The 461,373-nt window shown below is 32.2% G+C and carries 433 protein-coding genes, 4 pseudogenes, 7 riboswitches and 6 other annotated features (2 of these 450 running past the window's edge); of the genes and pseudogenes, 92 read left to right on the forward strand and 345 right to left on the reverse strand.

The window, feature by feature from the left end; translation table 11 throughout:
- The 7 genes from B7R65_RS00425 to B7R65_RS00455 all read right to left on the reverse strand — a co-directional run.
- Nucleotides 1-662, reverse strand: partial view of a lactonase family protein gene (locus B7R65_RS00425; protein WP_088040690.1) — the 5' portion only. Its footprint begins 403 nt before the window's first position; only the first 662 of its 1,065 coding nucleotides appear in the window; its start codon is at nt 660-662; its stop codon lies beyond the left edge, outside the window.
- A gap of 447 nt (nt 663-1,109) precedes the next feature.
- Complete coding sequence (gene fsa / locus B7R65_RS00430) at nt 1,110-1,775, reverse strand: fructose-6-phosphate aldolase (RefSeq protein ID WP_088040691.1); 666 nt, start codon at nt 1,773-1,775, stop codon at nt 1,110-1,112.
- Nucleotides 1,776-1,823: 48 nt separating this feature from the next.
- Nucleotides 1,824-2,717: a phosphogluconate dehydrogenase (NAD(+)-dependent, decarboxylating) gene (gnd, locus tag B7R65_RS00435; RefSeq protein ID WP_088040692.1), complete on the reverse strand. Its 894-nt coding sequence runs from the start codon at nt 2,715-2,717 to the stop codon at nt 1,824-1,826.
- 103 nt (nt 2,718-2,820) lie between these two features.
- On the reverse strand, nt 2,821-4,815 hold the full coding sequence (gene tkt / locus B7R65_RS00440; protein ID WP_088040693.1) for a transketolase: 1,995 nt from the start codon (nt 4,813-4,815) through the stop codon (nt 2,821-2,823).
- A gap of 23 nt (nt 4,816-4,838) precedes the next feature.
- Nucleotides 4,839-6,338 carry a glucose-6-phosphate dehydrogenase gene (gene zwf, locus B7R65_RS00445; protein WP_088040695.1) on the reverse strand — a complete coding sequence of 500 codons (1,500 nt, stop codon included), beginning with the start codon at nt 6,336-6,338 and terminating at the stop codon, nt 4,839-4,841.
- A 274-nt stretch (nt 6,339-6,612) separates the two neighbouring features.
- Nucleotides 6,613-7,803, reverse strand: coding sequence for a DUF445 domain-containing protein (locus B7R65_RS00450; protein ID WP_088040697.1), 1,191 nt, complete (start codon nt 7,801-7,803; stop codon nt 6,613-6,615).
- A 145-nt stretch (nt 7,804-7,948) separates the two neighbouring features.
- The gene (locus B7R65_RS00455; RefSeq protein ID WP_256941101.1) at nt 7,949-8,374 is read right to left on the reverse strand and encodes a GNAT family N-acetyltransferase; all 426 of its coding nucleotides are present in this window, start codon (nt 8,372-8,374) and stop codon (nt 7,949-7,951) included.
- Nucleotides 8,375-8,515: 141 nt separating this feature from the next.
- On the opposite strand from B7R65_RS00455, the gene B7R65_RS00460 reads away from it, so the two are divergent.
- Nucleotides 8,516-8,881: a hypothetical protein gene (locus B7R65_RS00460; RefSeq protein WP_088040699.1), complete on the forward strand. Its 366-nt coding sequence runs from the start codon at nt 8,516-8,518 to the stop codon at nt 8,879-8,881.
- A gap of 232 nt (nt 8,882-9,113) precedes the next feature.
- On the opposite strand, the gene B7R65_RS00465 is transcribed toward B7R65_RS00460, so the two are convergent.
- The 3 genes from B7R65_RS00465 to B7R65_RS00475 form a co-directional block, all read right to left on the reverse strand.
- The gene (locus B7R65_RS00465; RefSeq protein WP_088040701.1) at nt 9,114-9,932 is read right to left on the reverse strand and encodes an SPL family radical SAM protein; all 819 of its coding nucleotides are present in this window, start codon (nt 9,930-9,932) and stop codon (nt 9,114-9,116) included.
- Between the two features lie 57 nt (nt 9,933-9,989).
- Nucleotides 9,990-10,508 (reverse strand): methylated-DNA--[protein]-cysteine S-methyltransferase, encoded by a 519-nt coding sequence (locus tag B7R65_RS00470; RefSeq protein WP_088040703.1) that lies wholly within the window; start codon nt 10,506-10,508, stop codon nt 9,990-9,992.
- Nucleotides 10,509-10,659: 151 nt separating this feature from the next.
- Nucleotides 10,660-11,229 (reverse strand): DUF1836 domain-containing protein, encoded by a 570-nt coding sequence (locus B7R65_RS00475; protein WP_088040705.1) that lies wholly within the window; start codon nt 11,227-11,229, stop codon nt 10,660-10,662.
- A gap of 141 nt (nt 11,230-11,370) precedes the next feature.
- Here B7R65_RS00475 and trhA point away from each other — a divergent pair, with 141 nt between their 5' ends.
- A complete protein-coding gene (gene trhA, locus B7R65_RS00480; protein ID WP_088040707.1) occupies nt 11,371-12,018 on the forward strand; it encodes a PAQR family membrane homeostasis protein TrhA in 648 nt (215 codons plus the stop codon).
- 105 nt (nt 12,019-12,123) lie between these two features.
- On the opposite strand, the gene B7R65_RS00485 is transcribed toward trhA, so the two are convergent.
- From B7R65_RS00485 to B7R65_RS00510, 6 genes are all read right to left on the reverse strand, one after another.
- Nucleotides 12,124-13,251: a Ger(x)C family spore germination protein gene (locus B7R65_RS00485; protein WP_088040710.1), complete on the reverse strand. Its 1,128-nt coding sequence runs from the start codon at nt 13,249-13,251 to the stop codon at nt 12,124-12,126.
- Nucleotides 13,241-14,344 (reverse strand): GerAB/ArcD/ProY family transporter, encoded by a 1,104-nt coding sequence (locus tag B7R65_RS00490; RefSeq protein WP_088040712.1) that lies wholly within the window; start codon nt 14,342-14,344, stop codon nt 13,241-13,243. The genes B7R65_RS00485 and B7R65_RS00490 overlap by 11 nt, the downstream gene beginning before the upstream one ends.
- Nucleotides 14,337-15,830 (reverse strand): spore germination protein, encoded by a 1,494-nt coding sequence (locus B7R65_RS00495; protein ID WP_088040714.1) that lies wholly within the window; start codon nt 15,828-15,830, stop codon nt 14,337-14,339. Before B7R65_RS00495 ends, B7R65_RS00490 begins: the two co-directional genes overlap by 8 nt.
- Before the next feature lie 239 nt (nt 15,831-16,069).
- Complete coding sequence (locus B7R65_RS00500; protein ID WP_088040716.1) at nt 16,070-17,923, reverse strand: PTS fructose transporter subunit IIABC; 1,854 nt, start codon at nt 17,921-17,923, stop codon at nt 16,070-16,072.
- Between the two features lie 10 nt (nt 17,924-17,933).
- Nucleotides 17,934-18,845 carry a 1-phosphofructokinase gene (gene pfkB / locus B7R65_RS00505; protein ID WP_088040718.1) on the reverse strand — a complete coding sequence of 304 codons (912 nt, stop codon included), beginning with the start codon at nt 18,843-18,845 and terminating at the stop codon, nt 17,934-17,936.
- Nucleotides 18,845-19,597 carry a DeoR/GlpR family DNA-binding transcription regulator gene (locus B7R65_RS00510; protein ID WP_088040720.1) on the reverse strand — a complete coding sequence of 251 codons (753 nt, stop codon included), beginning with the start codon at nt 19,595-19,597 and terminating at the stop codon, nt 18,845-18,847. The genes pfkB and B7R65_RS00510 overlap by 1 nt, the downstream gene beginning before the upstream one ends.
- A gap of 351 nt (nt 19,598-19,948) precedes the next feature.
- Here B7R65_RS00510 and B7R65_RS00515 point away from each other — a divergent pair, with 351 nt between their 5' ends.
- Nucleotides 19,949-20,434 carry a DinB family protein gene (locus B7R65_RS00515; RefSeq protein ID WP_088040722.1) on the forward strand — a complete coding sequence of 162 codons (486 nt, stop codon included), beginning with the start codon at nt 19,949-19,951 and terminating at the stop codon, nt 20,432-20,434.
- Between the two features lie 311 nt (nt 20,435-20,745).
- On the opposite strand, the gene B7R65_RS00520 is transcribed toward B7R65_RS00515, so the two are convergent.
- A complete protein-coding gene (locus B7R65_RS00520) occupies nt 20,746-21,525 on the reverse strand; it encodes a DUF4931 domain-containing protein (RefSeq protein WP_088041272.1) in 780 nt (259 codons plus the stop codon).
- 333 nt (nt 21,526-21,858) lie between these two features.
- Between B7R65_RS00520 and B7R65_RS00525 the strand changes: the two genes are divergently transcribed.
- Entirely contained in the window at nt 21,859-22,011 is a 153-nt protein-coding gene (locus B7R65_RS00525; protein WP_088040724.1) for a YpzG family protein, read from the forward strand.
- Between the two features lie 134 nt (nt 22,012-22,145).
- Here B7R65_RS00525 and B7R65_RS00530 read toward each other — a convergent pair whose 3' ends face one another.
- The 4 genes from B7R65_RS00530 to B7R65_RS00550 form a co-directional block, all read right to left on the reverse strand.
- The gene (locus B7R65_RS00530) at nt 22,146-22,277 is read right to left on the reverse strand and encodes a DUF4023 domain-containing protein (RefSeq protein ID WP_088040726.1); all 132 of its coding nucleotides are present in this window, start codon (nt 22,275-22,277) and stop codon (nt 22,146-22,148) included.
- A gap of 69 nt (nt 22,278-22,346) precedes the next feature.
- Nucleotides 22,347-22,670: a DUF2085 domain-containing protein gene (locus B7R65_RS00535; protein WP_088040728.1), complete on the reverse strand. Its 324-nt coding sequence runs from the start codon at nt 22,668-22,670 to the stop codon at nt 22,347-22,349.
- Between the two features lie 689 nt (nt 22,671-23,359).
- Nucleotides 23,360-23,656 carry a hypothetical protein gene (locus B7R65_RS00545; protein ID WP_088040732.1) on the reverse strand — a complete coding sequence of 99 codons (297 nt, stop codon included), beginning with the start codon at nt 23,654-23,656 and terminating at the stop codon, nt 23,360-23,362.
- A gap of 196 nt (nt 23,657-23,852) precedes the next feature.
- Nucleotides 23,853-24,608: a sporulation protein gene (locus B7R65_RS00550; protein WP_179194719.1), complete on the reverse strand. Its 756-nt coding sequence runs from the start codon at nt 24,606-24,608 to the stop codon at nt 23,853-23,855.
- A 214-nt stretch (nt 24,609-24,822) separates the two neighbouring features.
- On the opposite strand from B7R65_RS00550, the gene B7R65_RS00555 reads away from it, so the two are divergent.
- Nucleotides 24,823-25,275 carry a cupredoxin domain-containing protein gene (locus B7R65_RS00555; RefSeq protein ID WP_088040735.1) on the forward strand — a complete coding sequence of 151 codons (453 nt, stop codon included), beginning with the start codon at nt 24,823-24,825 and terminating at the stop codon, nt 25,273-25,275.
- Between the two features lie 198 nt (nt 25,276-25,473).
- Here B7R65_RS00555 and B7R65_RS00560 read toward each other — a convergent pair whose 3' ends face one another.
- The gene (locus B7R65_RS00560) at nt 25,474-25,869 is read right to left on the reverse strand and encodes a FixH family protein (RefSeq protein WP_088040737.1); all 396 of its coding nucleotides are present in this window, start codon (nt 25,867-25,869) and stop codon (nt 25,474-25,476) included.
- A 219-nt stretch (nt 25,870-26,088) separates the two neighbouring features.
- Here B7R65_RS00560 and B7R65_RS00565 point away from each other — a divergent pair, with 219 nt between their 5' ends.
- Nucleotides 26,089-26,559, forward strand: coding sequence for a hypothetical protein (locus B7R65_RS00565; protein WP_088040738.1), 471 nt, complete (start codon nt 26,089-26,091; stop codon nt 26,557-26,559).
- Nucleotides 26,560-26,619: 60 nt separating this feature from the next.
- Here the strand turns inward: B7R65_RS00565 and B7R65_RS00570 are convergent, their stop codons facing one another.
- From B7R65_RS00570 to B7R65_RS00590, 5 genes are all read right to left on the reverse strand, one after another.
- Nucleotides 26,620-27,246: a histidine phosphatase family protein gene (locus tag B7R65_RS00570; RefSeq protein WP_256941103.1), complete on the reverse strand. Its 627-nt coding sequence runs from the start codon at nt 27,244-27,246 to the stop codon at nt 26,620-26,622.
- A 30-nt stretch (nt 27,247-27,276) separates the two neighbouring features.
- Nucleotides 27,277-27,825 (reverse strand): NUDIX hydrolase, encoded by a 549-nt coding sequence (locus B7R65_RS00575; RefSeq protein ID WP_088040740.1) that lies wholly within the window; start codon nt 27,823-27,825, stop codon nt 27,277-27,279.
- Between the two features lie 33 nt (nt 27,826-27,858).
- Nucleotides 27,859-28,857, reverse strand: a complete 999-nt coding sequence (gene galE / locus B7R65_RS00580) for a UDP-glucose 4-epimerase GalE (RefSeq protein WP_088040742.1) — start codon at nt 28,855-28,857, stop codon at nt 27,859-27,861.
- A 278-nt stretch (nt 28,858-29,135) separates the two neighbouring features.
- Entirely contained in the window at nt 29,136-29,606 is a 471-nt protein-coding gene (locus B7R65_RS00585; protein WP_088040743.1) for a GNAT family N-acetyltransferase, read from the reverse strand.
- Nucleotides 29,607-29,701: 95 nt separating this feature from the next.
- Nucleotides 29,702-30,967 carry an MFS transporter gene (locus B7R65_RS00590; RefSeq protein ID WP_088040745.1) on the reverse strand — a complete coding sequence of 422 codons (1,266 nt, stop codon included), beginning with the start codon at nt 30,965-30,967 and terminating at the stop codon, nt 29,702-29,704.
- Between the two features lie 85 nt (nt 30,968-31,052).
- Nucleotides 31,053-31,303, reverse strand: a binding site (T-box leader).
- 177 nt (nt 31,304-31,480) lie between these two features.
- Here B7R65_RS00590 and B7R65_RS00595 point away from each other — a divergent pair.
- Together B7R65_RS00595 and B7R65_RS00600 are read left to right on the forward strand one after the other, a co-directional pair.
- A complete protein-coding gene (locus B7R65_RS00595) occupies nt 31,481-32,311 on the forward strand; it encodes a 5'-nucleotidase, lipoprotein e(P4) family (RefSeq protein WP_088040747.1) in 831 nt (276 codons plus the stop codon).
- Nucleotides 32,312-32,468: 157 nt separating this feature from the next.
- A complete protein-coding gene (locus tag B7R65_RS00600; protein WP_088040749.1) occupies nt 32,469-33,272 on the forward strand; it encodes an alpha/beta fold hydrolase in 804 nt (267 codons plus the stop codon).
- Nucleotides 33,273-33,357: 85 nt separating this feature from the next.
- On the opposite strand, the gene B7R65_RS00605 is transcribed toward B7R65_RS00600, so the two are convergent.
- The 8 genes from B7R65_RS00605 to B7R65_RS00640 form a co-directional block, all read right to left on the reverse strand.
- Nucleotides 33,358-33,957 carry a response regulator transcription factor gene (locus B7R65_RS00605; protein ID WP_088040751.1) on the reverse strand — a complete coding sequence of 200 codons (600 nt, stop codon included), beginning with the start codon at nt 33,955-33,957 and terminating at the stop codon, nt 33,358-33,360.
- Nucleotides 33,954-35,093, reverse strand: a complete 1,140-nt coding sequence (locus B7R65_RS00610) for a sensor histidine kinase (protein ID WP_179194720.1) — start codon at nt 35,091-35,093, stop codon at nt 33,954-33,956. The genes B7R65_RS00605 and B7R65_RS00610 overlap by 4 nt, the downstream gene beginning before the upstream one ends.
- 238 nt (nt 35,094-35,331) lie before the next feature.
- Nucleotides 35,332-36,357, reverse strand: coding sequence for a Delta(5) desaturase DesA (desA, locus tag B7R65_RS00615; RefSeq protein WP_088040753.1), 1,026 nt, complete (start codon nt 36,355-36,357; stop codon nt 35,332-35,334).
- 805 nt (nt 36,358-37,162) lie between these two features.
- Nucleotides 37,163-37,693, reverse strand: coding sequence for a hypothetical protein (locus B7R65_RS00620; protein ID WP_088040755.1), 531 nt, complete (start codon nt 37,691-37,693; stop codon nt 37,163-37,165).
- A 206-nt stretch (nt 37,694-37,899) separates the two neighbouring features.
- On the reverse strand, nt 37,900-38,586 hold the full coding sequence (locus B7R65_RS00625) for a response regulator transcription factor (RefSeq protein WP_088040757.1): 687 nt from the start codon (nt 38,584-38,586) through the stop codon (nt 37,900-37,902).
- Nucleotides 38,583-39,695, reverse strand: coding sequence for a sensor histidine kinase (locus tag B7R65_RS00630; protein ID WP_256941105.1), 1,113 nt, complete (start codon nt 39,693-39,695; stop codon nt 38,583-38,585). The genes B7R65_RS00625 and B7R65_RS00630 overlap by 4 nt, the downstream gene beginning before the upstream one ends.
- Nucleotides 39,696-40,154: 459 nt before the next feature.
- On the reverse strand, nt 40,155-41,201 hold the full coding sequence (locus B7R65_RS00635) for an ATP synthase beta subunit C-terminal domain-containing protein (RefSeq protein ID WP_088040761.1): 1,047 nt from the start codon (nt 41,199-41,201) through the stop codon (nt 40,155-40,157).
- A 143-nt stretch (nt 41,202-41,344) separates the two neighbouring features.
- Complete coding sequence (locus B7R65_RS00640; protein WP_088040763.1) at nt 41,345-42,013, reverse strand: HAD family hydrolase; 669 nt, start codon at nt 42,011-42,013, stop codon at nt 41,345-41,347.
- Between the two features lie 167 nt (nt 42,014-42,180).
- Between B7R65_RS00640 and B7R65_RS00645 the strand changes: the two genes are divergently transcribed.
- Nucleotides 42,181-42,624 carry a transporter gene (locus B7R65_RS00645; protein ID WP_088040765.1) on the forward strand — a complete coding sequence of 148 codons (444 nt, stop codon included), beginning with the start codon at nt 42,181-42,183 and terminating at the stop codon, nt 42,622-42,624.
- Between the two features lie 70 nt (nt 42,625-42,694).
- Here B7R65_RS00645 and B7R65_RS00650 read toward each other — a convergent pair whose 3' ends face one another.
- From B7R65_RS00650 to B7R65_RS00660, 3 genes are all read right to left on the reverse strand, one after another.
- Nucleotides 42,695-44,146, reverse strand: a complete 1,452-nt coding sequence (locus B7R65_RS00650) for a diguanylate cyclase (protein ID WP_256941134.1) — start codon at nt 44,144-44,146, stop codon at nt 42,695-42,697.
- 103 nt (nt 44,147-44,249) lie between these two features.
- Nucleotides 44,250-44,783: a GNAT family N-acetyltransferase gene (locus B7R65_RS00655; RefSeq protein WP_088040768.1), complete on the reverse strand. Its 534-nt coding sequence runs from the start codon at nt 44,781-44,783 to the stop codon at nt 44,250-44,252.
- 104 nt (nt 44,784-44,887) lie between these two features.
- Nucleotides 44,888-45,778 (reverse strand): DMT family transporter, encoded by an 891-nt coding sequence (locus B7R65_RS00660; protein WP_088040771.1) that lies wholly within the window; start codon nt 45,776-45,778, stop codon nt 44,888-44,890.
- Nucleotides 45,779-45,992: 214 nt separating this feature from the next.
- Here B7R65_RS00660 and B7R65_RS00665 point away from each other — a divergent pair, with 214 nt between their 5' ends.
- Nucleotides 45,993-46,961: a ring-cleaving dioxygenase gene (locus B7R65_RS00665; protein ID WP_088040773.1), complete on the forward strand. Its 969-nt coding sequence runs from the start codon at nt 45,993-45,995 to the stop codon at nt 46,959-46,961.
- A gap of 79 nt (nt 46,962-47,040) precedes the next feature.
- On the opposite strand, the gene B7R65_RS00670 is transcribed toward B7R65_RS00665, so the two are convergent.
- The 11 genes from B7R65_RS00670 to B7R65_RS00720 form a co-directional block, all read right to left on the reverse strand.
- Nucleotides 47,041-47,502, reverse strand: a complete 462-nt coding sequence (locus tag B7R65_RS00670; RefSeq protein WP_088040774.1) for an SAM-dependent methyltransferase — start codon at nt 47,500-47,502, stop codon at nt 47,041-47,043.
- 86 nt (nt 47,503-47,588) lie between these two features.
- Nucleotides 47,589-48,290, reverse strand: a complete 702-nt coding sequence (locus B7R65_RS00675) for a hypothetical protein (protein WP_088040775.1) — start codon at nt 48,288-48,290, stop codon at nt 47,589-47,591.
- Entirely contained in the window at nt 48,287-49,165 is an 879-nt protein-coding gene (locus B7R65_RS00680) for an ATP-binding cassette domain-containing protein (RefSeq protein WP_088040778.1), read from the reverse strand. Before B7R65_RS00680 ends, B7R65_RS00675 begins: the two co-directional genes overlap by 4 nt.
- Entirely contained in the window at nt 49,166-49,549 is a 384-nt protein-coding gene (locus tag B7R65_RS00685; protein ID WP_088040779.1) for a GntR family transcriptional regulator, read from the reverse strand.
- A 174-nt stretch (nt 49,550-49,723) separates the two neighbouring features.
- Entirely contained in the window at nt 49,724-50,158 is a 435-nt protein-coding gene (locus tag B7R65_RS00690) for an S-Ena type endospore appendage (protein ID WP_088040782.1), read from the reverse strand.
- Nucleotides 50,159-50,326: 168 nt separating this feature from the next.
- Nucleotides 50,327-51,130 carry a BclA C-terminal domain-containing protein gene (locus B7R65_RS00695; RefSeq protein WP_088040784.1) on the reverse strand — a complete coding sequence of 268 codons (804 nt, stop codon included), beginning with the start codon at nt 51,128-51,130 and terminating at the stop codon, nt 50,327-50,329.
- A gap of 58 nt (nt 51,131-51,188) precedes the next feature.
- Nucleotides 51,189-51,527 carry a DUF3992 domain-containing protein gene (locus B7R65_RS00700; protein ID WP_088040786.1) on the reverse strand — a complete coding sequence of 113 codons (339 nt, stop codon included), beginning with the start codon at nt 51,525-51,527 and terminating at the stop codon, nt 51,189-51,191.
- A gap of 26 nt (nt 51,528-51,553) precedes the next feature.
- Nucleotides 51,554-52,012 carry a DUF3992 domain-containing protein gene (locus B7R65_RS00705; RefSeq protein ID WP_256941106.1) on the reverse strand — a complete coding sequence of 153 codons (459 nt, stop codon included), beginning with the start codon at nt 52,010-52,012 and terminating at the stop codon, nt 51,554-51,556.
- A gap of 68 nt (nt 52,013-52,080) precedes the next feature.
- Nucleotides 52,081-53,526: a DEAD/DEAH box helicase gene (locus B7R65_RS00710; RefSeq protein WP_088040790.1), complete on the reverse strand. Its 1,446-nt coding sequence runs from the start codon at nt 53,524-53,526 to the stop codon at nt 52,081-52,083.
- 265 nt (nt 53,527-53,791) lie between these two features.
- A complete protein-coding gene (locus B7R65_RS00715; protein WP_088041275.1) occupies nt 53,792-54,643 on the reverse strand; it encodes a P-loop NTPase family protein in 852 nt (283 codons plus the stop codon).
- A 424-nt stretch (nt 54,644-55,067) separates the two neighbouring features.
- Entirely contained in the window at nt 55,068-56,759 is a 1,692-nt protein-coding gene (locus B7R65_RS00720; RefSeq protein ID WP_088040792.1) for a M3 family oligoendopeptidase, read from the reverse strand.
- Nucleotides 56,760-57,103: 344 nt separating this feature from the next.
- On the opposite strand from B7R65_RS00720, the gene B7R65_RS00725 reads away from it, so the two are divergent.
- On the forward strand, nt 57,104-58,699 hold the full coding sequence (locus tag B7R65_RS00725; RefSeq protein ID WP_088040795.1) for a peptide chain release factor 3: 1,596 nt from the start codon (nt 57,104-57,106) through the stop codon (nt 58,697-58,699).
- 41 nt (nt 58,700-58,740) lie between these two features.
- Here the strand turns inward: B7R65_RS00725 and B7R65_RS00730 are convergent, their stop codons facing one another.
- The 7 genes from B7R65_RS00730 to B7R65_RS00760 form a co-directional block, all read right to left on the reverse strand.
- A complete protein-coding gene (locus B7R65_RS00730) occupies nt 58,741-59,652 on the reverse strand; it encodes a DMT family transporter (protein ID WP_256941107.1) in 912 nt (303 codons plus the stop codon).
- A 4-nt stretch (nt 59,653-59,656) separates the two neighbouring features.
- Nucleotides 59,657-60,217, reverse strand: coding sequence for a GNAT family N-acetyltransferase (locus B7R65_RS00735; RefSeq protein ID WP_088040799.1), 561 nt, complete (start codon nt 60,215-60,217; stop codon nt 59,657-59,659).
- Nucleotides 60,218-60,346: 129 nt separating this feature from the next.
- Nucleotides 60,347-61,255, reverse strand: a complete 909-nt coding sequence (locus B7R65_RS00740; protein WP_088040801.1) for an SH3 domain-containing protein — start codon at nt 61,253-61,255, stop codon at nt 60,347-60,349.
- Nucleotides 61,256-61,540: 285 nt separating this feature from the next.
- Nucleotides 61,541-63,022, reverse strand: a complete 1,482-nt coding sequence (locus tag B7R65_RS00745; RefSeq protein WP_088040803.1) for a DHA2 family efflux MFS transporter permease subunit — start codon at nt 63,020-63,022, stop codon at nt 61,541-61,543.
- A gap of 297 nt (nt 63,023-63,319) precedes the next feature.
- A complete protein-coding gene (locus tag B7R65_RS00750; protein WP_088040805.1) occupies nt 63,320-63,568 on the reverse strand; it encodes a DUF3243 domain-containing protein in 249 nt (82 codons plus the stop codon).
- A gap of 167 nt (nt 63,569-63,735) precedes the next feature.
- Nucleotides 63,736-64,593 carry a DegV family protein gene (locus B7R65_RS00755; RefSeq protein WP_088040807.1) on the reverse strand — a complete coding sequence of 286 codons (858 nt, stop codon included), beginning with the start codon at nt 64,591-64,593 and terminating at the stop codon, nt 63,736-63,738.
- Nucleotides 64,594-64,772: 179 nt separating this feature from the next.
- On the reverse strand, nt 64,773-65,405 hold the full coding sequence (locus B7R65_RS00760; RefSeq protein WP_088040809.1) for a DUF6944 family repetitive protein: 633 nt from the start codon (nt 65,403-65,405) through the stop codon (nt 64,773-64,775).
- Between the two features lie 106 nt (nt 65,406-65,511).
- Nucleotides 65,512-65,776, forward strand: a binding site (T-box leader).
- A gap of 94 nt (nt 65,777-65,870) precedes the next feature.
- Between B7R65_RS00760 and lysS the strand changes: the two genes are divergently transcribed.
- Nucleotides 65,871-67,433, forward strand: coding sequence for a lysine--tRNA ligase (gene lysS / locus B7R65_RS00765; RefSeq protein WP_088040811.1), 1,563 nt, complete (start codon nt 65,871-65,873; stop codon nt 67,431-67,433).
- 58 nt (nt 67,434-67,491) lie between these two features.
- Here the strand turns inward: lysS and B7R65_RS21170 are convergent, their stop codons facing one another.
- Entirely contained in the window at nt 67,492-67,644 is a 153-nt protein-coding gene (locus B7R65_RS21170; RefSeq protein ID WP_179194721.1) for a hypothetical protein, read from the reverse strand.
- 182 nt (nt 67,645-67,826) lie between these two features.
- Here B7R65_RS21170 and B7R65_RS00770 point away from each other — a divergent pair, with 182 nt between their 5' ends.
- Nucleotides 67,827-68,336, forward strand: a complete 510-nt coding sequence (locus tag B7R65_RS00770; RefSeq protein WP_088040813.1) for a hypothetical protein — start codon at nt 67,827-67,829, stop codon at nt 68,334-68,336.
- 54 nt (nt 68,337-68,390) lie between these two features.
- Here B7R65_RS00770 and B7R65_RS00775 read toward each other — a convergent pair whose 3' ends face one another.
- The 6 genes from B7R65_RS00775 to B7R65_RS00800 all read right to left on the reverse strand — a co-directional run bounded on the left by B7R65_RS00775 (nt 68,391) and on the right by B7R65_RS00800 (nt 74,235).
- Nucleotides 68,391-69,008, reverse strand: coding sequence for a rhomboid family intramembrane serine protease (locus B7R65_RS00775; protein WP_088040815.1), 618 nt, complete (start codon nt 69,006-69,008; stop codon nt 68,391-68,393).
- A 375-nt stretch (nt 69,009-69,383) separates the two neighbouring features.
- Nucleotides 69,384-70,322, reverse strand: a complete 939-nt coding sequence (locus tag B7R65_RS00780) for a serine hydrolase domain-containing protein (protein WP_088040816.1) — start codon at nt 70,320-70,322, stop codon at nt 69,384-69,386.
- A gap of 14 nt (nt 70,323-70,336) precedes the next feature.
- Nucleotides 70,337-70,957 (reverse strand): NUDIX hydrolase, encoded by a 621-nt coding sequence (locus B7R65_RS00785; protein ID WP_088040818.1) that lies wholly within the window; start codon nt 70,955-70,957, stop codon nt 70,337-70,339.
- Between the two features lie 212 nt (nt 70,958-71,169).
- The gene (locus B7R65_RS00790; protein WP_218780379.1) at nt 71,170-72,375 is read right to left on the reverse strand and encodes a TolB family protein; all 1,206 of its coding nucleotides are present in this window, start codon (nt 72,373-72,375) and stop codon (nt 71,170-71,172) included.
- A 475-nt stretch (nt 72,376-72,850) separates the two neighbouring features.
- Nucleotides 72,851-73,618: an exodeoxyribonuclease III gene (locus B7R65_RS00795; protein ID WP_088040822.1), complete on the reverse strand. Its 768-nt coding sequence runs from the start codon at nt 73,616-73,618 to the stop codon at nt 72,851-72,853.
- Nucleotides 73,615-74,235, reverse strand: coding sequence for a 3'-5' exonuclease (locus B7R65_RS00800; protein ID WP_088040824.1), 621 nt, complete (start codon nt 74,233-74,235; stop codon nt 73,615-73,617). Before B7R65_RS00800 ends, B7R65_RS00795 begins: the two co-directional genes overlap by 4 nt.
- 160 nt (nt 74,236-74,395) lie before the next feature.
- On the opposite strand from B7R65_RS00800, the gene B7R65_RS00805 reads away from it, so the two are divergent.
- Both B7R65_RS00805 and B7R65_RS00810 read left to right on the forward strand, forming a co-directional pair.
- Nucleotides 74,396-74,803: a CidA/LrgA family protein gene (locus B7R65_RS00805; protein WP_179194722.1), complete on the forward strand. Its 408-nt coding sequence runs from the start codon at nt 74,396-74,398 to the stop codon at nt 74,801-74,803.
- Nucleotides 74,790-75,479 carry an LrgB family protein gene (locus B7R65_RS00810; protein ID WP_088040827.1) on the forward strand — a complete coding sequence of 230 codons (690 nt, stop codon included), beginning with the start codon at nt 74,790-74,792 and terminating at the stop codon, nt 75,477-75,479. The genes B7R65_RS00805 and B7R65_RS00810 overlap by 14 nt, the downstream gene beginning before the upstream one ends.
- 41 nt (nt 75,480-75,520) lie before the next feature.
- Here B7R65_RS00810 and B7R65_RS21175 read toward each other — a convergent pair whose 3' ends face one another.
- From B7R65_RS21175 to B7R65_RS00845, 7 genes are all read right to left on the reverse strand, one after another.
- The gene (locus B7R65_RS21175; RefSeq protein ID WP_088040829.1) at nt 75,521-75,745 is read right to left on the reverse strand and encodes a hypothetical protein; all 225 of its coding nucleotides are present in this window, start codon (nt 75,743-75,745) and stop codon (nt 75,521-75,523) included.
- Between the two features lie 395 nt (nt 75,746-76,140).
- A complete protein-coding gene (locus tag B7R65_RS00820; protein ID WP_088040831.1) occupies nt 76,141-77,040 on the reverse strand; it encodes a GNAT family N-acetyltransferase in 900 nt (299 codons plus the stop codon).
- A 24-nt stretch (nt 77,041-77,064) separates the two neighbouring features.
- A complete protein-coding gene (locus B7R65_RS00825) occupies nt 77,065-78,291 on the reverse strand; it encodes an MFS transporter (protein ID WP_088040833.1) in 1,227 nt (408 codons plus the stop codon).
- Nucleotides 78,292-78,531: 240 nt separating this feature from the next.
- On the reverse strand, nt 78,532-79,152 hold the full coding sequence (locus B7R65_RS00830) for a TetR/AcrR family transcriptional regulator (RefSeq protein ID WP_088040835.1): 621 nt from the start codon (nt 79,150-79,152) through the stop codon (nt 78,532-78,534).
- Nucleotides 79,153-79,317: 165 nt separating this feature from the next.
- Nucleotides 79,318-79,629: an MTH1187 family thiamine-binding protein gene (locus B7R65_RS00835; protein WP_088040837.1), complete on the reverse strand. Its 312-nt coding sequence runs from the start codon at nt 79,627-79,629 to the stop codon at nt 79,318-79,320.
- Nucleotides 79,630-79,713: 84 nt separating this feature from the next.
- Nucleotides 79,714-80,643: a D-2-hydroxyacid dehydrogenase gene (locus B7R65_RS00840; protein WP_088040844.1), complete on the reverse strand. Its 930-nt coding sequence runs from the start codon at nt 80,641-80,643 to the stop codon at nt 79,714-79,716.
- 414 nt (nt 80,644-81,057) lie between these two features.
- Nucleotides 81,058-81,465, reverse strand: a complete 408-nt coding sequence (locus tag B7R65_RS00845; protein ID WP_088040846.1) for a cytosolic protein — start codon at nt 81,463-81,465, stop codon at nt 81,058-81,060.
- A 133-nt stretch (nt 81,466-81,598) separates the two neighbouring features.
- On the opposite strand from B7R65_RS00845, the gene B7R65_RS00850 reads away from it, so the two are divergent.
- Nucleotides 81,599-81,859 carry an alpha/beta-type small acid-soluble spore protein gene (locus tag B7R65_RS00850; protein ID WP_088040848.1) on the forward strand — a complete coding sequence of 87 codons (261 nt, stop codon included), beginning with the start codon at nt 81,599-81,601 and terminating at the stop codon, nt 81,857-81,859.
- Between the two features lie 26 nt (nt 81,860-81,885).
- Here B7R65_RS00850 and B7R65_RS00855 read toward each other — a convergent pair whose 3' ends face one another.
- Nucleotides 81,886-82,116: an excisionase family DNA-binding protein gene (locus B7R65_RS00855; protein ID WP_088040850.1), complete on the reverse strand. Its 231-nt coding sequence runs from the start codon at nt 82,114-82,116 to the stop codon at nt 81,886-81,888.
- Nucleotides 82,117-82,226: 110 nt separating this feature from the next.
- The gene (locus tag B7R65_RS00860; protein ID WP_088040852.1) at nt 82,227-83,495 is read right to left on the reverse strand and encodes an ATP-grasp domain-containing protein; all 1,269 of its coding nucleotides are present in this window, start codon (nt 83,493-83,495) and stop codon (nt 82,227-82,229) included.
- Nucleotides 83,496-83,702: 207 nt separating this feature from the next.
- On the opposite strand from B7R65_RS00860, the gene B7R65_RS00865 reads away from it, so the two are divergent.
- Both B7R65_RS00865 and B7R65_RS21620 read left to right on the forward strand, forming a co-directional pair.
- The gene (locus B7R65_RS00865; RefSeq protein ID WP_088040854.1) at nt 83,703-84,947 is read left to right on the forward strand and encodes a helix-turn-helix domain-containing protein; all 1,245 of its coding nucleotides are present in this window, start codon (nt 83,703-83,705) and stop codon (nt 84,945-84,947) included.
- A 3-nt stretch (nt 84,948-84,950) separates the two neighbouring features.
- On the forward strand, nt 84,951-85,079 hold the full coding sequence (locus tag B7R65_RS21620) for a hypothetical protein (protein ID WP_256941109.1): 129 nt from the start codon (nt 84,951-84,953) through the stop codon (nt 85,077-85,079).
- Between the two features lie 35 nt (nt 85,080-85,114).
- Here the strand turns inward: B7R65_RS21620 and proS are convergent, their stop codons facing one another.
- Entirely contained in the window at nt 85,115-86,548 is a 1,434-nt protein-coding gene (gene proS / locus B7R65_RS00870; RefSeq protein ID WP_088040856.1) for a proline--tRNA ligase, read from the reverse strand.
- A 144-nt stretch (nt 86,549-86,692) separates the two neighbouring features.
- Nucleotides 86,693-86,904: a binding site (T-box leader), on the reverse strand.
- A 72-nt stretch (nt 86,905-86,976) separates the two neighbouring features.
- Nucleotides 86,977-87,900: a DMT family transporter gene (locus B7R65_RS00875; protein ID WP_179194723.1), complete on the reverse strand. Its 924-nt coding sequence runs from the start codon at nt 87,898-87,900 to the stop codon at nt 86,977-86,979.
- 264 nt (nt 87,901-88,164) lie between these two features.
- Here B7R65_RS00875 and B7R65_RS00880 point away from each other — a divergent pair, with 264 nt between their 5' ends.
- A complete protein-coding gene (locus tag B7R65_RS00880; protein ID WP_088040860.1) occupies nt 88,165-89,223 on the forward strand; it encodes a DUF3900 domain-containing protein in 1,059 nt (352 codons plus the stop codon).
- Between the two features lie 558 nt (nt 89,224-89,781).
- On the opposite strand, the gene ltaE is transcribed toward B7R65_RS00880, so the two are convergent.
- Together ltaE and B7R65_RS00890 are read right to left on the reverse strand one after the other, a co-directional pair.
- Nucleotides 89,782-90,810: a low-specificity L-threonine aldolase gene (gene ltaE, locus B7R65_RS00885; protein WP_088040862.1), complete on the reverse strand. Its 1,029-nt coding sequence runs from the start codon at nt 90,808-90,810 to the stop codon at nt 89,782-89,784.
- A gap of 113 nt (nt 90,811-90,923) precedes the next feature.
- Complete coding sequence (locus B7R65_RS00890) at nt 90,924-91,931, reverse strand: helix-turn-helix domain-containing protein (RefSeq protein WP_088040863.1); 1,008 nt, start codon at nt 91,929-91,931, stop codon at nt 90,924-90,926.
- A gap of 297 nt (nt 91,932-92,228) precedes the next feature.
- On the opposite strand from B7R65_RS00890, the gene B7R65_RS00895 reads away from it, so the two are divergent.
- Both B7R65_RS00895 and B7R65_RS00900 read left to right on the forward strand, forming a co-directional pair.
- Nucleotides 92,229-93,383 (forward strand): tyrosine-type recombinase/integrase, encoded by a 1,155-nt coding sequence (locus tag B7R65_RS00895; protein WP_088040864.1) that lies wholly within the window; start codon nt 92,229-92,231, stop codon nt 93,381-93,383.
- Between the two features lie 405 nt (nt 93,384-93,788).
- A complete protein-coding gene (locus tag B7R65_RS00900; protein WP_256941110.1) occupies nt 93,789-94,319 on the forward strand; it encodes a GNAT family N-acetyltransferase in 531 nt (176 codons plus the stop codon).
- 46 nt (nt 94,320-94,365) lie between these two features.
- Here B7R65_RS00900 and B7R65_RS00905 read toward each other — a convergent pair whose 3' ends face one another.
- The 3 genes from B7R65_RS00905 to B7R65_RS00915 form a co-directional block, all read right to left on the reverse strand.
- Nucleotides 94,366-95,718 carry a hypothetical protein gene (locus B7R65_RS00905; protein ID WP_088040865.1) on the reverse strand — a complete coding sequence of 451 codons (1,353 nt, stop codon included), beginning with the start codon at nt 95,716-95,718 and terminating at the stop codon, nt 94,366-94,368.
- Complete coding sequence (locus B7R65_RS00910; RefSeq protein ID WP_088040866.1) at nt 95,711-96,262, reverse strand: sigma-70 family RNA polymerase sigma factor; 552 nt, start codon at nt 96,260-96,262, stop codon at nt 95,711-95,713. Before B7R65_RS00910 ends, B7R65_RS00905 begins: the two co-directional genes overlap by 8 nt.
- 398 nt (nt 96,263-96,660) lie before the next feature.
- Nucleotides 96,661-96,855, reverse strand: coding sequence for a hypothetical protein (locus B7R65_RS00915; RefSeq protein WP_088040867.1), 195 nt, complete (start codon nt 96,853-96,855; stop codon nt 96,661-96,663).
- Between the two features lie 115 nt (nt 96,856-96,970).
- Here B7R65_RS00915 and B7R65_RS00920 point away from each other — a divergent pair, with 115 nt between their 5' ends.
- Nucleotides 96,971-97,591 (forward strand): LysE/ArgO family amino acid transporter, encoded by a 621-nt coding sequence (locus B7R65_RS00920; protein ID WP_088040868.1) that lies wholly within the window; start codon nt 96,971-96,973, stop codon nt 97,589-97,591.
- 33 nt (nt 97,592-97,624) lie between these two features.
- Here B7R65_RS00920 and B7R65_RS21470 read toward each other — a convergent pair whose 3' ends face one another.
- The 5 genes from B7R65_RS21470 to B7R65_RS00940 all read right to left on the reverse strand — a co-directional run bounded on the left by B7R65_RS21470 (nt 97,625) and on the right by B7R65_RS00940 (nt 100,703).
- On the reverse strand, nt 97,625-97,948 hold the full coding sequence (locus B7R65_RS21470; protein WP_088040869.1) for a low molecular weight protein tyrosine phosphatase family protein: 324 nt from the start codon (nt 97,946-97,948) through the stop codon (nt 97,625-97,627).
- Between the two features lie 50 nt (nt 97,949-97,998).
- Nucleotides 97,999-98,514: a YfiT family bacillithiol transferase gene (locus B7R65_RS00930; RefSeq protein WP_088040870.1), complete on the reverse strand. Its 516-nt coding sequence runs from the start codon at nt 98,512-98,514 to the stop codon at nt 97,999-98,001.
- 125 nt (nt 98,515-98,639) lie between these two features.
- Nucleotides 98,640-99,572, reverse strand: a complete 933-nt coding sequence (locus B7R65_RS00935) for a manganese-dependent inorganic pyrophosphatase (RefSeq protein ID WP_088040871.1) — start codon at nt 99,570-99,572, stop codon at nt 98,640-98,642.
- A 189-nt stretch (nt 99,573-99,761) separates the two neighbouring features.
- Nucleotides 99,762-99,932: a hypothetical protein gene (locus B7R65_RS21180; protein WP_179194724.1), complete on the reverse strand. Its 171-nt coding sequence runs from the start codon at nt 99,930-99,932 to the stop codon at nt 99,762-99,764.
- A 78-nt stretch (nt 99,933-100,010) separates the two neighbouring features.
- Nucleotides 100,011-100,703 (reverse strand): SDR family oxidoreductase, encoded by a 693-nt coding sequence (locus B7R65_RS00940; protein WP_088040872.1) that lies wholly within the window; start codon nt 100,701-100,703, stop codon nt 100,011-100,013.
- A 109-nt stretch (nt 100,704-100,812) separates the two neighbouring features.
- Here B7R65_RS00940 and B7R65_RS00945 point away from each other — a divergent pair, with 109 nt between their 5' ends.
- A complete protein-coding gene (locus B7R65_RS00945) occupies nt 100,813-102,162 on the forward strand; it encodes an MATE family efflux transporter (protein ID WP_088040873.1) in 1,350 nt (449 codons plus the stop codon).
- A gap of 47 nt (nt 102,163-102,209) precedes the next feature.
- Here the strand turns inward: B7R65_RS00945 and B7R65_RS00950 are convergent, their stop codons facing one another.
- A complete protein-coding gene (locus tag B7R65_RS00950) occupies nt 102,210-103,166 on the reverse strand; it encodes an LCP family protein (protein ID WP_088040874.1) in 957 nt (318 codons plus the stop codon).
- A gap of 24 nt (nt 103,167-103,190) precedes the next feature.
- A complete protein-coding gene (locus tag B7R65_RS00955) occupies nt 103,191-104,396 on the reverse strand; it encodes a serine hydrolase domain-containing protein (RefSeq protein ID WP_088040875.1) in 1,206 nt (401 codons plus the stop codon).
- A gap of 175 nt (nt 104,397-104,571) precedes the next feature.
- Between B7R65_RS00955 and B7R65_RS00960 the strand changes: the two genes are divergently transcribed.
- Complete coding sequence (locus B7R65_RS00960; RefSeq protein WP_088040876.1) at nt 104,572-105,198, forward strand: trimeric intracellular cation channel family protein; 627 nt, start codon at nt 104,572-104,574, stop codon at nt 105,196-105,198.
- Nucleotides 105,199-105,263: 65 nt separating this feature from the next.
- Here the strand turns inward: B7R65_RS00960 and B7R65_RS00965 are convergent, their stop codons facing one another.
- Nucleotides 105,264-105,818: an NADPH-dependent FMN reductase gene (locus B7R65_RS00965; RefSeq protein ID WP_088040877.1), complete on the reverse strand. Its 555-nt coding sequence runs from the start codon at nt 105,816-105,818 to the stop codon at nt 105,264-105,266.
- Between the two features lie 424 nt (nt 105,819-106,242).
- Between B7R65_RS00965 and B7R65_RS00970 the strand changes: the two genes are divergently transcribed.
- Both B7R65_RS00970 and B7R65_RS00975 read left to right on the forward strand, forming a co-directional pair.
- The gene (locus tag B7R65_RS00970) at nt 106,243-107,148 is read left to right on the forward strand and encodes a DMT family transporter (RefSeq protein WP_088041277.1); all 906 of its coding nucleotides are present in this window, start codon (nt 106,243-106,245) and stop codon (nt 107,146-107,148) included.
- 805 nt (nt 107,149-107,953) lie between these two features.
- Nucleotides 107,954-109,555 carry a glycoside hydrolase family 10-like protein gene (locus B7R65_RS00975; RefSeq protein ID WP_088040878.1) on the forward strand — a complete coding sequence of 534 codons (1,602 nt, stop codon included), beginning with the start codon at nt 107,954-107,956 and terminating at the stop codon, nt 109,553-109,555.
- 92 nt (nt 109,556-109,647) lie between these two features.
- On the opposite strand, the gene recQ is transcribed toward B7R65_RS00975, so the two are convergent.
- From recQ to B7R65_RS01040, 13 genes are all read right to left on the reverse strand, one after another.
- A complete protein-coding gene (gene recQ / locus B7R65_RS00980; protein WP_088040879.1) occupies nt 109,648-111,759 on the reverse strand; it encodes a DNA helicase RecQ in 2,112 nt (703 codons plus the stop codon).
- A gap of 43 nt (nt 111,760-111,802) precedes the next feature.
- The gene (locus B7R65_RS00985) at nt 111,803-112,246 is read right to left on the reverse strand and encodes a YaiI/YqxD family protein (RefSeq protein WP_088041278.1); all 444 of its coding nucleotides are present in this window, start codon (nt 112,244-112,246) and stop codon (nt 111,803-111,805) included.
- Nucleotides 112,227-112,943 carry a pseudouridine synthase gene (locus B7R65_RS00990; RefSeq protein ID WP_088040880.1) on the reverse strand — a complete coding sequence of 239 codons (717 nt, stop codon included), beginning with the start codon at nt 112,941-112,943 and terminating at the stop codon, nt 112,227-112,229. The genes B7R65_RS00985 and B7R65_RS00990 overlap by 20 nt, the downstream gene beginning before the upstream one ends.
- Nucleotides 112,944-113,027: 84 nt before the next feature.
- Nucleotides 113,028-113,537, reverse strand: coding sequence for an ankyrin repeat domain-containing protein (locus tag B7R65_RS00995; protein ID WP_179194725.1), 510 nt, complete (start codon nt 113,535-113,537; stop codon nt 113,028-113,030).
- Nucleotides 113,537-114,493, reverse strand: coding sequence for a 5-oxoprolinase subunit C family protein (locus tag B7R65_RS01000; RefSeq protein WP_088040882.1), 957 nt, complete (start codon nt 114,491-114,493; stop codon nt 113,537-113,539). Before B7R65_RS01000 ends, B7R65_RS00995 begins: the two co-directional genes overlap by 1 nt.
- Before the next feature lie 3 nt (nt 114,494-114,496).
- The gene (locus B7R65_RS01005; RefSeq protein ID WP_179194745.1) at nt 114,497-115,255 is read right to left on the reverse strand and encodes a 5-oxoprolinase subunit PxpA; all 759 of its coding nucleotides are present in this window, start codon (nt 115,253-115,255) and stop codon (nt 114,497-114,499) included.
- A complete protein-coding gene (pxpB, locus tag B7R65_RS01010; RefSeq protein ID WP_088040884.1) occupies nt 115,251-115,979 on the reverse strand; it encodes a 5-oxoprolinase subunit PxpB in 729 nt (242 codons plus the stop codon). The genes B7R65_RS01005 and pxpB overlap by 5 nt, the downstream gene beginning before the upstream one ends.
- Complete coding sequence (locus B7R65_RS01015) at nt 115,972-116,583, reverse strand: pyroglutamyl-peptidase I (protein ID WP_088040885.1); 612 nt, start codon at nt 116,581-116,583, stop codon at nt 115,972-115,974. Before B7R65_RS01015 ends, pxpB begins: the two co-directional genes overlap by 8 nt.
- A 142-nt stretch (nt 116,584-116,725) precedes the next feature.
- The gene (locus B7R65_RS01020; protein ID WP_088040886.1) at nt 116,726-117,202 is read right to left on the reverse strand and encodes a DinB family protein; all 477 of its coding nucleotides are present in this window, start codon (nt 117,200-117,202) and stop codon (nt 116,726-116,728) included.
- 284 nt (nt 117,203-117,486) lie between these two features.
- Nucleotides 117,487-117,861 carry a DnaJ family domain-containing protein gene (locus B7R65_RS01025; RefSeq protein WP_088040887.1) on the reverse strand — a complete coding sequence of 125 codons (375 nt, stop codon included), beginning with the start codon at nt 117,859-117,861 and terminating at the stop codon, nt 117,487-117,489.
- 96 nt (nt 117,862-117,957) lie between these two features.
- Nucleotides 117,958-118,992, reverse strand: a complete 1,035-nt coding sequence (locus B7R65_RS01030) for a peptide ABC transporter permease (protein ID WP_088040888.1) — start codon at nt 118,990-118,992, stop codon at nt 117,958-117,960.
- Nucleotides 118,989-119,753, reverse strand: coding sequence for an ABC transporter permease subunit (locus B7R65_RS01035; protein WP_179194726.1), 765 nt, complete (start codon nt 119,751-119,753; stop codon nt 118,989-118,991). Before B7R65_RS01035 ends, B7R65_RS01030 begins: the two co-directional genes overlap by 4 nt.
- 144 nt (nt 119,754-119,897) lie before the next feature.
- A complete protein-coding gene (locus tag B7R65_RS01040; RefSeq protein WP_088040890.1) occupies nt 119,898-120,419 on the reverse strand; it encodes a hypothetical protein in 522 nt (173 codons plus the stop codon).
- A 213-nt stretch (nt 120,420-120,632) separates the two neighbouring features.
- Here B7R65_RS01040 and pepF point away from each other — a divergent pair, with 213 nt between their 5' ends.
- Nucleotides 120,633-122,441 carry an oligoendopeptidase F gene (pepF, locus tag B7R65_RS01045; RefSeq protein WP_088040891.1) on the forward strand — a complete coding sequence of 603 codons (1,809 nt, stop codon included), beginning with the start codon at nt 120,633-120,635 and terminating at the stop codon, nt 122,439-122,441.
- 55 nt (nt 122,442-122,496) lie between these two features.
- Here the strand turns inward: pepF and B7R65_RS01050 are convergent, their stop codons facing one another.
- A complete protein-coding gene (locus B7R65_RS01050) occupies nt 122,497-123,885 on the reverse strand; it encodes an amino acid permease (protein ID WP_088040892.1) in 1,389 nt (462 codons plus the stop codon).
- A 653-nt stretch (nt 123,886-124,538) separates the two neighbouring features.
- Between B7R65_RS01050 and B7R65_RS01055 the strand changes: the two genes are divergently transcribed.
- Together B7R65_RS01055 and B7R65_RS01060 are read left to right on the forward strand one after the other, a co-directional pair.
- On the forward strand, nt 124,539-125,750 hold the full coding sequence (locus B7R65_RS01055; protein ID WP_088040893.1) for a VTT domain-containing protein: 1,212 nt from the start codon (nt 124,539-124,541) through the stop codon (nt 125,748-125,750).
- Nucleotides 125,751-125,868: 118 nt separating this feature from the next.
- On the forward strand, nt 125,869-126,528 hold the full coding sequence (locus B7R65_RS01060) for a phosphatase PAP2 family protein (RefSeq protein WP_088040894.1): 660 nt from the start codon (nt 125,869-125,871) through the stop codon (nt 126,526-126,528).
- A gap of 130 nt (nt 126,529-126,658) precedes the next feature.
- Here B7R65_RS01060 and B7R65_RS01065 read toward each other — a convergent pair whose 3' ends face one another.
- From B7R65_RS01065 to B7R65_RS01080, 4 genes are all read right to left on the reverse strand, one after another.
- The gene (locus B7R65_RS01065; RefSeq protein WP_088040895.1) at nt 126,659-127,306 is read right to left on the reverse strand and encodes a nitroreductase family protein; all 648 of its coding nucleotides are present in this window, start codon (nt 127,304-127,306) and stop codon (nt 126,659-126,661) included.
- 11 nt (nt 127,307-127,317) lie between these two features.
- Nucleotides 127,318-129,153 (reverse strand): ABC transporter ATP-binding protein, encoded by a 1,836-nt coding sequence (locus B7R65_RS01070; protein WP_088040896.1) that lies wholly within the window; start codon nt 129,151-129,153, stop codon nt 127,318-127,320.
- Nucleotides 129,134-130,873, reverse strand: coding sequence for an ABC transporter ATP-binding protein (locus B7R65_RS01075; RefSeq protein ID WP_088040897.1), 1,740 nt, complete (start codon nt 130,871-130,873; stop codon nt 129,134-129,136). Before B7R65_RS01075 ends, B7R65_RS01070 begins: the two co-directional genes overlap by 20 nt.
- Before the next feature lie 150 nt (nt 130,874-131,023).
- Entirely contained in the window at nt 131,024-132,805 is a 1,782-nt protein-coding gene (locus tag B7R65_RS01080; RefSeq protein WP_088040898.1) for a M3 family oligoendopeptidase, read from the reverse strand.
- A 263-nt stretch (nt 132,806-133,068) separates the two neighbouring features.
- Between B7R65_RS01080 and B7R65_RS01085 the strand changes: the two genes are divergently transcribed.
- Nucleotides 133,069-133,620, forward strand: a complete 552-nt coding sequence (locus B7R65_RS01085) for a 3D domain-containing protein (RefSeq protein ID WP_088040899.1) — start codon at nt 133,069-133,071, stop codon at nt 133,618-133,620.
- 9 nt (nt 133,621-133,629) lie between these two features.
- On the opposite strand, the gene B7R65_RS01090 is transcribed toward B7R65_RS01085, so the two are convergent.
- On the reverse strand, nt 133,630-134,004 hold the full coding sequence (locus B7R65_RS01090; protein ID WP_088040900.1) for a hypothetical protein: 375 nt from the start codon (nt 134,002-134,004) through the stop codon (nt 133,630-133,632).
- A 340-nt stretch (nt 134,005-134,344) separates the two neighbouring features.
- On the opposite strand from B7R65_RS01090, the gene B7R65_RS21625 reads away from it, so the two are divergent.
- A complete protein-coding gene (locus B7R65_RS21625) occupies nt 134,345-134,479 on the forward strand; it encodes a hypothetical protein (protein WP_256941142.1) in 135 nt (44 codons plus the stop codon).
- A gap of 32 nt (nt 134,480-134,511) precedes the next feature.
- Here the strand turns inward: B7R65_RS21625 and thrB are convergent, their stop codons facing one another.
- The 14 genes from thrB to B7R65_RS01165 all read right to left on the reverse strand — a co-directional run bounded on the left by thrB (nt 134,512) and on the right by B7R65_RS01165 (nt 154,763).
- Entirely contained in the window at nt 134,512-135,420 is a 909-nt protein-coding gene (thrB, locus tag B7R65_RS01100; protein WP_088040902.1) for a homoserine kinase, read from the reverse strand.
- The gene (gene thrC, locus B7R65_RS01105) at nt 135,417-136,475 is read right to left on the reverse strand and encodes a threonine synthase (RefSeq protein ID WP_088040903.1); all 1,059 of its coding nucleotides are present in this window, start codon (nt 136,473-136,475) and stop codon (nt 135,417-135,419) included. Before thrC ends, thrB begins: the two co-directional genes overlap by 4 nt.
- Complete coding sequence (locus B7R65_RS01110; RefSeq protein WP_088040904.1) at nt 136,468-137,772, reverse strand: homoserine dehydrogenase; 1,305 nt, start codon at nt 137,770-137,772, stop codon at nt 136,468-136,470. Before B7R65_RS01110 ends, thrC begins: the two co-directional genes overlap by 8 nt.
- Nucleotides 137,773-137,904: 132 nt before the next feature.
- Nucleotides 137,905-138,810 carry a homoserine O-acetyltransferase MetA gene (gene metA, locus B7R65_RS01115; RefSeq protein ID WP_088040905.1) on the reverse strand — a complete coding sequence of 302 codons (906 nt, stop codon included), beginning with the start codon at nt 138,808-138,810 and terminating at the stop codon, nt 137,905-137,907.
- A 140-nt stretch (nt 138,811-138,950) separates the two neighbouring features.
- Nucleotides 138,951-142,328 (reverse strand): methionine synthase, encoded by a 3,378-nt coding sequence (gene metH, locus B7R65_RS01120; RefSeq protein WP_088040906.1) that lies wholly within the window; start codon nt 142,326-142,328, stop codon nt 138,951-138,953.
- Complete coding sequence (locus tag B7R65_RS01125; protein WP_088040907.1) at nt 142,325-144,151, reverse strand: bifunctional homocysteine S-methyltransferase/methylenetetrahydrofolate reductase; 1,827 nt, start codon at nt 144,149-144,151, stop codon at nt 142,325-142,327. The genes metH and B7R65_RS01125 overlap by 4 nt, the downstream gene beginning before the upstream one ends.
- Before the next feature lie 79 nt (nt 144,152-144,230).
- Nucleotides 144,231-144,334: riboswitch (SAM riboswitch) on the reverse strand.
- A 101-nt stretch (nt 144,335-144,435) separates the two neighbouring features.
- Nucleotides 144,436-146,301: a squalene--hopene cyclase gene (gene shc / locus B7R65_RS01130; RefSeq protein ID WP_088040908.1), complete on the reverse strand. Its 1,866-nt coding sequence runs from the start codon at nt 146,299-146,301 to the stop codon at nt 144,436-144,438.
- Nucleotides 146,302-146,315: 14 nt separating this feature from the next.
- Entirely contained in the window at nt 146,316-146,615 is a 300-nt protein-coding gene (locus tag B7R65_RS01135; protein WP_088040909.1) for a hypothetical protein, read from the reverse strand.
- 600 nt (nt 146,616-147,215) lie between these two features.
- Entirely contained in the window at nt 147,216-148,175 is a 960-nt protein-coding gene (gene hutG, locus B7R65_RS01140; protein ID WP_088040910.1) for a formimidoylglutamase, read from the reverse strand.
- Nucleotides 148,156-149,379, reverse strand: a complete 1,224-nt coding sequence (hutI, locus tag B7R65_RS01145; protein ID WP_218780386.1) for an imidazolonepropionase — start codon at nt 149,377-149,379, stop codon at nt 148,156-148,158. Before hutI ends, hutG begins: the two co-directional genes overlap by 20 nt.
- 54 nt (nt 149,380-149,433) lie before the next feature.
- Nucleotides 149,434-151,092 (reverse strand): urocanate hydratase, encoded by a 1,659-nt coding sequence (gene hutU, locus B7R65_RS01150; protein WP_088040912.1) that lies wholly within the window; start codon nt 151,090-151,092, stop codon nt 149,434-149,436.
- A gap of 17 nt (nt 151,093-151,109) precedes the next feature.
- A complete protein-coding gene (gene hutH / locus B7R65_RS01155) occupies nt 151,110-152,618 on the reverse strand; it encodes a histidine ammonia-lyase (RefSeq protein WP_088040913.1) in 1,509 nt (502 codons plus the stop codon).
- A 99-nt stretch (nt 152,619-152,717) separates the two neighbouring features.
- Nucleotides 152,718-153,149, reverse strand: coding sequence for a histidine utilization transcription antiterminator HutP (gene hutP / locus B7R65_RS01160; protein ID WP_088040914.1), 432 nt, complete (start codon nt 153,147-153,149; stop codon nt 152,718-152,720).
- Between the two features lie 144 nt (nt 153,150-153,293).
- On the reverse strand, nt 153,294-154,763 hold the full coding sequence (locus B7R65_RS01165) for a long-chain-fatty-acid--CoA ligase (RefSeq protein ID WP_088040915.1): 1,470 nt from the start codon (nt 154,761-154,763) through the stop codon (nt 153,294-153,296).
- Between the two features lie 283 nt (nt 154,764-155,046).
- On the opposite strand from B7R65_RS01165, the gene B7R65_RS01170 reads away from it, so the two are divergent.
- Complete coding sequence (locus B7R65_RS01170; RefSeq protein ID WP_088040916.1) at nt 155,047-155,403, forward strand: DoxX family protein; 357 nt, start codon at nt 155,047-155,049, stop codon at nt 155,401-155,403.
- A 75-nt stretch (nt 155,404-155,478) separates the two neighbouring features.
- Here the strand turns inward: B7R65_RS01170 and B7R65_RS01175 are convergent, their stop codons facing one another.
- A complete protein-coding gene (locus tag B7R65_RS01175; protein WP_088040917.1) occupies nt 155,479-156,297 on the reverse strand; it encodes a DUF817 domain-containing protein in 819 nt (272 codons plus the stop codon).
- Between the two features lie 98 nt (nt 156,298-156,395).
- Here B7R65_RS01175 and B7R65_RS01180 point away from each other — a divergent pair, with 98 nt between their 5' ends.
- Complete coding sequence (locus B7R65_RS01180) at nt 156,396-157,472, forward strand: site-2 protease family protein (protein WP_088040918.1); 1,077 nt, start codon at nt 156,396-156,398, stop codon at nt 157,470-157,472.
- 63 nt (nt 157,473-157,535) lie between these two features.
- Here the strand turns inward: B7R65_RS01180 and B7R65_RS01185 are convergent, their stop codons facing one another.
- The 25 genes and pseudogenes from B7R65_RS01185 to ilvE all read right to left on the reverse strand — a co-directional run bounded on the left by B7R65_RS01185 (nt 157,536) and on the right by ilvE (nt 184,890).
- A complete protein-coding gene (locus B7R65_RS01185) occupies nt 157,536-158,441 on the reverse strand; it encodes an aminoglycoside phosphotransferase family protein (protein ID WP_179194727.1) in 906 nt (301 codons plus the stop codon).
- A gap of 74 nt (nt 158,442-158,515) precedes the next feature.
- Nucleotides 158,516-159,316, reverse strand: coding sequence for an ABC transporter permease (locus tag B7R65_RS01190; RefSeq protein WP_088040920.1), 801 nt, complete (start codon nt 159,314-159,316; stop codon nt 158,516-158,518).
- Nucleotides 159,317-159,318: 2 nt separating this feature from the next.
- Entirely contained in the window at nt 159,319-160,110 is a 792-nt protein-coding gene (locus tag B7R65_RS01195) for an ABC transporter permease (RefSeq protein ID WP_088040921.1), read from the reverse strand.
- Entirely contained in the window at nt 160,089-161,105 is a 1,017-nt protein-coding gene (locus B7R65_RS01200) for an ABC transporter ATP-binding protein (RefSeq protein WP_088040922.1), read from the reverse strand. Before B7R65_RS01200 ends, B7R65_RS01195 begins: the two co-directional genes overlap by 22 nt.
- A gap of 47 nt (nt 161,106-161,152) precedes the next feature.
- A complete protein-coding gene (locus B7R65_RS01205; protein ID WP_088040923.1) occupies nt 161,153-161,626 on the reverse strand; it encodes an NUDIX domain-containing protein in 474 nt (157 codons plus the stop codon).
- Nucleotides 161,627-162,262: 636 nt separating this feature from the next.
- On the reverse strand, nt 162,263-163,438 hold the full coding sequence (locus B7R65_RS01210; protein WP_256941112.1) for an acetylornithine transaminase: 1,176 nt from the start codon (nt 163,436-163,438) through the stop codon (nt 162,263-162,265).
- Complete coding sequence (gene argB, locus B7R65_RS01215; protein ID WP_179194728.1) at nt 163,422-164,192, reverse strand: acetylglutamate kinase; 771 nt, start codon at nt 164,190-164,192, stop codon at nt 163,422-163,424. Before argB ends, B7R65_RS01210 begins: the two co-directional genes overlap by 17 nt.
- Nucleotides 164,193-164,202: 10 nt before the next feature.
- Complete coding sequence (argJ, locus tag B7R65_RS01220; RefSeq protein ID WP_088040926.1) at nt 164,203-165,426, reverse strand: bifunctional ornithine acetyltransferase/N-acetylglutamate synthase; 1,224 nt, start codon at nt 165,424-165,426, stop codon at nt 164,203-164,205.
- Nucleotides 165,427-165,439: 13 nt separating this feature from the next.
- Nucleotides 165,440-166,471: an N-acetyl-gamma-glutamyl-phosphate reductase gene (gene argC / locus B7R65_RS01225; protein ID WP_088040927.1), complete on the reverse strand. Its 1,032-nt coding sequence runs from the start codon at nt 166,469-166,471 to the stop codon at nt 165,440-165,442.
- Between the two features lie 187 nt (nt 166,472-166,658).
- The gene (locus tag B7R65_RS01230) at nt 166,659-167,879 is read right to left on the reverse strand and encodes a phospholipase D-like domain-containing protein (RefSeq protein ID WP_088040928.1); all 1,221 of its coding nucleotides are present in this window, start codon (nt 167,877-167,879) and stop codon (nt 166,659-166,661) included.
- A gap of 77 nt (nt 167,880-167,956) precedes the next feature.
- Entirely contained in the window at nt 167,957-168,727 is a 771-nt protein-coding gene (locus B7R65_RS01235; RefSeq protein ID WP_088040929.1) for a 3-hydroxyacyl-CoA dehydrogenase, read from the reverse strand.
- Between the two features lie 18 nt (nt 168,728-168,745).
- Nucleotides 168,746-169,900, reverse strand: coding sequence for a thiolase family protein (locus B7R65_RS01240; RefSeq protein ID WP_088040930.1), 1,155 nt, complete (start codon nt 169,898-169,900; stop codon nt 168,746-168,748).
- A 31-nt stretch (nt 169,901-169,931) separates the two neighbouring features.
- On the reverse strand, nt 169,932-171,080 hold the full coding sequence (locus B7R65_RS01245; RefSeq protein WP_088040931.1) for an acyl-CoA dehydrogenase family protein: 1,149 nt from the start codon (nt 171,078-171,080) through the stop codon (nt 169,932-169,934).
- A 151-nt stretch (nt 171,081-171,231) separates the two neighbouring features.
- Nucleotides 171,232-172,245: a zinc-dependent alcohol dehydrogenase family protein gene (locus tag B7R65_RS01250; RefSeq protein ID WP_256941113.1), complete on the reverse strand. Its 1,014-nt coding sequence runs from the start codon at nt 172,243-172,245 to the stop codon at nt 171,232-171,234.
- A 121-nt stretch (nt 172,246-172,366) separates the two neighbouring features.
- Nucleotides 172,367-173,236 (reverse strand): DegV family protein, encoded by an 870-nt coding sequence (locus B7R65_RS01255; RefSeq protein ID WP_088040933.1) that lies wholly within the window; start codon nt 173,234-173,236, stop codon nt 172,367-172,369.
- Nucleotides 173,237-173,407: 171 nt separating this feature from the next.
- On the reverse strand, nt 173,408-174,253 hold the full coding sequence (locus B7R65_RS01260; protein WP_088040934.1) for a DegV family protein: 846 nt from the start codon (nt 174,251-174,253) through the stop codon (nt 173,408-173,410).
- A 302-nt stretch (nt 174,254-174,555) separates the two neighbouring features.
- Entirely contained in the window at nt 174,556-175,131 is a 576-nt protein-coding gene (gene leuD / locus B7R65_RS01265; RefSeq protein WP_088040935.1) for a 3-isopropylmalate dehydratase small subunit, read from the reverse strand.
- Nucleotides 175,109-176,503: a 3-isopropylmalate dehydratase large subunit gene (gene leuC / locus B7R65_RS01270; RefSeq protein ID WP_088040936.1), complete on the reverse strand. Its 1,395-nt coding sequence runs from the start codon at nt 176,501-176,503 to the stop codon at nt 175,109-175,111. Before leuC ends, leuD begins: the two co-directional genes overlap by 23 nt.
- Nucleotides 176,500-177,567, reverse strand: coding sequence for a 3-isopropylmalate dehydrogenase (gene leuB, locus B7R65_RS01275; protein ID WP_088040937.1), 1,068 nt, complete (start codon nt 177,565-177,567; stop codon nt 176,500-176,502). Before leuB ends, leuC begins: the two co-directional genes overlap by 4 nt.
- A gap of 29 nt (nt 177,568-177,596) precedes the next feature.
- A pseudogene (locus B7R65_RS01280) lies at nt 177,597-178,730 on the reverse strand (2-isopropylmalate synthase); the annotation flags it as partial.
- A 5-nt stretch (nt 178,731-178,735) separates the two neighbouring features.
- A complete protein-coding gene (gene ilvC / locus B7R65_RS01285; protein ID WP_088040939.1) occupies nt 178,736-179,746 on the reverse strand; it encodes a ketol-acid reductoisomerase in 1,011 nt (336 codons plus the stop codon).
- A gap of 36 nt (nt 179,747-179,782) precedes the next feature.
- Nucleotides 179,783-180,298, reverse strand: coding sequence for an acetolactate synthase small subunit (ilvN, locus tag B7R65_RS01290; protein WP_088040940.1), 516 nt, complete (start codon nt 180,296-180,298; stop codon nt 179,783-179,785).
- Entirely contained in the window at nt 180,298-182,001 is a 1,704-nt protein-coding gene (gene ilvB, locus B7R65_RS01295; protein ID WP_088040941.1) for an acetolactate synthase large subunit, read from the reverse strand. The genes ilvN and ilvB overlap by 1 nt, the downstream gene beginning before the upstream one ends.
- An 89-nt stretch (nt 182,002-182,090) precedes the next feature.
- Nucleotides 182,091-182,327: a binding site (T-box leader), on the reverse strand.
- Nucleotides 182,326-183,993 (reverse strand): dihydroxy-acid dehydratase, encoded by a 1,668-nt coding sequence (ilvD, locus tag B7R65_RS01300; RefSeq protein WP_088040942.1) that lies wholly within the window; start codon nt 183,991-183,993, stop codon nt 182,326-182,328. It overlaps the preceding feature by 2 nt.
- Before the next feature lie 6 nt (nt 183,994-183,999).
- Nucleotides 184,000-184,890 carry a branched-chain-amino-acid transaminase gene (ilvE, locus tag B7R65_RS01305; protein ID WP_088040943.1) on the reverse strand — a complete coding sequence of 297 codons (891 nt, stop codon included), beginning with the start codon at nt 184,888-184,890 and terminating at the stop codon, nt 184,000-184,002.
- Nucleotides 184,891-185,151: 261 nt separating this feature from the next.
- Here ilvE and B7R65_RS01310 point away from each other — a divergent pair, with 261 nt between their 5' ends.
- Nucleotides 185,152-185,340, forward strand: coding sequence for a hypothetical protein (locus tag B7R65_RS01310; RefSeq protein WP_088040944.1), 189 nt, complete (start codon nt 185,152-185,154; stop codon nt 185,338-185,340).
- Between the two features lie 160 nt (nt 185,341-185,500).
- On the opposite strand, the gene B7R65_RS01315 is transcribed toward B7R65_RS01310, so the two are convergent.
- Both B7R65_RS01315 and B7R65_RS01320 read right to left on the reverse strand, forming a co-directional pair.
- The gene (locus tag B7R65_RS01315) at nt 185,501-187,030 is read right to left on the reverse strand and encodes an ABC transporter permease/substrate-binding protein (protein WP_088040945.1); all 1,530 of its coding nucleotides are present in this window, start codon (nt 187,028-187,030) and stop codon (nt 185,501-185,503) included.
- Nucleotides 187,030-187,785: an ABC transporter ATP-binding protein gene (locus B7R65_RS01320; protein ID WP_088040946.1), complete on the reverse strand. Its 756-nt coding sequence runs from the start codon at nt 187,783-187,785 to the stop codon at nt 187,030-187,032. Before B7R65_RS01320 ends, B7R65_RS01315 begins: the two co-directional genes overlap by 1 nt.
- A gap of 216 nt (nt 187,786-188,001) precedes the next feature.
- Between B7R65_RS01320 and brnQ the strand changes: the two genes are divergently transcribed.
- Entirely contained in the window at nt 188,002-189,411 is a 1,410-nt protein-coding gene (gene brnQ, locus B7R65_RS01325; RefSeq protein ID WP_088040947.1) for a branched-chain amino acid transport system II carrier protein, read from the forward strand.
- An 80-nt stretch (nt 189,412-189,491) separates the two neighbouring features.
- On the opposite strand, the gene B7R65_RS01330 is transcribed toward brnQ, so the two are convergent.
- The gene (locus B7R65_RS01330) at nt 189,492-190,664 is read right to left on the reverse strand and encodes a lactate 2-monooxygenase (protein WP_088040948.1); all 1,173 of its coding nucleotides are present in this window, start codon (nt 190,662-190,664) and stop codon (nt 189,492-189,494) included.
- A gap of 179 nt (nt 190,665-190,843) precedes the next feature.
- Here B7R65_RS01330 and B7R65_RS01335 point away from each other — a divergent pair, with 179 nt between their 5' ends.
- Nucleotides 190,844-191,320, forward strand: a complete 477-nt coding sequence (locus tag B7R65_RS01335) for a nucleoside deaminase (RefSeq protein ID WP_088040949.1) — start codon at nt 190,844-190,846, stop codon at nt 191,318-191,320.
- A 60-nt stretch (nt 191,321-191,380) separates the two neighbouring features.
- On the opposite strand, the gene B7R65_RS01340 is transcribed toward B7R65_RS01335, so the two are convergent.
- The 5 genes from B7R65_RS01340 to B7R65_RS01360 form a co-directional block, all read right to left on the reverse strand.
- Nucleotides 191,381-192,046 carry a flagellar brake protein gene (locus B7R65_RS01340; RefSeq protein ID WP_179194729.1) on the reverse strand — a complete coding sequence of 222 codons (666 nt, stop codon included), beginning with the start codon at nt 192,044-192,046 and terminating at the stop codon, nt 191,381-191,383.
- Between the two features lie 81 nt (nt 192,047-192,127).
- Nucleotides 192,128-192,556, reverse strand: coding sequence for a YkvA family protein (locus B7R65_RS01345; RefSeq protein WP_088040951.1), 429 nt, complete (start codon nt 192,554-192,556; stop codon nt 192,128-192,130).
- A 96-nt stretch (nt 192,557-192,652) separates the two neighbouring features.
- The gene (locus B7R65_RS01350) at nt 192,653-194,275 is read right to left on the reverse strand and encodes an ABC-F family ATP-binding cassette domain-containing protein (protein WP_088040952.1); all 1,623 of its coding nucleotides are present in this window, start codon (nt 194,273-194,275) and stop codon (nt 192,653-192,655) included.
- 117 nt (nt 194,276-194,392) lie between these two features.
- Nucleotides 194,393-195,037: an SdpI family protein gene (locus tag B7R65_RS01355; protein ID WP_088040953.1), complete on the reverse strand. Its 645-nt coding sequence runs from the start codon at nt 195,035-195,037 to the stop codon at nt 194,393-194,395.
- 16 nt (nt 195,038-195,053) lie between these two features.
- On the reverse strand, nt 195,054-195,311 hold the full coding sequence (locus tag B7R65_RS01360; RefSeq protein ID WP_088040954.1) for an autorepressor SdpR family transcription factor: 258 nt from the start codon (nt 195,309-195,311) through the stop codon (nt 195,054-195,056).
- Nucleotides 195,312-195,658: 347 nt separating this feature from the next.
- Between B7R65_RS01360 and B7R65_RS01365 the strand changes: the two genes are divergently transcribed.
- Together B7R65_RS01365 and B7R65_RS01370 are read left to right on the forward strand one after the other, a co-directional pair.
- Complete coding sequence (locus tag B7R65_RS01365; RefSeq protein WP_088040955.1) at nt 195,659-196,843, forward strand: alanyl-tRNA editing protein; 1,185 nt, start codon at nt 195,659-195,661, stop codon at nt 196,841-196,843.
- 110 nt (nt 196,844-196,953) lie between these two features.
- The gene (locus tag B7R65_RS01370) at nt 196,954-198,180 is read left to right on the forward strand and encodes an MFS transporter (protein WP_088040956.1); all 1,227 of its coding nucleotides are present in this window, start codon (nt 196,954-196,956) and stop codon (nt 198,178-198,180) included.
- A 204-nt stretch (nt 198,181-198,384) separates the two neighbouring features.
- Here the strand turns inward: B7R65_RS01370 and B7R65_RS01375 are convergent, their stop codons facing one another.
- The 12 genes from B7R65_RS01375 to B7R65_RS01430 form a co-directional block, all read right to left on the reverse strand.
- Complete coding sequence (locus B7R65_RS01375; protein ID WP_088040957.1) at nt 198,385-198,684, reverse strand: hypothetical protein; 300 nt, start codon at nt 198,682-198,684, stop codon at nt 198,385-198,387.
- A 234-nt stretch (nt 198,685-198,918) separates the two neighbouring features.
- Nucleotides 198,919-199,176: a DUF1294 domain-containing protein gene (locus tag B7R65_RS01380; RefSeq protein WP_088040958.1), complete on the reverse strand. Its 258-nt coding sequence runs from the start codon at nt 199,174-199,176 to the stop codon at nt 198,919-198,921.
- 22 nt (nt 199,177-199,198) lie between these two features.
- Complete coding sequence (gene ybaK, locus B7R65_RS01385) at nt 199,199-199,675, reverse strand: Cys-tRNA(Pro) deacylase (RefSeq protein WP_088040959.1); 477 nt, start codon at nt 199,673-199,675, stop codon at nt 199,199-199,201.
- Between the two features lie 33 nt (nt 199,676-199,708).
- Nucleotides 199,709-200,644 (reverse strand): EamA family transporter RarD, encoded by a 936-nt coding sequence (gene rarD / locus B7R65_RS01390; protein WP_088040960.1) that lies wholly within the window; start codon nt 200,642-200,644, stop codon nt 199,709-199,711.
- Nucleotides 200,645-200,668: 24 nt separating this feature from the next.
- On the reverse strand, nt 200,669-202,126 hold the full coding sequence (locus B7R65_RS01395) for an MDR family MFS transporter (RefSeq protein ID WP_088040961.1): 1,458 nt from the start codon (nt 202,124-202,126) through the stop codon (nt 200,669-200,671).
- 147 nt (nt 202,127-202,273) lie between these two features.
- Complete coding sequence (gene msrA, locus B7R65_RS01400) at nt 202,274-202,789, reverse strand: peptide-methionine (S)-S-oxide reductase MsrA (RefSeq protein WP_088041279.1); 516 nt, start codon at nt 202,787-202,789, stop codon at nt 202,274-202,276.
- Nucleotides 202,790-203,111: 322 nt separating this feature from the next.
- Nucleotides 203,112-204,824: an FTR1 family protein gene (locus B7R65_RS01405; protein WP_088040962.1), complete on the reverse strand. Its 1,713-nt coding sequence runs from the start codon at nt 204,822-204,824 to the stop codon at nt 203,112-203,114.
- 9 nt (nt 204,825-204,833) lie between these two features.
- The gene (gene efeB, locus B7R65_RS01410) at nt 204,834-206,084 is read right to left on the reverse strand and encodes an iron uptake transporter deferrochelatase/peroxidase subunit (protein WP_088040963.1); all 1,251 of its coding nucleotides are present in this window, start codon (nt 206,082-206,084) and stop codon (nt 204,834-204,836) included.
- Between the two features lies 1 nt (nt 206,085).
- The gene (gene efeO / locus B7R65_RS01415; RefSeq protein WP_088040964.1) at nt 206,086-206,934 is read right to left on the reverse strand and encodes an iron uptake system protein EfeO; all 849 of its coding nucleotides are present in this window, start codon (nt 206,932-206,934) and stop codon (nt 206,086-206,088) included.
- Between the two features lie 144 nt (nt 206,935-207,078).
- The gene (locus B7R65_RS01420) at nt 207,079-208,386 is read right to left on the reverse strand and encodes a D-arabinono-1,4-lactone oxidase (RefSeq protein ID WP_373419534.1); all 1,308 of its coding nucleotides are present in this window, start codon (nt 208,384-208,386) and stop codon (nt 207,079-207,081) included.
- On the reverse strand, nt 208,374-209,549 hold the full coding sequence (locus tag B7R65_RS01425) for an alanine racemase (RefSeq protein ID WP_088040966.1): 1,176 nt from the start codon (nt 209,547-209,549) through the stop codon (nt 208,374-208,376). The genes B7R65_RS01420 and B7R65_RS01425 overlap by 13 nt, the downstream gene beginning before the upstream one ends.
- 93 nt (nt 209,550-209,642) lie before the next feature.
- Nucleotides 209,643-211,913 (reverse strand): DEAD/DEAH box helicase, encoded by a 2,271-nt coding sequence (locus tag B7R65_RS01430; protein ID WP_088040967.1) that lies wholly within the window; start codon nt 211,911-211,913, stop codon nt 209,643-209,645.
- A gap of 213 nt (nt 211,914-212,126) precedes the next feature.
- Here B7R65_RS01430 and B7R65_RS01435 point away from each other — a divergent pair, with 213 nt between their 5' ends.
- Together B7R65_RS01435 and B7R65_RS01440 are read left to right on the forward strand one after the other, a co-directional pair.
- On the forward strand, nt 212,127-213,104 hold the full coding sequence (locus tag B7R65_RS01435) for an NAD(P)H-quinone oxidoreductase (RefSeq protein WP_088040968.1): 978 nt from the start codon (nt 212,127-212,129) through the stop codon (nt 213,102-213,104).
- A gap of 25 nt (nt 213,105-213,129) precedes the next feature.
- Nucleotides 213,130-213,831: a DUF554 domain-containing protein gene (locus B7R65_RS01440; RefSeq protein WP_088040969.1), complete on the forward strand. Its 702-nt coding sequence runs from the start codon at nt 213,130-213,132 to the stop codon at nt 213,829-213,831.
- 34 nt (nt 213,832-213,865) lie between these two features.
- On the opposite strand, the gene B7R65_RS01445 is transcribed toward B7R65_RS01440, so the two are convergent.
- The 13 genes and pseudogenes from B7R65_RS01445 to rsgA form a co-directional block, all read right to left on the reverse strand.
- Nucleotides 213,866-214,369, reverse strand: a complete 504-nt coding sequence (locus tag B7R65_RS01445; RefSeq protein WP_179194730.1) for a GNAT family N-acetyltransferase — start codon at nt 214,367-214,369, stop codon at nt 213,866-213,868.
- Between the two features lie 15 nt (nt 214,370-214,384).
- A complete protein-coding gene (locus B7R65_RS01450; RefSeq protein ID WP_088040971.1) occupies nt 214,385-214,699 on the reverse strand; it encodes a hypothetical protein in 315 nt (104 codons plus the stop codon).
- Nucleotides 214,700-214,979: 280 nt separating this feature from the next.
- Nucleotides 214,980-215,345, reverse strand: a complete 366-nt coding sequence (locus B7R65_RS01455) for a DUF6054 family protein (RefSeq protein ID WP_088040972.1) — start codon at nt 215,343-215,345, stop codon at nt 214,980-214,982.
- Nucleotides 215,346-215,398: 53 nt separating this feature from the next.
- Nucleotides 215,399-216,298 (reverse strand): annotated as a pseudogene (locus B7R65_RS01460) (SDR family oxidoreductase).
- A 206-nt stretch (nt 216,299-216,504) separates the two neighbouring features.
- Nucleotides 216,505-216,990 (reverse strand): cysteine hydrolase family protein, encoded by a 486-nt coding sequence (locus B7R65_RS01465; RefSeq protein WP_088040973.1) that lies wholly within the window; start codon nt 216,988-216,990, stop codon nt 216,505-216,507.
- A gap of 158 nt (nt 216,991-217,148) precedes the next feature.
- Entirely contained in the window at nt 217,149-218,216 is a 1,068-nt protein-coding gene (locus tag B7R65_RS01470; RefSeq protein WP_088040974.1) for a DmpA family aminopeptidase, read from the reverse strand.
- 247 nt (nt 218,217-218,463) lie between these two features.
- Complete coding sequence (locus tag B7R65_RS01475; protein WP_088040975.1) at nt 218,464-219,888, reverse strand: aldehyde dehydrogenase family protein; 1,425 nt, start codon at nt 219,886-219,888, stop codon at nt 218,464-218,466.
- A complete protein-coding gene (gene gabT / locus B7R65_RS01480; RefSeq protein WP_088040976.1) occupies nt 219,889-221,253 on the reverse strand; it encodes a 4-aminobutyrate--2-oxoglutarate transaminase in 1,365 nt (454 codons plus the stop codon).
- Nucleotides 221,254-221,679: 426 nt separating this feature from the next.
- Nucleotides 221,680-224,907 (reverse strand): DEAD/DEAH box helicase, encoded by a 3,228-nt coding sequence (locus tag B7R65_RS01485; protein WP_088040977.1) that lies wholly within the window; start codon nt 224,905-224,907, stop codon nt 221,680-221,682.
- A gap of 127 nt (nt 224,908-225,034) precedes the next feature.
- The gene (locus tag B7R65_RS01490; protein WP_088040978.1) at nt 225,035-225,673 is read right to left on the reverse strand and encodes a response regulator transcription factor; all 639 of its coding nucleotides are present in this window, start codon (nt 225,671-225,673) and stop codon (nt 225,035-225,037) included.
- An 11-nt stretch (nt 225,674-225,684) separates the two neighbouring features.
- Nucleotides 225,685-226,701, reverse strand: a complete 1,017-nt coding sequence (locus tag B7R65_RS01495; RefSeq protein WP_088040979.1) for a sensor histidine kinase — start codon at nt 226,699-226,701, stop codon at nt 225,685-225,687.
- Nucleotides 226,698-227,435, reverse strand: coding sequence for a cell wall-active antibiotics response protein LiaF (gene liaF, locus B7R65_RS01500; protein WP_088040980.1), 738 nt, complete (start codon nt 227,433-227,435; stop codon nt 226,698-226,700). Before liaF ends, B7R65_RS01495 begins: the two co-directional genes overlap by 4 nt.
- Before the next feature lie 543 nt (nt 227,436-227,978).
- Entirely contained in the window at nt 227,979-229,025 is a 1,047-nt protein-coding gene (rsgA, locus tag B7R65_RS01505) for a ribosome small subunit-dependent GTPase A (RefSeq protein ID WP_088040981.1), read from the reverse strand.
- Nucleotides 229,026-229,709: 684 nt separating this feature from the next.
- Here rsgA and B7R65_RS01510 point away from each other — a divergent pair.
- Nucleotides 229,710-231,101 (forward strand): peptide MFS transporter, encoded by a 1,392-nt coding sequence (locus B7R65_RS01510; protein ID WP_088040982.1) that lies wholly within the window; start codon nt 229,710-229,712, stop codon nt 231,099-231,101.
- A gap of 42 nt (nt 231,102-231,143) precedes the next feature.
- On the opposite strand, the gene B7R65_RS01515 is transcribed toward B7R65_RS01510, so the two are convergent.
- From B7R65_RS01515 to B7R65_RS01610, 21 genes are all read right to left on the reverse strand, one after another.
- A complete protein-coding gene (locus tag B7R65_RS01515) occupies nt 231,144-231,602 on the reverse strand; it encodes a dCTP deaminase domain-containing protein (RefSeq protein WP_218780380.1) in 459 nt (152 codons plus the stop codon).
- A 101-nt stretch (nt 231,603-231,703) separates the two neighbouring features.
- Nucleotides 231,704-232,405, reverse strand: a complete 702-nt coding sequence (locus B7R65_RS01520; RefSeq protein ID WP_088040984.1) for a nucleotidyltransferase domain-containing protein — start codon at nt 232,403-232,405, stop codon at nt 231,704-231,706.
- A 41-nt stretch (nt 232,406-232,446) separates the two neighbouring features.
- Complete coding sequence (locus B7R65_RS21475) at nt 232,447-232,614, reverse strand: hypothetical protein (RefSeq protein WP_218780381.1); 168 nt, start codon at nt 232,612-232,614, stop codon at nt 232,447-232,449.
- Between the two features lie 361 nt (nt 232,615-232,975).
- Entirely contained in the window at nt 232,976-233,794 is an 819-nt protein-coding gene (locus B7R65_RS01525; RefSeq protein WP_088040985.1) for a GNAT family N-acetyltransferase, read from the reverse strand.
- Between the two features lie 102 nt (nt 233,795-233,896).
- Nucleotides 233,897-234,964 (reverse strand): undecaprenyldiphospho-muramoylpentapeptide beta-N-acetylglucosaminyltransferase, encoded by a 1,068-nt coding sequence (locus tag B7R65_RS01530; RefSeq protein ID WP_088040986.1) that lies wholly within the window; start codon nt 234,962-234,964, stop codon nt 233,897-233,899.
- A gap of 46 nt (nt 234,965-235,010) precedes the next feature.
- Entirely contained in the window at nt 235,011-235,439 is a 429-nt protein-coding gene (locus B7R65_RS01535; protein WP_088040987.1) for a GNAT family N-acetyltransferase, read from the reverse strand.
- A 352-nt stretch (nt 235,440-235,791) separates the two neighbouring features.
- On the reverse strand, nt 235,792-236,529 hold the full coding sequence (locus B7R65_RS01540; protein WP_088040988.1) for a hypothetical protein: 738 nt from the start codon (nt 236,527-236,529) through the stop codon (nt 235,792-235,794).
- A gap of 262 nt (nt 236,530-236,791) precedes the next feature.
- Nucleotides 236,792-237,193 carry a MaoC/PaaZ C-terminal domain-containing protein gene (locus B7R65_RS01545; protein WP_088040989.1) on the reverse strand — a complete coding sequence of 134 codons (402 nt, stop codon included), beginning with the start codon at nt 237,191-237,193 and terminating at the stop codon, nt 236,792-236,794.
- Entirely contained in the window at nt 237,190-237,639 is a 450-nt protein-coding gene (locus B7R65_RS01550; protein ID WP_088040990.1) for a MaoC family dehydratase N-terminal domain-containing protein, read from the reverse strand. Before B7R65_RS01550 ends, B7R65_RS01545 begins: the two co-directional genes overlap by 4 nt.
- 22 nt (nt 237,640-237,661) lie before the next feature.
- Entirely contained in the window at nt 237,662-238,420 is a 759-nt protein-coding gene (gene fabG, locus B7R65_RS01555; protein ID WP_088040991.1) for a 3-oxoacyl-ACP reductase FabG, read from the reverse strand.
- 30 nt (nt 238,421-238,450) lie between these two features.
- Nucleotides 238,451-239,629: an acyl-CoA dehydrogenase family protein gene (locus tag B7R65_RS01560; protein WP_088040992.1), complete on the reverse strand. Its 1,179-nt coding sequence runs from the start codon at nt 239,627-239,629 to the stop codon at nt 238,451-238,453.
- A 55-nt stretch (nt 239,630-239,684) separates the two neighbouring features.
- Nucleotides 239,685-240,665, reverse strand: coding sequence for a quinone oxidoreductase family protein (locus tag B7R65_RS01565; protein ID WP_088040993.1), 981 nt, complete (start codon nt 240,663-240,665; stop codon nt 239,685-239,687).
- Between the two features lie 18 nt (nt 240,666-240,683).
- Nucleotides 240,684-241,463 carry an enoyl-CoA hydratase/isomerase family protein gene (locus tag B7R65_RS01570; RefSeq protein WP_088040994.1) on the reverse strand — a complete coding sequence of 260 codons (780 nt, stop codon included), beginning with the start codon at nt 241,461-241,463 and terminating at the stop codon, nt 240,684-240,686.
- A 24-nt stretch (nt 241,464-241,487) separates the two neighbouring features.
- Nucleotides 241,488-242,555, reverse strand: coding sequence for a phosphotransferase family protein (locus tag B7R65_RS01575; protein ID WP_088040995.1), 1,068 nt, complete (start codon nt 242,553-242,555; stop codon nt 241,488-241,490).
- Nucleotides 242,556-242,588: 33 nt separating this feature from the next.
- Nucleotides 242,589-242,987 (reverse strand): acyl-CoA thioesterase, encoded by a 399-nt coding sequence (locus B7R65_RS01580; RefSeq protein WP_088040996.1) that lies wholly within the window; start codon nt 242,985-242,987, stop codon nt 242,589-242,591.
- A gap of 108 nt (nt 242,988-243,095) precedes the next feature.
- On the reverse strand, nt 243,096-243,659 hold the full coding sequence (locus tag B7R65_RS01585; RefSeq protein ID WP_088040997.1) for a TetR/AcrR family transcriptional regulator: 564 nt from the start codon (nt 243,657-243,659) through the stop codon (nt 243,096-243,098).
- A gap of 187 nt (nt 243,660-243,846) precedes the next feature.
- Nucleotides 243,847-245,466, reverse strand: a complete 1,620-nt coding sequence (locus tag B7R65_RS01590; RefSeq protein ID WP_088040998.1) for a long-chain-fatty-acid--CoA ligase — start codon at nt 245,464-245,466, stop codon at nt 243,847-243,849.
- 72 nt (nt 245,467-245,538) lie between these two features.
- Nucleotides 245,539-246,291 (reverse strand): SDR family NAD(P)-dependent oxidoreductase, encoded by a 753-nt coding sequence (locus B7R65_RS01595; protein ID WP_088040999.1) that lies wholly within the window; start codon nt 246,289-246,291, stop codon nt 245,539-245,541.
- A 34-nt stretch (nt 246,292-246,325) separates the two neighbouring features.
- Entirely contained in the window at nt 246,326-247,564 is a 1,239-nt protein-coding gene (locus B7R65_RS01600) for an acyl-CoA dehydrogenase (RefSeq protein ID WP_088041000.1), read from the reverse strand.
- 55 nt (nt 247,565-247,619) lie between these two features.
- Entirely contained in the window at nt 247,620-248,381 is a 762-nt protein-coding gene (locus tag B7R65_RS01605) for a 2-phosphosulfolactate phosphatase (protein WP_088041001.1), read from the reverse strand.
- 41 nt (nt 248,382-248,422) lie between these two features.
- The gene (locus B7R65_RS01610; RefSeq protein WP_088041002.1) at nt 248,423-249,196 is read right to left on the reverse strand and encodes an SDR family oxidoreductase; all 774 of its coding nucleotides are present in this window, start codon (nt 249,194-249,196) and stop codon (nt 248,423-248,425) included.
- Between the two features lie 432 nt (nt 249,197-249,628).
- Here B7R65_RS01610 and B7R65_RS01615 point away from each other — a divergent pair, with 432 nt between their 5' ends.
- Entirely contained in the window at nt 249,629-251,143 is a 1,515-nt protein-coding gene (locus B7R65_RS01615) for an MDR family MFS transporter (RefSeq protein WP_256941115.1), read from the forward strand.
- Between the two features lie 265 nt (nt 251,144-251,408).
- Here B7R65_RS01615 and B7R65_RS01620 read toward each other — a convergent pair whose 3' ends face one another.
- The 9 genes from B7R65_RS01620 to B7R65_RS01660 form a co-directional block, all read right to left on the reverse strand.
- Complete coding sequence (locus B7R65_RS01620) at nt 251,409-252,068, reverse strand: HAD family hydrolase (RefSeq protein WP_142288187.1); 660 nt, start codon at nt 252,066-252,068, stop codon at nt 251,409-251,411.
- A 27-nt stretch (nt 252,069-252,095) separates the two neighbouring features.
- Complete coding sequence (locus B7R65_RS01625) at nt 252,096-252,920, reverse strand: DUF2785 domain-containing protein (RefSeq protein WP_179194731.1); 825 nt, start codon at nt 252,918-252,920, stop codon at nt 252,096-252,098.
- A gap of 276 nt (nt 252,921-253,196) precedes the next feature.
- The gene (locus B7R65_RS01630) at nt 253,197-253,739 is read right to left on the reverse strand and encodes a GNAT family N-acetyltransferase (protein ID WP_088041005.1); all 543 of its coding nucleotides are present in this window, start codon (nt 253,737-253,739) and stop codon (nt 253,197-253,199) included.
- Between the two features lie 106 nt (nt 253,740-253,845).
- A complete protein-coding gene (locus tag B7R65_RS01635) occupies nt 253,846-254,169 on the reverse strand; it encodes a hypothetical protein (protein WP_088041006.1) in 324 nt (107 codons plus the stop codon).
- Nucleotides 254,170-254,408: 239 nt separating this feature from the next.
- Entirely contained in the window at nt 254,409-257,501 is a 3,093-nt protein-coding gene (gene ileS, locus B7R65_RS01640) for an isoleucine--tRNA ligase (protein WP_088041007.1), read from the reverse strand.
- A gap of 55 nt (nt 257,502-257,556) precedes the next feature.
- Nucleotides 257,557-257,799 (reverse strand) — a binding site (T-box leader).
- 71 nt (nt 257,800-257,870) lie between these two features.
- A complete protein-coding gene (locus tag B7R65_RS01645; RefSeq protein ID WP_088041008.1) occupies nt 257,871-258,113 on the reverse strand; it encodes a DNA alkylation repair protein in 243 nt (80 codons plus the stop codon).
- Nucleotides 258,114-258,166: 53 nt separating this feature from the next.
- Nucleotides 258,167-258,370 carry an NETI motif-containing protein gene (locus B7R65_RS01650; RefSeq protein WP_088041009.1) on the reverse strand — a complete coding sequence of 68 codons (204 nt, stop codon included), beginning with the start codon at nt 258,368-258,370 and terminating at the stop codon, nt 258,167-258,169.
- A 147-nt stretch (nt 258,371-258,517) separates the two neighbouring features.
- Entirely contained in the window at nt 258,518-259,240 is a 723-nt protein-coding gene (locus B7R65_RS01655; RefSeq protein ID WP_088041010.1) for a Bax inhibitor-1/YccA family protein, read from the reverse strand.
- Nucleotides 259,241-259,377: 137 nt separating this feature from the next.
- The gene (locus B7R65_RS01660) at nt 259,378-260,763 is read right to left on the reverse strand and encodes a glycine--tRNA ligase (RefSeq protein WP_088041011.1); all 1,386 of its coding nucleotides are present in this window, start codon (nt 260,761-260,763) and stop codon (nt 259,378-259,380) included.
- Between the two features lie 84 nt (nt 260,764-260,847).
- Nucleotides 260,848-261,029: a binding site (T-box leader), on the reverse strand.
- Between the two features lie 216 nt (nt 261,030-261,245).
- On the opposite strand from B7R65_RS01660, the gene B7R65_RS01665 reads away from it, so the two are divergent.
- Nucleotides 261,246-261,674 carry a hypothetical protein gene (locus B7R65_RS01665; protein ID WP_088041012.1) on the forward strand — a complete coding sequence of 143 codons (429 nt, stop codon included), beginning with the start codon at nt 261,246-261,248 and terminating at the stop codon, nt 261,672-261,674.
- A gap of 407 nt (nt 261,675-262,081) precedes the next feature.
- On the opposite strand, the gene B7R65_RS01670 is transcribed toward B7R65_RS01665, so the two are convergent.
- The 11 genes from B7R65_RS01670 to B7R65_RS01720 all read right to left on the reverse strand — a co-directional run bounded on the left by B7R65_RS01670 (nt 262,082) and on the right by B7R65_RS01720 (nt 276,707).
- Nucleotides 262,082-262,789: an ABC transporter ATP-binding protein gene (locus B7R65_RS01670; RefSeq protein ID WP_088041013.1), complete on the reverse strand. Its 708-nt coding sequence runs from the start codon at nt 262,787-262,789 to the stop codon at nt 262,082-262,084.
- A 16-nt stretch (nt 262,790-262,805) separates the two neighbouring features.
- Nucleotides 262,806-263,576, reverse strand: coding sequence for an ABC transporter ATP-binding protein (locus tag B7R65_RS01675; RefSeq protein ID WP_088041014.1), 771 nt, complete (start codon nt 263,574-263,576; stop codon nt 262,806-262,808).
- 16 nt (nt 263,577-263,592) lie between these two features.
- Nucleotides 263,593-264,861 carry an ABC transporter permease subunit gene (locus B7R65_RS01680; RefSeq protein WP_088041015.1) on the reverse strand — a complete coding sequence of 423 codons (1,269 nt, stop codon included), beginning with the start codon at nt 264,859-264,861 and terminating at the stop codon, nt 263,593-263,595.
- A gap of 9 nt (nt 264,862-264,870) precedes the next feature.
- Nucleotides 264,871-265,857: a branched-chain amino acid ABC transporter permease gene (locus tag B7R65_RS01685; protein WP_088041016.1), complete on the reverse strand. Its 987-nt coding sequence runs from the start codon at nt 265,855-265,857 to the stop codon at nt 264,871-264,873.
- A gap of 226 nt (nt 265,858-266,083) precedes the next feature.
- A complete protein-coding gene (locus tag B7R65_RS01690; RefSeq protein ID WP_088041017.1) occupies nt 266,084-267,259 on the reverse strand; it encodes a branched-chain amino acid ABC transporter substrate-binding protein in 1,176 nt (391 codons plus the stop codon).
- A gap of 312 nt (nt 267,260-267,571) precedes the next feature.
- Nucleotides 267,572-270,004 carry a DNA topoisomerase IV subunit A gene (parC, locus tag B7R65_RS01695; protein WP_088041018.1) on the reverse strand — a complete coding sequence of 811 codons (2,433 nt, stop codon included), beginning with the start codon at nt 270,002-270,004 and terminating at the stop codon, nt 267,572-267,574.
- Entirely contained in the window at nt 270,004-271,977 is a 1,974-nt protein-coding gene (gene parE, locus B7R65_RS01700; protein WP_088041019.1) for a DNA topoisomerase IV subunit B, read from the reverse strand. The genes parC and parE overlap by 1 nt, the downstream gene beginning before the upstream one ends.
- Before the next feature lie 470 nt (nt 271,978-272,447).
- Complete coding sequence (locus tag B7R65_RS01705) at nt 272,448-272,858, reverse strand: CoA-binding protein (RefSeq protein ID WP_088041020.1); 411 nt, start codon at nt 272,856-272,858, stop codon at nt 272,448-272,450.
- 100 nt (nt 272,859-272,958) lie between these two features.
- Nucleotides 272,959-274,161 (reverse strand): S1C family serine protease, encoded by a 1,203-nt coding sequence (locus tag B7R65_RS01710; protein ID WP_088041021.1) that lies wholly within the window; start codon nt 274,159-274,161, stop codon nt 272,959-272,961.
- 77 nt (nt 274,162-274,238) lie between these two features.
- Complete coding sequence (locus tag B7R65_RS01715; protein ID WP_088041022.1) at nt 274,239-276,029, reverse strand: sensor histidine kinase; 1,791 nt, start codon at nt 276,027-276,029, stop codon at nt 274,239-274,241.
- Nucleotides 276,030-276,032: 3 nt separating this feature from the next.
- Nucleotides 276,033-276,707, reverse strand: a complete 675-nt coding sequence (locus B7R65_RS01720) for a response regulator transcription factor (RefSeq protein WP_088041023.1) — start codon at nt 276,705-276,707, stop codon at nt 276,033-276,035.
- Nucleotides 276,708-276,894: 187 nt separating this feature from the next.
- Here B7R65_RS01720 and plsY point away from each other — a divergent pair, with 187 nt between their 5' ends.
- Nucleotides 276,895-277,488: a glycerol-3-phosphate 1-O-acyltransferase PlsY gene (gene plsY / locus B7R65_RS01725; RefSeq protein ID WP_088041024.1), complete on the forward strand. Its 594-nt coding sequence runs from the start codon at nt 276,895-276,897 to the stop codon at nt 277,486-277,488.
- Between the two features lie 181 nt (nt 277,489-277,669).
- Nucleotides 277,670-278,029, forward strand: a complete 360-nt coding sequence (locus B7R65_RS01730; RefSeq protein ID WP_088041025.1) for a hypothetical protein — start codon at nt 277,670-277,672, stop codon at nt 278,027-278,029.
- Nucleotides 278,030-278,091: 62 nt separating this feature from the next.
- Here B7R65_RS01730 and B7R65_RS01735 read toward each other — a convergent pair whose 3' ends face one another.
- On the reverse strand, nt 278,092-278,514 hold the full coding sequence (locus B7R65_RS01735) for an acyl-CoA thioesterase (protein ID WP_088041026.1): 423 nt from the start codon (nt 278,512-278,514) through the stop codon (nt 278,092-278,094).
- A gap of 304 nt (nt 278,515-278,818) precedes the next feature.
- On the opposite strand from B7R65_RS01735, the gene B7R65_RS21185 reads away from it, so the two are divergent.
- The 3 genes from B7R65_RS21185 to B7R65_RS01745 all read left to right on the forward strand — a co-directional run bounded on the left by B7R65_RS21185 (nt 278,819) and on the right by B7R65_RS01745 (nt 281,286).
- Entirely contained in the window at nt 278,819-278,980 is a 162-nt protein-coding gene (locus B7R65_RS21185) for a hypothetical protein (protein WP_179194733.1), read from the forward strand.
- A complete protein-coding gene (locus B7R65_RS01740; RefSeq protein WP_088041027.1) occupies nt 278,961-279,854 on the forward strand; it encodes a prohibitin family protein in 894 nt (297 codons plus the stop codon). Before B7R65_RS21185 ends, B7R65_RS01740 begins: the two co-directional genes overlap by 20 nt.
- Before the next feature lie 148 nt (nt 279,855-280,002).
- Nucleotides 280,003-281,286, forward strand: a complete 1,284-nt coding sequence (locus B7R65_RS01745) for a glycosyl hydrolase family 18 protein (protein WP_088041028.1) — start codon at nt 280,003-280,005, stop codon at nt 281,284-281,286.
- 55 nt (nt 281,287-281,341) lie between these two features.
- On the opposite strand, the gene tlp is transcribed toward B7R65_RS01745, so the two are convergent.
- From tlp to acnA, 5 genes are all read right to left on the reverse strand, one after another.
- Nucleotides 281,342-281,569 carry a small acid-soluble spore protein Tlp gene (gene tlp / locus B7R65_RS01750; RefSeq protein WP_179194734.1) on the reverse strand — a complete coding sequence of 76 codons (228 nt, stop codon included), beginning with the start codon at nt 281,567-281,569 and terminating at the stop codon, nt 281,342-281,344.
- A 35-nt stretch (nt 281,570-281,604) separates the two neighbouring features.
- Complete coding sequence (locus tag B7R65_RS01755) at nt 281,605-281,745, reverse strand: acid-soluble spore protein N (protein ID WP_088041030.1); 141 nt, start codon at nt 281,743-281,745, stop codon at nt 281,605-281,607.
- A 140-nt stretch (nt 281,746-281,885) separates the two neighbouring features.
- A complete protein-coding gene (locus tag B7R65_RS01760; RefSeq protein WP_088041031.1) occupies nt 281,886-282,023 on the reverse strand; it encodes an FbpB family small basic protein in 138 nt (45 codons plus the stop codon).
- Nucleotides 282,024-282,099: 76 nt separating this feature from the next.
- A complete protein-coding gene (locus tag B7R65_RS01765) occupies nt 282,100-282,654 on the reverse strand; it encodes a TlpA family protein disulfide reductase (protein WP_088041032.1) in 555 nt (184 codons plus the stop codon).
- A 649-nt stretch (nt 282,655-283,303) separates the two neighbouring features.
- Nucleotides 283,304-286,030 carry an aconitate hydratase AcnA gene (gene acnA / locus B7R65_RS01770; protein ID WP_088041033.1) on the reverse strand — a complete coding sequence of 909 codons (2,727 nt, stop codon included), beginning with the start codon at nt 286,028-286,030 and terminating at the stop codon, nt 283,304-283,306.
- 222 nt (nt 286,031-286,252) lie between these two features.
- On the opposite strand from acnA, the gene sspO reads away from it, so the two are divergent.
- The 3 genes from sspO to B7R65_RS01790 all read left to right on the forward strand — a co-directional run bounded on the left by sspO (nt 286,253) and on the right by B7R65_RS01790 (nt 287,520).
- Nucleotides 286,253-286,399: a small acid-soluble spore protein O gene (gene sspO, locus B7R65_RS01775; protein WP_088041034.1), complete on the forward strand. Its 147-nt coding sequence runs from the start codon at nt 286,253-286,255 to the stop codon at nt 286,397-286,399.
- Between the two features lie 802 nt (nt 286,400-287,201).
- A complete protein-coding gene (locus B7R65_RS01785) occupies nt 287,202-287,336 on the forward strand; it encodes a small acid-soluble spore protein P (protein WP_256941116.1) in 135 nt (44 codons plus the stop codon).
- Between the two features lie 28 nt (nt 287,337-287,364).
- The gene (locus tag B7R65_RS01790; protein WP_088041037.1) at nt 287,365-287,520 is read left to right on the forward strand and encodes a YfhD family protein; all 156 of its coding nucleotides are present in this window, start codon (nt 287,365-287,367) and stop codon (nt 287,518-287,520) included.
- 35 nt (nt 287,521-287,555) lie between these two features.
- Here B7R65_RS01790 and B7R65_RS01795 read toward each other — a convergent pair whose 3' ends face one another.
- Nucleotides 287,556-288,254, reverse strand: coding sequence for a DsbA family protein (locus tag B7R65_RS01795; protein WP_179194735.1), 699 nt, complete (start codon nt 288,252-288,254; stop codon nt 287,556-287,558).
- A 185-nt stretch (nt 288,255-288,439) separates the two neighbouring features.
- Here B7R65_RS01795 and B7R65_RS01800 point away from each other — a divergent pair, with 185 nt between their 5' ends.
- The gene (locus B7R65_RS01800; protein WP_088041039.1) at nt 288,440-289,342 is read left to right on the forward strand and encodes a CobW family GTP-binding protein; all 903 of its coding nucleotides are present in this window, start codon (nt 288,440-288,442) and stop codon (nt 289,340-289,342) included.
- 49 nt (nt 289,343-289,391) lie between these two features.
- Here B7R65_RS01800 and B7R65_RS01805 read toward each other — a convergent pair whose 3' ends face one another.
- Complete coding sequence (locus B7R65_RS01805) at nt 289,392-289,862, reverse strand: hypothetical protein (RefSeq protein ID WP_088041040.1); 471 nt, start codon at nt 289,860-289,862, stop codon at nt 289,392-289,394.
- A gap of 186 nt (nt 289,863-290,048) precedes the next feature.
- Here B7R65_RS01805 and B7R65_RS01810 point away from each other — a divergent pair, with 186 nt between their 5' ends.
- The gene (locus B7R65_RS01810) at nt 290,049-290,480 is read left to right on the forward strand and encodes a DUF2621 family protein (protein WP_088041041.1); all 432 of its coding nucleotides are present in this window, start codon (nt 290,049-290,051) and stop codon (nt 290,478-290,480) included.
- A gap of 28 nt (nt 290,481-290,508) precedes the next feature.
- Here B7R65_RS01810 and B7R65_RS01815 read toward each other — a convergent pair whose 3' ends face one another.
- From B7R65_RS01815 to B7R65_RS01825, 3 genes are all read right to left on the reverse strand, one after another.
- On the reverse strand, nt 290,509-290,988 hold the full coding sequence (locus B7R65_RS01815; protein WP_088041281.1) for a CcdC family protein: 480 nt from the start codon (nt 290,986-290,988) through the stop codon (nt 290,509-290,511).
- Nucleotides 290,989-291,019: 31 nt separating this feature from the next.
- The gene (locus tag B7R65_RS01820; protein WP_088041042.1) at nt 291,020-291,388 is read right to left on the reverse strand and encodes a response regulator; all 369 of its coding nucleotides are present in this window, start codon (nt 291,386-291,388) and stop codon (nt 291,020-291,022) included.
- Between the two features lie 84 nt (nt 291,389-291,472).
- On the reverse strand, nt 291,473-292,180 hold the full coding sequence (locus tag B7R65_RS01825) for a cytochrome c biogenesis CcdA family protein (RefSeq protein ID WP_088041043.1): 708 nt from the start codon (nt 292,178-292,180) through the stop codon (nt 291,473-291,475).
- Between the two features lie 343 nt (nt 292,181-292,523).
- Between B7R65_RS01825 and B7R65_RS01830 the strand changes: the two genes are divergently transcribed.
- Nucleotides 292,524-293,270: an AzlC family ABC transporter permease gene (locus tag B7R65_RS01830; protein ID WP_088041044.1), complete on the forward strand. Its 747-nt coding sequence runs from the start codon at nt 292,524-292,526 to the stop codon at nt 293,268-293,270.
- Complete coding sequence (locus B7R65_RS01835; protein WP_256941117.1) at nt 293,267-293,572, forward strand: AzlD domain-containing protein; 306 nt, start codon at nt 293,267-293,269, stop codon at nt 293,570-293,572. Before B7R65_RS01830 ends, B7R65_RS01835 begins: the two co-directional genes overlap by 4 nt.
- Before the next feature lie 37 nt (nt 293,573-293,609).
- Here B7R65_RS01835 and B7R65_RS01840 read toward each other — a convergent pair whose 3' ends face one another.
- From B7R65_RS01840 to B7R65_RS01875, 8 genes are all read right to left on the reverse strand, one after another.
- Nucleotides 293,610-295,388, reverse strand: a complete 1,779-nt coding sequence (locus tag B7R65_RS01840) for an ABC transporter ATP-binding protein (protein ID WP_088041045.1) — start codon at nt 295,386-295,388, stop codon at nt 293,610-293,612.
- A complete protein-coding gene (locus B7R65_RS01845; protein ID WP_088041046.1) occupies nt 295,389-297,140 on the reverse strand; it encodes an ABC transporter transmembrane domain-containing protein in 1,752 nt (583 codons plus the stop codon). It lies immediately after the preceding gene.
- A gap of 306 nt (nt 297,141-297,446) precedes the next feature.
- Entirely contained in the window at nt 297,447-298,337 is an 891-nt protein-coding gene (locus B7R65_RS01850) for a hypothetical protein (RefSeq protein ID WP_088041047.1), read from the reverse strand.
- Between the two features lie 358 nt (nt 298,338-298,695).
- The gene (locus B7R65_RS01855) at nt 298,696-298,914 is read right to left on the reverse strand and encodes a YneF family protein (protein ID WP_088041283.1); all 219 of its coding nucleotides are present in this window, start codon (nt 298,912-298,914) and stop codon (nt 298,696-298,698) included.
- Nucleotides 298,915-298,992: 78 nt separating this feature from the next.
- Nucleotides 298,993-299,430: a sporulation inhibitor of replication protein SirA gene (gene sirA, locus B7R65_RS01860; protein ID WP_088041048.1), complete on the reverse strand. Its 438-nt coding sequence runs from the start codon at nt 299,428-299,430 to the stop codon at nt 298,993-298,995.
- Nucleotides 299,431-299,564: 134 nt separating this feature from the next.
- On the reverse strand, nt 299,565-301,568 hold the full coding sequence (gene tkt / locus B7R65_RS01865; RefSeq protein ID WP_088041049.1) for a transketolase: 2,004 nt from the start codon (nt 301,566-301,568) through the stop codon (nt 299,565-299,567).
- 136 nt (nt 301,569-301,704) lie between these two features.
- Nucleotides 301,705-301,944, reverse strand: coding sequence for a DUF896 domain-containing protein (locus B7R65_RS01870; protein WP_088041050.1), 240 nt, complete (start codon nt 301,942-301,944; stop codon nt 301,705-301,707).
- Between the two features lie 62 nt (nt 301,945-302,006).
- Nucleotides 302,007-302,663: a YneB family resolvase-like protein gene (locus B7R65_RS01875; RefSeq protein WP_088041051.1), complete on the reverse strand. Its 657-nt coding sequence runs from the start codon at nt 302,661-302,663 to the stop codon at nt 302,007-302,009.
- A gap of 140 nt (nt 302,664-302,803) precedes the next feature.
- Here B7R65_RS01875 and lexA point away from each other — a divergent pair, with 140 nt between their 5' ends.
- Nucleotides 302,804-303,451 carry a transcriptional repressor LexA gene (lexA, locus tag B7R65_RS01880; RefSeq protein ID WP_088041052.1) on the forward strand — a complete coding sequence of 216 codons (648 nt, stop codon included), beginning with the start codon at nt 302,804-302,806 and terminating at the stop codon, nt 303,449-303,451.
- 42 nt (nt 303,452-303,493) lie between these two features.
- On the opposite strand, the pseudogene B7R65_RS21630 reads toward lexA, so the two are convergent.
- The 3 genes and pseudogenes from B7R65_RS21630 to B7R65_RS01890 form a co-directional block, all read right to left on the reverse strand.
- Nucleotides 303,494-304,225: pseudogene (locus B7R65_RS21630) on the reverse strand (peptidase G2 autoproteolytic cleavage domain-containing protein); the annotation flags it as partial.
- A gap of 6 nt (nt 304,226-304,231) precedes the next feature.
- Nucleotides 304,232-304,921 carry a hypothetical protein gene (locus B7R65_RS21635; protein ID WP_256941119.1) on the reverse strand — a complete coding sequence of 230 codons (690 nt, stop codon included), beginning with the start codon at nt 304,919-304,921 and terminating at the stop codon, nt 304,232-304,234.
- An 8-nt stretch (nt 304,922-304,929) separates the two neighbouring features.
- On the reverse strand, nt 304,930-305,370 hold the full coding sequence (locus B7R65_RS01890) for a hypothetical protein (RefSeq protein WP_088041053.1): 441 nt from the start codon (nt 305,368-305,370) through the stop codon (nt 304,930-304,932).
- Nucleotides 305,371-305,588: 218 nt separating this feature from the next.
- Between B7R65_RS01890 and B7R65_RS01895 the strand changes: the two genes are divergently transcribed.
- Both B7R65_RS01895 and B7R65_RS01900 read left to right on the forward strand, forming a co-directional pair.
- Entirely contained in the window at nt 305,589-306,044 is a 456-nt protein-coding gene (locus B7R65_RS01895; RefSeq protein ID WP_088041054.1) for a hypothetical protein, read from the forward strand.
- A gap of 43 nt (nt 306,045-306,087) precedes the next feature.
- Nucleotides 306,088-306,591, forward strand: coding sequence for a GNAT family N-acetyltransferase (locus B7R65_RS01900; protein WP_256941120.1), 504 nt, complete (start codon nt 306,088-306,090; stop codon nt 306,589-306,591).
- A 144-nt stretch (nt 306,592-306,735) separates the two neighbouring features.
- On the opposite strand, the gene B7R65_RS01905 is transcribed toward B7R65_RS01900, so the two are convergent.
- Entirely contained in the window at nt 306,736-307,359 is a 624-nt protein-coding gene (locus B7R65_RS01905) for a glucosaminidase domain-containing protein (RefSeq protein WP_088041056.1), read from the reverse strand.
- Between the two features lie 330 nt (nt 307,360-307,689).
- On the opposite strand from B7R65_RS01905, the gene B7R65_RS01910 reads away from it, so the two are divergent.
- Both B7R65_RS01910 and B7R65_RS21190 read left to right on the forward strand, forming a co-directional pair.
- The gene (locus tag B7R65_RS01910) at nt 307,690-308,490 is read left to right on the forward strand and encodes a type II toxin-antitoxin system SpoIISA family toxin (protein WP_142288180.1); all 801 of its coding nucleotides are present in this window, start codon (nt 307,690-307,692) and stop codon (nt 308,488-308,490) included.
- Entirely contained in the window at nt 308,487-308,636 is a 150-nt protein-coding gene (locus B7R65_RS21190; protein WP_179194736.1) for a hypothetical protein, read from the forward strand. The genes B7R65_RS01910 and B7R65_RS21190 overlap by 4 nt, the downstream gene beginning before the upstream one ends.
- Nucleotides 308,637-309,136: 500 nt before the next feature.
- Here the strand turns inward: B7R65_RS21190 and B7R65_RS01915 are convergent, their stop codons facing one another.
- The 7 genes from B7R65_RS01915 to B7R65_RS01945 all read right to left on the reverse strand — a co-directional run bounded on the left by B7R65_RS01915 (nt 309,137) and on the right by B7R65_RS01945 (nt 316,447).
- Entirely contained in the window at nt 309,137-309,295 is a 159-nt protein-coding gene (locus tag B7R65_RS01915) for a DUF3934 domain-containing protein (RefSeq protein WP_088041058.1), read from the reverse strand.
- A 341-nt stretch (nt 309,296-309,636) separates the two neighbouring features.
- Entirely contained in the window at nt 309,637-310,971 is a 1,335-nt protein-coding gene (glnA, locus tag B7R65_RS01920; RefSeq protein ID WP_088041059.1) for a type I glutamate--ammonia ligase, read from the reverse strand.
- Between the two features lie 108 nt (nt 310,972-311,079).
- Complete coding sequence (locus B7R65_RS01925; RefSeq protein WP_179194737.1) at nt 311,080-312,381, reverse strand: glutamine synthetase family protein; 1,302 nt, start codon at nt 312,379-312,381, stop codon at nt 311,080-311,082.
- 57 nt (nt 312,382-312,438) lie between these two features.
- On the reverse strand, nt 312,439-312,840 hold the full coding sequence (locus B7R65_RS01930) for a MerR family transcriptional regulator (RefSeq protein ID WP_088041060.1): 402 nt from the start codon (nt 312,838-312,840) through the stop codon (nt 312,439-312,441).
- Between the two features lie 290 nt (nt 312,841-313,130).
- Nucleotides 313,131-314,183 carry an S-methyl-5-thioribose-1-phosphate isomerase gene (gene mtnA / locus B7R65_RS01935; protein WP_088041061.1) on the reverse strand — a complete coding sequence of 351 codons (1,053 nt, stop codon included), beginning with the start codon at nt 314,181-314,183 and terminating at the stop codon, nt 313,131-313,133.
- 6 nt (nt 314,184-314,189) lie between these two features.
- Nucleotides 314,190-315,356 carry an S-methyl-5-thioribose kinase gene (gene mtnK, locus B7R65_RS01940; RefSeq protein ID WP_088041062.1) on the reverse strand — a complete coding sequence of 389 codons (1,167 nt, stop codon included), beginning with the start codon at nt 315,354-315,356 and terminating at the stop codon, nt 314,190-314,192.
- An 83-nt stretch (nt 315,357-315,439) separates the two neighbouring features.
- Nucleotides 315,440-315,598, reverse strand: a riboswitch (SAM riboswitch).
- 51 nt (nt 315,599-315,649) lie between these two features.
- Entirely contained in the window at nt 315,650-316,447 is a 798-nt protein-coding gene (locus tag B7R65_RS01945) for a carbon-nitrogen family hydrolase (RefSeq protein WP_256941121.1), read from the reverse strand.
- Nucleotides 316,448-316,602: 155 nt separating this feature from the next.
- Between B7R65_RS01945 and B7R65_RS01950 the strand changes: the two genes are divergently transcribed.
- From B7R65_RS01950 to B7R65_RS01970, 5 genes are all read left to right on the forward strand, one after another.
- On the forward strand, nt 316,603-317,775 hold the full coding sequence (locus B7R65_RS01950) for a pyridoxal phosphate-dependent aminotransferase (RefSeq protein ID WP_373419535.1): 1,173 nt from the start codon (nt 316,603-316,605) through the stop codon (nt 317,773-317,775).
- Between the two features lie 64 nt (nt 317,776-317,839).
- A riboswitch (SAM riboswitch) is annotated at nt 317,840-317,945 on the forward strand.
- A 65-nt stretch (nt 317,946-318,010) separates the two neighbouring features.
- Entirely contained in the window at nt 318,011-319,231 is a 1,221-nt protein-coding gene (locus B7R65_RS01955; RefSeq protein WP_088041064.1) for a 2,3-diketo-5-methylthiopentyl-1-phosphate enolase, read from the forward strand.
- Nucleotides 319,232-319,237: 6 nt separating this feature from the next.
- Nucleotides 319,238-319,891 (forward strand): 2-hydroxy-3-keto-5-methylthiopentenyl-1-phosphate phosphatase, encoded by a 654-nt coding sequence (locus B7R65_RS01960; RefSeq protein WP_088041065.1) that lies wholly within the window; start codon nt 319,238-319,240, stop codon nt 319,889-319,891.
- Nucleotides 319,888-320,514 carry a methylthioribulose 1-phosphate dehydratase gene (locus B7R65_RS01965; protein ID WP_088041066.1) on the forward strand — a complete coding sequence of 209 codons (627 nt, stop codon included), beginning with the start codon at nt 319,888-319,890 and terminating at the stop codon, nt 320,512-320,514. Before B7R65_RS01960 ends, B7R65_RS01965 begins: the two co-directional genes overlap by 4 nt.
- An 18-nt stretch (nt 320,515-320,532) precedes the next feature.
- Nucleotides 320,533-321,045, forward strand: a complete 513-nt coding sequence (locus B7R65_RS01970; RefSeq protein ID WP_088041067.1) for a cupin domain-containing protein — start codon at nt 320,533-320,535, stop codon at nt 321,043-321,045.
- A gap of 42 nt (nt 321,046-321,087) precedes the next feature.
- Here B7R65_RS01970 and B7R65_RS01975 read toward each other — a convergent pair whose 3' ends face one another.
- Entirely contained in the window at nt 321,088-321,789 is a 702-nt protein-coding gene (locus B7R65_RS01975; protein ID WP_088041068.1) for a DUF421 domain-containing protein, read from the reverse strand.
- 353 nt (nt 321,790-322,142) lie between these two features.
- Here B7R65_RS01975 and yjeM point away from each other — a divergent pair, with 353 nt between their 5' ends.
- The gene (gene yjeM / locus B7R65_RS01980; protein ID WP_256941122.1) at nt 322,143-323,645 is read left to right on the forward strand and encodes a glutamate/gamma-aminobutyrate family transporter YjeM; all 1,503 of its coding nucleotides are present in this window, start codon (nt 322,143-322,145) and stop codon (nt 323,643-323,645) included.
- Nucleotides 323,646-323,687: 42 nt separating this feature from the next.
- On the opposite strand, the gene B7R65_RS01985 is transcribed toward yjeM, so the two are convergent.
- Nucleotides 323,688-324,029, reverse strand: coding sequence for a zinc ribbon domain-containing protein YjdM (locus B7R65_RS01985; protein ID WP_088041069.1), 342 nt, complete (start codon nt 324,027-324,029; stop codon nt 323,688-323,690).
- 274 nt (nt 324,030-324,303) lie between these two features.
- Here B7R65_RS01985 and B7R65_RS01990 point away from each other — a divergent pair, with 274 nt between their 5' ends.
- Complete coding sequence (locus B7R65_RS01990) at nt 324,304-325,632, forward strand: glycoside hydrolase family 18 protein (protein ID WP_088041070.1); 1,329 nt, start codon at nt 324,304-324,306, stop codon at nt 325,630-325,632.
- 143 nt (nt 325,633-325,775) lie between these two features.
- Here B7R65_RS01990 and B7R65_RS01995 read toward each other — a convergent pair whose 3' ends face one another.
- The 4 genes from B7R65_RS01995 to B7R65_RS02010 all read right to left on the reverse strand — a co-directional run bounded on the left by B7R65_RS01995 (nt 325,776) and on the right by B7R65_RS02010 (nt 329,202).
- Complete coding sequence (locus B7R65_RS01995; protein ID WP_088041071.1) at nt 325,776-326,705, reverse strand: sporulation protein; 930 nt, start codon at nt 326,703-326,705, stop codon at nt 325,776-325,778.
- A gap of 106 nt (nt 326,706-326,811) precedes the next feature.
- Nucleotides 326,812-327,501, reverse strand: coding sequence for a zinc metallopeptidase (locus B7R65_RS02000; protein WP_088041072.1), 690 nt, complete (start codon nt 327,499-327,501; stop codon nt 326,812-326,814).
- Nucleotides 327,502-327,515: 14 nt separating this feature from the next.
- Entirely contained in the window at nt 327,516-327,932 is a 417-nt protein-coding gene (locus B7R65_RS02005; RefSeq protein ID WP_142288181.1) for a MerR family transcriptional regulator, read from the reverse strand.
- A gap of 229 nt (nt 327,933-328,161) precedes the next feature.
- A complete protein-coding gene (locus tag B7R65_RS02010; protein ID WP_088041286.1) occupies nt 328,162-329,202 on the reverse strand; it encodes an AI-2E family transporter in 1,041 nt (346 codons plus the stop codon).
- Nucleotides 329,203-329,713: 511 nt separating this feature from the next.
- Here B7R65_RS02010 and B7R65_RS02015 point away from each other — a divergent pair.
- Entirely contained in the window at nt 329,714-330,601 is an 888-nt protein-coding gene (locus B7R65_RS02015; RefSeq protein ID WP_483861136.1) for an LCP family protein, read from the forward strand.
- 48 nt (nt 330,602-330,649) lie between these two features.
- Here the strand turns inward: B7R65_RS02015 and tatC are convergent, their stop codons facing one another.
- From tatC to hflX, 3 genes are all read right to left on the reverse strand, one after another.
- Nucleotides 330,650-331,360: a twin-arginine translocase subunit TatC gene (gene tatC / locus B7R65_RS02020; protein WP_088041075.1), complete on the reverse strand. Its 711-nt coding sequence runs from the start codon at nt 331,358-331,360 to the stop codon at nt 330,650-330,652.
- Between the two features lie 392 nt (nt 331,361-331,752).
- Complete coding sequence (locus B7R65_RS02025) at nt 331,753-333,024, reverse strand: methionine gamma-lyase family protein (protein WP_088041076.1); 1,272 nt, start codon at nt 333,022-333,024, stop codon at nt 331,753-331,755.
- A 4-nt stretch (nt 333,025-333,028) separates the two neighbouring features.
- Complete coding sequence (gene hflX / locus B7R65_RS02030; RefSeq protein ID WP_088041077.1) at nt 333,029-334,297, reverse strand: GTPase HflX; 1,269 nt, start codon at nt 334,295-334,297, stop codon at nt 333,029-333,031.
- Nucleotides 334,298-334,420: 123 nt separating this feature from the next.
- On the opposite strand from hflX, the gene B7R65_RS02035 reads away from it, so the two are divergent.
- Both B7R65_RS02035 and B7R65_RS02040 read left to right on the forward strand, forming a co-directional pair.
- Nucleotides 334,421-335,071: a trimeric intracellular cation channel family protein gene (locus B7R65_RS02035; protein ID WP_256941123.1), complete on the forward strand. Its 651-nt coding sequence runs from the start codon at nt 334,421-334,423 to the stop codon at nt 335,069-335,071.
- Between the two features lie 124 nt (nt 335,072-335,195).
- A complete protein-coding gene (locus tag B7R65_RS02040) occupies nt 335,196-336,152 on the forward strand; it encodes a magnesium transporter CorA family protein (RefSeq protein WP_088041079.1) in 957 nt (318 codons plus the stop codon).
- Between the two features lie 27 nt (nt 336,153-336,179).
- On the opposite strand, the gene spoVK is transcribed toward B7R65_RS02040, so the two are convergent.
- Nucleotides 336,180-337,127 (reverse strand): stage V sporulation protein K, encoded by a 948-nt coding sequence (gene spoVK / locus B7R65_RS02045; RefSeq protein WP_088041080.1) that lies wholly within the window; start codon nt 337,125-337,127, stop codon nt 336,180-336,182.
- A gap of 227 nt (nt 337,128-337,354) precedes the next feature.
- Here spoVK and B7R65_RS02050 point away from each other — a divergent pair, with 227 nt between their 5' ends.
- A complete protein-coding gene (locus B7R65_RS02050) occupies nt 337,355-338,356 on the forward strand; it encodes a tyrosine-type recombinase/integrase (RefSeq protein ID WP_088041081.1) in 1,002 nt (333 codons plus the stop codon).
- A 71-nt stretch (nt 338,357-338,427) separates the two neighbouring features.
- Here the strand turns inward: B7R65_RS02050 and B7R65_RS02055 are convergent, their stop codons facing one another.
- From B7R65_RS02055 to miaA, 3 genes are all read right to left on the reverse strand, one after another.
- Nucleotides 338,428-339,042, reverse strand: coding sequence for an FMN-binding negative transcriptional regulator (locus B7R65_RS02055; protein ID WP_088041082.1), 615 nt, complete (start codon nt 339,040-339,042; stop codon nt 338,428-338,430).
- A gap of 230 nt (nt 339,043-339,272) precedes the next feature.
- Nucleotides 339,273-339,494 carry an RNA chaperone Hfq gene (hfq, locus tag B7R65_RS02060; RefSeq protein ID WP_056470298.1) on the reverse strand — a complete coding sequence of 74 codons (222 nt, stop codon included), beginning with the start codon at nt 339,492-339,494 and terminating at the stop codon, nt 339,273-339,275.
- Nucleotides 339,495-339,517: 23 nt separating this feature from the next.
- Nucleotides 339,518-340,480 (reverse strand): tRNA (adenosine(37)-N6)-dimethylallyltransferase MiaA, encoded by a 963-nt coding sequence (gene miaA, locus B7R65_RS02065; RefSeq protein ID WP_373419545.1) that lies wholly within the window; start codon nt 340,478-340,480, stop codon nt 339,518-339,520.
- 199 nt (nt 340,481-340,679) lie between these two features.
- Between miaA and B7R65_RS02070 the strand changes: the two genes are divergently transcribed.
- Both B7R65_RS02070 and B7R65_RS02075 read left to right on the forward strand, forming a co-directional pair.
- Nucleotides 340,680-342,536, forward strand: coding sequence for a dihydroorotate dehydrogenase (locus B7R65_RS02070; RefSeq protein WP_088041084.1), 1,857 nt, complete (start codon nt 340,680-340,682; stop codon nt 342,534-342,536).
- Entirely contained in the window at nt 342,514-343,311 is a 798-nt protein-coding gene (locus B7R65_RS02075) for an alpha/beta hydrolase (RefSeq protein ID WP_088041085.1), read from the forward strand. The genes B7R65_RS02070 and B7R65_RS02075 overlap by 23 nt, the downstream gene beginning before the upstream one ends.
- Nucleotides 343,312-343,402: 91 nt before the next feature.
- Here the strand turns inward: B7R65_RS02075 and tdcB are convergent, their stop codons facing one another.
- The 4 genes from tdcB to ilvA all read right to left on the reverse strand — a co-directional run bounded on the left by tdcB (nt 343,403) and on the right by ilvA (nt 348,506).
- Nucleotides 343,403-344,407 (reverse strand): bifunctional threonine ammonia-lyase/L-serine ammonia-lyase TdcB, encoded by a 1,005-nt coding sequence (gene tdcB, locus B7R65_RS02080; protein WP_256941124.1) that lies wholly within the window; start codon nt 344,405-344,407, stop codon nt 343,403-343,405.
- A 154-nt stretch (nt 344,408-344,561) separates the two neighbouring features.
- Complete coding sequence (locus B7R65_RS02085; RefSeq protein WP_088041086.1) at nt 344,562-345,539, reverse strand: L-threonine 3-dehydrogenase; 978 nt, start codon at nt 345,537-345,539, stop codon at nt 344,562-344,564.
- Nucleotides 345,540-345,593: 54 nt separating this feature from the next.
- On the reverse strand, nt 345,594-346,784 hold the full coding sequence (locus tag B7R65_RS02090; protein ID WP_088041087.1) for a glycine C-acetyltransferase: 1,191 nt from the start codon (nt 346,782-346,784) through the stop codon (nt 345,594-345,596).
- A 462-nt stretch (nt 346,785-347,246) separates the two neighbouring features.
- Nucleotides 347,247-348,506 (reverse strand): threonine ammonia-lyase IlvA, encoded by a 1,260-nt coding sequence (ilvA, locus tag B7R65_RS02095; protein ID WP_088041088.1) that lies wholly within the window; start codon nt 348,504-348,506, stop codon nt 347,247-347,249.
- A 215-nt stretch (nt 348,507-348,721) separates the two neighbouring features.
- Between ilvA and B7R65_RS02100 the strand changes: the two genes are divergently transcribed.
- Complete coding sequence (locus B7R65_RS02100; protein ID WP_088041089.1) at nt 348,722-349,603, forward strand: 5'-3' exonuclease; 882 nt, start codon at nt 348,722-348,724, stop codon at nt 349,601-349,603.
- A 198-nt stretch (nt 349,604-349,801) separates the two neighbouring features.
- Here B7R65_RS02100 and B7R65_RS02105 read toward each other — a convergent pair whose 3' ends face one another.
- Nucleotides 349,802-350,527, reverse strand: a complete 726-nt coding sequence (locus B7R65_RS02105; RefSeq protein WP_088041090.1) for a MurR/RpiR family transcriptional regulator — start codon at nt 350,525-350,527, stop codon at nt 349,802-349,804.
- A 265-nt stretch (nt 350,528-350,792) separates the two neighbouring features.
- Between B7R65_RS02105 and B7R65_RS02110 the strand changes: the two genes are divergently transcribed.
- Together B7R65_RS02110 and B7R65_RS02115 are read left to right on the forward strand one after the other, a co-directional pair.
- Nucleotides 350,793-352,229: a glycoside hydrolase family 1 protein gene (locus B7R65_RS02110; RefSeq protein ID WP_088041091.1), complete on the forward strand. Its 1,437-nt coding sequence runs from the start codon at nt 350,793-350,795 to the stop codon at nt 352,227-352,229.
- A 296-nt stretch (nt 352,230-352,525) separates the two neighbouring features.
- Nucleotides 352,526-353,254, forward strand: a complete 729-nt coding sequence (locus B7R65_RS02115; protein WP_088041092.1) for a hypothetical protein — start codon at nt 352,526-352,528, stop codon at nt 353,252-353,254.
- 571 nt (nt 353,255-353,825) lie between these two features.
- Here the strand turns inward: B7R65_RS02115 and B7R65_RS02125 are convergent.
- The 5 genes from B7R65_RS02125 to B7R65_RS02140 all read right to left on the reverse strand — a co-directional run bounded on the left by B7R65_RS02125 (nt 353,826) and on the right by B7R65_RS02140 (nt 357,856).
- A complete protein-coding gene (locus B7R65_RS02125; RefSeq protein ID WP_179194738.1) occupies nt 353,826-354,608 on the reverse strand; it encodes an SGNH/GDSL hydrolase family protein in 783 nt (260 codons plus the stop codon).
- Nucleotides 354,609-354,847: 239 nt separating this feature from the next.
- Entirely contained in the window at nt 354,848-355,234 is a 387-nt protein-coding gene (locus tag B7R65_RS02130) for a DUF1259 domain-containing protein (RefSeq protein WP_088041095.1), read from the reverse strand.
- 294 nt (nt 355,235-355,528) lie between these two features.
- Nucleotides 355,529-355,882 (reverse strand): barstar family protein, encoded by a 354-nt coding sequence (locus B7R65_RS02135; RefSeq protein ID WP_373419536.1) that lies wholly within the window; start codon nt 355,880-355,882, stop codon nt 355,529-355,531.
- Between the two features lie 58 nt (nt 355,883-355,940).
- Nucleotides 355,941-356,096 carry a hypothetical protein gene (locus B7R65_RS21195; protein WP_179194739.1) on the reverse strand — a complete coding sequence of 52 codons (156 nt, stop codon included), beginning with the start codon at nt 356,094-356,096 and terminating at the stop codon, nt 355,941-355,943.
- Between the two features lie 305 nt (nt 356,097-356,401).
- On the reverse strand, nt 356,402-357,856 hold the full coding sequence (locus B7R65_RS02140; protein ID WP_088041096.1) for an NAD(P)/FAD-dependent oxidoreductase: 1,455 nt from the start codon (nt 357,854-357,856) through the stop codon (nt 356,402-356,404).
- A gap of 374 nt (nt 357,857-358,230) precedes the next feature.
- On the opposite strand from B7R65_RS02140, the gene B7R65_RS02145 reads away from it, so the two are divergent.
- A complete protein-coding gene (locus tag B7R65_RS02145) occupies nt 358,231-358,653 on the forward strand; it encodes a hypothetical protein (protein ID WP_088041097.1) in 423 nt (140 codons plus the stop codon).
- Nucleotides 358,654-358,740: 87 nt separating this feature from the next.
- Here B7R65_RS02145 and B7R65_RS02150 read toward each other — a convergent pair whose 3' ends face one another.
- From B7R65_RS02150 to B7R65_RS02195, 10 genes are all read right to left on the reverse strand, one after another.
- Entirely contained in the window at nt 358,741-359,877 is a 1,137-nt protein-coding gene (locus B7R65_RS02150; RefSeq protein WP_088041098.1) for an aminotransferase class I/II-fold pyridoxal phosphate-dependent enzyme, read from the reverse strand.
- Nucleotides 359,878-359,879: 2 nt separating this feature from the next.
- Nucleotides 359,880-361,052, reverse strand: coding sequence for a trans-sulfuration enzyme family protein (locus B7R65_RS02155; RefSeq protein ID WP_088041099.1), 1,173 nt, complete (start codon nt 361,050-361,052; stop codon nt 359,880-359,882).
- A gap of 204 nt (nt 361,053-361,256) precedes the next feature.
- Nucleotides 361,257-361,360, reverse strand: a riboswitch (SAM riboswitch).
- A 58-nt stretch (nt 361,361-361,418) separates the two neighbouring features.
- Entirely contained in the window at nt 361,419-363,716 is a 2,298-nt protein-coding gene (locus tag B7R65_RS02160; protein ID WP_088041100.1) for an ATP-dependent DNA helicase, read from the reverse strand.
- Between the two features lie 246 nt (nt 363,717-363,962).
- The gene (locus tag B7R65_RS02165; protein ID WP_088041101.1) at nt 363,963-365,750 is read right to left on the reverse strand and encodes an ABC transporter ATP-binding protein; all 1,788 of its coding nucleotides are present in this window, start codon (nt 365,748-365,750) and stop codon (nt 363,963-363,965) included.
- Nucleotides 365,750-367,486 (reverse strand): ABC transporter ATP-binding protein, encoded by a 1,737-nt coding sequence (locus B7R65_RS02170; protein ID WP_088041102.1) that lies wholly within the window; start codon nt 367,484-367,486, stop codon nt 365,750-365,752. Before B7R65_RS02170 ends, B7R65_RS02165 begins: the two co-directional genes overlap by 1 nt.
- Before the next feature lie 375 nt (nt 367,487-367,861).
- Nucleotides 367,862-369,493: a glycoside hydrolase family 13 protein gene (locus B7R65_RS02175; RefSeq protein ID WP_088041103.1), complete on the reverse strand. Its 1,632-nt coding sequence runs from the start codon at nt 369,491-369,493 to the stop codon at nt 367,862-367,864.
- Between the two features lie 19 nt (nt 369,494-369,512).
- Nucleotides 369,513-371,816: a glycoside hydrolase family 31 protein gene (locus B7R65_RS02180; RefSeq protein WP_088041104.1), complete on the reverse strand. Its 2,304-nt coding sequence runs from the start codon at nt 371,814-371,816 to the stop codon at nt 369,513-369,515.
- A gap of 183 nt (nt 371,817-371,999) precedes the next feature.
- The gene (locus B7R65_RS02185; protein ID WP_088041105.1) at nt 372,000-372,998 is read right to left on the reverse strand and encodes a LacI family DNA-binding transcriptional regulator; all 999 of its coding nucleotides are present in this window, start codon (nt 372,996-372,998) and stop codon (nt 372,000-372,002) included.
- Between the two features lie 660 nt (nt 372,999-373,658).
- Nucleotides 373,659-374,744, reverse strand: coding sequence for a M14 family metallopeptidase (locus B7R65_RS02190; protein ID WP_088041106.1), 1,086 nt, complete (start codon nt 374,742-374,744; stop codon nt 373,659-373,661).
- 12 nt (nt 374,745-374,756) lie between these two features.
- A complete protein-coding gene (locus B7R65_RS02195; protein WP_088041107.1) occupies nt 374,757-376,175 on the reverse strand; it encodes a YfcC family protein in 1,419 nt (472 codons plus the stop codon).
- 219 nt (nt 376,176-376,394) lie between these two features.
- Between B7R65_RS02195 and B7R65_RS02200 the strand changes: the two genes are divergently transcribed.
- Entirely contained in the window at nt 376,395-377,285 is an 891-nt protein-coding gene (locus tag B7R65_RS02200; protein WP_373419538.1) for a L,D-transpeptidase family protein, read from the forward strand.
- A gap of 50 nt (nt 377,286-377,335) precedes the next feature.
- Here B7R65_RS02200 and B7R65_RS02205 read toward each other — a convergent pair whose 3' ends face one another.
- Complete coding sequence (locus B7R65_RS02205) at nt 377,336-378,373, reverse strand: M42 family metallopeptidase (protein WP_088041108.1); 1,038 nt, start codon at nt 378,371-378,373, stop codon at nt 377,336-377,338.
- Between the two features lie 581 nt (nt 378,374-378,954).
- Nucleotides 378,955-380,472: an acetaldehyde dehydrogenase ExaC gene (exaC, locus tag B7R65_RS02210; protein WP_088041109.1), complete on the reverse strand. Its 1,518-nt coding sequence runs from the start codon at nt 380,470-380,472 to the stop codon at nt 378,955-378,957.
- Between the two features lie 160 nt (nt 380,473-380,632).
- On the opposite strand from exaC, the gene B7R65_RS02215 reads away from it, so the two are divergent.
- Entirely contained in the window at nt 380,633-381,469 is an 837-nt protein-coding gene (locus B7R65_RS02215) for a YitT family protein (RefSeq protein WP_088041110.1), read from the forward strand.
- Nucleotides 381,470-381,519: 50 nt separating this feature from the next.
- Here B7R65_RS02215 and abc-f read toward each other — a convergent pair whose 3' ends face one another.
- The 3 genes from abc-f to metE all read right to left on the reverse strand — a co-directional run bounded on the left by abc-f (nt 381,520) and on the right by metE (nt 386,504).
- Nucleotides 381,520-383,334 (reverse strand): ribosomal protection-like ABC-F family protein, encoded by a 1,815-nt coding sequence (gene abc-f, locus B7R65_RS02220; protein WP_088041111.1) that lies wholly within the window; start codon nt 383,332-383,334, stop codon nt 381,520-381,522.
- A gap of 361 nt (nt 383,335-383,695) precedes the next feature.
- Entirely contained in the window at nt 383,696-384,190 is a 495-nt protein-coding gene (locus B7R65_RS02225) for an acyl-CoA thioesterase (RefSeq protein ID WP_088041112.1), read from the reverse strand.
- A 16-nt stretch (nt 384,191-384,206) separates the two neighbouring features.
- Entirely contained in the window at nt 384,207-386,504 is a 2,298-nt protein-coding gene (gene metE / locus B7R65_RS02230; RefSeq protein WP_088041113.1) for a 5-methyltetrahydropteroyltriglutamate--homocysteine S-methyltransferase, read from the reverse strand.
- Between the two features lie 136 nt (nt 386,505-386,640).
- Nucleotides 386,641-386,847: riboswitch (cobalamin riboswitch) on the reverse strand.
- 217 nt (nt 386,848-387,064) lie between these two features.
- On the opposite strand from metE, the gene B7R65_RS02235 reads away from it, so the two are divergent.
- On the forward strand, nt 387,065-387,985 hold the full coding sequence (locus tag B7R65_RS02235) for a DUF4349 domain-containing protein (RefSeq protein WP_088041114.1): 921 nt from the start codon (nt 387,065-387,067) through the stop codon (nt 387,983-387,985).
- Between the two features lie 144 nt (nt 387,986-388,129).
- Nucleotides 388,130-388,390, forward strand: coding sequence for a hypothetical protein (locus B7R65_RS02240; RefSeq protein ID WP_088041115.1), 261 nt, complete (start codon nt 388,130-388,132; stop codon nt 388,388-388,390).
- A gap of 254 nt (nt 388,391-388,644) precedes the next feature.
- Here the strand turns inward: B7R65_RS02240 and B7R65_RS02245 are convergent, their stop codons facing one another.
- Complete coding sequence (locus B7R65_RS02245) at nt 388,645-391,380, reverse strand: dynamin family protein (RefSeq protein ID WP_088041116.1); 2,736 nt, start codon at nt 391,378-391,380, stop codon at nt 388,645-388,647.
- A 203-nt stretch (nt 391,381-391,583) separates the two neighbouring features.
- Between B7R65_RS02245 and B7R65_RS02250 the strand changes: the two genes are divergently transcribed.
- Nucleotides 391,584-392,054, forward strand: a complete 471-nt coding sequence (locus tag B7R65_RS02250) for a hypothetical protein (protein WP_088041117.1) — start codon at nt 391,584-391,586, stop codon at nt 392,052-392,054.
- 110 nt (nt 392,055-392,164) lie between these two features.
- On the opposite strand, the gene B7R65_RS02255 is transcribed toward B7R65_RS02250, so the two are convergent.
- A complete protein-coding gene (locus B7R65_RS02255; RefSeq protein WP_088041118.1) occupies nt 392,165-392,308 on the reverse strand; it encodes an imidazoleglycerol-phosphate dehydratase in 144 nt (47 codons plus the stop codon).
- Between the two features lie 112 nt (nt 392,309-392,420).
- Between B7R65_RS02255 and B7R65_RS21640 the strand changes: the two genes are divergently transcribed.
- The 6 genes from B7R65_RS21640 to B7R65_RS02280 all read left to right on the forward strand — a co-directional run bounded on the left by B7R65_RS21640 (nt 392,421) and on the right by B7R65_RS02280 (nt 395,936).
- Complete coding sequence (locus B7R65_RS21640; protein WP_256941125.1) at nt 392,421-392,555, forward strand: hypothetical protein; 135 nt, start codon at nt 392,421-392,423, stop codon at nt 392,553-392,555.
- 81 nt (nt 392,556-392,636) lie between these two features.
- Entirely contained in the window at nt 392,637-392,816 is a 180-nt protein-coding gene (locus B7R65_RS02260; protein ID WP_088041119.1) for a hypothetical protein, read from the forward strand.
- Nucleotide 392,817: 1 nt separating this feature from the next.
- On the forward strand, nt 392,818-393,015 hold the full coding sequence (locus tag B7R65_RS02265) for a YwbE family protein (RefSeq protein ID WP_088041120.1): 198 nt from the start codon (nt 392,818-392,820) through the stop codon (nt 393,013-393,015).
- A gap of 187 nt (nt 393,016-393,202) precedes the next feature.
- A complete protein-coding gene (locus B7R65_RS02270) occupies nt 393,203-394,129 on the forward strand; it encodes an AAA family ATPase (protein ID WP_088041121.1) in 927 nt (308 codons plus the stop codon).
- Nucleotides 394,126-395,223, forward strand: coding sequence for a DUF58 domain-containing protein (locus B7R65_RS02275; RefSeq protein ID WP_088041122.1), 1,098 nt, complete (start codon nt 394,126-394,128; stop codon nt 395,221-395,223). The genes B7R65_RS02270 and B7R65_RS02275 overlap by 4 nt, the downstream gene beginning before the upstream one ends.
- Before the next feature lie 14 nt (nt 395,224-395,237).
- Nucleotides 395,238-395,936 carry a hypothetical protein gene (locus B7R65_RS02280; protein ID WP_088041123.1) on the forward strand — a complete coding sequence of 233 codons (699 nt, stop codon included), beginning with the start codon at nt 395,238-395,240 and terminating at the stop codon, nt 395,934-395,936.
- Nucleotides 395,937-396,019: 83 nt separating this feature from the next.
- Here the strand turns inward: B7R65_RS02280 and hisJ are convergent, their stop codons facing one another.
- From hisJ to B7R65_RS02355, 15 genes are all read right to left on the reverse strand, one after another.
- Entirely contained in the window at nt 396,020-396,838 is an 819-nt protein-coding gene (gene hisJ / locus B7R65_RS02285) for a histidinol-phosphatase HisJ (protein WP_179194740.1), read from the reverse strand.
- Complete coding sequence (gene hisIE / locus B7R65_RS02290) at nt 396,835-397,479, reverse strand: bifunctional phosphoribosyl-AMP cyclohydrolase/phosphoribosyl-ATP diphosphatase HisIE (protein ID WP_088041125.1); 645 nt, start codon at nt 397,477-397,479, stop codon at nt 396,835-396,837. Before hisIE ends, hisJ begins: the two co-directional genes overlap by 4 nt.
- 11 nt (nt 397,480-397,490) lie before the next feature.
- Nucleotides 397,491-398,249: an imidazole glycerol phosphate synthase subunit HisF gene (hisF, locus tag B7R65_RS02295; RefSeq protein ID WP_088041126.1), complete on the reverse strand. Its 759-nt coding sequence runs from the start codon at nt 398,247-398,249 to the stop codon at nt 397,491-397,493.
- Nucleotides 398,219-398,950, reverse strand: coding sequence for a 1-(5-phosphoribosyl)-5-[(5-phosphoribosylamino)methylideneamino]imidazole-4-carboxamide isomerase (gene hisA / locus B7R65_RS02300; protein ID WP_088041127.1), 732 nt, complete (start codon nt 398,948-398,950; stop codon nt 398,219-398,221). Before hisA ends, hisF begins: the two co-directional genes overlap by 31 nt.
- Nucleotides 398,928-399,554, reverse strand: a complete 627-nt coding sequence (hisH, locus tag B7R65_RS02305) for an imidazole glycerol phosphate synthase subunit HisH (protein ID WP_088041128.1) — start codon at nt 399,552-399,554, stop codon at nt 398,928-398,930. Before hisH ends, hisA begins: the two co-directional genes overlap by 23 nt.
- Nucleotides 399,551-400,132: an imidazoleglycerol-phosphate dehydratase HisB gene (gene hisB, locus B7R65_RS02310; RefSeq protein WP_179194741.1), complete on the reverse strand. Its 582-nt coding sequence runs from the start codon at nt 400,130-400,132 to the stop codon at nt 399,551-399,553. The genes hisH and hisB overlap by 4 nt, the downstream gene beginning before the upstream one ends.
- Nucleotides 400,133-400,134: 2 nt before the next feature.
- Nucleotides 400,135-401,418, reverse strand: a complete 1,284-nt coding sequence (gene hisD, locus B7R65_RS02315) for a histidinol dehydrogenase (protein ID WP_088041130.1) — start codon at nt 401,416-401,418, stop codon at nt 400,135-400,137.
- On the reverse strand, nt 401,402-402,040 hold the full coding sequence (hisG, locus tag B7R65_RS02320) for an ATP phosphoribosyltransferase (protein WP_088041131.1): 639 nt from the start codon (nt 402,038-402,040) through the stop codon (nt 401,402-401,404). Before hisG ends, hisD begins: the two co-directional genes overlap by 17 nt.
- Complete coding sequence (locus B7R65_RS02325) at nt 402,037-402,954, reverse strand: ATP phosphoribosyltransferase regulatory subunit (protein WP_088041132.1); 918 nt, start codon at nt 402,952-402,954, stop codon at nt 402,037-402,039. Before B7R65_RS02325 ends, hisG begins: the two co-directional genes overlap by 4 nt.
- A gap of 439 nt (nt 402,955-403,393) precedes the next feature.
- Nucleotides 403,394-404,482, reverse strand: coding sequence for a histidinol-phosphate transaminase (hisC, locus tag B7R65_RS02330; RefSeq protein WP_088041133.1), 1,089 nt, complete (start codon nt 404,480-404,482; stop codon nt 403,394-403,396).
- 362 nt (nt 404,483-404,844) lie between these two features.
- Complete coding sequence (locus tag B7R65_RS02335; RefSeq protein ID WP_088041134.1) at nt 404,845-405,996, reverse strand: homogentisate 1,2-dioxygenase; 1,152 nt, start codon at nt 405,994-405,996, stop codon at nt 404,845-404,847.
- Nucleotides 405,997-406,006: 10 nt separating this feature from the next.
- On the reverse strand, nt 406,007-406,903 hold the full coding sequence (locus tag B7R65_RS02340; RefSeq protein ID WP_088041135.1) for a fumarylacetoacetate hydrolase family protein: 897 nt from the start codon (nt 406,901-406,903) through the stop codon (nt 406,007-406,009).
- 4 nt (nt 406,904-406,907) lie between these two features.
- On the reverse strand, nt 406,908-407,519 hold the full coding sequence (locus B7R65_RS02345; RefSeq protein ID WP_088041136.1) for a flavin reductase family protein: 612 nt from the start codon (nt 407,517-407,519) through the stop codon (nt 406,908-406,910).
- A gap of 12 nt (nt 407,520-407,531) precedes the next feature.
- Nucleotides 407,532-408,650, reverse strand: coding sequence for a 4-hydroxyphenylpyruvate dioxygenase (gene hppD / locus B7R65_RS02350; protein WP_088041137.1), 1,119 nt, complete (start codon nt 408,648-408,650; stop codon nt 407,532-407,534).
- Between the two features lie 336 nt (nt 408,651-408,986).
- Nucleotides 408,987-409,316, reverse strand: coding sequence for a winged helix-turn-helix transcriptional regulator (locus tag B7R65_RS02355; RefSeq protein ID WP_088041138.1), 330 nt, complete (start codon nt 409,314-409,316; stop codon nt 408,987-408,989).
- Nucleotides 409,317-409,455: 139 nt separating this feature from the next.
- Between B7R65_RS02355 and B7R65_RS02360 the strand changes: the two genes are divergently transcribed.
- Together B7R65_RS02360 and B7R65_RS02365 are read left to right on the forward strand one after the other, a co-directional pair.
- Nucleotides 409,456-409,992, forward strand: a complete 537-nt coding sequence (locus B7R65_RS02360; protein WP_088041139.1) for a flavodoxin family protein — start codon at nt 409,456-409,458, stop codon at nt 409,990-409,992.
- 28 nt (nt 409,993-410,020) lie between these two features.
- Nucleotides 410,021-411,178, forward strand: coding sequence for an iron-containing alcohol dehydrogenase (locus B7R65_RS02365; RefSeq protein WP_088041140.1), 1,158 nt, complete (start codon nt 410,021-410,023; stop codon nt 411,176-411,178).
- Between the two features lie 84 nt (nt 411,179-411,262).
- Here B7R65_RS02365 and B7R65_RS02370 read toward each other — a convergent pair whose 3' ends face one another.
- Nucleotides 411,263-412,216 (reverse strand): carbohydrate kinase family protein, encoded by a 954-nt coding sequence (locus B7R65_RS02370; protein WP_088041141.1) that lies wholly within the window; start codon nt 412,214-412,216, stop codon nt 411,263-411,265.
- A 178-nt stretch (nt 412,217-412,394) separates the two neighbouring features.
- Nucleotides 412,395-412,439, forward strand: a riboswitch (PreQ1 riboswitch).
- Nucleotides 412,440-412,445: 6 nt separating this feature from the next.
- On the opposite strand from B7R65_RS02370, the gene B7R65_RS02375 reads away from it, so the two are divergent.
- The gene (locus tag B7R65_RS02375) at nt 412,446-412,931 is read left to right on the forward strand and encodes a QueT transporter family protein (protein WP_088041142.1); all 486 of its coding nucleotides are present in this window, start codon (nt 412,446-412,448) and stop codon (nt 412,929-412,931) included.
- A 59-nt stretch (nt 412,932-412,990) separates the two neighbouring features.
- Here B7R65_RS02375 and B7R65_RS02380 read toward each other — a convergent pair whose 3' ends face one another.
- The 38 genes and pseudogenes from B7R65_RS02380 to B7R65_RS02565 all read right to left on the reverse strand — a co-directional run bounded on the left by B7R65_RS02380 (nt 412,991) and on the right by B7R65_RS02565 (nt 459,471).
- On the reverse strand, nt 412,991-413,368 hold the full coding sequence (locus B7R65_RS02380; protein WP_088041143.1) for a VOC family protein: 378 nt from the start codon (nt 413,366-413,368) through the stop codon (nt 412,991-412,993).
- 417 nt (nt 413,369-413,785) lie between these two features.
- The gene (gene mutL / locus B7R65_RS02385; protein WP_088041144.1) at nt 413,786-415,717 is read right to left on the reverse strand and encodes a DNA mismatch repair endonuclease MutL; all 1,932 of its coding nucleotides are present in this window, start codon (nt 415,715-415,717) and stop codon (nt 413,786-413,788) included.
- 47 nt (nt 415,718-415,764) lie between these two features.
- Nucleotides 415,765-418,425 carry a DNA mismatch repair protein MutS gene (mutS, locus tag B7R65_RS02390; RefSeq protein ID WP_088041145.1) on the reverse strand — a complete coding sequence of 887 codons (2,661 nt, stop codon included), beginning with the start codon at nt 418,423-418,425 and terminating at the stop codon, nt 415,765-415,767.
- Nucleotides 418,426-418,570: 145 nt separating this feature from the next.
- Complete coding sequence (gene cotE / locus B7R65_RS02395) at nt 418,571-419,110, reverse strand: outer spore coat protein CotE (RefSeq protein ID WP_088041146.1); 540 nt, start codon at nt 419,108-419,110, stop codon at nt 418,571-418,573.
- Between the two features lie 636 nt (nt 419,111-419,746).
- Nucleotides 419,747-420,190, reverse strand: coding sequence for a YlbF/YmcA family competence regulator (locus B7R65_RS02400; protein WP_088041147.1), 444 nt, complete (start codon nt 420,188-420,190; stop codon nt 419,747-419,749).
- Nucleotides 420,190-421,719 carry a tRNA (N6-isopentenyl adenosine(37)-C2)-methylthiotransferase MiaB gene (miaB, locus tag B7R65_RS02405; RefSeq protein WP_088041148.1) on the reverse strand — a complete coding sequence of 510 codons (1,530 nt, stop codon included), beginning with the start codon at nt 421,717-421,719 and terminating at the stop codon, nt 420,190-420,192. The genes B7R65_RS02400 and miaB overlap by 1 nt, the downstream gene beginning before the upstream one ends.
- 214 nt (nt 421,720-421,933) lie before the next feature.
- Nucleotides 421,934-422,368, reverse strand: coding sequence for a hypothetical protein (locus tag B7R65_RS02410; RefSeq protein ID WP_088041149.1), 435 nt, complete (start codon nt 422,366-422,368; stop codon nt 421,934-421,936).
- Between the two features lie 118 nt (nt 422,369-422,486).
- Complete coding sequence (locus B7R65_RS02415) at nt 422,487-423,353, reverse strand: 2-oxoacid:ferredoxin oxidoreductase subunit beta (protein ID WP_088041150.1); 867 nt, start codon at nt 423,351-423,353, stop codon at nt 422,487-422,489.
- Entirely contained in the window at nt 423,340-425,097 is a 1,758-nt protein-coding gene (locus B7R65_RS02420) for a 2-oxoacid:acceptor oxidoreductase subunit alpha (protein ID WP_088041151.1), read from the reverse strand. The genes B7R65_RS02415 and B7R65_RS02420 overlap by 14 nt, the downstream gene beginning before the upstream one ends.
- 219 nt (nt 425,098-425,316) lie before the next feature.
- Nucleotides 425,317-426,243, reverse strand: coding sequence for a dipeptidase (locus tag B7R65_RS02425; RefSeq protein ID WP_088041152.1), 927 nt, complete (start codon nt 426,241-426,243; stop codon nt 425,317-425,319).
- Nucleotides 426,244-426,372: 129 nt separating this feature from the next.
- Nucleotides 426,373-426,633, reverse strand: coding sequence for a stage V sporulation protein SpoVS (gene spoVS, locus B7R65_RS02430; RefSeq protein WP_088041153.1), 261 nt, complete (start codon nt 426,631-426,633; stop codon nt 426,373-426,375).
- 122 nt (nt 426,634-426,755) lie between these two features.
- On the reverse strand, nt 426,756-427,553 hold the full coding sequence (locus B7R65_RS02435) for a TIGR00282 family metallophosphoesterase (RefSeq protein WP_088041154.1): 798 nt from the start codon (nt 427,551-427,553) through the stop codon (nt 426,756-426,758).
- Nucleotides 427,554-427,772: 219 nt separating this feature from the next.
- On the reverse strand, nt 427,773-429,344 hold the full coding sequence (gene rny, locus B7R65_RS02440) for a ribonuclease Y (RefSeq protein ID WP_088041155.1): 1,572 nt from the start codon (nt 429,342-429,344) through the stop codon (nt 427,773-427,775).
- A gap of 703 nt (nt 429,345-430,047) precedes the next feature.
- Nucleotides 430,048-431,088, reverse strand: a complete 1,041-nt coding sequence (gene recA, locus B7R65_RS02445) for a recombinase RecA (RefSeq protein ID WP_088041156.1) — start codon at nt 431,086-431,088, stop codon at nt 430,048-430,050.
- A 249-nt stretch (nt 431,089-431,337) separates the two neighbouring features.
- A complete protein-coding gene (locus B7R65_RS02450) occupies nt 431,338-432,588 on the reverse strand; it encodes a competence/damage-inducible protein A (protein ID WP_088041157.1) in 1,251 nt (416 codons plus the stop codon).
- Nucleotides 432,589-432,619: 31 nt separating this feature from the next.
- The gene (gene pgsA / locus B7R65_RS02455; RefSeq protein WP_088041158.1) at nt 432,620-433,198 is read right to left on the reverse strand and encodes a CDP-diacylglycerol--glycerol-3-phosphate 3-phosphatidyltransferase; all 579 of its coding nucleotides are present in this window, start codon (nt 433,196-433,198) and stop codon (nt 432,620-432,622) included.
- 73 nt (nt 433,199-433,271) lie between these two features.
- The gene (locus B7R65_RS02460; RefSeq protein WP_088041159.1) at nt 433,272-434,165 is read right to left on the reverse strand and encodes a helix-turn-helix domain-containing protein; all 894 of its coding nucleotides are present in this window, start codon (nt 434,163-434,165) and stop codon (nt 433,272-433,274) included.
- Nucleotides 434,166-434,185: 20 nt separating this feature from the next.
- The gene (locus B7R65_RS02465) at nt 434,186-434,977 is read right to left on the reverse strand and encodes a DUF3388 domain-containing protein (RefSeq protein ID WP_088041160.1); all 792 of its coding nucleotides are present in this window, start codon (nt 434,975-434,977) and stop codon (nt 434,186-434,188) included.
- A gap of 113 nt (nt 434,978-435,090) precedes the next feature.
- Nucleotides 435,091-435,819 carry an elongation factor P 5-aminopentanone reductase gene (gene ymfI / locus B7R65_RS02470; protein WP_088041161.1) on the reverse strand — a complete coding sequence of 243 codons (729 nt, stop codon included), beginning with the start codon at nt 435,817-435,819 and terminating at the stop codon, nt 435,091-435,093.
- Nucleotides 435,820-435,903: 84 nt separating this feature from the next.
- Nucleotides 435,904-437,187 carry an EF-P 5-aminopentanol modification-associated protein YfmH gene (gene yfmH / locus B7R65_RS02475; protein ID WP_088041162.1) on the reverse strand — a complete coding sequence of 428 codons (1,284 nt, stop codon included), beginning with the start codon at nt 437,185-437,187 and terminating at the stop codon, nt 435,904-435,906.
- Nucleotides 437,187-438,464, reverse strand: coding sequence for an EF-P 5-aminopentanol modification-associated protein YfmF (gene yfmF, locus B7R65_RS02480; RefSeq protein WP_088041163.1), 1,278 nt, complete (start codon nt 438,462-438,464; stop codon nt 437,187-437,189). Before yfmF ends, yfmH begins: the two co-directional genes overlap by 1 nt.
- 170 nt (nt 438,465-438,634) lie before the next feature.
- On the reverse strand, nt 438,635-439,582 hold the full coding sequence (locus tag B7R65_RS02485) for an ABC transporter permease (protein WP_088041164.1): 948 nt from the start codon (nt 439,580-439,582) through the stop codon (nt 438,635-438,637).
- 4 nt (nt 439,583-439,586) lie between these two features.
- Nucleotides 439,587-440,666 (reverse strand): ABC transporter permease, encoded by a 1,080-nt coding sequence (locus tag B7R65_RS02490; RefSeq protein WP_088041165.1) that lies wholly within the window; start codon nt 440,664-440,666, stop codon nt 439,587-439,589.
- On the reverse strand, nt 440,663-442,186 hold the full coding sequence (locus tag B7R65_RS02495) for an ABC transporter ATP-binding protein (protein ID WP_088041166.1): 1,524 nt from the start codon (nt 442,184-442,186) through the stop codon (nt 440,663-440,665). Before B7R65_RS02495 ends, B7R65_RS02490 begins: the two co-directional genes overlap by 4 nt.
- Before the next feature lie 268 nt (nt 442,187-442,454).
- Entirely contained in the window at nt 442,455-443,549 is a 1,095-nt protein-coding gene (locus B7R65_RS02500; RefSeq protein WP_218780388.1) for a BMP family lipoprotein, read from the reverse strand.
- Nucleotides 443,550-443,718: 169 nt separating this feature from the next.
- Nucleotides 443,719-444,444, reverse strand: coding sequence for a GntR family transcriptional regulator (locus tag B7R65_RS02505; RefSeq protein ID WP_088041168.1), 726 nt, complete (start codon nt 444,442-444,444; stop codon nt 443,719-443,721).
- 256 nt (nt 444,445-444,700) lie between these two features.
- Nucleotides 444,701-444,802, reverse strand: a riboswitch (purine riboswitch).
- Between the two features lie 59 nt (nt 444,803-444,861).
- Nucleotides 444,862-447,252: an FtsK/SpoIIIE family DNA translocase gene (locus B7R65_RS02510; protein WP_088041169.1), complete on the reverse strand. Its 2,391-nt coding sequence runs from the start codon at nt 447,250-447,252 to the stop codon at nt 444,862-444,864.
- A gap of 121 nt (nt 447,253-447,373) precedes the next feature.
- On the reverse strand, nt 447,374-447,586 hold the full coding sequence (locus B7R65_RS02515) for a YlzJ-like family protein (RefSeq protein WP_088041170.1): 213 nt from the start codon (nt 447,584-447,586) through the stop codon (nt 447,374-447,376).
- A complete protein-coding gene (locus B7R65_RS02520) occupies nt 447,583-448,266 on the reverse strand; it encodes a ClpP family protease (protein WP_088041290.1) in 684 nt (227 codons plus the stop codon). The genes B7R65_RS02515 and B7R65_RS02520 overlap by 4 nt, the downstream gene beginning before the upstream one ends.
- 182 nt (nt 448,267-448,448) lie before the next feature.
- Nucleotides 448,449-450,119, reverse strand: coding sequence for a ribonuclease J (locus tag B7R65_RS02525; protein ID WP_088041171.1), 1,671 nt, complete (start codon nt 450,117-450,119; stop codon nt 448,449-448,451).
- 248 nt (nt 450,120-450,367) lie between these two features.
- Nucleotides 450,368-451,258, reverse strand: coding sequence for a 4-hydroxy-tetrahydrodipicolinate synthase (gene dapA / locus B7R65_RS02530; RefSeq protein ID WP_088041172.1), 891 nt, complete (start codon nt 451,256-451,258; stop codon nt 450,368-450,370).
- Nucleotides 451,259-451,278: 20 nt separating this feature from the next.
- Nucleotides 451,279-452,508: an aspartate kinase gene (dapG, locus tag B7R65_RS02535; RefSeq protein ID WP_088041173.1), complete on the reverse strand. Its 1,230-nt coding sequence runs from the start codon at nt 452,506-452,508 to the stop codon at nt 451,279-451,281.
- Nucleotides 452,509-452,533: 25 nt separating this feature from the next.
- Complete coding sequence (gene asd / locus B7R65_RS02540) at nt 452,534-453,577, reverse strand: aspartate-semialdehyde dehydrogenase (protein WP_142288184.1); 1,044 nt, start codon at nt 453,575-453,577, stop codon at nt 452,534-452,536.
- 182 nt (nt 453,578-453,759) lie between these two features.
- A pseudogene (spoVFB, locus tag B7R65_RS02545) lies at nt 453,760-453,939 on the reverse strand (dipicolinate synthase subunit B); the annotation flags it as partial.
- A 568-nt stretch (nt 453,940-454,507) separates the two neighbouring features.
- Nucleotides 454,508-455,047 carry a hypothetical protein gene (locus B7R65_RS02550; RefSeq protein WP_218780382.1) on the reverse strand — a complete coding sequence of 180 codons (540 nt, stop codon included), beginning with the start codon at nt 455,045-455,047 and terminating at the stop codon, nt 454,508-454,510.
- Nucleotides 455,048-455,198: 151 nt separating this feature from the next.
- Nucleotides 455,199-457,544: a pectate lyase-like adhesive domain-containing protein gene (locus B7R65_RS02555; RefSeq protein WP_218780383.1), complete on the reverse strand. Its 2,346-nt coding sequence runs from the start codon at nt 457,542-457,544 to the stop codon at nt 455,199-455,201.
- A 65-nt stretch (nt 457,545-457,609) separates the two neighbouring features.
- Nucleotides 457,610-458,626, reverse strand: coding sequence for a WxLIP family cell surface protein (locus B7R65_RS02560; protein ID WP_088041176.1), 1,017 nt, complete (start codon nt 458,624-458,626; stop codon nt 457,610-457,612).
- A gap of 125 nt (nt 458,627-458,751) precedes the next feature.
- Entirely contained in the window at nt 458,752-459,471 is a 720-nt protein-coding gene (locus B7R65_RS02565; protein ID WP_088041177.1) for a WxL domain-containing protein, read from the reverse strand.
- 269 nt (nt 459,472-459,740) lie between these two features.
- Between B7R65_RS02565 and B7R65_RS02570 the strand changes: the two genes are divergently transcribed.
- Entirely contained in the window at nt 459,741-461,189 is a 1,449-nt protein-coding gene (locus B7R65_RS02570) for a BglG family transcription antiterminator (RefSeq protein WP_088041178.1), read from the forward strand.
- Between the two features lie 108 nt (nt 461,190-461,297).
- On the opposite strand, the gene B7R65_RS02575 is transcribed toward B7R65_RS02570, so the two are convergent.
- Nucleotides 461,298-461,373, reverse strand: the 3' end of a protein-coding gene (locus tag B7R65_RS02575) for a hypothetical protein (protein ID WP_088041179.1). 107 nt of this gene lie beyond the right edge of the window; only the last 76 of its 183 coding nucleotides appear in the window; its start codon lies off the right edge, out of view — the gene reads right to left on this strand; the stop codon is at nt 461,298-461,300.

The raw sequence follows: 461,373 nt of genomic DNA on the forward strand, positions 1-461,373 counted from the left end.
TCTGAGCTTAACTCAGTCATAATATAAGCAAATTGTCCATTTGGATGGAATGTAATATGTCTCGGGCCATTTCCTGCTTTTAATGTTAAGCTAGACACTTCAATTAATGCATTATTTTCAATTTTATACGTAATAAGTTGATCGATGCCTAAGTCAACTGCAACCACATACTTTTCATCAGGTGTATAGCCAGCAAAATGAGTATGTGGTTTTTCTTGTCTATCTTTATTTGGGCCAGCACCTACATGTTGAATTGTAGAGACTGCTGCGCTTACACTTTCATCAGTTGAATTAATTGTATATAAATCGATTGTACCTTTATGATAATTTGCGCTCACTACATGTTGTTTTACATGATCTACACTTATATGACATGGAGATGCACCTTCTGATACTTGGGTATTTACAAATTCTAAATCTCCATTATTTTCGTTAACAGTGTAAACAGATACTCCACCAAGATCGCCATCTTTTACGACTGAATAAAGATTCTTATTATCTTTACTAATTGCTAAATATGTTGGGTTACCTATTGTCGCAACTGCTGTAACATCGGTAATTCTTTCATTTTCAATATCCAGAATAAAACGATAAATACCTTTACTTTCGGCTTTTGTATAAGTGCCAACATAACCAATCAATTTTGTTGATTTTGTACTCATCTTACTTCCTCCTCTTTTTATGCTTTTTCTATGTAAATAATTCTTATAGCTATTAAAAAAGTAATTCGTCTATTTTCGCTTTAGGATGCCTGCTTTTTAGTGGGGCGTGCTATTTAGTTTCCTTGGTCCTACATGTGGGTCATGAATGCGTTACGTCAGGACGGCGTTGTTTAAGCACGCCTACTTTTTTTGACTACTGAGGGGTCTCACCTGTCCCTCTACTCACACATGAGTCTCCTATATCCGTTCATCATCTTCTTTATTTACAGTTTTTATTAAAACAACAATATTTTAGAAATGAGCCTAATTTAAAAACCCCCAATTCCTAGCTACAGTATAAACAGTATCACAGAATTGGGGGTTTTAGTTCAAAATCAAATTTCTATTTTGTTAGTTTGTTGTATGTCAAAGTTAATTAGAAACTATGATCTTGTATGCGTTTATAAATTAAAGAGATGTTTTTGCCCAATCCGCAGCGAATTTTTCGATACCTTGATCTGTTAATGGGTGCTTAGATAGTTGTTCAATAACGCTATAAGGAATAGTTGCGATATGTGCTCCAGCTAATGCAACACGTGTAACATGGTCAGGATGACGTACTGAAGCTGCAATAATTTGAGCATCTAAATTATGAACTCGGAATAATTCAGCAATTTTAGCAACTAATAGAACACCATCTTCAGAAATATCGTCTAAGCGACCTAAGAATGGAGAAACATATGTTGCACCTGCTCTAGCAGCTAAAAGTGCTTGGTTAACTGTGAAGATTAAAGTTACATTCGTTTTTACACCTTTTTTAGTTAGGTAACGACATGCTTCTAAGCCAGCAAGTGTCATAGGTAACTTAATTGTGATGTTTTTATCTCCACCATTGATTTTAATTAACTCATCAGCTTCAGAAATCATTTCTTCAGCTGAAATTGCATTTGGAGTTACTTCAGCAGAAACTGATTCTACTTCAGGAACTAATTTTAAAATTTCTTCGATTCGATCTTCGAATTTCACGCCTTCTTTAGCAACTAAAGATGGATTTGTCGTAACTCCAGATAATACACCCAATTTATAGGCTTTTTGAATATCCTCTACATTTGCTGTATCAATAAAAAATTTCATGATTGTTTTCCTCCAATTATTAAATATATTTTCTATTTTATACTTTAATTATTTCTTTTCAACTGCATGTCCACCAAATTCGTTACGAAGTGCTGCAACAACTTTACCAGTAAATGTATCGTTGTCTAAAGAACGGTAACGCATAAGTAGTGACATAGCGATTACTGGTGTTGCTGCTTGAAGGTCTAATGCTGTTTCGATTGTCCATTTACCTTCGCCTGATGAATGCATAATTCCTTTAATTTCATCAAGTTTTGCATCTTTAGAGAATGCATTTTCTGTTAATTCCATTAACCATGAACGAATTACTGAACCATTATTCCATACTTTTGCTACTTTTTCGTAATCGTAGTCGAAACCACTTTTTTCTAGTACTTCGAATCCTTCACCAATTGCAGCCATCATACCATATTCAATTCCGTTATGAACCATTTTTAAGAAGTGACCACTACCAATTTTCCCTGCATATAAGAATCCATTTTCAACTGAAGTATCTTTAAAAATTGGTTCAACGATATCCCAAGCTTCTTGATCTCCACCAACCATGTAACAAGCCCCATGACGTGCGCCTTCCATTCCACCAGAAGTACCTGCATCCATAAATTGAATTCCATTTTCTTTAAGCTCATTATAACGTCTGATTGATTCTTTGTAGTGTGAGTTTCCTGCTTCAATGATAATATCACCTTCAGTTAAGAAAGGTTTTACTTCACTGATTACTGAATCAACGACAGCATGTGGTACCATTATCCAAAGAATTCTAGGTGTATCTAAATTTTTCACAAGTTCTTCTAAGCTTGAAGTACCTGTAGCACCAAGATTTCTCATTTCTTCAACAGCACTATGATTTACGTCAAATGCTACTACCTCATGATTATTGTCCATTAAATTTTGACCTAAATTTAATCCCATTTTACCTAAACCAACTAATCCTACTCTCATACATTTATCCTCCCAAATCATCCATTGTTATATTAATGTTTTTCTCTAAGTAAAGTTTTTTATGATAAAAGTATTAAATTACTTTTTAAATCTCAGCTTTAAATTAAGAATTCAATAAATTTTTACTTACTTTAACTACATTTTCAGTAGAGAAGCCAAATAATTCCATTACTTCATTTCCTGTTCCAGAAGCTCCGAATGTTTCAATTGAGATTTTTTTGCCTTTGAAACCTACATAGCGCTCCCATCCAAGTGAGATTCCCATTTCAAGTGAAATACGATTTGAAATAGTTGAAGGTAGAATAGATTCTTTATATTCTTCAGATTGTTTATCAAATAATTCCCAACTTGGTATTGAAACTATTCTTACAGAAATGTTTTCTTTTTCTAATTCTAATTTACTGTTAACAGCTAATGAAACTTCAGATCCAGTCGCGATTAAAATTAAATCAGGCTGATCGTTAGTTTCCGTTAAAATATATCCGCCTTTAGAAAGGTTCTCAATATTTTTAGCAGTCTCTTCGAATACTGGTAAATTTTGACGGCTTAACACAAGTGCAATAGGTCCTTCTGTATTTTGTAATGCATAAGCCCATGCATTTGCTGTTTCATTTGCATCTGCTGGACGAATAACTGTAAGACCTGGTATTGCTCTTAGTGCAACTAATTGCTCAACTGGCTCGTGTGTTGGTCCATCTTCACCTACTGCAATTGAATCATGAGTAAATACATAAGTTACAGGCAATTTTTGTAATGCTGCTAAGCGAATTGCAGGACGTAAATAATCATTAAATACAAAGAATGTACTAACAAAAGGTTTTACACCGCCATGAAGCGCCATTCCATTAGCTGCAGCTCCCATCGCATGTTCACGAACGCCAAAATAAATGTTACGTCCAGCATACGATTCAACTGCAAACTTACTTTCATCTTTAATATCTGTCATTGTTGAATGAGAAAGATCTGCACTTCCTCCAAAAATTTCAGGGACTAATTTTATATAGTGATTAATTGCTTCACCACTTGCAACTCGAGTAGAAATTGTTTTTTGAGAATCAAAAGTTAAAAGATCGTTTGAATCGATTAGAACTTCACCCTTAATTGCTTTTTCTAGTTCTGTAGCTAAAGCAGGATAGTCATCACGGTATTTAGTAAACATATCATTCCATTTAACCTCTAAATCGCTACCTTTTTGAAGCAGTGCATTAAAGTGAGCTTTTACTTCTTCTGGTACGAAGAAATCTTCTTCATAATTCCAAGCATAAGCTTTCTTTGTTTCTTTTGCTTCATCAAGTCCAAGTGGATTACCATGTGCCTTGTTTGTACCAGCAACTTTAGGACTACCATAACCAATAATTGTTCTAATTTCGATAATAGTTGGTTGACTTGTATTTTGTTTTGCAAGTTCAATTGCTTTTGAAATCTCAACATGGTCGTTTCCATCTTCAACACGTAGATATTGCCAATTTAAAGACTCAGCTCTCTTTTGCATATCTTCTGAGTAGGAAAGATTTAATGTTCCATCTAGAGAAATATCATTTGAATCATATAAAACAACTAACTTGCCAAGTTTCATATGACCAGCAAGTGACATTGCTTCATAAGCAACACCTTCCATTAAATCGCCATCACCTGCAATTGCATATGTGTAATGGTCAATAATTGAAAGGTCATTTTTGTTAAATTTAGCAGCTAAATGCGCTTCTGCCATTGCCATACCTACTGCAGTAGCGACCCCTTGTCCTAGTGGCCCTGTTGTAGCTTCAACTCCATCAGTATGACCAAATTCAGGATGTCCTGGTGTTTTACTATTTAACTTACGGAACCCTTTTAGGTCTTCGATCGTTACATCATAACCTGCTAAGTGTAATAAACTATATAACATACTTGACCCATGACCAGCAGAAAGCACAAAGCGGTCACGATCAAACCATTTTGAATTTTTAGGGTTATGTTTTAGGTGATTAGCCCATAAAGCGTAAGCCATTGGTGCAGCACCCATCGGTAGGCCAGGATGACCAGAATTTGCTTGGTTAATAGCGTCAATTGATAATGTACGAATTGTATTAATCGATAATGTTGAAATATCAGTATTCATCGTTAAATTACTCCTTTTTAATTTTATAAAATCATTTTGTTATTAGTGTCTTCTGATAACGGCAAAATATCATTATCTAGCCACCAATGAAATCCATTTTCTTTAAGTAATTCATCGGAAGCAACTGGTCCATTAGAACCTGCTTTATAAGATTGAAGTGGTACAAGATTCTCTTCAAATGCCTCTAATATTGGTTGAACCCATTTCCAAGCTAGCTCAACTTCATTCCAGTGTGCAAAAAACTTAGCATCTCCAAGTAAAGCATCATTTATTAGCAATTCATATGCTTCTGGTTGATCGTCTTTATCCACGAAATACTCTGCTTTTACAGGTTCAATTTTTCCATCTATATTTTTACTATTTAAATAGAAAGAAACACGTTCAGTTGGGTTAATTTCTATTACTAATAGATTTGGACTACTTTTGGCATTATTTTTCGAAATGGATTGGATTGGGTTTTTAAACTCAAAAACAATTCGAGTAGATTTTTCTTTCAACCGTTTACCAGTACGGATATAGAATGGAATACCATTCCAGAAATCATTTTCAATCCAAAGTCTTGCGGCAATATACGTATCATTTTTAGAAGAGAACTCTATACCTGGTTCGTTTCTATAAGCTACGACTTTTTTGCCATTTAATTCACCTGAGCCATACTGAGCCCGTACGACATGTGAAGTGACTTCATCCTTTGATAATGGTCGAAGTGATTCAAGTACTTTCTTCTTTTCTTCACGAATATCATTTGCAGTATTTCGATTTGATAAATGCATTGCTGTCATCATTAACAGTTGCAGCATGTGATTTTGAAACATGTCACGAATTGCTCCAGCATTATCATAATATCCGGCTCTTTCTTCAACACCGACTGTCTCACTTGCAGTTATTTGCACGTTTGCAATATATTGCTTATTCCATAATGCTTGTAAAACAGGATTTGCAAATTCCAATGCTTCTAAGTTTTGTACCATTGGCTTCCCAAGATAATGGTCGATTCGATAAATTTCGTCTTCTTTAAAAGATTTGCTTAGTTTTTCATTTAATTCTCTAGCTGTCTTTAAATCACGACCAAATGGTTTTTCAATGATCAATCTTTTCCAGCCTGAATTCGAGCCTAAGCCACTTTCTTTAATATTTGACGCGATTAAATCGAAATATTCTGGAGCAACTGATAAATAAAACAGTCTGTTTTCTGGAATACTTAATTCACTTTCACGTCTTTTGACAAGATTCAATAACTCTAAATAACCTTCTTTATTTGTAATATCTAACTGTTGGTAGCTGATTGATTTTAGAAATGCATCAACCTTGTCATTTTCAATCGCACGTCTAGAAAATGTAGTTAGAGATTTTTGTACTTGTGATTGAAACTCACTGTCTGAAAATTCTTTCCTACCTAAGCCTATTACAGAAAACGCTTCAGGCATTTTTTGATCAAGAAACAGATTATATAAAGCAGGATAAATTTTTCGTTTTGCTAAATCACCTGTAGCTCCGAACAATACAAATGACATAGAATCCATTAACTAAACCTCCTCATGTCGAACTCATTTAAATACTGTAAATAAAATATATTTTCAAACGTTCAATATCTTTAAAACGAGATAATCTAAGTTCAAATAATTCTGCTCAATTATTTTCGGAAAATATTTTTTACACTTTATTATAATACAAGAAAAAAATTTTTGTTTCCATAAAAATGCATTTTATTTCTACTTAATTACTCGCTTTATAAAAAAACACCTTATTAACTAAAAAGTTAAATAAAGTGTTTTTTTTAAATAATTTGATGTTTGATTATGAAAATACGATTTGAAGTGATGTTAAGATTAATCCAATTAGGAATCCACAAACAGCACCGTTTACTCGAATCCACGTTATATCTTTCCCAATTTTGTTTTCTAATAAATCGGTTATTTCTTCAGTAGACAATTTTTCAATATTAATTCGAACTAAATCTCCAATTTTATGATGATATTTTTCGATTGCATCAATTAGCATCTGCTTAAAACTTATTTCTAACTTTTCAATCCAGCCTGATTCCTTAATAAATACGATAATCTTGGTTAAACTTTCAAAAATAAAATTTGCATCTGATAGCTTGTTTTTAAACCAATTGATCCCTTGTTCAACAATATAATCATAGCCTTTAAGCTTCCACTCATCTAATTGACGTATAATATTGTCATTCGACTTATTCTTTTCTGCTTCTATTCGAATAAACGATAGGATTAAGTTTCTTCTTTCACTATTTGGATCTTTTAATTCGGTTAATAAGTCTAGTAATCCTCCGTGGATAAACTCGGTTATTTTATCTTCACCAATCATTGGAAGAAAAGCTTTTACCATAAAAAATTTTCTTTCAATAAATTGGATGATCTCTCTTCCAATCATTTCTTTAATATGAGGTAAACGGACATAATCCTCTAATTTCGTAAGTAAAAATTCATATGTTTTAGAGTCCCAGTGATTCTCAAAGACGGTATCGACTGCGTTGGTCACTAATTTTTCAGAGGAAATTGATTCAATACTTGGTCGAATTGAATTCTTTAAGAAATTTTCAATTGTCTCATTTTTTATCGTTCCCCCAAATTGTTGAATCGATTGGATGATTTTTGCTCTAGTATCTGGATTTTCTAACAATTTTTCAAATTTATTTAAACCTTGTTCAAGCCATTGTCGTTCTTCTACTCTTTCAATCAAGCTTTGTTTACTTAACCATTGATTGTTTAATGTACTTAATATTCCTTCAGTAATCTTTGTTCTATTTTTTGGTAAAAGTGCAGTATGTGGGATCGGTAAACCAAGTGGATGACGAAACATCGCAGTTACTGCAAACCAGTCTGCTAAACCACCTACTAAAGCAGCCTCAAACCCTCCAGATAAAATCTGAATAATTTTAGAATCGAACGGCATTGTTGCCACAAACCCACAAGTTGCAACAAAAAGTGAGATATTTGCTAGCCGTTTTGAATTTTTTTCCTTCATTACTAAATTGCCTCCTAAAACTGTTTGAAAATAGTATATCACTCCTTTAAGTTCATACTAAATTCAAAAACACTTTTTTCTCATCTACATTAAAAAAGACTGTTTTCACAGCCAAAAAACAATTAAAAATGAATCTCAAAAAATTTTATACTTCCATTTGAAAATGATGACAAGTAATATTTAATCCATTTTTAAGATAAAAACGGTGTGCATCAAATCGATGTACTCCAGAGTCTAAATGAAATTGAACACACTCATTTTTTTTTGCTTCATGCATTAACCAATCCCATAAAAGTTGAGCATAGCCTTTTTTTCGGCTTAATTCATTCGTAATTAAATCGTCAACGTAAAAATATTTCCCCCATGCTAATGATTCAGTTATATGATATCCAGCGACAGCAGCTACCTCTTCATTTTCAATTACTGCAACTAAATTGTATCCATTTGTTTGAATTAAACGATTAATTAATTCGATATAATCGTTTTGATTTAAATGTGGACGTAATTGATTTACAGTTTTAAACGTTCTCAAAATATCCGTATCACTTCTCATTATTTTTATTTCAGCCAAAATTAATCTCCCCATCTCATTTGCGAATTGATTTTTATTTCATAGTCTATCTATTTAAAATATCAAATTATTATGTTTTAATAAAAGGTTTTTATGTAAAAAAATAGAATCTATCATTAATCGTTTTGAAAGGAATAAATTATGAAAAAAAAATTAATTTTTACTCTTTCGATTTTGATAGTAATCCTTGTAATTGGCTTTTATAAAATATTTATCAGAGGAACTGTGGAAAATATTAGTTTTTTATCTATCCATCACGTTGAAGCATCTGACTATTTAATAAATATAGTAGCCGATAATCCAAATAGTGCTTCAATGATCAGTGGAGTAGATTACAAATATAAAAATCGTACTGTCTATCTAAAGTTTAGAAGTGCACCTGTAAATCAATTTGGAAACTCTATAAATGAGAAAAACATTTTGATAACAGATTATTTCCCTAATGTAAAAAAGATAGTTTTACTTGGTAAGACAAATCAGAAGAAAACGGTTTGGGCCATCGAATAAGTGATTGTTTACGTTTTTGGTATAGGAAGTGAAGCACAAAACAATGAAAAGTACTATGTAGTTCTTTTTGATGTAGAAAAATAGAATTAAAATAAATGCAATTAAAATAACGCAGAGACTAAAAATTCCTGCGTTTTTAGATTTTATCGTTTAAATACTTGCTCTATTAATTGATTATTACGTTATTCGACTTACCAACCAAAATACTTAGAAAAGATCAATACTATATTCGTTAAGGTTCGAATCCTTTTTGACTAATATAAATCTGATTATCTGAAAAATATTGTTTAAATCGCTCGTAAACTATTTTATAAGCGGTAGTACTATACCCTTCTTCTAAACCTAATTCATCATATTTTGTTGCGATGCCAAGTCGTGTTGTCCTTTTCCCACCACTCCCATCACCCATAAAATAATCATCAATACAAATTCTATTTACAACAGTAGATAATTTTATTGGGAAATCTTTACTACTAGGTAAAAGTGGAGCAATAGTCGCCTGGGTAGGTATTCCTGCCTCCGCTAAAACTTCTAATGTTTTTAATCTTGCTTGAATGGGAGGAGCCTCTGGCGTGAAATATTTTCTAATATTTTCTTCATCTGTTTCAATCGTCATACTTACCCGAACTTTATCATTAAATTGAGATAGTAAGTCGATATCTCTTTTAACAAGTGGGCTACGTGTTTGTACAAATAAAAAGTCGGGTGGAACTTCCAACATTGATTCTAATAAACTTCTAGTTACTCTTTCTTTTGATTCAATTGGTTGATATGGATCAGTACTTGAGGACATGAAGATCGTTACTTTCCCCTTCTTTTTTGCTTTTTGAAGTTCATTTCGCAAAAGTTCCGCTGCGTTCTTTTTAATATCAACCCATTCACCCCAATCACCACTTCTAAAAAGTGAAACTGGCATTTGACGAACATAACAATATGAGCATGCAAATGAGCATCCTGTGTATGGATTTAAAGAATGCGTGTAGCCAGATAGAAAACCCGTTGCTTTATTAAGTATTGTTTTTGGATTCTTATAATATATTTCACTCTTCATTAAATGTCCTCCAAAAATTGTTATACTTATCAAAAAGTAGAAGTAGATTAGAATTTTTTATATTATTGACTCCATTTTCAAGAGATTAACTTTCATTTCTAAGCCACCACGATAACCAGTTAAAGAACCATTTTTACCGATAACTCGGTGACATGGAATTGCAATTAAAATTGGATTTGCACCTATAGCTGTTCCAACCGCTCGAACAGATTTTGGTCTATTTATAAAATGTGCAATATCTGAATATGACTTTGTTTCACCATATGGAATGTTGCATAATGCATTCCATACATCTAGTTGAAAAGATGTGCCTTTAAAGACTAGTGGTTGTGTAAAATTTTTTCTCTGGCCATTTAAGAACTCGATTAACTCTTTTTTGTATGTTTGTAATTTATTAGGGTCTTCAATAAGTTCATTACCTGGAAAATGTTTGTTTACCCATTTTACTAATTCAGCAAATGACTCATTTTGCGATCCTACAAAACATAGTCCTTTGTTTGTAGCAGCTATATAAATATTCCATTCATTATGATTTATAAGTGTCCAATTTACTACTTCATTATTGTTAAGAACCATATTGTTCACCTCTTGTAAAATTTTAACTATATAAATTATTATAACCTTGATCGCAACAAATGACTTGTTGATAAAATGAAAGAGCAAGATTTTGATATTTAAATATAGAAAAAATAAAACCCACTAGATTTTAATCTAATGGGTTTTACGATTAACCTTTTGCAATTAATTCAGCTACTAAATTTTCAGCAGCATTTTTATATAAATTACTAATATTAACAAATGATGAAATTAGTAATAATTGCTCCAAATATTCCAAATCATCATGTTCAATTTGTTCTAATTGTGAGTTTACATCTTCTACTCTAGATCGAACATCCTTCTTAAATTCTTCTTTAGTTGAATTGTTCAATGCTAAGAAACTGTTATAAATTTCATCTAATTCAAAATCTTCATCATCATGTATTTTAAGATTTAATTTATTTAAAGTGTCTTTAATGTCATTTATCGAAAGTGCACCTTTTAAATGGTAAATGAGACTAATTAAAATAATATGTTTCTTTGAATACTTTTTATTTTTAATAGGGAAAAGCAGCTTAGCCTTTGCATAATTATTTATCATTGTTTTTGTTAGGATTTTCTCATTCGAATTCCGTTTAGCAAATTTATTATCAAATAATTGAATAACTTGATCCATATACAGATCGATTTCAGGTATATCCTCTAATGTTATTTTATTCTCTAAGTCTAGCTTCTCAAGTAAGTCTTTTATATTTATCATTTCTAACCTCAATTAACTTAATATTGTGTTTTATTATAACATTTTTAAAATGCTTATTCAAACGCTTGACTATATAATGTTGTTAATGATAACTTTATATGTAGTTATCAAAACTACATAACATAGTCGGAGGAGATTTTAATGGAAAATTATATGCGTGAACCAATTAATACGTTAACACATCTTGTCGGTGCAGTTTTATCCCTTATTGGCTTAATTGCAATGGTCATTAAAACGGTCTATTTAGATTCTTCTATTCTGGATATAACGTCGGTAATTGTATTTGGAATTAGTATGATACTTCTCTATTTGGCTTCTACGACTTATCATATGGTGTTAGCAAAAGATAAAGTAATTTCATTTTTGAGACGATTAGATCATTCAATGATATTTGTCTTAATTGCAGGTACATATACTCCTTTTTGTTTAATTAGCCTAAATGGAAAAACAGGTTGGATTATTTTTTCAATTGTCACATTTATTGCGCTATGTGGCATCATGTTTAAAATGATTTGGTTTAATTGTCCGCGATGGCTTTCAACATCTCTTTATATCGCTTTAGGGTGGGTTATTGTCATTGCATCTGCACCTCTTTCAAAGGAAATTGGTTTAACAGGTTTATCTACTTTAATTGTTGGTGGGTTATTTTACACAATTGGTGGCGTAATCTATGGTTTAAAGCCTAAATTTCTTTCATTTAAAAATTGGGGCTTTCATGAGATCTTCCATGTATTTATTATGTTGGGAACCCTTTCGCATTTCCTATGCGTTTATCTTTTTGTCCTTTAGAAATATTTAAATAAAAGACTATGTTAAAAATATAAAGCCAAATAAAAATATGCCTCATCGTGTTTGAGTTATTTTGTACTCAAACATGACGAGGCTTTTTTGTTTTTATTCAATTATCCCCGTTCCAACTACTTCTACTTTTACAACTGGATTGATTTTTATCTTTGGATAAGTTTTCATCCAATCTAATTGTTTCCATACCTTTGGATGAAATGCTATTAAGTCTCTTCCAATTCCTAAATAATCACAATTTGCTTCTTGTAAAGTTTGAATAATTTTTCGTGCTTTTGCTGTTAATTGTTTTGAGATTTCTTCATTCAATCTATTTATTACTTTCTTTTTAGAAAGTTCATCTTTTGGATACTCTAATGTTTCTACTTTTAAATATAATTTAATATCGAGTGATATATCATTATTTTTGGAAATTTTAAGTTCTTTTTTAATCTTATTTTTTTTAACATCAATTGAAACAAATTTATTTCTCATATCTTTTTCTTTTGGATTAACATTTAATGTGAATTTTGCGAATTTTTCCATCTGATCCTTTAATAACAAAAGTAATGTAGGATCTTCTTCTGTAATGTTATAACCTGTATATTTACGACCATTAAATAATGCTACACCTGTTACATCTATCATATTATCTTTTGTTTTTTCAACTAAAGGAAGAGCAATATCTTCACCTGGGTCGAATATGGTTGGACATATAGATTGAACATTTTCATTCGGCACGATTGTATACGTTTCTGCTGTTGTAATAATTTTTAAAACTTCCTCGCTGATCAGTGTTTCTTCAATCATTTTAAGTTTTAAAATTTCATCGGATCTCCCTTTACTTACAACAACCTTTGCTCCTAATGAACTACGTGGATCTCGGTAAATAATATCTAAAACTGGATAGATATCTTCTTTCGCCATCTCATTACTAAAAAGTAAAAGCCTTGTCTTACTCACCGCATAGTCACCAGAGATTTTTCGTGAAATTTTCGATCTGGAGTCTGACAACGTAGGTGCAACTGCCTGAACAATGACATTTGTTGATTCAGGTTGTCTCGTTCCTTTACTCGATTGTGAATTTGTTCGAATGACTGCGGTTAATAACATATTTCCATCTTTCTCTAAATCTCCACCAAAACCATAGACAACCTTTGCTTCTTTTAATAATCTTTGGTCCCAGCAACTCGATAGAAATAATAAACAGCTAAATGTTAGAAAACAAATTTTATATTTCATGTAATTTACCAGGATCTTTCTTTTTTCGGATTACTGAGACGATCAATAATATGAAAGGGATCAAAGCGATATAAATATAGCTCGAATACGAAACAAACTTGTTAAATTTTTGAAGAACATTTTCCTCTTGCGGTATGAAAATTGAAATGATCACAATCAATACACCTAATACAAATGTCGCTTTTTTATGATTTTTTAATTTTAATAATTTACTAACTCCGACACTTGAGACATGTAAATAGGTGACAAATGAAGTGATAATCGGTACGACCCAAATAGATAAAAAAATTAAATCAAGCCTTTCAACTACTTCATAAGATAAAGCTTTTAGCATATAAAGAATGGGTTCAGTAACGATTTCGATTTCTTTCGGACTAAAAACAACATAACTAGTAATTAAGAAAAATGTATATAAAATTGAAACAAAACCAATTGCAATTGATGAACTTTTCAAAATTTCTTTGTTAGTTGCTTTAACGAAAGGAAAAATGATTAATATCGCTTCAAAACCTAACATAGACATGAGTGAATCATGAGATCCTAACAAAATATTCTTTACTCCAGATTGTCCAATTGGAAATAAATATTTAACATTCGTATCAGTATAAGAAAATAACTCTAAAATAACTAAAAATACGATTAAAATAGACACAAAAGTAAAAAACCTTGATATTACTTTTAAATTTTCTCTTCCAAGATAAACACCTGTACCAACAATACAAAGAATAATGACGTAAGGTGGTGTAAGAGTTAAAATCCATTTTTTTAAAATTGCTACAGTAACCGAAACAACAAATATTGATATAAGAAAAAAATTGAGAATATAGAAAAACGATATGATATTTCCTATAAATTTGCCTACGATTTTGTTTACGTATTCATAAATCGTATCATTTGGGAATCGTTTACCAAGTGCCCACATAATGAACAATAAAATAAAAACCCCTACTCCGGCTATTAAACCTGAAATCCATCCATCACTTTTAGCATGAAGATGGACCATGTAAGGTAAAGAAAGTAATCCTACTCCAATTTGAGCTTGCAAAATAAAGAACATTAATTGTGATTTTGATATTAATTTTTCATTATTCATTATTTTTCCAGCCTCTTGAATTTTTTGTTTTTCTAAATTTCTTTGGTAGTGGAGATTTAGGTCTTTCGTTCATTTTCCACATTGGCAATCTATAAATCGTATCTTTCATATCCTTAGATCGAAATGGTGCAAACGGAGCAAAATATGGTGAACCAAATGATTCTAACTTACAGAGATGAATTAAAATAATCACAAGTCCAAAAACAATACCTATTAGTCCTATAAATGATGCAGCGAACATTAATGGAAATCCTAATATTCTTACTGATGTACCCATTTCACTATCAGGCACAACAAATGATGAAATTGCAGTTAAAGCTACGACAACTAGCATCGTATTAGAGACTAAATTAGCTTCTACCACTGCAGTACCAATTACAAGTCCACCTACTACACCAAGTGTTTGGGAAATAGGGCTTGGTAATCGGATTGCTGATTCTCTAAGTAATTCAAGAATAATTTGCATACTTAATGCTTCGATTAAAGGAGGAAATGGCACATATTCTAATGAACTTTTTACATTAAAAACTAAATCAATTGGAATAATTTCAAAATGAAATGAGACTAAGGCAATATATAATGCAGGAAGTGATATTGAAATGATGAAACTTAAAAGCCTCATTAAGCGAAAAAATGAAGCGATAATCCATCTGCTATTATAATCATCTGGCGTTTGATAAAATGAAAAAAAAGTAATCGGCATAACTAAAACAGATGGAGTACCATCAGTTACCACAGCTACCCTTCCATCCATTAAATTAGCAGCAACACGATCCGGTCTTTCAGTTGAAAGCATTTGGGGAAATGGTGAAAAGGAATTATCTTCTATAAATTCCTCTATATTAACGACATAATCAACGTCTATATAAGAGAGTCTCCGTTTAACTTCTTTTACTAGTTCTTCATTTGCAATCGAAACAACATATACTAAAGCAATTGTAGTATCTGATTCTCGCCCAAGAGTTAGGTAGTTAACAACAAGATTCGGATTATTTATTCTCCTTCTAACTAGATTAATATTTATTTCCAAGCTCTCTACAAAGCCATCATGAGAACCCCTTACTACTTGTTCGTTATGTGGTTCATCAACCGCCCTATTTTCAAAGGAAGAAGTATTTAAAAAAACTGCAGTTGTTTCATTTTCAGTAAAGATAATTGTTTTTCCCTTCACTAATGCTAAAATACTTTCATCTAGTGAGGTTGATAACTTAATATCTTTATTAGAAAGGATATTGATAATTCCTTCATTCGGACTATTAATGATTTGTTGGAGTTGTGTTTCAATAACATCACTTTTTACAATCGTATCAATATATAAAACAGCTACTTTTTGATTATTTTTTTCTATATTCCTTATGGTTAAGTCACTTGTATTAAATAATGCGTTCTTTACAAAATCAATATTAGTTGATAAATTATCCGATACGACTTTTACTATTTCTTTATTACTTGAACGGTAATTAGAATTGTTTTTTTTCGAACGCATAGATGAAATGTCACCTCAAAAATCCTCAAATAAAGTAATTTTATTTTGTGTATAATCAATTGGATTATACATTTATAAAACGTATAATCGAATAACCTTTTATACTTCGTTTTAAGAATTTAATTTGACTAGTTGAAATTGAACTTTAATATTGACTTTTAAAATATTTAATCTAAATTGGCTTTACAAAAAAACACGATAATTCCATTAGGATTTATCGTGTTTTATACTAGATAAATTTATAGTTCTTTCACTCTTCTTTTCCATAGTCCTAGTATGATAGCTGTAACAATTGAACCGATAATTATCGATAATATATACATAAATGGTTTATTAACTAATGGAATAACAAATATTCCACCGTGAGGAGCAGGTAAAGTAATACCAAATCCCATGGATAAACCACCTGCAATTGCTGAACCAATAACCGAACTTACTATAACTCTTACTGGATCTGCAGCTGCAAAAGGTATTGCACCTTCAGTTATAAAAGAAATTCCCATAATATAATTTGTAATTCCTGACTTACGCTCTAATTCTGTAAATTTAGATTTAAAAAATGTCGTAGCTAATGCGATCCCAATAGGTGGTACCATACCACCTGCCATAACAGCCGCGTGAGGTCCGAAATTATTAGCAGCAATTGCAGCAAGTCCAAAAGTAAAGGCTGCTTTATTGATTGGACCACCCATATCTACTGCCATCATACCACCTAAAATTAAACCTAGTAAAATGGCATTTCCACCACTTAAGCTGCTAAGCCAATTAGTTAGTCCTGTATTCAAAAACGTTACAGGAGGATTAACAACAAGTTCCATTAAAACACCAGTAATCAATAAACCAAAAACAGGATATAACAGAACAGGTTTCATTCCTTCGAGTGCATTTGGTAAGTTTGAAAATAGTTTTTTCAAACCCAATACTACATACCCAGCTAAGAAACCTGCTACGAGACCTCCTAAAAAACCTGCTCCAGCATCAGCTGCTAAAAATCCACCGACAACACCTGGAGCAAAGCCAGGTCGGTCAGCAATTGAACTCGCTATAAATCCAGCTAAAATCGGTACTAAAAAACTAAAAGCACCAGTGCCTCCAACCTTCATTAATAATTCTGCTAATGGACCTTTAGTATGAATCCCACCAAATGCAAATGCTAGAGCAATTAAAATCCCTCCACTTACAACAAATGGTAACATGTTACTTACACCATTCATTAAGTGTTTGTAAATACTTGGTCCATTAGATGTTGATTTAGATGTATCTGAACTAGTATGTTTAGAATGGAAAATTGGGGCATTTTGATTAACTGCTTTCTCAATGAGTTCCTTTGGTTTGCGTATCCCATCAGCAACTGGAACTTGGATAACGTGTTTACCATCAAAACGATTTACATCAACTTTTTTATCAGCGGCAACAATAATTGCTGTTGCTTTTTTTATTTCATCTATTGATAACTCATTTTTTATGCCTGTTGAACCATTTGTTTCAACTTTTATATCGACATTTAATTCCTTGGCCTTGGCTTTTAATGCATCAGCGGCCATGTAAGTATGTGCAATACCTGTAGGACAAGCAGTAACAGCAAGAATCAATGGACGAGTTGAGTTATTAGAAATTAATACCTCTTCTTCATGAATCGATTCTTCCTTGTTATTAATTAATTGAATAATCTCAGAAGCTGTATTAGCACTTAAAAGTAATCTACGAAACTCTTCATCCATTAATAATGTAGATAATCGTGATAATGTTTCTAAATGTGCATTATTTGCGCCTTCACTTGCAGCGATCATAAAAAATAACTTTGCGGGTTGAGCGTCCAATGACTCATAATCAATTCCTGATTTTGATCGACCAAATACAATTGATGGTGTTTTAACTGCAGCTGTCTTCGCGTGAGGAATGGCAATCCCTTCACCTATCCCAGTTGTGCTTTGTTTTTCACGAGCTATAATTGCATCTTTAAACATTTCTTTATCATTTAATCTACCCGTATTAAATAATACATCTGTCAGTTCATTAATAACCGATAATTTTGTGGTTGATTTTAATTCTATGAGTACCGTATCAATTTTTAGTAAGTCTGTTATCCTCAATTTCCTCACCCTATCTCTTTTCAAGTTTTACTTCTAAAAGTAATTCTTCAATTTTTTCTCTATTAGTTAAGTCAGCTGAAAAGGCTGTTGCACTTCCAGTTGCTACACCAGTTTTAAATGAATCTTCATAAGAATTTGTTTTTATAAACGTTCCTAAAAATCCAGCAACAAGTGAGTCACCTGCTCCAACTGAATTAATTACTTTGCCTTTAGGTACATTTGCTACATAAACATCATTTTCAGTTAATAGGATTGCACCATCGCCTGCTAAAGAAATTCCAACGTTTTTTGCACCCATTTCAATTAATTTTTTTCCATATGGAATAGCTTGCTCGATTGATGTAATTGATATATCAAACAATTCTCCTAATTCATGATGATTAGGTTTAATGAAAAATGGTTTATGTCTAACAACATCTAATAATGCCTTTCCACTTGCATCCACTACAATATTTATACCTTTTTCATTAGCCCATTTTGTAAGTCTTTCGTATAGATTCTGAGGTAGAGAACTTGGAATATTTCCTGCCAAAACCAAATAATCATCTTTTTTAATTTGTTTGAGCTTATTTAAGAATTGATCTAATTTTTCATCTGAAATAGTTGGTCCTTGCCCATTTATTTCTGTCTCACTTTGAGATTTCAATTTAATATTTATACGAGTATCTTCATCAACTTTTACAAAATCAGTAAGGACTTTTTCTTTCACCAATTCATTGACAATGTATTCTCCAGTAAACCCACCGACAAAACCTAAAGCAATACTTTCGACACCTAATCGCTTTAAAACTCTTGAGACATTGATGCCTTTACCACCTGGGAATTTATTGTCATTCTTCATTCTATTTATCTCACCAATTTGAAAGTGATTTACTTCCACGATGTAATCGATTGAAGGGTTTAGAGTTACAGTATAAATCATTATTTCACTACCTTTAACAAAGTTGTTTTTTCTTCGAATTGTTTCGCAATATCGTCATCAAGTTCATCAGTTATGATCATGGCATCTTCAATATTACCAAATTTTGCAAATGAGGTTTCTGTAAACTTAGTATGATCCGCAAGAATATAAACTTTTTCAGAATTTGCTAATGCTGTTTTCTTAATAAAAGCTTCCTCAGGATCAGGCGTAGTGTAGCCAAATTTTGAATGAATCCCATTAGCACCTAAAAAACATTTATCAAATCGAAAGTTTTGAAGGTTTTCTGATGCCATATTTCCTATTAAGGCTTTTGTATGCCCTTTCATTTTTCCACCTATAAGATAAGCCGACACTTCATTTTCAAATAAAGCTTCAACATGCATTAAACCATTTGTCACGACTGTAATATTTATCCCTTTTAATAAAGGAATCATCTCATAAGTAGTACTTCCTGCATCCAGATAAATACAATCTCCATCATTAATTTGAGAAATTGCTAATGATGCAATGAATTTCTTGTTTTGAACGTTCTTGGATGTTTTTTCAATCATACTTAGTTCTGTTGCTTTACCATTAACTAAGGCAGCTCCACCATGAACTCTTTTTAATAGATTAAGTGATTCGAGTTCAATTAGATCCCTGCGAATTGTTGATTCAGAAGTATCTGTAACTTCAACAATTTCTCTAAGTTTAACGACGCCTTGTCGCTTTACCATTTCAATAATTATTTGCTGTCTTTCAGGTGTTAACATATAAATCATCCTTTCGGTACACTTAGTATAATTTAGCGAATAACAAAAATCAATCATTTTCATTCAAAAACATTCATAACCGTTCATTTTTTTAAAAATTGAATTATCACTATTTTTCAAATAAAATGGATACTGAAGCGGTTTGCACTTTTATGTTATTTAATCTTCACTAATTTTTGCCTTATCAGCATATTTATGTATGGATTTTCGAAAATTATTGTCTACCGGCTATTAGTATCGTTAAGCTATTTTGAAAAGAGTCTAAATTTTTAGTAATTCATAGCTCTGTAATCTATTACCTCAATTAAATTAACAGTTTACTATTCTATCAAATGAAATGAGGGTATTTTCTTGAAAGAAAACATTGAAATTCGTAAGAAGTTATTAGAGAGCGTTGAAATGTTAAGTGATGAACAATTAAATCAAAAAGTTAGTGATGACAGTTGGTCAATCATGCAAGTTTTGGATCATTTATACCTGATGGAATCTAAATTGGTTAAGCTTATGACTCGTACGGTAAAAGAAGCACCCACTGAATTAACGTCAGAAAAACCGATTCATTTAATTATCGATCGTTCACGTAAATTCGATGCACCTGCACATTTTATTCCTTCAAATGAGTTTACATCACTTGATGAAATGAAACAAAAACTTATTCATTCTAGAAATACTTTAATCGAATTTGTTGAACAAACAAAGGATCTTAATTTAGATGATAAAGGCATGCCCCATCCCGTCTTTGGTCAAATCAATATAAAACAATGGGTTCCATTTATTGGTCTTCATGAAAAGCGTCATCTCGAACAAATTAATGAAATAAAAAAAACATTAAAATAAAAGGTAATTAAAAGGGCTCATACAGTCCGTTCTAATCTCACTCATTTATTCAACTGAACATAATAGTTATTATAGTGTGATACGTTTTTATATCAAAAAAGGCAACTAATTAACAGTTTAATTAGTTGCCTTTTTTATATTTTTTTAATTGTCTCTAGTTGAAAAGAACTCTTTAAAGTCAATGAAAACATCTTTTTGTTCTTATAATTAAATTCTTGTTTACATGCATGAGAACACGATCCTTTTCTGAAGAACTGCCAAGACTCTCTCTTTTTTTCTTAGTGTGTATGACTCTTACTAAATCATTTAAATTATTGTATTGAGTTTATTTCATCTTTATATAGACTTAATATTTGATCCTTATGATAGTCTAACTGATTGGTTACTTGAGAAATTGAATAACCTATAAATAATGGTGATACAACAAAACGAGGGATCACTTTGCAAATTATTTTTCCCGACCATTTATAGAAAAACAAATTATAACTATTTAAACCTTTGTAAAAGTTATTCAATAGATAATGAGTCACAATTTGTAAATATGTAGCCATGACAGAAATATAATCTTCGTGATCAATTAGAATATTGAATTCCCTAAAACCCATTAATGGATGTGTAGAAATGTTTAATTCTGCTCCCTTAAAAGAAGTTATTCGTATTCCCTCAAAGTAAACATTACTTATTTTCTTTTTATAATCAACGTTTTTTAATCCTACTATTTGCATATGGGGATGGTTAAGTGTACCTCCAGATAATGGTCCATGATTTTTATAAAGAATAACAGATTCAAACTCATTCGATTCTTCCATTTCCTTCCATTTATCGAGTGTAAATTGAAGAAGTTTATTCATATGAGTTTGAGAATAAGTTGAAATTTCACCATCACAATCGTCACTTTCAATTATAACGGTTTGTAAAGTGTCTTCCAAAGTAGGATATTTATTCTTTAAATAGATAATTGCACCTTTTTGATCAAGTATATCAGTTAAGCTTTCACGATCGCAGAAAGGACATTTTACTTCTTTATTATTAATATTTTGTGGTTTTTGAATACCAACGTCCATTTTAAATTGGAGTAATTCATTTTCAATACCCATGTCAATTTCCCCTTATTTTGAACTTATATTGTTGTATTCTCAATTGTGATGTTATTTCACAAATTGAAAAAAACTTGTTTGACTACGATGATAAATCAAAAACTTTTACAATTTAATAATATAAAACAGAATCGATTTTTAGCAACTATTAATGCTTTCTTTCTAACGTTCTATATTATGAAAAATCACAATGATGATTGTAATGTAGTATCGAAAAAATAAGTTAATTTAATTTCCGCATTATTTCATAAGAAAAATCAAATACTAACATCAGATATTCTTTTGAATATCTGAAATATCCTATACTATCTAAGAGGTGAATCAAATATGAACTCTAAAAATCATTTAGATCCACATTCTCAGAAATTTGTTACTAATTGGACAAGGGCTAAGCGTTCAAGTTCTCAAGTGAATGGTAATACAATGATGTCTCAACCAAATCTCATATTGAAGACTAACACAAAAGCCCATAGTCTGTAATGTTAGGATATTTTTAAAAAATGAAGAGAGAAGACTTAGAGTCTTCTTTCTTCTTTTATTTAACGACTATATTTTATTACAGTTAATATAAAAATAAAAAACCATGAATAAAACATTCATGGTTTACAGGAAGATTATTTATTTGTTCCATGTTGCTTAGTAGGCAACTTTTCATTCGGTGTACCATTACCTTGATGCTCTCTATTCTTTTGATCTTTTCTCTGTTTTTCATGTAAATTTTCAACAAATTCATGTGTGTTTTCCAATTTTAGTCCTCCTTCAAATACAATCTAAGGATTACTTTTTCCAAACTATTTGTAAAAAATTCATCTAAATCATGTAATAAGTTTTATTAAATTAAGTACTGATAAGATAATGATTATGCTTTGGGCAATCCCAAAAAGGAACCCTGTTATAATTCGTAAGAAATTATTGCTTTTTCGCCATTTCCATTTTTGTGTAAATCCATCAATTAATAGCGGTAATGCTAACAATGGAATTTGCCACCACGAAAGAATAAACGAATACTTAAATAATAATGGCAGAAAGAGATATCCTATTAGTATCGCCATACATCTTGCACAAAGTGGAAATACAAATGAACCTACTTTAATTGATCGATCTAATTTCCTATGACATGGAATCCATTGAAATAACATTTAATTCACCTCTTTTAACTTGGACAATCGGGAGAGCAATCACAATCCGGAGTGCAATCAAATGGATGATGGTGACAATCTGGCAAGTCACAATCTGGTATATATGAGCCGTTACAATCATTACAATCAAATATCTTTTTTCTATTTCTTTTTTTTTCATAATAGTAAATAGTCATACCTAATAAGAAAATGCTTAAAAGTATAAATATGATTCCGATTAAAATATGGCCTTTAGTAGTCAAAATTATCCCAGATGTTAAAAGTATTAAAATTAAGGTTAATAAGAAAAAAAACAAATTTCCCCCTACTCTCTATCATTACTACAAGTTCGCATATAGTAAATTAAGGCTATTTTCGTAAATTTTGATCAAATAAGCATGGGGAATTGTAGATTTCCACTCCAAGATGCTCGCTTTTTATTGAGGAGTGTAATGAGATTCCTTGGTCCAAAAGATGTGAGTCATTCATACCTTAAGACAGGAAGTCATGGTATTAGCATGTCTACCTTTTTGACTACTACGGAGTCTCATCTATTCCGATATCCGTACAGGAGTCTCGCTTATCCGTTCATCATTTACAGTTTGTACTAAGAACCCTTTTAAAAACAACAATCTTTTAGAAAAGCCTTAATTAAAAAGACTAACTATTCAAGTTAGCCTTCATAACTTTCAATGTTTATAGAGAAAGAATCATCTTGAACGCTGAATAGCTGCCCCAATTAAAATAAAGATAGCAGAAAGAATGTGTAAAAACATCCCTACTATTGGAATCCATGCTAAACATGAAGTGATAATTCCAAAAATATTCCCATTAGCAGAAACACCTGCTTTTTTAGCCATAACTAATGTAATAATGTGAAGGATTAATGCAATAAATAATGGGACATACCCAAATCCTATTACAATTGATCCACCTAAAATTGGAATACCTAAAAATGCTTCATACCCTCCAGAAATCCATTTTAATGTTCTTACGTTTGATTTCATAATATCTCCTTTTTTATCTTTAATATTGATTCACATTTGAATTGTATCTTTAATAGTTAGTGTTAAAATTATTTTCTTCTTTTAAGTAATACAAATGAACTTTGAAAAAACAACATGATACATAATCCTCCGTATTACACTTTCTATGTATCTGCAATAAAAAGAGACAGAAAAACCTGCCTCATTGTAAGAATAATTAATTATATTGCTGTAAAAACTGTCTTAATGTTTTAGCAATTGAGTGAGTATCTTTAAGTTGTTCATTACTAAAAGAAAGTGCAGTTTTCTTTTCATCTAATCCAAGGGATTCTTGTAAAAATCCTGTTAAGCCACGATGTAAACCTGCTTTATCAACCGCTACTCTCATAAATAGGCCATCTTTATTCGGCTCAATCATACATTCTATTTCATCAAATCGCCATTCTCTTTTCGAATTTGGGACAAACTCCCATTCTTGATAGAAACGTCCATTTTGCGCTTCAACTTCAACCTGACGTAAACGGAATCCAAGTAGGTTAAACGCTTCTACAAAATTTGATAATTCTTCATGTGCATGTATTTTCAAATAGTCGACATCAGTCGGGTCAACACTTAAATCCATATCTAAATCTGTTTCAATCCAAACCTTTCCATGTCCAATTGTAATCGGTGCATAATATGGCAAAATAAAAGAAAACGGAATTGATTGATGTTCATTCGCTTGGACAGTCATTTTTCCAGTAACACGTTCCTCATGTAATTGAATTTTGACAGAGACTTCCCCATCTCCACTTTTCTTTTTTGCATAAGCCTTTAACTTTAGAGCGATATAATTAATATCTTGCGCAACTGACCCGCCTTCAATTTCAATGACACCTTCTATTTTATTACCTGGATATAAATCTCTTGTATGTATAATTGTATTTACTGTTGCTGCACCAATACCTAATCTTGCTAATACCTTTTTAAACATGGTATCCCTCCATTTGTGAATAGATTCAGTAATAGTATATAGTAGATTAGTAGTTTTTAACATTCTTTAATTTTAAAATTTCGAATTTTCTACCCCACCTTCCTCCTTTTGAAAAGCTAATTATATTAAATATCAAAAATAAATATTTGTTAGACAAGTTCTCTAATTTAACAGCATATTTTAATATAAATAAGTAATTTAGGGGGCGTATTCCATGCATTTTGTTTTCATTAAAAAAAAATGGATATTATTTAGTTTCGTTTTAGTCATTATTGGTTTTGGAGCTTGGTATTATTTATTTCCTAAGGCTATTCTAACAGCGGGTAATCCAAAGATTAAGCCAACTGAAACGCTGGAAATACATATGGTTACGGGAGAATTTTCATCTAAATTAGCAGATGGAACTGAGATTGAAGCTTATCGATGGGATCCAGGAACTATAAATATCGAACAGGATCAAAAGGTTATCTTAAAGTTACATGGTATTAATGGAATGGAGCATCATTTTCATATTAAAGGTACGAATATTTCTGGTATTGTAAAAAAAGGTGAAACGACCGAAGTACCATTACAATTTAAAAAAGAAGGTATCTATCAGTTAATCTGTGATACTCACTCCACGAATGATGATGAAGCACCGATGATTGCGTATATTGTTGTAGATTAACATTTGTCCGGATTATAATGTGTAGACAAAATCCAAAAAAAATAAGATTCAGACTGATTGAAAACGCTTGATTTTCGAGGAGCAAAGCCTGATGAGGAGCAAAGTTTTCTAAGTCGGTAATAAGCACTGTAAGAAAGCGAGCGTTTGACCACAGTCTGAAAGATAGTAAAATTATTTACTATCTTTTTTTGTGGTGTATTAATTGTTCGAATTTCCTCTTAAATTTACTTTTCTTTCATTTTTATCATTCTTTAATACAACTTGTTTACTCCATGTACCGTCCATGGGAAGTTCCAATTGGACTTCATAAAGCCCACTTTCTTTTCTCTTCATTACGCCTTCAGAATGGTGATTCATACTTTTCATTTGTAAGTTTAATTTTACTGAATCAACATCAACTTTTTCTCCATTCCTGTTAACTAACTTCACTTGGTATGTATGTTTATCTTTATTTTTAGTTGATTTAAGATCCGTTAATGAAACATTTATTTTGTCCAAAAAAGGGCTCGATTTAACTTCCTCTTTCTTACTACATCCCGTAATAATTAATACAAAACAAGTAATCATCAAACTAAAAACTTGAAGGTTTTTCATATACTATTCCCCTTTCTAGTTCGAGCAATATTAAATTTGATATTCAAATTAATACTTCTCTACAATGATAAAATATAATTGTGATAAAAATGTGAAGCATAAAAATTAAAAAAATGAAATTAACAAGTATGTATATTATTAAGATTGATCCTCATATAATGAACGGCGAATATAAATCCTTTACATCTGAGAAATACTTCTAAGAAAGGAGTCAAATAAATGTTAGAATGGTCTACCATTGCTTTAACATTTCTATTATCATCATATGTTATTATTATTTCTAATAGAAAAAAAGAATATCTATCATGTACAGTTGGTAAGATGGCAAGTATGACAAATTCCATGATGGCAAGTGTAACAATGGGAACTATATTTGGTATTCTGTTTCGAGATGTTGACTTAGCAATTCCAACGATTATATCTATCTTGATTGGAATATTAATCGGATATTTAACAGGCAAACCAATATCACTTATGGCAGCTTTAGAAGGAATAACTGCGGGTGTAATGGGTGGTATGATGGGTGCTATGTTAGGCATTATGCTTCAAGAAACATATATGGATATGATGATTTATTTCTTAGATGTCGTTTATGTTTTTGTCATTATTATGTTACTTCGGGTAATTGAAAAAGAATCAACTAAAATTAAAAATGAAAATACACTTATAAAACAGTCAAATTACTTATAAACAAATAAGACTACCCATTTAGTAGGTAGTCTTATTTGTTTATATGCAATTTTTGAAGTCTCAAACAAGCTCTAAGTGACTCGTGTCACAGAGTAATTTAAACTCTAATTTATTTTGATCTTTATCCATTTCTATATGAGTCAAACTTGTGCCGTGTACAAATGGTATATCCCACAATTTCTCAATCGATGATTTTTTTAAGTAAGATACAATCGTAGCCAACACAACCGCATGTGTCACGACTAAAATATTTCCATTATTATTTGTATTAATAATATCGTTTAAAGCATCCTGCACACGATTCTTTAAATCTTCTAAACCCTCACCACTATGTGGTATATGATTATATAAATGAGGCGAGTCCCATAGCGAAGAAAATTCTTTTTCAAATCGCTCATTTATTTCTAATTTTGTCCTCCCTTCCCACTCTCCAAAATTTATTTCTTTTAACCTGTTTTCTTCAATTATGTGTATGTTCTTTTCTCCACGTAAAATCATTGCTGTTTTAATTGCCCTATGGCTAGAACTTGTATAAATAATTTTAAAATCTATAGTTGATAATTTTTTACTAAGTAATTCAGCGTCCCTAATACCTTTGGATGTAAGATTAGAATCTTTCCATCCCTGTAATCGATTCTCGATGTTCCATTCAGTTTCCCCATGTCTTGTTAAATAAATATGTAACAAATACGATTCCTCCATCAAATAAAAGCTAGTCTAAAAATTACTTTTTAAATATTCCTTTGCTAAAATAATTGCATGAACTGTAAATAATTGAGTAATTGTACAATTATGTATCATTTTCTGTACATCTTCAAAGTTAAAAAGCCTCACTTGAATATCTTCTGTACTGTCTAATTCTTGATTGTCTGATTGAACGGCATCAATTATTAAATAAGTACTTATCTTATTATCTTGAATAGATGGATTTACAAAAAATTCACCCAACAATATAGGATTCTTATTCGAAATATAACCTGTTTCTTCACGTACTTCTCTCATAATCCCAACTTCTTTTGTCTCATACTCTTCAATTTTCCCTGCAGGAATCTCTAAAAAGAAATCACCTGCGGCATGACGATATTGTTCCACAAGTACTATTTGGTTTTTATCAGTAATGACAACTGCATTTACCCAATCAGAAAACTCATTTACGTAATAATCGTCAATAACTAAATTAGAAGGAAGCTGGACAGTATCTTTCCTTAAATTTCCAAACTTAGTTTTATAAAGATAGGTTGAGGACAACGTTTTCCATTTTTTCATTCATGACTCCTTAAATGATCAGAAAGAATTAATCTATTTTATTTTATTTAGAAGTTCATTCCATTTCATAGCGTCTCTAATGCCATCTTCAATTGATAAAGATGCACTCCATTTAATTAATTTATTAATTTTATCAACGTTGGCATATGATCCAGCAACATCACCTAATCTTGGTTGTACTTCTATTTTAGTTAATATTTTTCCATATACTTTTTCGAACATTGAAACAAACTCTCTAACAGTAACTCCTTCACCTTTTCCTACATTTAATACGAGATATGGATTTTGAGGTGATTCAGAAAGTTCAAATGCATTTTCAAAATTTTCAACTGCTTTTACATGTGCTAAAGCTAGATCCCAAACGTGAATGTAGTCTCTAATGCCAGTACCATCTTTTGTTGACCAATTTGTACCTGTAATGTGAAAACATTGACTCTCTTCAGATACAGCTTTAAGCAAGCATCCTAATAAATGAGATGGAAATTCAATACTTGAACCTGTTCTCATTTTAGGATCCGCCCCAATTGGATTAAAATAACGTAAAGCAATGCCTCTCATTTCATAAGCATGACAAAAATCTTGAAGAATCATCTCGGTCATAAATTTCGTACGAGCATAAGGACTTCTTGGGTTCAATACTGACTCTTCTGTAACAATTAACTCTATTGGATCATCATATATTGAAGCTGAAGAACTATATACAATCTTCTTTAACCCTAGTTTGTTTAAATGTGAAAAAAGACTAATCGATTTTGATAGATTTTCAGAATAATATGCACCTGGATTTTTAACCGAATCTGGAACAACAGTTAATGCAGCAAGATGAATCGTAAAATCGATGTCCGGATGCTCAGTACAAATTCTCTCTAATAGTGCGAAATCAGCTATATCACCTTTGTAAAAATATTTATCATATGTAAAATCAATTCTGTCATTTTGATCTAATATAATTGGTATATGTCCATTATCGATTAATGCACAACATACCGTACTTCCTATGTAACCAGTACCACCTGTAACTAAAATTTTCATTCTACTTTTCTCCTAAATCTTATTCTTTCTCCACTACGATTCTAGATTTCATCTCATATGTATTGACAGAGTAGGCATCTAAAGGAATATAATTCGGTTTTTATAGTATGTATTACACGAATTTTAAAGTGTTTTCATGTAATTAGTTCAACTATATTTTTTAAGTCTACAAATTTCTCTTCACTAGTTTCCTGCTTTATATTCTGCTTTAATAAACTCTGATGCAACCCAAAATATAACTCTAGTGGAATCTATCTAATCATAGTTGAAGTTATAAATTAAACCATTCTTTTTACCGGATACATATAAACTTCTTCATCTCCATAAACATCACCGGTCGGTTGGAAACCAAGTTTCTGATAAATATTAGAAGCATATTTGTTTTCTTTGTTTACAGTTAAACGGATTTCTTCGCATTGTGAAAATTGACTAGTAATCCAATTTATCATTTCTTTTAAAGCAGATTTCCCATAACCATTGCCTTGGTATTTTTGATCTATGATGAATCCGTTTATCCAATAACTATACGTTGTATTCTCTTCATACGCATGCATCATAAAGCCTACCATTTTTTGATCATCATAGATTGCAAACGGTAGATACTCCACATTTTCTCCATCTGGTTTTATATATACCTTCGCAAGTGAAACAGACACGGAAGGTACAAAGTTTTTTTGTGATTCATTAACTTGAAGATCCATAGCCTCTTCCCAATTTTCTCGTGTAACAGGTTTTAATATTATAGTCACTTCAATACCTCATATCATTATATATTTTTATTTTAATCATTAAATTTATAATATTCTTATTGTTCGATACAATGCAATAGTAAAGAAAAGTCTTACTACTTTTGTAAGACTTTTTCATTTTTAAATCTACGCAAAATGTTTTGGAAAGTTCTCTTTGAGTTAGAGGAATATAGTATAAAGGCAAATAAAATCAGTGATACAAATAACATTAAAAATGAACTTAAGATGACAATAATTTGTAATGAAAAGTTTTTAGCCAAATAACCAATTGTAATGGTAAACAAAATGACAAATATAGCTTGTACAAAGCCGTATAAACTACCTATCCTCCCCATTAAATTTACAGGCACTTTGTTTTGATAAAACGTATCATAACCAATATTTGAAATTGCCAATGCAAATGATAAGATGAAAAATCCAATTGCAGCCATGAAAAAATTGTTTGAGAAAGCATAAATAATATAGCCAAGTGAAAGGAATATAGAACCAATCCATATCAATTTTTTTGACTTTATTTTGTTTAAGAAAATTGAATTAACTAATGATCCTACTATAAAACCAACACCAGCTAAACTAACCAATACCCCGTATTTGCTATTTGTTAGTAAAAGGACTTCCTTTGAAAAGGATGCTTCAAGTGAATCAATGGATGCCGTTAGAATTAAAATAAAAGTATATAAAAATATGATTTTGACAAGCATTCTGTTGTTACTGCTAAAATGTAAAACTACCTTTAGATCCTTCTTCAGCATCTTTAAAGTGATAGGTGTTTTTGAACTAGATTCATCTATATTATTTTCAATATTTGGTAATAAAACGGTAATTATACCAGAAACTAATAATGATATTGCATTAATTGAAATTGCTAATTTTGGTGTACCAATCATAAATAGAACGCCAGCTATAGTTGGACCAAGCACAAATGCTCCAGAGCTTACTAAACTTCGCATAGCATTAAATTTTTGTCTTCTTTCATTCGGTAAAAGCTTGGTTATATACACCATTGAAGTTGGGTAAAAAATGGAACTACACATATTAATCACTAATACGAAAGCATAGATTATCCAAAGTGTAGAGATAAATGGTAATACGAAAATGACTATTGCTCTTAAAAAATCAAGTTGAATCATTAAATTACGTTTATTTGTACGATCAATTAGACTCCCTGACCAAAAATTAGTAAGAAGCGTTGCAGCTGGCTTTAAAATATACAAGAATGAAACAGCAAGTGGAGATGAAGTCATGTCTAAAATAATTAAATTTAGTGCAATCAGATAAATCCAACTTCCAATATTCGAGATTCCAATACTAGTTAAAAGTAAAAAAGAATTTTTCCAACCATTAATATGGTTATTATTCATAGTGATTCCTCCCAGCAATTCAGTTAAAATAGGAAACCGTATCCTATTAAAAATAAAAAAATCCCACCCCCAAGACTTTTAAAGTCTTGGGGACGAGATTTATATGCCGTGGTACCACCCCAGTTTATTAATATGTCACCATATTAACCTTTTCAAGTACAAAAATTCTATACTCTAGCTCTATAACAGGAGCACCTGTCACACCATCCCAATTCCTTTTGTTCCGATGTGATGCTCAGAGGCTTGCTTCGATAAATAAATTCTTGCCCCTTTTTCAGCGTACGGAGCTCTCTGCTAAGAATCTTAAAAATCTACTCTTCTCATCATTGCATTTAATTTTCATAATATTAACATTTATTCCCATTTAAGTAAAATATTTTTTTAAAAATATCTAAATATTATATTTTTATTTTCATAATTTACTATTCCTCTCAATCGAATGACTAAAAATCAGTATATTTTAAAGATTTTTGGAAAAAACAACCATATTAAGCTTATTCTAAGGAGAACATCATGAAAAAATCATTAGTGGCAGCGTCAATTGTAAGTGCATTTACTATTGGTTCAGTAACGGGAATTCACATTACTCGGGCAGATATGGAGAGAAGTTCACAAGAACAAAATGTGATGGCGACGAACTGGTTCCAGACTTCGGCAGAAAATAAAGCATTGCAAATCCAAATCTATAATCAAGCTACAAAAGAATTGCATGGAACGATTAATAAGAAAAATGCGAAAGACAAGAAATTAAATGCAAAGGCAAAACCTGCAGCAGTCGTACTTGATATTGATGAGACCGTATTAGACAATTCACCTGATACTGCTTGGGCAATAAAAAACAACGCTAAACACCCCCAAGGTTGGGATGAATGGATTAAAATGGCAAAAGCTGACTTAATTCCAGGGGCTAAGGAATTCTTAGTTGCAGCTAGTAAAATGAATGTTGAGCTTTATTACCTCACTAATCGAGATGAAAAATACAGATTAGAAACGTTAAAAAATTTAAAGCTTCATGGTCTACCAGATGCAGATAATAAACATTTAATCTTGAAAACGAATACTGCTCAAAAAGGACCAAGACAAGCTCAAATTGCAAAAACAAATGAAATTGTAATGTTGATTGGTGATAATTCAAACGACCTATCAGACATTTTTTATAAATCAGATGTAAAAACTCGATATAATAATGTAGATAAAATTGCTAAAGAACTAGGCGTAAAGTATATCCAACTTCCAAATCCAATGTATGGTGACTGGGAAAGCGCAATTTATGACTATGATATGAAAAAAACAGATCAAGAAAAAGCAATCGACCGATATAATGCACTAAAAACGATGAAGTAAATTAAAACGTTAGTTGAGAAAATAAACTCAGCTAACGTTTTTTTATCCAAACATTTTTTTGACAGAGTAACTAGGTCTTATCTCATTTAATTGAAAATAAAATATAAGTGATTACTACAATATCTATCTAAGATGATGAAGACTGGGGGCGATGGAAGTGTCATTTGTTGAGCTTAATTCTGAAACAGAACTCTTTTATGAAGATAGTGGCAAGGGTCAAACGATCATTTTTGTACACGGAGTAATGATGAGTAGTAAATTTTTTTATAAACAAGTCCCTTATTTTCAAGAAAATTATCGAGTAATTACCCTTGATCTCCGAGCTCATGGGAAGTCAACGAAAGTACAAAATGGTCATACTGTTGCTCAATATGCTAGGGATTTAAAATTATTTATCGAAAAGCTTAATTTAAATGATGTCATATTAGTTGGTTGGTCAATGGGAGCTTTTGTGTTATGGGATTATGTTAATCAATTTGGCACAGAAAATATAAAGGCTTTAACTATTGTTGATCAATCTGCTTCTGATTATATTTGGCCAGAATGGGAATTTGGAGCTTTTGACTTCAACATTTTGAAAAATGTCATGCAATCAATTCAAGAAGATCAAAATGGTTTTAACAGTGAATTTATATATGGTATGTACAAAGAAAATCCTCCACCAGAAGATCATCAATGGATATTAGAAGAAATGAATAAATTACCTGCAGCAATCGCAAGTACAATTGTCTTTAATCAAACAGCTGTTGATTATCGAGAAACAATGTCAAACGTAAATATCCCTACATTAATTTGCTTTGGAAGTTCAGGATTCTTCCCATTAGCAGCTGGTGAATATATTCAAAATAAAATAAAAGGTTCAAAATTTGTCCCATTTTATGAAAGTAGTCATCTATTATTCTTAGAGGAAACTGAGAAATTTAATAAGGAACTAGATTTATTCTTTAAGAGTATAAAGTAAGCATATTTAAAAGCGAAAAAACTGTTCAAGCTTGAACAGTTTTTTTGTTAATCTATTTTAAATTTAAGCTATTAGTGAATTTATATTATTTAAACCAGCCTTTTTCTTTCGACTGCTTTATCGCTTCAATTCTGTTTTTTACTTCGAGTTTATCTAGAATCATTGAAATATAATTTCTAACGGTACCTGTTTTAAGACTTAATTGATCAGCTATTTCTTGTGTATTCATTCCGTCTGCAACTAATTCCAAAACTTCCTTTTCACGTTCTGTTAAAGGATTTCCTTCACTATAGACATCATCCATTAGCTCAGGTGCATAAATACGTTTCCCTCCGATAATGCTTCGGATTGAACTCGCAAGTTCGTCGCTAGGACTATCTTTTAATAAATACCCCTTCACACCTGCTTTAAGTGCCCTTTGAAAATAACCAGAACGAGCAAACGTAGTCAAAATTATAACTTTGCAATCATAAGATTTAAGTTCTTCTGCAGCATCTAACCCGGTCTTTCCAGGCATTTCAATATCCATTATACAAATGTCTGGTTGTAAACTCTTTACAAGTGATATAGCTTCTTCCCCATCAGTCGCTTTTCCAACAACTTCCATATCATCTTCTAGATTTAGTAAGGAACCTAAGGCTCCTAACAGCATTCGCTGGTCTTCAGCTATAACTATTCGAATCATTTAAGCTCCTCCTTCTCAATTTGTTTAACATCAATCGGTACCATCATTATTAATGTGGTCCCTTCTCCACTGACAACATCAAGTGTTCCGTTAACAAATTCTAGTCTCTCCTTCATACCAATCAAGCCATAACCTTTCGAAAAATTCCCTATTGAAGTGCATCCTATTCCATTATCTTTTACGCTAATTACAATTTCGTTCCTTGTTTGATTTATTAAAATTTGACATTTTGTAGCTCTGCTATGTTTTACAACATTTGTAACAGCCTCTTTTAAACACATACTAACAATATTTTCAGTTAGTAAAGAAACATTTGAAAGTGTAAGTTCGTCTGGAGTTTCGAATTCGATTTCCGCAGCAAGTAAAAGTTGTTTTATACGTATGATTTCATCCTTTATTCTGATTCCACGCATTTGAGATACAATCTTTCTCACCTCATTTAACGCGGTTCGAGCAGTTTGTTGAACATCCCTTAACTCATTTTGGGCTTGTTCAGGATCCTTTGAAATTAACTTTCGAGCCAAGTCACTTTTTAAACCAATTAACGAAAGCTTTTGACCGAGCGTATCATGTAAATCACGTGCAATCCTCTGTCTTTCTTCAAGTTTAACTAAATCGGAAATTCGTTTGTTTGCATCTACTAGTTTTTCCTCTAGCTGACCTCTCTCATTTCGACTATGTATACTAAAAGGTAACAAAATTACACTAATCCATGTAATAACGACAAAAGGCAGTTGCTTAATCATAAAATCTTCTTGAAGTATAATCGTTATGTTTATTGAAACTGTTGTGATGACTAAATGTAAAATATAAAGAGTCAAAAATGTAACTCTGTTCTTTTTGTTCCCTATTAGATAGGCGTTAAAAAAAGCAAAGTAAACATAACTAAACAATACTGTCATCACGATTGAAATACTTATCAAAATCGGAGACCAAATATAAATTGACCACCCTTTGGAAGTGTATGCAAATCGGTATAAAATAAAGAAAGTGATTGATAGAAATACACCGACTATATCGTAAATTGTTGATTGAGAAGATAAATAAATAAAATAAAACGGTAAAATGGATAATACTGTCCAGATATACGGTGAAATTCCCGTACTTTTCAGGAATGACAAATACGTTTTTATCATAATTAAACCTCATTTTTTATTTGGAAAATTTAACTATCTTACATACAATTTTAGCATATTTGTTATTTGTTAATTTCATAATTTACTCGAATTGGCTATTTTTCTAAAACTAACGTTGAAATTAGTTGATTTTTCTTTCTAGCATAGCAATTAACTGTTCCAATCAAATCCACAGATAATAATATGGTTTTAAAAACAACAATTTTTTTAAAAACGGCCCAAATTATAAAGTAAAAGCTCAGACAGTGTCTGAACTTTCACGGTTTACTTTATAAAATGATTTTAAATCTTTAAATCCGATAAACTTTTTGTTTTCTTCATCCCACAATTTGAATCTCAATGAAGTTAAACTTGTTTTAAGTGTAATTGTAGGAACGTTTTGAAGTGGAAGAGTATTATTATGAACATCCTCTAAGTGATAATTCGGTACTCTTGGACTTAAATGATGAACATGGTGATATCCAATATTTCCAGTAACCCACTGTAGAATTTTTGGAAGTTTATAGAATGAACTTCCTTCTACAGCTGCTTTTACATAATCCCAATTTTCATCTTCCTCAAAATACGTATCTTCAAATTGGTGTTGTACATAAAATAACCAAATACCTAATGCTGCTGAAACGAAAAAGATCGGTCCTTCAACAAGTAAAAAGTTTTCCCATCCTAATTGCCAACAAAATAATGCAGATAATCCAATAATCGCAATATTCGTAATGTAAGTGTTTAGACGTTCTTTCGTCTTAGCATTTTTTGTATTAAATCGATTCGTAATTAATACAATATAAATCGGTCCTAGTCCAAACATAATTAATGGATTTCGATATAGTCTATATGAAAACTTAGTCCAAGTAGATGCTGCAATATACTCATCTACAGTTAAAACCCACATATCACCAATACCTCTTTTATCTAAGTTACTACTTGTTGCATGATGAATTGAGTGACTGTGTTTCCATTGACTAAATGGAAATAACGTTATGATACCTGTAATTGTTCCTAAAATTTTATTAGCTGTTTTATTTTTGAAAAATGATTGATGACAACAATCATGGAAAATAATGAAGATTCGAATCAAAAATAATGCTGCGCCTAAGTCAAATAGTAAAGTTAATAGTATAGATGTTGAAATGCTTTTATAAGCAAGAATCCATAAAACGATAAATGGAATGAAAGTATTGATCATTTGCCAAATACTTGCTTTTAGATTTGATTTTTCATAAGGGATGATTTGTTTACGTAAGTTCTTTTGGTTTAGTTGTGACATTTAATTATTCCTTCCTTATGTTTTATTACTAAGTAATAATATGTAATCTTAATTATAACTGTTAATTTTTACTGCGGTAGTATCATGCGTCATACGATAAATATGACAAATGTCATATTACTTCTAATGATATTTTTTGTTAAATAAATACTCGACATTATAAAAGTTTTTATTTTTTTTTATGAAAATATGCACATTTTATTTAAATAATTTCTTCGATATTAAAGATTGCTGATAGCCACTTTCAGGATATTCACTTTCCTTTTGGAGTGCGCTGAGCCTTGTGTAGGTTGCTCATTCCCCCATCTCGCACAAGAGTCTAACTCCTTTTGCTCCAATCTACTTTTTATTATAATCGATTGTCTTCTTAGATCTACCTGACAATTATAACAATCCTTTAAAGGAGGCCTTCATATAAATATCAAATAAATACATTAATAAAGATTAAAAACTAAATAAAAGGCTCTTTTCTAAAAGTTTGTTGCTTTTAGGTTTAATAACTTTCTAGAAAGAAGTTGATTGGTACGGATATGCGAGACTCCTGTGGGAGTAGCAGGAAGGCTGAGACCCCACAGTGATCAAAAAGGTAGGCATGCTAATACCAAGACGTCCTGTCGTAACGCATGCATGACCTACATCGTGTGGGCCAAAGAGGCTCAGCTCACGCCCCACGGAAACGTAGCATCCTGGAGTTGAAATCAACTAACACATTCTCAAATTGCAACAATATCTACGAAAACAGCCAAATAAAAAAAGCAATACGAAAAGTATTGCTTCAAATAATGCTAAATTTTTGATAGTTCTATTAATAACCGTTAGGATTTGTAGCCTTTTTCTTTTTAATTTTTCCGAAAGGCTTAAAATAAGTAATAACAGTCATAAAACACATACATACTAAATTAAAGAGCCCGGTAATAATAATTGATAACCACTTAGTATTAAACTGTTGATTATCTAATGCTTTTATTCCTAAATTATGAGCTGTTTCTACAAGAAATAAAAACCAATCATTAATGAAAAAGATTCCAAGTAAAATGATCAAGATCGTTAATACAAGTTTAATGACCACCCAATAATATTTTACTAAACCCCACTGCGTCCAAATTGATAATAGAATGCCAGTAATCAGAGTCGCAAGTGCAGGATATTTAAGTAAATTCTCATCGATTACATGCATGCTTGATAATGTATAAATTAACTGATCTCCATTATGAGCATTTTTTAAATAGAAACCTAAAAGCAATAGACTTAACGTGCCACCAAACCAAGCACATATTGCAATTACATGAATACTTACTAAAATATTTTTCTTCGTTAAATTGATTTTTTTAGCCACTATATCTTTCCTCCATAATAATTCTCAATTTTTATCTATTTCTAATCATAGAGGCTATATATAAAACAACTATTATTAAATCCTTAAATTTTTCTTAAATAATCTCTGAGCTCTGAACTTATCCTTTAATAAAACTTTTTATAATACAGCAATCATTTCGATATGAGCAAATAAAAAAAATCGTTAAACATCGTTTAACGATTTTTTTATAATTTAAATCGATATCCTGCTCCCCAAACTGTTTCAATATATTTTGGATTTGATGGATCCTTCTCGATTTTTTCTCGTATTTTACGAATATGAACTGTTACAGTTGAGTTATCACCAATCGTATCAAATCCCCATATTCGATCGAATAAATGCTCTTTACTAAAAACTTTATTCGGGTTGGAGGCCAAAAAAGATAGTAAATTAAATTCTTTTGTAGTGAAAATTTTTTCTATCCCTTCTACAAAAACCTGTCTTGATTCTTTGTTAACAGTTAATCCTCTAACTTGTAATACATCATTACTTTGTTCGTTACTTGTAAATCGTTTGTATCTTGAAAGATGTGCTTTTACTCTAGCGACTAATTCACTCGGACTAAAAGGTTTTACAATAAAATCATCTGCTCCTAAACCAAATCCTCTTATTTTATCAATGTCTTCCGTTTTTGCTGAAACGATTAATACAGGAATATTTTTAGACTCTCTAATTCTTTTACAAATTTCAAACCCGTTTACTTCTGGAAGCATTAAATCCAATAAAATTAAATCATAATTTTCGTTTAATGATTTATGTAACCCAATTTTACCGTTAGAAATGATTTCAACTGAAAATCCACTAATTTCAAGATAGTCTCTTTGTAGTTCTGCTATGCTAATATCATCTTCTATAATTAAAATATTGCTCATTTAATCTCCTTATTAGCTGGTCCTTTTTTAAGTGTAAATTGAATAATAGTTTGTTCACCTAATTTGCTTTCAGCCCAAATTTCTCCGCCATGCTCCTCTACGATTAGTTTGGTAATTGCAAGTCCCAACCCTGTACCTCCAGTAGAAGCATTTCTTGAAGGATCTGCTCGATAAAACCGATCAAAAATATAAGGAACTGCTTCGTTTATAATTCCTATTCCATTATCTTTAATTTTTACTAAAATAAAATCTTTCTGTTCATTTAAACTTACTTCTAATTGTTTATGTTCTTTATCCATATATTTTAAACTATTTTGAACTATATTGGTAAAAGCTCTTTTTAATTGCTCTCGGTCTAACAATACTGTCGTATGTTTTGTCTCCATTTTATTTTCATATAAGACTGAAATATTCTCTTTTTCTAAGTCAAATTGAAGTTCTTCGATTATATCTACCAAATAATTATGTAAATCCACTTCTTCTAAATCAAAAGGTATCCGATTCAAATCAAGCTTAGAGAATAAAAATAATTCATTTATTAAATGGTCCATGTCAATTGTTTTTGTATAGATTGTTTGGAGATAACGGTCTAATTTTTCGGGTGAGTTCGCAACACCGTCCCTTATGCCCTCAACATAACCTTTTATCGATGTTATTGGTGTTTTTAAATCATGAGAAATATTTGCAATCAATTCTTTCCGATTATTTTCATATTTTTTCTGAACATCAGATGCGTGCTTTAAATTTTTTCTCATCTCTTCAAAACGGATAGCTAATTTACCTAATTCATCATTATTCAAAGGTGTAATCTGAAAGTCAAGATTCCCTTCACTAATGTTCAATGCAGCTTCATTTAATTTTTTTACTGGTTTCAGAATACTTCTGGATACGAAATAGGATAATAATCCATTTGTAATTGCAAAGATTGGAATGATCAGTCCAAAACGTAAAAAATAAAAAACATGTTGCGGTGGACCAATTGGTCTTTTTTCTATACCATTAAAATAGAAAACACCTAATAGTATTTCTATAATGATAAATGAAACTATTGGAATCAAAATCATTGCGATATTCGATATGATTAATCGTTTTCGGATGGACAAGTTCATTTCCAACTTTCTTAAAGTGTAATTAAGTGTTTTGACAATATAATTATCGTCAATTTTCTATTACTCTTTGAATTAAAGCTATTATTAGTTTAATCATTTTTCCTTAATTGCATCTTATCCATTTCTTAATTATTTCTTAATTATTTTGCTAAATAACTATATCTAAAACTCATTAATATTCTTTAAATGGAAAATTTTTTATGGGAAAAAGTGTGACACTCTTAGGTATCACACTTTTTTTACTTTTATGATTTGTTAGAAGAATTGTTAATTATCACTTCAAAAGCCTCACTATGAGCCAAAATATTCCCGCAAAATGCTACAGGAGTCCCACACCTTACGTTCCAATCAACTTCCTAATTTATCGGTCGTCTTCTTTATGCAACCTATCGATAAAAACAATCTATTAAAGGAAGCCTTTATTTAAATACCAACAATATACATTAACAATGTTTATTTTTAAGAAAGTTTACCTACAAAATTCATCTTTTCTAATTCAAATGAATCAAAGGCACCATCTAATATTTTCCTGACATCTAGAAGTGTATCTTGTAAGCTAACTGAGGCACCCTTTATGCCTGTAAAAGTTTCTGCTACATAAAAAGGTTGCGTTAAATATGCTTCGAGTAATTCACCACGTTTAAATGTAGTTTTTTCATTTTCTGGTAAAGAGTCTAATCCATGAATTGATACGAATGAACGTAATTCTCGATATCTACGAAGTAATTTTTGAGAAGATTTTTGTATTATATTGTGATTTTGATCTTGATGAATATCTTCTGATACAGTGGATGTTGAGTAGATTGGATTGATTGCTGGGTACTTATGTCTTGCAGCTAAATCTGCATCGAACTGCCATAGTGTTTCTAGTGGACCATATGGAATATCCTCATCAACTGCTCCACCTTTTACATCAACTAGGAAAGTAGTTACATTTTCAATTCCTATATCAGATAATTTTTGATGAAGTTGATTAATATCACCACTTATTACATTCGAACGATCTGCTGCAAATGCCACATCTATATTATTACCAGCTCTAGCTATTATTTCATATACTTCGTCAATAGATGTACATACATGTTTAACATCATCTATAATATCATCAATCTCGGGGTATCTACCTTCGGGTCTTAATAAAATTGTCAAATATGAATCGTTTTTTAGTTTATAAAACAGTTCAGCCAGGACAACTAATTGTCCCATACCAGGTCTAGCAATTAGTCCTACAGTACCACCCTTTACTAACGGAGCAAATAAGTCTAACGTTTTAATACCAGTTTCGATCATTTCGATTTTCTCCCCTCTAATAATAAGTTCGTCTAAAGTACATTCAGCAAGTGTTGCAAGTGCAACTAATGTTCTCACTTCAGATCTGCCAATCGATATTTTACCAGTACATAGATTTGAAACAGTCGCTGCACGAAGTCCGATAGATTTTGCTGCACTCGTTAAATTCGGTACTCTCCGACGTAATAATCCAACGTTTAAGCGTAAATTTTCCATATTTCCCCTCCTCTTTTTTAATTTATTCTAATTCTCAGAAAAAATCAACATTTTTTACTCTTAAAAGTAAAATTAATTACGTTTTAGTGTAAAAATACATAAAAAATGCGATATTCCAATTGAAATACCGCAATTTTTTTTATTTATTCACTTGCTATTTTATCTAGTATTGAAATTATGTCAGAAAGATCATCAATCGAATATGCAGGTTCAAAATCCCCCCATTGAAGATCTTTCTTCCAAATTACAGACATCCCAACATTTTTAGCTCCAAAATAATCGTTTTTTGGATGATCTCCGATAAATACACATTCTTCTGGTAATACATCGAAATAATCGATTGCTTTTTTGAAAATCTCTGGATTCGGTTTACTTACACCTTCCGTTTCTGAGATTAATATACAATCAAAAAATTGATCAATTCCCAGTGCTTTTATATTATCCAGTTGGAATTTTCCTCTTCCATTTGAAATAATTCCTAAATGGTAAGATTTGTTTTTTAAATCTTTTAACATAGTGATTAAATGATCAAAAGGTACACAATGATGTTTAAATTGAGATATATAATCATCAAGTAATTCATTCATAGTTACATCCGTTAAATTATACTCATTAATCAATTGAGTGAAGACTTTATCTTTCCAAACATAACCGCGACTATCTAACTCTATAAATCTTGAAATATATTTTTCCTTTTTAATATGATTTAGATTCGAATTAAACCGTACATATTGTTGTTCAATAAAGTTTAAAAGTGATGCATCCCGATTTAATAAAGTGCCATCTAAATCAAATAGTACTACTTTAATCATTATTGCCCCCTCCATAAATTTTATTATTATATAGTTTTTTTAAAATTACAAATTATGTAAATAAACCATTCTTTTACTATGCAATATTTGGTTATTTGACCATTCGCCCAAACAATGAATAAACAATTGTCATACTTTATAAAGATTAAATTAAAGGAGTTGAAATAATGGATATTTATCCTCCATATAGAGTTTTCCCTGGTCAACCCGGTGGATTTCCTGGTCAACCTGGTGGATTTCCCGGTCAACCTGGTGGATTTCCTGGTCAACCTGGTGGATTTCCTGGTCAACCAGGCGGTTTTCCCGGTCAACCTGGTGGGTTTCCCGGTCAACCTGGTGGATTTCCTGGACAGTCAGGTGGTCAACCTACATCTCCACCACCTTCGTTCACACCTTCTCAACCATCAGCAACTTTATTTGCAGTAGATCCTGGGGCAATTGCAGGATGCAGATTTAGAAATACGTTTGTTTGGTTAAATAACGGGGAATCATTCTGGTTTTTCCCTACTTTTATAGGTCGCCATTCAGTTGCAGGTTATAGATGGTTTGGATTCTTCTGGTCATATTTTGGTATAGATACAAATCGAATACGCTCATTTACATGCTTCTAAAAACTATAAAAAGCCTTGTGATTTAATCATAAGGCTTTAAACATGACTATATTTAATAAATTGAAATCCATCATTGTTGCTTTTGTAAATATTCATTATCCACTTTATTGAAAACAAAGACTTTATTTCTTCCTGTAATTTTAGCTGTGTATAATGCCTTATCTGCAGCATCGATTGCTTCTTTTCTTTCCATTGAATCATTTGGAATAAAAGTTGCTACACCAATACTTACTGTAACATATAGTTCAGTTAATGAATTAATATTTGGAATTTTAAGTTCAAAAATACTCTCACGAATTCTTTCAGCGATTTCGATTACTTTTTTTTCTGAAGTATCTGATAAGATACCAATAAATTCTTCTCCACCATATCTAGCTGAAAAGTCTGATTCGCGATGTAAATTCATTGAAATTGCATTCGCAACCACTTGTAAACAATTATCACCTTCAATATGCCCATAAGTATCATTAAATTTCTTAAATGAATCGATATCAATTAGCATGATCGAAAGTGGTTTTTGAGATAAAATTGCCTCATCCCATCTTATCGTATAGATTTCCTCAAAGTAGCGTCTGTTTGCGATTCCAGTTAAACCGTCGCTCATCGACAATTTATGTAGCAATTGATTCGCCTGTTGTAATTTCTGTTCAGCTTTCTTTTGTTCAGAAATATCTCTAAAAACTACCATTGTTGCAGGTTTACCTTCAAAATTTACTTTGGATCCTGAAAAAGCTAAATCAATCGACCTTCCATCTAAGCGTATATACTTACTTTCTTTCTGGTCACTTTTCTTACTTCCATGTATAAACTGTTCGAACCTATTTAATGAATCTTCTCGGTAACTTGTATCTATTAGATCAAATACATAAATTCCTATCAAATCTGAAGGATGTTTAGCACCCAGTAAATTCGCAGCTTTATTATTTGCTAACTGAATAAATCCACCAATTTGAACAAATATTCCATCAGGTGATGTTTCAATAAGTGTACGATATCTTTCTTCACTTTCCTTTAATGCATTTTTGAGTTCATTACTCTTCTTTAGAAATAAAATAAAAGCGGCAATCACACTTCCGCCTCCAATAATAAAGCTGTCATAAAGTGGCAAGATAGGAAATATTGTATGTGAATAGATTATGTTTTGGTAGATCATTAAACTACAACTTAAAATGATTAGAAATAGAATCATAGAAAACCATTTTAACCAATATTTGTGAATGAATTTCGATATCAAACCACTTGCAATTACATTAATTGTGATCGAAATACATGCAGTTATTGAACCTTCGTTTATTCCGTTAATAGATAATCGGAAACATATCAACAGAATTCCAGTCACTAAAGTCGCCCTGATTCCACCAAAATATGCAGCCGATAAAATAGCAAGCTGTCTTAAATCTAAGATATTATTTTTATAAACCTCAAATCCAAAATAGATTAATATGATTCCTAATATTCCGTGAATTACTCCAACAATAATTGAATAATTTTTAAAATGCTTTTGAAGTAAAAAAGTTTGAATTCTATTAAATCCAAAGAGAAAAAAAAATTAATAGTGAAAAATTAAGAAATAAATCTTTAATCATAAACTCACCTTTAATATCAAGTAATTTTTACTTTCCATTTCATAGCGATAGTCCCATTATCACGGTATTATTATATTTTCCATTTATAAATACGTCTTCTTTTATAACACCTTCTACTTCAAAACCTAAATTTTTATACAATAGGATTGCTTTTTCGTTATCTTCATTACAGGTTAATTGTATTTTTTTTGAAATTTTATTTTGTGTAGCCCATTTAATTAAATATTCCATCAACATTTTACCTAAACTCAGACCCCAATAATCTTTTTTCACCACGATTCCTAGTGTTCCAACATGTTTTGTTCGTTCTTTTTGACTAGAATTTATTGATGCGATACTAATAATTTGGTTATTTTTTAATGCTAATAAAATAATTGAATTCTCTTCATTTGAAGTACTTTCCAAAAAATTTTGATATTCAATTAAGTCTCTTATAAATTCATTTTTTCCAAAAGAAAGAAAGTTAGTTTCACCACCAACAATATTATAAAAATCAATAATCGACTTTGCGTCATCTTTTTTTGCTTCTCGAATTGTAACACTATCACCATTTTTTAAGAACATTTCAAACATCTTCTATCTCCTTTACGCACTAAAAAGAGCTGCGGTACAGCCCATTATAATTAAATGTATATTTTAGTTTAAATAATTCCATTGTACATTTTAACATATTATCCTTAAAAATCCATTTCATTCCTTGAAATCTTTTTCTTCTCACTAGAAATCACAACAATAAATGCCCCAACTAATACAACTGTTCCTCCAAATAATTGCAGTAAGTTCATTCTTTCATTGAATAGAATCGTAGAAAAAAGTATCGTGATAACCGGTTCGATCATACTTAAAATAGAACCCTTTGTAGGACCAATTAATTTTATTCCAGCAAAAAAAGACAACATAGAAATGACACTTGATATGATGGAAATACTTAAAATTGCTAGCCATCCGACTAAACTAAAATGCACATGAAGTGAATTAGTTGATACTCCCACGATCAAAAATGAAATTGCTGCAAATAAGGTAATATATGCACAAGTTACAATTGGCGGTAACTGTAATGTTACTCGTCCACCTACTATAATATAAATTGAATAAACTACTGCGGCTGCCAACGCAAGTGAAATTCCTATTATATTAGGATTTTCTGTTGGTGAACCTAGTACAAACATAATGCCTACTAATGAAATAAAGATAGATAGTATAATGGTCTTTGTTAGTTTCTCTTTATTTACAAAAAAAGAAAGAATCGAAACGAATACTGGATATAAGTATAACAACAACGCAGCTAATGAAGCAGGTATGTATTTAACTGAACTGAAATAAAAACTTGATTGTAAAGTGTACAGGACTCCGCCTAACAATAAAAATAGAGCTAATTGCTTAAAAGTTATTGAAACCAATTTCTTTCTAACTAGTAAATAGCCAAAAAAGATAATTGTCGCAAACGTAAACCGTAAAAATAATAATGTATTAACACTGATATTTTGGTCATAAGCATAGATTGCAAATATAGGCATTAATCCAAATGCAGTAGCCGATAATAGTATTAAAAGATATCCAATATACATTCGAATCCCCCACTTTAATAACACTAATATTTTTTAGAATTTTTAATTTATTTAAGTTTAACACATCCGTCGCAATTACTAATACAGCACATTTTCAAAATTTATAAAATATTCTTATATTTAAGTGCTATACCAATAAATTGTAAAAAGGTTAAAAATTAAATATTATTATGACATCAAAGCAAGTAAAAAATAATAAAAAGGAATGATAAGGATGGAATTATTAGGGCTTCATCATATTTCTTTACTTACCGGAAAAGCAGAAAGGAATTATGAATTTTTTACAAAGGTTTTAGGGATGAGACTTGTAAAAAAGACTGTCAATCAGGATAATACTTCAAGTTATCATTTGTTTTATGGAGATTCAAAAGGGAGTCCTGGCACTGAAATAACCTTTTTTGATATTCCTGGTATTGGTCACACATATCCTGGTCATTCAAGTATTTCTTCTACCTCTTTACGAGTTAGCTCAACTGAATCTTTGCATTATTGGAAAGAACGCTTTACTAACCTTGGTGTAACCCATGATGAAATTGTTAAAAGAGCTAATCGAGATACCCTATCATTTAATGATTTCGAAGGCACCCGTTTACATTTAGTGGCAGATAACGGTGAAATTGGTGTAGCACCTGGAATTCCATGGAATCAATCAGACATACCTGTAGAACATGGTATTTTGGGATTAGGTCCAGTAACACTTACAGTTAAAGAGTCTGCTCCTACAATTAATATATTAACGGAAGTATTAGGTTTCAGACATGTCGGGTCTTATCCATCTCTCGAAGGAGATTACCCAGATATTGAGGTATATGCTACAGGGCTCGGTGGTTCCGGTGCTGAAGTACATATAGAAACACGGGCGGACTTACCGAGGGAAAGACCAGGACGAGGCAGTGTTCATCATGTTGCATTCCGAGTACCTAATGAGGATGAATACGACCGTTGGGCAGACAAAATTTCATCTCATGGAATAATGAATTCAGGCAAAATAGAACGTTACTACTTTAAAGCATTTTACTTTAGAGAACCAAATCATATTTTATTCGAGTTATCTACTGATACTCCTGGTTTTGATGTTGATGAATCAATCGAAACATTAGGAGAAAAATTGGCTCTCCCACCATTTCTAGAACCAAAGCGTGCAGAAATTGAAGCTAATATCCGTCCTTTGGAAATAAATTAAAATAGTGAAAAAAGACATCAGAAAGTGCTAGATGTCTTTTTTATATGTTGATTATTCATAGTAATTTAAGATGTTATCTTTATTCCCAGTAATTTTTCATAAGGGATTTTGACCATTCAGGTTGTTTTATTTCCCCTTTTGGTAAAAATTCTTTCATAACTGGTTTAATATCGATAATTGGCGTTCCATTTATTGCATCTAATCCTTTTACAGTTATCGTTCTATCAGTGTGATTTAATAATTCCACAGTAGTTAATCCCAGTTTATTTGGTCTGTTTTTTCCTCTTTGTGCAAATATCCCAACTTTTGGATAGTGTGTATTATTTCGTGGATGGCGTGCATTAAATTGAATTTTATCATCGGTGACTTGATCAAAGTAAAAAATAATTTCTAAATGAGAAAAATCCGTAATTCCTTCTAAAGATTGTTCAGACAATTGATCTACTAATTCAATTTCCGAAACAACCCCGCCCCAGTTATCATCTTCTATTTCTTGTCTAGAATTTTTAACAAATGCTATTGGATTAATTGTATAACTCAACTACCCCACCCCTATCAAAATCTGATCTAATGCTTCCATATTAAAATTAAGCATCTTATTTGTAATTTCCTATTTAAAAAGGAATTTTATTTTCTTCCTTTCATTTTTAATGGTGCATTTCTCATCATAGGAAAAGTTAATAATTGTAGAAAAATCCCAATGAATCCGATCATCGTATAAGTAACGTTAATGTTATTTTCGACAATCCATGTAAATATCGTCGAATTATATCCACCAATTGATGTTAGTGTTAACAAAATACTTACTAAAACAAATACTAAAAGAAAATTTAGTACACCTAATCTTCGAATTAACACTGCGATAAAAGAAGAGATTCCTAGAATTAAAAACCCAATCATCAAATCTATCCAATAGTAAGTAAAGAAATGATAATCTGCTGAACTAAACGAACCTGGATGAAAAAAATGAAATCGATTTATTCCTTTTTCTGCTAGAAAATTCATTAAAAGGTAAAGTAAATTAAGAAACGTAATACTTCCGATCACCATTAAAATAGCCATTAGATTGTACGATTTTAAAAACTGAGATCTTGTACTGCCTAATCCTATTGCAACTTGGAAAGGTATGACTAATCCTGCTACTGCAAATGTACAAATCCCTCCATATGTTGGTCCAAATAGTGCAGCATCTGTGTTCATTGGGATACGAAAAATTAAGCTAATTAAAAGATAGATAACTGCTAAACCGATTGTAATCGTTGAAAATATAGTAAAGTACCATTTTAAGTCATCAAATATTAATTGATAAGTCCCATTTTTTGAATTCATTCTCCCACCTCAAGTTTATTTTGACTTGTTACATTAATTAAATAGTCTTGTAATGTTGCTTTTTCAATTAATAGATTGTTATCTTTTGCAATTTTTTTCCATTCATTAGAAATAGTTTCATCAAGCATAACCTTTTGTGTGGATCTAATATTAGTAGATTCAATTACTTTTGAGTTTGAAATTATTTCTTTTATAGAACTTGTGTCTCCTGAAAGAATAATACCTTTTTCACGGATTACTTCCATATCTTCATTTAAAAGAACTCTACCATTGTGTACAACTAAAAGTGATTCACATAAAGGCTGAATTTCTTCTATATGATGCGTAGAAAGTAAAATTAAACGTGGATTAGTCTCATAGCTTTCTAATAAAACATCATAAAATTGTTTTCGTTTTACTGCGTCTAATCCATTAGTTGGTTCATCAAGAATTGTAACACTCGCATTACTCGCTAAACCTAGAACAATCTGAGTCGCAGTTTTCATACCTTTTGAAAATTTGGTTACTTTTTTAGATAAAGGTAATTCAAATAATTCAATTAGGTACTCTGCAAATTTTTGATCCCAATTTGGGTGAAAGTAGCGTCCAAACTTTAACACATCTTCCATTTTCCAGTTTTGCCCAAATGGATGGTTCTCTTGTATATAACAAATGTTTTCTAAAGCAGCTAAATTATCATAAGGTTCTTTTCCCAATATTTCAATTTGTCCTTGTGTAGGTTTAAAATGCCCTGCTAGTAAACTCATTAAAGTTGTCTTACCAGCACCATTTCTTCCCCATAATCCAATGATTTTCGGCTCGATTTCAATAAAATTAAAATCAATTAAAACTGGCGATTTATTATATCCATAAGATAAATTCTTCACTTGAATCATTTACTTCTCCCCCTCTTTTGTATCTATTTTCCGCTTTATTAATTCAATTACCATGTCTTCATCAAGCTGAATTCGTTTAGCTTCATTCAATAAAGGGGATACAAACTCTTCATAAAATTGTTGTTTTCGTTCTGATAACAATTTTTCCATCGCTCCTTTAGCTACAAACATACCTACACCTCTTTGTTTATAAATGATCTCTTTATCAACTAAAGATTGAAGACCTTTTCTTGCAGTTGCAGGATTTATGTTATAGAAGCGAGATAATTCATTTGTTGAAGGAACTTGTTCCTCTTCCTTTATTCTTCCATCAATAATTTCATCCATAATCAAGGATGCAATCTGTTGAAATATTGGCTGTGATTCGTCTAATGTAGGTTTCATTATCAGCTTCCTTTTCTGATTAGTTAATTGGTTAGTTACTTGTGTAACCAACTATACCACTCTTTAAATCATATGTAAAGGCTCTAAATTTAGTACGCCTAATTTATTTCCTAATTCAGATTAAAAAACCTTTCGCTTTTTATGGCGAAAGGTTTTTTGTCATAATTTATTATTTTAAATAATGTTTTTTTCTTCTAGAATCGTTCCAACAACTGTATATTTTCCTTCTATAAAAGTTAATGGATTAGCAATTGTTAAGGTTTTAACTGATTGAATATAATTAGTTGTGTAAGAGCTAGTATTTCCAGGAACGACAGTTAAAATAAACTTATTTTTACTTGTAATTTCTACTTTTAATGGCTCCGAGCTATTAGTACTATTATAAATAGTAACTGTAGTCAAAGCGATTAAGTTTGCAGCTATACTCCATAATTCAATAGGTGTTGTTTGATTTTCTTGAATAAAAATATTTCCACAACAATCAATAGGAATTGGAGGATCAACTTTTTTAGGAGAAGGCTGTGGGGATGGAGCTGGTATTGAAATTGGTTCATGAACAGGAAAAGCATAGCAAAAATTATTAGACAGAAATGGTTTTTTATGTTTCACAACCTTCCCCCCATTTATATTAAAAACTTGATTTGATACATTTTTATATAATAAACAAAAAAATTTATATAGTATTATATAAATTTACAAAAAAAAAGTGACTTACTCCTTAACTAAGAAATTAGAAAGTTATCGTTAGAAAGTCACTATCTGTCACTATTTAATTTTTTAACCAACTCTTACAATTGTTAACGTAGCAGCTGTCGTACCAGCTGCCAATGTTACGGTCGCTGCCAATGTCGCTGATGCAGTTACTCTAATTTGATCACCTGATGTTATATTAATGATAATTTGATTACTAATTAAACTTAATCCGATAACGGCCTGCACTTGAGTACCTGCCACCCCTACTCCGTTACGAAATAATTGAAAAGTTGTAAGTAAAGTTAACGTAGGATAAACTTGATAAGTTATTAAATATCTCCCAGTTGTATTAATCGTAAAAATTGTAGCTGTTGGATTGTTCACAGTAATATCTACTGATAAATTTTGAGCATTGGGAAAGGGAATATTCATAGTTGGGTTCAATAATGTTATCGCAATTACTGCACCAGAAGTATTTGCTGCTGATCCTGATGTTGTAAATCCTGGACCGGTTGCTCCCGTTGCTCCTGTTGCTCCCGTTGCTCCAGTCGGTCCTGTTGCTCCTGTTACTCCTGTTGCTCCTGTTGCTCCCGTTGCTCCTGTTGCTCCTGTTGCTCCTGTTGCTCCCGTTGCTCCTGTTGCTCCAGTCGGTCCTGTTGCTCCAGTCGGTCCAGTCGGTCCAGTCGGTCCAGTCGGCCCAGTCGGCCCAGTCGGTCCAGTCGGTCCAGTCGGCCCAGTCGGCCCAAGTTTATTTAATCCATTGCAATAATGACTATTACAACAAGTACACTTTATTTGCAGATAATTCAAACCTTTTACATATGGAATTTGATTTCCACTATCGTCAAAAATATTAAAATAGGAAGACATATTAGCTCCTCTTTTCATTAGATAGTCCTACCTATTTAGTAAAGAAACCGATTTTACTATGATCGTTGAAATGAACTTACATAGAATATCGGACTGTAATGCAAAACTCTCCTTCAACAACACCTGCTAGTCCTATTGTATCAATTTGAATTTCATCAAATTGTTTTTCTGAAAAAGCAACACTACTTTGAGGAGGTACCGAAAAAGAATCAACAACTGTGCCGACTCTTAAAAAATTCACAATAATATTCCCTGTTACAGCATCGTTTTTCACGTAACCAGAAGCAGATATAATAGGAGCAATATTATTTGTATAAATTGTAATTATACCTGGTGCAGTCACTTGCCAAGTTGTGCACACTTTATCTTGAAAAATATTTTTAGTAGAACAACAGCCTACTCCATTGTTGCACATGATTTATCCCCTCTATTTCTTTTTGTTTAAACAGAATATCGTGCAGTAATACAAAATTCCCCCTGAAATAATTCACCTGTAGCACCGACTGGGATGACTGCGACAATCGTATCAAACCTTTTTATTGTAAATGCTAAACTTGAGCCTAAAGGAATCGTCTCAGTATTAATGATTCCTCCAGTCGAATTTAGAAAATTAATTACGATTGGTGCAGTAGTAGAACCGATTTCATATTTGATAAAACCTGTCCCTACGATATTTTGATTAAAATTATTTTGATATAAAAGAATATTAACAGGTGCTGCACCGCCTATTCCAGACCAAGGAATACAAATTTGGTCTTGTACAAATACTTTTTCTGGGCAACAACTTAATGTAGTTGTGGAACAATTACTTGATGCCATTAAAAATACCTCACTTTCAATTAGAAAGAATGTTCTTGATATATAATGTAGACAAACTGTTATTGATTGTACGTTTGTCACGAAAAAAACCACTTTAATAAAAAAGTGGTTTTAAGTGGAAATAATATATAGAAAGATCTTATTTTAAATTACTTTATAGCTTCATGTACCTTTAATAATTTCCCTTTAATTGTTGTATTCTTCATGGCTCTTAATACAAGTGGACCTTTGCCATTTAAAATATCAACATACGATACATTTTCTTGAATCGTAATGATGCCAATATCTTCAGCAGAAACTCCATTTAGTTTCGCTATCGTTCCTACAAAATCAACCGCTCTTATCTTCTTCTTCTTTCCGCCATTAAAATACAATTTCATTATGTTTTGATTTAACTGTTCATTTTTGTCCTTTTTAAGTTTAGGACGTTCATTTAATTTTGCTTCAAAATCAGCTCTATTAGCATAAACTTCTTCTTTTGTTGGGCAATCCTTTTTAGGTAACTTGAATCCAATATATTGTTCTATTTCATTTAAGAATTTCTCCTCGAAAGGTGTAATGAAGGTTATAGCTTTCCCAGTATTTCCTGCTCTACCTGTTCTACCAGTACGATGAACATAGCTTTCTTTTTCCATTGGAAGATCAAAATTAATAACATGTGTAATATTATCGATATCAATACCTCTTGCAGCTACGTCTGTCGCAACTAAATAGCGGAATTTCCCCTTTTTAAAATCATTCATCACATCAAAACGATCTTCTTGAATCATGCCTCCATGAATTTTATCACATGGATAATCCCAATCATCTAATTGATTAAGTACATTATCAACTCTCTCTTTCGTTCTGCAAAAAATAATACAACTATCTGGATTTTCAGTGATTGTAATATCTTTTAGAAGATCGAGTTTGTCTTCTTCCTTTGCTTCAAATAATGAATGGTCTATATTCTTTGTAGTTAAACTAGAGGAATGAATCTCGATATTTATAGGATTTTTCATATACTTATGACTTAAACTCTCAATAGTCTCGGGTAAAGTAGCCGAAAATAACATCGTTACTCTGTCACTAGGAAGTTCATTTATAATCGATTCAACTTGATCAATAAATCCCATATTTAACATTTCATCTGCTTCGTCAATAACTAAAAATTTAATCTGTTCCAAAGCTAGCGTACCTTTTTCGATATGATCTAATACTCGTCCAGGTGTCCCTACTACGACGTGGTTTTTTTGTTTTAGTTCTATTTTTTGTCTATCAAATGGATGTTTTCCATAAACTGCGGTTGCTTTAATTCGTTTTAACCTGCCAATATTTGTAAAATCTTCTTTTACTTGAACTGCAAGTTCTCGAGTAGGAGTTAATATCAATGCTTGAGGTTTATTCTCTTCCCATTCTACTAATTCACAAATTGGTATTGCAAAAGATGCCGTTTTACCACTTCCGGTTTGTGACTTTACTACAAGATCTTTTCTTTTCAAAGCAACTGGTATAACTTCACTTTGAACTTCTGTTGGATTCTCATAATTTAAACTTGACAGTGCTTTAACAATTTCATTACTTAATAAATAGTCATCGAAACCTAGTTTACTCATTTACTAACCTCTTTTATATTTTTTATCTAATTATTTTGATATTAATTTGATTCAATGTATTAGAATTAATACTTTATATTATTATCCTTATAAGTCAATGCTATTTAATTAGTGGATAGTGATTTTCGTCTTATAAAGAATCGACTCTTTCTTGTAATCTCAAAGTTATTAGCTTCTGTTTTGCTTCATTTAGTATGTCTTAAGCCGGGTAAACAATAGAAAACAATAAAATCCTACCTCAAATTAGAAGTAGGAAGTACATTTTTTAAACATTTTGAACGAAATATTTCTTCAATATATTTTTTAAATTACTTTTATAATTGATTAAATCATACGTAGTATTATTAACAATTTCTTTCTTAATACTTAACTCTTTGATAATTTCATCTTCAAAAGCTTTTCTTTCTTGAAGAATTTTAAATGTCCCATTTAAGCCGGATAAATTATTTGCTTGTCCAAACTCTTGTGTAGAATAATAATCTATGAAACCATCAAGCCATTCTTTTGACCTCTCTTTAATTGCTTTATTAAAAGAAAGCTCTAAATCATCTTGATTTATATAAATTAATAACGGATCTAATTTTTTAACTGCATTTTCTAATGATTTAATATACTTTAAAACCTGATCCTTCGAAATATTGTATTTTATCATCCCAACTGTGATTGGATTTTGAATAAAACAGCATTCGAATATAATTACTTTATCGTTGTGTTGAGAATTTGAAGCAAACTTTTTCCATTTATTTTCAATATGGAATTGATTTTGATTGAATGGTAAATCGTAAATATCCTTTTTGCTAATGATATTTAATAATTTGTCTGGAAATTTAGCTCCGAGTTCATTCTTTATTAATTGATAAGGAATGAAATAACCTGCACGATCTTCAGTTACATATTTAAAGAAATCAAAATCTAAAATATGCTCAGATAATAATTGATTTAATTCAACTTTTGAGATATACGCTACGCAATCAAAATCAGCAGGATGATTTAAATCACCTTCAAGAAATAATTCATTCTCTAAATTCATCTCACAAAGTATTTCATTTAATAATGTTGCTGTTGTTGATTTTCCAAAGCCTGGTAGACCTTCTACTAAAATTAATTTGGGTTTCATCATTACAGTGTCCTCACTTTAAAATAATTAAATACATTGATTCTATTTATCTAAATTCTCCACTGTAATCACCTCAAATTTATTTTAAAAATGGCTCTGTTAAAAAAGATTGTTGATTACTACTTCAGGATGCTCGCTTTATAGAGGGGCGTGCTGCTTTAGACTTTTTTAGCGCTATGCGCCTTGCATGAGTCACAACTGACCTGCAAATTCACAGGAATCGAGCACCTTACACTTTAATTAACTTCTTATATATATCGATTGTCTTCTTTTCGTCAACCTTATTATAAAAATGCCTTTATTTACATATCAACAGGATACAATAACAGAGCCTTACAGATAAAAAATATTCCTTCATAAACTGAATGTGTATCCTACAATTTAAATTAAATACAATAAATTAAAAATTGTAAACCATAAAAATCTAAATATAGTCTTCTATTTTTTTCATTTCCATTTTTAATTCCGAAACAATTAAATCAATACAACCATCATCGAATGGCGAAGTAAGTTTTGCTTCTTTTAATATTGATAAAAAAGATTTACTACCACCAGTCTTACAAATTTGGAGAAATTTTGAGATAGCCAATTCCATATTAGTGTTTGATTCAGTAAATATTTGGAATGCACAAATTTGAGCTAGTGCATAATCAATAAAATAAAAAGGTGTTTTATAAATTAACGTTTGCTGTTGCCAGTATCCACCTCTCTCTAAAAAGTCATTTCCTTCATAAATTCTAAAAGGTAGATATAGCTTTTCAATTCTTCTCCATTCCTTTTTTCGAGCACTTGGACTAATATCAGGATTTTCATAGATAAAATGCTGAAATTCATCGATTGCTACACAATAAATCATCCAATCAATCGCACCAATCAAATGCGAATATTTATATTTATGAACATCCTCTTTAAAGACCAAATCTAATGATTGCCAAATTAATAATTCCATGCTCATTGAATGAATTTCGCAAGCTTCATATGTTGGATAATGGTAGTCAACTAATTCAATCTGTCTACTTGAGTACAATTGAAAAGCATGACCGGCCTCATGTGAAAATACACGAACGTCATCAGAGGACCCGTTAAAATTCGCGAAAATAAAAGGTGATTTATATAGGGGTAAAAATGAACAATATCCCGCTCTTGCCTTGTTCTCACGTGTATCAAGATCTACTAAATTGTTCGAAATCATAAAATTATAAAATTCATCAGTTTCATTAGAAAGATTTCTAAATATCTGTTGAAATTGTTGTACAATCCATTTTGAATCTCCTTTTGGACTCGGGCTACCATCTTGAAATAAATAGTCCAAATCATAATAAGTTAACGTAGTAAGGTTTGTACGAATTCTTTGATTTTCGCGTATTTCATTTAAAAATGGTACGAGTTTTTCTTTTATTTCTTTTCGAAAATTCAACAAATGAGATGGATTAAAATCTACTCTAAGCATGCGGTCATAACCTAATGCGATATAATTTTTATATCCTAATTTTTTTGCTATTTCAGTACGCTTTTTAACTAAACCATTAAAAATAGTATCTAGTTCTTCCTCATTATCCATATAAAAATCGTATTTTGCAGTTAATGCTTTTTTCCTTGTCTCTCTATTGCTGTTATATGCGTAAGCTTGAAGTTGTGCAAGATTTTTATTCTCATTATCAAATTTAATTTTTGCCGAAGCTATGAGTTTTGTATACTTACTTACTAATTTATTTTCAATAACTAAGTCTTCTAAAACATCTTTTGAAATTACTTTAGATTGAAGCTCAGCCAACGAAAAAAACTGTTTCCCCCATCTAGCTTCGAGTTGTTTACGATAAATCGAAGTGTTTAAAATCTCAAAATAATCCCTAAGAATATTTAAGTAAATTGGATACATTTCATCAAAATATTTCTGTTCTTCAAGAAAGAAAGCATTTTTTGTATCTCGAGTAAATTGGATCGCAGCTAAATGCATCATACTTTCAAAGAATGACCTAATTGAATTGATTTTTTGTATGTAATGATTCAGTTCTTCTATTTTTTTCGAATGTTTAAATTGATTTAATACATGTTCGATTTCTTGTGTTATTTTTTCTATATCTGGTCTTACATATTGAAATGATTCAAATTTCATATCAACCCACCTCCAAAATCAATCTTTTACCATTCAGTTCGATAGAAAAAATCGATTTCCTTCATTTTAAAATTGATACAAACTTAAATATACTAGTAATAGTAATAAATCATTGTGACCTAGTAAGACGGTAATCGCTCTACTTTTTGCTAAAAATAAACACACTAATATTAAATGACTCTTTTAAATAATTATTTCTGATAAATAAGGTTGATAATAAAATTAACAATCAAGGTTATAGAACTTTCATACTAGATGTTTCATCACGGCACTAATTCTAGTATAATAGATAAGATGTAAATTTATTGACTCAATATTTTTGTTTTGGAAAGGACTTTATATAGATGGCAAATAAAGAATTAACTAACCAAGTTGCAAAACGCCGTATATTTGGGATTATCTCTCACCCGGATGCTGGTAAAACAACTTTAACTGAAAAATTACTACTTCATGGTGGTGCAATTCGTGAAGCAGGTACCGTAAAAGCTCAAAAAAACTCAAAGTTTGCTAAATCAGATTGGATGGAAATTGAAAAGCAACGAGGAATTTCTGTTACGTCTTCAGTAATGCAATTTGAGTATGATGAAAAAATGGTTTCGATTATGGATACACCTGGTCATAATGACTTTGGTGAAGATACATACCGTGTATTAACTTCTGTAGATAGTGCGGTTATGGTTATCGATGCTGCAAAAGGTATTGAGGCTCAAACAAAGAAATTATTTCAAGTCTGTCGTATGCGCGGTATTCCAATTTTCACTTTTATGAATAAATTAGACCGCCAAGCGAAAGATCCATTAGAACTAATGGAAGAACTTGAAGAAGTATTAGGAATGCCTTCTGTTTCTGTTACATGGCCTATCGGTAGTGGTATGCAGTTTGAAGGTGTATATGATCGTTTAGAGAATGAAGTTCACCTTTTCCGAAAAGATGAAGTAATTAAACTTGGTAGTGAAGGTGTGCATGGCCCAGAATTAGAAGGACATATTGAAGCATCTAACTTAGCGAATTTAAGAGATGAGGTTGATCTTTTAGAAGGTGCTGGAAATGAATTTAATCTTGATTTAGTTCAATCAGGTGAACTTACACCTGTATTTTTTGGGACGGCTTTAGTTGATTTTGGTGTAACTCCATTTTTAAATCATTTCTTAGATATGTCACCTTCACCTGGTCCTAGAAAAACGATCAATGGTGAAGTAAATCCGACAGATGAAACGTTTAGTGGATTTATCTTCAAAATTCAAGCAAATATGAATCCTGCACATAGAGATCGAATTGCTTTCGTTCGAATTTGTTCAGGAGTATTTGAACGAGGCATGAATGTGATGCTTTCTCGTACAGGTAAACAAATTAAGTTAAGCCAGTCGACCCAATTAATGGCCAATGATAGAGAAACTATTGATAAAGCCTATGCTGGTGATGTAATTGGAATTTACGATTCTGGAACATATCAAATCGGGGATACAATTTCTTCTGGAAAACAAAAAATCTTTTTCGAGCCATTACCTACCTTCCCACCCGAGTTATTCTTGCGCGTTAGCCCTGTTAACTCATTGAAATCAAAGCATTTCCATAAAGGGGTAGAACAATTAGCTCAAGAAGGTGCAATTCAAGTTTATAAAAATGAATATAATGAAGTTATACTTGGTGCTGTAGGTCAACTTCAATTTGAAGTATTCGAATATCGTTTGAAAAATGAGTACGGATCGGACATTCGTAAAGATCATGTTGACTATAATATTGCTAGATGGGTAAAAACTGATGATGTAAAAGGTCTTAAAAAATATCAAGACATGCGTAATATGCTTGTATTTGACCGTTTCGAACGTCCACTATTCCTATTTGCAAACGAATTTACATTTAATCGTTTCCAAGAACGTCATGAAGAACTCGAACTTGTTGAGGCCCTTGATGTGAATAATGAAATCGCTCCAGAATAAAAAAGAGTGACTGATTCGTTCAGTCACTTTTTTATTTTTTTCTACGCATTTTTCGAATTAAATTGTACGTTCGAAACCTTTTTAGGTTCCCTTATTGATAAATAAACGGCTATGGCAATTATTACACTTCCAACATAAAACGTAGAATTTATTTTTTCGTTCAATAAAAAATAGCCGAAGATTGTTCCAATTAAAGGTTGTAAAAAGAAAAATAGAGAACCAGTTGAGGTATCTATATATTCGAAGCCTTTATTCCATAAGTAAAATGCACCCGCTGTTGAAACCGTCCCTAAAAACAATACTCCCATCCAAATCCACAAATTAGCTGGTAATTCTGTAGGCGCATTAATTTGTTCGAAAATTGTAAAGGGTATTGTGAAAATTACACCGAATACAGTCGCCCATGTCGTTACAGTTAATGATGTATATTTATTCGTTTGAACTTTGCTAAGAATGGTATAGAGTGCCCAAGTGATTGCTGCCCCAACAAGAATGATGTTTCCATAGTAGGCACCATAATCAGTTTTTCCATTTGGGATACCAATTACAACAATTACACCAATAGTCGCTAAAAATAATGAAATAATTTTACGATTATTTATTTTTTCCCTTAATATTAAAAATGCGAAAAATGATATTAAGGCAGGTGATGCTGAAGTTATTAACGAACCCATTGCAGCACCTGAAAGTTTTGTTCCTACAAATTGTAGTCCAATTGATCCTGTATAACCTACTAAACCGATAATTGCGATTGGAAGAATATCTTTTTTATTTATTTTCCATCCACTTTGATAATAACAAATGATACTTAAAGTGATCAAAGCCAAGATAAATCTTAACTCCAATAACAACCACGGCGAAATCGAATCGAGCACTACTTTACTTACAACGTAAGTCATTCCCCAAATACTTGCTGCTGAAGATAAGTATGCAGCACCTTTAAAAAAATTCATTTTTTTAATCTCCATCTACATTAATCCATTCTTTTTTTAATAGTTCAAAAACAAATTCATTCACATATTCTCCTTTAAAAAATGAATTTCTTATCGTATTCACATTCCTAAAACCATTTCTTTCTAATAGTCTAATGGATGAAGTATTTTGTTCTACTGCAATCGCTGTAATTTTATCTTTACTTAACACATTAAATAAATAATCAATCAAACTTTTAAGCGCTTCAGTGGCATACCCCTTATTTTGAAATCTAGGTTCTAACGTAAAACCAATTTCAACTTTAAGAGGTTCCAAAAGTGTATGAAGACCAAAATCCCCTATTAAACATTTATGCTCTTTACTTTCAATTGCAATTTGAATCCAAGTGTCAGGTATATTAACTTCACTTAATTTTTGTTTTTCGATAAATTGATGTGCCTGCTCGTATGTATAATTTTCCCACCCTTGATAGATAGCGACATTTGGATTTGTTCGGTAACGATAAAAGTTTTCTAAATCACTGTCTTTAAATCTCCTTAATTTTAAGCGTTCTGTTTCAATCTCTATAAAATTATTTTTGTTCATATAATCACCTCATTTAGTACGTCTCGATTGTATTCAGTTTTAATTATTATACTGTGAATTTTCAAAATATACATAAAAAAATTAAACGAATTTAAAAAGCTGATCAATTCGATGATCAGCTTAATTTGGTTAATATTGAGAAATCTTATTTAGTGGTGTTTGGATAATAATTGGATTTTTCGTTGGATCGATCCATTTTAATATTGAAACAACATTAGTTTTTGATGTCGCAGTACATCCAGCCGTAAATCCAGAAGCACCAGCAATATGAAAGAAAATTGCACTTCCTTTACCTGGCGTTTTCTGTACATTGTAGTTAATTACAAAACCATAACTATATTGTGGGATATTCATTTTCTCTGCAGAATTCCATCTCCCATTATTTTGCGAAGCTAATTGCCAAGTGTTATATAGCGAACTCTTAGAATCATCAACCCACACACTGTCAGAAGTAATTTTACGATATGTCAATTTTGTTCCTGGGTTTGAATATCTACCAAAGGCAGTATTAATCGTATATTTACCTTCCGGTGTTTCATAATCGCCTTCGTGTTTATTACTAATCATCCCATTCTTTCCAATCACACCGGTATAAGAATGAAGTTTTTGCCAGCTATTTTCACTTTTTTCATATGTTTCTATTAATACATTTCTTGTACTTTCATTTTCAGCAGTGACAAGAATTAATTGCTTGGATGTACCTAGTGATTTCATTTTATTAACTGTAGAAGCAGGAATTGGATTCAACGTTTTTTTTATATATTTACTTGATACCCACCCACTTTTACTGCCACTCGAAATTTTATACCATCCTATTTTTGTATTTGTTATGTATACCGTATTACCTTTTTTGACGGTACCTACGATCTTATAACTAGTATTTGGTCCACTACGAATATTCAAAACTGACGCGGTTACAATCCCTTTAATAGTTGACGCCTCAACAATATTAGTGCTAGAAGGTGTAAAATTATTAATTAATATTCCTCCTGTAAGAATTGATAATGCCAAAGTTGTCTTAATAATTTTTAACCTCATGAGTTCAGCTCCATTATGTATTGATCTTTGTTGGTTAACTATTATTATACAAACTATTGTTTACATAAAGAGAACATTTAGATTACAAATGTATGATTATTTTTAATAATTCTTCATCACTGTATTTCATTATCATCGAATTTATTAGAACTTAGTTAAATCAAAAGGCTATTTTCATAAACTTTGTTGTTATTAAGAAATTATTATGTCAATTTCCATTCAAAATGTTCAAACTTTAACACCATAAAAAAAACAGAAGCAAATTATGCTTCTGTTTTTTTAAAATTAATGTCCAACCATCATAGAAGATTTTGATTCATCTACTGAGTCTTTTGAATCTGATGAATCAGCATCTTTCATTACTGGTTTACGTAGAATAATCGATAATAATGCACCTGCTAATGCAATACCTGCAGCTAATAAGAATGTATCACCGTAAGCTGAAATCATAGCATCTAATGGGTTTGTTGTTTTTGCCATGTAGTCTTTCGTGCTAGAAGTTAAGAAACCAGCCATTCCTGCAACTGCAAATGAAACCATTACTTGCTGAGCAGCTGAAGTTAACGATGTTACACGGCTTACTAAATGTCTAGGTGCAGATTGTAATACATGAGTATTGATCGCCATCATTGATAATCCCATACCCGCCCCCATTGAAGCAAGAGTAAACATAATAAATGTATTTGATGAATCTAACGAAATCGTTGAAAACGTATATAATGATGCTGTTATGATCGTAAGACCAACTAAAGCTAATGGTCTAGCCCCAACTTTATCATATAATTTCCCACCTATTGGCATCATTAACGCCGAAGCTAATGCTTGAGGTAACATAATTAATCCTGTTTCGAATGCACCATATTGTTTCACTGTTTGTAAATAAAGTGGAACGATTAAGAACGATCCAAATAATGCAATCTGCATGATCCAAGTAATAATGATACTTCTTGTAAAATCAGACGATTTAAAAACTCGCAGTTCAAGTAATGGTTGCTTTTGACGTAGTTCAACTACAATGAAAAGTAAAAGCGTTACTCCACCAACAATTAATCCAGTCAACGTTTGTTTTGATGTCCAACTAGTCGCACTTTGACTAACACCATAAGCTAACATTGAAAAAGCAATAGGAGCTAAAATGATTCCTAAACCGTCTAATGCAGGAACCGATTTTGTTTCAAAATTAGGTAAATATTTAAATCCAATAAATAATGCAAGAATTCCTATTGGTAAGTTGATTAAGAAAATCCAATGCCAAGTAGAATATTCAACAAACCATCCTGAAATAACTGGACCTAATGCTGGTGCTAATAACATTGGAATTCCAAGCATTCCCATTATTGATCCGATTTTTTCTGGAGGAGCTAATCTAAAAATGATTGCCATGCCGATCGGTGCAACCATTCCACCACCTAAACCTTGAATAACTCGATAAATAATTAGTTGTTCAGGTGTTTGAGCAACTGAACATAATACAGAACCAATTGTAAAAAATAAAATTGTGATTAAAAAAATTCGTTTTGCACCGAATCGATCCGACATCCATCCAGCAAGTGGAATAACAGCCGATAGTGCTAAAGTATAACCAGTTATTGTCCACTGCATTGTTGTTAAGTCTGACTTGAAATATTCAGTAATACCCGGCATTGCCACGTTTACTACTGTACTATCCAAAATAACCATGATCATACCAACGATTACTGCCATCATTGGACCAATTATTGCTTTAATACTAAAAGGCTTCTCATTCGCCTCATTATGATTATTCATCATGCCAACCTCATTTCCCTGTATATTTATAAAATTTGAATACACATTTCCAATTTCCGTTCAAGTATACAGATGATGTTAAAAATGCTAAAGCAAAAAATTGAACAGAAAATTAATCATACATAAAAAAGTTCTAAATGTAAACCAGAAAAAGTGTCCTCAAGCTAAGAACAGTATATTTGATTATCCTATTAACTTCAATAGTTATTTATTCTCTATAAAAAATAACAAAACCCAATGAAAATGCTTTCATTGGGTTTAACATTGATATTTTACAAACAAAATAAATTTAAAAGATTATTTATTTTTTACATACTTCATCATTAAATTTGCAATTGTATGTTGTTCTTGCTCATCTGCAACAGACCATAGATCTTTTAGAATTTGTTCTTCTGCGTTTTTAGGGTCTACTTCATTAGCTAAATAATTGCCCAAACGATATGCCATTTCCCCCATCGCACCTTCTCCAACGCCTTTTTCATTTGTTGCATCTAAGCGATCTCCTAAAAAATCTTTCCATTGATCCCAATTATCTAAAATTGACATACATTTCACCTCGTATTTAAATTTGATAAAGATTACATAAATACTATTTACTTCTTCAGTTAAAATTATGTATGCATTATTCTCCGGGTAATATTTTCAGAAAATTATGATAAAAAACTAATCCCACAATACATACTGGAATTAGTTTTTGATTTCAATTCATTATCTTATTCAGCATTCATAAAAAAGATAGCCAATGTACCTGGTCCTGCATGTGCTCCTATTGCAGATCCAATCGAATTAATCACAAACTTTTCACAACCAAATGCTTCAGCCATTGCATTTTTAATTTCTAATGCCTTCTCTAAATCATCTCCATGTGAAATACCAATCAATTGATTACTTAAATTAACACCACGAGATTCCATAATTTCAAGCATTCTTTTTATTACTTTTTTTGAACCACGTATTTTTTCTAAAGGTATTAACTTGCCATCTTCAACATGTAAGATCGGTTTAATATTTAATAAATTCCCTACAAAACCTGCAACTTTACTAACTCGGCCACCACGAACTAAATATTGTAAATCATCTACGGTGAAAATATGTTCGATATGGTCAATACTATGTTTTATGTTATTGATAACTTCTTCTTTTGAAGCACCGTCACTTGCTAACATTGCCGCTTTAATAGCAATAAGACCTTGTCCTAGTGAAGCACCTTTTGTATCAAAAATTTCGAGATCAAGTTCTGGGTATTCTTCTTTCAATTCATTTTGTACCATTACAGTTGATTGATATGTACCCGATAATTCAGATGAAAATGCTATGTATATACACGGAGTTTTTTCATCAGCGTATTTTCTGAAAGTACTTGAAATGTGATCGTAAGATGGTAGTGATGTTCTAAATACCTTTCCTTTTCGCATTTCAGTAAATAATGTTTTCGATACTAATGTTTCTCCATCAAAATATTCAGTTTCGTCTTCTGAATATACTCTTAATGGAATAATATCAATTTCATATTGTTCAATTATTTCTTTTGGTAAATCAGCAGCGCTATCTGTTATTATTTTTACATTCATTTAAGGTTACCTCTGTTCTATTTAATAATTTTTTAGTTATTTTCTCATAAAAAAGCTTTAATGAAAAAATAAAATGCTTTTCTATTCATGAAAATATATCTTTTTTATTAAATTAGCTATTTATTATTATTATCCTTCATTTTACTGGAATTGTTAAGATTTTATTAAATAATAACGAATCAATGTGAATATTGTCCATATTGATACTCGTTTTTATGATTTTCCTCTTCTTCTCGTATTATATGTGAGAGTGCATAGATTATTGATATGGCTCCAATAACTTGAATCCAACTACCGAACATTAAAAGTTGTTCTCCTAGTATATCTTTATCATTCAAGAGTGCAACATTGCCGATTCCGTCGATTAGAGCACCTAATCCAATTAATTCATTTCCATAAACTTCAAATTTTGCGTAATATCCTGTTTCTTCGCTTGCACCTAATGCTTCTAATGAAGCACCAATTGTTTGAATAACACTTCCAACTGCATTTAATTTGTGCCCTTCCTCTTCAAGGCCCTGTATTTCTAAATTTGTAGCAAATGTATTAGTCGAATTTCCAGCAGCTTGGATCCAACTACCAATCATGATTTTTAAAATATTTTCTTTTTTTTCGACAGAATATGATTTTTCTCTTCCGACTGCTTGCAGTGAATTGCCAAAAGCTTCAATTGCATTTCCTTTTGCAAATAAACGCCTTCCAAAGTCCATACTAACTAAGTGCTTACATGAAACTCCAACAGCTGAGGTGACTGTTCCAAACAATAAAAACCATGCACCAGTGAAAATCAAGTCCTCTCCAGCTTTGCTCATTTAAACACCTCATTTATATTTTCTAATAAACCATACTATTCACCCGTAAAATTAATTGACAATTAATATTGTTTTAATTATTATAAGTACAATAAATATTTTGAAATTAAATGCCATGAAGAGAAAAAGTAGTAAAGAGTAATCATTTACAGAGAACTCCGGTAGCTGAAAAGGAGTAATTATTATCTTTATGAAAAAAGACTTGGAGCTTCGTACGGAACTAAAAGTAATTGATTTTTAGGGATGCTACGACGGGTTCTCCCGTTATCGAGATAGGGTATAAGCATATTTGCCGTACCTGATAAGGTTGATATGGCAACATGTCAACAAACTGAGGTGGTACCACGAAGTTAACAACTCTCGTCCTCAAGATGAATAATCTTGGGGGTGAGAGTTTTTTTTATGGAAAGAATCTTGGAAATATTAGTTGAACTTGAAAAATAAACATATTATAGAGGTGAAATTATGCACTGGGCAATTAATATAGCAAAAGAATTGATAAATCAACATCCTGAGAAAGATACATTTGTATGTGCATCGGGTATTAGTCCTTCTGGTTCTGTACATGTAGGAAATTTTAGAGAAGTAGTTACTACTTACTTTGTCGTAAAAGCCTTAAGAAAATTAGGTAAAAAAGCTAAATTTATCTTCTCATGGGATGATTACGATCGCTTTAGAAAAGTTCCCAAAAACATAGACCCTTCTTACGAAAAATATTTAGGGATGGCTTACTTCGATATACCTGATCCATTTGGTTGCCATTCATCATATGCTGAGCATTTCGAAAAAGAATTTGAAAAATCACTAGAAGATTTCGGTATTGAGATAGAGTTCATTTATCAAAATAAGGAATACCAATCTGGACGATATAATAAACACATATTACACGCAATCAAAATGAGAAAAGAAATTTATGATATTTTAATGAAATATAAAACGAATAGTTATTCAATTGAGGAAAGAAATACGTTCTATCCTATTACTATTTATTGTGAAAACTGCAAAAAGGATAATACACATATCAATCAATTTGATGAACTAAATGGAACATTAAATTATCGTTGTACTTGTGGATTTTCAAATCGATTGAATGTTTTAGATGCAACAAATATGAAGTTAAACTGGAAAATTGATTGGGCAATGAGATGGCTGGTTGAAGATGTTATTTTTGAACCAGGTGGAAGAGATCACTCCTCGGCTACGGGTAGTTATACCGTTTCAAAAGAAATAGCAAAACAAATTTTCAATTTCAATGCACCCCACTATGCACCATATGAATTCATCGGAATAAAAGGAGAAAATGGGAAAATGTCTAGCTCCTCGGGAAACATCATTACACCGAATGAGTTATTAAATATATATCTCCCAGAAATAATTTTGTTTATGTTTGCTAAATATCATCCATCTTCATCATTTAATATTGGTTTAGATGAGGATGTCATTAAACAATTTAGCGAATTTGAACGTTATAGAGCAAATTATGAAAAGCATATGATCGAAAATGAAGATATTAGTTTTGCTATGGAATTGTCGCAAATAAATCATGAAAACTTTCTTTATCCAAAATTTAACCAAGTTGCAAGTATTCTTCCCCTACTAAACTTTAATGTTCAACTATTAAAAGAAGCTTTTGAAAATATCGGGGAGACATATTCAATTCATCAGGTAAATAAAATTAGTCGGCTAGTTGAATATTGGATTAAAAATTGGCAACCTCAAAAAAATATTCGAATTAATCAAACAAGAGCATTTGAATATTATCATTCGTTAGAAAATGATCAAAAAAATTGGTTGGAGCAATTACGTATTATACTTCAGACTTATCCTACTATTAATGATGAAGAAATTATGAAACAGATTTATGCTATTTGTCATAATGATAATAAAAAACTGATGAAACAAAATCAAAAATTACTTTTTACAATCGTTTATACACTCGTCTTAAATACGACAAGTGGACCTCCGTTGCCCTTATTGATAAAAGCAATTGGATTAGACAAAATTATTTCTTTGATAGATTTTAGATAACATAAAAAAGAAAATCCTATAATGAAAGGATTTTCTTTTTTGGCTCTTATTTGTAATTTTATTGGATTCTGTTTTTAAAAGCCTCTTCTGTAACGATATAGTCCTCTTCACGATCTTCGTGTTTTCGATCTTCAGGTCCTACAAGATATCCTTTTGGATGAGTTGGTTTATGCCCTTTTTTCTTATGGTTAAAACTTTTACCACGTGCCATACTAAATGCCTCCCTAAAATAAATATCATTAATAATATGGATTTTAAGAGTTTAACTTATTGATGGGAATTATTGCATGAGTAAAATCTAATTTTGTAGACGATAAATTAATTATCACAACTTTTCTATTTTACAAACAATTGTTATGATTAATGTAACTAAACTGAACATAGAGGTAGAACATGGAGAAAGATATTGCAATTAATATTTCTAAATTAATTAATAAATGGAGTAATAAAAATAATTCATTTTATTCAATACAAGAAATTCCAACACCATTGAATACTTTAGTTGACTTTCAGCAATGGGCGAATGGAAAACCAATTGTTGCTGCGTACCATTTAAGTAAAGTAGAAGAAGAAGATTATTACTTTTTATTTATTGATTGGCATAGGAATCAAAATTATTATTTAGTTATTTATGTTGGTAATAAAACAACTACTGCTGCAGAAATTAGAGAAGTAAAGGAATTAAACGGTAAACTAAACTTAACTTGGAAGTATAATCCACTTAAGCGTGATGGACGGAATGCTGAAAGGAAAACTTATTTTAAGCAAGCTTTTGGCTCGTTAATAGTCGAGATACCTTTACCAACAAAAACAGAAGAAATTGAAGAATTTTTTAATCAACTATACAAATTATGTAGAAACCGTCAAACCGCTGATCGAATAATTGATAAATTTGATCTATGATTTAAATTGAAATGAACAAAAAAAACAAATGGATCTCCCATTTGTTTTTTCAATTTATGCATAATAGGAGTGATGAAATTTCGATTTTTTATTTAATAACAATGGAGTAATAAAAAATCCTATTCCCATACCAGCAATATGTCCAATTAAGCTTGAATTTGGGATGATAAAAGAAGAGATTAATCCAATTGCTAAGAATGTTAAAATAAATTTCCGATCATCTGTTAAAAGTAAGTTTTTTCTAAATAAAATAATATACAAATATATACCTAAATATGCGTAGCCAACTCCTGAAGATCCTGAGCTAACAATATTAGATGAATATGTAAAGTACATTACAATTCCAGTAAATAATGCAGATACTAAATAGGCAACTAATAATCTAAATGAACCTAGCGCCCTTTCTAAAGGTCTACCTAAAATGATCATAAAAGTCATATTCATAAAAAAATGTGCATAGCTTCCATGCATAAATGCATATGTAAAAAGTCGCCAATATTCTCCCTGATTTACTAAGTCATGTTGATAGCCGCCAAGTTTTAGTATATTTGCAGTAGAATATCCACCTGAAAACGCGGTCAAAATCATAAGTATTGTACAAATACCAACCATAATTGAAATGACTGGATATCTTTTAATAAACGTTTTAAAATCTTCTGTTACTAAAAACATCAGCTTTCATCCCTTCTTCAGAGGAAAAATCGTTCAAAATCCATTTCATATTATATAATTCGACATCTTTTCTAAAATTCCTATCATAAATTATAGCTGTTTTAAGTAAACTTTGTTGGTAGTAAACAAGGAGAGTTGTAGATTTCCACTTTAGGTTTCTTGCTTTTTAGAGCGGAGAAGGTAATCCACTCCATCGAATACACGACTTGGGGGTCTCACTTGTCCCGCAACTTCTCCCACAGAAGTGTCGCATATTTGCACCAATCATTATATTACTCAATGGTATAAGCTATCAAAACCTTTTAAAACTAAAACCTTTAGAAAGGAGTATAAAATAAATCCCACTTAGTAATTGATCAATTGTGTTAGTGATAATTAATGCTCCTCGTTAGGTTCCAAAAGAAAATACTTTTTGAATAGTTTCAATGGACTACTGGTTTCTATGTATTTTGCTGACGTAAAAACAGCTACTAAATTATGCAGAGGTGATACAATGATAGATTGTCCACCGTATCCCATTGCAAAATAAATAGTGGGATCATATAATTTCTGATTTTGATCTAATAAAATCCACCAATGATATCCGTAAGAACCAATTTGATCATAGGAATGAAATTTTTTACTTGTAGATCTATCAACCCAATCACTTGATACGATTTGTTTATTTAACCATTTACCATTTTGTAGCATTAATATACCAATTTTTAACATATCTTTCGTTTTCAGGCTTAAACCAAAACCACCTATATTTATCCCCTTGGAATCTTCATGCCAAACATATTCTTGAATTCCTAAAGGTTCAAAAAGTACTTCTTCTGCAAAGTCTGATAACTTTTGATTAGTTACTTTTTGAAGTATTGCACTTAATAGATGGGAAGAACCTGAATCATAAATCATTTTTATTCCAGGTTCTGTTATCATATTCTTTTCTAGAACATAATTAACCCAATCATTACTATTAATCATAGGGAATGGTCTTCCACCCCATTCTCCCCATTCAGGCCAGTCGTATCCAGGGGTCATTGTTAATAAATGTTCGATTGTAATATCCCTTTTACTCGGATCGATTATTGGAAAATACATCGAAATCGGACTCTTTATACTTTCAATTAACCCTTTATCAAGAGCGATACCGATTAATATCGATAGGACACTTTTTGTAACTGAGTTTACTTTAAATAATTTCGACTCACTTTTTACATTTTTAAAATATTGATATTCTATCTCACCATTTCGATAAATTACGCTTGAAGAAATTCGCTCTTTTATCATCTCTTTTTTTAATTCGTCATACAAAACTGAATCTCTAATCAATTTTTTTCTCCTTATTAATCAAATAATGTTTCTTTCAGCGGGTCCTTTAAAAATTCAAATAATGTTTTAATTTGTGACTCTGTATTTCTACTAATTGATAAACTTGGTAAATTATTTTCTGAGAAAAAATTTATTTCCTTCGTCTCTAGCCCGATTTTGGCATGTCCTCCTGTAATACTACATAGAATAAACAATTTATAATAATGATAAGGTTGTGGTGGATGTGGATGTTTATTCATATCAAATACAGCAAGTAACTTCTGTGTTCTTACTTGATATCCGGATTCCTCAGCTATTTCTTTCACAATATTCTCAGATGGTGAAAGTCCAGTATCACAAAAGCCTCCAGGTAAAGACCACTTGTTATCATTTTTTTCACGTACTAACAAGATTTTCCCATCTTGAAATACTGCGCCTCTTACATCGATTTTAGGAGTTTGATATCCTTTATCCAGCTTATATAAATTAATTATTTCTTCAAATTCAAGCTCAGTATATTCATTTAATATTTCAGCACTTAATCGTTGTAATTCCTCATACCTTTCAATATCAAATACGTCTTTAGAAAAAGTTAAACCATTTTGTGAAATAGACTGTATTTTTTTTGCCCATTCTAACCATTTAGTATGACTCATCAAAAACCCGCCTTATTTATATTTCTATATAATATTTATTTTCATAAGATTTGTTTCCATTTTATAGTAAACTTGGACTTTATTAAACCAATCAGTTTATTTCAATTAAAAAATTGCCACGAAAAATCCCCTTAATTTTAACCAGTAATATCATTCTATTTACTGTCTACTTTAAGGGGATATTCGCAAATATACGTCCTAACATTTAAAAGCTATTTTTGATATAAATTGAATACTTCACTCCATTCCCAATGCTCATAATACCAAGTCCCTAAATCTAGTTTAGGAATCCATTTTACTTGTCCCGAACCATCCAAATTAGAAACTAAAACACTGGCTTCTTTCCGATTTGTTCGAATCCATAACAAGTTATTACCGTTATTAACACTTTCCGGAAAAAAATCTCCTTCATTTAGTAATGGAAAAGTTACTTTTTTTTGCATATTGTTTTTGAGATTAATTTGATAAATGCTAGGCATTGGTCTTTTTGAGATATCTACTAAATCTTTTTCAATTGAACGCGAAACATAAATTTGATGATTTGATTTCCAATTCAGATCTCGATCAACAAATCCTTTTGGCGTATAAATATAATTTAATTTTGTATTCGCTACTTTGTTAATTGCTAGTTTCTTATTAATTGTAGAAACACGATTATCCCCTTTTATAAATGCTAAGTAATTATTAGCTGGTGCCCATTGGAACCATTCTTCGTAATGAAGCATTTCATCGATCTTATGAAAATTAGTCGCATTACTTGAAATGACACTTAAAACATTACTATCAGCGGACAATGATCCTGTTGGTTCAATCTCAAAGGCAATCCAATTACGATCATGCGACCATTTAAACTGACTTGTATCATAAAAATAATCTTTTTTAGCAACATGAATCGTATAAAAATGTTTTTTAACAAAATGATTATTACTTTTAATATTTATTTTAGATAAAACGATATCAGAAAAAACATTTTCACTTATTTTAGAAGCTACTAAAAAGCCGTTCCCTTCTGGAAGCCAAGAAAATACAAGTATTCCCGTACTTAGCTGAACAGGTTTATTCATAGTTTTTACATTTATCATTTTTAAATCTTTTTCAATTTGATATGCTATCGAATTTTGATTCGGGGACCACTGAAAATTGTTACTTACATTGGTCGAAAGTTTAAAGGATCTCTTTGACTTAATATGATAGAGCCAAAGATCTCCTGTATAAAAAGCTCCGTATTCTTGTTTTTTACCACTAAGATATGCAAGCCATTCCCCGTTATAAGACCATTTAGGATACCTAACATATTTACCATCTGTGATTCTGATTTCTTTCTGGTCATTCTTTATCCACAAATCGTCTTTTTTAATAAATGCTGCTTTTAATTCATCTTTTCTCTCTCCAGAAACATCTGAAAATGGAAGAAGCAAAAATAAAAATATGGAAAGGATCAAACTATACTTTTTCATCTATAACTGTTTAATACCACCTTTAATTTAAAAGTTTCTTATTAATTTCCCCGCAATTAAAGTTTATACTATAAAAATGCATCTTTTATTTTGACTCTTTTCTATAAAATTAATGTTTTTAAAAGGGAGTTTAAAACAAACAGTAAGAAACGAAAATGATGAACGGATATGCTAGACTCTAGTGGGAATAGCGGGCAGATGATTCTTTAACAGTAGTCAAAAAGGTAGGCATGCATATACCACGAAGTCCTGTCGTAACGCATGCATGCCCCACATCATCTGGGCCCAGGATGCTCTTCACCTGCCCCAACGGAAAAGCGAGCATACTGAGTGGGTAACTACAATTCTCCTCGTTTACTAGCAACAAATTTCACACAAACTATACTATTTAAAATAAAAAAGAGGCCCATATTTTTAAATATGAACCTCTCTTTACTTATTTGATTATCTTATCTTTTAAAGTTAATACCACCGGACAGTGGTCACTACCCATTACCATCGAGTGAATTTCAGAATTAATTAGTTCTGATTGAAGTCGATTAGAAATGATAAAATAATCTATTCGCCAACCTACGTTTCTCTCTCGAACTTTAGCCATATATGACCACCAAGTGTATGAGCCTTCCATAGTTGGATTTAGAAAACGAAAACTATCCGTGAACCCGCTCTCTAATAAAGCAGTCATTTTACCTCGTTCTTCTACTGTAAACCCTGAGTTTGTCCGATTTGATTTTGGATTTGCCAAGTCAATTTCATTATGAGCTACGTTTAAGTCACCGCATAAAATAACTGGTTTTTGTTCATCAAGTTTGTTTAAATATACATTAAATTCATCTTCCCAGCTTAAACGTATTGGTAATCTTGCTAAATCTCGTTGTGAATTTGGGGTATACACATTAACCATATAAAATTTTTCGAATTCTAATGTTAACACTCTACCTTCAGTATCCTCTTCTTTTCCATTAAACCCATAACTAACGCTAATTGGCTTATGTTTTGAGAAGATTGCTGTACCAGAATATCCTTTTTTAATTGCTGAATGCCAGTATTGTTCGTAACCATCTAATTCTAGTGTTACTTGATCTTCTTGACATTTCGTTTCTTGAATACAAAAAATATCCGCATTTTGTTCTTTAAAATAATCTAAAAATCCTTTTTGTATACAAGCTCTAATTCCATTTACATTCCAAGAAATTAATTTCATGCTTTTTTCTCCAATTTACGTTTCGGTTTTGGTTTTACTAAAGACGATCGATAATCAAATTGATGAATTAGACCGTGATAAATCGAAGTCTTTTCATATAATTCCTCGAAAGATGAAATCTCATTTCTTTTCGTTAAATGAAGAAATATTCTCGCACATGCTTCTGCATCTGCTAAAGCATGATGATGATTATCCAATTCAACACCAAATTGGTTTGATAAGATGTCTAAAGAATAACGTGCTTGTTTTGGTAATATTTTTTTTGCCAATTGAAGCGAACACAATAAATTATTCTCAACTGAAGGAATACCATATCTAGATAAATTATCTTTTAATGCATATCCATCAAAAGGTAAATTATGTGCTACAAGTGTTTTCCCTTTGATTTTATCTTGAATGGCTTGATAAAATTCTGGGAATATTGGTGCATCCTGTACATCTTTTGGTCTAATTCCATGAACTGAAATATTCATAGAATAAAATTCTTCCTCTGGATTAATTAAGGAGTAAATTTGATCAACTATTTCTCCATTTTCAACAAATACAAATCCTGCTGCACAAATACTATGTCGATTGTAATTTGCTGTTTCGAAATCAAACGCTACAAATGAATTCATTTATACAACTTCCTTTTTGTTTAATAACTCTATTATAAACTGTTTTACAAAAACATGCATTTTTGTATTGGAGTAAAAAAATCACATTTTCTCAATAATTTATTGTACAATATGTAGATTAATAATCTCGTAGTTAAAAAGCAATAAAAGGATGTTGATGATGAAATTTGTCCAATTAATTATTCAAATAAGCTTTCTCTATTTATTACTTTTTATAGGAAATCTAATTCAACAAAAATTTGATTTAATCATTCCTGGGAGTATTATTGGAATGCTTATCTTATTTTGCTTGTTATATTTACCCTTTTTTAAAGAAAAGTGGGTTCGGTACGGAAGTAATTTTTTAAATAAACATTTAACGCTTTTATTCATTCCAGCAACTGTCGGAATCATTCAATATTCGTCATTATTAAATATCCATGGCTTTATTTCTATCATTATTGTATTAATTAGTACAATGTTAGTTTTTATTTTTTCTGTTATAATCAGTTCTTATCTTTCATCTCGTTCCTCAAAAAATCAGCCTAAAGAGAACAATATGAGGAGTGAACTTAATGAAAGAATTTAATAGTTTACTATTTATTTTGATGACTGTTTTCTTTTATCTAGCTGCAAAAAAATTATATTCAAAATTCCCTTATCCAATATTTGTACCAATTGTGACGACTACTACAGTAATTATTTTAATTCTGGCAAATCTAAATATTTCTTATGAAAATTACATGCATGGTGGAAAATGGATTAATTTACTTCTAGGTCCAGCTGTTGTTTCATTTGCATTTCCTTTATATGAACATCGAAAAACTTTAAAAAGACATGCTGTATCTATTTTGATAAGTGTATTTGCAGGAACAATCATGGGGTTGCTTACAGGTGTTTACTTATCCATTTGGTTTGGAGTTAAAAGAGTAATACTGCTGTCTCTAGCAGCAAAATCAGTTACAACTCCTTTAGCAATGGGAATTACTTCAATTCTTGGCGGTATACCATCATTGACAGTTGTTTACGTGATGGTCGCAGGTATATCTGGATCGATTTTTGGTCCTTTTATCCTATCAAGACTGAATATAACCCATCCTGTTGCAATTGGTGTCGGATATGGAATCGCTTCCCATGGTGTGGGTACTGCAAAAGCATCTGAATATGGTAAAGTTGAACAAGCGATTAGTTCGATTGCAATGACATTAAGTGCTATATTTGCTTCAATTGTCATTCCCATATTAATGAAGTTCATATTAAAATAAAAAAATGCCACAATAATTGTGGCATTTTATAGTTTTCTCGTTTACCAAGGTCTACCCCAACCCCACGGACGGCCCCAGCCCCATGGACGATGAAATCCCCAAGGTCTACCCCAACCCCATGGACGACCCCATCCCCATGGTCCAAATGCAGCAGCTCCTAAGAAAAATGGGAAAAAGAAAGGAAAAAAGAATCTTTCGTCTTGTTGTTGTGGAATTTGAGAATATGGATAATAAGGATGCTCGGATTGATGTTGATAATTAGTCATATACTTCACCTCCATACTACTCATTGTACGGGGGCAACTGTATATAGGAGCAAGGTCAAGTATATAGGCTAACATACATTTATTTAATATATTCCTTTACAATTAACCAAATTTATTAGTTTAGACACTTTCCAAAAAAATGTTGTTATTAAAAAGCTTTTTAAAGCAAACTGTAAACAAAGAAAATGATGAACGGATATGCGAGACTCCTTTGGGAATAACGGGAAAAATGAGGCCTTAGCAGTAGTCAAAAGGTAGGCATGATAATACCACCACGTCCTATCGTAACGCATGCATGGCCACACCGCCTGCCTAACTATAAAGCCAGCATCATGGGGTGACAATCTATATTTCTCTATATTTACAAGCAAAAAAGTTTCGCAAACAGCCTCAGTTTAATTTAAGGTTTTGTACATCTCATACTGAGATAGTTTTTCTTTATTAAATTGCAATTGATTAAAGAATCCTTCGAGACTACTATTATTTGGAAAAGCTGTTGAAATAGCATTTAATTCTAATTCCAAGATTGCAGTTTTTAATAAGTTTGTAGCTACCTTACTATTTCTAAATTTTTTATCAACCATTATAAAACTAATTTTACCATGTTTGTTAATTGCTAATGTCCCAACACCTACATCGTTTTTAGTCGCTTGATAATAAGTAAAATTAGTTGCCTTCTCTAGAAACTCAAGATCATTTTGCCAGTTAATATGATAATCCCATTGCTGCACTGTATCTTTGAATAAATTAAACTCAATTTTGCTTATGTTGCACTCTGTTTTGTCAGGTAGGAACGATATATTTGATGTATCTTTATTTGTAAAATATGAAAGATCGTAAACTTTTTCATAGCCAAGTTTTTTATAAAAATTAATTGCGCGATCGTTACCTACTATAACTTCTAGGAACAGTTGTTTACACTCGTTTTTTTCTGCTTCTTCTTTATGCAATTCAAATAATTTCTGGCTTATCCCTTTTCCTCTAAACGAAGGACTTATTGCAAGCGTACCACATCTCATTGTTTTAATATTTTCGTAGTTTTTAATTCCACCAAGTATTACACCTACAGCATCATTTTCATGTATAGCTACAAATGAATGTTCCAACTTATTCCCTTCTGGTCCAAAGAAAAGTGCAATAAATTGTTCTTTCGGTAAATCTAATTTAACTATATAGTCTGAAAATCCGATTGAAAAAGCTTGGTAAGCAAAATCAATATCTACATCTGAACATCTATAATATTTTACTTCATCTAAAATAGCATTATTGAGGGTATTTGTCGTATTTGTCTCCATAACTTCACTTCCTTTAACAAATTATTATTTACTCACAATAAGATCACTTTCTTGATTTTTAACTTGGTCATTCTCAAGATTGAATAGCTTTTTCGAAAAAAGATAAAAAGTAATGATTAATATTAAAACAATTAAACTACCATGAAATAACATTACGAGTTGACTCATTTTCATAACAGTTAATAATGGGGAAACTGCTACAAAACCTATCGTGAACCCTAATCTATTTAATAAATTAGTCACTCCAAATATTCTACCTCGAATTGAATTTTCTGTCTTTTGAACGATAGTTGAAAAATATGTTCCTGCTGCTGCATCAAATAATCCAGTAAAAAATGCAAAAAACAAAATAAACCATAGAATATTACTCGATAGAAATAAAATGAACCCTATTGATGTTAATATAGATGTACCATAATAAGCGAACAGAAATTGCTTTTTAAACCATGGTATTTTTGGAATCAACCAAGTAGAAAGAATTCCACCGATTCCCCAAACACCCCAAATCATGCCTTGAAAAAATGTAGCACTTTTAGTACTAAGTTGCTCGGCTAAAATCGGTACTCCTACGTTATGTGAGCTTGCAGAAAAAGTTTGAAATAAAAAAACAATAAATAAATATACGAGTAATGGTTTAAGAAATACATAGTTTTTTACTTCTTTTAAATCAGTTAATAATTGCTTTCTCGTATTTTCTTTCTTATTAATCGTATTCTCCCATTTAAAGAGAAATAAAACGGCTGCTGATAAAAAATAAGAAATAGAATCGATTGTAATAATGACTCTATAATTTACTACAGTAGATAACAATGCTGATCCTAGAAAACCTATTACCATACTAATTGCAGCTAATCGCGAAATAAACGCGTTAATTTTAAGAATATTATCTTCCCCAAAAATTTGAGGTATATCTGCGCTAAAACTAACTGAGAAGAAACTGCCTAAAGCTCCTATCAGAAAAGCTACCAGTGCAAACATGATTGGAGATGGGAAAAGGCAAAGGATTAATATGCTTAAACCTCTTGCAATATCACTAAATATCATTAATTTTCTTCTATCATATCGATCTGCAATTATTCCCGAAAATAAACTTGTAATAATTCCTCCACATACACGTAATGCCAAAACAGCAGCTAACCAGGTCGTACTTTTGGTCATTGAATAAATAACAGCATTCATAACAACCAATTCCATCATACTTCCGATATCTGAAAAGGCCTTCGTGTATAAAAAATAAACCTTTTTCCCCATATTATCCCTACATTCTTCCGGATATTATCCCAAATTTTTTTAATGAAGACATAAACAAATTATTTTAATTTGAACTGAATTCATATCAAAGTCACCTCCAATAAAAATAAAACTGACTGTTAAGTTTATTTTATCTTTTTACTAGTTTATGTCAACAAATTAATTTTTAACATACTAAATTTTCAGATTATTAAACTTTTATTTTTAGGTAGTAAAGAATACTGCTTCACTACCTAAATGTTACTTTTTATTTATGAGTATATTCATAATCATTTCTTCTGCTAGCTCAAATTGCTGTTTATAAATTTCATCGTCTTCTACTACAGAATAATGCAAACAAATTCCATCAATGTTTGCCCAGAATATACTTGAAACGGTGTCAGTGTGAACTTCGTTATTAAATTCACCTGAAATTTTGCCTTGTTCAATAATATTACTTAAAAATGCACGATATTGGTCTTTATAACGATCAATCATTATCTTTTGCAGATTTTCATGACGAGCTGAATTAATCCAGAATTCCATATGAACACGAATCATATCTCTCCATTGTTCTGTTAATGAGATTTCACGATACATTTTAAATAATTCTCTTATTTTTTCAGTAGATGATGTTGTCTTTTCAAAACGAGCATCTATTCGTTCAAACGTTTTATTTGTACGTTCTTGCATTAATGTTAAATATAACTCTTCTTTACTTTTAAAATAATTATAAATTAGACCTTTACTCGTTTTTGAATATGAAACAATATCATCCATTGTTGTCGTATGATATCCCTTTTCACCAAAGCATTTTAAAGCACTATCTAATAAGCTCTCTCTTTTACGTTCTTTATAATCCTCAGAAACTTTTGGTGGCATAAATCCAACTCCTAGTAGCTATTTAAATTAAACTGACCATTTAGTTTAGTTTATCAACAGAAATCTTTTATTTCAATACTATAATCCTATTTATCTAACTATTCACTACAAAGTAAAAGTGTGATAAAAAAGTGACTAAACTTTATTTTGTTTAGTCACTTTTCATTAATTTTGTTCAAGTTTTGCTTGCACTGAAGCTAACTTGCCTTCCATAGTACTCTTCTTGTCTCTACGATCATCAATTCGGATTGTTGTAGCGACTCTAGAAATACCATTTGTAAAAGGAACTTCATGCATTTCTTGTACGACTTTTAGAAGTAAAGAAAGTTCCCCTTCTAAAATTGTATTCATTGGAGTAAGTTGATATTTAACTTCACCATCATATTTTTCTAAAACTTTATGTATATTTGCCACATAAGCACTTACACTTGGTGTTTCTGTGCCAATTGGAACGATTGAAACGTCAATAATTGCCATTTCCATTCTCCTTTCAAGAAACATATTTTTGATGCATTCATATCTTAACATGATTTCATCAAAATGGAAAAATTCACATTTCGATTAATAACCTTTTTCGATTTCAACTATGTTGCTAAGATTTTTTTTATTCTCTAATTTTTCTAGAGTATCTACAAAACATCTTACACCATCATTAGGCAAAGTAACTGCCGATATATGAGGTGTGATCGTCACATTTGGCATATTCCATAAAACAGATTCTTTTGGTAATGGTTCTACATTAAACACATCCAAGATCGCTTTTCTTACATGACCAACTTGCAAAGCCTCAACAAGCGAATCCTCAGAAACAGTCGCACCTCTTCCGACATTAATAAAACCTGCATTATTTAAATTCTTAAATGTGAACATATTTATTAAATTTTGAGTTTCTTTCGTGGATGGCAATACACTTATTACCCAATCTGTATTATCTAAAATTGATGCAGCTTCTTGAAATGAAACAACTTTTTCAAAAAATGGCTTATGATTTCCACTCATTGAAACTCCAAACACTTTCATACCAAGTAATGATAAAGTTCTACCAATATATCCACCAATTTCTCCAGTTCCAAATATAACTACTTTTTGATCATCTAATGATTTTGGGATGTGAAACTCCCATTTTTTTTCAGCTTGTAGAGTTGAAAACTGTTCATGTAATTGAGAATCTTGCAATATGTAGCTTAAACAATACTGACTCATTTTTGGTCCAAATACATCAACTGTTCTAGTTAAGAGTACATCCTCTTTCCAGTCAATCTTCATAAAACTATCAACACCAGCAGCAAGAGAATGAACCCATTTTATATTACCAAACTCAAAATTTGGTGTTGGTCGAAATCCTACAAACGTATCAGCCCATTCATAATCTTCTTTCGTCACTTCATCTTCTGCTAAGAAGCGAAACTCTTTAGAAAGATTATGAGATTCAATAATTTCTTTAAGTTTATGCTGAATTCGACTAGTAACTAATATTTTTTGAACATCCATTTTCTTCAACTCCTTTTATAGTAGTTAGTTAATTTTAGCATATTATTTTGAAAAAAATGGAATAATCATTTTGATTCATCACTTTGTTTTGACATTATGACTATTGAAGTTATTTAAAGATAGTTTTTCAGTATATTCCTTATAATAAGTGTGGTTAAAACCCCACCATGAGAATAAGAAAACTGAGTAGAAGTTCGTTCCACAGACGTGGATAGTTTTTCGAGATGATTAACGACTTCCATTTAAAGTTAGTTTACAAAAAGAAGGAAAGCCAACATTAATTTGGCTTTCCTTCTTTTTGTTATATAGAATGAAATTTACGTTTTAAGATATTAGTCATCACTTTGAATATCTATTCAAAACCCAAAGTATAAACCCCCTATTTAATGGAAGAAAATACATTTTATGGTATTTTTATACTTCTAAATCATTTCCTTCTTCAATGATATGGAATAATAAATGAACTAAATGATGAATTGAATTAGTAGCTTCTAACTCAACTTCTTCCTCTCCTTCAGTTTCATCAATAAATTCTAAATCATTTAAATACAAAGCCATAAATTCATAATAATCCTTCATCGCAAAAGAATAACATGCAATTGGATCCTCTTCTTCATCTTCATATTGTAAAAGTAAATGTGATACATTGCCGTCATTATCTTCAGAATCAAAAAACACAAAAAAACCGATATTTGTATCAATTTCAAATAAATGCCTTGTACCACCTTCAGTTGCTTTATGATATTCTTCATCATTCAACTTCTGAATTAACATATTGTCTACATTATCCTCTTTGTGAAAAGTAACATTAAATGATTTCATTGTTAATCTCCTTATGTATCAAAATATTTTATATTAATTCTCTCTTTAAGTAACATACCCGATTCTATAGTAATTATTTCCAAAAAATAAAAAATGAGTATAAGGGTAAGCTACAAAAAAAGGAGTGAATCTTATGAGTAGAAGAAATAAACTTTTAGTACCAGAATCTAGAAAAGCTTTAGATGAGTTAAAGGCTAAAGTTGTTAATGCATCAAGTCCTGAGAACGCAAAATTCGAAGCTGCCGAAGAAGTTGGTGTTCCTCTCACAAAAGGATATAACGGAAATCTAACCTCTCAACAAAATGGTAAAGTTGGCGGAAGGATTGGTGGCAAAATGGTCAAAGAACTTGTTAGAATGGCTCAAGAAAACTTAAATAAAAATCCAAAAATATAGCGGGTTATTTGTTCCCGCTACTTTTTTTAGTCTTCATCTTTAATATCTGGGTCCTCAGGTATAGGTTCATTATAATAATCTGTTATTAACTTCTTCATTTTTTCCATTTGATCTAAGTGATTATTAAACTGCTCTTTATAGATTAAATACTGTTGTCCATCATGAACTACTCTTATTTTTTGCTCTTGAATGAGCTGTTTGATATAAGATTCATCAAGCGATAGATATTCAGCTGTTTCTTTAATTGTTAAATACATCGAATTCTCCTTACTTACCAATTTCACCTTATTTTAACATAGATTACTACATAACTATTAAATACTGCTCAAAGAAAAAAACAGAGAAAATTCATCTCTGCTTTGATCGGTTAATAAGATGTCCCTCTTACACTTAAAAACATTAATAAGTTTTGAATGGCTTTTTGAGCAATCAGTAGAGCTTGATCAGCATGTGAATGAATCGTTCTAACAAATGCGATTCGCGAATATGAACTAGATAATCTACTTACATGTATGCCATCTGAAATTAGCTGACTAAACTCCGCAACGCCTTCCATTTCTTTAATTTCATCTTTATTTTGAATACTTTCTAAAATACCATCGAAATTCACATAAGAATACCAAATAGCAGAAGATTTACTCGACTTATTTGTTGAATTTATTTGTTTCACTATTTTCTCTTTAATTAAAAGTCCAGCCTCTTGTTCGATTACATATTGAATACAGTCTACTCCGATTGAATCATAAATAAGTTCAGGTAATTTATCACTCGGTGGTCTTAAATGTGTTTCAATTATTTTTGGTCCTTCATTTGTATAAATGATATCAGTATGCGTAATTCCATAATGAATGTTTAAGATATTTAAAAAATCAACAGTGTATTTTTTAATTTCGTTTTCAATATTGTCTGGTAACTCCGCTGGAAAAACATGACCAATTTCTACTTTGCTTACTGGATCTACATGCTTTTCTACAATACCAACAATAAAATGTTCTCCATTTTCAGATAGAATTTCTAAACTAAATTCTCTGCCTTCTAAGAGTGGTTCAATCATTAACGTAGAATGATCAAGTCGAGGTGCAGTTGCCGAATCCGACAATAAAAACGCACTTTCGATCTCCTTTTCAGAATTAATAATTGATATGCCTGTACTTGATTTCCCTTTTGATGGCTTTAAGATTAATGGATAAGAATGATTTTTTGCAAAATCTTTAATATGTTCAATTGAGTTTACTAATCTTGCTGGTGTATTTTCGAAATTACACTCTATTAATCTATTTCGCATCTCGAACTTATCATTTACCCATCGAACTGTATCTGAATGATGAAACTTCAGATTTAGTGCTTCTGCGATTGCACTTGCCTTATCCTGGTCCAATTCCTCAAAGGAAGAAATTTGATGGATTGGATCCATTCTATGTAAATTTTTTGCATATTCAATCCATTGTTCTGTTGAAGCATCGTCTTTAATAACAATAATAGATTCGTGGTTTTGTGCTCTATGTAAAAATGGCATTTCAGATGCTCTACAAATTACACTTGTTCGAATAGATGAATCTATTTCGCTTAATTTAGAGGAATAATTAGATGTACCTACAATTAGGATATGTTTATTTGCTATAGTTAGATTTTCCATTTAAAATCCTCCCCATTTAAATTATTAGTTCGTACAATCGATTAGCTTGTTCGGTTAAAGACTATCTATTTAATTATTAAATTTTACGAAAATTGGCGTAAATACAATATATTTGTAGAAAAATATACGAATAGCCCATGACTTTTGTTACTAATTAGACTAAAATATAATTATATTTCTGTAAATTGGGGTTTTGGAGTGGAATATATGTTCGAAAAAGGATCAATTATTCAATATTTTCGTCAAAAAAATGGCCTTACCCAAGAAGAACTTGGACATGGCATCTGTTCGAAAACGCATTTAAGTAAGATTGAACGTGGACTTACTGAGGTTTCAGATGAAACCATTTCACTTCTTTGTGCACGAATGGGTTTTGATATTGATGAAGAAATAAATAAGCTTAAAAACGTTGAAAAACTACTGGATACACTACAAAAACAAATAATTTTTCAAGAGAAAGAACGAGCACTAGGTATAATAGACCAGCTCGAAAATCAAGAATTTAGTTATATAACTCCATTACATTTTCGTTATTTACTTTTAAAAACAAGGCAATTTATAGTAGATAATAAGTTAGAGCAAGCTAAAAAAATATTATTTTCGAAGGAAATACAAAATCAAAAAATACCCCAACTTGAGGAGAATTTACTAAATCATACTCTTGGAATATACTATATTCAGGTAAACCAAATACATAATGCCCTAGATCATCTAAAGAAAATCTCAATAGAAGGCTATCAAAACTTAGAAATTCATTATCACCTTGCACTGGTTTATCATATCTGTGACGCATATGTTTCATCCTATTATCATTGTCAGAAAGCAAAAGAGTACTTTGTTTTAACAAATAACTATTCTAGACTTTTAGACACTGAAACGTTACAGTTAATTATTTTAGAAGATGAATCACATGTTGATTTTTCAGAAATAGAAACTAAGTATCAAAATCTATTAGAAATAGCTGAGATGATAAAGGATAAGAAAAGAGAATTTAACTTATTACACAATTTCGCATATCAGATATATAAAAAAGGTGATTTTGTACAAGCACGTGAAATGTATTTACAAGCAAAGGAAGCTCATACAACAGATCCAATTCAATATTTAATATCGCATTTTGGGTATGTACGTTGTTTAGTTGAAGGTAGCTTGGAGAATAATGAATTTATTCTAAAACTTATATATGAAGGTAAAAGTTTTTCAAAAAAATATAAACAATTATACTATGAATATTTGTTTTATTTATATGAATTAAAAATTGAAGGCAATGAAATGGCCTACTTCGAATTTTTAGAAGTTACTTTAGTTCCATACCTATATGAGATTAAGTATAAAGCGTTTTTTGATTTATATTTTGAAGAATTAACACAATATTATCTTTCTATAAATAGCGGAGACAAAATTCTCTGTTTATTAAAAAAATATAAAATATCTATTTCGATGGGAGAATAAAAAATGAAAAAAATATTCGTAATTCTTGGATCAGCATTCGTATTATTAACAAGTATTTCATACAATAGCTTTTCAACTTCAGACAATACTGAAGTTCAAACTTTAGTTAATAAAATATATCCAGGTGCATAAAAGAAAAACACGAATCAAAATGATTCGTGTTTTTTTTAATATGCCTTTCCCCAATAAACCATTGCATCTGCTTTCTTACCGCAGCAAACACATTCGTCTGTGATTTGTTCTTGTTCAAATGGGATACATCTTGAAGTTAATCCAACTACTTCTTTTATCTTCTCTTCACAAGCTAGATCCTTACACCACATTGCTTTAATAAATCCTTGTTTTGAGTCACCAATTTCTTTTAGTTCATTCATTGATTTAGCTTCATATGTTTTTTCTGTTCGGTTTTTTAACGCCTTTTCAAATAGTGAAGATTGAATTTCGTTTAGTAGGATTGAAATGTTTTCTTCTAATGAATCTAAAGAAACGATCGTTTTTTCACGTGTATCTCTTCTTACTAATACGGCTTGATTTTTTTCAATATCTTTAGGTCCAATTTCAACACGAACTGGTATACCTTTCATTTCATATTCATTAAATTTCCAGCCTGGCATTTTATCAGAAGTGTCAATTTTGACACGAGCAACCTTAGAAATACGGTCTTTTAATTCTGTCGCTTTTTCAATTACCCCTTCTTTATGCTGGGCAATTGGTATAACAATCACTTGTGTTGGTGCCACTTTTGGTGGTAATACTAGCCCACTATTATCACCGTGCACCATAATTAATGCTCCAATTACCCTAGTCGTCATCCCCCATGATGTTTGATGTACATATTGTCTTTTTGAAGTTTTATCAGTGTATTGAATATTAAATGCTTTTGCAAAACCATCTCCAAAATTGTGTGATGTTCCGCTTTGAAGAGCTTTACCGTCATGCATTAAGCTTTCAATTGTATAAGTAGCTTTTGCACCAGCAAATTTTTCTTTTTCAGTTTTTTGGCCTTTTATAACTGGAATGGCTAAAAAGTTTTCTAAGAAATTAGCATAGACATTCAGCATTTGAATTGTTTCTGCCTGAGCCTCTTCCGCTGTCGCATGAGCTGTATGGCCCTCTTGCCATAAAAATTCAGTCGTTCTTAAAAATGGTCTCGTTGTTTTTTCCCAACGCACAACCGAACACCATTGATTATAAAGTTTTGGTAAATCATTATAGCTTTCAACTGTTTTCGAAAAGTGCTCACAGAATAATGTTTCTGAAGTTGGCCGTATTGCAAGTGGTTCTGCTAACTCCTCATGTCCACCATGTGTAACCCAAGCAACTTCTGGTGCAAATCCTTCAACATGGTCAGCTTCTTTTTGCAATAAAGACTTTGGTATTAGAAGTGGCATATAAACATTTTCATGTTCAGTTTGTTTAAACTGGAAATCTAATTCTTTTTGAATATTTTCCCAAAGTGCATAGCCATGTGGTCTTAAAATCATGCAACCTTTAACACTTGAGTAATCAATTAATTCCGCTTTCTTAACGATGTCTGTGTACCATTGTGCAAAATCGACATCCATATCTGTAATAGCTTCTACAAATTTTTTAGTACTCATTTTTACAACCCCTTACTATTTTTTTATACAAAAAAACACCGAGAATAATCTAAAGGGACCATTCTCGGCGTTACCACCCTACTTACTATATAGAAATAGATACAAATAATGTAAAAGTGAATACAAAAAACGCCATGAATGACCTAAAGGGACCATTCATGGCGTTACCACCCTACTTATTATGTAATTAATCTACATAATCTCTTAACATCTTTAACGGGAAAACCGCTGTAGCCTACTCTAGTTCGGTACAGTGACTCCAAGGCTGGTTCGGTTTACTTACTTTAGGAATTTTCACCATTCATTCCCTCTCTAAAAAAGCGTATAAACTTACTATTCCTTATCTAAGTCGATTATTAATTTAAAATTATCATACGTTAACTAAAATAAACTGTCAATGAGTATTATACCCATTTTATTAAAAAATGTTACATTTCTTTATAAACTACATCATTTTTGTTTTTCTTTGTACGGCGTTTAGGTAAAGGTACTTCACTCAATAACATACCGCCTACGATAAAGGTTCCACCTATTATTGTTTGAATTGATAGTGTTTCGTCAGCAAAAACAACTGCTGTAAATGCAGCAAAAACAGGTTCTAAAATAAATATTAAAGCTGCTTTTGTAGATGAAATATGTTGTTGAGCAAACATTTGTACCCAAAAAGCAATACTAGTACAAAAAACTGCTGTTACAATTACCGCAAAAATAAAGGTTGGATTTACCCAAAGCTCCTTTGAAAACGAAACCGAGCTATCTTCAAAAATTAAGGAAAAAATTGAACTACTAATACCAACCGTTGCTAGCTGAATAGTAGTAAACGTCAATGCATCCATTTGTTTCGTGAATTTACCGGATAAAATAATATGAAAAGCAAATGCGATTGCACCAATCAGTGTTAATACATCACCAATATTAATTGAAAATGAATCACCTAAAGTTAAAAAGCTTAGTCCCAACATAGCAATTAGACATGCTATAACTGTCGACCAATTTGATTTTTCACGATAGACTAAGTATAAAAATACAGGAACCAACACTACGCATAAACCAGTAATAAAGCCTGATTTCGATGATGTAGTATATTTCAAACCAAATGTTTGAAGTAAGTAACCTAAAAACAACATAAATCCGATACCACTAGTAATGAAAATTTGCTTTAATGTTAACTTGCTTTTCTGTTTTCTTTTAATTAAAAATGGTAAAAGAACTAGAGTTGCAAGAATAAAACGGAATGCGTTAAATGCAAATGGTTCAACATAGGCGATCGCATTTTGGACTACTACAAATGTCGTCCCCCAGAGTAGTGTTACGATTACTAATGAGATGGTAGCTATTCTATCTATTCTCAATCTCTCATCCCCCCAAAGATGATGGTTACCATAAAAATACAGAAAAAAAAGATGTGACATAACACATCCCTGTAATTATGATTTTAATTTGGTACCTCATGTTAATTATATCTTTTATTTTATCATAATGTGAGGGCTTTTTGACTCAAAGTAATAAAAATTCGTTATTTCAATAAAATTACAACTTATCGTTCTAACTTCACATTGACTGACTTACTCCACATCCATATACTTAAATACAGTAAATAGAAAAAGGTGATTGGATTGGATTTTGAAATAACATTTTTATCATTTTATGTAGTAACAGTTGAAGGTAAAGGAGAACAATCCGATAAACGATATAAACATTTTCAAACATTGGATGAATCAATGTATGAAGAAAGTGCTTTAAAAGGATTTCTAGATGGTGAACTTGCACGAATAGTAAACCGTAAAGTAGAGCGACACCCCAAAAATGAGACAGTTCCAACAAAACTTGGCCATTTTATTGTGGAAGAAAATCATTCATTAGACTCGAATCCAAATTTTAATTTATTCCAAAGAATTCGTAATGCTAAGACAATAGAAGACTTTAAAAACGAAAATGAAACTTTAGTTATTAACTACATTGATACAAGTGCAGTTCGTGGCGGTGCATTTTTAGTTATTCAAGCAAAACTTAGAAAATATTTTGATGATCCTTTAGTATTTGTTTTGAAGTGTGATTTTGAACCAAAGGTCGCATCAATTTCAGACGAATCAACGTTAATCAAAACCGTTGAAATGGCAATAACTACAAAGAATATGAAATCGATTCAGTACCCGTATATGGAAGAATTAGGAATGCTTTCAGAAGGTGATTTAAAAATTCATCAGGCTTCACATGCCCGTTATTTCGAAGACTTTTTAAAATTTGTAACTTATTCAGAAACGATGCCTGAAATTGTTAAATCACAAGTAATGACGATGGTTTATGACAAAATTGAAGATGTATTTGAAGAAGAAAGCGCTGAAAGACAACAGTTTGATGCAGCAATGGAAGTATGGGCTGCAAGTCCAAAACGTGAGATTCAAGAACATTTCACATCTGAGGAAGTAATAGAAGCTGCCGCTCAAATTGTCGAACATACGCCAGAAATAGAATTATCTTTTAAAGCGGATCACTTCTCTGTTAAAGGAATGCTAGCTGATTTTGGAGAGAATCTACATATAGCCAAAGTTAATGGGCGTTATGTAGTCATTTTAGAAGCTGATGCTTTGCAATTTGAAAAAGGTTTCTCTCCTATTGAGTTTTTAAAGCCAGATGATCTTCATGTAATTGTAGATAGAATTGGCTCAAAATAAAGAACGATGGTTAACTATTATTTTAAGAATGAGTAAAAAAATACTCAAGTAACATAAAAAGCATAAAATGTGATTTATTTAAAATCACATTTTATGCCTTTTATTTTTATGAAAAACACAACTATCCTTATGATAGAATTAATATTAAAATTACAGATCCTTAATGGTTCTTAAAATATTGTTCAATTACCGAAGATATGCCACCAAATAAAATAATTGTAATAAAAAGATATCTCAATCTTACAGTTTTATTTTTTTTCCCTAAAAGTTTGCTAAGAAATCCATAACAAATTCTAAGAATATTTATCAAAATTATTATAGTAACAAAAAAATAAATAATATTTAAATACCAATAAGGAAAGATCCAGATGTCAATAAATTTTATTCCACAGTAAAATAGATTAATTAAAATTAAAAAACTTAAATCTATTTTGACATCATGTTTATATTTCCCCATTTCAAATAACCATTTAAAATATCTTTTAATATACGAAATCTTCTTCACCCCAGTTCAAGTTATGAATACTTATTTCGTTAAAATAATAAAAATCTCCTTTATTAAAGCTCTTTCATCACTTGAATTACTTTATCAAGATCCTCTTTTGAAACCCAGTAATGTGTTGCAAATCGCATCATTCCATCTTCATCCGGTGCAAAAATGATAATCCCATTTTCTTTAAAAATATTTTCAATTTCCTCTGGAGAACGTCTCATTTCTGTTATTTGAAAGAATACTAGATTGATATGCACTTGAGATAAATCAACTTTCACTCCAGGAATTTCGCTTAATTTATTTGCTAAATATTGTGCATTTTCATGGTCTTCATGTAGTCGTTTCGTCATTTTTTCTAATGCAACAATCCCTGCAGCAGCAAGGAAACCTGATTGTCTCCAGCCCCCACCTAATAATTTACGTTTCTTTCTTGCTTTTTCGATAAACTCTTTACTTCCCGCTAAAATTGAACCAACTGGAGCGCATAACCCCTTTGATAAACAGAACATTACACTATCACTATATTGGGCAATTTCTTTTGCATCAGTTTCTAAATACGTAGCTGCATTAAATATTCTTGCTCCATCTAGATGTACAGGAATATTTGCACTTTTTCCAATACTATAAACTTCCTTCATGTAATCAAGATCAACAACTGCTCCATTTGAATAAGCATTTTCTAAACAAATTAATGATGTTTCAGGATAATGTAAATCATCTGGTCTAATTGCCAGTTTAATTCGCTTAGTGTCCATTTTTCCATAAACAGTCTGAAGCGTTCGTAAATGAACACCTGCAATTATTGAAGCTGCTCCTACTTCATGTTCAAATATGTGACAATCTTCACCTAAAATTACTTCTGTACCTCGATCACAATGTGTAAATAATGCTAATTGGTTTCCAAACGTTCCACTTGGTACAAAAAGTGCAGCTTCCTTCCCAATCATCGACGCAGCTAGTTGTTCTAGTTTTACAACAGTTGGATCATCACCATAAACATCATCTCCAACTTCAGCATGAAACATCACTTCTCTCATTTCATCTGTTGGTTTTGTCACCGTATCACTTCTTAAATCAATTATTTGGGATTTCATTTTCATTCTCCTTTTTTATAATTTCTGAATTATCAAAAACAGACTGAGAGACGCATCGAAATAATATTCAGCCTATATTGATCCATCTCAACGCTGGAACATAATTTAAAGAATTATAGTTTAAGTTCCTTATTTTTTTTGAATTCAGCTAATCCAATTTTAATAAGTTTTTCGGTTATATATTCAATTCCAGTATGATACTCTGTTGCAATCTTTTTAATCTCTGTTTTAACTATATCTTCTACAAAAGTAGTCAATTGTTCTTGTTTACTCGTAAATACAATATAACCTGGTCTACTAGAGAGTTTCCCATCTATTAAACAATTATTTAGAATTTCGAAATCTTGTTCTATTTGTTCAGACCGATAAGGGATCTTAACTGGTTTTATTTCCACCTTAATCGAATGTTTTTCTATGAACAGATTCATATTTTGAACACCTATATGCTGATAAAAAGCATCGATTATCCCGAAAATTGGGGCACTAATCGATTGTGGAATCGGAAATTTAAAGATAATATTCCCTCTTTTTGTACTATGCTTTGTTTGCTTAAGTTCATAAGCCTTTACAAACCCGCATTCTACTAGTTCTGCCTTGCTTAATAGTTCACCCATATTCGTTTTAGCAACAAGTTCACCAGTTTCAGATAATTCAATAATGCGAGCTTTTTCATTTGAATCAGTTTTAAAGTATAACCCGAATAATAGATACTCCAAATCCTTTGTAAAATAAGATTTCTTCGTTGTTATGTTTTGGAATGATCGGTTTAATTTCTCTACCTCTTCAGTTGGTATAAAAACGGTCATTCTACCTTTAAAATTAATCTTTTTGGAATCTATTTTTCCAGATTTTATGTATTGATGAATTGTAGCTTTTGATACACCAAATTGATTAGCAGCTTCTAAAACTGTTAAGCCTTCTGGTTTTTCAGTAAACTGTTTTAATTTATTTACTTCCTCTATGAAAAACTTCATTGTTCCATCTATTTGCCAGTCATCATAAACAAGTTTTAATTTACCTAATTTAACATAATTATAAATTGTTTGCTTTGAAACCCCAAGTATTTCGACAACTTCATTTGTCGTAACGATTTCTCTAATTAATTGTTCCTGTTCGAACATAATCAATCCCCTTTTTTGGAGTATTTCAGTCTAATTAATTAACCGTATTATACCATATTAATTACAACGAATTATTGATAAATATTTAAATGCAGTTATATATAATATATTTACTTATAAATTAATTAATATATCTATTTTGTAATTAGTAGAATAATAATGTATTTTTCTACCATTTTCCTAAATAAAGTAATATAAATTATAACAATGTTATTTTACTTCCTAATTATTAAAAAACATTTGAAATAATACTCTAATTTTGGTCTGTAATGTATACTAGATAGTGAGGTGAATTGTATGTTATCTGAACCGAACCTACTTTTTTCAAATAGGAACCTTCCCCCTTCAAAAATAGATCGCCAATCGAACATAATAAATTTCCTAATCGATGAGTCAAATCTTTCTGAACTTATTCAATCGAGATTTGAAAATGAAAAAAATAATCGCCCGCTTTTTGAAGGTTTTTCAGATTTAGATATGATGTACTACTATGTCCAAAAAAGGAAAGACATCCAAACATCTAAACAAAGAAAAAGCAGTACAAAAACCGAATACATAAGAGAACTGTTACAATTCTATCGTTATTTGTATATTAGTGAAGAATTCTTACGCCAAGACGTTGGTGTTTATAATGAGACTTCCCTTTTTAAAAATATAAAACAAAGACATATCGATGCTTATCAACAATGGCTAACTAGCTATCAATATGGTCCGAATAATCAACTTTATAAAGTAACAACACTATCTAGAAAATTAGTCATACTTAAAAGCTTTTTTAAGTTTTTGTATGATACGAATTTTATAGAAGAGCAACTTTACACACGAATATTAGATGCAAAAATTACTAAGGATGATTTACCTAATAGAGATTTAGAAGAATATGAAGTAAAAGCTATTTTAGAATTTTATAAAGGTAATATATTAAAAACTACTTTAATTAAACTATTAGCAACTACAGGAATGCGTATTCGAGAATTAGCAGAAGCAAATTGGGGTAATGTTTCGAAGGATGCAAATGGGTATTGGCTTGAAATACTTGGAAAAGGAAATAAAAAGCGTGAAGTAAAATTATTACAACATGTTTATAATGACTTATGTAAATTAAGAGAACGCCGCCGATTATCTAATCTTATTATGAAGAGTGACACAAATCCCCTTTTTCCAACTAAAAATAATAATCATTACTCCTTTAAATATTTATCTAAATATGTAATCGAAATGATCAAAATGACAGGGCTACCTTTTGTCACAGACTCAAACAGAAATGGGAATATAAGTCCCCACTTCTTTCGACATCACTATGCATGCCGATCAATTGAAAAAGGAGCAAATATTTATCAAGTTAGCCGAAGTCTTGGCCACGAAAGTATTCAAACAACTGAACTATATTTAGCAAAAATGATGAATCGATTACAACATGCAAGTAACGTGTGGGATGATGATGAATATTAAAAATTACCCCCTCTTATTTAATAAGTGGGGGGTGTCTTATTTGGATTTATCAAAGTGAGTAATAACTCATAATTTTAGTTTACATAATAATATTATTTGTACTTTATTACTATCAATTTAAATTAGTTTTTTTAATATAATATAAAATGTGTTTTTATTATAAATAGTATAATTTCTTAATTAATTTGAATAATAGGCTGTTTTCGTGAACTTTGTTGCTATTATTGAAGTAGTTCGTGAATTTCCACTCCAAGATGCTAGCTTCAGTAGGGCGTCCGATGCCCACCTCTTCCCCATATAAAGTCTCATACCTTTCTTTTCATCAACTTCATTATTTACAATTTGTATTAAAACCTTTTAAAAACAAAAATCTTTACTAACTAAAATATATAAGGAGTGATTATATTGCCAGTAACAATAGTCGATACACTAATTCAGATTGAACCGTGGGTTGAGGCTGATTTTTCTTTACTTCGTCTTATGAATTCATATAAAATGATGCAACATCTTGGAGGTCCTGAACAATACAGGCAGATTTTAAATCGACACAAACGTTATCTTGAAATGGATAGACTTGGTGTTGGACATATGTACACAATTGTTTTACTTCCACATCGAAAAAAAATTGGAAGTGTTGGGTTTTGGGATCGATCATGGCAAAATAAACTTGTATATGAAATAGGCTGGAGTGTTCTTCCTCAATTCCAAGGTATGGGGATTGCAACAATAGCTGTCTCAAAAGCTATTACTCTTGCAAGTTTTGAACGAAAGCATAAAAATATCCATGCATTTCCTTCCGTTGAAAATCTAGCTTCTAACAAGATTTGCCAAAAACTCAACTTTTCATATATGGGGAAGTGCGAATTCGAATACCCACTAGGAACAATCATGCAAAGTAATAATTGGAGAATAAAGTTCAATGGCAAAAATGAGTAATCTAAAAAAAGAAGCTAAATCACTTAAGATTTAACTTCTTTCTAAATTATTTTATATTTGATAAATCAGTCTTCCAAGGTCCATTTTCAATGATCGAAGCACTAGTGATATTTAGACTTATATTCTTTTGTTTAAGATCTTTTAGTTCAATAGTGTATCCGTCAGGCTCAAACATTCCTCCTGACTTGTTACTATACGCGGATACTTCGAATTGTTGATTTCCTAATGGATATATATCTAATTGTAACAACCATTGGCTATCATTTTTATTTCGTTTTGGCATTACAATTTCTATTGAGTTCTTTGCAAATGTATCTCTTCTTACCTTTGCACCCTCAATTTTAATATTAGTACCAGGTAAAATTAGGTCTTGTAGAACTATCTCTTCATTTACATTTGAAGGAATTGGAATATTCCAATTTAGATTATTAAATGTTACCTGTCTTGAAATGGATGGAGTGATTAACGAAACTGTTTTTAAATTTAAATTGCTTGTTTTTGCTTTATACTTATATCTAACCGCCGAACTATTTTCGTTTGAAGTTAAATAACTTTTCCGTCCTTTGGAATCGACTAAATAAGCTTTAGATCTATTAAAATTGAAAGGGCTAATTTCTTCTTCTATGAGATAATTAATTAAAAGATTATTCTTTTCTTTTTTAACCATTGTTTTTAACTCAACATTTTTTATTGAATTACTTTTACTAAGTGAATAAACTTTATCAACTTCTTTTAATTTCAATTGATAATTATTCTTGCCTAAAATAAATTGTATAATGTTGTTACTTGGTTTTTCTAATTTAATTGACTTATCTACTAAAACCAGTTGATCCTCTGCAACCCCATCTGATCCTACACCATATATCTCTCTCTTTAAATCATACAGCTTATTATTAATTTTCAGATGAACTGGCTTACTATCCCAATATTTATAAAACTTCGAATAATCATCCTCACCTTCATTTTTTTTCTTTGTATCATATTCATATTCAATTAAAAAATAAGGGAGTTCATTATTAAAGGCTAAGTTATTAATTTTGAAGTTTTTATGGTCTCCGATGTAAGAATCAAATTCATAAAATGAACTTCCAGATTTATTATCAATTGACTCATTTATTAACGGGAGATAAGTTAAGTATTCGCTTGCCCATGCTCTGAACAATTCTGACTTATAAGTAATACTACTAATTAAGAACACAGCAGCCGCTGAATAAATAAATAGTTTCGACTTGAAATTTATTTTCTTTTTCTTTTTCTTATTGATTTTTGAAAATACTTTTTGTTCTATTTTTGATAATGAATCATTTTCGATGTCAACTTCTGAAAGTAATTCTTCTAGCTCGTATATTCCTTGCTTTGATTTAATAAATTCGTCCGTAATTTTATTTAATTCATTCAACTTTCTTCCCTCCTTCTTTCAAAAAAAATTCTTTCAAGTTTTTACGTATTCTCCACAATCTAGTATCTAAAGCTTTCCGATTGGTCTGTAAATCTTCGGCAATTGATTCTAAATCTTCATCAAAAAAACATCGTCGTATTAATAGATGTCTGTCATTTACATTAAGAGTTTGAACAAAACTTTTAACATCAATTTCAGTTTCAATTTTCTGGTGATCCAAATGATTATCACTTATCATTTCTTCGTTGAGCATTGATGTGTTTACATTTTTTTCTGCTTTTCGTTTCCAATCTAGCGCTTTATATTTTGCAATGATATAGACCCATGTTTTTAATGAACCTTTATCGGGTTCATATTCTTCGCATTTTTCCCAGACCGAAATAAATACATCAGAAACTAATTCTTCTATATCTTCTTTCACTCCAATTTGTCCCATTATTTTAAAACATAGAGCATAAACATTTCGTTTCATTTCTTTCATTAAATAATTGAGTCCTTCTTGATCTCTTTTACAAATGGCGGATATGATTTGTTTCTCATCCATCCTCTCACCTCGTTCTTTTCTCTCTACTGTATACTTCGTAAAATTTTGAGCATTTCTCACACAAAATTTTAAATTTTATAGTTTTCATTTTTGTTTTTCAATATAATGGAAAGAAGTCACTTTTATATAAAAATTTTAATATTGTTTTAGAAAAATTTATTAAATAGAGAATCCTCAAGAAATTGATTGGACCGGATATGCGAGACTCCTGTGGTAGTAAGCGTGAAGGTGAGACCCCAGAGGTTCTTATGCACAGAGGAGGCTCTCCAACCGCTCATCGGAAAGCGAGCATCCTAGAGTGGAAATCTACATTCCCCCATGAATAATAGCACAAATTTTAAGAATAGAGCTAAAAAAAAAAGCTGAATCCATTAAAATGGTTCAGCTTTACATACATATTATTCAAAATAAAATAATGCATCGTGAGAAGTATTTGTTTGATAATAATTTACTAGTTCTTCCACAGATATTCCTCTAATTTCGGCTATATCATTAAAACTCATATCATAATGATATGACAGTTCATGTAGAGATAATGCTGGGTCATTCGCTAAAAGTTCATAATCAGGTATATTATCAAATTGTTGAGACATACTCATCACTTCCTTTTACAGTTTCTTATTATCCTTTCCTAAAATTTACAAATTTAGTCAAGATTCGTAAAAAGAAATGATTAGTAAATTATAAAAATTTAAGTTAGGTGGTCACATGATTCAAACTATATTACACGCAACATTATTGGCTTTTGGATTGATTCTACCATTAGGAGTACAAAACGTTTTTATATTCCAACAAGGAGCAGCACAGAAAAAATTTCTTCATGTTTTACCAGTTGTGATTACAGCTTCGGTCTGTGATACAATCTTAATCGCTTTGTCTGTTACAGGTGTTTCAGTACTAATTTTGGCTTCAGCATATTTAAAGACTGCACTTTTATCATTCGGAATTATTTTTTTATTTTATATGGGCTGGCAAACATGGAAGAGTAAATCTTCTAGTATTAAAGCCTCTCAAGATACATTTACAATAAAAAGACAAATTCTTTTCGCGGCATCTGTTTCTCTTCTAAATCCTCATGCGATTTTAGATACAATTGGAATTATTGGAACCAATTCTCTCCAATACGAAGGAACTGAGAAAATTGTTTTTGCTTTAACTTGTATTACAGTTTCTTGGATTTGGTTTACTTCACTTGCAATTGCTGGCAGAACAATTGGTAAATTAGATCAAACTGGAAAAATCATGATAACGATAAATAAGATTTCAGCTATTATTATTTGGAGTATTTCAGTGTATTTATTCTATTCCTTAATTCAAACATTTTTTTAAAAGAAAAACCCCACTTTTTTGTGGGGTTTACTATTAACAATCAATTATTTCTGATACTCTAACATGTAAAATATCAATTAACTCTTCATCCATAAAATGATAATCATCAGGAATATCCAGATTGACAATTTTTTTATCTGGTAGAATCAATCCAAATTTTTCTTTTATTCTCCTTAAATGCTTTTTTTCCATTACAAAAATGATGTCAGCCCATCCAATATGCCCTTCTGTTACTTTTATTCTGGCTCCAGTTTCGGTGCCAGCAGATCTAGCCTGATGTCCATTTTGTAGGTGAAATATCTTTTCAGCAGTTGGACTTCTCCACTGATTTTTACTGCAAATAAATAATAATTTGATACAACTTCACATCCTATATTCTACTTTTCTTAATTTAACTTTCATTTAAGTTATCTACTTTTAACCAATAAGATATGACCTAAATGATGGTTACTATGCCACGCATATAAAGCTATTAAATAATCAATCGTCATTTTGATCTTAGATTCCGGATGATAACAAGTTCGTTGAAATTGTTCCTCAGATAAAGATTCTAACAATTGAACATATCGTGTATGTACTCCATCCAAAATTTTCAATGAACTTTGAATTTCACTATTTGAGTCACTTAGCGTAATCCAAGCATTTTCATCATAAGGTTTAATAGTTGGATTATCTTCAGTCAGTGCTAATTTTATCCTAATTAAACTATTCATATGACTATCTGCAACATGATGAATTACTTGTATTGGTGTCCAACCACCATCACGATAAGGAATATTCTTTTCTGTTACTGATAATGAATTAATTGCATCTTCAAATCGTTTAGGGGCATTTTTTAAAATTCCAATAAATTCTTTGCGAAGTACTTGAGTATAACTAGCTGGTTCAGTAAATTTGCCAATCGGATATTTTAATTTCTCCATGTTATAATCCCCTCTAATTCTTTATTTTTCAAATCAATAACAACAGTTCTATTATAAGAATTTTATTCACGCTTTCCAATATAAAAAACAACAAAGTCATGACTGACTTTGTTGTTTAATTAAATTCACAGTTTATTAAATGTTTCAGTTAAAACTGGTACAATTTGTTTTTTACGAGAAACTACACCTTTTAAAATAGCAGTGTTGTTTTCTAATGATACATTATATGCTTTTTCTACTGCATTAGCTGCATTACCTTTTACAACTGCAACAGAGTCATTTGTTAAAATATCAGTTACAACAAATAAGAATAAGTCTAAACCTTTTGAAGATACAATTCCTTCAAGCAAAGATTCTAATTCTTGTTGACGAGAAAGTACATCATTCGTATCAACTGCATTAACTTGAGCAATTTCAACTTTGTATTTACCCATTTGGAACTCTTTTGCGTCTAGTGAAACTAATGATTCAATAGACTTGTCTGCAAGATTAGCACCAGCTTTTAACATGTCCAATCCATAAACTTCAGCATTAACGCCTGCAATTTCAGCTAGTTCCTTAGCAGCAGCTACATCTTGATCCGTGCAAGTAGGTGATTTGAATAATAAAGTATCAGAAATAATTGCAGATAACATTAAACCTGCTACCTCTTTTTTAATGACAACATTATTTTCTCTATATAGTTTATTTAAGATTGTCGCCGTACATCCAACTGGTTCACAACGATAGTATAATGGATCACTTGTTTCAAAATTAGCAATACGATGATGATCGATTACTTCAAGTACACGAACATGATCAATATCATCAGCGCTTTGTTGTTTTTCATTATGGTCAACTAAAATTACATTGTTCGTTTCAGTTGCTACTTTTTCTACTAAACGAGGAGCCGCTGTTTTAAATGTATCAAGAGCAAATTGAGTTTCAGCACTAACTTCGCCTAATCGAATAGCCTCTGCATCTAATCCTAGTGCTTTTTTTAGTTCTGCATAAGCAATTGCAGAGCAAATCGTATCTGTATCTGGGTTTTTATGTCCGAAAACAAGAACTTTTTCCATCATGATTCTCCTAACTCATTCTTAAATTATTATGTTATAATACTTATTTTTAGTATGTATGTACGTAAATAACGCTTTGTCTAAAATGATCAAATAAATTAGAAATAGTTGATCATTACATAAAACGCTTCAATAATAATACCATATCAAAATAAAAAAGAATAGCCAAAAAGACTATTCTCTAAATAGTTAATCACCTGAATTTTCATATGACATTGTTTCTGTAATTGGCTCTTTCTTTGGCAGCCAATCAATCGGAATATGATCTACTGTAGGAACTTCCTCACGTAAAAGATCTTCAAAGTTGTTAATTTCAGCATTTGTATTCATTTTACCTTTATTTGATTTTGATTTACTCATAATCATTCTCCTTCACTACAAACTTAAACTTCTTACTTATCCTTTCTAGTTTGCGGAAAGATTTTTATCCTATTAATTTTATTTAATATTTTTAATAATGATTTCTGGTATTGCGATGTTTTTTCTTGGTTTAATGTTTTCCATTATAATTTCTGCAATATCATCTGGGTTCATCATTTTTGATGTTTTGTTTTCATCAAATATACCTGTCCAAAAATCTGTATTCATTCCGCCCATATATGCAGCAAACACTGAAATTGGCGTGCCAGTTAATTCAATAACTAAACTTTCAGTAAAACCTTTCACACCAAATTTGCTTGCACAATATACTGATTCAGTAGCTTTACCAATTAATCCTGCAGTTGAAACAATATTTACGATCGTTCCGCTATTTTGTTTTTTCATTTGCTTTAAAACTTCTCCAGAACAAAAGATTGTTCCTTTTAAATTAATATCAATCATACTATGAATAGCCTCTTCATCTAATTCTTCTGCAAGATTAAAAATGCCGACTCCTGCATTATTAAATAAAATATCAATTTGTCCATATGTGTGAACAATTGTATCAAATACCCTTTTAACGTCATTTAGTTTTGAAACATCAATCGTATGAATTGAATAATTATTTGGTAATTGTTTTCCTATTTCTTTTAATTTATTTTCGGTTCTACCTAATAAACAGACATGTGCACCCATTTCAGAGTATTTTTTTGCTAATGATGCACCTAAACCACTACCTGCACCTGTTATGACGATTACTCGATTTTTCATTTCGTTCCCAACTTTCAAATTTAAGTTTTATGTACGGATAGATTTCTTTATAGCAATTAAACCAAAACATGATACAATTGTAAAAGTGTTTGTTTAGGAGGTTGAAAAAATGAATACAAATAAAACGGGAAAAATTTCTCACTTTTTTAAATTGCTACTCCCAATCCTTATTACTCAAGTGACATTATTCTCGATGTCATTTTTTGATACAATTATGTCTGGTAATAGTAGTCCCCAAGACTTAGCAGGTGTTGCGATCGGTGTAAGTATTTGGATACCTATTAGTACAGGATTGACCGGAATATTAGTTGCAATTACAACGATGGTTGCAAATTTAAATGGTGCCAAGGAAAATGATAAAATTACTCCACTTGTAAAGCAAGCACTTTATTTAGCTGGAATTATTGCAATCGTTATTATTACTATTGGTATCTTCTCAATTCAACCAATCTTAAATCATATGAATCTAGAACCAAAAGTTCATCGCGTTGCACTTCATTTCTTACTCGCTTTATCTTTTGGAATTTTACCACTCTTTTTATACACAGTACTTCGTCAGTTTATAGATGGGTTAGGTAAAACAAGAACAACCATGATTATTACTGTCATTTCAGTTCCAGTTAATGTCATTTTAAATTACTTCCTTATTTTTGGAAAAGCAGGTCTACCGCAATTAGGTGGTGTTGGTTCTGGAGTAGCATCTGCAATTACGTATTGGATTATTTTTGGTTTAGCCTTATATATTATCAATACCAAAAGTCCCTTTAAATCCTTTAATATCTTTAAAAATTTTATTCCCATTTCGATTCCTACATGGAAGAGCATCCTAAAACTAGGTGTACCTATTGGACTAAGTATCTTTTTTGAAGTAAGTGTATTTTCAGTTGTTACTTTATTATTAAGCGAATTTGATACTGAAACGATTGCTGCTCATACAGTTGCAATGAACTTTGCAAGTATGCTTTATATGGTTCCTTTAAGTATTTCGATGGCTTTAACAATTGCAGTAGGTTATGAAGTTGGTGCGAATAATTTTCAAAATGCGAAAGAATATAGCAAGATTGGTCTAGTTATGGCTGTGTCGATTGCTACTATTTTTGGCGTTATAATCTATTTATTCAGATATGATGTAGCAGGATTATATACAAACGATCCTTCTGTTCAAACTTTAGCAGGTGAATTCCTAATCTTTGCAATACTGTTTCAATTATTTGATGCATTTGCAGCACCAATTCAAGGTGCTTTAAGAGGATATAAAGATGTGAATGTTACATTAATGATGATGATTTTAGCTTATTGGGTAATTGCATTACCAGTTGGATATGTCCTTTCAAATACTGATTTAGGTGCAAAAGGATACTGGGTCGGTTTAATCGTAGGTTTATCAGTCTCAGCTATTACGTTAACTTTCCGCTTATTTCAATTACAAATAAAAAAATTAAAGCTTTCTGAAGTTTAAAAAAGTATGGTGATTTTTCACCATACTTTTTTTACTATTAACTGACTTTAATTTAAAAATGATTGTAATATTTCCCTGTTTTTTTCAATATCTAACTCTAGTACTTCACCAACATTATCGTACCTTTTCGGAACATATGTATTATCTTGTGGTATTCTAAGAGTTTTGATTTCGTTGTTCTTCCCTCTTAACATAAAATCTGTACCTAATTTTACTAAGTCAAAAGATGAAAAATTAGTTTGAATATATGGTTGGATTAGACCTAATGTTTTCGGTACACTAGTTGTAATTCCTTTAACAGTAAGTACTTCATTTTTAATTGCATTTAGTACTTTTTGTTGTCTAGCCACTCTGTCAAAGTCACCCCTAGCATCATGTCTAAATCGAGCATATCCAAGTAATTCTTTACCGTGTAACTGTTGGACACCAGGTTGGAGAGTTACCCCGATATGGCTACTCATAGATTTTTCAACATCAACTGTAATACCTTGAGGAGCGATGACATCAATCATCTTCTCAAAACTTCTAAAGTCAATTATTGAATAGTATTCAAGTCCAATTCCAAAATTTTCTTGAATCGTTTGTCTTAACAATTCAACTCCACCAAATGAATATGCAGCATTTAATTTTTGATTTCCATGTCCAGGAATTGAAACATAACTATCTCTCATTAATGAAATTAATTTCGTTTCATGATTTTTTGTATATTGTAAGATCATTATTGAATCAGTTCTAGATCTTTCACCATTCTTATGTGCATCAACGCCAAGTAGTAATACATTGGTTTTATTAGGTATATCCACAGATTTAAATTCAATTTTTTTAGGACTATCAACGATGATGCTATTTTTATTTTTAGCTGCTAATTCCATTCCTTTTTTATATTGGTAATATCCATATCCTACTGTACTTAAAACTAAGCATAATAAGGCTACTGTAACAAATATACCGATTTTTTTCCATTTCCCTTTCTTTTTCGCTTTTTTTCTGTCTAATCTTGACATAACTTCCCCCTAAAACATGAATGATTAAAGAATTTTCTGAATGGTATTACTATAAATTATTTCGGCTAATTCTTTCTCCACTTCAAATCTCGATTTACTTCCTGAATCAAATTGACATCCATTTATGATGAAAATAATCCCAAATTGTTCTTCTTCATTCCAATATAAATTACTGATTAGTCCGTATGCTTCCCCTGCATGACCTATCATTTCATCATAATTTGTTAGAAAGTCATGACTTATATGAAATCCCAGTCCCATTTTACAAAAGAAATGATCCTCTTCCATTCTTGACCATTGCTTTGTTTTCATTTGCAAAGAAGTGTCCGGTTTCAATATTTGCGCATGATTAAAACTACCATTTAACATATGTGCTCTCAAGAATTTACTTAATTCAATTGCTGTTGTTCTAAGACCACCCTGAGGTTCAAATAGACCACCATGTGTTCCGGGAATATATTTATCAAAAAAATTGATAGGATATTCTTTTTTACCTTTATCGTCAATTGTAAGTTGATATTCCTTTGTTTCGTGATTCATCTCATACAAATTAGCAAGTTCATTTTCATTTCTTATATTAGAATAGGCAAATGCAACGTTATTCATGTTTAATGGAAAGAAAATAAATTGTTGAATATACTGATCAAAACGTAATCCAGCTACTTTTTCAATTATCGCTCCACAGATGATTGCACCTATATTTGAATAAACCCAATCAAATTGACTACCTGGTGGCCAATTTCCCCAAATTTTGTTTGAATAATATTTTCCATCTTCTACTAACAATTCCTTAAGCCCCAGAGTGAAATCATTATGTCCATCCTTTATGAATTTTGCATATACACTATTCGATTCATCATCTGAATTTAGTGAAGAGGTATGAGTTAAAATTTGTCTTAATGTAATGTTAGCAGTCGGGTAATTGGGATTCTTAACTTGGAAACCCAGATACTCGCTAATATCTTGATCTAAAATGATCAATTGTTTTTCCACTAATTGCATAATTGCGGTTGCTGTAAATAATTTACTAATTGAAGCAATTCGAAACATCGTTTTTTCCGTTACTGGTTCATTTGTTTCTAAATTACGTGAACCATAAGAATCAGCCCAAATGAGATTCTCTTTATAAACAACTGCTGCTTGCAGGCCAACAATTTTATATTTCTTCATCGTAGCCTCGATTTGTTTTTTAAATAAATGCCTATTTTTTAGTTCATCACTTTTAATCATTTTAAAGACTCCAATACTGTGTTTTTGTTAAGAAAAATTGTAAAAACATGTAAATTTTATAAGTGAAAAAAATTATTTTAAATGAAGCGTTTTCAAAACTATTTTGATATTGTAATAGACCTAACATGTTGCTAAAATGAATCTTATGAAAATGGATGTTGGGGGATAGCAAAGAATGATTTTGATTGAGGTTTTTGTATATGCGGGGATTATTGCAGCTAGTATTTCAGGCACACTAGTTGGTATTAAAAAGAAATTGGACTTATTTGGTGTTGTTTTTTTAGCTGCATGTACAGCGCTCGGCGGTGGATTAATACGCGATATGATATTAGGTCAATCCGTACCTAATGTGTTTATTAAACCTCAATATTTTATTGTATGTACGGTCATATCAATTTTAACTTGGTTATTTTATCAACGAACAATGCAATTTCAACATACTTTAATAATTACGGATGCAATCGGTCTTGGTGTATTTACTGCAGTAGGTTCTTATTCTGCCATTGATCATGGATTAAAAGGTGCATTCCTAATCGTTTCAATGGGATTAATTACAGGTATTGGTGGCGGTATTATGCGTGACGTTTTTGCAAGAGAAATTCCATTCGTATTTCAAAAAGAAATCTATGCAATTGCTGCGATCATCGGTGCAATATCAATTTTATTCACGTATGGTGAATTTTCTAAATTAGCCTCATTATATATTTGTTTTACTATAACTACACTGATCAGGATTATTTCAGTTCGATATAAAATCAACTTCCCTATTCGTAATGTGAATGATAAATCATTCTTAATGTAAGCCTACTTTTCAAGTTAGGATTTTTTTTAGCCCTAAGCTAAGATTACTTAGTTTAGGGCTCTATTTTATTTTGAAATACTTTGTGTTTCTTGAAATTCTTTAAATAATATTTCTTTTTGAACATATTCTGTTAACTCTTTAACAACATCACTTACTTTTGTAAACGATTCCTCTTTTACATTTGTTCCATCTTCTGTAAAATCAACTGGATCTAATACAAGTTGTAGTGGTAAAGCATATCCATATACTCCACGGATAACAGTTCTCATATTATTTAATGCATTTATCCCACCTTTTCCTCCACCTGCGACAGCTAGTAAAGATATAGGTTTCTTTTTAAATGGTTCAGAACCTAAATGTTCAATCATGTTTTTTAATGCACCACTCATTGCGTTATTGTATTCTGGTGTACAAAATACAATTCCATCTGCCTTGATTAGTGTTTCTCGAACTGATTTAACGACTTCTAACTCTTTTTGTTCTGGCTCTCCATTATATAGAGGTAGCTCCTCAACAGATAAATCTAATAATGAAAAATTAAATACTTCTGCAATTTGTTTTGCTAAGTTTCTAGTTCTACCGAAAGTTCTAGGTGTTCCGTTAATTACGACGATATTCAAATTAATTTCCCCTCACTAAGTAAATTTATTGTCCAAATCTAACTTTCGACAAACTTTTTTGTAAATCCTCTAAACTACTTTAAATAATAGTATAAAATATATCTAGAAAATTTCCTAATCTTTTAATAGATTGTATTAGTTTAAGAACACAATAAAAAAATATCTAATTTACAAAGAATTATTCAACTTTAAGCTATTTCTTAGTTGGAATTAAGAAAGTGCACTTTTTTTAGATTATTGTCTTTGTAGAGTTTTTTAAAATTTAACTATAAATCTTGAAATCTCCATATTTAATAGAAACAACGTTTACAAATACAGCCAAAATTAAAGATTTTCTAAAATGGTATAAGACGTGAATTTAGTATATACTTATTTGACAGAATATTTAAATTCCAAAAAATGAAGGTGATTTGAATTGGGGAAAATGGAGATTAATAAAAAGGCTACGCTTAGCATTATTTTTGCAATGATTACCTTTGGTACAGTTGGATTTATTGCTCCAAAAACAGGACTTAAAGCAATCGACTTAGTATTTATTCGGTGCATATTTGCAAGTGTATTTTTATTTTTTGTCTGGTACACTACCGGGATTTATAAAAAAGAAATCTATCATAAAAAAGATATTCTATTATCATCATTTAGCGGAGTATTATTAGTTTTAAACTGGGTATTTTTATTTAAATCCTTCGAAAATTTATCAGTTACAATCTCAATTTCAATCTATTATTTAGCTCCTGTTATTTTATTTTTAATCGGAAGTTTAATCTATAAGGAAAAAATAACACTTATTCCTTTAATCGGAGTACTAATTAGTTTTATAGGCTCGATCCTTTTATCTGGTCTAAATTCTGACTTTAATTTAAAAACTCTCTTCTCTTCAGGAGTTGTATGGGCATTTTTAGCCGCTATTTTTTACGGTTTCTTAATGATTGTAAATAAAGGTATTACAAAAACAAGCTCATACTTTACAACTTTAGTACAAACTACATTAGGCTTTTTATTACTAATACCATTTGTCAAATTTAATTCTTTTCTAAATTTACATATCGAAAATTGGACTTTTATCATCATAATAGGTTTCGTTCATACCGGGATTATTTACGCATTATTCTTTGGTAATATTCGATTTTTACCGGCTAAAACAATCGCTGTTTTAACATTTTTAGATCCTGCTGTAGCAATTGTATTAGATACATTGATTACAGGATTTAAACCAACTTTACTTCAAATAATCGGAATCATCCTTACTTTTTCGGGTATTGCTTTAATCATGCTTATTAATTCAAATAAAAATAAAACACAAAATTCTAACGAAAAAATTGCAAATTAAGTAGTTTAAGTAAAAAGGATGACAACATTATTGTCAAAATATACTAAAAGGACTATAATATAGTCATAAAGAATATACTAAAAAGAGATGTGCTGCATACACATCTCTTCCGAGTAGTAATTGCAAAGTTGCTTTCCTCGGATCCAGTGAATATAGCCACCACATCCATTCGAGGGGTAGGGTGGTTATTTTCTTTTATTCAAAGAAACGACGATACCGATTACGCTTAAGATTACGGATGCAGTAATACCAATACTTTGCATTATTAAAGTTGCAATCTCATAACCAGTCACCATATCACCCCCCTCCAACCGAAGAAAGGCACCTACCACAACTCTACTCTACCTAATTTTACCATAAGCTATGAAAAAATACCAGAATATACGTTCTGTTTTTTTACGAAATTCTAGATTTATTCTAAGGTTTAGATCTTAAAATATCTCCTACCTTGAAGCACTTCATTTGCTAGAATTTTCGTGCTATTCAATATTCTGAATCGCTACGTATACCTTTTCTTTAAGAATTACCGCTTCTCACTCTGCGCGCCTAATTTATATTTCCCTACTCCTCATCTAAAAATATGAATTTTATTTCATTCTATTATTTTTCATTACCCTTTCTCTTTTTAATTTAGAGTCCCCTTTATTTTTCAAAAAATTTTACTTTACAGTGAAATTAAATTTCTGTTTTTTATATTAAATCTTGAAATTAAATTTCATTTTTTTATAGACAATACTTTCCAATTTTGATAGTTTTAAATTATGAAAGCGCTACAAAATTTAATAGAAAGCATGGTGGATAACTTATGAAGAGAAGAAAAATTGGGAAATATGTTCTTGCTGTTACAGTTGGAGCATCACTATTATTACCACAAATTTCAACTGTAAGAGCAGAAACTACTTCACAGTACACGGTTCCTCCAAAACATGAATTACGAGCTGCTTGGATTGCTTCAGTAACGAATATTGATTGGCCTTCAGCCACTGGATTATCTGTTATGCAGCAAAAATCTGAGTTTATTAAACTATTAGATGATGTAGAGAAAATGGGTATGAATTCAGTAGTAGTACAAATTAAACCAACCGCTGACGCATTTTATCCATCCCAGTATGGCCCTTGGTCTAAATATTTAACTGGTACACAAGGAAAAGATCCAGGATATGATCCACTTGCATTTATGGTTGAAGAAGCACATAAGCGCAATATCGAATTTCATGCATGGTTTAATCCCTATCGAATTACAATGCCTCGTACTGCACTAGGTGATGCAACATTAGAGGACTTAAATTCTCTAGCAGAATCTCACCCTGCAAGAAAACATCCTGAATGGGTTATTCCTTATGGTAAGCAATTGTATTTTGATCCAGGTATTCCAGAAGCACGTCAGTTTATCATTGATGGCATCATGGAAGTGGTTAAGAAATATGATATTGATGCTGTTCATTTGGACGATTATTTCTACCCATATCGTATTGCTGGCAAAGAATTTCCCGACCAAGCAACCTATGTAAAATATGGTGAACATTTGTTTGCAAACAAAGATGATTGGCGCCGTGACAATGTAAATCAATTTGTAAAAGAAGTTCATGAAAGTATAAAAAAAGAAAAAAGTTATGTGAAATTTGGTATCAGCCCATTTGGTGTATGGCGTAATATTGCAAATGATCCAACTGGCTCAAATACAACAGCGGGACAAACGAATTTTGATGATTTGTTCGCAGATACAAGAGAATGGATTAATAAAGAATACGTTGATTATATTACTCCGCAAATCTACTGGAATATTGGATTTGAACCGGCTTCTTACGACATACTAGCAAATTGGTGGACTAAAGAAGTACAAGGTAAAAACGTTGATTTATATATTGGACAAGCAGATTACAAAATTAATGCCAATAATGAAGCTTGGGCTCTTCCAGACGAACTACCAAATCAGATCGCGTTAAATCGCTCTATTCCAGAAATAAAAGGAAGTATGCATTTTTCAATTAAAGACTTAAATAATAATCCACTTGGAATTAAGGATCGTTTAAGCCAAGATGTATATAAAACAAAAGCATTAATCCCTTCAATGCCTTGGATTGATGATCAAGCACCGAAGAAACCAAAATTTGAAGGAGCTAAAAAATCATCAGAAGGCATTAAGCTTACAATAAATAATCATTCCTCTGATAAAGATACGGCATATTTCGTAGTCTATCGCTTCGACGGAATGAATAAAGTTAATATAGAAGATGCTAGAAACATTTTAACTACTATACGAAAATCGGACTCTGGCAAAACGACGTATCTTGATACAACTGCGGACCAAAGCAAAGATTATACTTATGTCATTACTGCAGTAGATCGCATTCATAATGAAAGTAAAGAAAGCAAACAATTCAAAGTAAAAGGAAATAAAAAATAACTTCACATATTTAACGGTTATGAATAATTAAAGAGCTTCCCTTAATACTAAGGAAGCTCTTTTTCTATATTATATGAAAATATATTTGTTTTCTAAACTCCAGACTTCATAATAACAGCTTTAATCATAAAATAACTAATATCTGAATGAAGCTCTTCTTTAATGGGTTTTAGCTTTTCACTACCAACAAGATTAATTACTCCTTGTATTTGTTCTTCTATATCATTTGGAACTAATTCATGCCAATTGAAATTTTCATCCTCTACTGCACTTTGAAGTATGTGGTTTTCTATTGTTACAGTATTTAAACCTCTTTGTTTTGCTATATCTTTGATGGATAATCCATCCTTATAAGATTCATAGGATATTTGATGAGACGGTATTTTATCTTTTGTAGAGATAATTGATGATTTGGATACCGTTTGTTCTATTTGATGCTCTTCTTTATATTTCTTTATTATCTCAATAAATTGTGCCCCAAATCTTTGTTGCTTTTGAATGCCTACTCCCTTTGCTAATAAAAACTCTTCTTCGGTGGTCGGAAGTAAATGACATAGGTCCTTTAACGTACTATCAGAAAAGACTACAAATGGTGGTACACCAAGTTCAGCTGCAATTTCTTTTCGCAATTTTCGAAGTAGATCAAATAACTCATCGTTTGAATTCGTCGATACAATTACAATTTCTTCTTTTTTCATTACTTGTACTTTATTTAAAAGTACTTCTCTTCCTTTATTTGTTACTCTCAATAAAGGAAATTTACCATCTGTCACGCCGATATATTGCTCCGAAGTTAAGAAGTCGATTAAATCACCAACATTTTTTAATGTTCGATTTTTCAACAATCCATAAGTTGTTAATTCATGGAAATTAAACTCTAGTAATTTTTTATTCGAAGACCCTGTTAATACTGAAGCAACCATCGTTTTGCCAAATCGCTCACCCATTCGAATAATACAAGATAACACAATTTGAGCATCAGTCGTTATATCAATCGCTGAACGGTTATCAATACAATTACTACATTTTCCACATGAATGCTCATTATGATCGCCGAAATAATTTAAAATAAATGCCTGTAAACATGTTTCACAGTAACTATAATCTTTCATCGATTGTAGTTTCTGAATTTCTTGCTTCTGCCTACCGAAATCATAAGTAGACTGTTCAATTAAAAACCTTTGAATTTGAACATCCTGAGCATTAAAAAGTAAAATACATTCACTTTCCAACCCATCACGGCCAGCCCTTCCAGCTTCTTGATAATAACTTTCCATATTTTTGGGCATTTGGTAGTGTATAACGTACCGCACATTACTTTTATCAATACCCATTCCAAATGCATTTGTTGCAACCATTACATTTAAATCATCCTGTAAAAATGCATCTTGTTGCATCGATCTTTCTGCATCGCTTAATCCCGCATGATATTTGCCTACAGATATTCCCTGCTTTTTTAATTGATTCATTACATTATCTACTTCTTTTCTTGTTGCAGCGTAGATGATACCAGATTCATTTTTATTTTGTTTTATATAGTTAGAAATAAAATCCAGTCGATTTTGCCCTTTAATTACTTTAAAGGATAAATTTTCTCTTTCAAACCCAGTTACAATTGCACTTTCTTCATCGATTCCTAATTGTGAACAAATGTCTGTTTTAACTTGGGGGGTTGCTGTTGCAGTGAGAGCAAGAATTGTTGGCTCCGATGGTAACTCTTGAATTAAATTTTTAATACGTAGATAGCTTGGTCTAAAATCATGTCCCCAAGATGAAATACAGTGAGCCTCGTCTACTGCCACAAGTAAAATGGGTAAATTTTTCAATTCATTAATAAAGCTTTCTGATTCTAACCTCTCAGGTGCAACATACAGTATTTTATATTCTCCGTATCGTAAATCCATTAATCTTTCATTTACTTCATTGTAAGAAAGTGAACTATTGATAAAAGTGGCTGGGATTCCAACTTGATGTAGAGAATCCACTTGATCTTTCATAAGAGAGATTAAAGGAGATATGACGAGGGTAACTCCTTGGAGGATGGTTGCTGGAATTTGATAACAAATCGACTTTCCACCACCTGTTGGCATAATACCAGCAGTATGTTTACCTGACAAAACTCTTTCAATTATTTGCTCTTGTCCAATTCTAAAATTTTCATATCCAAAATATTTTTGTAAGTTTTTTCTTGCTATGGTTATCATTCGTTCCTCCTTTTATGATTTCTTTATCTTCTTTTTTATTTTACTATAAAGAAATTGAAGTAAGTAATTTTCTTAAGCTATTCTCGAAATTTGTATTATCTTCTTTTTGACGTTTTTTAGGGCCTTTTACCCTTCCTCCTGCATTCCGAATCTTTTTTGAAACATAACGAGTATGTAATAGTGAATCAATATTTTCATTTGTATAATAAAAGCCGTTTTGATTTATAACAAATGCTTGTTTTGACAATACCATTGCCGCTAAACCATAATCTTGAGTTATGACAATATCACCTTTTGACACTCGATTTACTAAAGCAAAATCAACTGCGTCTGCCCCTTGAGAAATGACAATTGTTTCTGCACCTTCTCTTTCCATCGTATGAGCTGTGTCACATAGTAAAAGAACATCAATTCTATATTCTTTTGCAATTTGAATCGTTTCGTTTACGACCGGACATCCATCAGCATCAATTAAGATTTTCATAATTCTCCTCCTTTTCAAGCTGATCAATTAATGATTTAGTTTCTTCGGCTGACAAACTTCTCCATTTACCGATTTCTAGATCAGCTAAATTTAGTTTCATAATTCGAATTCTTCGTAGATTTATCACTTTATAACCAAAGCTCTTAGCCATTTTCCGAATTTGGCGATTCAGACCTTGTGTTAAAATAATTCGAAACGTAAACTCATTTATTTGCGATACTTTGCATTTCTTAGTAACTATATCCCCAATTAACACTCCGTTTGACATCCCTTTTATAAAATCATTATCAATCGGTTTATCAACAGTAACGATATATTCTTTCTCGTGGCCATGTTCGCTATGTAAAATTTTATTTGCAATAGGACCATCGTTCGTAAGAATAATCAGACCTTCTGAGTCCTTATCTAAACGGCCTACTGGAAACAATCTGACTGGATAATTTATAAAGTCAATTATGTTTCCTTGAACGGTTCTCAAACCAGTGCATGTAATTCCAACGGGTTTATTCAAAATAATATAATGATTTTCGGTTGATGGACTAATAACTTCCCCGTTGACCTCAATCACATCATTTTCTTCAACAATACTGTTTTTTTCCGCAATTACACCATTTATTGTCACTTGACCTGATGCAACTAGTCTCTCAGCTGCACGTCTTGAGCAAAATCCTGCCGAGCTGATAAATACATTAATTCTCAATTGCCATTCCTCTTTTTTTAAACATTTATTTCATCATAACAAAAAGTGTTGTGACATAACAGCTATCACAACACTTCTTCACATTTAATTAACTTTTGCTGCCTCTTTTAAGAATTGGACAAATTCAATATGATTCTGTTCTTCCGCAATTTGAATAGGTGTCTTTTCGGATTTATTTACAATTTGTTTTGCTCCATATTCAACTAATCGCTTTGCTATATGAATATTTCCTTCAAAGGCAGCAATATGTAAGGGAGTATGACCTTCACTATCAACTAGATTACAATCTGCACCATTTGTAAGCAAATAATCGATGATTTCCATTGATTTCGCTCCAGCAATTCCAGCGTGAAGAGCAGTGTTTTTTGGGATAAACGGCAGTTTCGAATGAGAAATGGCGTTAATATTTGCCCCATATTGTATGAGAGTTTTAACAACATCCACTTTACCATAGTGAGCAGCAATCCCAAGTAAAGTTAAACCATGTTCATTTTCTTCATTACTTAGTTCTGGTTTTCCACATAAAATTATCTCCACTTTATTACTGTCACCTAATTCAGCAGCCTCGAATAACACAGAAATTTCATTTGTCATCATACTCTCTCCTTTAATCTATCATTTCTTTCTATTTCTAAATGATCAATAAATTGTTTGAACTTCTTATTTCTTTTTCGGGCTTCTTCAAATTCAATGGATATTAAATTGAAAGAACTCCCTTCTTGTAATTGAACTATTTTCCATAGATCTGAGTAAATAACAGTACCCAATGTGATATACCCTCCAGTCGTTTGACTATCAGCAAGTAGGATAATTGGTTGTCCATTAGGTAAAAGTTGGATTGTTCCAAATGTTACACCCTCAGATAGAATATTTGATTCGATTTGTTGTAGACTTGTCTGAGTAGTTCTTAAATACATTCCCATTCGATTACTAGATTCAACTATAAGTTCATCAAGCAATATAGCCTCTTTCACAAATTCTGGTATCTTTTCATAGTGACTACTTTTAATAAAATGAACACATAATTTGTCATGGTGTTTAGGAATATATTTTCTAATTAATCCTATTTTTGTCGGTTTAAATGAAGTGTCTGTATTTCCATAAATAATCGTATCATTTGTAAAATTAAGTCCAAAACCGGCAAGTAAATAAGAAGATTGACTGTCAAAATCTGATTTGCTATTAATTCCACCATGTACGGAAACATAAGCATAAACTCCACTTTTTGGTCCATTAAATGAGAGGAAATCTCCTTTGTTAACCACAATTACTTTATACATATCAACTAAATTTCCATTTATAGTTGCTGAAAGATTTGCTCCTGTAATAACAATTGAAACATCATTTAGAGCCATTAAGACTGTTCCACCAATCGCAATTTCGATACTAGCCATATTTCTGGAATTTCCGATTAGTAGATTTCCAATTTGATATGCAAAGTGATCCATCGCACCTGATAAAGGGACTCCTAAATGTCTAAATTTTTCCCTACCACTATCTTGTATTGTAACTTGAACACCTTTTTTTAAAACTTTAAATATTGCTCTCAATACTTACGACACTCCAATTGGAAGAATATGTATGTTTCTCTTTTTGAATTCACTTTTTAATTCTGTTGCTAAACGAACTGCAATTTGAGAATCACTATGTAAGCAAATCGTATCTGCTTGAATTTGAATTGTTTTACCATTGATTGCTGTCACCGATTGAGTCGTAACAATTTTAATTGCTTGATTAATTGCATCTTGAGTATTTTCAAAAACTGCATTTGAGTTATTACGACTCACTAATGAACCATCATCATTATATGTACGATCAGCAAAAACTTCTGAAGCAAATGGAATATTACATTCACTTGCTGCATCTTTCATCTTACTATTCGCAAGTCCATATAAAATTAAATTGGGATCAAATGCTTTAATAGCTTTTGAGATTGCTATAGCTAGCGTACTATCCTTTGCAGCCATATTATATAGCGCACCATGTGGTTTAACATGATGCAATTCAACATTTTGTGCTTTGCAAACCGAATAGATTGCGCCAATTTGATATAAAACTAATTGATATATTTCATCCTCTGTAAACTTCATTTCCCTTCGTCCAAATCCAAGTAAATCTGGAAAGCTAGGATGCGCGCCAACAGAAACTCCGTATTTTTTTGCAAGTCTAACAGTTTCGTATAATATAAAAGGATCTCCTGCATGAAATCCACACGCTATATTTGCAGAAGTGATATGAGGTAAAATTTGTTCATCGTTTAATTTGTAATTTCCAAAACTTTCTCCAATATCACAGTTTAAATCAATTTTAATCAAAAAGATGCACTTCCTTATGTATGAAATAATCTCCCTCTTCAAATGATTGTTTCAACCTAAAAAATTCTAATTCGTTAATCGCTTTAAACTTTAAAAAATCTCCTGGTTTAAACATTTCATACGTTGAGGAAAAAATTGAAATAGGTGTTCTTCCAATAATATTCCAACCTCCAGGTGAATCGAAAGGATAGATTCCTGTTTGTTCTCCTGCTATTCCCACAGAACCAGCTTCGACCATTTTCGGTTTTATTAATCTTTGAGTAGCTAGTTTAGAATTGAGTCCTCCTAGATATGGAAAACCTGGTAAAAATCCAATCATATAGATTTGATATTTTTTTTCTTGATGGAATTCAATCACATCTTTTACAGTCAATTGGTTCGCATTCGCAACACGTTCAATATCTGGTGCGAATTGAGTGTTATAGCAAACAGGTATTTCAAAACATAGGTGCTCTCTCTTTTTTGGAAAATCAATCATTTCCTCGTAAAAACCCTCTAGCTCTGCTTTTAATTCCAAATAAGAATAGTTTAAGGAATCATAATAGAGAGTTATAGAGTGATAAGATGGAACAATTCCTTTAAATTTAGTACCTATTTTCGATTGAACTATCAAAGAAAAAGAATGAACTTCTTGGTTTGTTTTCGTAGAAATTGAATCTCCAAAATAACAAATAAGTCCAGAGCATCCTAATGGGAAGATGCTAATTGATTTATTACTCATTTTTACTTATGATTTCAATTGCAAGTTTAATGGATTTCGTTAAATCTGCTTGAGACCAGCTCGGTAATTTCCGGTCAAGCACAGCAAGTTCATGAGATGCAGGAATATGAATAAAACCACTTGGTACCATACTTCCTTGTTTCATGATTTCATAAAGCATTTGATACATGACATTATTACATAAATACGTTCCAGCTGAGTTTGAGATTTCAGCTGGATATTTGTGCTCATTTAATGAATCCGTAATTTGTTGGATTGGAAGTGACGAAAATAGCCCATCTGGTCCTTCCTCTTTAATTTTCTTACCAATATATTTATTTCCTTTATTATCAGCGGCTCCATCATTGCAGTTAATCGCAATCCGCTCAGGCGTAATTGTAGATCGTCCTCCAGCTAAACCTAATGAAACCACGGCATTTGGATTGATTTCGTGAAACAACTTACTTATGTTTTCTCCAGCTAAGTTAAAATCGACAGGCAAAATTTTTCCAATAATTTTAAAAGAACCTATGATTTCTCCATCTAATTCATTAACAATTTCTTCCGTTGGATTAATTGGAAAGTTTAAAAAAGGTTCAAATCCCGTTAATAGTAAAGTTTTCAATTTATCAAAACCCTTCAATTAGAATCATTGTTGCAATATTCTACAAATTACTTATGATATCCTTTTAATACCGATTTTTTCTATAAATCATTTATAGTAAAAAAAACCTTATCCAATAAGGATAAGGTCTGATTTCATTTTATTACTTAAGTGAGTACAAAAAATTCTCAACTTGCTTTACATGATGCTGATCATGTTCATTAAAATCTTCTATTAAATAATAAAATGTAAATGGCTCATTTGTTTGTGGATTTTTCGTTTGTCCATTAATACTGATCACTTTGCTTGAAAACTGTTCATTCTGAATAAAAAGTTCTACTAGATTGTTTCTTAAATTAATCGCTTTTTCGATGACCTCTTTAAAGTGGGTATCTTTTACTAGTTTAGCTGATTCCTGGTTATATTCATTAATATTTGGAAAATCAATTTTAGCATTTTCTAATAGTGATGGAATTCCTTCTTTGATTAGATACTCGTCCCATCTACACAAATGCGCAACAATTTCCTTAACTGTAAATTTCCCTTCAGAAATTGGCATGTTCATACTTCCCTCATTCTTTAACAGTAATGAGTTATACCAATTAACTAAATCCTTTAGCATAATTAGATTTTTATCCATGTTAAGTCTCCTTACTAAATGATTTTAAATAATTTGAGAAGACATCTCTTTCTTTTCAATTACTATTATATTACTCTGATTATTATGTATTAAAAGAGATTGAACGATTTCTTAAAAGAATAAAATAAACGCACCTATAATCGCGTTTTTTCATAGATTAATAAATTGATGATTGCTATTAAATAAATAAAATCACCTTATAAAGAAATCCCCATCCCAGTCAAAACTAAGAATGAGGATTTCCATTTTTGAAACGCTACCTACGACATTCCTATTTCCCTCAACTATTTCCAAAAATTCATCTGACTCTCGATCGTATGTTCATCCACATAATTTTTTTGTAGGGCAAAAGGACAACTTAAATTATATTGTTTAATGTCATCATTTATGTCCTTCAACATTTTTTTTATTTCCAACGAAGATCCTTCTAGTTTCATCGCTGAAACTATTGTTTCGAGTTTGGAATAAATTTTTTTCTGCTTTGATAACCAATCAGGCTTGTAACCTGACTTTTTTATAACTGTCGTTAATAAATCATCTTTCAAATGTTCTTTTGGAAGTGGCTTCCCTAACCCAGGTAAGTTTTCAAAACCACCTTCTTTTTCATGACGTTTTACAATTTCATCTAACCAATCGACATATTTCCCATTATTATCCATAACAAGGTCACCTCGGCTTGAATTTGTATTACATATTATTCAATAGATTAAATTAATGCTAATTACGGCGGCAAATTAATCATCGTTGTATTTGGTTTAAGTTAAAACGTATGAACCTTCTTTTTTAGTAGAATGTTCACGTTTTTCTTTATTTACAAACTCAAAATCTTTTAATTCAGGGAATTTATCTTCTAAATCATCTTTGTCTGATCTTTTTGAGGCAGATGGCTTATTTATCATTTTCTCAATTCCAAGTTTAATTAAATTAAATGCAAAAATCGTTATGATAAATGCGACACTTGGCCCGATAATTACCCATGGGTCAATCGATAGCTCAAAAAAGTTACTTCCGATCATTGCAGACCATTCATTAGCCTTCGACATTGGTCGATCAACACCTAAATCTAAGTGGAGAATCATCAGACCCCCGATAAATAACTTAAATACACCTAATTGTGTTAATAAAAATAAAGTTTGGATCGTTTGTTGGACGAATAAAAGTAATAATCTAGTTCTTAAAAATGGGAAGACATGTTTGCGCTGAAGCCAGATTGTATTTGCTCCTATAATTTTTGAACTAATAATAAAATCATTTTTTAAATATGCCCTTACTTCTTCGCCAATTGTATTCATTAAAATAGGTATAGCAATTATGATTAATAATAGTAATTGTAAAAAAATTGTTTGCTCTTTCGAATGACTATATCCTGAATCTAATAGTCGAAAAAATGGCAATAAGATGATAACTGCAGGCACAAATCGGAACGCATTAAATATCGGTTCGATGACAAAGCCTATTTTCTTATTCACAAATCCGTAAAATGATCCGAACAGAACTCCGAATAGAACTCGCATTAATCCTACAACAAGGGCAATTGCTATCGTATATTTAGCACCGTCAATTACCATCCAAAAAACATCCCTGCCATATCGATCCACGCCTAATAAAAAGTCTAAACTTGGTGGATATCCGTATGTACCAATCATTTTACCTTCATCATTATATAAAAATGTTGGCGGTGGTTTTAAAGTATCTTTAATAAAGTACGTATAGATAAAACTAAAAGCAATTAATCCAAAGATAATCAGACATCCTACTATAATCGGTATATAGTTTTTAAGATTTTTCATGAAAGTTCAATTTCTCCTTTCAATCGAACGACTATAAACTTAAAAATCAAATCTAAAATATAAAAGGGTATAAACAATAGCACAAGTGCCATAAAGAAAATTTCAGGCGCACTAGTATTTTTAAATAAGAATGAAAAATAGCCATTCATATTCAATAAATATTCAACAATTAACAAATTTGAGATGATGACCCAAAAGATCAATTTTGTATTCGATAAAAGTGTAATCGTTACATTTCGCAAAATATGCTTCACTAAAACCCACGATTTAGATAACCCCTTTGCTCTAGCATACTCTACATAATCTTTTATTTTTTCTTCTTCAATTGATAAAAATATCATTTGGAATAATTGAACAGTTGGGATGATCGAAACGACCAAAATTGGTAAAAAGTATACATTCGAATCCACTCCAGCGACTGGATCAATGATTAAGTTTCCAGTCTTATGATAAATCCATATAAAAAATAGTTGCAATGCAACAATCATCACAACATCTGGGATAGATTGAAGGAAAAATAGAATACTTGAAATAATTGCTTTAATTTTTTTTGGAGCCATATAAGCGAGAAATGCAAGAATTAAAGCTACTAGTATTGAACAGATGAACGCACTTAGTAATATTGTAAATGAGTATACATATGGGTCTTTTACTACTGTATAAAAAGGCACATAATTTAAATCACTTATATTAACTTGTAAATCTTTAAAAAAGAAAAAGCTCCAAAAAAAGATTTGTAGTTGATTCCATAATTCGATCAATCTTTCTCCCTTTGGTAAAAAAATACTAAAAGATGTGGCAGTAATTAAACCGATTCCAAAAATAGTAAATAAAAATTGAAAAAAATGTTTTGATATTATTTTACTAGTTTGTATCATAACTTAACTTTTACACAATCTGATTGTTTAATTGTGTAAACTCCCCTCCTTTTCTTGTTTAACTTTTTTTGAAGCAAAGTATAAAAACCCACTGTTTCGTAAATCGTACTTCCAAAATGTCCCATATAATTTAATATAGAAATATTTCCCGTCATTTTTCTTCGTTAGGCCAGGAGTAATTGAACGTATGTTTTGTCCGTTTTCACCATATTTTTCTTGAATATTTTTTGGTTGCTCTTCTGGTTTAAATAATAAATATCCTGTTACATTTTTGTTCTCAATATCAGCGGTAAATTGCTTATCAAAACTACCTTCTTCATCAGTTGTAAAAGTTGAATGATAAATTGTTTTTTTATGATCATCATCTTTTATAATAAATTCGAATTTAGCATCTTTTGGCAATGATGAATCCACTTTAATCGCAATATGATTAGCATCGAATCCCCCATCTGTATTTATGAGTATATCTTGAGGTGGTTTTTTTATTGTGCACCCACTTAATACAAGCGCTGTTATTGTAAGTAAACAAATCTGCTTAATTTTCTTCATATGTATTTAAAAAAACTCCTTTCTTACAAAATTGTTCAAAAATAACAAAATTGTTTCTATAATTATCGGAATATATTTAATCTTATCAAAATAATGACAAAATGTGCAGTTTAATTGTTTAAATTTTCTATTTTATCGAATAATTTTACACTTTATATTTCTAAATTAAAGTATAATAGACTCGTATCATCTATTAATAAAGGAGGCAATAAGATGGAAAAAATGTTAGTAAAACGCTTAAACCGTTCTGAGGTACCAACTGAAAAGACATGGAAATTGGAAGATTTGTATCCTACTCGTGGCCAGTGGCTAGATGCATTAGAAATGATCGAAAATGAGTTAGTAGAGGCAAAAGCTTTAAAGGGAACGATTTTATCATCTGCAGAATGTTTAAAAAATGCATTATTAACTTATGAAACTATTATGCTTCAATTAATTCGTTGTGGTACATATGTAAGCCTTCGTATGTCAGAAGATGGCACTAATTCTCAAAACCAATCAGATAGCTTACAATATTCTAGTTTAAATACAAAAGTAAATGCAGCTTTAACATTTATTCAATCAGAGCTTCTTAATTTAACTGAAGAATTGCTTGAGAATTACATAAAAGAAGAATCAGAGATAGAAGTCTTTAAAATGTATTTAGAGGAAATAATTGAATCGAAACAACATAAATTACTTCCAGAAACTGAAGAGGCTTTAGCTTCACTTGGAGAAGTCACTTCTGCCCCATATCGTATTTATCAAACAAGTAAAGCAGCGGATTTAAAGTTCGATTCATTCGAAGACGAAAATGGAAAAGAATTAGAAAACTCATTTGCTATGTTTGAAAACTTATATGAATTTTCTCCAAACCACACAGTACGTAAAGAAGCGTATGAATCTTTCACAAAAACGTTAAATCAATATAAAAATACATATGCTTCCGTATATGCTACACAAGTGAAGAAGGAAGTTGCACTTAGTAAATTACGAAAATATGATTCTGTCACTCATATGTTATTAGAAGATCATAAAGTCTCATTAGAAATGTATCACAACCAACTAAACATCATTTTTAATGAATTAGCGCCACATATGCGTAAATTAGCTAATTTAAAGAAGAAACAATTAGGACTTGATACATTACACTTCTATGATTTAAAAGCTCCTTTAGATGTAGACTTCAATCCAAGTACAACTTATGAAAATGCTAAAGAAACAATTTTAAAATCACTTGAAGTGATGGGACCAGAATATTTATCAATAATGGAAAAAGCTTTTGATGAGCGCTGGATTGATTATTCTGATAATGTTGGTAAGTCTACTGGAGCTTTCTGTTCAAGCCCGTTTGGTGTACATCCATACATTCTAATTAGCTGGCAAGATACTATGCGTAATGCATTTGTGCTTACTCATGAGTTAGGCCATGCTGGTCATTTTTATTACGCAAATAAATACCAACGCGTTGTGAATACACGCCCTTCTATGTATTTTGTTGAAGCACCTTCTACGTTTAACGAAATGCTATTAGGTCAACATTTACTAAAAACGGATGATCCACAAATGAAGCGTTGGGTTATCTTACAATTATTGGGCACATATTATCACAATTTTGTAACTCATCTATTGGAAGGTGAATTCCAGAGAAGAGTTTACGATCTTGCAGAGAAAGGTACCCCTCTTACAGCGAATACTTTCTGTGAAGTGAAAGGAAATGTCTTAAAAGAATTCTGGGGAGATTCAGTCGTTATTGATGAAGGTGCGAGCTTAACTTGGATGCGCCAACCACATTATTACATGGGTCTTTATCCATATACTTATTCAGCTGGCTTAACAGCATCAACTGCAATATCAAGACGAATTGAAAGTGAAGGCCAACAAGTAATTGATGCTTGGATTAATGTTCTGAAATCAGGTGGAACAAAAAAACCAGAAGATTTACTAAAAATGGCTGGTGTTGATATGACAACAAGTGCACCAATTAAAGAAGCAGTTGAGTATGTTGGTTCATTAGTAAATGAACTCGAATCACTGTTCTAATGATAAATTTAATAAAAAAACCCATTCTACTCTTTATGAGTAAAATGGGTTTTTTTTATTGTTTTGCCTGCCCTTTTTTATTTTTAGTACCTTTACTATTAAGAATTAAACCAATACTTCCAAATAATATAGGGCCTAATACGATTGGTAAATACTCGAGCAAGGTTGTACCAGGTGCTGGAATTAGTGTTAGTACAATTGTACCAACAACTGAAATCATTCCTATTATTGCAACTAAAATTGCCATTTTTGTACGTTTAATTTTAAATGGTCTTACTACATTCTTCTCAGTTAATCTTAGTTTAATATACGCGCTAATTAAAAATACGTAAGGGATAAAAAATGCCAAAGTAGACATTAAAATAAGCATATTTAACGCCGATGAAACGCTTGGCACGAACGCAGAAAGCAATAAAATAAGAGTAACTGCCACTGCTTGTCCAATTACTAATTTTGATGGCATTCCATCTTTGTTTTCTTTTAGTAAATCTTTTGGTAAAATTTCTTTCCCACTTTCAGCTATCATTACACTTGGATTTAAAATTAGAAAAGAAAGTGAGCCAACGAACGCTAGTAAAAAGCAAATACCTAATAGCTGTGACAATGAAAAATGCAGACCAAATTGAGTTGTGACTTTATCTGCAAATAAGTACAATGCAGTGGCTGTTTGATCAGAAGAAATTGTAATAACAAATTGAAATGCAACTGTTGCTAATATATAAACAAACGCAATAATAATTGACGTAATGAAGATTGCTCTTGGAAATGTTTTTTGTGGATTTTTAACATTCCCCGCAATCGTACCTAACATTTCCGCACCAGAAAATCCAAACATTAATGTAGATAAAAACATGATCGTTCCAAATGAAATATTATTTGGCATGATTGTTTCATGTGTAAAGTTCGTAGCACTCGGCTCTCCATTAAACATACTATAAAATCCAAATCCAAAAATTAAGATTGCCGGTACTATTACCCCAAGTGGTGCCCCTATTGAAGCAAGTCTGCCGCTCATCTTCGTACCTTTTAAAGTAAGTAATGTAACAATCCAAAAAATAATACTAGAGATTATTGAAGTTTGCATAGGGTTAGTAGCTAATTGAGGATGATTAATCCCATATGCAATCGCAATGGTTGTTGTTAATAATAATGACGGATAATAAGTAAAGTTTGCGATCCAAAAAAACCATGAACATAAAAATGAAGCTTTTTCTCCAAAAGCTTTTCGAACCCAAACGCCCATTCCACCTTGGTTTGGATATGTGGTAGATAACTCAGCAACAATTAATCCGATTGGGATAAAATATATTAAAGCAGCAACAATCCAATAAAATATCGCAGACGGTCCTATTGTTGATGCAAAAGCTATGTTACGAAGTCCCAATATTGCATTAATACTTAAAAATGATAAACCTAAAACACCTAATTTTTTTGTCGAATCCATGATGATAGTGCACCTTTCAAATAAAAATCGTTAATTATTAATTCACTTGAGTAATTATACAAATATAGTAATAAAAATTCAATTATTTTTTTCCTGCTCGCACTTATTACCATTCTTCATTCCAAAAAAAAGAATTTATTTCATTATTGTCACATTAAAACTGTTAGCGACGTTTAGACTATTAACTAGATGGATTTATCTTTTTTTTTGTAATTTATATAATGATTCTCTTTTGCGTTCAACAATAGTTGAATTATTTGACACTTTTTTAAAAGATTATTGTCAATTAAAAATTCTAACAGCAAACTATAAATTAAAGAATGTGATTGGAACGGAATGTGTAAGAAGCCTGTTGGATCTGCGGTGCAGTTACTAATCCACAGATGCGATTGAGCCATCGATGTTCAACGCCTGTCCCATGGAAAGGGAGTATCCTGTAGTGGAAATCTACAATTCTCCAAGTTTATTAGCAACAAAGTTTACGAAAAATACCAATAATTTAATATTAATTTTTAAGATTTCTCCTCAATGACATTGAAAGGAAAATTATATTGTCTATACTTCTTACCTTAATAGAAACCCATCGGTATTTAATATTATTTTTAGTAAATCTTCTAGAGCTCATTGCTTTACCCATTTCTGGAGAAGTAACAATGAGCTATTCAGGTTATTTAGTTTATCAAGGGAAGTTGAATTATATTCTAACTGTCTTGCTTGCAACAATTGGCGCAATCATTGGGATGTCAGTTTCTTATTATATTGGTAAAAGATTTGGTTATAATCTAATTTTGAAATATGGAAAATATATTCATTTTGGTCCTGAAAAATATAATAAGACAGCAATTTGGTTTGATAATCACGGGAATAAATTATTGATTTTTTCATATTTTATCCCAGGTGTTCGTCATTTTACTGGTTATTTTGCTGGTATTTCTCGATTGCCGTATAGAATATTTGCACGAAATGCATACTTAGGAGCGTTTATTTGGAGTCTTACTTTTGTCACTCTCGGTAAATTACTTGGTCCACAGTGGGACAAATTCCATCATGCCGCAAGTAAATATTTAGGAATTGGTATAGTTGTTCTTGTACTATTTATTTCGATCATTTTTTTATTTAGAAGAAATAAAATCACTCTAAAAATATTCGTAAGTAGATATATTATTACACTTTCTGCTCGATTCTTTACATCATTTCGAGGAATGAAGATTTTCATTCTATGTCTATCTGTTATGTTTTTATGTATGCTTATCCTTACCTTTGGTATAGTACAACAATACCTAAATAATGAATTAATGGAGTTTAATGAGGTAAGTACTTATCTTGTCTTTTCATTGTTTGATGAGGATTGGAGATTCATAATGAACGGATTACTACTACTTCAGAGCCCAATTTTATTATCCATTATTTCGATAGGATCATTTTGTATACTCCTTTTAAACAAACGAAATGTAAAGCTTGAAGCTTTTTTTAGTGCGACTACTATTCTAGGTGGTATACTATTTAAAGAAGTAATCACTCATATTTTTCTTTACTTAAAACCTAATGCTGCTCCATTTAAGCAGTTCGAATTTCCTAATGAACTATCAATTATGTCACTTGTTGTATATGGATTTTTTGTTTTTATGTTAATTCGTCATTTGAAAAATAAATTTTTTCTACATATCAGAATTATCACACCATTTATCTTATTAATTCTTTTATTTCTAATAGGAATTGCAAACATTTATTTCTCAATCCAATTCCCAAGTGATATTATCGCGGGATATATATTTGGTGCAACTTGGTTGTTTTTAAACTTATTGCTTCTTGAACTTCTTCGAATAGTGCAAGATAAAGTGAAACCTATTTTTATAAAAAATTAATAGTTACCAGTAATGAATTAGACTTTATGTCCTAAAAGCATTAAGTAATGACATTCATATAAAACATATTTTCTAAATGGTTAAATTTTTAATATTTTTGATTTGAGGTATAAACACAATGAAATTAAAGAATTTCCTAACAATCGCTTTTTTATTTAGTTTGATTTCCCTTCTTGGCTTCAGCTTTATGGCTTTACTAGTAAACAAAAATAGCCTTGTTCAATTTGATCGTGTCATTATTAATTTTATTCAAGGTCTTGAATCACCTGCTTTAACAAGTATCATGAAAATTTTCACTTTTATTGGTTCTACCGTCTTTATTCTAGTTCTTACTTGTGTAGTCTTATATTTACTATATAAAGTTTTTAAACATCGTTCTGAACTTATTTTATTTATCGCTGCTATTATTGGTTCAAACATTCTTTTTCTATCTTTAAAATTGTTTTTTCACAGAGCTCGCCCTGATTTACACCGTTTAATTGAAATAAGTGGATATAGTTTCCCAAGTGGGCATGCAACAATTGCCATGACAGTTTATGGAATGATCACTTTCTTATTTTGGCGCCATATACCAACTAAATTAGGAAGAACTCTACTGATCATTCTAAGTACAATTATGATTTTATTAATTGGGATTAGTCGTATTTATTTAGGCGTTCATTACCCAAGTGATGTAATTGCTGGTTATTTTACTGGTGTTTTTTGGATTAGCTCATTAATCTGGGTATATCAACGATACAAAGAAAAACAATTCGAGCGGAATCAAGCTACGAACTAAAAATACTCTTAACAAAACAATCAAAAAGCAACAAACCTATATAAATAAGCCAACAAAAAAGAGCCTAATCTTCTAAATAGATTAGACTCTTTTTGTTATGCCCGATACATTCTAATTAAAATAATATTTTTTATTCCACATAACGTATGATTTCAGCTACATCTTTACGTGCAAGTTTTTTTGCAGGTTCTGATGGATAGCCCAATGAAATAACCATGTTAATTTCGCGATTTTCTGGAATAGTTAAATAATCACGAAGTTTATCTTGAGCAAGCAGAACTGGTCCAGTCATAGGACAAGTTCCTAATCCTAATGCATGTGCAGCAAGCATCAAGTTTTGAGAAGCTAGACAACTACTTTTAATTCCTTCTTCTTTCCATACTTCCGGCTCTACAAAACCAATTGGATCAAAGATTTTTGTACGGAACTTTGATTCATATGGAGTTGCTAAGCAAATTATTAAGACTGGAGCCTCACGAAACGCTGTTGCATAAGGACCAAAAGAACGAACTAATAATTTCCCTTCTTTTTCTAATCCCTTTTCTTTTGCTTTTTCGGCAACATCATGTAATGATTCCCATGTCATTTCTTCAATTTTTTTAATTTTGTCAGTATCTTTGATTATAATAAATTCCCATGTTTGTGAGTTTGTGTCACTTGGAGCATATCGTGCACAATCAATGATTTCTTCAATGATTTCATTTGTAACTGCTTGATCAGTAAATTTGCGAATACTTCTTCTACCGTGAATAATTTCTTTAAATGAATTGTAATCCATGTTTCCACCCTTTATTGTATATGCTGATCTTCATTCATCCCTTGATGCATTACTAAATCAAAGTAAAATCCTTCATTTCTTAGTAATTCGTCATGTGTACCTCTCTCTATACACATCCCATTTTTTAATACGAGAATTTGATTAGCATTTTTTATTGTATTTAAACGATGAGCAATCACAAAGCTCGTTCGACCTTCCATCAGTCTTTGCAATGCTTCCTGAATTTTAATTTCAGTTATAGTATCAATACTACTTGTAGCTTCATCTAAAATTAAAATGGCAGGATTTGCTAATATGGCTCTTGCTATTGAGAGAAGCTGCTTTTGCCCTTGACTAATTTGTTGATCGTCTTGCTGTAAAATTGTATCATATCCATTTGCAGATTTTGAAATAAAACTATGTGCATTTGCAAGTTTTGCGGCCTCCTCAACTTCCTTATCCGTTGCATCTAAACGACCATATCGAATATTTTCACGAATTGACCCTTTAAATAAAAATGAGTCCTGCAGAACAAATGCCATTTGCTGTCTTAAATTTTCCCTTGAATAGTGATCAATACTTACACCATCTATGAGTATATCACCACTATTGATTCGATAAAAGCGTGAAAGTAAATTTACTATTGTCGTTTTACCAGCTCCTGTTGGTCCGATTAATGCAATTGACTCGCCTGGTAGAGCTTTAAAAGAAACATTTGTTAATGTATTTGAATCATTTCCATATGAAAAACAAACATTTTTGTATTCTACTTCCCCTTTAATGACTTTTTGATCATTAATAATATGACTCTCATCAATCGACTCAATATCTTCATCAATTATAGAGAAAACACGCTCAGCTCCTGCTATAGCTGAAAGTAGAGTATTAAACTGATTCGACAAATCATTTAATGGTCGAGTAAATTGTCTCGAATACTCAGTAAAAACAACAATTGTCCCTATGGAAATATGTCCTTTATAAGCAAAATATCCTCCGACACCCGCTATTATTGCAAAGCTTACGTTATTTAATACATTCATAAATTTAGGAATGAAGCCTGCAAAGATAAACGCCCAAAAACCAGAGTTTTTTAGTTTTTCATTTTTGCCTAAAAAGTCTCTGATCATTTTATCTTCTTGTGAGAAAGTTTTTATGATTCGTTGGCCTGAGACTGTTTCTTCTATAAATCCATTTAATTCCCCTAAATTTCGTTGCTGGATTTTGTACAACTGACCAGTTCGATTCGTTATCCATTTAATTCCTATGACTAATACTGGTACGATTGATAAAGTCAATAAAGTTAAAATCGGACTATACCAAAGCATGACTGAGATCGTACCGATTAACGTTAAGATACTTGAGAAAATTTGGATTACAGACGTATTTAATGTTGAACTTACATTCTCTAAATCATTTGTAACCCGGCTCATCAATTCACCATGCTGTCTCTTTTCAAAAAAAGACATAGGTAATTTATGAAACATATTAAATAACTCAGTTCTCATTTTTGTTACAGTATTTTGAGCAATATCAATCATCCAGAAGTTTTGTAAAAATAATGATGCGGAATAACCGATATAAATAAACACTAATGATAAGATTAATAAGCTTAAACCATTTAAATTATTTTTTAATATATAATGGTCAATCGCATAGCCAACTAAAACAGGACCTAATAATCCTAGAACGGAACTTGCAAATACCAAAAAGAGTACAACACTAAGTTTCCCTTTCATAATCGCTAAGTAGTTCCAAATACGATTTATTGTAGAAGAAACGTTTTTCGCTCGGGAAGATTCATTTTTCTTCTTATTATTTGTTAAATTTAAATATTTATATTGAAAAGGTTTAATTAGCTCCTTTAACATTATGAATCTCCTCCGTTCCGTATTGCGAATAATAGATTGCTCTATATAATTTTGAGTTTTGTAATAGAGATTCATGCGTTCCTTCTTCAACTAATAGACCTTCATCGACGATTAATATTTTATCAGCATTTTTAGCTGTACTAATTTTTTGAGTGATGATTAAAGTTGTACATTCGTATCCTTTTAACGCTTCAATTAGACTAGCTTCAGTTTTTAAATCTAAAGCACTCGTACTATCATCAAGTAATAAAATACTTGGTTTTCTAAGTATTGCTCTTGCTATTGCTAATCTTTGTTTTTGGCCACCTGATAGATTTACACCTTTTTGTCCAATTTTGCTTTCATACCCATTTGGAAATGACAAAATTGTGTCATGAATTTGAGCATGTTTTGCTGCTGAGTAAACATCTTCATCCGAGGCATTTTCTCTGCCCATTAATAAATTTTCTTTTATTGAACCTGTAAACAATAACGCTTCTTGAGGAACGTAACCAATTTGTCCCCTTAACTGTTTACTATTTATTTTGCGAATATCCTGATCATCAATTAAAATCGTTCCAGAACTTACATCGTATAAACGAGGTATTAATTGAAATAATGAAGTTTTTCCTGAACCTGTTGAGCCTAAAATGGCAATCGTTTGTTCTGGATATGCCACGAAAGAAATATTATGGAGTACTTCTTTAGGTGAGTTTGGATAATTAAATGAAACATCATGAAATTGAATCTTTCCATCTAGACGATTTTTCAAATGATTCCCCTCATTTTTTTCAATGAAGTCCTCTTCGATCGTTAAAATTTCATCAATCCTTTCAGATGAAGCTCTAGCTCTTGAAAATGCACTAATGATAAATGAGAAAACAGAAAATGAAGCAGTAATTCTTGAAATATAGTTAACAATCGCTACAATATCTCCAATATTTGATTCGTTTGAATTTACTTTACTATTACCAAACCAAAGAACGACTAGAATTGAAGCGTTCATAAATAAAAGCATTACTGGCATTGTAATTTCCATCGTTCTTAAAGCAATAGATGTTTTTTGTTTTAAGTTAGCGTTAATTTTTTGGAATCGACTATTTTCATAATCATCACGCACAAATGCCTTTATTAACTTCATTCCGACTAGATTTTCTCTAAGTACACTATTTACTGAGTCTACATTTTCTTGCACATTCTTAAAAAGACCTCTTCCCTTTTTAACCATCCAATTCAAAAATAGGAAGAGGAAAGGTAAAATTAGAAATAGAATAAATGAAAGTTTCCAATTTATAATTAAAGCCATCACTACACTGCCTGTTACAATAAGTGGTGCCCTTAATATAACTCTTAAACTCATAAAGACAGCACCTTGTAATTGTGATACATCATTTGTAAGTCTTGTAATAATTGAAGAAGTAGGCAAGAAATTAAATGTAGTAAATGAAAAGGTTTGCACTTTTTCAAAAAGAGTCTTTCTTAAAATAAATGAATAACTCTGGCTTACATGTGTTGCATAGAACGTATTTAATACCCCTGCAAAAAACGCAACAATGGCTAATACGATCATAACAATTCCCCATTTAGTTACATAAGCCATATCTTTGTTTACGATGCCATTGTTAATAATATTCGATAGAATATAGGGTTGAAATAATTCAACGATCAATTCTAATAGAAGAAAAAATACTGCTGTAGAAATAGCAATTCTATATGGTTTTAAAAACTTAAAACTATTCATTTAGTCACTCCTTGACTAAAGAGGTAATCATTAAAAACCCCTCCAAGATTTCTTATCTCTTTTTAATAAAACTATTAATAATTTAATAAACTTACTACAAATAGGAAAAGAACTCGTAATTAAACGAGTCCTCTTCTAAAAATAAAGCTATCATTCAGTAATGGATAAAAATTCTTCAACATCTTTTAGTGAAAGTTTTACAGCACTTTCCCAGAAATCACGTTTCGTTAAATCCACGCCTAAATGTTTTTGAGCTAATTCTTCAACAGTCATAGAAGCTGTATCTTTAAGGAGAGCAATATATTTCTGTTCATAACTCTTACCTTCTTCTAACGCCTTCGCATAAATACCTAATGAGAATAAGTATCCGAATGTGTACGGGAAGTTATAGAAAGGTACTCCAGTTATATAAAAATGTAATTTTGATGCCCAGAAATGTGGATGGTACTCTTCTAATGCTCCACAATATGCTTCCTTTTGTGCTTCTTCCATTAAATCATTTATTCGATTTTTACTTACAATTCCATTTTTGCGCTCTTCATAAAATCTAGTTTCAAATAAGAAACGCGCGTGAATATTCATATAAAAAGCAACACTACGTTGAACTTTATCTTCTAATAAAGCTAAACGTTCTTGATCAGACTTCGCATTTTTTACTGCTGCGTCTGCGACAATCATTTCGGCGAAAGTAGATGCAGTTTCTGCAACATTCATAGCATAAGATTTATTTAATGTATGAACATCCTTCATTGCATAAGAATGGAAAGCATGACCAAGTTCATGTGCAAGAGTTGAAACATTTGAAGGTGTACCTGAATAGGTCATAAAAATACGTGATTGATTACTTTCTGGGAAACCTGTACAGAAACCACCAGGACGTTTTCCTGCACGATCTTCTGCTTCAATCCAAGAATCTTCAAATGCCATTTTCGTAAAATCTGTTAACTCATCACCGAACTGTTTGAATTGCTCTAAAATGAATTCGGCTCCTTCTGAATAAGAAACTGTTGAATCTACATCAGCAACTGGTGCATCTAAATCATACCAGCTTAATTTCTCTACACCTAATAATTGAGCTTTCCGTTGTAAATATTCAACAAATGGAGCTTTATTATCGATAATTGCTCCCCACATTGCATCAAGTGTCTCTTGACTCATACGATTAATTGCCAATGGCTCTTTTAAAACTTTATTCCAACCGCGTTGTCCATATACACTTAATCGGAAACCTGCTAAATGATTTAAGATTTTTGCAAAATAATCAGATTCATTTCCCCAAGTTTCTTCCCATTTTTCAAAAATGTCTTTTCGAACACTGCGGTCTTTAGATGAAAATAAATTGGACGCTTGACCAACAGATAATGTTTTATCATTATGTTCAATTTCCATTTTACCTACAACTGTATCGTACATTTGGCCCCAACCATGATATCCATCTACAGAAAGAGAAGTTATTAAAGCCTCTTGCTCCACAGAAAGTAATTCATTAGCCTTTTGACGACGTTCATTTAATACAAATGCAATCTCTTTAAACTCTTCACTATTCAGGATCTCATTCCAAACTGATTCTTCTACTTTAGTTAATTGATCATGGAATGTAGTTAAAATAGTAGAGAATTTCGCGAAAAGTTGAGTTAGTGTTCCTCTTAACAGATTCGCTTTTTGATCAGCCATATTTTGTGCTTGTAAACAACTTATAAAACCACCTGATTGCGATAATTTCTTACCTACAATTTGAATATTTTCAATAATATCAGCTAAGTTAGTTACATCGTTACTATTTTTTGGTGCTGTAAATTGAGAAACCTGCTCCTCTAATGTCGTTAATAAACTACCTATTTCTTCTATGTATAACGAAAATTCTGTTGATTCACTTCCTCCTTTGAAGAAAGCCTCTAAATCCCATGTTAGTGAATATGTATTAGTTGACATACTACCCCACCTCTTTTGGATAAGTTTTATACCTTTTACATTATACATTATTCTAAATATTTAGTCTAATTATCCGCCTTCTATATTCAAACACAATAATTCGTTCTGTACATGTCGAATTAATAAGCAAATATTCACGTAATTTGAAATAATTTAACATGTCAAAAGTAACATAATTGTAATATAAAATAAAAACTCCTGAAATCTTACTGTCACATTCCCATGGTAAAGTAGGTAACATAGAAAGAGACAGGAGCGAAAATATGAAAAAACTAATTACATGTTTTGTTACTACTGTTATTCTAACAATGGGATTTACAAATCATACATATGCATACACTTACAAGGTTAAGTCTGGAGATACTTTATCTGCTATCTCAAAAAACCATAAAGTAAGTGTCACTCAGCTAAAGACATGGAATAAATTAAATTCAGATCGTATTAATATCAACCAAGTGTTACAAATTAAGCCTGGTACGAAAAGTACTGCAACTAAAAAAGCTTCAACTACAGCTAAACCTGTAAAAGTTATTAAAATGAAAGCAACAGCTTACACTGCTAAATGTAAAGGTTGTAGTGGTAAAACTTCAACAGGTTTAAATTTAAAAAGTAATCCTAAGCTTAAAGTAATCTCAGTGGACCCTAAAGTAATTCCACTTGGTTCAAAAGTTTATGTTGAAGGATATGGATACGCTATAGCAGGCGACACTGGTGGCGCATTAAAAGGTAACAAAATAGATGTATTTATCCCAAATAAAACAAAAGCCCTTAATTGGGGAGTTAAAACAGTAACAGTAAAAGTATTTAAAAAGTAAAAAACGAGCCTACATATGGCTCGTTTTTTTTATTCTTATTGGTTTTCTATTCAGGTCGAATAATTGATTGTTTAATTCAGTCAAAAAATCGTTTCTCTTTACTTCATTAGTTAAGACATCTGTCATATTCATTTTTACGATTAACTTCCGAATACTTTTACGATTAGCAATTTCGGATGTGTAAATTTTATATTGCTCAAACCATGGCTCTCTTTGCAATACAAAAATACGTCCCATTATAAGTTCCTCATTTTTCTTATGATAAGGACCATAAAATATTTTTTCAAATAGCGAGCTTAAAAACAACTCAAAAATAACTTCTAAAATGAATCCAACAATTTCTCGAATAACTGCAAGGAAAATTCGTATTAAACTTTCTATCATGATTAATTTTCTCCATCATATTCGCGCTATTTTATATTTAATATTTATTTAAACACTTTTCAAAGGTTTTGTAACTACGAATATCGTTAATGAAGTTGGTTGGAGTGGAAGGTGCGAGACTCCTTTGGGAAATGTGGGACAGGTGAGACCCCGCAGACGCGAATTCGCCGAAGAGGCTCAAGCGTCCCCCCCACGGAAAAGCGAGCATCCTGGAGCGGAAATCAACTAAACTCCTTCTAAAATATGACAAAGTTTTAGAAAACAGCGCTTTAATTAGAATATAAACTCTAACTTAAATTAATAATAAATATAATTCTATTTTAAATTGGAGTTGAATGATTTGAAAGATAAAAAAGTAACGATCGCTGGTACAGATATCGAGGAAGTTAAAAAGCAGAATGCTAATTCCGGATTAACATATAACCAAGTAAAACAATTACTCGCAGAACAATTTATTAAAAAGAATAAAAAATAAACCACTCTCCTATAAAAGTTGAGTGGTTTTTCTTAGTTATGATGAACCTCATGATTTACGATTGCACCAGTATTTTCTACTTTAATTTCGTCAACAAAACAATCTGGGAATAAGCTTTTAAAATAATCAAGTGCTTCATATATCTCTTCGGATTTAATGAAGGCTAGGACAGTTGGACCAGCACCACTTAGTACATAGCCATATACAAATCCAGGTGCTTTTCTATTCTTTAAAACTTCAAGCTCTTTTACAATTTGACTTCGATAAGGCTCATGGAATAAATCTCTCTTCATCATATTTCCTGCAAGTACCCAATTTTCCGTCAGCATAGCAGTAATTAATAAATTGCTAAAACTACTCGATAAAATTGCATCATTATAAGGTAGTGTTTTTGGTAAAATATTTCTTGCATACTTTGTTTCTAATTCATATGTCGGGATAATTCCTACTATTGCTACGTTATGAATTTCGGAATGATGAATAAATGCTTCTCCTTCGATATATGTTCCAATGACTAAGCCACCATATAAGGAAGCCCCCACATTGTCCATATGTCCCTCGATAGAAGTCGCTATATTCAATTGTTCTTCAATTTTTAAATTAAGATGGCAAAGTTCATTCGCTAATAAAATTCCACCTACAATTGCTGAAGCACTACTGCCTAAACCTCTCGTTAATGGAATATCACTTGATAATTTCAAATGGCATTTCGGCAATTCTTTATGATATTTCCTCGCAATTTCAATTGCTGTTTTAAGAATTAAATTTGATTCGTCAAATGGTATTCCGAATAGGAATTCTCCTGAACCTTCACAGCTATACTTTTCATTATCGAATACTTCAATTTTCAAATATCTACTTAAGGCGATTCCAATTGAATCAAATCCTGGTCCCACATTTGCTGTACTTGCGGGTACCGAAATTTCAAATAATCTTTTCATACAAATACCACACCTTGTAAATGTTGTGAAATAAGCTTTTCATCATTTGGTAATAAAATCGGCTCGATTTTATTTGATTGAATTGCAATATCAGGATCTTTTAATCCGTTACCAGTTAAGATGGCAACCACTTTTGAACCTTTTTTAATTAAACCGCTTTGAATTTGTTTGTATACTCCTGCAATACTTGCACAAGAACCCGGTTCAGCAAAAACACCTTCTTTTGATGCGATTAATTTATAGGCTTCTACTATTTCTTCATCACTTACACTATCGATCGTACCGTTAGATTGATTAATTGCATTTACAGCTTGATCCCAACTTGCTGGGTTCCCTATACGTATAGCCGTAGCAATTGTCTCTGGATTTTCAACTTTTTTGTTGTTGACAATTGGTGCTGCACCCTCAGCTTGGAATCCATGCATTTTAGGTAGTTTAATTCCTTTTTCTTGATTGTATTCTTTGAATCCTTTCCAATATGCAGTAATATTCCCAGCATTTCCTACTGGAATTGCTAATACGTCTGGTGCCTCTTCTAATTGTTCGCAAATTTCAAAAGCTGCAGTTTTTTGTCCTTCAATTCGATAAGGATTAACGGAATTTACTAAAGTGATTGGCTCAGTTTCACTAATCTTTCTAACCATTTGTAATGCATGATCAAAATTCCCATCGATACTAATTATATGTGCACCGTACATGACAGCTTGAGCTAATTTACCATAAGCAATTTTTCCATTCGGGATAATAACGATACATTTCATTCCAGCTCTTGCAGCGTAGGCAGCAGCTGCAGCAGAGGTATTACCTGTTGAAGCACAAATAATTGCTGTACTTCCTTCTTCTTTTGCTTTTGCTACTGCCATCACCATTCCACGGTCTTTAAACGAACCAGTAGGATTTAATCCCTCTAATTTAACGTACAATTCAATACCCCATTGTTCCGATAAATTAGGTAAATATAATAATGGGGTATTTCCTTCATTTAATGTGAGTGTTGGTGTTAAGTCATTAACTGGTAAATTTTTTTTATATTTATTAATTAACCCTTTATACATCATCGTCTTCACCTGCAATACGATAATAGCTTCTCACTTCATCTACTACATTAGAACTTTCTAAATTTTTAATAACCTTTTTGAAAGATGAATATGAAGCTTGGTGAGTAACTAAAATGATTTCAGCTAAACCTTGATGCTTCAATGGAACCTGAATAATTTTTTCAAAACTTATATCACACTCAGTAAATAATGAAGTAATTTTTGCAAAAGATCCTAATTGATCCTGCACTGTAAATCGGAAGAACGATTTAAAATATATTTCATTATCCTCTTTTAGCTCCTTCGGATATTGAGGTAATACGGCACTTGTTCCATTTACTCCTAATCTCATATTTTTCATAACAGCAACTAAATCAGAAACAATCGCAGTCGCTGTAGGTAAACTACCAGCACCTGGACCGTAAAACATCGTTTCTCCTACTGCTTCACCATAGACATAAACCGCATTAAATTCATTACTAACTGAAGCTAATGGATGAGCATGAGAAATTAAAGTTGGTCCAACACTTACTTCAATACGATTTTCATTTCTCTTTGCGTACCCAATTAATTTCATTGTGTAACCAAAATATCGTGCATAATCTATGTCTTCAGCAGAAACTGAGCTAATTCCTCGAACCTGAACATCTTCAAGCTCTACATCCATCGAAAATCCTAATTTCGCTAGAATTGTCATTTTCCTAGCAGCATCAAGTCCTTCAACGTCTGAAGTTGGATCTGATTCAGCAAACCCAAGCTCTTGTGCTTCTTTTAAAACATCACTATAAGCTTTTCCTTCATTACTCATTTTCGTTAAAATAAAGTTTGTTGTTCCATTAACTATTCCCATAAGTTTTGTTACACGGTCTGAAGCTAATCCATCTACTAAACTACGAATAATTGGTATACCACCTGCAACACTAGCTTCATAAAATAAGTCGCATTTGTTTTCATTCGCAACACGTAATAGTTCAGTACCGTATAAAGCCATTAAATCCTTATTTGCAGTGACTACATGTTTCTTATTTCGGAGTGCATGAAGAATGTATCGTCTAGCATCTTCAATCCCGCCCATGACTTCAACTACTACATCTATTTCGGGATCATCTAAAATAAGATTAGCATCAGTTGTAATTCTATCTTTTTGAATCGAAATATTTCTTTCTTTTTCAAGATTTTTAACGAGTACTTTTCGTACTTCAACAGAACAGCCAATTTGATGGGCTAATCGGTCTTGGTGAGCTTCGACTATTTTTACAACACCACTCCCTACTGTACCAAGTCCTAATAATCCAATAGATATACAGTCCTTCATCATCATTCCTCCGATTTAAATTTTGATATTATCCCTATTATGAGAATGTTTTTTGAAAATAGCAATAATTTTTTATAATTTTCTAATAACTTAACACAAATTAAATAATTTATGTAATTACCCATTTTTCGATTAAAGATTATAAGGAGTCTCTTGGTAAACATAGTAATTTAACCAATTTGTCATTAATAAATTAGCATGACTTCTCCAACGTACAATTGGTTGTTTTGATGGATCATTATTAAGAAAGTAGTTTGCAGGAATATCGACATCTAACCCTTTTTGCAGATCTCTCTCATATTCATTTTTTAGTGTATTTATACAATATTCACCATGTCCTGTAGCAAATATTTGTTTGCCATCTTCACTTGAAATTAAGTGTACTCCGGCATCTTTTGAAACACTTAGTATTTTTAATTCACCTACACGTTCAATATCTTCCTTTTTTACTTCAGTATGACGAGAATGCGGTACAAAATACTCATCATCAAAACCTCTAACTAACTTTACAAATCGGTCTTCTAACGTATGTGCAAATACACCAAACATTTTATTTTCTAGCGGATGCTTTGGTACTCCATAATGGTGAAATAAACCTGCTTGTGCCCCCCAACAAATATGCAATGTCGAAGTCACATTTTCTTTCGTAAAATCCATAATATCCTTGAGCTCACTCCAATATTCTACTTCCTCGAACTCTAAAGTTTCGACAGGCGCACCTGTAATGATAAACCCATCATATTTTGTATCTTGAATCTGTGAAATCGTTTTATAAAAACTATTAACATGTTGTTCTGATATATTTTTAGGCTTGTAAGATTCAGTTCCAACCAGCTCAACATCTACTTGTAAAGGAGAATTTGCAATTAAACGTAAAATTTGAGTTTCAGTCTCAATTTTTGTCGGCATTAAATTTAGAATTCCAATTTTTAACGGACGAATATCTTGAGACTCCGCTCGTTCTTTTGTCATATAAAATACGTTCTCTTTCGTTAAAACTTCTGTAGCTGGCAGATCTTTATTTATGATTATTGGCATCTTTTCAATCGCTCCTAATAATAGAATCAGTTTTTAGTTGGCAAAAATAGTTTTAATTTGCTATTCGTTGCCAACTAAATAACTGCGAAACTTTATTGATAACTAATTCATAGACTACTAATATTTATTCAATTCTACGATTAAACAGAGAAGTATCTTCCATCTTTATGCGAAAATACCATAGCCGTTACAGAAGCTTCGGGTAACATCATAAATCCTTCAGTAAGGCGAATACCAATTTCATTCGGATTGATTAATTTAAATAACTTTTCTTGGTCCTCTAAATTTGGACAAGCAGGATATCCATATGAAACTCTAATTCCTTGATATTTTGCTTTAAAGCGTTCATTCATAGTGAAATCAGGAGCATCAGGAAATCCCCATTTTTCTCTCATTAACATATGTGTCATTTCAGCTAAACCTTCTGCCATTTCTAAAGCTAATGAGAAAAGTACATGACTTTTCAAATATTCTCCCTCTTCTTTCCAACGTTCAGCAATATTTCGAACTCTTGGCCCTGATGTTACAGAGAAAAACCCAACATAATCCATTTTTTCACCAACTGGATTTAGAAAATCACTGATACACAGATTTGGGTCTTTTTTCTGTCTAGGAAATTGAAAACGTTCAATTTGTTGATTTGTTTCAGAATCGTAAATTATGACATCATTTCCATCACTTTGAGCTGGATAAAATTGATAGATTACTTGACAATCAAAGTACTCGTGACCATCTCTTAGAAAGTCCTGCACTAATTCATATAGTTCTTGACCTCGTTCTTGTTTTTCCCATTTTCCTTTTACTCCTAGATGATGCCCTATTAACATTTGGTAATTAATAAATGGAGCTACTTGTGAAACTGGAATATTTTTGATAATAGTTTTTCGTAATGATGAAGGAACAAGGCATTCGGATTTTCGAATTGATGATCTAGTCGTACTAATTACTTCTACTGGATTATCAATTAAACTATCTTTGTTATCGATCACTTTTCGTTTCTCAATTAATCCCCTAAGCTCATTTGGATTAATAATCTTATTTGCTAAATCTAACCCATTCATCGCATCATTCGAGTAAACAACAAGCCCGTCATAGATTGGTTGAATACGATTTTCGGTAAATTTTCTAGTTAATGCAGCTCCTCCAACTAAAATTGGCGTATCGATTCCTGCATTCTTCAAATCACCAGCTGTAATGACCATTTGTTGAGCTGATTTCACTAATAAACCTGATAAACCAATAATATCTGGTTTATTTTCACGTACTTTTGAAATCAAATCGTCTGGCCTGATATTAATTCCTAAATTAACGACGTCAAAACCATTATTCGTCAAAATAATATCAACTAAGTTTTTGCCAATATCATGAACATCACCTTTGACAGTGGCTAACATAACTTTACCTTTTCGTGAGCTCTCGGTTTTCTCCATATACTGCTCTAAAAACGTAACCGATGCTTTCATGACCTCAGCACTCTGTAATACTTCAGCAACAATTAATTCATTATTATTAAAAAGTCTTCCAACTTCGTCCATTCCAGTCATTAGTGGTCCGTTTATGATATCTAATGGAATATCACCGCGATCTATACATATTTGTAGATCATCAATTAATCCTTGTTTTGAACCTTCGATTATACATTGTGCTAATCTCTCTTCGATTGGCAGTTGCTCTTTTGGCTTTGCTTCTTTTTTAATCGAATTGCGAAAGTATTCTACGAATTTATCTAAAGTTTCTTGTGAAGTATTGAAAAGTAACTCTTCTGCTAATTCACGCTCCTTTTGAGGAATTGAAGCAAATCTTTCCAGCTTTTCAGTATTTACAATCGCATAATCTAAGCCAGCTTTTGTTGAATGATATAAGAACACCGCATTTAATACTTCACGACCATCATTCGGTAGTCCAAATGAAATATTACTTAACCCTAAAATTGTTAAACATTCAGGTAGTGCGTTCTTTATTAACTTAATTCCCTCGATTGTTGCTTTCGCAGATCCGATATACTGTGTGTCACCTGTTCCAACTGGAAACACAAGTGGATCAAATATAATATCTGATGGACGAATATGATATTTCTCGGTTAATAACTGATAACTTCTTTTCGCAATTTCTAGCTTTCGGTCTGCTGAAACAGCCATACCTTCTTCATCAATCGTTCCTACTACAACAGCTGCTCCATATTTATGAATTAAAGGTGCGATTTTTTCAAATCGTTCCTCAGCGTCCTCTAGATTGATCGAGTTAATAACTGCCTTTCCTTGAATATAAGTCAGAGCAAGCTCAATCACTTTCTCATCAGTTGAATCGATCATGATAGGTACTTTTATTTTATTCACAAGTTGTTTCAAGAAATTTTCCATATCTTCTACTTCATCACGGTCTGGGTCTGCCATACAAACGTCAATAACATGAGCACCTTTTTTTACTTGTGCTCTTGCAATTTCAGATGCTTCTTCATATTTACCGTCTGCAATTAATCGTTTAAATTTACGTGATCCAATTACATTCGTTCTTTCTCCAACAAATAAAGGTCTCATGCTATCGTCATATCGAAGAGCCTCTAATCCACTAAGCGCATGATCGACACGTTTTTTCGGATCACGAGGTTGTATGCCTATAATTGCTTCTTTCATTGCTTTAATATGTTCAGGTGTTGTACCACAACACCCCCCAAGAATGTTTACCCATCCTTGTTCAGCAAAATCTCTAACTTTAATAGCTAAAGATTCCGGGGATTCATGGTAATGGCCATCCTCATCTGGTAATCCAGCATTTGGGTAGCAAGATACAAATGTTTCGGAGAGCTCTGATAACGAACGAATATGATCTCTCATAAATTCTGGACCAGTCGCACAATTTAATCCAATTGAAATTGGTGAGATATGTTCAATAGCAAGATAAAATGCATCAATTGTCTGTCCAGCTAATGTTGTTCCCATCGGTTCGATCGTTCCAGAAATCATAACGGGAATCTTTCTATTTAATTCTTCAAAAGCTTTACTAATTCCAATACAAGCAGCTTTTACATTACGCATATCTTGGCTCGTTTCAACTAACAGTACATCCACATCACCGAGCATTAAACCAAGTGCTTGACGATAATAAGCAGTAATTAATTCTTCAAATGTTACTCCACCTGTTACACTGATCGCTTTTGTAGTCGGTCCCATCGCACCAGCAACATAAACTTCCTTCCCAGATTTAATTACAGCGGATTTTGCAATTTTTGCTGCTTCTTCATTAAGTACAATATCTAAATGTTGTAAGTTATAATCAGATAAGACAATATTTGTTGCCCCAAATGTATTCGTTTCTATGATATCTGAGCCAGCCAAAATATACTCTTCATGAATTTCTTGAATCACATCTGGACGAGTAACAACTAGATACTCATTACATCCTTCATAATCTTCTCCACCAAAATCTTCAGCTGTTAAGTTTCTTTGTTGAATCATCGTGCCCATAGCACCATCAAGTAATAAAATTCGTTCTTTTAATGCCGCTTCTAAAGTCCTCATAGTTGAATCTCCTCTTTATTACAACTTTTAGTATATTGAATTAGTTCTTCTGTTATCTCATATTTAAGGAACGGTGTGATCAAATAAATTCCATTAAACTTATCCATTGCATATGAAACTAGTTCCTTAGCGATTTTTTTTCCTTCTTCCACTGCCTGAATCGGATTATTTATATCAATACGATTTCGAATTTCATCTGTTAATGTGATTCCAGGTACTTCATAATGAATAAAATCTGCATTTTTTTTACTTATTAATGGCATGATTCCTATGAAAATAGGTTTTGTAATATGACGTGTTGATTCATACAATTTATCGATTGTTTCAAAATCATAAACAGGTTGAGTTAAGAAATAATCTGCTCCTGCTTCAACTTTCTTTTCAAGTCTTTTAATTGCAGCGTCAATTTTACGTACATTCGGATTAAACGCTGCAGCAACTGAAAATCGTGTTCCATGACCTATACTTTTGCCTGAATAAAGTCTTCCCTCATTCATTTCTTTTATCATTCGTATCAAATCAAATGAAGCTACATCATACACTGAAGTGGCTCCCGGAAAATCTCCAACTCTCGCTGGATCACCCGTAATAGCCAAAATTTCATTTAATCCTAAAGTAGAAAGTCCCATTAAATGTGATTGAAGTCCAATCATATTTCGATCTCGACATGTTAAATGTGTTAAAACAGGAATATTTAATCGCTGTAACATTGATGCCATTGCGACATTCGAAATTCTTGGTGAAGCTAATGGATTATCAGCTAGTGTAATTGCATCGGCTCCAACATTATGTAAAGCTTGTGCTCCTTCAAAGAATCTTCTTGTTTGTAATGTTTTAGGCGGGTCTAATTCCGCAATAATCGTTGTTTTCTGTTTTGCTTTTTCTGGTAAGGTTTCAAATTTTTGTTCTGGTTGTTTAGGAATTTTAATCGTTATTGTACGGTTTTTAACCTCTTTTTTTGAGACAGGCTTTAAAGTATTTAATTTATTACGAAGTGCAGAAATATGTGCGGGCGTTGTACCACAACAACCACCAATTAGACGAACACCTTGTTCAATAAATGGTTCAGCCATATCCTCAAAATACTCTGGATTTGATTTATAAACGTATTTTCCCTCTTCATATAATGGTAAACCTGAATTAGGGAAAGCAGATAAAAATCCTTTTGAAGGTAAAGACACTGTATTTAAAGACTCAATCATATGAAGTGGACCTAAGTGACAATTAATTCCAACTACATCAGCACCCAAATCAATTAATCTAGGTAATATTTTTTCAATGTATTGTCCACTTTGCATGACACCAACTTCTTGTAAAGTTACTTGTGCAATTATTGGAATATTTGTTCGACCTCTTAATAATGAAACCGCATCATACAATTCATTTTCATCATAAAAAGTTTCCAGCATAATTCCATCTATACCTTCTTCAAGTAAAGCGGACGCTTGTTCAAGTAACATCAGTTCTCGTTCCATAGCTGTCGCAACAGTTGAACCAATATATTTCATTCCTCCGATTCCACCGAGAACTAGTGCCTTTCCTTTTGAAGCTTCTCTAGCGTTTCGAACGGCCATTTGATTAATTTGTTTGACTAATTTTTCTAAACCATATTGTCGTAGTTTCCCAGCATTAGCACCATAGGAATTTGTTTGGATTACCTCGGCACCTGCATCAATATATTGTTCGTGTATATGGATTATTCGATCTCTTTCAGTTATGTTTAGTTCTTCAAAACAACTGTGTAAACCACCAGAGTACAATAAAGTACCCATCGCACCATCACCTAAAACAATCCCTTCATTTAACTTTTCGATTAAACCCAAACTAATCACTTCCCTTACTTTAAAAAATAAAAAACGTCGTTCTTTCTAAATGAAAGAACGACGTTAAGATACACTTTACGCCTTATCTCTCATGTTAAAAACATGCTGGATTTAGCACTTTTTAGCAAAAGCTAAAGTTGCCGGGTTTCAAAGGGCCAGTCCCTCCACCACTCTCGATAAGGATTATTTAGTTAGTTTTAATGTTATTAGTTTACTATACTTATATGATTAAATAAACACATTTATAGAAAATTCTAAATTTATATTTAGGTTACATAATAATATTATTTATTCTTATAATGTGCTAACGCTAGTAATGGGTAAATATGATTATAACTATGGTAGTTTATATAAAATTGACCAGGTAAGCCTAGACCAGTTGGGTAAGTAATCTCTTTATTTGGTAAATTTTGTTGATTTAATAAGTATTGTATCCCTTTTTGAATCGTTTCGTCGTCCTTATCTCGAATCGTTAACAGTGCATCAATTGCCCAAGCAGTTTGGCTAGGCGTACTATATTTTAAAGGTTCAAATGATTCTTTAACTGGTGAATAGCCTGACTCTCCCCAACCACCATCTTCATGCTGTAAACCTACCAACCATTTTTCAGCTTTTCGAATGCTTTCATGGTTTTTGGATACACCAACCGCCCTTAATCCTGTAATCGCAGCCCATGTACCATATAAATAACAAATTCCCCATCTACCATACCAGCTACCATTTTTCTCCTGATGTTTTAGTAACCAATTTACAGCTTTTTCTATTCGCTTGTCTTCATTTTTTATGGATGTATAATGTGCGATAAATTCTAATATCCGTCCAGTTAAATCAGGTGTTGATGGGTCAATTATGGCATCTCTCGCGTTTTCTATTGGTAACATAGTCAGCCATTTATTCGTTACATCTTTTTCAAAGGCTGCCCAACCACCATCATTATTTTGTAAACCGAATAAAAAATTCACACCTTTCATCCAACGTTCTTTCTCTTCACTTCCCACGATTGCAGAATTAGTTAATGCTCTTAATGTAGCACCAGTATCATCATTATCTGGTATAAACGAATTAATATCCGAAAATCCCCAACCGCCAGGCATTAGATTTTTTGCATGAATTGACCAATCACCTTTCATCGATTGTTGTTTACTGACTAAATATGAAACCGATTTTGAAACAATTGGCTCATTTATAGGTATCCCAGCTTCTTGGATAGCATATGAAAGTAGCGCTGTATCCCATACAGCTGAAGGTGAATTTTGGATATGTATTCCTTCATTTGTATCGGTTGCATATGAGAGGATTCCATTGAAAGCATTTTGAATCACTTCTGAAGTTTTTTCATAACCTAACGAAAGTAAAGCATAGATCATATAGAATGTTGAACTCGCGTAGCTATAAAAGGTTCCATTCGTTTCAATTCGATCTAGAATAAATTTCTCAGCTTTTTCATACCCTTTTTGTTGAAAATATTGTGGGTACGATGCTAATTTTTTGCCCTCATCTTTTAGAAACTGATAAAAAGATCCCCTATCTTCGTTAAACCAATCGATATAATTTGAATGCATTAAATGATCTATCTTCAGATTTCCCAATGATTTTATTTTAAATCTCTTATTAATACAAAGAATCATAGGTACTAAATGGACTCTAGCGTAATTGCTTAACTCAAATAAACTTAATGGCATGTTTTCTGGTAAACAAAAATAACTCATTGGAAAATGAAAAAATTTTGGATACTCGATTAACCCATGTATTGCAAGCATCATCTTTAACATAAAATGGGTATTTTTGATGCCACCATTTCGGACAATAAACTGCTCTGCTTTTTTCATATTTGGATGATCTCTTGTATACTTTTCTGAAGCTAATAAAGCAACATATGCTTGTACTGTTGCAGTTAAATTCCCATTTTTTTCGTCTTCATATAGCTTCCAAGCCCCATTTGGTTGTTGGAAATGAATAATTCGATAAGCAATCCCATTGCATAGGTCTTCGTCAATATATTCTAAATCCTTCATAAGTAAAATCATATTACAATCCGTCATGATCGAGCCTTCAAAACAAAATTCCCATGATCCATTCTCTTTTTGGATAGTTCTTAATTGATTAATTCGATCTTCAATATTTTGAGAAACCAAACTCTCGAGGTCCATCTATTCACCTCATTTCAATTAGGTTCATTTTCTTTAGAATGAAATTTTTCCATTCTACTTGAGAATTCAAGATTTTCTTGTTCATTGACTTCATCACTATTAGTTCGATTCATTTTAAAGAAGTAAATATACGAAATAAGAAATGCTAATGCACTATATGGCACTACAATAATTTTGAATCCAAACAATGTAAATGAATGAAGAATATTAAAATAGCTTCCTAATGCGTAGCAAATGAGCACTAGTAAAATATCAAAAACGATCATGCCTAATATGCTCTTTAATGTAATAAAAAGTATAGAAGATAAATTCAATTCAATCACACTCCATTACTAATCTATGTTGTAAATAGAGAAAAATGAATGAACTCGTTTTTATAAGCATTTAGAATCATATAGGTCTCTACTAAAAACAGTAGCTCCTCGATTTCCACTTCAGGATGCTTGCTTTCCGTTGGGCGGACGCTGAGCCTCCTCGACGCATTCGCGTCTGCGGGGTCTCACCTTTCCGCTACTCCCACAGGAGTCTCGCACCTTCCGTTCCAATCATTTTCTTTGTTTACAGTTGGATTTAAAAAACAGTTCTAAAAGAGCAATCTAAAAAAAAGAACATTTAGAAATACAGGTTTCTTTAACTTTTTGTTATTGTTGAATTCCACTCCTTACCCTTGGATTACTTTAAAATCTTTTAAAACCAACAATATTTCAGAAAAAAGGCTATTTTTTTATCACATTTCGAAATTATTACGCCTTAATCCCTTGATATAATTAAATTATCAAAGAGTTGAGGATCAATTATGTTAACGGACACGCTTGAAAACCAAGAGAAAAGTAATACAAAGAAAAAGAGTGTAGAGAAATTTTCGGGTTTCTCTACACTCTGACTTTTATACATAATTGTTTACGAGTATTACTTTATTTACTTTGAAGTTTTATTTTTTCAACTAAGAAATTTAAGATAACATGCGCTGCAATTCTACTTGTCATATCTCGGAAATCAATCGTAGGATCAAGTTCGACGATATCCATTCCAGTGACTTTAGGATGTGCTGCTACATAACAGATTCCATCTAATAAAGTAGCACTATCCATTCCTCCCGGTCCAATTGCAGGACAACCAGGAGCGAAGGCTTGATCTAAAACGTCCATATCAAGACTAATATAGATTGAGTCTACTTTTGATGATAATTGTTCTAGGCTATCATTAATTATTTTTGAGATTCCTAGTTCACGAACGTCACGCATTGTATAGATAGTTATACCATGTTCAATCCCATATTCAGTATAAGGGGAGCTATTGGAAAAATTTCTAATTCCAATTTGAACTAAATGTTCACCATTTAATATTCCTTCATCAATTAAACTACGGAAAGGTGTTCCGTTTGATCTGCCACCATCTTCGGTATTTCTTAAATCGTGATGTGCATCGAATTGGATTACGCCAACAGTTCCTCTTTCTTTTGCAAATGCTGAGATACTTGGAAAACTGATCCCATGATCCCCACCAAGAATAATTGGAATTGTATCATTATACTGATTTAAAAGGTTAGAAATGGTGTCTTTTATACGATTTCGTGATTCTTCAAAATCAGTCACGTGCATTGTAATATCACCAAAATCTGTTACTTCATGTTCCTTTAAATCAATTTGATCTTCTATATGATACGTGCTATAACTACTCAGCATTTTTCGAATGGAAGCAGGTGCGAAACTTGCTCCAGAGTGACTTATTGAAGTTTTCGAAAGTGGTACTCCAATAATTGAGAAATTTGAAGCATCAGTACCGTTCCACGGCTTAATGATTTCATTAGCCTTTGTTACATGCTGATCGATAAACACTGCATCTCCAGCTTTTTTAAGAAATGACAGTGACATCGTGCTCACCTCTACTTACTACTAACTTACCTTTTTTATATACGGATTCTACATGATTTACACCGAAATGGTAAGGTACATACGTATAGTTCGGTACATTCCAAACAACAACATCCGCTTGACGACCAACTTTTAACTTACCAGCCTGTTCACCACGATTTATTGCATATGAAGAATTGATTGTAACAGCGTTCCAAATTTCTTCCGGTGTCATTTTTAACTTTAGCATTGCGATCGTCATAATTAATTGTAAATTTTCTGTTGGACAGCTACCTGGATTAAAATCAGTTGCTAAAGAAACTGCTGCATTACTATCAATCATATTTCTTGCTGGAGCAAATTCGGGTTTATTTAAATAAAATGTTGTTCCTGGTAGAATAACTGCAATTGTTTCACTCTTACCAAGCAATTCCACACCTTTTTCAGATGCCCCACATAAATGATCGGCAGAGATAGCGCTAATTTCAGTCGCCATTTCAGTTCCACCTAGTGGGTCGATCTCATCCGCATGAATTTTTACAGAAAATCCTTTATCTTTTGCTTTTAATAAAAATTCTCTTGATTGCTCAACTGAGAAAACACCAGTTTCAGCGAAAATATCAACAAATTCTGCAAGCTCTTCTTGCTTAATGACATCTAATAGTGAAAGCATTTTATCTAAGAAAGCTTCTTCATTGCCTTTATACTCTTTTGGAACAGCATGTGCACCTAAAAACGTTGAAACAATGTCCATATCGTGTTCATTTTGTAGTTCTTTTGCGACTCTTAATTGTTTAAGTTCAGTTTCTTCATCTAATCCATAGCCACTTTTTGCTTCTACAGTCGTTACCCCAAATGAAAGCATACGATTTAAATGATGAATTGTTTTGTTTTTAAGTTCCTCATGAGAAGCTAATTTCGTTTGGCTTACGGTAGAATGAATTCCTCCACCCATTTCTAAAATTTCTAAGTAAGATGCACCTTGTAATTTTAGGCTTACTTCATGCTCACGTGATCCTCCAAAGACCACGTGAGTATGAGGATCCACTAATCCTGGTGTAACTAGTTTCCCTTTACAATCAATTACTTCTGCTGCACTAATTTCTACTTCGTTCATTTGACCAATATAAATAATTTGGCCATCTTTCCAAGCAATCTCAGCATTTTCGATGACTGGTAAATTACTCATTTCTTTTCCGTGAATTGGACCATTACCATGATCCATCGTCAGTAATTGACCAATGTTCGTTAATAAAATATCTGCTTTCAATTTGTTCACCTACTTCATCATTGGAATATTAACGCCTTTTTCTTTCGCAGTTTCAACAGCTAAGTCATAGCCTGCATCAACGTGTCGAACAACACCCATACCTGGGTCTGAAGTTAATACTCTTTCAATACGTTTTGCAGCTGCATCCGTTCCATCAGCAACAATTACCATACCCGCATGTAAAGAATAACCCATTCCAACTCCACCACCATGGTGTACGCTTACCCAGCTTGCGCCGTTTACTCCATTAATTAGTGCATTTAAGATTGGCCAGTCAGCTACAGCATCACTGCCATCTTTCATGCTTTCAGTTTCACGATTTGGAGATGCAACTGATCCACAGTCTAAGTGATCTCGACCAATTACGATTGGAGCTTTTAATTCGCCATTTTTAACCATTTCATTAATGATTTTACCGAATTTTGCACGCTCGCCATATCCTAACCAGCAAATTCTTGAAGGTAATCCTTGGAATGCTACTTTCTCACGAGCCATACGAATCCAATTACATAAATGTTCATTATCTGCGAATTCGCGTAAGATCACTTCATCAGTTTTGTAGATATCTTCTGGATCTCCAGATAAAGCTACCCAACGGAAAGGACCTTTTCCTTCACAAAATAATGGGCGAATAAATGCTGGTACGAATCCAGGGAAATCAAATGCATTTTTAACTCCCTCATCAAATGCAACTTGGCGAATATTATTACCGTAGTCAAATGTAATTGCTCCGCGTTGTTGTAATGCTAGCATCGCTTCAACATGGACAGCCATACTATGTTTAGCTTGCTTAATTAATTCATCAGGATTTTCAGTACGCATTTTTTTCGCTTCTTCTAAAGTCATCCCAATTGGTAAATAACCATTTAATGGATCATGAGCAGAAGTTTGATCTGTCACTAAATCTGGTACGAAATTGCGTGCGATTAATTCAGGTAAAATTTCAGCTGCATTTCCAACTAATCCGATTGCTAGTGCTTTTCCTTCATTTTTCGCTTCAGTTGCAAGTTGTAATGCCTCATCTAAAGAATGAGTTAGCACGTCACAATATCTTGTATCGATACGACGTTGAATTCTAGTTTCATCAACATCAATTCCGATTACAACTCCACCATTCATTGTTACTGCTAATGGCTGAGCTCCACCCATACCACCAAGACCTGCAGTAAGTGTGATTGTTCCTTTTAAACTACCACCAAAATGTTGTTTAGCAGCTTCTCCAAATGTTTCATACGTACCTTGAAGAATTCCTTGAGTACCAATGTATATCCAGCTTCCTGCAGTCATTTGACCGTACATCATTAAACCTTTTTCATCTAACTCACGGAAATGCTCCCAAGTTGCCCATTTTGGAACTAAATTTGAATTAGCTAATAATACCCGAGGTGCATCTTCATGTGATTTGAAAATTGCTACTGGTTTACCAGATTGAACTAATAAAGTTTCGTCACTTTCTAAATTCTTTAATGATTCAACAATCGCATCAAAACTTTCCCAGTTTCTTGCCGCTTTTCCGATTCCACCATAAACAACTAAATCTTCTGGTCTTTCTGCTACTTCTTCATCTAGGTTGTTTAATAACATACGAAGAGCTGCTTCTTGTACCCAACCTTTAGTATTTAACTCTGTACCTGTTGGCGCTTTTAATGATCCTTTTGTGATTTCCATTTTTATTCCACCTTTTCTTATATTTGTTTTTGTTTTGTATAATTTTCTGTTAAGAAATTCTCTTTTAAATAAGTAGTTAACTTTTCAATGTCAGTTGAGAATACACGGTCCTTCGTTATAGAAGGAACAGTTTTACGTGCATCTTCCATAAATTTTCTAGTTATATCAGACATTTTTTCAACGCCCTTGTATTCAACGCCTTGCATCGCACAAATACACTCAATTGCTAAAACTCTTCGTGCATTTTGTAAGATTTGATAAGCATGACGAGCACCAATTGTTCCCATACTTACATGGTCTTCTTGATTTGCTGATGATGGAATTGAATCTACACTCGCTGGATGAGCTAATGTTTTATTTTCAGAAACTAAAGCAGCAGCAACATATTGCATAATCATTGCACCTGATTGTAATCCTGGTTCAGGACTTAAAAATGCAGGTAGATCATTTAATTGTGGGTTTACTAAACGCTCAATACGTCTTTCAGAAATATTCGCTAATTCAGCAATACCTAATTTAATGAAGTCCATTGCAAATGCAATTGGTTGACCATGGAAGTTTCCACCTGAGAATACATCATCACCGAATAATAACGGATTATCTGTTGCAGCATTCATTTCGATTTCTAACTTTTCTTTTACATAATTAAAAACTTGCCAACTAGCTCCATGAACTTGTGGGATACATCTTAATGTATACGCATCTTGAACCCTTATTTCACCTTGTCTTGTTGTTAATTGACTTGACGATAAAATATTTCTGTAACGTTCAGCTACCTCGATTTGTTCTTTAAAGCCACGAGCACGATGAATTCTCTCATCAAATACATCTGTGATTCCTTGAAGAGCTTCAAATGTAATTGAAGAAATTAATTCGCTTTGGTAAGCAAACTCTTCTGCTTCGATATAAGTAAGAATCCCCATCGCCGTCATTGCTTGTGTACCATTAATTAATGCCAATCCTTCTTTTGCTTCTAAAGTAATTGGTAATATACCTTCTTTAGCTAAAGCTTCAGCAGTTTCCATTCGTTTTCCTTTATAGAAAACTTCACCCTCGCCAAGTAAAACTAATGCAAGATGTGATAACGGTGCTAAATCCCCACTTGCTCCTAATGAACCTTGCGATGGAACGACTGGATGAATATGAGCATTGATTAATGAAAGTAGTTTTTCAACGACGATTAATCGAACGCCTGAATGTCCTTTTAGCATCGTATTTGTACGAAGAACTAACATTGCTCTTGAAACTAACTCAGGAAATGGTTCACCAACCCCACATGCATGTGAAGCGATTAGATTGTATTGAAGTGCTGACACATTTTCTTTTGCAATAAAAACATCACTAAATTTTCCAAAACCAGTTGTGATTCCATAGACAACTTCACCGTTATTTACGATTTCTTCAACTTTTTCTCTACATACTTTTACAGAATGTAAACTATCCTCACTTGCATTTACATAAACATTTTCGAATAAAATTCTTTTCATTTGATCCATTGTTAAACTATTACCAGTTAACGTAACCATTCTAGCACCTCCAAATTTGGTTAAAAAAACGCAGAAAGAGGCTATGTAACGTATTCATACGTAACATAGCCCCCTATCATCTAAAAAAACTATGGGCAATTATATGTGATTGATACCTAAACCTGCCGATTCATGCTCTGAACCTTTAATTGGCGCGCCTATTGTACCGTATAAAGCAACTGCAATCCAATCACCTTCATTGGCATTCTTATAAGGCTTACCTCTAACAACAGCAAACCTAAGTCCAACTGTTCTTAAAACATCACCTAATTGAACATGACCTCTAGTGACTCCCTGAATTGCTTCAAGAATCGCATGATATAACGAATGGACTTCTCTATACAAAGCTCCATTAATTACACCGTTTTGTTTGGCAGCGGTTTCAATTGCAGCTACAACTTTTTGAGAATCCATTGTCCCAACTTTACCTACACACCAAACGACGTTTTCATTTTTCATAAAATCTGATTCATTTTCAGTCAAAGCAAGCATCATTGCTGTTCGACCTATACGCTGACTTTGCTCTGCCATTAGCTATTACCTCTTATGCTTTTTCTCTAATAAACTAGTATCTGTAATAAGTATATGCTAATTATTAGTAAACTTCAATATTTTCAGATTATTAATTTTAAAAACTTCACAGGTTTTCATTCACCTGTGAAGTTTATGCTGTTGTTATCTTAATTTTCGTTTAAGGATTTTCCCTGTACTATTCTTTGGTAATTCTTTTACAAAATGAATCTGTTTAGGAACTTTATAGTGAATTAATTCTTTTTTGCAGAACTCGATTAAATCTGCCTCAGTCACGGTATCGTCTGAAACAATTAGATATGCACAGACTGATTCTCCAACCAACTCATCTGGTTTCCCAACTACAGCTGCTTCAATGACTTTTGGGTATTGATATAATCTTTCTTCAATCTCGCGTGGATAAACATTATATCCATTTGTAATGATCACATCTTTTTTTCTATCTAATAAAAACAAGTAGCCATCTTCATCTTTTTTACCAAGATCTCCAGTTTTAAACCATCCATTCACGAATGCTTTTTCTGTTTCTTCCAATTTATTTAAATAACCGCTCATTATATTAGGTCCAGTAGCAACAACCTCTCCAACTGTACCTCTTTCAACTTCATGACCATTTTCATCAAAAATTTTCGTTTCAACGCTTGGTAAGTCGATTCCAACCGAACCAGGTTTACAAATGCCACGATATGGATTAAATGTTAAAACCGGTGCAGTTTCGGATAGTCCGTAACCTTCTACAATAAGTAGATTATATTTTTTCTGAATTGACTGCAGCAATTCAATTGGTATGGAAGCACCACCTGAAATACAAGCTCTCATACTTTTAAAATCTTCTGATGAAGCGGTATTTATTTGATTTAAGTAATTATAAATTGTTGGTACTGCTGCCATTAAAGTAGCTCTTTCTTTCCGAATGATTTCAACTAATTCGGTAGGATGAAACTTTGGAATAATTATGATTGTTGCTCCGTTTAATAAAATCATATTGACACAAAGTGTTAGGCAAAATGAATGAAACATCGGTAGAACAGCAATCATTCGGTCAGTTTCATTCAATTCAATCATTTTTGAGAAATCTTTTGCATTTTCGATTAGATTTGAATGTGATAATACCGCACCTTTTGGATGCCCAGTCGTCCCTGATGTATAGAGAATAACAGCTGGATCGTTTTCCTCATATACAACGTTTTGTGTATGATTATTGATTCTATTCATTTGTTGTAACTCATTTATTAATAAGTATTTCTTTAAAGACTTAATTTCTTTTTGAACGTTCACTAATTTTTCCTTTTGTGAACTTGTTGTAATAACTAGTTTAGTAGAAGAATCATTTAAAATATAACTAATCTCACTCTCTGTAAATGCTGGATTCAATGGAATGACAATAGCTCCAAGTTTCAAAACAGCCAAATATGATTGAATAAATTCTGGGGAGTTCCCTAGTAATAAAGCGACTTTATCCCCTTTTTGCACTTCATTTCCGACCAAAATTTCAGCTATATCATTAATTGAACTTAAAAGTTGTTCGTAATTGGTCTTGATTCCATTACAACTATATGCAATGTTTTTACTTTTGGTTTTAGCTATTTCAGCAATCAAATTATATAGATTCATTATTTATCCATTCCTTAGTGTTGTTTCTTCGATAGTATTCTTAATGATAGTTTAACACTTTTTTAGACATGAAAAAAGTTAGATACAATTCGCTCTAACTTTAAGCTAATTCATACAGTTTTTGACTTAACTGTTTTTATCATTAATATATTACACCTTCGCAAATGACCTTTTCGGATAGATTTTCCATTGGATCTATAAATAATCTCTTAAATCTTTGTTGTTCTTATAAATTCGATAATGCATAGAATTAGTTAGAATCTAATTAAGGAGGATTTTACTATTGTCCATACTTTCAATCATCCTTCAAAGTTTGCTGATCTTATACTATGTCTTTTCTGGTGCTGCAAAGATTTTAGGTGCCAAATATTGGAGAGAAATATTCGAACACCTTAAATTAGCTCAATGGTTTCGTGTCTTCACAGGTTTTGTTCAATTAGCTGGTGCTGCACTTCTTATCATCGGTTTTTGGGTAACAGGAGCCGTCGCATGGGCTGGTATATGGCTTGGAATTACGATGCTACTGGCTTGTATCATGCATGTTAGGGTCAAAGATCCTTTTGGTAAAACGGCACCAGCCTTAGTTTTTGCTGTTTTAAATATTCTTCTAGTCATCATCAATGCAAACGATATTTTTTAGGTTAAAAAGCACTAAGCAATTTATAATCGCTTAGTGCTATTCTTTATTTAATAATAGCGGTTTTTTAATTAGGGTTTAAACAACTTTTCCAATCTCACTAGGATTACTTGATTTACGAAAAATTGATTTTTTCTGACTAAAAGCTACAATTATAAAGCTGACAATTACTAGTAAAAACCAAGAACTAATTTTTCCTACATGCACAATTTGCCAGTGAGCATTTTGATCCGGATACTTCCACGCCCCAAAAAATGTTGCAATATTTTCTGCAATCCATATAAATAATCCAATTAGAAAAAAAGATAAAATTAATGGCATTCTCAATATGGTCGAATTTATTTTAAATTGAACTGTAGATGTAAAAAAGATGAACGGCAACATTAAAATTAAGATCCATCTTAAATCGTAAAAATAATGGTGAGTAAAGAAATTCAAATAAATAATTCCTCCGAATAGTAATACCATAATAGGATTCGGATAATTTAATAATTGAACACTTAACCTTTTCCACGCTTGACATAAATAGCTTCCGACACTTGCATACATAAAACCACTATATAATGGTACTTCCATTATTTTTAAATAAGAATGCTCCGGATACGACCAGGAACCCATTCGGACCTTAAAAATTTCCAAGCAAAGTCCGATGAGATGAAATATACAAATCATCAAAAATTCATGTTTCGTTTCATATTTAGTTAAGATAAAAATGATTTGAATTAGGACACAAACAATAAATATAAAGTCATATCTTGGTAAATGTGGTATCGAAATTACTTTTGAAAAAGCCAAAGTACAAAATATTAAAACTGGAAAAAGACAAGATAACGCTTCTTGTAATGTGAATTCCATTAAGAGTTTAATATAAGATAATTTTTTTATTTTAGTCGCCATATTCGTTTCCCTATTTCTCTTTTAATTTTACAAATTAACAAATTTTAATGTTATAATTTTGATACTATCATATCATATTTAGTTAGAAGGTGAAATGTATGGCGCAACCGATCATCAATGATAAGACAAAAAAATCAATAACTAAATTCGGGGTTGTTTTAGCACTAATTGGTGCCAAATTCAAGCTAATATTGCCACTATTAAAAGCTGCAAAATTCTTGTCATTTTTAAGTATGATCTTATACTTGTTTGTTTATGGCTTTACCTTTGGTTGGTATTTTGCATTTGCAATTGTCTATTTATTAATCTGTCATGAAGGTGGACACTTAATTGCTGCAAAACGAAAAGGGCTGCCTACCTCCCCTGCATTTTTTATCCCATTTGTAGGAGCAGTTATATCATTGAAAGAAATGCCAAAAGATGCAGTGACAGAGTCATATGTTGCATTTGGTGGTCCACTTTTTGGATTACTTTCAATTCTTCCAGCTATACCGCTTTATCATTACACTCATAATGAATTTTTTGGCTTAGTGATTGCACTTGGGTGTATTTTAAACTTGTTTAATTTAATACCCATTTCACCATTAGATGGTGGAAGGATTTTAAGTGTTTTACCACCTATTTTTTGGTTCATTGGTATTATGATCATGTTTGTTTTTGTTTTCTATCAACCTAGTTTTATCGTTTTTTATATCATTTTCTTAGGAATCACAACTTTTATTCGCCGAATAAGAGAGTCGTTTAAATTAAGAGTAATAAATGAAAAAATTAAACTCTATGAACATACGATAAAACAAATTCAGTTTGGTATTTTAAATCCTCATACTGAAGCCGTCTATCGAGATAAATTTTTCTTTCCTTTTCTTGAGGATCGCAAAAAGTTAGAAAATGAACTTGAGAAAGAACAAGTCGAGATCAACCAATTCATTCGCTCAATCCACTTTCGATACGATGAATTAGAAGGAGATTGGCACAAATACCTTGATAGTAGGGTTGTAGAATTAAGAGATCAAAAAATACAGCCATTCTTAAAGGAAAAAGCAACGTTAGAAACATATTATGTGACAAGCAATCGTACGAAATGGCAAATCTTTTTGGCCTATATAATTTTAGCGAGTTGTTTATCTTTATTAGGCTTCTGGGGCTATAGTTTAATTGAAAATGTACTTATGTAAAAAAGAAGCTATTTTGATTTTTGATCAAAATAGCTTCTTTTTTCATCGTAAATTGACAAGATTTTAATACAAATTAGATCTTTCAAGTAGTTTCTTAAAAATGTTTATCGATTCATAAAATAATTCATTATATTCCCCGTGGGATTCTACGCTCCAGCACGTTGATAATACAGCATTAGAAAAACCATAAGAAATGATACGGTTCTTATCTAAACCTAGCTCTTGCACAAAAACATCGATTCGCTCCTCAATGACAGTTAGCAAATCTTTATTTTCTAAATTATTTAATAAAAATTGTATAATATCATATTCTCGTTCACCAATTAACCCTTTCGGATCAATTGCTTTCCAATTTTCTGGACCTGCTTTTAAAATATTGTAATGATGTAGATCCCCATGTAATAAATAGGCTTCAGTTTGAGTGCTGAGTAGCTCATTAAACAAAATAACGGCTTCTTGAATTAAATCGAAGGTTATAACTCCAAGACCTTCGGGATTGGAACGATAAATTCTTTCTAAACTCTTTTGTCTACTTTCTATCGATTGGATCGTTAAAGAATCATTTGCTGGCTTCCATAACTTCTTCATTATTTGTGAAGCAATGCGAACTGCTACTACGTCATCTTCCACCTTAGCTAACGTTTCACCTGGCGTTAATCGTTCTAAAATCAAGATACCTTTTTCAATATCAGAATCAATTAATTTCGCCATGCCATTTCCGTCAAATACTTTCAACGCTTCAACTTCCGCTAAAAATTCATCCGAAGGAATAGAAAGCTTTAAAACAACAATCCTACCATCGTTAAGTTCAGCTGGAGCAACGAAATTATAAGATAGTTCAAATGGTGAAAGGATTTTTAAGTGCCACCGATTTTCACATTCAGTGCAAAGGCTTTCAAAATCTTGTAACCATTTTTCGCCCTTTTCCTTATGAATATCTTTTATTGTTTTTACGAATTTATCTGGCAAGATGATTATTTCATTCTCCCCTTTCTCTAGGATTCTATATAATTTATATCTAATAATTTATATTGTTTTTATTTCTAATGTCCAGTACTTTCATAATGCTTTACCCCATAACACCAAAACCTATACGCTATAATAAAACAACCGATTGCAATGATTGGCGTAATTAGTGCAAGTTTAGAAACCCCATGATTTGCTAAAAAGTAATTAGCAGGATAAAAAGCTGTAAAACCATATGGGATTAACCAGGTTATGATTAGTGTAATGGATTTATGATAAATGGAAACAGGATATCGTGCAAATTCACTTAAGCCAAATACTGATACTACAATTGGTAAACTATCAACCATCCAAAAAGAAAATGTGATGAAAAATAGATTAATTGCCACAAAAATAATTCCACTGGATATGATAAACAAAATAAGAATTGCTATTTTTGCAACTCCCCACTGTATTCCAAGATGATTAGCTGAAATATACATCATAATGATTCCAATCACAAATTGACCTATCCCATCTTGTTGAAATCTTTCAGAAATCACTTGAAACAAGGGATTTACTGGCCTAAGTAAAAGTCTCTCAAAATTACCAGAACGGATATATTGCCAACCTAAAGTCCATAAATTATCAAAAAAGATATGATGTATTGACCTACCTAAAAAAGCAATTGAAAAGATAAACAGTATTTCATAGAAACTCCAACCTTTTAATTCTTGAATATTACTAAAAATAATCTTAAGAAAAACGATACTAATTCCCTGTTGTATGATCGTTGAGAACATACCGATTAAAAAATCTACCCGATATTCAAGCATTACTTTTATATGTTTACTAGCATAATGGAGATATAGTTTTAAGTATCTTTTTAAGTTATTCATGACTACCCTCCAAAAATTGTGATTTTCCGAATCGCAAATAACCAGAGGATACGGAGTAAGGCATACATACTAATTAACCAGAAAATTTGAATTCCAATCGATAAAGCAATATGTGATCCCGAGCTAACTTGACCAGTAAAAATCGTTGTCGGAACATAAACCATCGCCTGAAAAGGTAAGAATTGGCTTACATTCTGAAACCAATGTGGAAATAAACTAATCGGAATCAATGCACCGGAGAAAAATTTAATTATCGCTTCACGCAATACTCTTACTCCCCATACATTTACCGTCCAAAATGCAACAATACCAATCATTAAATCAATTTGTGCTCCAATAAGTGCGCCAATTATGAAACTAACTATAAAATAAAAATAGGTTAAAAAATTCGTCGGAAAAGATAAATCTAAAAATAAAAAAGCAATTACGACAATTGGAATTGTAGCTCTAAAAAAAGCACTAATCTTTGAACCAATGTCTAATGCAATTAATTTATTCAACATATGATACGGCTTAAGTAATTCTAAGACAATACTTCCATCTTTAATTTGCCTTGCTAAACCATCTCCAACACCTGATACATATTGTTCAATAATCATTGCGACAACAATATACGTAAGCATTGTTTTAAAATCGATGCCTTTTATAGAATCATTATGATCATAGACTGCCAGCCAAAAGTAATAAGTAATTAGTAATCGTAAAATAGCCGAACAAGTATCTGCCCAATACCAAGCTGTATATGCAGAATCTACTTTCATTTGTGATTTTGCTAGCTCCCAATATTTGACCATGAGCTAGCACCTCTTTCATACATTTCTTTTACAATCACTTCAATTCCAGGTTCAGTGATTGTGAAATCTAGAACCGAATACCGTGACATAATTTCTTGAATAATATCCGTCGAGGATAACTGTGCATTATTATATGATAATACAAAACTATTATTTTTTCCTTCGACTTTTTCAGCAAATAATTTATCAGAAAGTTTAGGAGGGAGTTGAAATTCTTGTTGTTTTTCAATTTCAATTTGAATCATTCGATTATATTTCACGCTATTTTTTAAGTCGTTTAATTGCCCATCATACATGATGGTACCATGATCGATAACCATTATTCGATGACAGAGCTCCTCGATATCCTGCATATCATGCGTAGTTAAGATAATTGTAGTTTTATATAATTGATTCATATCTTTTATAAATTGACGAATTTTTTCTTTAACAACTACATCTAAGCCAATTGTAGGCTCATCAAGATAAACGATTTTGGGATTATGTAAAAAGGCAGCTGCAAGCTCACATCTCATCTTTTGCCCTAAAGAGAGTTGTCTTACTGGAATTGGTAAAAGTGGTTCAAGATCTAATATATCCTTAAATAATGTAAGGTTTTTTTGAAAATCTTCTTCTTTGATTTCGTAGACGTGTTTTAATAAATCAAATGATTCTTGTACTGGAATATCCCAATAAAGTTGAGTCCGTTGACCAAATACTGCACCAATTGAATAGGCATTACTCATGCGATCTTTGTATGGTACAATCCCATTTACTGTTATATTTCCCTCGTCTGGAGTCAAGACTCCACTAATCATTTTAATAGTAGTCGACTTTCCTGCTCCATTTGAACCTATATAACCTACTATTTCTCCTTCTTTTATATGGAAATTAATATCATTTACAGCCGTTTTAATTTCATATACAGGTTTAAATAATGCTTTAAAAAATCCTCTTAATCCAGGATCCCTTTTAAGAATTCGATAATTCTTTTTCAAATTTGTCACTTCAATCATTTTTTCACCTTCTTACTTTCAAAATATTTTTGGAGAGTTTTGATTCCCTAAATCAATTGCTCTTTTAATGTGTACTCCTCTATTAAACACTTATTCTCATAATCACCTTTTACGTACTGAATAATTTGATCCTTTATATTTGGGAATAAGATGATCTCATTTAATTCATTAATTGGAACCCATTTCACTCCACTTTGATTCGGATCTGGGTTTATTGGCATCGTTGGAACAGCTCCTTCTTTAATAAAACAACGAAACATCAAACTTATTCCATGAACATCTTGATTACGACCAGTCATATGAGGAGCATTTTCTGAAACAAATACTAAATCGCCTACCTCAACTTCCACACCTGCTTCTTCATAAGCTTCTCTCTTTACTGCCTCTTTAATTGTTTCACCAGGTTCTGTTCCACCAGCCGGCAAATTAAAGTGAACCCCGTCTTCATCCGTAAATTCAATTAATAAAATTGAATCGTTTTCAATAATTAATGAACATGCTCTTACACGAATATGATACATTTACATCCCTCCAAATCCAGTGATTATTCCATTATCTAAAATACTGATACAATTTTCAATATATTTCTAAAGTTCTTTTTTTTGTTTTTTTAGCAAGATCTAACTTAATCGAACTGTAGATAAAGATAATAACTGGCACTAATTTGACTGACTTCTGTTACATGTGAGACCCCGCAGAGGTCAAAATGGTAGGCATGCTAATACCGCGACGTCCTGTCGTAACGCATGCATGACCCACATCCTGTGGGCCCAGGAGGCTCAGCGTACGTCCCGCGAAAAGCGAGTATCCTGCAGTGACATCTACAAAATTAAAGAAAAAATTAATTGAAACTGTTATTCGAAAGGTTTAAATGCTTTTAGAAATGTTTTGTTATTTCATTCTGTAATAAAAGAATATGATTGGAACGGAAAAGGCAGGCATGCTAATACCACGACGTCCTGTCGTAACGCATGCATGACCCACATCCGTGGGCACAGGAAGCTCATCGTACGCCCCACGGAAAGCAAGCATCCTGAAGTGGAAGTCTACATAATACAACAAAAAGTTTTTAAAAAACTTCTTTCAAAAAACAAGAGACTTATAACGGTTAATAACCGAAATACAAGTCTCTTTTAAAAACATTTTTTTATAACTTCTTACTTATTCGACTCGACACCCACAAAATAAGTTGAAAAACCAAGTTTTACAATTTCAATTGCTTCATCTATTTCTTCAAAAGAAATATTTAAAGGGGGTAATAACCTAATAACATTAGGCCCAGCAGTACCAACAATTAATCCACTTTCTAAAAATAGATCAACTAATTGATCAACCTGAGTATTCATTTCAATTCCAATCATTAGGCCTTTACCGCGAACATCTAAAATCGTTTGGAATTCATTTTGAATCTCGAGTAATCTCTCAACTAAATAGTTTCCTTTATTTTTAACCGACTCTAAAAATAAATTATCTTTAATAATTTTTATTGTTTCATAAGCACTAGTTACAGCTAAATAATTTCCGCCAAAAGTTGATCCATGAGATCCTAAAGAAAAGGCTGATGCAAGTTTTTTCTTTCCTAATATAGCACCAATAGGAAAACCATTACCTAACCCTTTTGCCAAAGAAATAATATCAGGTTTTAATGGTGTTTGCTCATAAGCAAACATTGATCCTGTTCGACCAATTCCGGTTTGGACTTCATCAATAACGAGTAATAGTTCATGTTTTTTACAAAGAGCTTCAATACTTTTAAAGAAATCTTCATCGCCAACTATTACACCACCTTCACCTTGGATTATTTCTAATATAATAGCCCCAGTGTCTTCTGTAATTTCTGCTTGTAAAGCTTCTATGTCATTATAAGGTACGTATGTAAACCCATTTAACATTTCCCCATAGCCTTCATGGATTTTAGGTTGACCCGTTGCAGCCATTGACCCAAATGTTCGTCCGTGGAAACTTTGTTTAAAACTAATTATATGAGGTTTTCTTGTATATTTTTTAGCTAATTTAATAGCAGCTTCATTTGCTTCTGTCCCACTATTACAATAAAAAACAAATCCATCTTTAAAATTTTCTAATAGCAGTTCTGCCAATTCCTCCTGCTTTTCGATTGAAAAAAGATTAGATACATGCCAAAGTGAATCGATTTGTTCACGTAACGCACTGACTACTTTTGGATGACAATGCCCTAAATTACATACGGCAATTCCACTTAAAAAATCTAAATACTTTTTATTCTTAGAATCATATAGATATGACCCTTTTCCTTTTGTAAAGTTAATTTGTTTCTTATTATAGGTTGGAAATAAATTACTCACTAAAAACAACTCCCTTTGTTAAAACAGTACCGTTGATTTCTCCAGTATCTGTCAAGAAGTTTTCTCCAACAATTGCAACTGAATGAACGTCTCCTAATGCTTCTAAAGCACTTGAAACTTTTGGAATCATCCCTCCACTTATTGTCTTATCTTTAATTAATTTTTCAGCTTCATATTTTGACATTTTTTCAATTAACTTTCCATTTTGATCTAAGACGCCACTAGTATTCGTTATAAAACAAAGGATTTCAGCATTCATAGCTTTTGCAATACTTTTTGCAGCTTCATCTGCATTAATATTATATTTCTGGCCGATTTTATCTACTCCAATTGGAGAAATCACAGGAATATATTGATTTGATAGAAGTAAATCAATTAATTTTTTGTTTACATTCTCTACTTCTCCAACCCATCCTAATTTCCCTTTATCGAATAAAGTCGCTTCTAGCAAAAGATTGTCACAACCAGAAAGACCAATTGCTGATAAATTAAATTGGTTACAAATAATCACTAAATCTTTATTTATTTTTCCGTTCAGTACATATTCAACAATTTCTAAAACCTCGTTTGATGTTTTACGAAGACCATCTACCATTTCTACTGGAATAGAAAATTTTAAAAGTAAATTATTAATTAGCGGACCTCCGCCATGTACAATAATTACTTTTTTACCTGATTTTTGAAGAAGATTTATATTTTCAAAGAATGTATCTGATAACTCATAAATTAAACTACCACCAAGTTTTATGACAACAGTTTCCATAATTGCCTCCTTATGTTCGATAACTCGCATTTATTTTTACGTAATCATACGTTAAATCGCATCCCCATGCAGTTCCAACACAATCACCATCATGTAAATGAACGTCGATATATACAATTTCATTTTGTAATGCAGTTTTTGCTTCATCTTCATCAAATGCAACTGGCTTACTATTATAAAGTACAGTTACTCCATTAATTGCAATATCGATTTGATTAAACTCACCTTTTAAGCCACTATATCCAATGGCACCAATAATTCTGCCCCAATTTGCGTCTTGCCCATATACTGCTGTTTTCACTAAATTCGAACCAACAATCGTTTTAGCAATTTGATTTGCCATTTGCGTATTTGACGCTCCATTCACATTTACCTCTATTAATTTAGTAGCACCTTCACCATCTCTAGCAATCTTTTTTGCCAACTCTTCACAAACTAGTTGGAATGCTAAAGCAAAATGTTCCCAATCAGGGTGATGAATAGTTAATTCATCATGCTCAACTGAACCGTTTGCCATAACTAAAACCATGTCATTCGTAGAAGTATCACCATCAACTGTTATTTGATTAAATGTTTTATCCGTTACATTTTTTAATAAAACTTGTAGCTGACTTGAACTGACTGTTGCGTCTGTTGTAATAAATGAAAGCATTGTTGCCATGTTTGGATGAATCATGCCTGATCCTTTAGCTGTACCTGCAATCGTAATAATTTTTCCGTTCACCAATACCTCGTAGCAAGTATGTTTTGTAACCGTATCGGTTGTTAAGATTGCATGGCCAAAATCCTCACCATCTTCCATTTCATTTCCAACCTTAAGTTCTTTAACTCCTTTCTCAATCATATCCATTTTTAAAAATTCTCCAATTACACCTGTAGAGGCAATCGCTACTAGGTATTCGGGTAAATCAAAATGTTCAGCACACATTGCTCTCATTTGATAGGCATCATTCTCACCCTGTTTCCCAGTACATGCATTTGCACATCCACTATTAACAAGGACAGCTTGAAGTGTATTACTATATGCAATACTTTGTTTTGTAATTCCAATTGGAGCAGCAGGAAATAAATTTTGGGTATAAACTGCAGCTACGGACGATGGTTTATCTGAATATATGACGCCTAAATCTTTTCTTTTATAACGTAATCCTGCATGAACACCCGAAGCATAAAAACCCTTCGGCGAAGTAATCGTTCCGTTTATTTTTTTTATGTTTTTCTCTTTTGTTATCAACTTTCATCTCTCCTTAAGGAAAAAGTGGTGTAAAATGCAATCCCGTTTCTTCAGGAATTTTTAGCATTAAATTCATATTTTGAATCGCTTGACCTGCCGCACCTTTTATTAAATTATCTATTACAGAAATAATTGTAATTCGGTTTGTTCTATCATCGTAAGCTGCATAAATATCACAGAAGTTTGAACCATATACATCTTTTGTACTTGGAATGGTATCTCGTAATCTAACAAAATATGATCCTTCATAACATGATTTATATATTTCTTGTAATTCTTCTGAACTTATTTTTCTTTTTGCAGTCGCGTAGATTGTCGTTAGAATTCCTCTAGTCATTGGTATTAAATGTGGAGTAAATGAAATATAGTTTTGATTTTGATTAATTGAATGTAAAAATTGCTCAATTTCAGGAATATGTTGATGAGTATATAATTTGTATGCAGTTAGATTATCATTCCGATTCATATAATGAGATGTGCTAGATAATCCTTTTCCAGCTCCTGAAATTCCAGATTTCGCATCGATAATAATCGAATTTTCTTCAATTAACTCTGCTTTGACAAGTGGTGCGACTCCTAATATTACCGATGTTGGATAACATCCAGGATTCGCAATTAAATTTGATTTTTGAATTTCCTCTTTATTAAGTTCTGATATTCCATAAGTAAATTGAGAAGTTTTTTCGAAACAAGCATGCTCTTGTTTATACCAAAATTTATATATATCAGGGTCTTTTATGCGAAAATCTCCTGATAGATCAATAATTTGTATAGTAGTATCTTTTAATTGATTGATTAGTTCACTACTTACCCCATGTGGAGTCGCAAAAAATAAAAGATCATTTTCTAAGATTATTCTATTTACATCCCATTTCTGTATAGTCCCACTAACACTTTTATTTAAGTGGGGAAACTGTTCAGAAATATCTTCCCCAAAACTTGAAGTTGAATAAAAATTCATTTCCTTTACATTTGGATGCAACGCCAGCATTCTTATCAATTCAAGACCACTGTACCCAGTAGCACCTATTACACCTATCCTCATACAACATTCCCCTTTGAAAATTTATACTTCTCATTATAATTATGAATAAATATAAAATCAATTGTATTTTTATAAATTTTTAGAAATAAAAAAAGATTAACCATTTTCAAATGATTAATCTTTTCGTAACGTTATTTTTCAAATGTATTCTTTAAGTTAAAATTAAGTACAAATTTCACCAGTAAATTTATAAGTAATATTCAAATATTTTAGCTACCTTTTCTTTCATTCTGTCTTTCCAAGTTAATTTCTTTAAATATTCTGGAGTAATTTCAATGGTATGATTAAATTCATTTAATAAGACTGGCTCTACTTTTTTAATAAATTTCCGATCATAAATATAGCAATTCAATTCATTTGTTAAATGGAATGACCTTGAGTCAAAATTTGTAGTACCAATCATTAAAACTGAAGAATCAATTTTAAGCACTTTCCCATGGAATATCCCATGTTTATAACCATATACCTTAATATCATTTTTCCATGCTTGTTTAATATAAGGTATAGCAGCTTGTTCGACTAAAAGGGCATCTGATTTATGGGAATATAAAATTTTAACATCAATTCCTCTATTAGAGGCATCAATTAACGCATCCCATATCCTCTTGTTATTTGGAATGAAATAAGGCGAAAATACTGTAATTGACTTTTTCGCCTGCTGAAAAAGTTTAACATAATCTTCTTCTATACCAAGTTTAGTGTATGAAATAAACCGATGCTCACTTTCACCGATTTTCTGACTAATTGGCATTACAGCAATCTTCTGGTTTGAATTTTTTCGCCAATCATGAACAAATTGCTTTTCTAAACCATACACTCCACTACCAGCTAATCGAAGCTGAACATCTTCCCAATGTCTTAGTTTCTTATTTTCACTAATATATTTTTTCCCGATATTAAATCCACCTATATAGCCAATTTCACCATCTATTATTGTCATCCGACGATGATTTCGGTTATTAATAGAAGCGAAAAAATAAGAAAGTTTTGGTTTATTAAAATAGGTAAAATGAACTCCATGATCAATTAATGCCTTTTTTTCTTTCCGTTCTAATAGAATTCCGCCTAATCGATCAACTGCATAATAAACTGGTATTCCTTCATCACTTTTTTCTTTTAAAATATCTAAAAATTGATGTGATATTTTATCATTTGAGACTGAAAAGAAATAGATATGCACTTCTTTTTTTGCATTTTTAATATCATCAAATAACTGACGGTAAAATTTCTTCCCATCTGTATGAATTGACAAGTCACTATGCCCGATCGGATAGACTATTGGTTTTTCCGTATAGATATTATTTTTTTTAGCAAAATGCATCTCTATTTCATTTAATGCAAATAAAATAACTAACAAAGATATGATTGTGACTAATGATATAGTAATAAACTTTAATATTTTTCTCATCAAATTCCTCTTATCACTTCGGCATAAGAGTATTTTTTGAAAAAGTTGGTTTAATTATCCAACAAATCGTTAAATAATTACTTTGGTTGCATTCGAATTGCACCATCAAGTCGAATTACTTCGCCATTTAACATAGGATTTTCAAAAATACTTTTCGCTAAATGCGCATATTCTGATGGCTTTCCTAGGCGAGATGGAAATGGTACCATTTTTCCTAATGATTCTCTAGCTTTTTCAGGAAGAATATCAAACATTGGTGTCTCAAAAATACCAGGCGCAATACTCATTACTCTGATTCCATATCGTGCTAATTCTCTTGCAATTGGTAAAGTCATTCCAACAACACCGCTTTTTGACGCACTATATGCAGCTTGGCCAATTTGTCCATCAAATGCTGCAACTGAAGCTGTATTAATAATAACTCCTCTTTCACCAAACTCATTCGGATCATTTTCAATCATTTGTTCACTAACTAATCGAATGACATTGAATGTTCCAACTAAATTTACGTTAATGATTTTTTGGAATGAATCTAGTGAATGAATCCCTTCTTTTTTAATTAGTTTTTCACCAGTTACAATTCCTGCACAATTTACTAAAGCATTTATCGATCCAAATTTCGCTTTCGCATTTTCAAGAGCAGTGCGAATACTTTCTTCAGAAGTTACATCCGTTTTTTCAAAATAAACGGACCCTTCACCTAACTCAGCAACTAAATTATTTGCTCTTTCTTCAGCTAAATCGAAAATTACGGCTTTCCCACCATTTTCAACAATCATTTTAACAGATGCTTCTCCTAATCCTGACGCTCCACCAGTAACAACTGCAACGCAATCTCTAATATTCATCATCAATTCCTCCGTCTATTAGTAGTCTAATCTTTCAATAATAGTTGCATTTGCCATACCATGACCTTCGCAAATAGATTGTAATCCGTATCTTCCACCTGTTTTTTCTAACGCATTACATAACGTAACCATGACCCTTGCTCCACTTGCTCCTAATGGATGACCTAAAGCAATCGCTCCACCAAAAATATTTAATTTTTCAAATGGTACACCAAATTCTTTTTGCCATACTAATGGAACCGTTGCAAACGCTTCGTTGATTTCAAATAAATCAATTTGATCGATTGATAATCCACATTTTTGTAATACTTTATGAGTAGCTTGAATTGGACCTGTTAACATTAATGATGGGTCTGAACCAACTACTGATCTTCCTATAATTCTAAACTTCGGTTTAAATCCTAATTTATGAGCCTTTTCTTTGCTCATTAATAGTAAACCTGCTGCTCCATCACTAATTTGACTTGCATTACCAGCAGTAATTGAACCTGTTTCTTTAAAGACAGGATTTAGTGATGAAAGTCTTTCGATTGATGAATTTTCCCTTGGACCTTCGTCTTTCGTAACTGAAATCAATTCATTATCTTGGTTGTTGATTGATACTGCAACGATTTCATTTTCAAAGTATCCTTGTTTCATTGCCTTTAAAGCTTTTTGGTGACTATTATATGCAAATTCATCTTGTTCTTCACGAGTAATATGCCATTTTTCATTCATACGTTCAGCTGACACACCTTGATTAAATTCGCCAAACATATCTACAAGTTTGTCATTCCATTTTGAACCTTTTAAATTTGAAAACATTGGAACGCGAGTCATACTTTCAACTCCAGCAGCAATGACAATATCCATATCCCCACTTAAAATTGCTTGAGAAGCAAAATGGACAGATTGTTGACTTGAACCACATTGGCGGTCAATTGTAACTCCTGGCACTTCAATAGGAAGGCCAGCTAATAAAGCTGCAACTCTACCAATATCACCAGCTTGTTCTCCTATTTGGGTCACACACCCCATGATTACATCATCAATTTCTTTTGGATTAAATTCATTTCTACTAACTAATGCCTTGAGAACTGTCGCTGCTAGGTCATCGGGTCTTGTTTCACTAAAACATCCACCCCTTTTACCAATTGGAGTTCTCAAAGCATCTACAATAACAACTTCTCTCATAAATTAAATCCTCCAGTTAAATGAATTAGAATTAGTTCAAGCCTAAGTTTTTAGCAATGATTGTTTTCATGATTTCGTTCGTACCAGCATAGATTGACATGATTTGAATATCTCTAAAACGTCTAGCAATCTCGTATTCTTCCATGTAGCCATATCCACCATGTAATTGAAGACATTCAGAAGCAACTTTTTTCCCTAAATCCGTAATCCACCATTTTGCCATGGAAACTTGTTTAACAATGTCACGTCCTTCCATATGCTCTAAAATTAATTTTTCAATGAATGTACGGCCGATTTCAATTTCAGTAGCCAATTCTACAATTTTAAATTGAGTATTTTGAAATTGACCAATCGTTTTTCCAAATGCTTTTCTACTTTTTACATATTCAGTCGTGACTCTAAGCATTTCTTCTGCGGAAACAAGTGCTTCCAGAGCAACTACTAGTCGTTCCTGTTGTAATTTCTCCATTAAATAATAAAAGCCTTTACCTTCTTCACCTAATAAATTCTTCACAGGAACTTTAGCATCCTGGAAAATTAACTCAGCAGTATCTTGACTATGAAGACCTACTTTATTTAATTTTTTTCCTCTTGAAAATCCTTCAGTATCTTTTTCGACTACTAGTAAACTGATTCCTTTATATGAAGGCTGGACTGTAGTATCTGTTTTTACAGCAATGATCACTAGATCAGACATAATTCCATTCGTAATGAACGTTTTTTCACCGTTTACGATATAATAATCACCTTGTTTAACGGCAGTTGTTTTAATATTTGCTAAGTCAGATCCTGCACCAGGTTCAGTCATAGCAATTGCAGAAATATATTCACCAGAAATACATTTCGGTAACCACTCCATTTTTTGCTCTTCATTACCAAAAGCATCTAAATAAGGTACAACAATATCGTTGTGTAAAGCAATCCCTACTAGACTAGATCCAACTTTTTCAAGCTCTTCTATAATAATGACAGAATAACCAAAGTCTACACCTAACCCACCGTATTTCTCGTCAATCCAAGGGCAAAGAAATCCTTCATTGCCTAATTTATCCCAAAATTCTTTCGGAATGATTCTATTTTTTTCCCACTCTTCATAAAAAGGATAAGCTTCTTTTTGTAAAAATTTTCTAAGAGACGTGCGGAATATTTCATGCTCTCTTGTTAAGTAAGAATGTTTCATAATTGGCCTCCTAATAAGTTTTGTTAAATTTAAAACGCTTACAATTCAAAAAATACTAAATATTTTAAATGTTACATCTGTAATTATCATATGATTTTGTAGCGTATTTATCAATGGGCAAAAAAAAAAGAACTGAAAAAACTCAGTTCGTTTAAGGAATTCGGATTGTAATTTTACCAAAATTACTGCCTTCGCCCATATGATGCAACGCTTGAATTACATCAGTAAAAGTATAAGATTTATCTAATACTGGTTTAATTTTATGTTCTTCAAAAAACGCTAGCATTTGCTTAAATTCTCTTGGGCTACCCATCGTTGTGCCTCGAATATCCATATTTTTAAAGAATATTTTAGGTAAAACTGTTTGTGGTACTGGCCCATTTGTTGCTCCATACGTTACGATTCGGCCACCTTGTGCAGTTAAATCAATTAAACGATTAAATGATTCTCCACCTACACCATCAATACTCAGATTTACTAGTCCAAACTCTATTTTTAGTTTTTTATACCAATCTTTTTCACGATAATTAAATCCAGCAACCGCGCCAAGATCTTTTGCTTTTTCAATTTTTTCATTACTACTCGATGTCACGATTACTTTCGCGCCGAATGCAGCAGCAATTTGTAATGCGTATAATGCTACACCACTACCAATTCCCGGAATTAACACGGTTTCATTTTTTTGTAATTGTCCACGAGTAATTAATGCTCGGTATGCAGTTAGAGCTGCTAACGGGATTGCCGAGGCTTCTTCCCAACTTAAATAAGGCGGTTTTTTATGTACATTTTCAATTGGGACTATAATAAACTCAGCGAAAGTACCATTACTTGGCATACCAAGTACATTAAATTGATCTGAATTGATATCGTCTCGGTCACCCCAATTTATACTCGGATTAATGATTACTTCATCTCCAACTGAAAAAGTATTTATTTCATCACCTATAGCATAAATTTCTCCTGCACCATCAGAACCTAAAATTGAGTTTAATTTCATTCCAGGATACATTCCATGTGTAATAAAAAAGTCGCGACGGTTTAATGAAGCGGCTTTTAACTTAATTACTACTTCATTCGATTTCAAAGCTCCAAGTTCAACATCTTCAAATTTTAATGATCCAGGTCCGTTTGTTTCTTTTAAAACATACGCTTTCAAATAACTCACTCCTATTTAAATTTTTTTCTTAAACAGTAAACGTAAATATACTTGAGAGATATTACTATTTAAATAGTAAAAAATGATAAAGATTATATTCCTCTTTATCACTTTATCAAAAAAACTCTATTTAGTTTAATTTAAACTCTTTATTTAAGAAAAAAACTGCGAGTGTACCTGGTCCTGCATGAGCTCCAACTGTTGCTCCGATTGTTGTAATAACAAAATGTTCGCAACCGTACTTTTCATTAATCATTCTTTTAAGTTCATTAGCACCATCTTCATTATTTGCATGAGTAATTCCAATTAACTGATTTTTGAGATCGTTTCCTCTTTCATCCATTATCGAAACAAGTCTTTCCATTGCTTTCTTTGTACCCCTAGTTTTTTCAATTGGTGTTAGGAATCCATCCTTCAAATGTAAAATAGGTTTTATGTTTAAGAGTCCCCCAATAAATCCCTGAAATTTACTTACACGCCCACCGCGAACAAAATATTGAAGATCTTCTACTGTTACAACATGTTCCATATGTTTAGAGGCATTGACTGCATACTGCATAATTGCTTTTTTAGAGGCATTTTCTTGAGCCATTTTGGCTGCTTCAATTACAATTAATCCCTGCCCTAAAGCACCGCATTTTGTATCAATTATCTCGATATCCCAATTAGGATACTCTTCTAATAATTCATTTTTAACTAAAATAATAGATTGATAAGTTCCTGACAGTTCTGAAGTTAAAGATAAATGTACGACTGGAGTATTTGATTGAGCGTATTTTTCCAGAGTCGATCTAATCGATTCATATGCTGGCAAAGATGTTTTAAAAATATGACCTAATTTCATATCATTTAGGAGCTTTTCTGGCTCCATTGTCACTCCATCGTAGTATTCGTTTCCAATTTCATCAAACACTCGTATCGGAATCACATCTATATCGTATTTTTTATAAATTTCTTTTGTTAGGTCTGCAGCACTATCCGTAATTATCTTTACATTCATACGAAAACCTCTCAATCATCTTTATTATCTACTATTATTACATGGTACTAAATTCTTGTAAACTTCTTTTTTGATTTCTTTTTTTATTTTAATTACGGTAATTGAAATTTCTATTCGAAAACAAATAAAAAAAGACTCCTGAGAAAAAGGAGCGGTTCTAAAACTATTAAATCATTTTGATAGAAAGAATATTCCTAATGCCCCTGGCCCAGTATGTACTCCTACTGCTGAACCGACTTGATTGATCAAAATCGTTTCATCCCCAGCATTATCTACTAATTTCTTAATAAAACTTTCTACTGAATCGTCTTTTATTCCATATACGACCCCGATACTTTCCTTTTTAATATTTTTTCTCATCTCCATAATCTCAATTATTCGATTAAGCGCTTTCTTTCTTCCGCGTATTTTTTCAAGTGGCTTAAATTTACCTTCACTAACCTCCATAATAGGATTAATATTTAGCATTCCACCTAGAAACCCAGCAAATCTGCCAACTCGGCCACCTCTAATTAAGTATTGAAGATCTTCAACTGTAAAAACATGTTGAATTTTATTTATATTTTCAAAAACATTTTCTAAAATTTTTTCAAATGATTCCTCTTTTTCTATGTCTTTTATAAGCTCTAAAACTAGAACTCCGATACCTAGTGAGACAGAACGAGTATCAATGATCTCTATTCTTGAGTTAGGATACTTTTCAATAAAGTCTAATTTGACTAATTGTGCAAAATTATGTGTCCCTGAAAGATCCGCTGAGCAAGCCAAATAAATACAATGGTATTCTGAATTATTTAAAAATGTTTGAAAGATCGCATCATATGAAGGTAATGAAGTTTTAAATTGTTCTCCATTTTTCATTCTTAAAAGAAGCTCATTTGAACGTAAATTTATTCCATCTAAGTATTCTTTGCCAAATTCATCTTGAACTCTTAAAGGGATAATCGATATATTATGCGTATTAATCATTTCGATTGGTAGGTCCGCTGAACTATCAACAATAATCTTAAGTTTCAAGATCGTTCACCTCACTATGAAAACTTAAACTCATTCTATTGTTATTGTAAGCTTAGGGGAAATATACTCGTATTTGAGAACCTAATTAATTACTTTGGTGCACTCAACAGTTAATTTATATATATATTAGGCTATTTTCGTAAACTGTATCGCTAGTAAACATGTAGAATTCTAGATTGCCACTCCAGTATGCTTGGTGCGATGAGCCTCCTAGGCTCGCCAAGGTGTCTTTTTCATCCACGTTTTTTCAGAAGAGTATTTTGATCTAAAAAAAACACTTTCAAAAGAAAGTGTTTTTCCTGTTATACATTTTGTTTTTCGTATTCATCAATTTCATTAGAATATTGTAAAGTAATTGCAATATCATCTAACCCTTTAAGTAATTTTTCCTTCCAAACGGAATCAATTTCAAACTCGTAATCTCCAAATATCGTTTTGACAAGTTGATTTTCCAAATCAATTTCAATTTCTTGATTACCATCTAAAGAAGTTAAATTTTTACGAACTTCTTCACTTAATATGATTGGCAACATTCCATTTTTAATGCAATTGTTATAAAAAATATCTGCGAAACTTCCAGCAATAATAATGGTAAAACCAAAATCATTTAATGCCCACGGTGCGTGTTCTCTTGAAGAACCACACCCAAAGTTATTACCACTAATTAAAATAGAAGCATTTTTTCTTTCATTTTGATTTAATACAAAGTCCAAATTTGGTGTACGATCATCATGATATCTCCATTCATCGAATAAAAATTCGCCAAAACCAGTACGTTCAATTCGCTTAAGGTATTGTTTTGGAATGATTTGATCAGTGTCGATATTGTCTAACATAATTGATACTGTCTTTCCTTTATGCGTACGTAATGGTTTCATTTACTTGCTCCTTTCGAATATCGATAAAATGTCCATGTACTGCTGCAGCTGCTGCCATAACAGGACTAACTAAATGGGTTCTTGCTCCCTTTCCTTGTCTTCCTTCAAAATTACGATTAGATGTTGAAGCACAGTGTTCTCCAGAAGGCACTTGATCTGGATTCATAGCTAAACACATTGAACATCCAGCCTCTCGCCATTCAAATCCTGCTTCAATAAAAATATGATGAAGCCCTTTTTTCATTGCAGCATTTCGAACTTGTTTTGACCCTGGAACTACTAATGCACGTACTGTTGGTTTTACTTTTTTACCTTTTAAATAATTAGCTGCTTCCTCTAAATCTGATAATCTTGAATTTGTACATGAACCAATAAAGACATGTTGTACGGGAATATCACTCGGTGTAATTTCAGGAGTTAACCCCATATATTCATATGCTCGTTCATCATTTTCATCTTTTATTTTTGGTAATATTCCATCAATTTTAACGCCCATTCCTGGGTTTGTTCCCCATGTTACATAAGGAGCAAGTGTAGAAACATCAACAACTATCTCTTTATCAAAAGTAGCTCCTTTGTCTGTAAATAACTTCTTCCATTCAATTAAACTTTCATCATATGAATCGAATGTATATTTACGGTTTTTCAAATACTCAAATGTTGTTTGATCAGGAGCAATAAGACCTGCTTTCGCTCCGCCTTCAATTGCCATATTACATAATGTCATTCGTTCTTCCATGGACATGTTTGTGATTGTTTCTCCGTAAAACTCTATCACATAACCAGTTCCCATCGAAACACCATATGTTGCTAGCAAATGCAGAATAATATCTTTTGCATATACTCCTTTTGGGAGAACACCAGTTAATCTTACGCCCATTGATTTTGCCTTTACTTGCCATAATGTTTGAGTTGCTAGTACATGTTCAACTTCACTTGTTCCAATCCCAAAAGCTAACGCACCAAATGCTCCATGAGTTGAGGTATGACTGTCACCACAAACAATTGTTTTACCTGGTTGCGTTAGCCCAAGTTCTGGTCCAATTACATGGACAATTCCTTGCTCTTCGTCTGTAATATCTGCTAAAGGAATTGAAAACTCTAAACAGTTATTACGCAATGTATCCATTTGCTGTTTAGCAATTAAATCAGTAATAACCAGTTGATTTTCTGTCGGTACATTATGATCCATCGTTGCAAAAGTTAAATCTGGCCTTCTAACCGATCTATTTGATAACCTTAAACCTTCAAATGCTTGAGGCGATGTAACTTCATGAACTAAATGTAAATCGATATACAGTAATTGAGGTTTCCCCTCATCGCCAGTTACAATATGATTTTCCCAAAGCTTATCAAAAAGTGTTTTTTTCATCTATTTACTCCTCCTACTGCAATTGATTGAATATGATCGATCACTTTTGACGTAAACTCTGTTGTACTTGAGTCTCCTCCTAAATCACCAGTAAGATATCCATTGTTAAATGTATTTACTATTGCATTTTCGATTGTATTTGCTTCTTCGGTTAATTTGAAATCACGTAGCATCATTGACACCGATTTCAACATAGCAATTGGATTTGCTTTATTTAACCCTGCAATATCTGGTGCAGAACCATGAATCGGTTCATATAATGAAGGGCCATTTCCAGAACGACTTGCAGATGGTAACATTCCTAATGAACCAGTAATCATAGAAGCTTCGTCACTTAAAATGTCACCAAATAAATTTTCTGTAACAATCACATCAAAGCGTTTCGGATTCCGGATGATTTCCATTGCCGCTGCATCAACTAATAAGTGTTCAACCTCTACTTCCGGGTAATTCACACTTATTTCATTGACTATTTTTCTCCAAAGCTTACTTGATTCTAATACGTTAGCTTTATCTACAGAGGTTAATTTTCCTTTTCTAGTTTGCGCCAGTACAAAAGCATAGGTTACGATTCGCTCAATCTCTTCTCTTGAATAAGAAAGGGTGTCAGTTGCATTATTTTCATCATGGAATCTTGGTTCAGAGAAGTAGATTCCACCAGTTAATTCTCGAACAACGACAAAACTTACATCTTTAACTCGATCTGGTTTTAATGGTGAATGATTGATCAATTCATCATAAACATCAACTGGTCGAATATTTGCAAATAAATTTAGTTCTTTTCTTAACTTCAGTAACCCTTTTTCAGGTCGTTCAGTTCCATGATCCCATTTTGGGCCACCAACAGCTGCTAATAAAACAGCGTCGGAGGATAAACAATTTTTTAATGTTTCATTCGGTAGCGAAGTACCTGTTACATCAATTGCATGGCCACCAAATAAATTAGTCGTGAAGTTGAATTCGTGTTGGTATATATCTGCAACAGTGCGTAATACTTGAACAGCTGATTTCATTATTTCTGGTCCAATACCGTCACCTTCAAGACATGCAATATTTAATTTCATTTAATTACCTCCTTATTACTCCATTGACTAATTATGTTTAAAATATCTTCATCTGTTACGTCTTTTTTCTTATCTGTTAAAGCTTTAAATTGAATAAACGCTTCATTAATAATTTCATTCTCGTAAACATAACCAAGTTCTTTAAGTCGATCCGTAAATGCATGACGACCAGAATGCTTACCTAGGACTAACGAATTTGTAGATAGCCCAATTAAAGCTGGAGGAATGATTTCGTAGGTTGTTGGTTCTTTTAAAACACCATCTTGATGAATGCCAGATTCATGGGCGAACGCATTTGCTCCTACAATCGCTTTATTTTTCTGGACAACCATACCAGTAAGACGACTAACAAGTTCACTTGTTTTTGTAATTTCATGTAAACGTAAGTTGGAACTTTTACGATACATATCTTCTCTAATATGTAGTGCGACTGCGATTTCTTCTAATGCTGCATTTCCTGCACGTTCACCAATTCCATTTACAGTGCATTCTACTTGTTTTACACCTGCTTGAATTGCAGCTAGCGAATTTGCAACAGCCATTCCTAGATCATCGTGACAGTGACATGAAAAGATTGCTTTGTCATAGGAAGGAACATTTTCTTGTAAATATTTAAATAAATCATAGTATTCTGTTGGATTGATATATCCCACAGTATCAGGAATATTAATCACATCTGCCCCTGCATTGATTGCAGTTTCAACAAATTCAGCAAGAAAAGCACGATCACTACGACAAGCATCTTCTGCAGAAATTTGGACTTTTGGAAAAAAAGATTTAGCAAGCCCGACACAATGTTTAGCAGTCTCCAAAACTTCTGTTCTTGTTAAATTCAATTTATATCTCATATGAATATCACTTGTCGCTAAGAATATATGAAGTCTTGGTTCTGCAGCTGTTTTTAGGGCATCCCATGCTGTACGAATATCTGAATCCTTTGCTCGAGAAAGACTTGAGATGGAGACAGAACGAATCTGTCTCGCAATCTCTTTAACTCCTAAAAAATCCCCTTTAGATGAAGCAGCAAAACCAGCTTCAATGATATCAACACCTAAAGCCTCAAGTTGTCTAGCAATTTCGAGCTTTTCAAATCGATTTAAATTAACCCCAGGAGATTGTTCACCATCACGTAATGTTGTATCAAGAAACTGAATTTTACTCATAATATTTATTTCACCTCGACTTTTTCTTTTCGTTGAATAAATGGCATCATTGCACGTAATTTTTCTCCTACTTCTTCTAACTGATGATGTTTTTCACTTTCATTCGTTTTATTAAACACTGGGCGACCATTTTTATTTTCGTCGATCCAACCTTTTGCAAATGTACCATCTTGAATTTCAGCTAAAATGTCTTTCATAGCTGCTTTTGAGCTTTCTGCGACTACTCTTGGACCAGAAACAAAATCTCCCCATTGTGCTGTATCAGAGATTGAATATCGCATGTAGCTCATGCCACCTTCATACATAAGATCCACGATTAGTTTTAGCTCATGTAAACATTCAAAGTAAGCAACTTCCGGTTGGTAACCAGCCTCAACCAATGTCTCAAAACCTGATTTTACGAGTGATGTTACGCCACCACATAAAACTGCTTGCTCTCCGAATAGATCAGTTTCAGTTTCTTCTTTAAAAGTTGTTTCAAGTACGCCTGCTCTTGTCGATCCAATTCCGTCTGCATATGAAAGTGCAACTTCTTTTGCTTCTCCTGTAACATCTTGATATACCGCAAATAACGCAGGTACAGCTGCCCCATCAACAAATGTACGACGAACTAAATGTCCTGGCCCTTTTGGTGCTACTAAAAATACATCCACATCAGCTGGTGGAACGATTTGATCAAAATGAACATTAAATCCATGGGCAAATGCTAATGCATTGCCACTTTGTAGATAAGGTGCAATTTCACTTTCATATACCTTTGGTTGATGCTCATCAGGGAGTAGAATCATTACAACATCAGCTACTTTTGATGCTTCTGAAACTGTTGTAACATTTAGTCCATCATTTACAGCAGCATCCCATGATTTACCTGGTCGACAACCAACTACTACTTTATGACCATTTTCATGTAAATTTAACGCATGCGCATGACCTTGAGATCCATATCCAATTACTGCTACAGTTTTACCTACTAATACGTTTTCTTTTACATCTTGCCCATAATATACTTTTGCCATTTTTCATTACCTCCAAGTAGTTTTATATTTTTTTATTTAATAAGAGAGTAGCTTTTGAGCATGCTCCTTATGTTTAGCAGATCTCGTAAATGCTGTTACACCTGTTCGAGCAATTTCTTTTACTTCAAAAGGTTTAAGTAACTCAATTAATGCCTCTACTTTTTCAGAATTACCTGTTACTTGAACAACGATTTGATCTCTACTTACATCAATAACTGAGGCTCGAAACGGTTCTATTAAGCTATAAATTTCATTTCTAGTATTTGCATTTGTACTAACCTTTATTAAGGCTAGTTCTCTAGCTATTACTGAATCTTCCGTTATATCTGCCACTTTAATGACATCAATTTGTTTGTGTAACTGTTTAATTAATTGTTCGACTTGTAGTAAGTCTTCTACATGTACAACGAATGTTATTCTCGAAATATGATCCTGCTCTGTATGACCTACTGAGATACTCTCGATATTAAATCTCCGTCTCGAAATTACCCCTGTAATTCGATTTAATACACCACTATTATTTAGTACTGTTGATGTAATGACGCGTTTCATTATTTCACCCCTTCCATTTCATGGATTCCTTTACCAGGTGGGACCATCGGAGTTACAATTTCTGCTTGATGAATCCGGCAGTCAATTAAGACAGGTCCATCGTATTCAATTGCTTCTCTCAATTGCTTTTCTAATAAATCAGGTTTTGAAATAGTGATCCCTTTAATCCCATAAGCTTCAGCTAATTTCTCAAAATCAGGTTGGCAGTCTAGTAGAGAACTAGAGAATCGTTCATTATAAAAAGCTGATTGCCACTGCCTAACCATTCCTAAGGCTGAGTTGTTTAGAATTAGTACTTTTACAGGTAGATTATGTTGCTTCATCATGCTTAACTCTTGAAGTGTCATTTGAAAACCTGCGTCACCAACAATCGCTACGACTAATTCATTTGCATGTGCAAATTGTGCTCCGATTGCTGCTGGTAAGCCAAATCCCATCGTGCCAAGACCTCCAGATGTAATCCATTTATGTGGTTTTTCTAATGGATAATATTGAGCTGCCCACATTTGATGTTGGCCAACATCTGTTGAGATGATTGCTTTCCCTTCTGTTATTGAATGAAGTAATGACAAAACAGTTTGTGGTTTAATAACCTCATTACTTGCTTCAAAATGATAAGGAAATGCTTCTTTTCTATTTTTTAAAAGGGTTAACCATTCTTGATGATTCTCTTTCGTTACTTGATGTTTTAAAAGAACTCTTAAAACTTCTTTCGCACAGCCAACAATTGGAATTTTTGTAGGAATTACCTTATTTATCTCCGCTGGATCAATATCGATATGTGCAACGATTGCATTTTTTGCAAAATGTTCAAGATTTCCAGTTAAACGATCATCAAATCTTGCTCCAATATTTATTAATAAATCACTTTCATACAACGCCATATTTGCCGTATATGTTCCATGCATACCACCCATACCTAGGAATAGCTCCTCTTTAGCAGGGAAACCACCTAAACCAAGTAGTGTATGAACAACTGGTAAATTATATTTTTTTATAAATTCAGTAAATTCTTCAGATGCATCAGCATGTAACACACCCGCACCTGCTAATACAACAGGTTTTTCTGCAAGTTCAATTGCTTGAATTAGCTTCGTAATTTGAATAAAATTCGGTTCATATGTCGGTTGATAACCAGGCAATTGAATTTCAACTTTCTCTTTTTTACTTCCCTTCTCAACCATCATATTTTTTGGCAGGTCTACAACAACTGGCCCCGTCCTTCCAGTTGAGGCAATATGAAATGCTTCTTTTACAATTTGAGGGATATCTTCAACATTTCGAATTTGATAATTATGCTTAGTGACTGGCATCGTTAAACCAATTACATCGGCTTCTTGAAAAGCATCAGTTCCAATTACATTTGTAGCAACTTGACCAGTAAATACGACTAATGGTAAAGAATCCATCATTGCGTCTGCTAATCCAGTTACCACATTTGTAGCACCAGGTCCACTAGTTGCAATGACGACTCCTGGTCTGCCGCTCACTCGAGCATACCCTTCCGCTGCGTGGATTGCACCTTGCTCATGTCTAGCTAAAATATGGGTGATATCAGCATCAAAAAGTGCATCATATAAAGGTAATACAGCTCCTCCAGGGTACCCAAATATCAACTCTACATTCTCTTCCTTTAAGGCATCAATTAGTAAATTAGCCCCTGAAATTTGTTTTGATAGAGTTTTCATCGTATGATGACTCATTTTCTTTTTTCCCTCCAATATAAATTTTTTGTGTAATGTAACCGATAAGAAACAACAAAAAAGCCATAACTCCACACTTCAGCAGATGCTGAAGGGGCGAAAGACTTTTCGCGGTACCACCCTTCTTCTTAGGTAAAAACCTAACTTTGGGATTTTGGGAAACCAAAATCTAGCGATAACGTAGCCAACGTTCAGACCTAAAGTTAAATACTGTTTCAGTCTGACACTCAAGAGTGAGTTTCGTTACTCAAGGACATCGGTTCACACCAACCACCGACTCTCTGAAGATCCTTATCATAACTACTTTTCTCTATCATTGCTTTACTATATTTTTAATACTCCACCTGTATTTGCAGAAGTTACTAATTTTGCATACCTTGCTAAATAACCTGTTTTAAATTTAGGTTCTGGTAGTGAAATTAATTCCTTTCTATTTTCCAGTTCTTCATTATTAATCGATAAAGTAATACTTCTTGATAATAAATCGATAATAATTTCATCACCGTCTTTAACATAAGCGATTGGGCCACCTTCTGCTGCTTCTGGAGAAATATGACCTATTGCTATTCCTCTAGTTGCTCCTGAAAATCGTCCATCAGTAATTAATGCTACTTTTGTTCCTAAACCTCTTCCAACTATTGATGAAGTTGGTGCTAACATTTCTGGCATACCAGGGCCACCTTTTGGACCTTCGTACCTGATTACAACCACATGCCCTTCTTTAACAATGCCTTCATCAATCGCTTCAACGGCTTCATCATGTGAATCAAAACAAATTGCTTCACCTATAAAAACTTGAATAGATGGATCAACTGCACCAACCTTTATTACTGCTCCATCTGGTGCAAGATTACCATGGAGAATTGATAGTCCACCTGTTTGGCTATATGGATTTTCTTTTCTTCGTATTACCTCACTATTTAAAATGACTGCATCTTCTACGTTCTCAAATAATGATTTGCCAGTAATTGTTATTCGATCGCTATGAATAGCACCTGGTATTAAAGTTAATTCTTTAATGATTGCAGGTACACCACCGGCAAGATGTACATCGTGCATTGAATAATGTGAAGCAGGGCTAATTTTTGATAAATACGGTACTCTTTTTGCAACTTCATTAATGTCTTTTAAGTCATACTCAATACCAGCTTCATGTGCGATTGCCATTAAGTGAAGTACTGTATTTGTTGAACCTCCCATTGCCATATCAAGTGCAAATGCATCGTCAATCGCTTCTTTTGTAATAATGTCACGCGGTTTAATTTCATTTTTTATGCAATCCATTAAATGCACTGCAGCTTCTTTTATTAGCAAATGTCGATCTTCACTAGTAGCAAGAATCGTACCATTATACGGAAGCGCAACACCTAGCATTTCCATAATGCAGTTCATTGAATTCGCTGTAAACATGCCAGAGCATGAACCACATGTAGGACAAGCAGATTTTTCAATATCCAATAACTCTTCAACACTCATTTTTCCTGATTTAAAAGCACCAACGCCTTCAAATACAGATACAAGTGATAATGCCTTACCATCTTTTGAAAGCCCACCTGCCATCGGACCTCCTGATACAAAAACAGCTGGGACATTCGTTCGAACTGCTGCCATTAACATACCCGGCGTAATTTTATCGCAGTTAGGCATATAAAACACACCATCAAACCAATGAGCATTAATAACTGTTTCAGCAGCATCTGCAATAATCTCACGACTTGGAAGAGAATACCTCATACCAATATGTCCCATCGCTATTCCATCATCTACACCTATCGTATTAAACTCAAAGGGTACTCCTCCAGCATCTCTAATTGCTTTCTTAACCACAACTGCCATTTCTCTTAAATGGATATGTCCTGGAACAATATCAATATATGAATTACATATTGCAATAAACGGCTTATCAAAATCCTCTTCTTTTACTCCGGCAGCTAATAGTAAGCTACGATGAGGAGCCCGATCAATACCCTTTTTTATCATGTCACTTCGCACGAATAATCACCCTTGTTCAACGTATATTTTTTCTCCGTCTTCTACTACTAATTGACGAAATGCATATAATAAGCGGTTTGTGTGTTGGCCAGGTTTTCCATTACCGATTACTCGACCATCAACTTTTGATACAGCAATTACTTCTGCCGCTGTTCCTGTTAAAAATACTTCATCTGCAACATATACATCATGTCTAGTAAATAACTTTTCTTGTACATCAAATCCTAATGATTCACCTAATTCCATAATCGCATTTCTAGTAATTCCTTCTAAAGCACCTGCTGAACTCGGTGGAGTAATTAATTTATTTCCTTTAATAAGAAATACATTATCACCAGAACCTTCAGCCACGTAGCCTTGATCATTTAGCATTAAAGCCTCCTGAACACCTGCTAGCTTCGCTTCAATTTTTACGAGTATATTATTTAGATAGTTTAATGATTTAATTTGAGGATTTAAAACATCACTTCGATTGCGTCTTGTAGGAACTGTCACAATGTCAATTCCATTTTCGTATAGTTCAGCTGGAAATAGTGTTAATTGTTCTGCAATTACTACTACATTTGGTCTAGGACAAGAAGCTGGGTCTAATCCAAGATTCCCTTCGCCCCTAGAAACGACCAATCTAATATAGCCGCTATGTAAATTATTTCGATTAACGGTTTCGACAATGATCTGAGTTAACTCTTCAATAGAATAAGGGATTTCTAATAAAATAGATTTTGCTGATTCGTATAAACGAATTAAATGCTCTTTTAAACGAAAGACATTCCCCTCGTAAACTCGAATGCCTTCAAACACTCCATCTCCATATAGATACCCATGATCGTATACAGACACTTTTGCATCTTGTTTTTGAACGAATTCACCATTTAAATAAATCTGTTGACCTGCCACGACTAATCCTCCTCAAAGAGTTAAAATATTAGTACTTACTTTATGCCAATCCAATTAAATAATCAACAAGTTTTTAGAAAATTTAAAATTAATAATTTATTTTAAATTAGACAAATATTGATATATCAACAATGAAAACCTTTACATTTTTTCAAAATAACTTTTCGACAAAAATCTCCCCTTGAAACTTGTTGTTAAATAATTTATCATAGGATTAATTTACACAGAATTTTCAGATAATTAAAAATGGAGGCGTGTAAAATGGCTACTTTACACATTAATGGAACAGTGAATGAAATCAATGAAGTATTGAAGGTAATGAGTAATCATTTTGACATTCATGTTAAAAATCAAGATACTGAATTAGATTATTCCGTAGACATTGCAAGTTCTGATTGGGAAATTGATTCTTTTGTTAGTGAGATGTTAACTGGAGCATATAACGACTAATTAGAAATATATTATATTGTGATATTAAAAATGGGACGTTCAAATTGAACATCCCATTTTTTTCATATTTATTTTTCAAGTTGAATTAATATTCATTTTTGAATTTCATGAGAAATTACACCCTGTATTGAATGCGAACAACCTCTTAAAAATAACCTCTCTATTTTTTTAATAATCCTTCACTTTTCAGAAACTCTTTAGCTACACTTTCTGCTGATTTTCCATCAACATTTACTTTATAATTCATCTCACGCATTTCATTGTCTGTTATTCTATTTTTTAATTTATTTAATACTTTCTCAACGATTGGATATTTTTCGATCGTTTCTTTTCTTAAAAGTGCTGCTCCTTGATATGGTGGGAATAGTTCTTTATCATCTTTTAGTACTTTCATATCAAAACTTTCTAATTCACTATCAGTTGAGTACGCATCAATTACGGATATTTCATTTGCTTTAATTGCTTGATATCTTAATTTTGGTTCCATTGTTTTTAAGTTTTCAAATTTTAGTCCATATAATTTTTGTAATCCTAAATACCCATCTTCACGATCTGTAAATTCTAACGTGAATCCTGCCTTTAATTGATTTGATACTGTTACAGCATCAGAAATCGTTTCTAATCCATATTGATTTGCTATTTTAGTTGGAACAGCTAAAGCATACGTATCATTAAATTTCATTGGTTCTAAATAGTCCATGTTATATTTTTTTTCTAACCCTGCAGCAGCTTGTTCATATACATCTCTTGCATTGTTACTTACAACTTTTTCTTTTAAAAATGTGGACACGACGGTTCCTGTATATTCTGGATATATATCAATATCACCTTTTTTCAATGCATTGAACACAAAGGTGGTTTTTCCAAAGTTCGGCTTCACTTCTACTTTCAAATTCGTTTCATTTTCAATTAATAATTTATACATATTCATAATGATTTCTGGTTCAGCACCTAATTTTCCCGCTATGACGATATCTGTCTTGTTCCAGGCTTTTATTGTAATTGGTGAAATTAGTAAAGCTAAAATAATGAAACTGATTGTTAAGACTCGTAATGAAAAGCTCTTGAAACTAGATTTTTCTACTAATCTTAAAATGAAATCAAAAATTATTGCTAATAATGCTGCGGGAACGGCGCCAATTATAATTAAATTCATATCATTCCGGTCAATTCCTAATAAAATTAAGCTTCCAAGTCCCCCTGCTCCAATTAAAGCTGCAATTGTCGCGGTTCCTATAATTAGTACCATTGCCGTACGAATTCCAGCCATTATTACTGGTAACGCTAAAGGCAATTCAACTCTGACTAATCTTTGGTGGTTTTTCATTCCTAATCCTGTCGCTGCTTCTAATAAAATAGGGTCTATTTCCTTTAATCCTGTATATGTATTTCTTAAGATCGGTAAAAGGGCGTAGACACTTAAAGCGATTACTGCTGGAATCTTTCCAATTCCAACTAATGGAATGAGAATGCCTAAAAGTGCTAACGAAGGAATGGTTTGAATAATAGCAGATGTTCCAATTACAAATTCAGATAGGACTTTTCTTTTTGATATCAAAATTCCAATTGGTACAGCTATTAATATGGCAATTAATAACGAAAAGACAGAAAGTTGAATATGCTCAATCAGTGCAGTGAAGAATTGATCTTTTCGATTGCTAAGTGTATCCGAAAATGATGCGAGGATCATTAACTTACTCCTCCTTCAACTACATTTCTTTCTTTATAACTACTGATGAATTGCTCTACGAACTGATTTACCGGATTATTTAATAATTCATCTTTCGTACCAATTTGTACGAGTTCTCCATCATGCATAATTCCTATCCGATCCCCTAAATAGAATGCCTCTTGTAAATCATGTGTTACGAATAAAATGGTCTTATTGATTTGATCCTTTAAATACTTTAAATCTCTTTGTAATTGCTCTCTATTAACTGGGTCTAATGCACTAAATGGTTCATCCATTAATAAAACGCTTGGATCCCCTGCTAGTGCTCTTGCAACTCCGATACGTTGCTGCTGGCCACCAGATAAATCTGAAATCATCCTTTTTTTATAATCTTCCGGATTAAGTTTAACTTGTTTTAGTAATTCACTTACACGTCTTTTGATTCGTTCTTTATCCCATTTTTTTAATTCAGGGACAATTGAGATATTTTCTTCAACATTTAAGTGTGGAAATAAAGCTATTTGTTGAAGGACATAGCCAAAATCTCTTCTAAGTTTAAATTCATCAAATTCTTTTATATTTACACCCTCGTATAAAATAACACCATCCGTTGGTTTAATAAGTCGATTTAACAACTTGATTGTAGTTGTTTTACCACATCCGCTTGGACCAATTAAAACGAAACATTCACCTTTTTCAATCGAGAATGTTAAGTCTTGAACTGCAAATTTTCCATTTGGATATTTAAAAGATATTTCCTGAAATTGAATCATAGTTGTCCTCCCATAAAATAATTCTTATACGATTATATATAGTTTAAGGACAAGTTTACTTATGCTTTTTAAAAATAAAAATATGGACAGAGATTCTACTAATCACAATCTCTTGAAAAATATGTGAACTTTTTAATAATTCAGTAGTAAATAGAATTGATTTTTGATAGAATGAAAATTATTTTCATAAAAGCAACTAAGATTGAGGTGAATTGATTGAATACTTTAACAAAAAAAGAAATCATGTTTATTGGATTTATGTTATTTTCAATGTTATTTGGAGCAGGTAATTTAATTTTCCCTGCATATTTAGGACAAGCAGCTGGTGACAATGTGTGGCAAGCCGTTATTGGATTCATCATTTCAGATGCTGGGTTAGCAATATTAGCTTTTATTGCAATAGCTAAATCAGGTTCATTTGATACATTAGTAAAAAGGGTCCACCCAATTTTTGCACTACTATTTCCAATGGCGATCTATTTATCCATTGGACCTGGACTCGCAATTCCACGTGCAGGAAGTCTAGCATATGAAATGGGTGTAAAACCATTTTTATCACAACCAATGCATTCATCACCTATTGGTTTATTGATCTACACGATTATATTTTTTAGTATTGTATTTTGGTTTGCAAAATCCCCTTCAAAATTGATCGACAGATTCGGAAAAATATTAACGCCATCATTATTAATTTTAATTATTATTGTTTTCATAAAAGCTTTATTTACTGATTTATCTAGTTTTAAAGATCCTATCCAATTATATATAAAGAGCCCAACTTCAAAAGGATTTTTAGATGGGTATCAAACAATGGATGCAATTGCAGCATTAATTTATGGGATTGTATTTATAAATATTTTTAAGAGCAAAAATATTAATGATTCCAAATTACAAGTTAATTATTTAGCAATTTTTGGTGTAATTTGCGGATTACTTTTAACCTTTGTCTACTTAATCATTGCTTATCTAGGTGCATCAGCTTCTATTCCAGAACAAGTAGATAATGGAGCAATCGTTTTAAGCACCGTTTTGGAACAATTGTTTGGAAATAGTGGCACGATCGTTTTAGGTCTTATATTCACATTAGCTTGCCTAAGTGTTTGTATTGGTTTGATTACATCATGTGCTCAATATTTTAATAGCATCTTCCCAAAATTATCATATATTAAATGGGCAATATTACTATGTTTGATTAGTGGTTTTGTAGCAAATCTTGGATTATCACAAATTTTAAAAGTTTCTATACCTGTTTTAGGCCTTCTATACCCAATGGCAATAACCTTGATCATACTTGGAATTGCACATGATAAACTACCATTTAATAAAAAACCAGTATATTTCACAACTATTTGTTTTGTTGGGATTTATAGCTTGATCGAAATCATAAATACTTCAATTTTAAATGGTGCACTTTCTAATTTATTGTCTAGTCCTTTAATGGAAAGTAAATATTTTGTAGATATTATCATTAATGTTAATAAGACACTGACAACTATATTGTCTAATATTCCTTTTCAACGTAATGGTTTTGGATGGTTTTTACCTGGAATCATTGGATTTTTAATTGGCAATATTGTCCAAAATTTTTCAAAAGAAGAAAAATCAATCATTAAGAAGATCGCATAATAACAAATAGAATATCAATTTTAACAATAAAAAACCTACTTAACGTTAGATTGTTAAGTAGGTTTTCTTGTTTATTAAACTCATAGTTGTTTTCCGTCTTTTTCTTTCACTAATAATGATGCTGATAATTCACTTATCTTTCTTTGTCCTGAAAGTGCCATTGAAAGGTCAAAATCAGCAATGATATTGTTCATTACCTGCTTAACTCCATCTTTCCCTCCAAGTGCAAGTCCATACATAAATGGCCTTCCGATTAAAACTGCATCTGCTCCAATTGCTAAAGCTTTATAAACGTCAGACCCTCTTCGAATTCCGCTATCTACTAAAATTGGAAACTTACCTTTTAATTCGTTACAAATGTCTTCTAGTGCTTCTAATGTACTAATAGTTCCATCCACTTGTCTTCCACCGTGATTTGAAACAATAATACCATCCATACCGTATTCAAGAGCTAGTTTAGCATCTTCTTTATGTAAAATTCCTTTTAATAAAATCGGCAGCTTAGTTTGTTTTCGTAGGAATGATAAATCTTCCCAAGTTAATGAAGGATTTCCAAAAAGTCTAGTCCATAATAAAATAGCTGATTCCGGATCTTCTTCAGGCGCATTATGTAAACGTGAACGGAAGACTGGGTCCGCTAAATAATTTGCTACTCCTTCACCTTTTAAAAATGGTAAGTAAGCATGTTCAATATCCTTTTCTCTCCACCCCATCATTGGCGTATCAAGAGTTACAACAATTGCTTCATAACCATTTTCTTCAGCTCGTTTGACCATGCTAGCTGCAATTTCATGATCACTACTCCAATACAACTGGTACCACTTAGGTGAATCAGCTAACACATCAGAGATTTTTTCTAATGAGAAACTAGCCGCTGTACTAGCAATAAAAGGTATATTTAATTCAGATGCAGCCCTAGCAACCTCTAACTCTCCTTCTGGATGAGCAATGGTTTGAACGCCAATCGGAGCAAATAATACTGGTGTATGATATTTTTTACCAAACAAATTTATACTAATATCGCGTTCTGATACATCACATAACATACGCGGGACAATTTTCCACTTATCGAACGCACGTCGATTATCCCTCATCGAACTTTCACTACCGGCCCCTCCAGCTATATAATAAAATGAAGCTTCATTTAATTTTTCCTTAGTTAACTTTTCCATTTCTTCAAATGACACAGGTATCTCACTTTTTTTTCCAGTACCATACACTTGAAATTGAACATTATTTCCATAATTATCCAAATCTGCCACTTCCTTATTCAATCAATATTTGTAAGCGTTTACTAAATTCTAACTAAATGATTCAATCTCCTCTATTTAACAAAGTTAATCATTCGACGTTTTATGCAAAATGATTAGTCATATATCCATTTCCCCATACATAAACTGTTTAAACAGTTTGTATGAACGGTGGTGTTGGAATGAAACACACTGATTGGATAAAACTTAGTGTAAGATTAGCGTATGAAAATTTACTTAACAAAAATGGTGGGCCTTTTGGAGCGGTTATCACTAAAAATGGCAAAGTTATTGGTGCAGGGGTAAATGGCGTTACGACATTAAATGATCCAACTGCACATGCAGAGGTTCAAGCAATTAGAAATGCATGTCTAAATATAGGTACTTTTAGTTTAAAAGATTCCATCCTTTACACCAGCTGTGAACCTTGCCCTATGTGCCTAAGTGCAGCTTACTGGGCAAGAATATCAAAAATTTATTATTTCTTTTCTAAAAATGATGCCGCAAAAATTGGTTTTGACGATGACCATATATATAATGAACTCTCCTTACCTTATGAGGATCGAACAATTCCTAGTGAACAAATAATCATTAAAGTAAAAGATAATGAAAACCCTTTTATGGTTTGGACGAATGACGGATCTCGAACAGATTATTGACAGTATATATTAATTTATCTAATAAAAAAAAGGTTGCTTACTATGTAAGCAGCCTTTTTTTTATCCGTCTACTTTCATCGAATGAATATGGATACGTTGTTGTTCTAAAGTATATTTAACAATTTTTTGGCGGGCTTGACTAGATAATCCATTAAACATTAAAGAAAGCAGATGTTTACCAAATGTTTCTGATTCTTGAGTTCTGACTATTGTTGATTCAACAATAACTTCTTCTACCATTGAATTCTCATACTTTAAAGTAATAGACAATTTTATCTTCTGATCTGGCTTGAAATTTAATGATTGGGGAACATTTATCGCAACTCCACCTGCACTAATATCCTGAGACAATGTTTCGAATGGAGAAAATTCATCTTCTAATGGTAATACAGTTATCTCAGTTGACGTAGCAATTCTAAAGAACTGTCTCCGCTGTTCAGTTTTCAGTTCACTATTCGCTGGTTTTGAAAAAACTAAAACAGGTATTGGATCTTTTATAGGGTGTTTATATGTTAGATTAGAAGAATATAAAAGTGATTTTTTTGTCAAAAAGTATACTTTATAAATAGATTCTCTTTGGAAGAGTGCATTTCTTCCCGTAATTTCACTAAACGGTATATCTAAATGGATTGTATGATCAAATTCTTCAACTAATCGTGACTTATAAATATTCACTTGATCATCTAATATTTCTTCAATATAAACCGAATCGCCAATTGATAACACACACAACACCTGCCTAATTATAAGTAAATAGTAACAAATCATTACATAGTGTTTATCGTCATTTTTTTGTAATTGTTAATATTACTCAACATCTTCTTTATTAGGCAGCACTTCATTTTCTTTATTTACTTCTTTCCAAATCTTGAATTTTTCTATATCGGTATTTAATTGTTTAAACGTAAAAGCAAGAATCGTTACATCATCCAAAAGTCCCATTCCAACTAAAAAATCAGGAATTGCATCAATCGGGCTGACAAAATAAAGCAAAGCAGCTATAACAGTAAGAATAGACTTTGTAGAAATATCTCGATAACTCCCATTAATATACGATTTAAACAAGTCGATAAATAATAAGACTTTTTCCCATGTATCACCTAATGCACCTTTTTTCTTTGGTGCTAATTTCATCGCCTTCTTAAGTAAATCCGTTGATTTTTCTTTATTTCCTAAATAGGAAGAAGCTTTCTTAAAATACTTTTGAAAAAATGAATTATTATTTAAATTTGTCATTAGTTCTCCTCCCATTTTTTATTCATTGTATCAAATATATTTTATCGTTAAAAGTGCGAAAAAACCACTAATCAAATTGATTAGTGGTTCATTTCATTACATTTTATATAATGATTCTACTTGTTTTTGTAACTCATTATTCTCTAAGAATTCATCATAAGTACTCTCTTTATCAACTAATCCATTTGGTGTAACTTCGATAATTCGATTTGCAATTGTTTGAATGAACTGATGGTCATGTGATGTAAATAAAGCAGTACCTTTAAATGCAATTAATCCATCATTTAGCGCAGTAATTGATTCTAAATCTAAATGGTTTGTTGGATCGTCTAACACAAGTACATTTGCACCACTTAACATCATTTTCGATAACATACAACGTACTTTCTCTCCCCCAGACAGAACAGAAGCTTTTTTCATTACTTCTTCTCCTGAGAATAACATACGTCCTAAAAATCCACGTAGGAAACTTTCAGACTCATCTTGTGGTGAGAATTGACGTAACCACTCAATTAAGTTCAGCTCGCTATTTTGGAAGAACTCGGAGTTATCTTTAGGGAAGAATGCTTGAGAAGTTGTTACTCCCCATTTGAATGAACCTGAATCTGGCTCCATTTCACCCATTAATATTTTAAATAGAGTTGTGATTGCAACGTCATTTTTACCAACGAAAGCAATTTTATCTCCTTTATTTACAGTGAAACGTACATTATCTAATATTTTTTCACCATCAATCGTTTTAGAAATTCCTTCAACAGTTAATAGGTCATTCCCTACTTCTCTCTCAGGTGTAAATCCAACGAATGGATAACGGCGAGATGAAGGACGGATATCATCTAATGTTATTTTATCCAATAATTTTTTACGAGAAGTTGCTTGTTTTGCTTTCGAAGCATTCGAACTAAAACGAGCGATAAAGTTTTGTAGTTCTTTAATCTTCTCTTCTTTCTTTTTATTAGCGTCACCCATTAATCTTTGTGCTAATTGGCTTGACTCATACCAGAAATCATAGTTACCAACATATAGTTGAACTTTACCAAAATCAAGGTCAGCCATATGTGTACAAACTTGATTTAAGAAATGACGGTCATGGGATACAACAATAACTGTATTTTCGAAATTGATTAAGAAATTTTCTAACCATTGAACAGCTTTTAAATCTAAGTTATTCGTAGGCTCATCTAATAATAGGATGTCAGGTTGACCAAACAGAGCTTGAGCAAGTAATACTTTTACTTTCTCACCTGCTTGTAATTCACCCATTTTTTTATCATGAAGTGCTTCAGTAATCCCTAATCCTTTTAATAAAATGGCAGCTTCTGATTCTGCTTCCCAACCATTTAATTCAGCAAACTCGCCTTCAAGTTCTGCTGCTTTCATACCATCTTCTTCAGTAAAATCTTCTTTCATATAAATAGCATCTTTTTCTTTCATTACTTCATACAGACGAGTATGACCCATAATGACAGTTTGAAGAACTTCAGATTCTTCATACTCAAATTGGTTCTGCTTTAATACTGCTAAACGCTCACCTGGTGTAATAATTACATCACCTGTAGAAGGTTCGATGTCTCCAGATAAAATTTTAATTAAAGTAGATTTACCAGCACCATTTGCACCAATTAATCCATAACAATTTCCTGGTGTAAATTTTATATTAACATCATCAAATAATTTTCTGTCCGCAAAACGCAAACTAACATTACTAAGTGTAATCATTGTATTCCTCCAACTCTCATATGCTCTACTCTTAACAATACCATATTTTAATGGGAAATTAAAATCTTTCTATAATAAATTCTTTATCTTTTACGAATTATATTACTTAAATTTAAGCTATTTATTATTTTTCATTTCTTTTTTAAACAACCAATAGGAATAGAGCATTGGGAAAGCAACTAAACTAACAATCAATGGCATCGCAACCCAGTTTACTCTTAAGAATGCTAAAAAATAAACCAGAATAAAACAAAACCCTACAATCAAAAATAATCTACCACTCATACGATGTGTTTTTTTCCAAATCTCCTCATTACTTAACGTCCAAGGATTTCGAATCCCAATAAAAAAATTCGAACGAACATGCGGCATATAATTACCAAGTACAATAAATAAAAGGCCGATAAAGATGAAACTTAATTTACCAATTTGTATGTTATATCCTAATCCGTATAGTAAAATACTTGTATTTAAAAGAAAAAATACAAACAATATACTAGTTGTCATAAAAGTATAGCTTTTTTGAAAAAACTTATAGTTATTTTTTCGAGGATCGATTTTAGGCGTAATCATTGGTAGAAAATAAACTAAAATCATTATTGCATGTAATTCGATAACCGTCTGAAGCTTCGAATCATAATTATTTACATGACCAGATAAATCCCAATGCACTGGTAATTTTGAAGGTAAATGGTGAAAGTTTAAAAGCCATATCGTAATAGAACAAACGATTAATAAGATCCCGATAATATGCTTCTTCAATTTTATTCCCCTTTCATTATTTTTCCTTAAAACTATACGTCCAACTAATGATCTCTTGAAATACAGTCATATTTAATGAATACAATATGAATTGACCTTTTTTTTCATCTTGAATTAGTTGTGCCGATTTTAAAATTTTAAGATGTTGAGAAATACTTGATTTAGACATATCAAATTGCTCTGAGATTTCTCCAGCTGTTAAATCCTTTGTTTTTAATAAGTCCAAAATTTTCCTTCGCGTTGGATCTGACAAAGCTTTAAATAATTCATTCAAGATTTGACACCTCTAAGATATTTCAGTATTTAGTTAATTACTTAAATACTAAAATGATTACACTCAAATGTCAATGTAATTAAAAATTATACTTTAAAATTGATTTTTTTCCGATTGGTCAGGAAAGATCGAGACTACCGTTGAAGACGCTTAATAGCTGATACCTTACAATTGAACCGCATAGTATGCTCATCTTGCGCGCCACGAAAAGAGAACAACTAAGAGTAGAAATCTACAATACTTCAATTATAATTGCAAAATTAATGAGAAAACATTCTTAATATTTTTGTTTTCAGTAAAGAATTTAATATAATAAAACAAAAAGAAACTATTTATGAGGTATTAAGATGACAAATAAACAATATTATGAATTTCCTTCATTAAAGGAATGGACAACATCCATAATTGATTTACAAGAAAAAAATGGTTCATTTTATATAAAGTTAGAGGACTCTGCTTTTTATCCTGAGGGTGGTGGACAACCTTCAGATTTTGGAACGATTGACGGGAACGAAGTAATCGAATTAATTGAGAATGATGATGAAGTTATACATGTCCTAAAAGAGAAGCCAAGTTTATTAAATGTTGAATGTGTAATTGACTGGAACAGGAGAATTGATCATATGCAACATCATAGTGGCCAGCATCTCCTCTCAGCTACTATCATTGAATTATATGATATCCCAACGATTAGCTTTCATTTAGGGAGAGAAACCGTAACGATTGATCTTGATACCCCTTCCCTATCAATTGAACAAATTGAACAAATCGAACGTGCAGTTTATCAAAAGATACTTGAAAATAATGAAATTAAAACATATTTTGTTCAAAAACAAGACTTGGATACACTTAATCTTCGCAAACTTCCTAAAGTAGACGATAATATACGAATAGTAGAAATTACGGGCACGGATGTATCTGCCTGCTGTGGAACTCATGTTAGACGTACGGGCGAAATTGGATTTGTAAAATTAATGAAAACGGAAAAAGTGAGACAATCAACTCGTCTACATTTTAAATGTGGTATGAGAGCATTTGACGAGATTCAAAAAACAAGTAGTACCCTTTCAGTCATTAACTCACAATTAAACACTCATTCTGAAATCGTAAAAGATAAAGTGGAACAAACGATTTTGGAATTAAAAGAAGCTCAGAAAGAAATCGAAAAACTAAAAGAAAGTATATATGATACGTTAGCAACTGAATTAGTCTGTAATTCATCAAATAATATGATACATAAAAGTTTTCCTGATGAAACAGTAAAAGATTTACAATTTTTAGCAAAGATCATTGCATCTAAACGTCCATCATTCTTGAATTTTTCAAGCTTAAAAGAAAATAAAATCCTTTTAATTAATCAAACAAACTCTTCGATTCACTGTGGTGAACTGATTAAAGAATTGTTAAATCATTTTGAAGGGAAAGGTGGAGGAAATGCAAAACAGGCCCAAGCTACAGTTGAATCAACAAATGACTTACACGAAGCCACAATTTTCCTTACTAATTTACTTCACACAAAAATAGAAGCCTAATGGCTTCTTTTTTTAATCAATTCTTCATATTTTTAATAGTTTTTTTAAACAGATGGTGAGATAATAGCTAAAGTCAAAAAAAATTAAATAGTGTGATAGGGAGTTTTTTTATGTGGAAAAATCGGAACGTATGGATCGTACTGATTGGTGAATTTGGAGCCGGAATAGGTTTGTGGGTCGGTATTATTGGAAATTTAGATTTTATGCAACAACATGTTCCTTCAGATTTCTTTAAATCACTTATTCTCTTCTTTGGATTATTGGCGGGTGTTTTTGTAGGACCATTAGCCGGAAGATTAATTGATCAATATCCAAAAAAGAAAATTCTTTTAGTAAGCGGACTTGGTCGAACAATTAGTATACTTGTAATGTTTATAGCGATTCAGTATGAAAGTATTATTTTCATGGTACTTTTCTTAATATTCTTGCAGATTTCTGCTGCATTTTATTTCCCTGCTCTTCAAGCGGTTATACCTCTTATTGTAAAAGATGATCAATTGCTGACTTTAAATGGGATCCATATGAATGTTTCAACGATCGCACGAATTGCCGGTACTTCAGTTGGAGGAATATTGGTTGTAGCTACAAGCTTAACAAATGTATATGGCATTAGCATGTTAGCTTATGGGTTTTTATTTATTATGACCTTCTTTTTACAATTTGAAGAACATAAAGTTCAAAATCAGCCTGAGTTGAAATCAAATCATTCAAAGAAAAAGGAAAAAGGCTTTTCAGAAATTTTCAGTTTAATCAAAAAATCCCCTTCTGTATTAAATTTATTTATTTTAAATATTATCCCATTACTTTTTATTGGTGGGTTTAACTTAATGGTAATTGAGATAAGTGATTTGCAACATGACCCATCTATAAAAGGTCTAATTTATACGTTTGAAGGCATTTCTTTTATGCTTGGTGCTTTCGTTATTAAACGATTAACAAAGAAATTTTCGAATAAGCAATTATTGTATTTTTTCACAACTGTCGTAGCAGTAGCTCAACTTACATTATTTTTTGCAGATAAGCATTGGATGTCATTAATGTCATTTGCGCTATTTGGATTTGGAGTCGGATGCTTCTTCCCCGTCTCTTCAACTGTTTTCCAAACATCAATCGACAAATCTTTTCATGGGAGACTCTTCTCATTTCGAAGTATGTTTGATCGCGTAATGTTCCAGATCGTATTGTTAAGTACAGGATTATTTTTAGATACAATTGGTCTTAAATACATGGTACTTATTTTTGGAACTGTGTCTTTAATCATTATTGCTAGACTAATAATGAAAGATAGACGAAATAAACAAGAATTACTTGAAACACCTCAAAATATTTCGATTTAATAAGGTAATCAGACTGAATGATAACGCTTGTTTTTCGAGACGCAAGCCTTTCCGAGAAGCGAAGTTACCAATGATAATGTTCTCAAAAAAGAAAGCGAGCGTTTGTCAACAGTCAAAAAGGATGAATCTATATCTGATTCATCCTTTTTATGTTACCGAATATCAGCAACTAAAGTGGAAATTTACAATTCACTATACTTAATATTAGTAACCATATGTTCCCAAAAATAGATTTACACTAGGAAATAAAGTAACAACTTCCCATTTTCCGTTAAATTCATATGCTGTACACACTTCACCAGTACTCTCATCTATGAAAATGACATCATCAGTTTCATCATCAAAACCGATCATTAACCAATTATCATTCCACTTAACTTTTTTACTAAGATCTTTTACCGCTTCCTCTAAACTTTCTTCATCTAAAAAATAGATTGTCATATTTTCATTTGAAACTTCTTCGATACCTAAACCTTTAATTCGTGAAAACCATTCTTTTTTCATGTTTATTCCCCATTTCAAATAAGAAAGCCTGTAATCATTGTTGATAACAGGCAAACTCACGTTACTTTTCAACTTTCTTTTGTTTTGATTCAGACAAATTCGATTTATCATCGAAATTTGGTTGTTTTTGCCCTGCATTATTGCTTCTTCCACCATTTCCACGTCCCATAAACTCGCCTCCTTTAATTGCGATAAAAATATTTTGTACAATTAAAGGAAGTCTATCCAAATGATTTAAAGGAAAAAGAAGTAAAGCACGCACTGTATAAATAATATTATCCAATATCCAAAAACAAATTTCGGATGTTTCGTTTTATGCCGGAAATAGTACATTGCTAAAATGGATCCAATTGAACCACCAATTATAGCAAGTAAAAATAAAATTCGCTCTGGTACTCTCCACATTTTCCTTCTTGCACGATATTTATCAATACCCATAATCGAAAAGGAAAGTAGATTAATAATGATTAAATAAATTTGAAAATAGCTCATTTCGATCCCTCATAATCATCGTTCATTTTGCAACTTTTGCTATTTTGCTGCGAGTTGTTTGTATTAAATCTTTTACATCCAATTGAAGTTGTATACCTATTTTACCACCACTTATAATAATCTCTTCTATATCATTTGCTGATTCTTCAATAAAAGTTTCGTATTGTTTTTTCATTCCTACTGGTGAACAGCCACCTCTGATATATCCTGTTAAAGACAATAAATCTTTAACCGGCAATAAATCGATCTTTTTTTCACCAGCGGATTTAGCCGCTAGTTTTAAATCTAATTCCTTTTCAACAGGAATAACAAATACATAGATTGATTTCGTTGGACTAATCGAAACTAAAGTTTTGTATACCATGTCTGGATTTTTATTTATTTTTTCCGCCACTGAAACGCCATCTATCTTCCCGTCATTTGCATCATAGTTTAATGTAGTGTACTGAATTTTTTTTGAATCTAACATACGCATTGCATTTGTTTTACTCATAGACATTGAACTCCCTTCAAAACAAACAAACCTGTTTACTTAAGCAGACATCGTTTGTTTCTTATTTCGATTAATAATTTTTTGCTCAATCGTTTTCATAAATGGTGTAGATGAAATCGCAAAAATTAAACAAGCTACCCATATAAATGAAAAAGAAATTAAATCTTTATGAGTGAAATTTTCACCGTAAAGTAATACTCCAATAACCAAACTTATTGTGGGTGAGATAAATTGTAAAAAGCCTACATAAGTGTAAGGTATCAACTGTGTTGCTTTACCGAAAAATAATAAAGGTAAGATCGTTACTAGTCCTGCTCCTACTATTAATAATTGCTCAATTGTACCACTTTTTAATAAACCAGCATCTCCATTAGAAGCGAGAAAGCTAAAATAGATAAGTGCAACAGGGAAAATTAATAATGTTTCAATTGTTAAACTTAAAAAGGCATCAATATTTAAAATCTTTTTTAATAGTCCATAAAATGCAAATGTTAATGAAAGTAAAATGGCAACGATCGGCAATGTACCGGACATAATTGTTAAATACCCTACCCCAATCGTGGCAAGACAAACCGAAAAAATCTGCCATAAAGATAATTTCTCTTTTAAAACAATTACACCAAGAATGATACTTACTAATGGATTAATATAATAACCTAAACTAGCATCTAAAATATGGTTCGAATTAACAGCCCATATATATAACAACCAGTTTGAACTAATTAAAAGTGAAACTGCTACCATAGCTAGCAAAACTTTTTTTTGACTAAAAACCTTGTTCAATGCCGTCTTTAATTCATTAAATTTTCTAGTAAGAATAATAAATACTATTAATGTAACAAATGACCAAATGATACGATGTGTTAATATTTCAAATGGTGATATATCTTGTATTAACTTCCAATAAATTGGTAAAACTCCCCAAACTACATACGCAAAAACCCCATATAGTATCCCTTTAATTGTTGAATTCATCTTACCCCAGCTCTCTTTTATATGTTATTGAACTACTTTAACTTGTAGCTCATCTGTCTTTTCCGAAGGTAATAATAATACAAACAGAAATGTAATGATGCTAAAAATAGCCATGAACAGTGTGATTGTTTTAAAACTTGCAGAAACTGCTTTGATAATCAGGTCATGATTTACCTGATTATTCGTCAGATGAGTTCCTAGAACTAACTTTTGACCATTTAAATAGATAGAAGCTTTAATAGTAAAAATTGTACCTAATACTGCAACTGCAATTGTTTGACTAAAAGTATTTAAGAAAGAATTTGCTGCAATAGCAATACCTCTTTGTTCCATCTCAACCACTGAAGAAATGATAATCATATAAATTGGGAAGGAGAGTCCAAAACCTAATCCTAAAAAAGCATTAAAAGGATAGATTAATAGTTCTATATCATGAAATAAATACATCCCGATCGATCCGATTATACAAAAAATTGTTCCATATAAAATAATCGTTTTTGCTTGTAATTTCTTTATTAATCGCCCAGATAAAAATGAACCAATCGTCCATGAAAATGAAAGAGGAATTAACATCAATCCTGAGGCTGTTGCACTTTTACCGAAGACACTTTGATTAAATACTGGAAGATAAACTTCGATACCAATTAACAACGCGTGAGCAATAAACATTGCTGCATATGTAACAACTAAATTTCTTATTTTAAATAAAGATAGTGGTAACAATGGTTCCTTAGCTTTAGCTTCAACAAAAAGAAAAACGATAAATAAGATAATAGAAAAACTAAATAACGAAATTATTGTCTGAGAAGTCCAATTCTGTTTTTCTCCTCCTACCACTAAAGCATACAGAGCTGATAAAGTACTCAAAATAAATAAGATAGAACCTATATAATCAACTTTTATTTTATTTTTTCTTTCAAAAACTTGATGGTAATATTTCCAAAAAAGGAAAGTAGAAAATAATCCAAAAGGTAGATTTATAAAGAAGATAAATCTCCATGAGATAAAATCAACAAAAAAGCCACCTACTAACGGGCCAATTACACTCGAGACTGCCCAAACAGCACTAATATACCCCTGAATTTTTGCTCTTTCATCATAGGGATATAAGTCACTAATAACAGTCATTGTAAGAGGTAATGCAGCACCTGCTCCTAAACCTTGTATTGCTCTATATAATATTAATTGTTCAATATTTTGAGCGAAGCCACACAAAACAGATCCAAAAATGAATAAAAGAATGCCAAACATTAATAAATTTTTACGTCCATACAGATCTGAAAGTTTTCCATATATAGGAGTTGTAACTGTCATTGCCAGCATATAAGCCGCAAAAATCCAACTCATTAATTTCACACCAGAAAGTTCGGATGTAATGGTTGGAGTAGCCGTCGTTATGATTGTTCCTTCTATTGCTGATAATGTAACTGCAACTAATAATCCAATTGTTACTAGCTTTCGATTCGTTTGTCTCGTCTCCATAAACACCACTCCTTCCAAATACCTGATTCAAATTTGTGGCTGTTAGGTAACCTTTGTTGCTATTAAAGATTGAGATTTGTAGATTTCCTTAGCATTAGTCCATTTACTAAAAATAATAGAAGCCCACTTGAGCTTCCATTATTTTTCTTATTTCCAATTTTCATGTATGAATTCATCTCTGCCCGACAATGCACGGTCTTCTTTATAATGTTTTGGATTCTTTTTATGATAGTCTTGGTGATATTCCTCCGCCTCATAAAAAGTTGAAGCTGGCAAAACTTCTGTTACAATTGGTTTTTTAAAACGACTACTCTTTATTAATTCTTCTTTTGATTCTTCAGCTTCTTTAAGTTGAGAATCATTATGAACAAATACAGCAGCTCGATATTGAGGACCTCTATCTTGGAATTGTCCTTCAGCATCTGTAGGATCAATTTGTGGCCAAAACAATTCTAACAATTTCTTATATGGAAAAAGTTCATCATCAAAAGTAATCTGAACAACTTCATAATGTCCAGTTGTGCCTTTTTTAACTTGTTCATATGTAGGATTCTCTACATGTCCTCCCATATAACCTGACACGATACCTTGTATACCGGGTAGATCTTCAAATGGTGTTACCATACACCAAAAACAACCACCAGCAAATGTAGCTTTTTGTATCACAATAATCCTCCTCATTCAGTTAGTTTACATAATATTATTATATAAAACCATTAGTTTTCTTTAATCTTATCTTATCTCTTTTAAACCATTTTTTAAATATTTTAGCTCAGAATTTATAGAATATTTACCAGCTTTTTATAATTGATATTTTTTTAAAACTCTTTTCTAAATAAATCATTCTAAAAACTAAAAGGCAAGCATCCTACAGTGTTAATCAATTAAGATTCAACTTAAACACAGCTTAACTTTTCTATTTTCATATAAAAAACAGGCATAAATGTCACTATAAATGACAAATATACCTGCTCACATTTCAATTTTATGCACTAAAAGATTTATTTTGCTTGATTATTCTCGTTCCAATAAACATCCATAGTACAAACAATACTAAAATAATCTGTGGAATGATACTCTCAAGTGAAGGATAAATCCCTAATTTTGGTACAGTTGGGAAAATTGTTGACATATGATTTGGAAAATAGCCAATCCCTTGTAAAGCGTTAACACTTTGACCGATAAACTTAAATGTTAAGTAATAGATACATAAGCTTGCGATCGTGAAAAACGGCTTTAATGGGATTAATCTACTTCCTTTTAACAAGAAGAACCCAATTATAAGTAAGACTACGATTCCTCCAGCAAAACCTGTCATCAATTCTTTCACAGTAATTGAAGAGCTCATACCAATATAAAATACAACTGTTTCAGCACCTTCTCTAAACACTGCAAAAAATGCCAGTAGACTTAACGAAAAAATACCTCCACCTGCAATTGCAGCCTGTGCTTTATCTTTCATCATTTTACCATATTCCTGTTGTTTAGATTGTTTATGCAACCATAGGCCAACAGTCAACATGAAAACTACAGCGATTAAGCCAGAGATACCTTCTATTAATTTATTACTTATTCCGGCTGAAATTTTCGATAGTAAAAATTGAAAAAGTAATCCAGCTACTAAACTTGCAAGTACTCCAAACGCGCCACCAACAAATATCCACTTTCGTGCAGATTCTTGTTTTCCTTTTGTAAGAAGTGCTAGTAAAGCAGATATTATGATCAATGCCTCTAATCCTTCGCGAAATACAATAGTTCCCGCATCAAACATCGAATAAGAAGACTTCTTTGTAGCTGAATTTAAATTCGTTTGAATCTTTTTTAATGTTTTAAATGTCTTTTCTGAATTAGGGTGATCTGATATTTGTGTTAATGCGATTGTCGTATCATTTTCAATTTGTTTATATAGTTCCATTGAATTTGATTGTACGATTACTTCGACATATGGCCAATCTTGAACAAACTTAGAAAATGAATCTTGAGCTTTTTTTGCTTCGTTTGAATTTAAGTGATTTATTGTTTGATCTATTAATTCAATCGCTTTTTCGATACTAACCTCTTTTGAAGAATCTGTACTTGGATTATTAAATACATTTAATAATCCAGTAAAAGAATTATTTACTTTATCACTATTTGGACTTTCTGAATACAAAGCAGACCGAGAAGTAATCATGTTCGATTCAATTGCTCCATAGTAACCACTATTTGCTTTTCTTATATCGTTCTCAACTTTAAACCATTCAATTTCAAATAATTTATACTCAATTTTTGCCTCAGGCCATTTAGACTCTTTTGAAAATGAAATGATTTGACCAAGATGAGATTTTAATTTAGTTAGATTGATCTGTGATAAACTCTTTTTTTCACTTGTATTATTTATCCATTTTTCTGTTTCAATAGCTATATTACGAATATCCTCTGTTACTGCTTTTGTATCATTTTGATCAATATCATTTAAGGACTGCGCGACAAGTTTGTTTAATTTAGTCGTTTTCTCCTCATTTTTAATCAAGTCTTGGATAGACAATAAGTCTGCCTTAACTTTTTCTTTTTCACCTTTTTTCACTTCAGTTAATGAATTTCCAATGTGAGAAAGTACTTGTTCTTGAATATCCGTTTCTGCAAATATTTTATTGTTGGGACTAATAAATAAAATTAATAAGACCAAACTTAAAACTAGAATTGAAAATTTTTTCATATACTTCACCTAAATTAATCCTTCTCCAATAAAACTACCTTCTTTAACTCCTGGAAAACAAACAAATACTGCACTACCGTTATGTTCAATATACTCATTTAATAGATCCATTTTCGCCAATTTATCTTGTAACGGAATAAATTGTTTTTCAAGGTCTCTTTGGAAACTAACGAATAATAAACCAGCATCTAGTTTACCTGTTTGAAGATCTAATCCATCTGTATACGAATATGATCTTCTTAAAATTTTAATTTTTCCATTTCCTTTTGCTAATGCTACGTGTGAATCTGCTGGAATGAGTAATTTGCCATTATCGTCTTTTTTCTTAATATCTAATTTAGCAAATTCATCTTTATCGCCAAGGGGTGCACCAGAACCACGGTGACGTCCAAAAGTTTGTTCTTGATCACCTAATGTACTTCGATCCCATTCTTCAACACGAATACGAATGCGTCTGGCCACTAAATACGATCCTCCAGACATCCAAGCTGGGCCATCACCATTTTGAATCCAAATATGGTTATTCATTTCATTTTTATCTTTTGTATCAGGATTTCCAGTTCCGTCCTTGAAACCCATTAAGTTTCTTGGTGTGCTCCCAGTCGGATCTGCATTTGTCGAACGTTGAAATCCATGCTGCATCCACTTTAATGAAACGGTACCTCGTCCGATTCGAATTAAATTTCGTAAGCCGTGAAATGCGACTTGTTGATCATTTGCACAAACCTGAACTACAATATCTCCACCATTCCATTCTTCCCTTAAATCATCACCTGAAAAATGTGGTAAATCCTTTAATTGAGAAGGTTTTTTTGATTGAATAGATAATTTTTCAAAAAAGTTAGGTCCAACACCAAATGTAAATGATAGTTTCATAGGTTGTAGACCGACCGCCTCACCAGTGTCAATCGGAGGAGAAGACTGGGGCTCTGAATCCCCCAAATCTTTCCCTTTAGACATTAACGAAGATGCCTCAGTCCATTTTTTAAATAAATTTCTCACTTCTGCTTTTGAAGAAGTCTCTAGATTAAAAGATGCTAAATACATAAAATCTTGTGCTGGAGTAATGATACCTTGTTGATACTCTCCGTAAAAAGGCAGAATTTCACTTGCATCAGCTTTACTCGGTGAGAAGAAATTAGATACCTTTTCTGTCGCAGCTTCGATACCAGTTGCACCGATTAATAAACCTGCTCCACCAACACCAATCAGTTTTAATGCATCACGTCTAGAAACTTTATTCTTCTCTAAGTTTGTCATATTATTTAACTCCTAAAGTTGATCCTACTTGAGAAATAGGTTCAGCTAATGCGTCTACTTGCTTAGCTAATTTTTTTACTTCATCTTCTTTTAACGTAGTGTAATCAGCGTATTGATCTCCTTTTTTATACGTATTTAATGTTGTCATTAATTCGTCAAAACGAGTTTCAATGGTTGTTGCTAAATCAGCATCTTTTTCTTTTAATTTTGATGATACTAATTCAATAATTTTTTCTGAACCTTCAACATTCGCAGCAAAATCTGCCAAATCAGTATGTGAATATCGCTCTTCTTCACCTGTTACTTTTGAAGATGATACTTCATTTAATAATTCAACTGGGCCTGTAACGAATAATACTGGATCGATTTCCACTGTTTCTACTTTAGCTCGTAAATAGTTTGCATCTTTCATTAATTGTTCAGTGTATTTTTCAAGTCCTTTTGTCGTATTATCAACCCAAAGTACTTGCTCAATATAATGGAATCCAGTCCATTCAGCTGCTGGAACATCCCCTTCACGCGCATCAAGTTTTGGATCTAAATCGCCAAATGATTCTGCAACTGGCTCAATTCTTTCATAATATGAACGACTAATTGGATATAATCTTTTTGCTTCAGCCATATTTCCTGCATTAATTGCATCGACAAATATTTGAGTATAAGAAACGAATTCCTCTGTTTGAGAAACAACAAAGTCTCTATAACTATTAATCTCAGTATCTAGATTTACACTTTTATCTACTTTGACATCATTTTTAACATTGCTTGCTTCCTCAGTTTTTTGAGTACATCCCGCCATCATTAAACTTGTAGCTATAGAAAGTGCGATTAAAGTTGTTTGTTTTTTCATGGTAATTCCTCCAAATTGAATCTATTTATATTATGTATTGGTAATGATAACTATTATCATCTAACATCATACAATAATTGATAATAATTTTCAATTAAAAAATAGATAAAAAAAGTGACAGCATAAAGTTCCGCTGTCGCTTTTTTAGTTAATATTAAATAAATTTGAAAGATATGCGTTAACAAATACATTATTTCGATCTACTATATTTCTTAGTTCAAGAAAGTCTGTAAGGAATGGATATTTTTGATGAAATGTTTCAATTGTCATTGAATGCATTTTCCCCCAGTGAGGTCGACCATTATAACTTTGTAGAATTTCTTCTATTCGATTAAAATATTCTTGATGAGGCATTCCTTTATACATATGAACAGCTATATAAGCTGAATCTCGCAAAGTTGCAGGACTAATTAAAAAATCATCAGCTTTTACAAAACGACATTCAATTGGAAAATGAACATTAAATTTTTTACGAATAATTTCCTCTTGTATTTCGGAAGTTGCATCACTCATACATTCAGAAGGAATACTATATTCCATTTCATTAAATTTAACATTTCTAACAGTCGAAAATAGTTCATGACTTGGACCAACCATTTTTGAATTTGGTACACTACTTCCACTTATTTTACTAATTTGTTGACTACTTTTAGGAAAGTTTCTACTAAACTCACTTAATAGCCAAAAAGCTTTATTTTCTAAAGCCGCCACTTTCCATTTTTCAAACTTAAATGAATGATTTTTAGCGCGGGTCTCATTCATAAATTTCACTTGTACATTTTTTGAATAAGGAAAAAGATAAAATTCAAAATGTTCATTCTCATTCTTATATTCATTTAATTGTTGATATAAATCAATAGTTTCAATTTTTTTACTTTCATATCGATACGTTAATGCAGGTTTAATTCTTATTTTAAGTTTAACTACAATCCCTAATAATCCTAAAGAAACACCTAATGCCCTAAATATGTCAGTATGTCTTGTTTTGGAACAAACTAAAACTTCGCCATTCGGTAAAACAACAGTCATTTCTTCAATTTGCGTTGCTAAGATTCCATGTTGTGTTCCAGTGCCGTGAGTTCCAGTTAAAAATGCTCCTGCTACGGATTGTACATTAATATCACCGAGGTTTTCCTGAGAATAGCCAGCTTGGTACAGTTCTTTTCCAAGAAACTCTAATTTAGTTCCAGCCCAAATTTCAGCAATATTTTCTTTTGTATTGATTGAAACAATTCCTTGTAAATGATCAAGAGAAACTAAAAAATCTTGCGTAGATATGAGTGGAGTAAATGAATGACACGATCCTACGACCCTTATTTTCTTTTTTTCTATATTCGCTCTTTTTACAATAGAGATAACTTCCTCGATAGATGAAGGATAAAACACCTGTTTTGGATTAAATTTCACACTTCCAGACCAGTTTTTCCATAATGTATTTCTCATAAGAAACACCTCTTATCTCCACGATAAGTTGGAAATTTATCAATCACCTTATTTTGACTAATCACATAGAGATCAGAAAATCGTTCTGCAATTTCACCGGCTTTACTCGGTCTAAATAATACTGCATCACCTATTTTCATTTCTTTTTTCCCTGAATAATAAATTGGAGTTTGTACTTCACCTGCACCTTCCAACGGCAGTAATGTACAATTTTCCGGAGAATATGGAGTTGGAAGTTTTTCTTTACCAACTGCTCCAGAAGCGATAAAACCTCCACTAGTTAACGTAAATATTTTCTTTGCTGGCTTTCTTATTATGGGTAAAGCAAAACCGATTGCTGGTTTATATTGAAAATTTCTATAATCATCAAATAATGTTGGTGAATAAAATCCAGAACCTACCGTAACTTCAGTAACAACCTTTTCCTTTGTAGTTGTATGAAGGCTTCCTGTACCACCGCCATTTACTAACTCAAGCTCAAATCCCTCTTTTTCAATAAACTTAACAATATCTTTTCTTCTTAAAGCAATCTCTTTTGTTGACTGCTTTTTTAAATATTGAATTACTCGATTTTTAATAAAATGATTAGTTAAATTATCACCAACACCTGCAATTTGTGCTTCATAACCCATTATCCCTACTAATTTCACGTTCAAAGATTGTAAAATGTAAGTAAGCAAAGGAACTAAATCCTTCGTTTCTCTTATAGGCGATCTACGTACACCAAAATGAAACCCCATGTAAGAAGAACTCATATCGATATCAAGACAAAGTGGTATACTAACCTCGTTCTTTGCGCCAATCTCTTCTATTATATTAATCTGTTCAATTTGATCGACCATTAAGATAATTTTTTTACCTTTTTTAATTTGCTTAACTAGCTTATTTATCCCTTCAATATCAACAGTTGGGTAACCAATTAATAAATTATCAAAACCTAGTTCAGCTAAGTAATCCGCTTCATGTGGGTTATAGCACATTAACCCTTCAAAACATTCATTCTGTTCTAAAATGTATTTTAATACTTGGACACATCTTATCGACTTAGTTGCTATGCGAATTTTTTTACCATTTGCGCACTTCGCAATATCATTTACATTTTGTTCAAAAGCATCCCAATCTAAAAAGGCACATGGCATGGACATATTATGAAAAACTGACCGCTCGACCATTTATTCACCTATCCCGTAGCATTTTTATTTTAATTTATGCAATAAATCATTTGAAAAGAATAAAAGAATACATAGAATTTCTCTATGTATTCTTTAATAGTCGATGAAACCTCTTAATGTTTGAATTGTTAATGGACATTGTAATCTAGCAGAGTAACTTGATTGAATTGTCGATGTTCCTTCTTGAGTAATCCCGTACCATAAAAGTTCATCATCAATCATGAAACATTGCTGAACGTGATCCTTCTTAATAAACTTCCAATTTTTCTGATTTTCATAATAGGACTCGCTAATAAATAAGATTGGACATTGAATCGTATTGATTATCCTTCTAATTTCACTGGACATATCAGATAACTTTGGCATGCAGACAATTAGTCTTTTTTTTACATTTGTTAAATCATTTATAAAATCCAGATGAAAGTCACTTGATTCATTTTTATAAAAAAGTAATCTTTTTGAAATATTTTTTGATAAAACTTTACTAAAATCTCCTAGTGTAATGTCGTATTCTTGATCCATTTGATATTGTACTAGTTTATGAAATGTGTTTTTTTTATTTGTATTACGCTTTACAAAATTAGTATCTGCAATATGAATAAATTTCCCCTTTGCTCGGGTTAACGCTACATTTATTAATCGCTCACTATTTCGATCGGTTAGAAGTAAACCAGGCGATGCTTGAGGCTTTGTGTCCACTGAATCAAAAATGATTACATCACATTCTGAACCTTGAAATCGATGAACAGTAGCAATTTGTATAGGCAAATGTCTATATTTAGTTTTACCTATGATTTCTTTTTGCAAGATAGAAAGTAGTTTTGCCTGCGCTCGATAAGGGGTTACAATACCGATTGATTCGATACCATCAACGATACTAGTTAACAAACACTGAATAGCGATAATAGCATTTCCTAAGTTATACCTAGAGTTTGTAATCGAATCTTTCATCGCAAATGTATTCATGAATTGAGAGTTTATTAAATTATTCGCTTCCATAGCAAAAGGTCTATGTTTCGAAATCACTTCTCTTTTCTTTACTGAAGAATGATCTTCGACTAATGAATGATAAACTTCTTTATTTGTAAAACCAGAGATAGAAGGATGCATTCGTCTCTGCTTATTAAGTAAAACCAAATTCGCTAACGTTTCACCATTTTCGATTTTTTGGACAATTCCTGTGTGATGAAATAAATCTTCTTGTAGCCATTTTTTAACGTAATTATTTTGATAACAAGAAGCAATTGGTGGTAATTGTTTAAAGTCACCACAAACAACAATACGTTTTCCTAATGTTGAAGCAAAAGCAATTTGTGGCGTATAAGCCATACTAATTTCATCTACAATGACTAAATCAAACTGGCGAAGGTAAATTAGTGGATCAATTGAACATTTGGATAAAGTAGTTCCGACAACTTTTGCTTCATCAATTAGTTCTTTTTCTTTTTCACGAACTTCACTTCGTATTTTATTCAGTTTGCTTTGTATTTTACTTAACTCACTTAAATCTCCTTTAGAAGCTATTCCTCTTTTTACACGATTAAGCATTGAGTGTTTTCGTTCGTCCAAATTCTCTAAGTCATTTTGGACGGAATGATTATCGCTTTCAACAAGTTTCGAAGAAAGAACATCCGCATGTTGAAGTAATACTTCATCCTTCGTGTATCCGTATCGAACGATCTCTCCACTTTTCCATTGATCTTTCTCCTCAAGTTGCGAAACGACATTCTTCATTAATACATCTACTGCAGCATTTGAATGAGCAATTACTAGTACAGTTTTATTTTTTTCGTAATGTTTTAAAATTATATTTGTAAGATTATAGGATTTCCCAGTTCCAGGTGGTCCCCAAATATAAGTCGTTGCATTATAAAAGGAACGAAAGATTAGTTCATTTTTTTGTGATTTGCCCTTTTTCATTTTTTCAAGGTGATTTACTTTCGAATTCGTATTCATCAACTTCATTATTCTCGTTTGCTTCATACGATAATCTTTTATTTCTTCAAGTCTTTCGCTTAATTGATCTAGTAATTCCCAAGGTTCACTAAAAAGCTCTGCAAAAGGAATATTGCTTTTTATACTATCATTTATTTTAATTTCGATTTGGGAACCTTTAGTAGAAAGGATTTCGCCCTGATATTCTTGATTTTCAATTTTTATCCGAACTGGCGTACCATCAGGAACAAATAATTCTGTATAAACTTTAAATAATACAACAGTACTTTGACCAATCTCATACAAAGGTGTACCTTTCGAAAGGTAATATCCCCTACCTCCATGAAATTTAAGATAATTCCTTTCTGCCTCTAAGGCCAATTGCCACTCATTAATTAATTTCTCTACTTCAATTATTTGATTAATCATTCATTTTTTCACCTTTATGTTTCTTAACTAATTTATGTCTATTCTTATTTTGTAATTTAATAATCATACACTAATTCAAATGAAAATTTAAACTTAAGTGCTGTATGAAATGATTATTTAATAGTTTTCATATAAAAAAGTTTTTAAAATATTCTTTCGATTGTTTTTATTGTATGATGAGATTACTTATAATTTAAAAGGTAGGTTTTGCACATGAAAGCTATTCAATTAAATGAGCAAACGAGGGAATTATTTATTGGAGACTTTTTGACACCTTTGATCGGGGATGATGAATTACTTGTAAAAGTTCACGCGACTGCTATTAATAGAGCAGATATCCTTCAAAAACAAGGGAAATATCCAGTACCAAATGGTGCATCGCCTATTTTAGGTTTAGAAATGTCAGGAACAATTGAAAAAATAGGAAAAAACGTTACGAAATGGCAGGTTGGTGACCGTGTCTGTGGACTACTACCCGGGGGTGGATATGCAGAATATGTTTCAATCCCCTCCAGTTTAGCCATTCCAATTCCTTCAAATCTAAATTTTGAAGAAGCAGCTGCTATTCCGGAAGTATTTTTAACTGCGTATTTAAATTTATTTGAACTTGGACAATTAAAAGAAAATGAAACAGTTCTTATCCATGCTGGTGCCAGTGGAGTAGGTACAGCCGCTATACAACTTGTGAAAGAATTTGGCTCTTTTTCGATAATTACAGCAGGTAGTGAGGAAAAATTAAATGCTTGTTTAGATTTAGGAGCACATCAGGCAATAAACTATAAAAATAATGATTTTCAAGTGGAAGTCCAAAAACTAACAAATGGTAAAGGCGTAGATGTCATATTAGATTTCGTGGGTGCACCTTATTTTCATCAAAATCTTCAATCATTAAATGTAAATGGTAGACTCATTTTAATAGGAACGATGGGTGGAGTTAAAGTAGATGAGTTAAATTTATTACCACTTTTAATGAAAAGGATCTCGATTATAGGAAGTACTTTACGTTCTCAAACACTTCAGCAGAAAGTCCATCTTACGAATCAATTCAAAGAACATGTACTACCACTTTTTGAAAAAACAAACATAAAACCTGTTATTGATACCATTTTCAACTGGGATGAAGTGAATGAAGCGCATAAACGAATGGAAAATAATGAAAACATTGGTAAGATTGTTTTAAGAATAAACTAATTCTTCAAGAATAATGGGGGAAATCATGGTTTTACTCGGCTCAATTATTAACTCAATTGCAATTATTTTTGGATCCTTACTGGGATTATTTATTAAAAGAATTCCAGAACGAATGAAAAACTTAGTAACTCAATCAATTTCACTTGTAATTATCGTAATTGGTTTTACTTTGGCGATGAAATCCCATCAAATATTAATTGTTGTATTTAGCTTAGCTTTAGGGGCAGTTGTTGGTGAGTGGTTAGATATTGAAAGTAGATTAGACAAACTTGGTATGTTTATTGAGAGCAAGGTCAAATCAAAAAATGAAGGTTCGATTTCAAAAGGTTTTGTAACGTCAACTCTTCTTTTTTGTGTAGGTGCGATGGCAATTTTGGGAGCACTGGATAGTGGCTTACGTCATAATCATGAAATACTATATACAAAATCAATGATGGATGGATTTCTATCAATTATTTTAACATCAACACTAGGAATTGGAGTGATATTTTCAGCAATTCCAGTACTACTTTATCAAGGATTTATTGCGATTTTCGCATCCTTTGTTCCTAATTTAGTTAATCAACACTTGTTAAACGCTATTATTGCAGAGATTTCTGGTACTGGTGGAATTTTATTAATCGCACTAGGATTAAATTCTCTTGGACTAGTAAAAATTAAAATTGGAAATATGTTACCATCTATCTTTTTTGCACTTCTATTTGTATGTATCATCCAATCTATCTAAAAAATCCCCTTCTTAATGAAGGGGATTTTTTAGATTATTTTATTACTTTCACCATATGTTCCTCATCATAAAAAACACCCTCAACACATATTGCTCTTTTTTCTGTACCGAAACTCTCGAAGCCTACTGACTCATACAGCTTTCTTGCTGCTAGATTAGTGGAAATTACAGCTAATTCAACTTGAAGGATTTCATCAATTAAGATTCCTTGTTCAATTGCAGTATTAAGTATTTTTTTCCCTAATCCTTTCCCTCTACTACTTGGAGTAACATACATCCCCCAGATAGCTCCCTTATGCTTCATCTTTTCAGATCTCTTTTGAAAAAATCCAGCAACTCCAACAAGCGTTTCATTTTCAAATGCACCAATAATGAAGTTATCAAAGGTTTTAGGGAAATTATGTAAGTGTTCCTCGAATGACTTTTTAGTATACTCTACTAAACTCTCACCAAAAGCTTCTGGGGATAATTGTAATCCTTCACTCCTCAAACGAATAAATTCTGGTAAATCTTTACTAGTTAATTTTTTAATTTCCAACATAATCACTCCTTTTTAATAAGGAATTTCACCTTTAAAGATAGGAATAAGTAGAAGAATGATTGCTAATAAAAGTACTGCCCAAAAAGAATATCCCTTTATTCTTTTCTTTAATGACTCAGAATTCTTCCAAATTAGTAATCTAATAAATGTTTCAGTTACATAAATTAAATATGAAACACTGAACCAAATCACACTTGTATTCCCAATAAACGAAATTCCATTTAATTCATATACATTTCTTAGAATCGTTTGTGTAGCGAGCATTCCTATAAGAAACGCCATAAAAATTTCACTAATTGTCCAATAATCAATTTTAAATCGATCCATAAAAAAACCTAACCTTTCAACTCTCATCTATTATTAATAATATAACATATTATTCAGAAATTTTAGGATATTAATTTTACTTGTCAGAATCATTTTCCTTCGATCTTTTTGCTCGTATAATGCAAATTTTATTTAAAATGTGTTTTAATAAAAACCGTAGTCAATTTTTAACTGAGCACAAAATTGAAAAGGCGTTCTCCCGATTAAGGAAACGCCTTAAGATACTATTCTTCGATGTAAAACCTACTTGACGCTCTGTTTGTTATTCTTTAGAAATTTATTATATTTTGTAATCCTTTAACACTTCTTTCACATAACTAATAAAACTTTTAGAAGCTCCCCAATCAAACTTCCAGAACAAGCTTTCCGATGTTCCGCCAGCTATAGCTTTTATTTTCGTTTCACCTGACATATTGTCACATATAAGAGTTAATGTGGCACGATTGCTAACTCTAACAAAATACTTTTCAATTACTGTAATCGTAATCTCTTTATTATTCTCTAAAAGATATCTCTCAGAATGCAATATATCATTCACAAAGTCAGCTGATTCAATCAAACGTTGTACTTCAACAGGAGATAATCGAACTTTCCATCCATCCACCTGCTTACTTCCATTTTCTAAGCTTTGTTTCCAATTAAGCATTTTCCACCTCTTCTTTCTACACTTATAACGTATTGATTTTATTATAAAAGATTTTAGGTAACAATCGATCCTCCATTCACAAAAATAATTTGCCCCGATATGTATGAAGAATCTTCTGATGCTAGCATCACGTAAGCAGGCGCCAACTCAAAAGGCTGACCCGGACGCTTCAATGGCACCTCTGTTCCAAATGTAGTTACTTCTTCTGCTGTAAATGCCAAAGGGATTAACGGGGTCCAGGTTGGACCTGGTGCTACAGCGTTAACCCGAATGCCTTAATCAGCAAGTGATTGTGATAAAGAACGGGTAAATGAAACAATTGCTCCTTTGGAGGCAGTATAATCAATCATAAAACTCATGCCTGAAAAGGCTGTATCTGAGGTTGTATTAATAATAGAACTTCCTGCACGAAGATGTGGTAAAGCGGCCTTGGTCATATCGAAAAATGAAATTATATTCGTTTGGAACGTATTCATCAATTGCTCTCTTGTAATATCCATAATGCTTTTTTGATGAAACTGTACTCCGTGATTGTTCACTAAAATATCTAATTGACCATACGTTTTTAACGTGGTAGCGACTACGGAATAACAGTTTTCCTCAAGTCGTAAATCTCCTGCAATGGTCAAACATTGACGGCCAAGACTGTTAATGATCTGCTTTGTTTCGGCTGCATCTTGGTGTTCATCAAGATATGCGATTACAAGATCGGCACCCTCCTTAGCAAAAGCTATTGCGACAGCCCGTCCAATCCCACTATCCCCACCAGTAATAATTGCCACTTTATTTTTTAGCTTTCCGCTACCGATATAAGTAGGATTTTCTGATATAGGACGAGGGTTCATCAAATACTCAAAGCCTGGATGTCGATTTTGATGCTGTGGCGGAAAGACAACAGGCACATTCGTGCAATGCTGCTTCCAACCTAGATAAGGATACTTGTAATAAGTCAGCGTTTCTCTTCTCCTCTCAAGCTCATATCACAATTTATTCGATTTGATATAAAAAATGTCTTTTGAGAGTTGTAATTAAGCTTTAAATCGAAGATTGTTCAGTCGATAACACGATACTTTAAAAAATAGTTTAAAAACAAAAACCAGTCGTAGAAACAACTGGTCTTACTAAATCTAGATTTACAAATTGAGAGAATAGCTCGCTATTAGCCTAGAAACGGAATAACTGTATGTGATATTAAATTCCGATCGCGATAAGTTTGAGTTATCACATCACTTTTTGTACTTAAAATTCCATTTTGTAAAATGACAGATTTAAAGCCTCTTTCAATAGCTCCATTATATGTAAAGAGTACACAATGTTCCGCTGCAAAGCCGGCTATAATGACTAAATCAATACCATTGCTCTGTAAAATCTGCTCTAATTCTGTATTCCAAAATGCATTTGAATGCTCTTTTGTTATACAAATATCTTCTTTCTCCACTTTGATTTCTGGAATAAACGACAGTAATTCTGCGTCCATTTCGCTTGATCCTTCAACATCCTGAATATGTATAACAAAATTATTTTTTGAACGCATTAAGTCAGCGACATAGTTAATGTATTCACATGCTCCTTCAACATTTGGTACCTCTGTTTCATTTTGTAAAAATATTTTTTGCATGTCAATGATTAGAAATCCAATTTTCAATTAGATAACCTCCGATTTTTATAGTTTAAATGGCTATTTCCTAATATTTAAAAACAGCTACCATATACAATATATTCCATTCCAATGAAAGAAAACCTCTTACTATTTATAATTCTATTAATCTAAACTGCCAATTTATCCGTTTATCATGTCATTTGTTATTGCCCCAATTGAATGTTATATTGGTTTATTAGATCCTTAAAAGCAGGTCTTTCGTTACCGTCTCGGCCAACAACATGAGTTGCAGTTACTAATGAGTTCAATACAGCTTCTTCAGTAGCTTCCCCTATCGCTCTGAAAGCCAAATCTATATCCTCCTCATGAATCATTGGAACTGATATACAATGTGACGTTTTTCCATGGGGTATTTTTGTAGCTGTTGAAAAGCCTATTACCACCTCACCACTACCAGTTGTAATAATAGAACCTGTACGAGATAAGCCTGTTATCGTTCGTTTTAAAACTCGGTTTAGTTGTCTTTCCGATACAGGGAGATCCGTACCAACAATTATGATAATTGAACCTTTATCCTGTTCCTCTCGCGTCTGTAAGATAGCGTCTTTCAATTCTTGTCCGACAGCTTGTCCGTTCACCTTTAAATCACTCAAAATTCCAAAGTTAGATAATACTAAAACTCCCATCGTATAAGTGCCATGTTCCATTTTCATTAGTCTGGAAGATGTTCCAATACCACCTTTTAACGAATAACAAAGCATCCCAGTGCCTGCTCCGACAGTGCCTTCTTCAACTTTAGTCGATGTATTGTCTAATGCCTGAATCACATGCTCTTTCGTGATAAATCTCGCTCGAACATCATTTAAAAGCATGTCATTACATTCGCATACTACTGGATTAACTGTGCCAGTCGTACGTCCAATTTCCGGATTGTGACCTAGCATGTATTCAATTAATGCATCTGCAGCAGTTCCTATGCTTAAAGTATTTGTTAAAATAATTGGTGTTTCCAATGTACCCAGTTCGTTGATTTGTATTGTCCCCATAGACTTGCCAAATCCATTAATAATATGGCTTGAAGCGATTAGCTTTTCCTTAAAAAGATTACCTTGATGAGGTAATATAGCAGTGACACCTGTTTGTTTTTCATTATCACTAAGCGTTACATGACCAACACTTACACCATTAACATCAGTAATTGAATTAGTTTTACCAGTTTCTAAATTTCCTATTTTCACACCATAATCTCGTATTCTTTTTTGATTTGACATATGAAGTCCTCCATTATTCATTCAACTAGGTTTGAATTAGAATTAAAATGAGTCACCTACACTAAACCGGTTCAACTCATATCTATGAATAGTTCAATATATTAATACAACAATCCTTCCAAATTCATAAAAAATAGAGTTGCCGAAGCAACTCGTGATAAAAACCAGTTCGTTATTTGATTTTAATAATTTATATTTTTTACATTTAAACTAGTATTATAATAAAAGTCGTTTCATAATTTTCAAACTACATTTTAATAGATATTAACTTCAATTCGGTCATTTCTTGAATAGCATATTTAATTCCTTCTCGACCATATCCACTTTCTTTCACTCCACCATAAGGCATTAAATCAACGCGAAATGTTGGGACATCATTGACTAGAACGCCTCCTACATGCAATTTCTTTGTTGCGTAAAGTGCATTTTTTAAGTTTTCAGTATAAATACCTGCTTGCAAACCATATCGGCTATTATTTACTTCATTAATTGCATCATCTAAGTTTTGGAAAGAGTTGACGGTTACAACAGGTCCGAAGATCTCCTTACAAGAAACCTCACATGTATTACTTACATTCGCTAATATAGTTGGAGCATATATTTGATCGTTTATTATATTTCCACCTGTAATTAATTCAGAGCCTTCATTTATGGAATTTTTAACCCATTGATCGATTCTAATTACGTCTTTACTTGATATTAAAGCACTTATATCAGTTTCTATATCAAGTGGAGAACCAACTTTTAAGTTTTCAGTAGTTTCCTTCATTTGAGTTAGAAAATCGTTTAGCAAGGAATCATGAACAAATATTCTTTGTAATGAGATGCATACCTGGCCATTGTAAACGAATGAACCCCATACACATCGATTAATTAGTTCTTTAGTAAGTTGAACATCTTCATCAATGATTAAGGCAGAATTTGATCCTAATTCAAGAGTTACTTTCTTAAGACCAGCTTTACTTTTAAGTGAAATTCCTACTTCTGGACTTCCAGTAAAGGTTATAGCTTGAACATCAGGATGTGTAACGAGTGCATCCCCAATTTCTGAGCCTTTACCTGTAATTAAATTAAATGCACCTTTTGGTAAGTCCGTTTTATCAATCATTTCAGCTAAAGCAATTGCCGATAATGGCGTTTGGCTTGCAGGTTTTAATACAATTGTATTTCCTGCCGCAATAGCAGGACCGACTTTATGTGCTACTAGATTAAAAGGAAAATTAAAAGGTGTGATTGCACCAACTACACCAATTGGTTCACGAACAGTATATGTTACCCTGCTTTCACCGCCGACAACAGCATCTAAAGGGATTGTTTCTCCATAAATGCGTTTTGCTTCCTCAGAAGCAATTTTGTACGTTGCGATTGTACGATCAATCTCACCAAATGCAACCTTTAATGGTTTAGAAGCCTCTAATGCTAAAATTTCCGCTAACCGGATTCGATTTTCTTTAAATTGGTCAACCAATTGCTCTAATATAACACTGCGTTCATAAGCACTTAATTTTTCCATCTCAATGCTAGCATTTTTAGCCGAATTAATTGCATTTTCTAAATTTTCTCTAGTCGCTTGGGGAATTTCAGCAATTTTCTCATTTGAATGTGGTGCAAAAAGATCAACATAGGTTGAACCTTCAATCCAATTTCCATTTATATATAGTTTTTTTTTCATTTATTTCACCTCAGTTACAAGCTGACCTACTACTTGTTGTAATGATTCTTTTAAAATAGTAAGACCTTCATCTAATTCTTCATCTAACATATTGATTGGCGTTAAAAAGCGTAACACATTACTATGAACTCCTGCACTTAATATGATTAAGCCATTTTCATAACATTTTTTAGTAAGCGCAGCTACAAATTCTTTAGCAGGTTGATCAGTAGAAGGATTAATAAATTCGATTCCAACCATCGCACCTAGACCCCTTATATCATAAATGATTGGATAAACTAATTTTAACTCTTCAAAAAAATTCTTTATTTTATTACCGATAAATTGTGCACGTTTCCAAAGCTCTTCACTTTGAATTTTATTTATTACCTCTAAAGCAGCCACACATCCTAATGGACTACCACCATAAGTTCCGCCAATTTCTCCAGGTGAAGGTGCATCCATTACTTCCGCTCGACCCGTTACTGCACTAATTGGAACACCGGCAGCAATCGATTTTGACAATGTAATTAGATCGGGATCAATTTCAAAATAGGTGGATGCAAATAATTCACCAGTTCGGCCAAAACCGGTTTGAATTTCATCAGCTATAAAGATGATTCCATTCTTTTTACAAATATTGAAAATTTCTTGCACAAATCGTTTAGGTGGAACGATAAAGCCACCTTCACCTTGAACTGGTTCCATAATTACCGCTGCTATTTCTTCTGGAGATACTTCGGTTAATAAAAAGTCATTAAATTGATTAATACAAAATGAAATATATTCTTCTTCAGTCAATTCTTTAGGTCGATTAGAAACATATGGAAACTGTGCTTTATATGTAGCTGGTGCAAAAGGACCCATTTTATATTTATAAGGTTTCACTTTACTTGTAAGTGACATTCCTAATAATGTCCGTCCATGAAACCCTCTAGTAAATGAAACGATTCCAGATCGTCCTGTATATTTTCTAGCAATTTTCACAGCATTTTCAACAGCTTCTGCCCCACTATTTAGTAAAATTGTTTTTTTAGGAAACTTTCCAGGAGTAATTTCCGAAAGCTTCTGAGCTAAATCAATATATGGTTTATACATTCCAACATGAAAACAAGAATGAATTAATAAGTCCGCTTGTGATTTAATCGCTTGTACAACATTGTCAGGAGTATGACCGACATTCAATGTACCGATAGCCCCAGCAAAATCTAAAAATTTATTACCATCGACATCTTCCACAATCGAACCATGTGCTTTCTCTACAAAAACAGGCGTATTATTTCCAACACCATAAGGAACAAATTGATTTCGTAATGCAAGTAACTGTGTCCCTTTAGGACCAGGTACACCGGCTGAAACATTCGTAAGTTTACGATTGATGGTCACTTTAAACTCTCCCTTCAAACTAAATCAAAACAACAACCATTTATTCTTCATTAAAAATCATAGCTTCATTCTAATATACTCAAATTTCATCTTTTCAGAATGAATTTTTATCGTCATTAACACGATAAAATGATGAATGAAATAAAAGTTTTTTACGTAAACTTTCATTCTTGTAAACATGAAAATTTCAAAATTTCCAGTTCGAAATAATTGTTTTCACTTACATTCTCAGTAGTCTCATACATGCAACTTATCATTTTCATAATCATTATAAACAATAATTTTCTAATAAGTACCAAACAAAAAGACTTCCAAAAATGGAAGTCTTACTGTACTTATCTATAGTACTCATCAAACACTATCATTACATTTTTTGAAATCGACAACCTCTTTACAATGAAGTTCCTTTTATTCAAACAACTTAGATTAAATCATTAAAATTTCACGAATATCTTCTTCTGTAAGTATGGTCGTTGATTTTGAATTTGAATCAATTATTTCATCGATTAGTTCTTTCTTTTTAAGTTGAAGCTCATTCATTTTTTCTTCAATCGTGCCTCGAGAAACTAGTTTAATGACTTCAACGATATTTGTCTGTCCAAAACGATGTGCTCGGTCAGCAGCCTGACTTTCAACAGCAGGATTCCACCAAATATCATAAAGAATTACAGTATTTGCGCCTGTTAGATTAAGCCCAACTCCACCTGCTTTCATTGAAATTAGAAATAAATTGCGCTCTCCTTCATTAAATCGATTACAAAGCTCAACACGTTCTTCTGAAGGTGTCTTTCCGTCAAGATAGAAAAATGGGACACCTTGATTAGCTAACTCTTTTCCAATTATCTCTAGCATTTTTGTAAACTGAGAAAAAATCAAAACTCTTCGATTAGATAATTTTGCTTCCTCAATGATCTGTAGCAATTGTTCGAATTTCGCTGAACTGCCTTTATAACCTTCTATAAATAAGGCTGGATGACAACAAATTTGTCTTAATCTTGTCAAACCTGCTAGGATTTTTATGCGATTTTTTCCGAGTGTAAATTTATCATTTGCTAAATGCTTTAATGTATCATGTTGTAATTTGGCCAAATAAGCAGCATACAATTTCTTTTGTTCAGGTAACAATTCTACCGATTCCATTGATTCAATTTTTTCTGGTAGCTCTGAAAGTACATCTTCTTTCATTCTTCTTAATAAGAATGGTTTAACTCTTCGGGCGATCGTTTTTCTAGTTAGATTACTGTATTCTTTCAACCCCTGGAATAACTCAGGAAAGACAACATGATAAATTGACCATAATTCCTCTAATGAGTTTTCAACTGGAGTACCTGTAAGCGCAAAACGAAAATCTGCTTGAACTTTTTTTACCACTCTTGCAGTTTGAGTAGTTGGATTTTTAAAAGCTTGTGCTTCATCAAAAAATACGGTGTGAAACGTTTGTTTTTCATACCATTTAATATCATTACGTAATAAAGGATAGGATGTAATAATGACATCGATTTCTGATAAATCGCTTTGTAAATCTGCTCTTTCAGTTGCATTACCATCAATGACAATAGCTTGAATATCCGGAGCAAACTTTAGTATTTCATTTGACCAGTTATATGTTAAGGATGAAGGACAAACAATAAGTACCGGTAACTTTTGTTGACGAATGGTTGGGATGATAGATTGAATATACGTAATACTTTGCAATGTTTTACCCAATCCCATATCATCTGCTAAAATTCCTCCGAAACCATATTTAGTTAATGCTTTCATCCATCTGTATCCGTGTTTTTGATAATCCCTTAAGATTGAATTTAAATGGTTCGGAATATCGATTTCAAAATCATTTGGATTATTTATACTATCAATAAATTGGCGGAACGAATTCTCAATTTCGAATGTACTTGATTCATCATAAGAATCTAGTAATTGTAAACCTCTAATAATCGGTACATTAAACTCACTTTCAAGGTCTATATCTTGAACTGGTGCTGCATTTAAAAAACGTCTAATTTCTTCAGACTCTCTTTTTTCTAATGAAAAAAGCGTACCATTTCGTAATCGATAATATTTCCTTTTTTCTTTAATAGCTAATAAAATTTCTTTTATTTGTTTTTCAGGTATACCATCCATTTCAAACTTGAATTCCAGCCAATTTGTACGTTCTTTCTTTAATTTCACTCTAATCTTCGGAAATGTATTTTCTCTAAAAATTCGATTTCTAACTGCTGTTGTCGCATGAATTTGTACGATTTTCTCAAGTTTTGGTACGATATTATGTAAAAATTCGTATTCTAGCTCTTCGTTGTGTAAATAATATCCGCCCTCAGTTTTAGAAAAAGAACTCTGTTCCATTAGTCTTAAAATTTCATTCTCTTTCAATTCATCTCTTATCACTTTAGATGTATTTAAATGATCGCGTTCATCAAGTGGATTAATCACAATATGTTCGTAATGAAAATCCAAACCGGCTAATAATCTATTTTTCACTCTGTCCAAGTACAATTTTGCAACTAAAGAAGTTTTCGTGAATTGGTTAGAAAATGCGTCTGACATATTAACAGTGCCTATTTTTTTTAATTGAGGAATCACACTGCTCATAAAAAAATCAATTTGTTCAGATTGAATTGAAATTTGATCAGTACCAGAATCATGTAAAAGTTTTTTAATCTCAATCAATCGACTGAAATCCTCCTGTTTCAGAGGATATAGCTTCCCCTCATATAAGGTCTGAGAATATGATTTCAATAATATAAATTCATTCATCCCAGCTACTTTAAGTTGAAAAGTTCTTCGATTTATTCTGTCAAACTCAAAAAGTAATGGAAGTGAATTATTTGAAAGTTTAATACCTTCATATTCAACTCCATTTGCATTTAAATTTACAAATGGTATTTTTGTTAGAATCTTTAAAAGCTTAGTCCAATAAGATGGCGGAATGATAAATAATTGATCACTTACATTCCAATCAATACTTTCTTGAAATGAGTTGATATACATTTTTTCATCTTCCATAATCTTAATAAGAACCTGGAAAACATTGTCTGACTCTTTTTGAAAACAGTGAATAGTTGGATCAAACGTAAATGAATTTGTTAGTTTAATTTTTTTTCCCTCTTTAAGTTGATTTAAAAATTCTCTAACATTGCTTAATGAGTGTGATTCAAATTTCAATTCAATCCCACATACATACTCTTCATTACTTTTTGCGATTACTTTACAATTAAATTCAAACTGTACGATTTCTCGATTTTCAAAGTACATTTGTTCACTACTCGAACGAATCGATGCACCATTAAATAGTTTTACTACATCATCCGTCAGATCATTATGTATAAATGAATCCATTAATTCGTTTTTTGTGTCTACCGTTGTTACTGCCACTCGCTTTTGTTCAACTATCGAAATTAGAACGGCAGCAATATGTTGGCAATCTCTTTGAAAAGAAACTAATGAAGGACAACTACATTTAGCAATAAACCCTCCATCAGCATCACTATTTACTGTTACTTTAAACTCTTCCAATCCAATGACTTTTGCCACGCAACAATCTGGACCATAGCTTTCAAACTTTACTTTCTTTGCACGATAAAAAGAGTCTCCCCTTTTGAAGGAGACAGTACCGCACATTTCTTTAATGATTTTATGATTTATTTTTATATCCAATTAATTTATCTCCTTCCGATACTATTTTCACTACTATTCTATCTTAATAATAGCCGAAACACATATTTTTAGTTTAATCTTTATAAAAAAAGAAGCCAAATAATAGGCTCCTCGACTTTACAATATATTATTTTTGTTCAACAATTCCATGTCTAAAAGCATAAATTACTGCTTGAGTCCGATCGACAACTTCTAGTTTTGTAAGAATATTACTGACATGTGTTTTTACTGTTTTTAATGAAACAAATAAATCATCTGCTATTTCTTGATTTGATTTACCTTCAGTCATTAAATGAAGAACTTCTTGTTCACGAGCTGTTAAATCATCATGTAGTTCACGTTGTACATTTTTTCTCATTCGATCCATCATTTTCCCTGTTACAACAGGTTCAAGAACAGATCCACCTTTATGAGTTGTACGAATTGCATTAGCAATATCACTTGCTCTTGAAGTTTTTAGCATATAACTTTTTGCACCAGCATCAATCGCTGGATAGACATTTTCATCATCTATAAAACTTGTCACAATGATAATTTTTGCCTCTGGCCATCTAGCGATAATTTGCTTAGTCGCTTCAATTCCATCCATTACTTCCATTACTAAATCCATTAAAACAATATCAGGTCGCGTATTTAATACTAAATCAATTCCTTCTTTTCCATTACTAGCCTGACCAACAACTTCAATGTCTGGTTGAGTACTCAAATATGTAGAAACACCCATTCGTACCATTTCATGGTCATCAACTAAAACTACTTTAATCATTTTTTGCACCTCTATTCAATTACTGGAACTTTTACTTCAATTTGAGTTCCCCGATTTGGAATACTTACAATTTTTGCAGTTCCTCCAATTTCAGAAGAACGTTCACTGATTGATTGAATCCCGTAAGAACCTGTTTTCCGTTTTTCAATATCAAATCCAATACCATCATCTATCATTCGAACTAATACAAAATCTTCAATTTTTCGAATACGTATTTCAAACGTTTTTGCATTTGCATGTCTTAATGTGTTAGATAAAACTTCTTGTATGATTCTAAATAAATGATCCTCAACACCTTTTGAGAGTGTAATATCTTCAATTTTCCATTTTAATTGGAGTGCTTGACGATTTGTTAAATCAGCCAGAAGTTTTTCTACACCCTCTTTTAAACTCTTTCCTTCTAATTGAACAGGTCTTAAATGAAGTAAAAGTGCACGCATTTCGGATTGAGCATTAACTGCCATCTTTTCGATATACTGGAGTTGTTCTTTAAATGAAGTGTCGCCTAATTCATTTATTGCTGAAATCATCATAGATATTGCAAATAGTTGCTGACTAACAGAATCGTGTAATTCACGTGCAAGTCTATGTCTTTCCTTTGTTACTACATCTTCAATCGTTTGCGATTCAATCAGTTTTTTCTCATCAACTAATTTTTGAACAGTCTTTCGTGAATCTTCAATTTGTTTAGAAATTTTTATAAGATTATGTTCAATATCATTATCAATAAATCGAATTGCATTGTTTGTTTCTTTATGAAATGTTCCATTTTCAGCTTTAATCATGCCATTTAATAATGCTTTTTCATTATGTCGTATCGTATTTAATACAGCAGTACTAAATACAATTGAAATAATGATGATTGCAATAAAAATAATTAGTATTAATGAGAAATTACCTAATTTGAAAATTAATAATTTATCAAATAACGTATCATCTATAAAATAATACACGATACTACAAATCAAAATACTTGAAGTGAAGGCTGCAAGACAGATTGATAAAAAGATTCCCTTATCTATTTTCATCTGTTTGTCACCTCGATATTTCCAACTGCTAATGAAGTAACTATTTTTAACTTTCTTGTAGCTTCCTTATAATCATTTGTAGTGAATTTACAATTTTTATTTAATCCTTTTATTTCATTCTTTAGAATATTAATTTTTCCAAATAAAGTTGCATGATGGATCGAAATTTCTAAATCATATGGAACATACAAAGTTATATTTCCAATGATGCCATTTAAAACAAGAACAGTCTCACCTTCCGGAATAAATGACTCGGATAAATCAATGACAATATCACCAATCCCAAAATAGTAGTCAACGTCATCTAATTCAATTCCATCATTTTTCAATCGAACATTTGAGAAGAAACGATTTGAAATTAATGTGCTTGTTTCAAAGACACCGCTACTCGTTTTCTCTTGAATATTTGGAATAATAACACGTTCATTAAATTTAGAATTTATATAAATTGAATAACCAATATAGATTACAATAAATGCTATAACAGCTAAAATTGATTTAAGTTGAAATACATTACTAATAAATAAAATGATTCCACCATAAAATGCAATATTTGCGGAAGTTGAAGGGTAAACTTTACGTTTTTTTGCTCCATATTGAATTAAATAAGCTCCGACCCCTGCTGCAATGATTGCAAATGGATTCAAAAACAAGTCAAATAATAGTCCAATTCCCGCAATAATAAAAATTATTCCGATTAATTCATTGCTAGATAATCGTCTAAGACGCTTCATTTCGCTCTCCTCTATTCACTTAACATACTCGTTAATAGCTTCTGAAAGCCTTTTTATTAACTATTCTACTATGTAGTTTATCTATTTTTTAATAAATGTTTAACAAACTTAAGTATTGTTTTATCTCAGCCTAAAGACCGAGATATAAGTAAGATTAACAATTTACCATCTTAATTATAGGTTTTTTTCGTAATCTTTGTTGTCAGATCCTAGTTGATTTCCACTCCAGGATGCTTGCTTTCCGTGGGGCGAGAACTGAGCCTCCTCGGGGCAAGCTCCAGCGGGGTCTCACTTGTCTCGCTACTCCCACAGGAGTCAAGCACCTTCCGTTACAATCAACTTCTTTTCATTCTTAAAGAAAATTTTAAACACAACTAAATTGCGTGAGTCTTACCTGTCCGACAACTCCCAAAGGAGTCTAGTACTTTCAGCTCCAATCAACTACTTTAGTGTAAGCTTAAAAAAACCTTTAAAAACTGCAATCTAATTAGAGAAATGCCAAATAATAATCAAATGAAAAAGAAGAGTAAAAATACTCTTCTTTTATTTATAAGATTTCGTATTCATCATCTTATGCATTTTCTTCCACTTATCTCTTTCAAGTCTTGCAAGTGAGGCATCTTGTTTTCGTTCAGCATAAGCAAGTTCTCTCATTAATTTGCGATAACTTGTTAATCGTTGAAGATCTAATTCTCCATTTTCAATTGCCTCATTAACTGCACACCCAGGTTCTCTGTCATGCGTACAATCGGTAAATTTACATATTTTAGCTAACTCATCAATATCTGAGAAAGTTGAATTAATATGCTCTTCTCCACTCCATAGTTGAAGTTCACGCATTCCTGGTGTATCAATTACCATTCCGCCTGTTGGTAAGAAAAATAATTCACGATGTGTAGTCGTATGTTTACCGCGATCATCACCTTCACGAACGTCTTGCGTTACTTGTTTCGTCTCCCCAAGTAAAGCATTTAATAATGTTGATTTCCCAACACCTGATGAACCCAATAACGACACTGTTTTACCTTCAGTTACGATATTTTTAACGTCTTCGATCCCTTCACCATTTGTACTATTAACAGTAAAAATTGGTACACCGAATGCAATTTCTTCAACTTCAGCAATTTTAGTAGATAAATCATTACACAAGTCTTTTTTCGTTAAAACAATAATTGGATTTGCCCCACTATCATATGCAACTAACAGATATCGTTCTAATCTTCTAATATTAAAGTCATTATTTAGTGCCATTACTAAAAATACAAAATCAATATTAGCTGCTACTACTTGTTCCTCTACTTTATCTCCAGCAGATTGTCTTGAAAATTGACTAATTCTAGGAAGCACCTTTTGAATAATTGCTTTATTTTCATTTTTTAAAGGCTCAATAACAACCCAATCACCGACTGATGGATAATCGCTTTTTACTAAAGCCTGGAATTGAAATTTGCCAGAAACTTCACCTGTATATTCATTTTCACCATCATGTAATTTATAAATTTGTCTTTGCTCAGAAATTACACGAGCTACAAATGTGGATTGTGCTTTTTCTCCGAACGCTTCTTTCCAACCTAATTGTTCTAAATTCATTCATGTCCTCCTGGTTTTGAGGACAATAATGAAGTTTTACTCCATTTCTTGTCCCCTTAAATTTACTTTCTTCTGAATTAAATTAATTAACTTTCCCATTATTCATCACTCCGTTTCATATTTAGTACATTTAGTATATCCAAAATTTAGAAAAACGTCCATATGAATTGATTGAATATTAAAATAGAACTATTATCTTCGGACCATTCTACAAATTTCGACAATTAGCAACTTTCACTTTTATTACATTTCGTTAATGTTAGATAACAAAATACAAAAATAGCTTGAAATATTTCAAAAACTCTTTATTATTTAAATATAGGTCTTTTAGATTACTGTCATCTTTACCATGTGTATTAGATAAGTCTTTTAAATACTCTTTTTAGTAGGAAAAATCAGTATTGCAAGACTTGTCTGACAATATAAAAAACTTTACAGAACTAATCTATTTTGTGTTATACTGCAATAGCATTATTTATCCATTTATTTTCAAATCCCACTTTTAGGATCTAGGAGAAATGGAGCTGTTGAAATAAAGTTAAATCTTTTTTTAACTTAAATTGTCGAAATTTGTTGAATTCGAATTATTTTTTACACTAAATTGACAGAATAGTACATGAATTTACGACAATAAATATTCAAACAGAAAACTACACAGAATAGCATTAAGAGGGAGGAATTAGCATGAGCGTAGCAACACAAAACGTATCATCAAATGAGCAAAATCAAAAATCGAAACACCCACCTGGCCTTTACTTACTTTTTGCAACAGAGGCTTGGGAGCGCTTTAGTTATTATGGAATGCGTGCACTTTTAGTTCTTTACTTGACAACATCAGTAGTTCAAGGTGGTCTTGGATTTAAAGATGCTTGGGCACTACAACTTTATGGATTATTTACTGGATTAGTATATTTCACTCCAATTATTGGTGGTTGGATTACAGATAATTTCCTTGCTAAGCGTACTGCAATTACTCTTGGTGGTATAATAATGGCTGTTGGTAATATCGCATTATTTGGTTTTCATTCTTCAACTGGATTATACCTTGGCTTAATTTTAATGATTATCGGTAATGGTTTCTTCAAGCCAAACATTTCAACAATTGTTGGTGAACTTTATGAAGGAGATGACCCACGTCGTGATGGCGCATTCACAATCTTCTACATGGGTATCAACTTAGGAGCATTCTTTGCTCCACTTGTTACTGGTTATTTAGCACAAACTTTATTTATGTCTAAAAATGCTGCTGGTGATGATTTATTTGGTTACCGTTATGGTTTCTTAGCAGCTGCGATCGGTATGATTATTGGTCAAATTATCTTCAACTTATTAGCATCAAAATATCTTGGTGATTTAGGTACTAAACCTAATGCTAAAGTTATGAAAGAGGGCAACAGCGCTTCAGTTAAGGATATTCCTCTTACTAAAAAAGAAAAACAACGTACTACTGTTATCTTTATCTTAGCTGCATTCGTTGTATTTTTCTGGGCTGGATTTGAACAAGCTGGTTCTTCATTAACACTTTATACTGAACGTTTCTTAGATTTAAAAGTCGGAAGCTTCAATGTACCATCAGCATGGTTCCAATCTGTTAACCCATTATTCATTATGCTTTTCGCTCCAGTTCTTTCTTTAATCTGGATTAAAATGGCAAGAAATGGTAAAAACATTAGCGTTCCTGCGAAAATGGCAATGGGTCTTATCCTTTTAGGTATTGGTTTCGCATTCACAATTATGGCAGTTATGAAAACAGGTTCTGATCCAAATCATATTACTGTAAAAGCAAACATGATGTTCATGGTTATGACATATTTCTTCCATACAATTGCTGAATTAGTACTTTCACCAGTTGGTTTATCAGCAGTATCTCGTTATGCACCAGTTAAACTTGCTTCATTATTAATGGGTGTATGGTTATCATCAAGTTTCATTGCAAACTTAGTTGGTGGTCAATTAGCTGCATTTACAACTACTCTTGGTATGTTACAAGTATTCTTAGTAGTAGGTGGAGCAGCAATCGTTGCAGGTTTAATCTTACTTGCTTTATCACCAAAACTTGCAAGAATGTTAGACTAATTAAAATAAAAAGCACTCGATTCATTCGAGTGCTTTTTTTATTTATATTCCTGTGCTTCCAAAACCGCTCATTCTCTCATCTCCAGCGATATCATCGTCAGCTAATAGAAACTTTTGAAATACAGCTTGGCCAATTCGTTCACCCTTTTGAATGATAACCGGCTCTTTTGTTACATTAAGTAGTTGCATCATGATATGACCATCATTTGATGGATTACTATAGTAATCCGAATCAATAACACCTACACCGTTACCTTTTACTAAACCTTTTTTTAATGGTGTTGATGAGCGTACAAATAAAGCTAAAAACTCATCTCTTTGCATATAAGCTTTTACACCTGTTGCAACAAGTTTAATTTCATTTGGATTAATTATTGTCTCTTCAATACACTCAATATCGTATCCTGCTGCATGGGTTGTAGATCTTTTTGGAAGATTTACACCAAATTCTTCAAATCCCTTAGCTACTTCAAAACCACGTATTTTCTCCAAATTTTTCACCCTTTTCCATTTATTCCATAACTAGTTTAACATAGATCATGATCGAGTATTACTTAAATAATGGTTTAAATAGAAATGCGATAATTTAAAGAACGATAAATTTAATCTCCAACTTTAAATCCTTCAAACAGTTTTCCACCAAATGGTTTTAAGATGGAATCGATCAAATTAATCACTTCTTTTTTGTCTCCAGATTCATAAAAGATATGAAAAGCTGAGAATATTTCATCAGTTAACACTCGATCAAATTCGGCTAATTCTCGATATATCCATTTAGAAGATCCAATCCAGCAGTTATTCGTTCGTAATATGAATTCAGCTAATCGCTCAAGTAATGTGTTAGCAATACAAATTAATTCGTACTTATTAGTAGATCCTATGAAATCCTCAAAAACATCAGACAAAAAATAATGCTTTGATGCTACTGTTTGTTCATCCCATTTATCTGGTCCAGATTTTAATAGTTGTTTTGCCTCTATTATAATGTTTTCGAGTATAGGATGATTTTTTAGGGTTATGCCTTCTGCAATCATTCTTATAATTGATGGCCTCGCTCTTTTAATATCACTTTCGAAAAATGATTTATAAGATATATGATCATAAACAAATACTTCAATTTTCCAGTCGAATTTTATTAGCGATTCTCGATAAGCATTTGGACGATTTTCTATAATAATCAAATCTAAATCGGATGTTTCTGTATAATCACCTCTAATAACACTTCCACTCAATATTGCTCCTAGACATGATGGAAATTCTGATTCGATAAATTTAATTGCCGCTTCACGTGGGGCCATTTTCATTACATTTCACCTCGTATTTACTAACTGGTTCAATTACATCGTTAGGTCGATTGTCTTTTATAAATCATAAGGACTGTTTCAAGTAATAAAATGAATCCTTTTATTAGAAAATACACCAAAATAACAATTAGTGCTTCTTGTATTACACTTAACCCAATCGTACCAGAGAAACCATTACTGTCAGATAAAAATCCTATTTTTATAATCAAAAGGCTATTTTCGTATATATCGTTGCTTTTTCAGTATGTGTATGTTGATTTCCACTCCAGAATGCTCGCTTGCCGTGGGGCGTGAGCTGAGCCTCCTCGTCGCAACCGCTCCTTGCGTGAGTCTCAGCTTTCCCGCATATCCCACAGGAGTCGAGCACCCTTCCGTTCCAATCAACTACTGTCTAAAAATTTACAGTTCCTACAAGAAACTCTCAAAAAAAGTTTAAATTAAAAATATGATATTTCCAAATTTAACTTGTCTTTATATATTCTCAGTAAATATGTAAAACACCTCTTGTTTTATTGTCATGGAAACAAAAAAGAATGTGTGATCTCACTTCTCACACATTCTATAAATGTTTTATTTTGCCAAATAGTAATCCTGTGTATTATATTGTTCGAACCCACAATCGGTATATAATTTTTTGGCATTTCTGTTTTCTAAAGCAACTTCTAGATGAATTTCATTCCCTTGTTTACTTTCTTGTTCAATAATCTGAAGTAAAGTATTCTTCCCGTATCCTTTGCCTTGATATTTAGGGAAAATTGCAAATCCGTAAATCCAGCTTTCATTGTTTTCTCTTTGGATACTAAGTTTTCCAATAATTTCGTTATTTACTTCAATTAAATATAGGATTCGATTTGGTTCATTTAAAATTCTGGAATTATACTTTTCAGCGTCCTTTGTTTCAAAACCAAAACATTCCACATCCAATTTCGTTACAATTGAAAAATCAGCAGGTGTTGCTTTTGTAAACTGTACGACTTGCTCAAATTTAGGTAATTCCTTGTTTCTACACACCATTTGATATTCAGAAAAAGAAAGATCACAATTTTGACTTTTTAAAAATTCTTTTGCACTTTGCGAAACCTCAGGTGCATTAAGTAGAATTGTACTTCCCTTCGGAATAATCTCCATTGCTTTGTTTAATAAATTTGTGAAAATCCCATTCCTTCTAAAAGTAGGATGGACCATCCCACATAACTCTACTTTTTCACCAATAAAATAAATGCCGATAAAGCCAACAAGCTGATTATCTTCATAATGAAATAAGTCCTCTGTTGTATCACCTGTACGGTTTCTTAGCATATCCCAATTTAATTTTAAACTTAATCCCTCATGGCTCTCACAAGTTTCTTGTAACTCTTTAATTTGCAATAATTGATTTTCAGATAACAACTGCTTCACCTTCTATAATTAGTTTGGCCTAGCCCAATTAAATATAGTTCAACAAAAAAAGCATTGTTCCTTCTTTTTGGAAAATGCTTGAATTGGCAATCATTATTTAACACTACTTATTTCTTTTACTAGTATTTTAAGTGCATCACCTTGATTGGTACCTTCCATGGAGGCAATAAATTCCTCCCGGCTATTTTGGACTCTTTCAAGTTCAGTTAGTACAGAGTCAGAAGTTAACTCTTCCTCTTCTAACATAAATCCATAACCCTTCTCGACAAAAGCATGTGCATTAAGTATTTGATCTCCACGACTTTGATTTTTAGTTAAAGGAATAATGAGCATGGGGATCTTCAATGCTAAAAATTCAAAAATTGCATTTGATCCACCTCTTGTAATGACCACATTTGTTGCTGCTAATACGTCTGGTAATTCATCATGGATATATTCAAATTGCTTATATCCAATTTGATTTTCAAAGTTAGGGTCCAAATTATCTTTCCCACATATATGGACTATTTGATATGTTTTTGTAAGGCTATTGAGACTTTCTCTTACAGTTTCATTTATTTTTTTTGCACCTAAACTTCCACCCATTATAGTTAAAATTGGCTTAAAATGATTAAATTGAAGAAAATGAAGTCCTTTCGTAGCAGATCCATTTAATAGTTCTTTTCTTATCGGGGATCCAATGACAGTTGTTCTATTTGATGGAAAATATCGTTTTGCTTCTTCAAAGGATGTAAAAATCTTTGTAGCAAATCTTTGAGAAATTTTATTAGCTAAACCAGGTGTCATATCACTCTCATGTATAAAAATTGGAATCTTTAACGTACTTGCGGCAATTATTACTGGCACCGAAACAAAACCACCTTTGGAAAAAACTAAATTTGGTTTAAGTTTTTTTAAAATTGCTCTAGCCCCAATACATCCTTTTAAAACTCTAAACATATCAACAATATTTTCCTTATCAATATATCTTCTTAACTTACCACTCGATATACCATAGTAAGGTATCTTTAAATTCGTAACTAACTCCTTTTCAATACCTTTTTTCGAACCAATATATTTGATATCCCATTCATTCGGATCAAGCTCATTCATTATGGCAATATTTGGTGTAACATGCCCTGCAGAGCCACCACCAGTAAAAACGATTGTTTTTCTAGACATAAAATCCCCTAACTTCTAATTGATTGTTTCATTAATTGGACAGGAATTAAAATACTTTTACAAAACCTATGCTATTATCCTCATAGCCTAATCTTTTATAAAAATCATGTGCTGCCTCTCTTTCCTTCCTTTTTCCACTTGTTAAACCAATCCCATAAGCACCTTGTTCACGTGCCCAGTTTTCTGCTACGTTCATTAATTGTTTTCCAATTCCTAATTTCCGATAATCCTCCTCAACAACAAACGCAACAATTCGGACACTTACGTCATTCCGTTCATAAAAGTATCCCTTACGTAAACCCACCATACCAACTACTTTATCTTCAACTTCAGCAACTAATGTAAAATAATCTTCATCTTTGTCTATTTTTCTAAAGCGATATTCCATTTCTTCAGTGGTAGTAGAGTAACCTAATTGCCTCATTAATTTCGCCAATTCAGCTACATCATTTTCATTAGCCTGCCTAATTTCCATACTCACCCTCAATTCATATTTAATATTAAGTTCTATTCTTAATTTTATGAATGAGACTAGCTTCAACATGTCTAATTAATAAAATGGTTTATTCCAGGTCCTATTCTAATCCAGTTGAAACTAACCAAAAATTCCAGTTTTATAAACAACTTTCCAGTTGAAAACTTGTATATAAAACTCAACTGTTTTTCCAGTTCTTGACTATTTAGTTCAAAACAATTACTTTTCCATCTAATTACCACACCTATAAATGAGCTAATAAATTAAATTCACCATAAAAGTTTGAAATTCCTTTTAATTAGACAAAAAATGCATTACTTCATATTCTAAAGTAATGCATTTTTAAGAACTACTATTTCTCTTTTATTGGATCAACAGCAAACCAGTCCGACATTGATAGATTTGTCGTTTTATCTTCCCAATCTTCAATTGCTAAATCTGATGGATCGAATTCTAAATCTCTCGTTTTATTTTGAGCAGTTTGCTGATTATCTATTTGATTAGTGTTCCTACCATTTTCAGAGTGTTGCGCTGCACCTGTAGTTGACATAATGATATTATTTTCAATTGTTTGATATACCGATTCATCCGATTCATTTTGATCAGCTTGATTTGTACCTTGAATTGAACTTCTTTGTTTTTTTTGAGTAGATCTAGATTGCTTTTGATTACTTTCTGATTTAATTGAATCTTCAATATCCTCAAACAGATTTGTTGATTTTCCCCCTTTATCTTTGTCGTGATTATTAATATGTAGTTTGTTTGTCAATTCTTCTGAAAACTCCGCTACATTATTTTTAAAATCATCAACCCATTCACCATAATTCACATGAAAATTGCTATTTTTCTCATGATGCTCACTTTGAAATTTATTGTTTGAATCATTCTCATTATTCATCAACGTAAATGTGGTTTTTAACTCTTTTTCAAGATTTACAATCTGACTGTCAAAATGATGTAATTGTTTTTTTAAATGCTCCATATTAGACTCGATTTCATCAATACGCTTGTTAACTTTATGCATATTTTTTTGGTGTTCATTGCGTTTTAAATCGAATTGTTCTAACAGTTTATCAAAAGAAAGATCCATAATACTCACCTTATTTCATTTTTTATTTAGTATGCCAAAGTTGAACTGAAAAAAATAAAGATATTTAGTGATAAAAAAGAACAACTGCATGAACAGTTGTTCTTTTTTATTATTTAACAGGCGTTTTTGGGATATACCATTTAATTGCACCTAATCGTACAAGTAGGTAATTATTCTTTTCTCCTATAGTTAGGAGTAAATATTTTAATTTTATTACCTAATTAACAAACACTTATATTTGCTGAAGTTGAGTATAACTAGGTCAATATTGAACAAAAATAAGTTTACCGTTTATAACTTTCTTTTCATCCTGATTTGTAGCAACTACTGAAAAATGTAGTCTGCTTGCTTCTAATTCAACAAGTGTTGCTTTTAATGTAATGATATCATTTATAAATACCATGTTTTTAAATCGAATAGAATAGTCTTCAATAAAACCATCTTCATAATAATCCGAAAATAGTTTCGATAAATTTCCCATTGTCCACATGCCATGAGCGATTACACCAGGTAGTCCAGCTTTTTTAGCTTCATCATCGATTGTATGGATTGGATTAAAATCTCCTGAAGCTCCTGCATATTTTATTAAATCAATTCTAGATACTGGTTTTAGTACTACTGGTTCTAAAGAATCTCCAATTTTTAAATTTGTAAGAACTGTCATACTGTTAACACCTTCCTTACTTCTTCACTAATAATCACGACAGATTTAGTGGTGAAAATAAGATTTCCTTCCAAATCTTCCCCATTGTCAGAAAGAACTAAAAAACCCATATTACCAAAATTCCCTTTTTTCTCAAAGTAATCTTTTATTTCAGTAAAACACTTCACTTTTTCACCAACTAAAAGTGGTCTTTTGTAATGAAAGTTTTGTTCGCCGTGGATTAATCCTACATTTGGCAAATGAAAATTTTCAATCTCCCCATATTCAAACACTCTAGGAAATGTTGGTGGTGCAATATTTTGTCCATATCTGGAATTTTTGCCGTATTCTTCGTCAACAAAAATTGGATGTAAGTCACCTATTGCTTCTGCGAACTTTTTCACAGCACCTCGTTCAACGGTATTAATGACTCCTTTAGAGCGTTCTCCAATAAATGATTTAAACATATTAATCACCCCATTATAGAAATTACGATTTTGGCCCACCAGCAACATAGAGCACTTGTCCATTTACATATGATGATTTTTCATCTGCAAAAAATGCAACTGCGTTCGCTATATCTTCAGGTTTTCCAGTTCTTCCAGCAGGTATCTGACTTAAACTTGCTTCAATCAACTGTTCAAAAGAAATACCAATTCGACTAGCTGTTTCTCTTGTCATTTCAGTCTCAATAAATCCAGGTGCTACGGCATTCGTTGTAATACCATATTTCCCTAGTTCAATTGCCAGAGTCTTCGTTAATCCTTGAAGTCCCGCCTTTGCTGTCGCATAATTTGCTTGACCACGATTTCCAAGCGCAGATGTAGAGGAAATATTAATGATTCTACCATATTGTTGTTTAACCATATATGCTTGAGCAGCACGAACAACATTAAAAGAACCTTTTAAATGCACGTCCATAACTGCTTGCCAATCTGAATCTGTCATTTTAAATAATAAATTATCACGGATCACACCAGCATTATTTACAACAATATCAATTGAACCAAATCTCTCGTTTACTTCTTTCATGGCCTCTTCCACTTCATTTGCTTCAACTACATTGGCAATTTTAGTGTAAATCTCATATTGCTTAAATTCTTCAGCTGTCTGGCTAATCGCTTCTTTATTCACATCGATAATAGCTACCTTTGCGCCTTCACTAGCAAATAACTCAACTATGTCTTTACCAATTCCACGACTACCTCCTGTTATAAATGCTACTTTTCCTTCGAATCTTCCTGTCATTTTTCTTCACTCCTTACTTAAAATGGTTCATTAAACGAATTGGCCTACTTTTACATGTCCTTTTAAAAGATTTCTTGAGATGATTAAACGTTGAATTTCATCCGTGCCATCATAAATTCGCCATAGTCTTGCTTCACGATACCATCTTTCAATTGGTAGTTCTTTTGTGTAACCAATTCCGCCATGAATTTGAAGTACACGGTCGACTACTCTATTTCCCATATTTGATCCATATAATTTCGCAACTGAAGCTAAATGTCGATTATCTTCACCTTGGTCTAAAGTAAATGCTGCATTTAAAACTAGCCATCTTGCTGCTTCTATTTCAACAGCAGAATCTGCAATTTGCCACTGTATTGCTTGTCGTTCTGCAATTGGCTTTCCAAATGTTTCTCTTTCCTTTGAATAATCAATAGCCATTTGTAATAATCTTTCTGCAGCTCCAACAGCTTGTGCTCCTACGATCCATCTAGCAAAACCAATCCATTCAAGACCTAGGTTATATCCACCGTTTAATTCACCTAAAATATTTTCTTCAGGCACACGGACAATGTCAAAAACTAATCCCGCTGGCCCCCATTCGCCCATTGTATGAATATACTCAGATTTCCAGCCCATTTCTCGATCGACAATAAAGCACGTTACGCCATCTCTACCAGCTGTTTTTTGATGTTTTTCTTTATCTGTAATTGCAATAGCCATAACAAAATCTGCCTCATTACCACCTGTAATAAATGTTTTCTCTCCATTTAAAATCCATTCATTTCCAACTTTAACAGCAGTCATTTTAATATTTTGAGTGTCAGACCCTGCATTAGGTTCTGTCATTGCAAAACAAGATTTTTTTTCACCATTAATTGTAGGGATCAAGTATTTTTGCTTTTGCTCATCATTAGCATAAAATAGAATATTATCAGCGAAACCACCAAATCTAAAAGGAACAAATGTTTTTGCCACTTCCATATAAATAATCGCAAGCATCATTTGCCCTAAATCAGCTCCACCGTATTCTGCAGGTGTATTAATACCCCAGAAGCCAGCCTCTTTTGCTTTTAGCTGAAGCTCTCTTATCTTTTCCGAATCTAGACTAGGTCTACCTTCTCTTTCATTTCGAAGAACTTCATTTTCTAATGGAATTAATTCCTTCTCAACAAATTTTCGGATTGTTTTTTGAATCATTCGTTGCTCATCAGTCAAGCGTAAATGCATTTAAATTCCTCCGTTTCGTATTTGTTAACATCGACTTATTAAATAATTCCTTAAATTAGTTTTTAGGATCTAAAATTACCTTCCCCACTGTTTTTCTTGCTTGCAAAATTGTATGAACATTTGCAGCTTCACTAAGTGGAAATACTTCTCCAATCGTAATTTGCAACTTACCATTTGCTACATAAGTAAATAACTCTTCTAAACTATCTTTTATTAGTTCAGTTCTTCTCAATAATGGTGGTAGGAAAAATCCAATAACTGATTGATTTTTTTCCATTAAAGATGATGGGTAAAACTTACTTTGTTGTCCACTTGCTACTCCATAAATGATTAATCTTCCAAAGTAGGCTAAGCATTTTAATGTTTTATAAAAAACATCTCCACCAGCCATTTCAAGTGCTACATCAACACCTTTTCCGTCTGTAGCTTCAAGAACCTTTTCTTCCCAGCCTTCTTCTGTATAGTTGATTAATACATCAGCTCCCATTTGTTTCGCAAGCTTTAGCTTTTCTTCAGTACTTGCTGTTGCTATCACTTTTTTAGCTCCGAAAATCTTCGCTAGTTGGACTGCCAATGTGCCAACACCGCCCGCTGCTGCATGAATTAATACCGTTTCACCCGGTTTTAACATGCCCATCGTTTTTAAAATATGATAAGCACTCAATCCTTGTACTGGTAATGCTGCAGCTATTTTAAAATCTAATTCGTCAGGTAGAATTATGATAGAGCGTTCATCAGAAATGGCAAACTCCGCATAGCCACCTGATTCGATCATCGTAACAACTCGTTCTCCAGGTTTTACAGTCGTTACGTTTTCTCCAATTTCAACTACAATTCCAGCTACTTCTGCACCAGGTATATACGGTAAATATGTTTTTACTACATATTGACCTTCTCTTCTAGCCGTATCAGCATAATTTACAGCCGAAGCGTATACTTCAATCAATACTTCTCTACCATTTGGGGTTGGTTTCTCTAGTTCAACCCTCTCTAATACTTCAGGTCCACCAAATTGTTTAAATTGAATTGCTTTCATTTTCTACCTCCATAAATGTTATTTTCCAACAAAGGATGGTTTTCTTTTTTCCTTAAATGCCGCTACTCCCTCTTGATGGTCTTCTGATGTTATCATTAAAGGTTGAGTAATTCTTTCTAGTTCAAGCATTTCATCTAATGTAGATGTGAATGATTGATTAATTAATTTTTTCATCATTCCATTTGCTCTTCCCGGTCCAGCTGCAATCTTAGCAGCAAATTTTTTAGTTTCTTCTATTAATTCTTCAGATGAAACCAATAAGTTAACTACACCTAATTGATGCATCCTTTCACCCGAAACTGGTTCTGCAGTAAAAAAGAGTTGTTTGGCTAAATGAGGGCCAATTATTCTTGGCAAGAAATATGAACCACCACCATCTGAAATCAAACCAACTTGCGAAAAACTAAGAGCGAATTTACTATCGTCTGAAGCTATAATTAAGTCACAAGCCAATGCCAAATTAAATCCAGCTCCGGCAGCAAATCCATGAACTGAGGCAATAACTGGTTTTTCACAATCTCTAATCGCTTTAATACAATTATTTAGAACACCTATATGTTCATAAACTTCAGTTGCGGTCGCCTTCCCCATTGTTTTAACATCGCCACCAGCACAAAATGAACGACCAGCTCCTGAAATAATAATCGCTTTAATCTGCGAATTACTCCCTGCAGCTTTAAGTGCGTCAATCAATCCATTCAACATCTCTAAATCAAAAGAATTCAGACTTTCTGGTCTATTTAATTTAAGTGATAGTATACGGTCTTTCACATCAATAATTAACGAACCATTTGACATATCGATCGCTCCTTTTATTTCAATCTAGTTAAATGCTACATTATGACTTAGTGTAATTAACGATTTTGCAAATTTATCAAATTGAGCAAAGCGTTGGTCATTTGTTTGTCCCAATTTATACCTGTAAAAAATTTGCTGAACAATTACAGCTAATTTGAAATAGGCAAATGCTAAATAAAAATTAATTTTAGTAACGTCTCTACCACTCTTTTTCGCATATTCATTTATAAATTCATTTCTCGTCATAAACCCATTACAAATTGTAACTGGCGGATTTCCAAGACCGAATTTTAGTAAATCAGGATCATCCTCCTGAATCCAATAACTCATTGCAACTCCTAAATCAGCAAGTGGATCCCCAATCGTAGTCATCTCCCAATCGAATAAACCAATCATCTCTTTTAAATCATGACTAAACATTGAATTATTTAGTTTAAAGTCATAATGAATAATTGTTGATTCATGTTTTTTTGGTACTTGTATTTGAAGCCAGTTCATCAGTTGTTCAACTTCTTTAATATCACTTGTTTTTGCTCGATTATATCTAGAAATCCAACCACTAACTTGTCTTTCCATAAAATTTTCAGGTTTACTTATTTCTAAGAGATTTGTTTTTTGATAGTCAATTGAATGCAATTCAACTAATTTATTAACCATTATGTTTGAAATAAAAGCACATTCCTGTTCAGTTACTTTAAGATGTTCAGGAAAAGCAGTATCAAATACTTCTCCAAGTTTTCGTTCCATAATAAAAAATGGACTCCCAACAATTGATTCATCCTCAGAAAAAATAATTGGTTTAGGTGCAGCAGAAAAATGAGGATGAATTTCTGTTAAAATTCTAAATTCTCTTTTCATATCATGCGCTTTAGGTGCAACTGGTCCATGAGGGGGTCTTCTAAGTACCGCTTCCCACTTACCTACTTTTAGTAAATAGGTTAAATTTGAATGTCCCGCAGAAAATTGACGAATTGTTAATTCACCAGAAGGTAGGTCCATTAAGTTTTCTACCAAAAAGTTATGTAAAACTGAAAGGTTTAACTCTTCACCTTTTCTCACTTGTATTGTTTCAAGTTCAAGTTTTTCTGCCATATCAGCCCTCCGTTATTAAGAAAATTCAGATTATTAATCTCGTAAATGGTTATTCAATTGAACTCTAAAAATTTCTGGTATTTCTTCACTTCGTTGCTCTTTAAAATTAAAGTAAACAATGATGGCATTTCCTTTTGCTATTAATTGGTCTGATTCTCCACATTTAATCTCATGCTCAAGGTGAAAACTCTTGCTTCCAACCTTTGTAATATACGTTGAAACAGTTAGTTTCTGATTAAAGTGTCCTTGATTAATAAAATCACATTTTGTAGAAGCTAATATAAAATTCCAATCTTGTAATTTCATTCCATATCCAAGAGATTGGAAAAATTTTATTCGTGCTTCCTCTAGATAGATAAAATAACTTGTATTATTTATATGACCTAGTGCATCCGTTTCACAAAACCTTGCTGTTATCGTAAATTGTTCCATTTTATCCACTACCTTTCTATTAAAATAGAAAATCAAATGATAAAATACTAACTAGTCGGTATGTAATATAGTATGGAATAATGTAGGAGAGTATTACATCTCCCACACTCAATTCTCGATTCCTTTAAAGACCATCTCTGTAAATATCTTTGCTAACTCATAGTCATTCTTGCTACCGGCTGGATTAAACCATTGATAACTCCAATTTGTTATACCTAAAATTCCAAATGTAATTAATGGAACATCTAAATCAGATCGTAAATCTCCATTTTCAATACCTTCTTTTAATAATCTTTCAATATTGAAACGATATTGATCTCTTTTTGGATCAATTTTTTCAAGGCTTTCAGGATTTAAATGTCTCATCTCTCTAAAAAAAACTTTAGCGCTTGCACCTTGTTTTTTTATATCAAGTAATGAAAGATGGATTATATCAAGTAACTTATCTTTAAAACTCTTGGAATCATCATATAAAATAACTTCTTGTTTACTTAATAAATCATCAATATATCGTAAATGGATCTCCTTTAATAACTCTTCTTTACTCGAAAAATAATAATAAAAAGTTCCTTTAGTGACTCCTATTGATTCGACGATATCCTGTATGGAAGTTACTGTGAATCCTTTTTTATCAAATAAATGGATAGCATGTTCTGTTATTTTTTCTTTCATGGGATGTCCTCGCAATCTAAAATTTCAATAGAATTATACCATATTTCCTTTTTTACAATTTCTTTTTAACTGAATATTTAAGAATTTAATGAAAAAGGTGCGATTTTTCATAATTAGTAAATGGCAGTCCCATGTTAAATCCTATTTTTATTATTTATAGATTATACGATTTGTTCAATCAACCTATTTAAACAGTTTTTGAACTTTCCGATTCTCTAAGCGCTCTTCTTAAGATTTTGCCTATATTTGTTTTTGGAAGTTGATCACGAAATTCAATTTGACGCGGTATTTTATACGTTGCTAAATTTCTCTGGCAAAATTCCAAAATATCAGCTTCTGTTGCTGCTTTATCTGATTTCAGTACAAGAACTGCTTTAACTGTTTCTCCTCGATATTCGTCTGGTACCCCAATTACTACAGCTTCTTGTACACTCGGATGCTCGTATAAAATTTCTTCAATTTCTCTAGGATAAATATTAAAACCACTTGCAATAATCATATCCTTCTTTCGATCAACAATCGTGACATATCCTTCTTCATCTACTGAAGCTATATCACCTGTAAATAGCCATCCATCTTTTAATGTATGGGCAGTTTCTTCTGGCATATTCCAATAGCCTTTCATAATTTGGGGACCTTTAACGATTAACTCACCAACTTCTCCAGTTGGAACTTCTAATTGACCTGTGGCTAAATCCACAATTTTATATTCAGTTGAAGGTAAACCAAAACCTACAGTACCAGGTTTTTTCTCAGCAAAGGCAGGGTTACAATGAGTTGTTGGAGATGCTTCAGATAAGCCGTAACCTTCCAAAATGGTAGCTCCTGTTTTTTGTTCAAACTGATGTAATAATTCGACTGGCATTGGTGCACTTCCACTATTGCAAACCTTTATTGAATCAATTCCATATTTCTCCGCTTCAGGATGATTAATAATCGCTACATACATTGTCGGGACTCCCGGAAAAAGTGTAGGCTTTTCATTTTTAATCGTTGTTAAAACTTCCATTATGTCAAAGCGCGGAAGTATAATTAGTTCATTTGCCATATAGATACAAAAATTCATGCTTATGTTCATTCCATATACATGAAAAAAAGGAATTACTGATAAACTACGCTCTTTACCAACTTCTATGCTTCCTTTAAAAAACTCTTTTGATTGCATGATGTTTGCTAAAAGGTTCTCATGCGTAAGCATTACGCCTTTAGATCTACCTGTTGTACCTCCTGTATATTGGAGTACTGCAATATCTTCTTTTGCATCGATTTCTACTGGAACTACATCCCCATTTCCTTCTCTTAAGAAATGTTCAAAAAGTGAATCTGATCCAAATGTTTCTTCTGTCTGAGATAAATTTACAACAATAATGTTTTGAAGTTTTGTTTGATTTTGAATTGATTTTACAATTGGATATAAACTAGCTAGTACTACAATTGTCTCTGCACCTGAGTCTTTAATAAGATGAAGCAACTCACGCTCAACAGACATAGGATTAATTTGAGTTACAATTGCTCCGACTGTTAATATTCCATAATATGAAATGATATATTGCGGACAATTAGGAAGCATAATTGCGACCCTGTCCCCTTTTTGAATACCATTTACTTGCAAAGAAGAAGCAAATGCATTGACTGATGAATACAGCTCTTTGTATGTAAATTTTTTATGATAAAATGTCATGCTTGTATGATTTGGGTATTGTTCTGATGACTCTTTTAATATTTGGGGAATTGATTTATTAGGAATGATAATTTCGGGTGAAATACCCTCAGGATAATGAGAATGCCAAGATTTAATAGAATTCATTTTTATAACCTCCAATGTTTATAAAAAACTTAATCTCAAAAAATCTTTTATTTCGTTTAGCATGAGTAACATCTAGAAGATAATTCCGCCCCCATCTACCGGTAATGTCACCCCGGTGATAAACGATGCTTCATCTGATGCTAAAAATAAAGCAGCTGATGCTACTTCTTCTGGATTACCAATTCGTCCAAGTGCATTTGCTTTAGATATGATAGGCCATCTACGTTCATCATTTCGCCAAAAATCTATTATACTCGTATCAATAATACCCGGAGCGATGGCATTTACTCTAACGTTGAACTTCCCGTACTCCAATGCAGCATTTTGAGTTAATAGTACGACACCACCTTTAGAAGCATTGTACGCACTTACGAACTTTTTCCCTTTTAAACCTAATAAACTTGAAGTATTAATAATCACTCCACTTCCAGACTTCATTAACTCAGGAATAGCATATTTAATACCTAGGTAGACACTTTTCAAATTAATATTCATAACTAAGTCCCATTCAGACTCGTCCAGATCGACACTTCGTACTTCTGAATTACTTATACCAGCATTGTTCATTAAAATATGAATGGCTCCAAAGTGATTAACTGTTTCATTAATTAAATTTTGGATACTTTTGCTGTTTCCAACATCTGTTTTTATGAATATCGCTTCTCCATTTTTCTCTTTAATTCTCGCAACTGTTTCTTCACCTGTCTCCTCATTAATATCAGACACAACCACTTTCGAGCCTTCATTAGCAAATCGAATTGCGGTTGCTCTTCCGATTCCACCGCCACCACCTGTAATTACTGATACTTTATTTTGTAGCCTCATTTTTTCCTCCTAGTTTAAAAGGACTAATAGAAAATTATTTTTCAACCGGTGTTAATAATTTTGAAGATTGATATTTTCGAAGTTCTAATTTCGCAAGTTGTGCGCGATGAACTTCATCAGGTCCATCCGCTAATCTTAAAGTCCTTGCATTTGCCCATTGCGCTGCCAAAGTAAAATCATTTGAAACACCTGCAGCACCAAAAGCTTGAATTGCTCGATCAATCACTCGAAGTGCCATAGAAGGAGCAACTACTTTAATCATCGCAATTTCTGATTTAGCTTCTTTATTTCCTACAGTATCCATCATAAATGCTGCCTTTAAAGTTAATAATCTAGCTTGTTCAATTTCAATTCGTGAATTAGCAATCCATTCTTGAACAACACCTTGATTAGCGATTGGTTTACCGAAAGCTACACGATTTTGTACACGCTTACATAACTCTTCTAGTGCTCGCTCTGCCGCTCCAATCAATCTCATACAATGATGGATTCTGCCAGGACCTAAGCGACCTTGAGCAATAGCAAACCCTTTCCCTTCACCCCAAATAATATGACTCTTTGGAACTTTTACATTATTAAATGTAATTTCAGCGTGTCCATGTGGTGCATGATCATAACCAAAAACAGGAAGCATTCTTTCGATTTTTACTCCTGGTGTATTTAAAGGGACAAGAATCATAGATTGCTGTTCATGACGACTTGCATTAGGATTTGTTTTTCCCATAACAATTGCAATTTTGCAACGAGGATCTCCTGCTCCAGACGACCACCATTTTCTTGCATTAATGTTATAGTAATCTCCATCACTTTCAATACTAGCTTCAATATTTGTTGCATCTGAAGAAGCAACTTCAGGCTCAGTCATTGAGAAACACGAGCGGATTTCTCCATTTAATAAAGGAGTTAGCCATTGACTTTTTTGCTCCTCCGTACCATATCTTTCTAGTACTTCCATGTTTCCAGTATCAGGTGCACTACAATTAAATACTTCTGGACCAATTAGTGAGCGACCCATTATTTCACACAATGGTGCATATTCTAAATTTGTTAAACCAGCTCCATATTTACTTTGTGGTAAAAATAAATTCCAAAGTCCTTCTTGCTTCGCTTTTGCTTTTAATTCTTCAATAATTGGTGGTATATCACTCCATCGTGATTCTTGTTCGTTTAATTGCTTTTCAAATAGTTCTTCATTCGAATACACATAGTTCTCCATAAATTTTGTTAGTTTTTGTTGTAGTTCTTGAACTTTTGGTGAATATAAAAAATCCATGAAATCAAATCCCTTCATTAACATACTAACTAGTTGGTATAAGAGTAATAGAATGCTATCTAATGTCTGGTTCTACTTTTAGCATATTATTCGCATTTCTAACACATAGTCCATTTTCAAATATTGGAACAACTTTAAATTGACTTTTAAGACTTACAAATTTCAATTCATCTTCAAATCCATAATCGAGAAGCATTTTGCCTACACTTGATTCTGCTAATATCTCAAACTCTTTATCTAAATTACTAGAATAAAATAAATGTGCAGCTTTAGCAGCATCAGTATATTCAAGCTCAATTGAAGAGCTCAGTAGACAATCGATAAAATAACCAGCTCCGTAAAAATCCTCCATATTAAACTTCCCAGATGATCCTGAACAAATTAAGATAATTGATTCATCCTTATAATTCGATACAAGATGATGGGCTACTGATTTACTATTTAGTATAGAAGCAGCATACACTTTTTTTGCGTATTGGGATTTTTTAAGAGCAATAGTCCCATTAGTAGTAGATAAAATAATCGTTTTACCTGAAACGACATCTTTTAAAGCCATCGGATTCGGTGCAAGAAAGCCATCAATTGTCTTCCCTTGATATTCACCTATAAGTATCGTTTTACTCGGATCTTTACTTTGTCCATATTTTAAGGCTTCTTCCTCATTAAGAACTGGTATAACTTCTTTCGCACCGAATTCAAGCGCAGCTGTAATCGTTGAAGTTGCTAATAGTACATCAAAAACGACAACGATTTTATTATCAGTTAGTTGTTGTTCATCAATTTCTTCTTTTCTCATTAAAAGATGTATTTTCCCCATCTTATAGCTCCTTTTTTATTGAAAGTGAAGTTTAGGAATAATTACATTATCGATGCTCCACCATCAACTACAATCGTTGCACCTGTAACATAGTCAGAAGCTGGAGCTGCTAAAAAAAGGGCCGCACCTTTTAAGTCATTATCACTGCCAAACTTTTTAAGCGGTGTTACTTCTAGCAATTCTTTTTCACTTTGTGCAATGACGTCTTTTGACATTTTAGTAGGAAAAAATCCAGGTGCAATTGCATTAACATTTACGCCGCGAGATCCCCATTTTACAGCTAAATCTCTTGTAAAACTTAATACCGCGCCTTTACTCGCACTGTAACCGACTGCATTTAAATGGTTAGGATTTGTTCCTTGAATACCTGCTATTGAAGCTATATTAATTATTTTACCTGAGTTTTGCTCTAACATAATTTTGCCTACTTCTTGGGACATAAGAAATGTCCCAGTCACATTGACATTCATCACTTTTTGCCAAGCTTCGAGTGGCATCTCCTCTGCTGGTGCGCCCCATGATGCACCACTGTTATTGACTAAAATATCAATTCGTCCAAATTTTTCTTTTGTTTCTTGAACTACTCTCTGTACATCTTCACGTTTCGTAACATCACATTTTAAAGCTAAAGATTCTACACCAATATTTTTTAATTCTTCACTGACTTCTTTACAGGCTTCTTCATTTCGTGAGCAAACAACGACATTTGCACCTGCTTCTGCAAATCCTTTTGCAATTTGCTCTCCAAGTCCTCTTCCGCCACCTGTTACAATCGCAACCTTACCAGTCAAGTCAAATAATTGTTTTACGTGCATTCCTCTTACCTCCTAAAAAGTTACATATTAAATAATATGTTGTGATCACTTAAACATACGTATTAAGATACTAACCAGTCGGTATGTTCATTACTTAAATCATACATAATTAATTCAGAATATTCAATAAAAAATATAAAATTCAATTTTTGCTTTTATTAATCACAATATTATTTTTTAACAAAGCCTTATTAATAGTAAGCTCTGATCCTTTATTGATTAAAATTCGCCGAATATGTTTACTATCTGTGAATTAAAAATAAAATAATTCATACATTCAAAAAGGATATATTTAATGCCAAGAGGATTTAATGAGCTAAACAAAGAACATATTAAAATAGAAATTTTTAAAGCATTGAAAGAAGTTATTCAGCACACTAGGACTTATTCGTTTAATTGAATAACAATGACATGGATAATTTGGAGGTACAAATGAAAGAAAATAACAAAACGCTTATATTAATCGGATTAATGATTGGTGTGATCTTTTCTGAGTTGGATGAGACTGTTGTATCAACCGCTATGCCAACGATTATTAGAGATTTAGGTGGATTACCATTATACGGATGGGTTGGAGGAGTTTATATGCTCTCTATGACTTCTTTTATGGCCATCCTTGGAAAATTAGCAGATTTATACGGACGCAAACGAATTTACTTAGTTAGTATGGCACTATTCATAGGAGGTTCTATTATTAGTGGAACCGCTCATTCAATGGAAGTTTTATTAATTGGACGTGGGATTCAAGGAATCGGTGCTGGTGGATTGATGCCACTTGCGATGATTATTTTCGGTGATAGTTTCCCTGTTGAACAACGTGCAAAAATCCAAGGAATTTTCGGTGCTGTCATGTTTATCCCGCAATTACTTGGACCACTTATAGGTGGCTATTTTGTACAGCATATTTCATGGCACTGGATTTTCTTAGTAAATATTCCCGTAGGAGTACTTGCGGCAATACTTTTAGCATTCGGATTAAACGAAACAAAAGTAGATCGAAAAATTAGTATCGATTGGTTTGGTGGTATTTTACTAGTAACGACACTCATCAGTTATTTACTTACTCCTGTACTTCATCAAACCGAAGGATATTCATGGAATGAACCTCAAATGATTGGACTATTAGTATTAGGTACGATTTTACTCTGCATATTCATTTTTGTTGAATCAAAAGCAAAAGAACCAATTATTCCATTACATTTATTTAAGAATCGAAATTTCATCGTGATTTCAGCTTTAGTATTCGTATTTATACTTTCAATAATGGGTTCCCTATCTTCATTCCCATTTTTCACACAAAATGTCCTTGGACTTACTCCAACTGAATCTGGATATTTAAATCTTCCAATCATGGTAGGTGCGATCGGTGCAAGTGTAATTGCTGGTCGATTAATGAATAAATTACCTTATCGTACGATTTATATTGTATCATTTATTATTCCTATTATAGGATTTTATTTACTATCAGGTATTAATGCGCATACATCAATCATTACATTTATTATTTATTTCATCATACTTGGTTTTGGATTTGGAGCATTGTTTAACAACGCATTAATAATACAGGAGTCTGTTGATAAAGAGCATGTTGGTATTGCACAATCATCGGTTACACTATTTCAATCAATAGGAATGACAATTGGTTTTAGTCTTTTCGGTTCTCTACTTGCATCTAAAATCTCATCTGGGATGAAATCGTTAGCTAGTAATCTTTCAATGGATCAGCTAATTCAAATCAAAAAAATTGAAAATGGTATGATTCCCAAAAATCTTGATCCTGCATTACTCGAAAACGTAAAAACAGTTTTTGTCCATTCGTTTCAACAATTGTATTGGGTATCATTCGCCCTAGCAATCATTTCATTCTTAATTTGTTGGGGACTGAAAAAAGAGATATTAATCAAAAAAGATGAAGAAAATGAAGTAAAAGAAGTTACTACACTTTAATTTTCAACATGATGGCTTATAATTGCTTATATTTAAATAAAGGCTTTCTTTTTATGAGTATTTTTATAGTCATGTTTATGGTAAGAATTCAATCAATCATTAAAGAAGTTGATTAGAGTGGGAGATTCGGGACACCTGAGACTCTCCCAAGGCTCAAAGCGCTAGAGGATCAGCGCACTCTCCATTAAAAAAGCGAACATCCATATTTTTTTTCAGAGCCAAAAAAAATAAGACCATTCCAATACGGAATGGTTTTTTTATGCAATCATGTACAGTTACCTACTATATGGTTCATTACATCAGTCAATGATTTTTCTGCCATTGAAGATAATCTTAAGCTATAATTTTCGAATGCCAAATGTGATGTTACACTATTTGGAACAATTACACATCGTAATCCAGCCTCTCTAGCTGCAATAAGTCCATTTAGTGAATCTTCAAATGCGATTGCTTCAGACGCAGTTACTCCTAATTCCTCAATTGCTTTACAATACAATTCTGGATTTGGCTTCACATTACTTACATCTTCTCTTGTTTTAATTACACTAAAGTATTCATATATGTTTAACTTTTTTAAGAAGCCCTCTACCCATTCTCTTGATGAGCTTGATGCTAAACCTATGATTAATCCGGCCTCTTTCGCGGTAATTAAATAGTCCTCTACATTTTCACGTAATGCTGGTTCATCGAGCTTTGTCTTCACTAATTTTTCTACTGAGCTTTCAATCAGATCTCTTTCAAACGGTATCTTTATATTTTGCTTAAGATAATCATAAAGAATGTCGTCATGTGTACCAATTACTTCTGAGAATTTTTCTAAAGATAAATCAAATTCATACTCTAACAATACTTCTCTATATGCATCAAACCATACAGATTCTGTATCAACAATTAATCCATCAAAATCAAAAATAATTGCTTTTATCAATTCTACACCTCATTCATAATCGTCTTAAAACGTACTAATTTCGTCTAATGTATCTAATATTTCGGTTTTTATTTCTGAATTATTTTGCTTTAGTCGATAGTTAAGACTTCTTAAGAAGTGTTTTGTATTAATCTTTATATTAAAGTCGAGTAAATAATCTCCTGTCAGCTTATACTCTTTAAATCGATGACACCATAATATGAAGTCTTGATTTGATACTATTTTACGATCCAAAATTGACATAACAGCTGTAACTAAGCGCTCATCTTCCTCGCAAGTATATACATTCATACTTTCCATTACACGCTCTTGAATAATAGTTAGTACTGTCAGTAAATCCCTCCGATTGGATTCATGAGATTTTGCTATTTCATCTAAACAATCTGCTAGATGTGCAACAGAATGTGCCCAACCCTTTCCTTCAACATAACCACGAATATCTTTTTCATTTTTAGCATATTGGAAAACTCTTTCCTTTATATAACCAAAATCAGTAGAAAATAAAAATGGCTTTTCAAAGTGTTTTAATAGAATCACACTAATGATTAGTATCGAAAACGATCTTGTAAAAACAGAATCCGTATTCTCTTCTCCTAATCCATAAAATAAATGATCATCGTCAACAGTGATCAATAAAAAGTTTCTTAACTGTTCATTCGTATATATATCAGTTAGAATCCATTTTGAGAACACTATATAGATTAAATCATCACGTAAATACGGATCAGTTGTACCAATTAAGCGCAACATTGACTTTGCTAATTCATTCGTATTTTCACCAGTTGGCACATTAAATTTGTTTTCAATTATTCCTTTTAGCTTTCCGACTAACATTTTTTCTTTTTCCATCATTAACACCTTTTCAATCTTATTTTTATTCTTATTTTACCACAGCATGATTTCGACTTCAGAATATTAAATATGATTCTATTATTCCGATAATTCATGGTAGAGTAATAGCTGTTAAGAAAAACTATGCTAGAATTTAAATTATTTAAAGAGGTATATCATGTCACTTAGCTCATTACATAAAAATGTAAATGATTAATAGATAAAGAAAAAGAGCCCGACGGCTCTTTCAGACTGAAATTTAATATTTTATGGACTTTCTCTAAAGTCTCTTTTTTATTTTTCCCAATCAGATTTTAGAAGCGAAAAAACATTTACATCATGAGATTCGTTTCCTTGAAATAAATACCCTCTCAACTTACCTTCCATTTTGAAACCTATTTTTTCAAGTAGAGATGAAGAAGCTATATTTTCCGGAAAAATTATGGCACCAATACGATAAAGTCCTAAATTTTGATAGCAATATGTAATCACTTTATTTATTGCTTCTGAAGCATACCCTTTTCTCCAATATGCCGGTAATAAATCATATCCAATTTCTGTTCTTTTTGATGCAATAATTAGATTATTTAATCCAATCGTACCAATTAATTCATTTGATTCTTTTTCAATTAAACCCCAACGCATTCCGTGTTGATTTTCAAATCTTGTCTGAAACGATTCAATCATTTTTTCAGCTTGTACTTTTTCGGTAAAAGCATTCATGCCATAGTAACGAATCACTTCGTCATTTGAAAAAATAGAAAATATTTCAATTACATTTGCTTGTGTTATTTGAACTAAAGTTAATCTTTCTGTTTCCAAATTCGGAAAATCCATCAATTTACTCCCCCTTTTGATAATATAAAACGACCATCTTATTCGACAGTCGTTTACTCTATACATTTAATAAATTAGTTTTTAATTGCCTTGCATAAATTAAATCTTAGAATTCTTGCCAGTAATAAATGATGGTAATGATTAAAGAAACGATTGTAAAAATTGCAGAGACAAGAAAAGATATTGATTTTCCAGGTAATTGAACCTGACTTTCCTCTTTCACTTTTATGCCAGTTTGCGTTTGAACGGACAGTCTTACACTATTCGATAAAAATCCCCCACTACTTGTGAAAATTCGAATAATAATCGTAACAATTATGCCTACAATAAATGCATAATCAATCATTCTGGAATCCATAAAATTTGAAACCAACCATGTTAATCCCAATAAAACTGCTAATGTACTAACGATGAACGTAAGTTTCTTCAAAATTAATTCCCTCACTTTTTAGTGTTCATTTTTTATATTATAAGCTAATTTGGAAAATATTGTAATAAATATTTCGAATCTTTCATCTTATTGATATAGGAATGGACTATTTTAGGATAAAAATAAAGAAATTACTCTCTTCAAAGTCTTTTTACAAAACTAGTTAAAAAGCAATTTTATAAAAAACAATAAAAAAGTGCATCATAAGAAATCATTCTTAGATACACTTTTTAATCGAACTATGTTGCTGGAGTTAGCTCAATCATACAACGATAATTATTCATTTGTACTTCTTTTCCAATTACTTGATCTTTAACAAGTAAATGACGCATCAATAAATTTTCTTGTAGCATTGCTTTAAACTTTTCAGTGATTTTTAGTAAATCTTTATTTGCAGATATTGCAATATCTACACGCATGTTAATCGGTAATTTTAATTCTTTTCGATATTCTTGGATAGATCGAATCATTTCTCGGACTATACCTTCTTGAATAAGTTCTTCGGTTAAGGATACATCTAACGTCACAGTGAACTCACCATTTGTTGCTGAGGAATAACCTTCTTTCGGAATTTTTTCAATTAGCACATCTTGAATGTTAACCTGTAATGTATCTCCAGATTCAGTAACAAATTTACCGATTCCAGTTTCAATAAATTTCTTCGACTGCTCATTTCCTAATTGCTGGAGCCAATTATTAATATAGTTTGACTGTTTTCCATACTTTGCCGCTGCTTTTTTAAAGTCTAATTTTAGCTTAGCTAAAGAAAACTGATCATCATCCTTCAATTGTATGAAATTCTTTACATTCAACTCTTCTAAAACGATTTCTTTATAAGAATCCCAATTCATTTCGTTATGGCTACTTAATAACGACAAAGATGCTAACGGCTGTTTAATCTTTAATGATGTAACATTGCGTACACTTCTGCCTAATTCCACTACTTTTACAACAGCGTCCATTTCCTTTTCGAGATGTTCATTTATATGCGTGTCATCATGTACTGGATAATCAGATAGATGGACACTTTGACTAGTTAAATTATTATAAACATCTTCAGCTAAAAAGGGTGTAAATGGTGCTAATAATTGACTTACTTTTGTTAATACTTCGTATAGAGTGTGATATGCCGCTACTTTTTCTTGATCCATTCCACTAGCCCAAAAGCGTTCTCTTGAACGTCTTACATACCAATTACTAACTTCATCCACTAATTTTGCTATATCTCTCGCAGCATTTGTAAACTGATATTTTTCTAAATTTCCTTTTGTCTGTTTGATTGTGCTATGCAATCGCGATAAAATCCAGTCATCTAATTTATTCTTTTTATATTCGTATTTGTTATTTGGATTGAATCCATCTAAATCAGCATATAGTCTGTAAAAACTATAAACGTTTCCAAAGGTGTCAATTAATTTTGATTTAGCTTCCTGAACAACTCTTTCCGAAAAGCGTTTAGGGTTCCAAGGAGCGCTATCAACTAATAAGGCCCATCTTAAAGAATCAGCTCCATACTTTTGGATTAATTCCATTGGGTCAAGTGCATTTCCCTTACTTTTAGACATTTTTTGTCCATTTTCATCTAAAACATGACCGAGTGAAAGTACACGTTTATATGGAGCTTTTCCAGTAAAAAGTGTTGATACTGCTAATAAACTATAAAACCAACCACGAGTTTGGTCAATTCCTTCAATCACTACATCTGCAGGAAATTGTTTATCAAATTTTTCTTTGTTTTCAAAAGGATAATGATATTGTGCAAACGGCATTGATCCACTATCGAACCATACATCAATGACTTCAGGCGTCCTTTCCATCTCCTCGTGACAATTTGAACACTTTAGTTTTACTTGGTCAACAAAGGGTTTATGCAATTCAATTGAATCGATTGGCTCAACTGATAAGTTTATTAATTCTTTAATACTTTTAGGAGCGACTTGATGGTCACATGAACTGCATTCCCATATATTTAACGGTGTACCCCAGTACCTTTTACGACTTATATTCCAATCGACCATTTGTTCTAAGAAATTCCCAAATCGACCATTTTTAATATGGTCTGGATGCCATGTAACTTCTGCATTGTTCTTTATAAATTGCTCTTTAAATGCTGTTGTTTTGATAAACCAACTCTCGTTTGCATAATACAGTAATGGTGAATCACAACGCCAACAATGTGGATAGCTATGCTCATATTTTTCTTTACTAAATAATAGACCTTTTTCAGCCAAATAACGAACAATATCAACATCGCATTCTTTGACAAAACGCCCTCGGAAATTTGAAACTTCATCTGTATATTGTCCCTTTTCATTAACGATGTTAACAAAAGATAAACCATTTTCTTGTACAACCTTATAATCATCTTCACCATAAGCAGGTGCGATATGCACAATACCTGTACCACTATTTTCCGTTACAAATTCCGCCCCCACAACCTTATGTCCAGTTTCGACGCTAACGTAATGAAATGGTGGTGTATATGCGATACCAATTAAATCAGCAGCTGGAACTTCTGATAGTACGACATAATCAGATTTTAAAACCTTTTCTGTTAATGATTCAGCAAGTATATAGACTTCTTCACCTTTTTTAGCACGAACATATTTCATAGTTGGATTAATTGCTAAAGCTACATTAGCTGGGAGTGTCCATGGTGTTGTCGTCCAACCTAGGAAATATTCATTTTCTCGATTTTCCACCTTGAATTTTACTGTTGCAGTTAAGTCTTTGACCACTTTATAACCTTGCGCTACTTCATGTGAGCTTAGCGAAGTTTGACAACTCGGACAGTAAGGTGAGACGCGATGCCCCTTCATCAGTAATCCTTTTTCATGGATAGTACCCAAAATATTCCAAACACTTTCTATATATGAATTATCTAGCGTGACGTACGGGTCATCCATATCTACCCAATAACCAAGCTGTTCCGTAAATTCCCGCCATTGTTTCTCATAAATAAACACGCTTTCTTTACATTTTTCAAGAAATGCTTCAACACCATACTTTTCAATTTCTGCTTTCCCTGAGATCCCCAATTGCTTCTCAACACCAAGTTCAACAGGTAAACCATGCGTATCCCAACCAGCTTTCCTAATTACTTGATATCCAGACATCGTTTTGTATCTAGCAACTATATCCTTAATTGTACGTCCTAATGCATGACCTACATGTGGAAGTCCATTTGCAGTAGGAGGGCCTTCATAAAAAACAAATGATTGTTTATTATCTCTTAAATTAATGGATTCCAAAAATGTACTATTCGTAGTCCACAATTCTCTTATTCTTTTTTCACGTTGTTGCGTCGTTTCCTTTAAACTTTCCTTTTCCATGTGTATCGCTCCTATTTTCTTTATTATTAAAGCACACAAAAAACCCGTCCCTATAAAAAGGGACGGGTTTAACCGCGATACCACCCTAATTCTATTGAAAAAGTCCGTTCTTCAATAGCACTCAGTCACGTACAATCATACGCGTTCCTTTTAACGGTAGACACCCGTTCAAACTTACTAAAGTTCAGTCTGACTTCTCGGAGAGGATCTTCTTTTATGAATTGTACACCGGTTTTCAGCATATCCCGGCTCTCTTTAGAACAATTTCAAAAAATACTTTTCTCGTCATTGAATTTGTGTGCTTTAATTGGATATTATTATATACAAAACGAAATGAAACGTCAATTTTTTCTGAATTTTAAATCATTATTAAAATGAATCTGCTGCTTTCTCAAACAGTACACTTTGTTCAATAACACCACAAGCACCACATTGTATCAAATATTCTGGCCCCTTGTATGGAATATAGAATGGATCGAGACCACCTGAAATATATTCTTCTTGTTCAACATCTCCGCTTTGAGCATTTAACTTTACTGCTTTAGGGTGTTGTTCGATTACATAGAATCGCGTTTTATTAGTTTTACAGCGTGGACATGCTAATTTATGCATAAAATTCACCTCATTTAATTTCATATAGGTTAATTTTCCATTAATTAACTCTTTTATACATGTTCATTCGAATTTAACTTCCCCTCAAACACAATCTTTCTGCCAGATGGTTCAATTTCCATCTTCCCATTTACCATTTGTTCCGAAAAAATTGGTACTTCCATTCTTTTTATAGGTTTGTATCCTTCTGCTTGCATTCTAGCAAGGCAATCATTTATTGTTTCGTTTTCAAGAACTTCAAATTTTTTCTTACTCATAATAAGCCTACTTTCTTTTTAAATCATTTGTTCTATTTTAACATTCTATATAAAATCTTTCGTATCATTAATTAATAGAAATCAATTTACTTTACTGTACAAAAAACCTTACTACAATTAAGAGTAAGGTTTTAATTGCTACTATTTCTAGTTTCTTAGCTTTGAGATAAATCTTAACGCTTCTATATAAATCCAAATAATAGTAACTAATAAACCAAATGCGCAGTACCACTCAAATTGTTTCGGTGCACCTTGACTTACACTTGTTGTAATTAAGTCAAAATCTAAAAACAAATTAAGTGAAGCAATAATTAAAATAGCTAAGCTCACAACTAGTCCTAATGGTCCTGATTGATGGATAAATGGAACAGGCACGTGGAATAAATGAAGAACCATCGTCAATAAGTAAAAAATAAATACTCCTAATGTTAGACCAAATACAATTGATCTAAAGCGCTGAGTTACTTTCACAATGCCTGTTGCATAACAAATTAATGTTCCAGCAATGATTGCAATTGTTAGTAAAACCGCTTGTAAAACAATCATACCATAAGTCGCTTCATAAACCGCCGATATATTACCAATCAATATCCCTTCTACTGCCGCATAAATAGGAGTTGTTATAGGAGCCAATCTAGGTGAAAAGGAAGTAACTAAACCAATTATAAACGCAAAAATTAAGCAACCAATGAATACTTTAGAATTTAATGTACCCGTCGCAGTTAAATAAAAAGAATAGCCTGCAGTTCCAATTAACAAAATTAATGCAATGAATGTTTTGGAAATAGTCCCGCCTAATGTCATTGCTTGGTCTGAATGTCGAGATTTTGTTAATGTTTTCGAATTTAAAATAGGATTCGAACTCTTCATTTAAACGCCTCCTCTATTTAATCAATAGTTTTTAACATTTTTAGTAATTTTCATAAAGTTTAAACAAGCTTTATTTAATTATATGAAAAAAGATGTCCAAAAGGACACCTTAATTCGAAAAAGATACGTTATTATGATTAGAATTTAATTTTTTCTGATATAAATGCATGTAGTTCGCTAATTGCAACACGTGTTTGTTCCATAGTGTCACGATCACGGACTGTTACTTTACCATCTTCAATTGAATCAAAATCATATGTGATACAGAATGGAGTACCAATTTCATCTTGTCTGCGATATCGTTTTCCGATCGATCCAGTTTCATCAAAATCTACATTAAAATCTTCAGATAATGAAGCAAATACTTCACTAGCATTTTCAGATAATTTTTTAGATAAAGGTAAAATTGCAGCCTTAAATGGTGCTAATGCTGGGTGTAGACGCATTACAGTTCGAGAAGTTCCATCTTCTAATGCTTCTTCCTCATATGCATCAATTAAAAATGCTAATGTTACACGGTCTGCACCCAATGACGGCTCGATACAATAAGGAACATATTTTTCATTTGTTATTGGATCATGATAAGTGAAATCTTCAGTTGAATATTCCATATGTTGTTTTAAATCATAATCTGTACGTGAAGCAATTCCCCATAGTTCACCCCAACCAAATGGGAATTTATATTCAAAGTCACTAGTTGCGTTACTATAATGAGATAATTCATCTTCACTATGATCACGTAAGCGAAGATTATTTTCGTTTATGCCTAGTGTTAACAACCATTTATTTGCAGTTTCTTTCCAATAAGTAAACCATTCAAGTTCCTCACCTGGCTTACAGAAAAATTCAAGTTCCATTTGTTCAAATTCACGCGTACGGAACGTGAAATTTCCTGGAGTGATTTCGTTACGAAAACTTTTTCCGATTTGTGCAATACCGAATGGAACTTTCTTTCTCATTGTGCGCTGAACATTTTTAAAGTTTACGAAGATACCTTGTGCTGTTTCAGGACGTAAGAAAATTTCATTTGTACTTGATTCTGTAACACCTTGGAACGTTTTAAACATTAAGTTAAATTGACGGATATCCGTAAAATCATGGCTACCACAATCAGGACAAGCTATATTATGTTCTACGATTAACTTAGCCATTTCTGTGAAAGGTAGACCATCAACAATGATTTCCATCCCTTTTTCTTCTAGCGCATTTTCAATTAATTTATCTGCACGATGACGAGCTTTACAGTTTTTACAATCGATCATTGGATCATTAAAATTACCAATATGACCTGATGCTTCCCATGTACGAGGATTCATTAAGATTGCAGCATCAAGACCTACATTATAAGGACTTTGCTGAACAAACTTTTTCCACCAAGCTTTTTTAACATTATTTTTTAATTCTACACCTAATGGACCATAATCCCATGTATTTGCTAAACCACCATAAATTTCAGAACCTGGGAATACAAATCCTCTGTGTTTTGCATGACTTACAACAACTTCCATTGATTTTTCAGTCATTTCATTCGCCTCCATTTTTCAATTAGTTAATTTTTGAAAATGCAAGAATGAAATAAAAAAGCTCTCATCCTTAGGCATTTTCTGCCTAGGGACGAGAGCTGTATGCACCCGCGGTTCCACCCTAGTTGACAACTTCAAAATAAAATTGTCCACTTTAAAAATTAACTCAGGAATGCCTTTCACTAAAGGTTTTGATTGAGCTCTCACTATCCCCAATTCGCTTAGCAAAATAATCTTTAGATACTTCTTTCCGTCAACGTTAGTACTATGTATTAAATAATATGGTATTAGTTTAACAAAGTGACAACTAATCCGTCAAATATTATTATTAACAATTCACTTTTAAAAAATACGAAGAATTTTTCGAATATTTCTGGGAATAATTCATGTAAAGATAATGCCTTTACAGCCTTCTCATAACTTGGTATGATAGAAAAGTTGTTTTAAAAATATAACCATACTACTAGAAGGGAGTGCTAGTTTTGAGTAGCAGCATTTTTTTAAAGAAAAAGAAACGTTCAGCAGTATTGCTTGATAAACATCATTCCATTCGTTTATTAAAAACGAACAAAAAGCGAATCGTAAACAAAAGAAATAATAAAATAAAAGGATTCGAACAAATATTAGTTAAAGAATTAAACGAAGAAATGATTTCAAATTCAAACAGTACGGTAAATGAAATTTTTGAATCAAAAAGTAATATAACAATTGAAGGATTACCAGTAACATTTCTTCTAAAGCTTGGAAAAGAATTTTTCTCAGATTTAGAAGCAGTGAAGTACTATTATAATAGTAAACAAGAAGATTTCTACAAGAATCGTAGTTTACTAGAGGAATCACTTCAATCTTCAATTAACAACTCTTCTAAAGAAGATCAATTAAAGATTTCGGCATTTATTTCTAATAAATAATATAATTATATTACTTTTAAAAGCACCTTTTCGATTAATGAAATGGTGCTTTTTCAATAAAAAGGCTCAGATTAAAAATTTTGTTGATTTTCGTTTCAGGATGCTCCCTTTCCGTGGGGCGTGAGCAAAGCCGCCTGGGCCCACACGATGTGGGTCATGCATGCGTTACAACAGGACGTCGTGCTATTAGCATGCCTACCTTTTTGGTCTCATCCTTCTCGCTACTCCCACAGGAGTCTCGCATATCCATTCCAATCAAATCTCTTTAGCCACTCTTTTCATTAAATCCTGTTAGATCTGTCATACCAATGCGAATAGTTTAATATCAACAATAATCATTAACAGAGCGAATAAAAAAATGTCTGATAAGACCAGCGTTTAAGCTACTCCTCAGACATTTTTTCAGCTTATGCTAAATATGCTTTTTTAATTTCTTCATTGTTCATCAATGTCTTACCTTCTCCAACCATTTGAATCTCACCTGTTTGGATAACATAACCACGATGTGCAATTTGTAAAGCTTGATATGCGTTTTGTTCTACTAAAAGAATAGTCATACCTTGCTTATTTAATTGCTCAATGATTTCAAAAATCTGTTCAACAATAATTGGTGCAAGACCCATTGAAGGCTCATCTAACATTAAGATTGATGGGCCCATCATAAGACCTCTACCTATCGCTAACATTTGTTGTTCTCCACCACTCATTGTTCCGCCTTTTTGATTTAATCGCTCATGCAGTCTAGGGAAATAATCAAATACCATTTCCATTCTAGCTGCAATCAACTTTTTATCTTTAACAGAAAATGCACCCATTTCTAGGTTTTCTTTTACAGTTAGTTTGGAAAAGATTCGTCTTCCTTCAGGAACGTGAGCAATTCCTTTTAATGCAATCTCATGTGAAGGTAGCTTTACAATATCTTCACCTTTATAAAGTAGTGACCCAGATTTTGGTTTAACCTGTCCACAAATCGTTTTAAGTGTCGTCGATTTTCCAGCACCATTACTTCCAATTAATGTAACAATTTCACCTTCATTTACATCAATATTAATATTTTTTAGTGCTTGAATACCACCGTAAAAAGAGTTAATATCTTTTAATTGTAATAGTGTCATTTTTTTACTCCTTTCACTATGCAGTAGTCACTGCACTTTTTCCTAAATATGCTTCAATAACTTTTTGGTTATTTCGAATTTCAAGTGGTTTACCCTCAGCAATCTTTTCACCGTGGTCAAGTACGAATAAATATTCAGAAATCTCCATTACAAGTTTCATATCATGTTCGATCAAAACGATTGTTAAATTTAGATCATCTCGCATTTGAAAAATTAAATCCGTCAATTCCTTTGTTTCTTTCGGGTTCATACCTGCAGCTGGCTCATCTAAAAGTAAAATACTTGGCTTAGATGCAAGCGCACGTGCAATTTCAAGACGTCTTTGAGCACCATATGATAGACTAGAAGCTTCTTCATTATAAACTTCACTTAATCCAACGTACTCTAACCATTTATATGCTTCTTGCATAGCTTGCTTTTCTAATTTTTTAAATCTTGGTAAATGGAATAGAGTTGAAAAAACTCCGTATTTTAAATGTTGGTGCATACCAACCATTACATTTTCTAGTGCAGTCATACTACTAAATAATCGGATATTTTGAAATGTACGGGCGATACCTTTTTTAGATACGGCATGTGGCTTCAAGCCTACTAAGCTTTCGCTTCCTAGTTCAATCGCTCCACTTGTAGGAGTGTAGACACCTGTAATCATATTAAAAAATGTAGTTTTCCCGGCTCCATTTGGTCCAATTACAGCAGTAATTGACCCTTTTTCAATTTCAATATTTACATTGTTAACGGCAGTCAAACCACCGAAACTCTTTGTTAGATTAGTCGTTTTTAACATTTTTTAGCCTCCTCTCCTAAAGTGAAACTGTTCGTTGATTTTCTTCGACTACTTGTTTTTCAATTAAATCTTCTTTCGCCACAACTTTATTACGCGAAGGCATTAACCCTTGTGGTCTAAAAATTGCTACAAGTATTAGGATCAAACCAAAAATCATACGTTGCATTTTAGCAGGCGATAACGCAGCAGGAATGTTAAGAACTCCATCCAATGTTAATTGATTTAAATAATTAGTTACTTCTGTTAATACTTGTAAATTTAGAATCGTTACAAGTGATGCACCAAGTATAACTCCAGGTACACTTCCCATTCCACCAAGTATAACCATTACTAAAATTGTAATCGATTCAAGTAAAGTAAAACTTGTTGGGTCGATGAACATCTGTTTTGCAGAGAAAACAACTCCCATCATTCCAGAGAATGATGCTCCGATCGCGAAAGCAATTAATTTTGTTCTTACTAAATGGATTCCAGATGCTTGTGCTGCAATCTCATTCTCACGAACTGCTTTCCATGAACGCCCTAACTTAGAGTCTTGCAATCTTGTAACTGCTAAGATTACAACTGCTAATACAACTAATACTACATAATAAAACTGACTAGAATCACTAATTACGTAGCCAAAAATTGTTGGAGATGGAATAGATGAAATCCCTTGCGCTCCCCCTGTAATATTTACTGGTTGATCTAAGTTATTAAATACAATACGAATAATTTCTCCAAATCCAAGGGTTACGATAGCTAAATAATCACCTTTAACACGAAGAACTGGGATCCCTAAAAGTACTCCTGCAATTGCAGCAATAACTCCTCCGATGATAATGAATACCCAAAATGAATTACCCGTGAACGGTAAGAAATCAAAATGTAAGAAGTTTGTTACTTGTTTTGTTGAAAAAATTGCATACGTATAAGATCCAATTGCAAAAAATGCAACAAATCCTAAATCTAATAGTCCAGCTAGTCCTACAACAACATTAAGTCCAAGTGCCATAGCTACATAAATTCCAACAAGTGTAGCTACGCCCATGTATGATTCGAAAGCAGCACCTTGTGAGGCCACATATGGCATAATCACAGTTAATACTAAAATTCCAATCATCCATTTTGTTTTGACTGGAAAGTTCGTTTTATATAGTAAAAATAGCGAGAATAAAATTAATAGAAATGCAGTTACCGATTCTTGTAGAAAGTAAAGTCCTAGTGAAGTTACTAAAATATAAGATGTTAAAAAGATAGCTTGTAATTTGTTCGACTGTTTAATTGGTCCAAATAATCTATTCATCTAATTCACCTACACTTTCTCAGCTACTGGTTTACCAAATAAACCTTCTGGCTTAAAGATTAGAACTAGAATTAAAATACCGAATGCAAACACGTCTTTATATTCCGATGGGAATACTCCGTGTGTAATTGTTGATAAATTTGCTGCTGCAAACATTTCAACGACACCAATTAAGAAACCACCAACCATTGCTCCACGAATATTTCCAATTCCACCTAATACGGCAGCTGTAAATGCCTTTAACCCTAGAATAAAGCCGATATATGGATCAATCGTGTTGTATTGTAATGCAAAAAGTACTCCAGTCGCACCACCTAGAGCAGAACCTAGGAAAAACGTTAAAGAAATAACTTTATTCACATTAACAGACATTAATGAAGCTGTTTCACGATCTTGAGCTACTGCACGCATTGCCGTACCCCATTTTGTTTTATTGATGAAGTAATCTAATGAAATCATCATTACAACTGCAACAACTAAAATAATGATCGATGCTGATTTAATTTGAGCGTCTCCTAAAGCAGATAGGATAGAATTTGTTTTGATTTGATGTTGGCCAGAAAATAGTGATGGACCAGTAATAATGTAATTTCCTTCTTTTAATTCAGCAATAAAACGCACAAGGTCTTGAAGTAAAAAAGAAATTCCGATTGCTGTAATTAATGTGATCAATTTTGGTGCATTTCGGAGTGGACGATATGCAACCCGCTCAATCCCCATTCCTAAAAATCCAGTTAATGTTGAAGCAATAATGAGTACAACAGCTAAAACTAATATAGCTGGTAAACTACTGAATAATCCAAAACCTGTAAACGTAATTAAAACAGCAGTTCCAATAAATGCACCTACCATGAAAATCTCACCATGTGCAAAATTGATTAGTTCTAAAATCCCATAAACCATTGTATAACCTAGTGCAACAATTGCGTAAACAGCTCCTAAAACAAGACCGTCAATCAAAACTTGAGGTAATGTTTGGATGATTTCATTCATGATCGTAACCTCCTATAAATAAAGTAGTTATGTTTGTTAAAGTGTTGGCAAATATTTACATTTTTTTCACTTCATTTAGAGAAAAAGAGTATCACGATTTACGAGATACTCTTTTCTTTTTACTAACATCCTTCTACCTTCATCGTCTTTACAAATTCTCATAGTTTAATAGTAAGCTATTAGATTGTTAATACGGCATTCGGAGGTATAGAAGGCGTCAATTCATAAATTATTTAGTTACTTCGCCTACTTGAGTACCTGGGTATTTAGCTTCTTTAAATGAGTAGATAAATACTTTAGCGAATTTGTTGTCCCCTTTATCATCGAAGCCAACTTCCGTAACTACACCTTGGTAATCTTGAATATCACGAACAGCTTTCGCTACAGCCTCACGAGAAGGAGCTTTTCCTTTTTTATCGCCAATTGCATCTTTTAAACCTTTTAATAAAACACCAGCTGAATCATAACCGTAAGAAGAGAATGACTCAATATTTTTATTAAATTTAGATTTATAACTGTCAGCAAATTTTTTACCGATGTCTGTTTTTAACGTGTCCCCTGCAACTGAAGTATAGTAGAAGTTCTTAACCGCATCACCAGCGATGTCTACTAAACCAGAAGAGTCCATTCCGTCTCCACCCATGAATGGCATATTTAAGCCCTTATCACGTGCTTGTTTTAATAAAATTCCACCTTCTGCATAAAGTCCACCGAAGAATACTAAATCAGGATTTTTTGCTTTAACGTTATTTAAAACACCATTAAAGTCTTTATCACCAACTTGAATACCTTCTTCACCTAAAACAGTAGCTCCAAGTTTAACAGCTGCATCTTTAAATTCATTCGCTAAACCTGTACCATAAGGAGTTTTATCTTGAATGATAAAAATCTTTTTAGCTTTTAATGTATTGACAGCGAAATTAGCTCCTGCTGGTCCTTGGAAATCATCTCTAGCACAAATACGGTTTACTACGCTTAAACCGCGGTCTGTTACTTCATTTGCAGTATTAGAAGGAGATACCATTACGATATGGTCTTTCTCGTACTTTAATGAAGAAGGAATCGCTACACCAGAGTTTAAGTGTCCAACGACACCTAAAATTTTATTATCTGCAGCTAATTGCTCAGCATTTGCAACACCTTTTTTAGGATCACCTTGGTCATCATAAGGAACAAGTTTTAAGTCAAAGCCTAATTTTTTAAACTCTGCTTTTTGGTCCTCTAACGCTAACTGCGCTCCTAGTTTAATTGATTCCCCTAAAATTGCATTATTACCAGATAATGGTGTATTTGTTGCAATTTTGATTACCGTGTTACCATCTTTCCCGGAATTATTACAACCTGCTAAAATTCCTGTTGCTAATGATACAGATGCTAAAATTGCAAAACCTTTTTTCAATACCATTATGTAAGCCCCCTTTAATAACTTATTTTTTAGAAAATTTCAAATACTTAAGAAAATAGTAAGCTATATTTTTTCTTTAGACAAGTTCTTTTGGTTCAAAATATTTCGACAATTCTGTCGATTGTTCATTAAATTAGGAAATTTTTACCACATTTACCTCGTATTTATCCAGTAATTAGAAGATTATTACTGGCCATTAATCATGGTACTATTGGTTTTATAAAGTTTTTTATTTTTAATTAATTCCTTTTAATAAACTTGCCATCATTCGACAAAAAAACCCATTCCAAAAATGCTGGAATAGGTTTTTTCTTAATTATTTTCTTCTTTTTTGTAACGAATAATCGTTTTAATCTCACCTGCATCATCTGTATCCATAATAAATGAGCCGTTACTATACTGGTCACTATTTCGTAAACCATTTGGATCGACCATCTCAAATTGACCAGATTTGCTTAATATTGCAAACATATCATTCTCATTTATCGAATACACACCAATCAATAAATGAGCATTTGTTTTTAAGTCTCTTAATACTTTTACTCCTCTTGTTCCTCTTGAACTTTGAGGTATTGCATCAAGTTTCATCTTTTTAATTGCTGCTCGATGTGTCGCACAGAAGATTTCTTTCACACCCTCATTTACAACATCAGCAGATACTACGAAATCATTATCTTTTAGGTTGATACCTTTTACTCCACCAGCCCTTAGACCTTGAACACTTATCTCATCAACTTTAAAGAGCAGTGTGTAGCCACTACTAGTAGCTAATAGTACTCTATCCGTTTCACTTGAAACACCAGCGTAGATTAATATGTCATCGTTTTTAATCGACATGCCTACAAGTGGTTTTGAATATCGTTGAACCTTTAATTGTTGAATATTTGTTCGTTTTACAACACCATTTTTCGTAACAAATAAAATATAGTCTGTATTTTCTTCAAAATTATTCACTATTGTAGCTGACAAAATTACTTCTTCACGATCTATTGGAATGATGTTGGCAATATGTTGACCCATATCTTTCCAGCGAATTTCTTGCATCTCATGAATTGGTAAATATAAATAGTTTCCTTTTGAAGTAAATAACAGTAACGTATCTGTTGTCGTACTCTCTTTTTGGAAGATTAAACGGTCTCCTTCCTTCATGCCGTAATCTTTACCATTTGAGGCAGAATACGACCTTGGACTAGTTCGTTTAACATAGCCTTCACTTGTTACGGTAATGACTACATCTTCCTGGGCAATTATATCTTCTCTTAAAATCTTAATTTCTTCGATTTCTTTTTGAATAGCTGAACGTCTTTCATCAGCATATTTTAACTTTATCTTCTTCAAGTCTGTTTTAATAACAGTTAATAACTTTGATTCAGAATTTAAAATAGCTTGAAGTTGCTCAATTTTTTTATTCAATTCATCTGCCTCTTCTTGTAAGGCTGTAATGTCTGTATTTGTTAAACGGTAAAGTTGTAACATAACAATTGCTTCAGCTTGTAGTTCAGTAAAACTATATTGAACAATTAATTTATCTTTCGCATCTCGTTTATCATTTGCCGAACGAATTGTAGAAATCACTTGATCTAAAATCGACAGTGCCTTCATTAAACCTTCTACTACATGTTGACGGGCTTGTGCTTTTTTCAACTCGTACTTTGAACGATTTGTTATGACTTCTTTTTGGTGCTCAATATATGCATCTAGGATTGCTGGCAAAGACATTTGTTTAGGTGTACGGTTATAAATGGCAACCATATTAAAGTTATATGGTATTTGAAGTTCTGTATTTTTATATAAAAAATTTAAAATTGCTTCATGATTTGCATCTTTTTTCAATTCAATTACAATACGTAAACCAGTTCGATCTGTTTCATCTCGAACTTCAGTAATACCATCCACTTTACGATCTAGTCGTACTTCATCCATTTTTTTAACCAAATTTGCTTTGTTTACTTCGGCTGGAATTTCTGTAATGATTAACGCTTGTTTTCCACCACGTAATTCCTCAGTATGAACACGGCTTCGAATAATAATTTTACCTTTACCAGTTTCATACGCTTTTTTAATTCCATCAACACCTTGTATAATGCCACCTGTTGCAAAGTCTGGTCCATGAATGACAGTCATTAAATCATCAACCGAACAATTTTTATTTTCTATTCTCATAATGGTTGCATCAATCACTTCACCAAGATGATGTGATGGTATGTCAGTAGCATAACCTGCAGAAATACCAGTACTTCCATTTACTAATAAATTTGGAAACATTGACGGTAAAACAACCGGTTCCATACTTGTATCATCAAAGTTAGGTACAAATTCAACCGTTTCTTTATCAATATCACGTAATAACTCACTAGCAATTGCAGATAATCTAGCCTCTGTATAACGCATTGCAGCTGGAGGATCTCCATCTATACTACCGTTATTTCCGTGCATTTGTACTAAAACATTTCGTAATTTCCAATCCTGACTTAAACGAACCATCGCATCATAAACAGATGTATCACCATGAGGATGATAGTTACCGATTACGTTACCGACTGTTTTTGCTGATTTACGATATGGTTTATCCTGTGTATTTCCTTCAAAATACATTGAATATAATATACGTCTTTGAACTGGTTTTAACCCATCTCGTGCGTCAGGTAGCGCTCGCTCTTGAATAATATACTTACTATAACGACCAAAGCGGTCACCTAATATATCTTCTAAAGGGATATTATATAGCTTTTCTGATGATTGCATCAGTTATCGCTCCCTTCTGTTTCAATCTCAACTTGTTCATTATTTAAAATTTTGTCTTCTTCATCTAGGTCAAAAACTACATTTGATTCAATCCATTTACGTCTCGGTTCAACTTTGTCACCCATTAGTGTCGTTACTCGACGATCAGCTCTTGCTGCATCATCAATCTTTACTCGAATAAGCGTTCTAGTTTCAGGATCCATTGTAGTATCCCAAAGTTGATCAGCATTCATCTCACCAAGACCTTTGTATCGTTGAATCATATAGCCTTTACCGATTTTTTTAATTGCATCCTGTAAGTCTACTTCTGACCAAGCGTATTCAATCACTTCTTTTTTACCATTGCCTTTACTAACTTTATATAAAGGTGGTAATGCAATATAAACCTTTCCTGCATCTACTAAAGGTTTCATGTAACGATAAAAGAAAGTCAAAAGTAGTACTTGAATGTGCGCTCCGTCAGTATCAGCATCAGTCATTATAACGATTTTGTCATAATTAACGTCTTCAATCTCAAAATCACTACCTACTCCTGCACCAATTGCATGAATAATCGTATTGATCTCTTCATTTTTCATAATATCCGCTAATTTAGCTTTTTCAGTGTTAATTACTTTACCTCGTAATGGCAGGATAGCTTGAAAACGACGATCACGGCCTTGTTTCGCACTACCTCCTGCAGAATCACCCTCAACTAAATAAAGTTCATTTTTTTGAGGATTACGCGATTGTGCTGGCGTAAGCTTTCCGCTCAACGATGTCTCTGAACGTTTTCTTTTTTTACCACTTCTTGCTTCTTCTCTTGCTTTCCTAGCAGCTTCTCTCGCTTGAAAAGCTTTTACTGCTTTTTTAACAAGTAACGTAGCAATATCTGGATTTTCTTCTAGGAAATAAGCTAGTTGATCTGAAACAACTGAATCAACAGCAGATCTAGCTTCACTTGTACCTAACTTTCCTTTTGTTTGTCCCTCAAATTGCAATAGTTCCTCAGGAATTCTAACAGATACAATCGCAGCTAAGCCTTCACGAATATCTGCCCCTTCAAGATTCTTATCTTTTTCTTTTAAAATATTTACTTTTCGTGCATATTCATTAAAGGCTCTAGTAAGAGCTGTTTTTGCGCCAACCTCATGTGTACCACCGTCTTTTGTTCGTACATTATTAACGAACGAAAGCATCGTTTCTGAGTAGCCGTCATTATATTGAAATGAAAATTCTACTTCGATTTTATTTTGTGTACCATCAAAGAAAACGACTGGATGTAGTGATTCTTTCTCTTCGTTTAAATAGCCTACAAACGCTTCGATACCGTTTTCATAATAAAATTCTTCATACGCATCATGACGTTCATCTTTAATTGTGATTCTTAATCCTTTTAAAAGAAATGCTGATTCCCTTAATCTTTCACACAATGTATCAAAATTAAAATTAATTGTACTAAATATTGTTGTATCTGGTTTAAAATGAATCGTCGTACCAGTTCTCTTTGTTTTCCCAATAATATCTAGTGAAGTTGCTGGTTTACCACCATTTTCGAAGCGTTGTTTAAATACTGCGCCTTCACGGTGGATCTCAACAGTTAACCATTCTGATAAAGCATTAACAACTGATGCACCTACTCCATGTAGACCACCACTTGTTTTATAGCCACCTTGTCCGAATTTACCACCTGCGTGAAGAACAGTTAATATAATTTCGGGTGTCGGTTTCCCCATTTTGTGCATACCTGTTGGCATACCACGACCGTGATCTATAACACTTAAGCTATTATCTTTATGTATAATCACATCTATTTGAGTTCCGTGACCAGCTAATGCTTCATCAACAGAATTATCTACTATTTCGTAAACTAAATGGTGTAGACCTCTACTATCTGTGCTACCAATATACATTCCTGGGCGTTTGCGAACTGCTTCTAAACCTTCCAGGACCTGTATCGCATCTTCATTATATGTTGTTTGATTCTTTGCCAACACCATATCTCCTTTCCATACTACCACTTACATAAGAACATTCGTTCCATTATAACATATAAAAAGTAAAATGATTCTTCTAATCGTTCATGTTAATGGTTTTTTCACTAACTTACAAGTCGTTAAAGAAAAAAATAGTACATTTGACCTTTTTTTAAGGGGGATTTTATTGATTTCAACGCCATTTCTAACCATATCTTAATATTCTGAATACTTCCAAGTGATGCTCCTATTAAACCTGGTACAAACATTTAGACTTTTTCAACATGATTTGGAAACCTATGGAGTGAGAGGACAGGTGAGACACTGCAAGTGAGTTTGCAAATGGTTTTTTCTCATCATCTCACATACTAATGATAATTAGTTTTCTAGGGCAGAAATCTGCTAACCAAACTTTAAATAGCACAAATGTTTACGTATGATCCTAACATTTAAAATAAAAAACTCACTGGATCCAGTGAGTTTTTACTTTATCTAGTCATGGCATGTTCTACTTTAATACAACGATCCATAATGACAGTCTTGCCATTTTCTTTTAATAATTGGTATGCTTCTTCATTTTCAATACCTAGTTGCGCAAAGAAAACATCGCAATCAATTTTTAGAAATTCTTGGGCAACAGGAAGTAAATGCTCCGGTCTTCTGAAAACATTAACAATATCTACTTTTTCTTTAATATCTAATAAACTAGGAACTGCTTTTTCACCTAGTACTGTGTCAACTGTTGGATTGACTGGAATAATCTTATATCCTGCATCTTGCATTGCCTTACTAACCATGTAAGAAGTTTTTGACGGGTCTTGAGATAATCCAACTACTGCAATCACTTTACTATTTTTTAAAATTTGTCCAATTTCATCTCTTGATGGGTATTTACTCATTTTATAATCACCCTTTCAAATTAAGTAAATAAGCGAAAAGAAAATTTTCTTTCCGCTAATTTATTCTTACAATAATCATATTTGTACTAGTGGCTTACTGTCAATTACTAGAAGCCAACGTTAATGTAGTTTCCTGTTTCTTACCTTCTCGATAAAAAGTAACTTTCAATTGATCTCCAACTTTTTTATGAGAATATAAATACTCTCTAATCTGAATTACGTCATTTACTTGTTGATCATCTAGACCTACAATTACATCTAACTGCTTTAATCCTACTTTTTCGGCTGGGGTATTTGGATCTACATGAGTAATAACTGCACCTTTTGTTACTGACCCTGGTAATTTTAATGATTCCTCAATATTATATTGTGGAATTTCTTCTAAGGATTTTAATCCAACTCCCATAACTGGGCGTGTTACTTCACCAAACTTTTCAATTTGATCTAAAGCTGGTTTAGCAATATTAATCGGGATTGCAAATCCAATACCTTCTACTGATTGCTCTGCGATTTTACTTGAATTAATTCCTATTAATTCGCCTTTAGCATTAATTAATGCCCCTCCACTATTACCTGGATTAATTGCAGCATCTGTTTGAATTACTTGAGTTTGATAATCTGCAACACCGTCTCCATCAATATCTTGTGGGATCTCACGCGCTTTACTACTTACAATACCTTGTGTAACTGTGCTTTCTAAAAAACCTAGTGGATTTCCGATTGCAATTGCAGTTTCACCAACATTAATGCTTTCAGAATCACCTAATTTTGCAAGATTCGTTACATATTTTGCATCGATTGCCACAACAGCCAAATCTAAGAGCTGATCAGTACCAACCAATTTTGCATTGATTAATTGGCCATCAGCCATTTTTACTTTAAGTTGTTTTGCACCTTCTACAACATGGTTATTTGTCGCAACTAATGCCTTGTTTCCAACTTTTTTATAAATTACACCTGAACCAGAACCTGCTTCTTGCGTTTCCATTGAAAAAGGATTTGATGATTGATAATTATTCACACCTACTACAAATTTACGAGCAGCTTGAATAGTTGCTGTTAAATCTTCTCTCGATACATTTATCACTTGTGTTGGCACAGCGTTTTCATTTGATAACTTAGAATTATCATTATTAAAATTTAATAAATTCGGTGAAACTAGTGAAATTGTAACAGCACCAATTACTGCTCCGATAAAACCAGTTAAAACGTGCGAACCACCTCTTCTACCTTTTTGATTCCTCTTATGATTATTTGGATTCTCTTGTTCATTCCATAGATCAGTTTCGTCATAATATCCCATCTTACTTGCCTCCTGATATGTAATTAGATTTGATATTAATGTAACCTTACCGTGTGTATTTACTGTGAACTTTTAAATTAATTTTTAAATTTTTTTAGAAAAAATGAAAATTCTACCCCATCTTGTTTATTATGGACGTTTATAGACGATTGATGTAAGTCAAGAATAGTTTTTACAATCGCTAATCCTAAACCAGTTCCACCGCTTTGTCGGCTTCTTGATTCATCAATTCGATAGAAACGATCCCAAATTTTATCAATCTTATCTGGAGGTATCGGATTTCCTTCATTAAAAACAGAGATGATCACTTTATCGATATCATCCTTTAATTTAATTGTTATTTCACGGTCTGGTCTACCATAATGGACAGCATTAGAAAGAATATTAATTAAAACTTGTTCAATTTTTCTTTGTTCGCCACTAACTAATGTATCCGCAACTACATTTGATTCATAAGTATAATGATTTTGATTCGCCTTAAACATTCTACTAATCACATGTTCGACACAGTCTTCAATTAAGAAAGGTTCATTTTTTAGTTTATATGTACCAGATTGTAGCTTTGATAATTCAAGCATATCAACTACTAGGTCGTTCATTCGATCAACCTCTTCTAGTATTACCTCTGCATAATAACCATTTTTCTCAACATTTAACCCGTCTTTTAATCCCTCAGCATAACTTTGTACGATACTTAGAGGAGTTTTTAGTTCATGTGAAACACCACTAATAAATTCTTTTCTTATTTGTTCTAGCTGTTTTTCTTTTTCAATATCTTTCGTTAATTTATTATTTGCTTGCTGTAAATTATCAATTGTAAGTGCTAATTTTTCAGATAAAATATTAATTGACTTTGAAAGTTCACCAATTTCATCATCAGATTGCACAGTTATTTTTTCGTTAAAATTCAATTGGGCCAATTGATTCGTAACAGAATTCATTTTCAATAACGGTTTAGTAATTACTTTTGAATAATAAAATGAGACAATGATAATTAATAATAAACCGATTATAAAAGCGTACAAATAAAAGTCTTTTAGAACATACATCGCTTCATTAACTGGTTGTAATGATGTAATCGCAAATATTACCTCATTATACTTTCCTTCTTTTTTTAATGGATAAATAAAAACTTTGTTCTCTAATCCATTTGCTTTATCTAAATAACGGTAAATTAAAGGAAAATCCTTATCTTGATATTGTGATAGATCCTCATTACTTTTAGTCCAATCAGTAATAGCAGCCATTAAGGTATTCATTTGAGCAGAATAAGTATACTGATTAGCTAAAGGTAAATGTAAATCGACAACTTTGCCTTTAATTTCAATATTAATCATATTTTCAAATCCATTTTTACTCGAGAGCTGCAATGGATTAGAGGTTGGATTTTTTTCCTCCCAAGTACCTGATTTTGTTTTTATGTACAAAGGAATAAAATAATCATCTTGTACATATCCACGTATCGAAACATTTTCATTCTCTTTAATGTTCAAAGCTAATATTTCTTCGATTTGATCTGAATACAATAAATTATTCAATGGCACATATACTTTTTTACCATTGATTGTTTGTACAGTTAAATCAAAATCATTCTCAGCTTTTATAACTCCCCTTTTATCTAAAACAGCTAATGTAGTATTATATTTCGAAAAGAATTTTGTTAATTCATTCTGAAATTGCGATTCGTTAAATCGACCTTTTTCGTATGTGTGTACAAAGCCTGTTAACATATCAGTTACGATATCAACCTTCTTTTTTGTATAAAAGGTTTGTAAAAAAATAGATTGCCCAACAAACACTATGAGTAAAAAAATTATAAGTAATCCAGTAATTGATAAAAAAAGTTTTCTTACAATACTCTTTTTCATGTTTTACTCCTCAAATTTATACCCTACACGTATAACAGTTGTAATATGTTTTGATTTTTCTCCTAACTTGTGTCGGAGTTTTTTTATATGAGTATCGACTGTCCTTCCATCGCCAAAATAATCATATCCCCAAATATTATTTAATAGTTGATCTCTAGTTAACACAATTCCTTTGTTTTCAATTAAATATTGTAATAACTCAAATTCTTTATGTGTTAATTGAAGTTCTTCACCATTGACATCCGCTGTACGCGAAGAAAAATTGATGGTAATCCCACAGATGGTTTTTGAGTCAGTTTCATCTTCTTTATTATCTAAAGTCCTTCTAAGAACACTTTTTGCTTTAGCAACAAGAATTTTTGGACTAAATGGTTTTGTAACGTATTCATCTGTTCCTAGTTCAAAACCTAGTAACTGATCCTCTTCTTCAGAACGAGCTGTAATCATAATGATTGGGACGTCAGATTTCTCTCTTATAAGTTTACATACTTCCCATCCATCCATTTTTGGGAGCATAAGGTCTAAAATGATTAAATCTACTACATTTTCATTAAACTTTTTAAACCCTTCAACTCCATCTGCAGCTTCTATAACGGTGAAGTCATCATTTTCAAAATATTCTTTTACAATTTCTCTAAGCCTTGTTTCATCTTCTATTAATAAAACTGTTGAGCTCATAAAATTTCCCTCTCACCTTTACTTTTGAGATATATTACCATTTTATCATAATTAAATACACAATTATGGTTTCACTCTTATTAAAAGAATTAACGATGGATCAATACAATCTATTTATTCATTTAAAATTGTGATAAAATTGAGGGATAATGCACTTATCTATTATAGTTTGAAAAGGAGCTAGACAATGAGCTTGTTCGTAATTGTACTTGCCTATTTAATAGGCTCAATCCCATTTGGACTAGTTGTTGGGAAGTTTTTCTACGGAGTGGATATACGTCAACACGGAAGTGGTAACCTTGGCGGAACAAATACATTTCGTACACTAGGCAAAAAAGCAGGGATTATTGTAACGCTTGGTGATATCTTAAAAGGTACTTTAGCCGCTGCACTTCCATTACTATTTCACTACCACGGAATAAATCCATTGATCGTCGGATTATTTGCAGTAATAGGGCATATGTATCCAATATTTGCAGGCTTCAGAGGTGGAAAAGCTGTCGCAACATCAGGTGGATTATTATTGTATGCATCACCTATTTTATTTGTAGTTTTAGTGTTATGCTTCATTCTTTGTTTAAAATTCTCTAGATTTGTTTCACTCTCATCAATGATAACCGCCTTAGTCGGAACGATTGGTGCATACCTTATGGGTGATAAAATCTTATTTATTATTATGATTGTTTTGGCAGTATTTGTTGTCTATCGTCATCGTGCGAATATTTCAAGAATCTTAAATAAGACAGAGCCAAAAGTAAATTTCTTAAGTAAGAAAGATTAAGTCATCTCATTCATTATTACAAATGCTCCCTCTTTAATGAGTTTCTATTCTAATGATAGAAACTCATTAAAGAGGGTTTTTGTATTTTATTCTTTGGAAATAAGTACATGTGTAATCATGATAAATTTTGTATATTCTATACGAATGAAAGGTTATTATGCAGATTCATTAGGAGGCTTTAATGAAATATCACCCGTTTGTTTACTTTTTAGTATTAAAATGGTGTTCATTCGGTTTTGAATTATTTTTCGGTATGCCTTCATTTGGACGTTTTTTAGTCGTTATTTCTGCAAATATTCTTCCAATTCTATTAGGTATTGTATACATCTTCACGTTAATACTTGCTAGGAATCACGGTCAATATACGATCGGTTCAATCGCTGGATTAATTACTCTTGTCATTGAATACATTTCTCCATTAGCGTGGATTATGCATTTAATTACTGCTTTAATTCTACTTGTAGAAAGTGTTCAAGCAACATTTGTATTTAAAGAGAAAGAATTCCTTGTAGAAGATGAAGCAATTCTAGTAGAAGCCTAAAAAAGAACAGGGTGTTAGGGAATACCCTTTTTCCCCTGTTCTTTTTTCAAATTCACTTCTTTTTATTCCACACTTAACGCATTTTCATATGCTTCGTACCAATCTGGAAACATCTTTTTAAATTTGATTGGTCTAAAAGTTTCCTTTGAAACTAGAACATGTGTTGAATTACCAATACAGCAAATGTCCCCTTCTTCATTTACGATTTCATATTCGTAAATCACCTTTAATGGACTAAGTGATTTTATTTTCGTTTTTACTTTAGCTGTTTGACCATAACGTAAACTTTTTTTGTATGAAACATTTAAGTCAATTACTGGAGATATAACCCCCACAGATTCCATTTCAGCATAATTAAATCCAAGATCTTTAATTAGTTGAGTTCTACCAATCTCGAACCAAACTAAATAATTCGCATGATAAACTACACCCATCGCATCCGTTTCTGCATATCGTACTTCAACTAATTTTTCTGAAATAAACAAATAACTCACCCCATATTCTTCTAAGTCTACTTTACCAAAAAATGAATTATTGTTCTATTTTTTAACCTATCTTTAATGTTATAATTATCTTATATTAAGACTCCTTTAATACATAATCGATATTTTAAATAATCCGCTCACTTTTTCGTGGATAGACCTCATGGCTAGTTCACACTTACTCATGGGGTCTACCTCCGACGGTATTTTATTACGAGTCTTGTGGAATCCATTTAAAATCATTCTTTTATAAAAACTAATTTTTGCTATTACTGTGTTTATACTTAAAGTTTAGGAGGCAGTTTGATTGAAAGTTTTATTAGGATCTATCCTTATTATCCTTCTGTTACTATTCGGAATCTGGCTTATCATTTCACCTGGATTTGAAAAAATCGGTGAAAAATCATCAAAAATAAAAAATATCTTGAAGGACGAGGAGAAAAAAAATAATGGACATTCAACCGATTGAAAAAAAGAAATCATTCTTTACTCGCAAAGTAATTGGAGGAATCATCGCAGGCGTTGCCCTTCTGTCCGCAGTTGCAATTCCTGCTTTATTTATTGAAAAAATTACACCTGGTTATGTAGGTGTTGTATACTCTCCAAATGGTGGTATACAAAAAAACACCTTATCACAAGGATGGAATTTTGTTGGTTTATTTGATAAAGTAACTGAATATCCAATTCGTTTAAGAACTGTTGAATACAAAGATGTTGCTCTTGCAACTTCAGATGGTAAACGAATTGAAATGGATTTATCATATACTTACAAAATTGATCCTTCCGAAGTAGTATCCATGTTTAATGAGTTTGGTCCAATCGCGATTGAAGAAATCGAAGATACTTACTTAAAGAAACGTTTACAAGATGCTGCAAGAATTGCGGTTTCAAAATATACAGTTTTACAATTATATGGTGAAAAATCGAGTAACGCTTCTGCTGATATCGAATTATTGTATAAAGATGATGTTAAACAGCTTGGTTTCTTTGTAGAAAATTTAACACTAGGTACTCCAAAACCTGATACGAAAACGCAAGAAGCAATTGATGCTCGTGTCCAAGCTGCACAAGAAAATGATCGAAAAAAGATCGAACTTGAAACAGCAAGAATAGATGCTGAAAAGAAAAAAGTTGAAGCACAAGCAGATGCTGATTCACAACTTATTCGTGCACAAGGTCAAGCAAAATCAAATAAAGTTCTTCAACAGTCTTTAACGAAGGAACTAATAGAATACAAAAAAGCTGAAAAATGGGATGGCAAACTTCCAACAGTGTCTGGTAGTGATGCAAATATAATCCAGTTTCCTCTTGAACAAAGTGTTAATAAGGAAACAAAAAAATAAAGTAAACTCAAAAACCTGGTCCATGACCAGGTTTTTCTTTATTTAAACCTTTTACCTTGTTTTTCAACCCCCTCTTCTATTCCTAATTATTTGGCATATATTTTATATTGACGAATACTAATCATTAGCGCAGGAGGAGATAGATTTCATGCAAATTCATGTTGTGAAAAGCGGAGAAACAGTAATGAGTATTGCGGATTTTTATGGAGTTGAACGGCAAGCGCTAATTACTGCAAATGATTTATCCGCTCCATATAAAATCATTAAAGGGCAAGCTTTAGTAGTTCCTACTACAGGAAATGAATATTTTGTTCAGCCAGGAGATAATTTATATGAGCTTGGATTGACCTATGGTGTTCCATCAAATCAAATTGCAACTCATAGCGGTATTAGTGCGTATGCAACTTTGAATGTAGGACAAAAATTACATTTACCTCCAAGGAAGAAACGAAATGTTGAGTCAATTGGATATTTACAACCTACATCTAATCCAATCAGACCTGCTTTAGAGGAGTCAGCTCGAAACGAAAGTAAATTCTTAACGTATTTAGCTCACTTTAGCTTTGATGCAAAGAGAGACGGAACATTGACTGAACCACCAATTGGAAATATCCCTCAAATTGCTAAAGACAATCGATGTATCTATATGATGGTCGTTTCGAATCTTGAGAATGGCAACTTTTCAACAAGCCTTACAACTGATATTTTACAAAGTCCAGCAGTTCAAGATCAACTAATTAATAATATAATTGCTACAGCAAATAAATATGGTTTTAGAGAAGTTAATATTGATTTTGAAGATATTGCAGCAAAGGATCGTGTCGCTTATATTAATTTTTTAAGTAAATTGAAATCAAGACTACCACAAGGATTCATCTTAAGTGCGACTTTGGTACCTAAGACTAGTTCAACCCAAAAAGGAAGATATTACGAAGCTCATGATTATGCTGGAATAGGAAAAGTTGTCGACTTCGTTGTTATTATGACATATGACTGGGGTTGGCAAGGTGGTCCACCTATGGCAGTATCCCCAATTGATCAAGTACGTAAAGTTATCAATTACGCAAAGTCCGTTATACCTCCATCTAAAATTATGATGGGGCAAAATTTATATGGTTTTGATTGGAAAGTCCCATTTAAACAAGGAACAATGGCAAAGGCACTAAGTGCACAAGCAGCAACCAATCTAGCTATTCAAATGACAAATGAAATACTATATGATACGAAAGCGAAAGCTCCACATTACCGTTATACTGAGTCTAATGGGCAAAAACATGAAGTTTGGTTTGAGGATGCTAGATCAATTCAAGCAAAATTTAACTTAATAAAAGAAACACATATTCGAGGAATTTCGTATTGGAAGTTAGGTTTGCCATTTATTCAGAATTGGGAATTGCTTCAGGCTAATTTTAATATTGTTAAAAGAGGATAAAGAATAGCTAGGTATTAATGAGAGAACTCATGATACCTAGCTATTTTTTATTTATTCAATCATTTGCATCGTTAAAAGCTTGTTCGTCCTTTAATTCACTTTGTAAAGCTTCTAAAGCTTCTTCTCGACGTTCATTTTTTGCCAGGACATTTTGTCGGTCTTGTTCATTGCCAAATTTCATAGAAGCTTCTGCTTCCTTCATATTTTCTCTTGTTTGATCAATTGTATTTTGAATTTTACTAGCGTTATCACTACGATCATCAGGATTTGGCTTCCATTCCATTATTTATCACTCCAATTCAAGTTTTCAATTAGATTTTAGCCATTATCAACAATAGGTTGTTTTCCAGTAGGATCCTTATACTGCATTTGTTTCCCTTTATTACCACCTGCAGCCTTATTTTGAGTTCCTAGATGGTTCGGAACAAAATCTTTCGGATGTTTTTTAGGATTACCCATTTTAATCGCCTCCTCGTGATAGTATGAGTTTTGTTGCTTGAAATATGTAAATGAACATAAAATAATTAGTAATATTTTTTGCGACCAAATTAAAAATAGAGAAGGAAATTTTATCCTTCTCTACTTATATAAAATACATATTATTCAGCTTTTGCTTTTTTCTCTAAACGTTCTTCAAGACGATCATATATCTTATCTAATGCAGCTTGATCATTTAATAGAGAATTTTTATTTTCTAAAATTAATTCTTGGAACGACTTATGTCTTTTTTTTCTCAAAACAATCACCTCTTCTATTTTTTGTTAGTATTGCCAAAAAATAGAGTTTTCTTACATTTTAGTTAATTGTTTTTACTTACTTCAAAAAATCATTTAACTGCTTCTCATTTAAAGGCCCAATTTGTTTATATACCACTTCGCCATTAGGATTTATAAAAAATGTAGTAGGTATCGAAATAACGCCATATTTGCGGAAATTATTACCGTTTTCATCAAGTAAAATTTTGTATTTCATATTGTTTTTAGACACAAAATTTTTCACGAAATCAAGATCCTTCTTTTCACCAATATAGTCTGCTACACCTAAAATCACAACATCTTTACTATGCTTTTCGTGAAATTTTTCTAATGCAGGTATTTCATCCTGACAAGGTGGACACCATGTTGCCCAAAAATTAAGGATTATTTTTTTTCCTTTATACTCAGATAAATTCACATTTTTTTGTTCTAATGTCATCAATTTAATATCTGGTGCCTGTTGCCCAACTTGAACACCCATCTTTTGAATGGAAGCAATATACGAATCATTCTTATTACTCACAATTTTTTCTTCGTGTTTCTTTTCATATAATTGAAAAATTGAATAACCTAAAGCTACTACTAGTAATAGCATTGGTATTATTTTTTTCATAAAATCACCCTTTTAATGAACTAACTCTATTTAACCATAAATAAATAAAAAATCAAAATTGGAAATTACTCCCTTAGTTATTCTATTTAGGCTATTTTCGTATATATTGTTGTTATTTCAGTATGCATATAAGTGTTGATTTCCACTCCTGAATACTTGTTTCCATGGCGCGTGAGCTGAGCCTCCTTGGCCCACACGATGTGGGTCATGCATGCGTCGTGGCATTAGCATGCCTATCTTTTTGACCACTGTGTGGCCTCAGACTTCCCGCATTTCAACAGGTTTTGAGCATCCTTTAAGTTCCAATCGACTACTGTCTAAAAATTTACAGTACCAAAAAACAACAATTCTAAAAAAAAGATCATTCTTTTAATGTCAGTTCAGCTTATAAAAAACAGTTAAGAATAAACTTTTAATAAAATCAACATTGTTAACTAACAGAGACTAACTTAAGAGACTCCTGTGGAAGTATTGGGACAGGTGAGATCATATTGATGTGAATTAGCGAAAGGAGGCTCTGCGCGCACCCCACTAAAAGCTAGATGCCTTGAATGGAAATCAACTAAGAAACCTGTTAATTTTCAATTAATTTTACGGAAACAAACAGATAAAAAAGCACAGTCCAAAAGGACTGTGCTTAAAAAATTGATTAATGTTTAACTTTTGAATCAGCTAATTTTTCACGTAATACCATTTGAAGAATACCACCATGACGGTAATAATCGATTTCAACTTCACTATCGAATCGAGCAACTACTTCAAATTCTACAGTTGAACCATCTTCTTTAGTAGCAGTTACTTTAACTAAATCACGAGGTTTAACATTTTCATCGACTTTAACTGCGAAAATTTCTTTACCAGTTAATCCGAATCTTTCAGCGTTTTCTCCATCTTTAAATTGAAGTGGTAATACACCCATTAACACTAAGTTACTGCGGTGAATACGTTCAAAGCTCTCAGCTAAAACTGTTTTAATTCCAAGTAGGTTAGTTCCTTTTGCTGCCCAGTCACGAGAACTTCCCATACCATAGTCATTTCCAGCTAAAATCATTAAGCCAGTTCCATCTTCTTTATAACGCATAGCAGCATCATAAATTGACATCACTTCATTAGTTGGCCAATAAGTTGTAACTCCGCCTTCAGTTCCTGGAGCAATTTGGTTACGAATACGGATGTTAGCAAATGTACCGCGCATCATAACATCATGATTTCCACGACGTGAACCATAAGAGTTAAAGTCAATCGGATTTACACCTTTACTTTGTAGGTATAAGCCTGCAGGAGTTGTTTTACCAATTGATCCCGCTGGTGAGATGTGATCAGTTGTTACTGAATCTCCAAATTTACCAATGATTTTTAAACCTGATAATGGTTTAACTTCACCTGGTTCTTTTGATAAGCCTTCAAAGAATGGTGGGTTTGCAATATAAGTTGATTCGCTATCCCATTTGTATAATGAATCATCTGTTGTTTGAATTTCATTCCAACGTTTGTTGTCTTCGAATACTCTTTCATATTCTTTTTTGAATAATTCTGGAGTTACAGTTGAAGCAACAACTTCTTGAACTTCTTGTGAAGTTGGCCAAATATCCTTTAAGAATACATCTTGACCATCTTTATCTTGACCAATTGGTTCTACTGCGAAATCGATATTTACATTTCCAGCTAAAGCATAAGCAACTACTAATGGTGGTGATGCTAAGTAGTTACCTTTTACTTGTGGATGAATACGTCCTTCAAAGTTACGGTTACCAGAAAGTACTGATGTTACTAACATATCATTTTCAGCAATTGCTTCTTCCATTTCAGGTGCTAGTGGTCCTGAGTTACCGATACATGTAGTACAACCATAACCAACAATATTGAAACCTAATTCATTCAAGAATGGAATTAATCCAGCTTCTTGTAAATAACCACTAACTACTTTTGATCCCGGAGCTAATGATGTTTTTACATAAGCAGGAACTGTTAGTCCTTTTTCAACAGCTTTTTTAGCTACTAAACCAGCACCTAACATTACGTATGGGTTTGAAGTATTTGTACAACTTGTAATAGCTGCAATTGCTACTGCACCAGTTTTAAAAGTTGTCTCTGTACCATTTTCAAATTTAACATTTACTTCTTTATCTAATGCTTCTTTTGTTAATCCGAAGCCAGCATTTCCCATTGGAGCAGAAACTGCATCTTGGAATGCTTTTTTCATTTCAGATAATGGAATTAAATCTTGTGGACGCTTTGGACCAGAAAGATTTGACTCAATTTCTGAAAGATTGATTTCTACTAAATCAGTAAATGTTGGATCTTCTAGATCAGCTGTATAGAATAAGTCATTAGCTTTGCAGTATGCTTCAACTAATTGAATTTGCTCTTCAGAACGTCCTGTTAAACGCAAGTAGTTTAATGCTTCACCATCAACTGGGAAGAAACCACAAGTAGCACCGTACTCAGGAGCCATGTTTGCAATTGTTGCACGGTCAGCTAATGGCATGCTTTGTAATCCTGGTCCAAAGAATTCAACGAATTTATTAACAACGCCTTTTTTACGTAATACTTCAGTAACTTTTAATGCTACGTCAGTTGCAGTAATTCCGCCTGGTAAAGAACCAGTTAATTTAACACCGATTACTTCTGGTACAGGGAAATATGATGGTTGGCCTAACATTCCTGCTTCAGCTTCGATACCACCTACACCCCAACCTAATACACCAATACCATTGATCATTGTTGTATGAGAGTCAGTTCCTACTAATGTATCTGGGAAAGCAATAATCTCTCCATCTTCTGTAACATTCGCATGAACAACATTAGCTAAGTATTCTAAGTTTACTTGGTGAACGATACCAGTTGCTGGTGGCACTGCACGATAGTTATTAAATGCTTTTTGAGCCCAGCTTAAGAATTGGTAGCGCTCTCCATTTCGAGAAAATTCAAGATCCATATTGAAATCTAAAGAATCTAAAGTACCTGCTTTATCTACCATTACTGAGTGGTCAATAACTAGATCTACAGGAATTTCAGGATTAATTACTTCAGGATCTCCGCCTAAATCTGCCATAGCTTTACGTAAAGATGCTAAATCTACAACGGCTGGAACACCTGTAAAGTCTTGTAATATTACACGTGAAGGTTTAAATGGAACATCAACATCTTGTAATCCATCTGTTCCCCATTTTGCTAAATTTTCAACATGTTCTTTTTTAATAACTCTTCCATCAACTTGACGAAGAACCGATTCTAATAATACCTTAATTGAATATGGTAATTTAGCGATTTTTGCTACGCCAGCTTCTTCAATTGCTTTTAAGCGATAATAATGATAAGTTTTACCGTTCGCAGAAAACGTCGAACGAGATTGAAAAACGTCATTTTTCCCCATGTTTCTTCCCCCTATTAAGCAAAAAATGTCTGAATTTTGTTATATATCCAAACTTTTCAATACCTTACAATAATATCTTATTACAATGTATATCATAAGTAAATAACAAGTAACTTATCATTTCTAATAAGTAAAACTTATGACTATATTTTGTCATTAAATATTTTCGAGTATTCATTGCAATTAAGGAAATACTAACCAAAGTAAAAAGGAGGGAAAATAATGTCTAAACGTAAAAACAATGTTGGAAGTGGCATGTCCGCATCAATTGAGCAAGGGAAAGCTGCAGGATTTAAAGAAGAAATAGCACAGGAAGAGCTTACAGCTGAATATAAACAAAATAATAAGAAAACGAAAAAAAGACAATAGCAAATAAAAAAGCAAGCAATTTGAACGAAATTGCTTGCTTTTACAGCTACTAATTTAACGTTTGTCATCTTTACGTTTTGATAAAAATCTTTTATCAATTGATGATGGTGGCATCAAATAGATGATATCCCCAGTTCTTTTGGATTCTTGATCCACATTACTTTTTCTACGATTATAATAAAGGAAAAAATTAATTACGTTTTTTTGTCTCCTATTATATTGCATTTTTTTAATCAAAAAATAGAGTATGATAATACCCGAATATATGAGACAAATAGTAAGAACTTGCATAATCAGTCTCCTCTTTCATTTTGACTATTACTTAGTATTGGTCAATTTACTTGTTTCATACATAAAAAGAGTCAGACAAAATAATTTTATGACTTGTAGTCTATTAATTTTGAATAATTTGTATGACACTATATGTTAATTTTTAGCTGTTTTCATAAACATTGTTGTTATATATTAAAGGATTGTTTCCGCCACTCCCACAGGAGTCTACAACTTCTGTACCAACTAATCTTTAATAACATGTTTTAATAAAACAATAAAAAACAACAAATCTATTAGAAAATAGCATTATTTAATTATTTGATTTTAGAATTTTATTTTCTAATTAAATAAAGATTATTCACATCGAACTCCCCTCCTTCATTTAAGTTATTTATGTATATGGGAAAGTGACAATGAAAATCATAATTTAATTTTATAAAAGCGTTTTCATTTTAAAATTAGTAATTTTTTCATGGTAGCATATTTTTTCTCTTAGAACTAAAGCTATATATAAAGGTAGGTGACAAGTGTGGCAAATAAGTCTGTACGACGAAACAGTGCAATTGAAAATGAAAGTGGTCAACCAAAGCCATTAAGTGGATCACATAAAGTAAAAAACCAAAACCATACAAGACAAAAAAATCATAGTCATCACGATATGTAATTAAACTTTAGAATATGGAGGGTTTAATATGAAAAATAAAGAAAATATTAATAATAAATTCAATCGATACGTTGAACCAGATGGACTTGACGTAGAATTTTCTGAAGAACTAGCTGATCAAAATGATATACAAGCGCAAGAGCGTTCTGCTGCTGCAGATGCTCGAGTAAAGAAAAAATTGTAAAAAAAAGGTATGCGTTTTACGCATACCTTTAAAGTTTATTTGTTTAGTTCAGCATCAATTGCTGCTTTAATTGCTTCAAAGCTTGGATTTTCAACTTGTTTACCATTTACAAAAATAGTTGGAGTACCATTAACTTTGTAATGTTCTGCTATCGCTTTATCAGTTGCTACACTTCTCATTGATGACTTTTTATATAAATCCTTTTTAAATTGCGCTTCATCTAAGTTAGGAATAACTGATTTTGCAATATCTGTTAATTTTTCTTTTGTTGCCCAAGTTTTTGTTTCATCGCCTTGATTAGCATATACCTCTTCATGGAATTTCCAAAATGCATTTTTATCGTAATCATAGACCACTTCTGATGCTAGGGCTGCTAAATTTGAATCTTTTGAAATAAATGGATAGTTCATAAAAGAAAACGAGATTAAATTTTTATCAATATACTGAGATTTTAATTCTGGAAAAACTAATTTATTCCAATCCTTACAAATTGGACATTTATAATCACCAAATTCAACAACTTCAATTTTTGCTAGTTTGTTCCCAATAGTTGGTTGTTTTTCTATATCAAACCCATTAACTTTTACATCATTCACTCCAGCAATCGTTGGAAATTCTTTCTCTGCATTTTTATCCTGTGCTTTAGAAACAAAAAATAATGCTCCAAGTAAGACAATAATTCCAATAAATACTGTAATGGCAAATGTTTGATTACTATTTTTCTTTTTGTTCATTATTGCTAGACTCCCCCTATTACTATGTTGATGTAATTGTAACATAAACAAGCTATACCTTCCTATTTAGAACTCTATTCATGGACAATATTATGATATTTTAATAAGATTAGTTTTAAATAACGATACTCCAGTTACTTACTTTCGTAATTGGAATTTTATTAACTGGAAGGAAGAAAGATTCATTGAACAAGACTGAAATAGTTATTTTAAGCGGATTCTTAGGAAGTGGCAAAACCACTCTATTAAAAAAATGTTTAATCGAAGAGTTAAGAAACAATCGTAAAGTAGCTGTAATTATGAATGAAATAGGGAAAATATCCATCGATTCAAATGAAATCCCTGATGACGTTCGATTAAAAGAATTATTAAACGGTTGTATTTGCTGTACGATGAAAGATCAGTTGGAAATTCAACTGCTCTCACTAGTTCAAAATAATGAATTAGATGTTATTTATATTGAAACAACTGGTGTTGCTAACACAATTGATGTTGTTGATGCTTGTTCATCCGCACAAACAGTTGAATCGCTAATCATAAAATCGGTCTTATCAACAGTAGATGCTACACGCTGGAAAACCAAAAATGAACTTAGTCCATCCATTCGATATTTATTAATTCAACAAATTACTTATAGCGATCTAATTTTCATTAATCGATTAGACAAATTGAATTCGGCAGATAGACAACTTGTCCTTAATGAAATAAAAAACATAAATTTAAATGTTGTTGAAGACTTTAATGAAAAAATAAAGCTAGAACATCAGGTTTCTCTTTCATCTAATCTAATGGATAGAGAAAAACTTGCTATTAATCAATCTTTAAAAATAAATACATATATACACAATCAAGGTGAAAGTTATAACAAGGAATTATTTGAAAACTTCTTAAGAAATGCACCCAATAATCTATTTCGATTAAAAGGATATATTTCATTTAAAGACGACCCTACCTTGTACAATGTACAGTATTCAAATGGCTTAGTTTCATATGAAAAAGAACGAATGAAGCTTCCTCAAAGAATTGTTTTAATTGGAGAAAATATTGACAAAGAATTCTTTGAAAAAGAGCTTAAAAAATGCAAATAAATATAGAGCCAAGTTTCAATCTAAAAGGAAACTTGGCTCACTTCATGTCTTATTTATTTTTATTAACAAGTACAATCAATTCCTCTTCAAACTTAATTTCGGGATTATATTTCAAAATTTCTTTAATAAATCCCTTTGGATTTTCGAGGGTTAGAAGAATCGGCTGCACCATTTCATTAATGTGAATTAAAAGTGTGATTAATTCTTTATTTCTGCCATAAACCTCAACTAATTGTTTAATTTCCGTAATTTCAGCAATGTTTACTTTATAGGTCAAAATTCCTTTATTAATGATAATTTGATCGCTATTTACGAGAATATCGCTTCTTATTAAACGAAATGCAGTGATCAACAAGACAATAATGACTACACTAATTTGTAAATATTGTTTGACATCATTCCCATTTCCTATTAATAATGAGATTAGCTTATACAGAAATATTAACAGAAGTGAACTTACTGCCATATAAAATAAAACACTCAGAAAAGTAAAGTGAGAAGAGAATTTTGTTTGATTCACATTCTTCCGCCTCCTCTACGACTTTTTTAATTGTTTTTTCTACTATATGTTCCAGAAGGTTAAAATGAAACTAGTACGCTAAAATTATTGGTCATTTTTTGTCAAAAATCATGTGTACTTGCTTGATAGTTACCATATTTTCTTACTATAATGGTTATATGTTTGTTGGAAACAAGGAGGATACATATGTTTTCGGTCTGGTCTCAAATTATGATTGTCTTATGGACAATTTTCCTATTAGGGATGATGTCAATTGGTGGATATTTCATGTTCAGAAAGTTTTTAAAAAGACTTCCAAAAGAAGATGGAAAATCAATTTTAGATTGGCAAGATGAATATTTACAAAAAACGAGGCATTTATGGTCAAATGACCAAAAAGAATTATTAGAGGAGTTAGTACAACCAGTTCCTTCTTTATTCAGAGATGTCGCTCGAGATAAGATAGCTGGTAAAATTGGTGAATTAGCACTTATTAATAACGCTACACAAATTACGCAAGGACTAATTATCGAAGGATATATAAAGGCAACACCTAAACGTGATCACGCATTCCTAGTTAAAACGTTAAAGAAAAAAGAAATCGATTTTTCAGAGTATAAACATTTATTAGCAAAATAAAACGTGTACCTACTAGGTACACGTTTTTTTACGTTATTATTGTATTAGAAGGCAGTTGTCTTCTCATTTTTGTATATGATTTATACATTGCTAATCTCCAAGGTAAAATCATAGAGAACGCTAATAAGAAGAACATTCCACTTAATTGTTCAACATCAATACTCGAACTTAAATATAACTTCATAACAATCCGAACAACTAATAAGCCAAGTAAAATAAATACAAATGATTTTGATCTTTTTAAATAAATTTCGTTATCGATAATTTCAAATTTGGATGTTTTAATTAAAAATAAAGAAAAAAACAATCCTACAAAAATTGCCTCAAGTATTTCAGTACTTGTAAGTCTAAACTGTGGTACAACATACATTAATGCACCTGTACTCATAAAAAATGGCGGCAAAATAATTTTCTTTAAGTTAGTCGGTTTTTTTGCAGCTTTTAGTCGAATAAAAATAACACCTAAAGCCATGCATGTTGCAAAAACTGTACTAATAATAATACTCATTTCTTTATTCATTTCTTCACTACCTTTTATCTCAATCTTGAAGACTAAATATTCTCTCTAACGCATTAATGATTTGAAGATCGTGCACTGGCTTTTCAATAAAATCTAATGCACCATATTGAACTGCTTCGTTAACAATATGATCGTGAGTCATTGCTGAAATCATAATAATTTTTGCGTTTTGGTGCATTTGTTTAATTTCCTTAAGTGCTGTCAATCCATCTTTTAGTGGCATCGTGATGTCAAGTAACATTAGGTCCGGATTTAATTGATCATATAATTCAATGGCTTCTTGTCCATTTGAACCAAACCCGATCACTTCATATCCAGCATTTTTTACAACTTCTCCTATTTTAGTCCGTATAAACAAAGAATCATCTACGATTAAAATCCTTGCCACTGCAAAGCCTCCTGTAATAGAGAATATCAGAATATATTTTTACTATAACCTAAATATTTTAAGAAAACAATCGAACGTCTACGATTAAAAACCGATAAATCCTCCAGTCAATCGCGTGAAATAAATCGTAATTTTCGTCAACCAATCAAAATAAAGCGTAATCCCCATCACAATCATTATATATCCACCAAAAACAACGATTTTATGAGAATATTTCTTTATCCAATTTAATGAACCTAAATAAAAAGATAAAACGAAAAATGGAATTGAAAACCCTAATGTGTATGCTAGCATATAAAATAAACTAGAGCTTGGATTACTAACAGCTAATGCGAAAACAGAAGTTAATATAGGACCAGTACATGGAGTCCACCCTGCTGCAAATGCTAACCCAATTAAAGTCGAACCTAAATATCCCGAAGGACGTTTTGAAAATTGAAATCGACGATCATTCATTAAAAACTTTGGTTGAAAAATACCGGTAACAACTAAACCTAAAAATACAATTAATATCGCTCCAACTTGACGAATGAAATCTTGATATCTCATAAAAAAAGAACCAATAATTGAAGTACTAAAACCTAATACGATAAAAATAATCGAAAAACCTAGCAGAAAGAATAATGTATGTAATAAAGTTTTACTCTTATTAATTCTTTTCTCGCTTTTTAAATCACCCAGAGATACCCCTGTTATATATGATAGAAACGCTGGATAGATTGGTAGACAACATGGAGAAATAAACGAAAGAAACCCCGCTCCAAATGCAATACCAATATTTAAGTCCCCCATTAACTTACATCCTTTCTACAAGTAAACATTCTATTGAACATTATAACAGAATTATTTTTTAAATAATATTAATTAGAAGCTTTTAACGCTGATATAAAGGGATTTTAATTGAAAAGTCACTTTCCTTCTAAACTTCCTCGGTTTCATTACAACTAAATAATGAATCTAACATAATTCATAGTTGTACTAATTTATAGTATAATTTTAAGAATATGTTTAATTATTAAAATTTTCGAAAGGAAGAGTTTGAATTAAAGTCGAATCAATGTTCAAATAATCTTTCAGGTCGTAAGTCTGTCACCTCAACTTGGTGGAGCACATTTCAATAAGAGAGGAGTTTGTTATGTCTACTGTTTTACAACAATCGAATACATCACCTAATAAGATCAATCGAAGAATGGAAATGAAGAATGGTTTTTTCGCATCGGTACCTTTAATTATCGGGTATTTGCCGGTTGCTTTTACATTTGGTTTGATAGCCAAACAAGCTGAAATCGATTTATTAAATACACTTTCTTTTAGTGCACTAGTATATGCTGGAGCAAGCCAGTTTATGGGATTGTCGATGTTTCTTGCAGGAGTTAGTTTAGCCCAAATTTATATTGCGACATTTATATTAAACTTTAGGAATTTTGTTATGAGTCTATCATTTAATCATCAATTCAAGGAGATACCTTTTTGGCATAGAGTCTATTTATCTATTACGTTAACAGATGAAAATTTTGCCGTAACTACTTTAGGTAAAAAAAGTGATTCAAATGGATATTCCTCAACTTATTTAATCACTTTACATACAATTGCATATTGTACTTGGATCACTGGTACATTTTTAGGTGTTATTTTTTCTAATCTTATTCCGCAAATTATAAGAGAAAGTATGGGTATTTCATTATATGCAATGTTTATTGGCTTATTAACACCAGCAGTACGCACGAATTGGCGGGCATGTGTAATTGTTTTTGTTAGTATGATATTAAATTTTTTCCTATCAAACGTATTAAAACTCAGTCAAGGATGGTCATTAATTTTATCAGCTATTTTAGCTAGTTTACTTGCTATCTTTTTAATGAAAGGAGATAAGAAAGAATGATTATTTTTCTTCTCGTTTTAGGAATGTGTTTAGTTACTATGACCCCAAGACTAATTCCTGTATTCATTGTCGACCGTATTCAATTTCCAACTTGGGTTTCAAATTGGCTAAAAGGAGTTCCGTATGCAGCACTAGGAGCATTAATTTTTCCAGGCATTCTCAGTGTACAAAAAGGAAATATGAGTGTTGGTTTAGTTGGTGGAATAGTTGCTATTATCTTATCTATCCTTCGATTACATATCATCTTTGTTGTTTTCGGTTCGATTGGCGCAGTAATACTAATGAAATTTTTCTTTAATTAAAAAAAGTAGCTAGATTCAAAATCTAGCTACTTTTTTATTATTCTGCTAATTGAAGTGACCCTTTATTTTGTAATAAGTACATTTTGTAATATAAACCTTGTTTAGCTAGTAGTTGTTGGTGGTTTCCTTCTTCTACTATTCTACCTTTGTGAAGTACATAGATACAATCAACATCCTGAATGGTAGAAAGTCGGTGTGCGATTATAACGGTCGTTCTTCCTTTTCGCATTTCAGTTAAAGCCGTTTGGATTGCTTCCTCAGTCTCACTATCGATGTTTGCTGTTGCTTCATCTAGTATTAGAATGGTAGGTTTTGCTGCAATCGTTCTAGCAAAAGTAATTAATTGACGTTGACCACTAGACAACGTAGAACCTCTTTCAACAACTGCTTCATCATATCCATTAGGTAGTCGTTCAATAAATTCATTTGCCCTTACTAATTCAGCAGCTTCCTTAATTTCTTTATCGGTAATTTCATCGTTATACATTGATATATTGCCTTTTATATCCCCTACAAATAAGTATGGATCTTGCAATACTAATCCGATGTTTGATCGCAATTCACTTTCTTCATAGGTCGATAATTTCTGACTATCAATTCGGACTTCACCATGATTCACATCGTAAAATCGTAGTAATAAATTCATTATTGTAGATTTACCGCTGCCAGTGTGACCCACAAACGCGACTGATTGTCCTGGTTGAACCGAAAAAGTTACATCATGGATCACATTATGGATTCCGTCATAAGCGAATGAAACATTTTTGAAATCAATACTTCCCTCACCAATTTTGGGAGTATGTGAACCGATTTGAGTTGGAGCTTTTTGTTCTTCATCCATCAAATCAAAAACACGTGATGATGAAACAACTGCTTGCTGCAATAATGATAACTTCATCATCATTTGGGTGATTGGTTCAAAAAATCTTTCTAAATAACTAACAAAAGCATAAACAGTTCCGATTTCCACAGGATTACTAAATGAAGTAATACCAAAGAAACTTAAGACGAACATAATGCCAATTGTATAGATTAAATCAGTTGCAGGTCTTAAGAATAACGAATCTAATCGAATTGTTTTCACACCTGCATTAAAGTGAGAACTATTTACACCCTCAAATTCATTCTGCAATCTCTTTTGTTGATTAAATGCTTGAATAATTGACATGCCTTGCAAATGTTCATTTAATTTTGCATTAAGATTACTTAGCTGTCCTCTAGTTTCCATAAAGAAAGGAAAGCTTTTTTTTCGGTAAGTTAAGATAACAAAATAAACAATAACTACGAGACCAATACAGATAGTCGCTAGCTTAACATTTAATGAATACATCGCAATGATGATACCAATCAAGAATACGATTTGTTGGATAAATGTTGCTAATACACTTACATAAAAATCTTTGATTGCTTCAGTATCATTTGTAATTCGAGAAACGATACTACCAATAGGCGTTTTATCAAAAAATGAAAAAGCTAAAGTATGAACATGTTCATACACTTTCATCCTTATATCTTGAACAACTTTAAACGCAATTTGTTGAAACATTAAAAGTTGTAAATACGATAAAATGATTTTTCCTACCATTAAAACTACATATAACGTAAATAGCCTTAAAATGACATCTTTTGGAAAATACCTTTTCATTAAATGATCGTCAAGAAATCTCTTAACTAGAATTGGCCCATACATTTCACAAGCTGTTGCGAGGAAAAGAAAAATAAATGCAAATGTTAATAACAATTTATATTTTTTAAGGAACGAAAGTAAACGAACTAAATCCTTTTTTTGTCTGGAAACATCGATTTCTTGATTCATTTATCTCCCTCCTTGCTCGACAAGCTCTTCTAATTGTTGTCTTTCAAACATTTCTTTGTACCAACCATTTTGTTGAACTAACTCTTCATGTTTCCCGCGTTGAATAATTCTACCTTCATCTAACACGATAATTAGATCACTATGCATTACGGCACTCATTCGATGAGAAGTAATAAATGTCGTTTTCCCATCTCTTTCATCCTTTAATGAACGCAATATTTTCTCCTCAGTTTTTGCATCAACAGCTGATAAACAGTCATCTAAAATTAAAATATTAGGATTTTTAATTAAAGATCTGGCAATCGAAATTCGTTGTTTTTGTCCACCAGATAAGGAAACCCCTCTTTCCCCTACAACAGTTTCATATCCTAATGGAAACTCTAAAATATCATCATGAATATTTGCTATCTCTGCAGCTTTATATACATCTTCTATCGATGAATTAATTTGACTAAACGCAATGTTTTCTTTTATTGTATTTGAAAACAAAAAATGTTCTTGTGGAACATAACCAATATGTTCTCTTAATGCTAATAGAGTGGTATCTTTTAGATTGACGTCTCCAACAGATATTCCTCCGTTATTAACCTCGTACTCTCTTAACAATAATTTTAAAAGCGTTGTTTTTCCTTGGCCCGTTTTACCAACAATCCCAATAGTTTGACCTTCTTGAACACTGAACTTGATGTCCCTTAATTCAAAGTTAGATTCTTCATTAAATTTAAAAAAATTAATTGAGTAATTTATTTCACCCATAGAAAGTTTTGTACTTGCGTGCTGGCTATCTTTTATTTCAGGTTCAATACTTAATAAAGAACGGATCCGATCATATGAAGCACGACCTCTTTCTACGATATTAAACAACCATCCTATTGCTAGCATTGGCCAAATTAAAATACCCAAATAAGTAACAAACGTGATTAACTGTCCAACTGTAATCTCATCTACAATTACTAATCTTGACCCATAGACAACTGCAATCATATAGCACACAGATACCACAAGCATGATCGTTGGATCAAAAAGTGCATCAATTCTTGCTACCTTCATATTATTCTTAACAACAGTATCAGCTTGACTTTTAAATGCTTCGATATCTTCTTTAGATTGACCTAAACTTCTAATAACCTTTAATCCGCTCATGCTTTCCTGCACTTTATTATTCAGTTCAGAAAAAGATTCCTGCGCTAAATGAAATCTTTGATGCAATAATTTCCCGTAATATTGAGTTAATATTGCCATCACAGGAAGTGGCAGTAGACTTAAGATTGTCAACTTCCAGCTTATAGAGACTGCCATCATTACTAAAACTGATCCACCTAAAATGATTGAATCAACAAATGTCAAAATTCCAGCTCCTGCTGTTTCACGAACTGCTTGAACATCATTTGTAGCATGAGCCATTAAATCTCCAATTCTATTTTTCTGGTAAAAAGATGGAGACATTTTTGTAAAATGATTATATAAGTCATCTCTTAATTGTTTTGCTAACTTTAAGGAAGAACCAAAAATCATTCTTCTCCACCAAAATCGAAACGTATAAAGGAGTAATCCATTAATGAATATTAAACAAACCCAAAAAAGTAAGTTTTTACCGTTTAATGAGTTTTTAATCAATTCATCAATCACATAACCAATAACTTTCGGAGGTAGTAGCTCTAATAATGCAACGATTACTAATAGAGATATACCCCATATATAACTTCTTTTTTCTTGTTTAAAAAACCAAAACAAATCCTTAAAGACTGACATTCCCTCACCCCCGTCACACACGAAATTTGATTTAAAAAAATATTGTGAAAAATCAAAACTTAAGTGTCTATTATAACATAATTTACAATCTTAGAATTAAACAAAAAATAAAAATGCACAACCCTTTATGGTCTGTGCATCTTATAGGAGCTATTTTGCTCATATTATTTTGATGTGTTATTCATAGTCTTCATCATTTGATTATTTTTCATCTGAAAAGGCTTTTGTCCCATTTGAGCCATCATAGTGTAAAACCGTTGATATATCCGGGTTTCATCAACTAATTCGAAATATTTCAATGTCTCGTTAGTTTGAAGTTAGTTTTCTTTTTAATTTAAAATCATCATAACCAAAAACAAGATAATCTGCATCTTTCTTATAAGGGATACATAGATAAGTATCACCTTCTAAATAATAATTAAAGCCACTTAATCTAAACTTCCCCCAATCAACATAAACACTAGTATAGTCATTTACTGTAAACTTCTCCAAATCATCATAACCACTATTAGTGTCGAGCGATCCATCGCCTAATTCAACCTGTGCAGTTCCTTCAAATTCATTTGATTTATTCATAGGACCAATAGAAATATTTACTATATTCCCCTCTTTATTAGTTCCTTCCCAATCACCAGAAATATCGTAATTAAGTGTGAAGTCTTTTTGTTCTTTTGATTTATCATAATACCATTGTTCATCTAAAAAACTATATTTGTAATAATAAGCAATTGTACCAGATATACTCATTAAGTTTGAATTAAATTTATGTTCTACATATACAACATCCGAACCATTATCCAGATTAGTTTCTCTTCTCAATATCTTCATGTCAACTGAGTTTTGGATATAAAAATCCTCTCTAATCTTTTTTATATTTACTAATTTAGAAGGCTCATGAAACAACTTATTATATTGTTCTTTTATCGTATCATTTTTTGAAATTGTTAAACTTAAAACAAAGATAATAAATACAGCTAAAAGAGCAATAAGTATTCTTCTTTTTTGAAATTTTTCTTTCATTTCTAATTTAAGCAAAAAATCTCCTCTTTCCCCTAAAAAGTTAATCGTTTTCATATCCACTTGTTCATAGGTGCTTACATCTTTTGGCACTTTTTTTAGTAACTCTTCTCTTATATCGGTACAATGGACTATATTTTTCATAATTTTCTGTAAAAATATAGAATTATTACTTTTCATTAGAAACGCCTTTTTGAGCTTATTAGTATGTAAGATAATTTAATAATTCTAAATTCAACAATATTCTTCAACGAAGTTAATGGTCCTCACTAATTCTCCTTATTTAATTTCTTTGCTGTAAAACCTTTTGCTTGGCAGTAGTATAGATATTCTTCTAAAGCATCTTCTAACAACAAAAAAACCACTCCCTATTGGTTAAATTTCCAATAGAAAAGTGGTTTCGGATTAGTTTAATGAAAGATTAAGTAAGTAAATTTAAAACTCATATAAAGGATTAACCCTATAGAGTGTTTTATTAAAAAATTCATCTTACAAATCGCACAAATCAATCAATAAAGCCTTATATATCAAGGGTTTATTATTTTGATGTGTTATTCATAGCCTTCATCATTTGATTAATTTTCTTCTGAGAAGGTTTTTGTCCCATTTGAGCCATCATAACTTTTAACATTTGTTCATTAATTGGTGGATTTTTCTTTAAATAGTTCATAGTGTATTGACGAGCTACGAAAAATCCTATCGCTACACCAGCAACTAATGCCAGTAGTCCGATTAGAATGTATAACCACATATTTATTGCTTCCTCCTTAAAATCATCTAGAACAATTTTACTAAAACAATCCAGTTTATACAAGAGCAAACCGTAATTTATTCTTTAAATGTACTTTTGATACGCGATTGGTCTAAGCCACCCAAAACGCTCACCCTTCATATCGATTGCAATGAACGTAGATCGGTATTTTCTTAATAATTCAAAAAAAATCGTTTCTGACTCTAATGTACCATCCGCATACAAAACAATTTCTTGAGGATAAATTTTTAGTTGAGCTTTTGCACCATCGGGAAGTTCTAGAATATACTCTCCTGTTTCTTCATGAAAGTAGATTTGATGAGGATTACTTTTACGAATAAGTGTGTGGAGCTCAAATAAAGGTATTGGTTCGGTTATAAATTGTATTTGTTTGTCTATTATATTCCTTAATTCGATTGATGCGTGATAATATTCATTAATTAGTTGATATATTTTATGCTCTCTACCATAAAATTCTATAGAAAGTGGTTCACGAATCAAATAAATTTTATATTCTCTCATAACTTGTCCACTCCTAACAACTATCTGTATGGAAATTATATAAAATTCCAATTAAAATATTTGTCTTTTTAAGGAGTAGAAAATCAACTATTTTTGTCGAATAATATTTACCAACCGAATTAAGGCTTTTTTGCTTAACCTAAGACTTTTTTGGCTGCTGACACTACATGGTCAACTGTAAATCCGAATTTCTCCATTAACAATCCACCTGGAGCAGATGCACCAAACGTATCGATTGCAATTACTTCTCCATCTAATCCAACATATTTATGCCATCCGAATGAAGAACCCATTTCAACTGCAACACGTTTTGTTACTTCTTTTGGAAGTACTGATTGTTTGTATTCATTAGATTGTTTTTCAAATAGATCCATTGAAGGCATTGAAACTACTGATGCAGAAATTCCTTCAGCAGCTAATTTTTCTTGAGCTCCAACTGCTAATTGAACTTCACTACCTGCTGCAATTAACACAACATCAATTTTCTCTTGCTTAGCTGGCGAAATAACGTAAGCACCTTTTGATACCTTATTATATATATCAGTTGTAGTACCTTCTAATATAGGTAAATCTTGACGAGATAAAACTAACATTGTTGGTGCATCTTTTGCCTCAACAGCTACTTTCCATGCTGCTGAGCTCTCATTTCCATCGGCTGGTCGAATCACATTAATATTCGGCATAGATCTGAAAGATGCTAATTGTTCTACTGGCTCATGAGTTGGACCATCTTCTCCGACTGCAATACTATCATGCGTAAATACATATGTTACCGGTAAATTCATTAGAGATGCTAAACGAATTGCTGGCTTTAAGTAATCAGAGAATACGAAGAACGTCGCACCAAATGAATGAACTCCACCATGTAAAGCCATACCATTTAATGCTGCACCCATTGCAAATTCACGAACACCAAACCAAATATTACGACCTTCATAACTATTTCTAGTGAAGTCACCTTTACCATTCATGTAAGTTTTGTTTGACCCTGCTAAGTCAGCTGATCCACCAAAGAAGCTAGGTAGTACATTTGCAATTACGTTAATTGCTTCACCTGAAGATGAACGAGTTGCAATTTTCTTTCCTAGTTCGTACTTTGGTAACACTTCCTCTAAATCAACTGTAATTTTTCCTTCAATTGCATTTTTTAGCTGAGCTGCTAGTTCAGGATATTTTTCCTCATATTTAGCGAAAGTAGCGTTCCATTCCTGTACTTTCTTAACACCAGCTTCTACAATAACATGATTAAAGTGCGCATAAACTTCTTCTGGCACATGGAAAGCATTTTCATATTCCCATGCATAAGCTTGTTTTGTTAAGATTGTTTCTTCTTTACCTAATGGTTCACCGTGAGATTTTGATTTACCTGATTTATTAGGCGATCCATAACCAATTGTTGTTTTCACTTCGATTAAAGTAGGTTTTGTTAATTCTTGTTGTGCTTTTTCTATAGCAGTATTAATTTCATCTAAATCATTGCCATTTTCTACACGAATTACTTGCCATCCGTATGCTTTATATCGATCTTCAACACTTTCTGAAAACGAACGATTTAATTCTCCATCTAATGAAATATCATTCGAATCGTATAGAACAACAAGGCGTCCTAATCCTAAATGACCAGCAAGTGAAGCTGCCTCAGCAGAAACACCTTCCATTAAGTCTCCGTCACCACAAATTGAATATGTAAAATGATCTACTACATTAAACTCTTCTTTATTATATGTATCGGCTAAATGACGTTCAGCTAGGGCCATTCCTACTGCCATTGCAATACCTTGTCCTAATGGACCTGTGGTAGCTTCTACACCATGTGTATGTCCAAACTCTGGATGTCCTGGTGTATTACTTCCCCATTGACGGAAGTTTTTTATATCTTCAATAGAAACCTCGTAACCTGATAAATGAAGCATGCTATACAATAACATTGATCCATGACCAGCAGATAAAACAAAACGATCTCTGTTAAACCACTTTGAATTCTTTGGATTATGATTCATATATTTCGCAAATAGTGCATATGCCATTGGTGCAGCACCCATCGGCATTCCTGGGTGACCAGAATTTGATTTTTCGATTGCATCAATTGATAAAGTACGAATCGTATTGATTGCTAATTGTTCAATTTTAGTAGACATAAATTTCGCTCCTTTAGCTTATTCACAACTATTATCATATAATTTACCATGATTTATGACAATAAACATCCTTTAGTTTTGACAATTTTTACAAATAATTGACATGAAATAGAAAAAAGCAGAAATAAATTCTGCTTTAATGTAAATTTCTTTTTCGAATTGCCTTCTCGACTTTTAATTTAGCAGGTGTAACATCGTTCCCTTTTTCGTCTACAATTTTAAGTGAAGTTAATTCATCAAGCATTCTAGAACGAAAGTCTGCTAAATATTCTTTTCGTAGTTTATCTTGTTCAACTTTTTCGTCAGGAGTTAATCCCACTTCTTTTGACTTTTTAGATAATTCATTTATTCTATTTAAAGTTTTATTAGAAACCATAGTTTTACCTCTCCTTTAATTGAATCAGCTATTCAATGTAAACCATAATACAATAAATTACATTAGCTTTCAATAATAGAAACTTCATTTATATATTCATTATATCTTCTATTAACTGTCGCTTTTGAGACATCATATCCAAATCCCCTTAAAGTTGCAGCTATTTCCTCAAAAGTAAGCTCATTTTTTCGTAAACGGACAATTTCCAAGATCGGTAATTCTTTCTTATCTCTACCTCCTGCATTTGAGCTACCTTCTAAATTTTTTTGTGGCTTATATCCATTTTCAATTGCTTTTTTCATACCTCTTTTTATCTTCATATTATGTATTTTCCGTTGGTATTCCTCAACAATACTTAAAATCTCTAACACCATTTCGTCACTTTCACTTAATTGAAAATTACCATTTTGTGAAGAAGTAAATAATTTAATACCTTCTTTTTTCAGAAAATGTAAAATTGCAACTCTAGCATGACCACGCCCTAAACGCGTTTCATCTTGTATTAATAATGCATCAACCTTATTTTCTTTAATCAATTGAAATAAGTAGAATAAACCGTCTCTTTCAACTTCATATCCACTTGCTTGTTCGCTTATTGTTTCTAGAATACACATTCCCATTCGATCACCTAGTTCGGTTAACTCGACTATTTGTCGATGAAGTGATGTTTCTTGTGAATCCTTTGATGTACTAACTCTTGCGTAAATTATTGCATTCATTTGTTGTGACCTCCATACGAACATGAAAACTACTTTCCTAAAAAAACGAACTAACGTTTGTATATATTATCCTATCATGATATAATTAAAAAAATAAAGAGGAACGTATTATCTACTTTAAAGATAAGGGGGAACTATAAATGAACAAATTATCTAAAAGACAAGCAGAAATACTGGCGTACATAAAGGATGAAGTAAAAATTAAAGGTTATCCACCTTCTGTTCGAGAAATTGCTGAAGCCGTGGGACTAGCTTCAAGTTCCACTGTTCATGGTCATTTAGAAAGATTAGAACAAAAAGGTTTTATTCGAAGAGACCCTACAAAGCCACGTGCAATTGAAATACTTGGGGAAACGAATGCTGTCGTAAATGAAGCTCAAGCAACTTACAGCGAAATTTACAACGATATTATTAACATCCCTGTTATCGGTAAAGTAACTGCTGGTATTCCAATTACTGCCGTTGAAAACGTGGAGGAATATTTCCCATTACCATCATCGGTTGCACCTGCTAATGAACAAGTATTTATGCTTCGTGTCGAAGGGGATAGCATGATTAATGCTGGTATTTTAAATGGAGATTTAGTTGTCGTAAAGAAACAATTCACTGCAGAAAATGGTGAAATTGTAGTTGCAATGACAGAAGATAGTGAAGCGACTGTAAAACGATTCTATAAAGAAATTGATCATTTCAGACTTCAACCAGAAAATGATGCACTTCTACCTATTTTATTAAAACAAGTATCAATCTTAGGTAAAGTTATTGGGGTTTATCGTACATATCATTGAATTTAGTACAAAAAGGATTGCACATAAATGCAATCCTTTTTATTAACGAAATAAGACTAGTATTTGATTTTGACCAGTACGCTTCAGAACTCGATAACCACTACTATTTTTCGTAGCCACACCATCATGATTTGGTTTACAGTAACTACCTGCTACACAAGTTCCGTCATCTCTAATTAATATTTTACCAATCAGCCCCACTACAACCCATTCAGCGCTTTTTTTTCTTGATCTATATTCTTGGTCTGGATTCCAAAATGGATTGATTTTTGGCTGCTGTTCAATTCGTTCTGGCAACATTTCTCTTCCATCTTCATCTAATGTAGCTGGTATAACTACTTCATGGTAAATGCGTCGTCCCCATTCATCTTTTAAATATCTACCATGCCAGCTTAATTCACCGCTATTTCCTATTAAGCTAGGTGTAGCACTACTAATTCCTAAAATATAGTCATCCGATGAATTTGCTTTTCGAATTTTATCTTCTTCGATTGTTACAAAATAACCTACTTCAATTTCATTTCCGTCTATCGTTTCAAACATTTCAGCGAAATCGGCTCCACCTGTATGATAAGCTGCTCCATCAATAAACATTTCTCCATTACTTGCAAGCCATTTTGCACCTAGACCCCTAGATATATTTGAAGTTCCATTTCCAATAAACCAGGAATTTGCTTCTGTGGCATCGCCAAAGCGTCCCATAATATGTGAATTAGCAAATGTTGTTATCGTACCTTGCCCCTCAGCGTGGGAATTAAATCCATCAGCTACCGTTAAGATTCATTCTGCATGTGCTCCAAAACCATTTGCTAACGATTCGACTCCTTCTGCGTGACTACTATTCCCATTAGCAAAAGTAGGTGTGGGATTTCCTAGAGGATCTATTCCACCACCTTCAACATGGGTTGCAATTCCATCTTCTGTATTCCCAATACCTTCTGCATGTGAGGCTTCTCCAATTGCTAAGGTAGCTTTTCCTTCCGCATGGGAACAATCTCCTTTTGCTTTTGTTTGACACCCTTCTGAATGAGATCCAATTCCATTTGAAATAGTTTGTCCACCTTCAGCGTGTGAAAAATCACCATTTGCTTCCGTTTCTAGACCTTCAGAGTGAGCTGCCCTTCCTTTTGAAGTTGTTTCATTTCCTTCAGCATGAGAGTAATCACCTTTTGACTTTGTTTCTTTCCCTTCAGAATGTGATGCTTTCCCTTCTGCAGTTGTATATCTTCCTTCAGCATAGGAACAATCTCCATTTGCTTTTGAACCACAACCTTCTGCGTGAGAAGCAAAGCCTCTTTTCGAATGTATGATTCCCTTCTGAAATAGAACATTTTCCCTTTGCATGAGTATGACAAATTGATGATTCGGATTGTTGTGAATTTGAATCTTCCATATACTTCCCCCTACTATCAATCTTATATAATGTATTCGTATATGGAGAGAGTTGTTCATTCCATTAAAACGATTCATCAATTGCTTTAATCGACTTCTTCATCACTATATTTATCAATATCATCCCGAAATGCTACTGCTAAGTAATTATCAATTATATTTCTAGTAATCGGTGATTGGAATACTTGACTCTTATAAGCACCACCCTCGTATTCGATAATATCTATCTTATTTTCTATTTGTTCGTTATTCTTATGATCAAAATTTTTTACACTGATTATACTTGAAGTAGGATCTATGATAATAACTAATTCTCTTTGATTTAGGAGTACTTCAATTATGTTAAACTTATCAATTAAAATATCAAATTCACCATTTGAAACTTCAATTTCTTTCTTTAAAGACTCTTTCAAATCAATAAAATAAGATTCAAATTTATCACACATTTTACTAAATGCTAGATTTTCAGAAACAGTTTCTTTATATATTTCTTTTGTTTTTAAAATAAATTCTTTTTTAAAATCCATACCACCACTCCTTTCACAACTAGTTTTAATTAATTTATATACTATTATTATTCCATTAACATGTACTGTTAGAATCGAAGAATAGAAGGTTAATAAAAAATTATTTCTATTAAATTGACAAAAAATACGAAGTATACAATATTTAATTTTTTAAGTCATATTATTTAATAGGAAAAGCAAAGAAAAAAAACGAATTGTATGTTAAGGGGGTTAATACTATGTTTGAAGAACTCATTGGTAACGTCAATTTAACTTATAAAGAACTTCTTATAACTTTTATAGAGGATTTTTTATTTCAAGAACTCGGAACACAATTACGTAATATTATTGACGAAGATTCTTGTGTTGCCTTCACGATTAGTGGTATAACAACTAAATTTCATGAAAACAAAAGAGAGTATACATTTCATATTGCTTCAAAAGAGAAATATATCCTATTAAAAACAATATCTTTTATGAATACAAAATCGAACTATTCAATCAGTTTAGAAATCAGAAATTGCAAAGATATCAAATCAAGAAAGCTAAGCTTTCAGAATATAAATAATGGTGAACATCATTTCGGCAATCAAACATTAGAAATAGTATTTAACGAGGGACCTAAACTAACATTAATAAAATACGATTGTCATAACAATTTTGATCAGTATTTAAAAAGTATACTTAAGGTTTAGCCAAATTTATTATATGTATCTTACTTAAATGGAGGTAATTTTAGTGTCTGTAATAATAGAAACAGATCGATTACAATTATGTGTATTTTATGATGAGTATTTAGAAGCTTCAAAATCTTTTTGGGGTGATGAGGAAGTAATGGCCCATTGTAGTGGTGCGACACCAGAGGATCTTTTAGTAAAGATTATTTCCGGATATCGCAAATGTCATGAAGTAAACGGCATATCAGTTTACGCGGTAAAAGAATTAGCAACCAATAAAGTAATCGGAGCCGCAGGTTTCAATATATCCAATTCACTTGAAACAGTTGAGTTAATCTACCATTTTTCGAAAGCTTCATGGGGAAAAGGTTATGCAACTGAAGCAGCTAAAGCTTGTTTAGAAATCGCAAAATATCACGGCAATATAAAGTACATAACAGCATCGGCAGACCCACAAAATGAAAATTCTTTTAGAATATTAGAAAAAATCGGGTTTACGAATAAAGGATTTAAGTACTTTGAGGATTCTGATCAAGAAGAACCTTTTTATGAATATGTAATTTAAAGTTAGCATTTATGCTCATTTCTTTATTATTCTGCAGCCATATTTTTTTACATCAAATTAAAAGGACCATTAAGTGGTCCTTTAAAAATCTTTCAATCTATCAAAAAGCTAATACTAGTTTAATTTTTTCAAGTTGACTAAAAATTAACCAATTATTAAAAACAATTTAGTCCACGTCTGCTTTCCGACAATTCCATCTACATATAGTTTATTTTTCCGTTGAAACTCTTTTACTTTTCTCTCAGTAATTGGCCCAAAATCTCCATCTACATGTATACCCAATTTTCCTTGTATCATTTTTACTTGTTCACCGTGTTCGCCGATTTTGACATTGCCAGTATACGGAATAATCTTTTTAAATACACCATTTTTTATATTAGAATGATAAACCGAAATTAAAACTTCAGCATAATTAGGTGCAACAGCCCAGCCTGCACGTGCGATTTCTTTAAATTGACCTTCAGCTGTTGGAAATTGTTTTACCTTACTATATCGCGGATTATTTAAGATAAAATCAACATATCCTTGGACAGGATCATTATATTTTATATAATAACCACCTTCACTAAAAGGCCTAGCTGTCCCTCTACTACTCTTAGGTAATCCACTTGTCCAAGTTTGACCTGCAATGTTATTATTTTTTTTAAAATTATTAGATGTAAAATGAGCCGTTTCAACTTGCCACTGTGTAAAAATAACTTCTGGTAACCAACCTATTTTATTTGAAGCCTCTTGTGCAAGTAGTAAATACTTAACTGTATTAGACACCCTCTACTTCCCCCTCCATATTCGAATGCTTGTCCGTTAGTACAGACTATTCATAAAATACTATTTTGTTCTAGTAAAATAGTAAATTAGAAGAGTAATATTTATCATGATATAAATAAAAAGTAACGGTTCAAAAATATTTCAAATTTATGAGGGGTTTTATCTATTTAGTTAGTTGTTAAATCTCGCAAATTAGTATATTAGTTAACGGAGTAAAAGATCCTTCTAAGTGAAGCAATAAATGAAGAATGAACTCATATCTAAGGAGGACTTTTTTTATTGGAAATTTATTGAAAAAGATTCATAGTCATATATAATTTATGTATATAGATGAAACGAGGTAATTACATATTGGGAGAATTGTTACTTAAAATTGGATTATCTGCCATTTGTTTCTATTTATTTTTTACAGTCTTTATGCATTATCGAGATCATAAAAAACATCAGGAATTCAACAAGAGTTCTATTATTTTTTATCGAAAGATACTATATTGTATATTTTGTCTATTTGCTATTGTAATGATGTGGGTTGATTATAATTATTTATCGAAATCAATCGGCCTTATAGGTGCTGGTGTTTTATTAGCTGTATTATTTTTTGCAGATATGTTTATTATTCAGGGCGCAAAATTAAAAAAGTTTGGATTAAAAGAAGTAGAATTTGGACAAGAAGAACTTCAAAATTTAAAAGAAGTAGTAGAAATTTCTAATGAATTAATTACAGAAAATGATCAAACGATGAATGCAATCAGACAATATTTATCTGAACAATCACGTCGAATGGAAACAGTCTTCCTTGATCCATTTCTTAAAAATTTTAATCGAATTAAATTTCAAGTTAATGTTCATGAATTTGGTAATTATGATAGTATAATAGAATTAGTATCTGTCATTTCAGAACAAACATGGCTGGAATGCGAAACTGTTCATTCCTTATTAAATGGGAATGTTTACTATGATGATAATGAAATGAAAGCATATATTTTTGTTTCTATGAATGCTGTAAATGAAGTCATTGAATTAGAATCTCATTCTGAAAAATTAAATGAAAATGATATTAACTCAATATTAATGTTGTATCATATCTATTATTTTATGAATGCTCAGAGGGAGGGTTTAGGAATACAATGAAAACAAAGCAAAATAAAGATAAACAAGCAAAAGAAGTGAATTTTAACGGACAAGCTAAACCAGTACTGGTTGCTCCCAAAAGCACACTATCTCCAAGCACGAGAAGGATGCTTACAACTGCCAATAAATTGTTAAAAGCGAAATAAGTATTAAAAATTGAAAATTCGGTTAAAAAGAGTAATAGCGAAAGAGCTATTACTCTTTTTTATTTGAATTCAATTAGGAGGCAACCAATGTTCAAGAAAAGCATTATCCCCAAATCAACTCTTTCTCCATCAACGAAAAAGGTATTAGAACGTGGAGAAAAAATAGTACGTGATTTGGATAAGAAAATTAAAAAGTAAAAATGATTCTATTTTAATATTAGATCTATCTTAAAATAAGTAGAATTCTAAAGGACATTTCTGCATTAGGATGAGGTATTCGATTTATCGAATACCTTTTTTATTTAACAACTTTTGTTGTACAAAAATAATTAAAGATGTCATCTTACAAAATTAGATATGTAGTTTCCACCTACATAAAAATCTCAACCGAATTTGCCTCAACTCTATTCATATTCAAGGTAAAACTAATAAAGAAAGAACTGTCTTCACAGCCCTTCCTATCTCTGAATAATTTAAACATTTATTTTAATTCAATCAACTTAACTTTCACTCGTTGAATTTGAAGCACTTTTATTCTTAGTACCTTTACTTACATATGGTTTTGCATTTTTTGCTTTTTTAGCACCAGCTTGCCATCTATTCCAACCCTTTTTGTCAGTTCCTCTACCTATGCCGCTCTTTTTTTTAGCTTTAGTCATCTAAACACCCCATTTTTATTCTAATATAAGTAACTTATTGTTGATTAGTTTTATCCATTTAACTGGGGTATTAAACCAAGTATGATACTTTATACAACTTCATTACTATCAGATATTTGAATTCGATCACACAGATCGAATCAATACCTCTTCTATTCTCTACTAATTTGATGAGATGTACAATAGAAAAATACTCTTATATTATTTTAATTTTTTTGAAGTCTTTTTTTTACCTATCTATATATTTTTGTTAAATACCGTCAATAAATTTTTTTCTTAAGATTAATTATTATATTGTATAAAAAACCCCTCAACGCATTTAGCGTCAAGGGGTGATTTGATTAATATACAGACATGTATTGCTCGCGTTCCCATGGGTGAACTTGAGTACGGAAGATGTCCCACTCGATTTCTTTTGCTTCAACGAAATGTTCGAATAAGTGTTCACCTAGAGCACCTACGATTACTTCATCAGTTTTTAATAACTCAAGTGCCGCTGCTAAAGTTGCTGGTAAGTCGATGATTCCGACTTCTTCGCGCTCTTCTTTAGACATAACGTAGATATTGCGATCTACTGGCGCTGGAGCTTCTAACTTGTTTTTAATTCCATCTAATCCTGCTGCTAATAATACTGATAATGCTAAGTATGGGTTTGCAGCTGGGTCAACTGAACGTACTTCTACACGAGTACTTAAACCGCGAGATGCAGGAATACGAATTAATGGGCTACGGTTTCTTGCAGACCAAGCAACATAACATGGTGCTTCGTAACCTGGTACTAAACGTTTGTATGAGTTTACAGTAGGGTTAGTTACTGCTGTAAAGTTTGGAGCGTGTTTTAAGATCCCTGCGATAAAGTGACGAGCAGTATCACTTAAGCCTTGCTCTCCATTTTCATCATAAAATGCATTTTTACCATTTGTAAATAATGATAAGTTACAGTGCATTCCAGATCCATTTACACCGAATAATGGTTTTGGCATGAATGTAGCGTGTAAACCGTGTTTACGAGCAATAGTTTTAACTACTAATTTAAATGTTTGAATGTCATCACATGCTTTGATTGCTCCAGCATATTTGAAATCAATTTCATGTTGTCCTGGTGCTACTTCGTGGTGAGATGCTTCAATTTCAAAGCCCATTTCTTCAAGTTCAAGAACGATATCACGACGACAGTTTTCGCCTAAGTCTGTAGGTGCTAAGTCAAAGTAGCCGCCACTATCATTTAATTCTAGTGTTGGTTCACCTTTTTCATCTAGTTTGAATAAGAAAAATTCTGGCTCAGGTCCTAAGTTGAAATCTGTAAAACCTAATTCTTCCATTTCTTTTAACATACGTTTTAAGTTATTACGAGGATCGCCATTAAAAGGTGTTCCATCTGGATTATAAATATCACAAATTAAACGAGCTACTTTACCTTTTTCAGCTGTCCATGGGAATACAACCCAAGTGTCTAAATCAGGGAATAAATACATATCAGATTCTTCAATTCGAACAAATCCTTCAATTGAAGAGCCATCAAACATCATTTTATTATCTAAAGCTTTTTCAAGCTGACTTACTGGAATCTCAACGTTTTTGATAATTCCTAGTAAATCTGTAAATTGTAGACGAATGTACTTAACATTTTCTTCCTTTGAAATTCGGAAAATATCTTCCTTTGTAAACTTAGCCATGAATAAAGTTCCCCTTTCGTATGTAACAAACAAAATTAGTCTAACACACTGTAAAATAGAAAAGTAGGAATTTTCTACTTTTCTATTTTTTTATTTTAATTTTTATTGCTAGCAATTTAAATATGTTTCTTTTTCCCACTCTGATACACGTAAACGGTATGCATCCCACTCATCTTTTTTGTTTTGTAGGAATGAATAGTAAACATGTTTTCCTAATACTTGCTGTAAAAACTCGCTGTTTTCTAATTCAAAAACTGCTTCTTGTAAGCTTCCTGGTAATGTTTCTATCCCTTCAGCTTTACGAGTTACATCATCCATTAAATATAGATTTTCGTGTCTTTCAGTTGGAGGAGTCAAGCCTCTTTCAATTCCATCCAATCCGGCAGATAGTAAAACAGCTAATGCTAAGTAAGGATTTGCAGAAGGATCTGGATTACGTACTTCAATGCGAGTTCCTGCACCTCTGGCAGCTGGAATACGAATTGTACAAGTACGGTTACTTTGTGACCAAGCTACATAAACTGGCGCTTCATAACCTGGGACTAAACGTTTATATGAATTAACAGTTGGATTCGTAACTGAAGCATTTGCACGTGCATGCGTTAATACACCTGCAATAAATTGTCTAGCAGTTTCAGATAATCCAATTGAATCACTCTCATCATAAAAGGCATTACCATTATCATTTCCTAAGCTCATATGACAATGCATACCCGAACCATTTTCACCAAATATTGGTTTTGGCATAAAAGTAGCAACTAAACCATGTTTTTCGGCAATTGTTCTAACTGTATATTTAAATAATTGAATATTATCAGCTGTTTGTAAACCTGGAGCGTATTTCCAATCGATTTCGTGTTGACCAATCGCAACTTCGTGATGTAATGCTTCAACTTCTAATCCTAATCGTTGAAGGCCTTTTGTAATTTCGCGTCGTATTGTAACTGTTTTATCTAGGGGAGCTACATCAAAATATCCACCGTTGTCGTTTGGTATCAGGTTATTACCTTCTTTAGAAAATAAGAAAAACTCTGGTTCAGGTCCAACATTAAACGAAGTAAAACCTTTTGCGTTCGCTTTATCAATCGCACGTCTTAGTACATTTCGAGGATCACCTGCCAAAGGAGTTCCATCTGGATAATATACATCACAAATGAATAATCCAACCTTTTCATCTGGATCAATTTTCCACGTATTAAAATCTGGATAAAGCATCATGTCGCTTGCTTCGATTTTTGTAAACCCGTTAATACTAGAACCATCAAACATAATCTCATTGTTAAGTATTTTTTCGATTTGTGAGATTGGTAATTCTAAATGCTTGAATACACCTTCCACATCTGTAAAAAATAATTGAACAAATTCCAGACCATGTTTTTGAACACTGTTTAAAATCAATTCTTTTTTCATTTATATTTCCCCCTATATAAATATAAAAGCTAGAAAAAACCAGTTTTAAATAATAATTTAATGAAAGAAACGGGACATATCACCTTGTCTTAAAGAAGTTTTACCTAACTTTCCAGTTTGATATAACTCTTGACGAAGCATTTTCCTAAGTTGCTCATCTGAGATCGATTTTTCAACAATTACTTGCTGTACAACTGTTTCTTTTGATTTTTCTGTCGATTTTAAATGGAGGACTTCTTTAATACCTGCTAAATTTAAACCTTGTTCAATGAACTTTTTAATTTCTAATAATTTATCGACATCATTAAATGAATATAATCTACGTTTACCTTCAGTTCGAGCAGGAAGGATTAAATCATGCTCTTCATAATAACGAATTTGTCTTGCAGATAACTCTGTTAACGAAATGACTATTCCAATTGGAAAAAGTGGCGTTGAGCGTCTTACTTGATCATTCATAGCAATGCTCCTTTCGTTCTTCTATTAGTATTTTATTCCATGTCAGAAAAAGTGTCAACACAATGTTAGGAAATCTAACATCAAATAATTAATTTTTTTATTTTATGCATTTTCCACAAAAATTCCACTCTGAAAACAAAAATAATCCCCAAATTTGGAGATTATTTTGATTAAATCGTATTGTTAACTGTTAAAATGACATACCTACCAATTCTTACCTTCACTTTTTTCTATATTATATAGAAGCTTTAGAAATTATTTTGCAAATGAAAAAGTAGGTATAAGTCACTTCACTCCTCATTCACCCATCGTGTGAACGATTCTTTATAGTCGCTTGCAACAATTCCTTTTTCAGTAATTATAGCAGTTATTAATTCATTAGGCGTGACATCGAATGCTGGATTTAGTACTTCTATTCCGTCAGGTGCGATTTGGACCCGACCTATATGCGTAACTTCTCTACGATCACGTTGTTCGATAACAATTTCTTTTCCTGTTTCAATCGATAAGTCAATTGTTGATAATGGAGCTGCTACATAAAATGGAATTTGAAAATAATTCGCTAAAATAGCTAATTGTAACGTTCCTATTTTATTGGCTGTATCTCCATTTGCTGTAATTCGATCAGCACCTACAATGATCGCGTCTATTTTTTTATGTTGTAGCAAATAGCCAACCATATTATCAGTTAGTAAAGTAACTGGAATGCCACTTTGCTTCAATTCCCAAGAAGTTAGTCTAGCACCTTGAAATACTGGACGTGTTTCGGTTGCATATGCCGAAATTTCCCAACCTTTTTCTTTTGCTAAGTGCAATGGTGCAAGTGCTGTCCCGTATCGACTCGTTGCAATACTCCCTGCATTACAATGAGTTAAAACTGATGCCCCATCATGTAATAAAGTTAATGCATTCTCACCTATTTCTTTACAAGTAGCTTCATCTGCAATATGTAGTTTAATAGCTTCTTCCAAGATAATTAATTTTGCTTCTGATACTGTAACAGCTAATTTACTTAATTGAATTAATTTTTCAACAGCCCAAGCTAAATTAACAGCAGTAGGTCTTGCACTTATTAAATCATCAGCAAGTTCTCTTGAGTGAATATGAAACTCTTCAATATTTTCTCCTTCTATATCTCGCACGCCTAAATATAAGCCATATGCAGCAGCTAAACCAATTGCAGGTGCACCTCTAACTTGTAACTTTACAATTGCTTCTCTTACATCTAATAAAGTTGTAGCATATAAGTAATTTATTTCAGTTGGTAATTTTGTCTGGTCTAAGATTTTTAAGCCTTCTCCATCCCATTGTAATGATTCAGGTATTTGCTGTAATGTTGTCATCGTCTATTACTCCAATCCAGAGATTAAATTTTTAATGTTCCTAATAGTAAATCTATTCTTAATACAATTAGCCCCAAGTTTCAGGATTTCTTTTTTAAGTTCAACTTTTCGAGAATGATCAATCTTGTCGATGTCCTCTACATGGGCAAGGCCAATCGTTCGTCTTATTAATTCGCATCCAATAACACCGATTGCATCAATCCAATAACCATCTAGTTTTTCCTTTATAAGAGCTGCATGTTGAAATGGCCTAACACTATGCTCTTCCCAAAGATGTAAAAATGTTTCATTAAAGACTTGTTCAATTGTAATTAATTGTTCAAAAATCTCTTCTTTTTGCTCAGTGCGGCTAAAAATTTGGAACAATAAATTCGCTTGAATTTGACCTAGATCAAATCCTATTGGCCCGACAAACGCAAACTCAGGATCAATAATTTTTGTTTCCGTTGCAGATGCGAATATACTGCCTGTATGTAAATCACCATGTAATAAGGCTTCTTTTTTAGATAAAAAATCCAATTTTAGTTTTGCGACTTCGATTTGTAATTCTTCATCTTCCCACAAACTATTAATTTCATCAACCAGCTCTTCTTCAAAGCTGTTCGTTTCACTGTTATAAAAAGGATCGGTGTAAACAAGGTCTTCAGTGATATCACATAGTTCCGGATTATTAAACAAATACTCTAGCTCTTTTTTTCTAGCAGGAGTTGCACCAAAATCTGACGTAAAAAATAGTGATTTTGCCAAAAACTCACCAATATGTTTCGCCAAGAAAGGAAAGGATTTTTTCTCAATTAAACCTTTTCTTAAAATTTGTAAATGTGACAGGTCTTCCATAACGGTAACTGCTTGTTCCTCATCATGTTCAAATATTTTTGGAACTAGATGTGGTGTTAGTTCGTTGTAAATTTTGGTTGCATTACTCTCAATCGTTGCCCTTTTTAAAGTTAGTGGCCAGCTCTCACCTACAACTTTCGCGTAAGGTAGAGCTTGCTTAATAATCAAGCCTTGTTCGCGACCAACTGGTTTCACTTTAAAAACCAAATTTAAATTCCCATCACCTATTTCAACACTTTCACAAACTTGATTTGTAAAATAACCTAATTTTTGTAAGTACACGACTGCAGTTGCCTCTGTTAAAGGTCTATATTCTTTCTTTTGAATAACTGACATTTGAGATTCATCCCCCTTAATTTTTTACAATATAAAAAGCCCCTTCTCGAGACGAAAAGGGGCAATAAATTATTGGCTTTCGTCTCTTATCTACCAGAAAATTACTTTTCTGTTGGAATTAGCACCGTGCCTTACTGAGCATTTAAGCTCAGGCGTATATAATACGCCCCATTTCACAATGGTATTACAGTCGGTTGCTGGGCATCATCGGGCCAAATCCCTCCGCCTACTCAAAATAAGAGTTCGCATATTAAATTTTATAATCGTATTTTAGGATATATATTTTCAGTTTGTCAAATACTTTTTTTGAAATTTTTATAAATTCCATTTTTTCTGTCTTCAAAAATTGGGATAGTATTGCGGATTTCATCCACTTTTTGCGGATCAATTTCTCCAAAAATAATTTCTTCTGTCTCTCCACCTTTTGAAATTATTTCTCCCCATGGGTCAATAATTAGCGAGCCTCCACCAAACTTATTCGCCAAATCTTTACCAACCCGATTACATGCAACAACATAACATTGGTTTTCAATTGCTCTCGCCTTTAGTAATGTTTCCCAATGCTGCATTCTTTGGATCGGCCATTCAGCAACAAAAAATAAAACTTTAGCTCCATTTATCGCATGAGCTTGGATCCATTCTGGAAACCGTAAATCGTAGCAAACAAATCCAGCAGCAATGAATTCATCTAACGAAAACAGTCCATCGTCAACTCCTGCTTGTAAATAATGATGTTCATTCATTAGTTGAAACAAATGAACCTTGTCATACATTTTTAAGATTTCACCTTGTTTATTAATAGCAACTAAAGTATTTGTAACACCATTATCCCTTGCTATCGGAAATGAACCTGAAATAATTGTTACTTGTTCAGTTCTTGCAATTGATTGTAACTCTAATATGATTGGCTGTTGAACATCTGTATGTTTATTTATTTCTTCTAAGCAATAACCAGTCGTCCATAACTCTGGTAAGACAATAATAGTCGCAGAATTATTTACAGCCTCTTTTATTTTTATTTTCATATTTTCAAAATTGGCACTCGAATCACCTAGAACTATGTCAGATTGTATACAAGCAATTTTTATCACTTTTAATTCACCCTATTCTAAATTTTATAGACATTTTTAAAATGAGCATATATGATGGTGAAAGTTATTGCAATATTCGTTATTTGAAATCATTCGTTAGTCAAACTATTTCGAGCGATTTGAATTGAATTAACTATCTATGTGGAGTGATATACTTGAAAACTAGCAATCTTTTAGAAAACTTACCGAAACAGTTCTTTGCTTCGCTCGTTTTAAAAGTAAACGAAGCGATTAAAAATGGCCATGATGTAATAAATCTTGGACAAGGAAATCCAGATCAACCAACTCCTGACCATATTATTAAAGCATTACAAAAATCTGTAGAAAATCCTTTAACTCACAAATATTCACCCTTTAGAGGAATGAGTACATTAAAAAATGCTGTTGCAGAATTTTATAAACGTGAATATGAAGTTAGTTTAGATCCTGAGGAAGAAGTGGCTATTCTTTTCGGAGGAAAAGCTGGTTTAGTAGAACTTCCCCTTTGCCTTTGCAATGAAGGTGATACAATTTTAGTTCCAGATCCTGGTTATCCGGATTATCTATCGGGCATTTCACTATCTAAAACAAAACCATATACAATGCCATTGATTGAACAAAATAATTTTTTACCAGATTATCAATTAATTCCACAAGAAGTTTTAGATGCTAGTAAAATATTATTTATTAATTACCCAAACAACCCTACTGGTGCAGTAGCAACTACAGAATTTTTTAGCGAGACTGTTCAGCTTGCAAAATCGAATGATATTACTGTTTGTCATGATTTCGCCTACGGTGCATTTGGATTTGATGGACAAAAACCGTTAAGTTATCTTCAAACTCCTGGAGCTAAGGACTATGGTATTGAAATCTATACTCTATCAAAAACCTACAATATGGCTGGATGGCGTATTGGATTTGCTGTTGGAAATAAAGAGGTTATCTCTGCTATTAATCTATTACAAGATCACCTTTATGTTAGTATTTTTCCAGCAATCCAAGAAGCAGCTGCAGTTGCATTAACAGAATCACAGGAAAGTGTAAAAGAGCTACTATCACTTTATGAAGAACGTAGAAATGTATTAATTAGTGGTTGTCATGAAATTGGGTGGGAAGTAAAAGCACCAGCAGGTTCGTTTTTCGCTTGGTTAAAAGTACCAGTAGGATTTACCTCTCAAGAATTTGCTGATCTATTACTAGAAAAAGCACATATTGCTGTTGCTCCTGGAAATGGTTTCGGAGAATATGGTGAAGGATTTGTCCGTGTTGGCCTTTTAACTGACATCGATCGATTGAAGGAAGCAATTACTAGACTAAAAAAGCTCGAAATATTTTTGAACATTTAATGTTTGACAATTTCAATTGTTCATGAAATAATGCGACTATGTAAAAAATTCAAAATTAAATACCAACTTATTAAGAGTAGGTGGAGGGACCGAGCCCGACGAAACCCGGCAACCGGCTATATTTTATAGCACGGTGCTAATTCTCGCAGCATTTTGCTGACAGATAAGGTGTAGGAAAACCTCTCCTTGTGAGAGGTTTTTTGTTTTCTAACCATAAATTTTAGGAGGTCATGAAATGAGTGGCGTTTTCGCAACTTACCAGGTTTATGACAAAAATCATCAATTAGAAAAAAAAGCAGAGTCTATTGCTCTTGGCTTAACAGTTGGTTCGTGGACCTCTTTACCACAAAATGACCAAATACAATTACAAAAACACAAAGGTAAAGTGATTTCAATTCAAGAAGTTGATTGTGAAGAAAATATCGCCAATTTTTTAGGTTATAAACCTACAAAAGGGTTCATTGAAATCTACTATCCTAGTTTAAATTTTTCGGCTGATCTTCCAGCAATCTTAACGACAGTCTTTGGAAAACTTTCGCTAGATGGTGAAATCAAACTAGTCGATTTAAATTTTACAGAAGATATCCTTCAATTATTCCCTGGGCCTCAATTTGGTATAAAAGGGATTCGTGAAAAATTAGATGTTTATGACCGCCCTTTGTTAATGAGTATTTTCAAATCAGTAATTGGTAGAGATATCCATTACATCTCAGAGGAATTAAAAAAGCAAGCCTTAGGTGGAGTTGACCTTATTAAAGATGACGAAATTTTGTTTGACACCACTACTTCGTTAACTGATCGTGTAGGCTATGGTAAAAAAGTTCTTAATCAAGTCTATGAAAAGACTGGTCATAAAACGCTTTATGCAGTTAATTTAACTGGTCGTACATATGATTTGAAAGAAAAAGCATTACGTGCAGCTGAAGCTGGTGCAGATGTATTTTTACTAAATGTATTTTCTTATGGAATTGATGTGCTTCAAAGTTTAGCTGAAGATACTTCAATCAACGTGCCAATCATGGCGCATCCAGCAGTGTCGGGAGCATTTACTGCCTCTCCTATTTATGGAATTGATACTGGTTTACTTTTAGGTAAACTTTTACGATTTGCAGGAGCAGATTTTAGTTTATTCCCTTCTCCTTATGGATCTGTAGCATTACAAAAAGAAACTACTTTAAAAATAGCTCAAAATTTGACCGAAGCAAACGGATTAAAAGAAACATTCCCGGTTCCATCTGCTGGAATTCACCCTGGTTTAGTACCTCAGTTAATTCATGATTTCGGAGTAAACCAAGTGATTAATGCAGGTGGCGGAGTTCATGGGCATCCAGATGGACCAATTGGTGGAGGCAACGCTTTTAGAGAAGCAATTGCTGCTACTCTTTCTGGAATTGACTTAAATGAATATGCACTTCCAGATACATCACTTCAAAAGGCATTACAACTATGGGGGTAAAAGAAAGTGGCAATAAAAATATTTTGTGATTTCGATGGAACAATTACTGAAGGTGACAATATTGTTACGTTAATAAAGCAGTTTGCATCGCCTTCTGCAAAAGAATTAACAACTGATGTGTTAAGTGGCAAAATTTCGATTCGTGAAGGTGTTGAAAAAATGTTTTCAACAATTCCTTCAAATATGAAAGATGATATGACTAAATTCGTATTAAACAATACAACTATACGAGACGGTTTTAAAGAGTTTATTGGATTTGTAAACGAAAGTAAGCTTGAGTTAAAAGTGGTGAGTGGGGGCTTGGACTTTTTCGTTCATCCAATTTTATCGGAGTACCTCCCCTCTTCTTCTGTATTATGTAATCGAACAGATTTCACGGGCGAAAATGTAAAAATATATTGGGATCATTCTTGCGATTTACATTGTTCGAATGATTGTGGAATGTGTAAACCTTCTGTAATGAGAAAGTATAGTGAATCAACTGATTTTATCGTAGTAATAGGTGATTCAATTACAGATTTACAAATTGCGAAAGAAGCAAATCTAATCTTTGCTAGAGATTTCTTAAAAGAAAGATGTGAAGAGTTAAATCTTCCTTACATTCCATTCTCAAACTTTTATGATATTCAAACGGCGCTTAGTAAGGAGGTATTAGTTTGAAGGAATTTTTCAAACGATACGATGATATTCGTGAAATCAAAAAAACACTAGCAAAACGCGACTGGTTTCTAGGAACAAGTGGAAATTTATCGATAAAAGTAAACGACACTCCTTTACAGTTTTTAGTTACAACTAGTGGAAAAGACAAAACACAACATACTTATGATGACTTTCTTCTAGTAGATGAGTTCGACCAATCTGTTTGGGACGAATCAAAAAAACCATCCGCGGAAGCAATTTTACACCGTTTAATTTACCAAAATACGAACGCTACTTGTGTACTTCATGTTCACACAATTGCTAATAATTTTATAACAAAGGACTACCCTCACCAAGATAAACTAACATTTACGGGAATTGAAATTATTAAAGCATTAGGTTTGTGGGAAGAAGATGATGAAATATCCGTTCCAATTATAAAAAATCATGCTGACATTCCTACTTTAGCTGATGCTTTTCTGCCACACATAAAAAATGATCATGGAGCTGTTTTAATCCACAATCATGGTATTACAGTTTGGGCAGAATCAGCCTTTGAAGCAAAAAAACATTTAGAAGCTTATGAATTTTTATTTCAATATTCCTTACAAGGAAGTCAAAAAAGCTTATTAATTAACAATTAACTTTAGGAGGAATTTAAAATGGCTACAATTTGGGTAGAAAAAAAGGATTTTCATATTTCGAATGATGTTGAAGTTAAAGCTTATTTAGAGGAACAAGGCGTTATTTATGAAAATTGGAATATCGGGCAATTACAATCTTCATTAAGAGAAAAATTCACTTTATCTGATGACGAAAAAGCTTCAATTTTAGAAACTTTCAAACCTGAAATTGATAGTATTTCAACAAGACGTGGCTATTTGGCAAGTGATATTATCTCACTTTCTGAAGCAACACCGAATCTTGATGAACTATTAAAAAATTTCAATCGTGAACATCATCATACTGATGATGAAGTGCGCTTCATTGTTAGTGGACATGGTACTTTTATCATCGAGGGAACTGAAGGCTTTTTCCATGTAAATTTAAATCCTGGAGACTTAATTTCTGTTCCACCTAATGTACGCCACTATTTTACATTAGCAGAAGATCGTAAAGTAGTTGCTGTAAGACTGTTTGTTACAACTGAAGGCTGGGTACCTATTTACGAGTAATACACTTTACGACCATGACTCATATCCATTTTAGGATTTGAGTCATTTTTCGTTACTTTCATCATATTTATCTGAACGATAATCGATATACAATGAACCATCTGTTTGTACTTCAACAAAAAATAAATCGGAAATTGATTTTACCCCTGCTCTTTCTAACTGCTTGTCCAACCAATTTCGATCAAGACCTAAATCATCTAAGGACTCCTGAACAATTTGCCCATCTGCAATTATTACAGTAGAAGTTGGAAATAATAGCGTTTTTGTAAATGTTTTGTTCTTCTTCGTTTTAACATCTTTTTTCTTCATAACAGAAAGTGTTCCGTCAATTTCAAAGATGGCAAATTCTACTTCATTCAATGAAAATATACTCTGATTCCTAAGCATTCCTTGAAATTGATCAGTATCAATTCGAGCCTTCTTTAAAGCTTCCTCCATTATCTTTCCTTGTCGAATTAGAATAATCGGTTCTCCTGTAATAATTCTCCGAGCTGTTTTTGATTTCAAGCTTATATATCCCATTAAAATCGTATATAAAGCCCAACCAACTAATCCTAAAATACCATCTTCAATGTCTAGCGTCTTATCTGTTGAAAGTGAAGCCGCAATATTTCCAATTGTAATTGCTGTGATAAAAGTAAATATATCCAGCTGTCCGATTTCTTTTTTCCCCATCATTCTCGCTAAAATAAATAATACAAAAAATGAGCATGTCACTCTAAAAAACACTTCACCAAAGCCCATTTATTTCATCCTTTCCACTTAACCAAGCTTAAAAAGTAACTTAACTTCATATAAAATTTATCTATTCATCTGCTTATCGTTTGAAAAAATATCAAAAGATATTCTAAAAACAATTTAATAGAATTCAAAAGAAACGGCTCAAACAGCTTGTATTGGAAACATCAAATCAAAAATTAACTCTCTGCACCGTTTACTAAAACAGCTTTAGAAGTATAAGTTCATCCATCGATCATTATTATTTTTCTGACACTTCGTTAATGAGGAATTTAAATCCTCATAATTTAAGTCTCAGTTGAAGAAAATAAGTTTACTCCTTATTCATTAGGGACAATTTAGTCATTTGAGGTGATTTTTTGAGTAAAAAGCTTTCACTTGTCGGTTTAATTTTAATGGTATTTACATCTGTATACGGATTTGCCAATATTCCTACAGCCTTCTATTTAATGGGTTATAGTGCTATTCCTTGGTACTTAATTTCAGCAATTACTTTTTTTATCCCATTTGCATTTATGATGGCAGAGTTTGGGGCTGCATATAAAAAGTCTGAAGGAGGGATTTATACTTGGATGTCAGACTCAGTCGGACCTCGCTTCGCATTCATTGGCACATTTATGTGGTTTTCATCTTATGTCATTTGGATGGTAAGTGTTTCATCTAAAGTTTGGATTCCGCTCTCAACTTTTATTTTTGGTGGTGATCGTACACAAAACCTCTCTTTATTTGGACTTTCATCTACTCAATCAATTGGCTTATTGGCACTACTTTGGATGTTTGTGGTCACATTTTTTGCTTCAAAAGGAATTGATAAAATTAGTAAAGTTACCTCAATCGGAGGAATCGCTGTCTCCTCATTAAATATCGTATTGTTAATTACAAGCATCATCATTTTATTATTAAATGGAGGGAAATTTGCTCAACCAATTCATGATTTCACAGCTTTCACCGAATCGCCTAATCCTAATTACACATCGATTTTATCAGTGTTATCATTCGTTGTATTCGCCATATTTGCATATGGTGGCTTAGAAGCTATAGGCGGTCTAGTCGACCAAACTGAAAATGCAGAAAAAAACTTCCCTAAAGGAATAACGATATCAGCTATCATTATTTCAATCGGATACTCACTTGGCATCTTTTTATGTGGGATATTCATTAATTGGACTGGCGCACTCAGTGCTGAAACAACAAACTTAGGAAATATTACGTATGTATTAATGCATAATCTAGGCTTAGAATTTGGTAATGCCTTAAATCTTACTGCTAAAACAGCAGATTTAATAGGAATTTGGTTTGCGCGAATTACGGGGCTGTCTATGTTTTTTGCTTACACAGGAGCATTTTTTACTCTAATTTACGCTCCACTAAAAACGATTATAAAAGGTACCCCTAAATATTTATGGCCTAATAAACTATCTGAGACAAATAAAATCGATATGCCAGTTAATGCGATGTGGATTCAATTCTCGATTGTTGCAATTATTATCTTACTTACATCTTTTGGTGGAGAAGGCGCTTCTTCATTTTTCAATAAAATTACATTGATGACAAATGTATCAATGACCTTGCCTTATATTTTCTTAGGTATCGCCTATCCGATGTTTAAAAAGAATGATCGGATCGAAAAACCATTTTCCATATTCAAATCCTATTCTTCGGCATTGTTTGCGAGTATTCTTGTTATATTAGTCGTTGGATTTGCTAACTTCTTTACAATCATTCAACCAGCAATTGATGGAGATTATAGTTCAACTATTTGGATGATAGCTGGGCCAATCTTTTTCTCAATATTAGCATTACTTATTTTGACTGGAAGCAGAAATAAAAATAAATCGAGTGAAGATAAGAATATTGCATAAGAAAAAGACCACTTTATGTGGTCTTTATTTTTTGTGTTAACTTTATGCTTTTTTTACAAACTCTGATTTTAATTTCATTGGACCAAATCCTTCAATTTTACAATCAATATCATGGTCCCCTTCAACTAATCGAATGCTCTTCACTTTCGTACCGATTTTTACGACTAGTGAAGTACCTTTTACTTTAAGATCTTTAATGACAGTAACAGAATCTCCATCATTTAAAATATTTCCATTAGCATCTTTTACAATTTTATGATCATCTTCATTTTCAGTACCTGATTCTAATGTCCATTCATTGCCACATTCAGGACAGATGAAAAGACTTCCATCTTCGTATGTATATTCGGAATTGCATTTCGGGCAATTTGGTAATGCTGCCATATTTATTTCCTCCGATCAAGGCTAAAAGTAGTAGTTAAGAAGAAATTTTTTTAGATAAATTTATTTCCCGCTTACCATTCCTATATTGTCACAAAGGATATGTGTTGACAAGCCCTTCAACAATTTCGGTAGTTGTAAAAAGATATATCTGTACCGAAGCGATTATATGGTTTGAACTTTCAATAAGTAAAAATTTCTAATTTAGTAAAGAATATTTAAGAGTAGCTACATTTTAAATATTCTACACTCCAGAATAACGAGGGAGGTATTGTTTTTGGTTAAGCACTTATTACTATCACTTTTTACTTTTATATTTTTATTATTATTTCCAGGTTTAAAAACCGAAGCTTTGATTGTATATGAAGTAAAACCAGGGGATAGCTTAAATAATATCTCCAAACAGTACAAATTAAACGTAAAAAACTTTGCAACTATAAATGGATTGGATAAAAACGATAAACTTGTTATTGGGCAATCGATGATTATTCCGGGATCAACTTATATTGTAAGGGATGGTGAAACTTTGTGGGATATTGCGTTCCGACATTCCTTAAATATTAATACCTTAAAAAGTAAAAATAATATGAAAAGTGATGTAGTGCTTCCTGGGCAAAAATTAGTCATACCAACCTCACCCAAGACCAAAATTTGGACGGGTTCTTACTTAATTCCTAAAGATAAAAAATCTAATCAATGGATGATTGATCATTATAAAAAGTCTCTGAGAAGTGTTTTTATATTTGAATATCATCCAAATTCTAAAGGGGAAATTATTAAAGTAAAAGATAATGAGTCCCATGAGTTAGCTTGGAAAAAAAACATCCTTCCTTATGCAACTTTAACTAATATGAGTGCTAAAGGATTTGACCCAGAGTTAGTTCATCAACTACTTAGTAATAAATCATTGCGAGCAAAGTTAATTAATAACATTTATTCGTTATTAGATAAAAATGACTATAAAGGCGTTAGTATCGATTTTGAATCATTAAACCCTGAAGATAGAGATAATCTTAATTTATTTATTAAACAACTATCTGGTAAACTTCATAAATCAAAAATGGATGTTTTAATGGCTATGCCTCCTAAGGAAGCTGATCATATTCCTCAATTTTATGATGCTTATGATTATGATACGCTTGGTAAATATGTTGATAAGATGTTCTTAATGACATACAACTGGCATTGGCCGAACAGTTCGTCAGGTCCAATCGCTCCTTTAAAAGAAGTCAGAAAAACTTTACAATATGCTGTATCAATTGTGCCAAAATCAAAATTATTGTTAGGCATTCCACAATATGCTTACGATTGGCCGATAACAGGTGAAAAACGAAAAGGTGTCGCCTATTCTACACAAAATGCGATTAAAAAGTATAGAGACTTTGAAAGTGAAGTCTACTTTGATCAGGAAACTTCATCACCAGCATTTCGTTACATTGATATTGATGGGACTCAACATGAAGTATGGTTTGAGGATCCTCGAAGTTTATTAGCAAAATTTCATCTAGTAAAAGAATTTGGTTTAGCAGGATTAGGGTGCTGGCATTTAGGGATTACGATGCCTCAGACAGAACAATTATTACTTAGTCAATTCAATATTCGATAGACTTTTAATTTAATTGCAGCCATATATTGATTGGCTGTTTTTCTTTGTTTTCAATTTATTGAATTACTATGTAAAAAAGACCACTAGATGTGGTCTCATAAGGTTTAACTAAATATTCTATCTTCTACCATGTCTATTTCAAGCTATTCTTCCTCACCAAAAAATCCAATATCTCCAACTAAGTCTGAAGCATCACCCATCATTTCATCTATTTCATTCGAAACCAATACCTCTTCAAGTAGCATCCCACCTAACAATCCAACTGCTAAACTACCAACCATACTTGTTAAAGGATTTCCAATTACTTTATTTTGATAATCAGGTTCTTGTTTATAAGAATGCGGATGCACATAATTATTTGGATTAAATTCTGTTTCTTCTAGTAGCTCTTTTAATCGTTGACTCAGTTTATTAATATCTGCTAATTCAATTGTAGTTAAGTATAGCTCTCTACGTGCTTCAATTTCTCCAAATGCAGTCCGACAATCAAGTTCGATCCATATACGTAAACCTTCTGTTTCATCAGCAAAACGCAATTCCAATTCACTAATTTCCCTATTAAATATTGTAGTTGGGAAAAAGTGAAATTCTTGACCATATCGATCTATTTCACCTGATGTAGACTTTTCACGAAACCCTAACCTTTCTAAAGCACTGAAAATATTTCGCACGTTTTTTGAAGGTAAGATAACAAATGAATCATTATCTTTTCGATCAAATCCACCTTCAATGTCTAAATTCGAATGAAAAAAATATGAAACACTATTACTTGAAATTGCATAATTATTAGATAAATTAAATGTGAAAGGAAAAATTTTCTCTTCTTTTGAATGAATTAAAAACGAATTAGTTACAGGTATACCAGCAATTTTCCGCGTAATTCTATCCCCTTTTTTTGTAACTACTTCCATCTCCAAATCTACATCTATCCCATTAATTTCTTGATTTACTTCTCCACCTTTAATATGGATTTGACCTGAAATAATTTCTCCAGCACTGACTTTCGAACGATCAATTTGTAAATCAATAGTAGCTGAACCTTTTCCAAGCTTCGCTAACAACTTTTTGAACATTACTCTCCCCCTATTAAACTCTTATTTCTAGACATAAATTCTTAATTATGACATTAAGTTCATAATGGACTATTAATACTGTTTTTACTATATCTTTTTAATTAATTTATTCTTCTTCGGTTTGTCCTTGGAAAAAGATTAATATATATTTGACAAGTTCTAAAACTGAGATTAAAGTGGCTGCTAAATACGTAAGAGCTGCTGCTCCTAATACCTTGTTTACCCCTTTTCGATCAGTGTCATGAATAATTCCTTCAGCTAACATTAATGTTTTCGCTCGTGAACTAGCATTATACTCAACTGGTAAAGTAATAAGTTGAAACGCTACTGCAATAGAGAATAATAAAATTCCTATTCCTATTAGAGAAAATGCTTGAAGTAAGAAGCCTCCTAATAATAGTAAAGGTGCTGCTCCCGATGCTAAATTTACCATTGGAAAAATTCGATGACGAAGCGTTAAAAAGCCATACGAAGTATCGTGCTGAATCGCATGTCCCACCTCATGAGCAGCAACTGAAACAGACGCAATTGATCTTCCAAAATATACATCTTCAGATAAACGTATAGTTCTTGCCATTGGATCGTAATGATCTGACAACCTACCGTGTACCACTTCAACAGGTACATTATATAGATTATTTTTATCCAATATTTGCCTTGCCACTTCTGCTCCAGTCAATCCTCCTGAAGCCGGCACTGCAGACCACTGATTAAAACTAGATTTAACTTTAAATTGTGCCCAAATCGATATTCCAAAAGCAATTAAAATAACAAAATCCATTGGATGAAAAAACATTTAAATCTCTCCTTTTAAAGAATAAATGATAGCAATGTTTGGACCAATTCAGATGTGTGTGACGTTAACTGACTTATGATTTTTTGTTTTTGTTCTACAGTTAAATTTTCTAACAAATATTTTAATTGAGACAATTCAATTTGTAGTTGATTCATATGAACCGTCACTTCTTCTGTAAGAGGCATAACGATTTCATCCTCTGCCATCATTTTTTTCTTATCTAAAATTTCTTTAATTTCTTGTAATGGCATATGCATATTTTTACATTGCTCTATAAATCTCAACGTCTCTAAAGAGCTTTCATCATAAAAGCGATGACCTGACTCTGACCTATGAGGTTCAAGTAATCCTAAGTTTGTATAATAATCAATTGTGCGCTTTGAAACTCCTACTTCTTTTGCTAATTCACCTATTTTATAGACAATCCCAATGGTTTCACACTCCCTTTAGTCATATTATATTTGAAGTATCGAAAAACGTACAGTAAAACGTTACATTGTTCATAATTCCCTTTAAGTTTGCCTCTTTTATATTTCTTTGTTACGAAAATAAAAAAAAAGACCACATTTTCTGTGATCTTTGCTAAACTTCTATTCAATTTGGCAGTTGGTCTAAAGGACTAATCTGTAATATTTAAAAGGACGTCTTTTGCCACTTAGCTTAATCTTGATCATTCTCTTTTAACTCTATTGTTTCGTCATTAGTTACACCCAAAATATCTAAGAGAAACATAAACACAGGAATTCCAATGATCAAACCCCATACACCAAAAAAATGTTCAGAAAAAACGAGTATAATAAATGTATAAAATACAGGTAAGTTCGTTTTTGATGACATTAGTTTTGGATTTAACACGTAGCTCTCTAAAACATGCAAAACTGCAATCATGATGAGTACATACATCACCTGAGTCATCCCACCAATTGTATAAGCAATGGTACAAAGTGGAATTAATGAAATGATCACTCCTGCTACTGGAATTAACCCTAGTAAGAAAATCATCAAACCTAAACCGATTAGTTGGGGGAAGTTCATCAATCGAAGTGCAATTACAGAGAGCAAACAGTTCACAAGCGCAATAAGAAACTGTGCTTCAATTACTTTTCCAAAAGAACGAGAGAATCTTTCTCCAAAATATGCAATTTCATTATAGAAAACGGAAATATTACTTTGCTTAAATCTTTGAGTAAATGCAATTATACGTGGTTTTTCAAGCAGAAAAAAGAAACTCAAGATTAGAGCAAATAAAAGTTCAAGCCCCCATTTACTAATGTTAGTCGCATATTTATATAAAAAATCTAGTCCCTTTTCCGTATATCCTGAGATCTCCACTCGCTTTATAGTAGTCACCACAAAACTTATAATTGGTTCATTTGGGGGATACTTGTAGAAATCTCTTATTTGCCTTAATAATTGTACGACCTGTGAGGTCACAACTGGTAAAAAATTATATATCCCAACAGATAAACCTGCTACGATTGCTATATACAAAGAATACACAGTAATTTTTCTATTAACAGGCATTATCTTTTGTAACGTAGACACTATAAATGTATTGATCCGATTCATTAAATAAGTAAATATGAAAGTAAGTAAAACTAAGTTTAATATACTCCTAATCCCAATCAAAACTAGTGAGATACATATTAATATAACAAATCGTTTAAAGGTGCTATTTTGAATATATTTTGTGACTCTTATCACCTTAAAACCCTCTCTTCTCTTCTCAAACTATCCCGATGTTGTATACATCGGATTTTTCTTTGAATATTTTCATATAAAATACAATTTCGTACATGGAGAATGCTAAATACATATATGTTCCGTTTACCCTATTTTCAACATAATTAAACATTTGTACGAAAGTAATCCAAAATCTCATAAACTATGCAAAAAAATCTTTTAAAAAAATACGTGATAATAAAAATTTAGAATTTTTAATCATTTATTATGTTGTATTAACGTGTCATAAATGATTAAATTATAGGTGATATTTCTATTAAAAATACTCAATTTTAACAAAAAATAATTGATTCAAATTTATTTTTTACGCTTCAATTTTGTTTAACTTATCGGACTATAAATTATTCTAAATAAAGGAGATTCACTTTTTCTAATGAATGAAACTAGTACTATCAAAAACTTAAAAAAGAAAAGAAAATATTTTATCTTATGCGTACTCCTGTTATTAGTACTGATCCCAATGTTTTTTTTGGGATATAAAAGCGTTAAAACTTATACTGAATTAAAAAAATCGACAAAGGGTGAAGAAATTCACTCTAAAATTCGCAAACAAGTAGTGCAAGTTTCCCAGCCGTTTTCTATTTTATTTTTAGGAATAGAAAATTATGCAACAAAAGGAGCTGGTGGACGAACCGACTCAATGATTTTGGTAACCGTTAATCCTAAAGATAAAACGATCCAAAAAATGAGTATCCCTCGAGACACATATGTAGAAATTCCTGATCAAAAAAGGAGTTCAAAAATTAATGGCGCATATAATGGAGGACTTCAATCAACAGTTGATACAGTTGAAAATTTTTTACATATCCCAATTGACTATTATGTAACCGTTGATTTTAATGGTTTTAAAAATATTGTCGATGCCGTTGGAGGGATAAAAGTAAATGTACCTTTTGACTTTTGGGAAAATACTGACACTAAGCCAAGATATAAGGTTTACTTCAAAAAAGGAGACCAACAACTTAATGGCGTAGAGGCGCTTGCCTATTCTCGAATGAGAAAACGCGATCCACGTGGAGATTTTGGACGTGAAGACCGTCAGCAACAAGTAATGCTGGCAATTATTGATAAATTAAAATCCCCAGAAACCTTATTAAAAATGGATAAATATGCTCATGAATTTAGTAACAATGTCAAAACAAATATGAGTCTATCTAAAGGTTTAACACTTTTTAACGATATGAAGGGCACTACATCTCAAAACATTGAAACTCTTAAACTTGAAGGTAAAGATGAATTAATGAATGGAATCTACTATTATATGCCTGATCCTTCTAGTGTTAATTATATTTCTATTAATATGAGAAATCAACTTGGCCTCGATCAGTCACCGGCAAATTCTGTAGATACAAAATAACTAAGGTAAATAAGATTATCAAATTTAAAAAGAGGTAAATGAGTCCACTCACTCATTTACCTCTTTATTTTTATATGCAATGTTGGATGTCAATACACTTAATTCATATAATAAAATCAGCGGTATAGAAACTGAAATATGAGAAACAAAATCAGGCGGAGAAATACAACATGCAACGATAACTAATATAAAATATGCATATTTTCTAATTTTCCGTAAAAGACTCGGTTTTACAATGCCAATCTTTGTTAGAAACATAATTACAACTGGCATATCAAAAAATGCTGCAAATGGTACAACAAGATTAAAAAGAAAAGAGAAATACTTTTCCACCGTGTAGTTTGGTGCAACTAGATCTAGTCCAATATGCGTAAGGAAGCCAAGAATATTAGGAAAAACTAAGTAATAACCAATTGCCAACCCGATAATAAACAGAAAAAATAATGCAGGGATATAAAAACCAATCCCCTTCTGTTCTGATTGGTGAAGACCCGGTTTAACAAAGATCCAAATTTGCATAGTTGCAACAGGAATTGTAAAAGCTGCTGCAAAAACGGCAGAAATAGAAAAATACACCCATAATATATCACCAGGACTCAGAACGACTAACTTATAAGTTAAATCCTTTGTTAAAAATTTATAAATTGGTTCTACATACACTAATCCTATACTAAAAAAAATAATAAAAGTAACTGCAGTAATTAGTATTCTTTTACGCAGTTCTTCAAGATGATCTGTTACTTCCATGTCTTTATTCATTTGTATTCTCCACAGTTTTATTTAAATAGTAACTATTTGCAATTTATTTTATGACCCATTAATGATTATTTCAAATAAAAAAAATAAGGTCAATTTAAAAATTTCTAATAAATCGCTAAAAGATAAAATGCATATCAATATGAGGAGATACAAACAAATAAGTTTGTATTATTAATTGGAAATCAATTGTTTTAACAAGTAACATTCAATTGTAATAAATATTTAATTAAATTTTACATTAAGGAAAAATTAAGGTAACGATTGTACGCTATACTATATAAAGTATAGCCTTCACTCTTATGAAAGTATGCCCCCCATTTATTTTCATAAAATTAAAAAGCTCATGGTTCGAATTCGAATCATGAGCTTTTTGTTTTTAGACGAAGTTTGGGTTAAATTTTTAATAAGTTTTTTTCAATTAAAGAATCTACTGCAGTACAAATCGCGATTTTGACATGAGCATATGTTAAACCACCCTGAACATATGCAATATAAGGCGAACGAATTGGACCGTCAGCAGTTAATTCAATACTTGCTCCTTGAATAAAAGTCCCCGCTGCCATAATCACATCATCTTCATAGCCTGGCATATAATTTGCAGTTGGTGTAAAATGTGCATTTATTGGAGATGCAGCCTGAATGGCTTGACAAAAAGCAATCATTTTCTCTTTATCATCAAATTGAACAGATTGAATTAAATCTGTTCGAACAGCATCCCATGATGGATTTGTATTCATCCCTAACTTTTCCAAAAACGCTGCAGTAAATAATGCGCCTTTTAGAGCTTGACCAGTAATATGAGGAGCCATAAAGAAACCATGATACATATCCTGTAATGCATTTAATGATGCACCTGCTTCACGCCCGATTCCTGGTGAAGTTAATCTATAGCCACATTTTTCAATTAAATCTTTTTTACCTACAATATATCCACCTGTTTTAGCTAAGCCTCCACCTGGATTTTTGATTAATGATCCGGCCATTAAATCAGCTCCGACATGACATGGCTCCAACTTTTCCACAAATTCTCCATAACAATTGTCTACAAATACGATGACATTTGGATCGATTTCTTTTACAAAATCAATCATTTCTTTAATTTGCTCAATCGTGAATGACGGACGTGTACCATAACCTTTTGAACGTTGAATTCCAATTACTTTTGTCTTCTTATTCATACGATTTGCTACTTTTTCATAATTAATTCGTTCATCATTTACTAAATCGATTGACTCGTAGCCAATTCCAAAGTCTTTTAATGAACCATTTCCACTTTCACCACGAATCCCAACTATTTCTTCAAGTGTATCGTATGGTTTTCCGGTAATATAGATTAGTTCATCTCCCGGACGTAACACACCAAAAAGTGAAGTTGAGATCGCATGTGTTCCAGAAATAATTTGAGGTCTAACTAAACCTGCTTCCGCTCCAAATACATCTGCAAATATTTCTTCTAATGTATCTCTTCCAATATCATCATATCCATAGCCAGTAGTAGGAATAAAGTGACTATCGCTTACTTTATAATTACGAAAGCTTTGTAGTACTTTAAATTGATTGTATTCAATTACTTCATCAATTTCTTTATGTCTTTCTGCAATTAGTTTTTCTACATCTTTAACGATTGGTGCAAGCTTTTCCCCATTTGTTAATAATTCTAGCATTTCATTATTGCTCCTTATAATTTCTATATCTTTTAACTGTTTCGTAAATAGAATGTTCTTTAAATACATAACCTGTAACATGATAAATTTCAGTTTCATCATTAAACTGCATAGACTCAACTAGTGTAAGTTTTTTGATTTCATGCAGGAGTTTAGCTTCGTATGCAGGAATATATGTCTCAAAATATTCCATATATTGTTTGCACTCTTTTTCTATTCGTAGTCGTAACTTCATTAAATGATCTTCATTAAGCGCACTCATCTCAATAAATCCTTCAGAAGGTGATGGAACAAAATCCTCATTTACTTGGTCAATCTTATTATAGACAGTTAAAATCGGAATATTTTCAACATCTAAATCATTAAGTAACTTAGTTACAGTTGTTTCATGACTTTTATAATTTTCATGCGAAGCATCAACGACATGAAGAATGAAATCTGCTTCTGTTGCTTCTTCTAAGGTTGAACGAAATGCAGCAATTAATGAAGTTGGTAAGTCCTGAATAAACCCAACCGTATCAGTTAGTAAAGTTGTCATTCCATTTGATAAAACAAATTTTCTTGTAGTTGGATCTAATGTCGCAAAAAGTAAATCTTGTTCATATACATCCGACTTTGTTAAGCGATTAAATAATGTTGATTTGCCTGCATTTGTATACCCAACTAATGATATATGAAACATTTCATTTTTCTTACGACGCTCACGATATCTTTTTCGATGTTCAACTACTACTTTTAATTGCTGTTTTATATCATCGATTCTTTTTCTAATATGTCGGCGATCAGACTCAAGCTTTGTTTCACCGGGTCCTCGAGTACCAATTCCCCCACCTAGACGAGAAAGTTCCGTACCTTGACCAACCAATCTAGGCATTAAATATTGAAGCTGTGCCAACTCTACTTGTAATTTACCTTCTTTTGTTTTTGCTCTTTGTGCAAATATATCTAAAATTAATTGAGTTCGATCAATTACTCTTTTTTCCAATCTAGCTGAAAGATTACGAATTTGCGATGGAGTTAGTTCATTATTAAATATGATTACATCAGGTTCAAACTCTTCGATCGCTGCCTCTAATTCTTCAACTTTTCCAGTTCCTATGTATAAAGCCGAATGATATTTAGTTCTTTTTTGTGAAGTAACTAATACAACCTCACCATTTGCAGTCTTTGTTAATGATGCTAATTCTTCCATTGAATAATGAAATCTGTCATCATCGACATTTTGAAGCTGACATCCAACTAAAATGGCTCTCTCTTTTAATTCATTAGACACAAAATTCCTTCTTTCCTATATCATTTCTCTTTATATTAATTGTTCTTTACTCTTTACCATCTCTTTATTATAATGATATCTGGACTATTTTTCATCTTTTTATTAAATCGGGGGAATTGCTTCTTGGAAACATGGGATTTATTTAGTATTATTGGGACTATTTCCTTTGCATTAAGTGGTGCAGTAGTTGCTATGGAAGAAGACTATGACTTATTTGGTGTATATATATTAGGCTTTGCAACTGCTTTCGGTGGTGGCGCATTACGTAATTTATTAATTGGCTATCCAATTAACTTTCTATGGGATCAAACAACAAATTTTACAATTGCTTTAATTGCAATGACAATTATATTTTTCTTTCCGCAATTATCTTTTAAACCATTTAAGAAGTTAGAAATTTTATTTGACTCAATTGGGTTATCTGCTTTTGCTATCTTAGGTGCAAATTATGCAATGGAATTAAAACTTCCTGTAAGTGCTGTAATAGTTGCTTCAGTTTTAACTGGAATTGGTGGGGGAATTGTTCGAGATTTACTAGCTAAAAGAAAACCCATGGTATTACACTCTGAAGTTTATGCATTCTGGGCGATCCTTGTTGGCCTATTAATTGGCAATAAATTTGTAAGTGGAAATTTTGAACAATTAATCATGTTTTTTATCATTTTTATTTTAAGATTACTATCCGTTCATTATAATTGGAGTTTGCCTAAAAGATCATTTAATGTTACTTTGGAAAAACCAAAGGATACTAACTCAACAGACTTTGTAAATTAGGCATCATACAACAACCCATCATAATCAATGATGGGTTGTTTATTTTTATAGTATAAACCGAAATACATATTTATCCTTTTTTTGCCTAAAACTACATATGTAAATTTATTAAGGGTGGGATCGGATGGAACGATATAATTTAATAAATCACACCATCGAAACCATCGATGATTTTTCTCTTCCAAATGAAGATGAAATTTTTTGGTATCATTTTAATAAACATACATTTGATTACTTATCTAAAGTAATTGATAAAATGGATATTCACCCTTTAGCAAAACACAAACTATTACATTCTGACCAACAACCTAGAGTGAATATTTTAAGAAATGAAGCAGTTTTATCACTATATGCTTTATCAGATTCTTTTAAACCAATCAAAATTAATATACTAATAGGTAAGAATTTAATTATTTCCTATATTGAGGAAAGTGAGATTAATTTATTTCATTATGTAACGAAGGAATTCATGCAAAACTTTATAAAAATTGATCGTTCTGGTTATATTCTTTATCAAATATTTCATGAAGTGATTGAAAAATTCCTTATTTCGATAGATAAATTTGCAGATGAAATCGAACAAATTGAAAGTGATTTATTTGAAGATCCTTTTAAAAAAGATTTAGACAAAAAAATATTTAATTGGAAAGTAAAATTACAAGATTTACGTCAATTAGTTGAACCACAAGTAAATGTCATATATCAAATAGTTGAAGCAGACTTTCCTTTTTTATGTGAAGATTCGGGATTTTATTTCAAAGAGTTACAAGAGAACTATGAACGTATCATAACAGCACTTGATGATTATAAAGAAAATATGTCCGGTATCATCGATCTACAGATGTCACTTAAATCTGACCGAACGAACGATATTATGAAAATTTTAACATTGATCAGTGCAATCTTTCTCCCCATGTCATTTATCGCAGGATTTTATGGGATGAACTTTGTGAATATGCCCGAATTAAAATGGAAATTCGGTTATATAGTTTGTGTTTTACTCATTACAATTATTGGAATTAGCATTTCATTTTACTTTCATATTAAGGGTTGGTGGGGAAAAAATCATAATTCCAGATAAAAGCAGCGGAGTATCTCGATTTTAGTATTAAGTAATGATATCACTTTTATCTGGAGTTACTAGGTCCTTTTCCTCAATTCTCATCAATATTTCACGATTGAAATCAGTTTCAACAACCAATCTAGTTGCTTGTGATCGTATTGATTTTTCGACAATATTTCGAACAAATCTTCCATTGCTAAAATGTTGACGATTTTCGGATTTTGCTTTTGCAATTAAATCACGTAATCGAAACTCAGCCTCTCTTGATAAAATATATTCACGGTCCACAAACATTTTTTTTGATATATCGAGTAGTTCTTTCACGTCATAATCTTGAAATGCTAGAATAAAGGGAAATCTTGATTTCAAGCCTGGATTTAAACTTAAAAAATAGTCCATTTCTGATGAATAACCAGCTAATATTAAAACAAAATCCCCATGTTTATCTTCCATGTGTTTTACTAAAGTATCAATAGCCTCTTTACCAAAGTCTTTTTCTCCACCACGTCCTAACGAATAAGCTTCATCGATAAAAAGAATTCCACCGTTTGCCTTTTTAATTAAATCTCTAGTTTTTTGAGCAGTATGTCCGATATATTCACCAACTAAATCTGCCCTTTCAGCTTCGATTAAATGTCCTTTTGAAAGTACACCCATTTTTAAAAATAATTGACCTATTATTCTAGCAACTGTTGTTTTACCTGTACCCGGATTTCCTTTAAATAACATATGTAAAACTTGTTTTTCAGCCTTCAAATTTAACTCTTCTCTTCTTTTATTAATAAAAATCCATGCGTAAATCTCATGAATCATTTTTTTAATTTCTTCCATTCCAATTAAGTGCCTTAGCTCATCTTCAATTTCAACTAATAATTCATGTTTAGGCTTCGAAACTGTCTCAATTATTGAATTCGGAGAAACTTCTCCTCTTTTCATTGTATTTAGCACAACATTTATTTGACCATTATCCTTTAAACGAATTGGTTGCTCCAAACATGAACACCTCTCTTTATTCTGACGACAAATTTTGCTCTATTCAAAATAAAATCACGAATCGTCTCATTAATACTCGTATTTTGCGCTTTCCCGAGAAATTTCCTAATTACATTTTTACTATTATATGTCCGTAATTTTAATTTCAAAACTTTATTTCTATAAAGGTGATAGATTAATTGGATAAGTTTCTAAATATTACGAATTTTAATTTGTAATTTGTTATAATGAAAAGAAAAAGAGAAGAGTTGGTTAATTTGACGTTTACAAATCTAACTTCCACTAACTTAAATGATGTCATTTTGCAATTTGCCTCTCATTTAAATAGTAAGGGTAGAAAAGATTCTACGATTAAAAGATACTGTTATGATTTAGAAGATTGTTTTAGATTTTTAAAAAAGAAAGATGTAAAGCTTCATTCTTTACAAGTCCAGGATATAAATCATTATTTTCAATATTTAGCTGTTGAACGAAATTATCACGAAAAAACTTTGCATCGTATTTATGTTGTATTGAACCAGTTTTATAAATTTTTACAACTTAAAGATTCAAGTATTCAAAACATTATTCCTTTCACTAACTATTCTGCTGGACCATCAAGAGCACTATCACCGGATGATTTTATATCAACAATTGAAGAAGAAAAATTACTACATATTGTCCAATCTACTAACGACCTTTCTGAAAAACAACTGAAGGCTCGAGAATACTTAATGGATCGAAACGATATTATGATTCGGTTAATGTTATTTTATGGTCTTTCCTTAAAGGAATTAATAGATTTACAAATGAGAGATATTAATTTCGCCTTAAATGAGTTAGTCGTTCATAGTAAAGACGGATTAAAACGAAAAATAATACTTGAAAAAGAAGATCGTATCCGTTTATATCAATATTATGTAACAATACCAGAACCTGTTAGACCTCATTATCACTCTACACATCCAATATTCGTTGCGTTTGATTTCAACCGAATGACTTTTCACTGGGTTTACGATACAGATTCACCTAAAGCATTATCCGAAATTGCATTTCAAAAAATGTTACGACTTGAAGTGAAAAGAGCTGGTCTTAGAAAGGGACTTTGCTCACAACATTTACGAAATACATATATTTTGGGGAAAATTAAAGAAGGTATGTCATTGGAGGATATTCAACAAATTGTAGGTTTAAAAACGGCCGTTTCTTTGAAAAGGTATTACCAATTTATTGATGAACAATCATATTAAAAATATTGAAGCTAAGAAATCATTTAATCTTATGATTAATGAATTTCTTAGCTCTTTGATTGTTCAGGAAATTAAAGATTTCCCTTCATAAGCTCAGCAATTTCACGCGACTGATACTTCTCCTCTTTTTGAAGAGCTGAAATAACCTTTTCTCTTCGATCAACTGAATGATTTTGACTTAATTTCTTTTTCCCTATCAATTCTGTTACCTCGATTTCTAAACAGACTATTCCTGATAATAATTTCTCAACATATTCTTGATGATCTTCATATTTCCATGGAGAAGCTTCTCCTTTTTCAAAATAATCAGTTGTATGTAGAACAATTTTTCTCATTTCATCTTTATCTTGAATCGTTTTCACTTGCCCATAAACATGGATAGCCGTATAGTTCCAAGTTGAAACCGTATTTTTCTCTTCATACCAAGATGCTGAAACATATCCATGAGGACCTTGAAATACAACTAAACATTCTTTTCCTTCAAGACTCTTCCATTGTGGATTTGGTTTTGCTAAATGTGTTATTAAGTACAATTTTTCATGATCTTTTTTAACTATAAAAGGTAAATGTGTTGCTTCAATTCGAACTTCATGATTGGTCGATAGGAGAATTCCAAAACTTAATTTCTGGATTTCTGAGATGATTCGATTTATATCGTTTTCTTTAAATTCTTTTGGAACATACATTAGATGACACCTCTCCAGTTTACATAATTATTTTATCTATAATTAAGGCCGCTCTATTAAAAACTGATCCTTTAAAAGAAGGAGATTAGCGAAAAGATTTCCGATAAACTCAAATTTTTTAAGAAGAGTATACTGTAACAAAACTTTTTCATAACAACAATCTTTTAGTGATGTGCCCAAATTAAAAGAGCACTGACCATATGATCAATGCTCTCTTTTTTCGATTTATATTACATTTCAATTTGTACGTTTTTTGAAGGTACAAACGTTGAAATTGCATGTTTATAAATTAATTGTTGTTTTCCTTCAACATCTAACAATACCGTAAAATTGTCAAAGCTTTTTACTTTCCCTTTTATTTGGAAACCATTAAGTAAAAATACTGTAACCGCTAGATTGTCTTTACGTAATTGGTTTAAGAACTGGTCTTGAATATTGATTGATGTTTTCATGTCTTTTTCCTCCTCTTCTACCTCTACATATATTTATTCGAGATTAAATAGCCCTTTCCTTCAATTAGAGCTAAAATTTCCTCATTTTTTATAGCAAAATTTTGTCCATTCATGTCAAACCAGTGAATGTTCATCTTATTTCTAAACCATGTCATTTGTCTTTTTGCATATCTCCGAGAACTTTGTTTAATTAAGTTAATCGCTTCTTCTTTCGACAAAATTCCATTAAAGTAATCATACAGCTCTTTGTAGCCAATCGCCTGCACTGATTGACAATTTTGAATGCCTTTATCAAAAAGCATTTTTGCTTCGTCAATTAACCCTTGCTGAATCATCAAATCTACACGTAAGTTAATTCGACTATACAAAAGATCCCGTTCCATTGATAATCCTATGATCTCAGCATCGTACAAATATTCTGGCTCTTTTTTAAATGCGGTTTCTGAAAACTTTTGACCTGTTAATTTAAAAACCTCAATCGCTCGAATTACTCTTCTAACATTATTCATATGTATTTGCTTAGCGCTCTCTGGATCAATTTCCTTCAACTGATTATGCAATGCTTTATTACCAAATGCCATTGCATACCCTTCAAGTTGACTACGAAGATGTTCATCCAATTCTTGTTCTGCAAATTCATACTGTGTTAATACACTTTGAATATATAGTCCTGTTCCACCAACTATTATTGGGACCTTACCTCGTTTAGTAATTTCTTGAATTTTTTCACGAGCTAGTGTTTGAAAATCTGCTACTGTAAATGAAGCTTTTGGATCAAGAAAATCAATCAAATGGTGTGGAATACCTTCTTTTTCTTCTTCTGTTACTTTTGCAGCTCCAATGTTTAACTCTTTATACACTTGTGTAGCATCACCGTTAATTACTTCACCATCTAGTGCTTTCGCTAACTCGATACTCAGTTTTGTCTTTCCTACAGCAGTAGGACCTACAATGACTATTACTTTTTGCATATTTACCATTGTAATCACTTATACGCCTTTCTATACAGCCTATTGCATACTAACAAACATCATTTTTATTGATACATAACTACCTTAGTTATACCATATTTATACAAAAAGTCCAATCAGTTGTGAGCGTTTTCACAAATATGTAAAATAATCTTTTATTTTTACTTAATTAAAAGTAAACTTGATTTAATAATTAGAAAAACGAGGTATTTCCATGCCAGATTGGTCTTATCACACACTATTTAAACCGATACTCTCAAACTTTTCATCTAGTAATTCTAGAGAGTTTATTCACAAAGGAATGAACACGGTTACTAGGATACCATTTGGGAAAAAAATGATTCGATTTTTAGGACATTTTGAAACAAACCAAAAACTAAAACAAGAAGTATTTGATTTTAGCGTAAAAAATCCGATTGGACTTTCATCCTTAATTGATCCATTTCTATCAGGTACAAATGCATTTATGAATTTAGGATTTGGCATCATTGAAATTGGCCCATTTTCAACCAACCCGTCCACTGAAACTTTAATACCAATGATTGATTTAAAAAACGATCAAGTTATTAAGTATGAACAAGTAAAAACGTTACATTTAGATGCAGCAATTAAAAAGCTATCCAAAATAGATAAATCAGTACCCATTTCAGTTAGGGTAATAGGTAATTTAAATGAATTTCAAATGATTGAATCTAAAATCGCCCCATTTGTTGATATTTTTGTCATTGATTACTCACTATACAACGAGATATACAAACATCAATTTATTCCTAAAAAGCCTATTTGCCTTTCCGTCCAACCGTATGAATTAGAAAGTGTTGTTAGTTCTATTAATAATATTTCCTATGAATCTATATTAATAGAAGAAAATCCACTTAATTCACATGAGGAAAATAAAAAAGGACTGCTTCATTTTATAAACCTATTAAAACACACTTCGTATAAAGGACCTATTTTTACGAAAGGTGGAATTATAGAACCAATTGATGCGATTGAAATACTAGATGCAGGTGCTAATTTAGTATTCCTGACTCATGGATATGTGATCAGTGGACCTGGGCTGCCTAAAAGAATAAATGAAGCACAATTAAATCAACAGCAACATGCTGATTCTATTTCCAAGGGATGGATTTGGTATTTTTTATTTGGATTCATAATGTTTTTTGGAGGACTTCTCGCATTAATTGTAAGTGTTTTCGGCACAATTCTTCCATATGATGAAAATTTCTTACATATGACTAGAGAGACAATCTTTCAATTTAATCAAAGAATCCTACTTTTTATGTCTCATGACCGAATGACTCTTTCAGGAACAATTCTATCAGGTGGAATATTATTTATGTCCCTAGCTCTATTCGGCATTCGACAAAAATTCCATTGGACAATACAAATTTCAAATAGTAGTGCCATAACAGGTTTTTTAGCTATATTTCTATTTATTGGATTCGGTTATTTTGATTGGTTGCATGCATTATTTTGGTTAATTTTGCTCCCTTTCTTCCTAATCGGATATTTCAGTACAAAGGGTTTGAATGAGAAACCTACCTCACACAACTTATTTAACAATCGTTTTTGGAAAAAGAGTTTAATAGGTCAATTATGTTTTATAATCCTAGGCTTCTCTATCGTTTTAGGAGGATTAGTCATAGCGTTTGTCGGAATAACAACTACCTTTGTTTCAACGGACTTAGACTATTTATGTATAACTCCATCACAAATCAATCAATTTAATGAACGATTAATCCCCGTCATCTCTCATGATCGAGCAGGTTTTGGAGGTGGACTCATAAGTGTAGGTCTTATTGTGTTAATGCTTTCTTTGTGGGGCTTTCGTCAAGGTGAAAAATGGATCTGGTGGACATTATTTTTAGGAAGTATACCTGCTTTTTATACAGCATTTGCAATTCATTTTATGATTGGCTATACGGATTTTATTCACCTTCTCCCACCAGTAATTGCGACTTTACTCTTAGTAATTGGATTACTTATGTCTTATCAATTTTTACATTTAAAGAATGAAACTATGATTAAATCGGAGAGTGTTGATCATGCAACAATTAAAGATATTTAAATTAAATAGTCCACAGCTACAACGTTCAAAGACAATTCGTGTTTTTTTACCAATTGATTATGAAATAAATCCTTCTAAACGTTTTGAAGTCATTTACATGCATGATGGACAAAATTTATTTGATCCTGAAACCTCTTCATTTGGTAATCATTGGAGAATTCCAGAAACTTTAAATGAATTTCAACAATCTAATGAACTTGAAGGGAAAATTGTTATAGGGATTGACTGTAGCAACGGGTTAAAGAGGTTGGATGAATATTCTCCTTGGATGAATCACGAAATTGGAAAGCATTTTAATGAAAATAGACCAGCTGGTGGAGAAGCTTTTGATTATTTAAAATTTATTGTTGAAACAGTAAAACCAACAATTGATCTAACATTTCGAACGAAGCCTGATAAGGAACATACTACCATTGCAGGTAGTTCGATGGGTGGTTTGGTGTCCTTAGTTGCAGGTTTTCTATATCCAGATATTTTTTCTAAAGTTGGTGCGTTTTCACCTTCAATTTGGTTTGCAAAAGACGACTTCTATTCGTTTATCAAAGAAAATGTTTCAAAAGTTAAATTAAGAATTTATTTAGATATTGGTACAGATGAAGGAGATACTACTGAATCAAAGATTAAATCAGTTCAAGATGCCATTGAATTAAACGATTTATTATTATCGAATGGACAAATAAGTGAACAGTTAAAATTTATTATTGATCAAAATGCCAAACATAATGAAATTGCATGGGCAAGTAGATTTCCTGGCTTTATACGTTGGATAGGATGAAACAAAAAGGCTTGAGTGAACTAAACTCAGCCTTTTTTGATTCAATCAAATTTACCAATTCTGCTGTACTCATTTTACATAATAATGAGATTTATTTTACCTCATTACCAAAGAAGTGTTCACAAACGCTAGAAATTCGTTCTAAATCTACATTTCCACCAGAAATAATTGCAACAACTTTTTTATCTCTCACATATTTTTCAGCCTTACCAGATAAAATTGCTGCTGTTGCTAATGCACCAGCACCTTCTACAACTACCTTACCTCTTTGAAGTAAATCTTTCATCGAAACTTCTAATTCTTCTTCACTTACTGTAATAATCTCTGTTACTAATTCTTTTACAATGTTAAAGGTTAGTGTCCCTGGTACCTTTACAGCACATCCATCAGCAATTGTTGGAGCAACATAATGGCTGACAATCTCTCCTGCATCGATTGAAGCCTTCATTCCATGAACATTATCTGCTTGTACACCAATTATATTTATGGATGGATTAAATGATTTTAGTGCGACTGCTATACCCGAAATGATTCCTCCCCCACCAATTGGGACGATTACTGTTTCTACATCCCAAAGATCGTCAAGAATTTCTAACCCAATAGTTCCTTGTCCAGCCATAATATAAATATCATCGAATGGATGTAAAAATGTTTCTCCAGTTTCATTTCGTATTTTCGCACAATATTCCTTCGCATCATCGAATGTTTCACCGTGTAAAATGATGTTTGATCCGTATCCTTCTGTAGCTTGAACTTTCGCTTTTGGTGCGGTTGCTGGCATGATAATTTTGCTTTTAATATGTAAAAGTCTAGACGATAATGCCACACCTTGAGCGTGGTTCCCTGCCGAACATGCAATTACTCCTTTATTCCGTTCTTCATCTGTTAAATGGGAGATTTTGTTGAAAGCCCCTCTAAATTTGAAAGAACCTGTTAACTGCATATTTTCCAGCTTCAAATAAATCTCTCCACCTGTTTTAGAAGTTAAGTAAAAAGATTTCACCAACGGAGTTTTGCGGACATTTCCATCTAATAATTGGCTTGCTGCTTTTATTTCTTTTATTGATAGTGGCAATGAATTTAAATTAAAGTTCAATCTTTACCATCCTTTTTAAATGCTTTCTTTTTACAAGTATGTATTATACCCACTATCAATAAGTTTGTATCAAACCGGTTAACAACATTCTTTTAAAATAAATAAAAAAGAAGGGACCATAATCCCTTCTTTTTCGCTTTTATTCGTATATGTTTTATGCTTTGATAACACCGTCAGTAGGTACGTTTAATTTTGTTGATAATTTGTCTAACATATCTTTCGTCATCAGGTCTAAATCAAATTTAGGATCAAATCCCCATTCTGCTTTCGCAGCAGAACAATCAATTGAATTTGGCCATGAATTTGCAATTCCTTGTCTAATTGGATCAACATTGAAATCTAAAGTAAATTCTGGGATGAACTTACGAATAGAAGCAGCAATTTGTGTAGGCTCAAATGACATTGCTGTAATATTAAATGCATTACGATGCTTTAAATTTTTTGGATCTGCTTCCATCAATTTAATAATCGCATCAATTGCATCAGGCATATACATCATGTCCATAAAAGTACCTTCGCCTATAAATGAAGTATATTTCTTTTGTTTAAGTGCCTCATAGTAAATATCTACTGCGTAGTCTGTTGTGCCTCCACCTGGAACTGTATCATATGAAATTAATCCCGGGAATCTAACACCACGAGTGTCCACGCCAAATTTCTCGAAGTAGTAATCACAAAGTAGCTCGCCTGCCACTTTTGTTACACCATACATCGTTGTTGGACGTTGAATGGTATCTTGAGGTGTATTATCTTTTGGTGTATCAGGTCCAAAAGCTCCAATTGAACTTGGAGTAAAAAACTTTAATCCTAATTCTCTTGCTACTTCAAGCGCATTAACTAATCCACCCATATTTAAATCCCAAGCTAATGTTGGTTTTGCTTCTGCCACTGCCGAAAGTAAAGCAGCTAAATGAATAAAAGTATCAACTTCATACTTTTTAGCAATTTCTAACATTTTTTCTTTATCCATTACATCTAATATTTCAAAATGTCCATCTTCAGTTATCGGACTACCTTCAATACGACGAATATCAGTAGCTACAACATTATCAATACCATAGTCTCTACGTAAACGCATTGTTAATTCAGAACCGATTTGTCCAAAACAACCCGTGATTAAAATCTTTTTCATTCCTTACTCCACCTTTAAAAATAATAAACAACATTTCAAAATAAATCTTAATGATTAGATTACGTTTAATTCGCGTCCAACTTTTTCATATATTGCTAACACATCATCTAACATTTTCTTAGTATGTGCAGCTGTTGGCATATTACGAATTCGTCCTGTTCCTAAAGGTACCGTTGGGAACACAATTGACTTCGCGTAAACGCCTTCTTCATATAAACGTTTTGAGAATTTTTGTGTCAGATTTTCATCACCAATAATACATGGAGTTATTGGAGTTTCTGAATTTCCAATATTAAAACCAAGTTTTGATAAACCTTCTTTTAGGTAATTTCCATTTTCCCATAACTTTTCAATTTTCTCTGGCTCTTCAGACATGATACGAATTGCTTCAATACATGCAGCAGCTGAAGCTGGTGTTAATGAAGTAGAGAATAAGAAAGGACGAGCACGAACTTTTAACCAATCGATTAATTGTTGTGATCCTGCCACATATCCACCAACTACTCCAACAGCTTTTGAAAGTGTTCCAATTTGGAAATCAATTTTATCAGATAAGCCAAAATGTTTAACTGTTCCTGCTCCTGCGCCCATTACACCTGAACCATGTGCATCATCAATATATGTGATTAGACCAAATTCTTCAGCGATTTTTACGATTTCAGGAATATTAGCTACATCTCCGTCCATTGAAAAGACACCATCAGCTATGTACATTACTTTCTCATATTGACCACTTGTTGTTGCTTCTTTCGCTTTTGCACGTAAATCATCCATATCTTGGTGCTTTACTCTAATTATTTTAGCACCTGATAATCTACATCCATCAATAATCGATGCATGGTTCAATTCATCTGATAAAATAGCATCTTTTTTACTCATAACAGCAGAGATTGCTCCCATGTTACAATTAAAACCAGATTGGAAAGCTATCGCTGCTTCAGTATGTTTAAACTCAGCAATCGCTCTTTCAAGCTCATCATGAATATCCATTGTTCCATTAATTGTACGAACAGCTCCAGCACCAACTCCGTACTTTTCAGTTGCATCAAGGGCAGCTTTTTTCAAACGAGGTTCCGTTGCAAATCCTAAATAATTATTTGAAGATAAATTAATAAAATTTTTGCCGTCAATCATTATATTAGCTTCATTTGATCCTTGTAACGAATTGATCTCATTATAGAGACCTTTCTCTTTTAACTCAGCTAACTGAGGAGTTAAAAACGCTTCCAATGTCTTACTTGACATAATACCAGCTCCTTAACCGATTTATTTAATTTTCGTTTAATAAAAGGAGTAGCCTCCAATTTTTTTATTTTATACTTATTCGTAAATAAATATAAAAAATTAAAGCTTAATTATTTTCTAAACTTGTGATTATGTATTGTATAGCTCATTCACAAATATATCATTAGTGAGGCGTTCCGAATATAATTATAAATCGGACAACACCCATTAGGAATACTTTTATCCAAAATTTATTCAAAAAAAATAATATTAAACTATTATAAAAATTCAAACAATTATCTTTTTATTGAAAACGCTTACCTAACAGTTTTGATTAATTAAGCTGTAAAGAATGAAAATTCTTGAAACAGTATGTATGAGACTACAGAGAGAGCTATAGGACTGTTGAGATCCCACAAAAGCATAAAAAAGAAGTAAAATAAAAAATCTGAATGGAATCCATTCAGATCTAATGTGTTGATTTTAAATTAATAAATTATATAAAGTTGGGTTATTATTAATTTCCATAAATTGTATACCATAACAGTTCATGCGATCGATAAGTGCTTCGTAATCAGATTTATCAGCTAATTCAATTCCAACTAATGCTGGTCCATTATCTTTATTATTTTTTTTTGTATATTCAAATCTTGTAATATCATCATTAGGGCCTAATACTTGATCTAGAAATTCTCGTAATGCTCCTGATCGTTGTGGAAAGTTTATAATAAAATAATGCTTTAATCCTTCATGTATTAATGAACGCTCTTTTATTTCTTGTAGTCGATCGATATCGTTATTTCCGCCACTTAAGATACAAACAATATTTTTACCTTTAATTTCGTCTTTAAACAATTCAAGTGCAGCAACTGATAGAGCACCTGCAGGTTCAGCAATAATTGCATTTTTATTATAAAGCTCCAAGATTGTTGTACATATTTCACCTTCTGGTACTGAAACAACTTGATCCAATACTTCCCGACAAATTTCATACGTCAAGTAACCTACTTGTAGTACTGCAGCACCGTCAACAAACTTTTCGATAGTAGGCAATTTAACAACTTTTCCATTTGTTATCGACTCTGCCATTGAAGCAGCACCTAGTGGTTCAACACCAATAACTTTTGTTGATGCACTTATTCCTTTTATGTAAGTTCCTACTCCAGCACTTAATCCACCGCCACCAATTGCAACAAATAAATAATCAACCGGACGATCAATTTCGTTTAATATTTCAACTGCGACTGTTCCCTGTCCAGCAATTACATCTAAATCATCAAATGGATGTATAAAAGTCATATCGTTCTCATTACAATAGAATTGAGCTTTTTCACTTGCAATATCAAATGTATCACCAATTAAAATTACTTCAACAAATTGTCCACCAAAAAATTTCACTTGAGAAACCTTCTGATTAGGAGTTGTAGTCGGCATAAAAATTTTGGCATATACGTGCAATTGATTACAAGTGTACGCTACCCCTTGTGCATGATTTCCTGCACTTGCACATACTACCCCTTTTTGCCTTTGTTCATAATTCAAATTACTAATCTTGTAATAAGCCCCTCTTAATTTAAATGAACGAATAATTTGTAAATCCTCACGCTTCAAAAATACATTACAATCATATTTTTCACTTAGCATTGTACTTATTTGCAAAGGAGTTTTATTCGTTACTTCTTTTAACGTATTGTAAGCAACTAAAATATCTTCTATTTTTACGGTACTTTTTAGTTTTTCCATTTCGAAATCGATCCTTTGCGTTTTATTTATTGCTCAAATTTATATAACTTTCATTATAGTAAAACTTTAGGAATAAATAAACAGAAAATTCAATATATTTTTTATCATTTTTCATTAAAACTTTATTTTCGATAAAATAGTAGCCTAGTTATCATTTTTTAATAGATATGCTATGATTCTTATATTAAATATTAATTATTAGGTGGATAAAAAATATGGATAATCATGCTTTATTATTAATAGATGGTTTTAACTTATTAAGTAGAGGCTATTTTGCTACTTCATATGGTAGAAGTGATGATCAACTTTCAAAAACAAAAGATGGCGTATATATAAATGCGTTAAGAGTCTTTTTACCAAAGCTCTTTAGTTTAATTCGAGAACATGAAATCACACATGTTGCGATTACTTGGGATGTTAAAAGAGAAGAAACTGATCGAAGAAATAAATATGATTTTTATAAAGCTACACGTGGAGAGCTACCTACCCCATTAATCGAACAATTCTTTACATTAAAAACAGTATTAGAAGAAATAGGTATTGCTCAGTTAGAAATGGCCCCTTATGAAGCTGATGATTTAATGGGTACTTTATCAAATAACTGGAGTAATACTATCCAAAATAAATGTTTTATTTACAGCAATGATAGAGACTTACTTCAATTAATAAATGAACATACATCACAAATTATTGCACAAAAAACAGGAGAACTAATTTACTCCATGGAGCATTTTAATAATGATTACGGAATTCACCCTAAACAGTGGGTCGATGTAAAAGCATTATTAGGTGATTCAAGTGATAATATTCCAGGTTGTCCAGGAGTTGGTGAAAAATCAGCAATTCCATTAATTCAACAATATCGTTCAGTTGAAGAATTATATGAAAATATGGAAAATCTAGATCCGAAATTTAATCGATATAAAAAGAAACTAGAAGCAGGTAAAGATTCTACCTTTATAAGTAAAGAATTATCAGCTATTACAATCGATATTCCACATTTTGAAGACTATACTTTCGAAGAATTAAAATTAAATGTGAATGAAGAAATACTAACTCTTAAACTTGAAGAATTAGAGATACGAATTAAACGATAAGATATTATTGTTATAAACGCATCTAATTAAATTCCCTTTAATTATATTTATAAACTTACAGGATATACAAACATGATTAATTAGAAATAAAAAAAGATTCTTTCTATGGAAGAATCTTTTTTTATTCAAATTAAACATAGGTTAATCGAATTTTGATCGCTTTCTTAAATAAAAAACTATTTTGAAATAAATAATGACCTATTGATTAAGCCTATATATTTCACGAGCTAAAGATTCAATAATATAAATGACTGGTACTTGAGTAGTAATATTTGCTTCTTCAAAATATTCCTCTGTTACATAATATGGAATGTTTAAATCAGATATTTTTGCGATTGTAGATAACTTATTATTCGTTATACTAATTATTTTACTGCCCTCTTGTTTCAATAAATTAAGATGATTTACTGTGAAATTATTCTCTCCAGAAACAGATAAAGCTATAGTTACACTATTGTACCTAAGTTTTGAATGGATCGGAAAATGTGGGTCTTTAATATAAAGTGAAAATTTACCTAAGCTCGAAAAATATCTTGCTCCATATTCAGCAAGTATGCCTGAGCTTCCAATTCCAATAAAAATAACATTTTCTGATTGATTAATTTGAATAGCTGCTTCTTTTATTTTTTCGTCTATATCACCACTTAATGTCCGCTCAAAAAACTCAACAACCGAGTGATGTGAGCTTTTAATAATCGTCCTCTTCTTTTCTTCTAAAACCATTTTAAGTTTGACTTTAAATTCGGAAAAACCCTCACAATTTAGTTTTCTACAAAAACGTAAAATCGTTGCTGTTGATACATGAGTTTCATCTGCTAGTTCACGAATTCGCATGTATGCGACTTTTTCCATGTTTTGAGAAATATAATTGTATAAAGAAATCTCTAATTCATTGAAAGAAGCGATTATTTCGTTTGAAAACATAAATGTATGTTTCTCCTTCTATTATTAATTCATATTTTTTAGTTTTATTGCTCTACCTCATTATTTTAACATAATTACTAACCAAGTAACACAGCGTTTCATACATGAAACAAGTGTCTTTCATTGTTATTTAAAACTAGATTCTGTACTTTTATTTACTAACTTGCTTAATGCCGCTATTATTCCTTTGTAGACTAGAATTTAAATGATAAATAAAATGAAAAAACAGACTGTAAATACTACTAACAAAACAGGAGGCAATGATATGAAACAGTTTAAATTTCCTGAAGGTTTTTTATGGGGTGGTGCAACCGCTGCGAATCAAATGGAAGGCGGTTTCTATGAAGGTAATAAGGGATTAAATATTGCTGATGTTCTTCCAGGGGGAAAAGAAAGACTTACTATTTTACAAACTCCTGGCTTCAATTTTGAAATCGATTTAAATAAATACAGTTATCCAAACCATGAAGGAATCGACTTTTATCACCGTTACAAAGAAGATATTGCGCTGTTTGCAGAGATGGGTTTTAAAGTTTTTCGTATGTCTATTGCTTGGACAAGAATCTTTCCAAATGGAAATGAATTAGAAGCGAGCGTTGAAGGTTTGGCCTTCTATGATCGAGTATTTGATGAGTTACTCAAATATGGTATCGAACCAGTAGTAACAATTTCACACTATGAAATGCCTGTAAATCTTGTAAAAGACTATGGTGGTTGGAGAAATCGAGAAGTTGTTACTTTCTTTGAAAAATACGTCAATGCGATCTTCAATCGATATAAAAACAAAGTGAAATATTGGATGACTTTCAATGAGATTAATAGTGGTTTAATAATGCCTATAATGGGCCTTGGTTTCTCTATTCAAAAAGAAGAAGACAAATACCAGCCTACATTCCAAGCTTTCCATCATCAATTTGTTGCAAGTAGTATTGCAGTAAAGGCTTGTCACAAAATCATACCAGATGCTCAAATTGGATGTATGATTTTATATGCACCAGTTTATTCATATGATTCCAATCCTAAAAACGTAATGTATGCCCTTCAAGAAGAACGCTTTTTTAACTACTTTTGTGCAGATGTTCAAGTAAGAGGTGAGTATCCTGCATTTATTAATCGTTTTTTCAAAGAACATCATATTGAGATTGAAATGCAAGACGGGGACCTAGAATTAATTAAAGAAGGAACAGTAGATTATATTGGCATTAGTTATTACATGTCGAGAACGGAGAAAAAAGATAAATCAGATTTAGAAAACTCACAAGGGAATCTCATTGGAGGAGTTAAAAATCCTTTTCTTAAAGCAAGTGATTGGGGATGGGAAATCGACCCTGAAGGATTAAGAATCAGCTTAAATCAATTATATGACCGCTATCAAGTTCCATTATTCGTTGTTGAAAACGGCTTAGGAGCTTATGACGAGGTAGAAGCAGATGGATCAATTAATGATTATTATCGAATCGATTATCTCCGTGAACACATTAAAGCGATGGGTGAATCGATTGAAGATGGGGTTGAATTGATGGGTTATACTAGCTGGGGGTGCATAGATTTAGTAAGCGCATCTTCAGGTGAGTTCTCTAAACGTTACGGTTTCATTTATGTTGATAAACATGACGACGGGAGCGGTACATTGGATCGGAAAAAGAAAGAGTCATTCTTCTGGTATAAAAACGTTATCGCTTCAAACGGTGAAAAACTATAGACCAAATAAGCAAAAGATGAATTTATAATACCTTTCAAGTATTCACTTGGTCGGTAAAATAGTTATAAAAAAAGGAACTTCAATACATGCGAAGTTCCTTTTTTTATATTCAAGTGACACTTATTTTAGCTAAAAAAATACTTTTTTAATTCATTGTTTTTTTACTTAGTGAGGAATATATATTAGTATCAAATCTCTTTCTGACTTGAAGACAGCTCGTCCAAATAAACCTACGTTCCCCCTTCTGTTTTTCTTGCATAAAATATCTTATTAAAAATAAAGAAGGAGTTACATTTATGGGATTATTTATAAATAAAAATGACCATCCAGATGTTTATAATAATATTGAAAAAATTCAAGCACCCAATCAGAGTTTTGTTCGCCATAATTACCTATCAGAGCTATTAGACGAGCAACAAAAAGCTAACAACGCACTAGCTGAGTCAATCGCTGAACTTAAACCACAATATGAGCAATTAGAAGAAATTCAAACTAGTCAGTGGAAAGATGTAAAAAACCAGATAAATGATCTCAGAGTTAGCAACCTCCATCGCGATTCTATGGATAGCATGATCATTCAGCGCTTAGAAGCATTAGATGAAAATGAAAATCGATTAAAAAAATCAATTATTGACCATATGAATACTCAAAATGAAGCCTATCAAAATATGCTCTCACGACTGGAAAAAAATGAAGCTTCATTCGAACAACTCACTTTGCAAATGAATCAACAGCTAGATCTCCAAAAAGAAGTAGCTGATAAATTGCTAAAGCAGGAGGAATTCCAAACTGGGGTACTAAATCGATTAGACAATCAAGAAGCGCTTACTGAAAAAATCTCCCGTCAACTCAACAATATTCGTTCAATCCTTTTTGAACGAACAAACTTTATCGTAACAAAACTAGAAGATAGTTATAACCTAACTTCTGCTTACGTTTATAAGCTTATAAATAAATCCGAACAACCAAACTTTTCCACTGTGTTGAATAATAAAAAGAACAAAAATCAGAAACAAACCGACTAAAACTTTTTTCAATCATAAAATAAGGGGCTTTTCTGTAAGTTTGTTGTTGTTAAAAGATTTTTTATCAGCATAAATTGTAAAATATAATACTAATTATCAAGCAAAAGAAACCCTTGTTTTACTATTCAAGGGTTTCTTTACTGTTCTAGTTCAATGGAATTTTTATAAAGTAACATAGTTAAGTAGAAATAAACCTAAAAAAATGGAAATAAGGAAACCAACTTTTTGAATTCTAGTCCTCTTTAATAACCATTCCCACCTTTTTCTTTCATAATCAAACATCAAATAATCAATTGCACTAAGAATTAAAACTGCTAATACGAACCTTGTACTACTTGACATGGAAACGCTACTTATTAATCCAATCTATTAAATGAACTATTTCTTCATCGATCTCTAAATTCATTGTTCAACAATTCTACTAGATATTAAAAAAACGAGGAGTTATAGCTCCTCAAAATTTTCAATTTACTAATTTGTTTGCTCAATTAAGAATAATTCATTGTTCGATGGTCCTTATTTATCATTGCAAATCCAATTGAAAATTTTTTATTCTACCCATACCCTACACCTACAAATCTAATGCTTTTAACTCTCCAATTACTACTTCTGAAATACGTTCATAACCAATTTTACTTGGATGAATTCCATCTTTTAAATAAAAAGCACCATTGATTTTATTCCATCCAACCATCGAATTTAGATCAATACAGGGTAGCGCATAAAATGCTGCTACTTCCTTAATTGTTTTTGCATAATCAGATGTTAATAGCCCTGCTTTGTTTTTTTGTTCATATCTACCATTGTGATGTCTAGGTATAGGTGTCATAAGAATAATCCTACAATACGGTACCCTTGTTTGTATTTTTTCGATCATTGAACACAAACCACCGATAAACGTAGTTTCATCAAAATTAGGATTTTCGTTCGTTGGTAATCCTTTACCTATTGCAATATTTGTTCCATAATCATTTGTACCACCCATTATCGTTACTATTTGGGTATCGAGAGGAATCATAGCGTCTATCCTCTGAATATTACACATACTAGAATAAATTTCAATGGTCCCTATAGGTTGGGTTTGACGTGGTGGTCTTGCTTTAAAATTTCCATTTACATCAATCCATGCTATTGAACCATTTTCTGCTATTGTTGTTCCACCAATTCCTCTTTTAATATGGAATAAACCTAATTCAGTAGCTACCTCTGGTTGCCATCCGTTAGTGGCTGTTATACTATCTCCATAACTAACCCATTTTGTAGCTCTTTTCTTTGCCACTAATTTAACTTTTAGTTGATTAATTCTTATTAACATGGAAGCATAAAGTCGTTTTATATTCCAAGCTACTCCCACCCTGTAATCCCCCTTTTTTGTAAATTTTCTACAAAACGGGACAGCTTTAATCCTTTTAGTACATTCAAACATCCGAAGACATGGTAATATGATCTATTACATTTTATATTTCAAATTATGTATATTACATTTTTTCTGATAATATTATCTAAAATTTTACAAAAACCTTTACTAATCATGCTGTATTCAATTTTTATTTAACAAAAAAAGGACTGTTTTACCAGTCCTTTTGGTATTCATCAGTCCTTTAACGCTCTTCTGACTTTCTTCGCAAATACTAATGGATCATCAACAGATTCGATATTAACATAAATCAGATTCGGACTATCAAACAGCCATTCATTGTGTATGGATGACACTAATATACCTTGTTTTAGAATTGAAGCAACAAAATTTTCTACTTCTTTTTGTAAGAGAGCTACCCTCCCTAAGCACAGTGCCTGCTTATTCAACTTATCTCTTGATTCAAATGAAAAAGAAGAGGTTACTGCGAATCGTTTTCCTAAAATGATTGCTTGTAACTCATTTCGATTAATTGTTGCCACACATTTTCCGCCAGCAAATCCCTCTTGCCCACCGATAATTCTAGCAAACTCGCGACAGATTAATTCATCATTCGACTTCATTTATTCATCTCCTTTCTAGTATTACTATGGTATGAATAAATGAATAGTTCGGAAACGGATATGCTTCTTATTAGCATAAAAGATTACATTGAATAATTATCACGGTACATCAAGTTACTACAAAAATAGAAGTACTAGTTCACATATGAGAAGGCATCTCAAAATTAACATTAGAAACAAAAAACCAATCTACTGAATTTTTCAGAGATCGGCTTTTTCCTGTAAAGTTTATGTAAACATTTATTTAATAGTGATGGAAGTTCATATTACAAATTTCCCTAAACTATAATTATGTTAGTTTAAAAGGAAGTCACATTTCCAATCAGGGAATTCGCGATTATGATCGATAAGACATTCCTTCATTATACTTGAGTCTTCAGGTAATTTGCTCTCCAATTCAGACCAACCAACAAATACTAGTTTTTTAGGTAACTCAACTGATCCTGTAATGGTATCCCAAAAAGCATCCCAATTCTCACCATAATGATCTGGAAAATTCAGTTTTTCTTTCAAAATTAAATGCAATTCTTTATCAGTTTTTATTTTAGATACATCAATTATTACTTTAGATGTGTCTTTTTCTTCTTTATTTAAAATAATATATAGTACAAACACGAATATAAAAAATCCAAGCATATAAACTGACATTATTTTTCCCCTTAATACAGTTCAAAAATTTAGCTTTAAAAAACTGTTAGGTTAAATTTCAAATTACAATATTTTTTATGTACAGAATTCCGTACAATATTGCACTACTAATTACAACTAACAATCCAACCATTGCAAAACCATATATAAAACCTTTTCCCATCGAAATTAAATCTAACAACATATTTTTAAGTGTTCCAAGTATCTTGTACAAGACTTCATCTCCTTAATATAAACAGGTATTATTATTTTACCATAAAATACCATTTTTTTAACTAAAAAAATATTAATACTGTTTAATCGTCCATATACTATTTATAGATAATTCAAAATTAAAAAGTATCTTGATTACAGCTAATACATTAAGCAATATGTTAAAAAATAGCCTGCAACTATAATTACAATGAAACAATATCTTGATTGAACAATAAGTTAGAAAATTAAGCCTAAAAAACCTCTAATGCCCAAACAGCATTAGAGGTTTTTTATTTTTTCTTATATAATTCAAGCTTTAGGATGTTAAACAGTTACTAGTTCCTTTTCTTTTATACTTGTTTTAGAAACGATATCTCTAGCGATCCAAACACCACATGCACTTGCTTGAGCAAGACCACGTGTGATTCCAGCTCCATCTCCACCTAAGTATAATCCAGAAATTTCACTTTCAAAGTGTTCATTTAATTTCGGACGAGCTGAGTAGAATTTAGCTTCCACCCCGTAAAATAATGTATGTTCTGCTGCGATACCTGGAGTAACTTCATTTAATGCTTCAACCATTTCGATTAAACTTTTCATCGTGTTATATGGCAAAACTAAACCTAAATCGCCAGGAACTGCTTCTTTTAAAGTTGGCTCTAAAAATCCTTCTTTAATTCGTTTTTCTGTTGAACGACGGCCTTTCAAAATATCTCCGTATTTTTGAACAATTACGCCACCATGTGAAAGCATATTTGCAAGACGTGATACTTCGTGTGCATATTCATTTGGTTTATCAAATGGCTCTGAGAATTGGTGTGATACTAATAACGCAAAGTTTGTATTAGGACTGCCTAACTTCGGATCCTTATATGCGTGTCCATTAGCTGTCATAATACCAGAATGGTTTTCAACTACAACATGACCAGAAGGATTACTACAGAATGTTCTGACTTTCGTTCCCACACTTGTATTAAATACAAACTTTCCTTCATATAAGTGCTTATTTATTTCTTCCATTACGACATTAGAAGTTTCAACACGTACACCAATATCAACTTGGTTTGTTGTCATTTTCAAACGGCGCTTTTTCATTATTTCAGTTAACCATTTAGATCCATCACGACCAGGTACGATTACTATCTTATCAGCGTGAATTTCTTCACCATTCTTTAATTTAATTCCTTTTACAACATGGTTACCTTCAACTTTTTCCGTGATTAAATCTTCTACTTCTGTTTTGTATTTCATATCTATTTTAGTTTTCAAATACTCATAAATACTTTTTAGTATTTCTAAGTTTTGTTCAGTTCCTAAGTGACGAACTTGAGCACGTAATAATTTTAATCCCGCTGCATATCCACGGCGTTCGATATCTCTAACTTCTTCTGTTAAAGGATCTGTAATAGATTCAGTCGCTCCGTGTTTTAAATTAATTTCATCTACATATTTTATTAAGTCAATTACATCTGAGTCTGGTAAGTAATCCGTCATCCAACCACCAAATTCACTAGTGATGTTAAACTTACCATCTGAATAAGCTCCAGCACCACCAAATCCATTTGTAATTGAACAAGCTGGTAAACAGCCAGAAAAATCTTTTTTCCCTGCCGCTGGTGGACATTTTTCAATCTTCTTCTGTAAAATTGGACAATGTCTCGCGAATATATCATGTCCTTTATCAACAAGTAAAACTTTCGCATTTGGCATTTTTAAAGTTAGTTCATAACAAGTAAATACTCCTGCAGGTCCTGCTCCAACTACTACTACATCATACATATATTAATACCCCCAAATAAGGTTTCGTTTTATATTCAGATCAACCTAAAATAGAATACCATCTATACGATGTGGTTTCAAGTAAAAATACGAACATTTTCGATTTATTTTTTAAATATCATTCGGTAATTTATGAAATAAAGCCTTTTCAAAAAAACAAATACTCAAACTTAATCTTTTTTATCCAATTTTAGACAATTCAAATATAAATAAATGAAATATGATTAAAATATACCTTTAATAAGTTCATTCAGAATGATTACAAATGAAATACAAATTTAAACTGAGATTTAGAGACATATTGACTTCAAATTGAATAATTATATGAATAACAGAGTTGATATCAGAATTATTACAAATGGAGTGGGTAAAAGATGCGGGAAGAAATTTCACAGGAAAAGGAAGGTAAAAATCAAATAGACAAAGCTGACTTAGAAAATGACGAATTGCAATTAAGTCTTGAAAGGCAAATTGTTGCTGCTACATGGGTTAAAACTATTGCACAAGTATATGAAGCTTACACATTATCAAAACTATATAAAGTTGATAAAGACCCCTTCATTCAAGGAAAACAAGACATTCTTTCTGGGATATGGATTGGTACAGTAGGACAAATTTCAGTAGCAATAAACGTATCAAAACAGCTATTCACTTCAGATAAGAATGATTTAATTGATTTACAAAGAAAAATTGTTCTTTCTGATTCGATCCAAATAGTCGGAAATGCACTAGCCCTAATAGGCGCATCAGAGGTCATTCAAGAGTCAATTGGCGACGGAGAACTTTTCCTTTCATAATTAAAGTTTTATAAGGTAAAAATACTTAATAATCACCCTATAAGTAGACTGTTTAATGTCCACTTATAGGGTGATTATTTCACGATTTCATAATGATAAGGCTTTTTGGAAACTAGAAATCAGGTCTTCAATATCTTCTAACCCAACAGAAACTCTAATTAATGTATCTTTTACACCTAATCTTTCACGTACATCTTTAGGGATTGCTGCATGTGACATTTTTACAGGATAAGAAACAATTGTTTCCACACCACCAAGTGAAACTGCAACTGCGACATTTTCAACTGATTGAAGGAAACGAGTCGTTTGTTCGAGTGTTTTTAATGTAAATGAAAGTACCGCTCCTCCACCTGTTGCTTGATCAAAATGAACTGAGTGGCCTGGATGATTTTTTAGCCCTGGATAATATACTTCCTCAACTTCTTCTTGCTCCTGAAGCCATCCAGCTAATTTTGTAGCAGTTTGCTCGTAAACATCCATTCGCACCTTTAATGTCTTTAATCCCCTTAGCGTAAGCCAACAATCTTGTGGTCCTAAAATTGCTCCAAATGAATTTTGAATTGTATAAAGGTCTTTAGCGAGTTCTTCAGATTTGACTACTGCCAAGCCTCCAATTACATCACTATGTCCTGCTATAAATTTTGTAGCACTATGAACAACAATATCCGCACCTAAATCGAGTGGTTTTTGAAAATATGGCGATAAAAAACTATTATCAACTATTACGATTACATCATTCATTTTCGCAATTTTTATAGCACCATTCAAATCAGTTATTTTTAGCAAAGGATTTGACGGTGTTTCTAAATAAAGGCCCTTTGTATTTAACTTCAAAGCTGATTCGATTGCTTGAAGATTCGATGCATCGACAAACGTAAATTCGATACCAAATCGATTTAATACTTTCGTTGCAATTCGGAAAGTGCCACCATAGACATCCTCGCAAATAATAATATGATCGCCAGCAGAAAATAAAGATAATACAGAAGAAATTGCTGCCATCCCAGATGAAAATGCAAATCCTTTTACTCCATTTTCTAATTGTGCAATTGTATTTTCTAACGCCTCTCTTGTTGGGTTCCCACTTCTCGCATAATCATATTTCCCGAACTTTTCAATATCAAATTGATGGAATGTTGATGTTTGGTAAATAGGAATACTTAATGAACCAGTTGTTGGATCAATTTCATTTCCATTATGAATTAATTTTGTGCCAAATTTCATATTCAACACCCTAACGCATTTTCTAAATCATTTAATAAATCATCGATATGTTCAATGCCAACAGATAAACGTAACGTATGGTCATCTAGACCAAGCTTTTGCTTAAAATCCTCCGGCATTTCTGAATGAGTTTGAGTATGAGGATACGTGATGAGTGATTCAACACCACCTAAACTTTCAGCAAAAGTAATAACCTTTACACTCCCTAATACTTTTTCTACCAAACTTAAGTTTTTAACTTTAAATGAAATCATTGCACCGAAACCACTTGCCTGTTCTTTGATAATTGAGTGTCCTTTGTGTGTTGGTAAACCTACATAATATACTTCTGTCACATTTGGGTGATTTTCAAGAAAATGAGCCAGTTCGATAGCATTTTTTTGACTATATTCCATTCTTAAATGTAATGTTTTAATACCTCTTAAAATTAACCAAGAATCAAAAGGTGCCAAGGTTGCTCCAGTAGACTTTTGATAATAGCGAATTCGTTCATTCGTAACCTCTGAGTTTGTCACAACAAATCCAGCTAATGTATCATTATGACCACCTAGATACTTTGTTCCACTATGAACAACAACATCTGCACCTAATTCAATTGGTTTAAAGAAATATGGTGTTAAAAATGTATTATCCACGATTACCGTTATATTTCTATCTTTTGCAATTTCAACAACTCGTTTTAAGTCAGTCACCTTCATCATTGGATTAGATGGTGTTTCAATAAATATTCCTTTTGTGTTCGGCTTGATTGAATCAATTATATTTTCAATGTCTGTCGTATCTACAAAATTATGTTCGAGCCCATATGGTGAATAAATTTCTTCAAATAATCGATATGTACCGCCGTATAAATCGTCTGAAACAATTAAATGGTCTCCTTTTTTAAATAAACTAAGCACTGCTGTAACAGCTGCATTTCCAGTTGCAAACGCAACACCAAAATTTGCATTTTCTAATTTAGCTACTGTATTTTCAACTTCTTCTCGAGTCGGATTTTGCAATCTAGCATAATCATAGCCAGTTGATTGATGTAGCCCTTCATGTTTAAATGTTGCTGATTGGTAAATAGGATAACTAATTGCACCAGTTAATGGATCATAACCTTTACTCCCATGTACAGCAATTGTTTCAATCGATTTTTGTGTAGTATTGGTAGCCACTTTTGTTTTTGTCATTTTTAAAACCTCCATTTTTTTTAATACGGTCTTGTTTCAAGCGTTAGCTCCTCGAGGTCATAATCTATATCCCAACTAGGGTAAAAACCTTCATAGTTCTCTGAGTTACGCTGGTCGAATTTAGGGGAACGCCATCAAAATTCAAACAAAAAAACCACTTCCTAAAAAATAAGAAGTGGTTATGTCTCCAAAATAAACATATCGTCCTTATCTTCCAGGTTTTAACCTGCAGGATTTAGCACTTTCTAGTATAAAACTAGAGTTGCCGGGTTTCGTCGGGCCAGTCCCTCCACCACTCTTGATAAGAATATTAAATTATATTTTTAGTATATTAAAAAATCTGAAAATTATCAATTAATTTTTTATTTAATTTTGAATTTTATTCGAAACCTCTTTCCATTCCTCTGGTAAAAGACTTTGATAAAGTGTACTTTTATATCGATCATCAATTAATAAAAGTGTCCCGTAATCATGCTCAGATCGTACAACTCTCCCACCAGCTTGTAACACTTTATTCATTCCTGGGAATACATAAGCATAGTAATATCCATTTTTCCCAACTGCGTTAAAATGATCTCTTAAAATATTTCTTTCTAAACAAACTTGAGGCAGCCCAACACCAATAACAATAACACCATTTAATCGATCTCCCTTTAAATCGATGCCTTCCGAGAAAATACCGCCCAAAACTGCGAATCCTAAAAGTGTTTCTTCATTTTGACTATCAAATTTCAATAAAAAATCTTCTCGTTCAAGTTCTGACATTCTATTTTCTTGTACGATTGTACGAATATTAGGGAATTTTTCTTGAAATAATTCTACACCATTTATGAGATATTGATATGAAGGAAAGAAAATTAAATAATTTCCTTTTATGCTAGAGATTGACGCATAGATAGAATCAATCATTTGCTCTAATGTCTTTTCTCGATCATGAAATCTTGTTGAAAGTGGATTTACTGTCACATTTAATTGTTCACTTGAAAAAGGAGAATCTATATTAATTGTATAATCTCTTTCTGGATAACCAAGCATATCTTGAAAATATTGTATAGGTGTCAAAGTTGCTGAAAAATAAATTGTTGAGTGAAATCGTTTAATGACGTCATTTACAACTTTAGAAGGATCTAGACAAAACAATTTCAAGTGAACTTCACTCTTAAACTGCTCTAAATAACAAACATAATTTTCATCAAATATTTCAGCAATTTTCACGAAATTCTGCGCTTCAAAATAAGTATCAAGTACGACCTGTCTACTTTCATTATCAACTTCTTCTTGCAATTTAATTTCTGCCAATTGAATGAAGTTATATAGCAACTCAATTAAATCTAAATCAATCTCATTCCAAACAGGATTACTTTGATCCTTCCATTTTTTTCTTAATTCAATAAAATGTTTATTTATTTCATTTATACAAATATAAAAATCATCTTTTAAATGTTTATATCTATTTTTCAAATCTAAAAACTTTGACTTAAACACGCTTGCTGAATACATTTCTCTTGTCCGATCAACGAGATTATGAGCCTCATCTATTAATAAAACCGAACTGCGTTTATGGTCATCAAATAGTCGTTTTAGCGACACTCTCGGGTCAAAAATATAATTTACATCACATATGATTGCGTCAGTTGAATTTAACAAATCTAACGAATATTCAAAAGGACAAACTGTGTGCTTTCGAGCATACTCTTCGATTTTCTCTCTAGTTATCAATTTTTCATTTGAATAGATATCCAACACCGCATCATTTATACGATCATAGTACCCATTTGCAAATTCACAATATTCTTTCTCACAAACAGTCTCTTCCTTAAAACAAATCTTATCTTTCGCTGTAAGTGTTGTACATGATATACATAAACCTTGATCCGTCATTCGTTTAAATGCCTCTTCAGCAACTGTTCTAGTAATCGTCTTAGATGTTAAATAAAACATACGATTAATTTGATTTTCTCCAATACTTTTTATCGTTGGAAAAATGGTCGATACCGTTTTACCTATACCTGTAGGTGCGACGGCAAATAAATTATTACCTTCTTGAATTGTTTGATATACAGCTCCAGCTAACTTTCTCTGACCTTTTCGAAACGAAGGAAAAGGAAAGCTTAATTCCTTAATTGATTGATTTCTAAATTTAATATGATCGTATTTCCATTTGGCAAATGGATAATATTTCTTTAATGCAAAGCGAATATAGTCATTTAACGCATCTTTAGTATAATTTATTTGGAAACACTTTTTTTCTTCGCTTTCAATACTTACATAAGTAAGTTGAATCATGATATTATCAAGTTGCAATTCTTCACATATAAAATAACCATAAACCTTCGCTTGTGCCCAATGGACAGGGTATGATTCTTGACTTATTTCACTTAACTCTCTCTTAGTTGATTTAATTTCTTCTATTATATATTTCTCATCTTTAAATAATAATCCATCACATCGTCCTTCAATTTGAAAATTCATTTTTTCAAATTCAATGACCCCAGTTATATGTCTTTCCTTTACATCAAGATCACCATATTGACTTTGAATTTTCTGATGAGCTTTCGTACCATCAACTAAAGAAACATTACTTTTAAAGCTTAGATCAATACTTCCCGCTCGATGAGCATACTCAACTAGCGATCGTACAGAAACTTTAATACAATTATCCATTTGAGCACACTCCTTTTTTCTATATTTTATCATAAATCAACTATTTTAATTTAACTATGAAAATTCTCATACTAAAAAAAGTCCAAGTTTACAGATAAACATACACTAATATTAATTTAGACTATTAAAATATCTAAGATTTACAAGTTAACAATTTTCCTAAATTCCATTTTTGCATCTCAACAAAAAAGAGTAAATCCATTTTAGGATCTACTCTTTTTAATTTACTCAAATTGTACTTAGCTCTTAAGCCCCATCATTAATAAAGCTATATTGAGCCATATATAAATTATAATAATGTCCTTTTAATTGTAGCAACTCATCATGTGTACCACTTTCTTCGACATTCCCATTTCCAATTACCATGATTTTATCACAATCACGTATCGTTGATAGTCTGTGTGCGATTACGAAAGATGTTCTACCTTCAAGCAATTTTTCGATTCCATTTTGTACAAGTTTCTCTGTATGTGTATCAATATTCGAAGTAGCTTCATCCAAAATTAGAATTCTAGGATTTGCAAGAAGTGCTCGAGCGAACGAAATTAATTGTCGCTGACCTAATGATAAACGTGAGCCACGTTCATTTACATCCGTATCATATCCTTTTTCCATTTTAATAATGAAATCATGGGCATGAACAGCTTTAGCTGCAGCAATTACTTCCTCATTAGTTGCATCTAATTTACCATAACGAATGTTTTCCATAATTGACGTTGAGAATAAAAATGTATCCTGAAGCATAATACCCATTTGGCTTCTGAAAGACTCTAAATCTACTTTTTTAATGTCCTTTCCATCTACTAAAATTTCACCTTTAGTTGGATCATAGAAACGACTAAGTAAAGAAACAATCGTTGTTTTACCTGCGCCTGTAGCTCCAACAAGCGCAATTTTTTCACCAGGATTAATCGTGAAATTCACATTTCTTAATACTGTTAAATTTTCATCATAACCAAATGTAACATTATTAAATTTAACTTCGCCATTAATATGTCCGATTTCTGGCGCATTTTCTTCACTAATGATTTCAGGGTCGATATCCATAATATCAAAGATACGATCAGCAGCTGAGAAGTTTGAGATTAACGTATTATAAAAGTTTGATAAATTCATAATTGGTCGCCAGAACATCCCAATATACATTGAAAATGCGATTAAAGTCCCTACTTCAATTTCTTGACTAGTAACCAACTTATATCCTACATAAAATACGATTACAGTTCCTACTCCCCATGAAGCTTCAACTAATGGCCAAAAGAAGTCATTCAGTCTAACAGCTTTCATGAAAGAGCCCATTAGTTCAGAAACTTTCTCTTTGAAATCTTTTTCTTTAGCTTTTTCTTTTGCAAAAGATTGAACTACTTTAATTCCTGAAAAATCCTCATGGATAAAAGCAATTAAGTTTGAACGTTTTTTTCGATAAACATCCCATCTTTTACGAGCACGTGTTTCAATGTAAAACATTGCAGCTGCTAAAAATGGCAGAATTAAAACCGAAGCTAATGCAAGCTTCACGTTTAATACAAACATAACGACTGTTACACAGATTAAACTTAATAATTCTGGTATTAACGTTTGAATACTTTGGTTGAATAAATTTTGAAGGGCACTAATATCACCCATTACTCGAGCTAAAATTTTTCCGACTGGACGATTATCAAAAAACGTAAATGATAACTTTTGAATATGTGTATATAGTTCATGACGAATATTAACTAGAATATTATTTGTAACTGAACTAATCATTGTCCATCGAATTCTAGAAGCCATCATCGCTAAATAATTTAAAAATATAAGTACAGCTCCAATTATCATCAGACCTTTTACGTCATGGTTTTTGATATTTGTATCGATTGCTACTTTTAATAAATAAGGGTTTAATATTCCAACAATCATAACAAATAACATTAAGCATATAACAGCAAAGGTTTTTAATTTATAAGGTTGCAAATAAGTTCCAAGCCTTATAATCAGCTCTGTCTTACTGCGATTCAGTTGGTCCTCGTCACGATTAATCGTATTCTGTGCCATTAGACCACCCCACTTTCTACTGTTTCAAAATCTTTAAATTGCTCTTCATAAACTTCGAAATATTTACCTTTTTGATCAAGTAATTGTTTATGATTTCCTTTTTCTACGATTTCACCATTTTCAACAAATAGAATCATATCGGCATTTTTAACAGCTGAAATTCGGTGCGCTATTATAAATGTCGTACTATGTGAAAAACGTTTATTTAGGTTGTGTAATAATTCATATTCTGTTTCCATATCTAATGCAGAAGTTGCATCATCTAGGATTAAAATCGGTGCTTTTCGTAATAATGCACGTGCGATCGAAATACGTTGTTTTTGACCACCAGATAATCCAATACCTCGTTCGCCAATTTCCGTATTAAAGCCTTCTTCAAGTTCTTCAATGAAGTCTAGGCAACATGCAATTCGGCATGCTTCACGAATTTCTTCCATTGTTGCATCAGGATTCCCTAATTTAATATTATTTTCAATCGTATCTGAGAATAAGAACGTATCCTGGGAAACTAGAGACATATTTTGACGAAGTGATGTTAAATTAAAGTTTTTTACATTAACACCATCAACTAATACTTCACCTTCAGCTACGTCGTACGATCGACCAATTAAATGAAGAATAGAAGATTTCCCAGCACCTGTTGTACCCATAATGGCAACCTTACTTCCACTTGGGATATATAGATTAATATTTTTCAAGACATTTTCTTCATTATATTTAAAGCTTACATTTTTATATTCAATGGATCCGTCTACTAGATTAGGCGTGTAAGCACCCTCTTTATTTTCAATTTCAGTTTTACGATCTAAAATCTCAAAAATTTTCTTTGCCGAGGCTTGGTTTTTAGATAGAACATCTGTTAACCAGCCTAACATTCTCATTGGCCAGATTAAGTTCCAAATATATCCACTAAATGCCACTAATTCACCTAAAGTCATATTATCTTGAAGAACAAAATAACCACCAATAATAATCATCGCCACTAGAGCAATATTTGTTAAAAATTCAATCGCTGGAAAATATTTTCTCATTGTATTTGCTTGAGCCATATTTAATTCATAATATCCACGATTCATTTTTAAAAACTTTAATGTTTCATGCTTTTCTCTAGCGAAAGCTTTAACAAGTCTTACACCAGCTATATTTTGTTGAGCTGTTGTATTAATTTCAGCAGTATGGTCACTTATTTTTCCATATCCTGCATTTAATAATCGATTTAATCTAGTTCCCATATAACCAATTGGTATCATAATTGCTAAACAAATTAATGCAAGCTTCCAATCAATAAAAAATAAAATAATTGAACTAGCTACAAAATATATAATGTTTTCAATAAATAATCTCAATCCAAACCCAATCGTTTGCCAAATGTTTTCAACATCTTCACCAATTCTAGAAAGTAATTCTCCTGTATTCATTGAGTCGAAATATTTAAATTCGAAGCTTTGAATATGCTTAAACATTTCATTCTTAATGTCTTCATGAACTTTTGCCCCAACTAAGTCATATAAATATTCTTTTACATAACCGAATACAGACTTAACTAATGTAATTGCTAAAATACCTCCGATGATCGGTAGAACAACTGAAGCATCTTTCTTAACAATCCCATCATCGATTAAAATCATTTGTAAAAATGGTATTAAATGGTCCACTCCGATTACTAATAACATTGCTAATGACCCAATAATTACCGCTAGCTTATGCTTATAAACATACTTTAAAATACGTAACAATATTGTACCTCCTTTGTATCAATCAACCTAATCTCTACGCAACCCTCCACATATTTTGACAAAAAAAACCATGGGAGTTTTTTCCATACCCCATGGCCATAAGAAATCGATTTGTGCAAAAAAGAGGCAAAGAATCAAGCCTATTTTTTGGCACAAAAAAGCCATGGGGAATATAAACCCATGGCTAGATTGTCAAGTTAAACTAAGTTTTAACGTGGACCGTCCTGCGTAGAGATAGGGTTCATGTTCATTATGAAATTATGTTTTTCCGTTCCTATAATTTTTACAATCATCATGTCAGCCTACCTCCCTTTTAATTTGATATTATAATCATATACGAGTGACCTTTAAAATGTCAAACAATTTTTAATATATTTATAATTTAATTTTATATACGATCGCTTCAAAAGGTCGCAAGCTGATTTTTTCAATTGTTTCACATGAGTTCTCATAATTACTTAATAAGATTTTTGCATCATTATTATCAGTCTTGTACTGAAATTCCGTTTCCTCTTCAGTAAAGTTTGCTACGATTACTAATTTCTCATCATTTAATTGACGTGTATAAGCAAAAACTTTCTCATCACTTTCAGCAAGCATTTCAAACGAACCATAAACAATAACTGGTAATTCTTTGCGGAGTTGGATCAATTGTCGGTAATGGTGGAAAATAGACTTCGGATCATTAATCGACTCTTCAACATTTATCGCGTTGAAATTAGGATTCACAGTTAACCAAGGAATACCTTTTGTGAAACCAGCATGTTCATCATTTGACCATTGCATTGGAGTTCGTGCATTATCTCGACCTTTTGTATAGATCGACTCCATAATGTCTTCATGTTTATACCCTTTTGAAATACGATCATTGTACATATTTCTAGTTTCAATATCATCATATTCAGAAATGGTTTCAAATCGAACATTTGTCATACCGATTTCTTCTCCCTGATAGATATAAGGCGTTCCTTGCATTAAATGCAGAATTGTCGCCAGCATTTTAGCACTCTCTTTACGATACTTCTTGTCATTTCCCCAACGTGAAACGATACGTGGTAAATCATGATTATTCCAGAACAAACTGTTCCATGCCTTACCATCAAGTTGGGTTTGCCATTTATTAAAAACTGCTTTAAGTTCTAATAAATCTAATGGTTTTAAATCCCATTTTTCTTTCCCCTCTTGCTGATCAAGACTAATATGTTCAAATTGGAATACCATACTTAATTCATCTCGTTCTGGATCTGAGTATAACTTTGCAATTTCAGGGGTTGCTCCCCAAGTTTCACCAACTGTTAAAACATCTCTACAACCAAACGTTTTCTTATTCATTTCTTGTAAATATTCGTGAAGTTTAGGTCCATTCCCAGTTATTTCTTGGTCAGGTAGCTTACCGATTAGATCAATAACGTCCATTCGGAATCCACCAATCCCTTTATCTAACCAAAAATTCATCATATCATATACTTCTTCATGAACTTTTGGATTTTCCCAATTTAAATCTGGCTGTCTTTTACTAAATAAATGTAAGAAATATTGTCCAGTTTCTTCATCTAATTCCCATGCGCTACCACTAAATACTGACTGCATTCCGTTCGGTTCATGTGTATCAACTGGATCACGCCAAACATAATAATCACGATATGGATTATCTTTACTTTTTCTTGATTCAATAAACCATGGATGCTCATCAGATGTATGGTTTACAACTAAATCCATGACGATTTTTATCCCACGATTATTTGCTTCTGAAATGAGACGATCCATATCATCCATCGTTCCAAATTCATCCATAATGTCACAATAATCACTGATATCATAACCGTTATCATCATTAGGAGACTTATATACTGGACTCAACCAAATAACATCAATCCCTAATAACTTTAAATAATCTAGCTTTTCAATTATTCCATTTAAATCGCCAATGCCATCTTGATTACTATCCATAAAGCTTCTAGGATAGATTTGATAAACAACACTATTATGCCACCATTTTTTCTCCATAGATTTACCTCCTTCAAGATCAATTTTCGATTTGTAAATTATCTTCAATTAGTAGATTTCTTTCTGTGCCATGTAAGTTAACTGTAACTTTCTTCCAACTTGGTTTAAAGTCACCCATTCCATCAAGTTTAACATTTACATTATCAAATTTAAAATCAACTGATACATGCAATTCGAATCTTTCACCATTCTTGTAATTTGTTGTTATTCCATCATCTTCATAAATGATTGTGTTAACAGTTCCTTCGTCCTTCGAATAGACATTTATAATTAATTCTTCATCAACTTGATTTGCTTTTTTCTTCTTATTAGTTAAAGGAACAATGCTACCTTCACGTATAAATAAAGGAATCTGATGTAAAGGTGCCTCAACTAAAATGTCTTTTCCACCTTCAAATAATTTATTCGTCCAATAATTAATCCAATTTCCTTCAGGTAAATATACCGAACGTGACCTTACAGAACGAGAAACGATTGGTGCAACTAATAGGTTTTCACCGATTAAATATTCATCATTTAGATCATAAGTACGGCTATCGTTTGCATATTCAAGTACTAATGGTCGCATAATTGGCATACCTGATTTCTCTGCTTCAATAAACTGCTGATATAAGAATGGCATCCATTCATATCGCATTTGTATAAATTCACGATTAATATTCGTATATTCATCTCCAAATACCCATGGTTCTTGACGATCCATTCCTATTGAACAATGGTTTCTGAAGTAAGGTAAAAATGTCCCCATTTGAATCCAGCGCGTTAATAATTCCGGCTCCGTATCATTCATGAAGCCTCCAACGTCTGGTCCTGAAAAAGTTACTCCTGATAATCCTAAATTTAAACACATTGGTACAGTCATTGCCAAATGCTCCCAAAAACTACGATTATCTCCAGTCCAAACCGCTGCATATTTTTGTATACCAGCATATCCTGCTCTTGTTAATACAAATGGTCGCTCATTCGTTAATTTTTCTAAAGCAATTGATGTCGCTTTACTCATATGGTATCCATATAAATTATGATATTCCTTATGAGAAATTGGATTTCCGTCATTATCGTGAAGGGCTTCTAAATCCATAGTCTTCGATTCATTAAAAATAGCAGGTTCATTCATATCATTCCAAATACCTTTTATACCTAATTTCGTATAAAATTCATGTAAATCTCCCCACCATTCGCATACCTTCGATTGGCTAAAATCTGGTAATGCACTCTTACCTGGCCAAACATCACCAATATATAACGATTTATCTGGCATTTTTGTAAATGCATCTTTTACAACACCATCTATAAATATGTCGTATTGACCGGCAACTTTTACACCTGGATCAACGATTGGAACAATATGAATTCCTCGTTCAAGTAATTCAGGTAGATAGGTTTCATAGTTAGGAAATCTTTCTTTATCAAATGTAAATACGCGGTACCCATCCATATATAATATATCTAAATAGATCGCATCAACCGGAATATCTAACTCTTCAAAACTAGAAACAATTGACTTCAATTCCTCTTCATTTTGATAGCTATGTCTCGATTGATGATATCCAAGCGCCCATTTCGGAGGAAGATACGGACGACCAGTAATAAACGTATGTTGTTCTAAAACATTCTTCATTGATGGACCAGTATAAACAAATAAATCTATTATTCCTGTTTCAGTTTCTAAACGATGTTCATCTTGACGGTTTTTGAAATCAAAAATGGTACGACCCGTATTATTTAAAAAGCAGCCGAAAGTAAAGTTTGGAGTAAATGATAGGTAAGTTGGGATTGATTCGTATAACTCACTTATATCTGGTGTATGTGGAGCAAATACATCTGTATTCCACATTGATAATCGCTCACCCTTTTTATTTAACCAACCACTCTTTTCACCTAAACCGTAAATAAATTCACTATTTTGAGCACTGATTAAAGAAATTGCTCCTTCTTCTGTTACATAAAATCCATTACTTAGCACATCACCTTTAACGGTTGAAACATTAAATTGACAAGTTTGTTTATCTAGTTTGAACTCAATTACTGACGTCTTTAAAACAATGTGAATATCCGTTTCGCTAAGTTTAAAATCAGCTGCTTCATAGTTCTCAATCGAACTATTATGGTGCGTGAAATTTTTATCTAAATGATTGACTGTGATTCTAACAATATCCGCTCTTGGAAATTCAACTTGAATTTTTCCTTTGTTCACTGTGAAAATACACATATTTTTTTCTTTGGAATAAGTAGTAACTTGTTGAATTTGAACTACATTGAGTAATTGATTCTCCTCAGAAAAAAGTTCTGGTTTAACCGAAAAACTAGAGTTCTCAAGCATTGTTCCATCTCCTCACTTTATTGCAAACGGTTCCAAAAGATGAAATGTAAAATAGGCAACCGCATGCACATTCTTTTATATTTTAGCTAATTTTTATCTGACTTACCGAATTACTTAAGATTTTTTAGGTAACCGGTTACACATTCTATTTTAACAAGTTGTTCTCATTTTGAAAACACTTATTTAACAGTCATTTTTAGTCGTTTCTCGTTCGATTAGCGAAACAGGTAAAATCGTTCGATTTTGAACTGCATTACCGTTAATACTATCTATTAAATTTCCAATTGCTACTTCTGCCAGTTGAGAAATCGGTTGTTTAATTGTTGTGATTGATGGAAAAGTCATTTTCGCAAAAGACAAATCATCGTATCCAATAATTTGGAATTCCAATGGAATCTTTAATCCCCTTTCTTGACATACCCTGATCGCCGCTAATGCTAATGGATCGACAGTGAACAAACCATCAAGTTCTTCATTTTCACTAATGAATTTTCTAACCAAGTCTAAATCTGAATGCTTCTCCCCATTAATATCTTTCGTATATTCTGGTTGCTGTGCAATACAAATCATCCCTAGTTTTATACATGTTTTTTTGAATGAGCTATATCTTTCTGTAGTTAAATTCTTCTTATCGTCTAGCAATCCAAAAAAACCTACATTTTTACAGCCTGAATTATATAATTTCTCAGCTGCCAATTTCCCACCCATACTATTATCACTTGTAATCAGAGGAATTTTATCATCTAAAAAGCGATCGACTGAAACGACCGGTAATTGAAGATTTATATATTGTTCAACAGGTAGAGAATGACTTCCTAATATTATCCCATCAATTTGTTGATTTCTAAGCATTTCTAAATAATCTCTTTCACGATCTGATGAATAGTCCGTATTACATAGCATAATACGATAACCCATTTTACTTGCATAGTACTCGATATAATTCACTAATTCAGAAAAGAAATAAATTCTGATATTCGGAATGATGACTCCAATTGTTTTTGTTTCTCTTTTAAACAAAGCTCGAGCAACTTCATTTGGTTGATAGTTTAATTCTTGAATAGCATGTTTAATTTTCGCTTGAGTTGCTTCACTTACATATCCTTTTTTATTTAAAAAACGAGAAATCGATGCTACACTAACTCCTGCATGCTTTGCTACATCTTTAATTGTTGCTCTCAATGTATAACCTCCTTTTTTAAAATATCTTAATTAAGTTATACAAATTATAAAGAATAGGCGCAAATAAAGAAATACTTAAATACAATAAGTAATTTCGAATTGATAAATAAAACATGGGATATCCTCATTAGTAATCTTAGTCTCTATTTAAAAGAGGTACTCGTCGATTTCCACTCCAGGATGCTCGCTTTCCGTGGGGCGTTCGATGAGCCTCCTCGGCTAGCCTGCGGGGTCTCACCTGTCCCGCTACTCCCACAGGAGTCTCGCACCTTCCGTTCCAATCACACATCTTATCATTAGTGTGCTTTGAAAAAGCCTTTTAAAAACAAAAATCATATAGAGAAGTGCGATTAGGTTCATCCCTTTAAAGGGTACTATAACTATCTAAACAAATTTTCTAAACCAGAACAAAAAATGTGACTAAAACAATATATCTACCATTCATTAATTCACCACATCAACTTCGCTTCTCTAATATTTATTAATACATTGAAATGACATACTAATTAGCAACAAAAATGCTTATCGCAATTTGTTATAAGCCTCTTAACTCAAGTGGTAATTCCACTGTTGTTTTAGTGAAAAGTATTGATAAATAAAAATACAAAAGACTGTTCCAAAAATCAGAGTAACTGACTTTTGGGCAAGTCTTTTCTTTTTTTAATCGAGTGATAATAAAATATTTTTAAATGCTACCTCAGCATCCGAAATAGCCTTTTCTCTCCATTTTTTTGAACTTGGATAATATAATTTTTTCATTCTATTAATTCTTTTCTCATTATTAATTTGATTTTCTTTCACTGCTAAATAATTATCTTCAATTGTTATTTTTAAGCTTTCTGTTTGTGCTAATAAAGTTTCACCAATTGTTCCGAATTCGAAAGTAGTGGCAAACAAATTAGAATGGTATCCACCGTTTTTATGAATGTTATAAATGCAATCAACCATATCCCCATTAATATGATAAAATGAATCACCGTCATTACATTGGATATAAGGATAATTAAATTTCGTTTTCCAAAACTCTTTATTTCTTTTTTCGTGTTTTGAGTTTACTAGATGCATTTGATTTGATGGACCGTATCCAGTATGGAGATCAAGAAAAATAATATCTTTATATTTACTTAAAAGGGATTGATAATAATCCATTAAATAAGAAACAACATTTGTATGTTCAGTTCCCCCATAATAGATTCCATTCCGATTATCAAATTGACCAAGTGTCACCGCTTTTGTTAAGCCTTTTGGTTTTAGTTTCACTACAGTTTGAATAAAATTTTGATAAAAACGGAAATTTGTATAATTTGGCATTTCTAATAAATTCACTGCTTCACTATACTCAGGATTTTTTAACTGGTCCTTATTTTTCCAATCAATAACAAAGTTTCGGTTCAAATCAATATTGTCTTCATTAACTTTCCTAAAATTCTTCATTCCCCATGCGTTAATTCCGTGTATTAAAATTAGACTCGTAGTTTTTGAATTAATAGATTGAATAAATTTATCAGTAAATAATTGAATCATCGCGGAACCTACAAAACCTTCTATTCCATGAAGTCCCGACGATAGGATGATTACTTTTTCCGATTCTGCTGCTTCACAAAGTATAATCTTCATCCCTACTTTTTCATTATTCTTATCTAATTCAATTAACTTTACATTCCCCCATTTTTCTCTTAGACGATTAGGCAAAGTTAAAAATTGTTTTAATGAATCTTCATATGTTTCAGTATAATAGTTTTTCATTTTCTCACCTTCTTAAATAGGACCATAATTAAAATGAATTGCTAAAAATAAAAAGACAACAGTGATTACAAACAAGACTGCTTGGAGTAAGATTGTCCATTTTATCCACTTCCAATAATTAACTGCTGCGAGACTTAGAGCAATTAACAGCATTGGATTCGAGGGATATAATACATGGCTGAATCCATCTCCAAAATTAAATGCAAGAACTACACTTTGTCTAGTAATTCCGACTAAGTCACCTAATGGAGTTAGTATTGGCATGACAAGAAAAGCTTTTGCAGTTGCCGAGGGAATAAAAAATTGCAAGGCAAATACAATTAAGTACATATAAAATCCAGCTAAATAAGGACTTTGTCCATTTAATGCGTTTGCAGTTGAATATAAGATTGAGTCCATTACGTTACTTGTCTCAACGATATATTTAACACCCATTGCTAATAAAATTAAGATCGCACTTGGCGAAAGATTGATCGCACCTTTACCAAAAATGCTTAATAAGCGTTTAAACGAAACATTATTTAACTTTCCAGAAATTATACTTATCAAAAGGAAACTTACGGCGATAATTGGCATTGAATAATCTGCCAAACCAATGATTGGCATCACAATCATTATTAAACATAAAATGATAAAGCCAGATAGAATGGCAATTAAACTATTCTTTGTTACATTAAATTTCTCTACTTCACCGTTACTTTTTTGCTTTATACTTTCAGAAGCATTTTTACGTTTTTCAAGTTTTTTCGCATACCAAACTAAAAATGCAACAAGAATTAAATATGTCGTAATAAAAATAAAAATTCGGTACCCCATACCTGAAAATAGTGGTACATTTGCAAGTTGTTGGGCGATTCCAATTGTGAATGGGTTAAAAAGTGCTGCAGAAAAGCCAAAAGAAACAGATAGAAGACTCAATCCAAGTCCCATTAACTTATCCCAACCTAGTCGTTCAGCAACTAATATCATGATTGGGATTAATGGAACGACTTCCTCCAAGATACCAAAGACTGCACCTAATATCATAAAAAATAATGAAAAAATTAAGATTAATAAAAAGCGAGAGTTTTCGTACTTATTAAGAAATCTTTCAATGATTACTTCAAATATTTTGATTGCATCAAAAACAGCAAAAGAACCACCAACTATTAATATAAACAAGATAATCGTAATGGTAATTAAAGCGTCTTTTGAAAATAAAACTAATATTGGTGCGAATATCCAATGGAGAGCCGACAGTCCATCACTATTGGACAAGTATGTGAAACTATCTGGATTTACAACTTGTACCCCATCTTTCATCACACGTTCATAGTGACCTGGTGTAAAAAATTTTGTTAAAACACCTGAAATAATCATTAATATTAATAGAATAATTACCGACTGAAAAAAAGCCTTTTTACCTAGTTTAATTCCATATGTATCATTCATTTCATCCCTCCTTAATAGCTTGATTATATCAGATTTTTCTGAAAAGTATAAAAATAATATAAACCGTTTACATCTCTTTCTTTTTTCTCATCCCTGGATCATTTTATCTACTTTTTCTCTATCTTTTTCCTTATTTTAAAACTTTCATTATATAGGACAAGCCATCCTACATATGATAGTAAAGCTACTTATTTGTTTAATAATGTTAGGGGGAAAAAATTGTTTAAGCGCTGTTTCATTTTTTGTTCGATTCTTATTTGTTTTTTATTTACGAATTTGATTCATTCTTTTGCAGAAAACAAACAAGTCTCACAACTTATCATCATTAATAAAGCGATAAATAGATTAGCATTTTATGAGGATGGTAAATTGGTGAAGGAGTTTAAAGTTGCAACTGGAAGAAGTCAAGATTTAACGCCAGAGGGAAAGTTTAAAATTGTTACTAAAATTGTTAATCGGCCTTATTTTAAAGAAAATATTCCCGGCGGTGATCCAAAAAATCCACTTGGCAATCGTTGGTTGGGTTTAAACGCTAGAGGTACTTGGGGTACAACCTATGCAATTCACGGAAATAATAATCCTAGCTCTATTGGCACGTATGCGAGTAGTGGTTGTGTAAGAATGTATGATGAAGAAGTTGAATGGCTATTCGATCAGGTTCAAAAGAATACGACTGTTTTTATTACTTCATCAAATAAAACATTTAACCAGATAGCGACAACGAACCATTTATTTAATTCTGATTCAGATACTGTTGTCGTGACAAAACCAACTGACATTCCAACAAGCCTACAACTCGGAAGTGTTGGAAGTGAAGTTGAATGGCTACAAGATACTTTAACTAAGCTAGGTTATTCGACAAATGGTGTTGATGGTTATTTTGCTGCAGGTACAGAAAATGCAGTAAAAGAATTTCAAACTGATAATTACCTAGAAGCCGACGGTGTTGTTGGTGCAGGTACAAAACAATTATTAATTAACAAACTACAAGAGAAAAAGCGAGATTCACTTTCGGCTTATTTTTTCACGTTTACACTTAAAAAGATTAATTCAAATGGAGAATTCCGCTCTGATAGCGAACTAAACGGTGTTCAACGACTTTCATATTAAGAATATATCCATTTAAAAAAGCTGCTGAGATAACCTCAAGCAGCTTTTCTTTATTTTGTTAAATAGTAATACAATAATTTCATCGTATTTTCTAATGCATTATAGTGTGTTCTTTCCATCCCATGTGAAGCATGAACTCCAGGACCTATTAATGCACCTCTAATATCTTGACCACCACGAAGTGCAGCAACTGTATCTGATCCGTACATTGGATAAATATCAACTGCAAAACTAAGATCATTTTGTTTCGCTAAATTAACTAAGTCAGTTGTCATATTGTAATCGTAAGGACCACCTGAATCTTTCGCACAAATTGACACATCATACTCTGTACATGTTAAATCGTCACCTATACATCCCATATCGACAGAAATTAACTCCGTAATGTCTGCTGGTATATAAGAAGATCCATGTCCAACTTCTTCATAAGTTGAAATAAATAATTTTGTCGTATAAGTCGGAACGATATGCTCTCTTTTAAATAATTCTAATAATCCTAATAAACAAGCTACACTAGCCTTATCATCGATAAAACGAGATTTGATAAAACCACTATCTGTGATTGTCGTTTTTGGATCAAAGAAAATAAAATCTCCGGGACTTATTCCCAGCTTTAATACGTCGTCCTTTGTTTTAACACATTCATCAATACGCACTTCCATATGTTCCGGATCGCGTTTTTTTGTTTTACTATCTTCGAATACGTGGATTGACGGGCTAGTTGATAAAAAAGTACCAGAGTAGATTTTCCCTTCACGCGTTCTAATTTGGCAATACTCTCCATCTAATGTTGGGACAATTGGTCCACCAATCATTGTAAACTTTAATGTACCTTTGCTAGTAACCGATCGCACCATTGCTCCTAATGTATCGACATGTGCTGATAGGCCTATGACTTGTTCATTGCTTTTACCTGGAATTGTAATGACTCCACAGCCTTTGTTAGTCGTTTCAAATTCATAACCAAGACTATTTGACCAAGATTGAATTAACTCCATAATTTCAAAACAAAATCCACTAGGACTATTGAATTCTAGTAATTGTTTCGCGGTTTGAAGTACATATTCTTTATTAATGTTACTATTCATTGGCTTTCCCCTTTTATTTTGAAATTTTCTATTTATTTTCAACGTCTTTATCATACATTGAATTAATTTTCTAATCAAACTAATCTAGTGTTTATTTAACTTTTTTCGTAATTGTTTGATAAGGTAAAATAAAGGAAATAAAGATTAAAGCGTATGCCAAAATTAAAAATCCTATGATCGAGTTGATATCCACTCCAGGATGCTTGCTTTCCGTGGGGCGTGTGGTGAGCCTCCTCGGCGCATTCACACCTTGCGTGGGTCTCACCCTTCCCGCTACTCCCACAGGAGTCAAGCACCTTCCGTACCAATCAACTTCATAAAGGTAATTTACTATAAAATCTTTTTTGAAAACAACATTCTATAACCTAAGTGCTTTACTATTTAAATTGGTTTAACTTTAGTGCTAAAATTTAATAAATTACTGAAAGAATCAAAAAAATATTTCATTTATGTCTATTATTTTATGGAATACATTTTCTTTTAGACTATTTCGTAGGGAATCTAATTTTCATTCAAACCATCAAAAAAAAGAAATCAAAATAAAAACACCTCAGTATTAATACTGAAGTGTCTTATGTAACTTAAAAGAATCCTAGTTTACTTGGAGAATAGCTAACTAGCAAATTTTTTGTATTTTGGTAATGGTCTAACATCATTTTATGTGTTTCACGACCTACACCTGAATTTTTGTAGCCACCAAATGCTGCGTGTGCTGGATATGCATGATAACAGTTTACCCATACACGGCCAGCTTCAATATTACGACCAAAACGATATGCAGTATCCATGTCTCGTGTCCAAACTCCAGCACCTAGACCATAAGCAGTATCATTTGCAATTTGTAATGCCTCTTCTTTTGTTTTAAATGTTGTTACAGAAACGACTGGACCAAAAATTTCTTCTTGGAAAACTCTCATATCATTTCTTCCTTTAAAGATCGTAGGATTTACATAATATCCATCTCGAAGTTCCCCTTCAAGAACATTTCGACTTCCTCCAACTAATACTTCTGCACCTTCATTTTTGCCAATTTCAAAATATGAAAGTATTTTATTTAGTTGTTCTTGAGACGCTTGTGATCCAATCATTGTTTCTGGATCTAATGGATTACCTTGTTTAATTGCCTTAACTCGCTTTACAGCTTTATCCATGAACTCTTCATAGATCGATTCATGAATTAATGCTCTTGATGGACAAGTACATACTTCTCCTTGGTTTAAAGCAAACATTGTAAATCCTTCTAGCGCTTTATCAAAAAATTCTTCATTATCCATTACATCTTCGAAGAAAATATTAGGTGATTTTCCTCCTAATTCTAATGTAACAGGAATTAGATTTTTTGAAGCATATTCCATAATTAAACGACCAGTTGAAGTTTCACCAGTAAAGGCAATTTTAGAAATTCGATTACTCGATGCTAAAGGTTTACCTGCTTCTAAACCAAATCCATTTACCACATTAATAACGCCAGGTGGTACCAAATCTTGAATTAATTCCATTAATATTAAAACTGAAGTTGGAGTTTGTTCTGCCGGCTTTAATACGACACAATTACCTGCAGCTAAAGCAGGTGCAAGCTTCCACACCGCCATTAATATTGGGAAATTCCATGGTATGATTTGACCAACAACCCCTAATGGCTCTTTATAATGATAAGCAACAGTATCACCATCAATTTCACCAAGAGAACCTTCTTGAGACCGTATACAACCTGCAAAATATCTAAAATGATCAATTGCAAGTGGGATATCGGCTGCTAATGTTTCTCTGACAGGTTTACCATTTTCCCATGTTTCACAAACCGATAAATACTCTTTATTTTCTTCCATTCGGTCTGCTATTTTATTTAGTAGTGTTGCTCTTTCCGTTACTGAAGTTCTTCCCCATTTATCCTTCGCACGATGAGCAGCATCTAATGCTAGATTAATATCTTCTTCCGTAGATCTAGCAACCTCACAGAAAACTTGTCCAGTAATTGGCGTAACATTTCCAAAATACTGTTCTCTTACTGGTCTTACCCATTCCCCTCCAATAAAATTATCGTACCTATTTTTGAATGTAACTAATGATCCATTTTTGCCAGGTGACGCATATACCATATTTATTCCTCCTTTATAGCTTGTCTATATAAAGGTATGAAAACGCATTCAAAACTATTCCTTCAAATACATGTTTTTATTTCATAAATCCCTTTACTTCATTTATTATTATTCGGTAGAATGATAGAAGTGCAAAAAGATCAAGACGGGGGGGTTAACAGTGCGTAAAAAATACTTGGAAATTTTAAGTCTATTAATTGGATCAGCTATTTTTGCAATCGGTATTAACTTCTTTGCGATACCGAATAAATTAGCTGAAGGTGGCTTCACTGGGATAACAATGATTACATATTACCTCTTTCATTGGTCACCCGATATTGTTTATTTCATATTAAATGCTTCACTTTTAATAATCGGATATAAATTTTTAAAAAAGCAATTAATCATCTATACGATTATTTCGATTCTTGCCATTTCATTCTTTCTTCGAATTACAGATGGTTTCGGTGTACCGACAAGTGAAACTTTATTAGGAACTATTTTTGCAGGTGTTTTTATTGGTGTTGGATTAGGAATCGTTTTTCGAGCGGGTGGTACAACAGGTGGATCTACTGTATTAGCACAAATGGTCCATCAATATTTTGGTTGGAGTATTAGTAAATCCTTATTAGTCTTTGATTTGATCGTAGTAGCTGGTGGATATTTTGTCATTGGATTCGAAAAAACGATGTATACGATTATTTCAATCTATATCGGTATTAAAGTATTAGACTATATTATGGAAGGACTTAACCCTAGAAAAGCCATTAATGTCATTTCAGATAAAGCTGATGAAATCGCAGCAATTGTATCGAATGATATGAATCGTGGGGTAACAATCTTCCCTGCAAAAGGACATTACTCAGGAGTAAGTAAAGAAACCTTATATATTATAATTAACAAAAATGAACTATTTGAGTTAAAAAAAATAATACATGCAATTGATCCAAATGCCTTTGTAGTTATTAATGATGTAAATGATGTTTTAGGTGAAGGATTTACTTTACCTAGTATGTGAAAAAAGTGTGTTTTCACAAGTAATAGTGAAGACACACTTTTTTACTATTGTTATTTATGATTGATCATCATATTAATTTGATTTAGCTCTTCTCGTAATGAGACAATTTTTTTTAATTGAAATGATTTTTCAACTTCTTCAATTTCTTCTGCAATTAATGCCGAAATTTCTAACTCTAATCTTGTTCGGTCATTTAGTAAACTTTGCATCTCGTTTGAAATCACTACTCTTCCATTCCAGTCCACAAAAGAACCATTAAACTCATATAATGTTCCCTTCTCAATATGAACTACTCGATTTGAAACCTTCCTTAATAAATAAGGATCATGCGAAACAATTACAACCGCGCCGTGATAAACCGCTAATGCGTCTTCAATTCTCTCCCTTGTATGAATATCCAAGTAATTTGTCGGCTCATCAAGTACTAGCAGATTGGAGTCCGAAAAATATAACTTAACAAAAGCTACCCTGCATTTTTCACCCATACTTAGTTGGCTAATTTTCTTATAAACATCATCTTTTCTAAATAAAAAACATGCTAAAATCGTTCTTGCTTCTGTTTCAGTCATATTTGGTAAAGATAATATTTCGTTTAAGATTATTGACTCTTCATTTAATGTTTCTAGTTCTTGCATAAAATAGCCAATTTTTAATTGTGGGTTATGTCGAATACTGCCTTTAGTAGGTTCCAAATTTCCAGTTAATAAGTTTAAAAACGTTGTCTTGCCCGATCCATTTTTCCCAATAACAGCTAATCGCTCATCACGGTTTAGATTAAAATTCACATCTTTAAATAAAGATTCTTCTTCATTGTATGAAAAATCAACTGAATCAAATGTAATCATTTGTTTTCCTGAAAAAGCTTCATTTTCAAAAATGGCCGATATTGTTTTAACCTCTTTTGGTTTTTCAATTTTTCTTTTCTCAAGTCTTTCTAAATCTTTTTCTTTCGCTTTAAAACGCAACGCATTTTTCCCTGCTTTTTTCTTCGTAAAAGGATCGCGTTCACTAGCGGCTTGATGACCTTGTGAAAACCATTGTTTATATTGATTGATTGTTTCAATTAATTTTCTCTTCTCTGCCTCTTGTTTATCGTATAGAGCTTGATTTGTCTTATGCTCATGCTCTTTTTGCAACTTATACTCAGAATAACCACCATTATATTTAACAGTACCTTTTTCAGTCAACTCGACTGTTTTCGTTGCTACATCATCAATAAACTGTCTCTCGTGAGAAATAAATAACACCGTACCTTTAAATGAATTAAGCCAATCTGTTAACCATTGTATAGATTCTGTATCTAAGTGATTTGTCGGTTCATCTAAAATAAGCAATTTGGGTTGCCTCATCATCATTTTTGCTAATTTGGCTTTCGTTTTTTGTCCTCCACTCAACTGCTTATATGGTATATCCCAAACATAATTCGGTAATTGAAATTTCTTTAGTTCTTGTTCAATTTTCGTTTCCCATTCATACCCATTTAAATCAATGTAATCACATAAATATTGATTGTATTTGCTTAGAATTTGCTCATTTGATAAGTCTTTTGAAAGCCTATCTAAATTCTTCTTTAGAAAGAATCGCCTTTCATCGCTTGATTCGACTACTTCCCTCGTCGTTTCCCTTTGTAGTTCATCTTCATCAGTCAATAACCAACCAATCTCATCCATTGAAAATTTCAATTTTAAAGTACCTTTAGAAAGCGGAATTTTCCCCATTAACGCATTAATAAAAGTCGTTTTACCTATACCATTTTCACCAATTAATGCAACACGTTCTCCCTCAATAATTTCCAAGTTACCATTTTCAAAAATCGTTAATCCATTTAATTCTATACTTACATTATTTGCTTTTATAATAAACATACTGATCACTCCATCCGATTTTACAAAATAAAAAACACACAAGCATCTGCCTGTGTGTGAATGGATGGGTTTTGTTGTACAGTAAATAAACTATTTACTCATACTTTTAATGTCCGAAATGAAGATGTGATTATATACACCCATGCCAAACGAAACGCAAAGGTAAAAATCCATATAAATCACGGCTTAAAAATAGACATACTTATCCAATTTCTCTGACTACAGGCAGAGTACTTTTTTGCTATAAAATTAATTAGCTTAAAAAGTTATCGGATATTGTACATAGTGTCTAAGTTTGATGCCTCCTTCAAAATATTAACTATATAATAGCTTATAATTTTAGTTATTTCAATCTATACTTTTAATCTTTCCAAATTTGTGCTAATTCTTTACTAAAATTTTTTCTTATTTGACGACTTTCAAGTCGTTTAAAAGCTAATTGCTGTAATTTAATTTCTTCTACAGTTTCTGGAATTACTTCTACTACTTTATGTGGAATGCCATCTTTAAGTGCAACAAAAGTAACAAAACAAGTCGCAGCAACTCTTCTTTCACCAGATAAGAGATCCTCCGCTGTAGCACGAACAAAAACTTCCATTGAACTTTTACCAGTTAAAATGACAAATGATTCATAATATATACAATCACTTTCTCTTACAGGACCTAAAAACTCAACTGAATCCATCGATGCGGTTACACATTCCATCCTTGCATGCTTAGTTGCTGAAATAGAAGCGATTAAATCCATATCAGCAAGCATCTTTCCTCCGAATAATGTACCGTGGTTATTTAAATCAGTTGGAAATACTCTGCTACTATTAAATTCTCTAGATTCTTTTACATATTTACCATTCATCGATTTCACCTGTCTATTAAATAATTGAGTAAAAATATTCTCGGACTTTTTTTGCAGATTTAACCATATTTGATAATGCGTCGAGAACTTCTGATTCTTCCCTAGTTTTTAAACCACAATCTGGATTAATCCAAAAACGATTGGCATCACATACTTGTAAAGAACTTAAAATATTTTGTTCCATTTCTTCAATTGTCGGTACTCGAGGACTATGAATATCATAAACTCCTAAGCCAATTCCATAAGGATATGGATGTTTCGCTAAGTACATAGCAAATTCCTCATGACTCCTTGCATGTTCAATCGAGATAACATCTGCGTCTAAGTCAATGATTGCGTCCATAATATCTCCAAAACTGCTATAGCACATATGAGTATGGATTTGTGTCTCAGGTTTGACACTTGAAGTAGCAAGACGGAATGCTTTTGTAACCCAATTTAAATAATGATTCCAATTTCTTTTTTTCAATGGTAATCCTTCTCGTATGGCCGGCTCATCTACTTGAATTATTGAAATACCAGCTTCTTCTAGCGCTGCTACTTCTTTACGTAAAGCTAGTGCAATTTCAGTTGTTATTTCCTCACGAGGGCAATTCTCTCGTACAAACGACCAATTTAAAATAGTTAATGGGCCAGTTAACATACCTTTTACTGGTTTTGTCGTTAAACTTTGAGCATATTTTGATTCACTTACTGTAATAGGTTTAATAAATTCAACACTACTAAATATAATTGGTGGTTTCACGCATCTAGATCCATAAGATTGAACCCATGCATTTTTTGTGAAAGCAAAACCATTTAGCTTTTCTCCAAAATATTCAACCATATCGGTTCTTTCATATTCTCCATGAACTAATACATCTAGTTCAAGTTTTTCTTGAAGTTCGATCCATTCTTTTATTTTAAAGTTGATAAGATTAACATATTCGGTGTCATTTAATTTACCTTGTCTCCACTTTTGTCGAGCAATTTTTATATCCTTCGTCTGCGGGAAACTGCCTATCGTTGTTGTCGGTAGGATTGGTAGATTCATTGCTTCATTTTGCTTTTTGTAGCGATGCCCGAATGGAACTGAACGTTTAAAATCGGCCTCACTTAATTTTGATAACTCATCTTTTAGTGCTTGGTTATTTTGACTTAATTGATGTAAGTCATTTAAACATTGACTCGAAAATTCCATTTCATTTTTAACATTACTTACCCCATTTTGAAATGCAGCTTTTAAGATTACCAATTCTTGTATTTTTTCGTCTGCAAAAGATAATGCATTTTGCAGAATTGGATTCAATGTGTTTTCTACTTTCTTAGAAACCGGCACATGGAGCAAGCTACATGAAGGCTGGATCCACCAATCTTTTGGATTGATATGTGATTGTAGTTTATCAAGTAAATTTATTGTTTCAGATAAATCATTTCTCCAGATATTTCTTCCATTAACAATTCCACATCCAAGTACCTTCTCTTTTGGAAAACCATGGTTAAGAATTGCATTCAAGTTTTCTTCCTTTCCATGTACAAAATCTAAACCAATACCTTGCACTGGAAAAGTTATTAAATCAATATATTGTTCAACACTATCAAAATATGTTTGTAACATGATTGATAAAGTAGGTACAGCATCGCAAATTTGTGTGTAGATCTGTTTAATAAAATGAATATCAACCTGCGTCTCTTCTAACACGAGACATGGCTCATCAATTTGGATCCATTCTACACCTTCATTTTCTAGTTCTTGTAACATCTTTATATAAACTGGCAATAATTCTTCTATCACATTTTGTGTTTCATTTTTTTGATATCCTTTTGAAAGTTGAACAAATGTATAGATTCCTAGAATGACAGGCTTAGTTTTAATACCTAATTCATTTTTCACTTCGATAAAAGCTTGTAAGGGTTTATTGTAAAGTAGCTTAGATTTTTGTTTATGATTATATTCAGGTACGATATAGTGATAATTTGTATTAAACCATTTTGTCATTTCACATGCTACTGTTTTATTACTACCTCTTGCTAGGGAAAAGTAAACATCTAGTGATGGTTCTTTGTCGATTTTTCCATAGCGTTCTGGAATCCATCCAAACATCGTTGCAAAATCTAGTACATGATCATAGTACGTAAAATCGTTTACTGGAATTAGCTCAATACCAGAATCTTGCTGTTTTTTGATTAAACCGAGTCTAATTGATTTCATTTCCTGTTCAAACTCTTCTTGATCCATTTTCCCTTGCCAAAATCTTTCTAGCGTTTTTTTCCATTCTCGATTTTCACCAATTCTTGGGTATCCTAAATTAGTTAAGTAAACCACACTAAACACTCCTTTTTTTTAAAATAAAAAGCATTTTCATCTCAAACGAGATAAAAATGCCTTTAAGTTGGAAAACAAAAATAATTAGAATACCTTTTTGTCAGTTTCCATTCCATAAGGCACCTCCCTATCTCTCGTAGGTCAAACAGCGTCGTTAGAACAGGCAGGTCTCCTGACTTTAGGATCAATGTAAATAAAAGCCTTCCCTAGCTAAAAAGTGGCACTTTTTTATTTACTCCCCTATTACAGTGGCGGGACCGTGTTGGAATTTCACCAATCTTCCCTATTAAGTAATGTATTTAAATAATTAAATAATTAAATAAAATACAATTACACCTATTCCCTACTATTTTGTTTTCATCATTTTGTCATAAAAAGGATTAATAGTCAAAATTTTTATTTTTTTCTAATTTTACTATTTTCAATTTGAAATTGCTTAACTTAACAAGTTAGATCCGATTTGAACTAGAATTTAAATATGGTATAGTGTATTAAATTAAAAAATTTTAATATTACATAATTAGTATACATCTAGAATTGTAAAAATCATTCGAATGAGGTGAATACTTATGGCTAAGTTCTACCATTTTTCAAAAATATTAATTTTTTCGATTATCTTTTTATCTCTTATCACAGCTTGCTCCGATACCAATGTAAAGAATGATTCAGAAATTTATTCAGATTCTTTAAAGGCAGATAAAACCAGTTTAACTGAATCCGCTGGTGTAAAAGATGAAAAACAACAATTGAATCAACAAATGAAGATGGATCAAAAGCTAATTAAAACTGCGGATTTATCAATTGAGACAAAAAAATTTAATAAAACTATCAATGCTCTCGAAAAATCTGTCACAAACTACAATGGATATATTCAATCAAACCAAGTATCAGGAACTTCTTTATTAGATCAAAACAATAAGGAAGGTCATCCTTCAAGAAGTGCACATTATACGATACGAATCCCATCTTCTAAACTAAATGCTTATTTAGAAAGCATAAATAAAATTGGAAATATCATTTCAAAATCAATCTCATCTGAAGATATTTCAAATCAATACTTTGATACTGAAACTAGGGTAAAATCATTAAAGATTCAAGAAGAACGATTACTGGATCTTTTAAAAAAATCAGGTTCATTAAGTGATATTATCCAACTTGAAAAAGAGTTATCGAATGTTCGCTATGAAATCGAAAGTTTAACTACAACTTTAAAGTCATATGATTCATTAGTAAATTACAGCACAATTAATCTTTCAGTTATTGAAGTAGCAACAATAACAGACACTACTCCACCAAAAACAGTTAGTGATAGAATTGCAGTAAAGTTTAAGGAAAACATAAAATCAATTTCAAACGGATTAAAAAATACAACAGTTTTTTTAGTTGGTAATTCATTATTAATAATTTTTTGGCTAATTATTTTAGGAGTCGGTTTCTTCCTAACTCGTAAAGCAATGAAAAAGTACAACGAATGGAATATTCCAAAATGAGTTATTCGTTCTGAGATCGTAAAAACGCTGTTCATTTAGCGTTTTTTATTTATTTAAAAGCACTGTTAAATTTTAAAGGAAATTTAGATTGAAGCTAGTATTAATTAAGTAATACAGAAAAAATGTTACGAATGGGGGAAAAAGATGAGTCACTTTTTGATTAGTAGATTAGGTAATTGGAAAATACAAATTAATTGTCATGATGGAATAAGGCTTCTTGGAAATGAAAAGGAAATTATTTTGTTAGATCAAGACAATGATAAGATTGCTCATTTTTCAATTGATTCAAAAGGTGGATTTTTAATTCATCAAATCCCTTGGGGTGGATATGTCAAAATGAAAGAAGGAAATCAAACGATTGTCGTTGATGTTCCTTTTGAAGAAGAGATTGAAGATTTTAAATAGGCTGTGTAAATGTTTATTGTTTCTATTTAAATACTGGCTACATTTAAATAATTGGTTTTATAATCAGGTTGTCGTAAAGTAGACAATAGACAAAGATAATAAATTGATTGAAGTGTACGGTGCTTGTTGCGGGAGTTATAGGACACCAGAGACCACATAGGAGCAGGCCCGAGCATCCTGGAGTGGAACTCAACAATCTTTCTTACAGAGCTAAAACAAGTAAAGAGTGTACCAATTCGGTACACTCTTTTTATTTATTTACGTAATGCTAAAAATTCAAATTGTCTTAATCGAACAGTGAAGTAAGTAATTGGATCAAAGTAAATGCTTGGATTAGATTTCATTTCGTCTAATGTTGCTACATAGCTTGAAATCGAAGCCCTTGTTTGATCAACTAGCTCATGAATATGTTCATATGGTGTATTTAAAAACATCGATAAATCTCTTGGTAATGTCTTTTCAAACATTTCGAACTGTAAGAAAAACTTATTCGATAATTCTGATGTAATATCATCATAGTTCACATTATCAACATATTTTTGATATTGAGCAACAAGTTTTGATTTATTTTGAGGCAATAAACCTAATAAAATACCTGAGCTTTTTAAAATAAATTGAGACGGAGATGAGTTTAATAAAATATTCATATCATCCAGCTGAGTCATGCTTGTCATTCGATCCGCATCACGACGCCAGTCATCAAGTACCTTAAAGTCACACTCAAGGTTTAAATGGTCAGTTCCAATATATGAGTTTAATGAATCAGTCATATCAGCTAAATATGCTTGAGTTCCTTCAAGAAGAACTCCTGATTCTTTAATCCAAACTTGTAAAACTTCATTTAACTTAGGTAAAGTTACATCTCTTACATAACCTTGAATACGTTGATTCATCTCGTCATTTAATGTTTCAAGAATCGAATTGAAGTCACTGTCTTCTTTTATTAATTCCTTACACTCTTTTAAAAGTGCTGGAATACTTAATTTTAAATCATATTTCAATTCATCTTTTAATTGACGATAAGAGCTTGTAACGGTATGAACATGCTCCATTTCTTTATCTTTTAACGAGTGAAGCAATCCATTTAATTTATCATCTAAAACTTCATTCCACTCGATATCAGAACGTAAATCATTTTCTTTCTCTACTCGTTTTTCTAATAAGAAATTAATTAACTTACGAATTGCAAGTAATAATTTTTCAGTATGTTTCGAATTTCCTACTGTTGAAAGAACATTATTTTCAATAAATCGTTCTAATTCATTGAATTGATCTTGATTACTATAAATTGAAGAATATGGTAATACCTTCGCATTTGGGAAATCCAACTTAATCTTCTCTTGAATTTCTGCAAGAACTCGCTCTAATTCTTCATTACTATAAATCGAATCCATTTTATTTAAGATAAAATGAATCGGTAAAGTTGGTAACTGTTTTTGGATTGAAACGAGAATTTTTCGTTCGTTTTCAGTATATGGAGCTGTTGCGTTTAATACATATACTAATCGATCAGCAAGTTTTACTGACTCAAACAATGCTTTTGTATTAATTTCTACACCATCTATTCCTGGAGTATCAATTATTGAAAGACTGTGCTTTTGTAAGAATTTATTTGGCAACTCATAAAATACTAATTCGTCACCTTTAATTAATTCATTTTCAACTGTTGTCAAATCATAGAAATCTGCATATTCAGGCAGTTGTGTATCTCCGTCTTTCGAAAACACTGTAATTTGAGTTTCAGCATTTTGCTCAAACAATACTGGGATTGTAGTAGATGATCCCATCATTTTTTCACCTAAAAGTGAATTTACAAATGATGACTTACCATTTCCTGCAGTACCAGCAACTAACATTGTCGTATTTTCAAAATTAGTTAATTTTGATGACCACCATTCGAAGCGGTCTCCGACTTCAATTTCATTTAACAGTGCCCATTGTAAAATATTTTCAAATAATTCTTTTCCACTTTCAAAGACATCTGGTGTCTGTTGTAATTGTTCAAATGCCATCTCAGCATCAATAGCAATTTGATATTCGATTCGCCCTGGGAATATTCGATCCCATGCCAGTGTAGCAGTTGTAGCCAAAACTGCTCCATTTAAATCAGTAATACGTAACCAGTTAGTTAAGAAGTTTGGCATCATATCTTCTAACTGAGAAACAAAGTAATTACCTTCTACTAATTCTTTGTAAGTATTTGAATAGATTGATGGCAATCGATTCCACTTAATACCAGTTTCCACATTAATTTGGAATAACATCTCGTTAAATGTTTGTAACCAATTAATATAATTTGATTGTTCACGATAGCTGTTCCATAATGCTTCTACCATTAACTCAAAATGCTCAAGATTCGCTCTACCTAATGAAATTAAAGGTTGAACGAAATAATCTGGTGCCATTTCTTTTGTGACACCATTTGATATGTACCCTTTTAAGACAGTAAACCATTTTAAATCTTCTGTACGAATTGATTCGTTTGACGCTAGATCAACTGCACTATTCCAATCATGATTTTTCTCATAAAATTTACGTGCAATTTTTGTCACCCTTGGATAATCAGGGTTGAATTTAACCGCTTCTTTTATAATACGATCGGCTTGTTCATAATTTGAAATATCAATATACAATGAAAATAATTGAAGAAAAATCTCAGAAGTTAATGTATTACTTTCCGTTTTAACTTCCTTATACAGCTTTTCAGCTGTTTCAAATGAACCAATCTCATAATAAGAGTCAGCGATATTTTTCTTAGCCCAATCTTTTAATTGGTTTCCAACTTTTTCCCATTTGAATACTGCTGTTTCAAAGTCTTTGTTTTCAAAATATAATTCACCTTGCGCGAAACGGATTGATGAATGATCAATATCATCATCAGGATGGTTACTGTTTCTTAAATCTGCAAGGACAGCAACTGGATCGTTTTCATTTTCATTTAAATAAGTTTTATAAAATTTCTTCTCAATAAATTGTTGCTTTAATGTCAAGTTGATCACCTTCTATGTATTGTATGTTAAAACTATTTCTAAGAATAAGTCGAAAGGATTGGTTCTCTTCTGTTCAGCAGTATTATTCTACCAAATTAAACTAAGCTGAAATATGACAATTAGATGTCTTTTTTAAGTCATTTTTGTTATATTTGTTACGTTACTTACAAAATATAGTAAATAAAAAATTATTTGGAGGCATTATGCTAACTTACGAACAAAAGCTTTCTATTATCGAATCTTTTCCTGAATTGACAAAAAAATCTGTTTCACTTGGACGAATTAATTTCCAATATGAAGAAAGTCTGAAAGAAAAAAAGAATGTTGTTTTCCACTTACATCCAAATGGCAATGGATTTGTTTATGCTGAAGGAATCAGAGGATATAAAACGAATGATAAAGGTATGGTAAATATAAGAGATTTCTCAGAAGAGGACCTACGTATTATTATTACTAAATCGATTGAAAACTTATCTACTGATTATACACCTTTCGTAGAAAATGATGAAGAAGTAGAAGAAATTTGGGCAAATAAAAGTGGACAAATTCTGAAGCTTATTTCTGAAATGGACATGTGGAATGTTTACGCTGGTGAAAACCTTGATGGAACATTTAATAGCTATGGTGAAGCAGCTGAATACTTAGATGAAGAAGGATTTTCGTTCAAAGAATAAGTTCAGCAAATATATTGATTTATTTAAAGCGCTTGTTTACAAGCGTTTTTTTGTTGATCATTTACTTACTTATTCCGAAATAAAAAACGCCCAAAATTGGACGTTTTCTATTAATGCAGTTCAGTTTTAGACTTACTTCCTTTTCTTGAGCGATAGTCATTTCCTTTAGAATTGTCCCCGCTTTGTGGTGGTTGTCCATGTAACTCAGGAGCATTTTGATTTTTGCTACCTTTACTTCCATTTTTACTAGTCATTTTTATCCTCCTAAAAACGATTATCATAAATAGATTCCCTTATAAATTAAAAGTTTATTCAAAAATAGGATTTCGAATTTAAGTACATAATACTTAAAAAGGAGGGGTTAAAATGGCAAAAGGACATACGAACAAAGGTCCTCAGAAAAGTTCTGTTGATCAATTCGGTCACTCTGAAGAATCTGCTTACTCTAAAAGTAAAAAAATGGAAGAATTTCATAAGAAAAATACTGAAAAAGAAGGATAAAATTTATTTAACCTATGGACTTGCTAATTTACCTTCAACAAGTCATTATTAAGGTATGATGAAATTGGAGGAACTCGAGTTATGACTGAAAAAAACGAACCAAAAAAAGTAAGTCTTCAGGACTTAATGAAACAAAAACTTGCAAGTAAAAAGCAACAACAATCGTCTAACAATACTGGCCTTAATTCAGTAAAAGATATGACGAAAAAAAATCAAATTGCGAAAAAGCCAAATAATCAACGTAAACGTATGGGAGTTTAAAATGGACGGTAAAATCCGTTCTAATGTAATAATTGGTGCAAAAGTTAATATTGTTTTAAAACAAGACCAGCGTTCTGGAAAATTAACAACTGGAATTGTAAAAGACATATTAACAAACTCCCCTTCACATCCACATGGCATCAAAGTTAGACTTCAAGATGGTCAAGTAGGACGAGTGAAAGATATAATTGGTAATTAAAAACGACTGTTTTAGAACAGTCGTTTTTTTATGTTCCAGATAAGTAATCGATTTGATTGTAACAAAATACTAACTCAAATTAGAAAGCCGTCACAAATTATACGAATATTCACAAATATATAGTAAATATTGTATAATTAAAAAATACAAATTTTTCCATATTATCAAAGAAAGTAAGGTGAGTTGTATGTCACTAGATAAAATCAAACAAAATATCTCAAATGTTCTTATTGGCCAAGAGCATGCAATTGATCTTTTAATGGTCGGATTAATTGCAAACGGACATATTTTACTGGAGGATGTTCCAGGAACTGGAAAAACAACACTTGCAAAAACTTTAGCAAAATCAATACATGCTGATTTTAAGCGTCTTCAATTCACGGCTGACACACTGCCTGGCGATGTAACTGGTCTTGAATATTTTGATCTAAAGGCCGCTGATTTCAAAACACGAAAAGGACCAATTTTTTCAAATATAGTCTTAGTTGATGAAATAAATCGAGCAGTGCCACGTACTCAGTCTGCATTACTTGAAGTTATGGAAGAACGAACAGTTACAATTGCAGGGGAAACCCACAAATTACCTGTCCCCTTCCTTGTACTTGCAACACAAAACCCATTAGAGTCAGCAGGTACTTTTCCTCTTCCTGATGCTCAATTAGATCGTTTTTTACTTACGATTCGTCAAGGATACCCATCATTACAACAAGAAAAAGACATGATTTTTCGTTTCAAAGAAAATAATCCGATTCAAGACTTGCAAAGTGTCATAAGTTGTGAAGAAATTCTTTTATATCAAGAAAATGCTAAAAAAGTGTCTATTCATGAAGATGTACTAAATTACATACTTCAAATTATTCATCTTACAAGAAATCATGAGCAAATTGAAATTGGTGTAAGTCCTCGTGGTACTTTAGCATTTACTAGGGCAATACAGGCACGTGCACTATTAAATGAACGAGATTATTGTACTCCAGAAGATGTACGCATATTGGCAATCCCTGTTTGTAGTCATCGGCTATCATTAACAATTGAAGGTGAAATGAAGACGACGAAACGTCTAATAATGAAAGAAATATTAGAATCTGTCTTTGCACCGGTTGAACAAATATGAAAAAAACTTATCAATACCATTTGATTGCACATCCATTTACGATTAGCTTATCGATTTGTTTAGCGATTTTATTTTCGATTTTCAGTCAATCAATCTATTATTTAGCTGCTTGTCTTTTTCATATATTACTTGTCACTTATTCACATTATTATGTAAGGAAATGTGAAATTCGCTGGGAAATTACTCAAAAGCAAGACCATTTGTTTACTGATGAAACGACTGATTGTTCGATAACTTTTCAAAACAAATCATCTTTAATGATTTATGAAGCATCATTTCAGTTTAATTCAGATGAAGAAATCGTATGGGAAAATAAAGGATTTATTCCAACTACACTAATCAAAAATTACTACAAACTTCCCTTTTCCTTAAAAAAGCAAGAAATTAAATCGTTTACATTCAATACAACTGTTCTAAAACGAGGAATATTCAGTTGGAATAATGCACATTTAGTTGTTAATGATCCACTGCGACTTATTACGATTCATTTCTTAAATATAGAGGGGCCTTACTTCCATGTCTATCCAAACTTGCGGAAAGTCCATCTTCCTGAAAGTTTGGAATATCAAGGTATTAGAAAAGCATTAGTCTCTCCTTTATATGATGAAACAAAATTAATTGGCGTAAAACGTTATGAAAGTGAAGATTTCCGATCAATACATTGGGGAGCAACAGCAAAAAATGGAGATTTAATGGCGAAAAAATATGATTTTACACAAAGTGATCGTTATGCAGTCTTTGTGAATTTAGCAGATCAAAAAGGGTTTTCTTTTCATCATAAGTGTGAAGAGTTAATCGAAATCGCTATTGGAACATGTAAACAGCTTACATCGCAGAACTGTTCATATGAAGTTTGGGTTAATCGTGAAACATCAAATGGTTTAACACACTTACCTTCTGGAAAAAACAGAAAACAATTACAATCGGCATTACAAATGTTCTCTTTATTTAAAGATAGTGACACACCAATTTCAAACGATTATTTTTATCGATATGGCTTTCGATATAAAATTCAAGATGCCATACCAATTGTGATTGGAATCCCACCACGAGAGTCTTCACGTAAAAATCAATGGGTTCAGATAACTGGTTAGAGAGGAAAAAAAAGATGGATTATACTAAAAGAATAAGCCGTACGATATTAATTGCCCTTTCCCTTTCTCTATTTTTATCTTTCGCACTTCTGTTTTGTAAGCAAATAATTCTCTCTACATACTTTGGTAAGATTGAATCAGATAATCCCCTCTCTGCTCTCTCTCTTTTTTATATTACTGATAATCATAAAGAAAGTAAGGGAAAAGAATTGTATAGCTGGGGAAATAATTCAGTAACAAATGAAAAAGGTTCAATTCAAAATAAGAAGGAAAAAGTACCAAATATCGATCGAAACTCATTTAGCTTTTCTACTATTACAAAAAATAAAACTAACGTTTCATTATTCGTTAGTCTCCTTCTATTATTGATCTTGATTATAATTATTTATTTTAAAAAGAAAAAGAAAAGAAATCTAAATGATAAAGCATTTAAAGAAACAAAACAGTCGCTCAGTTTTAAAAATTTATACAATAAGAAAACGCAACCAGTATTTCGTACTGATTATCCATTAGAAGAGATAAGAAAAGCCTTAATCAATTGGGAGATACAACTACCACCTTTTAATCAAAGAAAATCCCATGAAACGATTCAACAATGGTTTACTCGAATTGGTAAAAGCGACGAATTCATCCCAATCTATGAAAAAGTCAGATACGGGAATCATGAATTAAAAAATGAGGAGATTGAACTTGTAAAAAGATTTCTATACTAAGAAAAGGACTGAATCCAATATTTTTTGGTTTTGTCTACACAAGGAAAGGTCTTCTGTTGAAGACCTTTATTCTATTTATTTTGTTATACATTTTGTAAATACACATCATATCCTCGACTAATATCCTCTACACCATGCGAATCCGACCCATAAATTAGAGGGATTTTTAAAGATTTTGCATAATTAATTAAATGAGTTGGCGGATACGGTTCTTCGCACAAAGGCTTAAACAAGCCCGCCATATTATAATCTAATTCGTATTTATGTTGTTTTATACTATTTAGAATATCTTTTTGTATCGTAAAAATTTTTTCAGTTTCTTCACAATGTACTAACTGCTTAAACTTATTACATAGTGTCATATGCCCAATTCTCTTTGGTTTATATGGACCTAAATCATCAAAAATAGATTGTAGAACTAAGTTATAGTATGCTAGTTGGAATTTCTCAGTATGTCCAAAATCATTTACGATTCCTTCAAGCGTAGCTTCCGCTTTATAATCGACACAGTGCCAGCCATCATTTCCCTCTACATAATGAACACTCAAGATTCCTGTATCACAATATTGACCATATTCACCTAAAAAATGTTTTGTCCATTCGGTATGTTTAGGTAAATAATCTAATTCAAATCCAATTTTTATTTGAATCCTATCTTTGTATTTACTTCTAATTTGGTACATTTCTTTTAAGTAAAGATCTACTTCATCCTCTGACATTGCTATTGAATCTAGCGCATCTATAGGTTTTATTTGACTAGAAAAAGTTAATGGTATAGGTGAATGTTCTGTTATGTGATACTCATCAAAACCAAATTCTATTGCTTTTTCAATCATTTGTTCAACATGATCGCCACTACCATGTGGACAATATTGGGTGTGAGTATGACCATCTATTTTCAAGATTTAATTTTCTCCTTTCGATTGACTAAAGTATTTTTTATTTCCGTCAATGCAACACCTTTTTCTACCATTAATACGATCGCATGGTATACAAGATCGCTAATTTCATAAATTAACTCTTCCGTCCCTTCGTTTTTAGCAGCTATAATAACTTCACTGGACTCTTCACCTATTTTTTTTAAGATTTTATCGATTCCTTTATTAAATAAATAAGTAGTATAAGAGCCTTCAATAGGATTATTTTTTCGTTCGTTAATCGTTTCATATAAATCAATCAGTAAACTTTCATTTTTAACTGGCTGAATTTTTAGAGATGGATCCAAGTTTACTCCTTCTGTAAAACAACTCCATGTACCTGTATGACAAGCTACTCCTACTTGCTCGACTTGAAGTAAAATGGAATCCTGGTCACAATCATATGAAATCGATTTTACAGATTGAAAATGACCAGATGTCTCTCCTTTTTTCCAAATTGCTTGTCTGCTTCTACTGAAAAAAGTTGCAAATCCTGTTTCCAATGTCTGATTTATTGATTCTTCATTCATATAAGCTAGCATTAATACATCTTTCGTCTGAGTATCTTGAACAATTGCTGGTACTAATCCTTGCTCATTAAAGCGAATATTATTAATCTTAAACATTTGCTTCCCCCCTATAATCGAACTGGTACATTATTTCGCTTTAAATAGCTCTTTAAGTCTCGAATCGAAATTTCACCAAAATGAAAGACTGATGCTGCTAAAACTCCATCAACATTTGCTTTTGAAATTGCTTCATAAAAGTGGTCTAAACTGCCCGCTCCGCCTGATGCAATGACAGGAATGTTTACCGCTTTAGTAATATTTTGAAGTAATTCAATATCGTAGCCATTTTTCATGCCATCTTCATTGATACTATTAATAACAATCTCACCTGCACCTAACTCAACACCTTGAATAGCCCATTCAACTGCTTCCCAATCAGTCTCTTTGCGCCCACCATTTATATAGACTTTGTATTCACCTTTCAAATTTTTCTTTGCATCGATTGAAAGGACCACGCATTGACTTCCAAATCGGTTCGATGCCTCCTGAATTAGGTTAGGATTTGATAGCGCAGCAGAATTGATTGATACTTTATCTGCGCCATTTCGAAGCAATTTTGTAAAATCATCAATCGTTCTTACTCCTCCTCCCACACTAAAAGGAATACGAAGCTCTTTTGCTACCTCTGATACAAATTCCAAAGAAATATCTCTTTCCTCGTTTGAAGCTGTAATATCATAAAATACTAATTCATCGGCACCATTATCACTATAGTATTTTCCTAGTCTGGTAGGTGAATCTATATCTTTAATATGAGAAAATTGTTTCCCCTTAACAACTCTTCCATTCCGAACGTCTAAGCAAGGTATGATTCGTCTTGCAAGCATTGATTAGCCTCCTCTAATGAAAACCTTTTTTCATATAATGCTTTCCCTGAAATTGCTCCATATAAATTCAACAATTTTAAAGAGAGTAGGTCTTTAATCGAACTCACACCACCTGAAGCAATGATATTTAAACTTGTTTCATTACATAGTCTTTTATAAGCTTCAAAATTCGGACCACTTAACATTCCATCTTTCGAAATATCTGTATAAACGATCGTTTTCACACCAATTTGCTCGAGCAGTTTGCAAAATTCATAACTATTCTGATTTGTTGATTGTTCCCATCCATTTATGGCGACTAGACTGTTTTTAGCATCAACACCAACAATAATACGATCACCGTATCTGGAAACTGCACTTTCTACTAACTTTATATTTTCGATGGCAATTGTCCCAAGAATTACCCTTTTAATCCCTAATTCCAGCCAAAATGAAATCGATTCAAACGTTCGAATTCCGCCACCTAAGTGAACGTCTAAATTTGTATTTTCAATTATTTCTTGAACAATTGATGCATTTTTTCGCTCTCCGGTTCTAGCTCCATCTAGATCTACAATATGGATTACCTTTGAGCCAGATCTTTCAAATTCAATTGCAACATCAACAGGCGATTCATTATATACTTCAAGTTTATTAAAATTTCCTTGTTCAAGTCGTACACACTTACCATCCTTCAAATCAATTGCTGGAAATAGAATCATAAATACACAACTCCTTATAAGCTTTTAATAAATTTAATCCTGTTTCGGAGCTTTTTTCTGGATGAAATTGCATTCCATAAATATTTTCTTTCTTTACGATTCCAGGAATTTTCACACCGTATTGGCTATATGCAATTAATTCAGCATTTGTTGAACTAACATAAAAAGAGTGGACAAAATACACATATTCTTCTTCAGTAACATATTTCAATATTTTTTCATCTGATTGAAAATATAATTTGTTCCAGCCCATATGTGGTACTTTCACATTTTCTGGTATTTGTTTTATAACTCCATCTATAATCCCTAAACCTCGATGATCTCCTCCTTCTTCACTAAATTCATATAATAATTGCATCCCTAAGCAAATTCCCAAAAACGGTGTTCCAATTTTAGCCTTACTTATAAGCAACTCTACTAAATTAAGACGTTGCAATTCATCCATGGCCGCTTTAAATGCACCGACTCCGGGTAGAATAATAGAAGTAGCTTCTTTAATTTGTTCAAGATCATTACTCACAATGACAGGGAACCCGATTTCTTCAAATGCTCTTTTCAACGAATCTAAATTACCCACTCCGTAATCTATGATTATATTTTTCATGAAAGTGTCCCCTTCGTTGAAGGTAATTTTGTAGAACTTACTTTGATCGCCTCTTTTACCGACCTTCCAAATGCTTTAAATAAAGCTTCAATTTTATGGTGGTCATTTTCACCATAGAGTACTTCCATATGTAAGTTCATTTTTGCTTCTGAACTTAGTGCTTTAAAAAACTCTTTAAAATTTTGCGTATCTATTTTTCCAATTCGATCTCTAATTGTTCGATCATTATATATAAGAAACGGTCTTCCACTAAAATCAACGACGACTCTTGCTAACGTCTCGTCCATTGGAATATAACTTGAACCATAGCGATTAATACCAATTTTATTTCCTAAAGCTTCATATAACGCTTTCCCTAAAGCTATTCCTATATCTTCAGTCGTATGATGATCATCTACTTCTAAGTCTCCATCGCAATTAATTTCTAGATTAATTCCACTATGAAATGCAAATAATGTAAGCATATGATCTAAAAAACCAATACCGGTTTGTATGGTACTTTCTCCATTCCCATCCAAATTTAAATCTAATGAAATTTTAGTTTCATACGTTTCTCTCAATATAGTAGAAATTCTCAAAATCATTCCTCCTCAAAACGAATACTTATCGCTTTTTTATGTCCAAAAAGCCCTTCTTCAGCAGCAATCATTTCGATATGGTTCCTAGCTTTTTTTAAGGCTTCCTTACTGTAATACACCACGGACGTTTTCTTTTGGAAATCACAAACTGTTAGTGGTGAGGTAAATCTTGCAGTACCACTTGTTGGTAATGTATGATTCGTACCTGCGTAATAATCTCCAACTGGCTCTGGCGTATAGTCTCCTAAAAAAATGGCTCCTGCATGTTTTATTTTAGAGACATATTTGTTTGGATTAGTTAACATAATTTCAACATGCTCAGGAGCCAATTTATTTACAATGTCAATGCCCTCATTCATATTTTCGACCACTAGGATTGCTCCATATTGCTGAAATGAACTTCGGATGATTTCTTTTCTTGGTTGAAGACTTATTAAGTTTTCTGCTTCTAATTGAATTTTCTTTGCTAATTCCATTGAATTTGTTACAACTATACTAGATGCCATTTCATCATGTTCGGCTTGTGCCATTAGATCTGCAACAATATATCTCGGATTTGCCATTTCATCTGCCAAAATGACGACTTCCGTCGGACCAGCAACCATATCAATGCCAACTATTCCTGAAACACTTTTTTTAGCAATAGCTACATAAATATTACCGGGACCAACTATTTTATCTACTTTTTGAATTGATTCAGTACCAAATGCTAATGCTCCAATTGCCTGTGCACCACCTATTTTTAATACTTTTGTAGCACCTGCCAATTTTGCAGCGACTAGTATTGAACTTTTTACCTTTCCTTCTTTATTTGGTGGAGTAACAATGACAATTTCCTTCACCCCGGCAATTTTCGCTGGAATTACATTCATTAATACGGTAGAAGGATAAGCTGCTTTGCCCCCGGGAATATACACTCCAGCTCTTTCAATTGGATGAACTATTTGTTCAATAAATGAATACTCATCTTCAATTTTGTATCCCTTTTGAATCTGTCTTTCATGATAAATTTCTATATTTTTCTTAGCCGTCATTAAAGCATAAATTAACTCATCATCTGTTTGTTCCTTCGCTTCTTTAAACTCAGCTTCACTTACTTCAAAGTTTTCTAATTTCACTTGATCAAATAAAAATGAATAATGTCGTATGGCTGTGTCACCTTGAACTTTTACATTTGCTAATATATTTTCAACTTTTCTAGCGATTTCCTCGGTTGATAATGTATTCCGTTCAAGGATATGACTTAGTTTTTGACTTTGCTGATTAATTTCAATAATTTCTAGCATATGCACTCTTTCCTTTCTTAACGTCATCTAGAAACTGTTGAATCCTTCCATAATGAAAGCGATAACTAACTCGATTTGATACCACTCTTGCACTAATTGGAATCATTTCTTCTAAAATTACTAGACCATTTGCTTTTAATGTACTTCCTGTCTCAACTAAATCAACTATAATATGTGAAAGTCCAACAATCGGAGCTAATTCAACTGATCCATTTAAATGAATAAGTTCTATTTTCTGCCTATCCTGGAAGTATTTCATTGTGATATTAGGGTATTTAGTGGCAATTCTTAATGGCTCTTCTCGATCAATTACTGTATTAGGAAAACCAGCTGCTGCAAAAATGCATTTTCCAAGCTCTAAATCCATCAGTTCATACACATCTTTTTCTTGTTCAAGTAGAATATCTTTTCCGGCAATACCTAGATCTGCGACTCCCCGTTCAACATATGTAGCTACGTCGACTGGTTTAACAACTAAATATTTAATTTTATTAATTTCATCTTCAAAAATTAACTTTCTTGAATTCGATTCGATGATTTGAGCGTGACCAGCTATTTTTAAAATTTTTACTACCTCTTCTTCTAATCTACCTTTTGCAACTGCAATCGTAATCCAACTCATTTCACTACTCCCATCTGACATGATATCCACGCATTAGTGTCGATTGAAAAACCAACTGCATCCATTCTTTTTTCCGAATCTTCTGATATTAAAACGTAGCGTCCGCCACTTAATACTTCCTTGTTTAATTCGTTATAATATCCTTTAAATACAATTCCATTATAGTAATCAAGTTCATTAATGATCGAGCAGTCTATATGAATACTTGGGCTAATTTCTTGTAATCGGATAATCTTTTGAACCGCTTCTTCCATTTGTTCATTTAAAATACAACTTCTAAGTAAGGCGTTTAATTGATCTCCTTTTCCTTGTAAGTTAAATATTTGAGTAAATATATGTTTAACTTTTGATGAAAGTTCAAAAGTTGAAATCATTTGATTTAATTCATCTTTATTTTTTAAATAAAGAAGTCTTTTTATATCTACTTTCTGTATTTCTGAAATAGGACATTCCCTCAATAACCCTTCTATAAAATCGGTATGCCCAATTTCTAAAATAAACGGATTTGTACTTAACAAATCAATTGCCATTACAATCAGTTCTATTTCAGTTATCTCATTTATATCACCTAAATTTTCTATGCCAAATTGGTTAATTTCTTGAATTTCAAATCGTTTGTTTCTGTAAATTGTTGACTGATAAAAGACTTTACATTTCCCTTCATTTAATGCGATAGGGTAAATTTCTTTCATTAAAGCACTCGTTATATCAGGCCGTAATAATAATATTTGCTGTTTACCTGTTAAAAATAAAACTAATTCCTCACGTGTTATTCGAGGATTTCGACTTGAAAATGAATCATGTTCTTCAAATAAAGGAGGATGAAATGGAATATAACCTCTCTCGATCACATAATCTTCCATTTTTCTTTTATACTGATATCGTTTAAAAGATAGCTTCAATTTTTCATCCACCTTGACTCACTCCTTATGTAAATTTTTATTAAACATCATTTTTTAAATGTAATGCGAATCTTTCCCTTACCCCAATAAGAAATGGAATATAAAATAAAAAGGCCATACAGGATAATGCCTGCATGGCCTTTTGGCACGACACAAGCACCTTTTTCGTAACACGAAGAGGGCTTGCATCTACGGTCAATTTTTGTCCATAGATTCAACCCCTGGGTGGATGATGATGTTGTAACCCATTAATCGTGCGTGCGAAATTCATGTTTATGTCTCCTTACTTTTTCATTTTTTACCATATTATAGAAATAATTTTTACTTGTCAATGCTTTTCAAAAAAATAAACTTAGAAAGGGTTTACATTAGTATTTTTTAATTTTTAAATTTCTTTTATTGTATTGAACAAAAAAAAATCGTCAATTTTTTCAATTGACGATTTTTTTATTTAACCATTATTTATTGCGGTGTTATTTTTTAAAACAGATTTCAACTGTAAAATTAACCCTTCATTTTCCGCAGCAGTTCCGATTGTAATTCGAATTCCTGTTGGGAATGCACGTATAATGTATCCCTTTGATTCAAGTTCAGTAAAAATTTCTTGGCTATTAGAAACCGGCACAAAAATAAAATTAGCTTGTGAAGGATAGTATTCAATTCCATAAGCATCAAAAAACGATGTATATTGTTCCATACCCTTTTTATTTTGTGCTACACAGTTTTTAATAAATACTTGATCCTCAAGTGATGCAATTGCAGCTACTTGTGCAACCATTGATGTATTAAATGGTAATCTAGCAATATTTAATTCTTGAATAAGCTTACTGTTCGCAATTCCATATCCAATTCGGAATGAAGCTAATCCATAAGCTTTTGAGAATGTTCGTAAAACAATCAAGTTTTCATATTTGTTCATTAATGAAATTGTATCAGGGTAATCTGATGCAGAAACATATTCAAAATAAGCTTCATCCACAACGACAAATGTTGAACTTGGGACCTTCTCTAAAAATGCCGAAAGCAGACGTGTATTAACATATGTACCTGTTGGATTATTTGGATTACAGATCCAAACGATTTTCGTATTTTTATCTACAGCATTAAGCATACCATCTAAATCATGCACACCATTTACTAAAGGAACACTTCTAACCTCTGATCCTTCGATAACCGCATGGTGCGAATATTGTGAAAATGTTTGCGATGCTTGTACAATATTATGATCCTTTGTTAGTAGTGATCTACTAATTAATTGAATAATTTCATCAGCACCACTTCCGAAAATTAATTGATTCGGCTCAATGTTTAAAAACTTCGCTAGTTTTCCACTTATCTCTTCTGTTGCTCCATCAGGATAAATTGCGAATTTACTTACTACATTTCTTAATTCTTCAAATACTTTAGGAGAACAACCAAACGGATTTTCATTTGACGCAAGTTTTACAACCTTATCGAGACCATATTCTCTCATGACAACTTCACTAGGTTTTCCAGGCTTATACGCTTGAAGTGTCAAAATTTGCGGTTTTACATACATGCAACTATCTCCTTTTCTTATTCAAATTTTGTATAATGTTGCTAGTTTATCACACTACTTACATATTTTTCTAGTATTAAATTGCATGGTTGTTTTAAAAGTCTAGTTCAATTTCTCGCTATTCGTGGTCATGCCACTACCCTATTGGTAAAATAATAACCTGTATCGGTCTTATCTATACATGTTTAGCTCCATGAACTAGCTATTCAGTCATATTCCATTTACCATGAATTGAAATTTTCCACTTCGTTTAGTTGAAGTAAACATTCCTTTAAAAGCTGAACCAGTTCACTCCATATTACCGATTGCAAGAGCTGATCATCCACTTCTATATTTCAAATAAAAAGTAGAATCGATTGACTCTACTTTTCTATCCAACTACTCATATATCCTTCATCTTCAAAAGCTTGTGCATCCTTGATAACATACAGTGGTCTAAATGTATCGATCATAACTGCCAACTCAAGTGTTTCTTTCTTGCCGATACTTCCCTCAACTTTTCCAGGATGTGGACCGTGTGGAATACCAGAAGGATGAAGTGTCATTGATTCTTGCTCTATACCTTTTCGGCTCATAAAATTACCTTCAACATAATAAAGAACTTCATCACTGTTTACATTGCTATGAACATATGGAGCTGGAATCGCTTCTGGGTGGTAGTCATACATTCTAGGAACAAATGAACAGACAACAAAGTTGTGACCTTCAAAAGTTTGATGAACTGGTGGTGGCTGATGTATTCGACCTGTGATCGGCTCGAAATCCTCGATATTAAATGCCCAAGGATATAAATATCCATCCCAACCTACAACATCAAATGGATGATGAGTTAGTACATGTTTATATAGATTTCCTCGAGCTCTCGTTAACACTGTGAATTCACCTTTTTCATCAAAGGTTTCTAATGTTTCAGGACCTCTAAAATCACGTTCACAAAATGGGCTATGTTCGAGCATTTGACCATATTCATTACGATATCGTTTAGGTGTCGTAAGTTGGCTATTCGCTTCTACAATTAATAGCTTAGTATCTGCACTTGGAACAACTTTATAAATCGTTCCTATTGGAATCATAATGTAATCGCCTTTACGGTAAGGAATTGTACCAAACATCGTTTGAACTTCACCAGATCCATAATGGACAAAGAACATTTCGTCTCCTTCACCATTACGATAAAAATGTTGGCTTTCTTCCGTAACATTCGCAACTGCAATTAATAAATCAGAGTTTCCTAAAATATATACTCTTCCTTCTAATGCATCACCAGTTTTCTCAATATTCTTTGTACGAATATGACGATGATGTAAAGAAGTTTGTTCTTCAAATTCAATTTGAATTGTTTTATAAAATGAAGTTTCACCTACAGATGTTGGCATATGATTATGATACAGAATTGACTGAGTACCTGAAAATCCCTTCGTACCCATTACCTGTTCCCTATATAATGAACCATCTTCTTTTCTAAATTGAATATGTCTTTTTCTTGGAATTTTGCCTAATTGTCTATAGTACAAATGCTTCCCCTCACTTTCTGACAATATTTCTTAATGTACCTAAACCAGTGATACTTAGCTCTACCTCATCCCCATCTTCTAACCATCTATGCACTTCTTCACCTAATTCTAAAATGCATCCAGTCCCAACTGTACCAGAACCAATCACATCACCAGGATATAAAGTAACATTTTTAGACGCATGTGAAATTAGCTGTGCAAATGAATAGTAAATTGAAGACAGATTACCACTGGAAATTACATTGCCATTTACAGTAGCTGTCATCGTTAGGTCATAGCTCTTATCCGTTTTAAATTGTTCTAATTCATCCTTTGTGACAATCCAAGGTCCTATTGATGTTGCAAAATCCTTGCCTTTCGATGGACCTAACCCAACTTTCATTTCATGAGCCTGAATATCTCTTGCACTCCAGTCATTCATAATTGTGTAGCCAAGGATATAGTCTTCTGCTTCTTCAACTGAAAGGTTAGTGCCTTCCTTTCCGATCACACAAGCGATTTCTAACTCATAATCCATTCGCAAACAATTTTCTGGAATTTGCACTTGATCTTCTGGTCCTATAACCGCGCGATGATTCGTAAAATAGAAAACTGGAACTTCATACCACTCAGGAATAATCTCTAACCCTCTTCTTCCTCGTGCAGTTTTCACATGCTCTTCAAATGCATAAAAGTCGCGAATACTTGAAGGCCTTGGAAGAGGAGCTCGCAATTGAACAGAAGAAAGTGGAATACCTTCTCCTGTAAGTTCAACCAATTCATTTTTATAAACTTCATAGTTTTCTAGAACAGAAAGTAAATCAGTAGGTATCTTTCCATTACTAGATTCATTCAAATCAATTACCTTATCTTCTTTTAAAATTCCTGACCGCTCTTTACCATCATATAAATACGTAATGAATTTCATGCAATCACCTTTTTCTTTCTATTGCAAAAGTATCTGAAATAGCACGTGAATATGAGTGTCCAGCTAAACGTCCAACAGGATTAAGTTTTTCTGTATCAATTTTGCCATTTTCATATAACTCATCATTAATATGAACATTTACAACTTTTCCAATTACTAGGCTTCCAGCACCTTTGTTTTCTCCAAAATGTAAAAGTTCATGTAATTCGCATTCAAGTCCTACTAAACTCTCTTTTACACGAGGTATTTTTATAGTTGTACCTTCCACTTTTGTTAGTCCAACTTGTTCAAATTCATCTACACCATGAGGAAAATCAGCAGCAGCATTATTCACTTGCTCACAGATCTCTTCACTTACGATATTAATAATGAATTTTTTCGTACTCTCGATATTTTTTAAAGTATCCTTTTTTTCACCATCTGTCCCTCGTATCATTGGAGCAAAACATACGAGCATTGGATCTGCACAAATCGCTGTAAAGAAACTAAAAGGTGCAACATTCGCTACACCTTCGTTATTAACAGTTGAAACAAATGCAATTGGACGAGGTAACACTGAACCAATTAATAGCTTATAAGCATCTTGCCATGGTAAAGTATCCGGTCTAATTTCCACTGCTACAACCCCTTATAGATTTCCTCGCAATGCTTGTTCACGCTCAATTGATTCAAATAGTGCTTTAAAGTTTCCATCACCGAACCCTTTTGCACCTTTACGTTGAATGATTTCAATAAATAATGTAGGACGATCTACGATTGGTCGAGTAAATATTTGTAATAAATACCCTTCATCGTCGCGGTCAACTAAAATCTTTAACTCTCTTAATTTCTCAATATCTTCATCTATTTTTCCTACACGTTCAGTTAACATATCATAATAAGTATCTGGCGTTTTTAAGAATTCAACACCTAATGCTCTAAGTTTACCTACTGTATCAACGATGTCTTCTGTTAAAAGAGCTAAATGTTGTACACCAGGTCCATTATTGTAATCTAAATACTCTTGAATTTGTGATTTGCGTTTTCCTTCAGCAGGTTCATTGATTGGGAATTTAATGCGACTTCCATTCGTCATAACTTTAGACATTAATGCAGAATATTCCGTACTGATGTCATCATCATCAAAATGAATCATTGATTGGAATCCCATTACATTTTCGTAGTAATTTACCCATTCTTCCATTTTTTCAACATTTCCTACTACATGGTCTACTGCGATTAAGCCTGTTTCATTTACTGGAATTGTAAACGATTTGTCTACGTATCCTGGTAAAAATACACCTTTATAGTCTTTTTTCTCAATTAATGTATGAATTGTATCCCCATAAGTACCAATAACAGCCTTTTTAACTGTTCCATACTCATCACTTATTTCAGTAGGTGGTAAAATCTTAATTGCTCCGCGACTCACTGCACCTTGGTATGCCTTCTCAATATCATCAACTAATAACGAAATATCTTTAACTCCATCGCCATGTTTTTTTACGAACTCAGCAATTTTAGAATCTTCTTTTAAAGCTCCAGTAATAACAAGACGGATGCTGCCGTTTTTTAATACGTAAGAAACTTTGTCACGAACCTTTGTTTCTAATCCTGAATAAGCGATTGGCGTAAATCCAAAAGTATTCGCAAAAAAATAAGCAGTTTGTTTAGCATTTCCTACATATAATTCTAAATGATGCACTTCTTGAACAGGAAAGATATCATAACTATTATTTGCTTGTTTTGTTAATTCATTTTGTTTCATTTCAATTTCCTCCTATAAAATACGATATTTGTGAAGAAAAAAACTATGTAAAAACATTAAGTAAACGCTTACAAAACAAAAAAACTACATCATAAAAAATCGATAACTTTTGCATGACTTGTAGTCAAGAAATTCATTTAGTATTATATGGACATTCCTCCCTTTTCGAACAAACAACCTTTACTACTATATGAAAAATAACATAAATTGATGATACCCATTTATAAATTAATAGTAGTACCTAGTTAAAGGATTTCTACAACTTTTTTAGAATTCCTCCCAAAAAAAAATAATTTATCGAAATTTCTGTCGTTTCTAAATTTTTAGTTACTTATTTTACTCATTTATTTCGTTTCTTTTCTTATTAATATGCTGACCACCCCAAGCACATAAAGCATCTAAAATGGGTTTCATAGATTTTCCGTATTCATTTAATTCATATTCTACTTTTGGTGGTATTTGATCATATGTTAATCGATTAATTAATCCATCCGCTTCTAGCTCTCTTAGTTGCTGAGTTAACATTTTTTGAGTAATCTTTGGCATTAATTTTCTTAATTCATTGGTTCTCTTCTTCCCCGTCTCTAAATGACAAAGTATAATACATTTCCATTTGCCACCGATTACATCGATAGCAGCTTCAATCGGCATATTATAATCTTTCATAAATCCTCCATCATATATAGGTACTTTTTAGTGCCTATGGAACTATTTAGTACGTACTTTATTCTTTGTTTTTTATAGTTCATAATATCATGTATCCTTTGATTCATTCAATTTAAAAAGAATAGGAGTGAAGTAGTGTATGTTTATACTTCATGGTAGTTCAAGAGAAAACGGTAACACAGAACAATTAACAAATATCATCACAAAAGGACTATCGATTAAAGAAGTTCATTTACGTCACAAAAAGATAGAGCCTATCAATGATCAACGCCATGAACCATCTGGTTTCCAACATGTAGATGATGATTACGAAGCGATTGTAAAAGAAATGTTAGAACATGATACAATTATTTTTTCAACTCCACTATATTGGTATGGAATGAGTGGCTATATGAAAAACTTTATTGATCGCTGGTCACAAAGCCTTCGTGATAAAGAACTTCAATTCACTGATAAAATGAAAACGAAAAAAATTTATGTTGTCATAGTCGGTGGGGACAATCCAAAATTAAAAGCACTTCCACTCGTTCTTCAATTTAAACATATTGTGGAATTTGTCGGAGCAACATTTGAAGGCTATATTATTGGTGAAGGAAATTCACCAGGAGCTGTCATTGAAGATGTATTAGCAATTGAACAAGCCAAACAGTTAAATGATTTGCTTAAAACACACTAATTGAAATTTACTTTTAAGGAGAATTCACTTGATTCCATTTTTACAACATAATCCAACGAAATTATGGTTTGGTAAAAACCAAATCGAACAACTAGCAAACGAAGTACAAAATTACGATCGTATTTTACTTGTATATGGTGGCGGAAGCATTAAAAAGAATGGTGTTTATGATGATGTATTAAAACACTTAACAAATAAAACGATTTTTGAACTTACTGGGGTTGAACCAAATCCAAGGCTAACGACTGTACAAAAAGGAATTCAAATTTGCAGAGAAGAAAAAATTGATTTTATATTAGCAGTTGGTGGCGGTAGTGTGATTGATTGTGTCAAAGCTATTGCGATTGGCGTACTGTATGATGGAAATGTTTGGGATATTATTACACGAAAAGTACAGCCATCTGAAGCACTTCCATTCGGTACTGTTTTAACATTAGCTGCAACAGGTTCGGAAATGAATTGTACATCTGTTATTTCAAATATGGAATGTAATGAAAAAAGAGGTTGGAGTAATCCTTTAGTTTTCCCTAAATTTTCGATTCTAGATCCGACTTATACATTCTCAGTTCCATTAGATCAAACAATCTATGGAATTGTAGATATCATGTCTCATGCACTAGAACAGTATTTCCATCTCGTAAGTAATACACCAATGATCGACCGCTTTATTGAGAGCGTATTAATTACAGTTATTGAAGCAGGAAGCAAGCTCGTAACTGATTTAGAAAACTACGACTTACGCGAGACAATCATGTATGCTGGAACAACTGCATTTAATGATACATTATTAAACGGTACAGATGGTGGAGATTGGGCATCTCATCAAATTGAACACGCCGTTTCGGCTTTATATGACATCCCACATGGAGGCGGTTTAGCCATTATTTTCCCAAATTGGCTAAGCCATTGCTTAGAATATAATCCTAGCCGAATAAAAATGCTGGCTACTAATGTATTTGGAATAAGTGAAGAAGGTAAAACAAATGTGGAAGTTGCGCAAGAAGGGATCGATGCTTTAAGAAACTTCTGGAATTCAATTGGCGCACCAAGCCGACTGGCAGATTATCAAATTGATGACTCTCGTTTAGATGAATTAGTTGAAAAATCATTTGTAAAGAGTGTTGTAGGTGGTTATAAAATTTTAGATAAAGAAAGTGCTAGAGATATTCTTATACGCTCTCTTTAAACTTTAATAATGATTAAAAGAACCTTGCAAAAACAAGGTTCTTTTTTTACATTTTCAGATTCTGAAAATCATCTATCAAAAATTTTAAAAATTTATTTCTTCCCAACTTAATTCATTAACATGATTGTTGACGAGATCATAACACATATTTGGGTTAATCGTATCTTTATGCGAAATTGTAATAGATGACATTGATACCGCAAATTTAACAGTATTTACTATATTCATGTTCTTCATATAACAATTACCAATCCCAGCAACAAGTGCATCACCCGCTCCTGTAACATTTACGACTGAAATTCCATTTGCTTTTATAATTCCTTCTTCAATCCCGTTATGATAATATATCCCTTCTGAATCTAAGCTGATAAAAACGTTCTGTACGCCGATTTCTCTAAAGTAATTTCCAGCTTTTCGAACATCTTCTATCGTTTTGATTTCAAATCCACATAAAACTTCTGCTTCATGACGATTTGGTTTAATTGTATGAAAATATTTAATGTAATCTTTTATTTTGTATGCCTTCGCTGCTGATACAGGATCAAGTATAAATTTTGTATCCTTATGGAACGCTGTTAATAAATATGCCAAGGTTGTTGGATTATCGGCATCTACAACCATATATTCCGCATTTCGAATAACCTCTGCTTTAGAATTTATAAATTCATTTGTAAAATTGTTTGTGATCTTTAAGTCAACAACCGCAGAAACCATTTCACCACATTCATCTAATATAGCTAAATATGTTGGAGTGGATTCTCCCTCTATTATTAACGTATCGCTCATATCAATATTTAACCTTTTTGCGTGATTTAACATGTTCATTCCATTTATATCGTCTCCAAGAACCGATATGAATTTTGTATTTAAACCAATTTTAGCCATATTTTCAGCTATGTTACGACAGACTCCACCAAATGAAAATTTGACACTACCTGGGTTAGAATCAAATGGTCGATAATTTTTCTTCGTAAAACCGATAATATCACATATAGAAACACCAAAAACTAATATATAAGGTTCTTTATTATTACTCATCTTGTCAGTCCTTTCGGTTTTATTTGAAAGAAAAATCAATCGTTAATTTTATTATATCAGTATAACATACGTTTCTTTCATTCTATTTTTTGAACTTTAGTTCACAAATTTATTCAGAAATTCAATTGACAGAGGTATTATATGATTATACAATAGAAATTTAATTCTAAAAATATTATAATACGTGGTTCGAAAACCTCCCACGGAAAAAAACTAAGGAGAAATGAAAATGAAGTTAAAAACAATTGCAGTAAATGGTGTATTTGCTGCACTTTATATTGCGGTTACTTATTTTATTCAGCCTTTTGGATTCTCAAATATCCAATTCAGATTATCCGAAATGTTTAATCATCTAGTTGTATTTAATAAAAAATACATCTTTGGAATTGTATTAGGCGTATTTTTAGCGAACTTATTCTTCTCACCTATGGTGGCTTACGATTTAATTTTTGGTGTAGGACAAACTATTATCTCATTATTAATAACGATTGTAACTACTAAGTTTATTAAGGCTATTATTCCCAGAATGATTATTAATACAATCGTCTTTACAATCTCGATGTTCCTCATTGCTATTGAGCTCAAACTAGCATTTGGACTTCCATTCCCTATTACTTATTTAACGACTGCTATTGGTGAATTTCTTGTAATGACTATCGGCATACCATTAATGTATTATTTAAATAAACGAATTAAGTTTGATAAGCTAATCTAAAAAAAGAGTCGCTTCCATCTGGAAGCAACTCTTTTTTTTGTATGTATGTTCTATATGATTTATTTATCTTCTCGTAATAAATAATCGTTGCCATCTTGATCATAGAAGGAGAACATTGATCCATAAGGCATTCTCATCATGTCGTCAACTTTTATACCATTTTGCTTCATTTTTTCATATGCAGATTCAATATCAGTTGTACTCAAAATAACAGATGGATGTGCTATTTTTTCTGGTTTAAATTGTTCCATTGATGATTTAGAATAAAGTACAAAAGTAGTAAATTCATCTTCACTTGGTCCTACTTCAATCCACTTAGCATCTGGACCCATTGGCATTTCAATCTTTAACACAAAGCCCATTTTATTTATCCAAAAATCTTTTGCTTGTTCTTGATCTTGAACATAAACAGTCACTTTACCAATTTTGTTAATCATTAAGATTCTCCTCCTGAACAATAGTCATACCAAAGATTAGTTTATCAAATCCACTACTATTAAACAAATCAATATTCAATACAGATAATTTAATTTTATAAATTTTATATAAATTGTACTTTTTTCGCATTTTGATAAACACTCTGTTAATGATTATTGTTAAAATTAAACAAACACATCGTTCTGAAAGATTTAACAAAATTAGTTTAAAGCGTGACTAATGAGATTGGAGTGGAAGGTTGAGAAATCTTTTGGAGTAACGAGAAGGATGATACCCCGCAGGCCAGCCCAGGAGACTAATCTCTCGCTCCAAGAAAATGGAGCATTCCTGTTATGGAAATCAACATTATTTTGAACAGAGCCTTGAAAATAGGCTATACAGTGCATATTAAAAAACGACTCAATTTCTTGAGTCGTTTACATTACCCTCTTAAACATTTTTTCAAGTTCATACGAACTAAAATGAATGACAATTGGGCGTCCGTGTGGACATGTAAATGGATTTGTTGATTTTCTTAATGATTCTAACAAACTAAAAATTTCATCGTTTGTAATATATTGATTTGCTTTAATTGATGCCTTACAACTCATCATAATTGCTTTTTCTTCTCTTAATTTCTTAATATTAATCGTTCCTCGTTTTAAAAGTTCTTGAATCATTTCATCGATTAATGTTTCTTCTTGTCCATCAGGAAACCAATTCGGATGCTCACGTATGACATAACTATTAGAACCAAATTTTTCAATGAATAGACCAACTTCCTGTAGCTCATCATGGTATTGATCTAAAAGAATAGCTTGTTCAGGAGATACATCAAACGTAATTGGAATCAATAAAGTTTGAAGTTCTGATGCAATTTCACCAATCTTTTCTTTAAAGTATTCATAATAAATTCTTTCTTGAGCTGCATGTTGATCAATTAAATAAAGTCCATTCTCATTTTGAGCAATTATATATGTTCCATGCATCTGTCCAATCGGATAGAGCGGAGGTAACTGATCAATATTTCCCTCGTCATAAACAGTTTCATTAATCAAAACAGTTTCTTCATTTTGATGATTAGTTTTATTTTGTACTATATTTGTAACCTCTTGATCTAAATTCGAATTAGATTTATTAAAATAGAGGCTCTCATAATCAATTGACTCTTCAATATGCAAAGTATCTTGCAAATCATCTATATTCGTTTTATTTTCGTTAGTCGATTCAGCCGAATATTCAGTACTAGGATAAGAATCTGATTGTAAAGAGAAAGGTAATTTCTTGTCAAACTCTTCTTTTGACGTGTGTTCAAATGAAAATGTAGACTGTTCACTTATCACTTTTTCTTTTGGAGTTGATCTAGTTATTTCAGGAATTAATGAGCGACCTCTAAATACTTTTTTAATACTTTCAGTTATAAGTGTATACAGTTGTTCTTCTTTACTAAAACGGACTTCTTGTTTCGTAGGGTGTACATTTACATCAACTAACTGCGGATCCATCTTTATAAAAAGAGCTACAATTGGAAATCGACCAATTGGAAGTAAAGTATGATAGCCTTCACTAATAGATTTATTAACACCATAATGCTTTACATAACGACCATTTACATAAAGAGATAAATAGTTTCGTGTAGCTCGAGTAAATTCAGGCATAGATAAGTAGCCTTCTATTTGAAAATCTAATGATTCTCCCTTGAAATGAACCATGTTTTTTGCAATTTGAAGGCCATATAAAGATGCTAATATTTGTCTTGCATCACCGTTTCCATTACTGCGAAACATTAATTTTTCATTATGTTTTAAATCAAAAGCAATAGACGGATTTGCTAATGCCAATCGATACACCACATCCGTTATATTACTTAATTCTGTTTGGACTGTCCGCATATATTTCAATCTTGCTGGCGTATTAAAAAATAGATTTGAAACTTCAATACTTGTGCCTTTTGACTTTGCAATTTCGATTTGAGATTGTAGAACTCCGCCTTTTAATATTGTTTCAATACCAAGTCCTTCTTCAGTAGCTGTCTTTACAGTAACGTAACTTACTGAAGCGATACTCGGTAGTGCTTCACCTCGAAACCCTAGCGTACGAATTCGAAATAAATCATTTTCATTTTTAATTTTACTAGTTGCATGACGTTCAAATGCAAGAATACTATCTTCTTTTGACATACCTTCACCATTATCACTTATATAGATTCTTGAAAGACCACCATCACTAATTTCGATTGAAATACGTGTACTATTTGCGTCTATCGCATTTTCAAGCAATTCTTTTACAACTGATGCCGGACGCTCAACTACTTCACCTGCGGCTATTTGATTGGCTAATATCTCATCTAATTTTTTTATCTTTGACATAAGCATCCTCCTTTCTGAATAAAAAGAAAGGCCTAGATGGCCCCCTTTTATTTCTTAACTTGCTTTTGAAGATCATATAATAAATTAAAAGCTTCCATAGGGTTTAACTCTAATAAATTAATTGTTTTTAACTGATCGATTACAGGATGACTTTTTATAACCTCTTTTATTTTTGGTTGATCATCTTTAAAGAAACTTAATTGTGCAAGTGACTCATCTTTAGTCACATCAGTTGATTTTTCAGCAATAATTTCTGTTTGTTTTGTTTCACTCTTAATTAATTCAATATCAACAATACTTACATCTTTTTGTTTTATTAATGGTTGATGATTTTGCGATTCTAAGTCACTTAGTAATTCTTTCGCTCTTTTAATAACGTCTTTAGGAAGATTTGCTAATTCAGCTACATGAATACCATAGCTTTGGTCAGCTGCTCCTTCAAAGATTTTATGAAGAAATAATACTTTTCCTTCTTGCTCTTTTGCCGCCACATGGATATTTTTTAAATATGTTAATTGATCGGCTAAAATTGTAAGCTCGTGATAATGAGTTGAAAATAATGTTTTAGCCCCAATATGATTATGAATATATTCAATCATTGCTTGAGCAAGTGCCATACCATCATAAGTCGATGTTCCTCTACCGATTTCATCGAATAAGATCAGGCTCTTTTCTGTTGCGTTTGTGATTGCATAATTTGCTTCTAACATTTCAACCATAAACGTACTTTGGCCCGAAATTAGATCATCAGCTGCACCAATTCTTGTAAAGATCTGGTCAAATATAGGCAGTTTTGCTGTTTCAACAGGTACATAACATCCAATTTGAGCCATAATGCTAATTAAAGCAACCTGCTTCATATACGTACTCTTACCGGCCATATTCGGTCCAGTAATTAAAAATTGATGCGTATCCACATCTAGATTCGTATCGTTCGGAATATATTCAGTTTCCGTTAAAACTTGCTCCACAACAGGGTGTCGACCGTTTGTTACAATATATTCTCTTTTTGATGTAAATGTAGGTTTTACATATCCATACTTTTCGCTTACGACTGAGAAACTTTGTAAAACATCAATTTGACTAATAACTTGTCCTAATTTTTGAAGTCTCGATAAATACTGTTTTACTTGTTCACGAATTGAAATAAATAACTCATACTCTAAACCAATCATTTTCTCTTGAGCTTCAAGTATTAATGTTTCCTTTTCTTTTAATTCTTCAGTAATAAATCGTTCAGCATTCGCTAAAGTTTGTTTACGCTCATATCTACCCTCTGGCAGTTGAGCTACATTAGCTCTTGTAACTTCAATATAGTATCCAAAAATTCGATTATAGCCTATCTTTAATGATTTAATTCCAGTAATTTCTCGTTCTCTTTGCTCAAGCTCCACTAACCAATTCTTACCATTTTTACTTACAAAACGGTATTCATCTAAAGTTTGATGATAACCATTTTTTATCATATTACCTTCTTTGATAGATAATGGTGCATCTTCAAGAATTGCATTTTCTAATAGATCTTGAAGCTCTTCACATGGGTCAATCTCATTTATCAAGTTTTCAATTTCTTCATGATCGATTGACTTAAGTGCAAGGACAATCGATGGAATTGTTTGTAATGAACGCTTTAATTGTAATAAATCTCTTGCATTAACATTTCCAAAAGAAACTTTCCCTGCCAATCGTTCTAAATCATAAACCTCTTTTAATAATTCTTTTAAGTCTTCTCGGATGAAATAATGATCCATTAATAATTCAACAATTGTTAATCTTTTTCCAATTTGTTTTTGGTTAACTAAAGGACGTTGAATCCATTTTTTTAGTAAACGACCACCCATCGCCGTTTTCGTTTCATCTAGGAGCCAATTTAATGAGCCTTGTTTACTTTTAGATCGCTGTGTCTCAATTAATTCAAGATTTTTCATTGAATACATATCCATGTTTAAGAAATCATGTTGATTAATAACCATAATTTCTTGAAGATGAGAAAGTGTACGCTTCTGAGTCTTTGATAAATAATTTAATAGCCGTGCAGCTGATTTTCGTAAACTAGCTTGATCAATACCTTTAACAACATTTTTAAATTCATCTGTCAGGCTATCATTAGCTTCAAATGAGACTGTAATAGAAAAGCTCTTTTCAAGAGTTTGAATCGCTTTTGATGAAAAATCATCACTCACTACTACTTCCTTTGTTCCAGTTGCTGCTATTTTTAAAACTGCTTCATCTAAAGAACCGTTTAGTAAAAGTGCATTTCCTTCTCCAGTTGTTAAATCAATCCACACTAATCCATAAGAATTCGAAGAGAACTCCATTAGAGAAGAAATATAATGATTCTGTTTTTCTTCAATTGTTCTACCTTCCATTTGCGTTCCAGGAGTAATTAATTGTACTACTTCTCTTCGCACAACACCTTTAGCAACTGTAGGATCCTCAACTTGCTCACAAATTGCTACTTTATAGCCCTTCTCAACCAATTGTTCAATATATCCAGCAGCAGAGTGATATGGTACTCCACACATAGGAATACGCTCGTCAGATCCTCCTGCACGCCCTGTTAATGTAATTTCTAACACTTGAGATGCTTTGATTGCATCTTCAAAAAACATTTCATAAAAATCACCTAATCTAAAAAATAAAAAAGCATCTTGGTAATTTTTCTTTATATTTAAATATTGCTCTATCATAGGCGTATACGTTGCCATGTTATCCTCTCCATCATAAAACATTCTTTGCATATTATATCACATTTTCTTTCTTCCTTATGAGAAGTTCATATGAATATTCACCATTCATTTTCGTTATGATGAACAAGGAAAAAGCTAGGAAGTTTAACCTTCCTAGCCTCGTTTACTCTTCTTCGCCTTCTAACATAAAGTCTGGATCTAATTCCTCAAACTCATCATCACCATCGAAGAAATCGTCATCATGATGAGTTCCTTCAGGAGCGATCACAACAACTACTTTAGTCTCTCCTACGACTTCAACTAATACTTCCTTCTCTACAGTAACGATAAATCGATTGCCATTCGGAGAAATAATAGCATCTAAACAATTTGGATGTTTTAAAGACTTTGCAATTACTTCACAATCTTCACCAGTAAAATTATCATCTCTAAATCTTAACTTCACATGCTCATGATACTTTACTGACTCTTGTACAACCTCTGTTCTCGTGTTGTCATTAAACGAAAACCAAATATTAATATCATATTTGCCTGATACTTCTACTCCATCTTTTACTTTTTTTGCATCATATACATGGTTAATAACCCAGCAGCCTAGTATACTTGATGGTGCATGACTTGGTGTAATTGTATGAGTACTTTTATTATATTTCTTGCCTTTTCCTACGACTGCCTTCGTTATAATCTCTCTGTGTTCAGACATAGGTATGACCCTCCTCGTTCCATTTTCATTTCATTCTATGCGTGACATTAGCGGAATGTGTTAATGATATGAAAATTCTTTTATACAAGTTAAAAAAACATGTGATGATAAATTGTATGACGAGAGCCTAATAAAGTTGACTGTAATTTCAAGATTTTAGAAAATAATCATTCAAATTAATAAAAGTAGACCATCATCATTCGATTTCCTTCATTATTATTAATTAAACTAATCACGAACTAGTATTGATTTATCAATTAAAAATGATGAAAAACACGTCTCACCATTCAACTTCTGTCCTCATAAATTAAAAACAAATGGTTTAAATTAGATGTTTATATTTTTGGCAGGATTCACTAATGGAAAAAATATTGATTATTTAGTAGATGAATTTTATCGAGTGATTATGCATCTAAGTCATTAAAAAAAATATTAATAAACATAATACTGATATCGACATTACTTTAGATGCGCCAAAAAGTTTAGAACCAAATAAAAAGTTTAGGCTCTACGAACAAAAAGACTAGTGATGCTACAAGCGAATAATTAAATACTATTGCAAATAAGAATGATGGATGCTCTTATGGACATAAAAAAACACAACAGCAAAGATCTTTGCATGTTGTGTTTTTTATTTTAATTACTACAGCTATCAGTACCGCAGCCTGTGCTATTTGCAATTTTCGAACCAGTTTCACCGCTTAATAAGTTTCCACCAGTTGACTTAATAATTTCATCTGTCACTCCATTTGAAATCGTGTGAGCAATTAGTTGAAGCAAATCATTTACTTCTACTTGTGAAGACTGAAATTCTTGTACGATTGGAATAGATTCTAATTTTTCGTTTACTTCATCAAGCTCTTGTTCAACCTTTTTAAGGGCTTCTTTTTTACCCCAATGTTCTAGATTAACAGCTTGTTTTTGTAATGATTTAATTTCTTCAATATATGATTTAACTGTTTGGCTTTCATTAATTTGTGCTTCTGCACGTTTAAAAAAGTCTACTTCTTCTGTTTCAGAAATCATAACTGCTAATTCTTTCGCACGTTCAACGATATCTGCTTTCGTAAATTTACTCATTATAGCACCTCAACTGTTTCTTCTATTAATTCTCCGTCTAATGACCATGTTTTTGCTTTTGTAACTTTTACTTTCACTATTTGTCCTACAATTGATTTAGGGCCTCTAAAGTTTACAAGTTTATTATAAGGAGTGTATCCCGCAAGAACATCAGGATTCTTCTTACTCTCACCCTCAACTAATACTTCTACTATTTGACCTTCGAAACCTTTATTAAATTCAGCAGCCTTTTCATTCACAACAGCATTAAGTCGTTGTAAACGTGCTTTTTTAACGGACTCTGGAACATTATCAATCATTTTCGCAGCAGGAGTACCTTCACGTGGTGAATAAATAAATGTAAATGCTAAATCAAATCCAACTTCCTCATAAAGAGTCATCGTTTCTTCGAATTGTTCATCCGTTTCATTTGGGAATCCAACTATTATATCGGTTGTAAATGAAATATTTGGCATAGCAGTTTTTAATTTTTTTACTAGTTCAAGATAATGCTCACGATCATATTTACGAGACATCATTTTAAGTACTTCTGAGCTACCTGACTGAACTGGCAAGTGAATATGCGGCATTAAATTGCCACCTTTAGCTAACACCTCAATTAAGTGGTCGTCAAAATCTCGTGGGTGACTCGTTGTAAAACGAACACGTGGAATACCAATTTTACGAATTTCGTCCATTAAGTGACCTAGACCATATTCAAGATCGTCAAAGTCTTTTCCATATGCATTTACGTTTTGACCTAGTAATGTTACTTCTTTATATCCTAAGCGAGCTAATTCACGTACCTCATTGATGATATCTTCAGGTCTTCGACTACGTTCTTTACCGCGAGTGTATGGAACGATACAATACGTACAGAATTTATCACAACCGTACATTATATTAACCCAAGCTTTTATTTCTCCTCGACGGACTTTTGGAAGGTTCTCTATAACATCCCCTTCTTTAGACCATACTTCAATTACCATTTCTTTACTAAACATTGCTTCTTGAATAATAAATGGTAATCTGTGAATATTATGAGTACCAAATACCATATCAATAAATGAATGTTTTTGAAGAATTCGGTTTACAACTGCTTCTTCTTGGGACATGCAACCACAAATACCAATTAAAAGATCAGGTCTTTGAAGTTTAAGAGGTTTTAAATGTCCTATTTCTCCAAAAACTTTATTCTCAGCATTTTCTCGAATTGCACACGTATTTAATAGAATAATATCTGCATCGTCAACTGAGCTTGCAACTTCATATCCCATAGTGGTAAAAATACCTGCCATTACTTCCGTATCATGCTCATTCATTTGACAGCCATAAGTACGGATTAAGAATTTCTTACCCACACCCGAATTTTTCATTTCTTCAGGAATTTCAAATCCACGATCATACATAACTTCTTCCTTACCACGACGTTTCGCATCAGCTAAAGAAGGAGCCTGGTAAACTTTTTCAAAATATTTGCTATAGTCTTTATCAGTTTTATCTTTTGAATTATTTATAGTAGTGCCCTGGAGGCGTTGTTGTTCGTTCATAAACAATCTCCTTTCATTACAACGTTCACACATTACTCTAGTATATAACGTTATTCTACTATATACAATGTAACTTACGCAAAAAAGAAAGGTCGATTATCAAGTATTCCAGCATAAAAATTTACAAATAAAGTCGAATTGGTTCCAACGATTTTTAAGCGCTTTCATAATGTAAGTTCTTGAGACTGATATAAAGTAGTCCAAATATCAGTTTTTAGTTTATTTTCTTTAACTTAATTAGATCAATTTGATTATTCCAAATTATTTCAGCATTAATATATTTTTCTTTCTCATCTATAAACTGACAACCACTGCAATCAGTCACTTTTTGATGGTACGCACCTTGTTTGTTAAGAGAAAAATGATGTGAAATGGCTCCAAATTGATTATCTGAAATACTATAAAGCGATTTAGTATGATGATAAGTTGAAGGCATTTCGCCTTTATATTTTAATTGAGTTTCATATCCGATTTCGCTTCCAATTAAATTTTCCTGAAAGACAATATCCCAATTTGGATTACTTCCTTTAAAACGAATAGTCTTACTTCCAAAAAAATAATTTATATAATCAGCTTTCACTAACATATTTGGCAATAACAAAAAAATTATGAAACATATTAAACCTAATTGTTTAAGATTTGTTTTCATACAATAACTCCGAATTTTTATTATTACTATACAACAAACATATACGAATTATACTTTTCTTCTTATTTTTCTATGAATTCAATAAAAAAACTCCTCATATTTGAGGAGTTTTAATTTATTACATAAATTCAGCTACTAATTTTTCGAATTGATCTTTTTCTAATTGAAGATCTGCTCCAACTAGTGGATCTTCACTGTAACCAGAAATTAATTCTTGGTATGATTTTTGATCTTTATTTTGATAGATAAGACCAGTTACTAAACCTTTATTTTGCATTAATGTTTGCATTGCCATTTCTTTATTTGAAGGATCATAACCTTCAACATCAGAAAGCTTAACTAGATTTTCTTTGAACCAATCGTAAGTGTTTACTTTATTGTAAGTAACACAAGGACTGAATACGTTAATTAATGAAAATCCTTTATGGTTAATACCTTGCTCAATTAATGAAGTTAACTCTTTTAAATCACTTGAGAAACTTTGAGCTACGAATGTTCCACCAGCTGTTAAAGCCATTTCCATTACAGAAAGTGCTGATTCAACTGAACCTTGTGGAGTACTTTTCGTTTTAAAGCCAACATCACTACGTGGTGAAGTTTGACCTTTTGTTAATCCGTAAATTTGGTTATCCATTACGATATAAGTAATGTCAATGTTACGACGAATTGCATGGATTGTATGACCTAAACCGATTGCGAATCCATCACCGTCACCACCTGAAGCGATAACTGTTAGATCTCGGTTAGCCATTTTTACACCTTGTGCAATTGGAAGTGAACGACCGTGAATACCATGTAAACCGTAAGAATTAATATATCCAGAAATACGACCAGAACATCCGATACCAGAAACTACTGCAAGGTTATCCGGTTCTAAACCAACATTTGCTGCTGCACGTTGAATTGAAGCTTGTACGGAGAAATCTCCACAACCTGGGCACCAGTTAGGTTTGATATTATTACGAAATTCTTTAAATGTTGCCATTTAGAACAACTCCTTCCTTGCAAGTGTTGTAAATTTCTTTTGGTAAGAAAGGATTTCCATCATATTTTAATAAGCTTGAAATCTTTTCTGCGTGACCGCAATTCATTTTAATAATGCTAGCTAATTGACCAGTTGCATTATTCTCAACAACGATTACACGTTTAGCTTTTTTAAGCTCTGGTAATAGTTCCTGTGTTGGGAATGGGTGAATTAAGCGAACATGAGCATGATTTACTTTAATTCCATCTTGCTCTAAACGAACCATTGCTTCTTCAATTGCACCACGAGTTGAGTTAAAACCAACTAATAATACGTCAGCATCTTCATGTTTTGAATTAACTAATACTGAATTTGGGAAACGAAGGTTATTTAATTTACGCATACGTTTATCCATTTGTTGATTACGGTTAATTGGTGACTCTGAAGGTTTACCCATTTCATCATGTTCAACACCAGTTACGTGGTGAATTCCACCTTTCATACCTGGTACTACACGAGGAGAAACTCCATCTTCAGTCACTTCATAACGCTTGAAGTACTCTTTATTTTCAGATACAGGAAGCTCTTGGTTGAAATCAAATTTACCACGGCGAATTTGAACATTTTCAAACTGAAGTGGTTCAACTGTTTGTTTACCTAGAGATAACTGTAAATCAGTAATTAAGATTACAGGAACTTGATATTCTTCAGCTACGTTAAACGCTTCCACCATATCGTAGAATGCTTCTTCTACTGTACTTGGAGCGATTACAACTTTAGGAATCTCACCATGAGTACCGTAGATCATAGCCATTAAATCAGATTGTTCTTGTTTTGTAGGAAGACCTGTACTTGGACCACCACGTTGAGTATCAACAATTACTAGTGGTACTTCAGTAATACCTGAAAGACCGATAGCTTCCATCATTAGTGATAGACCAGGACCAGCTGAAGCTGTTAATGTACGTACACCAGCGTAGTTTGCACCAATCGCCATTGTACATGCAGCAATCTCATCTTCAGTTTGAATTACAGCTCCACCAAACTTAGGTAGTTTTTTAATTAAATATTCCATAATCTCAGATGCAGGTGTAATTGGATACGCTGCCATAAAACGAGATCCACCAGCTAATGCTCCCATTGCGATTGCATCATTACCAATTAAGAACATACGTTTTTTACCATCTGCGCCTGCTAATTGCATTTTATTTACATTTACGCCAAGCATTTCTCTCATTTCTTCTGCTCCGCGTGCAATAGCTTCGATATTTTTGTCTACAATTTGTTGACCTTTTTTACCAAAGATTTCATCAACAACTTCTTTAAATACATCAATTGAAAGACCTAAAATTGCACTTGAAGCTCCAACTGCAACCATGTTTTTCATTAAAGAAGTACCAAGTTCAGTTGCTAAATCAGTAAATGGAATAGAATAAAGCGTTACATCCGTTGAATCTGGAATTGTTGGATTAAATTTAGCATCAGCGATTACAATACCGCCTTTGCGTAATTCATAAAAGTTCACATCGATTGTTTCTTGGTCAAAAGCTACTAAAATATCTAAGTCATCTGAAATTGCGCGAACTTCAGTTGTACTTACACGAATTTTATTGTTTGTGTGACCACCTTTTATACGAGAAGAAAAATGACGGTAACCGTATAAATAATAACCTAAACGGTTAAGCGCTATTGCAAAAATTTCTCCTGTACTTTCGATACCTTCACCCTGTTGTCCTCCAACTTTCCATGAAAGTTGTTCTATCATTTCCTACACCCCTTTGAATGCCCTCATTCGTAGTTAATTTAAATGATTTGTGCATATCATTCATTTTATTATAAAAAGAATGAAAGCGATCTAAAACATATCAATTGATATGAGTTAATTCGCTTTCAATTCTAGACCTTATATTCAAAAAAATCAATGATTTTGAGAGAAATTATTCCTATAATTTTTATATTTATATTATTCTGAACAAATAACCCATTATTTAAAATGAATATAGGATGAATAATTCTCGTACATAAAGCCTTTGACTTGTTCTTCTGTATAGAATTTTAGCAATTCATTTGTTAAATTTTGATAAAGTCCAACATGATTTAGATCAGTAGGATGGATTTCAATTCCATCAAAATCGGAGCCCATTGCAATACAATTCTCTCCACCAAGTGCACACATATAATCAATATGTTTAATAATATCTGAAATCAACGCCGTTCCATTATCAACTAAAAATGGCGGATAAAAGTTTATACCAACAATTGCATCTCTACTAAACATAGCCTTCAATTGTTCATCGTTTAAATTCCTTGGATTTTTACAAATTGATTTTGCATTCGAATGAGTCGCTGTTGGGTACTTCGCTTGTTGATACGCATCCCAAAATGCTGCTTCACTACAATGAGATAGATCACACCACATATTATGCTCATTTAAATAACGAACTACACTCTTACCAAAATTTGTTAAACCACCATTTCTTTCTTCAAGAATACCATCTGCAGTTTCATTTGCGAAGTTCCAAACTAAACCGACGCTACGAACTCCTAGACGATGAAGAATTTTCAAACGATTAATATCACCTAATAATGCGTCACAACCTTCTAGTGTTAAAATGGCACCCATTTCGTTTGCTTTTAAGCTTGTCTCATCATCTTTTGTTAGTATTACCTTAATATTGTTATTTTCAGTTGCGATTTTCTCGTAAAAAAGTGTTACACATTGCAGTGCTGCATCAAATTTAATTAATTTATGCACACTTTCAGGAATATAAATTGCATAACACTGGACTTTACTTTGTCCATTATGTAACTTTTCAACAGAGACTTGTAATGATTCGTCATTCTGAAAATTGATTGAAGGCTCTTCTAATAATTTCATTAGTACGTCACAATGCGCATCGAATACTTTCATTACGTTGCATCCTCCCAATATTTTTTAGATTTTTTAAACTATTTTATCATATTTATAAAATCGTTATTTGGATTAATAAAAATACAAAATAAAACAACCTGCTCGCTTTTGGCTTACAGGTTGTTATTATTAACGAGGTTCAACGATTAATTTAATCGCAGTACGCTCTTCCCCATCGATTTGAATATCCGTAAATGCAGGGATACAAATTAAGTCAACACCACTTGGTGCAACAAAACCTCTAGCGATTGCAACTGCTTTTACAGCTTGGTTTAATGCTCCTGCTCCAATTGCTTGGATCTCGGCTGTACCACGCTCTCTTAATACACCTGCAAGTGCTCCTGCTACAGAATTAGGGTTTGATTTTGCTGAAACTTTTAATATTTCCATTCCTGGATCCTCCTTGTTACTTAAAAAGCTATTATTGTGTACAATAAAAACTATTCTCGATTACAAGGAGATATTCCTGCTAATTTTTTAAAGTTTTTTAAAAATTTTTACTATTCATTTAATTATGATAATAAGCTTTGACGATCATCATTTATTTGAATTCTTTTAATCGATTTAGCAAGTCCACTATTTTTATCTAGCTCAATAATAACACCGCTAAGCTGACCTCTTCCTTCATCTACATCAAAGCGAACTGGTAGATTCGTTAAGAATTTTTTTAGTACAGCCTCTTTTGTTACACCAAGTACGCCATCATATGGTCCTGTCATTCCTACATCCGTAATAAAAGCTGTGCCATCTGGTAATACACGTTCATCAGCTGTTTGAACATGCGTATGTGTACCTACAACTGCAGTAACTCTACCATCTAAATACCAACCCATTGCAATTTTTTCACTAGTTGCTTCAGCATGAAAATCCACAAAAATGATATTTGTTCTTTTTTTAGCTATCTTAATCAGTTCATCTGCTTTTTTAAACGGGCAATCAATTGGGGGCAGGAATGTTCTTCCTTGTAAATTAATGACTGCTATTTCTACATCATTAAAGTTTAGAAAAACTAGACCTTTTCCTGGTGTTCCTTCTGGATAGTTCGCTGGTCTAACTAAATATTTTGCATCGTCGATGAATTCAAAGATTTCTTTTTTATCCCAAGCATGATTACCAAGTGTAACAGCTTGTGCCCCTAATTCTAAAAATTCACGATAAATCTTCTCGTTGATTCCTTTACCATGCGCTGCATTTTCACCGTTAATGATTGTCACTGATGGTGAAAATTCACGTTTTAATGATTGAATATGAGACTTAACCATATCTCTTCCATTAGACCCTACAACATCGCCTATAAACATAATTCTCATCGCTTTACTTCCTTCCAGTTTGCATTTACTAGATAGTAGTTAATGCAAATACTTACACTTATATTACCCAAAATATGAAAGGCCCCTTACCTATCACATTCTCAAACTTATATCTTTATCGTTCAACTAAGATAAGTTCAGAATGATTTAGAAGGAGCCGAAATTTTTAAAATAATCCATTATTTCTGATAAAAAGAAAATAAAGTGGTATTAACCACTTTATTTTGCGTACTCTACTGCTCGAGTTTCACGAATAACCGTTACTTTTATATGACCTGGATAATCCAGCTCATCTTCAATACGTTTTCTAATATCTCTCGCAAGCCTATGAGCTTGTAAATCATCAATCGTATCAGGTTTAACCATGATACGCACTTCACGACCTGCTTGAATTGCGAAAGATTTTTCAACACCTTCATACGATTCAGAAATCTCTTCAAGTTTTTCTAAACGACGAATATAGTTTTCTAAAGTTTCGCTTCGAGCTCCTGGTCTTGCAGCCGATAATGCATCTGCAGCAGCCACAAGTACTGCAATAATTGACGTTGGTGCAGTATCTCCATGGTGAGATGCAATACTATTTATAACAACTGGGTGTTCTTTATACTTCGTTGCTAATTCTACACCGATTTCAACATGACTTCCTTCTACTTCATGATCGATTGCTTTACCAATGTCATGAAGAAGACCTGCACGTTTGGCTAGCTTTACATCTTCTCCGAGCTCAGCTGCCATTAAACCTGCTAAATTAGCTACTTCCATAGAATGTTTTAACACATTTTGACCATAACTAGTTCTAAATTTCAGACGACCTAATATTTTAATTAAGTCTGGATGAATTCCATGAACACCAACTTCAAAAGTAGTTTGTTCTCCTACTTCACGTATGTACTCATCTACTTCACGTCTTGATTTTTCGACCATTTCTTCAATTCTTGCTGGATGTATACGACCATCTTGTACTAATTTATCTAATGCAATTCGCGCTGTTTCTCGACGAATTGGATCAAAACCTGATAGTATAACTGCTTCAGGCGTATCATCAATTATTAAATCAATACCTGTTAATGTTTCTAAAGTACGAATATTTCGACCTTCACGACCGATTATTCGCCCTTTCATTTCATCATTTGGAAGATTTACAACTGATACGGTTGTTTCAGCAACATGATCTGCTGCACAACGTTGGATTGCTAATGATAAAATATCCTTCGCTTTTTTATCAGCTTCTTCTTTCGCACGAGCTTCTGTTTCTTTTACTAGTATTGCTGTTTCATGGGATAGTTCATTTTCGACTTTAGTAAGTATTAATTGTCTTGCTTCTTCACGATTTAAGCTAGAAATTCTTTCTAACTCGTCTTGTTGAGCAGCAATTAATCCCTCTATTTTGCTTTCCAGTTCTTCTATCTGCTGTTGTTTCAATACAAGAGAATCTTCTTTTCTTTCAAGAACAGACTCACGTTTTGAAAGTCCATCATCTTTACGGTCTAGATTCTCTTCTTTTTGCATTAAACGATTTTCTTGCTTCTGTATTTCACTACGACGATCTCGAATTTCGTTCTCCGCATCTGTACGAATTTTGAAAATTTGGTCCTTTGCTTCCAATAAAGCCTCTTTTTTAATTGTTTCTGAATCACGTTTAGCATCTTCAATAATATGATTTGCATGATTAGTTGCGCCATTAATTTTAGCTTCTGCAATGGACTTACGAACAAAAAATCCAACAACGTAACCGACTCCGAATGTGGCAAGCAATACGAAGATGATCAAAATTATTTCTTTTGCACCCATGATTTCACCTCCTCTTGCTATTTAATTAGTTTCATTTTTGTCGGCTTGTATATTGTTATTAATAATTGCATCAACATACAGCACATTTAATTTCAAAATTTCATTTCGAAGTAATATTTTTTTAGAATATACACTTAAATATTAAATCTCTTACCAAATGATGTCAAGCATTGTAAATCGCTTACTTGCTTGATTTATCAATATTTATTACATTTTTACTAGATTTCATACATAAGAATGAAAATTTTATGCAAACTTTGTTTATTTTTATTAAATTACAACGGCACTTTATGACATGTTTTTTTATAAAATCGCTGTTTTCGTAAACTTTGTTCCAATAAAAAAAGTAATACGTCGATTTCCACTCCAGAATGCTCGATTTCTTTGGGGCGTGCAATGAGCCTGGGCCCACATGATGTGGGTCATGCATCCATTAAGACAGGATGTTTTAAAAACCTTATTAACTTATTGAATAAACCATTTTTATAAAGGTCTGTTAAAGTACATTTTCAGATCATCTAGAGTTTTCACTCTCTTTTTAGTGGACGAAGGTAAGTTTATTTGATCTTTTTCATTATATTTCTATAAATTTCTTCAAAATATTGCATAGCTTATTATTAAAAAAGCGAGTGCTTTAAAAAGCACTCGCATTCTACGTTTAAACTATTAAGATTTAGTATAACATTATTTGTTCAGAATAAGATTATTCGTCTAATAAAGAGAATTGATCTTCTTCATCTTCAGGCACAGTAACTGGTTTGTCTAAGCTATAGTGCTCACGAATAGAGGCTTTAACAGTATCACGGATATCTTTATTTTCTTTTAAGAATATTTTAGCATTTTCACGTCCTTGACCAAGACGCTCTTCATTATATGAATACCATGCCCCACTCTTAAGAACGATATCTAAATCAGAACCGATGTCTAAAATCTCGCCTTCTTTAGAGATACCTTCTCCGTACATAATATCCACCTCTGCTTGTCTGAACGGAGGTGCTACTTTATTCTTAACAACCTTAATTTTTGTTTTGTTACCAACAATATCATTACCTTGTTTCAATTGTTCAGCACGACGCACTTCTAAACGAACAGATGAATAGAATTTTAATGCACGTCCACCTGGAGTTGTTTCAGGGTTACCAAACATAACGCCAACTTTTTCACGAATTTGGTTGATAAAGATTGTAATTGTTTTTGATTTATTGATTGCACCAGAAAGCTTACGTAATGCTTGAGACATTAAACGGGCTTGTAAACCAACGTGAGCATCTCCCATTTCACCTTCAATTTCAGCTTTTGGAACTAATGCTGCTACAGAGTCTACTACGATAATATCAATCGCACCACTACGTACTAAAGCTTCACAAATTTCAAGCGCTTGTTCACCAGTATCTGGCTGTGATAATAGTAACTCATCAATATTTACACCTAATTTTTGTGCATAGATTGGGTCTAATGCATGTTCCGCATCAATAAATGCTGCTTGTCCACCTTGAGCTTGAACTTCAGCAATGGCATGTAATGCAACAGTTGTTTTACCAGAACTCTCAGGGCCATATATTTCAACGATTCGGCCTCTTGGATATCCACCAACACCTAATGCTATATCTAGTGCTAACGATCCACTAGAAATAGTTGAAATTCGACGGTCAGTTTGTTCACCAAGCTTCATAATCGAACCTTTACCGAATTGTTTTTCTATTTGTTTTAAAGCCATTTCTAACGCAGCTTGACGATCACTCATTAATATTCCTCCTCAGGATTACATTTATCTCTTAAATATATAATAACTGTTTTTTGTTCGTTTGCCAACAAAAAAATAGAACGTTTATTCGATATTTTTCTTAATTAAAGTTGTTTTTTGAAGAATAGAAACGCTTGTTTCGTATTTTTTCTACTATAAAACACATTTTCTATTAAACTATAATCTATAAAATTAAAAAAACTCGGCTAATTTACCGAGCTTTTTAATTATAAAATATGAAGTTACGTTTTATAAGTCTTGACTTTCATTAATTAATTTAATTAATAAGCTTGCACCATTTTTGACGGATGATAATCGTATTTGTTCTCTTGTTCCACTAAATTGATATTCTTTAATAACAGGTTCCGAATCACCAATTTTAATACCAATGTATACTTTACCCACTGGCACATTTTCTAAAGTTGAAGGTCCAGCTTCTCCAGTAAAACTAATCGAAATATTGCTTTTTGCTAAAACTTGCATGTTTTCTACTAATGATTTAGCACATTCCTCACTAACTGCACCATAATTAGCAAGAAGCTCAGATTGAACATTTAATAAGTTTTGTTTCATTTCATTAGAGTAGCACACTATACTTCCGGAAAAAATAGAAGAATTACCAGGAATATCAGTCATTCTTTTACTAAATAATCCACCAGTCAAACTTTCAGCAGCAGAAATTGTTAGATTTAATTCTTTCAATTTTTTTGATAAAACGATAAATAGATTTTCTCCGGTTGTTCCATAAATAAATTGTCCAACGCGTTCGCGAATTGCATGTTCAGCCTTTTCAATTAATCTATCAGCTTCTAGTTCATTACTTGCACTGGCTGTGATACGAAGCATAACTTCACCTTCACTTGCCAACGGGGCAATTGTCGGATTAGATTGGGTTTCGAGAATATCTAATATCTTAGTTTCAAGAATCGATTCTCCTATACCAAAAAACTTAAGTTCTTTTGATACTATTGTGTTCATTTCTTTACCTATTAAGAAATAAGGAATTAACTCATTCTCAACCATCGGAATCATTTCTTTTGGTGGTCCAGGCAACAACACGAATTGTTTATTTTCACTTTCATAAACCATTCCTGGAGCCATACCATTTTTATTAACTAATACATGAGAATGATTAATGACTAATGCTTGTTTTTTATTATTCTCTGTCATAGGACGATTAACTTTTATAAAGTACTGCTCGATAAACTGTAAAGATGGTTCATGATAAACGAGTGTTTCACCAACAAATTCCGAAACTACTTCTTTCGTTAAATCATCCTTCGTTGGACCTAACCCACCTGTTAGAATAATTAGGTCACTCCTAGATGAAGCCACTTCTAATGCATGTTTTAAGCGATCAGAATTGTCTCCAACTACTGTTTGGAAATGATGGTGATATCCTAGGGTTGATAAATGTTTAGCTAGAAATTGCGCATTTGTATTTGCAATTTGTCCTAATAGTAGCTCTGTTCCAACAGCTATTATTTCAGCTCTTTTCATCTCATTTCCTCCTATTCTTAACTAAATCTAATTACATTGATTTAATAAGAACGTCTCTATTTTTATAGAAATAATCCCAACCTGAATAAACAGTATAAAATAATGCAACCCATAGTGCTACATCAGCAATAGAAAATGGTAAAAAGTTTAATGGGAAATCATGTAGAAAATAAGCTGATATTGCTACGATTTGGGCCCATGTTTTAATTTTACCTAGCATTGCTGCAGCGTGTACTTCACCTGAACCAGCTAGAATCATTCGTAATCCAGTAACTGCAAATTCTCTACTAATAATAACAATTGTAATCCATGCAGGAACATAGTGAAAATCTGTTAAAATAATTAAAGCAGATGATACTAGTAATTTATCTGCTAATGGATCTAAAAACTTCCCAAAGTTCGTCACTAAATTATACTTACGTGCATAATACCCATCGATAAAATCTGTTACAGACGCTATTATGAAAATCGCTGCACCTACTAAGTGATTAACAGGTATCGAATCACCAAGTAATGTAACATTACCCCATCCAAAGTCTATTAAAACAACAATCATAAATAACGGGATCAAACATACCCTTGAAACTGTAATCTTATTTGGTAAATTCATTCTAAAAACCTCCAAAACATTCTAAAAAATGAAGCAATTTATGATAAATGAATAAAAGCCATCTTGAAGATGACTATTGATTCATTTTTAAATTTTTAATCGTAATATATTGATGAACAGCTTCTGTTGGACTAACTGGGAATTGGAATACTTCATCATTGATATGTAGTTCAACATTATGAGAAGCACCTATATTTACAGTTACTTCATTTTCATCAGTAAAGTCAAATGATTGAGTTTGACCTTGCTTTAAAATTCCACTGTAAAACATTTTTCCGCTAGGATTTTTAATATCCACATAACTTTCACCATTAGAAATAACTTCTAATTTAAACACATCTGTACCAGTTAAAGAAACAGTTGTACGTTTCCCTTCAGCAGAATCAACAGTAATCTTTTGAGTAGGCTCTACCTTAGTATCTTCATCTTTAGGTACTTCAGTATCTTTTTGATCGTCCTTCGCTTGATCTAAAGCATTATTTTCAGGTTTTTCAATTTCTGAACTTGCATTAGATTGATTAGTGTTGGTGGAGTTATTTGTTTTATTTTTTGATGGAAACATCATATAAATTGCGATACAAATACCGATAATTAGTATAGCAATTAAAATTTTCGGTAAGTAATCCATTATTCTTGATGATTTAACATTTACACCTAAAGGTTCCTTAAGCTTTGTTGCTCTGCTCGGAATTTCTTCATGTTTTACTTCATCAGGAATTGCAGAAGATTCACTCGATTCTTCCACTGCTGGCTTCTCAATTAATAAACTTGAAACATCAACACCAACTGTTTCAGCATATTGTCTAATAAACGCACGTACATAAAATTGACCAGGCAATATATCATAATTCCCAGATTCAATTGCTTCAAGATAACGTTTTTGAATTTTTGTTAATTCTTGAACATCATCAATTGATAAGTTTTTCGCTTCTCTTGCTTCACGTAATATTTTTCCTAATTCTGTCACAAGTCACACCCCAACTAACTTTAAAAATCAAACATTGTGAACGAGTTCGGTCCATTTTTATCCATTTGGTCTACTAGTTCATATTTAATTTCTTCATTTTCATCATTTCTTAATTCTATTATGTAATCAAAATCATCTAAAGAATATTCTGTTTGTTGTACAAACACATCAGGATGTTCGACCACCTTAACAGAGGACATTGCCATAATTTCACGAACTAACTGCCAATGTTGCTCATTAGCTCTTCTATGCGATAGAATTCCATCAATAATAAATACATTATCTGAATTATATTCATCTTCTATCAATTGACTTCTTAATGTTTGTTTAATTAACGTCGATGAGACGAATAACCAACGCTTATTTGCACAAACGCTTGCCGCAACAATTGATTCAGTTTTACCGACACGTGGCATTCCTCGGATACCAATTAACTTATGACCTGGCATTTTAAAAAGCTCAGCCATAAAATCGACTAACATTCCTAAATCATCACGAACGAAACGAAATGTCTTTTTATCGTCTTCATCGCGTTGAATATACGTACCGTGTCTAACTGCTAGACGATCTCGAAGTGTTGGTTTTCTTAATTTAATTATTGTTATATTGTCCATTGTATTTAAAATTGATTCAAATCTAGTAATTTGATCATCGTTTTCACAACCTAATAGCATCCCACGTCTCATCGTGTCGACACCATTAATTGTCAAAATATTTATCCCCAACATACCAATAAGTGAAGCTATATCTCCAAGTAGTCCAGGGCGATTCTTGTGTATTTCATATTCAAAATACCATTCGACTAATTGCATACTAATACCCCCTATTATATAACTACTTTTACTCTACCTTTTATAATAAACGATTTTACCTTAATAGAAAAGGTAAAATATGTGAAATAGCAAACTTTCGAGTGTTAACATTATTATGAGGTGTGCCAACCACCGTTTACTCCAATTATTTGGCCAGTTACATAGGAAGATTGTTCGGAAATTAGGAATGATACTGTATTAGCAATTTCATTTGGAATTGCTAATCTATTTAACGGAATTTCTTCAGCAATGGCTTCTAGGTCATCTTCACTAAAAGAATTTAACATACTTGTTTTTACTGCTCCAGGAGCCACTGCATTCACTCTAATTCCACTTGGACCTAACTCTTTCGCAAGGGACATTACATAAGCGTTTTGGGCACCTTTTGTAGTAGAGTATAGTACTTCACATGAGGCACCAATTTGACCCCATATTGAGGAAATTACAACAATACTACCAGTTTTACGTAAAACCATATTTGGAATGTAATGATTAATCACTTTAATTAAACTTTTTATATGTAGTTGTGTTAACATATCTATTTCCTCATTACTTACATCAGTAATCAATCCAAAAACTGAAAAACCTGAAGCGTATACGATCGAATCTATTTCAGTATTAATTTGTGAAGTTAATATTTCTACACCTTTTTCACTCGATAAATCAGCTTGTACAACTTGGCAATCAACTTGATAATCAATTGCTAAATTGAACAATTCAGTCAATGGATCAACTTTACTATTATAATGTGCAATAACATGATATTTTTCTTCAATTAATTTTTTGCAAATAGATAAACCGATATCTCCACTTGCCCCAATAACCAAAACTCGTTTTCTCATTCTTATATTCTCCACTTGTAAGTCTTCTATCATTCAATATTCTCAATTTCAAATAAAAAGCATCCTAAAAGGATGCTCACTAGTTTAATGAGGAAGAACGAAGAATTCACTCATATAGTCTTCATTTAATAATTGACTAGCAGCTGCTTTTAAATCCTCTACATTAATAGATTGTAGCACACTTACTATGTCAAATAAATTCATATCTAAAAATGCGTAACGTGTAAATTGATTTGCAATATATTCAGGTGAGTTTAGAGAACGAAGGAATCCTCCAATTTTCTTTTTCACTACTCGATCGACAATTTCTTTTTCCCATTGAATATTTTTTGAATCCAATAATATTTCTTTAATTTTTGCAGAAAGTTTTTCAGGTTCAGCTGAATCCCCTCCTATTATCGCAAAGGCAAATCCATTTTCAGCTGAATAGTCATATGAGAATGTATCATCAATTAATCCATCTTCATACATATCTTGATAAGTATTTGATCCTTTACCAAATAAATAATCAAGTAAAATTGAAACCGTCAGTTCATGTTTTAACAGGGTATCCCCTTCTTTTGGTGCTGCGAAATCTTTCACGCCAACTAAAACTTTTGAAGATTGTACATTCATATGTAATACTTTTTTCTTCTCAAAAGATGATGCTGTCTCTTCTGGGAAAAAGCGTTTAATTTCTGTTGCATCCTTAAATGTTTTTTTCGATTGATTGTCTTTAATCATTTTCATTGTTTCTTCTGGGTCAACAGGACCTACCACGAAAAATAACATATTACTCGGATGATAAAACGTTTCATAACAAGTATATAGTAGTTCTTTTGTGATTTTTGAAATTGATTCGACTGTTCCAGCAATATCCGTTCTTACTGGATGTTTACCATATAGTGAGGCAATCATGCCAAAATACTGTCTCCAATCAGGATTATCTTCGTACATTTTGATTTCCTGACCAATAATCCCTTTTTCCTTTTCAACACTTTGATCGGAAAAATACGGATCCTGAACAAAATCTAATAATGTAATTAAGTTTTGTTCAACGTTGTTTGTTGCTGAAAATAAATAGGCAGTTCTAGTGAAACTTGTAAATGCATTTGATGATGCACCTTGCTTACTAAAAACCTGAAAAACATCGCCATCTTTTTTCTCAAATAGTTTATGCTCTAAAAAATGAGCGATCCCATCTGGAACGACTAATTTTTCTTCCTTTCCAAGGGGAATAAACTCTGAATCAATTGATCCGTATTTAGTAGTAAAGGTCGCATAAGTTTTGTTATATCCTTGCTTTGGTAATATATATACTTTTAATCCATTTTCAAACTGTTCAAAGTAAAGTGTTTCATTTAGTTGTTCAAAATACTTTTTCTCCATTATGCTCCCTCCTGACCTTTCAAGAAGTAAGTTGTATGCAATTTAATTTTCTTAGCAACATTCACAATTTCTTCCTTCGTCACTTTTTCAATTTCAGGAATCCATTCTTCTATTGCACGTTCATTTCCTGCAGCATGATCATTAAATAGCGTCTCAATAATACCAAAAGCAGTATCCATACCTTCTAATAAACTATTTTTAATAACTAATTTTGTTTGAGCAATATCGTCCTCTGTAAAATTACCTTTTCTCATTTCTTCAAGTTGCTCAGCAATAATCGTAGTTGCTTTTTTAAAATTCTCATTTGCTATCCCAGACATAACCATCAATATGGATTTATGGCTTTCAAAGCGAGAAGCAGCATAGTATGCTAGGCTATTTTTCTCACGTACATTGATAAATAATTTTGAATGTGAGTATCCGCCGAACAGTCCATTAAATACTTGAAGTGCAAAATAGTCAGGATCTTGAATCGAGATATCAGTTGTATACCCTATGTGTAATTTAGCTTGATTTAATTTTTGTTCTTCAATTATTTCTTGTGGTGATTCAATCGGCTTAGCTTTTATTGTAGAGAATCGTTTTTGTTCCACACCTGTACTTTTAAAATTCTCCTCAACTAGCTTTTGGCATTGATCAAAAGAAACATCTCCTACGATATATAAATCAATTAAATCTTCTTTTAAAGACTTCTCATAGTAATTATATAGTGCATCTGGAGTAATTGATTTTACATCTTCAGTTTTTCCATTGGCTAATAAAGCATATGGATCATTTTTAAACATTTCTTCAACTAATCGTTGATTTGCATATTTCAATTTATCATCATTTATTGATTGAATGCGTTGAACTTGAGTTCTTTTTTGTGTCTCAACATGCTTAGCAGAAAATGTTCCACTTTCTTTAAATGGATTTTGCCAAATAGATGCGATTAAAGAAATCGCTTCATTTAATAAAGCATTTTGATTTGAAAGATATTTTTCATTCGCAATATCTATTGAAAATGACATGACATGATAGTCCCCTTTTTTTGATACATCTACAAAAAAAGTTGCGCCATATAATTCTTCAAGTTTTCTTCTAATTTCACCATTGGTTGGCAGTTCCTCTGTACCACTTTGTAACACATAAGGTAAAATCCCTCTGAATGAAATTGTATCCTCTTCAAGTTTCCCACGAACCTTTAACGTAATTGAATTCGTTTTGAATTTTTCAGTTGTGATGACATGTAGCTGGATTCCATTAATTTCACTATTTTTATACTGTAACAAATTCACATTTAACCCTCCTTAGACAGTTATCACATATTCATATTTATTTCCAATATCTTCATTGTATCTCTAATTTTACCAAAAATAAAACCTACTGCTTAGTTTACCCAAAAATCTTCATTCAAAAATAAAAAAAGAAGCTTCCTAAAAATTTAGGAAGCTTCTTTCGAAAATTATTAACGTTTTCCTTTTTCATACGCCACACCAACAGATTTTGGTGCTTGAGAAGTTTTAGAGAATAATACTAAAGCAATTAAAGTTACAACGTAAGGGAATAATTTTAAAGCTAATGGCGGAATTTGCGCCAAGCTTGGAATTACTTGAGAAACGTTAGCAATTGTTGTTGCAACTCCGAAGAATAGAGTCGCAGCTAAAATACCTAGAGGTCTCCATTGTCCAAATATTAAGGCTGCGATTGCAAGGAAACCTAAACCTGCCACACTACCTGTAAATTCACCTGAATACGTAACTAAAATAATTGCTCCACCTAAACCAGAGAACGCTCCAGAAATGATAACACCTAAGTAACGGATACGGTATACATTAATACCAGCTGCATCTGCCGCTTGAGGATATTCGCCACATGCACGTAAACGTAATCCAAATCTAGTTTTATAAAGAACAAATGTACTAATGATTAATATAATCAAAACTAACCAAGTTGTTGAGTAAGCATTTTTAAAGAATAAATCCCCAATGATTGGAATTTTACTTAGTCCTGGAATGTCACTACGAATCATACCGTTTACACGAATATTACCTGAACCAGTAATATTTCTAGCTAAGAATACTGTTAAAGCACCAGCGATCATGTTAATTGCGATACCGCTAATAACTTGGTCTGCATTTAAGTTAATACTTGCAAATGCGTGTAATAATGAGAATAAGGCACCTGCAAGCATAGCAACAAGAAGACCTACCCAGATCACCCAAGATTCAGTTGGATGTGTTTCTTGTAATTTTGAGATTGTTAATGCACTCGAAAATCCACCGACAACCATTAAACCTTCTAAACCTATATTTACTACACCACTTCGTTCAGAAAATAGTCCACCTAACGCTACGATTAATAAAGGAATCGTATAGGCAATTGCATATGGGAATATTTGTAAGATTAAATCCATCGCCTTATTTCACCTTCTCTCCATCTTTGCTGTCTACTGCTTCTTTCTTATACTTACGTGCTTTGCCAACACGATCAATTACCTTTTTAATTAAAATACTTGTTGCAGCGAAATAAATAATGATTGCAATAATAACGTCAGCAATTTCTGGCGGTATTGAAGTCATTGCACTCATAAAGCCTTTACCTGAATATAGCAGACCAAAGAAAATTGCTGAGAAGAAGACACCGATTGGCGTGTTCATACCTAATAATGCAACTGCAATTCCGTCGAATCCTTCAGTTGGTAATACACCAATTTGAATTAATTGAGCATTACCTGCATACTGAACGACACCAGCAAGACCCGCTAATCCACCTGAAATCATCATTGATAAAATAACATTTCGATTAACAGAAATACCAGCATATTCTGCAGCACTTCGGTTAAATCCTACAGCTTTAAGTTCATAACCTAATACTGTGCGATTAATGATAAATGCGATTACAATTACCATAATTGCAGCAATAAATAAACCGAAATTTATATATGATCCACCGAACAAATCAGCTAACCAGTGCATTTTTAATGTTGCAGAATCAGGTAGAATTTTAGATTCAGTCTCTGTATTACCTTTAAAGTATTTTGGAACTAAATAATAAATCGTCCAATAGGCGATCCAGTTCATCATAATCGTTGATACAACTTCGTGAACATTAAATTTAGCTTTTAATAATCCAGGGATAAATGCCCATAATCCACCTGCAATAAATGCAATAACAACCATCAATGGAACTAAAATAATAGTTGGTAAATCGACTGTTAACCCAATCGCAGAAGCACAAAATCCACCGAATAACATTTGTCCAGAAGCACCGATGTTAAATAGTCCTGTTCTAAATGCAAATGCAACAGAAAGACCTGTTAAAATTAACGGGGTAGCAGTAGCTAACGTATTACCGATACGTTCTGCATCTTGTAAGCCGCCTTTAAATAAATAAGTAAATCCTTCAACTGGATCATTACCAGTTAATAAAATAAGTAATGCTCCAGCTAGTAAACCTAATAATATGGCAATTAAAGAAATTATTCCTCCCTTTTTCATGCCCCTTCACCTCGCTTTATACCAGCCATCATAAGCCCTAATTCATCTTCATTTGTATCTTTTGCGTTAACAATGTCAATAACTTCTCCAGCATTAACAATCGCGATACGATCTGAAAGATTTAAAACTTCATCAAGCTCTAAAGAAATTAAAAGAACAGCTTTTCCACTATCTCTTTGTTCAATTAATCTTTTATGAATATACTCGATTGAACCTACATCTAAACCACGTGTTGGCTGACAAGCAATTAATAATTCGGGTTTAAGCTCAATTTCTCGGCCGATAATAGCTTTTTGCTGATTACCACCAGACATTGATTCAACAACCGTTTTAGCTCCTTCACCTGAACGAACATCGAATTCTTCAATAATTTTTTTAGCATGTTTTGCTATTGCTGCTTTATCAAGAATTCCAAATTTTGAAAACGGCTCTTGATTATAAATTTCTAAAACCACGTTTTCTTCGATTGTATATTCAAGAACTAGTCCTCTTTTTTGTCTATCTTCAGGAATGTGTGCAATTCCGCTATGAATTCGTTGACGGATGCTATCTTTCGTTATATCTTGACCTTTTAATTTGATACTTCCCTCTTCAATTGCTCTAAGTCCAGTGATTGCTTCAACTAGTTCAGATTGTCCATTTCCTTCAACTCCGGCAATTCCGACAATTTCACCAGCTCTTACTTGTAGTGAAGCATTTTTTAAGCCAAGAACTTTTTTATTATTTTTTACACTTAAGTTATTTACATCAAGAACTACTTCACCTGGTGTAGCTTGAACTTTATCTACTTTAAAAGAGACCTGACGTCCGACCATCATTGATGCCATTTCAGCCTCAGATGTTTGTTTAACATCAACTGTCCCAATATATTTACCATGTCTTATAACTGTGCATTGATCAGCAACAGCTTTAATCTCTTTTAACTTATGTGTAATAATGATGATCGACTTACCTTCATCAATTAAATTCTTAATAATTTTCATTAATTCTTGGATTTCTTGAGGTGTTAAAACCGCTGTAGGCTCATCTAAAATTAATACTTCAGCGTTTCGATATAATGTTTTAAGAATTTCAACCCTTTGTTGCATACCTACTGATATATCTTCGATTTTTGCATATGGATCTACGTTTAAACCATAAGTTTTTGAAAGTTCTTCAATACGTTTAGCTGCAGTTTTAATATCGACAACAAGACCTTTTTTCGGCTCAAGTCCTAATATGATATTTTCAGTAACTGTAAAGTTGGCAACTAATTTAAAATGTTGATGAACCATACCTATTCCAAGTTCATTTGCAACATTTGGGTTCGAAATTTTTACTTCTTTGCCTCTAACTTTGATCGAACCTTTTTCAGGTGTATACATTCCAAAAAGGACGGACATTAAAGTTGATTTCCCAGCTCCATTTTCCCCTAAAAGAGCGTGAACTTCCCCTTTTTTCAATCGTAGTGTAATATCGTCATTCGCTTTTATCCCAGGAAATTCTTTTGTTATGTTTAACATTTCCACTACATACTCCATAATTTTCCTCCTTTTTATATTACGAAATCATTTATTTACAATTAGCTCTATTGAATTCGAAATATTTACCTTTTTATAATTTAGGGACGGTTTCTCGCTCAGCCACTATTTTCATGCCCTAATCAATTGGAAACTCTTCCATATAAAGTGCTTACAATTGATTAAGGCATGATTTCCCTTAAAAGTTGGAGAAGAAGCATATAAAAAGGTGGTTACCCTTTCCTTATGCTTCTTCTTTTAACTATTCATTAAGATTCGAACTTACTAATTATTTTAATAAGCTTCCTCTTTCGCTTGAAACTACAATTTCACCAGACTTAATTTTGCCAAATACGTCATCAACTTTAGATAAAGTATCGTCACTTAAGTTAGGATTTTTTTCTGGTAAGTGAACACCGTCATTTTTAGCATCAAATGTTAAAGTTTGTCCACCTGGGAATTTTCCATCTTTTTCAGCTTTCATCATATCAGATGCAGCTTTAGAAATATCTTTCATAGCAGAAGTTAAGATTGTAGATTTGTCGCCTTCATAAATACCTTCTGAGTATTGGTCAACGTCTACACCGATAATCCAAGCCTCTTTACCATTTTTAGCACGAGCTTTAGATTCGTTAATTGCACCTACACCTACACCACCAGCAGCACAGAAGATTGCTTTAACGCCACGATCGTACATTTGTGCAGCAATTTGTTGTCCACCAGCTACGTTATTGAAGCTTCCTTCATAAACAACGTTTTCAGCTTTTAAAGAGATTTTTGTTCCAAGGTTTTCGTTTGCATATTTAACACCTTGTTGGAAGCCCCAGTTGAATTTTTGAACTGCAGGAATTTCCATACCACCGATGAAACCAACATCACCAGTTTTTAATTGAAGTGCAGTAGCAACACCAGCTAAGTAACCAGCTTCATGTTCTGCGAAGAAAATAGAAACTGTGTTATCTTTTACTACAGGTTTGAAATCACCTGCGTGTGGAGTTCCATCAATGATAACGAATTTGTCATCTTTGTATTTATCTTGCGCTTTAAAGATTGCAGTTTCAAATTTGAAACCAGGTGTTACGATGAATTTATAACCAGCATCGTTTAAGTTACCAATTTCTTTTAAGTAATCAGCTTCAGTAGTACCAGTTGGTTTTAAGTATTTTGTGTCTTTCTTTACATCGAAGTTTAAGTCTTTAGCACCAGCTTGGATACCTTCCCAAGTTCCTTGGTTGAATGACTTATCGTCAATCGTACCTGCATCTGTTACCATACCTACTTTAAATGCGCCTTCAACATCTTTTTTACCATTGTCTTTACCACATGCGCCTAAAATAGTTCCTGCAGCTAAAGCCATAGAAAGAATAAGACCAGCTTTCTTCATTTTCATAACCATTTGCCCCCTTAATATTTATTTACATTTGTACTAGCTTGGTATATAATCGTTTCTTTAACGATCCACCTCCCTAATAAATTTTAATGAAATTTTCAGTAAATAATATTTGAAATACCAGCCAATTTTATTTTTAGTAAAATTACTATTGTATATGCAGTTAATTTCTTTTTCTTAAAACATTAAAGCTAAATTGATCCGCTCTGAAGTAATTATAAGAATGTAAAACCGCACGATTTAAATCGTCAAAATGAAGTTGTTCTATTAATAAAAGTGAAACTTCTGGTTCACACTGTAGTAAAGGAGATACTTTATCATGGTAACCAATTGGCTCAATTCGTGCACTTGAATATTCAATATTTCGACCAGTCTCTTTTTTGATAAACGAAAAAAATGAGTGGTCTTCAAATGACGGAACTTGCTTAAATAAATTGGTAGGTAATTTATCAACACAATAAACAACCGGTTCTCCGTTTGCGGTACGAATTCGCTCTACTACATGTATTCGATCTTCTTCAGAAATTGTGAAGTTTTTTAAATCTTCTTTTGTTGGAACTAATAGTTTAGAAGATAAAAAGATTGTACCAGGTTCTTTACCAGCCTCGACGATCATTTCTGAGACACTGCTTAGTTGTTCAATACCTGTCCGAAAAATCGGTTTAGGTTTGACAAATGTACCAACACCATGTCGTCTGATTAATATATTTTCTTCTTCTAAAACCCTTAACGCTTCTCTTAATGTTGCTCTACTAACTCCAAATATTTTAGATAACTCATACTCTGAAGGTAACTTATGATGTGGCAAATAAACACCATTCTCTATATCTTGTTTTATTCTATCCATCACTTGGAGATAGAGTAATCTGGAATCTGTTTTAATCTTCATGTCCCATCCCCCAAACTTCGGATTTCGGACATCTGTTGTTAGACATCTGTCGTATAATCCATCTTTACTATACTGTTATTTTATAATCTTTTCAATACTTTCTGTATATTTTTTGTAAACGCTTTATTCATTTTGTCGAACATGTTCATTTCAGCTAAAATCCGCATAAAAAAACTCTTATAATCCTTCCGTTTCACACAGTGAAAAAGCTAGATTATAAGAGTTCTAGATTTATTCGGGCTAAATCACGTTCTCCATAATAATGCTTTTTCCCCATAGTATTGCAAATATTGGTTGCAATGTAGAAACTTTCGACCCATAATGTCGAATTTATATGAGGACCTACATCTATCTGAAGAAAATAATAGCATCAATTGTTTAAAACTGTCAACAAAGTTCGACGAAATTTTCAAAAGATTAGGATGAAGCTTGTTCATCTTCAACCGGTTTACTTATTAATACTTCTCTTGGCTTACTACCTTCATAAGGACCGACAATTCCATTATCTTCCATTGAATCAATTAACCTCGCAGCTCTAGTATAGCCAATACGGAATCTTCTTTGTAGTAAAGAAACGGATGCGGATTGCATATTTGTTACTAGTTCCACAGCTTCACCGTACAATTCATCATCCACTTGCGATTTTCCATCTTTCTCTTCCTTTACCATCATTTCCTCTTGATATTGTGCTTTTTGCTGAGAAATTGAAAATTCAACCACTCTCTCCACTTCATCATCAGATAAGAATGCTCCTTGCACACGTGTTGGTTTAGATGCACCGATCGGTTGGTAAAGCATATCTCCTCTACCTAGTAATTTCTCAGCACCACCAGTATCTAATATTGTTCTTGAATCCGTTTGAGAAGATACACTAAATGCGATTCGTGAAGGTATATTTGCTTTTATTACCCCAGTAATAACATCTACCGATGGTCTTTGAGTTGCAATTATTAAATGAATGCCAGCAGCTCGAGCCATTTGTGCTAGCCTTGTAATCGAATCTTCCACATCACTTGAAGCAACCATCATTAAGTCTGCTAATTCATCGACAATTACTACGATGAAAGGTAAAAGAGGCTGTTTAGCATCCATCATATTATTATTTTGTCGAATTAATTCATTATAAGCTTCAATATTTCTAGTTCCCGTATGAGAGAATAATTCATACCTTCTTTCCATTTCACTTACAACTTTCCTCAAAGCTTGAGAAGCTTTTTTAGGATTAGTAACAACCGGAGTAAGTAAATGTGGAATTCCATTGTATACATTTAATTCAACCATTTTAGGATCGATTAACATTAATTTAACTTCCGATGGTTTTGCATTCATTAATAAACTTACAATAATTCCATTTATACATACACTCTTCCCACTACCAGTCGCACCCGCAACAAGTAAATGTGGCATTTTATTTAATTCTGCAATTACAGCTTCACCTGCTATATCTTTTCCTAATGAAACAGCAAGTGGGTTTTGAATTTTAGGATTCTTGTTTTCTAATACTTCCCTTAATAAAACGGTAGTTATATGTGTATTCGGAACTTCAATCCCAACTGCAGACTTACCTGGAATAGGTGCTTCGATACGAATGTCTTTCGCAGCAAGTGCTAAAGCTAAATCATCACTTAAATTAACAATTCGACTAACTTTTACTCCAGCATCAGGATAAACTTCATATTTCGTAACAGCAGGACCATGATGAACTTTCGTCACCTTTGCTTTTACACCAAAACTTTGAAATGTTCTTTCAAGCTTGTCCGCGTTTTCTTTTAGTTTTGATTCATTCTCCCTTTGCTTAATCCCTTTAGGAAGTGCTAATAATTCAATTGATGGTAAAACATAATCTACCTTTTCATCATCATTAACTTCCGCAACTGGTAATTCAATCGAGTTTTCATCGTCATCTACATGAACGGACTGTTGTTTAGTAGGAAGTCCTTGGATGATTTGTATAGGTTCATTACTTGGCGCATGATATGTAGGTGCATATTCGATTTGAATTTCTTTTGGTTCCTCTACCACAGATACTTCATTTAAATTTTCTACTTGAAAGTTTGAACTACCGCTTATCGAAACTTCATTTTCAAGTTCCTCATTAATCTCTTTTTCAGCTTTTCTTTTTTGCTTCGCAACGGCACGTCTACTTGTATTTGTATTCGTTTTTGGATCACGTTTCCAAAAATTACGAATGTCTTTAAAAAAGTCTGAAATTAAATTTCCTATTTTCGGCATAATATATTGGTATAGATATCCTCCAAGTGGTTTCCCAGTAATGAATAAAATACCAGCAACAATAGCGATAATGCCGAATAGAATTGCACCTGTTCTCTCGAATAGGAAATAGAGTATTGCAAATAAAACTGCACCGATCATACCACCGCCTAAATCAACGGATTTTATTTGCCCTTTTGCTTCGATCATAAACAATTGAAACGTACTATCTATGACAGACTGATTAGGAAATTGATTATTTTTCGCTAATAAATCAAATAGAGTAACATGACTAAACATCAATATACTAAAGAAGATTAATAGTCCACCAATTGTCATACTCGATATAAAAGGTGGTCTTTTTCGGTAAATAATACTATAAGCAGATAGACCAATAATAAATAGAAAACTAAGCATATACCATTCACCAAAGAAAAAGCGTAAGAATAGTACAAAAGATTTTCCGACAATGCCTAATTTTAAAATCGTAATGATTGAAAGTGCGATAAATAATAATCCACTAATCTCATACCAAATTGAACCAGACCCACTTACATTTTTCCGACCTTTTGATTTTTGCTGTTTTTGTTTTGCCATGTAATTCACCCCCATCTAATTATAGATTCGCCAAAGAAAGCAGCCTTTTGGCTGCTTTCTTAATTTGCATTCATTATAACATATCAGAACATATGTTTACCATGTATTGTTATTATTTAACTTATGATGGAAAGATTAAAATCCTTTGTCCTGGAGTATATTGCATGTAATGCTCTGGGTCTGTACTTACAATTCGTTTTATTTCAAACGATGCTCCACCAACACTATCAACCAACATTGGCACACCGTTGTATTCCATATATTGTTGCGTAGTATATTCTTGTTGATCCACTGGATAGATAGATTCAAGTGGCATAATAGTATAAAGAATCAAATGGCATTCTCCTCTTTATTGGATAATTCTTTTCTTTCGTCTATTAATTCTTGAAGCTTGCTTAGCGCTTGACCAATACCTCCGACATCGTCGATCAACCCATATTTTACTGCATCTATTCCAACAACATTAGATCCGATATCACGAGTTAAATTACCTTTTGTAAACATTAATTCTTTGAAACGTTCTTCAGTTATTTTGGAATGCTTTGTTACAAATTTAGTTACTCGTTCTTGCATTTTATCAAGATATTCAAATGTTTGTGGTACGCCTATCACTAAACCAGTTAAGCGAATAGGATGAATCGTCATCGTAGCTGTTTCAGCTATGAAAGAGTAGCTTGTACTGACTGCAATTGGAACACCTATACTGTGTCCTCCACCGAGAACGATTGATACTGTCGGTTTTGTTAATGTAGAAATCATTTCGGATATTGCTAATCCTGCTTCTACATCCCCACCAACCGTATTTAAAACAATTAATAAACCTTCAATTTTCGGATTTTGCTCAATCGCCACTAATTGAGGTATTAAGTGCTCATATTTTGTTGTCTTATTTTGAGGCGGTAATTGAACATGACCTTCAATTTGACCAATTATTGATAAGCAATGTATTTTTGAATCATTACTATTTGGTACATTGGTTTGCCCAAGTTGTTGTATTTTTTCAACTAGACTCATATCTTTTTGATCATTTGGCTTTGCTGGCGCTTCTTCATTTGGGATTGGTGTTTCATTATTTGAATTTGACAAAACGGTTCCCCCTATCTTATTTCATACAATTTAGTATGTGAAAATAGTAAGGAAAACATACCCAATTTCGAGAAGAAGAGAAGCATAAAATCATTGCTTCTCTTCAAATATCATACTTCCATTAGAATTGGAAGGATCATTGGTCTACGTTTAGTCTCTTCGTATAAATAAGCACTAAGGCCATCTCTTATAGAATTTTTCAATAATGTCCATTCGATTTGATCATTTTGCAGCATTTTTTCAGTAATATCTTTTACAATTTCAGATGATCTTGTAATTAGTTTTTCTGATTCTCGTACATAAACAAAACCGCGCGTTATAATTTCAGGACCTGAAATGATTAGCCTTCTTTGTTTATTAAACGTTACGACTACAACCAGTATTCCGTCTTGAGAAAGAAGCTTTCGATCTCTTAAAACGATATTTCCAACATCGCCTACTCCAATGCCATCAATTAGTACATTTCCTACTTCTACTTTTTCGGTTTTGCTTGCAATTCCATTTTTAAAGGAGACAATATCCCCTTTTGCGATTATATAGATATTTTCTTTTGCAATTCCAACCTCTTCACCGATATGACCATGTGCTTTTTGCATGCGAAACTCACCATGAACAGGTAAGAAATATTTTGGTTTCATTAATTCTAGCATTAATTTTAATTCTTCTTCATATCCATGTCCTGAAACATGCACTTTCTTATAGCCATAAATTACATTGGCTCCAGCTCTGAATAATAAATTAACTGAAGATGCAACAAGCATTTCATTACCTGGAATAGGTGTTGCCGCCATCAGCACTGTATCACCTTTTCGAATAGATACTTGTTTATGTGCACCTTTCGCAATTCGAGAAAGAGCTGCCATTGGTTCTCCTTGTGTACCAGTAGTTAAGATAACAATGTCTCTTTCTTTATAGTTGTCCGTATCAACAACAGAAATCATTAAATCATCTGGTATTGTTAGGTAATCTAATTCTTTTGCAATTTCGATAGACTTAACCATGCTACTACCGACTACTGCTAATTTACGATTAGCTGAAACACAGGCATTAATCACTTGTTGAATTCGATAAATATTTGATGCAAAACAAGCTATAATCACTCGACCCTTTGCATTCGTTACCTCTTTTTTAATTTCTTCAGAAACTTTTTTCTCTGAACCAGAAAATCCTTGTCTTTCTGCATTTGTACTATCAGATAATAAGCATAAAACACCTTTGTCCCCTATTAATGCTAGTTTCCCTAGGTCTGCCCCAGGATATGGACTTTTTGATTGATCGAATTTAAAATCTCCAGTATAAACAACCGCTCCCTGAGGTGTATCAATACAAAATCCAAACGAATCTGGAATACTGTGAGTCGTACGGAAGAAGCTTATTGAACTATCATCAAAATTAAACTTACTATTTTCATCGTAAACTTCAAATTGAGATAGATTTTTAATCCCTTTTTCACTTAATTTCTCTCTAATAAATAATAAAGCTAGTTTATTTGTATAAAATTTAACTTCCGGAAGCTTTTTCATTATATAAGGAATCGCACCAATATGATCTTCGTGACCATGTGTGATAAAAACACCCACTAGTCTTTGAGCGTTTTTTTCTAAATAACTTACGTCAGGTATAACATGATCTATACCATACATTTCTTGATCCGGGAACTTTAATCCTGCATCTAGAACATAAATTGATTCCCCGACTTCGACAACATACATATTTTTTCCGATTTCACCTACCCCACCAAGGGCAAACACTTTAACTTGTTGACTTAATTCTTTAACCACTACCTGTTCCTCCTAGCAAACTTTTAAATTTACAGACCGTTCAAAATCTTACAAACATTATATCCTAGTAAGAACAGGTAAAACAAGATACATTCTTCCTTAATAAGGAAAATTGAATTACAAAAGGCATGAAAATTTCTACTTACTTTTACTGATTTAACTTGTAAAAAAGTTAAATAAAAATTAAAAACCACTTTCGATGATCCAATTAGTATGGATCCATCAAAAGTGGTTTTTATTTTATTTTGTTATTTTTGTAACGCTTCTTCTAATTGGTTCATTAATGAACTTAAAGTAGTACGTTCATTTTCAGATAATGGTACAAGTGGTAAGCGTACACCGCCCACATCTAAGCCTTTCATTTGAAGAGCAGTTTTGATTGGACTTGGACTTGGCGCCATAAAGAAACCTTCGAATAAAGGAGAAAGTTTACGATGTAAAAATTGTGCTTTTTCCATATTACCAGTAAAGTAACTTTCAGCTAACTGTTGCATTTCATTTCCTAACACATGCGATGCAACTGAAACAGTTCCTTTTGAACCAATTGCAAATGCTGGTAAAGTTAAACCATCATCTCCGCAATATAATTCAAAATCGTCAGAAGTTCGATCGATAATTTCTGTCATAATAACTAAGTTACCTGTCGCATCTTTAATCGCGACGATATTTGGTATTTCAGAAAGTCTTACAACTGTATCTACTGATAGACTAGCAATTGTTCTACCAGGTACGTTATATAACATAACTGGTAATTCAGTACTTTCTGCTGCTGCTTTAAAATGCTGATAAAGCCCTTCTTGGTTCGGTTTATTATAATATGGTACAACAACCATGATTGCATCTACACCAAGCGCGGATACTTTTTTCGTCAATTCCACTGTTTCACGGGTATTATTACTTCCAGTACCTGCTAAAACTGGAATTCGGCCATTAACAGTTGTTACAACATGGCTTATTAAAGCTAATTTTTCCTCAGATGTTAACGTTGGTGATTCTCCTGTTGTTCCACAAACAACTAGTGAATCTGTTCCATTATCAATTAAAAAATTCACAAGTTTCGTTGTTTTTGCGAAATCAATATTACCTTTCGAATCGAAAGGCGTTACCATCGCAGTTGAAATTTTACCAAATCTACTCATTTTCCCACTCCGATCAATAGTTAATCCATTTTTACTGAACTAAGTTCGAAAGCCTCATGTAGTGCAGTAACCGCTTCAATCATATCTTCATTTTTAACAAGTACCCAAATCGTTGTATGACTATCCGCCGATTGAAGTATTTGTATACCTTTTTCTGAAAGTGCAGTAACAATTTTTGAAGTTACTCCAGGAACACCTGCTATCGCAGCTCCTACGATTGATACTTTTGCACAACCTTTTGTAAATGAAGGTTCATAGCCAATCCCTTTTAATACATCGATCGCTTTTGTAGCGACTTCATCACTTACTGTATAAACAACGCCATTTGGTGAAATGTTGATAAAATCAACACTTATCCCTTTATTCGCCATTGCTTTAAAAACTTGGGAATGTAAATCAAATGTGTGCTCCTTCGAGGTTACACGTATTTGTGTTACATTTGGAACATGCGCTATACCTGTAATTAATCGATCTTGGATGTCTCCACCAATTAATCTTTGTGACGGATTACTTGTTACAAGTGTACCTAAACTGTCTGAATAAGTTGATCGGATTCTGATCGGCACTTTACCTTGCATAGCTATTTCAACCGCTCTCGGATGGATAACTTTTGCACCCTGATATGCCATATTACAGATCTCCGCGTACGTTACTACTGACAATGGTCTCGCTTCCTTAACAATCCTAGGATCTGCTGTCATAACACCTTCAACATCCGTAAAGATTTCAATAGTTTCTGCTCCAACTGCAACTCCTAATGCTGATGCTGAAGTATCACTTCCACCTCTACCTAATGTTGTGACATCCCCTTTTGTTGTTACCCCTTGAAAACCAGCAACTACGACAACATCATAGTTTTCTAATTCTTTTAGTAGGCGTCCACATTTCATATCAAGAATTTTTGCATTACCAAATTCATCATTTGTTCTAAAACCAGCAGTTGCACCTGTCATAGCCAGAGAATGAATGCCGTTTTCATTTAGCAGATTCGAAAAAACGATTGAAGAAATCGTTTCACCACATGACATTAATAAATCAAGCTCACGTTGTGAAACTTTGCTTCTTTTTGCACCTACTAAATTTAATAACGTATCAGTTGCATATGGTTCACCTTTCCGTCCCATTGCAGATACAACTACAACTAATTTATACCCTTTTTCTAATGCTTCTTTTATATGTCTTAGTGCGTGTTTTCTTCCATTTTCGTCACGAACTGAAGTCCCACCAAATTTTTGGACTAATATCTTCATTCTTGCACCTCTCTAGCTGTATTCACTAAATGATGCTTAACTCAATTAATCTTTCAGCAATTTGCACTGAATTCCAAGCAGCACCTTTTAATAAGTTATCCGATACAATCCATAAATGGAATCCTAATGGATTATCTAAATCTTTACGGATTCGACCAACAAATACATCATTGCTTCCAATACTATAAAATGGCATTGGGTATAATTGTTGATCTGGATCATCTTGTAATACAATACCAGGTGAATCACTTAAAATTGATTTAAGTTCTGCCACTGATACTTCTTTATCTACTTCAATATAAACTGACTCTGAATGACCAGATATAACAGGTAATCTAACGCAAGTAGCACTGATTTGTAACTCAGGTAAATGCATAATTTTCTTCGTTTCATTTATCATTTTCATTTCTTCATAAGTATAACCGTTCTCTGTAAAAACATCGATTTGAGGGATTGCATTAAATGCGATTTGATAATGCTTGTCACCGCTTTTTACCGGTAATACAGAAGGCTTCGCTTCTTCACCGTTTAAAAATGCCTGCGCTTGTTCTTTTAATGCGTCAATTGCTGTTACACCAGCTCCAGAAACAGCTTGGTAAGTTGAAACAACAACTTTATTTAATCCGATTGTTTGCCTAATTGGTTCAAGTGCAACAACCATTTGAATAGTAGAACAGTTAGGATTTGCAATGATACCTTTATGATTAAATAAATCTTTATCATTCACTTCAGGAACAACTAATGGTACATCTTCAGCCATTCTGAAAGCGCTAGTATTATCTACAACTACTGCCCCTCTTTTAACTGCTTCAGGTGCTAATTCTTTTGAAACTGAACCGCCAGCGCTAAATAATGCAATATCAACACCTTCAAATGCATCTGGTGTTGCTTCTTGTACTATTACTTCTTGACCATTAAAAGTTAATTTTGACCCAGCAGAGCGCTTTGATGATAAATATCTAATTTCTTTTACTGGAAAGTTTCTTTTTTCCAATGTTGCAATCATTTGTTGACCAACTGCTCCAGTAGCTCCGACTACAGCTACTACATAACTTTGTTTATTCCCCACTATTTGCACCTTCCCTGTTTTCAACTTTTATTAAATAGTTTACGCGATATAAAGTTGATTTTCAAAAATTTAAGTTTGGACATTTCTTTTCATAGGAACGAGTATGTATCTTATTGACACATACTCAATTTTCTTCATTCTAACATAGAAAAAATACTTCGTAGTAATTTTTTCTAAAATTATTATTGTAAATCACGATATTTTTCAACTAAAACAGGTTGAAGCTGCTTTCCTTCAATTGAAGCATATACTGTCTCTAATAAAGACTCCATTCTAGCTACCAATGAATTAGGCTTTTTAATTGGATCATCTTGGCCAAATGGAATAAAATAAATATTTTTTGTACTCATTAAACGCATTAAAATGTGGCTTAGAGGATAATACCTAATGTCGAGCTCTAGGCTGTTTTTTTTATTTATCATAGTTGATCCTTTTAAAAGGCAGTATTCGTAAACTTTGTTGCAATTATAAAAGTTATTCGTCGATTTCAGCTTCAGAATGCTCCTTTTTTAGTGCGGCGTACGATGAGCCTCCTTGGTTCGCCTGCTTAGGTCTCACTTCCTTTGCTACTCCCACAGGTATCTCGCACTTTACCAATTCACTTCTTTATTTACAGTTTGTTTTAAAAACAGCAATCTTTTAGAAAAAAGCTTATTAAAAAAGGACCCTCTCAAGGAAAAGGACCTTTTTAAATTTATCTATTCAACGAGCATGTTTAGCATTATTTTACATTTCCCTTAATTACAATCCAAACTAATAAGTATAACAATCACTCTATAAACCTATTTTTTGTTCAAAGATAGAGAGGTTAAACAAATGCAGGTTATTTTAAGGGGCTTCCTAATATTAAGTATAACTTTTATGTGTGTAAGAGGAAAAGATTACTGGACATATAATAGAAGTAAATGAACTTTTTAAATTACTACAAGTCTATTCAAAAAATACGGCATTTTGTAAATGAAATGAATACACTCGATTTAATTGGTTTTTAATACATGAATCGAAAAATGCTTGTTTATAGTCCTTGAATAACACTTTAATAAATTGATTTCGCAAATCTTTTATACTCATATTATGGATGCTTAAATATTTTTCTGTCCAAAAATTCATATTAGCTGAAAATGTCTCGTCATCTATTTGAAAAAACGAACGTAATGCTTTTACACCTGAATTACCAAGCAATATAGTAACATCATCAACATCAACATGATCATCTAGTTCGAATACTACGATTTGTTCACTATTAGGTCTTTTTATTACGTTATTCCCTTCTGAATAGCCTATAAGTCTTCCATTTGATAGATCTAGGGCAACAACTCCTTTTTCCAGATCTAGTGACCAATGCATATAGGCCAACTTAATAACTTCCCGTATGTTCAAATGATTTATAATCCGTTCTGCATGAAATCGATCAATGATTTCGATTTTCTCATTAGCTTTATTTTTTTCAAAATTTGTTATAATGGCCAACATCCCTTTCCATAAAATCAAAAAATACCACTATCACCATAGATATTAAAGGTCTTCAAAAAAAATGACAGATTTCCTAAAAAGGAACCTGCCATTTTTACTTTTGTGATTTTTTTAAAGAAATAAAGTCTCGCGCATTAACTAAATGTCGTCATGGAGCATTAGTAAGTGTCCAGTTAATAGTCGTTTTATAAGATTCTGAATAGACATCCACAAAACTAGTTTTCACAAGAATTCCTTGATTACTTGTCCAATTAATATCAGTAATCGGATCTGCTCCTGTTGTATGCTCAAATACCTTTAATTCATTTTGATTTAATGGTATCGAATCGCCATCTTTATTTACATATACTAATGCATTAAGCATTTTATGTGATGGATTACTAGTCGATGTTAAAGGTTCGTCAATTGATGCCGTGATCATCCAATTACAACCTATTCCTCTTGAATCTAAAACGGACATTTTCCAATTCTCTTCATCTCTTTGGATGAAAGTTTGTAACGAAGAAATGGTAGTCGTTTTGAAATTAACTGAACTAGGAATTGTATTAAATGTTAATATTGGGTTAAATGATGTTTCTTTCGATACGATTGTTTTTGTTGCTTTATAAAAATAAGCGTCATGGAAGATTGTATCAGTTTCAGGATTTTTATTATTATTCTGATCAGTTAAAAATATTTGAACTACATCCCCATCATGTAATGCTGAATGCAAAGGAATCTCCCACTTCCCATCAGTTCCTACTACTATTGATTCCCTTAAATTGATTTCTTTTCCATTTACAGTAACAGTTACTATTGCTCCAGGTTCATCACTTGTTCCAAATATATATTTGCTTACTATTGATACAGGTTCATTTACAAAGGCAGGAGTGGGCGGTGTTCTATCATTTACAGTGATTGTTTGTATTACTTTTGTTGGATTTGACCACCGTGAGCCAGTAACAGTGAATATAGATTGTTCATTATAATACTTCTCTAAATTGATATTAAAATTTCCATTCTGATCAGTTCTATCAATCCATGTTTGATTATCTTGGTTATTTGAAACCGTCAATTCAACTTGCCCTTGCAACGCTTTGAGACCATCAACAAATACTTTTCCTGTAAGTTTTTTATCTGCGTTAGTGACTTCATTAAGTGTTATAACGATTAGTGAGTTAGTTGCTGAAATTCGAGAAAAAGTTTTCCCTTTAAAATAAGCCAAAATACTAGGTTCACTTGCAGAAATTGGTAAACCATTTACATCAGATAGTAAACTAGCATTATACCAACTAAATGCTGATGCTTTTTCTAGGTCCAATCCTTTTGTCCATACATTCAGATCTGACTTTATGATCTCAAACGAAGCACCTAGACCGACCTGTACGGCGTATCCGTTAGAACTTGCCAAATTATTGCTATTACAAATATCAAATTTTGCTGGTTTTGTTAGTACTAGTTTTGATCCTGGAGTGGATAAACTAATTAACGGGGATGTACTATTTCCCTCAACCAAAAAGTTAGATCCTTCTTGTGCATTAATTGAGATATTTTTAGCAAAAGGACGTCTTGCATCAATACCTACAATGTTAGTACTAGAGCTTAAGCTTGTCGCTCGGAATGTCGCGCCTCGTTCGACATTTAAAGACGAATTATCTTGATGGAACGCAACTGTTACTCCGTGTTTTTCAACATTTAACGATCCACCAGGAGCAATATTGATTGAGTCGTAATATTGAAAAATAGCCGGATAAGTTGCACCATTCGATGTTCCCTTTAAATTTACTGTAGCACCCTCTCCGATATTAAATTGGTGACTTGTCCTCCCTGTTGAACTCGCTCCGTCTTGAAACCAAATAATTGAATAGTCGTAAAAACTTATTACACCTTCATAATTAGTGTTGGGAAGGAATGTCACCCCTCCTGCATAGACGTTTTCAGCTCTCATATTAATTTTATTCGTTCCACCAAAGGTAATATTACTTCTTGAGGCTCTTGCTAGACGTTGCATATTCGTATTTGTCGTTATATTTGAAAAGGAGAGCGACCAATATTCACTTTTTGGATCATTATAATAAGTATTAACAAATGCAGCAGCCACAGTATTGATTAGATTTGCATCAAATAGTTTAAAGTAATATGGTGTGGAATTTGTTATGTTCTGGAGACGTATCCAACTTGTATTTAAATTAATGGTTTTGTTATTTCCATAAATCGTAACATTATGGCCGGGTACAACGATTTCAGTCCCTGAAGGAGCGTCAGTAATATCTTTTATGATATTGATTTCATCCACTAATTCATTTCGAAGTGCATCTCTAAATTCAGCAAAAGTTGAAACATTAACCAAAGCGGAATTAGTTAAAGTATGCTTCGGAATGGTAGTACTTTCTTCAGTATTTTTAAAAGTAGGATTAGGTGTTTCCCAATTAGGCAATTCATTTTCATGCATTGCAGCAAGTGATTGATTACCAATTAAGCTAATCAAACTAATTACTAATAAAAAAACTATCACTATTTTTTTAAAACAACAGATCAAATTGCGACCTCCAATACTTAAATTCATATTAATGTATGCTCTTAAATGTTTCTCTTTTTACCAATGAATAACAAATAAATTACACCGATTAATAGTAAAGCACCACTAATATATAGCCAAAAGTGATTTTTATTAATCTCTACAGCCTTGTTATTTAATTCTTTTGTTTCTTTACCAATTGTAAAGGCTTCATCCCATTCCCAAACTTGAGTTCCTACAATTGCTTTCATTTTTAAACGATACTTTCCAAGTTTAAACTGATCATTATTTAGATCAATTGCATAATTAAAATTAGAATTAGGTGCCATATTTAATCCATCTCGGTATGAACTATATAACACTTTATTTGAACCATTTTGATAGATTTCGGCTTCTACACTCATTTTTTCAATAATTACAGCTTCACTATTTTGGATATTGGCAGCAATTGCTGTGTGGAAATTAACTAATTTAGGCTGGATACGAAGTAAATGTAATTCTGGATACAATTCCTTCAATGTTTCTGTTAATTTAATACCTACTACATAGGCATAGTGATTTTTTATTTGAATACTTTCCGAAGTTGATTTAAATTCCCTTTCATCTAACTTCTTTTTAAAGTGAAACGCTCCTAATAGAACTCCTTCATATTTTTCTTTAGGCATTGTTATGGTAAAACTGACTACTTTTGATTTACCTGCAGGAATAACAATTTCTTTATGTGGTTTTTTTACAAGGCTTGGTAATGGAGACTTTAAACTTTTATCTGCATTTTTGTAATTCGTTTCTGAATAATCAATTAAACCATTATCATTTGTAGTAGCAAATGTTAGATTAGCTTCAATCGTTTCTTCTTCTTTACTATGATTGAACACTTCAATTTCTAAATCCTGTACTTGTCCAGGGTACATTTTTATATCAAAATAAGATTTTAAGTGATTTATTTGATTTGTAGGAATTTTCGCTCGAACCGAAAAGTCTACCTCATTTGATGAAGCTTTTACTGATAAAGGGATAATTGACAAAGTTAACATTATTGCGGATAAGATTAACAATACGATTTGACGTTTACTATTCATTTAATAATCCCCTTTGCATTTTTGTACCTTACTAAAAAGATGGGCCAAATTTGTTAAGAGTAACTATTTATGGCCCTATTTTATGATTTACATTTTGCATTTCTAAATTTAATTAGTCCTTCCCATTAAACTCCTGGAGCATCTGTTAATGTCCAAGTAATGGTTGTTTCATGATTTCCAACAGTTGCTGAACCAGCTGGGATAGTTAACGTTACGTTATTATTAAGAGCACCATCATTTACGTCAGGGTTAAGTCCTAGCCAACTAGTCAACCATGTACCTAAACCATTTCCAGGTGATGCTGAAACGACAGGTGAAATAGTACTACCATCAGTATTTAAAGTTACTGTTTGGGTTGGATTAGGTGAACCACCTAAACTATTCGAAATAACTGAACCATTTTTAAATGTTAAAACTGCTCCAAGCAATGTTTCATTTGATCCATTTGAAAATTTGCTTGCTTTAGCAGTGACCGTCCATCCCTCACCTGTTCCACGTCGATCAGATACTTGTATAAATGGCTTTTTTGATTTAGCGGAATACACTTCTGTTTTATTAGAAATATCGTTCGTTCCAAATTCCACGGATGATACATAATCAAGTGTTAATGAGCCAGTATTTCCTGTTGGTGGATCAGTTGGATCAGTTGGTTTTGGTGGTAGTAATGGATTCATTGGATCAGTCGGATCTATAGGTGCAACCGGTCCTGTTCCAGCGATAAACGATACTACTGCTTTTGAATTACCTTCGGATGGTAATCCATCTGCTGCATAAACTCCTTGCATTGTTCCTGCCAATGTTGCAATTCCTACTAAACTAGCTACTACACTTTTAGAAAATTTCATAATTTTTAACTCCCTTTTTTAAATTTGTGGATCACACGATTTATATTTTATCGCTTTAGATCTTGAATTGAATATGCTCTTTTTTACCTTTGTATTAGGTAAAAATAATAATAAACTGTTGAAAATGTTCACATATTGCGAAAAATAGTAATTTGCAATTCGTATTTTCGTGATGTAATTCATAATAATTAACTGTATTCCGCTTAAATAATAAGATTTTAAATTAATGAAATAATAGAGAAAAGGACTCCTTTAAGTGGTGATTCTAAATGGATAAATCAAATAAAAGAAAATTACAAATAATTGATATTTTGACTTCTCATGATAAGTGGTTTAAAACTGAAGATTTAGCGAAGGAATTATCATGCACTGAAAAAACAATAAGAAATGATTTACAAGCAATCAACATGAATTTACCTGAAGGCTGGGTTATTGAAACAATTAAAGGTAAAGGGATTTATATTAAAAAACCAATAACTGGATCGGTCAATCAGATTCGCTCTTTGTATATAAAAAATTCTTTAACATTCCAAGCAATCATGTACATTCAATTTAAAAAAATAAAAACGATAAATGAATTAGCGACGGTTCTTTATGCTACACAACAAGCAGTTTATAAAATACTAGATGCTGTTGAAGGGTTATTAAAGTCTTATAATTTAAAATTAAAACGCGGACCACTTGAAATAGATGGAAGAGAATTTGAAATCCGATTACTTTGTTGTGATATTTTGGATGCACTTTATTCTCATACTAAACACTCAAATGAGAATTGGCCTTTCGAAACATTTTCATTCTTTGAGTTAAAAAATATCGTTTCAACTATAACTACAAAACACAAATTATTCCTTTATCCGTTAACGACAAACAAGTATGTTTATTTTCTTGCAACAATGATTAATCGGATTGAAAAAGAAATTGATCTAGGATTAAATGATAAAACCCTAGTAAGAATTATAGATTCGGAATTCTATAAAGTTTCAAGTGAAATAAGTGACAAAATAGAAAATCAATTCAGTCTTTCTATTTCTCTAAATGAGAGGATTGCATTTACATTATCAATTTCAAAATTTCCTTATGTTAGTTTTAACGAAATCGAGAAACAAGAATTCTTAACAATTTTTTATAATAAAAATACACCATATTATGAAGAGCTTTATGATTTAGTAGAAACGCTTGAAAAGAATCTTGGTATTCCATTACTTAAAGATGCAGAATTTCTTTATACATTTCAAAATCAATTTAAAAGGTACTCAATCTTAACTTCAATCGAAAAAAAAGCTCCTTCTTATTCAATTGATCGTTATGTATATAAACACTATCCTGAATTATTTAATCAAGTGACAAATATTTTATTTAACTGGACTAAAAAAAAATCTTATCCTGAAGTAACAAGTGAAAGTGTTGCGAAAGTAACCTTAAATATCCAAGCATCAAAAATTAATTTATCCATACGGAAAAAAAAGATTTTATTACTAACTAGTAATGGACCTGGTGTACATCGTTACATTTCGATGAAACTAAAAAAGGCATTTGGTCATCATATTGATTTTCTTCATACAAATTATGATGACTTTGAGTCGGAAAAATTAAATAAACTCGACATAGAATTTATTATTGCTGATTTCCAGCTAGAAATTGAAACAATCCATCCAGTCATTATCATTGATCCGATGTTAACTCAAAGAGATATAAATCAAATATCTCGTTTAATGTAATTCTTTTTTAATTGATTTACTTCGAAATAATATACATTTCAATGTATACGTTAGAAATGAGCAAAAAAAAAGACTTCATAATTTGAAGTCTTTTTCCGATTTTTCTTATTAATCCTTAAAATGTTCCTCCATTTTTTTTTTCATTTCGTCTCTTATAATCTTCCATCCAATCGTGTGTATTTCA

This window comes from Bacillus sp. EAC, assembly GCF_002156875.1.
In the GTDB taxonomy this organism is placed as follows: Bacteria; Bacillota; Bacilli; order Bacillales; family Bacillaceae_G; genus Gottfriedia.

Excerpts from the sequence above, each read along its gene's own strand:
- B7R65_RS02135 (WP_373419536.1), bottom strand. The coding sequence starts at position 355,882 with ATGTCAGTTTATATGCTTGGATTTTTTATATTCGTGTTTGTACTATAT.
- leuC (WP_088040936.1), bottom strand. The coding sequence starts at position 176,503 with ATGAAAAAAACACTTTTTGATAAGCTTTGGGAAAATCATATTGTAACT.
- B7R65_RS01825 (WP_088041043.1), bottom strand. The coding sequence starts at position 292,180 with ATGGGGGACTTAAATATTGGTATTGCATTTGGAGCGGGGTTTCTTTCG.
- B7R65_RS01020 (WP_088040886.1), bottom strand. The coding sequence starts at position 117,202 with ATGGATAAAAATCTAATTATGCTAAAGGATTTAGTTAATTGGTATAAC.
- B7R65_RS21640 (WP_256941125.1), top strand. The coding sequence starts at position 392,421 with ATGGCAAAAGGACATACGAACAAAGGTCCTCAGAAAAGTTCTGTTGAT.
- B7R65_RS02055 (WP_088041082.1), bottom strand. The coding sequence starts at position 339,042 with ATGTATGTTCCAAAAGAATTTAAAGAAAACGATATAAATCGAATCATC.
- B7R65_RS01955 (WP_088041064.1), top strand. The coding sequence starts at position 318,011 with ATGAGTGGCGTTTTCGCAACTTACCAGGTTTATGACAAAAATCATCAA.
- B7R65_RS02250 (WP_088041117.1), top strand. The coding sequence starts at position 391,584 with ATGCTAACTTACGAACAAAAGCTTTCTATTATCGAATCTTTTCCTGAA.
- B7R65_RS02070 (WP_088041084.1), top strand. The coding sequence starts at position 340,680 with ATGCCAGATTGGTCTTATCACACACTATTTAAACCGATACTCTCAAAC.
- leuB (WP_088040937.1), bottom strand. The coding sequence starts at position 177,567 with ATGAAATTAAATATTGCATGTCTTGAAGGTGACGGTATTGGACCAGAA.
- B7R65_RS00960 (WP_088040876.1), top strand. The coding sequence starts at position 104,572 with ATGATTTTGATTGAGGTTTTTGTATATGCGGGGATTATTGCAGCTAGT.
- hutI (WP_218780386.1), bottom strand. The coding sequence starts at position 149,379 with ATGGATCATGGTAATGGTCCAATTCACGGAAAAGAAATGAGTAATTTA.
- ilvA (WP_088041088.1), bottom strand. The coding sequence starts at position 348,506 with ATGGAAAAACTAAAAAGTACCGTAAAAATAGAAGATATTTTAGTTGCT.
- B7R65_RS01580 (WP_088040996.1), bottom strand. The coding sequence starts at position 242,987 with ATGGAACAATTTACGATAACAGCAAGGTTTTGTGAAACGGATGCACTA.
- B7R65_RS02370 (WP_088041141.1), bottom strand. The coding sequence starts at position 412,216 with ATGAGTAATAATAAAGAACCTTATATATTAGTTTTTGGTGTTTCTATA.
- B7R65_RS00830 (WP_088040835.1), bottom strand. The coding sequence starts at position 79,152 with ATGCCACCAAAAGTTTCTGAGGATTATAAAGAACGTAAAAGAGAGAGC.
- hfq (WP_056470298.1), bottom strand. The coding sequence starts at position 339,494 with ATGAAAACATCAATCAATATTCAAGACCAGTTCTTAAACCAATTACGT.
- fabG (WP_088040991.1), bottom strand. The coding sequence starts at position 238,420 with ATGACAGGAAGATTCGAAGGAAAAGTAGCATTTATAACAGGAGGTAGT.
- B7R65_RS01745 (WP_088041028.1), top strand. The coding sequence starts at position 280,003 with ATGCAAATTCATGTTGTGAAAAGCGGAGAAACAGTAATGAGTATTGCG.
- B7R65_RS00930 (WP_088040870.1), bottom strand. The coding sequence starts at position 98,514 with ATGGAGAAATTAAAATATCCGATTGGCAAATTTACTGAACCAGCTAGT.
- B7R65_RS01435 (WP_088040968.1), top strand. The coding sequence starts at position 212,127 with ATGAAAGCTATTCAATTAAATGAGCAAACGAGGGAATTATTTATTGGA.
- miaB (WP_088041148.1), bottom strand. The coding sequence starts at position 421,719 with ATGAACGAACAACAACGCCTCCAGGGCACTACTATAAATAATTCAAAA.
- cotE (WP_088041146.1), bottom strand. The coding sequence starts at position 419,110 with ATGTCTGAACACAGAGAGATTATAACGAAGGCAGTCGTAGGAAAAGGC.
- B7R65_RS01070 (WP_088040896.1), bottom strand. The coding sequence starts at position 129,153 with ATGTTAAAGGAGCTAATTAAACCTTTTCAATATAAATATTTAAATTTA.
- B7R65_RS01845 (WP_088041046.1), bottom strand. The coding sequence starts at position 297,140 with ATGTCAGTCTTTAAGGATTTGTTTTGGTTTTTTAAACAAGAAAAAAGA.
- B7R65_RS01815 (WP_088041281.1), bottom strand. The coding sequence starts at position 290,988 with ATGAGTATTATTATTAGTACAGTTTTTGCAACATGCATGGCTTTAGGT.
- B7R65_RS01575 (WP_088040995.1), bottom strand. The coding sequence starts at position 242,555 with ATGGCAGAAAAACTTGAACTTGAAACAATACAAGTGAGAAAAGGTGAA.
- B7R65_RS01075 (WP_088040897.1), bottom strand. The coding sequence starts at position 130,873 with ATGAATAGTTTTAAGTTTTTAAAACCATATAGAATTGCTATTTCTACA.
- B7R65_RS01570 (WP_088040994.1), bottom strand. The coding sequence starts at position 241,463 with ATGTCAAATGGTTCGTTAATTATTGATGTGAAAGACCGTATACTATCA.
- B7R65_RS00590 (WP_088040745.1), bottom strand. The coding sequence starts at position 30,967 with ATGAATAATAACCATATTAATGGTTGGAAAAATTCTTTTTTACTTTTA.
- B7R65_RS02260 (WP_088041119.1), top strand. The coding sequence starts at position 392,637 with ATGACTGAAAAAAACGAACCAAAAAAAGTAAGTCTTCAGGACTTAATG.
- B7R65_RS01240 (WP_088040930.1), bottom strand. The coding sequence starts at position 169,900 with ATGAGAGAAGTTGTTATTGTAGATGCTTTGAGAACTCCAATTGGTAAA.
- B7R65_RS00955 (WP_088040875.1), bottom strand. The coding sequence starts at position 104,396 with ATGATTAAAAGTGATGAACTAAAAAATAGGCATTTATTTAAAAAACAA.
- B7R65_RS00610 (WP_179194720.1), bottom strand. The coding sequence starts at position 35,093 with ATGATAAAAACGTATTTGTCATTCCTGAAAAGTACGGGAATTTCACCG.
- B7R65_RS01080 (WP_088040898.1), bottom strand. The coding sequence starts at position 132,805 with ATGTCAACTAATACATATTCACTAACATGGGATTTAGAGGCTTTCTTC.
- metA (WP_088040905.1), bottom strand. The coding sequence starts at position 138,810 with ATGCCAATAATCATAAATAAAGATCTGCCAGCTACAGAAGTTTTAACG.
- B7R65_RS01200 (WP_088040922.1), bottom strand. The coding sequence starts at position 161,105 with ATGATTGAAGTGACAAATTTGAAAAAGAATTATCGAATTCTTAAAAGG.
- B7R65_RS00665 (WP_088040773.1), top strand. The coding sequence starts at position 45,993 with ATGGAATTATTAGGGCTTCATCATATTTCTTTACTTACCGGAAAAGCA.
- B7R65_RS02235 (WP_088041114.1), top strand. The coding sequence starts at position 387,065 with ATGGCTAAGTTCTACCATTTTTCAAAAATATTAATTTTTTCGATTATC.
- B7R65_RS01245 (WP_088040931.1), bottom strand. The coding sequence starts at position 171,080 with ATGAAACATTCTTACTTAACAAGAGAGCATGAAATATTCCGCACGTCT.
- B7R65_RS02490 (WP_088041165.1), bottom strand. The coding sequence starts at position 440,666 with ATGAAAAAGGGAGGAATAATTTCTTTAATTGCCATATTATTAGGTTTA.
- B7R65_RS01795 (WP_179194735.1), bottom strand. The coding sequence starts at position 288,254 with ATGAACAAAAAGAAAAATAGTAATCAAACATTTGCCATTACAGTATTT.
- fsa (WP_088040691.1), bottom strand. The coding sequence starts at position 1,775 with ATGAAATTTTTTATTGATACAGCAAATGTAGAGGATATTCAAAAAGCC.
- B7R65_RS01520 (WP_088040984.1), bottom strand. The coding sequence starts at position 232,405 with ATGAAAATGGCCCCACGTGAAGCGGCAATTAAATTTATCGAATCAGAA.
- B7R65_RS01055 (WP_088040893.1), top strand. The coding sequence starts at position 124,539 with ATGAGCTATTCAGGTTATTTAGTTTATCAAGGGAAGTTGAATTATATT.
- B7R65_RS01850 (WP_088041047.1), bottom strand. The coding sequence starts at position 298,337 with ATGAAAAGTAATAATTCTATATTTTTACAGAAAATTATGAAAAATATA.
- B7R65_RS01365 (WP_088040955.1), top strand. The coding sequence starts at position 195,659 with ATGACAAATAAACAATATTATGAATTTCCTTCATTAAAGGAATGGACA.
- B7R65_RS01645 (WP_088041008.1), bottom strand. The coding sequence starts at position 258,113 with ATGCATAAATTAGCATGTCCACGCTGTAAAACTAATAAAACGCGATTC.
- B7R65_RS01610 (WP_088041002.1), bottom strand. The coding sequence starts at position 249,196 with ATGCACGTAAAACAATTATTTGACTTGACTGGTAAGGTTGCGATTGTA.
- B7R65_RS01495 (WP_088040979.1), bottom strand. The coding sequence starts at position 226,701 with ATGAAAATAGATAAGGGAATCTTTTTATCAATCTGTCTTGCAGCCTTC.
- B7R65_RS21620 (WP_256941109.1), top strand. The coding sequence starts at position 84,951 with ATGAAAAAAATATTCGTAATTCTTGGATCAGCATTCGTATTATTAACA.
- B7R65_RS02465 (WP_088041160.1), bottom strand. The coding sequence starts at position 434,977 with ATGCAATTAGTCGAATGGTATTTTGAATATGAAATACACAAGAATCGC.
- B7R65_RS02355 (WP_088041138.1), bottom strand. The coding sequence starts at position 409,316 with ATGAAAGATTATAATATGCCGATTGAAGCTGCTATCGATGTAATCGGT.
- B7R65_RS01450 (WP_088040971.1), bottom strand. The coding sequence starts at position 214,699 with ATGGATCGATTTAAAATTGATTATTGGACAATTAGTGAAATTTTTATG.
- B7R65_RS01595 (WP_088040999.1), bottom strand. The coding sequence starts at position 246,291 with ATGAGGCTACAAAATAAAGTATCAGTAATTACAGGTGGTGGCGGTGGA.
- B7R65_RS01175 (WP_088040917.1), bottom strand. The coding sequence starts at position 156,297 with ATGGCGACTAAAATAAAAAAATTATCTTATATTAAACTCTTAATGGAA.
- B7R65_RS01165 (WP_088040915.1), bottom strand. The coding sequence starts at position 154,763 with ATGAATCTATATAATTTGATTGCTGAAATAGCTAAAACCAAAAGTAAA.
- B7R65_RS01190 (WP_088040920.1), bottom strand. The coding sequence starts at position 159,316 with ATGAATAACTTAAAAAGATACTTAAAACTATATCTCCATTATGCTAGT.
- B7R65_RS02420 (WP_088041151.1), bottom strand. The coding sequence starts at position 425,097 with ATGATAGAACAACTTTCATGGAAAGTTGGAGGACAACAGGGTGAAGGT.
- B7R65_RS01535 (WP_088040987.1), bottom strand. The coding sequence starts at position 235,439 with ATGGAAATTAGGCAGGCTAATGAAAATGATGTAGCTGAATTGGCGAAA.
- B7R65_RS01720 (WP_088041023.1), bottom strand. The coding sequence starts at position 276,707 with ATGAGCTCAACAGTTTTATTAATAGAAGATGAAACAAGGCTTAGAGAA.
- B7R65_RS00565 (WP_088040738.1), top strand. The coding sequence starts at position 26,089 with ATGTTAGAATGGTCTACCATTGCTTTAACATTTCTATTATCATCATAT.
- abc-f (WP_088041111.1), bottom strand. The coding sequence starts at position 383,334 with ATGTTTATTATAAAAGCAAATAATGTAAGTATAGAATTAAATGGATTA.
- B7R65_RS01425 (WP_088040966.1), bottom strand. The coding sequence starts at position 209,549 with ATGGTCGAGCGGTCAGTTTTTCATAATATGTCCATGCCATGTGCCTTT.
- B7R65_RS00495 (WP_088040714.1), bottom strand. The coding sequence starts at position 15,830 with ATGCGTTCGAAAAAAAACAATTCTAATTACCGTTCAAGTAATAAAGAA.
- ilvB (WP_088040941.1), bottom strand. The coding sequence starts at position 182,001 with ATGAGTCATCATACGATGAAAACTCTATCAAAACAAATTTCAGGGGCT.
- B7R65_RS01110 (WP_088040904.1), bottom strand. The coding sequence starts at position 137,772 with ATGAAGGACTGTATATCTATTGGATTATTAGGACTTGGTACAGTAGGG.
- B7R65_RS01320 (WP_088040946.1), bottom strand. The coding sequence starts at position 187,785 with ATGATTCAATTTCAGGAAATATCTTTTAAATATCCAAATGGAAAATTT.
- B7R65_RS01180 (WP_088040918.1), top strand. The coding sequence starts at position 156,396 with ATGGCGCAACCGATCATCAATGATAAGACAAAAAAATCAATAACTAAA.
- B7R65_RS00490 (WP_088040712.1), bottom strand. The coding sequence starts at position 14,344 with ATGAATAATGAAAAATTAATATCAAAATCACAATTAATGTTCTTTATT.
- B7R65_RS00740 (WP_088040801.1), bottom strand. The coding sequence starts at position 61,255 with ATGAGGTTAAAAATTATTAAGACAACTTTGGCATTATCAATTCTTACA.
- B7R65_RS01715 (WP_088041022.1), bottom strand. The coding sequence starts at position 276,029 with ATGAAAAAGAGTATTGTAAGAAAACTTTTTTTATCAATTACTGGATTA.
- B7R65_RS02255 (WP_088041118.1), bottom strand. The coding sequence starts at position 392,308 with ATGACTAGTAAAAATGGAAGTAAAGGTAGCAAAAATCAAAATGCTCCT.
- B7R65_RS00945 (WP_088040873.1), top strand. The coding sequence starts at position 100,813 with ATGAATACAAATAAAACGGGAAAAATTTCTCACTTTTTTAAATTGCTA.
- B7R65_RS02500 (WP_218780388.1), bottom strand. The coding sequence starts at position 443,549 with ATGAAGAAAGCTGGTCTTATTCTTTCTATGGCTTTAGCTGCAGGAACT.
- B7R65_RS00685 (WP_088040779.1), bottom strand. The coding sequence starts at position 49,549 with ATGAAACCTACATTAGACGAATCACAGCCAATATTTCAACAGATTGCA.
- spoVS (WP_088041153.1), bottom strand. The coding sequence starts at position 426,633 with ATGGAAATATTAAAAGTTTCAGCAAAATCAAACCCTAATTCTGTAGCA.
- B7R65_RS01335 (WP_088040949.1), top strand. The coding sequence starts at position 190,844 with ATGAAACACACTGATTGGATAAAACTTAGTGTAAGATTAGCGTATGAA.
- B7R65_RS01600 (WP_088041000.1), bottom strand. The coding sequence starts at position 247,564 with ATGGATTTTTTATATTCACCAAAAGTTCAAGAACTACAACAAAAACTA.
- thrB (WP_088040902.1), bottom strand. The coding sequence starts at position 135,420 with ATGAAAAGATTATTTGAAATTTCGGTACCCGCAAGTACAGCAAATGTG.
- B7R65_RS02145 (WP_088041097.1), top strand. The coding sequence starts at position 358,231 with ATGCGGGAAGAAATTTCACAGGAAAAGGAAGGTAAAAATCAAATAGAC.
- B7R65_RS01650 (WP_088041009.1), bottom strand. The coding sequence starts at position 258,370 with ATGAGTAAGAAAAAATTTGAAGTTCTTGAAAACGAAACAATAAATGAT.
- hutH (WP_088040913.1), bottom strand. The coding sequence starts at position 152,618 with ATGGTTACGTTAACTGGTAATAGTTTAACAATGGATCAAATGAAAAGA.
- lysS (WP_088040811.1), top strand. The coding sequence starts at position 65,871 with ATGCACTGGGCAATTAATATAGCAAAAGAATTGATAAATCAACATCCT.
- B7R65_RS02340 (WP_088041135.1), bottom strand. The coding sequence starts at position 406,903 with ATGAAATTCATTACGTATTTATATGATGGTAAAGAGCGGTCAGGAATT.
- B7R65_RS01680 (WP_088041015.1), bottom strand. The coding sequence starts at position 264,861 with ATGAATAGATTATTTGGACCAATTAAACAGTCGAACAAATTACAAGCT.
- B7R65_RS01375 (WP_088040957.1), bottom strand. The coding sequence starts at position 198,684 with ATGAAAAAAGAATGGTTTTCACGAATTAAAGGTTTAGGTATCGAAGAA.
- B7R65_RS00675 (WP_088040775.1), bottom strand. The coding sequence starts at position 48,290 with ATGAATTCAAAAAATGGGACTTATCAATTAATATTTGATGACTTAAAA.
- hisG (WP_088041131.1), bottom strand. The coding sequence starts at position 402,040 with ATGAGTTGGATTACGATTGCAGTTGCAAAAGGTAGATTAGAAGAAGAG.
- B7R65_RS01790 (WP_088041037.1), top strand. The coding sequence starts at position 287,365 with ATGAAAAATAAAGAAAATATTAATAATAAATTCAATCGATACGTTGAA.
- B7R65_RS01370 (WP_088040956.1), top strand. The coding sequence starts at position 196,954 with ATGTGGAAAAATCGGAACGTATGGATCGTACTGATTGGTGAATTTGGA.
- B7R65_RS02100 (WP_088041089.1), top strand. The coding sequence starts at position 348,722 with ATGGATAATCATGCTTTATTATTAATAGATGGTTTTAACTTATTAAGT.
- mutS (WP_088041145.1), bottom strand. The coding sequence starts at position 418,425 with ATGGCAACGTATACGCCTATGATAGAGCAATATTTAAATATAAAGAAA.
- B7R65_RS01395 (WP_088040961.1), bottom strand. The coding sequence starts at position 202,126 with ATGGAGACGAGACAAACGAATCGAAAGCTAGTAACAATTGGATTATTA.
- galE (WP_088040742.1), bottom strand. The coding sequence starts at position 28,857 with ATGAAAATTTTAGTTACAGGTGGTACTGGTTACATAGGAAGTACGGTA.
- B7R65_RS00940 (WP_088040872.1), bottom strand. The coding sequence starts at position 100,703 with ATGAAAAATCGAGTAATCGTCATAACAGGTGCAGGTAGTGGTTTAGGT.
- B7R65_RS01490 (WP_088040978.1), bottom strand. The coding sequence starts at position 225,673 with ATGATTAAAGTAGTTTTAGTTGATGACCATGAAATGGTACGAATGGGT.
- B7R65_RS01440 (WP_088040969.1), top strand. The coding sequence starts at position 213,130 with ATGGTTTTACTCGGCTCAATTATTAACTCAATTGCAATTATTTTTGGA.
- gnd (WP_088040692.1), bottom strand. The coding sequence starts at position 2,717 with ATGAGAGTAGGATTAGTTGGTTTAGGTAAAATGGGATTAAATTTAGGT.
- B7R65_RS02270 (WP_088041121.1), top strand. The coding sequence starts at position 393,203 with ATGTCACTAGATAAAATCAAACAAAATATCTCAAATGTTCTTATTGGC.
- B7R65_RS01540 (WP_088040988.1), bottom strand. The coding sequence starts at position 236,529 with ATGGATCTTTCTTTTGATAAACTGTTAGAACAATTCGATTTAAAACGC.
- B7R65_RS00770 (WP_088040813.1), top strand. The coding sequence starts at position 67,827 with ATGGAGAAAGATATTGCAATTAATATTTCTAAATTAATTAATAAATGG.
- B7R65_RS00700 (WP_088040786.1), bottom strand. The coding sequence starts at position 51,527 with ATGTGCAACAATGGAGTAGGCTGTTGTTCTACTAAAAATATTTTTCAA.
- mtnA (WP_088041061.1), bottom strand. The coding sequence starts at position 314,183 with ATGACAACATTACAGCAAATACCTGAATCATTACAATGGGATGGAGAA.
- glnA (WP_088041059.1), bottom strand. The coding sequence starts at position 310,971 with ATGGCTAAGTTTACAAAGGAAGATATTTTCCGAATTTCAAAGGAAGAA.
- B7R65_RS00735 (WP_088040799.1), bottom strand. The coding sequence starts at position 60,217 with ATGAACAAAAATAATTTTATAGAGATTGAAACAGAACGCTTAAAATTA.
- B7R65_RS00840 (WP_088040844.1), bottom strand. The coding sequence starts at position 80,643 with ATGGATGTTCAAAAAATATTAGTTACTAGTCGAATTCAGCATAAACTT.
- B7R65_RS01350 (WP_088040952.1), bottom strand. The coding sequence starts at position 194,275 with ATGATTACACTTAGTAATGTTAGTTTGCGTTTTGCGGACAGAAAATTA.
- B7R65_RS00895 (WP_088040864.1), top strand. The coding sequence starts at position 92,229 with ATGTTATCTGAACCGAACCTACTTTTTTCAAATAGGAACCTTCCCCCT.
- mtnK (WP_088041062.1), bottom strand. The coding sequence starts at position 315,356 with ATGTCAGTTATTCAAAAGAAAGAATATAGACCTTTAACAGAGGCAACT.
- B7R65_RS01205 (WP_088040923.1), bottom strand. The coding sequence starts at position 161,626 with ATGTATCATATTCGTGTAAGAGCATGTTCATTAATTATTGAAAACGAT.
- B7R65_RS01995 (WP_088041071.1), bottom strand. The coding sequence starts at position 326,705 with ATGTTCAAAAAGTTGTTAGCGAAGCTTGGAAAAGGTTCAGCTACTATT.
- B7R65_RS00465 (WP_088040701.1), bottom strand. The coding sequence starts at position 9,932 with ATGAAGAGTGAAATATATTATAAGAATCCAAAAACAATACTTAATAAA.
- B7R65_RS00860 (WP_088040852.1), bottom strand. The coding sequence starts at position 83,495 with ATGGAAAATCTAACTATAGCAAATAAACATATCCTAATTGTAGGTACA.
- B7R65_RS02410 (WP_088041149.1), bottom strand. The coding sequence starts at position 422,368 with ATGAAAACAAATCTTAAACAATTAGGTTTAATATGTTTCATAATTTTT.
- B7R65_RS00910 (WP_088040866.1), bottom strand. The coding sequence starts at position 96,262 with ATGGATGAGAAACAAATCATATCCGCCATTTGTAAAAGAGATCAAGAA.
- ymfI (WP_088041161.1), bottom strand. The coding sequence starts at position 435,819 with ATGAGAAAACGAGTTTTGGTTATTGGGGCAAGTGGAGATATCGGTTTA.
- B7R65_RS02075 (WP_088041085.1), top strand. The coding sequence starts at position 342,514 with ATGCAACAATTAAAGATATTTAAATTAAATAGTCCACAGCTACAACGT.
- B7R65_RS00810 (WP_088040827.1), top strand. The coding sequence starts at position 74,790 with ATGAAAGAATTTAATAGTTTACTATTTATTTTGATGACTGTTTTCTTT.
- hisIE (WP_088041125.1), bottom strand. The coding sequence starts at position 397,479 with ATGTTTAAGATTAATAATATTCGCTTTAATGAGCAAGGATTAGTACCA.
- B7R65_RS01510 (WP_088040982.1), top strand. The coding sequence starts at position 229,710 with ATGAGCGTAGCAACACAAAACGTATCATCAAATGAGCAAAATCAAAAA.
- B7R65_RS01455 (WP_088040972.1), bottom strand. The coding sequence starts at position 215,345 with ATGCTTAATTGGAAACAAAGCTTAGAAAATGGAAGTAAGCAGGTGGAT.
- desA (WP_088040753.1), bottom strand. The coding sequence starts at position 36,357 with ATGTCACAACTAAACCAAAAGAACTTACGTAAACAAATCATCCCTTAT.
- hisF (WP_088041126.1), bottom strand. The coding sequence starts at position 398,249 with ATGCTTGCAAGACGAATCATACCTTGCTTAGACGTTCGGAATGGAAGA.
- dapG (WP_088041173.1), bottom strand. The coding sequence starts at position 452,508 with ATGAAGATATTAGTCCAAAAATTTGGTGGGACTTCAGTTCGTGACGAA.
- yfmH (WP_088041162.1), bottom strand. The coding sequence starts at position 437,187 with ATGGAGAAAAAGTATTTTGAACAACTAAATGAAACACTTTACTTTGAA.
- B7R65_RS00920 (WP_088040868.1), top strand. The coding sequence starts at position 96,971 with ATGATTCAAACTATATTACACGCAACATTATTGGCTTTTGGATTGATT.
- B7R65_RS00680 (WP_088040778.1), bottom strand. The coding sequence starts at position 49,165 with ATGATTCAAGTGAAGAATTTATCTTATGGATATAATAAATCGCCAGTT.
- B7R65_RS02400 (WP_088041147.1), bottom strand. The coding sequence starts at position 420,190 with ATGAGTAAATTTACGAAAGCAGATATCGTTGAACGTGCGAAAGAATTA.
- B7R65_RS01730 (WP_088041025.1), top strand. The coding sequence starts at position 277,670 with ATGAAATATCACCCGTTTGTTTACTTTTTAGTATTAAAATGGTGTTCA.
- sirA (WP_088041048.1), bottom strand. The coding sequence starts at position 299,430 with ATGAGAGAATATAAAATTTATTTGATTCGTGAACCACTTTCTATAGAA.
- B7R65_RS02265 (WP_088041120.1), top strand. The coding sequence starts at position 392,818 with ATGGACGGTAAAATCCGTTCTAATGTAATAATTGGTGCAAAAGTTAAT.
- mutL (WP_088041144.1), bottom strand. The coding sequence starts at position 415,717 with ATGTCAAAGATAAAAAAATTAGATGAGATATTAGCCAATCAAATAGCC.
- B7R65_RS02130 (WP_088041095.1), bottom strand. The coding sequence starts at position 355,234 with ATGAAGTCGAATGATGAATTAATCTGTCGCGAGTTTGCTAGAATTATC.
- B7R65_RS01840 (WP_088041045.1), bottom strand. The coding sequence starts at position 295,388 with ATGAATCAAGAAATCGATGTTTCCAGACAAAAAAAGGATTTAGTTCGT.
- B7R65_RS00545 (WP_088040732.1), bottom strand. The coding sequence starts at position 23,656 with ATGAAATCAAACGTAAGAACATTAAAATGGATTTCTGGAGGGTATGAA.
- pfkB (WP_088040718.1), bottom strand. The coding sequence starts at position 18,845 with ATGATTTATACTGTAACTCTAAACCCTTCAATCGATTACATCGTGGAA.
- B7R65_RS21175 (WP_088040829.1), bottom strand. The coding sequence starts at position 75,745 with ATGACTAATTATCAACATCAATCCGAGCATCCTTATTATCCATATTCT.
- proS (WP_088040856.1), bottom strand. The coding sequence starts at position 86,548 with ATGAGTACTAAAAAATTTGTAGAAGCTATTACAGATATGGATGTCGAT.
- lexA (WP_088041052.1), top strand. The coding sequence starts at position 302,804 with ATGAACAAATTATCTAAAAGACAAGCAGAAATACTGGCGTACATAAAG.
- B7R65_RS02110 (WP_088041091.1), top strand. The coding sequence starts at position 350,793 with ATGAAACAGTTTAAATTTCCTGAAGGTTTTTTATGGGGTGGTGCAACC.
- tlp (WP_179194734.1), bottom strand. The coding sequence starts at position 281,569 with ATGGAATGGAAGCCAAATCCTGATGATCGTAGTGATAACGCTAGTAAA.
- metH (WP_088040906.1), bottom strand. The coding sequence starts at position 142,328 with ATGAGGACTTTAGAAGCGGCATTAAAAGAACGAATTTTATTACTTGAT.
- B7R65_RS01930 (WP_088041060.1), bottom strand. The coding sequence starts at position 312,840 with ATGAATGATCAAGTAAGACGCTCAACGCCACTTTTTCCAATTGGAATA.
- B7R65_RS01630 (WP_088041005.1), bottom strand. The coding sequence starts at position 253,739 with ATGGATTTTCCGAATTTGGAAACAGAAAGATTAACTTTAGTTCAAATA.
- rsgA (WP_088040981.1), bottom strand. The coding sequence starts at position 229,025 with ATGAATTTAGAACAATTAGGTTGGAAAGAAGCGTTCGGAGAAAAAGCA.
- B7R65_RS01040 (WP_088040890.1), bottom strand. The coding sequence starts at position 120,419 with ATGAAGAAAATTAAGCAGATTTGTTTACTTACAATAACAGCGCTTGTA.
- B7R65_RS00640 (WP_088040763.1), bottom strand. The coding sequence starts at position 42,013 with ATGATTAAAGTAGTACTATTTGATTTAGATGGCACTTTATTAAATCGG.
- B7R65_RS02560 (WP_088041176.1), bottom strand. The coding sequence starts at position 458,626 with ATGAATAGTAAACGTCAAATCGTATTGTTAATCTTATCCGCAATAATG.
- B7R65_RS02240 (WP_088041115.1), top strand. The coding sequence starts at position 388,130 with ATGAGTCACTTTTTGATTAGTAGATTAGGTAATTGGAAAATACAAATT.
- B7R65_RS00935 (WP_088040871.1), bottom strand. The coding sequence starts at position 99,572 with ATGGAAAAAGTTCTTGTTTTCGGACATAAAAACCCAGATACAGATACG.
- B7R65_RS01890 (WP_088041053.1), bottom strand. The coding sequence starts at position 305,370 with ATGGATTTTAAAAAAGAATTTATTTTAAAAACAAAAGAAATATATAAA.
- B7R65_RS01810 (WP_088041041.1), top strand. The coding sequence starts at position 290,049 with ATGTTTTCGGTCTGGTCTCAAATTATGATTGTCTTATGGACAATTTTC.
- B7R65_RS00795 (WP_088040822.1), bottom strand. The coding sequence starts at position 73,618 with ATGAAATTAATTTCTTGGAATGTAAATGGAATTAGAGCTTGTATACAA.
- argB (WP_179194728.1), bottom strand. The coding sequence starts at position 164,192 with ATGGAAACTGTTGTCATAAAACTTGGTGGTAGTTTAATTTATGAGTTA.
- B7R65_RS00835 (WP_088040837.1), bottom strand. The coding sequence starts at position 79,629 with ATGGCAATTATTGACGTTTCAATCGTTCCAATTGGCACAGAAACACCA.
- ilvC (WP_088040939.1), bottom strand. The coding sequence starts at position 179,746 with ATGGCAAAAGTATATTATGGGCAAGATGTAAAAGAAAACGTATTAGTA.
- B7R65_RS02275 (WP_088041122.1), top strand. The coding sequence starts at position 394,126 with ATGAAAAAAACTTATCAATACCATTTGATTGCACATCCATTTACGATT.
- B7R65_RS00975 (WP_088040878.1), top strand. The coding sequence starts at position 107,954 with ATGAAGAGAAGAAAAATTGGGAAATATGTTCTTGCTGTTACAGTTGGA.
- B7R65_RS01025 (WP_088040887.1), bottom strand. The coding sequence starts at position 117,861 with ATGGATAATAATGGGAAATATGTCGATTGGTTAGATGAAATTGTAAAA.
- B7R65_RS01675 (WP_088041014.1), bottom strand. The coding sequence starts at position 263,576 with ATGTTAAAAACGACTAATCTAACAAAGAGTTTCGGTGGTTTGACTGCC.
- B7R65_RS00485 (WP_088040710.1), bottom strand. The coding sequence starts at position 13,251 with ATGAAATATAAAATTTGTTTTCTAACATTTAGCTGTTTATTATTTCTA.
- B7R65_RS01085 (WP_088040899.1), top strand. The coding sequence starts at position 133,069 with ATGAAAAAACTAATTACATGTTTTGTTACTACTGTTATTCTAACAATG.
- pxpB (WP_088040884.1), bottom strand. The coding sequence starts at position 115,979 with ATGAGTAATAAATCAATTAGCATCTTCCCATTAGGATGCTCTGGACTT.
- B7R65_RS00655 (WP_088040768.1), bottom strand. The coding sequence starts at position 44,783 with ATGTTTGAAATGTTCTTAAAAAATGGTGATAGTGTTACAATTCGAGAA.
- B7R65_RS01090 (WP_088040900.1), bottom strand. The coding sequence starts at position 134,004 with ATGATAGAAAGTTTAATACGAATTTTCCTTGCAGTTATTCGAGAAATT.
- B7R65_RS01830 (WP_088041044.1), top strand. The coding sequence starts at position 292,524 with ATGTCTACTGTTTTACAACAATCGAATACATCACCTAATAAGATCAAT.
- hisC (WP_088041133.1), bottom strand. The coding sequence starts at position 404,482 with ATGTATGTAAAACCGCAAATTTTGACACTTCAAGCGTATAAGCCTGGA.
- B7R65_RS01230 (WP_088040928.1), bottom strand. The coding sequence starts at position 167,879 with ATGAGAAAAATATTAAAGTTTATTACTATATCATTAGTCACAATCATA.
- B7R65_RS00750 (WP_088040805.1), bottom strand. The coding sequence starts at position 63,568 with ATGTCAATTTTAGATAATTGGGATCAATGGAAAGATTTTTTAGGAGAT.
- B7R65_RS02280 (WP_088041123.1), top strand. The coding sequence starts at position 395,238 with ATGGATTATACTAAAAGAATAAGCCGTACGATATTAATTGCCCTTTCC.
- B7R65_RS00825 (WP_088040833.1), bottom strand. The coding sequence starts at position 78,291 with ATGGGGAAAAAGGTTTATTTTTTATACACGAAGGCCTTTTCAGATATC.
- B7R65_RS01755 (WP_088041030.1), bottom strand. The coding sequence starts at position 281,745 with ATGGGTAATCCTAAAAAACATCCGAAAGATTTTGTTCCGAACCATCTA.
- B7R65_RS01550 (WP_088040990.1), bottom strand. The coding sequence starts at position 237,639 with ATGTTTAAATCATTTATTGGAGAACGCTCTAAAGGAGTCATTAATACC.
- B7R65_RS01740 (WP_088041027.1), top strand. The coding sequence starts at position 278,961 with ATGGACATTCAACCGATTGAAAAAAAGAAATCATTCTTTACTCGCAAA.
- B7R65_RS00855 (WP_088040850.1), bottom strand. The coding sequence starts at position 82,116 with ATGTATTTAACAATTAAAGAAACAGCTGAATATCTATCGCTTGATGAA.
- B7R65_RS01615 (WP_256941115.1), top strand. The coding sequence starts at position 249,629 with ATGAAAGAAAATAACAAAACGCTTATATTAATCGGATTAATGATTGGT.
- B7R65_RS02165 (WP_088041101.1), bottom strand. The coding sequence starts at position 365,750 with ATGGCACAGAATACGATTAATCGTGACGAGGACCAACTGAATCGCAGT.
- B7R65_RS00730 (WP_256941107.1), bottom strand. The coding sequence starts at position 59,652 with ATGAATTTTTTTAAAGGTGCTGCATACTTATCTTCAGCAGCAAGTATT.
- B7R65_RS02190 (WP_088041106.1), bottom strand. The coding sequence starts at position 374,744 with ATGAAAAACTATTATACTGAAACATATGAAGATTCATTAAAACAATTT.
- B7R65_RS01050 (WP_088040892.1), bottom strand. The coding sequence starts at position 123,885 with ATGGATTCGACAAAAAAATTAGGTGTTTTAGGTTTATCATTTTTAAGT.
- B7R65_RS01470 (WP_088040974.1), bottom strand. The coding sequence starts at position 218,216 with ATGTCAAATCAAAAAAGAATACGAGATTATGGTGTGAAAATAGGAAAT.
- B7R65_RS02140 (WP_088041096.1), bottom strand. The coding sequence starts at position 357,856 with ATGTATGATGTAGTAGTAGTTGGAGCAGGACCTGCAGGAGTATTTACT.
- B7R65_RS02090 (WP_088041087.1), bottom strand. The coding sequence starts at position 346,784 with ATGTCAAGTAAGACATTGGAAGCGTTTTTAACTCCTCAGTTAGCTGAG.
- B7R65_RS01710 (WP_088041021.1), bottom strand. The coding sequence starts at position 274,161 with ATGGGATATTATGACGAAACTGATCTATGGAATGAACAAGAGAATCCA.
- B7R65_RS02150 (WP_088041098.1), bottom strand. The coding sequence starts at position 359,877 with ATGAAATTTGGCACAAAATTAATTCATAATGGAAATGAAATTGATCCA.
- B7R65_RS00625 (WP_088040757.1), bottom strand. The coding sequence starts at position 38,586 with ATGAGCAATATTTTAATTATAGAAGATGATATTAGCATAGCAGAACTA.
- B7R65_RS00725 (WP_088040795.1), top strand. The coding sequence starts at position 57,104 with ATGGCAAATAAAGAATTAACTAACCAAGTTGCAAAACGCCGTATATTT.
- B7R65_RS01560 (WP_088040992.1), bottom strand. The coding sequence starts at position 239,629 with ATGCATTTACGCTTGACTGATGAGCAACGAATGATTCAAAAAACAATC.
- B7R65_RS00630 (WP_256941105.1), bottom strand. The coding sequence starts at position 39,695 with ATGAACTTGTCCATCCGAAAACGATTAATCATATCGAATATCGCAATG.
- B7R65_RS00510 (WP_088040720.1), bottom strand. The coding sequence starts at position 19,597 with ATGTTAACACCTGAAAGACAGCAAATAATTATTGAAATGGTAAAGCGA.
- B7R65_RS01655 (WP_088041010.1), bottom strand. The coding sequence starts at position 259,240 with ATGAAGAGTTCGAATCCTATTTTAAATTCGAAAACATTAACAAAATCT.
- B7R65_RS01235 (WP_088040929.1), bottom strand. The coding sequence starts at position 168,727 with ATGAATATTAGAGATTGCGTTGCAGTTGTTACTGGTGGAGCGTCAGGA.
- B7R65_RS00645 (WP_088040765.1), top strand. The coding sequence starts at position 42,181 with ATGGATATTTATCCTCCATATAGAGTTTTCCCTGGTCAACCCGGTGGA.
- B7R65_RS00575 (WP_088040740.1), bottom strand. The coding sequence starts at position 27,825 with ATGAAAAAATGGAAAACGTTGTCCTCAACCTATCTTTATAAAACTAAG.
- acnA (WP_088041033.1), bottom strand. The coding sequence starts at position 286,030 with ATGGGGAAAAATGACGTTTTTCAATCTCGTTCGACGTTTTCTGCGAAC.
- B7R65_RS01030 (WP_088040888.1), bottom strand. The coding sequence starts at position 118,992 with ATGAAAAATCTTAAAAACTATATACCGATTATAGTAGGATGTCTGATT.
- hppD (WP_088041137.1), bottom strand. The coding sequence starts at position 408,650 with ATGAAACAAAATGAATTAACAAAACAAGCAAATAATAGTTATGATATC.
- B7R65_RS02025 (WP_088041076.1), bottom strand. The coding sequence starts at position 333,024 with ATGCTAGAATTATTAACAAATGGGGAAAAGCTTGCACCAATCGTTAAA.
- B7R65_RS21180 (WP_179194724.1), bottom strand. The coding sequence starts at position 99,932 with ATGAGTAAATCAAAATCAAATAAAGGTAAAATGAATACAAATGCTGAA.
- B7R65_RS01605 (WP_088041001.1), bottom strand. The coding sequence starts at position 248,381 with ATGGGGAAAATACATCTTTTAATGAGAAAAGAAGAAATTGATGAACAA.
- tkt (WP_088041049.1), bottom strand. The coding sequence starts at position 301,568 with ATGTCTACTAAAATTGAACAATTAGCAATCAATACGATTCGTACTTTA.
- B7R65_RS01405 (WP_088040962.1), bottom strand. The coding sequence starts at position 204,824 with ATGAAAAAATTTTCAATTCTAGTTTTAAGTTTGGTCTTATTAATTTTA.
- ilvN (WP_088040940.1), bottom strand. The coding sequence starts at position 180,298 with ATGAAACGCGTCATTACATCAACAGTACTAAATAATAGTGGTGTATTA.
- B7R65_RS01545 (WP_088040989.1), bottom strand. The coding sequence starts at position 237,193 with ATGACAGTTCTTACAAATTTAAAAATTGGAGATTCTTTAGAACCAGTA.
- recA (WP_088041156.1), bottom strand. The coding sequence starts at position 431,088 with ATGAGTGATCGTCAAGCTGCGTTAGAAATGGCTTTAAAACAAATAGAA.
- B7R65_RS00950 (WP_088040874.1), bottom strand. The coding sequence starts at position 103,166 with ATGTCAAGATTAGACAGAAAAAAAGCGAAAAAGAAAGGGAAATGGAAA.
- B7R65_RS02485 (WP_088041164.1), bottom strand. The coding sequence starts at position 439,582 with ATGGATTTAATCTTACAAATATTCCCATATGCAATTGCCTATACGATT.
- hutG (WP_088040910.1), bottom strand. The coding sequence starts at position 148,175 with ATGTCACTGTCATTTCTTAAAAAAGCTGGAGATGCAGTGTTTATCGAT.
- B7R65_RS01670 (WP_088041013.1), bottom strand. The coding sequence starts at position 262,789 with ATGACACTATTACAATTAAAAGATATTAACTCTTTTTACGGTGGTATT.
- B7R65_RS02205 (WP_088041108.1), bottom strand. The coding sequence starts at position 378,373 with ATGAATAGTAACATTAATAAAGAATATGTACTTCAAACCGCGAAACAA.
- tatC (WP_088041075.1), bottom strand. The coding sequence starts at position 331,360 with ATGAATAAAGACATGGAAGTAACAGATCATCTTGAAGAACTGCGTAAA.
- B7R65_RS02565 (WP_088041177.1), bottom strand. The coding sequence starts at position 459,471 with ATGAAATTTTCTAAAAGTGTAGTAGCTAGTTTAGTAGGAATTGCAACA.
- B7R65_RS00850 (WP_088040848.1), top strand. The coding sequence starts at position 81,599 with ATGAGTAGAAGAAATAAACTTTTAGTACCAGAATCTAGAAAAGCTTTA.
- B7R65_RS01765 (WP_088041032.1), bottom strand. The coding sequence starts at position 282,654 with ATGAAAAAAATAATACCAATGCTATTACTAGTAGTAGCTTTAGGTTAT.
- zwf (WP_088040695.1), bottom strand. The coding sequence starts at position 6,338 with ATGGATTCTATGTCATTTGTATTGTTCGGAGCTACAGGTGATTTAGCA.
- ltaE (WP_088040862.1), bottom strand. The coding sequence starts at position 90,810 with ATGAAATCCCAAATAATTGATTTAAGAAGTGATACGGTGACAAAACCA.
- B7R65_RS00555 (WP_088040735.1), top strand. The coding sequence starts at position 24,823 with ATGCATTTTGTTTTCATTAAAAAAAAATGGATATTATTTAGTTTCGTT.
- B7R65_RS00525 (WP_088040724.1), top strand. The coding sequence starts at position 21,859 with ATGAACTCTAAAAATCATTTAGATCCACATTCTCAGAAATTTGTTACT.
- shc (WP_088040908.1), bottom strand. The coding sequence starts at position 146,301 with ATGGACCTCGAGAGTTTGGTTTCTCAAAATATTGAAGATCGAATTAAT.
- B7R65_RS01345 (WP_088040951.1), bottom strand. The coding sequence starts at position 192,556 with ATGACAAATTTAAATAATAATTCATTTTTTCAAAAGTATTTTAAGAAA.
- B7R65_RS01910 (WP_142288180.1), top strand. The coding sequence starts at position 307,690 with ATGAAACGAGGTAATTACATATTGGGAGAATTGTTACTTAAAATTGGA.
- B7R65_RS01430 (WP_088040967.1), bottom strand. The coding sequence starts at position 211,913 with ATGATTAATCAAATAATTGAAGTAGAGAAATTAATTAATGAGTGGCAA.
- pepF (WP_088040891.1), top strand. The coding sequence starts at position 120,633 with ATGGAAAAAATGTTAGTAAAACGCTTAAACCGTTCTGAGGTACCAACT.
- rny (WP_088041155.1), bottom strand. The coding sequence starts at position 429,344 with ATGGGTGCAAAAGAAATAATTTTGATCATCTTCGTATTGCTTGCCACA.
- B7R65_RS02175 (WP_088041103.1), bottom strand. The coding sequence starts at position 369,493 with ATGGAGAAAAAATGGTGGCATAATAGTGTTGTTTATCAAATCTATCCT.
- hisH (WP_088041128.1), bottom strand. The coding sequence starts at position 399,554 with ATGAAAAATATAATCATAGATTACGGAGTGGGTAATTTAGATTCGTTG.
- thrC (WP_088040903.1), bottom strand. The coding sequence starts at position 136,475 with ATGTATAAAGGGTTAATTAATAAATATAAAAAAAATTTACCAGTTAAT.
- B7R65_RS01705 (WP_088041020.1), bottom strand. The coding sequence starts at position 272,858 with ATGAGTAAATACCCATCAAGAGATGAAATTGGACAAATTTTAAAAAAT.
- B7R65_RS00785 (WP_088040818.1), bottom strand. The coding sequence starts at position 70,957 with ATGAGTCATACTAAATGGTTAGAATGGGCAAAAAAAATACAGTCTATT.
- B7R65_RS02380 (WP_088041143.1), bottom strand. The coding sequence starts at position 413,368 with ATGATTAACAAAATTGGTAAAGTGACTGTTTATGTTCAAGATCAAGAA.
- B7R65_RS00560 (WP_088040737.1), bottom strand. The coding sequence starts at position 25,869 with ATGAAAAACCTTCAAGTTTTTAGTTTGATGATTACTTGTTTTGTATTA.
- B7R65_RS00775 (WP_088040815.1), bottom strand. The coding sequence starts at position 69,008 with ATGTTTTTAGTAACAGAAGATTTTAAAACGTTTATTAAAAGATATCCA.
- B7R65_RS01975 (WP_088041068.1), bottom strand. The coding sequence starts at position 321,789 with ATGGGCTTTGGTGAAGTGTTTTTTAGAGTGACATGCTCATTTTTTGTA.
- dapA (WP_088041172.1), bottom strand. The coding sequence starts at position 451,258 with ATGAGTAGATTTGGTAAAATTTCAACTGCGATGGTAACGCCTTTCGAT.
- hisD (WP_088041130.1), bottom strand. The coding sequence starts at position 401,418 with ATGCTAGAAATTATTGAAATTAATCAGCAAAGTCAAAAACTAAGTCAT.
- B7R65_RS00710 (WP_088040790.1), bottom strand. The coding sequence starts at position 53,526 with ATGAGTAAACTAGGTTTCGATGACTATTTATTAAGTAATGAAATTGTT.
- B7R65_RS01195 (WP_088040921.1), bottom strand. The coding sequence starts at position 160,110 with ATGGTCAAATATTGGGAGCTAGCAAAATCACAAATGAAAGTAGATTCT.
- B7R65_RS01565 (WP_088040993.1), bottom strand. The coding sequence starts at position 240,665 with ATGAAAGCAATTCAATTTAAACAATTTGGTGGACCTGAAGTATTAGAG.
- B7R65_RS01255 (WP_088040933.1), bottom strand. The coding sequence starts at position 173,236 with ATGAATGTAAAGATAATTACGGATAGTGCTGCAGACCTAACAAAAGAA.
- B7R65_RS02040 (WP_088041079.1), top strand. The coding sequence starts at position 335,196 with ATGGAACGATATAATTTAATAAATCACACCATCGAAACCATCGATGAT.
- B7R65_RS00460 (WP_088040699.1), top strand. The coding sequence starts at position 8,516 with ATGAAAAAAAAATTAATTTTTACTCTTTCGATTTTGATAGTAATCCTT.
- B7R65_RS01590 (WP_088040998.1), bottom strand. The coding sequence starts at position 245,466 with ATGAATTCTATTAAATCTTGGCATTCTCATTATCCTGAGGGTATTTCA.
- B7R65_RS00660 (WP_088040771.1), bottom strand. The coding sequence starts at position 45,778 with ATGTATATTGGATATCTTTTAATACTATTATCGGCTACTGCATTTGGA.
- B7R65_RS00970 (WP_088041277.1), top strand. The coding sequence starts at position 106,243 with ATGGAGATTAATAAAAAGGCTACGCTTAGCATTATTTTTGCAATGATT.
- rarD (WP_088040960.1), bottom strand. The coding sequence starts at position 200,644 with ATGAATTCAACAATTAAAGGGATACTATATGGGGTTTTTGCGTATGTA.
- B7R65_RS00595 (WP_088040747.1), top strand. The coding sequence starts at position 31,481 with ATGAAAAAATCATTAGTGGCAGCGTCAATTGTAAGTGCATTTACTATT.
- ybaK (WP_088040959.1), bottom strand. The coding sequence starts at position 199,675 with ATGTCTATGAGTAAAACAAATGCAATGCGTATGTTAGATTCAAAAAAA.
- ileS (WP_088041007.1), bottom strand. The coding sequence starts at position 257,501 with ATGGAAAAGGAAAGTTTAAAGGAAACGACGCAACAACGTGAAAAAAGA.
- tkt (WP_088040693.1), bottom strand. The coding sequence starts at position 4,815 with ATGAATACTGATATTTCAACATTATCGATTAATACAATTCGTACATTA.
- B7R65_RS00805 (WP_179194722.1), top strand. The coding sequence starts at position 74,396 with ATGAAATTTGTCCAATTAATTATTCAAATAAGCTTTCTCTATTTATTA.
- hutP (WP_088040914.1), bottom strand. The coding sequence starts at position 153,149 with ATGGCAGAGCAAAGTCAGCGTATAGGTCGAACAGCAATGATGCTTGCT.
- B7R65_RS00535 (WP_088040728.1), bottom strand. The coding sequence starts at position 22,670 with ATGTTATTTCAATGGATTCCATGTCATAGGAAATTAGATCGATCAATT.
- B7R65_RS01380 (WP_088040958.1), bottom strand. The coding sequence starts at position 199,176 with ATGAGCTATTTTCAAATTTATTTAATCATTATTAATCTACTTTCCTTT.
- B7R65_RS21190 (WP_179194736.1), top strand. The coding sequence starts at position 308,487 with ATGAAAACAAAGCAAAATAAAGATAAACAAGCAAAAGAAGTGAATTTT.
- efeO (WP_088040964.1), bottom strand. The coding sequence starts at position 206,934 with ATGAAAAAACAAACAACTTTAATCGCACTTTCTATAGCTACAAGTTTA.
- B7R65_RS02115 (WP_088041092.1), top strand. The coding sequence starts at position 352,526 with ATGGGATTATTTATAAATAAAAATGACCATCCAGATGTTTATAATAAT.
- B7R65_RS01660 (WP_088041011.1), bottom strand. The coding sequence starts at position 260,763 with ATGACTGAAAAATCAATGGAAGTTGTTGTAAGTCATGCAAAACACAGA.
- B7R65_RS00995 (WP_179194725.1), bottom strand. The coding sequence starts at position 113,537 with ATGACAAATGAAATTTCTGTGTTATTCGAGGCTGCTGAATTAGGTGAC.
- B7R65_RS02085 (WP_088041086.1), bottom strand. The coding sequence starts at position 345,539 with ATGAAAAAGATTTTAATCACGGGTTGTTTTGGACAAATCGGTTCTGAA.
- B7R65_RS00450 (WP_088040697.1), bottom strand. The coding sequence starts at position 7,803 with ATGAAGGAAAAAAATTCAAAACGGCTAGCAAATATCTCACTTTTTGTT.
- B7R65_RS02050 (WP_088041081.1), top strand. The coding sequence starts at position 337,355 with ATGAAAAGAAAAAGAGAAGAGTTGGTTAATTTGACGTTTACAAATCTA.
- B7R65_RS00800 (WP_088040824.1), bottom strand. The coding sequence starts at position 74,235 with ATGAATTCATTTGTAGCGTTTGATTTCGAAACAGCAAATTACAATCGA.
- B7R65_RS02435 (WP_088041154.1), bottom strand. The coding sequence starts at position 427,553 with ATGAGAATTATGTTTATAGGCGATGTTGTAGGGTCTAATGGAAGAGAT.
- B7R65_RS01875 (WP_088041051.1), bottom strand. The coding sequence starts at position 302,663 with ATGAATGCAATAATTTACGCAAGAGTTAGTACATCAAAGGATTCACAA.
- pgsA (WP_088041158.1), bottom strand. The coding sequence starts at position 433,198 with ATGAATTTACCAAATAAGATTACAGTTTCAAGGGTATGTTTGATCCCG.
- B7R65_RS01985 (WP_088041069.1), bottom strand. The coding sequence starts at position 324,029 with ATGGCAGCATTACCAAATTGCCCGAAATGCAATTCCGAATATACATAC.
- trhA (WP_088040707.1), top strand. The coding sequence starts at position 11,371 with ATGGAAAATTATATGCGTGAACCAATTAATACGTTAACACATCTTGTC.
- B7R65_RS01060 (WP_088040894.1), top strand. The coding sequence starts at position 125,869 with ATGAAATTAAAGAATTTCCTAACAATCGCTTTTTTATTTAGTTTGATT.
- B7R65_RS02415 (WP_088041150.1), bottom strand. The coding sequence starts at position 423,353 with ATGGCAACATTTAAAGAATTTCGTAATAATATCAAACCTAACTGGTGC.
- B7R65_RS01915 (WP_088041058.1), bottom strand. The coding sequence starts at position 309,295 with ATGACTAAAGCTAAAAAAAAGAGCGGCATAGGTAGAGGAACTGACAAA.
- B7R65_RS00890 (WP_088040863.1), bottom strand. The coding sequence starts at position 91,931 with ATGTTCGAACAGGAACAATTAATTAGAGAAATCGTTACGACAAATGAA.
- B7R65_RS02520 (WP_088041290.1), bottom strand. The coding sequence starts at position 448,266 with ATGAGTCTAGTTGAAAAAATACAACAACTTGGGCAAACCAATGTACCA.
- recQ (WP_088040879.1), bottom strand. The coding sequence starts at position 111,759 with ATGATAACCATAGCAAGAAAAAACTTACAAAAATATTTTGGATATGAA.
- B7R65_RS00720 (WP_088040792.1), bottom strand. The coding sequence starts at position 56,759 with ATGAAATTTGAATCATTTCAATATGTAAGACCAGATATAGAAAAAATA.
- B7R65_RS02570 (WP_088041178.1), top strand. The coding sequence starts at position 459,741 with ATGGATAAATCAAATAAAAGAAAATTACAAATAATTGATATTTTGACT.
- liaF (WP_088040980.1), bottom strand. The coding sequence starts at position 227,435 with ATGAAGCGTCTTAGACGATTATCTAGCAATGAATTAATCGGAATAATT.
- plsY (WP_088041024.1), top strand. The coding sequence starts at position 276,895 with ATGAGCTTGTTCGTAATTGTACTTGCCTATTTAATAGGCTCAATCCCA.
- B7R65_RS00820 (WP_088040831.1), bottom strand. The coding sequence starts at position 77,040 with ATGGAGACAAATACGACAAATACCCTCAATAATGCTATTTTAGATGAA.
- B7R65_RS02195 (WP_088041107.1), bottom strand. The coding sequence starts at position 376,175 with ATGAATGATACATATGGAATTAAACTAGGTAAAAAGGCTTTTTTTCAG.
- leuD (WP_088040935.1), bottom strand. The coding sequence starts at position 175,131 with ATGAAACCATTACGTACGCATAAAGGAAAGACAGTATCAATTATGTTA.
- hutU (WP_088040912.1), bottom strand. The coding sequence starts at position 151,092 with ATGGAAATCACAAAAGGATCATTAAAAGCGCCAACAGGTACAGAGTTA.
- B7R65_RS00695 (WP_088040784.1), bottom strand. The coding sequence starts at position 51,130 with ATGAAAAGAGGAGCTAATATGTCTTCCTATTTTAATATTTTTGACGAT.
- B7R65_RS02375 (WP_088041142.1), top strand. The coding sequence starts at position 412,446 with ATGAAGTTAAAAACAATTGCAGTAAATGGTGTATTTGCTGCACTTTAT.
- B7R65_RS01625 (WP_179194731.1), bottom strand. The coding sequence starts at position 252,920 with ATGGAAAAAGAAAAAATGTTAGTCGGAAAGCTAAAAGGAATAATTGAA.
- parC (WP_088041018.1), bottom strand. The coding sequence starts at position 270,004 with ATGCAATCATCAGAAAAGCTATATAATATCCCTTTAGAAGATATATTA.
- B7R65_RS02510 (WP_088041169.1), bottom strand. The coding sequence starts at position 447,252 with ATGGCAAAACAAAAACAGCAAAAATCAAAAGGTCGGAAAAATGTAAGT.
- B7R65_RS01065 (WP_088040895.1), bottom strand. The coding sequence starts at position 127,306 with ATGGATTACAATTCATTTAAAGAAATTATTCACGGTAGAAGAAGTATT.
- B7R65_RS00865 (WP_088040854.1), top strand. The coding sequence starts at position 83,703 with ATGTTCGAAAAAGGATCAATTATTCAATATTTTCGTCAAAAAAATGGC.
- B7R65_RS01310 (WP_088040944.1), top strand. The coding sequence starts at position 185,152 with ATGGCTACTTTACACATTAATGGAACAGTGAATGAAATCAATGAAGTA.
- B7R65_RS02155 (WP_088041099.1), bottom strand. The coding sequence starts at position 361,052 with ATGACAAAAACAAAAGTGGCTACCAATACTACACAAAAATCGATTGAA.
- B7R65_RS21635 (WP_256941119.1), bottom strand. The coding sequence starts at position 304,921 with ATGAATCGTTTTAATGGAATGAACAACTCTCTCCATATACGAATACAT.
- B7R65_RS01475 (WP_088040975.1), bottom strand. The coding sequence starts at position 219,888 with ATGAAAAAAAAACTATATATAAATGGAAATTGGATTGAAGGTTCAACC.
- B7R65_RS21170 (WP_179194721.1), bottom strand. The coding sequence starts at position 67,644 with ATGGCACGTGGTAAAAGTTTTAACCATAAGAAAAAAGGGCATAAACCA.
- B7R65_RS00470 (WP_088040703.1), bottom strand. The coding sequence starts at position 10,508 with ATGGTTCTTAACAATAATGAAGTAGTAAATTGGACACTTATAAATCAT.
- B7R65_RS01315 (WP_088040945.1), bottom strand. The coding sequence starts at position 187,030 with ATGATCCTCGCATCATTTTCGGATACACTTAGCAATCGAAAAGATCAA.
- B7R65_RS01530 (WP_088040986.1), bottom strand. The coding sequence starts at position 234,964 with ATGTCTAGAAAAACAATCGTTTTTACTGGTGGTGGCTCTGCAGGGCAT.
- B7R65_RS00755 (WP_088040807.1), bottom strand. The coding sequence starts at position 64,593 with ATGAATGTAAAAATAATAACAGATAGCGCTGCTGATTTACCAAAAGAA.
- hisA (WP_088041127.1), bottom strand. The coding sequence starts at position 398,950 with ATGATTCTATTTCCAGCAATTGATTTGAAGGATGGTAAGTGTGTACGA.
- B7R65_RS00635 (WP_088040761.1), bottom strand. The coding sequence starts at position 41,201 with ATGGAAAATTTACGCTTAAACGTTGGATTATTACGTCGGAGAGTACCG.
- B7R65_RS01585 (WP_088040997.1), bottom strand. The coding sequence starts at position 243,659 with ATGAAAGAAAAAATAACAGAACATGCTATCCATTTATTTGATAAAAAA.
- B7R65_RS02160 (WP_088041100.1), bottom strand. The coding sequence starts at position 363,716 with ATGGATAATTGTATTAAAGTTTCTGTACGATCGCTAGTTGAGTATGCT.
- B7R65_RS01835 (WP_256941117.1), top strand. The coding sequence starts at position 293,267 with ATGATTATTTTTCTTCTCGTTTTAGGAATGTGTTTAGTTACTATGACC.
- B7R65_RS00845 (WP_088040846.1), bottom strand. The coding sequence starts at position 81,465 with ATGAAATCATTTAATGTTACTTTTCACAAAGAGGATAATGTAGACAAT.
- B7R65_RS00550 (WP_179194719.1), bottom strand. The coding sequence starts at position 24,608 with ATGTTTAAAAAGGTATTAGCAAGATTAGGTATTGGTGCAGCAACAGTA.
- B7R65_RS02000 (WP_088041072.1), bottom strand. The coding sequence starts at position 327,501 with ATGTTTTTTCATCCAATGGATTTTGTTATTTTAATTGCTTTTGGAATA.
- B7R65_RS02180 (WP_088041104.1), bottom strand. The coding sequence starts at position 371,816 with ATGCTTGAGAACTCTAGTTTTTCGGTTAAACCAGAACTTTTTTCTGAG.
- B7R65_RS00605 (WP_088040751.1), bottom strand. The coding sequence starts at position 33,957 with ATGATTCGAATAGTTATAGCTGAAGACCAGCGAATGCTGTTAGGAGCC.
- sspO (WP_088041034.1), top strand. The coding sequence starts at position 286,253 with ATGTCTAAACGTAAAAACAATGTTGGAAGTGGCATGTCCGCATCAATT.
- B7R65_RS02495 (WP_088041166.1), bottom strand. The coding sequence starts at position 442,186 with ATGGAGTATGTAGTGGAAATGTTAAACATAACAAAAGAATTTCCTGGG.
- argC (WP_088040927.1), bottom strand. The coding sequence starts at position 166,471 with ATGAGGATAGGTGTAATAGGTGCTACTGGGTACAGTGGTCTTGAATTG.
- B7R65_RS02225 (WP_088041112.1), bottom strand. The coding sequence starts at position 384,190 with ATGAATGGTAAATATGTAAAAGAATCTAGAGAATTTAATAGTAGCAGA.
- B7R65_RS01925 (WP_179194737.1), bottom strand. The coding sequence starts at position 312,381 with ATGAAAAAAGAATTGATTTTAAACAGTGTTCAAAAACATGGTCTGGAA.
- B7R65_RS02505 (WP_088041168.1), bottom strand. The coding sequence starts at position 444,444 with ATGAAGATTAAAACAGATTCCAGATTACTCTATCTCCAAGTGATGGAT.
- exaC (WP_088041109.1), bottom strand. The coding sequence starts at position 380,472 with ATGGTATATGCGTCACCTGGCAAAAATGGATCATTAGTTACATTCAAA.
- B7R65_RS02105 (WP_088041090.1), bottom strand. The coding sequence starts at position 350,527 with ATGTTTTCAAACGAAATAATCGCTTCTTTCAATGAATTAGAGATTTCT.
- B7R65_RS02425 (WP_088041152.1), bottom strand. The coding sequence starts at position 426,243 with ATGAAAGTATTCGATGCGCATTGTGACGTACTAATGAAATTATTAGAA.
- B7R65_RS00715 (WP_088041275.1), bottom strand. The coding sequence starts at position 54,643 with ATGAAACCCAAATTAATTTTAGTAGAAGGTCTACCAGGCTTTGGAAAA.
- efeB (WP_088040963.1), bottom strand. The coding sequence starts at position 206,084 with ATGACAAACTTAGAGAAGAATAAAGTTTCTAGACGTGATGCATTAAAA.
- B7R65_RS02450 (WP_088041157.1), bottom strand. The coding sequence starts at position 432,588 with ATGAAAAGAGCTGAAATAATAGCTGTTGGAACAGAGCTACTATTAGGA.
- B7R65_RS00745 (WP_088040803.1), bottom strand. The coding sequence starts at position 63,022 with ATGAATAATCATAATGAGGCGAATGAGAAGCCTTTTAGTATTAAAGCA.
- B7R65_RS01690 (WP_088041017.1), bottom strand. The coding sequence starts at position 267,259 with ATGGTATTGAAAAAAGGTTTTGCAATTTTAGCATCTGTATCATTAGCA.
- B7R65_RS00760 (WP_088040809.1), bottom strand. The coding sequence starts at position 65,405 with ATGAGCAAAGCTGGAGAGGACTTGATTTTCACTGGTGCATGGTTTTTA.
- B7R65_RS00915 (WP_088040867.1), bottom strand. The coding sequence starts at position 96,855 with ATGTCTCAACAATTTGATAATATACCTGATTATGAACTTTTAGCGAAT.
- B7R65_RS01970 (WP_088041067.1), top strand. The coding sequence starts at position 320,533 with ATGGCTACAATTTGGGTAGAAAAAAAGGATTTTCATATTTCGAATGAT.
- B7R65_RS02360 (WP_088041139.1), top strand. The coding sequence starts at position 409,456 with ATGTTTATACTTCATGGTAGTTCAAGAGAAAACGGTAACACAGAACAA.
- B7R65_RS00475 (WP_088040705.1), bottom strand. The coding sequence starts at position 11,229 with ATGATAAATATAAAAGACTTACTTGAGAAGCTAGACTTAGAGAATAAA.
- B7R65_RS01895 (WP_088041054.1), top strand. The coding sequence starts at position 305,589 with ATGTTTGAAGAACTCATTGGTAACGTCAATTTAACTTATAAAGAACTT.
- B7R65_RS01870 (WP_088041050.1), bottom strand. The coding sequence starts at position 301,944 with ATGGTTTCTAATAAAACTTTAAATAGAATAAATGAATTATCTAAAAAG.